The 461,373-nt window shown below is 70.7% G+C and carries 348 protein-coding genes, 1 tRNA gene and 1 pseudogene (2 of these 350 cut by a window edge); 162 read left to right on the forward strand and 188 right to left on the reverse strand.

The window, feature by feature from the left end; translation table 11 throughout:
• On the forward strand, nucleotides 1-173 hold the 3' end of the coding sequence (tssG, locus tag IPL40_06085; GenBank protein ID MBK8480726.1) for a type VI secretion system baseplate subunit TssG. Its footprint begins 877 nt before the window's first position; the window shows 173 of its 1,050 coding nt (coding positions 878-1,050); the start codon falls outside the window, past its left edge; its stop codon occupies nucleotides 171-173.
• Between the two features lie 82 nt (nucleotides 174-255).
• The gene (gene tssH / locus IPL40_06090) at nucleotides 256-3,069 is read left to right on the forward strand and encodes a type VI secretion system ATPase TssH (GenBank protein ID MBK8480727.1); all 2,814 of its coding nucleotides are present in this window, start codon (nucleotides 256-258) and stop codon (nucleotides 3,067-3,069) included.
• Between the two features lie 440 nt (nucleotides 3,070-3,509).
• On the opposite strand, the gene IPL40_06095 is transcribed toward tssH, so the two are convergent.
• The 13 genes from IPL40_06095 to IPL40_06155 all read right to left on the reverse strand — a co-directional run bounded on the left by IPL40_06095 (nucleotide 3,510) and on the right by IPL40_06155 (nucleotide 24,898).
• Nucleotides 3,510-4,133 (reverse strand): hypothetical protein, encoded by a 624-nt coding sequence (locus IPL40_06095; protein MBK8480728.1) that lies wholly within the window; start codon nucleotides 4,131-4,133, stop codon nucleotides 3,510-3,512.
• A 128-nt stretch (nucleotides 4,134-4,261) separates the two neighbouring features.
• The gene (gene tssC / locus IPL40_06100; protein ID MBK8480729.1) at nucleotides 4,262-5,746 is read right to left on the reverse strand and encodes a type VI secretion system contractile sheath large subunit; all 1,485 of its coding nucleotides are present in this window, start codon (nucleotides 5,744-5,746) and stop codon (nucleotides 4,262-4,264) included.
• A 39-nt stretch (nucleotides 5,747-5,785) separates the two neighbouring features.
• Nucleotides 5,786-6,292, reverse strand: a complete 507-nt coding sequence (tssB, locus tag IPL40_06105) for a type VI secretion system contractile sheath small subunit (protein MBK8480730.1) — start codon at nucleotides 6,290-6,292, stop codon at nucleotides 5,786-5,788.
• A 296-nt stretch (nucleotides 6,293-6,588) separates the two neighbouring features.
• Complete coding sequence (locus IPL40_06110) at nucleotides 6,589-8,265, reverse strand: type VI secretion system ImpA family N-terminal domain-containing protein (GenBank protein MBK8480731.1); 1,677 nt, start codon at nucleotides 8,263-8,265, stop codon at nucleotides 6,589-6,591.
• Nucleotides 8,262-9,185 carry a type VI secretion system-associated protein TagF gene (gene tagF, locus IPL40_06115; protein ID MBK8480732.1) on the reverse strand — a complete coding sequence of 308 codons (924 nt, stop codon included), beginning with the start codon at nucleotides 9,183-9,185 and terminating at the stop codon, nucleotides 8,262-8,264. Before tagF ends, IPL40_06110 begins: the two co-directional genes overlap by 4 nt.
• A 118-nt stretch (nucleotides 9,186-9,303) precedes the next feature.
• Nucleotides 9,304-12,786, reverse strand: coding sequence for a type VI secretion system membrane subunit TssM (gene tssM, locus IPL40_06120; GenBank protein ID MBK8480733.1), 3,483 nt, complete (start codon nucleotides 12,784-12,786; stop codon nucleotides 9,304-9,306).
• A gap of 1 nt (nucleotide 12,787) precedes the next feature.
• Nucleotides 12,788-13,489 (reverse strand): DotU family type IV/VI secretion system protein, encoded by a 702-nt coding sequence (locus IPL40_06125; GenBank protein ID MBK8480734.1) that lies wholly within the window; start codon nucleotides 13,487-13,489, stop codon nucleotides 12,788-12,790.
• Nucleotides 13,490-13,520: 31 nt separating this feature from the next.
• Nucleotides 13,521-14,849 (reverse strand): type VI secretion system baseplate subunit TssK, encoded by a 1,329-nt coding sequence (gene tssK / locus IPL40_06130; protein ID MBK8480735.1) that lies wholly within the window; start codon nucleotides 14,847-14,849, stop codon nucleotides 13,521-13,523.
• Complete coding sequence (tssJ, locus tag IPL40_06135) at nucleotides 14,849-15,475, reverse strand: type VI secretion system lipoprotein TssJ (GenBank protein ID MBK8480736.1); 627 nt, start codon at nucleotides 15,473-15,475, stop codon at nucleotides 14,849-14,851. The genes tssK and tssJ overlap by 1 nt, the downstream gene beginning before the upstream one ends.
• Nucleotides 15,475-18,042, reverse strand: a complete 2,568-nt coding sequence (locus IPL40_06140; protein ID MBK8480737.1) for an FHA domain-containing protein — start codon at nucleotides 18,040-18,042, stop codon at nucleotides 15,475-15,477. Before IPL40_06140 ends, tssJ begins: the two co-directional genes overlap by 1 nt.
• Nucleotides 18,043-18,158: 116 nt before the next feature.
• Complete coding sequence (locus IPL40_06145; protein ID MBK8480738.1) at nucleotides 18,159-21,617, reverse strand: hypothetical protein; 3,459 nt, start codon at nucleotides 21,615-21,617, stop codon at nucleotides 18,159-18,161.
• Between the two features lie 288 nt (nucleotides 21,618-21,905).
• Nucleotides 21,906-22,952, reverse strand: coding sequence for a hypothetical protein (locus tag IPL40_06150; protein MBK8480739.1), 1,047 nt, complete (start codon nucleotides 22,950-22,952; stop codon nucleotides 21,906-21,908).
• Nucleotides 22,953-23,029: 77 nt separating this feature from the next.
• Nucleotides 23,030-24,898, reverse strand: coding sequence for a type VI secretion system contractile sheath large subunit (locus IPL40_06155; protein MBK8480740.1), 1,869 nt, complete (start codon nucleotides 24,896-24,898; stop codon nucleotides 23,030-23,032).
• Between the two features lie 365 nt (nucleotides 24,899-25,263).
• Here IPL40_06155 and IPL40_06160 point away from each other — a divergent pair, with 365 nt between their 5' ends.
• From IPL40_06160 to IPL40_06185, 6 genes are read left to right on the forward strand one after another with little or no spacing between them, the layout of a single operon-like run.
• On the forward strand, nucleotides 25,264-25,875 hold the full coding sequence (locus IPL40_06160; protein ID MBK8480741.1) for a hypothetical protein: 612 nt from the start codon (nucleotides 25,264-25,266) through the stop codon (nucleotides 25,873-25,875).
• Between the two features lie 60 nt (nucleotides 25,876-25,935).
• Nucleotides 25,936-27,501 carry a hypothetical protein gene (locus tag IPL40_06165; protein MBK8480742.1) on the forward strand — a complete coding sequence of 522 codons (1,566 nt, stop codon included), beginning with the start codon at nucleotides 25,936-25,938 and terminating at the stop codon, nucleotides 27,499-27,501.
• A 15-nt stretch (nucleotides 27,502-27,516) separates the two neighbouring features.
• Complete coding sequence (locus tag IPL40_06170) at nucleotides 27,517-28,446, forward strand: hypothetical protein (protein MBK8480743.1); 930 nt, start codon at nucleotides 27,517-27,519, stop codon at nucleotides 28,444-28,446.
• Nucleotides 28,443-30,266, forward strand: a complete 1,824-nt coding sequence (locus tag IPL40_06175; GenBank protein ID MBK8480744.1) for a hypothetical protein — start codon at nucleotides 28,443-28,445, stop codon at nucleotides 30,264-30,266. Before IPL40_06170 ends, IPL40_06175 begins: the two co-directional genes overlap by 4 nt.
• A 53-nt stretch (nucleotides 30,267-30,319) precedes the next feature.
• The gene (gene tssF, locus IPL40_06180) at nucleotides 30,320-32,029 is read left to right on the forward strand and encodes a type VI secretion system baseplate subunit TssF (GenBank protein ID MBK8480745.1); all 1,710 of its coding nucleotides are present in this window, start codon (nucleotides 30,320-30,322) and stop codon (nucleotides 32,027-32,029) included.
• A gap of 26 nt (nucleotides 32,030-32,055) precedes the next feature.
• A complete protein-coding gene (locus IPL40_06185; GenBank protein MBK8480746.1) occupies nucleotides 32,056-32,331 on the forward strand; it encodes a hypothetical protein in 276 nt (91 codons plus the stop codon).
• 46 nt (nucleotides 32,332-32,377) lie between these two features.
• On the opposite strand, the gene IPL40_06190 is transcribed toward IPL40_06185, so the two are convergent.
• Complete coding sequence (locus IPL40_06190; GenBank protein ID MBK8480747.1) at nucleotides 32,378-33,499, reverse strand: protein phosphatase 2C domain-containing protein; 1,122 nt, start codon at nucleotides 33,497-33,499, stop codon at nucleotides 32,378-32,380.
• A 101-nt stretch (nucleotides 33,500-33,600) separates the two neighbouring features.
• Nucleotides 33,601-34,638 carry an FHA domain-containing protein gene (locus tag IPL40_06195; protein MBK8480748.1) on the reverse strand — a complete coding sequence of 346 codons (1,038 nt, stop codon included), beginning with the start codon at nucleotides 34,636-34,638 and terminating at the stop codon, nucleotides 33,601-33,603.
• A 228-nt stretch (nucleotides 34,639-34,866) separates the two neighbouring features.
• On the opposite strand from IPL40_06195, the gene IPL40_06200 reads away from it, so the two are divergent.
• The gene (locus tag IPL40_06200) at nucleotides 34,867-35,961 is read left to right on the forward strand and encodes a hypothetical protein (GenBank protein ID MBK8480749.1); all 1,095 of its coding nucleotides are present in this window, start codon (nucleotides 34,867-34,869) and stop codon (nucleotides 35,959-35,961) included.
• Complete coding sequence (locus IPL40_06205; GenBank protein ID MBK8480750.1) at nucleotides 35,958-36,608, forward strand: hypothetical protein; 651 nt, start codon at nucleotides 35,958-35,960, stop codon at nucleotides 36,606-36,608. Before IPL40_06200 ends, IPL40_06205 begins: the two co-directional genes overlap by 4 nt.
• Nucleotides 36,609-36,643: 35 nt before the next feature.
• Here the strand turns inward: IPL40_06205 and IPL40_06210 are convergent, their stop codons facing one another.
• The 5 genes from IPL40_06210 to IPL40_06230 form a co-directional block, all read right to left on the reverse strand.
• Entirely contained in the window at nucleotides 36,644-38,788 is a 2,145-nt protein-coding gene (locus IPL40_06210) for a hypothetical protein (protein MBK8480751.1), read from the reverse strand.
• On the reverse strand, nucleotides 38,785-40,605 hold the full coding sequence (locus IPL40_06215) for a hypothetical protein (protein MBK8480752.1): 1,821 nt from the start codon (nucleotides 40,603-40,605) through the stop codon (nucleotides 38,785-38,787). The genes IPL40_06210 and IPL40_06215 overlap by 4 nt, the downstream gene beginning before the upstream one ends.
• Nucleotides 40,606-40,870: 265 nt before the next feature.
• Complete coding sequence (gene cysK, locus IPL40_06220) at nucleotides 40,871-41,836, reverse strand: cysteine synthase A (GenBank protein ID MBK8480753.1); 966 nt, start codon at nucleotides 41,834-41,836, stop codon at nucleotides 40,871-40,873.
• A 121-nt stretch (nucleotides 41,837-41,957) separates the two neighbouring features.
• Entirely contained in the window at nucleotides 41,958-42,395 is a 438-nt protein-coding gene (locus tag IPL40_06225; protein ID MBK8480754.1) for an Rrf2 family transcriptional regulator, read from the reverse strand.
• Between the two features lie 103 nt (nucleotides 42,396-42,498).
• Nucleotides 42,499-43,290, reverse strand: coding sequence for a 3'-5' exonuclease (locus IPL40_06230; protein MBK8480755.1), 792 nt, complete (start codon nucleotides 43,288-43,290; stop codon nucleotides 42,499-42,501).
• A 255-nt stretch (nucleotides 43,291-43,545) separates the two neighbouring features.
• Between IPL40_06230 and IPL40_06235 the strand changes: the two genes are divergently transcribed.
• Both IPL40_06235 and IPL40_06240 read left to right on the forward strand, forming a co-directional pair.
• The gene (locus IPL40_06235; protein MBK8480756.1) at nucleotides 43,546-44,490 is read left to right on the forward strand and encodes a hypothetical protein; all 945 of its coding nucleotides are present in this window, start codon (nucleotides 43,546-43,548) and stop codon (nucleotides 44,488-44,490) included.
• Nucleotides 44,491-44,542: 52 nt separating this feature from the next.
• Nucleotides 44,543-44,767, forward strand: coding sequence for a zinc ribbon domain-containing protein (locus IPL40_06240; protein ID MBK8480757.1), 225 nt, complete (start codon nucleotides 44,543-44,545; stop codon nucleotides 44,765-44,767).
• Nucleotides 44,768-44,855: 88 nt separating this feature from the next.
• Here IPL40_06240 and IPL40_06245 read toward each other — a convergent pair whose 3' ends face one another.
• A complete protein-coding gene (locus tag IPL40_06245; protein ID MBK8480758.1) occupies nucleotides 44,856-46,085 on the reverse strand; it encodes an ATP-dependent 6-phosphofructokinase in 1,230 nt (409 codons plus the stop codon).
• Nucleotides 46,086-46,353: 268 nt separating this feature from the next.
• Between IPL40_06245 and IPL40_06250 the strand changes: the two genes are divergently transcribed.
• A complete protein-coding gene (locus IPL40_06250; protein MBK8480759.1) occupies nucleotides 46,354-49,017 on the forward strand; it encodes a hypothetical protein in 2,664 nt (887 codons plus the stop codon).
• Between the two features lie 57 nt (nucleotides 49,018-49,074).
• On the opposite strand, the gene IPL40_06255 is transcribed toward IPL40_06250, so the two are convergent.
• Together IPL40_06255 and IPL40_06260 are read right to left on the reverse strand one after the other, a co-directional pair.
• Complete coding sequence (locus tag IPL40_06255; GenBank protein ID MBK8480760.1) at nucleotides 49,075-50,655, reverse strand: NAD(P)H-hydrate dehydratase; 1,581 nt, start codon at nucleotides 50,653-50,655, stop codon at nucleotides 49,075-49,077.
• 77 nt (nucleotides 50,656-50,732) lie between these two features.
• Nucleotides 50,733-55,046, reverse strand: a complete 4,314-nt coding sequence (locus tag IPL40_06260; protein MBK8480761.1) for a hypothetical protein — start codon at nucleotides 55,044-55,046, stop codon at nucleotides 50,733-50,735.
• Nucleotides 55,047-55,289: 243 nt separating this feature from the next.
• Here IPL40_06260 and IPL40_06265 point away from each other — a divergent pair, with 243 nt between their 5' ends.
• Nucleotides 55,290-55,997, forward strand: a complete 708-nt coding sequence (locus IPL40_06265) for a hypothetical protein (protein MBK8480762.1) — start codon at nucleotides 55,290-55,292, stop codon at nucleotides 55,995-55,997.
• 60 nt (nucleotides 55,998-56,057) lie between these two features.
• On the opposite strand, the gene IPL40_06270 is transcribed toward IPL40_06265, so the two are convergent.
• The 5 genes from IPL40_06270 to IPL40_06290 all read right to left on the reverse strand — a co-directional run bounded on the left by IPL40_06270 (nucleotide 56,058) and on the right by IPL40_06290 (nucleotide 59,982).
• A complete protein-coding gene (locus tag IPL40_06270) occupies nucleotides 56,058-56,744 on the reverse strand; it encodes a pilus assembly PilX N-terminal domain-containing protein (protein ID MBK8480763.1) in 687 nt (228 codons plus the stop codon).
• Between the two features lie 44 nt (nucleotides 56,745-56,788).
• Nucleotides 56,789-58,042, reverse strand: a complete 1,254-nt coding sequence (locus IPL40_06275) for a hypothetical protein (protein ID MBK8480764.1) — start codon at nucleotides 58,040-58,042, stop codon at nucleotides 56,789-56,791.
• Nucleotides 58,043-58,116: 74 nt separating this feature from the next.
• Nucleotides 58,117-58,629, reverse strand: a complete 513-nt coding sequence (locus tag IPL40_06280) for a hypothetical protein (GenBank protein ID MBK8480765.1) — start codon at nucleotides 58,627-58,629, stop codon at nucleotides 58,117-58,119.
• Between the two features lie 9 nt (nucleotides 58,630-58,638).
• Nucleotides 58,639-59,199, reverse strand: coding sequence for a prepilin-type N-terminal cleavage/methylation domain-containing protein (locus IPL40_06285; protein ID MBK8480766.1), 561 nt, complete (start codon nucleotides 59,197-59,199; stop codon nucleotides 58,639-58,641).
• A 372-nt stretch (nucleotides 59,200-59,571) separates the two neighbouring features.
• The gene (locus IPL40_06290) at nucleotides 59,572-59,982 is read right to left on the reverse strand and encodes a hypothetical protein (protein MBK8480767.1); all 411 of its coding nucleotides are present in this window, start codon (nucleotides 59,980-59,982) and stop codon (nucleotides 59,572-59,574) included.
• A 441-nt stretch (nucleotides 59,983-60,423) separates the two neighbouring features.
• Between IPL40_06290 and IPL40_06295 the strand changes: the two genes are divergently transcribed.
• From IPL40_06295 to IPL40_06305, 3 genes are all read left to right on the forward strand, one after another.
• The gene (locus IPL40_06295; GenBank protein MBK8480768.1) at nucleotides 60,424-61,149 is read left to right on the forward strand and encodes a hypothetical protein; all 726 of its coding nucleotides are present in this window, start codon (nucleotides 60,424-60,426) and stop codon (nucleotides 61,147-61,149) included.
• Nucleotides 61,146-61,631, forward strand: coding sequence for a hypothetical protein (locus IPL40_06300; protein MBK8480769.1), 486 nt, complete (start codon nucleotides 61,146-61,148; stop codon nucleotides 61,629-61,631). The genes IPL40_06295 and IPL40_06300 overlap by 4 nt, the downstream gene beginning before the upstream one ends.
• A 199-nt stretch (nucleotides 61,632-61,830) precedes the next feature.
• The gene (locus tag IPL40_06305; GenBank protein MBK8480770.1) at nucleotides 61,831-65,220 is read left to right on the forward strand and encodes a hypothetical protein; all 3,390 of its coding nucleotides are present in this window, start codon (nucleotides 61,831-61,833) and stop codon (nucleotides 65,218-65,220) included.
• A 345-nt stretch (nucleotides 65,221-65,565) separates the two neighbouring features.
• Here IPL40_06305 and IPL40_06310 read toward each other — a convergent pair whose 3' ends face one another.
• From IPL40_06310 to IPL40_06320, 3 genes are all read right to left on the reverse strand, one after another.
• A complete protein-coding gene (locus IPL40_06310) occupies nucleotides 65,566-66,402 on the reverse strand; it encodes a hypothetical protein (GenBank protein ID MBK8480771.1) in 837 nt (278 codons plus the stop codon).
• Between the two features lie 3 nt (nucleotides 66,403-66,405).
• Nucleotides 66,406-67,422, reverse strand: coding sequence for a hypothetical protein (locus tag IPL40_06315; protein ID MBK8480772.1), 1,017 nt, complete (start codon nucleotides 67,420-67,422; stop codon nucleotides 66,406-66,408).
• Between the two features lie 307 nt (nucleotides 67,423-67,729).
• The gene (locus IPL40_06320; GenBank protein ID MBK8480773.1) at nucleotides 67,730-69,394 is read right to left on the reverse strand and encodes an ABC transporter substrate-binding protein; all 1,665 of its coding nucleotides are present in this window, start codon (nucleotides 69,392-69,394) and stop codon (nucleotides 67,730-67,732) included.
• A 173-nt stretch (nucleotides 69,395-69,567) separates the two neighbouring features.
• On the opposite strand from IPL40_06320, the gene pepF reads away from it, so the two are divergent.
• The 7 genes from pepF to IPL40_06355 all read left to right on the forward strand — a co-directional run bounded on the left by pepF (nucleotide 69,568) and on the right by IPL40_06355 (nucleotide 77,909).
• On the forward strand, nucleotides 69,568-71,424 hold the full coding sequence (gene pepF / locus IPL40_06325; GenBank protein ID MBK8480774.1) for an oligoendopeptidase F: 1,857 nt from the start codon (nucleotides 69,568-69,570) through the stop codon (nucleotides 71,422-71,424).
• Between the two features lie 419 nt (nucleotides 71,425-71,843).
• Entirely contained in the window at nucleotides 71,844-72,356 is a 513-nt protein-coding gene (locus tag IPL40_06330) for an SUF system Fe-S cluster assembly regulator (GenBank protein ID MBK8480775.1), read from the forward strand.
• A gap of 66 nt (nucleotides 72,357-72,422) precedes the next feature.
• Nucleotides 72,423-73,862, forward strand: coding sequence for a Fe-S cluster assembly protein SufB (gene sufB, locus IPL40_06335; GenBank protein MBK8480776.1), 1,440 nt, complete (start codon nucleotides 72,423-72,425; stop codon nucleotides 73,860-73,862).
• Between the two features lie 75 nt (nucleotides 73,863-73,937).
• The gene (sufC, locus tag IPL40_06340) at nucleotides 73,938-74,717 is read left to right on the forward strand and encodes a Fe-S cluster assembly ATPase SufC (GenBank protein ID MBK8480777.1); all 780 of its coding nucleotides are present in this window, start codon (nucleotides 73,938-73,940) and stop codon (nucleotides 74,715-74,717) included.
• A gap of 10 nt (nucleotides 74,718-74,727) precedes the next feature.
• Entirely contained in the window at nucleotides 74,728-76,059 is a 1,332-nt protein-coding gene (gene sufD / locus IPL40_06345; GenBank protein MBK8480778.1) for a Fe-S cluster assembly protein SufD, read from the forward strand.
• Nucleotides 76,060-76,068: 9 nt separating this feature from the next.
• Nucleotides 76,069-77,403, forward strand: coding sequence for a cysteine desulfurase (locus IPL40_06350; protein MBK8480779.1), 1,335 nt, complete (start codon nucleotides 76,069-76,071; stop codon nucleotides 77,401-77,403).
• The gene (locus IPL40_06355) at nucleotides 77,400-77,909 is read left to right on the forward strand and encodes an SUF system Fe-S cluster assembly protein (protein ID MBK8480780.1); all 510 of its coding nucleotides are present in this window, start codon (nucleotides 77,400-77,402) and stop codon (nucleotides 77,907-77,909) included. The genes IPL40_06350 and IPL40_06355 overlap by 4 nt, the downstream gene beginning before the upstream one ends.
• Here IPL40_06355 and IPL40_06360 read toward each other — a convergent pair.
• The 6 genes from IPL40_06360 to IPL40_06385 all read right to left on the reverse strand — a co-directional run bounded on the left by IPL40_06360 (nucleotide 77,906) and on the right by IPL40_06385 (nucleotide 87,495).
• Nucleotides 77,906-78,781 carry a nucleotidyltransferase domain-containing protein gene (locus tag IPL40_06360; protein ID MBK8480781.1) on the reverse strand — a complete coding sequence of 292 codons (876 nt, stop codon included), beginning with the start codon at nucleotides 78,779-78,781 and terminating at the stop codon, nucleotides 77,906-77,908. The genes IPL40_06355 and IPL40_06360 overlap by 4 nt on opposite strands.
• Nucleotides 78,782-78,855: 74 nt before the next feature.
• Nucleotides 78,856-79,728, reverse strand: a complete 873-nt coding sequence (locus IPL40_06365; protein MBK8480782.1) for a GGDEF domain-containing protein — start codon at nucleotides 79,726-79,728, stop codon at nucleotides 78,856-78,858.
• A gap of 210 nt (nucleotides 79,729-79,938) precedes the next feature.
• Nucleotides 79,939-83,892 (reverse strand): AAA family ATPase, encoded by a 3,954-nt coding sequence (locus tag IPL40_06370; GenBank protein MBK8480783.1) that lies wholly within the window; start codon nucleotides 83,890-83,892, stop codon nucleotides 79,939-79,941.
• On the reverse strand, nucleotides 83,885-85,003 hold the full coding sequence (locus tag IPL40_06375) for an alpha/beta fold hydrolase (protein ID MBK8480784.1): 1,119 nt from the start codon (nucleotides 85,001-85,003) through the stop codon (nucleotides 83,885-83,887). Before IPL40_06375 ends, IPL40_06370 begins: the two co-directional genes overlap by 8 nt.
• Nucleotides 85,004-85,046: 43 nt before the next feature.
• Nucleotides 85,047-86,735 carry a hypothetical protein gene (locus tag IPL40_06380; protein ID MBK8480785.1) on the reverse strand — a complete coding sequence of 563 codons (1,689 nt, stop codon included), beginning with the start codon at nucleotides 86,733-86,735 and terminating at the stop codon, nucleotides 85,047-85,049.
• 46 nt (nucleotides 86,736-86,781) lie between these two features.
• Nucleotides 86,782-87,495 carry a hypothetical protein gene (locus IPL40_06385; GenBank protein ID MBK8480786.1) on the reverse strand — a complete coding sequence of 238 codons (714 nt, stop codon included), beginning with the start codon at nucleotides 87,493-87,495 and terminating at the stop codon, nucleotides 86,782-86,784.
• Nucleotides 87,496-87,746: 251 nt separating this feature from the next.
• Here IPL40_06385 and IPL40_06390 point away from each other — a divergent pair, with 251 nt between their 5' ends.
• The 7 genes from IPL40_06390 to IPL40_06420 all read left to right on the forward strand — a co-directional run bounded on the left by IPL40_06390 (nucleotide 87,747) and on the right by IPL40_06420 (nucleotide 94,638).
• A complete protein-coding gene (locus IPL40_06390) occupies nucleotides 87,747-88,919 on the forward strand; it encodes a class I SAM-dependent rRNA methyltransferase (GenBank protein MBK8480787.1) in 1,173 nt (390 codons plus the stop codon).
• 141 nt (nucleotides 88,920-89,060) lie between these two features.
• Nucleotides 89,061-89,912, forward strand: coding sequence for an MBL fold metallo-hydrolase (locus IPL40_06395; protein ID MBK8480788.1), 852 nt, complete (start codon nucleotides 89,061-89,063; stop codon nucleotides 89,910-89,912).
• Nucleotides 89,913-89,931: 19 nt separating this feature from the next.
• Nucleotides 89,932-90,894 carry a hypothetical protein gene (locus IPL40_06400; protein MBK8480789.1) on the forward strand — a complete coding sequence of 321 codons (963 nt, stop codon included), beginning with the start codon at nucleotides 89,932-89,934 and terminating at the stop codon, nucleotides 90,892-90,894.
• A gap of 13 nt (nucleotides 90,895-90,907) precedes the next feature.
• Nucleotides 90,908-91,780: a PEGA domain-containing protein gene (locus IPL40_06405; GenBank protein ID MBK8480790.1), complete on the forward strand. Its 873-nt coding sequence runs from the start codon at nucleotides 90,908-90,910 to the stop codon at nucleotides 91,778-91,780.
• Nucleotides 91,768-92,685 carry a hypothetical protein gene (locus tag IPL40_06410; protein MBK8480791.1) on the forward strand — a complete coding sequence of 306 codons (918 nt, stop codon included), beginning with the start codon at nucleotides 91,768-91,770 and terminating at the stop codon, nucleotides 92,683-92,685. Before IPL40_06405 ends, IPL40_06410 begins: the two co-directional genes overlap by 13 nt.
• Entirely contained in the window at nucleotides 92,642-93,241 is a 600-nt protein-coding gene (locus IPL40_06415) for a biotin/lipoyl-binding protein (protein ID MBK8480792.1), read from the forward strand. Before IPL40_06410 ends, IPL40_06415 begins: the two co-directional genes overlap by 44 nt.
• On the forward strand, nucleotides 93,238-94,638 hold the full coding sequence (locus tag IPL40_06420; protein ID MBK8480793.1) for a HAMP domain-containing protein: 1,401 nt from the start codon (nucleotides 93,238-93,240) through the stop codon (nucleotides 94,636-94,638). The genes IPL40_06415 and IPL40_06420 overlap by 4 nt, the downstream gene beginning before the upstream one ends.
• 31 nt (nucleotides 94,639-94,669) lie before the next feature.
• Here IPL40_06420 and IPL40_06425 read toward each other — a convergent pair whose 3' ends face one another.
• On the reverse strand, nucleotides 94,670-95,647 hold the full coding sequence (locus IPL40_06425) for a hypothetical protein (protein MBK8480794.1): 978 nt from the start codon (nucleotides 95,645-95,647) through the stop codon (nucleotides 94,670-94,672).
• A 121-nt stretch (nucleotides 95,648-95,768) separates the two neighbouring features.
• On the opposite strand from IPL40_06425, the gene IPL40_06430 reads away from it, so the two are divergent.
• Nucleotides 95,769-96,956: an AAA family ATPase gene (locus tag IPL40_06430; protein ID MBK8480795.1), complete on the forward strand. Its 1,188-nt coding sequence runs from the start codon at nucleotides 95,769-95,771 to the stop codon at nucleotides 96,954-96,956.
• A gap of 40 nt (nucleotides 96,957-96,996) precedes the next feature.
• Here IPL40_06430 and IPL40_06435 read toward each other — a convergent pair whose 3' ends face one another.
• Entirely contained in the window at nucleotides 96,997-98,451 is a 1,455-nt protein-coding gene (locus tag IPL40_06435; protein MBK8480796.1) for a hypothetical protein, read from the reverse strand.
• Nucleotides 98,452-98,471: 20 nt separating this feature from the next.
• Between IPL40_06435 and mfd the strand changes: the two genes are divergently transcribed.
• Nucleotides 98,472-102,029, forward strand: coding sequence for a transcription-repair coupling factor (mfd, locus tag IPL40_06440; protein MBK8480797.1), 3,558 nt, complete (start codon nucleotides 98,472-98,474; stop codon nucleotides 102,027-102,029).
• 49 nt (nucleotides 102,030-102,078) lie between these two features.
• Here mfd and IPL40_06445 read toward each other — a convergent pair whose 3' ends face one another.
• From IPL40_06445 to IPL40_06510, 14 genes are all read right to left on the reverse strand, one after another.
• Entirely contained in the window at nucleotides 102,079-102,915 is an 837-nt protein-coding gene (locus IPL40_06445; protein MBK8480798.1) for a purine-nucleoside phosphorylase, read from the reverse strand.
• A gap of 20 nt (nucleotides 102,916-102,935) precedes the next feature.
• The gene (locus tag IPL40_06450) at nucleotides 102,936-104,396 is read right to left on the reverse strand and encodes a NupC/NupG family nucleoside CNT transporter (GenBank protein ID MBK8480799.1); all 1,461 of its coding nucleotides are present in this window, start codon (nucleotides 104,394-104,396) and stop codon (nucleotides 102,936-102,938) included.
• A 35-nt stretch (nucleotides 104,397-104,431) separates the two neighbouring features.
• The gene (locus IPL40_06455) at nucleotides 104,432-105,778 is read right to left on the reverse strand and encodes a thymidine phosphorylase (GenBank protein ID MBK8480800.1); all 1,347 of its coding nucleotides are present in this window, start codon (nucleotides 105,776-105,778) and stop codon (nucleotides 104,432-104,434) included.
• A complete protein-coding gene (locus IPL40_06460) occupies nucleotides 105,772-106,980 on the reverse strand; it encodes a phosphopentomutase (GenBank protein ID MBK8480801.1) in 1,209 nt (402 codons plus the stop codon). Before IPL40_06460 ends, IPL40_06455 begins: the two co-directional genes overlap by 7 nt.
• Nucleotides 106,981-107,062: 82 nt before the next feature.
• Nucleotides 107,063-107,752 carry a deoxyribose-phosphate aldolase gene (deoC, locus tag IPL40_06465; protein ID MBK8480802.1) on the reverse strand — a complete coding sequence of 230 codons (690 nt, stop codon included), beginning with the start codon at nucleotides 107,750-107,752 and terminating at the stop codon, nucleotides 107,063-107,065.
• 93 nt (nucleotides 107,753-107,845) lie between these two features.
• A complete protein-coding gene (gene dnaB / locus IPL40_06470) occupies nucleotides 107,846-109,189 on the reverse strand; it encodes a replicative DNA helicase (GenBank protein ID MBK8480803.1) in 1,344 nt (447 codons plus the stop codon).
• A 60-nt stretch (nucleotides 109,190-109,249) separates the two neighbouring features.
• The gene (locus tag IPL40_06475; GenBank protein MBK8480804.1) at nucleotides 109,250-109,708 is read right to left on the reverse strand and encodes a 50S ribosomal protein L9; all 459 of its coding nucleotides are present in this window, start codon (nucleotides 109,706-109,708) and stop codon (nucleotides 109,250-109,252) included.
• A gap of 11 nt (nucleotides 109,709-109,719) precedes the next feature.
• On the reverse strand, nucleotides 109,720-110,145 hold the full coding sequence (locus tag IPL40_06480) for a 30S ribosomal protein S18 (GenBank protein ID MBK8480805.1): 426 nt from the start codon (nucleotides 110,143-110,145) through the stop codon (nucleotides 109,720-109,722).
• On the reverse strand, nucleotides 110,145-110,819 hold the full coding sequence (gene rpsF / locus IPL40_06485) for a 30S ribosomal protein S6 (GenBank protein MBK8480806.1): 675 nt from the start codon (nucleotides 110,817-110,819) through the stop codon (nucleotides 110,145-110,147). The genes IPL40_06480 and rpsF overlap by 1 nt, the downstream gene beginning before the upstream one ends.
• A gap of 168 nt (nucleotides 110,820-110,987) precedes the next feature.
• Nucleotides 110,988-111,590 (reverse strand): aminoacyl-tRNA hydrolase, encoded by a 603-nt coding sequence (locus IPL40_06490; protein MBK8480807.1) that lies wholly within the window; start codon nucleotides 111,588-111,590, stop codon nucleotides 110,988-110,990.
• On the reverse strand, nucleotides 111,590-112,318 hold the full coding sequence (locus tag IPL40_06495; protein MBK8480808.1) for a 50S ribosomal protein L25: 729 nt from the start codon (nucleotides 112,316-112,318) through the stop codon (nucleotides 111,590-111,592). Before IPL40_06495 ends, IPL40_06490 begins: the two co-directional genes overlap by 1 nt.
• 115 nt (nucleotides 112,319-112,433) lie before the next feature.
• On the reverse strand, nucleotides 112,434-113,378 hold the full coding sequence (locus IPL40_06500; protein ID MBK8480809.1) for a ribose-phosphate pyrophosphokinase: 945 nt from the start codon (nucleotides 113,376-113,378) through the stop codon (nucleotides 112,434-112,436).
• Between the two features lie 21 nt (nucleotides 113,379-113,399).
• Nucleotides 113,400-113,471 (reverse strand) — tRNA-Gln (locus tag IPL40_06505).
• A gap of 399 nt (nucleotides 113,472-113,870) precedes the next feature.
• Entirely contained in the window at nucleotides 113,871-114,776 is a 906-nt protein-coding gene (locus IPL40_06510; protein MBK8480810.1) for a 4-(cytidine 5'-diphospho)-2-C-methyl-D-erythritol kinase, read from the reverse strand.
• Nucleotides 114,777-114,995: 219 nt separating this feature from the next.
• Between IPL40_06510 and glmS the strand changes: the two genes are divergently transcribed.
• Complete coding sequence (gene glmS, locus IPL40_06515) at nucleotides 114,996-116,813, forward strand: glutamine--fructose-6-phosphate transaminase (isomerizing) (protein MBK8480811.1); 1,818 nt, start codon at nucleotides 114,996-114,998, stop codon at nucleotides 116,811-116,813.
• Between the two features lie 3 nt (nucleotides 116,814-116,816).
• Nucleotides 116,817-117,761 carry a thioredoxin-disulfide reductase gene (gene trxB, locus IPL40_06520; protein MBK8480812.1) on the forward strand — a complete coding sequence of 315 codons (945 nt, stop codon included), beginning with the start codon at nucleotides 116,817-116,819 and terminating at the stop codon, nucleotides 117,759-117,761.
• A gap of 142 nt (nucleotides 117,762-117,903) precedes the next feature.
• Here the strand turns inward: trxB and IPL40_06525 are convergent, their stop codons facing one another.
• From IPL40_06525 to gyrA, 9 genes are all read right to left on the reverse strand, one after another.
• Entirely contained in the window at nucleotides 117,904-118,521 is a 618-nt protein-coding gene (locus IPL40_06525) for an acyltransferase (GenBank protein ID MBK8480813.1), read from the reverse strand.
• A 163-nt stretch (nucleotides 118,522-118,684) separates the two neighbouring features.
• Nucleotides 118,685-120,157, reverse strand: a complete 1,473-nt coding sequence (locus IPL40_06530; GenBank protein MBK8480814.1) for an IPT/TIG domain-containing protein — start codon at nucleotides 120,155-120,157, stop codon at nucleotides 118,685-118,687.
• Between the two features lie 306 nt (nucleotides 120,158-120,463).
• On the reverse strand, nucleotides 120,464-120,841 hold the full coding sequence (locus IPL40_06535; protein ID MBK8480815.1) for a VOC family protein: 378 nt from the start codon (nucleotides 120,839-120,841) through the stop codon (nucleotides 120,464-120,466).
• A gap of 130 nt (nucleotides 120,842-120,971) precedes the next feature.
• Nucleotides 120,972-121,334: an ATP synthase F0 subunit C gene (gene atpE, locus IPL40_06540; GenBank protein MBK8480816.1), complete on the reverse strand. Its 363-nt coding sequence runs from the start codon at nucleotides 121,332-121,334 to the stop codon at nucleotides 120,972-120,974.
• 57 nt (nucleotides 121,335-121,391) lie between these two features.
• Nucleotides 121,392-122,228 carry a F0F1 ATP synthase subunit A gene (gene atpB, locus IPL40_06545; GenBank protein ID MBK8480817.1) on the reverse strand — a complete coding sequence of 279 codons (837 nt, stop codon included), beginning with the start codon at nucleotides 122,226-122,228 and terminating at the stop codon, nucleotides 121,392-121,394.
• A 1-nt stretch (nucleotide 122,229) separates the two neighbouring features.
• Nucleotides 122,230-122,700 carry an ATP synthase subunit I gene (locus IPL40_06550; protein MBK8480818.1) on the reverse strand — a complete coding sequence of 157 codons (471 nt, stop codon included), beginning with the start codon at nucleotides 122,698-122,700 and terminating at the stop codon, nucleotides 122,230-122,232.
• Nucleotides 122,591-122,965 carry an AtpZ/AtpI family protein gene (locus IPL40_06555; protein MBK8480819.1) on the reverse strand — a complete coding sequence of 125 codons (375 nt, stop codon included), beginning with the start codon at nucleotides 122,963-122,965 and terminating at the stop codon, nucleotides 122,591-122,593. The genes IPL40_06550 and IPL40_06555 overlap by 110 nt, the downstream gene beginning before the upstream one ends.
• Before the next feature lie 195 nt (nucleotides 122,966-123,160).
• Nucleotides 123,161-124,474: a glutamate-1-semialdehyde 2,1-aminomutase gene (gene hemL, locus IPL40_06560; GenBank protein ID MBK8480820.1), complete on the reverse strand. Its 1,314-nt coding sequence runs from the start codon at nucleotides 124,472-124,474 to the stop codon at nucleotides 123,161-123,163.
• Nucleotides 124,471-127,083, reverse strand: a complete 2,613-nt coding sequence (gene gyrA, locus IPL40_06565; protein ID MBK8480821.1) for a DNA gyrase subunit A — start codon at nucleotides 127,081-127,083, stop codon at nucleotides 124,471-124,473. Before gyrA ends, hemL begins: the two co-directional genes overlap by 4 nt.
• A gap of 283 nt (nucleotides 127,084-127,366) precedes the next feature.
• Between gyrA and gmd the strand changes: the two genes are divergently transcribed.
• From gmd to IPL40_06615, 10 genes are all read left to right on the forward strand, one after another.
• Entirely contained in the window at nucleotides 127,367-128,458 is a 1,092-nt protein-coding gene (gene gmd / locus IPL40_06570) for a GDP-mannose 4,6-dehydratase (GenBank protein ID MBK8480822.1), read from the forward strand.
• Between the two features lie 29 nt (nucleotides 128,459-128,487).
• Nucleotides 128,488-129,456, forward strand: a complete 969-nt coding sequence (locus IPL40_06575; GenBank protein MBK8480823.1) for a GDP-L-fucose synthase — start codon at nucleotides 128,488-128,490, stop codon at nucleotides 129,454-129,456.
• A 63-nt stretch (nucleotides 129,457-129,519) separates the two neighbouring features.
• Complete coding sequence (gene tviB, locus IPL40_06580; protein MBK8480824.1) at nucleotides 129,520-130,797, forward strand: Vi polysaccharide biosynthesis UDP-N-acetylglucosamine C-6 dehydrogenase TviB; 1,278 nt, start codon at nucleotides 129,520-129,522, stop codon at nucleotides 130,795-130,797.
• Nucleotides 130,798-130,822: 25 nt separating this feature from the next.
• On the forward strand, nucleotides 130,823-131,830 hold the full coding sequence (locus IPL40_06585) for an NAD-dependent epimerase (GenBank protein ID MBK8480825.1): 1,008 nt from the start codon (nucleotides 130,823-130,825) through the stop codon (nucleotides 131,828-131,830).
• Entirely contained in the window at nucleotides 131,827-133,035 is a 1,209-nt protein-coding gene (gene wecB / locus IPL40_06590) for a UDP-N-acetylglucosamine 2-epimerase (non-hydrolyzing) (protein MBK8480826.1), read from the forward strand. The genes IPL40_06585 and wecB overlap by 4 nt, the downstream gene beginning before the upstream one ends.
• A 3-nt stretch (nucleotides 133,036-133,038) precedes the next feature.
• Nucleotides 133,039-134,283: a nucleotidyltransferase family protein gene (locus tag IPL40_06595; protein ID MBK8480827.1), complete on the forward strand. Its 1,245-nt coding sequence runs from the start codon at nucleotides 133,039-133,041 to the stop codon at nucleotides 134,281-134,283.
• Nucleotides 134,284-134,317: 34 nt separating this feature from the next.
• The gene (locus tag IPL40_06600; protein MBK8480828.1) at nucleotides 134,318-135,493 is read left to right on the forward strand and encodes a hypothetical protein; all 1,176 of its coding nucleotides are present in this window, start codon (nucleotides 134,318-134,320) and stop codon (nucleotides 135,491-135,493) included.
• Entirely contained in the window at nucleotides 135,412-136,140 is a 729-nt protein-coding gene (locus IPL40_06605) for a heparinase II/III-family protein (protein MBK8480829.1), read from the forward strand. The genes IPL40_06600 and IPL40_06605 overlap by 82 nt, the downstream gene beginning before the upstream one ends.
• Nucleotides 136,137-137,366 (forward strand): glycosyltransferase family 4 protein, encoded by a 1,230-nt coding sequence (locus tag IPL40_06610; GenBank protein MBK8480830.1) that lies wholly within the window; start codon nucleotides 136,137-136,139, stop codon nucleotides 137,364-137,366. The genes IPL40_06605 and IPL40_06610 overlap by 4 nt, the downstream gene beginning before the upstream one ends.
• Nucleotides 137,367-137,527: 161 nt before the next feature.
• Nucleotides 137,528-139,150, forward strand: a complete 1,623-nt coding sequence (locus tag IPL40_06615) for an undecaprenyl/decaprenyl-phosphate alpha-N-acetylglucosaminyl 1-phosphate transferase (protein ID MBK8480831.1) — start codon at nucleotides 137,528-137,530, stop codon at nucleotides 139,148-139,150.
• Here IPL40_06615 and IPL40_06620 read toward each other — a convergent pair.
• Nucleotides 139,072-140,226, reverse strand: coding sequence for a glycosyltransferase family 4 protein (locus IPL40_06620; GenBank protein ID MBK8480832.1), 1,155 nt, complete (start codon nucleotides 140,224-140,226; stop codon nucleotides 139,072-139,074). The two genes, IPL40_06615 and IPL40_06620, sit on opposite strands and share 79 nt — an antisense overlap.
• A gap of 124 nt (nucleotides 140,227-140,350) precedes the next feature.
• Between IPL40_06620 and IPL40_06625 the strand changes: the two genes are divergently transcribed.
• Nucleotides 140,351-142,558: a bi-domain-containing oxidoreductase gene (locus tag IPL40_06625; GenBank protein ID MBK8480833.1), complete on the forward strand. Its 2,208-nt coding sequence runs from the start codon at nucleotides 140,351-140,353 to the stop codon at nucleotides 142,556-142,558.
• The gene (locus IPL40_06630; protein MBK8480834.1) at nucleotides 142,558-144,135 is read left to right on the forward strand and encodes a hypothetical protein; all 1,578 of its coding nucleotides are present in this window, start codon (nucleotides 142,558-142,560) and stop codon (nucleotides 144,133-144,135) included. Before IPL40_06625 ends, IPL40_06630 begins: the two co-directional genes overlap by 1 nt.
• Nucleotides 144,136-144,184: 49 nt before the next feature.
• Here the strand turns inward: IPL40_06630 and IPL40_06635 are convergent, their stop codons facing one another.
• From IPL40_06635 to gatC, 24 genes are all read right to left on the reverse strand, one after another.
• Nucleotides 144,185-146,398, reverse strand: a complete 2,214-nt coding sequence (locus IPL40_06635) for a polysaccharide biosynthesis tyrosine autokinase (GenBank protein MBK8480835.1) — start codon at nucleotides 146,396-146,398, stop codon at nucleotides 144,185-144,187.
• 83 nt (nucleotides 146,399-146,481) lie between these two features.
• On the reverse strand, nucleotides 146,482-147,402 hold the full coding sequence (locus IPL40_06640) for a glycosyltransferase (GenBank protein MBK8480836.1): 921 nt from the start codon (nucleotides 147,400-147,402) through the stop codon (nucleotides 146,482-146,484).
• 15 nt (nucleotides 147,403-147,417) lie between these two features.
• Nucleotides 147,418-148,710 (reverse strand): O-antigen ligase family protein, encoded by a 1,293-nt coding sequence (locus IPL40_06645; GenBank protein ID MBK8480837.1) that lies wholly within the window; start codon nucleotides 148,708-148,710, stop codon nucleotides 147,418-147,420.
• Between the two features lie 85 nt (nucleotides 148,711-148,795).
• On the reverse strand, nucleotides 148,796-150,214 hold the full coding sequence (locus IPL40_06650; protein ID MBK8480838.1) for a hypothetical protein: 1,419 nt from the start codon (nucleotides 150,212-150,214) through the stop codon (nucleotides 148,796-148,798).
• A complete protein-coding gene (locus IPL40_06655; protein MBK8480839.1) occupies nucleotides 150,211-150,918 on the reverse strand; it encodes an acylneuraminate cytidylyltransferase family protein in 708 nt (235 codons plus the stop codon). The genes IPL40_06650 and IPL40_06655 overlap by 4 nt, the downstream gene beginning before the upstream one ends.
• On the reverse strand, nucleotides 150,918-151,892 hold the full coding sequence (locus tag IPL40_06660) for a hypothetical protein (GenBank protein MBK8480840.1): 975 nt from the start codon (nucleotides 151,890-151,892) through the stop codon (nucleotides 150,918-150,920). Before IPL40_06660 ends, IPL40_06655 begins: the two co-directional genes overlap by 1 nt.
• The gene (neuC, locus tag IPL40_06665) at nucleotides 151,876-153,054 is read right to left on the reverse strand and encodes a UDP-N-acetylglucosamine 2-epimerase (hydrolyzing) (GenBank protein MBK8480841.1); all 1,179 of its coding nucleotides are present in this window, start codon (nucleotides 153,052-153,054) and stop codon (nucleotides 151,876-151,878) included. The genes IPL40_06660 and neuC overlap by 17 nt, the downstream gene beginning before the upstream one ends.
• A 3-nt stretch (nucleotides 153,055-153,057) precedes the next feature.
• On the reverse strand, nucleotides 153,058-154,074 hold the full coding sequence (locus tag IPL40_06670; GenBank protein MBK8480842.1) for an N-acetylneuraminate synthase family protein: 1,017 nt from the start codon (nucleotides 154,072-154,074) through the stop codon (nucleotides 153,058-153,060).
• A gap of 87 nt (nucleotides 154,075-154,161) precedes the next feature.
• Nucleotides 154,162-156,495, reverse strand: coding sequence for an O-antigen ligase family protein (locus IPL40_06675; GenBank protein MBK8480843.1), 2,334 nt, complete (start codon nucleotides 156,493-156,495; stop codon nucleotides 154,162-154,164).
• A 148-nt stretch (nucleotides 156,496-156,643) separates the two neighbouring features.
• Nucleotides 156,644-158,566, reverse strand: coding sequence for an asparagine synthase (glutamine-hydrolyzing) (gene asnB, locus IPL40_06680; GenBank protein MBK8480844.1), 1,923 nt, complete (start codon nucleotides 158,564-158,566; stop codon nucleotides 156,644-156,646).
• A gap of 227 nt (nucleotides 158,567-158,793) precedes the next feature.
• Nucleotides 158,794-159,402: a polysaccharide biosynthesis/export family protein gene (locus IPL40_06685; protein MBK8480845.1), complete on the reverse strand. Its 609-nt coding sequence runs from the start codon at nucleotides 159,400-159,402 to the stop codon at nucleotides 158,794-158,796.
• Nucleotides 159,403-159,452: 50 nt separating this feature from the next.
• On the reverse strand, nucleotides 159,453-160,790 hold the full coding sequence (locus IPL40_06690; GenBank protein ID MBK8480846.1) for an outer membrane beta-barrel protein: 1,338 nt from the start codon (nucleotides 160,788-160,790) through the stop codon (nucleotides 159,453-159,455).
• A 179-nt stretch (nucleotides 160,791-160,969) separates the two neighbouring features.
• Complete coding sequence (locus IPL40_06695; GenBank protein ID MBK8480847.1) at nucleotides 160,970-161,569, reverse strand: hypothetical protein; 600 nt, start codon at nucleotides 161,567-161,569, stop codon at nucleotides 160,970-160,972.
• Between the two features lie 198 nt (nucleotides 161,570-161,767).
• Nucleotides 161,768-163,183, reverse strand: a complete 1,416-nt coding sequence (locus IPL40_06700) for an AgmX/PglI C-terminal domain-containing protein (protein ID MBK8480848.1) — start codon at nucleotides 163,181-163,183, stop codon at nucleotides 161,768-161,770.
• 490 nt (nucleotides 163,184-163,673) lie between these two features.
• Nucleotides 163,674-164,909, reverse strand: coding sequence for a tetratricopeptide repeat protein (locus IPL40_06705; protein MBK8480849.1), 1,236 nt, complete (start codon nucleotides 164,907-164,909; stop codon nucleotides 163,674-163,676).
• Nucleotides 164,910-164,951: 42 nt separating this feature from the next.
• Nucleotides 164,952-168,395, reverse strand: coding sequence for a tetratricopeptide repeat protein (locus tag IPL40_06710; protein MBK8480850.1), 3,444 nt, complete (start codon nucleotides 168,393-168,395; stop codon nucleotides 164,952-164,954).
• 161 nt (nucleotides 168,396-168,556) lie between these two features.
• Entirely contained in the window at nucleotides 168,557-170,947 is a 2,391-nt protein-coding gene (locus tag IPL40_06715) for a tetratricopeptide repeat protein (GenBank protein MBK8480851.1), read from the reverse strand.
• Nucleotides 170,944-171,705 carry a hypothetical protein gene (locus IPL40_06720; GenBank protein MBK8480852.1) on the reverse strand — a complete coding sequence of 254 codons (762 nt, stop codon included), beginning with the start codon at nucleotides 171,703-171,705 and terminating at the stop codon, nucleotides 170,944-170,946. Before IPL40_06720 ends, IPL40_06715 begins: the two co-directional genes overlap by 4 nt.
• A gap of 382 nt (nucleotides 171,706-172,087) precedes the next feature.
• Entirely contained in the window at nucleotides 172,088-173,137 is a 1,050-nt protein-coding gene (gene obgE, locus IPL40_06725; GenBank protein ID MBK8480853.1) for a GTPase ObgE, read from the reverse strand.
• An 86-nt stretch (nucleotides 173,138-173,223) separates the two neighbouring features.
• Nucleotides 173,224-173,508, reverse strand: a complete 285-nt coding sequence (gene rpmA / locus IPL40_06730; protein MBK8480854.1) for a 50S ribosomal protein L27 — start codon at nucleotides 173,506-173,508, stop codon at nucleotides 173,224-173,226.
• Between the two features lie 24 nt (nucleotides 173,509-173,532).
• Nucleotides 173,533-173,847: a 50S ribosomal protein L21 gene (rplU, locus tag IPL40_06735; protein ID MBK8480855.1), complete on the reverse strand. Its 315-nt coding sequence runs from the start codon at nucleotides 173,845-173,847 to the stop codon at nucleotides 173,533-173,535.
• A gap of 328 nt (nucleotides 173,848-174,175) precedes the next feature.
• Nucleotides 174,176-175,603 (reverse strand): Asp-tRNA(Asn)/Glu-tRNA(Gln) amidotransferase subunit GatB, encoded by a 1,428-nt coding sequence (gatB, locus tag IPL40_06740; GenBank protein MBK8480856.1) that lies wholly within the window; start codon nucleotides 175,601-175,603, stop codon nucleotides 174,176-174,178.
• 2 nt (nucleotides 175,604-175,605) lie between these two features.
• Nucleotides 175,606-177,072 carry an Asp-tRNA(Asn)/Glu-tRNA(Gln) amidotransferase subunit GatA gene (gene gatA / locus IPL40_06745; GenBank protein ID MBK8480857.1) on the reverse strand — a complete coding sequence of 489 codons (1,467 nt, stop codon included), beginning with the start codon at nucleotides 177,070-177,072 and terminating at the stop codon, nucleotides 175,606-175,608.
• A gap of 56 nt (nucleotides 177,073-177,128) precedes the next feature.
• A complete protein-coding gene (gene gatC, locus IPL40_06750) occupies nucleotides 177,129-177,416 on the reverse strand; it encodes an Asp-tRNA(Asn)/Glu-tRNA(Gln) amidotransferase subunit GatC (protein MBK8480858.1) in 288 nt (95 codons plus the stop codon).
• A gap of 555 nt (nucleotides 177,417-177,971) precedes the next feature.
• Here gatC and IPL40_06755 point away from each other — a divergent pair.
• From IPL40_06755 to IPL40_06765, 3 genes are all read left to right on the forward strand, one after another.
• Entirely contained in the window at nucleotides 177,972-178,469 is a 498-nt protein-coding gene (locus IPL40_06755; GenBank protein MBK8480859.1) for a universal stress protein, read from the forward strand.
• Between the two features lie 88 nt (nucleotides 178,470-178,557).
• Nucleotides 178,558-179,418, forward strand: a complete 861-nt coding sequence (locus tag IPL40_06760) for a CBS domain-containing protein (GenBank protein ID MBK8480860.1) — start codon at nucleotides 178,558-178,560, stop codon at nucleotides 179,416-179,418.
• A gap of 112 nt (nucleotides 179,419-179,530) precedes the next feature.
• Nucleotides 179,531-179,959: a CBS domain-containing protein gene (locus IPL40_06765; GenBank protein MBK8480861.1), complete on the forward strand. Its 429-nt coding sequence runs from the start codon at nucleotides 179,531-179,533 to the stop codon at nucleotides 179,957-179,959.
• A gap of 150 nt (nucleotides 179,960-180,109) precedes the next feature.
• Here IPL40_06765 and IPL40_06770 read toward each other — a convergent pair whose 3' ends face one another.
• On the reverse strand, nucleotides 180,110-180,367 hold the full coding sequence (locus tag IPL40_06770; GenBank protein MBK8480862.1) for a DUF2934 domain-containing protein: 258 nt from the start codon (nucleotides 180,365-180,367) through the stop codon (nucleotides 180,110-180,112).
• Nucleotides 180,368-180,682: 315 nt separating this feature from the next.
• A complete protein-coding gene (locus tag IPL40_06775; protein ID MBK8480863.1) occupies nucleotides 180,683-181,042 on the reverse strand; it encodes a PilZ domain-containing protein in 360 nt (119 codons plus the stop codon).
• Between the two features lie 340 nt (nucleotides 181,043-181,382).
• Here IPL40_06775 and IPL40_06780 point away from each other — a divergent pair, with 340 nt between their 5' ends.
• The 3 genes from IPL40_06780 to IPL40_06790 are packed head-to-tail and all read left to right on the forward strand — an operon-like array spanning nucleotide 181,383 to nucleotide 185,098.
• Nucleotides 181,383-182,336, forward strand: coding sequence for a hypothetical protein (locus IPL40_06780; GenBank protein ID MBK8480864.1), 954 nt, complete (start codon nucleotides 181,383-181,385; stop codon nucleotides 182,334-182,336).
• Between the two features lie 60 nt (nucleotides 182,337-182,396).
• Entirely contained in the window at nucleotides 182,397-184,331 is a 1,935-nt protein-coding gene (locus tag IPL40_06785; protein MBK8480865.1) for a TIGR03960 family B12-binding radical SAM protein, read from the forward strand.
• A gap of 23 nt (nucleotides 184,332-184,354) precedes the next feature.
• On the forward strand, nucleotides 184,355-185,098 hold the full coding sequence (locus tag IPL40_06790; GenBank protein ID MBK8480866.1) for a DUF2344 domain-containing protein: 744 nt from the start codon (nucleotides 184,355-184,357) through the stop codon (nucleotides 185,096-185,098).
• Here the strand turns inward: IPL40_06790 and IPL40_06795 are convergent.
• Nucleotides 185,052-185,483 (reverse strand): hypothetical protein, encoded by a 432-nt coding sequence (locus tag IPL40_06795; protein ID MBK8480867.1) that lies wholly within the window; start codon nucleotides 185,481-185,483, stop codon nucleotides 185,052-185,054. The two genes, IPL40_06790 and IPL40_06795, sit on opposite strands and share 47 nt — an antisense overlap.
• A 272-nt stretch (nucleotides 185,484-185,755) precedes the next feature.
• Here IPL40_06795 and IPL40_06800 point away from each other — a divergent pair, with 272 nt between their 5' ends.
• From IPL40_06800 to hemH, 5 genes are all read left to right on the forward strand, one after another.
• A complete protein-coding gene (locus IPL40_06800) occupies nucleotides 185,756-187,738 on the forward strand; it encodes a hypothetical protein (GenBank protein ID MBK8480868.1) in 1,983 nt (660 codons plus the stop codon).
• A 96-nt stretch (nucleotides 187,739-187,834) separates the two neighbouring features.
• On the forward strand, nucleotides 187,835-189,538 hold the full coding sequence (locus tag IPL40_06805) for a hypothetical protein (protein MBK8480869.1): 1,704 nt from the start codon (nucleotides 187,835-187,837) through the stop codon (nucleotides 189,536-189,538).
• Between the two features lie 68 nt (nucleotides 189,539-189,606).
• Nucleotides 189,607-191,604, forward strand: coding sequence for a hypothetical protein (locus IPL40_06810; protein ID MBK8480870.1), 1,998 nt, complete (start codon nucleotides 189,607-189,609; stop codon nucleotides 191,602-191,604).
• A gap of 52 nt (nucleotides 191,605-191,656) precedes the next feature.
• Nucleotides 191,657-191,956 carry a hypothetical protein gene (locus tag IPL40_06815; GenBank protein ID MBK8480871.1) on the forward strand — a complete coding sequence of 100 codons (300 nt, stop codon included), beginning with the start codon at nucleotides 191,657-191,659 and terminating at the stop codon, nucleotides 191,954-191,956.
• Nucleotides 191,957-192,013: 57 nt separating this feature from the next.
• Entirely contained in the window at nucleotides 192,014-193,057 is a 1,044-nt protein-coding gene (gene hemH / locus IPL40_06820) for a ferrochelatase (GenBank protein ID MBK8480872.1), read from the forward strand.
• A 17-nt stretch (nucleotides 193,058-193,074) separates the two neighbouring features.
• Here the strand turns inward: hemH and IPL40_06825 are convergent, their stop codons facing one another.
• On the reverse strand, nucleotides 193,075-193,413 hold the full coding sequence (locus tag IPL40_06825; GenBank protein ID MBK8480873.1) for an STAS domain-containing protein: 339 nt from the start codon (nucleotides 193,411-193,413) through the stop codon (nucleotides 193,075-193,077).
• A gap of 295 nt (nucleotides 193,414-193,708) precedes the next feature.
• Here IPL40_06825 and folK point away from each other — a divergent pair, with 295 nt between their 5' ends.
• Entirely contained in the window at nucleotides 193,709-194,299 is a 591-nt protein-coding gene (folK, locus tag IPL40_06830) for a 2-amino-4-hydroxy-6-hydroxymethyldihydropteridine diphosphokinase (protein MBK8480874.1), read from the forward strand.
• Between the two features lie 47 nt (nucleotides 194,300-194,346).
• Here the strand turns inward: folK and IPL40_06835 are convergent, their stop codons facing one another.
• The 3 genes from IPL40_06835 to IPL40_06845 form a co-directional block, all read right to left on the reverse strand.
• Nucleotides 194,347-194,814: a PilZ domain-containing protein gene (locus tag IPL40_06835; protein MBK8480875.1), complete on the reverse strand. Its 468-nt coding sequence runs from the start codon at nucleotides 194,812-194,814 to the stop codon at nucleotides 194,347-194,349.
• Between the two features lie 270 nt (nucleotides 194,815-195,084).
• Nucleotides 195,085-195,588 carry a DnaJ domain-containing protein gene (locus IPL40_06840; protein ID MBK8480876.1) on the reverse strand — a complete coding sequence of 168 codons (504 nt, stop codon included), beginning with the start codon at nucleotides 195,586-195,588 and terminating at the stop codon, nucleotides 195,085-195,087.
• 106 nt (nucleotides 195,589-195,694) lie between these two features.
• Complete coding sequence (locus IPL40_06845) at nucleotides 195,695-197,299, reverse strand: Hsp70 family protein (protein ID MBK8480877.1); 1,605 nt, start codon at nucleotides 197,297-197,299, stop codon at nucleotides 195,695-195,697.
• A 250-nt stretch (nucleotides 197,300-197,549) separates the two neighbouring features.
• Here IPL40_06845 and IPL40_06850 point away from each other — a divergent pair, with 250 nt between their 5' ends.
• Both IPL40_06850 and IPL40_06855 read left to right on the forward strand, forming a co-directional pair.
• Nucleotides 197,550-198,167, forward strand: coding sequence for an N-acetyltransferase (locus IPL40_06850; protein MBK8480878.1), 618 nt, complete (start codon nucleotides 197,550-197,552; stop codon nucleotides 198,165-198,167).
• Nucleotides 198,164-199,207, forward strand: coding sequence for a Gfo/Idh/MocA family oxidoreductase (locus tag IPL40_06855; GenBank protein ID MBK8480879.1), 1,044 nt, complete (start codon nucleotides 198,164-198,166; stop codon nucleotides 199,205-199,207). Before IPL40_06850 ends, IPL40_06855 begins: the two co-directional genes overlap by 4 nt.
• Before the next feature lie 9 nt (nucleotides 199,208-199,216).
• On the opposite strand, the gene IPL40_06860 is transcribed toward IPL40_06855, so the two are convergent.
• The 5 genes from IPL40_06860 to IPL40_06880 form a co-directional block, all read right to left on the reverse strand.
• On the reverse strand, nucleotides 199,217-200,443 hold the full coding sequence (locus IPL40_06860; protein ID MBK8480880.1) for a hypothetical protein: 1,227 nt from the start codon (nucleotides 200,441-200,443) through the stop codon (nucleotides 199,217-199,219).
• Nucleotides 200,444-201,036: 593 nt separating this feature from the next.
• Nucleotides 201,037-201,399, reverse strand: a complete 363-nt coding sequence (locus IPL40_06865) for a YhbY family RNA-binding protein (GenBank protein ID MBK8480881.1) — start codon at nucleotides 201,397-201,399, stop codon at nucleotides 201,037-201,039.
• Between the two features lie 101 nt (nucleotides 201,400-201,500).
• Entirely contained in the window at nucleotides 201,501-204,230 is a 2,730-nt protein-coding gene (locus tag IPL40_06870) for a tetratricopeptide repeat protein (GenBank protein MBK8480882.1), read from the reverse strand.
• 351 nt (nucleotides 204,231-204,581) lie between these two features.
• Nucleotides 204,582-205,409: a thermonuclease family protein gene (locus tag IPL40_06875; GenBank protein ID MBK8480883.1), complete on the reverse strand. Its 828-nt coding sequence runs from the start codon at nucleotides 205,407-205,409 to the stop codon at nucleotides 204,582-204,584.
• 11 nt (nucleotides 205,410-205,420) lie between these two features.
• Entirely contained in the window at nucleotides 205,421-206,791 is a 1,371-nt protein-coding gene (locus tag IPL40_06880; protein MBK8480884.1) for a TrpB-like pyridoxal phosphate-dependent enzyme, read from the reverse strand.
• A gap of 298 nt (nucleotides 206,792-207,089) precedes the next feature.
• Here IPL40_06880 and IPL40_06885 point away from each other — a divergent pair, with 298 nt between their 5' ends.
• The 9 genes from IPL40_06885 to IPL40_06925 all read left to right on the forward strand — a co-directional run bounded on the left by IPL40_06885 (nucleotide 207,090) and on the right by IPL40_06925 (nucleotide 217,826).
• Nucleotides 207,090-207,524, forward strand: coding sequence for a CBS domain-containing protein (locus tag IPL40_06885; GenBank protein MBK8480885.1), 435 nt, complete (start codon nucleotides 207,090-207,092; stop codon nucleotides 207,522-207,524).
• A gap of 215 nt (nucleotides 207,525-207,739) precedes the next feature.
• The gene (locus tag IPL40_06890; protein ID MBK8480886.1) at nucleotides 207,740-210,622 is read left to right on the forward strand and encodes a DUF4388 domain-containing protein; all 2,883 of its coding nucleotides are present in this window, start codon (nucleotides 207,740-207,742) and stop codon (nucleotides 210,620-210,622) included.
• Between the two features lie 35 nt (nucleotides 210,623-210,657).
• Nucleotides 210,658-211,671 carry a tRNA (adenosine(37)-N6)-threonylcarbamoyltransferase complex transferase subunit TsaD gene (gene tsaD, locus IPL40_06895; GenBank protein ID MBK8480887.1) on the forward strand — a complete coding sequence of 338 codons (1,014 nt, stop codon included), beginning with the start codon at nucleotides 210,658-210,660 and terminating at the stop codon, nucleotides 211,669-211,671.
• A complete protein-coding gene (rsmA, locus tag IPL40_06900) occupies nucleotides 211,668-212,606 on the forward strand; it encodes a ribosomal RNA small subunit methyltransferase A (GenBank protein ID MBK8480888.1) in 939 nt (312 codons plus the stop codon). Before tsaD ends, rsmA begins: the two co-directional genes overlap by 4 nt.
• Complete coding sequence (locus tag IPL40_06905; protein MBK8480889.1) at nucleotides 212,596-213,069, forward strand: DUF2085 domain-containing protein; 474 nt, start codon at nucleotides 212,596-212,598, stop codon at nucleotides 213,067-213,069. The genes rsmA and IPL40_06905 overlap by 11 nt, the downstream gene beginning before the upstream one ends.
• 301 nt (nucleotides 213,070-213,370) lie before the next feature.
• Nucleotides 213,371-214,753, forward strand: a complete 1,383-nt coding sequence (locus tag IPL40_06910; protein MBK8480890.1) for a DEAD/DEAH box helicase — start codon at nucleotides 213,371-213,373, stop codon at nucleotides 214,751-214,753.
• Nucleotides 214,671-215,342 carry an RNA polymerase sigma factor gene (locus tag IPL40_06915; protein MBK8480891.1) on the forward strand — a complete coding sequence of 224 codons (672 nt, stop codon included), beginning with the start codon at nucleotides 214,671-214,673 and terminating at the stop codon, nucleotides 215,340-215,342. The genes IPL40_06910 and IPL40_06915 overlap by 83 nt, the downstream gene beginning before the upstream one ends.
• A 16-nt stretch (nucleotides 215,343-215,358) precedes the next feature.
• The gene (locus IPL40_06920) at nucleotides 215,359-216,696 is read left to right on the forward strand and encodes a hypothetical protein (GenBank protein ID MBK8480892.1); all 1,338 of its coding nucleotides are present in this window, start codon (nucleotides 215,359-215,361) and stop codon (nucleotides 216,694-216,696) included.
• Between the two features lie 128 nt (nucleotides 216,697-216,824).
• Nucleotides 216,825-217,826 carry a clan AA aspartic protease gene (locus IPL40_06925; protein MBK8480893.1) on the forward strand — a complete coding sequence of 334 codons (1,002 nt, stop codon included), beginning with the start codon at nucleotides 216,825-216,827 and terminating at the stop codon, nucleotides 217,824-217,826.
• Between the two features lie 34 nt (nucleotides 217,827-217,860).
• Here IPL40_06925 and IPL40_06930 read toward each other — a convergent pair whose 3' ends face one another.
• The 7 genes from IPL40_06930 to eno all read right to left on the reverse strand — a co-directional run bounded on the left by IPL40_06930 (nucleotide 217,861) and on the right by eno (nucleotide 225,363).
• Entirely contained in the window at nucleotides 217,861-218,790 is a 930-nt protein-coding gene (locus IPL40_06930; protein MBK8480894.1) for an NAD(+)/NADH kinase, read from the reverse strand.
• A 1-nt stretch (nucleotide 218,791) separates the two neighbouring features.
• On the reverse strand, nucleotides 218,792-219,547 hold the full coding sequence (locus IPL40_06935) for a hypothetical protein (protein MBK8480895.1): 756 nt from the start codon (nucleotides 219,545-219,547) through the stop codon (nucleotides 218,792-218,794).
• A gap of 139 nt (nucleotides 219,548-219,686) precedes the next feature.
• Nucleotides 219,687-220,622, reverse strand: a complete 936-nt coding sequence (locus IPL40_06940) for a hypothetical protein (protein MBK8480896.1) — start codon at nucleotides 220,620-220,622, stop codon at nucleotides 219,687-219,689.
• A 231-nt stretch (nucleotides 220,623-220,853) separates the two neighbouring features.
• Complete coding sequence (locus IPL40_06945) at nucleotides 220,854-221,552, reverse strand: hypothetical protein (GenBank protein MBK8480897.1); 699 nt, start codon at nucleotides 221,550-221,552, stop codon at nucleotides 220,854-220,856.
• A gap of 19 nt (nucleotides 221,553-221,571) precedes the next feature.
• Nucleotides 221,572-222,672, reverse strand: coding sequence for a cache domain-containing protein (locus IPL40_06950; GenBank protein MBK8480898.1), 1,101 nt, complete (start codon nucleotides 222,670-222,672; stop codon nucleotides 221,572-221,574).
• 135 nt (nucleotides 222,673-222,807) lie between these two features.
• On the reverse strand, nucleotides 222,808-223,986 hold the full coding sequence (locus IPL40_06955; GenBank protein MBK8480899.1) for a hypothetical protein: 1,179 nt from the start codon (nucleotides 223,984-223,986) through the stop codon (nucleotides 222,808-222,810).
• 75 nt (nucleotides 223,987-224,061) lie between these two features.
• Nucleotides 224,062-225,363, reverse strand: coding sequence for a phosphopyruvate hydratase (gene eno, locus IPL40_06960; protein MBK8480900.1), 1,302 nt, complete (start codon nucleotides 225,361-225,363; stop codon nucleotides 224,062-224,064).
• 182 nt (nucleotides 225,364-225,545) lie between these two features.
• On the opposite strand from eno, the gene recN reads away from it, so the two are divergent.
• Nucleotides 225,546-227,342 carry a DNA repair protein RecN gene (gene recN / locus IPL40_06965; GenBank protein MBK8480901.1) on the forward strand — a complete coding sequence of 599 codons (1,797 nt, stop codon included), beginning with the start codon at nucleotides 225,546-225,548 and terminating at the stop codon, nucleotides 227,340-227,342.
• Nucleotides 227,343-227,500: 158 nt separating this feature from the next.
• Entirely contained in the window at nucleotides 227,501-228,931 is a 1,431-nt protein-coding gene (locus IPL40_06970) for a M23 family metallopeptidase (GenBank protein ID MBK8480902.1), read from the forward strand.
• Nucleotides 228,932-228,981: 50 nt separating this feature from the next.
• Here IPL40_06970 and IPL40_06975 read toward each other — a convergent pair whose 3' ends face one another.
• Nucleotides 228,982-230,493 (reverse strand): succinate CoA transferase, encoded by a 1,512-nt coding sequence (locus IPL40_06975; GenBank protein ID MBK8480903.1) that lies wholly within the window; start codon nucleotides 230,491-230,493, stop codon nucleotides 228,982-228,984.
• Nucleotides 230,494-230,675: 182 nt separating this feature from the next.
• Here IPL40_06975 and carA point away from each other — a divergent pair, with 182 nt between their 5' ends.
• The 3 genes from carA to IPL40_06990 all read left to right on the forward strand — a co-directional run bounded on the left by carA (nucleotide 230,676) and on the right by IPL40_06990 (nucleotide 235,980).
• On the forward strand, nucleotides 230,676-231,863 hold the full coding sequence (carA, locus tag IPL40_06980; protein ID MBK8480904.1) for a glutamine-hydrolyzing carbamoyl-phosphate synthase small subunit: 1,188 nt from the start codon (nucleotides 230,676-230,678) through the stop codon (nucleotides 231,861-231,863).
• Between the two features lie 15 nt (nucleotides 231,864-231,878).
• On the forward strand, nucleotides 231,879-235,139 hold the full coding sequence (gene carB / locus IPL40_06985; GenBank protein MBK8480905.1) for a carbamoyl-phosphate synthase large subunit: 3,261 nt from the start codon (nucleotides 231,879-231,881) through the stop codon (nucleotides 235,137-235,139).
• 115 nt (nucleotides 235,140-235,254) lie between these two features.
• Nucleotides 235,255-235,980 carry a hypothetical protein gene (locus IPL40_06990; protein ID MBK8480906.1) on the forward strand — a complete coding sequence of 242 codons (726 nt, stop codon included), beginning with the start codon at nucleotides 235,255-235,257 and terminating at the stop codon, nucleotides 235,978-235,980.
• Between the two features lie 58 nt (nucleotides 235,981-236,038).
• Here the strand turns inward: IPL40_06990 and IPL40_06995 are convergent, their stop codons facing one another.
• Complete coding sequence (locus tag IPL40_06995) at nucleotides 236,039-236,338, reverse strand: hypothetical protein (protein ID MBK8480907.1); 300 nt, start codon at nucleotides 236,336-236,338, stop codon at nucleotides 236,039-236,041.
• Nucleotides 236,339-236,479: 141 nt separating this feature from the next.
• Entirely contained in the window at nucleotides 236,480-236,998 is a 519-nt protein-coding gene (locus tag IPL40_07000) for a transposase (protein ID MBK8480908.1), read from the reverse strand.
• Nucleotides 236,999-237,375: 377 nt separating this feature from the next.
• Here IPL40_07000 and IPL40_07005 point away from each other — a divergent pair, with 377 nt between their 5' ends.
• Nucleotides 237,376-237,702: a hypothetical protein gene (locus IPL40_07005; protein ID MBK8480909.1), complete on the forward strand. Its 327-nt coding sequence runs from the start codon at nucleotides 237,376-237,378 to the stop codon at nucleotides 237,700-237,702.
• Here the strand turns inward: IPL40_07005 and IPL40_07010 are convergent.
• From IPL40_07010 to IPL40_07030, 5 genes are all read right to left on the reverse strand, one after another.
• Entirely contained in the window at nucleotides 237,666-238,292 is a 627-nt protein-coding gene (locus tag IPL40_07010; protein ID MBK8480910.1) for a TetR/AcrR family transcriptional regulator, read from the reverse strand. The genes IPL40_07005 and IPL40_07010 overlap by 37 nt on opposite strands.
• Nucleotides 238,293-238,313: 21 nt before the next feature.
• Complete coding sequence (locus tag IPL40_07015) at nucleotides 238,314-239,621, reverse strand: TolC family protein (GenBank protein ID MBK8480911.1); 1,308 nt, start codon at nucleotides 239,619-239,621, stop codon at nucleotides 238,314-238,316.
• The gene (locus tag IPL40_07020; GenBank protein MBK8480912.1) at nucleotides 239,618-242,734 is read right to left on the reverse strand and encodes an efflux RND transporter permease subunit; all 3,117 of its coding nucleotides are present in this window, start codon (nucleotides 242,732-242,734) and stop codon (nucleotides 239,618-239,620) included. Before IPL40_07020 ends, IPL40_07015 begins: the two co-directional genes overlap by 4 nt.
• A 3-nt stretch (nucleotides 242,735-242,737) precedes the next feature.
• Nucleotides 242,738-243,919 (reverse strand): efflux RND transporter periplasmic adaptor subunit, encoded by a 1,182-nt coding sequence (locus tag IPL40_07025; GenBank protein ID MBK8480913.1) that lies wholly within the window; start codon nucleotides 243,917-243,919, stop codon nucleotides 242,738-242,740.
• Between the two features lie 496 nt (nucleotides 243,920-244,415).
• The gene (locus tag IPL40_07030) at nucleotides 244,416-244,838 is read right to left on the reverse strand and encodes an amidohydrolase family protein (protein ID MBK8480914.1); all 423 of its coding nucleotides are present in this window, start codon (nucleotides 244,836-244,838) and stop codon (nucleotides 244,416-244,418) included.
• Between the two features lie 202 nt (nucleotides 244,839-245,040).
• Between IPL40_07030 and IPL40_07035 the strand changes: the two genes are divergently transcribed.
• The 4 genes from IPL40_07035 to IPL40_07050 are packed head-to-tail and all read left to right on the forward strand — an operon-like array spanning nucleotide 245,041 to nucleotide 248,718.
• Entirely contained in the window at nucleotides 245,041-245,640 is a 600-nt protein-coding gene (locus tag IPL40_07035) for a TetR/AcrR family transcriptional regulator (GenBank protein MBK8480915.1), read from the forward strand.
• Entirely contained in the window at nucleotides 245,637-246,809 is a 1,173-nt protein-coding gene (locus IPL40_07040; protein MBK8480916.1) for an efflux RND transporter periplasmic adaptor subunit, read from the forward strand. The genes IPL40_07035 and IPL40_07040 overlap by 4 nt, the downstream gene beginning before the upstream one ends.
• Entirely contained in the window at nucleotides 246,806-247,999 is a 1,194-nt protein-coding gene (locus IPL40_07045; GenBank protein MBK8480917.1) for an ABC transporter permease, read from the forward strand. Before IPL40_07040 ends, IPL40_07045 begins: the two co-directional genes overlap by 4 nt.
• Before the next feature lie 5 nt (nucleotides 248,000-248,004).
• Nucleotides 248,005-248,718 carry an ABC transporter ATP-binding protein gene (locus tag IPL40_07050; protein MBK8480918.1) on the forward strand — a complete coding sequence of 238 codons (714 nt, stop codon included), beginning with the start codon at nucleotides 248,005-248,007 and terminating at the stop codon, nucleotides 248,716-248,718.
• Nucleotides 248,719-248,758: 40 nt separating this feature from the next.
• Here IPL40_07050 and IPL40_07055 read toward each other — a convergent pair whose 3' ends face one another.
• The 5 genes from IPL40_07055 to IPL40_07075 form a co-directional block, all read right to left on the reverse strand.
• On the reverse strand, nucleotides 248,759-250,045 hold the full coding sequence (locus IPL40_07055; protein ID MBK8480919.1) for a type II toxin-antitoxin system HipA family toxin: 1,287 nt from the start codon (nucleotides 250,043-250,045) through the stop codon (nucleotides 248,759-248,761).
• A complete protein-coding gene (locus tag IPL40_07060; GenBank protein MBK8480920.1) occupies nucleotides 250,042-250,515 on the reverse strand; it encodes a hypothetical protein in 474 nt (157 codons plus the stop codon). Before IPL40_07060 ends, IPL40_07055 begins: the two co-directional genes overlap by 4 nt.
• 129 nt (nucleotides 250,516-250,644) lie before the next feature.
• Nucleotides 250,645-251,550: a TraB/GumN family protein gene (locus IPL40_07065; GenBank protein MBK8480921.1), complete on the reverse strand. Its 906-nt coding sequence runs from the start codon at nucleotides 251,548-251,550 to the stop codon at nucleotides 250,645-250,647.
• 100 nt (nucleotides 251,551-251,650) lie between these two features.
• Nucleotides 251,651-253,885 carry a hypothetical protein gene (locus IPL40_07070; GenBank protein ID MBK8480922.1) on the reverse strand — a complete coding sequence of 745 codons (2,235 nt, stop codon included), beginning with the start codon at nucleotides 253,883-253,885 and terminating at the stop codon, nucleotides 251,651-251,653.
• A gap of 44 nt (nucleotides 253,886-253,929) precedes the next feature.
• The gene (locus tag IPL40_07075) at nucleotides 253,930-256,143 is read right to left on the reverse strand and encodes a hypothetical protein (GenBank protein MBK8480923.1); all 2,214 of its coding nucleotides are present in this window, start codon (nucleotides 256,141-256,143) and stop codon (nucleotides 253,930-253,932) included.
• A gap of 407 nt (nucleotides 256,144-256,550) precedes the next feature.
• Here IPL40_07075 and IPL40_07080 point away from each other — a divergent pair, with 407 nt between their 5' ends.
• From IPL40_07080 to IPL40_07115, 8 genes are all read left to right on the forward strand, one after another.
• A complete protein-coding gene (locus tag IPL40_07080; GenBank protein MBK8480924.1) occupies nucleotides 256,551-258,710 on the forward strand; it encodes a TonB-dependent receptor in 2,160 nt (719 codons plus the stop codon).
• Entirely contained in the window at nucleotides 258,707-258,985 is a 279-nt protein-coding gene (locus IPL40_07085; protein ID MBK8480925.1) for a hypothetical protein, read from the forward strand. Before IPL40_07080 ends, IPL40_07085 begins: the two co-directional genes overlap by 4 nt.
• A gap of 186 nt (nucleotides 258,986-259,171) precedes the next feature.
• Nucleotides 259,172-259,693: a hypothetical protein gene (locus IPL40_07090; GenBank protein ID MBK8480926.1), complete on the forward strand. Its 522-nt coding sequence runs from the start codon at nucleotides 259,172-259,174 to the stop codon at nucleotides 259,691-259,693.
• Nucleotides 259,690-261,267 (forward strand): hypothetical protein, encoded by a 1,578-nt coding sequence (locus tag IPL40_07095; GenBank protein MBK8480927.1) that lies wholly within the window; start codon nucleotides 259,690-259,692, stop codon nucleotides 261,265-261,267. The genes IPL40_07090 and IPL40_07095 overlap by 4 nt, the downstream gene beginning before the upstream one ends.
• Nucleotides 261,264-269,828, forward strand: coding sequence for a CHAT domain-containing protein (locus tag IPL40_07100; protein ID MBK8480928.1), 8,565 nt, complete (start codon nucleotides 261,264-261,266; stop codon nucleotides 269,826-269,828). Before IPL40_07095 ends, IPL40_07100 begins: the two co-directional genes overlap by 4 nt.
• Nucleotides 269,825-270,742, forward strand: a complete 918-nt coding sequence (locus tag IPL40_07105; GenBank protein ID MBK8480929.1) for a hexose kinase — start codon at nucleotides 269,825-269,827, stop codon at nucleotides 270,740-270,742. The genes IPL40_07100 and IPL40_07105 overlap by 4 nt, the downstream gene beginning before the upstream one ends.
• Before the next feature lie 93 nt (nucleotides 270,743-270,835).
• Entirely contained in the window at nucleotides 270,836-273,013 is a 2,178-nt protein-coding gene (gene uvrB / locus IPL40_07110) for an excinuclease ABC subunit UvrB (GenBank protein MBK8480930.1), read from the forward strand.
• Nucleotides 273,014-273,112: 99 nt separating this feature from the next.
• A complete protein-coding gene (locus IPL40_07115; GenBank protein MBK8480931.1) occupies nucleotides 273,113-273,928 on the forward strand; it encodes a DUF72 domain-containing protein in 816 nt (271 codons plus the stop codon).
• Nucleotides 273,929-274,614: 686 nt separating this feature from the next.
• On the opposite strand, the gene IPL40_07120 is transcribed toward IPL40_07115, so the two are convergent.
• Nucleotides 274,615-274,932: a hypothetical protein gene (locus tag IPL40_07120; protein ID MBK8480932.1), complete on the reverse strand. Its 318-nt coding sequence runs from the start codon at nucleotides 274,930-274,932 to the stop codon at nucleotides 274,615-274,617.
• A gap of 467 nt (nucleotides 274,933-275,399) precedes the next feature.
• Between IPL40_07120 and IPL40_07125 the strand changes: the two genes are divergently transcribed.
• Nucleotides 275,400-276,911 carry a leucyl aminopeptidase gene (locus IPL40_07125; protein ID MBK8480933.1) on the forward strand — a complete coding sequence of 504 codons (1,512 nt, stop codon included), beginning with the start codon at nucleotides 275,400-275,402 and terminating at the stop codon, nucleotides 276,909-276,911.
• A 159-nt stretch (nucleotides 276,912-277,070) separates the two neighbouring features.
• Here IPL40_07125 and gyrB read toward each other — a convergent pair whose 3' ends face one another.
• From gyrB to dnaA, 4 genes are all read right to left on the reverse strand, one after another.
• Entirely contained in the window at nucleotides 277,071-279,593 is a 2,523-nt protein-coding gene (gyrB, locus tag IPL40_07130) for a DNA topoisomerase (ATP-hydrolyzing) subunit B (GenBank protein MBK8480934.1), read from the reverse strand.
• Nucleotides 279,594-279,836: 243 nt separating this feature from the next.
• Nucleotides 279,837-281,057 carry a DNA replication and repair protein RecF gene (gene recF, locus IPL40_07135; GenBank protein MBK8480935.1) on the reverse strand — a complete coding sequence of 407 codons (1,221 nt, stop codon included), beginning with the start codon at nucleotides 281,055-281,057 and terminating at the stop codon, nucleotides 279,837-279,839.
• Nucleotides 281,058-281,110: 53 nt separating this feature from the next.
• Nucleotides 281,111-282,214: a DNA polymerase III subunit beta gene (gene dnaN / locus IPL40_07140; GenBank protein ID MBK8480936.1), complete on the reverse strand. Its 1,104-nt coding sequence runs from the start codon at nucleotides 282,212-282,214 to the stop codon at nucleotides 281,111-281,113.
• Between the two features lie 500 nt (nucleotides 282,215-282,714).
• Nucleotides 282,715-284,118 carry a chromosomal replication initiator protein DnaA gene (dnaA, locus tag IPL40_07145; GenBank protein MBK8480937.1) on the reverse strand — a complete coding sequence of 468 codons (1,404 nt, stop codon included), beginning with the start codon at nucleotides 284,116-284,118 and terminating at the stop codon, nucleotides 282,715-282,717.
• Between the two features lie 679 nt (nucleotides 284,119-284,797).
• Between dnaA and rpmH the strand changes: the two genes are divergently transcribed.
• From rpmH to IPL40_07180, 7 genes and pseudogenes are all read left to right on the forward strand, one after another.
• Nucleotides 284,798-284,947 carry a 50S ribosomal protein L34 gene (rpmH, locus tag IPL40_07150; GenBank protein ID MBK8480938.1) on the forward strand — a complete coding sequence of 50 codons (150 nt, stop codon included), beginning with the start codon at nucleotides 284,798-284,800 and terminating at the stop codon, nucleotides 284,945-284,947.
• A gap of 103 nt (nucleotides 284,948-285,050) precedes the next feature.
• Nucleotides 285,051-285,430 (forward strand): annotated as a pseudogene (gene rnpA, locus IPL40_07155) (ribonuclease P protein component).
• 87 nt (nucleotides 285,431-285,517) lie between these two features.
• Complete coding sequence (yidD, locus tag IPL40_07160; GenBank protein ID MBK8480939.1) at nucleotides 285,518-285,718, forward strand: membrane protein insertion efficiency factor YidD; 201 nt, start codon at nucleotides 285,518-285,520, stop codon at nucleotides 285,716-285,718.
• Between the two features lie 110 nt (nucleotides 285,719-285,828).
• A complete protein-coding gene (gene yidC, locus IPL40_07165) occupies nucleotides 285,829-287,742 on the forward strand; it encodes a membrane protein insertase YidC (GenBank protein MBK8480940.1) in 1,914 nt (637 codons plus the stop codon).
• Between the two features lie 184 nt (nucleotides 287,743-287,926).
• Nucleotides 287,927-288,400 carry a KH domain-containing protein gene (locus IPL40_07170; GenBank protein MBK8480941.1) on the forward strand — a complete coding sequence of 158 codons (474 nt, stop codon included), beginning with the start codon at nucleotides 287,927-287,929 and terminating at the stop codon, nucleotides 288,398-288,400.
• A gap of 146 nt (nucleotides 288,401-288,546) precedes the next feature.
• Entirely contained in the window at nucleotides 288,547-289,770 is a 1,224-nt protein-coding gene (mnmE, locus tag IPL40_07175; protein MBK8480942.1) for a tRNA uridine-5-carboxymethylaminomethyl(34) synthesis GTPase MnmE, read from the forward strand.
• Nucleotides 289,715-290,014, forward strand: a complete 300-nt coding sequence (locus tag IPL40_07180; protein MBK8480943.1) for a hypothetical protein — start codon at nucleotides 289,715-289,717, stop codon at nucleotides 290,012-290,014. Before mnmE ends, IPL40_07180 begins: the two co-directional genes overlap by 56 nt.
• Before the next feature lie 64 nt (nucleotides 290,015-290,078).
• Here IPL40_07180 and bioD read toward each other — a convergent pair whose 3' ends face one another.
• The 4 genes from bioD to IPL40_07200 form a co-directional block, all read right to left on the reverse strand.
• Complete coding sequence (gene bioD, locus IPL40_07185) at nucleotides 290,079-290,930, reverse strand: dethiobiotin synthase (GenBank protein ID MBK8480944.1); 852 nt, start codon at nucleotides 290,928-290,930, stop codon at nucleotides 290,079-290,081.
• A 47-nt stretch (nucleotides 290,931-290,977) separates the two neighbouring features.
• Nucleotides 290,978-292,321: an adenosylmethionine--8-amino-7-oxononanoate transaminase gene (gene bioA, locus IPL40_07190; GenBank protein MBK8480945.1), complete on the reverse strand. Its 1,344-nt coding sequence runs from the start codon at nucleotides 292,319-292,321 to the stop codon at nucleotides 290,978-290,980.
• A gap of 204 nt (nucleotides 292,322-292,525) precedes the next feature.
• On the reverse strand, nucleotides 292,526-293,692 hold the full coding sequence (locus tag IPL40_07195) for an 8-amino-7-oxononanoate synthase (GenBank protein MBK8480946.1): 1,167 nt from the start codon (nucleotides 293,690-293,692) through the stop codon (nucleotides 292,526-292,528).
• Nucleotides 293,693-293,987: 295 nt separating this feature from the next.
• Nucleotides 293,988-294,917 (reverse strand): fatty acid desaturase, encoded by a 930-nt coding sequence (locus IPL40_07200; GenBank protein MBK8480947.1) that lies wholly within the window; start codon nucleotides 294,915-294,917, stop codon nucleotides 293,988-293,990.
• Nucleotides 294,918-295,066: 149 nt separating this feature from the next.
• Between IPL40_07200 and IPL40_07205 the strand changes: the two genes are divergently transcribed.
• From IPL40_07205 to IPL40_07230, 6 genes are all read left to right on the forward strand, one after another.
• Complete coding sequence (locus IPL40_07205; GenBank protein MBK8480948.1) at nucleotides 295,067-296,395, forward strand: efflux RND transporter periplasmic adaptor subunit; 1,329 nt, start codon at nucleotides 295,067-295,069, stop codon at nucleotides 296,393-296,395.
• A gap of 21 nt (nucleotides 296,396-296,416) precedes the next feature.
• On the forward strand, nucleotides 296,417-297,223 hold the full coding sequence (locus IPL40_07210) for an ABC transporter ATP-binding protein (protein MBK8480949.1): 807 nt from the start codon (nucleotides 296,417-296,419) through the stop codon (nucleotides 297,221-297,223).
• Nucleotides 297,220-298,449 carry an ABC transporter permease gene (locus IPL40_07215; GenBank protein ID MBK8480950.1) on the forward strand — a complete coding sequence of 410 codons (1,230 nt, stop codon included), beginning with the start codon at nucleotides 297,220-297,222 and terminating at the stop codon, nucleotides 298,447-298,449. The genes IPL40_07210 and IPL40_07215 overlap by 4 nt, the downstream gene beginning before the upstream one ends.
• Before the next feature lie 10 nt (nucleotides 298,450-298,459).
• Nucleotides 298,460-299,737, forward strand: coding sequence for a TolC family protein (locus tag IPL40_07220; GenBank protein ID MBK8480951.1), 1,278 nt, complete (start codon nucleotides 298,460-298,462; stop codon nucleotides 299,735-299,737).
• Between the two features lie 343 nt (nucleotides 299,738-300,080).
• A complete protein-coding gene (locus tag IPL40_07225; protein ID MBK8480952.1) occupies nucleotides 300,081-301,445 on the forward strand; it encodes a hypothetical protein in 1,365 nt (454 codons plus the stop codon).
• Nucleotides 301,446-301,535: 90 nt separating this feature from the next.
• Complete coding sequence (locus IPL40_07230) at nucleotides 301,536-302,684, forward strand: NAD(P)/FAD-dependent oxidoreductase (GenBank protein ID MBK8480953.1); 1,149 nt, start codon at nucleotides 301,536-301,538, stop codon at nucleotides 302,682-302,684.
• Between the two features lie 12 nt (nucleotides 302,685-302,696).
• Here IPL40_07230 and IPL40_07235 read toward each other — a convergent pair whose 3' ends face one another.
• Both IPL40_07235 and pdxA read right to left on the reverse strand, forming a co-directional pair.
• Complete coding sequence (locus IPL40_07235) at nucleotides 302,697-303,320, reverse strand: hypothetical protein (GenBank protein MBK8480954.1); 624 nt, start codon at nucleotides 303,318-303,320, stop codon at nucleotides 302,697-302,699.
• Nucleotides 303,321-303,359: 39 nt separating this feature from the next.
• A complete protein-coding gene (gene pdxA, locus IPL40_07240) occupies nucleotides 303,360-304,409 on the reverse strand; it encodes a 4-hydroxythreonine-4-phosphate dehydrogenase PdxA (GenBank protein ID MBK8480955.1) in 1,050 nt (349 codons plus the stop codon).
• A gap of 200 nt (nucleotides 304,410-304,609) precedes the next feature.
• On the opposite strand from pdxA, the gene IPL40_07245 reads away from it, so the two are divergent.
• The 7 genes from IPL40_07245 (at nucleotide 304,610) to IPL40_07275 (ending at nucleotide 314,905) form a co-directional block, all read left to right on the forward strand.
• A complete protein-coding gene (locus IPL40_07245) occupies nucleotides 304,610-305,698 on the forward strand; it encodes a squalene/phytoene synthase family protein (protein ID MBK8480956.1) in 1,089 nt (362 codons plus the stop codon).
• A 36-nt stretch (nucleotides 305,699-305,734) separates the two neighbouring features.
• Nucleotides 305,735-306,679: a 4-hydroxy-3-methylbut-2-enyl diphosphate reductase gene (gene ispH / locus IPL40_07250; GenBank protein ID MBK8480957.1), complete on the forward strand. Its 945-nt coding sequence runs from the start codon at nucleotides 305,735-305,737 to the stop codon at nucleotides 306,677-306,679.
• Between the two features lie 20 nt (nucleotides 306,680-306,699).
• Nucleotides 306,700-309,126, forward strand: a complete 2,427-nt coding sequence (locus IPL40_07255) for a TonB-dependent receptor (GenBank protein MBK8480958.1) — start codon at nucleotides 306,700-306,702, stop codon at nucleotides 309,124-309,126.
• Between the two features lie 268 nt (nucleotides 309,127-309,394).
• Nucleotides 309,395-311,812 (forward strand): hypothetical protein, encoded by a 2,418-nt coding sequence (locus IPL40_07260; protein ID MBK8480959.1) that lies wholly within the window; start codon nucleotides 309,395-309,397, stop codon nucleotides 311,810-311,812.
• A 241-nt stretch (nucleotides 311,813-312,053) separates the two neighbouring features.
• A complete protein-coding gene (locus tag IPL40_07265; GenBank protein MBK8480960.1) occupies nucleotides 312,054-313,121 on the forward strand; it encodes a hypothetical protein in 1,068 nt (355 codons plus the stop codon).
• A gap of 114 nt (nucleotides 313,122-313,235) precedes the next feature.
• Nucleotides 313,236-313,817, forward strand: a complete 582-nt coding sequence (locus IPL40_07270) for a hypothetical protein (GenBank protein MBK8480961.1) — start codon at nucleotides 313,236-313,238, stop codon at nucleotides 313,815-313,817.
• Entirely contained in the window at nucleotides 313,814-314,905 is a 1,092-nt protein-coding gene (locus IPL40_07275; GenBank protein MBK8480962.1) for a hypothetical protein, read from the forward strand. Before IPL40_07270 ends, IPL40_07275 begins: the two co-directional genes overlap by 4 nt.
• A 13-nt stretch (nucleotides 314,906-314,918) precedes the next feature.
• Here IPL40_07275 and IPL40_07280 read toward each other — a convergent pair whose 3' ends face one another.
• The 3 genes from IPL40_07280 to IPL40_07290 all read right to left on the reverse strand — a co-directional run bounded on the left by IPL40_07280 (nucleotide 314,919) and on the right by IPL40_07290 (nucleotide 319,558).
• Nucleotides 314,919-316,772: a hypothetical protein gene (locus tag IPL40_07280; GenBank protein MBK8480963.1), complete on the reverse strand. Its 1,854-nt coding sequence runs from the start codon at nucleotides 316,770-316,772 to the stop codon at nucleotides 314,919-314,921.
• A gap of 297 nt (nucleotides 316,773-317,069) precedes the next feature.
• The gene (locus IPL40_07285) at nucleotides 317,070-317,684 is read right to left on the reverse strand and encodes a hypothetical protein (protein MBK8480964.1); all 615 of its coding nucleotides are present in this window, start codon (nucleotides 317,682-317,684) and stop codon (nucleotides 317,070-317,072) included.
• Between the two features lie 416 nt (nucleotides 317,685-318,100).
• A complete protein-coding gene (locus tag IPL40_07290) occupies nucleotides 318,101-319,558 on the reverse strand; it encodes a metallophosphoesterase family protein (GenBank protein MBK8480965.1) in 1,458 nt (485 codons plus the stop codon).
• Between the two features lie 144 nt (nucleotides 319,559-319,702).
• Between IPL40_07290 and IPL40_07295 the strand changes: the two genes are divergently transcribed.
• The 8 genes from IPL40_07295 to IPL40_07330 all read left to right on the forward strand — a co-directional run bounded on the left by IPL40_07295 (nucleotide 319,703) and on the right by IPL40_07330 (nucleotide 329,165).
• Entirely contained in the window at nucleotides 319,703-319,981 is a 279-nt protein-coding gene (locus IPL40_07295; protein MBK8480966.1) for a hypothetical protein, read from the forward strand.
• A gap of 123 nt (nucleotides 319,982-320,104) precedes the next feature.
• Nucleotides 320,105-320,986 (forward strand): hydroxyacid dehydrogenase, encoded by an 882-nt coding sequence (locus IPL40_07300; GenBank protein MBK8480967.1) that lies wholly within the window; start codon nucleotides 320,105-320,107, stop codon nucleotides 320,984-320,986.
• Between the two features lie 115 nt (nucleotides 320,987-321,101).
• Nucleotides 321,102-322,196, forward strand: a complete 1,095-nt coding sequence (gene serC / locus IPL40_07305) for a 3-phosphoserine/phosphohydroxythreonine transaminase (protein ID MBK8480968.1) — start codon at nucleotides 321,102-321,104, stop codon at nucleotides 322,194-322,196.
• A 96-nt stretch (nucleotides 322,197-322,292) separates the two neighbouring features.
• Nucleotides 322,293-323,099: a Flp pilus assembly protein CpaB gene (cpaB, locus tag IPL40_07310; GenBank protein ID MBK8480969.1), complete on the forward strand. Its 807-nt coding sequence runs from the start codon at nucleotides 322,293-322,295 to the stop codon at nucleotides 323,097-323,099.
• 168 nt (nucleotides 323,100-323,267) lie between these two features.
• A complete protein-coding gene (locus IPL40_07315) occupies nucleotides 323,268-324,110 on the forward strand; it encodes a type II secretion system F family protein (protein ID MBK8480970.1) in 843 nt (280 codons plus the stop codon).
• 509 nt (nucleotides 324,111-324,619) lie between these two features.
• Nucleotides 324,620-325,213, forward strand: coding sequence for a type II secretion system F family protein (locus IPL40_07320; GenBank protein MBK8480971.1), 594 nt, complete (start codon nucleotides 324,620-324,622; stop codon nucleotides 325,211-325,213).
• Nucleotide 325,214: 1 nt separating this feature from the next.
• Complete coding sequence (locus tag IPL40_07325; GenBank protein ID MBK8480972.1) at nucleotides 325,215-326,555, forward strand: FHA domain-containing protein; 1,341 nt, start codon at nucleotides 325,215-325,217, stop codon at nucleotides 326,553-326,555.
• A gap of 111 nt (nucleotides 326,556-326,666) precedes the next feature.
• Nucleotides 326,667-329,165: an FHA domain-containing protein gene (locus IPL40_07330; protein MBK8480973.1), complete on the forward strand. Its 2,499-nt coding sequence runs from the start codon at nucleotides 326,667-326,669 to the stop codon at nucleotides 329,163-329,165.
• Here IPL40_07330 and IPL40_07335 read toward each other — a convergent pair.
• The 3 genes from IPL40_07335 to IPL40_07345 form a co-directional block, all read right to left on the reverse strand.
• Complete coding sequence (locus tag IPL40_07335) at nucleotides 329,141-329,566, reverse strand: response regulator (protein MBK8480974.1); 426 nt, start codon at nucleotides 329,564-329,566, stop codon at nucleotides 329,141-329,143. The genes IPL40_07330 and IPL40_07335 overlap by 25 nt on opposite strands.
• A gap of 130 nt (nucleotides 329,567-329,696) precedes the next feature.
• Nucleotides 329,697-331,076 carry a hypothetical protein gene (locus tag IPL40_07340; protein ID MBK8480975.1) on the reverse strand — a complete coding sequence of 460 codons (1,380 nt, stop codon included), beginning with the start codon at nucleotides 331,074-331,076 and terminating at the stop codon, nucleotides 329,697-329,699.
• 24 nt (nucleotides 331,077-331,100) lie between these two features.
• Complete coding sequence (locus IPL40_07345; GenBank protein ID MBK8480976.1) at nucleotides 331,101-332,513, reverse strand: EAL domain-containing protein; 1,413 nt, start codon at nucleotides 332,511-332,513, stop codon at nucleotides 331,101-331,103.
• 187 nt (nucleotides 332,514-332,700) lie between these two features.
• On the opposite strand from IPL40_07345, the gene IPL40_07350 reads away from it, so the two are divergent.
• Entirely contained in the window at nucleotides 332,701-334,206 is a 1,506-nt protein-coding gene (locus tag IPL40_07350) for a wax ester/triacylglycerol synthase family O-acyltransferase (protein ID MBK8480977.1), read from the forward strand.
• Here the strand turns inward: IPL40_07350 and IPL40_07355 are convergent.
• The 3 genes from IPL40_07355 to IPL40_07365 form a co-directional block, all read right to left on the reverse strand.
• Nucleotides 334,172-335,758, reverse strand: a complete 1,587-nt coding sequence (locus IPL40_07355) for an oligosaccharide flippase family protein (GenBank protein ID MBK8480978.1) — start codon at nucleotides 335,756-335,758, stop codon at nucleotides 334,172-334,174. The genes IPL40_07350 and IPL40_07355 overlap by 35 nt on opposite strands.
• 134 nt (nucleotides 335,759-335,892) lie before the next feature.
• Entirely contained in the window at nucleotides 335,893-338,958 is a 3,066-nt protein-coding gene (locus tag IPL40_07360; GenBank protein MBK8480979.1) for a hypothetical protein, read from the reverse strand.
• A 241-nt stretch (nucleotides 338,959-339,199) separates the two neighbouring features.
• Nucleotides 339,200-340,300: a hypothetical protein gene (locus IPL40_07365; protein MBK8480980.1), complete on the reverse strand. Its 1,101-nt coding sequence runs from the start codon at nucleotides 340,298-340,300 to the stop codon at nucleotides 339,200-339,202.
• Between the two features lie 615 nt (nucleotides 340,301-340,915).
• Here IPL40_07365 and IPL40_07370 point away from each other — a divergent pair.
• A complete protein-coding gene (locus tag IPL40_07370; protein MBK8480981.1) occupies nucleotides 340,916-341,584 on the forward strand; it encodes an NAD(P)-binding domain-containing protein in 669 nt (222 codons plus the stop codon).
• Between the two features lie 157 nt (nucleotides 341,585-341,741).
• On the opposite strand, the gene IPL40_07375 is transcribed toward IPL40_07370, so the two are convergent.
• The 5 genes from IPL40_07375 to IPL40_07395 form a co-directional block, all read right to left on the reverse strand.
• Entirely contained in the window at nucleotides 341,742-343,037 is a 1,296-nt protein-coding gene (locus IPL40_07375) for a hypothetical protein (protein MBK8480982.1), read from the reverse strand.
• 134 nt (nucleotides 343,038-343,171) lie between these two features.
• A complete protein-coding gene (locus IPL40_07380) occupies nucleotides 343,172-343,468 on the reverse strand; it encodes a hypothetical protein (GenBank protein MBK8480983.1) in 297 nt (98 codons plus the stop codon).
• Nucleotides 343,469-343,840: 372 nt separating this feature from the next.
• The gene (locus tag IPL40_07385) at nucleotides 343,841-345,136 is read right to left on the reverse strand and encodes an alpha/beta hydrolase (protein ID MBK8480984.1); all 1,296 of its coding nucleotides are present in this window, start codon (nucleotides 345,134-345,136) and stop codon (nucleotides 343,841-343,843) included.
• Nucleotides 345,137-345,160: 24 nt separating this feature from the next.
• Nucleotides 345,161-346,537, reverse strand: a complete 1,377-nt coding sequence (locus IPL40_07390) for a cytochrome P450 (protein ID MBK8480985.1) — start codon at nucleotides 346,535-346,537, stop codon at nucleotides 345,161-345,163.
• A gap of 29 nt (nucleotides 346,538-346,566) precedes the next feature.
• The gene (locus tag IPL40_07395; GenBank protein MBK8480986.1) at nucleotides 346,567-348,633 is read right to left on the reverse strand and encodes a terpene cyclase/mutase family protein; all 2,067 of its coding nucleotides are present in this window, start codon (nucleotides 348,631-348,633) and stop codon (nucleotides 346,567-346,569) included.
• 346 nt (nucleotides 348,634-348,979) lie between these two features.
• Here IPL40_07395 and IPL40_07400 point away from each other — a divergent pair, with 346 nt between their 5' ends.
• Both IPL40_07400 and IPL40_07405 read left to right on the forward strand, forming a co-directional pair.
• The gene (locus IPL40_07400) at nucleotides 348,980-349,429 is read left to right on the forward strand and encodes a hypothetical protein (protein MBK8480987.1); all 450 of its coding nucleotides are present in this window, start codon (nucleotides 348,980-348,982) and stop codon (nucleotides 349,427-349,429) included.
• Nucleotides 349,430-349,546: 117 nt separating this feature from the next.
• A complete protein-coding gene (locus IPL40_07405; protein ID MBK8480988.1) occupies nucleotides 349,547-350,305 on the forward strand; it encodes a hypothetical protein in 759 nt (252 codons plus the stop codon).
• On the opposite strand, the gene IPL40_07410 is transcribed toward IPL40_07405, so the two are convergent.
• The 3 genes from IPL40_07410 to IPL40_07420 are packed head-to-tail and all read right to left on the reverse strand — an operon-like array spanning nucleotide 350,296 to nucleotide 353,584.
• Nucleotides 350,296-351,144 carry a metallophosphoesterase gene (locus IPL40_07410; protein MBK8480989.1) on the reverse strand — a complete coding sequence of 283 codons (849 nt, stop codon included), beginning with the start codon at nucleotides 351,142-351,144 and terminating at the stop codon, nucleotides 350,296-350,298. The two genes, IPL40_07405 and IPL40_07410, sit on opposite strands and share 10 nt — an antisense overlap.
• Nucleotides 351,126-352,346, reverse strand: coding sequence for an ATP-grasp domain-containing protein (locus tag IPL40_07415; GenBank protein ID MBK8480990.1), 1,221 nt, complete (start codon nucleotides 352,344-352,346; stop codon nucleotides 351,126-351,128). Before IPL40_07415 ends, IPL40_07410 begins: the two co-directional genes overlap by 19 nt.
• Complete coding sequence (locus IPL40_07420; GenBank protein MBK8480991.1) at nucleotides 352,343-353,584, reverse strand: GNAT family N-acetyltransferase; 1,242 nt, start codon at nucleotides 353,582-353,584, stop codon at nucleotides 352,343-352,345. Before IPL40_07420 ends, IPL40_07415 begins: the two co-directional genes overlap by 4 nt.
• A 189-nt stretch (nucleotides 353,585-353,773) precedes the next feature.
• Here IPL40_07420 and IPL40_07425 point away from each other — a divergent pair, with 189 nt between their 5' ends.
• Entirely contained in the window at nucleotides 353,774-355,213 is a 1,440-nt protein-coding gene (locus IPL40_07425) for a hypothetical protein (protein ID MBK8480992.1), read from the forward strand.
• Between the two features lie 159 nt (nucleotides 355,214-355,372).
• Complete coding sequence (locus IPL40_07430) at nucleotides 355,373-356,086, forward strand: Spy/CpxP family protein refolding chaperone (protein MBK8480993.1); 714 nt, start codon at nucleotides 355,373-355,375, stop codon at nucleotides 356,084-356,086.
• Between the two features lie 26 nt (nucleotides 356,087-356,112).
• Here the strand turns inward: IPL40_07430 and IPL40_07435 are convergent, their stop codons facing one another.
• Nucleotides 356,113-357,528, reverse strand: coding sequence for an MBOAT family protein (locus tag IPL40_07435; protein MBK8480994.1), 1,416 nt, complete (start codon nucleotides 357,526-357,528; stop codon nucleotides 356,113-356,115).
• Nucleotides 357,525-358,925 carry a hypothetical protein gene (locus tag IPL40_07440; protein MBK8480995.1) on the reverse strand — a complete coding sequence of 467 codons (1,401 nt, stop codon included), beginning with the start codon at nucleotides 358,923-358,925 and terminating at the stop codon, nucleotides 357,525-357,527. The genes IPL40_07435 and IPL40_07440 overlap by 4 nt, the downstream gene beginning before the upstream one ends.
• 183 nt (nucleotides 358,926-359,108) lie before the next feature.
• Here IPL40_07440 and IPL40_07445 point away from each other — a divergent pair, with 183 nt between their 5' ends.
• A complete protein-coding gene (locus IPL40_07445) occupies nucleotides 359,109-360,455 on the forward strand; it encodes a hypothetical protein (GenBank protein ID MBK8480996.1) in 1,347 nt (448 codons plus the stop codon).
• 79 nt (nucleotides 360,456-360,534) lie between these two features.
• Here the strand turns inward: IPL40_07445 and IPL40_07450 are convergent, their stop codons facing one another.
• Nucleotides 360,535-361,572, reverse strand: coding sequence for a peptidylprolyl isomerase (locus IPL40_07450; protein MBK8480997.1), 1,038 nt, complete (start codon nucleotides 361,570-361,572; stop codon nucleotides 360,535-360,537).
• Complete coding sequence (locus IPL40_07455; protein ID MBK8480998.1) at nucleotides 361,569-362,318, reverse strand: hypothetical protein; 750 nt, start codon at nucleotides 362,316-362,318, stop codon at nucleotides 361,569-361,571. Before IPL40_07455 ends, IPL40_07450 begins: the two co-directional genes overlap by 4 nt.
• Before the next feature lie 407 nt (nucleotides 362,319-362,725).
• Between IPL40_07455 and IPL40_07460 the strand changes: the two genes are divergently transcribed.
• From IPL40_07460 to IPL40_07475, 4 genes are read left to right on the forward strand one after another with little or no spacing between them, the layout of a single operon-like run.
• Entirely contained in the window at nucleotides 362,726-366,763 is a 4,038-nt protein-coding gene (locus tag IPL40_07460; protein ID MBK8480999.1) for a VWA domain-containing protein, read from the forward strand.
• On the forward strand, nucleotides 366,763-367,395 hold the full coding sequence (locus IPL40_07465) for a pilus assembly PilX N-terminal domain-containing protein (protein ID MBK8481000.1): 633 nt from the start codon (nucleotides 366,763-366,765) through the stop codon (nucleotides 367,393-367,395). Before IPL40_07460 ends, IPL40_07465 begins: the two co-directional genes overlap by 1 nt.
• A gap of 20 nt (nucleotides 367,396-367,415) precedes the next feature.
• Nucleotides 367,416-367,907, forward strand: a complete 492-nt coding sequence (locus IPL40_07470) for a prepilin-type N-terminal cleavage/methylation domain-containing protein (GenBank protein ID MBK8481001.1) — start codon at nucleotides 367,416-367,418, stop codon at nucleotides 367,905-367,907.
• Entirely contained in the window at nucleotides 367,904-369,094 is a 1,191-nt protein-coding gene (locus IPL40_07475; protein MBK8481002.1) for a PilW family protein, read from the forward strand. The genes IPL40_07470 and IPL40_07475 overlap by 4 nt, the downstream gene beginning before the upstream one ends.
• Nucleotides 369,095-369,140: 46 nt before the next feature.
• Here the strand turns inward: IPL40_07475 and IPL40_07480 are convergent, their stop codons facing one another.
• From IPL40_07480 to IPL40_07535, 12 genes are all read right to left on the reverse strand, one after another.
• Nucleotides 369,141-371,375, reverse strand: coding sequence for a nitric-oxide reductase large subunit (locus IPL40_07480; protein ID MBK8481003.1), 2,235 nt, complete (start codon nucleotides 371,373-371,375; stop codon nucleotides 369,141-369,143).
• Nucleotides 371,376-371,980: 605 nt separating this feature from the next.
• Entirely contained in the window at nucleotides 371,981-372,745 is a 765-nt protein-coding gene (locus IPL40_07485) for a radical SAM protein (protein MBK8481004.1), read from the reverse strand.
• Complete coding sequence (locus IPL40_07490; GenBank protein ID MBK8481005.1) at nucleotides 372,742-374,298, reverse strand: radical SAM protein; 1,557 nt, start codon at nucleotides 374,296-374,298, stop codon at nucleotides 372,742-372,744. The genes IPL40_07485 and IPL40_07490 overlap by 4 nt, the downstream gene beginning before the upstream one ends.
• Complete coding sequence (locus IPL40_07495) at nucleotides 374,295-376,043, reverse strand: FAD-dependent oxidoreductase (protein MBK8481006.1); 1,749 nt, start codon at nucleotides 376,041-376,043, stop codon at nucleotides 374,295-374,297. Before IPL40_07495 ends, IPL40_07490 begins: the two co-directional genes overlap by 4 nt.
• Before the next feature lie 12 nt (nucleotides 376,044-376,055).
• A complete protein-coding gene (bioB, locus tag IPL40_07500) occupies nucleotides 376,056-377,099 on the reverse strand; it encodes a biotin synthase BioB (protein ID MBK8481007.1) in 1,044 nt (347 codons plus the stop codon).
• 120 nt (nucleotides 377,100-377,219) lie between these two features.
• Complete coding sequence (locus tag IPL40_07505) at nucleotides 377,220-378,116, reverse strand: methyltransferase domain-containing protein (GenBank protein ID MBK8481008.1); 897 nt, start codon at nucleotides 378,114-378,116, stop codon at nucleotides 377,220-377,222.
• A 69-nt stretch (nucleotides 378,117-378,185) separates the two neighbouring features.
• Complete coding sequence (locus IPL40_07510; GenBank protein ID MBK8481009.1) at nucleotides 378,186-378,626, reverse strand: hypothetical protein; 441 nt, start codon at nucleotides 378,624-378,626, stop codon at nucleotides 378,186-378,188.
• A 405-nt stretch (nucleotides 378,627-379,031) separates the two neighbouring features.
• Nucleotides 379,032-379,730, reverse strand: coding sequence for a pirin family protein (locus tag IPL40_07515; GenBank protein MBK8481010.1), 699 nt, complete (start codon nucleotides 379,728-379,730; stop codon nucleotides 379,032-379,034).
• Nucleotides 379,731-379,865: 135 nt separating this feature from the next.
• A complete protein-coding gene (locus tag IPL40_07520) occupies nucleotides 379,866-380,237 on the reverse strand; it encodes a DUF423 domain-containing protein (protein ID MBK8481011.1) in 372 nt (123 codons plus the stop codon).
• Nucleotides 380,238-380,249: 12 nt separating this feature from the next.
• Nucleotides 380,250-382,547, reverse strand: a complete 2,298-nt coding sequence (locus IPL40_07525) for an Rne/Rng family ribonuclease (protein ID MBK8481012.1) — start codon at nucleotides 382,545-382,547, stop codon at nucleotides 380,250-380,252.
• A gap of 10 nt (nucleotides 382,548-382,557) precedes the next feature.
• Nucleotides 382,558-383,787 (reverse strand): insulinase family protein, encoded by a 1,230-nt coding sequence (locus IPL40_07530; protein ID MBK8481013.1) that lies wholly within the window; start codon nucleotides 383,785-383,787, stop codon nucleotides 382,558-382,560.
• Between the two features lie 77 nt (nucleotides 383,788-383,864).
• Nucleotides 383,865-385,124: an insulinase family protein gene (locus IPL40_07535; GenBank protein MBK8481014.1), complete on the reverse strand. Its 1,260-nt coding sequence runs from the start codon at nucleotides 385,122-385,124 to the stop codon at nucleotides 383,865-383,867.
• Nucleotides 385,125-385,191: 67 nt separating this feature from the next.
• On the opposite strand from IPL40_07535, the gene IPL40_07540 reads away from it, so the two are divergent.
• Both IPL40_07540 and rlmD read left to right on the forward strand, forming a co-directional pair.
• A complete protein-coding gene (locus IPL40_07540) occupies nucleotides 385,192-385,833 on the forward strand; it encodes a hypothetical protein (GenBank protein MBK8481015.1) in 642 nt (213 codons plus the stop codon).
• The gene (rlmD, locus tag IPL40_07545; protein MBK8481016.1) at nucleotides 385,830-387,356 is read left to right on the forward strand and encodes a 23S rRNA (uracil(1939)-C(5))-methyltransferase RlmD; all 1,527 of its coding nucleotides are present in this window, start codon (nucleotides 385,830-385,832) and stop codon (nucleotides 387,354-387,356) included. Before IPL40_07540 ends, rlmD begins: the two co-directional genes overlap by 4 nt.
• Before the next feature lie 52 nt (nucleotides 387,357-387,408).
• On the opposite strand, the gene IPL40_07550 is transcribed toward rlmD, so the two are convergent.
• The 9 genes from IPL40_07550 to IPL40_07590 form a co-directional block, all read right to left on the reverse strand.
• Nucleotides 387,409-388,227 carry a glycosyltransferase family 2 protein gene (locus IPL40_07550; protein MBK8481017.1) on the reverse strand — a complete coding sequence of 273 codons (819 nt, stop codon included), beginning with the start codon at nucleotides 388,225-388,227 and terminating at the stop codon, nucleotides 387,409-387,411.
• Nucleotides 388,228-388,288: 61 nt separating this feature from the next.
• Nucleotides 388,289-389,494 (reverse strand): hypothetical protein, encoded by a 1,206-nt coding sequence (locus tag IPL40_07555; GenBank protein MBK8481018.1) that lies wholly within the window; start codon nucleotides 389,492-389,494, stop codon nucleotides 388,289-388,291.
• Nucleotides 389,495-389,518: 24 nt separating this feature from the next.
• Nucleotides 389,519-389,908 carry a hypothetical protein gene (locus IPL40_07560; protein ID MBK8481019.1) on the reverse strand — a complete coding sequence of 130 codons (390 nt, stop codon included), beginning with the start codon at nucleotides 389,906-389,908 and terminating at the stop codon, nucleotides 389,519-389,521.
• Between the two features lie 10 nt (nucleotides 389,909-389,918).
• Nucleotides 389,919-391,037 (reverse strand): dTDP-glucose 4,6-dehydratase, encoded by a 1,119-nt coding sequence (gene rfbB / locus IPL40_07565; protein MBK8481020.1) that lies wholly within the window; start codon nucleotides 391,035-391,037, stop codon nucleotides 389,919-389,921.
• The gene (rfbD, locus tag IPL40_07570) at nucleotides 391,027-391,899 is read right to left on the reverse strand and encodes a dTDP-4-dehydrorhamnose reductase (protein ID MBK8481021.1); all 873 of its coding nucleotides are present in this window, start codon (nucleotides 391,897-391,899) and stop codon (nucleotides 391,027-391,029) included. Before rfbD ends, rfbB begins: the two co-directional genes overlap by 11 nt.
• A gap of 24 nt (nucleotides 391,900-391,923) precedes the next feature.
• Complete coding sequence (gene rfbC, locus IPL40_07575; GenBank protein MBK8481022.1) at nucleotides 391,924-392,481, reverse strand: dTDP-4-dehydrorhamnose 3,5-epimerase; 558 nt, start codon at nucleotides 392,479-392,481, stop codon at nucleotides 391,924-391,926.
• Nucleotides 392,482-392,494: 13 nt separating this feature from the next.
• Nucleotides 392,495-393,391: a glucose-1-phosphate thymidylyltransferase RfbA gene (gene rfbA, locus IPL40_07580; GenBank protein ID MBK8481023.1), complete on the reverse strand. Its 897-nt coding sequence runs from the start codon at nucleotides 393,389-393,391 to the stop codon at nucleotides 392,495-392,497.
• A gap of 52 nt (nucleotides 393,392-393,443) precedes the next feature.
• Complete coding sequence (gene ilvC, locus IPL40_07585) at nucleotides 393,444-394,544, reverse strand: ketol-acid reductoisomerase (GenBank protein ID MBK8481024.1); 1,101 nt, start codon at nucleotides 394,542-394,544, stop codon at nucleotides 393,444-393,446.
• A 129-nt stretch (nucleotides 394,545-394,673) separates the two neighbouring features.
• Nucleotides 394,674-395,624 (reverse strand): FKBP-type peptidyl-prolyl cis-trans isomerase, encoded by a 951-nt coding sequence (locus IPL40_07590; protein ID MBK8481025.1) that lies wholly within the window; start codon nucleotides 395,622-395,624, stop codon nucleotides 394,674-394,676.
• A 507-nt stretch (nucleotides 395,625-396,131) separates the two neighbouring features.
• On the opposite strand from IPL40_07590, the gene IPL40_07595 reads away from it, so the two are divergent.
• A complete protein-coding gene (locus tag IPL40_07595) occupies nucleotides 396,132-396,482 on the forward strand; it encodes a hypothetical protein (GenBank protein MBK8481026.1) in 351 nt (116 codons plus the stop codon).
• 141 nt (nucleotides 396,483-396,623) lie between these two features.
• Here IPL40_07595 and IPL40_07600 read toward each other — a convergent pair whose 3' ends face one another.
• The 4 genes from IPL40_07600 to IPL40_07615 all read right to left on the reverse strand — a co-directional run bounded on the left by IPL40_07600 (nucleotide 396,624) and on the right by IPL40_07615 (nucleotide 401,055).
• A complete protein-coding gene (locus IPL40_07600; GenBank protein ID MBK8481027.1) occupies nucleotides 396,624-397,154 on the reverse strand; it encodes a hypothetical protein in 531 nt (176 codons plus the stop codon).
• A gap of 375 nt (nucleotides 397,155-397,529) precedes the next feature.
• Nucleotides 397,530-398,378 carry a response regulator gene (locus IPL40_07605; protein MBK8481028.1) on the reverse strand — a complete coding sequence of 283 codons (849 nt, stop codon included), beginning with the start codon at nucleotides 398,376-398,378 and terminating at the stop codon, nucleotides 397,530-397,532.
• A 4-nt stretch (nucleotides 398,379-398,382) separates the two neighbouring features.
• Entirely contained in the window at nucleotides 398,383-400,455 is a 2,073-nt protein-coding gene (locus IPL40_07610; protein MBK8481029.1) for a diguanylate cyclase, read from the reverse strand.
• A 36-nt stretch (nucleotides 400,456-400,491) separates the two neighbouring features.
• The gene (locus tag IPL40_07615) at nucleotides 400,492-401,055 is read right to left on the reverse strand and encodes a heme NO-binding domain-containing protein (GenBank protein MBK8481030.1); all 564 of its coding nucleotides are present in this window, start codon (nucleotides 401,053-401,055) and stop codon (nucleotides 400,492-400,494) included.
• Nucleotides 401,056-401,484: 429 nt separating this feature from the next.
• Between IPL40_07615 and IPL40_07620 the strand changes: the two genes are divergently transcribed.
• The 8 genes from IPL40_07620 to IPL40_07655 all read left to right on the forward strand — a co-directional run bounded on the left by IPL40_07620 (nucleotide 401,485) and on the right by IPL40_07655 (nucleotide 418,564).
• Nucleotides 401,485-403,428: a histone deacetylase gene (locus IPL40_07620; protein ID MBK8481031.1), complete on the forward strand. Its 1,944-nt coding sequence runs from the start codon at nucleotides 401,485-401,487 to the stop codon at nucleotides 403,426-403,428.
• A gap of 224 nt (nucleotides 403,429-403,652) precedes the next feature.
• Nucleotides 403,653-404,621, forward strand: a complete 969-nt coding sequence (locus tag IPL40_07625) for a hypothetical protein (GenBank protein ID MBK8481032.1) — start codon at nucleotides 403,653-403,655, stop codon at nucleotides 404,619-404,621.
• A gap of 84 nt (nucleotides 404,622-404,705) precedes the next feature.
• Complete coding sequence (locus IPL40_07630; GenBank protein MBK8481033.1) at nucleotides 404,706-406,322, forward strand: hypothetical protein; 1,617 nt, start codon at nucleotides 404,706-404,708, stop codon at nucleotides 406,320-406,322.
• Nucleotides 406,323-406,490: 168 nt separating this feature from the next.
• Nucleotides 406,491-407,147, forward strand: coding sequence for a CDGSH iron-sulfur domain-containing protein (locus tag IPL40_07635; protein ID MBK8481034.1), 657 nt, complete (start codon nucleotides 406,491-406,493; stop codon nucleotides 407,145-407,147).
• A gap of 326 nt (nucleotides 407,148-407,473) precedes the next feature.
• Complete coding sequence (locus tag IPL40_07640; protein ID MBK8481035.1) at nucleotides 407,474-413,716, forward strand: aminotransferase class I/II-fold pyridoxal phosphate-dependent enzyme; 6,243 nt, start codon at nucleotides 407,474-407,476, stop codon at nucleotides 413,714-413,716.
• Nucleotides 413,716-416,163, forward strand: a complete 2,448-nt coding sequence (thrA, locus tag IPL40_07645; protein ID MBK8481036.1) for a bifunctional aspartate kinase/homoserine dehydrogenase I — start codon at nucleotides 413,716-413,718, stop codon at nucleotides 416,161-416,163. Before IPL40_07640 ends, thrA begins: the two co-directional genes overlap by 1 nt.
• Nucleotides 416,164-416,242: 79 nt before the next feature.
• Nucleotides 416,243-417,031, forward strand: a complete 789-nt coding sequence (locus tag IPL40_07650) for a TerC family protein (GenBank protein MBK8481037.1) — start codon at nucleotides 416,243-416,245, stop codon at nucleotides 417,029-417,031.
• A 3-nt stretch (nucleotides 417,032-417,034) separates the two neighbouring features.
• On the forward strand, nucleotides 417,035-418,564 hold the full coding sequence (locus IPL40_07655) for a hypothetical protein (protein MBK8481038.1): 1,530 nt from the start codon (nucleotides 417,035-417,037) through the stop codon (nucleotides 418,562-418,564).
• A gap of 31 nt (nucleotides 418,565-418,595) precedes the next feature.
• Here IPL40_07655 and argA read toward each other — a convergent pair whose 3' ends face one another.
• The 3 genes from argA to IPL40_07670 form a co-directional block, all read right to left on the reverse strand.
• Nucleotides 418,596-419,921 (reverse strand): amino-acid N-acetyltransferase, encoded by a 1,326-nt coding sequence (gene argA, locus IPL40_07660; protein ID MBK8481039.1) that lies wholly within the window; start codon nucleotides 419,919-419,921, stop codon nucleotides 418,596-418,598.
• Nucleotides 419,909-421,093, reverse strand: a complete 1,185-nt coding sequence (gene argE, locus IPL40_07665) for an acetylornithine deacetylase (GenBank protein ID MBK8481040.1) — start codon at nucleotides 421,091-421,093, stop codon at nucleotides 419,909-419,911. Before argE ends, argA begins: the two co-directional genes overlap by 13 nt.
• A gap of 67 nt (nucleotides 421,094-421,160) precedes the next feature.
• Nucleotides 421,161-422,150 (reverse strand): hypothetical protein, encoded by a 990-nt coding sequence (locus tag IPL40_07670; protein ID MBK8481041.1) that lies wholly within the window; start codon nucleotides 422,148-422,150, stop codon nucleotides 421,161-421,163.
• A gap of 202 nt (nucleotides 422,151-422,352) precedes the next feature.
• Here IPL40_07670 and IPL40_07675 point away from each other — a divergent pair, with 202 nt between their 5' ends.
• The 10 genes from IPL40_07675 to IPL40_07720 all read left to right on the forward strand — a co-directional run bounded on the left by IPL40_07675 (nucleotide 422,353) and on the right by IPL40_07720 (nucleotide 432,354).
• Nucleotides 422,353-423,276 carry an NUDIX domain-containing protein gene (locus IPL40_07675; protein MBK8481042.1) on the forward strand — a complete coding sequence of 308 codons (924 nt, stop codon included), beginning with the start codon at nucleotides 422,353-422,355 and terminating at the stop codon, nucleotides 423,274-423,276.
• 174 nt (nucleotides 423,277-423,450) lie between these two features.
• Nucleotides 423,451-424,557, forward strand: a complete 1,107-nt coding sequence (nadA, locus tag IPL40_07680) for a quinolinate synthase NadA (protein ID MBK8481043.1) — start codon at nucleotides 423,451-423,453, stop codon at nucleotides 424,555-424,557.
• 42 nt (nucleotides 424,558-424,599) lie between these two features.
• Nucleotides 424,600-426,192 carry an L-aspartate oxidase gene (locus IPL40_07685; GenBank protein ID MBK8481044.1) on the forward strand — a complete coding sequence of 531 codons (1,593 nt, stop codon included), beginning with the start codon at nucleotides 424,600-424,602 and terminating at the stop codon, nucleotides 426,190-426,192.
• Nucleotides 426,192-427,076, forward strand: a complete 885-nt coding sequence (nadC, locus tag IPL40_07690) for a carboxylating nicotinate-nucleotide diphosphorylase (protein MBK8481045.1) — start codon at nucleotides 426,192-426,194, stop codon at nucleotides 427,074-427,076. Before IPL40_07685 ends, nadC begins: the two co-directional genes overlap by 1 nt.
• Before the next feature lie 110 nt (nucleotides 427,077-427,186).
• Nucleotides 427,187-427,777 carry a LemA family protein gene (locus tag IPL40_07695; GenBank protein MBK8481046.1) on the forward strand — a complete coding sequence of 197 codons (591 nt, stop codon included), beginning with the start codon at nucleotides 427,187-427,189 and terminating at the stop codon, nucleotides 427,775-427,777.
• A complete protein-coding gene (locus IPL40_07700) occupies nucleotides 427,764-428,618 on the forward strand; it encodes a TPM domain-containing protein (protein MBK8481047.1) in 855 nt (284 codons plus the stop codon). Before IPL40_07695 ends, IPL40_07700 begins: the two co-directional genes overlap by 14 nt.
• 2 nt (nucleotides 428,619-428,620) lie before the next feature.
• Entirely contained in the window at nucleotides 428,621-429,238 is a 618-nt protein-coding gene (locus IPL40_07705; GenBank protein ID MBK8481048.1) for a TPM domain-containing protein, read from the forward strand.
• 131 nt (nucleotides 429,239-429,369) lie between these two features.
• Entirely contained in the window at nucleotides 429,370-430,605 is a 1,236-nt protein-coding gene (locus IPL40_07710; GenBank protein ID MBK8481049.1) for a hypothetical protein, read from the forward strand.
• Nucleotides 430,606-430,706: 101 nt separating this feature from the next.
• Nucleotides 430,707-431,768, forward strand: coding sequence for a hypothetical protein (locus tag IPL40_07715; protein MBK8481050.1), 1,062 nt, complete (start codon nucleotides 430,707-430,709; stop codon nucleotides 431,766-431,768).
• A 133-nt stretch (nucleotides 431,769-431,901) separates the two neighbouring features.
• On the forward strand, nucleotides 431,902-432,354 hold the full coding sequence (locus IPL40_07720) for a hypothetical protein (GenBank protein MBK8481051.1): 453 nt from the start codon (nucleotides 431,902-431,904) through the stop codon (nucleotides 432,352-432,354).
• A gap of 56 nt (nucleotides 432,355-432,410) precedes the next feature.
• Here the strand turns inward: IPL40_07720 and IPL40_07725 are convergent, their stop codons facing one another.
• The 3 genes from IPL40_07725 to IPL40_07735 are packed head-to-tail and all read right to left on the reverse strand — an operon-like array spanning nucleotide 432,411 to nucleotide 436,551.
• Nucleotides 432,411-433,028 carry a hypothetical protein gene (locus tag IPL40_07725; protein ID MBK8481052.1) on the reverse strand — a complete coding sequence of 206 codons (618 nt, stop codon included), beginning with the start codon at nucleotides 433,026-433,028 and terminating at the stop codon, nucleotides 432,411-432,413.
• 2 nt (nucleotides 433,029-433,030) lie between these two features.
• Nucleotides 433,031-435,487, reverse strand: a complete 2,457-nt coding sequence (locus IPL40_07730; protein ID MBK8481053.1) for a hypothetical protein — start codon at nucleotides 435,485-435,487, stop codon at nucleotides 433,031-433,033.
• Nucleotides 435,488-435,489: 2 nt separating this feature from the next.
• Nucleotides 435,490-436,551 (reverse strand): hypothetical protein, encoded by a 1,062-nt coding sequence (locus IPL40_07735; GenBank protein ID MBK8481054.1) that lies wholly within the window; start codon nucleotides 436,549-436,551, stop codon nucleotides 435,490-435,492.
• A 397-nt stretch (nucleotides 436,552-436,948) separates the two neighbouring features.
• Between IPL40_07735 and IPL40_07740 the strand changes: the two genes are divergently transcribed.
• The 4 genes from IPL40_07740 to IPL40_07755 all read left to right on the forward strand — a co-directional run bounded on the left by IPL40_07740 (nucleotide 436,949) and on the right by IPL40_07755 (nucleotide 440,919).
• A complete protein-coding gene (locus IPL40_07740) occupies nucleotides 436,949-437,953 on the forward strand; it encodes a hypothetical protein (GenBank protein MBK8481055.1) in 1,005 nt (334 codons plus the stop codon).
• Nucleotides 437,954-438,054: 101 nt separating this feature from the next.
• On the forward strand, nucleotides 438,055-438,246 hold the full coding sequence (locus tag IPL40_07745; protein ID MBK8481056.1) for a hypothetical protein: 192 nt from the start codon (nucleotides 438,055-438,057) through the stop codon (nucleotides 438,244-438,246).
• A 290-nt stretch (nucleotides 438,247-438,536) separates the two neighbouring features.
• On the forward strand, nucleotides 438,537-439,511 hold the full coding sequence (locus IPL40_07750) for a radical SAM protein (GenBank protein ID MBK8481057.1): 975 nt from the start codon (nucleotides 438,537-438,539) through the stop codon (nucleotides 439,509-439,511).
• On the forward strand, nucleotides 439,501-440,919 hold the full coding sequence (locus IPL40_07755) for a hypothetical protein (GenBank protein ID MBK8481058.1): 1,419 nt from the start codon (nucleotides 439,501-439,503) through the stop codon (nucleotides 440,917-440,919). The genes IPL40_07750 and IPL40_07755 overlap by 11 nt, the downstream gene beginning before the upstream one ends.
• 131 nt (nucleotides 440,920-441,050) lie before the next feature.
• Here IPL40_07755 and IPL40_07760 read toward each other — a convergent pair whose 3' ends face one another.
• Together IPL40_07760 and IPL40_07765 are read right to left on the reverse strand one after the other, a co-directional pair.
• Nucleotides 441,051-442,469 (reverse strand): hypothetical protein, encoded by a 1,419-nt coding sequence (locus IPL40_07760; GenBank protein MBK8481059.1) that lies wholly within the window; start codon nucleotides 442,467-442,469, stop codon nucleotides 441,051-441,053.
• Between the two features lie 304 nt (nucleotides 442,470-442,773).
• Nucleotides 442,774-443,106, reverse strand: coding sequence for a PqqD family protein (locus tag IPL40_07765; protein ID MBK8481060.1), 333 nt, complete (start codon nucleotides 443,104-443,106; stop codon nucleotides 442,774-442,776).
• A 183-nt stretch (nucleotides 443,107-443,289) separates the two neighbouring features.
• Here IPL40_07765 and IPL40_07770 point away from each other — a divergent pair, with 183 nt between their 5' ends.
• The gene (locus IPL40_07770) at nucleotides 443,290-443,760 is read left to right on the forward strand and encodes a lasso peptide biosynthesis protein (protein MBK8481061.1); all 471 of its coding nucleotides are present in this window, start codon (nucleotides 443,290-443,292) and stop codon (nucleotides 443,758-443,760) included.
• Nucleotides 443,761-443,807: 47 nt separating this feature from the next.
• On the opposite strand, the gene IPL40_07775 is transcribed toward IPL40_07770, so the two are convergent.
• From IPL40_07775 to IPL40_07785, 3 genes are all read right to left on the reverse strand, one after another.
• The gene (locus tag IPL40_07775) at nucleotides 443,808-444,107 is read right to left on the reverse strand and encodes a hypothetical protein (GenBank protein MBK8481062.1); all 300 of its coding nucleotides are present in this window, start codon (nucleotides 444,105-444,107) and stop codon (nucleotides 443,808-443,810) included.
• A gap of 561 nt (nucleotides 444,108-444,668) precedes the next feature.
• Nucleotides 444,669-445,184, reverse strand: a complete 516-nt coding sequence (locus IPL40_07780; protein MBK8481063.1) for a hypothetical protein — start codon at nucleotides 445,182-445,184, stop codon at nucleotides 444,669-444,671.
• A 594-nt stretch (nucleotides 445,185-445,778) separates the two neighbouring features.
• Nucleotides 445,779-448,832, reverse strand: a complete 3,054-nt coding sequence (locus IPL40_07785; GenBank protein MBK8481064.1) for a DUF4215 domain-containing protein — start codon at nucleotides 448,830-448,832, stop codon at nucleotides 445,779-445,781.
• On the opposite strand from IPL40_07785, the gene IPL40_07790 reads away from it, so the two are divergent.
• From IPL40_07790 to ftsZ, 5 genes are all read left to right on the forward strand, one after another.
• A complete protein-coding gene (locus IPL40_07790) occupies nucleotides 448,797-450,215 on the forward strand; it encodes a UDP-N-acetylmuramate--L-alanine ligase (GenBank protein ID MBK8481065.1) in 1,419 nt (472 codons plus the stop codon). The genes IPL40_07785 and IPL40_07790 overlap by 36 nt on opposite strands.
• A 230-nt stretch (nucleotides 450,216-450,445) precedes the next feature.
• Nucleotides 450,446-451,390: a D-alanine--D-alanine ligase gene (locus IPL40_07795; protein ID MBK8481066.1), complete on the forward strand. Its 945-nt coding sequence runs from the start codon at nucleotides 450,446-450,448 to the stop codon at nucleotides 451,388-451,390.
• Nucleotides 451,387-452,397: an FtsQ-type POTRA domain-containing protein gene (locus IPL40_07800; GenBank protein MBK8481067.1), complete on the forward strand. Its 1,011-nt coding sequence runs from the start codon at nucleotides 451,387-451,389 to the stop codon at nucleotides 452,395-452,397. Before IPL40_07795 ends, IPL40_07800 begins: the two co-directional genes overlap by 4 nt.
• Nucleotides 452,398-452,496: 99 nt before the next feature.
• A complete protein-coding gene (ftsA, locus tag IPL40_07805) occupies nucleotides 452,497-453,717 on the forward strand; it encodes a cell division protein FtsA (GenBank protein ID MBK8481068.1) in 1,221 nt (406 codons plus the stop codon).
• A gap of 29 nt (nucleotides 453,718-453,746) precedes the next feature.
• Complete coding sequence (gene ftsZ / locus IPL40_07810) at nucleotides 453,747-455,255, forward strand: cell division protein FtsZ (GenBank protein ID MBK8481069.1); 1,509 nt, start codon at nucleotides 453,747-453,749, stop codon at nucleotides 455,253-455,255.
• 58 nt (nucleotides 455,256-455,313) lie between these two features.
• On the opposite strand, the gene IPL40_07815 is transcribed toward ftsZ, so the two are convergent.
• On the reverse strand, nucleotides 455,314-456,465 hold the full coding sequence (locus tag IPL40_07815) for a hypothetical protein (protein ID MBK8481070.1): 1,152 nt from the start codon (nucleotides 456,463-456,465) through the stop codon (nucleotides 455,314-455,316).
• 173 nt (nucleotides 456,466-456,638) lie between these two features.
• Here IPL40_07815 and IPL40_07820 point away from each other — a divergent pair, with 173 nt between their 5' ends.
• The 3 genes in view from IPL40_07820 to meaB are tightly spaced (at most 37 nt apart) and all read left to right on the forward strand, a layout consistent with a single transcriptional unit that may run on beyond the window.
• A complete protein-coding gene (locus IPL40_07820) occupies nucleotides 456,639-458,900 on the forward strand; it encodes a methylmalonyl-CoA mutase (GenBank protein MBK8481071.1) in 2,262 nt (753 codons plus the stop codon).
• Entirely contained in the window at nucleotides 458,897-461,098 is a 2,202-nt protein-coding gene (gene scpA / locus IPL40_07825) for a methylmalonyl-CoA mutase (protein ID MBK8481072.1), read from the forward strand. The genes IPL40_07820 and scpA overlap by 4 nt, the downstream gene beginning before the upstream one ends.
• Nucleotides 461,099-461,135: 37 nt before the next feature.
• Nucleotides 461,136-461,373, forward strand: the start of a protein-coding gene (gene meaB, locus IPL40_07830) for a methylmalonyl Co-A mutase-associated GTPase MeaB (protein MBK8481073.1). It continues 767 nt past the right edge of the window; the window shows 238 of its 1,005 coding nt (coding positions 1-238); the start codon lies at nucleotides 461,136-461,138; its stop codon lies off the right edge, out of view.

Raw genomic sequence — 461,373 nt, forward strand, 5'->3', positions numbered from 1 at the left:
CGGCGGCGCAGGCACCGCCGTGGCGCCTCGGCACCCGGCAGACGGCGCTCGGACGTGACACCTGGCTCGGTTGCCCTCGTCCCGCGGCGCGTTGGCGCTGGCGCCAAACAGTGACCTCACACCCCACAGCACCTTTACACCCCGCAGTAACTTCACACCCCGCAGTAACCTGACACCCCACGGTAACTTGACACCCCACTGGGGGACTGGCGACGATTCCAATCCGACCCCAGCCCTCTTTCCATCGGAGCTCCCATGCTGCAACCCGATCCCGCCGCGCTCCTGCGTACCCTCAATCGCCACTGCACCCAGGCCCTCGAGGCGGCCGCGGGGCTGAGCCTCTCGCGCGGCCACTACGAGGTCACCGTCGAGCATTTTCTCTCGCAGCTCTTGGTCGATCCCAACGCCGACCCGCACCTGATCTTTCATCGCTACGGCATCGACGAGGGGCGCGTCCAGGCGGCGCTGCAGCGGCAGCTGGAGGGGCAGCGCAGCGGTAACTCGGGCCGACCCGTGTTCTCGCCGCTGCTGCTGGCCTGGCTGCGCGACGCCTGGCTGCTGGGCTCGACGGAGCTGCGCCTGCCCGTGCTGCGCTCAGGGGTGTTGCTGGCGATGCTGATCCAGGAGCCCTACAGCTACACGACGGGCTCCTTCGTCGAGCTGCTCGAGGCGATCCCGCGCGAGGAGCTGCGACGCCAGCTCCTCGCCCTCGCCCACGGGTCGATCGAAGAGGAGCTGACAGGCGTCGGCGGGGCCGCCGCTGGCCCGCCCGCTGGCGCGGGTGGGGCGCGCCCCGAGGGGGGGGGGCCGAGCGGGCCGCATAGCCGCGGGCCCGAGACCGCGCTCGGCCGCTTCACCACCGACTTCACCGCCGAGGCCCGCGCCGGACGGCTCGATCCGGTGATCGGCCGCGACGCCGAGATTCGCCAGTGCATCGACATCCTGGCGCGGCGGCGCAAGAACAACCCGATCATCGTCGGCGAGGCGGGGGTCGGCAAGACAGCGTTGGTCGAGGGCATCGCCCAGCGCATCGTGGCCGAGGAGGTCCCGCGACCGCTGGCCAACGTCGACCTGCTGGCGCTCGATCTGGGCCTGCTGCAGGCGGGCGCCAGCGTCAAGGGCGAGTTCGAGAACCGCCTCAAAGGCGTGATCGAGGAGGTCAAGGCCTCGTCGCGGCCGATCATCCTCTTCATCGACGAGGCCCATACCTTGATCGGCGCTGGGGGCGCCGCGGGCGGCGGCGATGCGGCCAACCTGCTCAAGCCAGCGCTGGCGCGCGGCGAGCTGCGCACCGTGGCGGCCACCACCTGGGCCGAGTACAAGAAGTACTTCGAGAAGGACGCGGCGCTGACGCGACGCTTCCAGCTCGTCAAGGTCGACGAGCCCGGCGAGGACAACGCCGTGGCGATGATGCGCGGGCTGGCGCCCCATTACGAGGAGAGCCATGGCGTGCGCATTCGCGACGATGGCGTAGTCGCGGCCGTGGCGCTGAGCAGCCGCTATCTCTCCGGCCGCCAGCTCCCCGATAAGGCCGTCGACCTGATCGACACCTGCGCCGCCCGCGTCTCGATCGCCCAGGGCGCCAAGCCGGCGCGGCTCGAGGACCTGGAACACCGCCAGCACGTGCTCGAGCGCGAGGAAGCGGCGCTGGCGCGCGAGGTCGCCGAGGGGCGACCGCAGGGGCCGCGCCTGACCGAGATAGCAGAGGCGCTGGAGGAGACGCGCGCGGGGCATGCGACGCTGGCCGCGCGCTGGGAGCAAGAGCGCAAGCTCGTCGGCGAGGTGCTGCGCCTGCGCGAGCAGCTGGGCCGCTCGTCGGCCGAGGACCCAGAGGCGACCGAGGCCGGCGCCGTCGACGCCCAGACCCCGGCGGAGGGGTCGGCTGCCGCGCTTGACGCTGAGGACGAGGCACTCGAGGCGGCCACCACCGGGCACTACAACCCCGCCGAGCTGCGGCCGGCGCTCGAGGCCGCGGAAGCGGCGTTGGCTGCGCTCCAGGACAAGGACCCGCTCGTCCCCGTCGAGGTCACCCCGGATCTCGTGGCCGCGGTGGTCGCGGACTGGACCGGCATTCCCGTCGGCAAGATGGTGCGTGACCAGGCCAGCGTGCTGCTCGCCCTGGAGCAGCGCCTGGGCGAGCGCATCAAGGGGCAAGATCACGCCCTGCGCTCGCTCGGCGAGGCGATTCGCTCGGCCAAGCTCGGCCTGGCGAACCCGCGCGCGCCGATCGGCGTGTTCCTGCTGGTGGGGCCGAGCGGCGTGGGCAAGACCGAGACCGGGCTGGCCCTGGCGGACCTGCTCTTCGGCGGCGAGCGCTTCCTGGTCACGATCAACATGTCCGAGTTTCAGGAGAAGCATACGGTCTCGCGGCTGATCGGCTCACCGCCAGGCTACGTGGGCTACGGCGAGGGGGGCGTGTTGACCGAGGCCGTGCGGCAGCGGCCCTATTCGGCGGTGATCCTCGACGAGGTCGAGAAGGCCGATCCGGAGGTGATGAACATCTTCTATCAGGTCTTCGATAAGGGGATGCTCGCCGATGGCGAAGGGCGCGTAATCGACTTCCGCAACACCGTGCTGCTGATGACCAGCAACCTCGCCTCGGAGCGCATGACCGAGCTCTGCATGCAGGTCCCGCCGCCGACGCGCCAACAGGTGATGGAGGCGATTCGGCCGCAGCTCGTGCGTCACTTCAAGCCCGCGCTCCTCGCCCGCATGACCGTCGTGCCCTTCTTTCCGCTCTCGGCCAACGCGATGCGCGCGATCGTCACGCTCAAGCTCGACCAGCTGCGGGAGCGCCTGCAGCAGACGCACCGCCTGGCCTTGCAGATCGACGACACCATCGCGCAGCAGATCTTGGAGCGCTGCGCCGAGGTCGAGACCGGCGCCCGCAACATCGACCACATCCTCTCACGCACGCTGTTGCCGCTGATCTCCCGCGCCCTGCTCGACCGCATGGCCCAGGGACCGCTCCCCGATAGCATGACCCTCACCCTGCAGGACGGCGACTTCGCCCTCAGCTTCAGCGAGGACGCCGCACCAAGCGCAGCCTCGCCCGAGAGCGCACCCTAGCGGACCGTTTCGGTCAGGTACCGGACGTGGATCAAGGGTGGCGATCGGCGAAGCCGCTTGCTTAGCAGCCCGTTGATCTGTCGCTCCCGTCGCGAGGCACAGCACTGCGACCTGAGGTCGGCGTGGCGAAAACTACCCGTAGCAGCGCTCTGGCGACGCCGCGCCTTGCCCTCGGGCCGCAGCTCCATGCCTCGCTTGGTAAACAATAGATCCACGGGCTGTTAGCCGCGGACGGGGTCGCGTTGGCGCGGAAGCCGGTGCGTACGCGAAGCGGCGTGCCTGGGGCGAACTTGAAGGCACCATCAGTCGGCACCACGTCACCCAACCCCAGCATCGCCAGGAGCGAAGCAACGCCGCGTCGATTTCGACGAGAAACGACCCCGGCCGGCCGATCGCGAGCCTTGCGCCTCCTAATCGGCCGGCGGAGCGAGCGCTTTCGTCTAGGCCCTGAGCGCGTAGGCCCACTCTGGCTTGAACTGCTCCAGAAACTCAGGACCCGGCCCAGAGGGGGTCTTTCCAGAACCCTGAGGCGCCATAATCATGAAGTTCGCATCACCAGCCAGCGTCGCAAGATCCTCTGCGTACGCGGTGCAGGTGAAGATCATCTGAACCGCCTTTGACTTGGCGTCTCGGATGGGCTTGCTGGCGATCTTGGCGTTCGCGAAGAGCTCGACGAACTCGATGTGGACGCCGCCCTCCTTCGGGCCCCGCGGCTGAGCGGTACCATGCGCGCCGTCCTGGGCATCCGCTGATTCAACGGTGACGATGACGATATTCGCGGGCGAGTTGGCCGTGCAGCCCGAGGCTTTGAAGCCGAGGGCCTGCGCATCCGTACCCACGACCGTCATGTAGAGCGTTCCGGTCTCAGCGGCAAAGTGGAAGTTATCGAGAAGAACGTAGTGCTTGTCGAGAAGATTGAGGCTGCAACCAAGCGCATTGATCTGGTCCAGCACAGGCTTATCGACCTGACCGTGCTTCGCCAAATCCACCCCTTCCAGTTCCTTCGCTCCCTTCGCGGGTAATGCCTTGTTCCTCTGGACGATCGCTACATACTGAGAGGCCATTGAACTACTCCTTCTTGTCTGGTTGTGCGCGAACGCACTCCTGCTTTGTCTTCTACGCCCTCGGCCTTGCCGTGATCTACGGACCGTTACGGCCGGGTCGCAAGCCCGCCCACGGAGGTCGGCTTCCGTTAATTCTTATCGAGCTTCCCGACCAGCGAAAGTGTGAAATTCGCCCCCATGTACTTAAAGTGGGGGCTGAGCTTCATTCCAACCTTGTACCAACCGGCGTTACCCGGAACGTCCTCAACCTCAATGGAGGCGGCGTTGAAGGGCTTCCTGTCGGCCAGCTTGATGTTATCGGTGACGAATTGGTTGATCCATCGCGAGAGTTCCTCCTGCAGACTGCCCGCGGTCTTCCAGCTCCCGATGTGCTCGCGCTGGAGCACCTTGATGTAGTGCGCGACGCGCGTGATCATGAAGATGTAGGGGAGCTGCGTCCCGAGCCGGTAGTTCAGCTCGGCGGCCTTGGCCTCCTCCGACGTCCCGAAGAACTTCGGCTTCTGTAGGGAGTTGGCGGAGAAGAACGCGGCGTTGTCGCTGTCCTTGCGCATCGTCAGGGCAATCAGGCCCTGCTCGGAGAGCTCGTACTCGCGGCGCTCGGAGATCAGCACCTCGGTCGGAATCTTGGCCTTGGTCTCACCCATCGCCTCGTAGAGATGGATTGGCAGGTCGTCGACGGTGCCGCCTGCCTGGGGCCCGATGATGTTCGGGCACCAGCGGAACTTGGCGAAGCTGTCGGCGAGCCGCGTCGCGAAGGCGAAGGCGGCGTTGCTCCACATGTAGTGCTCATGCGAAGCGGAGACGTCCTCGTCGTAGGCGAAGGTGCGGACGCGGCCCTCTTCGGCCTTGAAGGGCGGGCGGACGAGGAAGCGCGGCATCACCAGACCGAGGTAACGCGCGTCCTCGGTCTCGCGCAGGCCCTTCCACTTGGTGTACTGCGGCGCCTCGAAGAGCCCCTCGAGGTCCTTGAGGTAAGGCAGGTTGGAGAAGTCCTTCTCCTCGGCGCCGAAGAGCGTCGGCGAGGCCGCAGCGATCACCGGCGCGTGGGCCATCGCGCCGACAGCGGCGAGATGGCGCAGCAGCGTGATGTCGCTGTTGCCGAGACCGAACTGGTAGTTGCAGACCATCGCCCCGTAGGGCTTGCCGCCGAACTGTCCGTACTCCGCGGTGTAGACCTGCCGATAGAGACCGGAGGTGGGGATTTCGGTGGCGTCCTCGAAGTCGTCGAGCAGCTCCTGCTTGGTGGCCTGAAGCAGGCTGATGCGGATGTTCTCGCGAAAATCAGTGCGGTCGACCAGCAGCTTGAGGCCACGCCAGGCCGACTCGATTTTCTGGAAGTCGGGATGGTGCAGGATGTGGTCGACTTGCTTGCCGATGCGGCGATCAATCTCGGCGATGACCACATCGATGACCTTGCGGTCGATGCGCTCGCCGGCGCTGCGGCGTCCGACGAGCTGGCCGATCAGCGCCTGGACGCTGGAACGAGCCTCGTCGTAGCCCTCCTGGGCCGGCCGCACCTTCATCTCGGAGACAATCGAATCGAGCAGCGAGGGCGCCTGCGCCTCGGCTGCGGGTGGGGTAACCTGCGCTTCTGTCTTGCCTTGGTTGGCCATGCTTTGCTCCTCCGCTCAGAATCCCTGGTTGTGTTTGGCTTATTCGTCTGAGCCCGAGCCCAGACCGAGCTCCGCCAGCAACTGCGAACGCTGCGCTGGATCGTCCAGCACGGCCTCGAGTCGCTTGCGGAAGCCAGGGATATTGCTCAAGGGTCCCTTGAGCACGGAGAGAGCATCTCGGAGGTCGACTAACTTGCGCAGCTCCGGCACCTGTTGACAGAGGGCGTCCGGGGAGAAGTCCTTCATGCCCTTGATCGAGAGCGCGACCGAGAGCTCACGCCCGGCGGCGGCCTCGCCCGTCAGGACCTCGGGGACGGAGGCGTTGACCTGCACATCCTGCGCGGCCAGCACGTCGTCGAAGTTGTCCTTGTCGATGCTGATGGCAGGGCGCTCCTCGATCGGGGTGTCGTCTTCGCGTCCGTTGAAGTCGCCCATCACCATGAAGCGGAAGGGCAGCTCGACGTCTTCCTGGTGGCCCCCTGTTTCAGGGCGGTAGACGATGTTGATCCGCTCTTTGGGAGCGACTGATCCCTCTTTGCCGGCCATCCTCTGCTCCTATTCTCTGCCGAGGGACTCGCACCCGAAGGCCACCCCGATCGGATAGCTGAGGCGAGTCGTCGTGTACAGAGGCCCGGGCAAAAAAAGCCTGGCTGTGCCTTCACGGCCGCGACCGAGGTGTCTCGCCGCGACCGGTCCAGCCCGGCTCCGCCCGTGCGCCCCGCACGGTTCATGCCAATTCTCGCGAGAATATCACCAAGGCGGGGGGCCCGACAAAGATCGGGTGCTGCATGGGGACCTGCGCCAGGCGGAGTCCAAGCGAAGGCTCGAGCGCCCGTCGGGCTCTAGCCCGGGCGCAGCCGGCAGGCCGCCTCGGCATCGACGCGCGCGACGAGGGCGAGGAGCTCCACCGACTCACGGCGCAGCGCGTCGGCGTGCTCGGCGCCGAGGCGCCCGACGAGCTGCTCGTTGCAGGCGAGCAGGGCGGTCGCGGCCGCGACCAGCAACTCGGGCTGCCATTCGAGGGCGGGCTGCTTGAGCTCGTCGAGGAGCCCGCGCAGCAGCGGCTGGCCGAGGTCGGCGGCCTGATGGGCCAGGCAGAGCTCGGCCAGCGCGAGGCGCACACGGAAGCGGTCGGGCTTGAGCCCGCAGGCATCGAGGCTCTCCTGCAGCAGGTGGCAGCCGGCGGCGAGGCCCTGGCCGGCGGCGGCCTCGCGGGCGGCGGCGACCTGCGCGACGAGCCAGGCCTCGCCCTCGCCAGGGGGTGGCGCTGCTGTCAGGGGCGGCGCTGCCTCAGCGGCGGGGCTCGCCGCAGGCGCGGTGGCAAGCTCGAGGCCGAGGATCGGCGCGATGCGGGCTCCGAGCCAGGCGGCCTCGTCAGGCTTCAGGTCGGCCAGGGAGCCGAGCGCGAGCACGGCAGCCGCGGCGTGGCCCGCGACCTCGGCGGCGGCAGCCTCGTGGTCGGTTCCCAGGGCGCTCAAGGCCTGCGCCAGCAGACAGATCGCGCGCGGGTTGAGCCCGCCACCGTCGGCGAGCACCGCCAGCAGCAGCTCGTCGACAACCGCGGGCGCTGCCTCGTGGGCGGCCTGCTCCAGCTCCCTGAGGCGGCGCGGGCTCAAGCTGGGCGCGGCGCGGTCGCCCTCCGGGACGACGCCGAGCATCGACGCCGCGAGCGCGAGCTGGTAGCCCAGGGCACGCCGTGGCGCCTGCCGCAGCTGGTATTCCCCGAGCAGCGCGAGACCGTCGTGCAGCAGCTCGAGCAGCGCCGCCGCCTGGTCGGCGTCCTCGATCCGCTCGGGCAGCAGGCGACCGGGAAGCGCGGGCTGGGGCACGCTTAAGGGCTGAGCCTGGAGTGCGGGCTCGGAAGCCAGCCGCGGCTCGGGCGCCGCCTCCGGCGGGGGCGGGGGCGCGGGCTCGGCCTCCGGCGCGGGTGCGGGCGCGGGTGCGGGCGGGGCCGGGGCGGGGGCGCTCTGCTCGACCAGCGCGGCCAGCGCGCCCTTGATCGCGCCGGTGGCGGCGCGCATCTCGCCCAGCTCGCCGTTGACCAGCGCGTCCAGCCGCTCGAAGTCCTCGGCGCATTGGCGCAGGGCGTCGTGGTCGGCGGCGACGGCCTCGGGTAGCGGATCGAGCGCGGCGGTCAGCCGCTGGGTCAGCCACGAGAAGGCGCCCGCGCGGCCGCGCTTGCGGCCCGGAGGTGGGAAGAGCTCGGCCAGATGCTCCTCCGCTAGCTGGCGATAGGCGCAGACGCCGGCCATCAGGCCCCCAAGGCCCTCGCGCTGCAGGAGCGCCACGCAGAGGGCCCCGAGCACGGACATATCCTTGGTGCGCTCGCGCAGCAGGGCGTCGGCGCAGTGCAGCACCGCGGCCCAGTCACAGACCTCGCCGTGCAACGAGCCGAGCTTGGCCACCTCGAGGTTGAGCTGCTCGAAGCGGGCGTCGTCGCGCCCGGCGTCACCGGCGAAGGCGTCGGGGCGAATCGGTTGGCACCAGCGTGCCGCGCGCTCGAGGATGGCCTGGGTCATGGGCGCTCGAGCAGCACGCGCAGGGGCTGCCCGGCGAGGACCTGGCGACCGGGTGGCCCGCCCTCGTCGGCCGGAGCGACGGTGGCCAGGTCGCAGATGGCATCGTCCTGCCAACGCGGGCACCAGAGCGCGGCCAGCGACTTGGGACTGAGCTGATCGAAGTGGATCATCAGGGTGCTATCGGTCCAGAGCGCGAGGGGGACGACGGGACTGCTATAGACCCGCTGCAGAATCGCTAACCACAGCGCCGCGTCGTTGATCGGCGCGGCCCCGAGCGGACAGCGCGTGCCGTAACGCACGCGCGCCTGGCTGGCGCTCGCCGCCCGAGCCACGCCCTCGAGCAAGCTCAGCGCCGCGCGCTGCCGAGGCAGCGCCCCCGCGCCGAAGATCGCGGCCATCGCTAGCGCGCCGTCGGTGCGATCGAGGTAGTGATCGTGGCGCGCCTGCGCCGCCTCGAGGTCCGCAGGCCTGGGCGCTTGAAGGCCGCGCACGGCCTCGGCCAATGTGTCGTGCGCGAGCTGCTCACGGCGCGCGAGCAGGCGCAAGGCGTCGTGCAGGAAGCGATGATAGGGCAGGGTCGGATGCGCCGCCGCGAGCGCAGCGAGCTCGAGCTCGGCAAAGATCACGAGCGGAAAGGAACGGCCGGCGCGGTCGGCGCTGGGCACGAAGAGCCCGAGCAAGCAGCGCGCGGGCCGCGCAGCGCCCTCGCCGTGGTAGAGGAAGAAGACGGGCGGCGCACCGGCGTAAACTGCGGCCCACTGCTCGAAGAGCCGATCGCCGGCCACCAGCGCCGCCGAGAGCCAGCGGTCGAAGCCGCGCACCAGCTCGCTGCCGGCCTCGTGGCGCAGGAAGTCGCCGGCCGTCGGATGCTTGCCAAAAAGCCCCACGCTCACGGCACCCATTTGATCAGCTCGTTCCATCAGCTCGTTCCATCGGTTGGGCAATCCCCCGGGGCTTCGACGCTCGGCCGCGCACCCCGCGCCAGCGTCAGCAGCAGTCCAGCGTCAGCGGCAGTCCAGCGTCAGCGACAATCCAGCGTCAGCGACAATCCAGCGTCAGTAGGCCGAAGAGCGGATGAGCGCTGCGCGAGGGGCGTACGTCCATCGGGATGCGTATCTTGCCCTGCTGGAAGCTCCACTCCGCCTGATACCAGCCGCCCTCACGTCGCACCTTGGCGCGCCCCATCAGATGCGGCAACGACCAGTCCCCATCGTAGCTGATCTCCTCGCGGAGGCCCGCCCCACCGCGCACGACGATGCGACTGCGGCCGCCCTGGCCGCGCCACTCGAGCGTCCACAGCTCGGGCGGGCCATTGCGATAGGTCATCGCGCGCCCCTCGACCTCGAGCACGATCTCACTGATCTGGTAGCCGGCGCCCGCCGCCAGAATCGCGGGCCGCGGTCGCACCTCGAAGCGCAGCAGTGGGGTCTCGCTGCCAAAGGGGAAGAGCGCGCGGCTGACCTGCCAGGCGCGGTTGATGAACGCCACCACGGGTGCGGGGACCGTGCCATCGGCGTCGGGCTCGAAGTGATCGCCGCGACGCGGCAGGCGCTCGCGCAGCTGCGCGTCGTAATAGCTCCAGACGGTGCCCCGGGGCGCGAAGAATTCGATCACGTCCTGCATCAAGGCATCGCGGCCCGAGCGCGCGAAGGGGTAGCGCCCCGCCAACCGCTCGCTGAAGCCCGCGCATAGCTCGTTGCTGAAGGAGCGACCGGAACGCCCGGCCTGTTCGGCCCGCGCGGTGCTGTCGGTCATCTGCAGCGGCGCGAAGAAGAGATCCTGTACCAGCCGGCGCAGGCCACCGGGCAGCAAGGCCAACACGCCCTTGGTGACGCGCTGCGCGTCCTCCAGGACCTTCGGCACCTGCGCGGCCCCGCCGCCGCTCTGCTGCTTGAGCTCGGCCGCGAGGGCCTCGCGCACGGCCTCGAGCTGCTCGAGGTACTGGCGCAGGCCCGAGACCTGCGCGCGCCCGTCGGCGCCGTCGCCCGGCACCACCAGCTCGTGCAGCGGCCGGAAGGCCTCGCTGACAGGGGTGTCGGCCTCAGCCAACGCCCGCCCCGCGACCTTGTCGAGCCCGAGGCGCTGGGCCGAGCTGAGCGCGCGGCCGGCGCGACCGCGGACCAGGCGCGAGGCGCCCCTCAGCGAGGCGGTGGGCGCGTCGACCAGCGGCAGCTCGGTGTTATGAACGACGGCCGCGAAGAGGTCATCGTAGAGTGCGGGCGGATCGGTCAGCCGTTCGAGCAGGCGCAGGGCGTCGGCCGCGGTCGAAGGCTGCTGGACCGAAACCCCGCGCAGGAAGCGCTGCCACGCGGCGACGTACTGCTCGAAGTAGCGCTGTCGCAGCCGCGCCGTGAGGTCCTTTCCCTCCTCCTCGCCGAGCACCCAGGGCTCGACGCCCCCGCCGACGACGGCGCGCTGGGCCAGCCGCGCGCGGATGAAGCGCGACCAGCCCTGGCGCGTGTAGATGCCCGGCACGTCATATTGCGCGCTGATCACCGTCTGGATGCGGCCACGCAGCAGCTCGCGCAGCTTCAGCGGTTGCAGGCGCTGCGCCGCCTGGCCGACCATCCGCCGATACTCCGCGTCGCGCGAGCGGAGCGCCTGGCGCGTGTTGCGAATCACCGACTCGTCGCGGTCGAGCCAGCCCGCGCGCCCGGCCGCCAGCGAGGTCAGGTAGCGGCGGGCGTTGCGCTCGAGCAGCTCACCCTCGCTGGCCACGTCGGGGTGCAGGCGCTTGCGCCACTGCTCGAGCAGCACGGGCACGGCGAAGTCGAGGTCGAGGCGCTTGCGGTCGGTGACCATCAGATACGCCTTCAGCAGGTCGAAGTCCCGAGGCGTCTCCTTGCTCGCGGCATCGGCGGCGCTGGCGACATCGACGAGCGTGGCCTCGAGCTCGGTGCCTGCGGGCTCGACGAAGGCGCGCCGCAGGCGCTTGACGAGCACGGCCTGCGCCGGCGGGAATAAGCGCTCGCCCTGGTAGTAGCCCAGCCGCCAGAGCCACGGCGGGCCATCGCTGGCGTGGTGGCGCAGGAGGTCGACGCGCTCGCCGAGGCGATCGAGCGCCTGCAGACTGTCGGTGACCTGGCGCGGATCGTCGGGCGTGATGATGCGCGAGCGTTGAGAGAGGTCGACCGTGCTGGAGATCAGCAGCCGGTTGTTGATGAAGGAGGTGATGGTACCGCCGAGGATCGCGACGGCGGCCAAGAGCGCGAGGCCGAGCGCTGCCAGCCGCACGCGGCCGCGCCGGATCAGCCCGGCGGCGGTCATCCCCGCCAGGTCCTTGTCGGGGAAGATCACCCGCGTGAAGACATCGTGGAGGAAGTAGCTCTTCTTCGTGCTCTCGGCCTGCAGCGCGCCGCCGCTCAGCTCGCGCAGGCCGAGGGCGCGCGTCAGCGCGGTGATCACGCGATCGATCGGGCGCCCCTCCTGCGTGCCGCTGCAGAAGTAGACGCCGCGCAGCCGTGGCGTCTCGTGATAGGGGTTGCGGACCAAGAGCTGGCCGACGAAGCTGACGAGCTGGTCGCGAGCGGCGCTGAGCTGCAGCGGAAACTGGAAGACGGCGGCGCGTTGCTGCGAGCGTGCGTGGGGCAGCCGCGCCAGACCGCGGCGCCGCAAGCGCTCCGCCAGCAGGTCGAACTCCGCGCGGAAGGAGCCCTCGACGTCGTCGAGCGCGCTCGGCGCCAGCGTGCAGCCGAGCACCTGCGCGCGCGAGGACTTGGTCAGATCGGCGAAGTACTCGACGAAGCCGGAGAGCAGGTCGCACTTGGTGAAGAGCACGTAGATCGGCAGCGCGAGCTGCAGCTCCTGCAGGACCTGGTCGATGCGACTGCGGACCTGGGTCGCCAGCTCCTCGAGCTGATCGGGCTTGGCCGTGATCACGTCGGCCACACTGACGGCGACGATCAGCCCATTGAGCGGGCGGCGACGCCGGTAGCGCCGCAAGAGCCGCAGGAAGCCGAGCCACTCGTCGAGGTCCTCGTCCTCGGAGGTGTAGCGCCCAGCGGTGTCGAGCAGGATCGCCTGGTCGGAGAACCACCAATCACAGTTGCGCGTGCCGCCGACGCCGCGCACGGCCTTGCGCTCACCCGGCGTGAAGGGGAAGTTCAGGCCGGAGCGCAGCAGCGCGGTGCTCTTGCCGGCCGCCGGCGGCCCGATGATCATGTACCAGGGCAGCGCGTAGAGCGCCGTCCCGCTGCCGCCGCCGCCGAGGCGTGATTTCTTCAGCGCGGCGACCGCGTCGTCGAAGGCCTGATTCAGGGCGCCGATCTCGGACTGGCGGTCGGGGCGGGCGCTCTGCTGATGCGCGCGTCCCTGCTCGGCGATCGCGCTCTCCAGCCCGCGGGCCGCGCGGCGGCGCTCGAAGAGGCGCCACACCAGATAGGCCAAGGGCGGCAGGAGCAGCGCAAAGATGATGACGAGGCGCCAGAGCACGCTGGTGATGCCGATCAGCGGCGCCAGCAGCCAGACCGCCGCGACGACCACGACCAGCAGCAGCTCGAAGAGCAGCACGCGCCAGATCATCTCAACCTCGCGCCAGGCGCTCGAGCAGCTCGACCGCATTCGAGCTGCTCCAGGTCACGATCACGTAGAGCACCACGGCCACCAGCAGGGCCAGCCCTACGCCCCCGAGCGCCAGCGGCAGCAGCAGGCGCTGACGATCACCGATCCCTTCGCGGGTCGCCGGCTCGCCGTGGGGCGAGAGCTTCTTGATGTTGCCGCGCACCACCTCGCGCGCCAGCTCCTCGATGAAGCGCTCGTGCTCGGTCGGGCTGCCCATGTGGTACTCGCCGCGATAGCCGAGCGCGAGACAGAGGTAGTAGATCTGGAGCGCCGCCGAGCCGCGACGCCGCAGCTCGGTGAGGCGGCTGAAGAAGCGCACGCCGGCGCGCGTCTCGCCGAAGAGCAGGGCCTGCAGCGGGTTCTGGCCCCAAGCCAGCTTCCCCGGCCAGTTCGAGTACTGAATCATCTCGTCGAGGAAGGCCGCCATCGCGAAGCGCGTATCCTCGAGATCCTGGACGGCGACGGCCGCCTCGGGCGCGCGGCTGTTGAGCGACTCGAAGAGCAGGAGCACGCGGCGCCGGAACGACTCGACGTCGGGGAACTCGACGTGGCCACCGGCGACCTGCAAGCCGAGCACGAGAAACTCGGTACATAGCCCGACGAGCGTCTCGCTGGCATCGTGCTGCTGCCCCGCGCCTCTGCTTGCGCTGTTCATTGCGCTCATCGCCGACGCAACTCCTTGACCACCTGCCCGCTCAGCCGCCGACCGCGATCAGCTCGAGCTGGACGCGGTCGGGACGCACGGGTTGGTAGATTGCCAGCGTGCCTGCCTGCGCCACCGCATCCCAGTAGCGCCCCTGTTTCTCCAGGCGCAGGTAGACCATGTGGGCGCGCACGGGCACGGCGGCCGGCGGCGCGAGATCGATGCGCACGGCCACGCCCGGCAGCGCGGCCTGGACGATGTGGGCGATCTGGTCGACGGAGCCGGCCTTGACGTAGCGCGGCACGTCGTCACGCAGCGTCTCCTCGGGCACGTCGCCGCCAGCGACCAGATAGAGCTGCGCCCGGCGCAGGAGCTGCGGATCATCGATCGCCGCGACGAAGAGGCCGGGCTGGGTCTGGTCGAGACGAAGGGTCGTGTAGCGGGCGGAGACCACCGAACCGAGCAGGCGCAGCACGCGCTCGAGCAGCGGATAGAGCGTGCCCGCGAGCGCCGCGTGATCATAGGGCGGAAGATCGAGCGGGTCGCTGGCGGCATCGAAGGTGGCGAGCTGACCGGCGAGCGTGGCCAGCGCCAGGTAGAGCGGCTCGGGATGGACCGGGCCGCTGGCATAGTGCATCAGCGTCGGCAAGGCGCCGTTGACGGTGTGCAGGTACCAGAAGGTCGCCAGGTCGGCGGCCCCGAACTCGACCATGGAGGCCGCTCTGCCGCCGTATTTGGTGACCAAATCCTTCTGCTTGGCGGCGAGCGCCGCGACCAACCGCTCGAGCCGGGCGCGCAGCGCCGGCGCCGGCCGCAAGCTCAAGCAGGGCGGTACGTAGAGGTCGCTCACCACCAACCGCCCAGAGTCGCCCGGCACCAGCTCGGCGAGCTTCAGCGTGACGAAGTTCTGCCGGTTGTCGTGGCCGAAGAGGAGCTGCACGTTGGGGCGCACATAGTCGATCTCGGTGTCGGCCGCCGTGCGATAGACATCGGCGAGGAGCTGGGCACCACTGAGGTAGCGCGTGCCCGAGGGCGCCTGCTCGGGGCTCGCGCCGCCGACGTCCTGGCTCGGCACCGCGAGGAAGACCTCGACGCCGCGCGCGACCCGCGCGTCGCCGGCCAGCGTGACCGCGAGACCCTTGAGCGGTTGGTCGCGATCGATTTCGACCAGGGCCCCGTCGGGTAGCACGGCCCGACAGCGGCTCAGGCGAAAGACGCCGCGCGCCAGCTCGTCGGGGTCGATCTCCAGCTCGCTGACGCCCCAGCCGTGAGTCGCCACCATCCCGAGCCGCGTGTCGACCAGGCGCTCGTGGTAGGCGTCCATCAGCTGCAGGTGCTGGGGCATGATGAACAGCCCCTCTTTCCACATCGGCTTGCGCATTAGGGCTCGCTCGCGGCAGGGACCGCCTCCGGCTCGTTGATCGTGAACCCCTGGAGCTGGGCGTGCACGATGGTGTGCAGCGCGTCCTTATCAGCGCAGCGGCGGCTCTGGGCACCGAGGTCCACGACGTGCTGCCAGCGCCGGTCGCTGCTCTCGCGGAAGACGGCCACCAGCGCGACGTAGGTCGCCTCGCGGTGACTCCTCAGCGGGAAGATCTCAAGCTTACCGGGATAAGCGGTGAACGAGACACTCTGCAGCAGCTCGCGCCCCAGGGCCTCCGAGGCCCGCTGCCAGACGGTCTCGAAGTCGAGTTGGTCGAAGACCTGCCGATCGCGCAGGAGCAGCACGCGAACCTCGACCGGCATCGACTGGCCGTCGGCGTTGGGGTTGAGCTGCTCGCTCGCCTGCAGAAAGATCTCGATCGGTGGCGGCTCGCACGCGCCACCGGGGCCACCACGAGCGCCGGCACCCTGGAGCTTGCCGAGCACCTCGTCGCCGGAGGGTGGTGTGGGGCGGCAGGACGCGCTGGCCGCCAGGAGCAGGAGCGGCAGCAAGGCGCAGGCACCCCGCGCGCCGCAGCCCCGCGACGGCAGTGCAAGGATCGCCGGGTGGCTCGCCGCAGGCATCACGCCTCCACCGTGAAGAGCAGGCGCACGGCGCCAACGGCGAACTCCTCGCCGGGCATCACCGTCTGCTGCCCGATTCGTTGTCCCTGATACCATACGCCTCCCTCAGCGCCGAGATCGGCGACGATGCAGCCCTTGTCCTTGCGCAGCACGACCGCGTGGCGTTCACCCACGCCCTCGCCGCGGATCACGAACGCATTACTCGGGTGGCAGCCGAGGGCGCAGGCGACGCCGTCGCGCAGCCCCAGCGAACGGCCCTGGTCGAGCCCCGTCAGCACCTCGAGGCGGGCGGCCGCGAGTTGGCGTTGCGGAAAGCGCGCCGCGAGCTTGAAGAGGAAGCGTCGCGCCCCGACGTTGAAGCTATCGCCGTCGTTGAGCGGCTGGGCGAGGACCTGGCCCTGTGCGCCGCGCAGCTCGACGCGGTAGCCGCGGCTATCGAGGCAAATGGTGCCCTCGAGTCCCGGCGCGTCCTCGGGCGGCAGCCTGAGCTCGGCGCCGGCCTCGGCGGCCAGCCGGAACCCATTGCCAACGACGATGGTCGGCATCGTCGGCTGATCGAGGGGCACGATCCACGCGCTGAAGTCGACATCGGTGATCTGCTCGACGGCCAACACGGCGGTCTTGCGGTCGAGCATCCGGCCGGGCTGCACGCCCTCGGCCGCCAGCGGCTGCACCGCCAGAAAGGGCGCCGCGCCGGCGGGCGCAGGCGCCGACGCGGGTAGCGGTGCCGCGGGCGCAGGGGCCGGCGCTGGCGCCGGCGCCATGAGGGGCGCGCCGTAACCGGGGACGGCCGCGGGCCGCGCGAGGGCGGGCGCGGGCGCTGCATGGGCGACGCGGCGCAGGTAGTCCTCGGGGTCGGGTAGGCGCAAGGCGGGCCCGTGACCCTGCTCGGCGAGGGGCGGCCCCGCGGAGCCGTCGGGATCGGGGAGCGGCAGGCGAAAGCCGCCAAAGGCGCCCTGCGACGACGGTGAGTGGAGCGACGGCGCGGGCAACGCCGCCTCGGCGGGGAAGGCCTCGGGCGCTGGGCGCTCGGCGGCGACCGGCGCCGCGGCGGGCGGCGCCAGCACCACCAGGCCACTATTCGGTGCGTGCGCCGGGGCGGAGCCCCAGGTCGGCGGCTGTGCCTGCGCCGCGCCGTATTCCGAGAGCGGGCTGGCCGCCGGAGCGAGCGGCCCAGCGGCCAGGGCGGCGCTCGCCGTCCGGCGCTCTACCGAGCGGTCACCCGCGGCGAAGAGCAGGTCGATGTTGCGCCGCGCCGCACCCGGGTCGAAGGCAGCGGGTGCCTGGCCCGGCAGCGGTCGGGCACGGCTTTGCTCCCGTGCGGCCATGCCGCGCGGGTCGAGAGGCTCAGCCGACGCTGCTGGCGCCTGCAGCGGGCCGAGGTCGACGGGCGCGGCGAAGCGGTGGCGCGACGCGCGCGACGCGTCCTCGTCGGCACCCACGCCGCCGCCGGCGAGCTCGTCCTCGTCACGCTCATCATCCTCGTCGTCGGCGTCGTCGCTGCGCGCCGCTGCCACGCGCTGCGGTAGGGCGCGCGCCGCGCGCCAGCGCAGCACCCACCAGGTCCCGACGGTGCCGCCGAGGAGCACGATGGCGATGATCGCGAAGACCAACCACGCCGCCCGCCGCCCGGGCGCCGCCTCGTCGACCATCGCGAAGGCCGCGAGCTCGGCGGAGACGATATTCGAGCCCTCGCCACCTTCCAGCTCGAGCTGGAAGTCGTGCAGCTTGCCGTCGAAGATCTTGGGCAAGCTGAAGCTCAGCACCTGCTGATTCAGCAGTTGATCACCGACCGCGTCGAAGGCCTGCACCACGCCGGCGGGATCCTTGGCCTCGCGGAAGGTGCCAGCGCCGGTGCGGCTGAGCTCGAAGAGGGTGCGCAGCCGCGCTGGCTCGAGCGGCGCGTAGCCGATGCTATGAACCGAGACCCCCTTGTCCTTGGCGCGCGCGCCCAGCTCGGCGAAGACCGCGAAATCGAGATTCGCCGTCAAGCCGTCGGAGAGCAGCACGAGCGCCCGCGCCTCGCTTCCCTTCGTCTGGGTCAGTCCCTCCAGCGCGTCGCGCACGGCGTCGGGTAGCTGGATCTCGACGGCATCCTCGCGGATACGCAGGTCGTCGAGCGCGCGCTTGACCTCCGCCGGGGGCGCGGGCCGCACGTCCTGCACCACGACATCGGTGAAGGCGACCAAGCCCACCTTGGAGCCCGCCGGCAGCGCGTCGATGAAGCGCTTGCCGCCCTCGACCGCCTCCGTCAGCACGTCGCGCAGCGTGGGCGAGACCTGAATCACCAGCGTGGCGACGATGGGCTCGTTGAGCTCGCCGAAGCGCCGGGCCTTCGACGGACTGCTCTGCGGCAGGCCATCGACCAGCAGGCGGTAGCTCTTCCGTTGGCGGTCGGTGATCGCCGCGCCGGTGCTGTCGAGGTCGCTGACGTAGAGCTGAAGCGCGGGGGGCTTACGCGCGTCGAGCCGATCGACGCGCAAGGTGGGCCGCGCGCGCACCTGCGCGCCAGCGACGCCGTCGAAGCCGACGGTCGCGAGCAGAAGCCCCACCAGCGCCGCGCGCATCTGCCGCAATCCCTCCCCGTCAGCCGCGCCCAGCGGCAGCCCCGCGGGCGCGCCCGGCGGCTATGGTAATGGACTTCGGCGCACCGGCGCCAGCCAGCGCCCGCGCGGGCCTGGCTTTAGGCGAAGCGCCCGCCCTCCGGGTCGTAGGGATTGCCCTTGCAACCCGGCACCGCGGCGAAGGTGGGCGGGTCAAAAATGGTCCCGCAGAGATTGGCCACCCTCGTCTCCTGTCCGGTGGGCGAGGGCCCGGCGTCCTCGCCACCTGCGGGGACCAGCTCGGCCGCAGCGGGGGCAGCCGGCGCCGGCTGCCCGGGGGCCGCGGGTGCGCCCGGCGCGCTGACAGGGGCTTCGCTGCTCGACGGGGCGGGAAACAGGCCGGCGGCACCCTCCGACACGGTCTTTGCCACCGTGCTTGCCGCGTTGCCGACGCTGTCGGCTGCCGTCCCGGCCAACGCCGTCACTTTGTCGCCTGCGCCGTCGAAGAGCCCCTGAACCCCGTCTGCTAGCCCTCCCAGCAGCTGGTCGGCCGTCGGCAGCTCGATTCCTTGGCCTCTGAGGAAGTCCGCGCCGAGGTCGATGCCCTTGTTGACGACGTAGCTGCTGACAGCGCCGGCGACGACGGTTTCGAGCAGGCTGGTCTTCTCGGGCTGATTGGACTCGGGCGGCTCGGGTGGCACGTAGTCGTTGGGTGAGCCACCGGCGGGGGTGCTCGCGGCAGCGGCGCTCGGCAGCGATGGATAGGCTGGCTCAGGCGGAGGGAGCGGAGGCGACGCGCCGCTCGGCGCCGCGACCTCCGTGACGACAGCGGCCGCGCCAGGCTGACCCGAGCCCCCAGACGCCGCTCCGCTAGAGGGCGCCGCTCCGCTAGAGGGCGCCGCTCCGCTAGAGGGCGCCGCTCCGCTAGAGGGCGCCGCTCCGCTAGAGGGCGCCGCTCCGCTAGAGGGCGCTGCCGGCGGCAGGGCCGGCGCCGCCACGGCAACGGGCGTGCTCGCTGCCGGCGGCGAGGCCACCGGTTCCCCCGTCTTCGGCGCGGCGCTGTCGCTCGCCGCCGGTGCCACGGGCGGACTGGGTGGTCTTGCCACCGGCGCCCCGCCCGCGGCGTTGCTCTCGGGCCCAGCAACGTTGCCGAGGGGCGCCGCGGCCTGCCCCGGGCTCGCGGTCAGCGTGGCGGCCGGGCTCGCCGTAATCGTGGCGGCCGGGCTCGCAGAGGGCGTAAGGCTCGCCGTGGAGGGCAAGCCCCCGGCCGTGGGCCCGGCGACGGTCGGTGCGACGATGCCAGCGCCTGGGGCAGGCGGCCGCGCCACGGCGACCGCCGGCGGGGAGAAGGTGCTCGCCGTGCCGCCGCCCGTCAGCGCGCCGGCCTGCGACGCGACGCCCGCCGCGCCATCGGGGCTGGACCCGGCGGCGACGGCTGCCGCGGCAGCGGCGCCGCCACCACCCGAGCGCGCGCTGGCGCCGAGCGCCACACCGGCACCACCCGCGGCCACACCGACGCCGACGGCCGCTGCCGCCCACGCCTTGCCACCGCCGGCGGCCCCCTCGGCGAGTCCGACGGCGCCCGACCCACCGAGCGCGCCCGGCGTGACACCCGAGGCCACGCCCGAGGCCATACCCGAGGTCGTACCCGGCAGCGCGCTGGGCAGCGTGCTGGGCAGCGTGCTCGCTGGGCTAGCGCTGGCGGCAGCGTTCGCCAGGGAGGAGGCGCCCGGCAGCGGCGAGCCCAGCTCGGCCGCCTCGCCCGAGCCCCGCAGGCTGCCCGCGGTCGTCCCCAGCTCGTCACTCCAGGCGCCACCGGCGGCGGGCTCACCGGGCGGCCGGAGGGCCGGCGTCAGGTCTGCGCCCGCAGGCCAACCGTCGAGCTCGTCACCCTCGGGCGTGACCGCCGGCGCGGCGTCCTCCGGCATGTGGTCGCGGGGCGCCGCGAAGCCCTGATCGGTCGCGAGCGCGTCGCGCGTCGAGGTGAAGGGCCGGTCGACGCTGGAGGCCGGCAGCGGCGTCGAGCCGGGATCGAGGGTCAGCGGGTGGCCGCCCCCGGGCCGCCACCCCAGCCCGCCGCCATCCGGTGGAAGGGCCGCGCTCGGCGGACCCCCAAGAACCTCGGCGGGCGGCGCCAGGACCTCGGCAGGCGGGGCAGCCGAGAGCCCCGCGAGGGGTGCCGCGGACGGTGCCGCCAAGGGCGCGCTCAGCGGGGCTGCCGCGGCGCCGACGCTCCCCGCCTGCGCCCCGCGCAGGGCGGGCGCGGCCAAGGCCACCGCGCCGACGCCGACGACCCCGGCGGCCGCCGCTGCGGCGATCGGTCCGAAGGAGCGCCGCGCACCGACCTCAGCGAGCTCCTCCAGCAGCGTGGACGAGGGAGCGCCCGCGGCGCCGCGCAGCGGGGCGAAGGCGCCCGGGTCGAGATCGGACGCCGAGAGCTCCTCGGTGCGCGCGGCGTCGAGCGCGCTTGGCGGGGGGCGCCCGGTCCCAAACGACCCCTGCAGCACCTGCCCCAGCATGGGGCTCGCCACCTCCGGTGCCGCTGCACCCTCACCGAGCGGCAGGCGCTGAACCACCCGCAGCTCGTCCGGCGCCGCCATGGCTACGAGGACCACGTCCCGCTCGGCGAGCAGCGCCGCGCCGAGGGGCAGCGCCGCGCCGGCGCCCGCCGGCATGGCCGTCCCGGCGAAACCCGCGACGTCGTACACGCGCGCGGGCTCGCGCCAGCAGACCTTCGACGCCTCCGGAACGGCAGCGAGGGTCCAGGCGCGGGCCTCGCCCCGCGCGTCCGCCGAGAGCAGCCGCCCCGTGGGCAAGGGCGTCCCAAGGCCGCCCCCGGCAATCCAGGCCAGGCCACTCGGGCGCTCCCGATGGCGGCTGGGCTCCGGCCACCCGACCCGCGGCGCGGCGCCGTCGATCGCCTGAGCGTAGACCATCCCGTCGGCGCCGAGCGCCGCCACGACCGAGCCTCGCGCCGCAAAGGCCAGCGAGTGCACCGGCGCGGGCACGGTCCATACCGCCTGCACGGCGCCACCGGTGGCGTGAGCGAGCGGCAGGAGCCGGACCAGGCCGTCGCGGCCAGCCACCGCCACCAGGGCACCACCGCCGTCGATTGCGGCCGCCGACAGCGGCGCCCGCCCGACCCAGCGTTCGGCCACCAGTTCGAGCGCGGGTGCGCCCGAGGCGAAGCTCATCGCGTAGATGCGCAGCGCGCCGTCATCCCCGGCCGATACCAGGCGCGTGCCCGTGGCGTCGGCGGCCAGCGCCCGGACCGGCCCTTCGTGGACCTGCAGGTGCGTGCGCGGCTCCCAGGCGGCTGGCGCGGGCTCCCAGCCCAGGACGGCGCCGCCCCGCGTGCCCGCCACTAGAAGATCGTCGCCGAGGAGGGCCAGCGCGCTGATCGGTTCCGGGCAGATCCAGCGGGCCACGGCGAGGCCCTGGGGCAGCTCGAAGACCTCGACGAGCGAGCCGGCCGGCGCGGAGGGGGACGCGCCAGCCGTCGGCCGACTGACCGCAACCCAGCGACCCGATCCCGAGATTGCAAGCAAATGCGACCGTCCGCTCGGGTCGGCCGCGCTTCTGCCCAGGACGCTCGCCATGCTCTCCGTCGCCTGCCCGGTAAAAGCCCCGGTAAAACTCGTTGAAGCAAACCCTCAAAACGAAAGCGCAAGAGCGAGGCCGCCGGCGTCCGATCGAGGCCCGCCGCGCGCCGCGCGCACGACCGAGACCACCACCGCCCGCGCGGCCCGCGGGATCACCAGAGTAGCACCATCACTCAGCCTGGGAAGGCCAGCCCCCCGATCGAGTGGGTAATCGCTCACGAGCGCGACCCAGCGAGCCCGTCACGCGGCGACGAACCCACCCCCTGTCGCGGCCGGGCATCGGCCTCAGGGCTGGCGTCGATGAGGGCGCAAGAGCGCGCGCGTCAACAGGACCAGGCCCGCGGCCAACAGGAGAACGAGCAGCACCACGAGCACGATGCGCCAGGGCAGCGGCACGCCGCGCGCTGGCACGCCCGCGGATGAGAGGGGGCCGGCGGCGGCCAGCACCGCGGATGAGCGCAGCCCGCCGGCAGCCAGGGTCAGGGGCGTGGCGCGCGCGCAATCATCCCAGCGAAAGGTCAGCACGAGCTGATCGTTGAGCTCGCGGGCGAGCTGCTCGAAGGCCGCGGTCAAGCCCCCGGCGCTCCGCACCCAGCGCAGCGTGCCCGCCGAGCGCTTGGCCAACTCCCCGAGGTTGAGCAGCGGGCCACGCGCGTCGAAGGGCGAGAAGGCGAGCGGGTGAATCGGCACGCCATGGCGACGGGCGCGCCGGCCGATGGCGCGAAAGGCCTCCCAATCGGGCTGGCGGTCGATCCCATCCGAGACCACCACGAGCACGCGACGCTGAGGTCGGGCGGCCGGCACGCCGGCGGCAGGGTCGGCTCCCGCGACGCTGTCGACGAGCGAGCGCAGCGCCAAAGCGAGCGTCTCCACCAGCGCCGGGTCGCTGGGTCGCTCGGCACTCGAGAGCGCCTCCACCGCCGACCTCGCGCGCTGCGGCGTCAGCCGACGGCCGAGGCGTCGGACCTCATCCGTATAACCGAGCAAGGTCAGCCGACTGCCGGCGGGCAAGGACTGAACCAGGCTCGCGGCACCCTCGCGCAGCGCGGGCATGGCCTCGTGGAAGGCGGCACCGAGCGCAACCACCAGCGCGAGCTGTAGCGGCTCGCCCGTCGCCGCGAAGGTCGTCGCACCCTGTGGACGAGCGGCGACCTGACGTGGGCCGGCCCAGAGCGTGTACTCCGAGGGTGAACGACTGCGCAGCTGACCCTCGAGCTCCAGCTCGCTGGCGTAGGCTATGAGCAGGTGCTCCCCCTCACAGCGACGGCTATCGATGCGCTCGAGGCGCAGCCGGGGGCGCGACGCCGACGCAGCGAGCGGAAGCGTCGTCACAGCCGCCAGCAGGCCCCAGAGCACAAGCGGGCCGCGCCGGCGCGAGCGCCCACGCGCGCAAGGGGTGGCGCGCGCGCTCACGTCAGGCTGGGGAGCCCGAAGCTCAGCTCCACCCTGCGCCCGCCCAGCACGTCGCTGCCGACCCTCAGCGCAATCCCCAACGCGGGTGCGTCCCCTGGACCGCTCGCGCCCAGGAGCTCGAGATCGACCCGCCAGCCATAGCCGGTGGCGCCGACGAGCCCCTCGAGGTAGCGCTGCAGGTCGGCGCGCAAGCCCTCGGCGCTCTGCCCGGCGCCGCGCCCCACGCGATAGCGGTCGAGCGCCTTGACGATTCGGCACACCAGGAGCTGATAGGGAAACGCCAACGCCGTGGCGCGCGCCGCCTGCTCGCTCTCGGGCCGAAAAAGCGTCGGCGCGCCAGGAAGAAACGCGCTGTCGCGGTTCGACCGCCCGCAAAGCGGGATGAAGCCCTCGCGCACGAGGTCCGTCGCCAGCGCCTCCGGGAGCCGCGCGGCGAGCGGCAGCTTGAAGGCCGGCTGCCCCGCCACCGCGACCTCGTGGACGGGAAGATCCTCGAGGCGCCGCGCCGGACCCACGATCTCCGTCGGCCAGCCGCCAGCGCCCTGGCTGCCGACGACCAGCGCCGCAACCGCCCACGCCGGATCGCCCCACAGCAGCTCGGCTGGCTGCGCCACGCCCTCACGATAGGGCAACGCGTCGGCGGCGAGCGGCTCATGGGGCGCGCGGAGCAGGAAGGGATTGAAGGCCACGCCGAGCCAACGCGCGCATTCCTTGCGCCGCAGGGCGTTCCACTTGGTATAGCCGACGCCCTCGAGCAAGGTCCCCGGGTAGCGCAAGGTGGCAGCGTCGCCCGCCGCTGCCAGCCCAAAAAAAGTGTGGCCGACCGAGGCCAAGAGCGGCACCTGCGCGGCTTCGGCGAGCTCGGCGGCCTGCTGCAGACGCTCGGCGCCCACCGCCGGGGCGTCGCGACCGGGGGCGGTGACGCCAAGGCCGGGTGCGACGATCAAGGCTGGGGCCACGCCGCCGGGGTCGGGCTCGAAGAGGGCCGCCTGGCGCTGCTCCAGCGCCGCCACCCAGTCGGCGGGCGCGGCATGCATGACCTCGAGCTGGATGCCGGCACGAAAGGGCGTCCGCTCGACCAGGAACCTGAGCCCACGCCAGCTCGCCTCGACCTCGGCATAGCGGGGATGATGGACGATCGCGTCGAGCTGATGGCCAAGGAGCGCGATCGCGCGCGCGCGCGCGGCGGCGAGGGCTGGGCGGGCGGGTGCGACCTCCGCGCTCGACGGGGGGCGGCGCGTCAGCTGCGCGACGACGCGATCGACCGCGGCAAGCGCGCGTTCTTCGGCCTCCGGCACGCGCACGAGCTGCAGGATGCGATCGACCGCCGGGTCCTGCGACGACGCGGACGACGGGGCCGACGCGGGCGCCTCCGCTGCAGCGGGGGGCGAGGGGGCGGGAGCCGCGGCAGGCGCCATGCCTGGCGCCGCGACGGGCGCGGCAGCCGGCGTGGCCGCAGCGCGCAAGAGCGCGCCGAGCCCGTCCAGATCGGCATGAGCCGTCGCGAGCGCGGCGAGGCGCTCGAAGGGGGCCTTGCCCTCGGCGAGGGCCTCAAGCTCCCGGGCGAGCGCAGCCAGGCGCCGCAGCGGCTCGACCGCCGCCACCACGCGCTGGGGCAGCAGGTCCTCGTAGGCTTCGAGGGTGAGCTGCACCTCGAGGCGGGACGGCTGGCCCCCGCAGAGGTTCGGCACCTCAAAGCGCAGCCGTGGCCGATGCAGACGGAGGAGCTCGGCGAGGTCCTCCGGCGTGCGCAGCACGTGCGGCGGTAGGACGGCGTCGCCGCTGCCGAGATCGGCGACGACGAGCACGCGCAGCGCCGGCCGCGCGTGGGTAGGAGGCTCGCCAGGTTGGAGGGCGACGCTCAAGAGAGGCGGCTCCGCGGTAGCGACGACCCGTCGCGACGGCCAGTCTAGCAGGCACCGCCCTGCGGCGACAGCGGCGACAGCGGTCGCGCTGGCGCGATCCTGCTGGCGCGGACGCTTAAAACGCCACCCTCGGGCGCGCGAGCCGCTATACTGCGCGGTACGCGCCCATGGACCGCATCCTTCCCTCTTCCAGTCGTTCGCCCAGTCGTTCGCCCAGTCGTTCGCCCAGTCGTTCGCCCCGTCGTTCGCCTGCGTGGTCGCCTGCATGGTCGCCTGCGTGGTCGCCTGCGTGGTCGTCGGGCCGACGCGACCGACGCCGAGGCGCGCGAACACCGCGCCTCGCCCTGACGTTTTTCTGCATCGCATTGGGGTGTGCCGGTACCGCGCGCGCCGACAGCGGGCCGCTCGAGCCGGAGTGGTTCGGGCCGCGCAATGGCGACCTCGAGCTGCGCTTGGGCGGCGATTTCGCGCGGCTCTTCAAGAGCGGGGTGACGGACCTCAGCGTTGGCATCGACCTCGGCCTCTTCCTGACGGATTGGCTCGAGGGCGGCCTCAGCGGGAGCCTCAGCTACGCGGGCCACGACCGCGCCACGATCACCCTCGCCACGGAGACGGGACGCCTGGCTCAGGCGCTGACTGTCGAAGGTGAGCGCCGGCTGCGCAGCGGCTGGAGCGGCGGTCCTGGGCTCTGGCTACGCTTCCTGCCCTTCGCGATCGCCGGCGAGCTGCTGCCGGAGGTGCTCGCGCCCTTCATCGGCCTCGAATTCGGCCCGCGCTTCGCGGCCGGCGTCACGCCTTATCTGGTCGGCAGCGCCTCGCTGGGCCTCAACCTCTACCTGACGGATCAGATCGCGCTGGCGCCCGAGGTTGGCTACAGCGTGATTTACGCGACCGACGCCGCCGCCCACTTCGGCAGCTCGGCGCTCGAACAGGTGCTGGCGGTCAACTGGGGTCTGGGCCTCTTCTTCACCCCCTAAGCGCAGCGAAGGCCTGAGCGCGTCCCGTGGCCGTCACGGTCCGAGGAGGGCAGAGCGAGCATGAGCAAGACGGTTGCCCTGCGGATCGCACCCTCGGTCGAGGCCGCGCTGGCGATCGCAGGGACGGACGACCTTGCGCCGCTGGCCCTCGCCCAGGGCGCTGTGCCGCTGCTCTGGCCCGCGCTCTTCGACTACGAGGAGGCCCGCGTACGCAAGGCAGGCGCGGTCGACGTCGTCGGCGCCGTCGTTTCGCAGCCGCAGGCCCTCGGCCGCGCGCGGGCGCTGCTCGCCGCGCTTCGCCCCCAGGGAGCACCCTGGGCGGCGGTGGCCCACGTATTGGCCCGAGAGCTGGCTCGCCAGCCGCCGTCGGCGCAGGTAGCGCTGACGCCCACGGCGCTGCTCGCCACGCTGCCGCCCCCCGCCGCGCGCGCCTACGTCACGCAGATCGTGCAGCTCTGCGATCTCTGGCAGCGCGTACGCCAGGGCTTGCCCTGGGCCGAGGCGCGCCGGCTGCTCGATCGCTTCGGCCCCGACACGGCCCTGGCCCTGGCTCAACCCGACGGACACCGCCTGCGCTATCACCTGGTCGGCACCCTGGCCGAGCTCTCGGAGCTCGATGACCTGGTGCTCAGCGCGGGACAGGCCGAGGCGGATACCAAGCCCGAGGCGCTGGCCGTCGGCGAGCACGGGCTGCTCCTTGGCCGTTTCGGCGGCCGCTGGAAGCTGATGAGCTCCGGCTGCGACGAGGACCTGCTCGGCCTCTGGGCCGGCGACGAGGTCGCCTTCCTCGTCGGAAGACGCGGCACGCTGCTGCGCCTGGCCGACGGACGCTGCGAGCGCATCGAGGTCCCGACGGTGCAGCAGCTCAACAGCGCCTGGGGGATCGACCCGACCTTGCTGATCATCGCCGGGGAACAGGGCACGGTGTTGGTCTACGACGGCAAGGTGTGCAAGCCGTGGCCCGTACCGACGCGCTCGGCCCTGCACGCGGCCTGGGCCAGCGCCCGCGAAAGCATCTGGCTCGCCGGTCAAGAGACCTCCGTATGGCGCTTCGACGGCTACGCCTGGACACCGCTGGCGCTGCCCGCGGAGAGCTTCGTCAGCCGCCTGGCGGGCGCCGACGGCCGCCTGGTGGCCGCGGGCGGCTCGCGGCGCGGCGGCGAGCTCTTCCGCCTCGGCGGGCGGGGGTGGGTGCGCGACGAGCTGCTGCCCGCGGTGGAGTGGATCGAGGGGCTGTGGTTGGGCTGGGACGGCGAGCTGGGTCTGGTGCCGCGCCGCGGTCCGGCGTGGCGCTTCGATGGCCAGCGCTGGGTCTCCGAGGCGCTGCCGACCGACGAGGTGATGGCCGCGGCAGGCGGTGACCTGGTCGCGATCGCGGGCACGATGCAGAAGCAGACGGTGATCGCCGTGCGTCACGAGGGGCGGTGGGAGGTCGAGACGGCGTTGCGCGACCTGCGGGTCAACGCCCTCTGGGTGGCCGGTGATCCGAAGCCGCCGCGCCTGCGCCTGGACGGCGACAGCGCCGGCGATAGCGCCGCCGACCGCGCCTCCGCCACTGCCGGCGGCAGCAGTGGGGCCCCGGGCGCGCCCAATGCACGGTCGGGAATGTCATACGCGGGCAATTGACAGGGTGGGCTGCAAGTGCACGATCGTTTGACGGAGCTGCTCGGCGTCGAGGTGGTCGGCCAGGTGGTCGTCACCGACCACGGGCTGGACCATGGGCTGAGCGATCTGGGACTCGGCCGAATTTGCCTAAACCCGTTGGATCGCGAAGCGGTCTTCGAGCTCGTCGGGCGGCTCCAGGCGGCATTCCGGGGGCAGGCTCAGGTCGTCGACCGCCTGCATCTGGAGGATACCCGTCAGCTCGTGCGTGGAATGGTCGAGGTTCGCCTGGCGGCGCCACCGGCCGAGGAGCCCTATGTTCTGCAAATTACGAGCGCGGCCGTGCTGGCGCTGGTCGAGCGGCGCCTTTGGCTCGGCCCCGAAGAGCAGGGGGACCTCTTGAGCGCCCTCGTGAAGGGCGTGGCGACCGTGCTCGAGGGCGACCACGAGCGGCCGCTGCGCAAGCTCTCGGACTACGCAGGGCTAGAGGAGCGGTACCTGGAGCGGCTCGATCAGGCGCTGCGCTCCGCGGTGGCGGGTGAGGCCGCCGCAGCGAGGACTGCGGCGACGGCCGCGGTCGCCGAGCTGGCTCCGGCCCTGGGCCGAGCCTGGCGGCTGCTGCCCTGGCCGCACCGCGAGGGGCGGCGCGCGCTGACGCCGCGCCAACGCGGACCCCAGCTGCCCCACGACGCGTCGCTGCGGCACACCGCCATCGCCGTGGTCGAGCAGCGCACGAACCGCCTCGCCTTCGGCCATACCCATCCCCACGATCCGCAGGCGGACTACCCGCAGGGCGCCGGCTGGTTATGCGAGCTCGTCGGCCACCTCCACACCACCTATCCCGCCGCCGAACACAGCGTCACACTCGGCCGGGCCTCGAGCCCCGCCGCCTTGCTGAGCTGCTTTCCGGGCCTCGAAGGCGCGGTCGGGCTCCGACCGGAAGCGGTCGAGGACGAGGTCAGACCATGAGTGCTGCCAACAAGAAAGCGCCGCGCTTCGAGCTGAAGGTCGACGGCCTCGCGGAAGGTGCGCTGCAGGTCCACGGCTTCGAGGGCCACGAGGGCCTCTCGCAGCCCTTCTGCTACGAGCTCCAGCTCTTCTCGGAGGCGAAGGCGCCGGTCAACCCCGCCGACGTTCAGGAGAAGCAGGCGCACTTGATCTGGAAGTGGATGGACCCGCCGCGCCTGGTGCACGGCATCATCACCGGCTTCCGTGGCGTGGGGCGCCCACCACCGCAGGCCGACGGCAAGGCTGCAGCGTCGAGCGCCGAGGAGGCGCAGGAGGGCGAGCAGCGCGGCTTCCGCTACACCGCGCTGCTGGTGCCGCCGATGGCCCAGCTCGCGCACCAAACGAGCACCCGCGTCTTCAACGCGATCAGCACGCCCGACATCGTCAAGCAGGTGCTGGCCGAGGCGAAGCAGGAGCTCGGCGCGTGGAAGCTGAAGGAAACCTACCTCAAGCGCGCGCACTGCACCCAGTACCAGGAGAGCAGCCTGCGCTTCCTCGGGCGCATCCTCGCGCAAGACGGCCTCTGCTACTTCTTTGATCACGAGGCCAGCCCCAGCGGCCAGAGCCGGCTGATCGTCGCCGATCAGAACGAGGCCTTTCGCAAGCTGCCGGGCATCGACGCGCAGCGGTCGAAGTTGACCGGACCCGCGGGCCCCTTCCTGCGCTACGTCCAGCCGACCCATTCCGAGCAGGGCGTCGGCCAGTACCAGCAGCTGGCGCAGCCGGGCGCGCGGGCCTTTGCCACCTCGGAGCCCGATCCCGACGCCTCCGAACACGGTGGGAGCGCGGAGGGCAGAGCCGGAACCGACAAGCTGCTCAGCTCGCAGGCCCTTGGCGCTACCTATCAGGTGGTGCTCCCTCCGACGACAGCCAAGGCGAAGCGGGCCCAAGGCAAGGGCGTGCCCCAGCCGGAGGACGGCATCTCCCCGGAGCTGGTCGCGCGCCTCAACACCGTGCGCGCCGAGTCGGCCAAGACCCAGCAGAACCTCGCCAGCGGCCAGAGCAACTGCGACCGCCTGGCCGCGGGGATGCGCTTCACCCTGCGGGGCTTTCCGGACCAGAGCGCCCAGGACTTCGAGCTGCTCGTCGTGCAGGTGCGCCATGTCGCGAGCAGCGATCCCGCCTATGGCAACGCCTTCGTCGCCTTCCCCGTCGCCCTCGGGAGCTACCGGCCGCCGCAGAGCATCGCCAAGCCGCAGGCGGCCGGGGTCGGTACCGCCAAGTGCGTCAGCTCGAGCGGGGAGGAGGGCGCGCCCTTGTTCTTGCCGCGCGCCGGCGACGAGGTCGTGATCGTCTACGAAAACGGCGACCCCGATCGGCCGCTGGCGCTCGGCTCGGTCTACAACTCCGCCAATACGGCGCACCTGCTGGCGACGACGCCGATCGGCAGCCTGGCCAAGGGCACCGGCGCCAAGACCCTGCAGGCCAATCGCAACGTCGCGGGCCTGCGCTGCGGCGCCAACGAGCTGGCCCTCAGCGATGCCGCGAGTGGTCCCCTGCTCTACCTCAAGGCGCAGGACCAGATGTGCATCGAGGTCACGGGCTCGCAGACCACCGAGGTCAAGGGCGACCAGACGGAGATCGTCGGCGGCAGCGTCAAGATCATGGTCACGGGCAGCGTGACGATCACGGCCAAGGCGATCGTGCTCAACGGTGGCGCCTCCACCCTTCAGCTCGACGATGCTGGCATCAAGATGAAAGGCAAGGTCGTCGGCCTCAAGGCCTCGAGCGGCGGCAGCATCGACGTGGCGGGCGGAAAGATCAACCTCGGTCGCGGATGATGAGCCGGACCTCGCCCCCAGCCGCCTGGCGCGGGCGGCGCTGAGTCGAGCGCATGGCGCTACTGCCCCGCTATTATCAGACGGAGCTGAGCTACCTGCGCGACCTCGTGCGCGACTTCGGTCGGCGCCACCCGGAGGTCGCGCACGTCGTGCGCGAGGGCGGCGACCCGGCCACCGAGCGCCTGCTCCAGGGCACGGCGCTGCTGACGGCCCGCACACGCTACCGCATCGAGGATGACTTCCCCGAGGTCATCGGCCCGCTCTACGAAGAGCTCTGGCCGCAGTATCTGCGCGCCTTCCCGGCCGCGACGCTGCTCCAGCTCGTCGCGCGGCCGGGCGCGCTGCGGCAGAACCTGCCGATCGCCAGCGGCACGGTCGTCGTCGGCCACGAGGTCACGCTACCGCCCGACAACCGCACGATCCGCTGCGACTTCACGACCTGTGGCCCGCTCAATGTCCCGCCGGTCGAGCTCGTGGCGGCGCAGCTCGACCGCGCGCATCCGGCCGACCTGCGCCTGCGCCTGGCCTTCGAGCTCTCCAGCGGGGGGGTCTTCGATGCCGCTGGCCTGAGGGCGCTGCGGCTCCACCTGCGTGGCGAGCCCGTCGCGCGCCTGACCCGTTACCTCTGGCTCACGCATCAGGCGCGCGGGGTGTCGATCTGCGACCCGGCCGGCCGTGTCTGCGCCACGCTGCCCGCCTCGGCCATCAGCCCCGTCGGCTTCGCCAGCGGCGAGGCCCTGCTGCCCGGCACGCCGCCACCGCTCGACGGCTACCGGCTGCTGCAGGAGTACTTCGCGCTGATCGACAAGCTGATCGGCGTCGAGTTTGGCAGGCTCGACCAGGTGCCACCCGGCGCGCTGCAGCGAGCCTTCGAGATCATCGTCCATCTCGGGCCACTGCCCGCGCCGGCGATCGGCGCGGAGGTGACGGACTTCGCGCTCGGCTGCGTCCCCGCGATCAATGCCTCGGCGGCCGAGCAAGTCGACCTGCCCGTGCTGCCCCAGACCAGCCAATACCCGCTGACGGCCCCGCAGGGCGGTGAGGTCTTCGCCGTCGACGCCGTCGGTGGCTACGACCCGACCCACAAGGCTTGGGTCGACTACGAGCCCTTCGTCGGCAGCGCCGGCGCGCTGCAATCGGGCGGTCGCCCCTGCTACCAGGTGCTCTGGCGCGGCGACGGCGTACGGGGCGTGCGCGCCTACCTGCTGATCACTGACAGCTTCGGCCGCCAGCTCCAACCGCCGAGCGAGCGCCTGCGCCTGACGCTGCGCTACACCAACGGCGACGTGCCGCTGCGCGTCGGCGCGGGCGAGACGCTGGGCGCGGCGCCGACCACGCCGCAGTTCGTCGACGTGCGCAATCTCACGCCGATCGCAGGCGCGCGCGAGCTGGCGCTCGGCCGCGACGAGCAATGGGACCTCCTGGCGCTCTTCACGATGCACCCGCAGGACGTCAGCAGCATCAACGGCCTGACGCAGCTCTTACGGCGGGCCCGCGACGGGCGCAGCCCCCTCGGCGGCCTGCCCGAGGTGCGCGCCGTGCGCTCGACCACGAGCAGCCGCCTGCACCGGCAAGCGGTGGTGCCGATGCGCGAGGTCGAGGTCGAGGTCGGCGCGGAGGCCTTTGTTTGCGAGGGGCACCTCTGGCTCTTCGGCCAGGTGCTACGCTTGCTCTTCAGCGCTCGCGGACCCTCGCCGGTCTTTCATCGCCTGACCTTGCGGGCGGCGCCCGATGGGCCGGTCTTTCGTTACGCACCGCGCTAAGGCGCGGGCAGCAAAGGAGGCGTGCGATGGGCAGGCTCGTGGCTGTACAGGGCGCGATAACGACGTGTTCCGGCGTCTGCTGCCACCGCGGGTCGTCGACGTTGATGATCGAAGACAAGCCCGCCATCCTCCAAGACTGCGATTGTCACAGCGGCAGCCAACTGCATCCGAGCATGCCGCTCGTCGTCGCCGCGGTTCCCTGGGTCAGGGTCGACGGTCTTCCGCTCGCCGTGGTCGGCAGCCTGACGGCCTGTGGCTGCCCGATCAGCTTCCCCAACCAGTCGACCATGGAAATCGAGTGAGCCACGGCGCCCGTCGGCAGTAACGCAACGGACTGCTAGCGCGCGCCTAGGGCTCCAGCCGGTGGCTCTTGAAGACCATCGCCGTGCGACCGATGCGAATCACGTCGCCGTCGATCAGGTTGGCGCGCTCGGTGCGCACGTTGTTGACGTAGGTGCCGTTGGTCGAGCCCATATCGCGCAGCACAAAGCCATGCTCCGCGCGCAACAGCTCGGCGTGGCGGCCCGAGGCGTAGTCCTCCGTCAGCACCACGCGGCAGTCGGGCTGGGCGCCGATCACCGTGCTCGCCTCCAGCGCCAACACCTCACCGCGCCGCGCTCCCTCGAGGAAGGTCAACCAGCCGAGCAGAACGGGCTGCTGGTGGCTGGCGCTGGCGAGCGCCGCCACGTCGTATTGCACGGTGCGCGGCGAGTCGACCGGGCGGTCGGTGGCCCGCAGCAGCACGACGCTGATGTTGTCCATGCTGCCGTGGCTGAGCGCGGCGCGCGCCATCCCCGTCGCCACGTCCGCGGGACCAATCAGCTGAGCCCCTACCAGCATCTCGCGCATCGTCCACTGCGGCACGCTATCGGTCAGCCCGTCGCTGCAGAGCAGCAGCACATCGTCGAGCTCGAGCGCGATGCGCGTATGGCTCGCCCCCAGCTCCTGCGACTGCAGCCCGAGCGCGCGGACCAGGGTCTTCCCCGGGCGCTGCACCTTGGGCCGCACCTGAGGATGGTCCCTGAGGTAGTGCTCGAGCGAGTGATCGCGCGTCAGCAGGCGCAGCTCGGGCGCGCGGTAGAGGTAGGCGCGGCTATCGCCCACGTGCGACACGACGAGCTCGCGCCCGCAGTGCAGCACCAGCACCGCGGTGGTGGTCATCCCTGAGAGATTCGGGTCGCTGGCCTGCGCCGCGAGGATCGCCCGATGCGCGGCCTGAAACGCCGTTTCGCAGACCTGCTCGCCCATCGCGCGGAGCTGCAGCCCCTGGCGAGCGCTGAGCTCGGCGAGCGTCGAGCGCACGGCCTCAGCGGCCAGCTCGGCCGCCGTGCGCCCGCCGACGCGCGCGCTGGCGCCATCGAAGACGGCGTAGAGCCCGAGCTCGGGGTCGAGCAGGATGCAGTCGTCGTTGGCCGGGCGGCGCCCGGTGTCGGTTTCACCCGCGCTGATCAGGAATAGCTCGTCCTCCACCGCGTCCTCCGCCGCGCCTCCCACCCGGGCCCCCCTCGAGGGCGCGAGCGCCGACGCCACCACGGGCTGTGGCCTACCCTAGCACCGGCGTGAGCGTGCGCTCAGCGGCGCGGCTCGTCGTTCGCCAGCGAGGCGTAGGCCCGATCGAAGGGTCGGCCGAAGATCGCCTCGAAGGTCGCGTTATCCTCCTCGGCGAGGTCGCGATGGATCGCTTCGAAGGTCTCCCAAAGCTGCTTCGGGCCGAGCGTGCGCTGGCTCTTGCCCGCCTCCTGACGAATCGTCTCGGGGCTCAGCCGATCGAGCAGATGGCGCAGGCCGGCGACCATTCCGTTGAGCAGGCCGACCTCATGCAACATGATGCTCTTGAAGGCCTGCTCCAGCGCCGGCACGGTATCGCGACCGAGCTCGAAGAGCGAACGGCCAAGCGCCTCGGGGTCGTCGCCGCGCTGCAGCAGCTCGTCGCCAGGGGCCTCGATCGCCCGCAGGTCGAGCATATGGCGGAACTGGTCCTGACCGCGCCGCAACGCGATCAGGCAGCGCAGGAAGACGTCGAGGAGCTGGTCGAGTCGGGCGCCGAAGGCCAGCACTTGCTGCGGGTCGTCGAGCGAACGGCCGAGCAGGCGCTGCGCCAGGCTGTCGAGGACGTGGAGCGCGCTGAGCTGGAGCGCGCCGGTCGCGGCCCCGAGGGCGGGCGCGCCAAGCGGTGGTGGCGGGCCGGGCATCGCCCCGGGCGCGAAGCCCGCGACGACCGGGGTGGGCGCCGAGCCGGGAACCTGGGCTGCCGCCACGACGGGCAGCGCCACCACGCGGAGCTGCAACGAGAAGGGCACGACCCGCACGAGCTCTGTGCCGGTCAGCGTCACCTCCTCGCCCGCCGCGAGCTTGCGCCCGTCGACGAGCACGCTGTTGGTGCTGCTGACCTGGGTGATCGTCGCACCGCCCGCGCCGACGCCGATCGCCGCATGCCATTGCGACACGTAGGGATGATCGAGCACGAGCTCATTGGCGCTGTTGCGGCCGATGCGCACCGGCCAGCGCTCGAAGGTCAGCTCGCGCGTCTGACCGTCCACCTCGTTATGCAGGCGAAGCTGCAGCACCAGGGGCAGCGGACTGGCGGTGGAGAGGGGAGTGCGAGTCATGCGCCTTGGCCAGTCAGCCGCGCTGGCATCCGAGTCGCGCTCGGGGCGCAGCGCGCTGCCGGCGCAGTCCACTCTAGCGTGTCCACGCGCCCCACCCAAGGTTTCGCGGTCGGTTTTTACCGCCTCTTTGGCTGCGTTTTCCCTGTCGGCCCGCACGCCCGGCCGCCGATTGGACGCCGCCGATCGGACGGTTGACGGCAAAGGGCGCCATGATATCGTCGCGTCGCTTTGAAACCGCTCTGCCCTTCGATCACCTCACGCGCCGCGCTCGAAACCTGGTCGCTCAGCCCGGGACCCCGCGTGCTCGGCCTCCTGGCGCTCGCAGCCCTCGGCGGCTGCTGCACGAGTGCGCGCTGCCTCGAACGCCACAGCAGCCCGGATCGCGAGCGCGTTCAGGCGGTCAACGTGAAGCTCGGCGTGGTCCACAATGACCGCGTCAGCAGCCCGGCGCGGGATCGCACGGACTGGAAGTTCGTCGACCTCCCCAAGCCCGGCAAGCTCTCGGTACAACTCCATTGGGACACCGGCCAGGCGCGGCTCGAGCTGACCGTCTTCGACGTGCTCGGCGTCAAGGTCCAGGATGGTCGGCCGTGGGGTAGCGGCGGGCTGCGCGCCGCCGTCGCAGTCGAGGAGCCCGGGCGCTACTACGTGCGCGTGCGCGCCAGCGGGAAGCGCGACGAGACCGCCTACTCGCTGCGCCTCGAGTTCACGCCCGATCGCCCGGCGGCGCAATGCCAGAGCTGCTCGCCGGGTGAGCACCGCTGCCTCGGCAGCGACGCCTACCTCACCTGCGAACAGGTCTCGCGCGACTGCAACGCCTGGAGCCGAAGCGTGAGCTGCGCGCCCGGCATCGCCTGTCGCGAGGGGCAGTGTGAGACCTGCGCTGAGAGCTGCACGCCGGGGCAACGCCGCTGCCGCGACGGCACCCACGTCGAGATCTGCCGCGCCGAAGAGGCAGCCTGTCCGGCCTGGGTCAGCGCCAGCACCTGCGCCGGCGAGGAGCGTTGCCGCGGCGCTGGTCAGTGTGTGCGCCCGCGACGCGGCGGCGGCGCCCGCGCCGAGCCGGCGCCCGCCAGCGACCGCGCGCGCGCGCGCATCATCAGCATCTATCGCTACCGTGGGCGCATGACGCTGCACATCGAGATCGGTGACAGCACGTCGATCAAGGCGGGCCAGGTCGGCCGCGTGCTCGAGGGGACAGGCAGCACAGCGCTCGCCGGCGGTGAGATCAGGATCTCGAAGGTGGCCGGGCGCTTCGCGATCGCGACGACGAACCTCGAGACGCTCGGCAACAACCGCTGGGTCGAGATCCAGCTGCGATGAGCCGCCTCCGTCGGCCGCGCCACCCGCAGGCGCCGTCTGCGCTGCTCAGGCACCGAGCGGGCGCGCGGCGCGTCGGCGCGCTGGCGCCTTGGCGTTGCGCCGTCGTCGGCCTCTGCCTGCTGCCGCTGGCGGCCTGCGCGGCTCATAGCGAGCGCGGCTCGAGTTGGCGCGACACCACCGTCGACTACGGCCAAGGGCAGCTCCGGCTCTCGGTGCGCGTGCGCTGGTCGGTGGAGAGCGATCCGGCCGGCGCGACCATTCGCACCCCCGAGGGCGGCGAAGCGCTGGTGCGCGTCTTTGCCTGCGGGCAGCCGATGCGCCAGGTGCGCGCGCACATCGCCGAGCGCCTACGCGGTCAGATGCTGGCCGAGCGCCTGGTTGAACGGGGCGGTGTGCTGGCCTGGGCCTGGCGTCCCGGCCGCCCGACCGAACGCGCGGCGACCGAGCTTCCACCCACCCAGGTGGCGGTTGCCGTCCACGGCCCGCTGCTGATCGCCGTGAGCTCGACCAACCTGCCGCCCGATGAGGTCGTCGAGCTGGCGCGCCGCGTGCGCCTCGAGCTGCCGATCCCGCTGATCCGCGGCTGCCTCCCGGTCTGCGGCCCGGAACAACCCTGCCAGCCCGAAGAGGGCACGCTTCCGCTCTAGCGGTCGGGGCGCGCTCGAGCGGCGCGGCCCCTCGATCAAGGTCCGCGATGGAACTCGAGCTGGCGCACGGCGACGTTGCCCGCCTCGTCGCGGGCGCGCAGCGCCAGCGTATGCGGGCCAGGGGCGAGCCGCGGCGGCAGGCGCAGGCGGAAGGCCTCCTGCTGCGCATCGAAGACGCCGTCGACCGGCTCGAGCAAGCGCCAGCGCTCACCGTCGAGGGCATAGGCCAGCTCGCGGATCGGGCTGGCGGCGTCACGCGCCGTGCCCTCCACGTTGGCCTCACGCACGCTCAGCGTGGCGATCTCGGGCGGGCGGTTGTCGACCAGCACCGGCCGCGAGATCAACGCGTGGCGCAGCGTCTGCTCGGGACCGTTGGCCGCCTCGTCCGAGGCGACGACGCGCAGGCGATAGCTGCCGTCGGCGATGCTCTCGGTCTCCCAGACATACTCCGCCTTATCGAGCGGGAGCTGTCGATCGATCGGGCGCCAGACCTTGCCCAGCTCGGGGCGGAAGTAGACCCAATAGACCAGCGGATCCTTATCCGGGTTCTCGACCTGCCAGCGCAGCTTGATCCGCGCCTCGCGCCGCTCGGCGCCCTCCACGCCTTCTCCCTGCGTGGCGACGATCTCGGTCACGCGCGCGCGCTGGTTGGTCGGCCGGTAGTAGACCTTGAGGCTGCGCAGGTGTCCCGCGTAGGGCTTGCGCCAGACCGCCTTGAGCTGAAGATAGCGCGCGTAGGGGCTCAGCAGGCGCACGCGCCCCGTGGCCAGCGACTTGGCGGCCTGCCAGCCGCTCCAGAGGTCGTCGGGCGTCGCGGTGTTGCCGCTGCGGCTGAAGAGCTCGAGCGGCGCCGTCGCCTGGAAGTAGAGCTCGCCCCATTGCGCGACCAGTCCAGCGTCGACGACCTTGCTCAGATAGGTCGGGGCCTGCGCCGGTGCCGGCAGCACGCGATAGACGGCGGCGCCGTCCGCCGTCGCCAGGTAGGGTGGCTCGGCGTCGACCGCCAGCACGCGGACCTGTCGCTCCGGCAGATCGAAGACCGCCTGCACCGCGCGCTGCGCGCCGACGCGATAGACCTTGCCCTCACTTCCCTCACCGGCCCAGAGCGTGCCCTGGCGATCGATCGCCAGCTCGGTGAAATAGCCGCTCGGCAGCGCCAGCAGCTCGTCCAGCCGTCCCTGGGCATCGAGGCGGTAGAGGGCGCCCTTTGCCGCCTTGGCCCCCGGGCGCAGCTCCTCGGCGCGTGGCTTGGGGGTGGCGGGCGCGCTGCTGGCGGCCTTGCCGGGGAGCGGCGTCCCGCCCGCGCCCTTGGCGACGACATCAAAGCGCGGCACGCCGCTCGACTCGGGCGGGAACTGATTGACGGCGATGAAGATCGCGCCCTCGCGACCGACCGCGACAGCGTGGACCTCGCTGGCCTGGAAGTCATGCAGCGCCTCGCCGCGCCCATTCGGGCTGACCCGGTAGAGCACGGCGCGATCGTGGCTGCCGGTGAGCAAGCGCCCCGCCGCGTCCGGCACCAGACAGAGGAGATGCTGCTCCTTCGGGTCAAAGAGCACGGCGGGCTTGGCCGCGCCGCTCAGTGCCACGCTGAAGAGCTTGCCCGGGGCGCCCGAGGCCGCGACGACCCGGTCGCGCGCGGCGTCCCAGTAGAGCGCCCAGATGTGCTTGGCCGGCAGGGCCGCCAGCTGGCGCCACTTGCCGTTGGTGGGATCGACCTCGAGCAGGCGGGCGCCGGGCATCGTCGCCGCCAGCAACTTGCCGCGCGGGCCGCGCGTCAGGGCCGTGATCACCAAGCCGTCGAGCTGCGCGACCACGCGCACCTGCTCGCCCTCCACCGCCCAGAGCCGCGCCTCGTCACCGGTCCCTAGGAAGAGCGTGCGCGGATCGGCAGCGCGTACCGCCGACCAGACCAGCGTCGCCGGCGGCAGCTTGGCCAGGCGCCGCTGACCCAAGCCCGCCACGACCTCACCGCGCGAAGAGACCGCCGTCCCCTCTGGCTTGCCGGCATCGAGCTCGGCGAAGGAGGCGAGCTCGACCGTCACCGTAGGCGCGGCCCGGGCGCTCCCGCGAGCGCCGAGCGCGACCAGCAGCGCCCCCAGCCCCAGCGACCAGCGGGCGGCGCTGCGCTGCGCGCGACAGCGATGGCAGGCATCCGCGCGTCGGTGGATCGGCCTCATTCGCTCTCCTCCGTGCTCATCACGCGCAGGCGCAGTTCCTTGCGGCCGAGGACGATCTCCGGCGCCGGGAAGACGCTGCGCTCTGCTGTCTTCAGCGGCGCGCTATCCCGCTCCTCGGCGCCCGTGCGCAACGTGTCGAGGGCCGAGGGCGGCAGCTCGTCGACCAGCCGGCCGCGCAGCTTCAGGCCCTGGCTGGGGCTACGCAGGCTGACGACGACCGCGCGGGACGGATAGCTCTTGGGCAACTGCGCCAGCAGCTGCGCCAGCGTCTCGGGCGGCGCGAACTCAGGGCGGATCGAGCTCCCGCTGCCAACCTCGACGACGATCACCGAGCCGGCGAGGAGGCGCGGAATCGTCAGCGGATAGCTGCGCGTCACCTCGGGGCCGGCGAAGGGCTTGAAGGTCACACGCAGGGGCACGCGAGCACCCGGCGCCACGACATTCGCCGGAACGGCCAGCGCCACGATCCTTAGCGGCTGGCGATCGTAGTGCGCGCTGAGGTCGACGTCGATGCGCTCGATCGCCACCGTGGCGAAGGGATTGCTCATCAGCGCGCGCAGCGCCGCGAGACCGCGCGCGTTGGCCGCTGCGGCCCGCAAGCCGACGTCGCTATGTTGCTGCTCGACGATGCGCAGCTCGGGATAGCCGCGCACCGTCAGGCGGGTGATCAGGTCGTAGCTGACGTCGGCGACATCCGCGCGGGCCTGGCCGATCGCGCTGGTCACGACGCTACCGACGAGCATCGGCGTCAGCATGCGGTGGTCGGCCACCCGCACACGATAGACCTCGCGCTGCTCGCCGGCGCGCAGCGTTACCGTCATCGGAATCATCCGCGCGCGGCGGCTCGTATCGGCCAGCACGCCCTCTTGGCGATCCTGGACCAGCGCACCCAGCTCGCGCGCCGGGCTGCTCAGCTTGAAGGCGTGGGCGAGGTTCGCCAGCGAGTGATTGATGCGCGCGCTGCCGACCGGCAGGACGAGCTGGCCAGCGTTGAACATGCTGTGGCCGAAGGCGAGCACCGCCGAGCCCTCGACCCAGGTCGCCGTGCCCGTGCCGTTCATGGCGACATCACCGTCGACGAGCGTGACGCCGAGCGCGGCGCCGGGCGTCAGGCGCTCGGGCCCCTCGCTCTTCCCGGTTCCACCGCCTTGCAGCGGCTCGAAGCCGAAGCTGGCCAACCCGCGCCGAAGCTGCGCGCGCGCGTCCGCCGTCAGGCCCGCGGTGTTGAGCGGCACCGTCACCGGCAGCAGCGCCTCCGGACCGGCGGCCGCCTTGCTCGCCCGGCGGCCCGCGGCGAAGGGCAGCTCCCACCAGCGCCGGCGCTCAAGCTCGGCCCACCAGGCGGCGGCGGCTCGCGCAGGGGGCTCGGCGCGCGCGTTGGCAGGCGCGGGCTCTGGACGCCAAGGGTAGTCGCGCAGCCGCAGCATGTTGGCGATCGGCGTGACACCGAAGATCGGCTCCTTGGCGAAGCGCCAGCCGTAGGCCAAGGCCCCCACCAACTTGCCCTCGAGATAGATCGGGCTGCCGCTCATGCCGCCCAGCACGCCGGCCCGCGCGAGCACCGGATGGCGCCCGCGCATCAGGATGATGTCCTGCTTGGGTAGAAAGCCGCGCAGCACGTCGATCACCTCGACCTCGAAGGGCTCGATCTTGAAGCCCTCGAAGACGGTCAGGCCGTAGCCCTTCATGCGGGGCCGCACGCGCTCAAGCGGCAGCGTCCCCGCGACCGCGCGGGCCACGGAGACGGCCGGCGGCGCAGCGGCGGCGTCCTCGGCGCGCGCGATCCGCGGCGCGAGCGCGATCCAGCCAGCGAGCATGGAGCAGACGAGGACGCTAGCGGCGAAGCGGCTGGCGCCAGAGCCTGCAGCTGCAGAGCGGGCGGCTGAGCGCGGCCCCGCGACCGCGGCAGGCGGACGACCACCAGGCGGACGACCACATCGGCGATGGAGCGCGAACGAGTCAGTCACGTCCGGGCAGCATAGAAGGCGCCCCCTGGGCCGTCAAAAACAACCGCGCCGACGCCGCGGCCAGGGAGCGCCGAGCGCAGCGGAGTCGCCCGGGGCAGCGAGCGCGCGGGGCGAGCTAGATCGAGATGTTCTCGAAGAGCACGCTCGACAGGTAGCGCTCGCCCGCATCCGGGAGCACGGTCACGATCAGCTTGCCGGCGCTTTCGGGGCGGCCCGCGACGCGCAGTGCAGCCGCCACGGCGGCGCCGCAAGAAATGCCGCAGGTGATGCCTTCCTCGCGGTGCAGCCGGCGCGCCGTCTCGATCGACTCCTCGTTCGAGACCGTGGCGATCTCATCGACGAGGTCGAGGTCGAGCACCTCCGGCTTGAAGCCAGCGCCGATGCCCTGAATCTTGTGCGGTCCGGGGCGCGGCGTCTCACCCTGGCGCAGCGCCGTCAGCACCGGCGACGCCTCCGGCTCGACGGCGACCAGCCGCACCGGGCGTGGCCGCTGCTTTAGGTAGCGCCCCACGCCGGTGATCGTGCCGCCCGTGCCCACGCCAGCGACGAAGACGTCGATCGCGCCCTCGGTGTCGTCCCAGATCTCGGGCCCCGTGGTCTGGAAGTGGATGTTCGGATTGGCGGCGTTGCAGAATTGCTGCGGCATGAAGTGCCGCTGGGGATCGCTGGCGACGATCTCCTCGGCCTTGGCGATTGCCCCGGGCATCCCCTTGGCGCCCTCGGTCAGCACCAGCTCGGCGCCGAAGGCGCGCAACATCCGCCGCCGCTCGAGCGACATCGTCTCCGGCATCGTCAGCACCAGGGGGTAGCCGCGCGCGGCACAGACGTAGGCCAGCGCGATGCCGGTGTTGCCGCTGGTGGGCTCGACGACCGTCGTGTCCCGCGAGCCGGGCTTGAGCTGCCCGTTGCGCTCCGCCGCCCAGATCATCGCCGCACCGATGCGGCACTTGACCGAGTAGGCCGGGTTGCGCCCTTCGATCTTGCCCACGACCGTGGCCGGCAGACCGCGCGTGAGGCGATTGAGACGCACCAGCGGCGTGTGTCCAATGCTCAAGCTATTGTCGTCGTAGATGCGAGCCATCATCGCCCTCCTTGCCCATTTTCCTGTTTCCCCGTTGCCCAGCGTCCTAGACAGGCCGCGGCCGAGTCCGCGCCGGAAGCCGCAGCGATTTGGCTCGAGCTTCCGCCCAGCCCCCGCCGCGTTAGATCACGAAATCGAGGGCCCCGTGGCCTTCGACCTGGCGGCGCAGATCCTCGAGGGTCACCGATTCCACAGCGGCGCGCATCGCCGCCTCGAGCCGACCCCAGAGGGCGCTGAGGCAAGCCTCGGCGGCGCCGCGTTCGACGCTCGGCGGCAGCTCGCCACGCCCGGGTCGCGCGAAGGGACCATCGATCGCCTCGACGATCGCCCCCACCGTCAGATGTCCCGCATCGCGGAGCAGGCGATGCCCACCGTCGGGGCCACGCTTGCTCGACACGAAGCCGGCGCGCTGAAGGTCGCGCATCACGGCCTCGAGGAACTTCTCCGGCGCCGCGGTACGTTGGGCGATCTCCGCGGTGCGAACCCCGCCGCGGGCCCCATGCAGCGCCAGGTCGAGCATCGCCCCCACAGCGTACGCGGCTCGTTGCGAAACACGCATGAGGGGAGATTCCCATATCACGATGGTGATATCAAGAATAAAGCTCTAGCGGAGGTGATTTCTCCTCATCGGCCCCCCGCGCGCATGGGCCCCCGCGCTGGCGCTACGGGTCGGCCGGCGGACCCCAGGCCGCGAGAAACTCGGCGTGGTGCGGCTTGCCCGAGGCCAGCAGGGTCTCCCGGACGAGCGCATGCTCCTCTTGCAGTGCGACCGGACTGAGCCGGCCACGAAAGACCTCGAAGCGCAAGTAGACCAGGTAGGTATTGAGCACGTCGAGCTCGCAGTAGGCGCGAATGCGTTCGCGCTCTCCTGCCAGGTACCAGGACCAGACGCTGCCACCACTGGCGCCGAGCTTGCCTGGCAGGCCGAGCAGGCGCGCGACCTCGTCGAGCCGCGCCCAGGCGCGGCCCTGATAGCCGCCGAGCACATCCATCAGATCGATGTGCCGCCAATGGAAGCGGCTGAGGTAGTTGTTCCAGCGATAGCCGGGATCCTGGTCGCCCTGCTCCCAGTAGCGCGGGGCTGCCACCCCATGACGCAGAGCCCGATACCCCAGCACTGGCAGATCGAAGCCGCGCCCGTTCCAGGAGACGAGCGTCGGGCCCAGTCGCTCCAGCCCGTCGAAGAAGCGCTGCACCAGATCTTCCTCCGGGGCCTCCGGCTCGCCGAGGCTCCAGAGCTTGAAGGACTCCCCGCTGCGCAGCGCGCAGCTGATGGCGACCACGCGGTGCTGATGCGGCGGCAAGAACGCGCCGCCCCCACCCTCGCGCGGCGGCAGCCGCGACTCCATCGCCTCGGCTATGGCAGCGTCGTCGAGCGCCGCTGGCGCGTCGAGCAGGCGTCGACCAAACTCGACATCCGGCACGGTCTCGATATCGAAGGTCAGGATATTCATCGCGTCCCCCCCCTCGGCGCCCGCGATCGCGACGCCGCTCTGACAGCGACCGCTGCGATCGCCGCCCGGCGAAGACGGTGAGCTTCGGAGCGTGAGGCGTCAAGTCGCTGCGCTGAGCGACCGTGCCCGCCGCGGCGAACCCGAAGCGACCGCCTCCCGGTTGCCTCCAGCTTGTGGCCAAGGGCGGGACGTGCGATGAGCGCAGGAATGCAAGAGCAGCAGATGCGAAGAACGGAGCCGGGGAAAGCGAGCGGTATGCTGAGAATGCCACCGCCGCGGCGCCAACGCGCTCCCTTGGCCCCAGGGCGACCGAGCGGGAGCCTTCGCGGGAGCCTCGGCCTGCGCAGCACGGGCGCCCTCCGCCGGGTCGCCGCTGCGCTCGCGATCGTCGGCGCGCTGGCGAGCACCGGCTGCCTGGCCCAGGAGGAGGGCGGCGCCGGGAGCGACGGCGGGACCCTCGACGACCGTGGCACCCTCGGCGGCGACGCCTCGGCGCTCGGCGACGGCGGCGGCCCTGACCGCGCCCTCATCGCCATCGAACCGCCGCGCGCGGGCACGTCGCGGGGCAGCGGCGGCGGCGCCTCCCCGGCCGGCGGCTTCGTCTCCGTCGGCGCGGTGCAATACGTGCTGATCGTACCGAGCGGCTATCGCTCGACGCAGGCCACGCCCCTGGTGATCGTGGTGGCGGGGAGCCAGGGCGCGACCTCGCTCGCCAGCGCGCTGCTGCTCAACACCGCGTCGGTCGGACCGAGTGGGGCGATTCTCGCCGTCGTCGACTCGCAGCTCTACCTCGATGCGGCCGGCGCCGCGGCCCAGATGCTCGACGACGTGCGCGCGCGCTACAACATCGACAACGATCGCACCTACCTACTCGGCGACGCCGAGGGCGTGGCGGCGGCCTTCGAGCTCGGCCTGCAAGCCCGGCAGAGCTGGTTCGCCGCGCTTTGGGGCAACGACCTGGTCGCGGTCCCCCTCTCGCGCCCGGCGCGCAGCGCGGCGCAGGTCGGCGTGGCGCCGTGGGCCAATATCAGCCCGGGCGGGCTGACGGCCTTCGCCATCGAGGTGCTGGCTGCCCTGCGCCAAGGCGGCTACCGTCTGCCGGAGGACGCGCCCTACAGCGGTCGCGGGGCGACGACTCGCGGCTCGGCCGCGGCCCAGCAGGCCGCGCTGCAGTTCTTCGCCAACAAGGTGAGGCAGTAAGGGCGAGCCATCGGAGGCATCAGCGGGGCGAAGCCCCGGGGAGGGTCCCAGCGTGCCGATCTACGAATACAAGTGCGAGCGGTGCGAGCGCCAATTCGAGGTGCTCCTGAAGACGACCGAGAAGGCCAAGTGCCCGCACTGCGGCGGCGCCAAGCTGAAGCAGCAGCTCTCGGTCTTCGCCGTCGGCGGCGCCAGCGGCGGCGGCATGGACGCCCTGCCCGATGCCTGCCGCAGCTGCGGTGATCCGCGCGGCCCCGGCGCCTGCGGCATGCGCTAGACGCGCAGGGCGCGCGCGTTGCGCTGCGTCATTCGCTGCCAAGACACCCGCGTCATTCGCTGCCAAGACAGCCCTCCGTCATTCGCTGTCATTCGCTGCCCAAACAGATGTGGAGCTGCCGTAGGCTCTGCAGGATCGGGTGGTCGAGGGGCACGACCTTACGCTTGCCCGCCACCTGCTCCAGCGGCACCGGCACAATCGCTTCACCACGCACGGCGAGCATCACCCCGGAGAGGCCCTCGATCATCAGCTCGACAGTGCGCGTGCCGAGCTTGGTGGCGAGGATCCGATCGGTAGCCGAGGGCGTGCCGCCGCGCTGCGTATGGCCGAGGGTGGTGAGCCTCGTCTGCAGCCTCGTGCGCCGCTCGAGCTCCTCGCGGATGCGCACGCCGACGGAGATCGGCGCGGGGCTGGGCTCCGGCGGCGCGGCGCTGGACGAACGCTCGTCGTCGCCGCGTGCCGAGGCCTTCGACTCCTTCGCGCGCTCCTTTTCCTTTTCCCTGTCCTTCTCCTTCGACTTGCGCCCGGCGCGGGCCTTATCGCCATGGTGCTCCTTGGCCTGCTCACGCTCTTCCTTGGCCCGCGCCTCCTGCTGCGAGAGCGCGCCTTCGGCGACCGCGATGATCGAGAACTTCTTGCCCTTGCGGCTGCGCTCGATCAGATCGGCGGCGACCACATCGATCGAGTAGGGAATCTCCGGAATCAAGACCACATCGGCGCCGCCCGCCAGCCCCGCCGCGGCGGCCAGCCAGCCGGTCTTATGCCCCATCACCTCGACGACCATCACGCGATGGTGGCTCGAGGCAGTCGAGTGCAGCCGGTCGATCGCCTCGGTGGCGATCTGCACGGCCGTGTCGAAGCCAAAGGAGACATCCGTCTCGGCGATGTCGTTGTCGATCGTCTTGGGCAGCGTGATGATGCGCAGGGCGTCGGAGCGCTTGAGCAGCTTGAGCGCGTTCTTCTGCGTGCCACCCCCACCGAGGCAAATCAGGTAGTCGAGGTGCAGGCGGCGGTAGTTCTCCACCGCGGTCGAGGTCATGTCGATCACCTGATCGCCCATCAGGAAGGCGTCAGGCTTGTCGCGGCTGGTGCCGAGGATCGTGCCCCCGTGGGTCAGGATCCCCGAGAGCTCATCGTCGGTCAGGCGCCGGCTGCGATTCTGCACCAGCCCGCGGAAGCCATCGAGGATACCGATCACCTCCATGCCGTAGGCATTGATCGCGGTCTTGCCGACCGCACGAATCGCCGCGTTGAGCCCCTGGCAGTCGCCGCCCGAGGTCAAGATGCCCACGCAACGCGGCCGCACCCTTCTCGCCATCACTCACCCCCCATCGGCCCGGTCGCTGACGCCAGTCGGCTCGTTGATCGGGCGGCCAGTCGGATCGCCAATCGGGCGGCCAGTCGGACCGCCGATCCGGCGGCCAGTGTAGCGTATGCGCGGGATCAGCGGGCGCCCCCCGTCCCCGGTCACCTCACCCCGCTGGCCGGCTCTGGGCCTACCGTGCAACAATCCCCGCTTCGGCTCGCCTGGCCTGAGAGCGAGCTTCGCTGCGGCAGCGCGGCAGCGGGAGAGCGAGGTGGTCCCGATGGCGATCGAATCGCAGCCCGCGCTGGTGCCTGTTCCGGCGCAAGGGGAGGCCGCCGAGCGCGAGCGTGCGCTTCGGCAACGGCTCGGGGTGCCGGATCGGGCCGAGCGGGTGCTGATCTTTGGCGAGACCAGCCATTGGGATCCGAACTGGCTCTACACCACCGAGGAGTACTACGAGCAGCGCATCTGGCGCATCATCGATGCGGCGCTGAACGCGCTGGCCGCCGAGCCCCGACGCGTCTTCGCCTTCGAGAGCACGTACTTCCTCAAGCTCTATTGGGAACGCAATCCGGCCAAGCGTGAGCGCCTTCGCGCGCTGATCAACGAGGGTCGCCTGCGGCTGACCGGCACGGGCGTCACGACCCCCGACACGGTGCTGCCCGCCACGGAAGCGATCCTGCGCGACTACCTGCATGGCCAGGAGTGGCTGCGCCGGCACGGGTTGCGCGTCGAGCCCAAGCTCGCCTACCTGCCCGACGATTTCGGCTACTCGCCAGCGCTGCCCTCGGTCCTCGCCGCGCTCGGCTTCGAGATGGCCGGCGTCACGCGCATCGACGGCATGTACTTCGTCGGCTGCGACTACCGCCCGAAGTCGCGCTTCCCCCTGCCGGGATCGAACGCGGAGCTGCTGCTGCGTGACCACCGCACGCTCGACTTCGTCTGGCGCGGCCCCGATGGCGCCGAGGTGCTGACGCACTGGAACGCCTTCACCTACTTCCAGGGCGATATGTTGGCCTGCGTCGGCGCGGTGCGCTGGATGGGCACCGTCTTCGGCTGGTCGCGCCGCAGCGAGGCTCACATCGCGCGGCGCATTCAGAGCTACATCAAGGCGCTGGCGCCGGTCGCCCGCACGCCCTACCTCTTCTGCCCGATCGGCTGCGACTTCAACGACCCGATCGAGGGCCTGGTCGGTCTGATCGATCGCTACAACGAGCGGCGCTTCGCGCAGACCGGCGTCTGGGCCGTCGTCGCCGGCATGGAGGACTACCTCTCCCTGGTTGATTGCCACCGCGAGCGCCTGCCCGTGCTCGAGCTCGACCCCAACCCCTACTGGATGGGGTTCTACGCCAGCCGCCAGGAGGCCAAGCTGCTGAGCAACCGCGTCGCGCGCAAGCTCGTGCTGGCCGAGAAGCTCTACGCCCTGCCGACGACGGATAGCGAGGCGGCGGCCGAGCTCGAGGCCAGCATCGCCGCCGCGCGCGCCCTTGCGCTCGGTCAGGCGCCTGATGGCACGGGGCCAGCGCCGGGCCCATGGGGGCCGCGACCGAGTGACGCACCTGCCGCCGGCGAGCGCCGCGGCTACGCGACACTCGGGCTCGAGGCTCCCGCCTCGCGACACGTCCAGCGCCTGGCGACCGGCACGGTCGCGCTCTGGCGACAGGAGCTCGAGCGCGCCTGGGATCTGCTCGTGCTCAGCAACCACCATGACTTCGTCACGGGGACCTCGCCCGACCGCATCTGGAAGGCCGAGCAGCAACCCTGGTTGCGCGAGTCCGAAGCGCTCGTCGATATGGCGCTGGCGCGGGTGCAGCCGACCGATCTCCCCGCCTCGGCCACGGGCCCGGCGCCGCGCTGGTCGCTCGTCGACGGCGAGCTGCAGGTCGAGACCGACCACTACCGCGCCCGCCTGAGCGAGGCCGCCGGCGGGTGTTTCGTCAGCTTCGTCGATCAGGCTGGAGGCGGCGAGCTGCTGGCGGGCCCCGCCAACGACCTGGTCTCCTACCGCGACTCGGGTGGGCTCTGGCGCATGGGGCACGAGTACGCCGGCGGCACCTTTCGCGAGCGCGCACGCGCCAGCGCGCTGCCGGCGCAGCTCCACGCGGCGGAGCAGGGCGATCGCCTCGAGGTGCGCGTCGAATCCGAGCTCAGCGGTCAGCGCTTCGTCCGTTGGCTCTGGTTTCGCAATGGCACGCCGATCGTGCGGCTGCGCCTCACCGGCACGGCCGCGCGCCGGCGTACGATCACCTGCGCCTTCCCCACGGCCTTCGCCGAGGCGCGCACGCTCGCGATGAATGTGCCGGGGGGCGTGGTCGAGCGCCCCGCGCAAAAGCTCTACGATCCGACCTTCTGGCCGGCCCGTTCGTTCGTGCACTTGCACGACCCGGTCAGCGACCGCGGCCTGGCGGTCTTTCTCGGCGGACCGGCAGCCCCCGCCCTGCGCGCCTCGGGCGCCCTCGAGTGGCTGGCCTTTCGCAACGCGCCGCGGGAGATGGCCTTCGGGGTGCTACCGGTGCTGGCGCATCCGGCGCGCGGCACCGACCCCGACGTCGGCAGCTTCGACTACGCCCTCTGGTTCACGCGCGCGGGCGACTACCGCGCCAATCACCTGCCGCGCCAGGTGCGTCGCGCGCTCCGCGCCGCCCTCTTCGCCCCGGACGCACCCGATCTCGACGAGCGCGCGAATGCCGCCATCGTCACCGATGACGCCGAGGTGATGGTGTCGGCGCTCAAGCCGGCCAGCCGGGGACCGGGGCTGATCGCTCGCCTGCGGGCCTACGGCAGCCTCGGCGGCGACGTTCGGCTCCGCTGCAGCGACCGCCCCCTGCGCGCCGCTCGGCTCTGCGACGCCCGCGAACGCGACCGCGCCGAGTTGCCCCTGGTCGACGGCGCCTGCGTCGTGCCGATCGAAGCCAGCATCACCAGCGTGCGGCTGCTCTTCTGATCGCCCCTTGCCGGGGCGTCTCGTAGCGCGCTCGGGGCGTCTCGTAGCGCGCGCCTCTCAGAGCAGCTCGAGCGCGCCCCCGCCGCCCGCGATCACCGCCGCGTGATCGGCGCGATAGGCCCGCACGGCGGCCGGCAGGGCCTCCAGCACGTCTCGGGCGATCACGCCATCGGCGCCGCGCTCCGCCGCCGCCCGCTCGCCGGCCAGGCCATGGATAAAGACGCCTGCCCGCGCCGCCTCGAGCATTGGCAGCCCCAACCCGAACATCGCCGCGATCGTGCCGACCAAGACGTCGCCCGTACCGGCGGTGGCCAGCGCGGAGCTGCCATTGCAGTTGATCGTCAGCTCACCCTCGGGCGCGGCGATCACCGTGCGCGCCCCCTTGAGCACCACGATCACGCCCAGCGCGGCGGCGGCGCGCGCCGCGCTGCCCACGACGTCGGCGGCGAGCACGCTGACGGGTTGGCCGAGCAGCCGCGCCAACTCGCCCAGATGCGGCGTCAGGACGGTCGGCGCGCGGCGCTGCGCGAGCAGCTCAGGGGCGGCCGCGATCGCCGTCAGGCCATCGCCATCGAGCAGCAGCGGCGTCTGGATCGCGGGGACGAGGCGGCGCACGAGCTCCTGCGTTTCGGCGGCGAGGGAGAGCCCGTTGCCGAGCGCCACGCAGTCGACCTTGCCGGCCAGCGCCAGGAGCGCCTCTGCGCCAGCCTCGGAAAGGGCGCCCTCGGCCGTCTCCGGCTGCGGCACAAACACCACCTCGCTGGCCAGCGCGGCCAAGGGCGCTGCGAGGCTGCGCGGCATCGCCAGACGCGCATAGCCACCGCCGGCCCGCAGCAGCGCCAGCGCGGCGAAGCAGGGTGCGCCGTAGTAGCCGGCGGCGCCCGCGATGAAGAGCACGTCGCCGAAGCTGCCCTTATGCCCGTCGGGACGACGGCGAGGCAGGGGCGGCGGCTCGTTCAGCGCCAGTCGCAGCGCGTGATCGGAGAGCAGCGCAGGCGCGATCGAGATCGGCGCGACGTAGAGCTTCCCGCCGTACTCGCTGCCGGGAAAGAGCAGGTTGCCGCGCTTCGGCAGACCGAAGCTGACGGTATGGCAAGCTCGCACGGCCGCGCCGCAAACCACCCCGCTGTCGCCGTCGATTCCGGAGGGGATGTCGAGCGCGAGGACCGGGCGACCGGCAGCGTTGATCGCCTCGATCGCCGCGCGATAGAGCCCCTCTACTGGGCGCGCCAGCCCGGTCCCGAGCAGCGCGTCGACGACCACCTCGCAGTCGGCCAGGGCGCTGACGAGCTCGGCGGGCGCCGCGATCATCGCCGGCTCGAGCCCGCTCCGCCGCGCGCGCTCGAGCTGCGCCGCAGCCTCGTTGCTGAAGCGGGTTGGATCGCCAAGCAGCAACACCCGTACCGCGGCGCCGCCGGCATGGAGCTGGCGCGCCACGACCAAGCCGTCGCCCCCGTTATGCCCGACGCCGCAGAGCACGAGATAGCGTCGACCTCGCACGCCCAGCCGTCGCCGCGCGAGGTGATAAGCCGCCAGGCCCGCGTTCTCCATCAGCAGCGCGACCGACAGGCCGAGCTCCTCGACCGCGCGCCGATCGAGTTCTCGCATCTCCGCGACGGAAACGACCTTGGTCCGCATCATCGGGCTGCCCTCATGCAGGTGAGCGTGCTCGCACGCCGGAGTGACCGACGCCTGGCAAGCCTGGGACGCCGCGCTCAGCGCCATCGATCGGGCACCACGCCCTCCTCGACGGTGGGCGCGAGCGCCTCTGGACATCCATCCGCGTCGTCGATCCCGTTGATCGTCTCCGGCTCGTTGGGGCAGCGATCGCGGGGATCTGGAATGCCGTCACCGTCGTTATCCGCGTCGCGGCAGCCATCGGTGTCCTCGAAGCCATCCATGTCCTCGGGCTCGTCCGGACAGCTATCACGCGCATCCGGGATTCCGTCACGATCGTTATCCAGGTCTGGGCAACCGTCGTCGTCCTCGAAGTAGTCCTTATCCTCGGCCACGTTCGGACAACGGTCATCGCTATCGAGCACGCCGTCATTGTCGTTGTCGGGGTCAGGGCAGCCATCGGCATCGTCGAAGCCGTCACGGTCCTCGGCCTCGTCAGGACAAGCGTCGAGCTCGTCGGCGATCCCGTCGTGGTCCCTGTCGGCCACCGGATCCGCGCGCCGGAGCGGATTTTCGCCGTGCTGATAGTGCAGCCCCGCCAGCACCCGAAAGGCCGGCGTCCCCAGCCCGCCGCCAAAGCCGGGGCCCCCTCCAACGCTCGCGCTCAGGCCCCAGGGCAGCAGGCCGCGCAGCCCCACGAGCAGCTCGCCCCCGCGCTGGCGCTCGCCACGGCTCGCCAGACCCAAGAACCCCTGGCCGTCGATCAGCGCGTCGAGGCGCCGTTCCCAGAGGCGCGTGCGCAGCCCGACCGAGAGCCAGGCCTCGTCTCCGACCGTGGCACGCTGGGCGTCTCCTGCGAACGCCAGCTGGTAGTCCGGGCGCAAACGCACGCCGACGTTGAGCGCGGCACCGAAGCGCGACCAGTCCACGCCGAGGATCGCGCGCGGCTCGACCGTCACGCCCTCGTCGCCGCGAAAGTCAGCGCTGCTACCGGTCGGCAGGTCGACCGCCAGGCCCAGGCCCGCCAGCCACGGTCCCTGCGCCAGCAGCCTCCCCTTCAGTATCAAGCGCAGATCGCCGCTCCCCGCGGAAAGCGCGGGCCGAGTGCCGAAAATCGCGCCGCGCGAGCCACCATCCTGGGCCAGGACCACGGGCAGCGCGAGCCCGAGCTCCAGGCGCTGCCAGAGGCCCAGCGCCAGCAAGAGCTCGGCGTTGAGCTGGTACTTGACCTCATCGTAGCGGTGCGCGCCGTTGACCCGATCGACCACCTGCAGCAGCCGCTGGTCATAGTGGAGGAAGACGCCCGCCGAAGGCGATAGATGCGGCAGCGTCGTGGCCGTCTCGGTGCTGAAGAAGCCGAGCGCCGCGGCGGGCGGCCGCAAGCGCAAGATGGAAAATCCGCCCGTCTGCGCCAGCGCCGGCGCAGCCCCGCCCACCACCAGCAGAGCGACGAGCGGCAGCACACGCGGCGCGGGGCGGCGCCGGCGTCGCGCCGCGCCGCGACGACCCCCGCGACGCCCGCCGGCCACGGAACGCAGCGCGAGCAGCGCCGCGAGCAGGGCGAGCCAGAGCAGCGGCGGGGCCGACGCGGGCGCGGTCAACGCGCAGCCGCCGCCGGCGAGCCAGGCATCCGACCGCAGCGGGTCGCGGCCGGCCCGCACCTCATCACCATCGCTCACGCCGTCGTGGTCGCTGTCACTCTGCGTGGAATCGGTCTCACCAGGATCGACGACGCCGTTGCCGTTGCGATCCTCCTCACGATCGAGCAGGCCGTCGCCGTCCGTATCCGTGGGGAAATCGTCGCGGGGGTTGAGGGGATCGGTGCCTGCCGCCACCTCGGCGCCATCCTCCACCCCGCCACCGTCGGTATCCTTCAGCCGCGGATCGGTCTCCTCGCTCTCGCGCGTGCCGTTGTGGTTCCTGTCCTCGGCACCATCCTTGAGCCCGTCACCGTCCGTGTCGGCCCGCGTCGGGTCGGTCTCGCCAGCGTCGAAGACGCCGTCCTTGTTGGCATCCTCAACCCCGTCGAAGAGCCCATCGTCATCGCTGTCGGCCCGCGTCGGGTCGGTCTCGCCCGGGTTGCGGCGGCCGTCCTGGTTCTTGTCCTCGAGCCCATCGCCCAGCCCATCGCCGTCGCTGTCGACCAAGCGCGGATCGGTCTCTCCGCTATCGACCTCACCGTCCTTGTCGCGATCTTCGACGCCGTCACCGAGCCCATCGCCATCGGTGTCGGCCAGGCGCGGATCAGTCTCACCCGCCTCGACAATGCCGTTAAGGTTGCGATCCTCGACCCGATCGGGAAGCCCATCGCCGTCGCTGTCGACGAAGTCATCGTCCGGATCGAGGGGATCGTGCCGGGTGCTCAGCACCTCGGAGCCATCCGCCTCGCCGCCGCCATCAGTGTCGAAGCGCCTCGGATCCGTTTCGCCCTCATCGACCACACCATTGCGGTTGAGGTCCTCGCCCTCCTCAGGGCTCGCTATGCCGTCGTTGTTGGCGTCGATCCAGCCATCGACCAGGCCGTCGCGATCCGTGTCCTGGCTGAGCGGATCGGTCTCGCTCGCCGGATCGGTCCTACCGTCGCCGTTGAGCTCCTCGAGCCCATCGATCAACCCGTCGCCGTCGCTGTCGGCCACGAGCGGGCTGGTCTCTCCACTGTCGACGACGCCATTGGCATTACGATCCTCCTGGAGGTTGGTCAGGCGGTCGCCGTCGCAGTCGTCGGCCGTACCGGGTAGCGCGACGCTGGGGCAGGGCGAGACACAGCGCAGCGCCGCGCTATCGCAGAGCGCGCTGGTGCAATCAGCGTGCTGCGCACATTGCTGTCCGAGGCCGCAGCGCGCCGAGCACAGGCCGCCGCAGTCGATATCCGTCTCCGTGCCATTCTTCGCGCCATCGTCGCAGCCCGGCGCGGCACAGACCGGCGGGTTGGCGTCGGTGTCGCAGACCGCGCTCAGGCAATCGCGACCCAACGCGCAGCCCTTCCCCAGCGCGCAGGCTACCGAACAGATCCCGCCGCAGTCGCGGTCGGTCTCGCTGCCGTTGAAGACGCCGTCGGTGCAGCTCGGCGCCGCGCAGCGCGTTGAACCCGCGTCGCAGACGCCACTCTGGCAGTCGCGCGCCTGCCCGCAGCCGAGCCCGTCGGCGCAGGGCCCGCAGACCGGCCCGCCGCAGTCGCTGTCGGTCTCCAGTCCGCTGCGGCGACCATCGTCGCAGGTCCGGTCGTCGGCAGCGACGAGGGGATTGGTGCGATCATTGAGCACCTCCTGACCGTCATCGACGCCGCCACCGTCGCTATCGGCTCGCCGCGGATCGGTCTCGTTGGGGCCCACGACCCCATTGCGATCGAGGTCCTCGCCGTCGACCGCCGCGCAGCCGAGGCCATCGGCGTCGACGCAGCCGTCGGGCAGATCGTCGCCGTCGCTGTCCAGGTCGGTCGGATCGGTCTCGCTGGCGGCGTCGTAGCTGCCGTTGCGGTTGGCGTCCTCGACACCATCACTCAAGCCGTCGCCGTCGGTGTCGACGAGCAGCGGGTTGGTCGGGTTCGCGTTGACGATCGGCTGGCCGCGCTGGTCGACGCCCTGCTCGAGCCCGTCGCGCAAGCCGTCGCCATCCGTATCGGCCAGCGTCGGGTTGAGCTCGCCGGGCTCCCGCAGCCCGTTCTGATTGCTGTCCTCGACGCCATCCAGCAGCCCGTCGCCGTCGGTGTCTGGATTCGCCGGATCGGTCTCGTTTGCATCCACGAGGTGGTTGCCGTTGCGGTCCTCCAACGAATCAGGAATCAGGTCCCCGTCGCTGTCTGGATCGCGGCAGCAGAGCACACCGCCGCCTTGTGGCCCATCCTTGCGCAGACGCACGCCCTCATCCGAGCCGTCCGTTCCGGCGCAGCTCCAGGGCGCGGGGAGTGCCGAGCACTTGTTGCCGACGCTGCGATCCAGCGGCGCGCAGCCGCCACCGCCGACCTGCACCTGACCGAGGTTTCCGCAACCCCAGACGTCGTCCGGGAAGGACCCGCAGAAGCCTGCGAAGGTGAAGAGTCGGGTAGCATAGAAGGCGCCGCCGCCGACGGCCGCGCCGCTGCAGCTGCCAGAGGCCGCGGCGTCGATCTCCTGCAGGGTCTCGCAGACGTGCCAGCCCAGGGCACAGAGGTCGCCCGCCGAGCATCCGGCCCCCGTCGGATTGCTGCTGGAGTTGCCCGCCTGGCGGTTGCAGCGGGGGAGGGTGTCGACGAGACCGGGCAGCGACCAGCCGCCGCCACAGGCCGCGATCGCCCAATGGGTCTGCGGGTCGACGAAGCCCTCGCGGGTTTCATCGCTGCAGCCAATCGGCGAGAGCGCCTGGGCCGGGCGCGCGGCCGTGGAGAGCGCCAGCGCGGCCAGGAGGGGCAGCACCCGGCTTGTCGGGCGAAACATCTGGGGTCAGCTCCGTCGGGCTCGGCGAACGCAAGGCTTCGCGCACCACTCGTCAGCCCGCGCCGGTCGCGGCGCGGCAGCCCAGTATAGCGCCCTTTCAGGACTTGATCGCCCACGCGGAGCCGAGCACGCACGCGGCGCCATGACGGCAGCGCAGCCGCAGCGCGGCGCCGCTACGCAAGGCGGAGCCGACGGCGCAGTCCGTGGTTTGGCGCGCGCAAAGGAGCTAGGATGCGCGGGTCGATGGCAGCTTTCCCTGACGCAAGCGTCCTCCCCCACGGCCCGCTGGTCGAGCTCGCCGAGAATCTGCGCGTGATCGAGGGGGCGCTGCCAGGCCTACCGCTCAGGCGCCGGATGACCCTGGCGCGCCTCAGCGACGGACGCCTGCTGGTGCATAATGCGATCGCGCTGCCGGAGGCCCTGATGGGCGCGATCGAGGCCTGGGGCAGACCGGCCGTGCTGGTCGTCCCCAACGGCTGGCATCGGCTCGACGCCAAGGCCTATAAGCGGCGCTATCCGCAGCTACGCGTCGTTTGCCCCGCTGGCAGCGCGGCCCGCGTGGCCCAGACCGTGCCGGTAGACGATAGCTACAGCACCTTCGTCGGCGACGAGAGCGTGCGCCTCGAGCACCTCGACGGCGTGGGCGAGCGCGAGGGCGTGCTGACAGTGCGCTCCGCCGATGGGCTCAGCCTCGTCTTCAACGACATCCTTTTCAATCAGCCGCACCTCGCGGGCCCTCGCGGCTGGCTGCTGCGGCTGCTGGGATCGACCGGCGGTCCGCGTGTGACCGCGATCAGCCGCCTCTGGCTGGTCAAGCATCGCGCGGCGCTGCGCGCGCACCTGCTGCGGCTGGCGGCCCTCGAGGGGCTGCGCCGCGTGATCGTGATGCACGGAGAGCCGGAGCATGAACAACCCGCCGCCCTGCTGCGCGCGGTCGCCGCCGGGCTTTGAGGGCCGCTGGACGACCGGGCGGCCCGAGCGGCCGCGAGGCCGCCGGCGCTGCGATGCGGCTCAGGGCCGTGGTATCGCGGCGCGCGGTACGGCGTTGTTACCCTGACCGCCACCGCCCTTCTGCCCGTAGGACGCCCTCACGGGCTCGGTCACGGCCGCGCCAACGATCGCCTCGATCGCGAGCTGGCTGAGGCCATCGCGACCGACACCCTCGGCCCGCAAGACGACGCGCCGATCGCGGTCGCCGAAGCGCATCAGGTCGAGATCGACGGCCGTGCCGCCGATCGAATCGCCATCGCAGTCCCCGCTGTCCGAACCCGCCGGCTCACCCGGCTCGACGGTGTCATTGCACCACTGGTACTCACTGTCGTCGTTGCGCACGTAGACCGTGTAGCGCAGGTTATTCGCCATCTGGGCCGTCCGCGGATCGCTGCTCGCCGCCGCCGAGCCGGTGACGAAGAAGACGTTCTCCAGCGGCACGCTCCCGTCGCAGAGCACCAGCCCCTTGCCCGGAACATAGGCCGTCACCGAAGGCGTGCAGAGCGAGCCGTCGCCCCCACGCAAGAGGACCTCCCAGTCCGCGCGCGCGCGCAGCACGGCCTGGGCGCGCTCGATGCCCGTCTCCGCCGCGTAGAGCGCCTCCTGGCGCCGCGTCAGATTGCCGGAGACCCGCGTCCCCGACGACGAGAGCCACATCGCCGTCAAGCCGATGCCGAGCACGATCAGCGTCACCAAGAGCGCGATCAACAGGACCGAACCTGCCTCCCGCCGCGCAGCGCGCGTCCATGCCCTCATGGCGTCGGCCTCAGGTTGCGCGGCGTCACGAGCACGGTCAGGCGCCGGCGCTGATAGCGATCGTTGGCGCCCGCCGGGTGATCCTCGGCCTCGGCGCGGCCGCCCTGCGGGCCGGTCGTGTCAGGGCTGGGGGAGCGCGCGGTGACGGTCAGGCGCACCGCGCCGATGCCGCTCGCGCAGCTCAGCGCGTCGGGATAGCCGTCGCCGTTGAGGTCACCCGCCTCGCCCGGTCCGTTATGCGCCCACTCATCGGTTGGGCGCGTGTCCGTCGCGGCCATGGGGTCGAGGTGCCCCTCGTCGAACACGCCGTTGCCGTTCTCATCGCAGGCATAGGCGATCTGCAGGTCCTCGACGCCGTCGGCGACGACCTCGACGTTGCCGGTATCCGCCGAGGGCTGCGGGTTTGAGGTCGACCAGGTGACGAGGCGCGGCGGCTGCTCTGGACGCATCGGATCGCTCTCGACGGCGAAGTGCCGCACCCCCGCGCCGCCAACGTTGAGCACCAGCGTGCCGGCATCGTAGCCGCCCGCCGGAAAGATCTCGACGCCCGCCGGCGGATTGATGTCGGGCCCGAAGACGCCGTGAAGATGAGGCAGCTCATAGCCATTGGCGGGCGCGTTCCACAGCGGCGCCGCGGTCACCTGGAGCATCGTACAAGGCTTGCCCGTTCCCGGCTGCCAGAGGGCGAGCTGCTCGGCGGCCGGGAAGCGGCCAGGCGAGCCGACGATGGCCAGCGAATGCACCCCCGGCATGGCCTGCGTCAAACGCGCCGCGGTCAAGGCCGAGGCCGTCCCGGGTGTGGCGCCAATGAAGGCCACCGAGAGCGAGTCGACCCCATCGCCATGGCCGCTGGCGCAGTCCACGAGCGGGTCGCCGACCAGCAGCAGGTTGCAGTCGTTGTAGACGCGGAGCGGGATCAGCCAGGGCGCCGGGGCCGTCGTGCCGGTCGCATTCGCGTAGCGCAGGATGCGACCCTGCGGACAGCCGCCCAAGCCGTAGCCCGCCAGCCGCACGCTGCGCTGCAGGAACTCCAACGCGCCCCAGAGGTTCTCCTGGCTCGTGAGGTTATCCATCTGCTGGTGGTAGCTGCGCGTCTGGCCCGACATGAGCTGGTAGAGGCCGGCCGAGAGCATCGCCGCCAGGACCAGCGCGATCATCAGCTCGACGACCGTCAGGCCCTCGTCCTGCGCGCTCCACCCTGCACCCGGCGACGAGCCTGCACCCGGCGACGAGCCTGCACGGGGGTCCACCCCGGGCCACCGCGCAGGCTGAAGCGTCACGCCCACGCTGGGCCCACCCACGCCGACCATAGCGCGCCGGCGCATCAGCGGTACCTCTGCAGTGACATCGTCACGCCCAGCTCGCGGTACTGGTCTGCTGGAGCACTCTCCGCACCCCGCTCGACACTGAGCCAGCTGACGCGGATCGTGATCAAGCGACTGCCACCGCCGGGCGGGCTCTCGATCATCGCGCGCACGGTAAAGGGCCCGTCGCCCTGGCCGTCGGCGTTCACGCCCTGCATCGGCGTCACACCGTCGCGCTTCATCTCGGTGCTCCACACCCCGCCGGTGTCGACGACGTTGGCATACTCGATCGTCTGGTAGTGCTCGAGCGCGAGCTGCGCCAGCCGCGTCGCCTCGCTCGCCAGCTTCGAGTTGGTCACCTGGCGAATCGTCGTCAGCTGCAGCGCCGTCAGACCGAGCATGACGACCATGAGCAGCAGCATGGTCATTAAGACCTCGACGATGGTGAAGCCGGCGCCCTGCGCGGCCACCGCTGGTGGGCATGGCGCGCGCAGCTTCGCGAGGCAGTCGGCGGAGGTCGGTTCGCTCGGCACGGCCGCTCCTCACCAGCTCTGGTAGACGCGCACGTAGGCGGTGGTTTGGTAGACGACGATGCGCGCGTGGAAGTGGTTGTCGACCGTGCGGATGAAGACCGTCGCGGCGCTGTCGCTCGGCGCGGAGGTGCTGCCGGCCTCGGCCTGCACATCGGCGGTACCCGTGAAGCGTACCTCTGCCGGCAGCGCACCGGGCGGCGTGTAGCTCGTCCCGGGCGTGGCGGCGCGCTCGAGCACGCCGGCGATGATCACGGTCGGGGCCAAGATCTCGCGGCGCAGCAGCGACATCGTCGTCGTGCCCGGGACGACCGCGTTGAGCGAGTAGCGCTGCCCGGGACTGGGAATGACCAGCGAGCGATGCTCGCGGCTGGAGATGGCTTCGTAGTGTAGGCGCCGCAGGTCCTGGGCGATCTGGCGCACGGTGCGCTTGAAGTCCGCCTCGCTCGTGTCGCGGCTGAAGGCGGGAATGGCGAGCGCCGCGAGCACCGCCATGATGGTGAGCGCCACCAGCAGCTCCACCAGCGTGAAGCCCTCAGCGCGAGAAGGGTCGGATCGAGACCAGCGTCGCATGCGCTCTCCAATCGCGGGCCCAACGCCTCCGAGCATCGCGGCAGCAGCGGGCCAGCGGGCCCTATGCACCACCTGCCCGCGCGCCAGCGCACCGGAGTGCCCGAGATGAGCATGCTCCGTGCCATCGGCCGGCCGGTCGCGGCGCCGGTTCGAACGAAGCGCAATGATGCCAGATTGGGCGCGCCTAACGCAAAACGCCGGCGCGCGGAGAGGCCGCAGTCGGCGCCACAGGCCGCAATAATTGCGGAGCCGTGCCCGGGGAAGCGACCGCTGGCGGACGTGGCGCCGGGAGCGTGGCGCCGGGAACGTGGCGCCGGGAACGTGGCGCCGGGAACGTTGAGACGTGGCGTCGGGTGGGTCTGAGCTTCGGGCTCAGAACGTGAAGCGACGCGCCGCGTCGTGGAGCTGATCGACGCTGAGGTGGCGACCCGATCGAGCCCTTGGCTTGGCCTCCTGGCTCGGCGCCGGCGCTGGGGCAACGCCCGGCGCGGTACGCGTCGCCGGCGCGGTGCGCGTCGCCGGCGCGGTGCGCGTCGCCGGCGCGGTGCGCGTCGCCGGCGCTGGGGCAACGCCCGGGACGCGACGCGTCGCCGGGGCGCTTCGCGTCGCCGGCGCAGCCTGCACCGCTGGGGCGGCCGCCTTCGCCTCCAAGCCCAGCAGGGCGGCTAGCTGCGCCTCCACCGCCTCGCTCATGCTCACGCCCTGCTCATCACAATACGCGCGCAGCGCGTCGTAAGTCGCCCCGCGCACCGAAATGCTCCTGCGGGTCTGCTTCTTCGCCATGGCCAGGCTCCTCGCGCGCAAGCGCCGCGCCGTCTTCGGGTCCAAGGTCCCATTCTGGGCAGCCAAGCGAGACGCGTCAAGGGGGGGCACCGCATCTCGTTGCCAGCGGCGCGCAACCTACCAGATAGTGTGGCACAGCGGGGCGCGTGGTGTGGCACCGCGGGGCGCGGACGCTGCTGCCGTCGACCCTTTGAGGGCCCTCGCTGGCCCGCGCGTTTTCGTGCCGCCGCCGGTTGCATCGGCTAAGCTGATGCGCGCCCGTGGTCGTCGGCCGAGGGCTACGAGCCCGCCGAGGGTGCGCTGGAGCCTACGCTGAAGCGCCTGGTCCTAATTGCCGCCGTCGCCGCCGCCGCCGCTGCCACCGCCTTTGGGCTCGGCTGCGAGCGGCACCCGCCGAGCGCGGCAAAGGTTGCACCCCCGCAACGCGACGAGGCGACGACGGTGCGTGAAGGGGCGGGACTGCTCTTCACCTTCTTCGATCGCGCCGGCCAGATGCGCACGGTGGATCGGCTACGCGACGTCGAGAGCGAGGCACGGCGCGCCGTCATGGTCACCGATCCGCACCGCACGCTGGGGGGAGACCGGGTCTACGTCGCCGATCTCACGGTTCAGGACACACCCGAGGGCACCTTCCCGAGCTGGATCGAGGAGAAGGGCACCTGGCTCGATCGCGTGATGCCGCGGGTCAGCGTCGCGACGCTCGAGCGACCGGGAGCAGGGACGAAGGACGGGCCGAGCGCCGGCGGCAGCGCCGCAGCGCGGCCAGCAAGGCGGCGCGGCGCGAGCAGGCGCGGCCTGCGGAGGACCACGGCCGTCGCGGAGGACGGGTCGCAGCGCGCCGTCGCCAGCGGCACCGCTGACGCGGCCTCGCAGGGCGCCGCCGCGCCAGCGGCGGCGATGCCCAAGGTGATCGTCTTCGGCACCACCTGGTGCCCATCCTGCCGCCTGGCTCGTGACTACCTGCGCCAGCGCGGCGTGCGCTTTCTCGACGTCGACGTCGAGCAGCAGCCCGAAGCGGGCAAGAAGATGGTCGAGATTCAGCAGGCCAACGGCATGCGCCCGGGTGCCGTCCCGTTGATCATCGTCAACGGGCGGGTCTTCCAGGGCTTCAGCCGCTTCCAGCTCGAGGTCGCGATCAACAATCTGCAGCAGGCGAAGGCGTCATGAAGGCGGGGCGGCTGGCGCCGTCGCCCGCGGCGCTGCTGGCGCTGCTGGCGCTGCTCTTAGGCAGTTGTCACTGCGAGCGGCGCCAGGAGGCGCCTGGGCACAGTACGCAAAGGGCGCAGGGCGCCGCGCAGGAACGCGCCGCCCTGCGGGCGCTCGGCGTGCGCGAGCAAATGCGCCAGCTCGAGCGTTTGACCACCGAGCTGCGTCGACGCGCGCTCGGGGGCGCCTCTTGGGGCGCCCCAGCCCAGCGACTGGCGCGGCTGGCCGAGGCGGTCGACCCGCGCAGCTCGCTTCCAGACTTCGAGCAGCGCGCGCGGGCGCTGCGCGCCCGCGCGGGCGCGCTGCTCGAGACGACGCGGCCGGATCAGGTGGGCGCTTTCAACGCCCTGGTCGACGCCTGCCGCGCGTGTCACCTGCGCCATGCCGGTTCCAGCGCGGCACGGCAGCTCAGCGATCGGGCGGTGCCGCGCAGAATTCCGTGAGGCGTGACGCTATGTAATTAATTCATTGCGGCGCAGAATTCTGCGGAGCACGAGGGGCCGGCGAGACCCTTCTCGCGCCAATCGCTGGGCGCGGAGCAGGCTCCGGCTGGCACGATGACTGCATTGCTTCGCGCAGCGCGGAGCGCGGCCGCCCGCGCGGCGACCCCTTCGCGGTGCAGAGGCCAGGGAGGCGAGGCGCATGCTCACTGTTCATTTTCGCGCGGGGCTGATCCTCGGCCTGACGGGCGCGATCGGGGCGCTACCGGGGCTGGCCTTCGCCAAATTCGATCCGCTGGTGCTGCTCGAGCAGGGGCAGGTGCGCAGCGAGGTCGTGTTGCTGCTGGACACCTCGGGCTCGATGGCCAGCGCGCTGAGCGCGACCGCCGGCGCCTGCGCGGACGTCAGCGGCGGAGACTGCTTCGGCGACCGTAGCGGGTTGGTGGACCTCTGCGGTGATGGGCTTTGCAGCGGCCTAGAGACGGCGGGTTCTTGTGCCACCGACTGTCCCCTGACGAGCAACGCCGCGCCGCCGATCGGCGTGCTGGCGGCGGCGGGCCAGGCACCGAGCTGCGGGAGCGACCACGTCAGCCGCTTTGCGGCGACCAAGCGGGCGCTGCGCGCCGTGCTCCCCGAGCTCCGCGTGGCCGCCGGCTTCGCGCTGCTCGGCTTTGAGCAGCAAGGCTACTACCGCTACTACGCCGCGGCGGGCGGCCTGCCCAGCGCCCCGGTCTCGGTATTTTTGACCGAGTGGGAGTTGCGGCGCGTCGCGGGCTGGGACGTCGGCGCCGACGCTCCGACGGCGAACTTCGTCTGGCCGACCAGTGGGATGGGCATGATCGGCGCAGCGCTGACGCTGACCTCGGGCAGCGCGCTCGCCATCACCGCCGATAGCCTCTATCGCCGGGCCGACGACCCGGCGACGGAGGCACGCGCGGCCTGGGCCACGGCCGGCCGCCACTTCAACGACGGCAGCCACGACTGGGTCTACGTCGGCAGTTACTTCACCTACGACGCGCTGGCGATCGATCCTGCCAACAGCGTTCTCCGTGCAAGCTACGAGGGGCCCCAGTTCACGGAGGGCGCGACCACGTGGGTCTACGAGCGCTACGCGGCCAGCGCCTGCACCGAGGGCCTCGAGCAAGGCATCGACGGCAGCACGGACGCCGCCCGCGTGATCGTGCCGTTGACAGCCTCGAGCGCGCAGAGCGACCACGATCTCGCCCTCGGCGCGCTCCTCGCGCAATTCAACGCGGCGCCCAACGGTGGGCTGTTGGCCGTCGGGCGCACGCCCCTCGCCGAGGGGCTCGAGACGGCACGCGCGCACCTCAAGGACCGCCGCAACGGCGCGGGCCCCTTCGCCGCGCCCGATCCGGGCGCTGGCTGCCGTCCGCACTTCGTGGTCGTGATCAGCGACGGCACCGCCGCGACCGGCGCAGACCCCGTGGCGGCCGCGGCCACGCTGCTGGCCGAGGAGCCCACCAACCCTACCCGCACCTTCGTGGTCGCCTTGCCCGGCGCGGACCTCGTGCTGCTCGATGCGGTCGCGGCGGCCGGCGGCACCGATACCGCTCGCTTCGCCAATGATGAGCAGGAGCTGGTGACGGTGCTGCGCGAGCTGCTCCGCGGGGAGTTGCGGCGGGAAGTCACCACGGCGGCAGCGGGCACCGCGACGAGCCCGCTAAGCCGAATCGAGGGCAATCTGGCGCTGCTGGCGACGACCGTCTATCCGGGCTGGGAGGGGAGACTGCGCGCGCTCGACGTGGCCACCCGCTGCGCGAATAATGGCGATTGCGCCGCGGGGACCTGCGTCGATGGCCGCTGCGAGCTCTGGGATGCGGGCGTCCAGCTGGCGACGCGCGACTGGTTCTCGCGTCGGCTCTTCAGCGGGGTGCACGACGCCGTCTCGGGCGGCGCCCGCGACCCCCTCCCGCTGCTGGCCAATGACGGCAGCGGCACGCCCTGCGTGACGGCCGGCGCGGCGGCAGGCTGCGATCCGTCGCTGGGTCTCGGCGACCTCTGGACCAGCCTGACCGCCAGCGCGCCGCCGCCTGACCTCGGGGCGATGGTGCAGTGGCTGGCGGGAAGGGATCGCGCCTGGAAGCTGCCTCCGCTGATCAACAGCGTACCAGCGGCGGTCGGCCCACCGCCGAGCTACAGCGGCGCGACGGGCCATAGCGCACTGGAGTCAGCCGAGACGGCGCGGCGGCGCATCGTCTACGTCGCCTCGGATGAGGGGCTGCTCCACGCCTTCGACCTGCTGGAAGGCAGGGAGCTCTACGCCTTCCTTCCGGCGCATTTGCTGCCCCAGGTCTACGCGCTCTACGCGCGCGGCGGTCAGGATGCAGATCCCTCCCGGCACCACTGGGTGCTGGCGAACTCACCGCGCATCGAAGACCAGCCCGACGGTCTCGGCGGATGGCATACCTACCTGGTCCAAACCGACGGGCCCGGCGGCGCGCGCTTCAGCGTGCTCGACATCACGAGCCCTGGAAGCTGCAGCGATCCGCTGGTGGCCACCAGCTGCACACTCAACGACCCGCCGCTGCGCGTCGTCTTCGATGCCGACCACGCGGCGCCTCCGCTCCCCGCCCACTTCGGTCAGACCTTCTCGGTGCCTGCCCTCTCCTGGAGTGCGTCGTATCAGGCCCTGGCCGCGCTCGGCAGCGGATACGATGGGCCGGTCGCGGGCGAGGGCAGCCACTACAACCTGTTCAGTAACGTGGCCAGTCCGGGTTGGAGCACCGCCCCGGGCGACCTCGACGGCCACTACCTCGACGGCTCCGGCGCCGCCGTCAACGACTACGCCGTGCTCGCCGACACCGTGGCCGTGACCAAGGTGCCGGGCGACCGCGACGTCATTGCCACCTACCAGGCCGACCTCGCCGGTCGCATCACGCGCTTCGATCGCGCCCACCTGCTCTCCGTCGTCTCGGTGCTCGATGCTACCGACCAGGCGGGACCGCAGCATCCCTTCTACTTCGCCCCGGCGGCGCTCTATCGCGACGACATCAACCGCGTCTCCTTCGCCGGGAACTCGGGCGCGCTCCACGAGAACGACTACTCCTGGACCATGGGCTTCGAGACTCGCCTTTTTCTGCGCACCGAAGACGCCGGCACGGTCGATCCGGTGGCGGACAACTTCACCTGCGCGGTTAGCGATCTCTGCAATGCGGCCTGCTACGGTGGTGGCACTACGCCCGGAAGCTGCAGCGCGCCGAGCAACCGGGCGCTGCCGATCAGCTCGCCGCTGCTCGTGCGTAACCAGAGCAATGGCGATCGGATCGAGGCCTTCTACGCGCTCTACGAGCCTCCGACGGCGCTCTGCGCTGGTAGCGCCATCGACCGCGGCAAGAGCTGGTTGGTGCGCATCGACTCGGAGACGAACCGGCTCAATCTCCTTGAGCTGCGCGCGTTCAACGACACGCTCGTCAGTGGACTGTCGATTGCTGGAGGGGGCACCGACCTCGTCCTCACGCGCTCCGGCAGCAGCGGCACACGGGCGAGCATCGAAACCCTGAGCGGGCGCGCCCTCGCGGGCGGTGGCACGGCCGGAGCGCCCGTGATCGAAAGCTGGCACGAGGTTCCCTAAGAGCCCGTCGATCGATGGCCCCTCCCCAGGCACGGTAGAGCGACCCGAGGTCTGCGCCGCGATAACTACCCCTGGGCGCACGATGGCCACGCTTCCGCTCTTTGCCGTACGACCGCAGCGCTAAAGCTCGATCGGTCCGCATTAGCCCAACGGACGGCTGCGGAAGGGACCGCGTTGCGCGCCGGGAGTGGATCGCCCGCCGCGCATTTGGCGTGGCCCAGGGATGCTCGCGGGAGGGGGAGTAGATCGGCGAAGAGAGCTGGGAGCGACGCCCCACCGGCGCTCGCTCTGCGCCGGCTCGGAAGAAATCCGCGCGGGCTTCGAAGGAAGGGGCTCGTCGTCGCTCTAAAAGGCGCGTCCAACCGCGAGGCTGACCGCGCTCGCGTCATAAGAGGCGCCGAGCCGCCACGCCGTCGCGCGCTCGGCCTTCTTTGCCGTCAGATGATTGATCACCAGCCAAGCGACGCCACCCACCACAGCGGCAGATCCGACGCCGATCAGCACGTCCGTCGTGCCGGCCAGGGAGCGCTGTCGGTCGATGTCGTCCTTGGCCGAGGCCGGACAGAGATCGCCCGTCATACAGGCGCTCTTGGCGTCATCCCGCGCCTTCAGCGCCATCACCCCCGTGACCACGCCAGCGACGATCGCGGCGGCGCCGACGCTCATGACCACGATCGGCCCAATCCTACTGGGCCCCGTATCGCCCTTGTCGACTGGCGTCGCCGTAGCAGCGCCTGTCGCCGAGGTGTCGCGCGCCTGAGCCATCGTCTGCAGCTCGCGCTGCCGCTGCTCATCGCGCGCCTCCAGGCGCCCGATGCGCTCGCGGGCCAGATCTGCACCGGGGACGCCCGGGATCTCGGCGTAGCGGCGCAGGTACATCGCTGCCGTGCGCGCCTCGCCCATCCGCTCGTAGCAGTTGGCCAGGTTGAAGAGGAGCTGTGGCTTCTGGGTACGGTCGTAGACGCGCGCGAAGAGCCCCGCTGCCTGCCGATAGCGGCCGGCCGCATAGTGCGCCTCGGCCTCGTTGAACATCAGCCTGTTCTGGGCGTCCGAGTCGCCCGCCACCGCTGGCTCCGCCGTCTGCGCCGTCGCCAGCGTCGGGCTCATCACCAGCCAGAGGGCGAGCCCAAGGGTGCTGGTCCATCGCCGTGCTTGATTCGCTGCAGTCCATGAGCTTGCCATCATCTACTCCCAGGGGTTGAGGTTATCGGAGGGTAGTCCGTCGGAGCTTGGGCGCGCGCGCGGACGTGTGGGAGAAGCGCCGCCGGTCGGCTGTGCCGACCCGCCCGACGCTGGCTGTTGACTTGCGCCACCTGGCGCCTCTGCCGTATCCGCGCTGCCGGCGCCGCGTCCTCCGCGGGGTTCTCCGTCGGCCAGGCCCGTCATCGCGCGCGTGAAGCGAAAGGCCGTCTCATACCCAGCCGTGACAGCCACCCGACGGGTAATGCGAGCAGAGGCATCATGCTGCGGAGCGAAGGTGACGACGTGGCGACCCGCGGGCACGGTCATGACCACCGGCGTCACGCCCTGGACCCGACCGTCGACCGAGACCACGCCCGGTTCCTCGGACTCGACCCGCAGCACCGCAGCACCAGCGCTGTCGGCGCTGCTGCTGCTGCGGCGCGACCTGCGGACCGCCGCTGCTGCTGCCTGTCGAAGAATCTGCCGCCCCGCCGCGATCGACGCCGCCCGCTCCTCATTGCCCGAGCCATTGCCCGAGCCATTGCCCGAGGCATTGTCTGACCCACTGCCAGACCCACTGCTCGAGCCGCTGACAGCCCCCGCATTGGGCGTCGCCCCCGCGTTGGTGCCGGCGCGCGCGTCGAAGAGGCGCCCCAGGGTTGCCACCCGGGCGTTTCCGGGCAGCTCCGCGCGCAACGCGTCCAGGGCTGCGCGCGCAAGCTCGATCCGTCCCTGATCGAGCAGGTCGCGCGCGTGGGCGAGGCGTGGTGAGAGGTTGATCTCGCGCTCGAGCTGCTCGATCTCCTCGAGGGCGCGAGCCGACGAGGTGGCCTTGCGCGCGCGGCCAAGGACGGTCATCGCCGTGCGCTCGTCGCCGCGAGCGTAGTACTCTTTGGCGACCTGGTAGAGCGTCAGAGCGTCTTCCGCCGGAGCAGGCGGTGGTGGCACCGTCCCGCCCTTTAGCCCCTGACGGACCACCGCAGCGATCAAGAGCGCCACGCCGACGGCGGCCAAGATCAAGGGGAGTTTATATGCACCGCGCGCCAACGTCGTTGCCCCCTCGCATCAGAAGTCGTTACGACTAGCCGTCCCGAGCGCCGTTCCGAGCGCCTGTTCCCAGCGGTCAGGCCGCGCAGCGCCGGAGGTCGCTCCGACCTGGGTAATCACGGCGCGTCGATACCGTCCGCCCCGTCCGCCCTGTTCGCCGCACGCAACCCTCCCGAGGAGGGCGGCGTCGCTTTAGACCGGGAGACCCCGACCCCGCGCCGCGGGGCTGCTGCGCCCCCGCTCATGGCCGATGCTCAGCCTCCCAGCATCAGCGCTCGGACTACCAACCGAGCGACTGCGCCTGAAACACGATCGTCCGCTCCGTGCCGACCTGCGCGAAGGCGCCGGCGTTGTCGATCTTGTAGATCTTTGCGGAGGCCTGGGGCCGATGGTCGTCCTCGGTGTACTTGAGCTGCGGCGTCAGACCGTCGGTGGAGATCGGCACACCCGTCTCGAGCGCCGCCTTCAAGTTCTCGCCGCTGATCGGACGGTCCTTCTGGTCGACGAGACGCTCGAGGCCGCGCGTCAGCAGCATCGCCGAGGTGTAGCCCTTGACGTACTGCACATCCTGGTATGCCCGAGCGGTCGCCCCTGTGGTCGCGTCACTGATCGGATCGGTCTCGGGAAGCTGGCTGTCTGCCGCGCGCCACTTGTTATGAACCCGCTCGAGCTCGGCCATCCCGGCTGCGGTGCCGCCATATACGGCCATCGGCAGCACGCCGAGGAAGTGATCGACGCACCAGGCATCGGGCGGGGCGGTGTCGCGGTTCCTCTTGCAATCCCTGATCGTGAACTCGTCGTAGCCCCAGACGTTGCTGATCGACTTGACGTTGGCGAAATGCTCCTTGAGCGTACCGTCGAAAGCCCCGGTGGTGGTGACGTCGTCCCGCACCTTCTGCAGCGCCTTACCCATTCGGAAGGCGCTCGGATTGGTATTCGCGATCCAGACCCAGCTCACGGGCTTGTAGGTGCCGCCGGTCGCCTTGACCTGCTCCGCCTCCTTGACGAAGTAGTCATGCACCAGCGTGTCCACCTTGGCCTGCATGAACTCCTCGGCCGTGCCCGCGTAGCCCGCGTCAGGAACGTAGCTGAGCTCGATCTTGAGGTTGCGGCCGAGGGCCAAGCCCGCCTTCTTGGCGTAGGTCTGGCCCGCGGGGAGCGGCTCGGTGCAGTAGCCGGCGCTGCAGTGGAAGAAGCCGATGCGATCAGCGCCGGCCGCGGTGGCCTCGCGGGCGATGTAGTCGACCGCCGCGCGGATGCTGTTGGAGTAGTCCGTGCCTACAAAGAAATTGTAGGGGAAGCCGGTGCTACCGAGACGCTGGTCTTGCAGCGTCTCGACGAAGCTCTCATTGATCGAGGGAACGTCCTTGATGTCCCAGAAGACCTCCTTCGGCGAGGCCACCTTTCCGACCCAGCTTCCCGAGATCATGAGCTTCTTATCTTCGGCTAGCTTGGGGCCGAGGGCCAGCGTGTCGCCCGTACCAAAGCCCAGCACCGCCACGACCCTTTCCCAGGTGGCCGTATCGGCCGACCAGGCGGCGTACTGCTCGGTCGCCTTATCCACCGCGTAGGCATAGTCGAAGCTGTCGACGTCGAACTTACAGCCGCGAACGCCGCCGGCGTCGTTGACCTCGCGTAGGAAGTCGATCTCGCCCTTCCAGTAGGAGCGCCCGACCTCTTTCAGCGGACCGCTGTTGTCGTGGAGGATCTTGATCGGGATCGTGCCCTCGCAGACGCCGGGCGCGCTGGCCGCAGGCCGTTCGCAGAAGCCCCCCGATCCGCAGAAGTAGCCCGCGCCGAGCGCGGCTGCGCAGGAGCCGTCAGCCTTACAGGGCTGCTTGTCGAAGTTGCCCGCGGAACAGGCAGTGAGTCCGCCAATCAAGAGGGCCGCGACGAGGGCCTGCGGTCCGATGATGCTGCCGTATCCTGCGCGCGCAGCTGCCATGCGATCACGTGCCAAAGCGCACCTCCATGGGTATTCGCACTGAAATGAGGGCATAGAATACACGGGAGCGCGTCGATCTGAAAAATTATTTTGACGGCGACAGTAAGGGGGCGGGCGTTTTCAGGCGGAGCCCTTCTAGTATATGGTCCGCCGCCTTCGGCAGGAGAGGTCTGATGACGAGCCTGGAAGCCGCCAAGGGCGGTCCCCCCTCACGAAAGCGCGAGGCGATCGACGCGCGCTATCGCTGGGACCTGAGTGCAATCTTTTCCGACTGGAGCGCCTGGGAGACGGGCTGCAGCGCGCTCGAGGCCCAGCTTGGCGAGTATGGCGGTCTGAGCGGCACGCTGAGCCAAGGGCCCGCAGCGCTGCTGCAGGCGCTGGAGCTGGCGGATAGCATCGGCCAGCTTGCCTACCGCGTCTGGTATTACCCCGGTTTGATGTTCGATCAGGACCAGCGCGAGAACGCGATCGACGCCCGACGCCAGCGCGCGCAATGGCTGCTCGCACGGTCGAGCGAGGCGAGCGCCTGGTTCAACCCGGAGTTGCTGACGATCCCCCGCGCGACCCTCGAAGGCTGGTTAACCGAGCAAGCGCCCTTGCAGCGCTACCGCTTCGCCCTTTTCGAGGTCTACCGCCAGCAGGAGCACGTCCTGGACCAGGCAGGCGAGCAGTTGCTGGCGCTCGGGACGCAGCTCGCAAGCGCGCCCGATGAGGCCTATGCGGCGCTGGCGACGGCCGACATGCGCTTTCCTACCCTTCGCCTCTCGACGGGCGAGGAGGCGGTCATCACCCCGGGTCGCTATCGCGCGCTGCTGGCGCAGAGTCGTGACCAGGGCGATCGCGCGGCGGCCTTTCGCGCACACTACGGCTGCTACGAGCCCCAGCTCAACACCTACGCCGCGCTCTATCGTGGGGTGCTCGAGCGCGACTGGTTCCAGGCGCGGGCGCGACGGCATCGCAGCACGCTGCACGCCGCACTGCACGGCAACGACATCCCGCCGGCGGTGGTCGAGAACCTGATCGCCACGACGCGGGCGCACGTCGCGCCGCTGCAGCGCTATCACCGGCTGCGGCGGGCGACCCTTGGCCTGCCGCGGTACTTCCTCTACGACGGCGCCGTGGCCCTGGTCGCCGACGAGGGCGTCTATCGCTACGACGAGGCCGTCGAGCAGATCATCGACTCGGTCGCACCGCTTGGCGCGGCCTATTGCTCGCGGATGCGCGAGGCCTTCAGCGGCGGCTGGATCGACGTCTACGAGAACGAGGGCAAGCGCGCTGGAGCCTATTCGGCGCCTGTCTACGGCGTCCACCCCTACATGCTGCTGAACTACAACGACACGCTCGACGACGTCTTCACGCTCGCGCATGAGATGGGCCACGCGCTGCACACGCTGCTGGCTCACGAGCACCAGCCCTTCGTCTACTCGAGCTACACGATCTTCATCGCCGAGGTGGCCTCGACCCTCAACGAAGGCCTGCTGCTGCAGCATCTGCTGCGGACCCGCAGCACGCCCAGCGAGCGGGTGGTGCTGCTGCAGCGCGCGATCGACGGGATCTGTGGCACCTTCTACACGCAGGTGCTCTTCGCCGACTTCGAGCTGCAGGCACACCAGCGGCTAGAACGCGGTGAGGCGCTGACCGCAGAGGTGCTGAACGCGAGCTATCGCGAGCTGCTGCAACACTACTACGGCGACGCCATCGATCACGACGAGCGCTATGCGCTGACCTGGGCACGAATCCCGCACCTCTACCGCTCGCCCTACTACGTCTATCAATACGCCACCTGCTTCGCTTCCTCGGCTCAGCTCCTGACGGCGCTGCTACCGGCCGCGGGGGAAGACGCGCCGCAAGGCGCGGCCGAGCGCTACCTGAACCTCCTGCGCGCGGGCGGGAGCGATCAGCCGATGCTGCTGCTGCGGCGGGCTGGCGTCGACCTCGCGGAGGCCGACGCCGTGCAAGCCGTGCCCCGCCGGCTCGACGCGTTGATCGACCTGTTGGAGCAGGAGCTGCGGCAGCTCGCCGCCGCCTGAACGCGGGCGGCCCGCGGCCTCCGCGGCGCTGAGCGCCTTTGCACGCAGGAGGGGGCTGCGCCTCGTGATCCCTGGCGATGGGGCCGAGCGCGGCGCGCAGATCAGGGATCGGTGGTTGCAAAGCGGCGGCTGGAGAAATAGGATGCTTGTGGTACTCTTTCTGCGCAGGTCGCCGTGGGCCACGCGCCGGCAAGAGCAGCGCGCTCCGCCGGGCAGGAGCCGCGGGCGAGGCGCGACCGGGCTCGGCCCGAGCGGGCAGCCGACGCCAGGCGGCAGTTGCGCAGCGGCAGGCAAGTAGCCTGCAACAAGAGCATGCCCATGCGTTGCGCGCGGCAGTTTCAGACAGCGGGCGTGAGCGAGCAGACAGCGGGCGTGAGCGAGCAGACAGCGGGCGTGAGCGAGCAGACGGAGCGCAGCCGATGATTCGGATCACCAAGCAGGCCGACTACGGCACCCTCCTGCTGACGCACTTCGCGCGCGAGCGCGAGAAGCCGACGCTGAGCGCGCGTGAGCTCGCGCGCAAGGCGCGGCTGCCGCTGCCGACGGTGACCAAGATCTTGAAGATCCTCGCGCGCGAGGGCCTGCTCGTCTCGCAGCGCGGGGTCAAGGGCGGCTACAGCCTGGCGCGGCGCGCGGAAGAGATCACCGCCAACGAGATCGTCACGGCGCTCGATGGGCCCGTGGCGATCACCCAATGCTGCGACAACGCTACTGGCTGCGAGCGCGAGCTGGGCTGCCTCGCGCGCCCGAATTGGCAGCGCATCGATCAGGCGCTGCGCGAGGCGCTCGGCGGCGTGACCTTGAGCGACCTGGCGAAGCCGAGCGCGCAGACCGGAGCAGGCCGCGACGCGCCGGTCGGCGCGGCCGCGACCGGCACGTCGGAGCTGAAAGCGGTGCTGTCACACGAAGCGGCGGGCGCGGTCCGCCAGTAGGCAAAGACATGGCCCCGGTCGGCGCGGCGGAGGCCCGCGGCCCGGGGCGAGGGCGTGGAGCGAGCGATGAGCACGGACCTAATCGAGCAGGCCGCCGAGCAAGAGTACCGCTGGGGCTTCGTCACCGAGATCGAGTCCGACGCCATCCCGCCGGGCTTGAACGAGCAGACGATCAAAGTGATCTCCAGCAAGAAGCAGGAGCCGCGCTGGCTGCTGGACTGGCGGCTGCGCGCCTACCGCCACTGGCAAACGCTGCGCGCCCCGGAGTGGTCGAACGTGCGCCATGAGCCGATCGACTTCCAGGCGATCGTCTACTACTCAGCGCCGCGCCAACAGCCACGCTACAGCTCCTGGGACGAGGTCGACCCCAAGCTGATCGAGACCTACGAGAAGCTCGGCGTCCCCCTGGAGGAACGCGCCGTGCTCGCCGGCGTGGCAGTCGACGCTGTCTTCGACAGCGTCTCCGTCACCACGACCTTCAAGGGCGAGCTGGCCAAACAGGGGGTCCTCTTCTGCTCGTTCTCGGAGGCCGTGCGCGAGCATCCAGAGCTCGTCCAGCGCTATCTCGGCTCGGTCGTGCCCCATACGGACAACTTCTACGCGGCGCTCAACGCGGCCGTCTTCTCCGACGGCTCGTTCGTCTACATCCCGCCGGGCGTGCGCTGCCCGATGGAGCTGTCGACCTATTTCCGCATCAACGCGGCGCGAACCGGTCAGTTCGAGCGCACGCTGATCGTCGCCGATCGCGGCAGCCACGTCAGCTACCTCGAGGGCTGCACGGCGCCGCAGCGCGATGAGCACCAGCTCCACGCCGCCGTCGTCGAGCTGATCGCGCTCGACGACGCCGAGATCAAGTACTCGACCGTGCAGAACTGGTACCCGGGCGACGAGCAGGGGCGTGGCGGCGTCTACAACTTCGTCACCAAACGGGGGGCCTGTCGCGGCGCCCGCTCGAAGATCTCGTGGACCCAGGTGGAGACGGGATCGGCGATCACCTGGAAGTATCCGAGCGTGCTCTTGCTGGGCGACCATTCGGTTGGAGAGTTCTACTCGGTCGCCCTGACCAAGGGACGCCAGCAGGCGGACACCGGCACCAAGATGCTGCACCTCGGACGCCACACGCGCTCGACCATCATCTCCAAGGGCATCTCGGCGGGTGAGGGGCAGAACAGCTACCGGGGACTCGTGCGGGTGCAGCCACGCGCGGCGCATGCGCGGAACTTCTCGCAATGCGACTCGCTGCTGCTCGGCGATCGCTGCGGCGCGCACACCTTTCCCTATCTCGAGTGCAAGAACCCGACGGCGCAGATCGAGCACGAGGCGACGACCTCGAAGATCGGCGACGACCAGCTCTTCTATCTGCAGCAGCGCGGGATCGACCGCGAGAACGCGGTCTCGATGCTGGTCAACGGCTTCTGCAAGGACGTGCTGCGCGAGCTGCCGATGGAGTTCGCCGTCGAGGCGCAGAAGCTGCTCGGCATCAGCCTGGAAGGCAGCGTGGGATAGGGTCAGCGTCTGCTTGAACCGATGGCGTAAGCGGCGGAAGGCGCCGGTCGCGCAACGTGATATTGGAGTTGCCAGATGTTGGAAATCAGCGGACTGCAGGCGGCGATCGGCGAGCAGCCGATTCTGCGCGGCATCGACCTCAAGATCGGCGCGGGCGAGGTTCACGCGATCATGGGGCCCAATGGCTCAGGCAAGACGACGCTGGCGCAGGTCCTGGCGGGACGCGAGGACTACTCAGTCACCGGCGGCAGCGTGACCTTCGCCGGTCGCGACCTCCTCGCGCTCAACGTCGAGCAGCGGGCGCGTGAGGGGCTCTTCCTTGCGTTTCAATACCCTGTCGCGCTGCCGGGCGTGACCAGCAGCTACTTCCTGCGCACGGCGGTCAACGCCGTGCGGGCCCACCGCGGCCAGGAGGAGCTGTCGGGCAAGGCCTTCCTCGAGCGCTGTCGAGAGCGCATGGAGCTGCTGCAGATGAAGCCGGAGCTGCTGCAGCGCGCCGTCAATGACGGCTTCTCGGGCGGCGAAAAGAAGCGCCACGAGATCCTTCAGCTCGCGCTGCTGGAACCGCGTCTGGCCGTGCTCGACGAAACGGACTCCGGCCTCGACATCGACGCGCTGCAGGCGGTGGCGAGCGGCGTCAACGCGCTGCGCGATCCGCAGCGCTCATTTCTCGTGATCACGCACTACCAGCGCCTGCTCGACTACATCGTCCCCGACTACGTCCATGTGCTCGTCGGTGGTCGAATCGTCAAGTCCGGGGGCAAGGAGCTCGCACTGCACCTCGAGGAGCATGGCTACGGCTGGATCGTGGCGCCTGAGGCAGCGGCGGAAGCCAGCGCCACGGCGCCGGCCTGAGGGCGTGACGATGACCGACCTCGCCCAACACCTGCGAGCCGAGCGCGCGACCCTGCGCAGCACCGAGAGTCCCGCGGCCCCCGCCTGGTGGGAGGCTCGCCGTGACGAGGCGATGGCGACGCTGATCGCGCGCGGCTGGCCCACCACGGCGGAGGAGAACTGGAAGTACACCAACATCGCGACCGTGCTGCAGCGTGGGCTGCCGCCGGCTCCTCCGCCTTCGTTCACGACCCCACCGGCCTGGGCCCTGCGCGAGCCGCTGCCCGAGGCGATCACCCTCGTCTTCGTCGATGGGCACTGTCTCGGCCCGGCCCTTGGCGCCGACGCCCTTCCGGCCGGCGTGCGCGTCTGTAGCCTGCGCCAGGCGTTGGCGGAGGATCATCCAGCCGCGCGCGCGCATCTCGCGCAGGAGCCGGCGCTCGCCGCCCAGCCGCTCGCTGCCTGGAGCACGACGTTGGCGCGCGATGGCGCCTTTGTCTATGTGCCGACGGGTGTCACCTTGGCCCAGCCGGTGCGGCTCGCCTGCTTCACCAGCCGCGGCGCCGCCGAGCGCGTCGTTCAGCTGCGCTCGCTGCTGATCGCCGCGCCTAGCAGCGAGCTGGCGGTGATCGAGAGCTACGCCGCCGCGCCCGACGCCGCCGACGTACCCTGCCTGGTCAACAGCGCGACCGAGCTGGTCGTCGGCGCCAACGCCGGGCTGGCGCACTACCTGCTGCAACGCGGCGGCGAGGCGGTGACGCAGCTCAACACGGTGCAGGCGACCCAGCGCGCCGATAGCAGGCTGCGCTCGCTGGTCTGCGTGCTCGGGGGCGCCCTGGTGCGCAACACCATCGGCACGCGCTTGGCCGGAGCCGGCGCGCAGAGCGCGCTCGACGGGCTCTTCGTCGCTGGCGGGGATGCGCATGTGGACAACCACACGACGGTCGATCATGAGCAGCCGCGCTGCACGAGCAACGAGTGCTACAAGGGGATCCTCGACGGCGCGGCGACGGGCGTGTTCAATGGCAAGGTGCTGGTGCGCCCACACGCCCAGCAGACGGATGCGCGACAGAGCAACCACAATTTGCTGCTCTCGGCGAGCGCCACGGTCAACAGTAAGCCCCAGCTCGAGATCTTCGCCGACGACGTCAAGTGCAGCCATGGCGCGACGATCGGTCAGCTCGACGCCGACGCGCTCTTCTTCCTCCGCGCGCGCGGCATCGACGAGCGGGCGGCGCGCAGCCTGCTGACCTGGGCCTTCGCCAGTGAGGTATTCTCGCGCGTGCCCTTCGCGGCGCTGCGGCAGCAGCTCGCGGAGACCGTGCAGCAGCGGCTGGGATTGACCGGGCTCACGGCGGCCTGAGGGGGAGTGATGGAAGCGGCGGCGTCCGAGGAGCAGACAGCGTCGAAACAGAGCGCCGAGGCCTGGCGGCCGGACGCGCCCGGCCCTCTGCCGGCGGCGTTCGACGTCGAGCGCTGGCGGGCAGACTTTCCAGCGCTAGCCCAGCGCGTCAACGAGCGCCGCCTGGTCTATCTGGACAGCGCGGCGAGCGCCCAGAAGCCTCGCGCGGTGATCACTGCGCTGGCGGAGTTCTACGAGCAGGACTACGCCAACATCCATCGTGGAGGGCACGCGCTCGGCGCGCGCGCGACCACCGCCTACGAGCTTGCGCGGCAGCGTGTTGCCGCCTTTGTCGGCGCCGACCGCAGCGAGGAGATCGTCTTCGTTCGCGGCGCAACGGAGGCGATCAATCTCGTCGCCTCGAGCTTCGGCCGCATGTCCTTGCGCGCGGGAGACGAGGTGCTCGTCAGCGAGATGGAGCACCATTCCAATCTGCTTCCGTGGCAGCAGATCTGCCGCCAGGTCGGCGCGACGCTCAAGGCGATTCCGATCGACGACGAGGGCGTGCTGCTGCTCGACGCGCTCGACCGCTTGCTGACCACGCGGACGCGGATCGTCGCCATCACTCACGTCTCCAACGTGCTGGGAACGATCAACCCGATCGCACAGATCGCGCGACTGGCCCATGCCCGCGGCGCCAAGATCCTCGTCGACGGCGCGCAGGCGGTGGTCCACCAGGCCGTCGACGTCCGCGCGCTCGACTGCGACTTCTATACCTTCTCGGGGCATAAGCTCTACGGCCCAATGGGCATCGGCGTGCTCTACGGCAAGTACGAGCTCCTGCAGCGCCTACCGCCCTACCAGACGGGTGGCGGCATCGTCGACCAGGTGCGGCTCGAGGGGTCGACCTTCCTCGATGCCCCGTGGCGCTTCGAGGCGGGCACGCCAAACGTGGCCGGCGCGGTCGGGCTCGCCGCGGCGATCGGCTACGTCGAGCGGCTCGGGATGGCGGCGATCAACCGCTATGAGCAGGACCTGCTCGCCTATGCGACCGCAGCGCTTCAGACCGTGCCGGGGCTGCGGCTGATCGGCACCGCCGCCGCCAAGGCCGGCGTCCTCTCGTTCACGTTGAACCAGGTGCACCCGCACGACATCGGCACCCTGCTCGACGAGCAGGGCATCGCCGTGCGCGTCGGTCACCACTGCGCCCAGCTCTTGATGCAACGGCTGCAGCTGCCTGCGACGACCCGCGCCTCCCTCGGGCTGTACAACACGCAGGCCGACCTCGACGCCCTGGTCGCCGGGCTGCACAAGGTCCTGGCCCTCTTCGCGCGGCCCGCCTCGAGCGCCGGAGGCTCGCGATGAGCTGGACGGCCGCGAACAAGGAGCCCACCGCCGCGCAGCACGACCCCGGCACCGCCGGTGAAGGGCTCTTCTGCGAGGAGTCGCGGGCCGACGCCGTCGGCGCCGCAGCGGCAGGGCCCGGCGGCGCCGACGGCGCTGCAACGAGTGCAGAGCGGCAGGCGGGGCCCGAGGCCACGGGTGCAGCCGACCCGTTGGCGGGAAACTCGGCACTCGAGGCGCAGATCATCGAGGCCCTGCGGCAGATCTATGATCCTGAGATACCCGTCAACGTCTACGACCTCGGCCTGATCTACAGCATCGACGTGCTGCCACTGGGCCGTGTCGCGGTCCGCATGACCCTGACCTCGCCGGCTTGTCCCGTGGCCGGCGCCTTGCCGGCCGAGGTCGAGGAGGGTGTCCGTGGCGTTGCGGGCGTCGCCGATGCCGCCGTCGAGCTCGTCTGGGAGCCGCCGTGGACGATGGAGATGATGACCGAAGACGCGCGGCTAGAACTGAACCTGTTCTAGCTCCGACGCCCGCTCGCCCCTGGATCCGGCGGCGAAGGGGATTCTGGCGTGGGCCCCGCGAGCGCGCTGCTCGGGGCAGCGCTTTCGACGGTAATCGCGTCGAAGAAGCGCCGGCGCAGCTCGAGGAGAAACTGCTCGACCGGCGCCGGCTGGAGCGGATCGGGCGGCAGGTCAGTCAGGTCGCTGGACTCCTCGAGGAAGGCCTGTAGCCGCAGCAGCAGCTTGATCGCGCGACCATCAGGCTCGACGAGCGCAGCGTCGTCGCGACGGCTCTGCTCGATCAGCGGTCCGACCTCCGCCTGCAGGTCGTAGCGCAGCGCGAGGGCCGGCAAGCTGAGCAGGAGCTCCCCGCTGCGCAGCAGATGGCCGCCGGTCAGAGCCGCGCGACAACCGCCAAGGACATGCAAGAACGACGGCATCCGGGCCCCCTCGACGAGCGCGCGCAGGCTGCGCGCGAGGTGGCTGTAGTGTCCAAAGTAGCGCTGACAGATGACGCCCGCCACGTGCGAGCGCAGCGTCGCCAGCTCGGCGCTGTGGACGAGCTGCTCTGGCGCCAAAATCCGCTCGAGCACGGAACCGTCGCCCCGCAGGAGCGCGCGCAGCGCGTGGCCAACCTCGCAGGCAGAGTAGTCGACGCGCAGGCCCTCGAACTCCCCGACCCAATTCGTCGCGCGTGGTGGCTCGAGCAGCCCGACCAGGTTCTCGGTGGGCTCGATGTAGATGCCCTTGAGCTCAAAGGGCGCCTGCGCGCTGCCGAAGCCGCAGCCGTGCGGACCCAGCACCGCCACGTGTAAGAGCCGCCGGTCGGCGGCTTGCGCGCGCAAGAGGCGGCGGAGGCGCTCATTGGGCAGCGGGGGCGGGGACGTGACCAAGCTCGGCCTCACTCTCGGTTGCGGCCACGGTCTGCCCGACGGCCGGAAGCCCTCCGCGCGGGCGCGCGCAGGCTTCAGGGGTCCTCGCCTGCGGAGACGGCCTCCGCCGCGGCAGCAGGGCAGTCAGCGCCGACGACGACGCGGTCGCGGCCCTGCTCTTTGGCGCGGTAGAGCGCCTCGTCAGCGGCCGCGATGAGCGCCGTTGGATCCTCGATGGAGGGGTCCGGAAGGACGCTGACGCCCACGCTCGCCGTCAACCGCAGCTGCAGCGCCTGGTCGCCGTGGAAGACCTCGCTGGCGATGGTCGCGCGGATGCGCTCGCCCACCACCGCGGCATTTGCGCCGCGCGAGAGCACCGCGAACTCCTCGCCGCCGAAGCGCATCACGACATCCTCCGAGCGCATCGCGCGCACCAGGCGCGAACCGACCTCACGCAGCACCTGGTCGCCGGCGAGGTGTCCGTGGCTGTCGTTGACCTGCTTGAAGTGGTCGAGATCGATGAGCAGCAGCGCCAAGGCAGAACCTTGCCGCCGCGCGAACGAGACCTCGGCCGGCAGCCGCTGATCGAAGTAGCGCCGATTGAAGACGCCCGTCAGCGGATCGCGGAGCGCGGCGTCGTACATCGCGCGCGCGTAGCTGGCCTCGATGCCCTCATCGAGGGTGAAGCGGAGCACGGAGAGCAGGCCGATCTGGAGCCGGTCGTTCTCCCGCAGCAGCACGCGCTCACTGACGGCCACGGCGTTGAGATAGGTGCCGTTGCGACTCCCGCAATCCGCCAACCAGCAGGAGCCATCCTGCTCGCGCAAGACCTCGGCATGCCGCCGCGACACGCCCGGATCCTGCAGCACGATCTCGCAGCCTTCGTCGCGCCCGAGCACGCTGCGCGCGCCGCCGAGACTGAAGACATGTCCGACGCTCGCTCCCCTGAGCACGATCAGATGGCCCACGCTCCTGGATCCTGGCGCTGCCGCTGGCGGCAGGCGCTCCGGGACGCTAGGCAGCGTCGGCTCACTGCTCGGCGGCACCTCAGCGGGGGGTCGAGATCGATGCATCGCTGGAAAGTCTAGGGGCCTCTCGGGCCGCGAGGCAAGGCTTCTGCGACGCCACCGCAGCGGCTGCCCCGCCGCAGGCACGCTTCAGCCGGCCCGCGCGCGCGGCTAATGCGGGGCCCAAAACCTCGCAAAGCGCCCGGGATGCACGACCGTTTGTTCGCGAAGCCACGCGTCCGCCTGGTCGCGCAGCGCCTGGCCAGCGGCGCCACCGAGCAGCGCGCCGCGGCGGCGGCGCGCCGCCATCGCGTGAAGCGCAAAGGACTGCGCCGCGAGAGCATCTTCGGCCGCCTGCAACTCCTCCAGGGCCGCCTCGCCCTGCCCCCGCAGCTCGAGGACGCGGGAACGCACCAGACGCGCCACCGCGCTCGGCGCGGCGAGCCGCTCGTCGGCGAGCCGCTGCGCGAGTCGTTCGGCGGCGGCCAGCACGCGCGCGCGCGCGCGGTCACCCGGCGTCGCCGCTGCGGCAGCCAGCGCCGCGCGGGCAGTCAGCTCCGTCCGGCCCAAACGGCCGAGGGCGATGCGCTCGAGGGCCGGATGAAAGAGCACGGCGCGATGCTCCTCGACCTGCTGCCAGGCGCGGCGACCATCGCCGGCATAGAGGTCGATCGCCACCCTGCTGTAGGCATCCCAATAGTGGCGCAGGAAGCCAGAGCCGTGGGGCCATAGGTCCCACAGCTCCTGCCGCGCCCGGCGGGCGCCTTCGACGTCGTCGTCGAGCAACCAGTAGGTCGCCTGCACTCCGCCGCGGAGGCTCGTCGCGAGCTGGCGCTCACCGTACTTCTCGGCATCGCGCAGCGCCTCACGGACCGCGGCGCGCAGCAGCGCCAGCTTGCCGAGAAAGCAGTAGTTGATGATCCGCGAGACCTCCGCTCGGTTAGCGTCCGCGCCGTGGCCGACGCAGCGATTGCGCAGCAGATCGCAGGCGAGGTCCATCCACGGCAACGACGCCTGATGGTCCCACATCTGGACGTGGACGACGGCGGTGCCATAGGCGACCAGGCCACGGATATAGGGATCGTCGACGCGCTCGCTCAAGGCCTGCGCCATCGCGATCAGGCGCCGATTACGCGCCAGCGCCTTGCGGCCGCGCATGCCCGAGACCGTCAACTCCAGCGCCAGACTGCGCGTGATGCGCGGCAGGTCGCCGACGTTGAGCGCCTCGATCAGCGCCAGCGTGTTGTACTCCGTCAATGGCACCGTATCGACCAGGACGTGCCCCAGACCGACGCTCCAGAGCACATCGATGCGATGGAGCCGTTCGGGCGCAATCGTCTGCGGCTCGCGCTCCTTGAAGCGCAGGCCGCGTAGCCGCAGCTGGGCCCGCCGAAGCAGCATCCGCGCCCGACCGACCCGCCCAGCGGCCAGGCCCGCGATCTGATGCTCGGTCAGCACCTGCTGGAGCGTCGCGCGCCCCTCGGCGATATGCCCGTAGTCGAGCATGATCAGCGCAGCACGTTGTCGGTACTCCAGCGCGAGGGCGGGATCGGCCCCGGCGACCGCCTGCAGATAGGCCTGCGCCGCGCGTGGACCATAGCCGGCGTTGGCCAGCGCCTCGGCGTAGGCGACCCGCAACGCCACCGGCACGGCGGCGGACGAGGCGTGCAGCGCCAGAGCGCGACCGAAGTGCTCCGTCGCGCGGTCGAAGGCCAAGGCCCGCACCGCGCGTCGACCAGCCTCGACGTAGGCCGGCCGCGCGCGCTCCGCATCGCCGGCGCCATCGAAATGGCGCGCTAACACGGCAGGGTCGCCCTGCCCGGAGTTGACGAAGGCCCAGGCCAGGCGCCGGTGGTGCTGGCGCAGGGTCTCGGCGCTCAGGCGCGCCCAGATCACCTCACGCACCCGATCATGGTAGGCCTCGATCAGGTCGGTGCGACGCAGGCCCTCGGTGCGGACCAGGCGCTGCGTCCGCAGCAGAATCAGGGCGTCGTAGGCCGCCTCGCCCTCGAGCTCGGCCGCCTGTTGCAGCACGCTCTGGGGGAGCGGCTCGGCAGCCACGGCCACGGCCTCGAGCACCCGCTGCGCCGCCGGCGGCAACGCCGAGACCTGCTCGACAACCACGTCCTCGAGCCGCACGTGACTCAGGCCCTGGGCGGCAGTGACACCGCTGTGGCTCCGGACATGATAGGCCAGCGCGCCGACGAAGTAGGCGTTGCCTCCCGATTCGATTGCGATCCGTTGCGCCAACTCGGGTCCGGCCTGGGGCCCCAGGATACGCGACGCAATCGCCTGCGCCTGCATCACCTCGAGCGGCCCGAGCGCGAGCTCGCTCGCGGCCTGGAGCGGCGTTCCGAGCGCCCCGAGGAGCGGATTCTTGCGCCCCTCGGCCGTGCGATAGCTCAGCAGTAAGAGCAGCGGCGGCGGATCGGGAGAATCGAGCAGGTCGGCGAGCAGTAGGCCGCTATCGCGATCACCCCACTGCACGTCGTCGATCGCCAGCACCAGCGGGCGCTGGCGACTCAGTCGGCGCCAGAGCTCCCGCATCACGACCACCGCCTGCCGCCGGAAGGCGCGCGGGTCGCGCAGGGCCTCCGGCACTGGCGCGGCCTCGCGGATTGCCGGCACCTGCTCGAGCACCGGAAACATTCGCGCCAAGATTCCAACGCCCTGCGGCAGCCAGCCCGCCACCTGTTGTGGGGGCTCGCGCAGCAGGAAGATCGCCAGCGCGTCGAAGAGCGCGTCCAGCGCCTTGTAGGGCACCGTCTCTCGCTCGTAGCAGCGGCCTGCGAGCACAACGGCCTGCGCGGCCGCCTCGACCTGCTGGCGAAAGGTCGCCACCAGGGCGGACTTGCCGACGCCGGCGCCGCCATGCACGAGGATCGTCGCGGGTCGACCCGCGATCACCTCGGAGAAGGCGCGGCCGAGCACCGCGAGCTCTTCCTCGCGGCCGAGCAGCTCGCCGAGCAGCTCGGTCAGCACGGGAACCGAGATCGGATCGCGCCGCCGCTCTCCCTCGCGACCGAGCCGCGCGAGCGCCTCGTCCGCCGTCGGTCGCGCCGCGGGGTCGCGGCGTAGCAGGTCCATGCACAAAGCATCGAGGCCCTGCGGGACGGTCGCCGACAACGCCTGTGGCCGCAGCGGATCGATCAGCGTCTTCTGCTCACCCAGATCGCGGGGCGTGCCGGTGAAGGGTGCGCAGCCCGTCAGCGTGAGATAGAGCAGCACTCCCGTGGCGTAGAGGTCACTCGCCGCGCTCGGCCGCTGGCCGTGGAACTGCTCCGGCGCCATGTAGAGCGGCGTGCCGGACAGCTCGCCCTTGCGACCCTGTCGACGCAGCTGCGACGGATCGACGTCGGTCACCAGACCGTAGTCGAGCAGGACGACCCGTCCCTCGGCGGTGACCAGCACGTTGGAGTGCTTGACGTCACAGTGCGCATAGCCGGCGCGGTGGATCGCCTGAAGTCCGGCGATCAGCTGGCCCAAGGTCGCCCGCAGCCGGGCGTACTGCTCGGCGGTGCTCAGCGGATGCACCACGCGCTGCGGGAGCGGTCGTCCGGCGAGCGGCTCAGCGCCCGCGGTGCCGCTCGCCGCGTCGACCAGCGCGCCAGGAAGACCGTCAACGGTCAGCGTCGGACCGTCGCCGCGCCGGGCTGCCGAGGCGAGCTCCGGCGCCGCGGCAGCCGCGCGGACCGCAGTCTGATCGGAGGTGACGATGCTGGCGGGCCCGAGCGGCGGCGCGCCTGCGACGTCTCGCTCGCCCGGCTCATCGCTCCACAGGGTCGGCGGACCCTCGAGCTGCGGCTCGCTGCCGCGCACGTAGGCCAGCAGGGAGCGCCCGTCGACGTACTCCATCGTGAAGAACCAGCGATCGCCCTCGGCGTGGAACTCATAGAGCGTCACCAGATTGGCGTGGCGAATGTCGGCCAGCGCGCGGAACTCCTGCTTGAAGCGGTAGAGCGCCTGCGGCTGCGTCAGGCTCAGCATCTTCAGGGCAACGAGCTTGTCGCGCTCGAGATCGCGGGCGCGATAGACCACGCCCATCCCCCCCGCCCCGATGCGGTCTTCCAGGCGGTAGCGTGCGGTGCCACGGGGGCTCGCGCTGCTCGAGGGCGCCTCAGCCATCGTCGCGCCTTGGTCCAGTGTGCGCGGCCGCCGAGGGCTGGGTCGCCCGCACGACCCCAGGCGTCGACAACCACGCGGCGAGCGCGCGGTTGTACTCCGTCGGGCAGTCGAGCTGCGGCTCGTGACCACAGCGCGGCAGCGCGACCAGCGTCGCGCCGCGAATCGCCCGCTGCGCCGGTGCCATCACGCTGCGCGTCGTCCCGCCATGCAGCTCGGCATTCGGGATCAACCGGTCATCGGCACCAAAGACGATCAGCGTCGGGAGCTCGAGCTGGCCGAGGTGCTGGCGCGTGAACTCGGTCTCGCTCATGGCCCGCACGCACTTGACCATGGCGTAGAGACTCTGATCGAATTCGGCCGCGGCGGACTGCTGAAGGCGCACGCGCTCCTCGATCAGCCAGCGCAAGTCGTCACGCCAGCGCGAAAAAACCCGCAGCCGGAAGGCGCCCCAGAGCGCGTACTCCGACAGGCCGCCCCCCAGCGAGCCCCTGTTCGTGATCTTCTCGAACCACGCGCGGTCGCCCCGCGAGAAGTACTCGAGCCCCGCCGAGTTCGTCAGCACCAGCGCACCGACACGCCGCGGGTGACGAATCGCCAGCGAGAGCGCGATGTGCCCACCCATGCTGTGACCGACGATGATCGGCGCTTCGATGCCCCGCCGCTCGAGGAGCTCGAGCAGCGCGTCCGCCAGTGACTCCATGGTGTAGGGGAAGGATCCTGGCTTGTCCGACTTGCCATAACCGGGCAGATCCAGCGCCAGCACGCGGTAGCCCGCCGCAGCGAAGTCGTCGAGCTGGTACTGCCAATGGCGGAGCTGCGCGCTCATCCCGTGGACGAAGACGATGGTCCGCGCGCCGCGCGGATTGAGCTCGACGTAGGCCACCCGCAGGCGCGGCGTGCGCATGCCATAGCGGGCCGGCAAATCGGTCGAGACCAGCCAGAAGAGGGGCCAGGCCTGGCCTCGGAGCGAGCGATAGGGCAACTGGGCAAAGGTCAGCGGCGCGGCACGGCGATAGGAAGGCACACAGCTCGCCGCGCAGCATGCGAGCGCCAGGGCAGCGGCCCGCGCAGCACCGCCGCCCAGCCACGCCCGCCGGCACGTCAGTCGCATGCTCCACCTCCGAGGCGCTAGGCACGTGCTTCGCGCCAGGTCCTCAGAATACGTACCAGGTGAAGGTGAGAAACGCTGCTAGCGGATTCGCCACCACCCAACTATTGCCGTCGTAGAAGTCCCCGCGGAAGAGCACGCCAGCGTGCAGGCCCACCTCCATCAGGAAGCGCAGCTGGTAGACGAGCTCGGCGTTGAGCTCGGTGCCGATCAGCCGGCCCCGATCGCGCAGCGGCGGGTCGCTGCCGCCGAGCTCGCGAAAGGGCGGCGGGTCGGCGAAGCACGAGCCGAGGGCCACGCCGAGCTTGAGGTTGAGCTTGTTGGGCACGAGGTCGTAGCTGCCGCTGGCAATCGCGGCGGCCAGGCCGAAGCCCTGGTTCGAGATGTCGACCACGGCGCCGGTGGCGTTGATCGCGGTGCGCGCGAAGGGCAGCAAGAGGAGCGTGCGATGGTTGGCCCAGAACGCGCCCATCGCGCCGTAGTTGTTGAGCGTGAAGGGCCCGCGCTGCCGCCCGTCACTATCGTCGCTGTCGCCGTTGGTCAGCATCAGCTCCAGCGTGACGACATCTTTGAGCGAAGAGCCGTAGTGATACGCGCCCTCGAGGTTGGCGGCCCAACCCCGGAGGTCGACGTGTTGGTTGAGCGAGCGCGGATCGTGCGCCCGGTAGCGGCCGGCATTGAAGAGCAGGAAGCCCGAGGCGGAGAAGGGGCTGGTGAAGAAGCGCAGGTTATGGTGGAAGTTCAGCCCAGCGTAGTGCACGACGCCGGTCGGGCGCTGGAGCTGCATCGCGACGTGCCCGGTGATCGCGGCGAGCCCGCCGGGGCCCGGACCGCCACGCACCAGGCCCTCGACCGCGAAGGACTGACCTTCGGTGTCGTCCCGCAGATACCAATAGGACAGTCCAACGACCGTGCCCGGCTGGAGCCTGAGGGCGAGGTCTGTCGTCACGAGGTACGCGAAGGCATAGCCCGGATCGTTGGCGCTCGCCTTGCGGGGTTGGGCCACCCCGAGCGGGACGAAGGCCGCCTTGGCCAGCAGCGGTCCGTGCGCGCCGAAGGCCGCGATCCCGGTGGCGTCGGTGGCGAGGAAGCTCATCTTATAACCGGAGCGCATCAGCTCGAGGGCCGGCGTGCTGTGCGGGCTGTAGATCGAATCGAAGAAGGGTTGCGTCCCGAGCAGAATGCTCAGCTGCTGCGGGTTGCGCGTGGGAAAGAGGGCGGTATAGACCCCCTTGGTGACGAGGTTCAGCTGATCGGCGTTGAACCCGCCGCCCTGGTGTTGGCCGACGGCATTGGCCGAGAAGCCCCAGGCGTAGTCGACCTCGAGCATCGCGCGAAACTCGGCCCAGCCGTCGGTGAAGAAGGGCGTGGCCGAGAGGACGGGGATCCAGCGCTGCTCGACGAGATAGGTCGAGCCGCTGCCGACGCGGCCGGCGCTGCCGACCGGACCGATGCCAAAGGGACCGGTCGAGACGCCTCGCAGCAGCGTCGTGTCGGCCCGGACGCGCGTCGCCATCCCGCGCACGAAGAAGTAGTTGATCAGGGTCAGCTCGCGAAAGGGCCCGTCGTCGTGGCGGTCGCGCAGCTCATACCAGGCGTTGAACCCCGGGTCGGGCGCGCGCGCCAGGGCGCGGCCGGAGGGCCCCAGCGCGACGGCCGCGATCAAGAGCGGCGCGAGGCAGTGAGGAGCGCGTCGAGCGGGGGCGCGAGCGGTGCGGGCAGCGGACGCCAGCAGACACGCCGGGGCGCGCGCCACGCCTGTCTGCGGCTGCGCCGACACCTTACTGCTGCAGGACGAAGGTCCCGACGGAATCGCCCGTGACCGGGTTCCCCGCCAGCTTGACGGTCTTGCTACCGAGCGGCCCATCTGCGCAGCGATGGCCGGTGGCCACGCCGGCAATGTAGAGCTCGTAGCGGGCACTGCGACCGTCGGCGGCGATCGCGCCGCGCCCTTCCTGCGCGAAGCCGGTATAGGTCGCCCTGAGGTCGAAACAGCTGCCGTCCGCCGCCACGTTTTCGATCAGCAGCGCCGAGGTCGTGAAGGTCAGCGGCGCGCCGAACACAGTCGTCCGATCGCAGGTCCCGACGCTGTCAGCGGTCGGCGCACCATTGAGCGTACCGAGCTCCGTCGTGACGACCAGCTGCGGACCGGCGTTGAGCTTCATCGTCACCTTATGCAGGCATTGCGTGGCCGTACCGAGGTTCATGTTCTCGTCGGCCCCCTGCGGATGCGTCGGGATGTTGCTGCCCGCCATTACGAGGGTCTTACCGTCATGAAAGGCCGTCACCGCGGTCACGGTGTTGTAGGGGTTGCCGACGGCAGCGTCTGCCGCAGTGCGCGCATCTCGCGCGACCACGCCCGCATCACCCGCCGGGGGATCGCTGTCCGAGCAGCCGCTGAGCAGCAAGGCCAGCGCCAGCGTGCCACCGAGCATGCCGCGCAGCCCACCGATCAAGACCCTCAATGCCCTTTGCGTCATCCTGATCATCCGCATCATCCGCTCCTTCCGCGCCAGACCCTTGGGTTCCGCGCGCGCCCCCCGGCGTCGCCTCCGGTATGGGCACCTCGGGCTCACCGCAGTTTTTCCCCCGGCCACTCGCGCTCGACCCCCCAAGGATCGAAGGCCAGACGCTCGCATGCTACCCTTTCGGGCCCGAATCACAAGCTTCCCGGCCGCCGGCCGCCGCGAGAGGGCGCACACCGTCGCGGTTGCAGCGACGAGGAGAAATCGGCGAGGCTGCGCCGATGGCGCAGCTGATCGTCAAGCAGGGCCGGGCGCGGCCGCTCTGGCATGGGCACCCTTGGATCTTCGCGCAAGCCGTCGGGCGCCTGGTCGGCGAGGCGGAGGCCGGCGACGTCGTCGAGGTCCTCGACGCCGACCTGCGCTCGATCGGCCGCGCCGCCTATAATCCGCGCTCGGCGATCGCCGCCCGGATGCTGAGCTGGCGCCCGGACGAGTTGATCGACCGCGCGTGGCTGGCGCGGCGACTCGCCAGCGCACTGCGCCTGCGCCAGTCGCTGGCGCTGCCCTCGTCCGCCACCGACTGCTATCGGCTGGTCAATGCCGAAGGCGACGGGCTGCCCGGGCTCGTCGTCGACGTCTACGGGCGGGCGATCGTCGTGCAGTTCACGGGCAACGCGCTCCAGCGGCGGGCGGAGTGGATCTACGCGGAGCTCGACCTGCTGCTCGAGCCCTCGGTCGTCGTCGAGGCCAGCCCGGGAGCCTTCGCCGCCAAGGAGGGCCTTGGTGAGGGACGCGGGCTGCTGCGCGGCACGAGCACGGCCCTGCGCTGCCGCGAAAACGGCCTCGCCTACGCGGTGGAACTCGGCGAGGGCCAGAAGACCGGCCTCTTCCTCGATCAGCGGGAGAACCACCGGCGCATCGCCGAGCGGGCAGCGGGCCGCCGCGTGCTCGATCTCTACTGCTACACCGGCGCCTTCGGCCTCAACGCCGCGCAGGCGGGTGCCAGCGCCGTGACTGCGGTCGACAGCTCGGCGCGCGCGTTGGCCGCCGCAAGCCGCAACGCCGCGAACAACGGCCTCCAACTGACGCTGATCGAGGCCGACGCGATGCCCTATCTGGCGACGCAGCAGCCGGAGAGCTTCGACCTCATCGTGCTCGACCCACCGAAGTTCGCCGCCCACCGCAGCCAGGTGCCGGCGGCGCTCAAGGGCTACCATAAGCTGTTGCGCCTGGCCTTGAACACGATCAGCGCGGGCGGATTGCTCGCCCTGGCCTGCTGCTCCCAGCTGATTCCGCTCGACGAGCTGCGCCGCGTGATGGCGCGCGCGGCAGCCGAGGCGCAGTGTGAGCTGCGCCTGCTCGAGCGCTGCGGGGCGGGCGCCGACCACCCCTCGACGCCCGCGTTTCCCGAAGGCGAGTACCTCACGTTCTTGCTCAGCGCCGTACACCGCTGATCCGGTCGTGATCGGGCCGTGATTCAGCCGTGATTCGGCCGGCGTGACCGACGACCCGCACCGCTACTTCGCGCGCGCGGTCGGCGCGCGCGAAGTAGCGGTGCGCGAAGTAGTTTCCGCGCCCCCGCTGGCTGGGCTAAGATGCGGCGCGAGGAGGCAGACATGTTCTCCGTCCGCTTCTGGGGCGTGCGCGGCAGCGTGCCGGTGCCTGGACCGTCCACGGTACGCTACGGCGGCAACACCCCCTGCATTGAAATCCGCGCCGGCGCCGAGCTGATCGTGATCGACGCAGGCTCCGGGCTGCGGGGGCTCGGAAACCAGCTCATCGGCCAGGCGCCGATCACGGCGCGCATGTTCTTCACGCACTTCCACTGGGATCACATTCAGGGCTTTCCTTTCTTTGCGCCGGCCTTCGTCAAGGGGACGCGCCTCGATCTCTTCGGCGCCAAGAAGCTCTCGGCGACGCTCTCGGACACGCTGGCCGGCCAGATGAGCTACCCCAACTTTCCGGTGACGCTCGGCGAGCTCGCGGCACAGATCGAGTTCCACGATCTGCACGAGGGCGAGAGCGTCTGCTGCGGCGACGCGGTGGTGAGCAATGCGCGCCTCAATCACCCGGGGGGCGTCTTCGCCTACCGCGTCGACTACGGCGGCCACGCGGTGGTCGTCGCCACGGATACGGAGCACTACGCCACCCTCGACCAGAAGATCTGCGGCCTGGCCGACGGCGCGGACGTGTTGGTCTACGATGCGATGTACACGCCGGAGGAGTACGCCGGCAGCGGCGAGAACGCGGCGCGAACCGGTTGGGGCCACAGCACCTGGGAGGAAGGCGTGCGCGTCGCGCGAGCCGCGCGCGTGCGCCAGCTCGTGCTCTTCCACCACGATCCGGATCACGACGACGCGATGGTCGACGCGATCGAGACCCAGGCCAAGCGCGCGTTTCCCGCGACGCTCGCCGCCCACGAGGGCCTGAAGATCGACCTCTCTTGAGCGCAGCCGCTGGCGGGTTATGCCGGTCCATCGGCTAATCATTATCGGTGGAAAGGGTGGCGTCGGCCGCACCACGGTCGCCGTGGCGCTCGGCTTGGCCCTCGCCCGGCGCGGCCACCGCACGCTAATCGCCCACGTGCGCGCCCGACCGCCCCTCGCGGAGGTTTACGGCTGCGAGCGCATCGACGAGGAGATTCGTCCCGTCGCACCCGACCTGTGGGCCGTCAACATGGACCCGCAGGCCTCGATTCGCGAGATGGGGCTCCTCGTGCTGCACTTCCGCGCGCTCTATCACCTCGTGCTCGAGAACCGCCTGGTGCGTTCGTTCCTGCGCGCCGTGCCCGCGCTCGAGGCGTACTCGATGGTCGGCAAGGCCTGGTATCACACGACCGAGCAGCGCAGCGACGGGGAGAGCCGCTTCCAAACGGTCATCTTCGATGGTCCAGCGACCGGCCACCTGGTGAGCATGCTGCGGATTCCGCAGGTCATCCTCGATGCCGTTCCTGAGGGTCCGCTGACCGGCGACGCGCGCCGGGCACGCGAGCTCCTCGGCGACCCTGCGCGAACCACGATGTGGCTCGTGACCCTCGCCGAGGAGATGGCCGTCAGCGAGGCCATCGACCTGCACCGCGCCGCCCACGACGAGCTGCTGCTCGACGTCGACCGGCTGTTGGTCAACGCGCTCTACCCCGCCGATCTGACGGCCAGCGCCGCGCTCGACGAGGTGCTGCAGCGCGCCGCGCCGCCTGCGCAGAGCGGCCTCGACCTCGCGCTGCGCGCCACGCGCCTGCTGCGCGAGCGTCGGGCGATCAACGACCACTATCTAGCCGAGCTCGCGCGCCGCCTGCCGCTGCGGCGAACCGAGCTACCCTTGATCTTCGCGCCCCGCCTCGATCGCGCGGCGCTGGAGCCGCTGGTCGTGCAGCTCGGCGCGACGCTCGAGGCGCGCGCGGCGACGGGCGTCGCGGGCTTGCCCTCATGAGCAGCGTGCAGGCATGAGGCGCCGAGTCACCCTGGCGCTCGCGCTGGTCGCCCTGCTCGCGGCCGGCGCACCCGCGCGGGGCGCGCGGCTGGCGGTCTTTCGCATCGACCCCTTGGGCATCGATCCACGCATCGTTGCGCGGCTGGAGGGACTGCTGCGCGCCGAGCTCGGACGGCTGGCCGACGCAACCCTCCCCGGCACCCGAGCGCTGGAGCGCCTGCGCCTGAGCCACCCCGCGCTCAGCGATTGCACGGGCGAGGCCCGCTGCCTGGCGCTCGCGGGTCGGCTGCTCGCCGTCGATCAGATCATCTCCGGCAACATCGGCGCCCTCGGCGACAGCTATGTGATCAACCTCAAGCTGGTCGACGTCAGCTCGGAACGGGAGGTCCGCCGCGTCAGCGACACGCTCAACGGCGCACCCGATCGGCTAATTGAGGCGATCCGCCTGGCGGCCTTCCGGCTGGTCGCGCCGGAGCGTCTGCGCGGCTCGCTCAATGTGCAGGTCGGGGTCCCGGGCGCCGCCGTTTACCTCGACGGGCGACTGCTCGGACATAGCCCGCTGGCGCCCCAACACAACCTGGCGGTCGGGCGGCACACGCTGCGCGTGAGCAAGGCTGGACACCACGACGTGCTCCAGGCGGTAGAGGTGCCGCTGCAGAACGTGGCGCAGCTGATCGTCGCGCTCGAGCCGACGATCAGCCCGCAGAGGCCAGCCCGGCGGGCGACTGCGCCGCAGGGCGTCGGCGCTCCGCCTTGGTTCAGTCGCCCATGGTTCTGGACCACCGTCGGCGTCGGGGCTGCAGTGCTCGGCGCCGCGCTCGGGCTGGCGCTGGCCAATGACTCGGGGATCAACTGCGATGCGGAGCCGGCGCGATGTGCCCGTTGAGGTGCGGCGCGACGAAGGCCGCGCTCTGCGCCATCGCCTCGCTCTTGGCGCTGCCGGTCACGCCCACGCTGGCCGCCGGCCGCGCGCGCGTGGCCGTGCTCGCTCCGCTGATCGCGCTCGGCATCGGCGCCGACGAGACGCGCGCCGTCGAGCGCCGGCTGCGCCGCGCGACAGCCGCCCTGAAGGGGCTGCGCTGGCTCGAGCAGCCGCGGCTGCTGCGGCGGCTGCGGGCCACGCCTCCCGAGTGCTTCGAGGACGCTGCCTGCGCGGCTGCGCTCGCGCGGCGCCTCGGCGTCGACGTGCTGGTCAGCGGGGAGGTCGGAGGCACCGGCGCGGCCTATGTGGTCTACCTGCGGGCGCATGGCGCCCGTGGCGCGGAGATGCGCCGAGCGCGCGCGCTGCTCGGCCCCGACTCCGGCGCCGAAGCGCTGCGAGCCAGCGCCTCGGACGAGGAGGCGCTGCTGGTGCACCTGCTCTTGCCCCAGCGCTACGTCGGGACGCTGGCGCTCAGCGTCGACGCACCCGCCGCGTGGATCTATCTCGACGGGCGACGGGTGGCCCGCGGCGCGCAGGCTACGCTCGAGGGGATCCCCGTGGGCACCCACACGCTGCGCGTCGCCCATCAGGCCTTTCATGATGACGTGCGCTTCGTGCAGATCAGCTACGCCCAGCGCCAAACGCTGCGCGTGAAGCTGCAACCCCTCTCGCTCGCCTTGGGCGCGAACCCGAGCGGCGTCGAGCAGGCCGAGGGGGGCCTGGGAGCCGGCGTCCGGTGGCCCTGGTATCGGCGCTGGTGGGCCGTCACCGCCTTCGGGGTGCTGGTCGCGGCCACGGCGACGACGACCGTCCTGTTGCTGCCGCATGCGGTGGCTCGGGATCGCGAGGCGACCCTTGGGCTCCCCTGAGCGCGACGGTGCCGGGCCAGCGGCGATCGCCAAGGGGCCGCGGCGCGCCCTGCTCACGCACGAGGGCGGCCTGCGCGAGGTCCGGCTCGAGCCCACGGGCGGCGGGCGCTATCGCATCTTGGATCAAGGACGCGAACAAACGCTGCTGGCCGAGCGCCTTAGCGATGGCGGCTGGCTGTTGATCGACGCGTCCAGCGGCCGCGTCGACGACCTGCTGGTGGAGCAAGAGGACCGCCGGCTCCGGGTGCTCACGGCGACGGCGGACGAAGCGCTGCAGCGCTGGGACGATCGCCAACGACGGCGGAGCTCGAGCGCACCAGAGGGTGGCCGGCGCAGCGCGGGCCCCGCGTCGATCGCCGCGCCGATGGCCGGGCGCGTGGCGAAGGTGCTCGTGAGCGTCGGGGAGCGGGTCGCGGCGGGACAGGCCGTGGCTGCGGTCGAGGCGATGAAGATGGAGAATGAGCTGCTCAGTCCGCGCGCGGGCCAGGTCACTGCGGTGTTGGTCTCTGGCGGTGATAGCGTCGAGCGCGACCAGACGCTGCTGATCATCACGTGAGGGCGCTCCGTCCATCGCTGGCGCTGCGGTTTGGCCTGCTCGGGGCACTCTTGCTCACCTGCCTCGTCGGCGCAGCCAGCTACGCGCTCGTCTATCGCAGCGGCGAGGCGCGAAAAGGGCAGCTCGTCGATCAGGATCGGCAGCTCGCGCGAGTTCTGGCCGGCCTGCGGACGAGCGACGGGGCGCTGGATTTCGCGCCGCTGGCGGCCTTTGTCGAGAGCGTCGATCGCAGCGCGCTCGGACCGATCTACGCGCTCGAGCGCGCCCCGGACGGCACGCTGCGCAACGGAGCGCTCAACCCGCGAGCCTTCGCCGCACTCGACCCGAGCTATCGCGAGCAGATTCGGGCCGGGCGAAGCGTCATTCTCAAGGAGCTCGCGGCGGGCCACGTCGAGCGCCGCGGGCGGATCAAGGAGTATCGCCTGCCGGTACCGCGCGGCACGCTCCATCTCGGCTTCGATGTGCGGCGCCTGGAGCGACAACTCAGCGCGCAGCGGACGACGGCCTGGTGGGTGCTCGGGGTGGCCCTGTTGCTCGGCACGCTGGCGGCGCTCGCGCTGGCGCGCAATACTGTTCGCCCGCTGCGCTTGTTGGCCCAGGCGATGGAAGCCGTGGCACAGGGCGACCTGACGCAGACGGTGACCGTCGGTCGCCACGACGAGCTCGCACAGCTCGCCGGCTCCTTCAACCAGATGATGCAGACGCTGCGGACCTTGCGGCGCCTGGAGGCCGCGCACGCCTGCTATCTACCCGGCCCCGTGCGCCAGCGTGTCTTGCGCGCCGAGAGCGCCCGCGAGCTGGCGGTGGAGGAGCGAGCAGCGACGATCCTCTGCTGCGCGCTACTGGCGCCCGAGGACCTACCCGAGCGCGCGCCGCGCGCGCGGCTGGGCCTGGTCAACGAGTACCTGGCGCCCTTGCTCGATGCCCTGCTGCGGGAGGGCGGCGTCGTGCTGGTGCTCAGCGAGCGCCAGCTCCAGGCCGTCTGGGGCGTGCCCGCTGACGACCCGCAGAGCGAGCTCCGCGCGCTGCGGGCCGCTGTCGCCGCCCGCGCCGCCGTCGCGGACCGCGCGCGGCGGCTGGCGTTCGCCGGCCAACCGGCCCTCGCGCTCGCGGCCGGCCTCTGCAGCGGGCGCGTCGCCGCGGGCAACCTCGGCTCGGTCGAACGTGCCAGCTACGTGGTCGTCGGCGACGCCGTCGACCACGCCGAAGCCATCGTCGCCCAGGCCCAGGCCGGCGAGATCTTGCTCGCCGAATCGACCTATCTGCGCCTGACGGCCGAGATCAGCGTGCGCGCCGCGGCGCCCCTGATGGCCGCGGGAATGGACGAGGCGCTGCCGCTCTATCGCTTCGACACGCTCCGACAGCAGGCGGCCGGCGTCGGGCAGGGAAGCGACTGAGAACGAGGACCCGTCGCGCGCCAGCGGCGCCTCAGCGCAGCAGCGCGTAGATGCGGTTGAGCTGGCGATTGGCCGCGGCGAACTGCCCGTCGCCATAGTAGGTCGTGGCTTGGCGAAAGAGCTCCTCGGCGCGCGCCTTGCCCTTCCCGCGCGGGGGCCGATTCCGAATCGCCTGCGAGAGGCGACCCATCTTGGCCCCGACGAAGGCGCGGTCGACCGCGATCCCGCGCACGGCGACGACGAGCTGCTCCGCGGCCGAACGCGCCGCGCTGAAGTCGCCGCGGGCGACCGCATGGCGCGTCTCGGTCATCAGGCGGTCGGCGCCCGGTGGAAGATCTACTGCCAGCAGCCCCCGAGCCTCCATCGTGCGCCGCGCGGCCTGATAGATCGGCTCGACCTCGCGACGCGTCACGCCGGTCTTCAACGCCGCCGCCGCCGGTTCCGCGACAAAGCGCGTCGCTCCGGCAATCAGCCCGCGACTCTGCCGCGCGCTGAGCTGCTGCTCCCGCTCGGCGAGCACGCGCTCGCGCGCGCCGACCTCTGCCTCGCGACGCCCGACCTCGCGCTCACGCTGGGCCAGGGAGGCCTCGCGCCGGGCGAAGACGAGGTCGCGCGCCTCGAAGCTCTCCTTGCCGAGCCGCTCAGCCAAGCCCGTCTTCTGCTGCAGCAGCGCGTCGAGCTTGTGGTTCAGGCCGAGCTCCTGCGCCACCAGCTTGGCCTCGAGTGCCACCAGCTTCGATTCCTCTTGCTCGAGTGCTGCCTTGGCCGGCGCATCCGCCTCATCGAGCGCCAGCTTGCGCGATTGCAGCGCTGCCCGCTGTCCGCGCAGCTCCGTGCGGCTGCGCTGCAACGAGCCACGCCGCGAGAGCAGCGCGCCCTCCTGCTGGGCGAGCTGGCGGTCAGCCTCGACCACCTGCTTGACGGCCTCATCCTCGCGCAGCTCGTCGCGGCCGCGGCCACAGGCGATCAGGCTGGCGCAGGCGCCAAGCGCAAGCAAGAGGGCGGGCATCGGGCGCCAGGCCGCGTGACGCGACGCGGCGACCCGGAGTGGATGGTAGGATGCGCCCTGGCTGGCAGCAGGAAGACGGTGCGGCTCGTGCATGGCGGCGAAGGTCCGTCAGGATGGTGGAATGGCGGACTATAGCACTGAGCGTGGGACGCTCGCCTGGCGCGCCGAGGGAGCGTTGGTGGAGCTGGTGCGCAAGCGGCGCGTGCTCGTGGTCGTCGGCGCGGGCGGTGTGGGTAAGACCAGCGTGGCGGCGTCACTCGCGCTGCTGGCCGCCGCGCACGGGCGCCGCAGCCTGGTGCTGACCATCGATCCGGCACGCCGGCTCGCCAGCTCGCTGGGAATCGCCGCGCTGGCGGACGAGCCGAGCGAGGTGCCAGCAGCCAAGCTCGCCGCCGTCGGCGTTGGCGGCGGACTGCTGCACGCCGCCATGCTCGAGCAGAAGCGGACCTTCGACGAGGTCGTCGCGCGCTACGCGACGGACGCCGCGACCTGCGCGCGAGTGATGAACAACAAGCTCTACCAGGAGCTCTCGACGCGGCTGGCCGGCGGTCAAGAGTACGCGGCGATGGAGAAGCTGCACGAGGTGGTGACGGGCGGGCGCTACGACCTCGTCGTGCTCGACACCCCGCCGACCGCCAACGCCGTCGACTTTCTCGAGGCGCCGCAAAAAATGGTGGCGCTGGTGGATGGCGCCGCGCTGCAGATCTTCCTGCGCAGCTATGAGCGTGCCGGGCGCTTCAGCTTCGGCCTGCTGACCCGCGGGTCCGCCTTCATCTTTCGTCGCCTCGCGCGCTTCGTCGGCGGCGCCTTCCTCGACGACGTGGCGGCCTTCTTCGGCGACATGCACGGCTTGCTCGGCGGCTTTCGCCAGCGGGCCGCTACCGTCGCCGAGCTGCTCCACCAACCGGAGTCCGGGTTCATCATCGTCTGCACCGCGGAGCCGCGCGCCGCGCTCGAGGCCGTCGCCCTCGCCGACCGGCTGCTCGAGAGCGAGCTCCGGGCTTCGGCCTTCGTGGTCAACCGGGTGCGCACCGCGGCGACGACGGCGCTCGACGAGGAGAATCTGCGCGAGGCGCTGCGCGCGCAGCGGATCGATGACGCCACCGGCGACGAAGCCGCGCCGCTGCTCGCGCGCTCGTGGGCCCAGACCCAGAGCATGGCGGCGGCCGACGCCGCGGCCATCGAGCACTTGCGGCAGCGCTGCGGCGCCGCCGTGCCCTACGTCCAGGTGCCGCTCCTGCCGGGCGACGTGCACGACCTGGAGGCCTTGGCAGCGCTCGCCCAGCAGCTCGCGGCCCCGGCACCTTGACGCGCTGCTAGCAGCCCAGCGGCGGGTTGGCCGGCTCTGCCTATGGCCTCTTGCTCGGGGCAGCGCGCGCGCGGACACAGCGCAACGCGGCGCCGCACCAGTGCAGCCAGACCTCTTGCTGGAGCCGAGCGCGCTGCTCGGCGGGGAAGGCCAGCAGCGAGAGCACCAGACTTCCGCGGCGCTCGACCGACCACTCGGCACCCGCGCCGTCCCGGTAGACGATCACCCCCGCGAGCGCCTCTGGCGTCGGAGGCTGCCGCTCTCGTGCCAGGCGATCGGCGAAGAGATGCTGCTCCGCGTTGCTGAATTCCACCGCGTCGGCCTCGCTGTCCCAGGCCGTAAGGTGCACAATCGCCGGCAGCGGCGCCCCCTCACTCAGCCGATAGGCCACGAGCCGATCGCCGCCCCAGCCTGCGGCCGCGCGCTCGGCCACCGCGGAATCAACGCCCTGCGCCAGGTAGAGCCGGAGCTGGAACTCACCGAGCGTGTCCTGGCGCACGATCGATGCCGACGCTAGCGCGGGCAACGCGCGCGGCCGCAAGCGCAGAGCAGGCTCATGGCTGCGGTATTTTTCGAAGTGCAGCACCTGCTCCGTCGTCTCGGGCGGGCGGCGAAAGAGCGCCGAGACCGCGCTCCAGGGCTCGGTGGCCCGCACGCGCTGGATCAGCCGCAGCCCGCTCAGATAGGGGAAGGTCAGCACCTCCCGCAGAAAGGGTGGGACTGACTTCCCCCCGCCGCCGCCGCCCGCTAGCGCGGCACCGACGAACTGCTCGAGCTGGCCGGGCACGCTGCTGAGGTCGAGCCCAGCGGGTTGCAGCACGTCCTCGAGCATCACCGCGGTGCAATCGCCCTCGACCAGGGCCGCCTGAGCGAGCTGCCGATCACCGTTATCCTTGAGGGGCCGGACGAAGCGCAGCAGGTGGAAATGCTGGTCCTGCAGCGCGTGGCAAAGCTCATGCACCAGGGTCGGACGCTGCAGGAGCAGGGGCAGCCAGTCGGCGATCGCCAGCCGCCGCGCCTGGGGATCGTAGAAGCCGGCGATCTGCTCGCTGAGCAGCGCCAGGACCGCCTGACGATAATCGAGCTCCAGCGGCAGGAGACCGAGGCGCTTGAGCACCTGCTCCTCGTTGGCGATCTCCGCCTGTTCGTACTCGGTGGCGAGGCGCTGCTCGATCTGCGCGACCACCTGCGCCCGGCTCGCGACGATCATCGGTACCGCCGCGCGAATCCGCAGCTCGCGCAGGTCGCTGACGACCCGCAACAACGCGCGGGCCTCGCTCTCGCGCTGCTGCGCGGCCCAAACGCCACCATCCTTGCGCTCCGGCGTCGGCGCCGAAGCCACGCCGCCGTCGGCGGGGGCCTGGGGCGCGGCGCCCGCCTGCGGCGGGGTCACGAGCAGCGAGCACGCGAGGAGCAAGACGACAACAGCACGCCGGCGCATCATGGCGGTGACGATAACACGCGCCGCGCTGGCAGCCTGGCTCGTCCTGGCCATCTGTGGCACCTTCCGGCGCCGTGGCGTCCTCGAGATCCTCTGGGCTGGAGCGCGAACAGGCGATCATCGATGCGCTGGCCGCCGGCTCGCGCGTTGTCGTGCTGCACGGCGCGCAGGGCGCCCCGCTGGCGCTGACGCTGACGCGCCTCGCGCAGCTAGCGCCGCAACGCCCGCTGCTCGTTATCACCGCCGACGACGACGGCGCGCGAACCCTCGGCGGCGACCTCGCGTTCTTCAGCGCGCCGAGCAGTGACGACGCCACCGCGACGCCCGCGGTGGTTGTGCTGCCGGCCCCCGCGAGCTCGCCCTACGCAGAGATGGCCCCGGACCGCGGCGCGCTGCTGGGGCGCATGACGGCGCTCTTCCAGCTCCAACGCGCGCGCGACCTGGCGCGAGAGCATCCGCTCGTCGTCTGCTCGGCGCCAGCGCTGCAACGCCAGGTGGTGCCGCCGCAGCTGCTGGCCGCGCTCTCGTTGCGCTTGACCGTCGGCGCGACCGTCGACCGCGATACGCTGCTGGCGCAGCTCGTCGCCGCGGGCTATGAGCGCTGTCCCGTCGTCGATGATCCTGGGACCTTCGCCGTGCGCGGCGGGATCGTCGATCTCTTCCCGCCGCTATATCGCTACCCGACGCGGCTCGAGCTTCTCGGCGACGAGATCGAGTCGCTCCGACTCTTCGATCCAGCGACCCAGCGCACGCTGCGACGCTGCGACGAGGTGCTGGTGCATCCGGTGAGCGAGTTGCTGCGCCCCGCCGGGCACGACGTGCGCGGCGCGCTGCTGGCGCTTGCCGACGAGCTGCACCATCCAACGCGCGCGACCCGCGCGCTGCTCGACGAGATCGAGCACGGCCACGCGCTGCTCGGCGCCGCCACGCTTGCCCCCGCGTTTTGCGCGGCGTTGGTTCCCCTCTGGCGCTATCTGCCCGCGAACGTCTGCTGGGTCCTCGTCGATCCCGAGGCCCTGCAGCAGACCTTCGTCCAGCAACTCGAGCACCACGAGCAGCTCTATCGGCAGCGCCTCGCCGCCGGGCGCCTGGCCTACCCTCCAGCGGCCTTCTTCAGCGCGGAGGAGGCCATCGCCAGCGCGAGCGCCGCCGAGCCGCGCCTCGAGGTGCGGGCGACGACGCAGGCTGGCGATCACGCCCTCAGCCTCGTCGCCGGCGACAACGCCGAGCTGATCGCCCACCTCAAGCGCGCCCGCGCGGCGCGCGGCGACGAGATCATCACGGCCTTGACCCGCGATCTGGAGGCGCTGCGCGACGAGGGCCGTCCCGTGCTGATCGCCGCCGGTGATGCGAGCCACAGCGAGACGCTGCGCGCGCTCTTCGAGGCCCACGGGCTGAGCCCTCGCGAGTTGCCGGCGCCGACACCCGGCGCGCTTGGCGCGCGCGGCGCTCCGCTACCCGAGTCCGCCGCGCCGCAGATCTACTTGCGCCACGGGCACCTCAGCGCTGGCTTTCGCCTCCCCGGTGGCTGGGTCGTGATCGCCCACGACGAGATCTTCGGCCCCAAGACGACGCGACAGGCGCCGCGACGAGCCCAGCCCGGCGGCGCGCGCGCCGACCTGCGCGAGCTGCGCCTGGGCGACGCGGTCGTGCATAGCGAGCACGGCATCGGCCGCTACCAGGGCCTGGTGCAGCTGCAGGTGGCGGGCGTGCAGAGCGACTTTCTGCTGCTCGAGTATGCCGGCGGCGACCGGCTCTATCTGCCCGTCTATCGCATGCACCAGGTGCACCGCTACGTCGGCTCGGAGGGCGGCGCGCCGCGGCTCGACCGACTCGGTGGCAGCACCTGGCAGAAGAAGCAGCGCAAGGTTGCTGGCGATGTGCGGCGCATCGGCGAGGAGCTGCTGCAGCTCTACGCCCAACGCGCCGCGTTGACGGGGCATGCCTATCCAGCGCCCGGGCCCGACTTCATCGACTTCGAGCAGACCTTTCCCTTCACCGAGACACCCGACCAGCTGCAGGCGATCCAGGCCACGCTCGCGGACCTGACGAGTGAGCGGCCGATGGACCGCCTGGTCTGTGGCGACGTCGGCTTCGGCAAGACCGAGGTCGCGCTGCGGGCTGCGTATCTCGTCGCGGCCGCTGGCCGTCAGGTGGCGGTGCTGGCGCCGACGACGGTGCTCGTCGAGCAGCACTACCGAACCTTTCGCGAGCGGATGGCGCCCTACCCGCTGCGCGTCGAGTCGGTCAGTCGCTTTCGGTCGACGCGCGAGCTGCGCCAGGTGCTCGCCGACCTGGCGGCGGGACGGGTGGACATCGTCATCGGGACACACCGCCTGCTCTCCGCGGATGTGCAGTTCCGCGAGCTCGGGCTGCTGGTGCTCGACGAGGAGCAGCGCTTCGGGGTTGTCCACAAGGAGCGGATGAAGCGCTGGCGAACGCAGGTCGACGTGCTGGCGCTGACCGCGACGCCGATCCCGCGGACGCTTCAGCTCAGCCTGGCAGGCCTGCGCGAGATTTCGGTGATCACCACGCCGCCGCAGGACCGGCTGGCGATCCGCACGGTGCTCTGCCGTTGGGACGACGCCGTCGTCGCCAACGCGATCCGCAAGGAGCTGGGGCGCGGCGGCCAGGTCTTCTTCGTCCACAACGAGGTGCAGACGATCGAGCAGTGCGCGCGGCGCGTGGCCGAGCTCGTGCCGGAGGCGCGGCTCGTGATCGGCCACGGGAAAATGGACGCGCGGCGGCTCGAGCGCGTGATGCTCGACTTCGTCGCCGGCCGCTTCGATGTGCTCGTCTGCACGACGATCATCGAGGCCGGGCTCGACATTCCGCGCGCCAATACGATGCTGGTCGACCACGCCGATCGCTTCGGCCTCAGCCAGCTCTATCAGCTGCGCGGGCGCATCGGTCGCAGCCACCTGCGCGCCTACTGCTTCTTGCTGCTGCCGCCCTTCGGGGAGCTGAGCGACGAGGCCCGCGTGCGGCTCGAGCTGCTGCAGCAGTTCACGCAGCTCGGCAGCGGCTTCTCGATCGCGAGCTACGACCTCGAGCTGCGCGGCGCGGGCGACCTACTGGGCGACCGGCAGTCCGGCCACATCGCCGCGGTCGGCTTCGACGCCTACGCGCGCATTCTCGAGGAAGCGGTCGCCGAGCTGCGAGGGCAGCCGATTCGCCGCGAGACGGACCCCGAGATCAACGCGCAAATCGCGGCCTTCATCCCCGACGATTACGTCGAGGACACCGGCCAGCGCCTCGAACTCTATCAGCGCCTGAGCCACGCCGCGAGCGACGAGGCGGCGGTCGGCGACATCCTCGCCGAGATGCGTGACCGCTACGGTACGGCGCCGCGCGAGGTCGACGCCCTCGGGCAGCTGATGGTGATCAAGGGCCTGGCGGCGCGCCTACGCGCCCGCGTCGTCGACCTCGGCGCCGGTCGGCTGGCCTTGACGCTCGAGGCCGACACTCCGCTCTCGAGCCAGCGCATCCGGCAGCTCGTCGCGGCGCCGGAGAGCGGCTTCCGCCTGCTCGGGCCGGCGCGACTGAGCCGCAGGCTGCGGCCTGACGAGCAGCCCCAACCGCTCGCCGCGGCCCAGCGCATCCTTCACACGCTGCTCGCCAGCAGCCGCTGAGCTGAGGACAACCGGCCGCCGTGGCGCGCCGCCAGAGGCGCTCGGCCAGTCAGCTCGGGTCGTGGCTCGCCAGGCGCCCGACGAGTTGGGTCAGCAGCGCCGTCACCGCCTGCTCCATCCGACCGACGACCTCCATCACCTCGAGGTGCGAGAGCGCGCCGCCGAGGCCAGCCGCCGCGTTGGCGACGCAAGAGAGCGCGAGCACCCGCGCGCCCATATGCCGCGCCGCGATCACCTCGGGCACCGTCGACATGCCGACGACATCGGCACCCAGGGTGCGCAGCATCCGGATCTCGGCCGGGGTCTCGTAGCATGGCCCGCTCAGCGCGGCGTAGACGCCCTCCGCCAGCGTCAACCCTGCTGCGTGCGCGGCCTGATGCGCCGCGGCGCGCAAGGTCAGATCGTAGGCCTCGCTCAGATCGGGGAAGCGCGGCCCGAGCCGCTCGTCGTTCGGTCCGAGCAGCGGATTGTCGCCGACCAGGTTGAGGTGGTCCGTGATCAGCACGAGGCGTCCCGGCGCGAGGTCAGCGCGGATGCCACCAGCGGCGTTGGTCAGCACCAGGGTGCTGCAGCCCGCCGCGACCAAGGCTCGCACGGGCAAGACGACCTGCGCCAAGGGATGGCCCTCGTAGCGGTGGACGCGCCCCTGCATCACCAACACCGGCACGCCGGCGCAGCGGCCCGCGACCAGCCGCCCGGCGTGGCCCTGAACCGTGCTTTGGGCGCAGCCCGGAAGCGCCGCGTAGGGCACCGCGACCGCCGCCTCCAGCCGATCGGCGAAGGCCCCCAAGCCCGAGCCGAGCACGATTCCCAGCCGCGGTCGGAGCGGCGCCACCTGCGCCAGAATCGCCGCCGCCGCCGCCTGCACCTGATCCCATAGCGCCATCGGTAGCTCCTCAGCCTCGCCTAGACGAGGATGCCCGCGAGCGCGGCGGAGAGACACGAGACCAGCGCCCCGGCCAGCATCGCACGAAAGCCCAGGCGCGCGAGGTCGGCGCGACGCGCCGGTGCCATCGCCCCAATGCCGCCGAGCTGGACCCCGATCGAGGCCACGTTGGCGAAGCCGCAGAGCGCGTAGCAGGCGATCACTGCCGAGCGCGCGCTCAAGACCGGCGTCGGCGCGTCGAGCATGGCCTTGAGATCGAGATAGGCCAGCAGCTCGGTCAGCACCAGCTTCTCGCCGAGCAGCCGGCCAACCGCCGGCGCTTCAGGCCAGGGCACCCCCAGGGTCCAGGCCAGCGGCGCCAGCGCCGCGCCCAAGAGCTGCTGCAAGCTGGTACCGACGAGACCCAGCAGGCCGTTGAAGAGCGCCATCATCGCGACGAAGGCGATCAGCATCGCGGCGATGTTGAGCACCAGCGTCATCCCCTCGCTCGCGCCACGGGCCACGGCCTCGATCATGTTGGCGTCGGGTCGCTCGACCGGCACCTCGGCCCCGCCGGCGGTCACGGCTTGCTCGGTCTCCGGGTAGATCAGCTTGCTGATCGCCAGCGCCGCGGGCGCCGCCATGAAGGAGGCCGTCATCAGGTGACCGGCGATGCCTGGCAGCGACTGGAGCATGCCCACATAGACAGCCATCACCCCGCCGGCGACCGTGGCGAAGCCCCCGACCATCACCGCCATCAGCTCGCTCTGCGTCAGGCCGGCGACGAAGGGGCGCACGAGCAGCGGTGCCTCGGTCTGACCGAGGAAGATATTGGCGCTGCAGGAGAGGGTCTCGGCGCCGCTGCTGCCGAGCATGTGCATCATCCCGCGAGCCAGGTACTTGATGATCCACTGCATCACCCCGAGGTGGTAGAGCAGCGCGGTCAAGGCCGAGAAGAAGATGATCGTCGGCAGCACCGCGAAGGCCAGCGACTTGAGCGCCGGACTCATCCGGCCGACGAAGGTCTCGGCGATCAGCACGCCGCTGTGCGGGTCAGCGTGGCGCACTTCGTGCGCCTCGGTCGATTGAAAGACGAACTCGATCCCCGCCTGCGCAAAACCAATCAACCCGCGGATCCCGCGGTCGACGCCGTCGAAGAAGAGCTGGCCGACGAGCGGGTTGAGCACGATCAGCGCGAAGAGCGCGTGCAGCGCCAGTCCCCACAGCACCGGCCGCCAGCGGATGCCGCGCCGATTGACCGAGAGCAGCCAGCACAGGCCGAGCACGACGGCGTAGCCGAGCAGGCCGCGCAGGCGGGCGAACTTCCCGCCGCTCGGCGGCCGCAGCCTGCCCCCTTGGCGGCGCAGGAAGCTCGAGCCGCTGCTGCTCGCCGCGACGCTCGCCACTGAACCCGCCGACGCCCCTCCCGCACCCTCCGCCCGCGCGGCGACCGGCGCCAGAACGCCCGTGAGCAGCAGCGAGAGCGCGAGCAACGTCCCCATCGGCAGCCTCGCCGCCCGCAGCGCAGTCCCGCGCTTCATCGCCTCACCTCGTGAATCAGCGGCGGCACGCTGCAGGGCTGCTCGGCCCAGATCAGCGCCGGCCGCAGCAGAGCCTCGGCCGCGCGTGCTCGCGCCTCATCGCGGTGGTGCAGGATCGCCAGCACCTCGCCGCGGGCCACCCGCTGGCCGAGCCGTACCTGCCAGCTCAATCCCACCGCCGGATCGATCCGGTCGTCGAGTCGCAGGCGACCCGCGCCCAGTCGCACGGCGGCCCGGCCGATCGCCTCGCAATCGAGCGCGACGAGCACGCCCGCCTCCTCGGCGCGCAGCTCACGCGCGCCGTCGGCGATCGGCAGGCGTCGGGGATCGTCGACCACCCGCGCATCGCCCCCCTGCAGCGCAATGCAGCGCCGCAGCCGCTCGAGGCCGCTGCCGTCCGCCCGCGCCTGCGCCAGGCGCGCCCGCGCCTGCGCGAGATCGCTGGCCACGCCGGCGAGCAGCAGCATCTCCGCGCCGAGCGCTGCCGTCAGCGCCCAGACGTCGGACGGTCCGCGCCCCTGGAGGACCTCGATGGCCTCGCGCAGCTCGTTGGCGTTGCCGATCGCGAGCCCCAGCGGCTGGCTCATGTCGCTGAGCACGACAGTCACGCGCTTGCCTGCCGCCGCGCCGATCGTTTGCGCTGCGTCGGCCAACGCACGCGCCCGCTCGAGGTCCTTGAGGAACGCGCCGCTGCCGACCTTGACGTCGAGCACCAGCGCGTCGATGCCGGCCGCCAGCTTCTTGCACATGATGCTGGCGGCGATCAGCGGAATCGACTCGACGGTCGCGGTCACGTCGCGCAGCGCGTAGAGGCGTCGGTCGGCGGGGGCCAGCTCGTCGCTCTGGCCGGCCAGCACCAGACCCGCGCCGGCCAGCACGGCGGCGAAGCGGGCGAGGTCGAGATCCGTGCGCAGCCCGGGGATGGCCGCCAGCTTGTCGAGCGTGCCACCCGTATGGCCGAGCCCACGACCCGAGATCATCGGCACCGCGACCCCGCAGGCCGCGACCAGCGGGGCGAGGCAGAGCGAGATCTTGTCGCCGACGCCGCCCGTCGAGTGCTTGTCGATCTTGGGCAGCGCGATCGCCGAGAGGTCGGCGACACGCCCGGAATGCAGCATCGCGGTCGTCAGCGCCGACAGCTCCTCTGAGTCCAACCCGCGCCAGTAGATCGCCATCAGCAGGGCCGCGAGTTGATAGTCGGGCACCGTCCCGGCCGTCACACCGGTGATCAACGCCTCGAGCTGGGCCGCGTCGAGGCGCTGACCGTCGCGTTTGGCGCGAATCAACTCGACCACCGGAGTCGAGAGCGGCGCCGGCGGCTCGCGCTCGGCTGGGCCTAGCATAGCGCGCTCCAGAAGCTGCTCCCCGTCGGGGGCGGCGCCACACCGAGGGCCTCGGCGATCGTGGCTGCCACGTCGGCGAAGCTCCCGCGCAGGCCCAGATCGCGACCCGCCGCGCGGGCGGGTCCGTAGGCCAGCACGGGCACCTGCTCGCGGGTATGGTCGCTGCCGTGAAAGGTCGGGTCATTGCCGTGATCGGCGGTGATCAGCAGCAGATCCTCCGGGCCGACCTGCGCCAGCAGCGCGGGCAGCGCCGCGTCGAACTCACGCAGGGCGAGCGCAAAGCCAGCAGCGTCGCGCCGGTGGCCATAGAGCGCATCGAAGTCGATCAGGTTGACGAAGATCAGTCCATGCGTCAGCGCAGCGAGCTCGCGCGTGGTCTGCTGCATGCCGTCTCGATTCCCGGCCGTGCGCACGGAGCGGCTGAGTCCACGACCGCTAAAGATGTCACCGATCTTCCCCACCCCGACGACCGGCACGCCGGCCGCGCTGAGCGCGTCGAGCAGCGTTGGACTGGGCGGGGGCATGCCGTAGTCGTGGCGATTGTAGGTGCGCGCGAAGCTGCCGGGCTCGCCGACGTAGGGACGCGCGATCACGCGACCGACCTGCAGCGGGTCGCAGAGGCGACGCGCTCGCTCGCAGGCGGCGTAGAGCTCCGCGAGCGGGATGCGCTGCTCGTGAGCGGCGATCTGAAAGACGCTATCGGCGCTCGTGTAGACGATCCAGGCTCCGGTCGCGAGCTGAGTTGGTCCGAGCTCCTCGATAATCTCTGTTCCGGAGGCCGGGCGATTGCCGAGCACCGGTCGTCCGGTCGCGGCGATGAACGCGTCGATCAGCGCCGTAGGAAACCCGGCTGGAAAGGTGCGAAAGGGCTGGTCCAACACCAGCCCCGCCAGCTCCCAATGACCCGTCGTCGTGTCCTTGCCGGCCGCACGCGGCTGCAGCCGACCGAAGGCGGCGCGCACATGCTCGCGCGCGGCGACCCCCTGCAGCGCCGCCGCGCGACCTAGCCCGAGCGCCTCGAGCGCCGGCAGGGCGAGGCCGCCGACGGCGGCTGCCGTATGCCCGAGCGTGTCGGCGCCGGCATCCCCATACGCGGCGGCGTCGGCCGCCGCGCCGCAGCCGCAGCTGTCGAGCACCAACAACACGACGCGGCTGGCCTGCCGGCTAGCAGGCGGCGCGAGCTTCGCTGGAGAAGTGGCCATCGACCCCATTCCGTGACCCGCGACCCGTGACCCGCGACCCGCAAAGCGCAAAGCGCAAAGCGCAAAGCGCAAAGCGCGACCGTCACTCGGCGACGATCGCCGGACCCATACTCGTGCCCAAGCGCGTGGCGCCAGCGGCGATCAGCGCCAGCGCGGCAGCGCGCGAACGAATACCGCCGGCCGCCTTGACCCCCAAGGCGCCGCCCACGACCTGCCGCATCAGCCGAACGTCGGCGACGGTGGCGCCGGCGGCGGCGAAGCCCGTCGAAGTCTTGACCCAATGCGCGCCCGCCAGGCGCGCCAGCAGGCAGGCGACCACCTTCTGCTCTTCGTCGAGCAACGCGGTTTCGATGATGACCTTGACTGTCGCCGGCCGCGCGGCCCGCACCACCGCCTGGATGTCGTCGAGGACGACGCGGTCGTCGCGATCGTGCAGCGCGCCGAGGTCGATCACCATGTCGAGCTCCTGCGCCCCCCAGCGCACGAGCTGCGCCGCCTCGAAGGCCTTGACCTGCGTACCGCACGCGCCGAGGGGAAAGCCAACGACGGCGCAGACGCGCACGCGCGTTCCGGCGAGCTGCTCACGGCAGTTGGCCACGTGCGGCCCATGGACGCAGACCGCCGCAAAGGCCAAACGACGCGCCTCTTCACAGAGCCGCCGCAGCTCGGCCCGCGTCGCCTCGGGGCGCAAGAGGGTGTGATCGATCAAGGCGGCCAGGCTCTGGGCATCGCTCGGAAGCAGCGCGGGCACCGAGAGCGCGGGCGGCGGCATCGCGGCGATCAGCGGCTGACCGAGCGCGGCCCCGAGCGCGGCCGTCACCCTCGCGATCTGCAGCGCCTGCGCTTCGCTCTCCGCCATCGACCCCTACTCTCGCGCCCGACTCTCGAAGCGGGTGAACTTGCCGAGGAAGACCATGGGTATCGAGCCGACCGGTCCGTTGCGCTGCTTGCCGATGATCAGCTCGGCCTCGGCGCTGCGCTCCGGGCTGTCCTCGCGCGGCGGACGATGGATGAACATGATCACGTCGGCGTCCTGCTCGAGCGCGCCGGACTCGCGCAGATCGCTGAGCTGGGGTTTGCCGTCACGCCGATCCTCGGCGGCGCGTCGGAGCTGCGAGAGCGCCACCACCGGCAGCCGCACCTCCTTGGCGAGCGCCTTGAGGCCGCGGCTGATCTCCGCCACCTCGCGCTCTCGGCTCTCCGTGCCGGCGCGACCGCGCGCGAGCTGCAGGTAATCGACGACGATCAGTCCAAGTTGGTCATCGTGCGTGAAGATCGACCGATCGGCGCGAAAGCGCCGCGCCTTGGCGCGGATCTCCAGCACGGTCGGCGAAGCACTGTCGTCGATCCAGATCGGCGCCTGGGCGATGCGCCCGGCGGCCCGCGTCAGGCTGTTCCAGTCCTCCCCATCGAGATTGCCGGCGCGCAGGCGCCCGGCTTCGACGCGCGCCTCCGAGGCGAGCAGGCGCTCGACCAGCGCCTCCGAGCTCATCTCGAGCGAGAAGAGCAACACCGGCACGCGATGGGCGAGGGCGGCGTTCTGCGCCACGTTGAGGCAAAGCGCCGTCTTGCCCATGCTCGGCCGTGCCGCGATCAGGATCAGATCGGAGCGCTGTAGCCCGCCGGTCATGTGATCGAGCTCAGGGAAGCCCGTCGGCACGCCGGTGAGGGTTTCCTTCTTCTCGAAGCGCTTCTCGAGGGTGGTGAAGGTATTCACCAACAGCTCGCGCACGAGCACGTAGCCGCTGCGCGCGGTGCGCTGCCCGAGCTCGAAGACGCGCTGTTCCGCGCGATCGAGGAACTCGGGGACGCTCTCCGGTTCGCCGTAGGCCTCACCGGCGATCGCTGTAACGCCCTGAATGAGCTGCCGCAGGGTCGATTTCTCACGCACGATCTTGGCGTGGAAGGCGATGTTCTCCGCCGTCGGCACGCGGGTCGCGAGCTCCGCGAGGCGCGCGGCCCCGCCGGCCTTCTCCAGCTTCTCGGCGGCGCGGAGCTGCTCCTCGAGCGTGATGATGTCGATCGGTTTGCCGGCCTCGGAGAGCCGCAACATCGCGGCGAAGATCTCCTGATGCGCCGGCACATAGAAGTCCGGCGCGTCGACCAGGTCGATCGCCAATTGCAGCGCTTCGCGGGGATTGAGCAGAATGCCGCCGATGACGGCGGCCTCCGCGTCGGCGTTATGGGGCAGGGCGCGCGCGGTCACCATGGGCGAAGAGCTCCCGGTCAGCGGTAACGCGCGCTCTTCGGCCGTCCCGGGCGCACAGGACTACTCTGCCGCGACGACCCAAACCTTGAGCGCGGCCGTCAGGCCCTTGCCGAGCTGCACCGTGACCGAATGGAGACCGAGGGTGCGGATGGCCTCGGCAACCTGGATCTTCTTGCGATCGACCGTCACGCCCTTGCTCGCCAGCGCCGTCGCGATATCGGCGTTGCTGACCGAGCCGAAGAGCTTTTCTTCCTGGCCGGCCTGCTTGCCGACCTGGCGGGCAATGTTGATCGTCAGCGCTTCGAGCTTGGACTTGAGCGCCATTCCGTCCCGTTGCAGCTTCTGCTCACGCGTCGCGATGACGCGCTTCTCGTGGTCGAGCTGCCGCAGGCCACAGCCCGTCGCCGCCACCGCGAGCCCGCGTGGGATCAGATAGTTGCGCACAAAACCGGGTCGGGCCTCGACAACCTGCCCGCTCTGGCCCAGATGGGCCACATCTTCGCGTAGGATGACCTGCATCGGACTCGCTCCTACTTCCCGGTCACAGCGAACGGCATCAGGGCGAGGATGCGCGCGCGCTTGATCGCCAGCGCTACCTGGCGCTGGTGCTTGGCGTTATTGCCACAGATGCGCCGCGGCACGATCTTGCCGCGTTCGGTGATGAAGTTGCGCAGCAGCTGAGGGTCCTTGTAGTCGATGATCAGGCTCGGGTCGGCGAGAAAGCGGTCGACCTTGCGCCGCCCGAAGCTGCGCCGACGGCCACCACCACCGCCAAAGCCGCCGCCACCGCCGCCGCCGCCACCGCCGCCACCGCCGCCGTAGCCACCGCCACCGTAGCCACCGCCACCGCCGCCGTAGCCACCGCCGCCGCCACCGCCGCCGCCACCGCCGCCGCCGCCACCGCCGCCGTAACTGCCACCGCCGGTGCTACCGCGTGAGCCTGTTTGTTGGGACATTACGCTTCCTCCCCATCGGCGCTCGTCGCCGCTGCGCCGGATGCATCATCCGCGGGCTGCTCAGCCCCGTCGGCGTCGACCTTCTCCGCACTCGCGGCTTCCGCATCAGCCTCGCCGGCCTCCGCACTCGCCGCGGCTGCCGCGGGCTTCTCGCTGGGGGCGACCGTACGCTTCCGCGGGCGGACCTCGTCGTCCTCGCCCTCGTCGTCGTCGTCACCCTCACCGCGCTCGCCGTCGCTGTCGTCATCATCAGCCGCGCGACCGAGGTAGTAGTCCTCCTCGTCGAGGCGCGTCTCCGCGGCCGCGACGAAGGTCTCGCCGGTCACGTCAGAGGGCCGAGCGTTGGGATCCACGTCGGCGTCGACCTTGATCGAGAGGTAGCGGATCACGAGATCCATCAGCCGCAGGTTGCGCTCGACCTCGGCCACGAGCTGCGGTGGTGCGAGGTAGCGCCAGTAGAGGTAGATGCCCTTGTGGTGCTTCTCGATCTCATAGGCGAGCTTGCGCTTGCCCCAGTTCTCCACCCGCAGCAGCTTGCCGCTGGACTTCTCGATCACCTCGCGAATGCGCTCGTTGGCCTGCTGGAGCTGCTCGCTCGTCGCCTCCGGGCGCAAGATGTAGATCGTTTCGTACTCGCGCTGGGTTCCTGGCTGATCGCGCATGGATTGCAGCATTGGTCCTCCCCACGGTTATTGAGCCCCCGTTCGTGACGGGAGCAAGGAGTCGCGCGCTCGCACCATGCGAGACGGCGGCCGAGCTGCGCTGCGTGGCGGCCCGGCTGAGAGCGTGTCCGATACCGCTCCCTGGAGAAAAAGGCAAGTCCGCGCTGCGCCGCCGCGCGATCAATCAGCCGGGGCCGTCGGATCCTCGTCGGCTGCGCGGTTGTGGCGGTTCATCGCGGCGCTGAGACCCTCGCGCAGCAACAGCGTCGTGGCGTTGGCAGCGCGGAGCAGCAGGCGGTCGAGCAGGGGGCGATCGGCGGGTTGAAAGCCGCCGAGGACGTGATCGACGACCTCGCCGACGCGCGGGCGTCCGACGCCGATCCTCACGCGGAAGAAGTCCCCGCTGCCCAGCAGCTCGATGATCGAACGAATGCCACGATGGCCGCCGTCGCCGCCCCCGCGCTTGACGCGAAGCCGGCCGAGCGGCAGGTCGATGTCATCGTGCAGGACCAGCAGCTGACTGAGCTCGACGCGGTAGAAGCGCGCCGCCGCGCCGACGCTCTGACCGCTCAGGTTCATGAAGGTGAGCGGTTTGAGCAGGACCGCGGCGGCCCCCCCGGCGAGGGTCCCGACCGCGGCGTCGGCATCGAGGCGCGGCGCGCCGCGCCAGGTCAAGCCTGCATCCGAGGCCAGGCGCTCGACGGCGCGAAACCCGACGTTGTGCCGACTCTCGGCGTAGCGGCCACCCGGATTGCCCAGGCCGACGACCAGCCAGCGCACGATCAGGAGGCCTTCTTGCCGCCACCCTTCGCCGGGCTCGACGAGGCCGCAGCGGCTGTGGGCGCCGCCGCTCCGCCTTCGGCCGCGCCCTCGGCAGCCGTCCCGGCGGCCGCCGCGTCGGTCTCGGCGCCGCGCCGGGGCACCATCACGCTGGCCAGGGTCTGCTCGGCTGGCATACGGACCCGTACACCCTCCGGTAGGGCGAGCTGACCGACAGCGAAGAGGTCGTTGACCTTGAGGGGGCTAACGTCGACCACGAAGCGCGCCGGGATCTTGTCGGGTGGGCACTCGACCTCGAGCTCGCGGAAGACCTGATTGAGGACGCCGCCGAGCACCAGGCCCTCGGGCCGCCCCTCGAGCACGAGGGGCACGCGCACCCGCACCGGCTTATCGAGCCGCACGCGGATGAAGTCGACGTGCGTCACCGCTCGGCTGAGCTGGTTGACCTGATAGGACTTCAGCAGCACCTGCTCCTGCTCGGCGGCTCCGCCTGCTGCGGCTCCAGCGTCGGCGGTAGCCTCGATCGTCAGGGCGATCAGCGTATTCTCGCGCTTCTCGGGATCGAGCGCGGCGTGCAGCTCCGCGGGGCTGAGTGCCAAGGCGACACTCTCGCCACCGGCGCCGTAGAGCACCGCGGGCACCAGGCCCTGCTGGCGCAGCTTTCGCGCCACCCCCGTGCCCCGCCCCGTCCGTCGCGCCGCCGTCAATTTGCCGACATGCATGTCAATCATCTGTACACCTGCCCATCCTGTAATCGCCTGCCGGAGGGCTCTCATCGCCCCGCGCGGGCAAGCAAACGATCTCGCCGCTCATGCCCTCCGAGGCACCGCCCCGAGGTCAAAACCCTCACATGAACAACGAGCTGATCGAGTCTCCGTGGTGAATGCGCTTGATCGCCTCGGCCAGGAGCTTGGCCACCGAAAGCACCTTGAGCTTCTCGGTCCCGGGCTTTCCGAGCGCCAACGGGATCGAGTTGGTGATGACCACCTCCGACAAGGGCGAGGCCGCGATGCGCGTCAGCGCAGGACCAGAAAGCACGCCATGCGCCGCTGTCGCCAGCACGCGATTGGCGCCATTCGCCATCGCGATCTCGGCGGCCTGCGCCAGCGTGCCTGCGGTGTCGATCATGTCGTCGACGATCACCGCATCCTTGCCGCGCACGTCACCGATCAGGTTCATCGCCTGGCTGACATTCGGCGCGTCGCGCCGCTTGTCGATGATCGCCAGCGAGGCGCCGAGCCGCTTCGCGAACGCCCGCGCGCGCTCGACGCCGCCGGCATCCGGCGAGACGACGACGACCTCCTGCCCGTAGAGGCGCTCGCGCAGGTAGTCGATCAAGACCGGCATCGAGAAGAGGTGATCGAAGGGGATATTGAAGAAACCCTGGATCTGTCCGGCGTGGAGGTCCATCGACAACATACGATTGGCGCCCGCAGCCGTGATCAGATCCGCAACTAGCTTGGCGGAGATCGGCGTGCGGGGCTTGACCTTGCGGTCCTGGCGCCCGTAGCCGAAGTAGGGAGCGATTGCGATGATCGAGCCGGCCGACGCGCGCTTGAGCGCGTCGATCATCACCAGCAGCTCCATCAGGTTTTGGTTGACGGGGGAGCAGGTCGGCTGCACGACGAAGCAGTTGGCGCCGCGCACGTTCTCGCCGATCTCGACGAAGGATTCGCCGTCCGAGAACTCGGTCACCCGCGCGGCGCCCAGCGGCACCTCCATGTGCCGACAGATCTCCTCAGCCAGCGCCCGGTTCGCATTTCCGGTGAAGATCGCGATAGACCTGAGCATGGCCAAGCTCCTACGACCGAGTTGGGGCGGCAGGATTCGAACCTGCGAATGGCGGAATCAAAATCCGCTGACTTACCGCTTGTCGACGCCCCAAAGACGCGATCTCAGAGACGCAATCCCAGAGACGCAATCCCAGAGACGCTAACCACACAGCGCAACCCCAAGAGCGGCAACCCGCCGGACGTGCCCTGCGCCCTCGGCTGCCGAACCGTCGATGGTTGCCAGACCGCACCAACGGCCGGAACCCCAAAGGCCGGAACCCCAACGGCCGGAACCCCAACGGCCGGAACCCCAAAGGCCGGAACCCCAAAGGCCGGAACCCCAAAGGCCGGAACCCCAAAGGCCGGAACCCCAAAGACCGGAACCCCAAAGACCGGAACCCCAAAGACCGGAACCTACGAGGCCCAGGCGCCGAAGATGGCCGCCCAACAACCCGGCCGCCGAGAGGCGGCGCGCCACCGAAGCAAACGCCCCGACGCCTGCCGCGCACGCTTATAGGGGATCGCTTGCCTCGCTGTCAAGCTCGCCGGCACGCACGGCAAGCGCCGGAATACCTGCGGAAACTGCCAATTCGGCGGCCACGGCGCGAGCCCGATCGGCGCTCTCGAAGAGGCCGAAAACCGTTGGGCCACTGCCGGTCATCGAGGCCGCATGAGCGCCCGCTGCGTGGAGCAGCCGCTTGAGGTCGGCGACCGGGGGACAGAGCCGGATCGCGGGCGCTTCGAGATCGTTCGTGATCCAGGGCAGGACCGAGGTCAAGGATCCCGTCGGCGGCACGAGCGTCGGCGGCGTGGGCGCACGCTCGCCGCGCGCCAGGCCGAGGGCAGCGTAGACCGCGGCGGTCGGGAGCGGCAGCCCCGGATTGAGCAGCACCAGATGCAGCGGCGGCAGGCCGGAAAAGGGCGTCAGCGCCTCACCGACGCCGCGCGCTCGCGCGACCCGCGGCTGCAAGAAGAAGGGCAGGTCGGCGCCCAGCTCGAGCGCCAGCGCCGCCAGCGCCGCCGGCGCCATCCCGGCCCCGAGGGCGGCGTGGTGGGCATCGAGCGCCCGCAGGACGGCGGCCCCGTCGCTGGAACCACCACCGAGACCGGCCGCGGCCCAGATCCGCTTGGTGAGGCGCAGACCGACGGCCGCGCGCACACCAATGGCATCGAGATAGCGTTGCGCCGCTCGCGCAGCGAGGTTCTGTAGCCCATCGAGCTCGGGGTGCTCGGGGCAGACACAGGTAATCGTCGTCCGCGTCGCCGGCTCGCAGCGCAGCTCGATCGTATCGGCGAGGCTGAGCGGCACAAAGACACTGTCGAGCTCATGGTAGCCATCGGCGCGACGCCCCAGCACCCGCAGCGAGAGATTGATCTTGGCGGGAGCGCGCAGCGTGAGGTCCAGAGTTGGCGACATCGGTCGGCTTCCTCGCCGGCAGCCGGGCCGGCGCGCGTACTCTAGGAGGGAAGGCGCGCTTGTCAACGCCTGGGCTGTCTGGGCAGTGGGCCGCGGGGCGGAGCGCGGCGTCGCCTTTCTGCAGACGACGCGGTGGGCTATCATGCCGCCGCCCTCGGGGCGGGGGCGGCCTCGTGCGCCCGGTGCTACCGGCGCGATCGCGGAGAAGGAGCGTTCAGAATGTGCGGTATCGTGGCTTATGTTGGCTCGGAGCGTTGCGCACCGATTCTGCTCGACGGCTTGCGGCGGCTTGAGTACCGCGGCTACGACTCAGCGGGCACGGCGATCATGGCGGGCGGCCGCACGACGATCCTGCGCGCCGAGGGCAAGCTCAACAACCTGGCGCGGCTGCTCGACGAGCAGGCGCCGCAGGGCACGGTCGGCATCGGGCACACGCGCTGGGCGACCCACGGGCGCCCCTCCGAGCAGAACGCGCATCCGCATAAGTTCGGACGGGTCGCCGTCGTGCATAACGGCATCATCGAGAACCACGCCGCCCTGCGCGCCGAGCTGAAGGGGGCGGGCCACCGCTTCGCCTCGGAGACGGATACCGAGATCGTCGCGCACCTGGTTGACGACGAGCTGGGCCGTGGGCTCGAGCCACTCGCCGCGGTGCGCGCCGCGCTCGCCCGCGTCTCCGGGGCCTACGCGATCTGCGTGCTGATCGACGGCCTGCCCGACCAGGTGATCGCCGCGCGCCATGACGCGCCGCTGATCCTCGGCGTCGGCGAGGGCGAGAACTACGTCGCCTCCGACATCCCCGCAATCCTCAACCGCACGCGCGACATCATTTCGCTCGAGCAGCACGAGGTCGCCGTCGTCGGCAGGACGGTACGCATCTTCGACGCTGAGGGGCGGCCGGTCGACCGCCGTCCCGAGCGAATCCTCTGGGACGCCGTGCTCGCCGAAAAGGGCGGCTGCAAGCACTTCATGTTGAAGGAGATCCACGAGCAGCCGCGCGCCGTCACGGACACCATCCGCGACCGGCTCTCGCAGGCCAGCGGCGACGCCTTTGTCGACGCCGAAGGGCTCGACCTCGGACAGACGCGCCATGTCACGATCGTCGCCTGCGGCACCTCGTATCACGCCGCGCTCGTCGGCAAGCAGCTGATCGAGAGCTTGGCCCGCATCCCGGTCGAGGTCGACCTGGCGAGCGAGTTTCGCTACCGCGAACCGATCATCGGCGAGCACGAGTTGTTGGTGACGATCTCGCAATCCGGCGAGACGGCCGACACGCTGGCGGCGCTGCGCGAGGGCGTCAAGCGTGGCGCCACCCCGCTCAGCATCTGCAACGTCGTCGGCTCGACGATCGCGCGCGAATCGCGCGGGGTGCTCTATACGCACGCGGGCCCCGAGATCGGCGTGGCCTCGACCAAGGCCTTCACCACGCAGCTCGCGGCGCTGATCGTGTTGGCGCTGCATCTGGGCCGACGCAACGGCCGTCTGAGCGTCGACCAGGCCAAGGAGCTGATCGGCGAGCTGTTGGCGATCCCCGAGCAGATGAAGGAGGTGCTCGACCATCACGCCACGATCAACGTGATCGCCCGGCGCTATGCGATGGCGCGCGACTTCCTCTTCCTCGGACGCGGCATCAACTACCCGATTGCCCTCGAGGGAGCGCTCAAGCTCAAGGAGATCTCCTACATCCACGCCGAGGGCTATGCGGCGGGCGAGATGAAGCACGGCCCGATCGCGCTGATCGACGAGCACATGCCGGTGGTCGTGATCGCCCCGCAGGGCTCGGGCTACGAGAAGATCATCAACAACCTGGCTGAGGTGCGCGCGCGGCAGGGCAAGGTGATCGCGATCGCCTCGCGCGGCGACAGCGAGATCGGCGAGCTGGTCGACGACGTGATCCAGATCCCTCACGTTCGCCCGGCGCTGCAGCCGCTGCTGACCGTGCTGCCGCTGCAGATGCTGGCCTACCGCATCGCTGATCTTCGCGGCACGGATGTGGACCAACCGCGCAACCTGGCCAAGAGCGTGACAGTGGAGTAGCCGATGACCACGACCCCTCACAGTCCCGTCGCCATCATCGGCACCGGACCCGCCGGCTACACCGCGGCGCTCTACACCGCGCGCGCCGAGCTGGCCCCGGTGGTGATCGACGGACTCCAGCCGGGCGGGCAGCTCACCACGACGACCGAGGTCGAGAACTACCCCGGCTTCCCGCAGGGCATCCAGGGTCCGGACATGATGGAGCTGCTGCGCCAGCAGGCGCTGCGCTTCGGCGCGCAGTATGTCGGCGGCGTGGTCGATCGCGTCGACTTCGGACAGCGGCCCTTCCAGCTCTACGTTGACGGCCAGGCGCGGAGCGCCGACGCAGTGATCATCTGCACCGGCGCCTCAGCCAAGTACCTCGGCCTCGAGTCCGAGCGCCGGCTGCTCGGTCACGGTGTGTCCGCCTGCGCGACCTGCGACGGCTTCTTCTACCGTGGCAAAGAGGTCGCGGTGGTCGGCGGCGGTGATACCGCCTTGGAAGAGGCGCTCTTCCTCACGCGCTTCGCCACCAAGGTCACCCTGATCCATCGCCGCGACGAGCTGCGCGGCTCGAAGATTATGCGCAAGCGCGCGCTCGACCACCCCAAGATCGCGCCGCGCTGGAACACCGTGGTCAGCGAGGTGCTGGGCGACCCGGCGCAGGGCGGGCTGCGCGGCCTGCGCCTCAAGGACGTACAGACCGGCGCGGAGAGCGAGCTGCCTTGCAACGGGCTCTTCGTGGCGATTGGCCACCAGCCGAACACCCAGCCCTTCATCGACTGGCTCGAGACCGACGAGCTGGGCTACCTGAAGGTCCAGGCCGGAAGTGCGCGCACGGCGATCCCGGGCGTCTTCGCTGCCGGTGACGTCATCGACCGGGTCTACCGCCAGGCGATCACCGCTGCCGGCATGGGCTGCATGGCTGCCATCGATTGCGAGCGCTGGCTCGCCGAGCATGCCGGCTGAGCGCCACCGCTCGAGCGAGAGCGTCGGAGCGACGCCGCGGCGCTCGGCGCCCAACCGCGAAGCGCCTCACCAGCACCGCGCGGTCTCAGCACCGCGATCAGCGCAGCATACTCGGCGCTCGGCGCGGGCCGACCACGCTCGACTAGTCGGCAGAGCTTTCGGCAGAGCTTTCGGCGAGAGGGCGCTCCGAGGGCCAATCACTGCCGCGCTGCTTGATCACGCGCGCCGGTACGCCGGCGACCACGGCGAGCGCGGGTACGTCGCGCGTCACGACCGCGCCAGCGGCGACGATACTGCCATCACCGAGGTGCACGCCGGGCAGCACGATCGCGCGCTGACCGATCCAGACGTCCCGCCCGATCACGACCGGCTGGTAGCGAAAACCCTGTTGGATAACCGGGCGCGTGGGGTCCTCGAAGCGATGGTTGGCGGTCGAGACGAAGACGTCACCGGCGAGGCGACAGTAATCACCGATGACGATCTCGGCGTGCGTGGCGAGGAGGGTCGCGCGTGCGCCGATCGCGACATGGCTCCCCACCTGCAAGCGCGCCGACTTGGCGACGACGCAGGCCCCGCGCTTGACGAAGACGTGATCGCCGAGCTCGAGGCTCGCCGCCGGCGTGCGCGAGCTCTCGCGCGCGCTGCGCAGCTCGGCGCCCTCGAAGAGCCGTCCGTGCCGCCCGCAGCGGAGGACAGAGTGGCCATCGCGATACACGGTGGCCGCGCCGTAGGCGCGCAGATCAGCGCCGCAGCCGGTCATCCGCCCGACGTAGAGGCGCGCGCGCAGCCAGGCCGCAACCTCGCGCGTGACGAAGCGCTCGAGGGTGGGAACAACGCCGAAGGCCGCCACGACCTCCGGGAGCCGCTGAAGCCGCTTCAAGCTGCCCATCCCTGCAACCGCCCGCCCGGCCTGCGACGAAGCGTTAGCGCGTGACCGTGAAGATCTGACTGCTGCGGACGGCGTGACCGTCGACGACGAGCTCGAAGCTCCCGGTCATGGCGCCGACCGGAATACTGACCCGCAGCCCCGCGCCGCCGTCCACGACCGCCTTGGGTAGGGGTCGACCGTTGAAGTAGACGCTGGCGCGTGGCTGCGCGGGCGTGACGGCGAGCGTGACCTCGGTGCCCGCCGCGCCGCGCGTGGGCGAGAAGCTGAACTGCACCTGGGGCCGTGGGGGCAGCACGATAAACCCATAAGACGACCTGGCCCGCACGCTGTTATCCGACCCGACCAGCAGCAAGGGCGAGCTGGCACCGGGCACAATGACGATCTCGATCCAGTCCGATCCGCGCGCGCGGATCGGCTGCGGCGTGCCGGCGAGGTAGACGTTGTCCGTCGGCAGGAAGCCGCTGCCGGTGATCCGGACAACCGTGCCCGCCGGTCCTTGCTGGGGACTGAAGTCGCGAATCGCCGTCAGGGGCGGGGCTACCGCGTCGGCCGGAAGCACGAAGCCGTGCTCGGAGGCGGCGCGAACGGTCTTGCGCGGCCCAACCACCAGGAAGGGCGAGCTGACGCCCGGCGTGACCACGACCTCGACCCAGTCCGATCCGCGCGCGCGAATCGGCTGCGGCGTATCGGCGAGGTAGATGGTGTCGGTGGGGAGGAAGTTCTTGCCGGTGATTCGAACCACGGTGCCGGCCGGTCCGCGCCGCGGGCTGAAGCCCGTAATGACAGCGTCGCGCACGATCAGCGCGAAGCGGCCAGCAGACACGGCGACGTCGCGGCCGTCGCGCTGGACCCGAAAGGTCGCGCTCGAGGTCGTGACAGGCACCTGCACGACGATGCGGCTGGCGGCGATGGCGCGCACCGGACACTCCGCCGCGCCGATCCATACGCGATCGGAGGCAAGAAAGCCGCGGCCCTCGAGGGTGACGAGGTCACCGACGCGGCCACGGTCCGGGTTGAAGGCGGCGATGACCACCGCTTCCTCGGCCGGCGGGGCAACGACCGGCGGGGCGACGACCGGCGGTGGGGCCGTCGGCGCCGGCACCTGGAACGAGGCCCCGACGACGATGGTCCGGCCGTCGCGGGCGATGATCAGCAGCGCGCCCGAGCTGGCGCCCGCCGGAATGCGCACGGTCAGCACCCGCGGCGCGAGGCTGAGCAGCGGAAGCTGCTGTCCATTGAGCAGGACCTTCGCGACGCCATCCAGCTGGCGGCCAGAAACCGTCACGACGGTGCCTGCGGGACCGCTCTTCGGAGCGTAGTCGACCACCTCGGGCTGGGGCGTGCTCGGCGCGGCTGGGGCGCGGCGCTCCACCAGATAGCCCTCGCGGGCGCGCCTTTTGAAGCGCGCTTCAGCAGGGTTCGGGCCGGCAAGGAGGGCGGCGCAAACGAGGCCCAAGGCAAATACGTCGACGATCGACCGAAGCACCGAGCCCTGATGCATCTTCATGGTGAGGCTTCCCCCTAGCGTGGTCATGCTGACTCCCTTCAAGCTGCGGCGCCCAGGCGCGCAAAGAGCGGCCACTCCAACGCGTATCGCGGGCGCAGCCCTGAGAGTTGCTTCCGAGTTTGACGCTCGTACCGAGGGGGAACACTTAGCCCTGCTCGCAGGCCAGCGTCAAGCCACGGGCCGAGGCCCTCGGCGTCGGGCCGCCCCGACTGCGAGAGGCGGTCCCTCAGGACGACGCACTCCTCGTGGCCTGAGGGCTGCGAGCTGGATCGGCCGCTCGGCGTCGATCGGAGCTTCCTCGGGCGGCTATTGCATCGCATGCAGGGCAACGCGGTTGCCCTCGCTATCCTCGAAGTGGGCAATGAAGCCGTATTGGCCGAGGTCGGTCTTGGGCTGCAGCGTCTTGCCGCCCCGGGCCTGCACCTGCGCCAGCGTCGCCTCGATGTCAGCGACCTGGAGGTAGACGAGGGTGCCGGCGTGGGACGGCTCGAAGCCAGCGCCCTGCACCAGCGTCCCGGCCGCGCCCTTGGCGTCCTTCTGCCAGGGGAACCAAGCCATCTTCAGCGGGCCCATTTCCTTGAGCTCGAGCTCGATCCCGAGGACATGCTCGTAGAAGGCCTTGGCCCGCGTGAGATCGCGGGCGGGAAGCTCGAACCAACCAACGGGATTCTGGGGCGCAGCCATCTCGGCACCTCCGGGTGGCGACCGTCGTCGGGCCGCCGGTTCGTCAAAGCCGGAAACCTAGCCTAGGCGGGCTTGCCTCGCCGCCACGGGCCCGCCGCAACGCGCGCGGCGCCCTGAGCCCGCACCGCGATTAGATCTTGCCCAGCAGCATGAAGGCGATCACCAGCGCGTAAATCACCAGCGACTCGATCAGCGCCAGCCCGAGGATCATCGGCGTGAAGATCTTGCCCGAGGCACCGGGGTTGCGGGCGATGCCCTCGAGCGCGGCGGCTGCAGCCCGGGCCTGGCCGAGCGCGCCACCGAAGGCGGCGATGCCGATGCCGAGGCCGCAGGCGATGCCGATGAAGGCCTTCATCGTGTATTCGTTGTCGGCCGCGCCGCCGTCGGCCGCGAAGGCCAAGCGGCCGACCAGCATCACCAGCAGCCCGGCGAGGGCCGAGCCCAATCCCTTGCCCAGTCCCTTATCCAGTCCCTTGCGTGTGCGCTTCGTCATCCCCGTACTCCTTCGTCTGATTCGTCTGAGCTTGCAGTAGCCCCTCAGGGCGTCGCGTCAATGCGCCTCATGCGCCGCAGCCTCGCCGATATAGATCATCCCGAGCAGCGAAAAGACCAACGTCTGCACCACGCAGACGAGCAAACCGAGCACATAGAAGGGCAGCGGAAAGAGCGCCGGCACGACGAAGAGCGCGAGCGGCACCGTCAGACGCTGGATCGTGCCGAGCAGGGTGTGGTCGGCGAACATGTTGCCCATCAAGCGGATCGCCAAAGAGAGCGGCCGCACGAGTAGCTGGCTGATCACCTCGATCACGAGAATCAGCGGCGCCACGTACCAGACCGGTCCGAGGAAGTGTTTGAGGTAGCCGAAGCCCTGCTCCTTGAAGCCGACCCCGATCGTCACCACGAGCACCAGCAGCGAGAGCGCGAGGTTGGTCTTGAGCGTATCGGTTGGTGGAAGAAAGCCTGGAACCAGACCAATCAAGTTGTTGCAGAGGATGAAGAAGACGTAGCTACCGATCAAGGGCAGGAAGCGCTCGGCATTGTGCCGCCCCATCACGCCCTCGGCGATCGAGAGCGTAGCCTCGATCCCCAGCTCGAAGAAGCTCCGCGCGCCGAAGCGCGGCGAGGGCAAGATGCGGTCAGGGTTGGCCCGACGGAGGTCCCAGGCGAAGCGCAGGGCCAGCGCGCTGAGCAGGAGCGCGACGAAGAGCGCGATGCAGACGTGAGCGATCGAGAACGAGGTCTCGGTGCCGAAGGCCACGGCGACGACCTGGCGGGCCCACTCGGGCCAGTGCCGCACCACGGCGTCGCGGTGCAGGTAGTGCGCGGCATACTCCTGCAGGTTGAAGTAACCCGGCAGGTAGCTGAACCAGGTGTCGTGACCACCCATCTCAAAGACCCCGCGGGAGGGCCGTCGCGTCGCCGCGGCGCGCCAGCCTGAAACCCTCGATCATGATCGCCAGCACGACCGCCGAGCTGCCGAGCAGCAAGCCAAGCGCGTCGACGCGGACCAGCCGGAGCACGAGCCAGAGCGCTCCGCCGACAGCCGCAAACTTGAGCACCATCACGCCCGCAAGGGCTGTCTGCTGCCACGGCCGGCTGCTGGCCACGAGCGCCGCCAGCAGCCGGCGCAGGAGCCAGAAGTTGAGCACGGCGAGCAGCCCGCCAGCCGCAGCACCGAGCGCCAGCCCGCTGCGTTGCAGCAGCAGCAGCAGTGGGACGGCAGCCGCGAGCAGCAGCAGGGCCAGTCGTTCAATGCGAGCGGGGGCTTCGCGCTGCATCATCGTCGTCATCGAGATCACCGTCGCCAAGATCACCGTCGCCAAGATCACCGTCGCCAAGATCACCGTCGCCAAGATCACCGTTCTCGGTGCGCTCCGCCTCCCGGCGCTGCGCTTCGCGCATGAGGCGAAACAACGAGGCAAACGCCGCGGCCACGCCCAGCAGCAAGCCGACCAAGGTCAGGTAGGGCGCCGTCTTCCAGCGCTCGTCGAGCCACTGGCCACCCAGATAGCCGAGCACGGCGCCGACACCGAACTCGACGCCGACCGTGCTGATGCGCAACGCCTGAACCCAGGCTGCCGGTTCGTCTGCGCGCCCGTCGCCGGTCTTCTCGGCCTGCTTCACCCGTTTCGTGCTTGCGTCGTCATCTCGCGCCGGTAGCTCAAACCGTCGTTTCGCGACGTTGCGCGGCCAACGTTGCGCGGCCAACGTTGCGCGGCGCGCTTGGATCGCGAGGCCGGCAACGGCCGGTCGCTTAGCACGGGCGCCGCTGGCAGGTCAACGCGCCGGGGCAGCGCTCGCCGCTGCTGGGCGCCGCGCTCAGTTCCCGCTGCTGCCAGCGCCGGCAGCGGCAGCAAACGCCTCACGCGCTGCCTCGAGCGTCAGGCGCAGATCCTCGTCCCGATGCGCCGCGGAGACGAAGGCGGCCTCGAACTGCGAGGGCGGCAGCAACACCCCACGCGCTCGCATCGCGCGGTGGAACGCGCTGAAGCGCGTCACGTCGCTGCGCTGCGCCGAGGCCAGGTCCGTCACCGGCCCCTCGCAGAAGAAGGGGGTGAGCATGGAACCGACACGATTGACGCAAAGCGGAAGCCCGCGCTCCTGCGCGATCGCAGTCAAACCGGCCGCCAACACCGCAGCGTAGCGCTCGAGCTGCTCATAGGGGTCGCTACGCTCGAGCAGCGTGAGCAGCGCCAGACCGGCTGCGACCCCGAGCGGGTTGCCCGAGAGCGTGCCCGCCTGATAGACCGCGCCGCTCGGCGCGACGTAGTCCATCAGCGCCGCCCGTCCCCCGTAGGCCGCGACCGGTAAACCCGCGCCGATGATCTTCCCGAGACAGACCAGGTCCGCCGCGACGCCGTAGCGCTGCTGGGCCCCGCCGAGCGCGACGCGGAAGCCGCACATCACCTCGTCGAAGATCAACAGCGCGCCGTGCGCCGTGGTAATCCGCCGCAGGCCCTCGAGGTAGCCCGGGAGCGGCGCCACCGTACCCATGTTGCCGGCCACGGGCTCGACGATCATCGCCGCGATCGAGGCGCCATGGCGCGCGAACAACGCCTCGACGGCCATCAGATCATTGAAGGGCACCACCAGCGTGTCGCGGGCCGTGCCGGCAGGCACGCCAGCGGAGTCGGGAATTCCGAGCGTCTCGGCGCCGGACCCGGCGCGCACGAGCAGCCCGTCGGCATGCCCGTGGTAGCCACCCGCGACCTTGACGATGCGGTCGCGACCGGTAGCCCCACGCGCGACGCGCACCGCGCTCATACACGCCTCGGTGCCGCTGTTGACCAGTCGGACCTTCTCGAGGCCGGGTACGATGCGGGTCAGCAGCTCGGCGAAGAGCACCTCACGCTCGGTCGAGGCGCCGAAGCTCACGCCGTCCGCGGCAGCCGCGTGAATCGCCGCGAGGATCTCCGGCCGACCGTGGCCGAGCAGCATCGGCCCCCACGAACCGAGGTAGTCGACGAAGCGGTTGCCGTCGACGTCCCACACCTGGCTGCCCGCCGCCCGCGCGAGAAAGAGCGGCTCGCCGCCGACCGAGCGGAAGGCGCGCACGGGGCTATTGACGCCCCCAGGGATCACCCGCTGCGCCCGGGCCGCCAGCGCCCGCGATCGTTCGTCCCCCGCGCTCATGAGGTCGGCTCCGGCTCACCCGCCTCCGCCGCGACGACGCGCTCGCCCTCGTCGCCCTCGGCGACTCGCGCCCCGCGCTCGTCCGCGCCCACGTCCCGGGCCTCGCCCTCGTCCGCGTCCTCGCCCTCGTCCCCGCCCTCGTCGTCGCGCTCGGCCAACCCGTCGACGGCGACCACACGCTCGCCCTCCTCGAGGCGAATCAACCGCACGCCCTGGGTGTTACGGCCGATCTGCGAGATGTCGCGCACCGGCATGCGGATCACCTTGCCGGCCTGCGTCACCAGCATCGCCTCATCGCTCTCGATCGCCACCAGCGAGCCGACCACCGGGCCGTTGCGCTCATTGGCCTTGATCGCGATCAGCCCCAGCCCGCCGCGATTCTGCGCGCTGAACTCTGCCGCCGGCGTGCGCTTGCCGTAGCCCCCCTCGCAGACCGTCAACACGTCACTCGCGCTCTCGGGGTCGAGCACGGCCATCCCGACCACCCGATCGTCCGCGCCGAGCCTGATCCCACGCACCCCGCGCGCGGTCCGGCCCATCGGCCGGAGCTGGCTCTCGGGGAAGCGAATCGCCATCCCGCCGCGCGTGCAGAGCAGCACATGCTGTTCGCCGTCGGTCAGCCGCACGTCGATCAGCTCGTCGTCGTCGACGAGGTCGAGCGCGATGATCCCCGTGCTGCGGACGTTCGCGAACTCCATCAGCTCGGTGCGCTTGATCACGCCGCGGCGCGTGGCCATCACGACGTAGCGGCCGGCGGCGAACTCCTTGAGCGCGAGCATCTGGTCGAAGCGCTCGCCCTCGCGCAGCTCGAGCAGGTTGACGATGGCCTTGCCGCGCGAGGTGCGCGGCGCGTGCGGCAGCTCGTAGACCCGCCGGACATAGACGCGTCCCATCGAGGTGAACATCATCAGGTGATCGTGGCTATGCGCGACGAAGAGCTGACGAACGAAGTCCTCCTCGTGCGTGGTGACGCCGGTCACGCCCTTGCCGCCGCGGTGCTGCGCGCGGTACTCGCTGATCGGCACCCGCTTGACGTAGCCGCTGTGCGTCACGGTGACGACCATATCTTCCTGGGCGATCAGGTCCTCGAGCTGAATCTCGCCCGAGGCCTCGACGATCTCCGTGCGCCGTGCGTCGCCATAGCGCTCTCTCAGCTCCTCGAGCTCGGCGACCACCACCGCCATCAGCTTGGCGTCGTCCGAGAGCAGCCCGAGCAGGTAGGCGATCCGCTCGCGGAGCTCTTGCAGCTCTTGCAGGATCTTGTCGCGCTCGAGCCCTGTCAGCCGCTGCAGCCGCATCTCGAGGATCGCCTGCGCCTGCAGCTCGGAGAGCCCGAAGCGCGCGACCAAACCGCTCTTGGCGACGACCGGGCTGGCCGCGGCGCGGATCAGCGCGATCACCTCGTCGATGTGATCGAGCGCGATCTTCAGCCCTTCGAGGATATGCTCGCGCTTGCGCGCCTCGCGCAGCTGATAGGCCGAGCGGCGCGTCACCACGTCACGGCGGTGGTCGACGAAGTGGCGCAGCACGTCGATCACGCGCAGCACCTCGGGGCGACCGTCGACGATCGCCACCGAATTGACGCCGAAGGTGTCCTGCAGCGGGGTCAGCTTATAGAGCTGATTCAGCATCACCTCGGGCATCACGTCGCGGCGCAGCTCGATCACCACGCGGATGCCCTCGCGGTCGGACTCGTCGCGCAGATCCGTGATGCCGCTGACGCGCTTCTCGCGCACCAGCTCGGCGATGCGCTCGATCAGCCGCGCCTTGTTCACCTGATAGGGCAGCTCGGTGACGATGATCGCCTGCTTGCCGGAGCGGAGATCCTCGATCTCCGTCCGCGCGCGCACGACGATCGAGCCGCGCCCCGTCTGGTAGGCCTGGAGGATGCCGGCCCGGCCGTAGATGAAGCCAGCCGTCGGGAAGTCGGGCCCCGGCAGGAGCTGCAGCAACTCCGCCAGCGAGAGCTCGGGGTTATGAATCAGCGCGATCGTCGCGTCGAGCACCTCGCGCAGGTTGTGCGGCGGGATGTTCGTCGCCATACCCACGGCGATGCCCTGCGTGCCGTTGATCAGCAGGTTGGGAATACGCGCCGGGAGGACGACGGGCTCGAGCTCCTTCTCGTCGTAGTTCGGCGCCCAGTCGACGGTCTCCTGCTCGATGTCGGAGAGCATCTCCTCGCCGATGCGAGCGATGCGGATCTCCGTGTAGCGCATCGCCGCCGGGGGATCGCCGTCGATGCTGCCGAAGTTGCCCTGGCCGTCGGCGAGCGGATAACGCAGCGAGAAGTCCTGCGCCATGCGCACGAGCGCCTCGTAGACCGCCGAGTCGCCATGCGGATGATACTTACCGATAACATCGCCGACGATGCGCGCCGACTTTTTGTAGGGCTGGCTATGAAAGTTCCGCAGCTGATGCATCGCATAGAGGATGCGGCGATGCACCGGTTTGAGACCGTCACGAACGTTGGGCAGGGCGCGCGAGATGATGACGCTCATCGCGTAGTCGATGAACGACGAGCGCATCTCGTCCTCGATGGTCGTGTGCAGCGTGCGCTGGGGGAGCGGCGCCTCCGGCGGCGGCGTCCCGGACTGGGTCGAATCGGACATACTCGAAGGGACCTCGGCAGTGGACTAAGGGTACAGAATCACGACGGAATCGCCCATGGAACGGGCGCGCGACTTCATAGCGCGAATCCCTCTAAAGGTCAATCGAACCCGGCCGCGGCGTGCCTCCAGGCCAGTCCGCGTCTGGGTCGACGCGCGGCCTCAGCGCTGCCTCCGACGCGCTGAGCTTCGCCGCGCCGGCCCTCAGCAGGTTTGCTGCGCCGGCCCTCAGCAAGTAGAGTGCCGCGCACTCTGCCCTGAACCCCTTAGCGACGAGGCGAACGGCATGAGCACGACGAAGTGCGCGTTGATTACCGGCATCACCGGCCAGGACGGCTCATACCTGGCGGAGCTCTTGCTAGAGAAGGGCTACACCGTCCACGGCATCGTCCGCCGATCGAGCTCGTTCAATACCGGGCGGCTGGAGCACCTCTACCAAGATCCGCACGTCAGCGGCCGCCGGCTGCGCCTGCACTACGGCGACATGACCGATTCGTCGAATCTGTCGCGGCTGATCGAGGCCGTGCGCCCGGACGAGATCTACCACCTCGCGGCCCAGAGCCACGTCAAGGTTTCCTTCGAGGTGCCCGAGTACACCGCAGAAACCGACGCCATCGGTACGCTGCGCCTGCTCGACGCGATCCGCGACACGGGACTGCGGACGCGCTTCTACCAGGCGTCGACGAGCGAGCTCTACGGCAAGGTGCAGCAGGTCCCGCAGAGCGAGCAGACACCCTTCTACCCGCGCTCGCCCTATGGCGTGGCCAAGCTCTACGCCTATTGGATCACGGTCAACTACCGTGAGGCCTATGGCCTGCATGCCTCCAACGGCATCCTCTTCAACCACGAGAGCGAGCGGCGCGGAAAGACCTTCGTCACGCGCAAGGTCACGCGGGCCGCGGCCCGGACCGCGCTGGGCCTGCAGCAGCGCCTCTACCTCGGCAACCTCGATGCGCGCCGCGACTGGGGCTATGCGCCGGAGTACGTCGAGGCGATGTGGCTGATGCTGCAGCAGCCGACCCCGGACGACTACGTGATCGCGACCGGCGAGACCCATAGCGTGCGCGAGCTCGTAACGCTGGCCTTCGCGCGGGCCGGCCTGCCGCTGCGCTGGCAGGGGCAGGGCGTCGAGGAGCAGGGCCTGCACGCCGACACCGGCGCCGTCTTGGTTGAGATCGATCCGGCCTACTTCCGCCCGACCGAGGTCGATCTGCTGATCGGCGACCCGAGCAAGGCCAAGGCCCAGCTCGGCTGGCAGCCGCGCACGACCTTTGAGGTCCTGGTCGAGCGGATGGTCGACCACGACCTCGAGGCGGCGCGGCGTCTGCTGACGCTGCGCGCGGCCGGCCACCAGGCCTATGAGGAGGGCACGGAGTGACGAGAGCGACGGCCATCGAGCCGCGGCGCCTGGCGCCCGATGCGCGGGTTTATGTCGCTGGCCATCGCGGGATGGTCGGCTCAGCGATCGTGCGCCAGCTCCTGGCGCGCGGCTACGCCCACCTCGTCACGCGCGAGCTCGAAGCGCTCGATTTGCGTCGCCAGGCCGCCACCGAGGGCTTCTTCGCGACGGAGCGTCCCGAGTTCGTGATCGTCGCGGCGGCCAAGGTCGGTGGCATCCTCGCCAACAACACCTTCCGCGCCGACTTCATCCGCGACAACCTGCAGATCCAGACCAACCTGATCGACGCCGCCTACCGCCACGGCGTGCAGCGCCTGCTCTTCCTCGGCTCGAGCTGCATCTACCCGCGGGACTGCGCCCAGCCGATCACCGAGGAGGCTCTGCTGACCGGGGCCCTCGAGCCGACCAACGAGCCCTATGCCATCGCCAAGATCGCCGGGCTGAAGCTCTGCGAGGCCTACAACGCCCAGTACGGCACGCGCTACCTCAGCGTCATGCCGACCAACCTCTACGGTCCCCATGACAACTTCGATCTGAGCTCGAGCCACGTGCTCCCGGCGCTCTTGCGCCGCTTCCACGAGGCCAAGCTGGCCAAGCTGCGCTCGGTGACGATCTGGGGCAGCGGCCGCCCGCGCCGTGAGTTTCTCCACGTCGACGATTTGGCGGATGCCTGCGTCTATCTGCTCGAGCAGAGCGACAGCACCGCGCTGCTCAACATCGGCGTCGGAGAGGACGTGACGATTCGCGCGCTGGCGGAGCTGGTGGCCGAGATCGTCGGCTTCGAGGGCGAGATCTTGCAGGACACGAGCAAGCCCGACGGCACCCCGCGTAAGCTGCTCGACGTCAGCCGGCTGCACGCGCTGGGTTGGCGCGCGCGGACGAGCCTGCGCGAGGGGATTACCAGCACCTATCAGTGGTTCGTCGCGCAGCAGGGGCGCCAGACTGACGCGCGCGGCGAAACGGGCCCACGGGGCTAGGCGCGGCTGGCCAAGGGCGCTGAGAATCACTAGACTCCCGCGGCGCGCAAGAGGAAGGGAACCATGCTCGAACTATCAGAGGTGCGACTGGGCGTGATCGGCCTGGGCTACGTCGGGTTGCCGCTGGCGACGGCCTTTGGGCGGCTCCTGCCGACCTGGGGCTACGACCGCCGCGCCGACCGCGTGGCCGAGATTCGCGCGGGCCACGACAGCTCGCTCGAGGTCACCGAACAGGACCTGGCGGCTGCCGCGCAGCTCAAGGTCACGGCGGACGTCAACGACCTGGCCAGCTGCAACGTCTACATCGTGGCGGTGCCGACGCCGGTCGACGACCACAAGATCCCAGACATGGAGCTGCTGCGCGCAGCCAGCGCCACGGTCGGCGAGCTGCTCGAGCGCGATAACGTCGTCATCTTCGAGTCGACGGTCTATCCGGGCTGCACCGAGGAGGTCTGCGTGCCGCTGCTCGAGGCCAAGTCGGGCCTCGTCTTCAACCGTGACTTCTTCGTCGGCTACAGCCCGGAGCGCATCAACCCCGGCGACCACACGCATCGGCTGGCCGACATCGTCAAGGTCACCTCGGGCTCGACGCCTGCGGCCGCCGAGCTGATCGATAACCTCTACCGCAGGATCATCACGGCCGGCACGCACCGCGCCAGCAGCCTGCGGGTGGCCGAGGCCGCCAAGGTGATCGAGAACACCCAGCGCGACGTCAACATCGCGCTGATCAACGAGCTGGCGATTCTCTTCAACCGCCTGGGCATCGACACGGTCGAGGTGCTGGAGGCCGCCGGCAGCAAGTGGAACTTCCTGCCCTTCCGGCCCGGGCTGGTCGGCGGCCACTGCATCGGCGTCGATCCCTTCTACCTGACCTATAAGGCGCAGCAGGTCGGCCATCGACCCGAGCTGATCCTGGCCGGGCGGCATATCAACGACAACATGGGGCAGTACCTGACGCACCGCGTGATCAGGATGATGAGCCAGCGCGAGATCCAGACCGTGCAGGCGAAGGTGCTGGTGCTGGGTTTCACCTTCAAGGAGAACTGCCCCGACATCCGCAACACGCGCGTTATCGACATCGTCAACGAGTTCCGCGAGTACCGCGCCGAGGTCGAGGTCTACGACCCCTGGGTCGAGGCCGAGGAGGCGCGGCGCGAGTACGGCCTCGAGCTGATCGACGAGCTGCACGAGGGTCGCTATGACGCGATCGTCGTGGCCGTGGCGCATAAGCAGTTCCTCGAGCTCGGCGCGGCCCGAATTCGCGCGTTGGGCAAGGCGCGCTGCGTGCTATTCGACGTCAAGTCGGTGCTGCCGGCGAGCGCCGTCGACGCGCGCCTGTAGCACGAGGAGCGGAGAGTCGTTGGCGATGAAGGTGCTGGTAACCGGTAGCGCGGGGTTCATCGGGTCGGCCGTGGCGCTGCGGCTGCTCGCGCGCGGCGACGAGGTGGTCGGCCTCGACAACCTCAATGCTTACTACGATGTGAAGCTCAAGCAGGCCCGGCTAGCGCGGCTCCTGGCGCTGCCCGGCTACACCAACTGCCTGCTCGACATCGCCGACCGCGAGGGCATGGCGCGGCTCTTCGCCGAGCAGCGCCCGCAGCGCGTGGTCCACCTGGCCGCGCAGGCGGGCGTACGCTACTCGCTGGAGAACCCCCACGCCTACATCGAGAGCAACGTGGTCGGCTTCCTCAACGTGCTCGAGGGCTGCAGGCATAACGAGCTCGAGCACCTGGTCTACGCCTCGAGCAGCTCGGTCTACGGCGGCAACACGCGCCTGCCCTTCTCCGTACATGACGGCGTCGACCATCCGCTCAGCCTCTACGGTGCGACGAAACGCGCCAATGAGCTGATGGCCCATTCCTACAGCCACCTCTATCGGCTGCCGACGACGGGGCTGCGCTTCTTCACGGTCTATGGCCCGTGGGGGCGGCCCGATATGGCCCTCTTCCGCTTCACCCGCGCGCTGCTCGCTGGCGAGAGCATCGACGTCTACAACCACGGGCACCATCGGCGCGATTTCACCTATATCGACGACATCGTCGAGGGCGTGATCCGCGTGCTCGACCGGCAAGCGCCGCCGGCGCCGCAATGGAGCGGTGAGGCGCCCGATCCGGCGACGAGCAGCGCACCCTTTCGGGTCTACAACATCGGCAACCATCAGCCGGTACAGCTGCTCGACTACATCCAGGTCCTCGAGCGCTGCCTGGGCAAGCAGGCGCAGCTCAACCTGCTCCCGCTGCAGAAGGGCGACGTGCCTGAGACCTGCGCGGACGTCGAGGACCTGGTCCGCGATGTCGACTATCAACCCTCGACGCCGGTGAGCGAGGGCATCGCTCGCTTCGTCGCCTGGTATCGTGAGTTCTATCGCGTATGACGCCTGCAATCGCGCCTGAGCCCGGCCGCCCCTCGGAGCCAGCCCTGCGCGCGGCCGACGCTCCGATCAAGATCCTCTGCGTCGCCGGCGCGCGGCCCAACTTCGTCAAGATCGCGCCGCTGATGCGAGCCTTGGCGCAGCGGCCGGCCTTCGCGGCGCGACTGGTCCACACCGGCCAGCACTACGACGCGGCGCTCTCGAGCGTCTTCTTCGACGAGCTGCGAATCCCGCGGCCGGACCTCGAGCTGGAGGTCGGCTCGGGCACTCATGCCCAGCAGACCGCCGAGATCATGCGCCGCTTCGAGCCCGTCGTGCAGGCGGAACAACCGCAGGCCGTGCTCGTCGTCGGCGACGTCAACTCCACCATCGCCTGCGCGCTGGTGACCGCCAAGACCGTGCTCGATCGGCCCTTCGCCTGCGCGCTCGGCACGCGCCGACGGCCAGTGATGATCCACGTCGAGGCCGGCCTGCGCAGCGGCGATGACGACATGCCCGAGGAGATCAACCGCAAGCTGACGGACGCGATCTCCGACCTGCTCTTTGTTAGCGAGCCGGCGGGGCTCGAGAACCTGCGGCGCGAGGGCGTCAGCGAGGACCGGCTCTGCTTCGCCGGCAACGTGATGATCGACACGCTGCTCGCGGCCAAGGCCCAGGCGCAGCGCTCCGACGTGCTGACCCGGCTCGGGCTGCGAGCGGGCGGCTACGGCCTGCTGACGCTGCACCGGCCAAGCAACGTCGACGACCCGAGCGCCCTGGCCGCGCTGCTGCGCACGCTCGATCAGATCGCGGAGGAGCTGCCGCTGGTCTTTCCGGTCCATCCGCGCACCCGGAGCAAGCTGGCGGCGGCCCGCGTGAGCCTCGGCGCGCCGCGCTGGCACCTCTGTGAGCCGCTCGGCTACCTCGATTTCCTGCGGCTGACCAGCGGCGCCCGGGTGGTGCTGACCGACTCGGGCGGCGTGCAGGAAGAGACGACGGTGCTCGGCGTGCGTTGCCTGACGCTGCGCGATAACACCGAGCGCCCGGTGACCGTCAGCGAGGGCACCAACACGCTGGCTGGCACGCGACCAGAAACCATCCTGGCGGCCTGGGCGGCGGCCCGCGAGGCAAAAGAGGGCCCAGCGCGCGTGCCCGCCCTATGGGACGGCCAGGCCGCTGATCGCATCGTTGCCGAGCTTGAAGGGCGTCTGACGCCGCCGGCGGGGTAGGCCTTGATCGCGCCCGGCGACCCAACCCAGGCGTTGCTGCTGCGACTAGCCCGCGTCGAGCTCACCGAAACAGACGCGCGCATCGCCGCGGCGCTGGCCCCCCAGGCCAACTGGTCCGAGCTCACTCGCCTAGCGATCCGCGGCGGCATCGCCGGGTTGATCGCGACCCACAGCGGCGCGGCGGCGATGCCCCGGCACACGCTTCATGCGTTGACCGCGCATAGTCTGGCCGCGCAGGCGCAGAATCGCGCGCTCCTCGCCGAGGCACTGGCGCTCTGCGCCGGCGCCGAGCGTCAGGGTCTCGCGCTGGTGCCGCTCAAGGGCATCGCCCTGCAGCTGGCCGGGGTTTATCCCCAGCTCGGGATGCGGGCACAATGCGACATCGATCTGCTGACGGAGCGCTCGCAGATCGAAGAGGTCGACGCGCTCATCCGGACGGCTGGCTTCGCTTACCGCGGTGACCCAGCCCATGCGCTGCGGCATCAGCATCACCTCAAGTACGCCCTGACCCGGAGCGCCCGCCCACCTGTGCTGCTCGAGCTGCATTGGACGCCCTTCTTCGTCACCTACGGCGGGGCAGCACTCGATGCAGCGGCCCTCGGGCGCACCCTCCGTAAGGTGCAGGGCGGAGCGGCGGTGCGGATGCTCGACCCGATCGATACACTGCTCTCGGTCAGCCTGCATCTCGCCGTTCATCGCTACCGCGCTGCTCTAAAGTGGCTGGTCGACGTGGCCGAGCTGGCCCGACGTGGCGACGCGACGCTCGATTGGGACGAGTTGTGGCGGCGAGCAAGCGCGCTCGGGGCCCGCCGCGCCCTCGGGCGCGTCTTCTTGCTCGCGCGCAGCCTGCTCGCTGCGCCGCTGGCGCCGCCGACGCCAAGTTTGTTGGCGACCCTGCTGGCGCGGGTTACCCCCGCATCCGCCCTGATCGGCAGCGAAGACCAACCATCGCTCTCACGCCGCCTGGCGATCGATCTCTTGCAGTGCGATCATCCACGCGCGGTGCTGGCGAACACGGGCGGCAAACTGGCCGAGTTGCTCGAGCGGGAGCGCGGGCTGCGCTTGCCCTGGCTCCGCGCCGGCACGGCCGGTCGCTCGACCGTGCGAGCCGCACCAACCGCCGGCAGGAGTCCAACCGCCGGCAGGGGTCCAACCGCCGGCAGGGGTCCGACTGGCGGCGGGGGTCCGACTGGCGGCGGGGGTCCGACTGGCGCCAGGGGTCCGACGGGCGACCCAACCCGTGGCTAGACCTCGAAGCGGCTCGACGGCGGACGCGCCTAGCGTGGGCCGCTACTTGCGCACGGTTCGGCATTTGCGCCGAGAGCAATTCAGCGCGCGCCTCGCGCACCACGCGCGCGCCCTCTTCGACCGTCGCCTCCCGGCGCTGGCCGCGGCCCTCGTACCGGCCACCTCGGCGCAACCGGCTGGCATCGCCCTCAACGCGCCGCCATCGGCGCTGCTCACGGACGAGCGGCTGATCGCCGAGCGTTGGCTCGCGGGTGCGGTCGCCTACCACGGCATCGAGGGGTCTCGGGACGATTGGCGCGGTCGCGGCCAGAGCCGGCTCTGGCGCTACGAACGACACTACCATCGGGAGCTCGTCGCCCTCGCCGCCCTCGCCAGCGCGGAGCCGGGTGGGCGCTACGCGGCGGCGGGGCACGCGCTGATCGCGAGCTGGGTCGAGCACTGTCCCTTCCCGACCCGCGATGCCTGGGAGCCCTACCCGGCGGCGCGCCGCATTCTCAACTGGAGCCTCTCGGCGGCGCTCTTCCCTGCGCTCGCCGAGCAGCTCGCCCCCTTGCTCGAGCAGCAGCTCGACTTTCTCGAGCGCCGCCTCGAGCGCCACCTCCTCGGAAACCACCTGCTCTGCGACGCAGCGGCGCTCGTCGCAGGGAGCGCGACGATCGTCTCTGGGCGCGCCGAGCGCTATGGCGAGCAGGGCGCTGCGCTGCTCGCCGAGCAGCTCCAAATGCAGGTCCTCCGCGACGGCGGCTATGCCGAGCGCACGGTGCAGTACCACACGATCGTGCTGCGCGATGTGCTGCTGGCGATCGGTCTCGCCGCGCGACGAGGACGCCCGCTACCGGCCGTGGTCACCGCGTCGGCGGTCGCGATGGCGCGCTGGCTGGCACGCCTGCTCGCCTGCGGCCGGCTGCCCTGGATTAACGACGCGGCCGCCGATGCCACGCCCTCGCCAACCGAGGTGCTCGCGCTGGCGCGCGCGCCCTCGACTGCATCGGCGGCGACTGGGACGGCTGGCTCGGCCGTTCCTTCGGCGCCAAGGCGGCGCGTGGCGGCAGCGCCGCCGCGCCGGCGGAGCCCTTCGAGCTCGAGCTCGAGGCCACGGGCTGGTCGATCGTCGGCGCGGCAGGCAGCGTGCTGCTCTTCGATCACGGGACGATCGGCCCGGACGAACAACCGGGCCACGGCCACGGCGACGCGCTGGCCTTCGAGCTGAGCTGGGACGAGCAGCCGGTCGTCACCGACTCCGGGGTCACGACCTACGAGATCGGCGCCGTCCGGGAGTTCGAGCGCAGCGCTCGGGCCCACGCCACGGTCACCGTTGGTGACGCCGGCGCGGATGAGCTCTGGGCCTCCTTCCGGGTCGGTGGCCGCGCCGAGGTCAGCGGCGGTTTACGCCGGCGCACGGTCGAGGGGGTGTGGGTGCTGAGTGGGATAGCCCGTGCCTGGTCGGGTTGGGTCCATCGCCGCACGCTGGTCTTCTGGCCAGGCCAAGCGCTGGTGGTGCTCGACCAGGTCGAGGGCGCAGGGGCGCGCGAGGTACTTTCGCGCCTTCCGCTCGATCCCGCATGCTATTGGCGACCACCGCTGATCGTCACGCCGCGGGCCGAGCTACGCCTGCTGCTCTTGCGCGGGGAGCTCGCGCGGGCCCCCCACGGCGTGCTCGACCTGCGCGAGGGCTGGGTCGGCCGCGGCTTCGGTCGCGCCGAGGCTCGCACGAGTCTCGTCCTGCGCGCGAATCCCTCGGGCCAGGTCGCCTACGCGTTGCTTGGCACCCACGCCCGCGTCGAGCTTGACGGCGACGTCTGCTCGTTGGAGACGGCGCGAGGCGCGGCGCGCTTGCCAATCGGTGAACCACGATGAAGATCCTCTACGTCAGCCAATACTTTCCGCCGGAAATGGGCGCACCCGCCGCCCGCGTCTTCGAGCTCTCACGCGAGTGGGCGCGGCTCGGCCATCAGGTCACCGTGCTGACGGGCTTCCCCAATCATCCAACCGGCGTCGTGCCCCCGGAGTACCGTGGCCAATGGCTGCGGCGCGAAGTGGTGCAGGGGGTCCAGGTCGTTCGCGCGCCGATCTACGCGGCGGCGAACCGCGGGATGTTTCGGCGCTCGCTGAACTACGCTTCCTTCAGCCTGAGCGCGGCCGCGGTCGGCCCCTGGGTTACCGAGCGGCCAGACGTACTGGTCGCCACCTCGCCACAATTTCTGGTCGCCGCTGCGGGGCTCTGGCTCTCGACGCTCAAGCGCGTGCCCTTCGTCTTCGAGGTGCGCGACCTCTGGCCGCAGAGCATCGTCGAGGTCGGCGCGATGCGCGCGGAGAGCCCGATGATCCGCGTGCTCGAGGCCGTCGAGCGGCTGCTCTACCGGCGTGCCGATCGCATCGTGGTCGTCACCCACGCCTTCGTTGATGCGCTGGTGCGTCGGGGTGTTCCGCGCGACAAGCTCGAGGTGGTCACGAACGGCGTCGATCTCGAGCTCTTCCGCCCACAGGCGCGGCAGCAGGCGCGCGCGGAGCTCGGCCTGCCCGAGGGGTTTCTTGCGACCTACGTCGGGACGCATGGCATGGCCCACGGGCTCGGTCTGCTGCTGGACGCGGCCAAGGCGCTGGCGCCGACCGGCATGCGCTTCTTGTTGGTCGGCGAGGGCGCGGAGAAGCAGCGCCTGGTCGAGCGTGCGGCCGCTGAGGGCATCGAGAACGTGAGCTTCTGGCAGCAGCAACCGCGCGAGCGCGTGTCTCGCATCGTCGCGGCCTCCGACCTCTGCCTCGTGCTGCTGCGCGACCTGCCGCTCTTCCGCGCGGTGATTCCGTCGAAGATCTTCGAGTTCATGGGCGCGGGGCGGCCGATCTTGACCACGGTCGACGGTGAATCGCGCGCGATCATCGAGGCTGCGGGCGCCGGGGTCTTCTCCCCGCCCGGTGACCTCGCCGGCCTCGTGGCTGCGCTACGGCGACTGTCCGTCGCGCGGAGTGACCTCGATGCGATGGGCGCGGCGGGGCGCCTGCACGTCGAAGCGCACTACTCGCGGCCAGCGCTCGCCGCGCGCTACGCCACCCTGCTCGAGCAAGTCGCGGCCGCCGGGACCTAGCAGCCCGCACCCTGCTACACGCCGCGCGGGCGCCCTTTTCCGGGGCGCGGCCCGCGTGATACCCTCCCGTCGCTCTTCCTTGCCAGGGCGAACCCCACGTTGCGCACTCGCGCCCGGACGAGGTGACCGGGTCGCTCGTGCTGGGGGGAGGAACCAACACCATGCTCAAGGGTCTCCTCTACGTCTTCGCCGGTGCCGCGGCCTGTGCCGCCGTGCTGACGCCGATCGTCCGCTACCTGGCGACGTCACGCGGCTGGCTCGACCATGCGCTGACCTCGCGGAAGATTCATGGCCGACCCGTGCCGCGGCTGGGCGGGGTCGCGATCGTCGGGGCCTGCTACCTCGCGCTCGCCGGGGCCAAGTTCAGCGAGGGCCTCTGGCCGATCACCCTGGCCGACGTACCGCGCCGCGTCTGGGGGCTGCTGGCGGGCGGCCTGGCCATCGCCCTGCTGGGGCTCTTCGACGACGCCAAGGGTGCCAACGCCAAGCTCAAGCTCGTCGTGCAGGTCCTCGTCGCCTGCTTTGCCTACTGGATGGGTATCCGCGTCGGCAGACTGGCGCTGCCCTTCGTCGCCGATCCGGTTCAGCTCGGCTGGTTCGCCCTGCCGCTGACCGTGTTCTGGATTGTCGGCGTGATGAACGCGCTCAACTTGATCGATGGCCTCGACGGCCTCGCCGGTGGCGTCGCGCTGGCGGCGATCACGGTCACCTTCGTGCTGACCGGCGGCCACTCCATGGCGGGCTTGCGCCTGGTGCTGGCTGCGACTGCCGGCGGCGTGGTCGGCTTTTTGATCTTCAACTTCCACCCGGCCTCGATCTTCATGGGTGATACGGGCAGCCTCTTTCTCGGCTACATGGTGGCGACGACGAGCATCGTCGCGCAGCAGAAGTCCTCGACCGTCGTGGCCCTCGCCGTGCCCGCCGTGACGCTGGCGCTACCCATCGCCGACACGCTCTTGGCCATGGCCCGCCGTGCGGCCCGCGGTGCACCGATCTTCCAGGGTGACCGCGAGCACATCCACCACCGACTGCTGGCGCTCGGCCTCTCGCACCGCGGCGCCGTGCTGACCCTCTACTTCATCTCGGTCCTGCTGGCGCTCTCCTCGCTGGCGATCGCCCGCGCGAGCAGCGTGCGCGCCGGCGTCATGCTCCTCGTCATCGCTATGGTCGGCTACATCGCGCTGCGCCGACTGGGCTATCTGCGCCACGAGGAGGCCGGGGCGCTGGCCGCGCTGCGGCGCCGCAACCTCGAGCTGCGGACGAAAATCCGTGGCGTCGGCGATGAGCTGCGCCAGGCCCGCGACCTCGAGGCGGTCTGGCAGACGACCAAGAGCGCAGCCGAGCACCTCGGCGTTAGCTGCGTGGCGCTCGACCTCGGCACCTTCGACAGCCGCTCCGCTGGCGACCAACTGGTGCTTTCCCATGGCTCCACCGCGACCAGCGGGGCCACCTTTCGCGCCCGCTTCAACCTGCTGCGCGAGCGCCCAGGAAACTTCTCGCTCGAGCTCGGCTGGAGCGACGGCCGCCGCGAGGTCGAGCGCGATCTCGAGATCGCCGTCGAGCTGCTCTGCGACCACCTGAGCGCCGCCATCGACCGCCTCGGCCGCAGCCAAGCGCGGGTCAGCGCGGCAGCGCCGCTAGCTCGCCCGGTCGAGGTACCGATCGTCGCCCCGACGCGCGCCCGCCCGATCCGCCGCAGCGGCGCCTATTTTCCGCGCCGACGCGTGGCGGAAACCCGCTCGAGCAGCTCGACGACGCGTGCGCGGCCGCGTTCGCGGTCGTGATGCGTCACCACGGCGGCGCGCGCACCCTGGCCGAGGTGCTGGCGCAGCGCGGGATCGGAGGTGAGCCTCACGAGCGCGGCGCCCAGCGCGCCAACGTCACCGGCATCGATCAGCAGGCCCGTCTCCTGGTCCGTGACGACATCCGGGATGCTGCCCACGCGCGTCGCCACCGTCGGCAAGGCGACGGCCATCGCCTCGAGCAGCGCGTTCGGCAGGCCCTCCCGATGCGAGGGGAGCACGAGAATATCGGCCTCGCGCAGGACAGCGAGCTTGTCCTGACCGGTGACCCAGCCGGCAAACTCGAACGAGGCGCCGAGCCCCGCCTCGTGGACCTGCTGGCGGGCTTGCGCGAGCAGCGAGCCGCGCCCGCAAATGACGAAGCGAACGTGGCTCAATTGTCCGGCGTTGGCGGCTACGGCCGCGATCAAATCAAGAATGCCCTTGTAGCGCTCGAGCCAGCCGAGGTAGAGAACCCGAAGCGTCTGCCGATCGCTGCGGTGGTAGTCGCGTTCGGCGCTGTAGGCCGACGTGTCGATCCAGTTCGGAACGACCGCGAAGCGCGCGTCCGGCAACCCAGTCAGCGCCTGGTAGCGCTGCTTCCACCCGGGCCCCTGGCACATGACCGAGGCGCAGCGCCGCAGAACGAAGCGAATGTAGCGCCGCATCGCCGGTGAACGCTCGAGCGAATCCAACATCAGGCCTGAGCGCGGCGCGAGCACCACCGGAATCCCCAGCAGGTACCCCAGCAGAGCCATGGCGCCCTTTTCGACGAAGCTCAACCCCGCGCTGGTGAAGATCAGCGCGCAGTCCGGGCGCCTGAAGAGGAAGGCGCCCAGCACGGTGATCAGTCGGCGCAAGGCGAAGACCGCCCGGTACGCGACCGGCGGCGGCGGTACCGAACGCATCGTGCTGTCGAGGAGCTGGAACGTGACGCGATCGGCCGGCGCGCCATCGACGAGACTGCGCGACGCGTATGCCGTGCCACCGACGGCGCCGTCAGCGGCAGTGTCGCGGAAGGCGCCGACAAAGAGCACCCGTATCGGTTTCGAGGTCCGCTGGGCCATCGGGCAGCGCATACCACAGTTCTCCTCATCCGGGCAGCCCGGCAAGCCTGCGCTCGGGCGCGCGGCACAAGCCTCGGCGAGCGCCGGCTAGAGACGAATTTAGCCACCCCAACCCCACGACCGGCAGGGAGCAGCCATGAGACAAGTCCAACAGAGCCTGAAGACGGGCGTCACCGAGGTGATCGACGCGCCGGCCCCCGCCCTTCGTCCGCACCACGTGCTGATCGAGACGCGCAAGACCCTGATCTCTGCGGGCACCGAGCGCATGCTGGTGGCCTTCGGCCAGGCAAACCTGTTGCAGAAGGCGCGGCAGCAGCCGGAGCGCGTACGGCAGGTCCTCCATAAGGCGCGCACCGACGGCGTGCTCGCGACGGTAGAATCCGTGCGCGCGAAGCTCGACGCGCCGCTCCCGCTTGGTTATTGCAATGTGGGCACGGTGCTCGAGGTCGGCCGGGGCGTCACTGGCCTGCAGCCGGGCGATCGGGTCGTCTCGAATGGACCCCACGCGGAGTTGGTCTGCGTCCCCGCGCTGCTCTGCGCCAAGGTCCCCGCGGGGGTCGAGGACGAGCCGGCGGCCTTCACCGTCCTCGGGGCGATCGCGCTGCAGAGCATCCGCCTGGCCAACCCGACGCTCGGCGAACACGTCGTCGTCACCGGTCTCGGCCTGCTCGGGCTGCTCGCCGTGCAGCTGCTGCGCGCCACCGGCTGCCGCGTGCTCGGGCTCGACTTCAGCAGCGCACGCTGTGAGCTGGCGCGGCAGCTCGGCGCCGAGGTTGCCGACCTCTCGAGCGGGGCCGACGCGCTGGGCGCCGCGGCGGCCTTCAGCCAGGGACGGGGCGTCGACGCCGTGATCGTCGCTGCCGCGACGAAGGAGAGCAGCCCGATGCTGCAGGCGGCCGAGATGTGCCGCAAGCGGGGCCGCATCGTGATGGTCGGAGCCACCGGGCTGCAGCTCGAGCGCACACCCTTCTACGAGAAGGAGCTGAGCTTCCAGGTCTCGTGCTCCTACGGCCCCGGGCGCTACGACCCGAGCTACGAGGACCAGGGGCGGGACTATCCGCTGCCCTATGTGCGCTGGACGGCGCAGCGCAACTTCGAGGCAATTCTCGGCCTGCTGGAGACGCAGACGCTCACCGTGGGCCCGATGGTCACGGATCGCTTCGCGATCAACGAAGCCTCCCGCGCCTACGAGCTGGTCGCGGCCGGCGACCAGGCGACGCTGGGGATCGTGCTCGACTACCCTGCGGCGACGAGCGTTACCGACGCCCAAGGCAGCGCCAAGCGGCTGCGCAGCCTGACGGTCGGCCCAAGCGGCGCGCCGCCGCTCACCGAGGGCAAGGGCAGCGACGCGGTGGTGGGGATCATTGGCGCAGGCGGCTTCACCGGCCTCGTGATGCTCCCTGCGCTGGTCCGCGCCGGTGCTCAGCTACGCACGATCGCCAGCTCGGGCGGCTTCGACGCCGCTCACCTCGCGCGCAAGTTCCACATTCCGCAGGTCACCACCGACAGCGAGGAGCTGCTCAACGACCCGCGGATCAATACCGTCGTGATCACGACGCGCCACGACAGCCACGCCGAGTTCACGCGCCGGGCCCTGGCGGCCGGCAAGCACGTGCTGGTGGAGAAGCCCCTGGCGCTCGATGCGGCCGGATTGGAGCGTGTGGCTGAAGCCTACGCCAGCGCGGTCGCGCAGACCGGGCGCAGACCCGTCTTGATGGTCGGCTTCAATCGCCGCTTTGCGCCCCTGGCCGTCCGCCTGCGCCAGACGCTGGCCAGCGCGCCGCAGCCGAAGGCGCTCGTGATGGCCGTCAACGCCGGCGCGATTCCCGCCGACCATTGGACGCAGGACGCGCTGATCGGCGGCGGCCGTATCATCGGCGAGGGCTGCCACTTCATCGACCTGCTGCGTTTCCTCGTCGGTGCGCCGATCGTCGGCGTGCAGGCCGAGGCGATGGCGACTCAGGCGGATACCGTGAGCTTCACCCTGCGCTTCGGCGACGGCTCGCTCGGCACCGTGCACTACTTCGCCAACGGCCACAAAGCGGTAGCCAAAGAGCGCCTCGAGGTCTTCTGTGCGGGGCGCATTCTCCAACTCGACAACTTCCGCAGCCTGGCAGCCCATGGCTGGCCGGGCTTCAAGACGCAGCGCCTGTTGCGGCAAGACAAGGGGCATCGAGCGGAGGTCGGGGCCTTCGTCGAAGCGATCCGCAAGGGGGCAGCCCCGCCTGTGCCGATCGAGGAGCTGATCGAGATCACGCGGGCCAGCTTCGCCATCGACGCCATCGTCCGCGCAGGCGTCGCGCCCGCCAGGCCCTTCGGCAGCGACCCGGTCGGCGACGCATGATGGCCACTCCGCTGCCCACCCCTGCACCCTCCGCCTGCCCGGCGGGCGAGGACGGCGCAGCAGCACCGAGCGCGGCCAAGAACCTCCCTGCGGGCAATCCGATGGCGGACCAGCGGCATGCGCAACGCGCGATCGGCGCGCTGCTCGTGCGCGGCGTGCTGGGGCAGGTCCTGGCGGTCGTCCGTCAGTTCATCATCCTGCCGCTGATCACCCCTGGTCAGCTCGGACTGATGCGTTATGTCCTCAACCTCGGCCAGTACTCCCGCTTCTTCCACGCCGGGTTTCTCTCGACCTTGTGGGTCCGTTTTCCGGGGCGGCAGGCCGCTGGCGACCACGACTACTGCGCCGCGATGCAGGTGGCGGCCTGGCGCCAAACGCTGCTCGGCTTCGCCCTCTTCCTGCCGCTCGTCGCCCTGCTGCTGCGCGGCACGTCCATCGCGCCGTGGCTCTTCGGCGTGGTGGTCCTCTTTTCGGCCTTCCCGTTGCTCGGCGACTATGTCGCCATCTCCTACCAGTCACGCGGTGAGTTCGAAGGCCTGGTGCAGATCGATGTCATCGTCAGCCTGGTGGGCTTCGTCGCGCTCGTCGGCTTGACCTATGCCTTCGGACTGCCTGGGCTGCTGATTGGCGCGACCATTCCCGGGGTCCTGCGCGTAGCGCTCGGCCACCGCTACCTCTTTCCACCCAAGGCAGCGCCGCAGTCGCGCGCGGCGCTGCGCGAGAACCTCCTCTTCGGGGTTCGCACCTGGCTCGGGCAGAGCGCGGCCCACCTGGCGATTACCGCCGACGTGTTGCTCCTCGGCCACTTCGTCGGCAAGGAACACGCCACGCTGGGCTTCTATGGCCTGGCGCTCACCGTGGCGCAGTTCGCCGCGCGCGACGTGACCGCGGTGACGATCGTGCAGCAACGGCAGCTCCAGGTCGCCGCGGGCGAGCACGGCGGCCTTGGCGCACCAGAGGTGGCGCAGGCGACGGAGCGCTATCTGGCGATTGACAGCCTGGTCTCAGCCTGGCTCTCTGCGGCCGTGACTGTCGGCGCGGCCGTGCTCCTCCCGCCGCTCTTTCCGCGCTTCGCACCCGCCGTACCCTTGCTCGCCGTGTTGCTGGCGGCGGCGATCATCGGTTGCCCCCTGCGGTACACGCGCATCGTGCTGATGCTGGCCGATCGCGGCCCGCTGCTCGTGACCAGCTCCCTGGTTCAACTCGGCGTGCTGACGGCCGGAATGGCCCTGACCCACTATTGGCTGGCTGATTCCGTCTGGGGGTATACGGGCGCCCGGCTGCTGGCGACGGCCGTCGGCGCCACGCTCGAGCTAGCGATGGCCTATTTGGCGATGGGCCGCGGGCGCGAGGGTCTGCGGCTCCTTGGGCGCTTCGCGCTTGCCGTCTCGCCGCTGCTGCTCCTGGTCTTCGGGATGTCCTCCACCTGGGGTCGGTGGGGCCTGGTCGGCAGCGTACTCGCGCTGGTCCCGCTGCTCGCCCTCAGCTTTCGCCTCAGCTTCCCCGGTGTACCCCGGAGCGCAGCGCGCATGCTCGGCGGCATCCTGCGTGGCTTCGGACGGCGCCGCCACCGCTGAGCAGACCGGGCCTCGCGCGCGCCGCACCTCTCGCGCCGACGCGCGGCTGCTAGCTGCTGCTGGAGTCCTCGTTCTCGGCGTAGCCGTAGCGATAGCCCCGGTAGGCGTAGCGGTAGTAATCGCTCTGACCTCGCTTCTGGGCGCTGAGGTCGTTGACCACGCAACCGAGCAGGCGCCCGCCGACCGACTGAATCTGCGCGGCGACCGCGCGGAGCAGCACGCGCGAGGTGACCCCCGCGCGTGCCACGATCAGGGTGCCGTCGACCAGCGTGCTGAGGATGGCGGCGTCGGTGACCAGCATTACGGGCGGTGAGTCGAGGATCACGCGGTCAAAGAGCTGCGTCAGCTCCTCGAGCAGCGCGCGGAAGCGGTCGCTCTGACAGAGCTCCGCCGGGTTGGGCGGCGTCGGACCGCAGGGCAGGACGAAGAGGTTTGGAACCTCGGTGCTCTTGATCACGTCGGCGACCGCGCTGCTGCCGAGCAGTGCGGTGCTGATGCCACCGCTGTTCGAGACGCCAAAGGTGCGATGCAGGCGCGGGCGCCGCATATCGGTATCGACGATCAGCACCCGGCCACCCGCCTGCGCCATCGTGATCGCGATGCTCACCGCCGTGGTGGTCTTGCCCTCCTGCGGGCCCGGGCTGGTCACCAGCAGGCGCCGGATCTGCTGCCCGGTGGCGACAAACATCAGGTTGGTGCGGATCGCGCGGCAGGCCTCGGCCGAAATCGACTTCGGCGCGCGATGGACGACGAGGTCGGAGTCGTTGGGTTCGGCCTTGTTGGCGCCGCGGGCAGGCACGGAAGCCACCGCCCCGATGTGGGGCAGCATGCCAAGATGAATCAGGCCTGGAATAGACTCGACGTCCTCGTGCGTCTTGACGCTGTTATCGAGGCTCTCGACGACGAAGGCCAGCGCCACGCCGAGCATCAGGCCCAGCAGGCCGCCAACAATCATGCTGAGCGCAACACGCGGAAAGACCGGCTTCTCGGGCCGGCGCGCCACATCGAGCGTGCGCATATTGCTGACGCGCAGCTGCCCCGAGAGGTCGCTCTCCTTGAGGCGCGTCAGCACCATCGTGTAGATCTTCTCCGTGTTCTCCTCGCTGCGCTTCAGGCGGCGGTAGTCGACCTCGCGCTTGTTGACATCCATCGCCTCATCCTTCGCCTCTTGCAGCGCGGCGGCCATGCGCTGCTCGGTATCTACCGTCTGGCGATAGCGCGACTCGGTGGTATCGAGCACGGTGCGAATCGCCCGCGCCAGCTCACCCTTGACCGCGTCGACCTTGGCCTTTTGTTCGAGCACGAGCGGATGCTGGTCGAGGTAGCGCTGACGCAGCACGCGGTAGGTCTTCTCGGCCTCGAAGTAGGCCTCCCTGATCTTGCCGATCTCGCCGGCCTCGACGACGAAGTGCAAGGACACGTCGAGCGGGTCCTGCTGCCGTGCCTGGAGCACCTGCTTGCGCTGCGCCTCGAGGGCGAGCCGGCTGAGCCGGAGGTCAGTCAGGGCGTCGTTGAACTTCGCGATCCGCGCTGAGAGCAGACTCTGACGATCCTCGAGCGATACCGAGAGGATGTTGTTCTTCTTGTTGAACTCCCAGAGCGCCAGCTCAGCCTGATCGAGTTGATGCTTGAGATCATCGAGCTGAAGCGCCAACCACTTCGCGGCACCCGTCGCCGACGAGACCTTGTACTCGACGGTCTGATCGAGATAGGCCTCGGCCGTAGCGTTGGCCAGGCGGGCAGCGACCCTCGGATCGGAGTGCTTCGCGGCGATGCGCAGGATGCTCGCGCCCGGCTCCGCCGTGGCCTCGATCAGCCGCTGCAGGTGCGTCGCAGCCTGGTCCAGGGTGTGGCCCTTGCGGGCCCTGGAAGCACTGCCACTGCCCTTGCTCCAGAAGCTGGCATCGTTATCGAGCTGCAGGCGCTCGGCGACCTTGCGCGCGAGCGCCCTGCTCGCCACCACCTTGATCTGGGTCTCGAGGAACTCCTTGCTACGGTAGTAGCTACCGGTCGAGAGCTCGACGACCTCGTGCATATCGTCGCCCAGCACCTGCGGCGCGCGGTCGAAGACCAGTACGGTAGCGGTCGCCTTGTAGACCTTGGGCCGGCTATAGACGCCGACGGCGACCAGTCCGAGCACCAGCCCCCAAACGGCCAGCACGAGCGCCTTCCGCTTGAGCAGGATGCGCCCGTAGTGACGCAGGCTGAGCTCGTTTTCCGCCTGAGCCTTGAGCATCATCGGGGGTTGGTCGTGGTTTGCCATGTTGTTTACCTATGGTGTGCTGCGCCGCCGCTCGCGCGTCCTTACCACGAACTCCGATGCGCTGACAGGCAGCGCGACTGTCGCTAGCGGAAGCGCCAGCGCTTGAGCCGCGCGACCACGTGGTGCGCGCGCTCGCCCAGCGCGGCGTGGATCAGGTTGCTGCGCGTCTTCTTCCAGGCCATCACGGCCGTCACATAGGCAGCCTGCGGCCAGCCGACGTAGTGGCCAAAGATGCCGAAGCTCTCGCGCACCCCACCGTAGCCGGAGGACATGCCGCCGACGCGAAAGGAGGCGAGCACCGCGCCCGCGCGAACGAAGGGCACGCCAGCCTGACGCAGCCGCAGGAAGTATTCCTGATCGCTGGCGATGCGATAGTTGACGCAGTAGAGCCCCTGGCGCTCGTAGATCGTCCGCGGGACATACCAGCTCGGGTGCAGGAAGGGCGGGGCGAAGCGGACCTGCCGATCAAAGCCCAGGCGCTCGATCCGTCGGCCATGGCCGTCGATCAGCTCGAGCTCGCTGTTGACGCAGACCTCGTCGCCGTGCTCGGCGAAGCAGCCAAGGGCGAGCGCCGCCGACTGCGGGCTCAAGAGGTCATCGTGGTTGAGGTTCTTGATGTAGCGCCCGCGCGCCAGCGCGATGCCCTTGTTGTAGGCGTCGTACATGCCCTGATCGCGCTCGCTGATCCAGTAGTCGATGCTCTCCTCGTGCGCGCGCAGTAGCTCGATCGTGCCATCGGTGGAGCCGCCGTCGACAACGATTTGCTCGACGTTGTCGTAGGTCTGGGCGCGCACGCTGGCCAACGCCTCGGCCAAATAGCGCACGCCGTTGAAGACCGGCGTGACGACGCTGATCAGCGGACGGTCCGGGCGATCCTCGCGCAGCAGGTCCGCGCAGCGGCGGCCGCCGCTGAGCCGCCCCGGCGATGCGGGGCGCAGGCGGTAGGCGTCGATCTTCGGAATAACAGGGAGCTGCGGAATAACAGGTCGGCCGTGGAGCAGCACGTCGGTCCCCCTGGCCTAGGCCGCGCTGCGCGCGTCGATGGCCGGCAATGGTGTCGCCGCAGGGCGTCGGCCCAGGCTACCGAGCGCCCCGCGGCGGGCGGCGATCATCACCAGCGCCTGCACGAAGAAGAACTCGGGACTGATGAAGGAGTCGCGAAAGACCTCGGAGACCAGGGTCAAGAGCTCGATCGCGAAGAGCGCGGGGTAGATGTAGTGCTCGTGAGCGCCAAGGCGGACCGAGCGCCAGCTCGCGCGCAGCAGCCGTAGGACTACCCAGGCATAGAGCAGCAGCCCCGGCAGGCCGAAGTTCGTCAGCAGGCCCACCAGGTCGCTATGCGTGTTGAGCCGGAACTCGACCATCCGCGGCGCGTAGATGTTGGGCAGGCGCCGCACATATTCCTGGTGGTAGTTTCTGTACTGGCCGATGCCCGCGCCAACCAGATAGTGGTCCACCGCGACGGCCAAGGCCGCCCGCCAGATGTCCAGCCGGCCCGAGAAGTTGCTCACCGCCTCCGGTGAGTAGCGATCAAAGGCGGCCGTCTCTTGTTGCATGGCCGTCCAGGCCCGCGGCCCAACGACCGCGAGCGCGACGACGCCGAGCCCGACGATGGCGAGCCGCTGGGCGCGCGTGATCGCGACCGTCGACGCGTAGCGCGCCGTAAGCACGAAGCTGACCAACCCCGCGGCGACCCCGATCAACGACCCACGCGAGCCCGAGAGGGCCAGCACGGCAGCAAAGCCGATGGCCAGCGCGGCGTAGGAGATGCGCCGGATGCCGCCGACACCCGCCTCGAAGTAGAAGCGGGCCACGAGCACGAGGACGGCGAGCGCCGCGACGAAACCAGCCTGATTGGGGTTCTTGTAGAGCCCGCGAAAGCGGTCGGCGAAGGGGTCGGCCACGAGCACCACCGACGCCACCATGGCTGCGACAAAGGCGAGGACGTAGACGTCCAAGATGATGGCCAAATGGTTGCGTTGATTGAGGGTGTTCTTGAGCGCGAGGCAGGTCAGCAGCGCAAACGCGATCAGCGTCCCCTCGTTGGCCGTCGGCTCCAGACTGACCCCGTTCACGAGGTGCCAAAAGCCCGCCATCGCCGCGCCCCAGAGGAAGACGCCAATGATGGCCTGGTCGTAGCGGTCGAGGATAAAGGCGGTGCGCGTGGCCAAGTTGCGAAGCACCAACAGCACCAACAAGGCCATCCCGACCAGGCGGTAGGGCTTGAAGATCGTGCTCGTGCCGAGCAGGTTGTCCCACAGCCGCTCGAAGGGCAGGAGGGCCACGTAGGTCGCGGCAAAAAGTAGCCACACTCGACCGGCGCGGTGGGTCAAGAGCAGGCCTCCCAGCCGAAGTACAGCCGCTTCGCGCGATCCCAGCGCAGGATGCGAGACCCTATCACGAGGCCTCGGACCCGACGAGCGATAGGCCGAGCGCGAGCGCCTCGGCGACCCGCGCGGCGGCCTGGCCGTCGCAGGGACCGCACTCGGCGGCGCGTAGTCGGGCGCGACCCTCGGCGTCGAGTGCCTGATCGGCGAGGTAGCGGCCGAGCTGCTGCTCGAGCTCGGCGAAGGAGCGTACGACCGCGACGCCGCCAAAGCTCAACATCTTCTGCAGGTGCGGGAACTCGACGACCCGACGCACGGAGCGCCACCAGGGCAGCTGATGGCCCGCATCGAAGATCGGCAGCACGACCGGGCGGTCCTGCACGACGGCGTCGATCGACAGCGTCGAACCGCTGTTGAGCGAGACGGCGCAGCCGGCGATCAGCGCGGCCAGCTTGCGGAGGTCTCGCTCCTCGAGATCCCAGGGGAGTTGATCCGAGACGACCTGCGGCAGGTCGAGCGCGACGCGGCCGCCGACCAAGCCCTGCAGGCGCTGGAGCGTCTCGCCGTCGGCCATGCTGCCACGAATGTTTTGCGGATGGGGCCGCACCACGAGCTGCATCCGCGGACCAAAGGCGCCGGCTTGCACCCGCGCGGCGAGCCACTCGACGACGTCGAGCTCATGCGGACAGAAGAAACGCGCGCTCATGCCAAAGAAGAGATAAGGGTCGTCCGGGCAGAGCCCGAGGCTGGCGAGGACCTCGCGCGCGTGGGCGCGATTCGTCGGGTCGAAGTGAGCGTCGAAGTGGGCCACGCCGCACTCGCTGATGCGCTCGGGTGCCACGCCATAGTAGCTGCGCAGCTCGTCGCTCATCACCGGGCCCCAGGCGATGAAGCGGTCGGGGAGCGCGGCAAAGCGGCCCTTACAGCTGATGTTGTCCCAGCTCAGCAGCTGTCCGACCGTCGGGATGCCGAGCTGCTGCGCCTCGAGCACGAAGAGCGCCTCGAGCCAGTTGACGGGGTAGGTGGAGACGAGCAGCCGGGGCCGCAGGCGCTGAAGGATCGCCCGCACCTCGCGGCTCCGCAGCAAGCGCTGCTCGACGCGCTGGGCCAGGCGCGGCAGCAGCGGCCAGCGCAGCGCCACGCGATTCACCGCCTTGCCGAGCAGCGGACGCAGCTTGAGCAGCGGACGCACGGCCTCGCTATGCAGCTCGTGGAGATGCTTGGCGCGGAGCGCGGCATTGTGCTCGTAATCATCGAAGAGATAGCGTCGCGCGGGGCCGTAGAGCTTGAGCCCGAGCCCGTGGACCGCCGGCGCCTGCTCCAGCGTGACGTCGCGGCTGGCGCAGAAGCGCTGGAAATAGCGCTCACCGGCGTTGGGCGCCACCACGGTGACCCCGACGCCGCGCCGTCGCAGCTCGGGCACAATCGTGCTGTGCAGCACCATTCGCGCGGCGAAGCCATGGGAGAGCACGTAGCAGATGTCGGTCATCTGGCCGCTCCGCCCGCCGCAGCGCGCTGCAGCAGGAACTCGGCGAAGAGCAGGTCTTGGCCCGTATTGATGTCCACCGAGCGCTCGGCCGGCATCACGAAGCCGCGGCAGTCCTCACCGAGGATCGCCCCGCCGTCGATCACCGCCCGCCGGCTGACGTAGACTGAGCAATTGCGGACGAAGAGCCGCGGCAGCTCGTGCGCGGCCATGCGTCCGCGCTCCTCCTCGAGATAGGGCAGGAGCCGATCACCCTCCAGCCGCTTGAGCTTGAGCGGGTGGATCGCGTGGTCGAGCTCGACGATGCTGACGGCGCTAGCGGCCCCGCTCTGCAGCAGCAGGGCGACGGTACCGTCGATATCGCCTGCCTGGGTGAAGGGCGAGCTCGGTTGAATGATCGCCACCGCATCGAAGCGATCGCCGCCCGCTTCGAGCGCCCGCAGGGCATGCTGGACGTAGTCGATCGCCGGCGAAGTATCACCCGCCAGCTCGGAGGGCCGCCGCAAGGGCAAGGCGGGATCGTGCTCGCGCGCGAGGGACAGCACCTCCTCGTCATCCGAGGAGACGATCAGTCGATCGAGCGCGCGCGCCGCACGGGCCGCCCCTAGCACCCAGTCCACCAGCGGACGACCGCCCAGCAGCCGCAGGTTCTTGCGTGGCAGACGCTTCGACCCGGCGCGCGCCGGAATGATGCCGAGGACCCGCATCAGCCGCTTCCCTCCTGTCCCTCCTGCAGCGCAGCAATCACCTTCTGTGCCAGAAACACCTCGGTCTTGCTGAAGGACTCGCGGGTGTTGCCGCCGAGGTGCGGCGTCAGCAGGAGGTTGTCATGCTGGCGCGCATAGGCCACCAGCGGGTGGTCGGCGCCGATCCGGGGCTCGCCCTCGAGCACGTCGAGCGCGGCGCCGGCCAGCCTCCCACCGCGCAGCGCCGCGAGCAACGCGTCTCCGTCGAGGACGCCACCGCGCGCGGTGTTGACGAGCAGAGCGCCGGGCTTGAGCAGCGCGAGCTCCGGCGCACCGAGCAGATGATGTGTTTCCGGCCCGTAGCTGACGTGCAGACTGATCAGGTCGGATTGCGCCAGCAGACCCTCCAGCGTGTCGACGCGCTCGGCCGCGTCGTGCGGAAAATCGTCGCGCGGGTCGTAGCCCAACACGCGCATCCCCAGCGCGCGCAAATAACCGGCCATGATCGTCCCGAGGCGGCCCAGCCCGACCAGCCCCGCCGTCTTTTCGTAGAGCTCGCCGCCGCGCCAGCGGTCACGATCCCATTGGCCCTGTAGCACCGCGCCGTGCGCCGCAGGCAGGTGCCGCAGCAGGGCCAGCGTCAGCGCAAGGGTGTGCTCGGCCGTGGCGCGCACGCGCCGCAGGAACGCGGTCTCACCGCGCAGGCTGAGCACGCGGATGCCACGCGCGGCGCAGGCGGCGAGGTCGATATGGTCGAGGCCGGTGACGGGGCAGGCGATGAGCCAGCAGCGACCCGGCGCCGCCAGCGCCTCAGCATCGAGGCGATGAGCCAGGCGTAGCCAGAGCACGTCGAAGTCCGCCAGCGCCCGCGCGAGCGGCACGCTGTCGTCGAGCTCGACCTCTGCCGCGGTGCGCAGCAGGGCCACAGCCTCGGCGCTGAAGTCCCGCGGCTCGGCGATCAGCACTCGGGGACGCGGCTCAGCGGGCCTGGTCATCGTCGACGCTGTAGGCCAGCTGCTTCTGCAGGTAGGGCTTCAGCTGCGCCAAGGCCTCGGCGATCCGCGGCGCGACATGACCATCGCCGTAGAGCGTGCTCGGCGCATAGGGCCCATGGGCGAGCTGCGCGCGGGTCGCGTCGACGATCGCAGCCCGGTCGACCTCGACGCGGCGGACATGCTCGGCGGTCTCGCGCCCGTTCTGGCGGTGACCGACCAACACCACCGGCGTGCCGAGGAAGCCGGCATCGCGCACGAAGCTGCTCGAGTTGCCGACCGCGCAGGCGGCGCAGCCCAGCACGCGCAGGTAGTCCTCGGGCGTCAGATTGGTCAGCGTCCGCAGCCAGCGCCCACCACCGTGGTCGCTGCGGAAGACGCGCACCGCCTTGGCGATCTCGTCGGAGCCAGCGTCGATGTTGGGCCAGAGGAGCAGGGTTGGCGTGGCCAGCTCCCCGAGCGCCTCGAGCAGCGTCCACATCGCGCTGCGCTCGCCACCATATTCGGTCGTGGTCGGGTGAAAGAGCACCAACAAGAAGGGCTGCCCGGCTTCGATGGGACAACCCGCGCCGCGCTCGTTGATTACCGCCGGCCATCGACCGCGGTCGAGCTGGCGCGCGATGTCGCTGCTCGGGCAGCCGATCGTCAGCACGGTGTCCCGGCGCTCCCCCATGCGCACGACGTAGTCGGCCGCGCGCTGCGTCGATGGGCAGTGGAACTGCGCCAGCTTGGTCAGGGCGTGGCGCGCGCTCTCGTCGATCGAGCCGCTGACCTCGCCACCCTGCAGGTGGACGATCGGCACATTCATGTAGGCCGCCGCCAACCCCGCCGCCAGGGCCTCGTAGCGGTCGCCGATCAAGAGCAGCAGGTCGGGGCGCAGCCGTTGCAGCTCGCTGGCGAACTCGATCGTGGCGAAGCCGACAGACTTGGCCATCGTCGTCGGGGTTGAGCCCTCGAGCTCGAGGTAGACCTCGCCATCGACGCGAAAGCCATCATCAAGCACCACCTGCACCGGCCGATCGAAGCGCCGCAGGACCATCGTCCCGGCGCAGAGCACCTGGAGCTCGAGCGCGGGATGCTCGGCCATCGCGCGCATCACCGGCTTGAGACGACCATAGTTCGCACGATCGACGAGCACGACCAGGACTTTTCGTTTGCTACTCATGCCTCACTCAAGATCCGCGAGCGCCAGCAGGTGATCGGCCTCGACACTGTGCCGTAGCACGCGGCCAACCACCTCGGCCAGCCGTGCGGGCGGCAGGCCACTACCAGGCTTCTTCAGGGCGAGATCGATGTTGGAGAGCCGGTGCCCGGCGGGCAAGGCCCGCCGCACGACGATGCTCTTGCTGAAGAGCTGCCGTAGGTCGGAGAGGTCGCCGGCGGCGGCGACCTTGTCCACGGGATGGCGCAGCGCCGCCTCGATGAAGCGCACGCCGCGTACGAGCTCCGCGAGCGCCTCGGGCGTCAGGGAGGCCGAGACGTCCGGGCCGAAGCAGTGGCGCGAGAGGGTGAGGTGGACCTCGAGCAAATTCGCGCCCAGCGTCGCGGCCGCCAGGCCGGCGAAGACCGTCGCGGAGTGATCCGAGAGGCCGACGGGGCAGCCGTAGCGCGCGCGAAGCTCAGCCAGCACGTTGAGCCCTAGGCGCTCCGGCGGGCAAGGATAAGCCGTCGTGCATTGATAGACGCCGACCGGCGCCTGCTCTGCGCTGACGCAGGCGACGGCGGCGTCGAGCTCGTCCCAGGTCGCCAGGCCGCTCGAGAGCAGGACCGGCCGGCCGGTGCGGCCGAGTAGCTCGAGCAGCGGCAGATTCGTCACCTCGCCAGCGCCAACCTTCCACGCCGGCACCTCGAGCCCGGCCAGCAACTCGACCGCCGCCAGCGAAAAGGGCGAGGAGAGGAAGATCGCTCCGAGCTCCTGCGCGTGATCGCGCAGCCCGCGCCACTGCGACTCGCTGAACTCCATCCTGCGCCAGTATTCATAGCGACTGGCATCCTGTCGGCTGAACTTGATGCGAAAGGGCTCGTGCGGCGTCGACTCCTCGGCGGCGATGTGCGTCTGGAACTTGACGGCATCGGCGCCGGCCGCGACCGCTGCCGCCAGATGAGCATGCGCCTGACCCAGACTTCCATCGTGGGCCTGAGCGATCTCGGCGACGATCAGGCAGGGAGAGCCCGGGCCGACCATGCGCGACCCGATGGCAAACGAGCTGGCTAGTGCAGGACCTGGGGGCATCGGGCTTCCGGTGAATAGCGCGGCGGGAGTGTACGGCGATCAGCGCGGATTGACCACCTGCACCTTGCGGGCCTCCTCGAGCTCATAGCCCGCGCGATGGGGACGTCCCGCCGCGCGGTGGATCGTGGCCAGCAGGTAATGGACCTGCGCCAGCTCCGTGCTCGAGCGGCACGCGCGCAGCAGCTCCTCGGCGAGACTGGCGGCCTGATCATGGCGTCCAGCGCGAGTCCGCGCGCCGGCTAGCGCCAGCCCCAGAGCGTGGCTCCCGCGATGCTGCTGCCAGGCCTGCTCGAGGACAGCCAGGTCGGCGCCAGGGTTGGCGCGCGCCGTCGCGTCGGCTAGCAGCAGCGCATGCTCTGCCGTCGGGTTCCGCTCGACCAAGGTCCGTGCGCGCTCGAGGGCGAGGGCGTGCTGGCCCGCCGCGAGCAAGGCGACGACCTCACTGCGCAGCAAGGTCGGATCCTGAAGCTCACCCGCATCGGCCCGGTCGATCAAGGCGAGCGCCAAGGCGAGGCGCCCGCGGCGGCGCAGCAACTCGACGGCCTGGCCCCAAAGGGTCGCCGCCTTCGGGGGCAAGAGCGCGGCGACGTCGCTGGCGGTGCGGCAAGCCGAAAGCGCGCCGTCGAGCATCTGCGCCGGGTCGGCCCCGGCTTCGAGCGCCAAACGATACTCAAGCAGCGCCTGTCGCCGATGGCCGAAGTGGCGCAGCGCGCTCGCGGCAGCGAGATGCAAGGCCGGGCTCCTCGGATAGAGGAAGAGCGCCCGATTGAGCGCCTTCATCGTTTCGCGGCGCTTCCCGGCGACGAGGGCGAGCTGGGCCTGAGCGAGGTGAGGCAGGTAGTCGGCCGGCCGGCGCGTGATCGCCTGCGCCAGCGCGCGTTGCACCGCCTGCGCGGGCAACCCCGAGCGCAGCGCGCGCGGAGCATCGTTGACGCTGCTGCGTCCGAAGGCAGTCAGCGCGCAGAGGCCCAGCACCAGCGCGAGCGTCGCGGGCAAGAGCAGCAGCCGCGCGGGTACATCCCGGCGCGGACGCGAGGGCCGCCGGCTGGCCAGCATGCCCGCCAGTGCCGCTGCAGGCAGCGCCACGCCTGGCAGCTCGAGGTTGAAATCGACGAGGTTATGAAGGGCGAGGCCAATCAGCGCCGCCACCACGGCGAGCTGCATCCCATCGTCGCGGCGCCGTCGCCACCAAACCACGAGCGCGGCCGCGCTGAGGCCGATGACCACCGCGCCGAGCGGTAGTCCCCACTCGGCAGGGAGCTGGAGGTATTGGTTCTCCAGCGACGTGTAGGTGACATCGGCTGGCAGACCGAGGCCGCGGTAGCGCGGCAGCGCCGTGGCCACCGCCCCGCGGCCAACACCGACCAGCCAGTGCGCTCGCACGAGGGCCCAGCCCGCGGGCCAAAGCGCGAGCTTGCCCAGGGGTAGATCGGCGCGGCGGTGCTGGAGCTCGGCGAGGATCTGGTCGCCGGCGAGCCAGGTCGCGGCGGCGATCACCGCCCCGGCAAAGAGCGCGACGAGGGCCAGGCGACGCGCGCTGCTGGCCCCCTCGCCGCGTCGAAAGAACTGCAGCACTCCATAGGCCGCCAGCGCGACGGCGAACGCGAGAATGCCGCCACGCGAGAGCGAGAGAAAGACCCCGATCCCCGTCACCGTAGCCGCAACGAAGAGCAGGGCCCGCGTGTTGAGCGCACGCGCCTGGGCCGCCAGACCGAGCGCCGCGAGCGTCGCCACCATCAGGAAGGCAGCGCCGTGGTTTGGATTGACGAAGCTCGTCGCGATCAACCCGGTCGCCGGACCCTGGATCGGCTGATAGAGCAGGAGCGGCTTGCCGGGCGCCACGACCGCGCCGATCAGCCCCAACGAGGTCGTTACCACCCCCAGCCCCATCAGCCCCTGGAGCAGGCGCTCCTGGCGCTGCCGCCGGTGCAGCAGGTTGCGCGCCAGCAGAAAGACCAGCGTGGCGAGGCCGAGGCGCAGGAGCCCCCAGAGCGTGTCCGCGGGGGCCAGGGAGATCGGATGCCAGCGCGGTCGCTGACCTGCGCCTTCGAGCGAGACCCGCAACAGCTCGGCCGTGCGCGGCGCGAGCAGGTCGAGGAGCGAGAAGGGCAGCGGCACGAGCTGAAGTCCTGTGTAGCAGCAGAGCGCGAGCAGGAGCAGCCCGTAGCGCCCGAGCCGGATGCCGCCCCCAGAGTGGTGCTTGTAGATGCCCAACAAGAGGAAGGCGCAGACGGCGACCAAGGCCGCCGCCTGTACCGTCACGCGATGCGCGCCACCGAGGGCCAAGGGCACGCCGAGGACGAGCAGCAGTAGCGCGTAGACGACGGCACGCCCGGCCGCGGGCGCCGGCAGCAGCCGCGCCAGCCGATTCATCAGCCGGGCCGGACGCGCAGGGTCTGGCGATGCGCTGCTGGCGCTCATCTGTGCGAGGTCAAGCCGCCGAGGCGGATTCTGAGGACAAGGAGCCGTCGAAAGCGCAAGCGCCCAGCGCTTCGCCGGCCGCAGCAGTCACGCAGGCCGGTCAACACACGACTCCGAAGCGGCGCAACCACCCGCCCAGCTGCATCAGGGCCCAGAGCTGGTGGCTCGCTCGGAACACGCTGCTCTCCACGTCATCGCTCTGCCGAGCGAGCCCACGCGTCAGCAGGTGCCGCAAGGTCTCCGGCGCCAGCAGCTCGTGCAACCCAGCGGCCGGGTTGTCAGCGAGCAGATCATGCGCCAGCTCCGCGTAGGCGGCGTTCTGAAAGCGGTGCAGCGGAATGCTGAAGCCGCGCTTCGGGTGGTCGAAGACAACCGCCGGCAGCTCACGGCGCATAGCACGCCGCAGGATCGACTTGCCGACGCCGCCGCTGATGAGCAGCGCGTCGGGAAGCGAGAGCGCCAGCTCGGCCACGTCCGGATCGAGCAGCGGCGCGCGCACCTCTAGCGACGCCGCCATGCTCATCCGATCGACCTTGGTCAACATGTCCTCGGGCAGATTGACCTTCACCCGGTAGTGCATCAGTCGGCGCAGGACGCTCCAGGACTCGGCCTCCGCCGGCAACGCGGTGGCCAGGCCCAGCGCGCCAGCCGCGGTTTCCAACACCGCTGGGTCGCGGACCAAGGTCTCCAGCTCACCGAGCTCAAAGAGCCCACCGACCGTGACGGGCAACAACTCGGGCGGCTGCAGCGTGGCCTCGAGGCCCCGGCGCAGGCGGCGCCAGCGGGTGGCCTGGCTCGCGGGAACCCAGGCCCCGACACCGCGCGCCACGGCGGCGGCGCCACGGCGAAGCACCTCCGGCACGCGCCGCGCGGCGGCCACCGTTTGCCCCCAGCGGAAGAAGGGGTAGCCGGCGAACATCTCGTCCCCACCGTCACCCGAGAGGGCGACCGTCACATGCTCGCGGACATATTTGCTGAGCACGTAGGTCGGCAGCGCGGAGGTGTCGTAGAAGGGAAGGCCGACGTGGTCGACGATGCGCCAGAAGTCCTCGGCGCCGAAGCCGAGGTTGGGTACCACGAGCTCGTGGTGTTCGGTTCCAAGGTGCGTGGCCACCGCGCGAGCGATCCCGCTCTCGTCGTAGCCTGCCTCCTCGAAGCGCACGGTGAAGGTCTTGACGGGACCGCTGACGACCTGCTGCAGCAAGGCGACCACGGTACTCGAATCGATGCCGCCGGAGAGAAAGGCACCGAGCGGCACGTCGCTGATCGACTGGCGCCGCACGGCGGCGAGCACCGTTGCGTGGACGGCCTCGGCTGCCGCCTCGGGGTCGGCGAGCGCAGGATTGGCGCGCGGTGCAGGTTCGTCATAGGCCCCGATCGTCAGCTGCCCTTCCCGGTAGCGCATCCAGTGCCCCGCCGGAAGCATGCGCACGTCACGCAGCATCGTCAGCGGTGCGGGTACCATCCCCAAGCGCAGGTAGTAGCCGAGCGCCTCTCGATCGAGGCGACGAGGCACCAGCGGCAGCTCGAGCAGGCTGCGCACCTCCGAGCTGAAGGCGAAGCCCTGCGCCGGGTCGTGCCAGTAGTAGAGCGGCTTCTCCCCGAAGCGATCGCGCGTCAAAAAGAGCGAGCCATCGCGGCGATCGTGCACACAGCAGGCGAACATCCCCTTGAGCAGGGGCACCGCCGCCGCGCCGTGGTCCTCGTAGAGATGGACGATGACCTCGGTGTCGGAGGCCGTGGCGAAGCGGTGTCCGCGAGCCTCGAGGCGCTGTCGTAGCTCCCGGTAGTTGTAGATCTCCCCGTTGAAGACGATTGTTAGCGCACCGTCCTCGTTCTTCAGTGGCTGCTGACCGCCGGCGAGGTCGATGATTGCCAGTCGGCGCATCGCCAGGCTGACCTCGTCGCCGTCGAATTGACCGACACCATCCGGTCCGCGATGAAAGAGCGCCTGGTTCATGCGCGCCACATGCGCGGCCCGATCCGCGAGGCGAGGCGCCTGAACGCCGCAGATGCCGCACATAGCGCGCCCTCAGCCGCGCGGCGCAGCCGCGGGCGCGGCCGTAGCGCAGGAGCACGGTTGAAGCTGGCGGTGACTGGCTGGGGCGCGACCGTCACAGCGCGACGGCGACAAGACCGGCGCCCCGCGACCCGCGCCCGCCCAGCGCGCCCGGCGTTCGAGGGTGGTCAGCATGCCTTGAATCCCCCAGCTATCGGCTGGCGCCGCTGGCGCCCCGCGCCGCTGGCTGCTCAGAACACGCTCTCGGGCACGAAGACGACGTCGCCAGCGCGCAACGCGAGGTTCGCGGACTGCCCCGAACCCATCGGCGCACCGACGCGCACCTGCTTGCCGTGCTCGACGCGCGTGACGACGATCCCGTTGCGATCCGCGAGCGGCGTCAGCCCACCCGCCAAGGTGATCGCCTCGATCACCGTCATCGCGTTGCGGAAGGGGAAGGTGCCCGACTTGCTCACCTGTCCCCAAACGAAGACCTTCAGCTTCTCCTGATAGCCCTCGGCGAAGACGCGCACGAAGGGGTTCCTCAGGTAGCCAGCCGCCAGCCGGTCGCGAATCATCGACGCGACCCGTGGCTGCGGCAGCCCTGCCACTTTCAAGCGCCCAATCAGCGGGTAGTCAATGGTGCCCTGCGCGGAGACCTGGAACTTACCGCTGAGATCCTTCTCGCCGTAAATCTCCACAACCAGCGTGTCCCCGTAGGCAACGCTGAGATTCTCCGCGACGATGGCGGCAGGCGGCGCACCCGTCGGCGCGCGCGTTCCTTTCGGGCCGCGCGTCGCGCAGCCGCCGATCGGGAGGAGGGCGCCGCTGAGCAGTAGCGCTAAGACACGGAGACGCATCGCACTCGCTGTCGCGAAAAGGAGCGCCCGTCGGGCGCGCGGCGAAAGCCTCAGTAGGAGACGCCGACGCGGCCGTAGAACTGATGGCGCGAAAAATCGACGATCCCAAGGAACGCGCCCGGGTTGTCCGTACCCCCGCGCTTCAGATTCTGCACCTGCAAGTCGTAGCCGACCCCGATGTAAACCCAGTCCTGGAGCTGGTAGTCGAAGCCCAAGGCCGCCGTCATCAGGTTGGCGCTAATCGCTGGGGGCCGCGGCGTGAAGCGCTCGAAGCCGCCGTAGCCGCGCCGCCGGAAGTCGATGTCGGCGTGGAGCGTGACGCGCCGGCCAATCAAATGGTCGTAGCCGGCGTAGACGTCGTGGTCCGTCATGTAGTTCCCGTAGGGCGAATCGTCGAAGAGCCGCTCGTAGCCCGCCCGCAGCTTGGCCGTGGGCGAAAGACGGTAGCCGAGCTCGGCCTTCCCCAAGATACTGTTGAACGAGCCCCCGCTGGCGTAGAAGGCGTTGCCATAGCCGACCTTGAGCACGGTCGACAGTCGCGAGGTCACCAGACCTGTCAGGCCAGCATAGAGGCGCAGCGGCTTGGAGTCGACGTTGCCAAAAACCGAGGGCTGAGTCTCGAGGTAGTCGTAGAAGCGCTGAATCACCTCGAGCGCCACCACCGTCTTCGGCAGCACGCGATACTTCGCTGCGAGACTGGCCTCGTTGTAGAGCCGGTTGTTGGTCGCGAACGAGGCCTCCTCGAAGGCGTCGACCCAAAGTCCGTAGGCCGCCGTAAGGCTCAACCGCCCCCCACCCGGGCTGAGCACGGCTCGCAGATCGAGCCGATTGCTGTCGCGGGTCACCGTCCCGGGGGCCCTTGGCGTGACGACCGTGCCGCCGCTCGTCGCGATGATCGCGGCGTTCCGCGGGCTGACGGCGCGCAAATACGAATCCTGGACCTCGAAGCTGAACCAGCGGCTCGGTGAGAGGCGGAGCTCGAGCCCCGCGTCGACCTCGAGCGCCCGCTGCCCGGTGATGGCCTCGTCGTTGCTCAGGTACTCACGGTAGCCAAGTGCGCTATTGAGGCGAAATGCTACCCGCTGCCGCGCTACCTTACCGTCGCCGTCGGTCATCCGCTGCGGCGAGCGCGTGGCGAGATCGAAATGCCCGACCAGACGCACATAGGGTGCGTCACGCACATCCGTCTCGTTCTGCAGGACGTTGGAGTCGTAGCGGCCTTCCAGCGCAACTCCCGGATGCACCACCAGGCTGTCCGTGAGCAACACACCGCGGCCTTCACTGCGGAAGCGGATGGGGGTGTGGAACTGGGCGCTCGCGCTGCCGACCGTACCGAGGACGACGGCAAAGGCAGCGAGGCGAGCGAAGATGGAGAGCGTCGTGCGCATGGCCGGTGCCTCTGCTTGGTGTTTTGGCGTCGCCTTCCGGCGGCGCGAGGTTATCAACGAAGGTGGCTGCGTCGGTGCTGCGGACCGCATGCCCGCCCCGCGCGGCGCGAGGTGGATTGCCTGAGTCGCCCCGCGCCGAGGCCTAACCGAGACCCCTAACCGAGACCCCTAACCCAGACTTAAGTATCCGGCGACGCGACGAAGGGTCGATCGGTCTGGAGCGGCGGCGTCACGCCGCGTGCCGTTCCATCCTCCGCGTCCCGGATATCGTCGTCGACGTCGACGGTCAGCTTCTGTATTCCGAGCTCAGAGACGTCCTCGCCAACGCAGGCCTCGGCGTCCTGTCCCAACATGGTCGTGCGTTGGTAGATGACCGTCAGCTTCGTGAATTGCTGGTTGCGCTCTGCAGCCGCGCCACTGCGCGGCGCCACCCGCAGCGCGGCGAAGGTCTGGCGACCCTCACGATAGGTCCGACGGAGCTGCCCCTGCTTGTTTCGCAGGCAGTTGAGCCGGATGATGTCGCGCGCCCGCCGCGCTTCGGCGATCAGCCGCGGCATTTTTGCGACGATCCTCTGCATCTCGCGGAGATACTCCCGAGCCTGCGAGAGCTCGACCTCGGCGGAGCGCGTCGTCACCGGCGAGGGTGCGCCGGCTTGTGATTGGGCCGGCGCGACGGGCAGCAGGCCTGCGGCGAGTACGAAGGCGGCAGCCGCATGCTTGCGGCCAGCGCTTCCGCGCAACGAAGTCCGAGCCGCGTGCATTCTTATGGGCACGTTCATGCTTTCACCTGGTGGTCCGGGTAGAGGAGCCGGAAGAGTATCTTGCCCGCTGCGCGGGTGTCAACATTGGTGTCAATTTCTTAGCTTCCGTCTTTGCATCATAACCTACAAGATGCACCTGGGCTCTAAGTTTCTTGTAGGTCCCTTCGGTCGGACGACAGGCCTTCCCTTGCCCTGCGCTGGGCGCGCCACCGCAGCTCATTCAGCTGCCTGGAAGACGAAGGGCACCGCGACCTCCGCAGTGCCACCGCCGTCCGGCGGCGGGAAGCGCCAGCGCCGGGCAAAACCCTCGATGCAACTCGTCACCTGGCTGTCGCCGAGCGTGTCCGTTTCGATCTCCACGCCAGCGACGCTGCCCGTCGCGCTGATGGTCAGACGAATTCCGATCTTCCCGGTGAGCCGGGGATTCCGCTTCAGCGCCCGCTGGTAGCAGCCCTTGATCGCCTGCATGCCCAGGCGAATCGTGCGCGCGACGGCGTCGGCCTCCAGCGTCGCGTCGCGCTCGATCGCGCCCGCCGGCTTGACGATGGCCTTGGGCACGCGCTCCTCGACGACCCCGCCCGTATCGACCGCGCCCGGTCCGCCGACGCGTCCCCCGAGGTCGCCAATACCGACCGCGCGCCCGGAGCCACCGTCGCCCTTGCCGCGCAATCCACCCCCGCCCCGCCCGGCGACCGTCAGCCCGCCGATGTTGCGGAAGGCTTTGTCTGCAGCCGTGCCGGGGTCGCCGCCGTGGAGAAGGTCGGCCATGCCGCTGCCGCTGCCGCCCTTGGCGCCGAGGATCTTCAGCGCCCCCATCTGCGCGACCTGCTCGGCCAAGCGCGCGCGTCGCGCCGCCTCGCGCGCGCCCTGACAGGCCTCGTCGCAGGGCGGTGCCTCCCGCTTCGGTCCCCGCGCCTTCTTGGCGCCGGCGCTCTGACCCTCGACCTTTTCGACCTTTTCCTCGCCGACATCCCCGAGCTTCTGCAGATCGATCGCGGCGACGCGCGGCTGCTCCATCGTCGGGACGTACTCGGCGAAGTCATCCGGAATCACGTCCGCGCTGATCCGGCGGTCCGTGTCCATCGTATGCAACTGCACGATGAAGGCGGAGACGACCGCGGCGGTGCCGAGGAAGCTCCACGCCAACAGCCAATCCATCTGGCCGAGGATGCTCCCTCTGACCGAAGGTGGGAGCTGTGGCCGCGGCTGAAAGGGCGGAGGCGCCACGAATTGAAAGAGCAGGGTCACCTCGCCCAGCATGACCTTGCCGCGCGAGCTCTCGTCGAGGAGCAATCGGTGCAGCGCCTTGCCCTTCGTTTGCGCCGAGCCGCCCTGCCGCAGTTGGTCCAACGATTGGACCTGGCCACCGACCGAGACGCGACCGTCCATGCTCTCGCCGAAGACGAGTTGATAATGGTCGCCGCTGTGCTCGAAGAGGGTGTAGGAGCGCGGTAGGCTCGACGCGGGCACGACAATCGTGTTGCGAGCCGACGCGCCGATGGTCACCGGACCGCGTCGTCGGACCAATCGCTCTTCGACGATCTTGCCGGCCTGGATCACCCCGATCCGGAGGATCTTGGCCTCGACCGGCGCCTCGCCCTGCTTCCTGCTCGCGTCGTTGGTCGTTGCCATGAACGCCCGCCCCATTAGCCTTTGGCTGCCGTTGCCCGCGCTAGAATGCTCAAAACGGGCTGTGCCTGACGCTCTCGAGGATTCGCGGCGCGAAGTCCTGATTGAGCTGTGACCAGTCGTAGTTGATCTGCGATCGCTGCAGCACGTAGAAGGCGTTCGGCTTCTGAATCCTGCCCTCGATCACGAAACCAGTCTCGATCCGAAAGACCTTGCGACCGCCGGCCGAACGCTGAACCGTAACCTGCGGCGCCGGCGCCTTCGCGCCAGCGGCAGCCTTCGCGTCTGCCTTCGGCTCAGCGACAGCGCCAGGGGGTGCCGCTATCCCGGCCGCCGCGGCCGCGCGCCCGGCCGATTTTGACGGCTTCGCCGCGAGGTCATCGCTCGCAAAAAGCAGGAGGGCGACCCCAGCAACGAATCCAAGGGCGGTCCGGTTGTGCATCACAAGCTCTCGCGATCTCCGCCCCGCTAGAGGGCAGCCAAGCTCTCGGTTTTAGGGCTTCGCCGCCCCAGCGCTTCCCGGTGCGGCTGGCGCAGCCGCGCCCGACGGCGCTGCCGCCGCCGCCGCTGCGCTTCCCGACTGCTCGGATCCCGACTGTTCGGATCCCGACTGTTTCGGCGCCGCCTGCCCCGCTGCTGGCGCTGCCGGCTTCTCCGGCGCCGCCTGCGCCGCTGCTGGCTTATCCGCCGCCTTTGCCGCGTCTGCTTTCGCGGCCGCAGCCTTCGCCGCCGCCTTCGCCGCCTCGCGCGCCTTGGCCGCCTGCGCGCGCTCGATTCGCCGCCCTTCCTTCTCTAGCTCGCGCTGGGCGCTCTGGAGGTAGCCCTCGGCGACCTCCGCTTGCTCACGCGAGGCCTCGAGCCGCTTGAACTTCCCGAGGTTGACGATCGCCGCCTGGAGCTGGGCCCGCCGTTCCATCCCCGGAAAGCTCTCGGCATCGAGGTAGAGCACACCCAAGTTGAAGTAGGCCGCCGCATAGTCGGGTTGCAGCGCAAGGGCCCGGCTCAGCGCCTGAACGGCCTTGACCAGCTCAGCTGCGCCGCGATAGGCGGCGCCCAAATTGAGGTGGGCCTCCGGCCGCTGCGGCAGCCGCGCGACCGCGCGCTCCAAGGCCGCGACGGCCTCCTTGTAGTTCTTCACCTCGAGGTACTGCGCGCCGAGGTTGAGCCAGGCGGGACCGTAGCCTTCGTCAGCCTGGGTCGCCTTTTGAAACTGCGCCAACGCCCGGCTCTGGTCGTCATCCCGCAACGCGATCAGGCCGCGAAGGTTGTGGCAACGAGCGGAGCGCGGCTCGAGGTTGATCGCAATCTCGCAGATCGATTCGGCGAACTCACGCTTCCCGAGCCGGAAGTACGCCCGCGCCATGACTTCCATCGCCGGCGTGTACTTTTCGTCACGCCGCAGCGCGGTCTTGCAATGCTCGATCGCCTCCTCATGCGCGCCGCGCTTCTCGGCGGCCAGCGCCGCCTCCAGCTGCTCGGTCGGCTTGGCTTGCTGCGGTGTCGCGACTGTCGCAGCGCTCGCGCCTTCGCTCAGCACGCCAGGGGCGCCCCCCGCGCCCGCGCTCGCTGGTCCCGCGGCCTGTTGCGAAGGTGCAGCCTTCGGCGCTCCGACCGCCGTGGGCGCCTGCTGCTGGCCCGCGCAGCCGACGCCCAGCGTCAACAAACTGGCGAGCGCCACGCCGCGACAACCGCCGAGGCCGTGTATCAAGGTGTCGTTCGCTCGCTGCATCGTTTCTCTCCGTCGCCACGCCCCGCGCGTTCCCGCAGGTGGTCAGTCAATCACGACCTCGACGCGGGGTGCCTTCAGCAGCGGGTAGCTGCTCGGGTCGAGCGCGTTGAGCCGCCGCCGGGCCTCCTCGGTATACGAATTGGAGACGCCGAGCTCCTGAGCGCGCTCAACGCAGAGACTGAAGAGCTTCTTCGTCTCGTCCTCGACCGGTCGGACCTCGCGCTCCAACGCCTGGTCGAGCTGCTGCATGTAAATGTCAACAGCGTCCTGTCCGAGCCGCTTGACCTTCTGCGGCACGGGCAGCTCACGGAAGCCGGTGGCAACCTCTCGAGCGACATGCTCGAAGATGACCCCCCGCCGCTCCATCCCAGCCAGTGTCCACCGCGCGCGCTTGAAGGCCAGCACCCCGTCGTACTCGTCACGCAGCGCGGCAGCCCGTCGTTCCAGCTCGGTCTTGCGCCGCAGCAGCGTGGGAATCGTCTCGGAGCGGATCTGCGCCTTCAGGAAGTCGGCAAGGCGGCCCTCGAGGAGCTGAAAAGTCGCTGCCGCCGCATACTCTGCGCCGTCGGACGCGGGCGCCAAGCCGCGCAGCTTGTACTCCTGGACCGTCAGCTTGTAGTACTTGCTCGCGGTGGCCGCGATCCCGCGCGTATCGGCCTGCTTGGCGATCCGGTAGACCGCCTCGACGGCCCTCGTCTGCTGGCCCGGCACGGCGCCATAGAGGCGGGGGAAGTCCCGCAGAACCTTCGCCATCTGGTCGAAGTTTCCCATCTTCCCGTAGATGTTCCCGGCGCGGAAATAGGCCTCCGCGGCCTCCTGCGGCTTGCCCACCTGGGCTGCGTAGCGCAGGAAGAGCTGCGCGGCGCGACCATAGTCCTGATCGTTCTCGAGGATCACGGCCGCGTTGTAGAGCGCATCCGACCGATGCGGAGAGCTCGCGAAGCCCGGCGCGTCGGCCATGATCAGGTAGCTGTCGACCGCCTTCTTGAACTCGAAGAAGCGCTTGTAGTTTTCCGCCGAGCGCCACAGCGCATCGCCCGCCAGGGCGCTCGTCGGATACTTCTGCCAGAGCTGTTCGTAGATACGCGTCGCCGACTCGAAGCGCATCGACTTCTCGTAGGCCACGGCAGCGTTGAACAGCGCCTTGTCGGCGTCGCTGCTTTCCGGATTCGACTCGACCAGCGCCAGGTAGGCCACCGCCGCCTGATCGAAGAGCGGAGCCGCTTCGCGCGTCCGGCCGGCGGAATGCAGATCCTCCGCCTGCTTGAAGAGCGTCTCGGCGCGCTTGAACTTGATCCCGACCAGGAGCTTCTGCGCCCCCGTCGCCACTTCGCCGCTACGCGCGTCGCCGCCGCAGCGTCCGGACGACAGCTTGGTCGCCCAGCTCTGCATCTCGTCGAGGTTCTTATCGAGCTGGTAGGTCACCAGGACCGCCTGGCCCGCGTTGAGGGCCATGGCGTCGCCACAGTACTGCTCGTAGAGCTGCCCGAAGCGCTGGCGTGCGTCGGGAAACTGGCCGAAGCGGTAGGCGATCTCCGCCGCCTTGTAGGCCAAGCGGGGCGCCTTGGCGCTCTTCGGCAGCAGCGCTACATACGCGTCCAGCGCCTGCTGCCAGTGCTTGAAGGGCTCCGGCAGCGCGATCGGCTTCAGTCCGACACTCTGCGCCGTCGGCAGCGGCGGCTGCACGAGCGCCTGCTTGTCGGCGAGCTGCTGAATCTGCTGCTCCCAGGACTTCGTCACTGAGAAGGCTGCGTCCTCCTGGTAGCGGTTGTCGAGGTTCGAGTCTCGTACCTCGGCGTATTGCGCCGCTGCCTCGGGGAAGCGCTGCGCGTAGAACAAGCAGCTCGCGTAGGAGAAGCGCACCTCATAGGAGTTCTTCGAGTGCGGGAAGCGATCGAGGTATTTCGCGTAGGCCGTGGCGGCGACGGCGTACTCCTGACCGGCCTTGGACAGGGTCGCGATGTCCTTGTTGGCGAGGCCGAGGTTGCGTAGCCGCTGACCCTCCTTGTGGTGCGAGACGGCGGCGAAGATCAGCGCCTGCTCATCGTATTCGCGCGCCCGCTTGAGCGCATCGGGGTTGTTGCGGTTGACGTTCTCCCACTCGGAGCCCTTACCGAAGCGGCGCGTGAACTCCTCACGCTCGCGGATCGCCTGGTCGAACTGGCGCAGCCGTTCGAGCGCGGTGATCGTCCGCTCCTGGACCTCCGGGTTATCGGCGTGGTTGGGCCAGCGCTCGAGCACCACCTTGTAGACCTTAATCGCGTCGTCGTACTTCGTGGTGTCGAAATAGATCTCGGCCAGCCTGCGGTAGACCTCATAGACGTGCTTCTGCGCCTCTCGGCCCTTGTAGACCGCGTCGATGCGCTGAAGGCCGCCCTCGGCATCGGGCTGCTGGTCGCCGTTCCAGTCCTCCTCGGCAAAGGAGATCCCGAGGTACTGGATCGCCTCCGGGCGCATCTCGGACCCAGCCTTACCCGTGCGCTCGAGCTCGCGGTCGGCAAAGAGCACCAGCTCGTCGAAGTTGCGAATGGCCTCGGCGAACTTGTCTGCGCGGTAGTAGGTCCAGGCGAGCTTGTAGAGCGCCTCGTCGTAGTAGGCGTTGCCCTGCGGACCGAGGTCGATCACCTTGCGGTAGGCGGTGATGGCCGCCGCTAGCTCATTCTCGTCGAAGTGATACTCGCCAATGCGGACCCACGCCTCGGCATTGAAGCGGCTCGCTGCCACCAGCGGCACACAATCGCGGTAGTCGCCGTTCGCCCCCTTGGCGCCTGGCGCCTGGGCTGGCCCGCTCGCGGCGGCCACGGGTGCTGGCTTGCTGCCGACGCCTGCGTCGGCGGCGACGGGCGCGATGAACTTGTTCCGGCAGACAAGCGCTAGCAGCGCCTGATTCCCTCCAGCGACGTCGCCCATTTCAGCCAGACAGAAGCCGAGAAGATAGTGCGCGCCATCGATGAACCGATAGCTGGGCCACTCGCGGATGAGACGTTTGTGTAAGCCCACGGTCGGGCCGTAGTTCTGGCGCGGCGGCGGGGGCGCGACGGCGATCTCCTTGCGCTCGAGCTTCGCGAGCTCTCCCTCGTACGCCTCCTGCGCCAGGAGATAGTCGTCGTTCGACTGCTCGAAGTAGAGTTCGGCGAGGCGAAAGATCGCGTCTGGAGTCCAGCGGGGCGAGCTCGGATAGCGGCGCAGGAAGTCCTCGAAGAGCGTGATCGCCGCGACCCGCCGCGATCGCTCCGCGCGCTCGAGCTCGGCGATTCTCCCGCGGAAGCCACTAATGACCTGCTCACGTCGCGCCTCATACTTGGCGCGGACAACGCGGTTGAGCGTGGTGCGGTAGTCATCGGCCGCGGCGGTGAAGCGCTCGACCTCGGCCTGCAGCCGATTGAGCTCGGGCGCCGCGCTCGCGCTACTCGCGGGGTCACCACCTGCAGCGGTGCCCTTCAGCAGCAGCAGCGCAGCCGCAGCGAGCATTGGGCCATGGCGCATCCTCAAGCCTCCCCTCACTCTGGTTCCTCGCTTGGCGCAGGCGCCGGCCCGCCGGTGCGGGCGCGCGCGGCGCCGCTCGATCGGTGGATCACGGCGGCGCGCCACTCAGGTCCGTCCCTCGGCCTCGCGCCGAAGGAGCCTGAGCGGCCCGCGACCGCAAGTCAGCGGTCGATGAGGACCTCCTTGAACTCGTCGTCAAGCAGCTGTAAATCAGCCTTTTGCTGGCGAACCAAGCGAGAGGCCTCGCTCGTCTTCGCCTCTTTCAGCGCCCAGCTGACGTCGATAACGCCAACGTCGGAGCGCAGCACCAGGTCGCGAAAGCGGTGCTCGATCTCTCTGTAGCCGTCGTGGGCCACGCCGCCGATGACCCGGTCGCTGGCGGCGCGGTAGCTCGCCAGTTCGCCGCGCTGCACACTGAGGCGCTCGGCCTCCTCGGCGAGGGTAACGCGGACCTTGGTCAGGCGCGCTTCGACTGCGCTTTCAAGCTCGGCGTTGAAGAGGCGTAGCGTCGTGTCGACGGCGTCACAGCGCGCCAGCAGCGTATCCGTAGTCGCGAGCTCCTGCTGACTGGCGTTGGGCAGCCGCGCGCGGTAGACGCTGAGGAGCTGATGCTCACGCTCGACCAAGGTGCGAAAGCGCTCCTTCGAGGCCCGTTCAGCGAGCTCCTGCGGTCCGCCGACACCCGCTGCCTCGCGGGCGTTGGCGAGCTCCATTTCGAGCGCGTCGGCCTCACGGTCGAGCGCGACGACCGCAGCACGAATCGTGCTCGCCTCGCGCTCAAAGCCCTGCCGTATCGTGGGATCGCGGCCCGAGGGCGAGTCAGCGAAGAACTTCTCGACCGCGACGAGCTGCGCGCGGACATTCGCCACCGTCAGGCCGATTCGGCTCAGCTCGGCCTCGAGCTCGGCGACGCGCGCTTCGCGCGCGCGGGCGCGCCTGCCGAAGCTCGCAGGGTCGGTCGGCAGCTTGCTAATCTGGCCATCGAGCGCGGCGCGCTCGCGGGCGAGCTGGGCGAGTTGTCCGCGTTCGGCCGGGCCGAGGAGCGGGTAGGTCAGGTCGCGTTCCCGGCGGAGCAGGCGCTGGCGCAGCTGCGCCAGTCGATTCTCAAGCTCGACCGTCGCCTCGCGCGCCGCCGCATAGCCGGCGAAGACGCGGAGCCTCTGGGGTGAGTCGATCACGCTCTGCACACGCTTAAGGATGCGGTCACCCTGGTCCAGGGTCGCGCTGAGGTCGCCTAGATCGCCGACGACGGCCAAGCCGCGTCGCACGGGCGGTAGTTCCTTGACCCAGTCGTTCACCAAGCGTGGTACCTCGGCGGCGAGGGCCAGCGCGCCAGCGCCGCGCTCAAGGTCGCGCGCCAGGAGCGCGTTGAAGAAGGTGGTCAGATCGCTGTGCTTCGCCAGCAGGGCGGCCATCGTCTCGCGGGCCGGGTCGAAGCGGTCGTGCAGCTTGGCGAAGAGCTGCGACGCCCGGCCCCATTGGCCAAGGCGGATCAACAGGTTCCCGCGCAGGATCGAGACCTCGGGGACGAGCGAGCTGTCGGGCTGCGCGAGCACGAGCAGGTCGAGCGCCCGCAGCGCGGCGTCGAGACGCTGCTGTTTGATGTAGACCCAGGCCGTCTCGTAGAGGGCGGTATCAAAGGTGGCGAGCTCGCGCGAGACCTGTTCGTAGTGCTTGGCGGCACCGACCAGCTCCCCCTGTTGGTAGAGCAAGCGACCGAGCGCCAGGTGGGTCAGGTCGAGGAGCTGTTGCTCTACCGGGCTGACGGCGGCCCGGGAGGCCGCGGGAGCGCGGCCCGAGGCTCGGAGCTCGGCTGCGGCGGAGCGCAGCGTCGGATCGGCCAAGATGCTCGCAAAGGCGGCTCTTGCCTGGGCGTAGTCCTTTTGCGCGACGAGGCAGGCGCCGATGAAATAGCGCGCCTGGCGGTAGAGCGGTGATCCGGGGGCGATCGAGCGAAAGAGCGCAAGGGCCTCTTCGAGGTGGCGCGCGAAGAAATGGTACTTCCCGCTAACGTAGAGCGTCGCTGGCTCCGTCTCGAGGACTGGGATCCGGGCCAGCGCCTGCACCTGGGGCTCGGCTGCCGCGAGGTCACCCGTACTGAGCGCCACGGCGATCAGCCGCGCTAGGCCGCGCTGGTAGAAGGGTCCGGGGCCGCGCGCGACCAGGGTGGTGAGCTGGCGCCGCGCGCCGAGGAATTCCCGCTGGCGGTAGAGGGCGTCGCCGAGATAGTAGAGCGCCTCGGCGTAGCCCGCCGTGGCTTGGAAGCGCTGCACATAGTCGAGGAAGAGGGTCGCAGCCTGGCTGTAGTCGCCGAGCCGGTAGAGAAGCTTCGCCGTGACCAGGCGCTGCGGTGCGGTCTGTGCGCCCGTGCCCGCGTCGGCTCCTTGGAAGCGCTGGCCGAGCTGACTCGCCTGGAGCTCCAACTGGTCGACCTCGGCCTGCACGGCGCGCTCCGGTCCGGCATCGACCAGAGCTGGCGCCGCCGTCGCGGCGAGTGCAGCGGCGATCGCGAGCATGGGCCGGGCCGTCGCGGCAAACGGCACACGTTTCATTGCGCGGCCCCCTTGGCCGTCACGCTGAAGAGCGCTGCCTTGAATTCGATCGCCGGGCGCTCCGTGAGCTCGGTCGTGGCGTTGCCCTTTTCGAAGCCGCGGACGGTGATCACGTTCTGCCGCCCCTCCGAGGTCGTGAAGGTGTGGCTGGCGCGGACGTTGTACCGGTAGCCCTTGAGGTAGGTGAAGATCCCGTAGCCGTGCCCGCGATAGACCATCGTCACGGAGAGGGTGTGATTGCCTGGGGTGATGCTGCCGTTGAAGACCTCGAAGGTCCGCTTGAGGTCGAGCTCACCATCCTCGGCGGCGCGCGAGAAGATCTCCTTGCCATCGAGGCCGTACGCCAGCCTGGTCAAACGAAAGGCGCTGCCCATCTCATTCGAGTGCGTGATGATCGCGCGTGAGCCGGCGATCATCCCGTGGAGCACGGTCTCCTTGAGCAGGTTGAGGCGCGCCTTGGAGCGAAAGACGCGCTCCTTGAGCTCGTTGACCCGCTGCTCCAGCGTCCGCAACCGGATCGTGTTGGAGGTCGTCGTGCCGGGCGCTGCGACCGCAGGATCGGCCTTGGCCGCAGCGTCGCCTGGCGCATCTCCCGACGCTGCAGTGGCGCCTTCGCCGCCAGGAGCGCTGGCGTTGGCTGCCGGTGCCGCTGGCGCCGACGGCACCGGAGCGGCACCCGCCCCTTGGGCGGGGCTCACCGGAGCCAACAGCGAGAGGGCGACAAGACCCGAGAGGGCAATCCGTACTCTATTCCGCATGGCTGTCACTCTCCTCAAGACCTCGGACGCGGTCGCACCCTACCGCAGCACCCAGATGAGGCGCGAATTTGAAGGCCAGCGACGGCGTTGTCACTGGGCGATACCGACCTCGGAAACCCGGCGGAAGCCGGGAAGCGCGCTGCAACCCGCCCGCGGCGGTCGCACGTACCTGGACGGGCGACCGCAGGGCAGTCGGGGTAAACCAGCCAAAGACCCACGAAATCGGGCGCTGGTATAACAGACGCGGCCGAGCGGTGTCAACGAGAGCGCCTTTTTTCGAGGCCGAGTCGATCCGGTCCGGTAACGCGCGCTTGCCTGGTCGAGGGCATTTGAGTGCGCGCTGACGTCGCTCGTGGCCGGCGCGCGGGTCGTGGCCGGCCTTTCAACTCGGCGGCGCGACGCCCTCGACCAGCGGCTCCACCGCGAGCGAAGCCAAGGCGTGGCCGATCTCGGCCAGCAGGCGATCCAGGCCTTTGCGCGTAGCGCCAGAGATGACACAGGGATCGGACACGCCCGCCTCCGCGAGCTCCGCGAGAATCGCGGCCTGGCGGGCGCTATCGAGCAGATCGGCCTTGTTCAGCGCCACGAGGATCGGGCGCTCGGACAGGGCCGGATCGTGCGCCGCAAGCTCGCGCCGGAGGAGACGAAAGTCGTCGACGGGACCACCCTCCCGGCCCTCCAGGGCATGGCGGTCGTCGAGCAGGAAGAGCAGGATCTGGGTGCGCTCGATGTGGCGCAGAAAGCGGTGGCCGAGGCCCGCGCCCGCCGATGCTCCGGCGATCAGGCCGGGTATATCCGCCATGACGCAGGAGTGCTCCTCGCCCAGGCGCACGAGGCCTAGGCCGGGCGTCAGGGTGGTGAAGGGATAATCGGCGATCTTGGGCCGCGCGGCCGAGAGGGCGGCCAAGAGCGTCGACTTGCCGGCGTTGGGGAGTCCGACCAGCCCGACCTCGGCGACGAGCTTGAGCTCGAGGCGGAGGCGCCGCTTCTCCCCCTCGCCTCCGGGGTTCGCGCGGCGTGGGGCGCGGTTGGTCGAACTGGCGAAGTGGATGTTGCCCCACCCGCCGCGTCCGCCACGCGCCGCCACAAAACGCATGCCGGGCTGAGAGAGATCCGCCAGCAGCTCACCGCTCGGTGCAGCGTAGACGATCGTGCCGCAAGGAACGGGCACGATCAGGTCTTCGGCGCAGCGGCCATAGCAATCGCTTCCGAGGCCGTGGCCGCCGCGGTCCGCGCGGTAGTGGCGTCGGTAGCGCTGATCGAGGAGCGTGCCGAGCTGCGGGTCGGCGACGAGCACGACGTCGCCACCATTGCCGCCGTCACCGCCCGACGGTCCGCCGCGCGGCACCAGCGCCTCGCGCCGAAAGGCCACGCAACCACGCCCTCCGTCACCGGCGGCGACCTCGATCTCTACCTCATCAATGAAACGCATGGACGCCACGAGCCGCGACCTGGCGCGGCGGGCCCCGCCCGCGGCCATCGCCGCTGCGGAGCGCCAAGAACTCGGGTTCCGCGGCTCTAGCTCGCCTGCGGCGGCTGGATCGGAGCGGCGTCCGGCTTGATCGAGACGCGCTTGCGAGCTCCGCGGAAGGTCTCGAAGAGGACAACGCCGTCGGTCAAGGCGAAGAGCGTGTAGTCGCGCCCCATGCCGACGTTGGAGCCGGGATGAAAGCGCGTCCCCACCTGCCTGACGAGGATATTGCCGGCCCGCACCTGCTCACCGCCGTAGCGCTTGACGCCACGGTACTGCGGATTGGAGTCACGCCCGTTGCGCGAGCTTCCCTGGCCCTTTTTATGTGCCATCGAACTTCGTCCTTCCGCGCAGCGTCAGCCGGCAGCGATCTCGGTGATCTTGATCGCGGTGAAGGGTTGACGGTGGCCAGCCTTGCGGCGGTAGCGCTTGCGCCGACGATACTTGAAGATCAGCACCTTGCGCTCGCGGCCGTGCTCGACGATCTCCGCGCGCACGGCCGCGCCATCGACCAGGGGACGCCCAACCTGAAGCTGCTCGCCGCCAGCGAGCAACAACACCTGGGAAAGCTGGATCGGATCTCCGACGCTGCCTTCGAGCTTTTCGACGTGAATCACGTCTCCGGGCGCCACGCGGTACTGCTTACCGCCGGTGCGAACCACGGCATACATGGAGGTCGCTCCTTATCGCGATCCCGGCCACGGGCGACCCACCGAACGTCGGCGAGTGCTTGTCGTGCCCGCGGGGCCTGGGCCGAGGGCGCAGTCTATCCAGGGCCGTTCCGCTGTCAAGGATCAACCGGCGAGGATGTGGCAGCCAAGATCAAGCAGCCAAGATCAAACAGCCAGGGTGAGCCGGCTCAGCCGACAGCGGCGCGCCAAGGGGCCCCGCGGCGTCGGCGCGGCGGGCCGAGGGCAGCGCGGCCGTGGCTTGCCAGGGGAACAGGTGCGGGGGGTCGACACCGAGTTCCGGGGACGCCGAGCGGCGGCCAGCCAGCCTTCAGCCGTCGAGGAGCTGCTGGAGCAGGGTGTTGACGAGCTTCGGGTTGGCCTTGCCCTCCGTTGCCTGCATCACCTGGCCGACGAACCAACCCATCAGCTTGGTCTTGCCGGCGCGGTAAGCGGCGACGCGGTCGGCGTGCGCCTCCACCACCGCGCGTACCGCCTGCTCGAGCGCCGCGCTGTCGCTCTGCTGAAAGAGGTCGCCGTCGGTGGCGATCTTCAGCGCGCTGCCGCCGCTGGTCCACATCTTGGCCCAGATATCCTTGGCCAGCTTGCCGCTGACCTTCCCGCTCTCCACCAAGCCGAGGAGCTCGGCCATCCCCGCCGGTGCCACCGGCGCCCGTGCCACGTCGCGCGCGTCGTCCACCCGGGAGAGCAGCTCCGTCAGCATCCAGTTGGCGACCCGCTTGGGACTGCCGCCGGCGGCCACGGCGAGGTGATAGTAGTCGGTCAGCTCGGTCTCGCGCGTCAGCTCGGTGGCGTCATAGTCCGAGAGCCCGCCCTCCTCCATCAGGCGCTGCCGCCGCTGCAGGGGCAGCTCGGGCAGCGCGACACGCAGGCTCTCGATCAGTCGCTCATCGATCTCGACCGGCGGAAGGTCGGGCTCCGGAAAATAGCGGTAGTCATGCGCCTCCTCCTTCGAGCGCATCGCCTCGGTGCGCCCGACCTCGGCACTCCACTGGCGCGTTTCCTGTTGGATCGCCTGGCCGCGGGCGAGCAGCTCGCTCTGCCGCTCGATTTCATACTCGAGCGCCTTCTGCACGAAGCGAAACGAGTTGATGTTCTTGATCTCGACCTTGGTCCCGAGGGCCTGCTGGCCCCACGGGCGCAGGGAGATATTGGCGTCGCAGCGCAACGAGCCCTGTTCGAGGTTGCCGTCGCAGATCCCGAGCGCCCGCACGATGCCGCGCAGCGTGCGCATGTACTCCGCGGCCTCCGCCGGCGCGCGCAGATCGGGCTCGCTGACGACCTCGATCAGCGGCACGCCCGCGCGATTGAGATCTACGAGCGAGGCCGCCCCGGTGGCCAGATGGATGTTCTTTCCGGCGTCCTCTTCGAGATGAATCCGCGTCAGCCTGACCGAGCGCAGCTGCCCCTCATGCCAGATCTCCACCGCGCCGTGCTCGGCCAGCGGCTCGTCGTATTGGGAGATCTGATAGCCCTTGGGCAGATCGGGATAGAAGTAGTTCTTGCGGGCAAAGCGACTGCGGCGACGAATCGTGCCGCCGGTGGCCAGCGCCAGCTTCAAGGCCAGCACGATCGCTTGCTCGTTGAGCACGGGAAGCACACCAGGCTGCCCGCTGCAGACCGCGCAGACGTTGCTATTCGGCGGCGCCCCGAACTGCGTGCTACAGGCGCAGAAGAGCTTGCTCTGCGTCGCCAGCTGCACGTGGACCTCGAGACCGATCACCACTTCCCAGGGCATCGTCATCGCCGCACCTCGGGCACACGCCGATGCCAGTCGTGGGCCTGCTCGTAGGCCCCGGCTACCGCAAAGACCTGCTCCTCACCGAGCGGCCGCCCGAGCACCTGGAGCCCGATCGGCAGCCCCTGACTGCTGAAACCACAGGGCAGGGAGAGACCCGGTAGGCCGGCGAGGTTGCAGGAGATGGTGTAGATGTCGGCGAGGTACATCTGCAGCGGGTCATCCAACCGTTCGCCGAGCTTGAAGGCGGTGATCGGCGAGGTCGGCACGACGATCGCGTCGCAGCGCTCGAAGGCCTGGCTGAAGTCCTGGCGGATCAGCGTGCGCACGCGCTGCCCCTTGGCATAGTACGCGTCGTAGTAGCCCGCCGAGAGCGCGAAGGTGCCGAGGATGATGCGCCGCTTGACCTCGGGGCCGAAGCCGTCATGGCGCGTACGGCTGTAGAGGTCGCCCAGATCCTGCGGTCGCGCGGCGCGCATGCCGAAGCGCACGCCGTCGTAGCGCGCGAGGTTCGAGGAGGCCTCGGCGGTGCAGAGCAGGTAGTAGGTGGCGATCGCGTACTTGGTGTGGGGCAGCGAGATCTCGACCAGCTCGGCGCCCTGCCCGACGAGCTCGTCGATGGCCGCGCGCACGGCGCCTTCGATCTCGGGGTCGAGGCCTGCGGCGAAATACTCGGCCGGGACGCCGATGCGCAGCCCGCGCACGCCGCGGCGGCACGCCTCGCGATAGCGGCCCACCGGCTGCGGCAAGCTGGTCGCGTCGAGCGGATCGTGGCCGGCGATGACCTCCAGCAGCGCGGCCGCGTCCTCGGTCGTGCGGGCGAGCGGGCCGACCTGATCCAGACTCGACGCAAAGGCGATCACGCCGTAGCGGCTGACCCGCCCGTAGGTTGGCTTGATCCCGACGGCGCCACAAAGCGCTGCCGGCTGGCGAATCGATCCGCCCGTGTCGGTGCCGAGCGCGCCGAGACAGAGCCGTGCAGCCACGGCGGCGGCCGAACCGCCCGAGGACCCGCCCGGCACGCGCTCGATGTCCCAGGGGTTGCGGCAGGCGCCGAAGGCCGAGTTCTCGTTCGACGAGCCCATCGCGAACTCGTCCATGTTGGCTTTGCCGAGCACCACCGCACCCGCGGCGCGCAGGCGCGCGGAGGGCATGCCCTCGTAGGGCGGCACCCAATCGGCGAGGATGCGCGAGCCGCAGGTGGTGCGCAGTCCACGCGTGACGAAGATATCCTTGAGCGCGATCGGCACCCCGGCCAGCGCGCCGACGTCCTCACCGCGCGCGAGGCGAGCGTCGATGGCCCGCGCGGCCTCGAGGGCGCCGTCGGCGTCGACCGTGATGTAGGCGTGCAGGATAGGGTCGAGCTCGGCGATTCGCGCGAGGTAGGCTCGAGCCACCTCCACGGCGCTGAGCTGCTTGCTGCGCACCTGCTCGGCGAGAGCGGTCGCTGTCAGCTCGAGGATCTCCACCATCGCCTCCAGGCAACGGCCAGACAGCCGTCACTCGATGATCTCAGTCGATGATCTCAGTCGATGATCTTGGGCACCACGAAATAGCCGTCCTCGTGGAGCGGCGCCGGACTCAGCAGCAGCGCCCGCGCCAGGGAGGGACGCGTCACATCGGACCGCTGCGGGCAGGCCAAGGGCAGGACGTGCGAGGTCGGCTCGACAGCACTGGTGTCGAGCTCGTCCAGCTGCTCGAAATGGGCGACGAGGCGGCTGAGTTGTGCCGCGAGGGCCAGGGTCTCCTCGCTGGAGAGCTGCAGGCGCGCCAGCTCACCGACTCTTTGCACCTGCTCTGGACTGATCTTCATCGAGGGCACCTGTTGTGCTGTGAACGCGGCAGCCAGCCGCGCGCTCAAGTGAAGCCCTATCGCGCCTATCGCGCCTATCGCGCCCTATCGCGCCTATCGCGTCTTGCCGGGCAAGGCCAAGCGACGAGGTCAGCGCGTCCCTGCCGCCTCGCGGCGGAAAGCCCAAAGACCAGCCGCTTATAACGCACGCTCGGTGCGCGCAGCAATGGCTTAGCCCGCCTCCACAGGCGCCTGCCGGACGCTCGGCCGGGCCACATAGCAACTCAGGCTCGGGTGGGTCGCTGGCGGTGACCGCGGCCGAAACGCCCTTCCCCGCGCTCAGGTCGTTCTCCGATCGTGTCATTTTGCCCCAGGGCTTTTCTGGACGCGGGTCGTGCGGCGTCAGTTTGACTCGTGGGCAGCAACCGACCGGCGAGTTCGCTGGCGTCTGTTGTTGCAAGGCCTTTAAACTGAACGCTTTATTATCTTCTTCGAGTTTGGCACAGCACCTGCTTCACTCGCAGGTGGGGTGGTCTGCTTTCAGACCATCGGAGCGCAACCCGCGGGAGGACCGTGATGTTCCGAGCCGCGAAAATTCTCGTCCCGACGGATTTCTCGGCCTGCTCTCGCCTGGCCCTCGACTATGCCCTGTTCTTCGCGGAGCACTTGGGCTCGCAGATCGACCTGCTGCATGTGTGGGAGCCGCCGCGCTACGTGATTCCGGAGGTCACGGTTCAGCTTCCGGGCGAGGTCAGGCAATCCCTGGCGAGCTTCGCGCGAGCGGCCGCCGGCAAGGAAATGAATGAGCTCCTGGCGCTGCTGGCAGCGCCGGATCACGTCCAGGTGCGCGGGCGCCTCGAGTCGGGCGATCCGACGGAGACCGTCGTCGAGCTCGCCGCGCGGGAAGGCTTCGAGCTCGTGGTGATGGGAACCCACGGACGAACTGGCCTCTCGCACGTCTTTCTGGGGAGCGTCGCGGAGAAGATCGTGCGCCGAGCGAGCTGCCCGGTGCTAACGATTCGCCACAGCGGTGGGGAGCAGACGGGGCTCAGGTCGTCGGAGCGGCCCGAGTAGCAGGCGTCACCAAGGTCGTGGGCGTTAGGTGGACGAGGGCTTAGCCGAGCCGCGGCGCGCGAGCCGGCACAGCGAAGGGACGATAACGATGGGAGAACTCTGGAGCAGTGTACCGGCCCGTCGGCTGCGGGTGCTGGTCCGCGAAACGCACTTTGGCGACGGCATCACCTCGAGACAGCTCAAGGTGGTCTGCCGCCGGCGGGATCGCTGCGTGCCCGTGCAGCAGTGCAGCAGCTGCGAGCGATGCCAGGGCTTTTCGCTCGACCACAGCGGCCAACACAGCTTTCTGAGCTGCAGCTTCGCCGCGGAGGCGCCGAGAGCCTCGTCGGCGGCCGGCGAATGGCCCGACGCGGAGTCCTCGCTGAGTGCCGGCGAACGCACGCCGGTCGCGCAGGTGATGACCCAGGACGTGGTCTGCGTGACTGAGGACCTGGACATCGGTGAGCTGACGCGGCTGCTGCTATCGCGCAACATCAGCGGCGTCCCTGTCGTCGATGCGCAGGGCAACCCGGTCGGCGTGGTCTCAAAGACCGACCTGCTGCGCGAGGTCTTCGAGCGGCCGCTCCCCGACGGGCCTCCGCTGACCGTAGAGCAAAGCGCAAGACCACCCGTTCAACAATGGGACGAGCGGGACGCGTGCGGCGAGCCGCGGCCCCGCGACGAGGGCGATGCCTACGCCCTGGGGTCGGGCTTCCACGAAGAGGTGGTTTCGCGGGGTGTCGTGCGGGATATCATGACGCCGATCACCTATTCGCTGCGCGCCAGCACCTCGCTTGCCCAGGCGGCTGCGCTGATGGCCTTCGAGGGCGTCCATCGGCTGCCGATCGTCGCCGACAACAGCGGAGAGGTCGTCGGCCTGCTCTCGGCGCTCGACGTGCTGCGGTGGCTCGGCGAACAAAATGGCTATTTGACGCGACCGAGGCCGGATAACACGGGGCTGATCCCATGAGCATGGGTGGGGTCGCCCTACCGAACACGAGCGCAAGACAGGCTCAGGCAGGCGCCATGCGGCGCGGCGGAAGGCGAGGGTAGTCGTGTACCGGCTCAAGGCGAAGGACCTGATGGCGACCGAGCTGATCACGCTCGATAAGAGCGAGACGCTCGACCTCGCCGATGAGATCATGCGGCTGGCGCGAGTGCGTCATCTCCCTGTGCTGGATGATGGGCATCTGGCGGGTCTCGTGACCCACCGCGATATTCTGCGAGCGCAGGTGAGCGCACTCGCGGGGCTGAGCCGCGACCAGTCGCGCCGACTCGAGGCCAAGATCCCCGTGGTCGAGATCATGACCAGCGGCGTGCGGAGCGTCGCGCCGGACGCGCCGGCAGTCGAGGTGGCCCGCATCATGCGCGATCATAAATTCGGCTGCGTGCCTGTCGTCGACGGAGGTCGCTTGGTCGGGATCATCACCGAAGCAGACTTCCTCGATCTCGTCGTGCGCGCGCTCGACGAAGCCGAACCGAAGCACTCGCCAAAGGCCACTCCGCCCTGAGGCGCGGCCGCGCCCTGTCTCTCCTGTCTCTCCGATGCCTGGCCGTGTCCCGCCGACGCGCCTCGATCGGCTGGGGCGAGTCTAGCTGGGGCGAGTCTATCCGCCGAGCCGCGCTTGTCGGCCGGACCACGCGCCGCGGGGGTAGCGCGCTCAGTATTGCAGCAGGCCCGCCCAGCTCAGGCAGGGCGCGGTCGGCCCCTTGGCCTGCAGCCCCGCCTCTGCGCGATACTCGGCCTCGGCCTGTAGCCAGTCGGCCACCGGATCGCGACCGCCCGTCTCCAGCGAGATGAAGTACGCTCGCAGTCGAATCCTGTCTTCGGTGGCCGCCCAATGTCCCGGTACGACATGGTCGTGGTCGGCCGCGGCGGTGGGACGAGCCCAAAGGGGTGTTGCGTGAGGTGTTAGCATCGGCAAGCCTCCTGCCGCTGTAGCTCAGCAAGTCCCGTACCTGTAGGGCAGCCGTTGAGGCCCAGGGACGCTGACCGCGGCGGCAGGGATGGCGCGGCGAGGTTGCGCTCAACCCCGCCTATTCAGCTACTTATAAAGCACTCCTGGGGAATGTACCTTGGGTTGCACATCGGGTGCCTGGTAGCGCGGGTCCTGCTCTCCGCCTTCAAAGCCGTGCCTGGCGCCGAAAACGGTCGAATGGCGCCACTCGAGGCGCAGCACCGGGGCAAATCGACCCGGTGGGCGGCGGTGGCGGCAAAGCACCAGCGCGGAACACTAGCGCAGGAAGTTCGGCACGCCGGAAAGCCGCGGCGCATGATCCGCGAAATCGGCGATCAGTCGACGATGCGAAGGCGCGAGCGCCGCGAATTGAAAGGCCATCAGTTGATAGGCGGCGCGGCGTCGCTCGCGCACGAGCGCCGCACGCGCGACGATGGTGCGATCGGCGCCGGGCAGTTCGAACTCGAGCCAGCAGCGCGAGGGCCTCGGGTCGTCCTGGCCCCAGGCCCGCGCCAGCATCATCCCTCCAGGGCTGATGTCGGCAGACTGGCATAGGAACACGTCCTCACCGCGGTGCTGCTTCACAGCCACGGCTACGGGCGCCCGATGGGTAGACCGACGATTCGGCACGGACATGAAGTTTCCCCTCCAGCGCGCGCTCTCGACTGCGGCGAACGGCCCAGCGAAACGCGGCAGGGGTACTTTATACGACTTTATCCTACATGTAGCATTTCCCCTCCATGGGCCGTCGGGGTCGCGCTTTCAAGACTGAGGTTGGCGCCTTATACTGTGCGTCGCTCCGGGGCCTGGGTGAGCGGGCGATGAGCGGCCGACGGTCGTTCGTGGTCGACCGCTGGCCCTGTCCAGCTTGAAGGGAACGTGCATTGCGGCCAAGGCTCGGAGATCCCCTCGCACGGCGACGCTGTATGCCGCGGCGCTCCGCTTTCCCGGGCGGCGACAGCTGCCGCGGGCTGCGGTGGTCGCCTGCCTCGCGTCGCTCGCGCTCGGGTGCAGCGGCGACTCGGCCGGTCCGGTCGGCGATGAGGCGAGGGCGAGGGCGCATACCTTCGGACTGCTCACCCTGCGCCTTGCGCCACGCTCGGCCAGCCCCCAGGCGGCGATCGGCGCCGCGACCCGATTGGAGCTCTCGGCGACGGCCCACCTGGCCCGCTTCCGTGGCCTGAGTCAGGTCCAAGTGGCACGCCTGCTGGCGCTGCCGCTCGACCCCAAACGGGAGCTCCCGCCGCTGCAGGAGTGCGGCTGGTTCGACGCGCTGCGTGACGGGGACGAGCAGGATGTCGCGGGCGCCGACGAGGGCGAGATCGATCTGCTCGAGGCGGGCGATATCCGGGTCCAGACCGCTGGGCAGAGCCTCGCGCTGCGCCCGCGCTCGTTCGCGGGCCTGCTGCCCTTCGTCGCCGGCACGGTCTACGAGGAGGCGCAGGGGCAGATCCGGGGGGAATTGCAGCAGGCCCCCGTCGAGATCGGCGCCATCGGCGGCACGACGGTGGGCGCGTTCGCGCTCCGGGTGCTGCCGCCGGCGCTCCCTGCCGTGGTGGTCACGCTGCCGGCCGTGGCGGTTGGCGACGCAGCCGGCGCCGCGGGCAGCGACGCGAGGCCAGCGCTCGAGCTGCGCTGGTCGGTGGATCGCGGCCCGCCGGGCACGATGCCAGACACGATGCCGGACACGATGTACCTCGAGCTGCAGCATGCCGAGGAGCAGGGGGGACCGGTCCTGCGCTGCACCGTGAGCGACGCCGGGTTCTTCGTCTTGCCGGGGCGGCTGCTCGAGGCGCTCGACCCGCTGGCGAAGGGCGACCTGCTGCTCGAGACCGTGCGCCTGCGCCGCACGCCCTTTCGCGCCCGCGGGCTCGGCGAGGCCGAGGTCCGCGTACTCACCAGCCAGAGGCAGCGCCTCATAGCGCCCTGAGACCCGCGCCTCGTGGCCAGCGCGCCACGCCGCACGAGAGACGATCTGGAGCCGCGACGGATGCTCAGCCCCGCCGAGATCGAGAAGCGCTTGCTGCGCCTGCTGCCGCGGGTCGAGAAGCCTGCGCGCTATGTCGGTGGCGAGCTCAACCAGGTGGTCAAGCCGTGGGCGCGAATCCCCCTGCGGGTCGCCCTGGCCTTTCCGGACATCTACGAGATCGGGATGCCCAACCTCGGGTTGGCGGCGCTCTACGAGCTGGTCAACCAGCAGCCCGAGATGCTCGCCGAGCGCGTCTACGTGCCCTGGCCAGACATGCAGGCGCTGATGCGCGCAGACGAGCTTCCGCTCTTCTCGCTCGAGACGCGGCATGCGCTGCGCGACTTCGACCTCGTCGGTATCTCCCTGCCCTACGAGTCGATCTACACCAACGTGCTCAGCCTGCTGGCGCTGGGTGGCATCCCGCTGCTTGCCAACGCGCGCACCGACGAGGACCCGCTGGTGCTGGCGGGAGGTCACGCGACCTTCAACCCCGAGCCGATGGCCGACTTCATCGATGCCTTCGTGATCGGTGATGGCGAGGAGGCGCTGCTCGACGTCGCACATTGCTTGCTGGAGGCGAAGCGCAACGGCGCCGGCCGTGCCCAGCGCTTGCGCGCCTTGGCCGCGATCGACGGCGTCTACGTCCCCGCGCTCTATGACGTCAGCTACCACGCCGATGGGCGTGTCGCGGCCGTCGACCCGCGCGAGGACGGCGTGCCGCAGCAGATCCACAAGCGCGTGGTCGCCGTGCTGCCACCGCCGTTGACGCGACCCCTGGTCCCCAACCTCGATACCGTCCACAACCGCGTGGCGGTCGAGATCATGCGCGGCTGCACGCGCGGCTGCCGCTTCTGCCACGCGGGCATGGTGACGCGCCCGGTGCGCGAACGCAGCGTCGAGGCGATCGTCGAGGCGATCGACGCGGCGCTCGAGGCCACGGGCTTCGGTGAGGTCGGCCTGCTCTCGCTCTCCTCGTCGGACTACAGCCAGGCCCTCGAGCTCGTGCGCACGGTCGCGGCCCGCTTTGGTTCGCGTCGCATCAACATCTCGCTGCCGTCGCTGCGCATCGAGTCATTCTCCGTCGAGCTGATGCAAGCGCTGGCGGGAAACTCCCGGCGCGGCGGCTTCACGCTGGCGCCCGAGGCCGCCAGCGAGCGCATGCGCGCGATCATCAACAAGCCGGTGGCGACGTCCCAGCTCCTGGAGACGGCACGCGAGATTTTTTCGCGCGGATGGCACACGATCAAGCTCTACTTCATGATCGGGCACCCCGAGGAAACGCTCGCCGATGTCGAGGCCATCGCCGCGCTCTGTCAGGCCGTGCTCGCCGAGGGGCGCCGGGTGCTCGGCTCGCGGGCGAAGGTCCATGCCGGCATCAGCACCTTCGTCCCCAAGCCGCACACGCCCTTCCAATGGGTCCCCTGCGATTCGCTGGAGCAGATCACCGCCAAGCAGCTGCTCCTGCGCCAGCGCCTGCGTGAGCGCGCGATCAAGCTCAGCTGGTCCGACCCGCACGAGACGATGCTCGAGGCCTGGCTGGCACGTGGCGATCGCCGGCTCGGGGCCGTCGTGCTGGCGGCGTGGCAGGCCGGCGCCAGCTTCGACGCCTGGCGCGAGCACTTCCGCTTCGACCTCTGGCAACAGGCCTTCGCCGCAGCAGGGCTGGCGCCGGAGTTCTACACGCACCGCCCGCGCCCGCTGGAGGAGCGCCTGCCCTGGGAGCATATCGACGCCGGCGTGAGCCAGCGCTTCCTGCGCGAGGACCGCGCCTGGAGCGCGGCGCAGCGGCTGCGCGACGACTGCCGCGAGCGCTGCTCTGCCTGCGGCATTCTGCCGACCTTCAAGGCGCTGCGAGCGGCGCATCCGGGTCCTGGTTGGAAGTGCCCCGAGGTCGGCGGCGGCGCAGCGGCGACCGCCGCCGCTGCTGGCGCGGCAGCCGCCGGGGAGCCAGCCTGATGGCGGGGCGACGGGCGCGCCCGATGAGCGACCCCGGCGGCACGCCAGCCCAGGCACCCGTCTCCCGCTATCGCGTGCGCTTCGCCAAGGATGGGCCCCTGCGCTGGGTCGGCCACCTCGACCTGCAGCGCGTCTGGCTGCACACCCTGCGACGCGCAGAGGTCCCGCTGGCCTACAGCGCGGGCTTTCATCCGCATCCGCGCCTGCTCTTCGCGGCGTCGCTGCCCCTCGGGTTCATCGGGCGGGCCGAGCTGCTCGAGCTCGGTCTGACCGAGCGCCTCGAGGCTGGGGCGCTGCACCAGCGGCTGCGCCATTGCGCCGCGCCGGGACTGGGCATCGAGGACGTGGCCTCCGTCGAGGCCGAGACGCCCGCGCTTGGCCGCGGCTTATCGGGCTTCGACTACCTCGTCACGCTGGATCCGAGCAGCGCGACGACGCTCCCTGCGCGCATCGCGGCGCTGCTGGCGACGACGACGCTGCCCCGGGAGCGACGCCGGCGCGCGTACGACCTTCGACCCCTGATCCAGCGACTCGAGCTGACGGCCGAGGGCGGCTTGAGCATGCGGCTGAGCGGTGGCGTCGGCCCGACCGGCCGGCCCGACGAGGTGCTGCGCGCGCTCGGCTACGAACCCGCCGACGCGACGATCGAGCGCCGGGGGCTCTGCTTCGACGCCGCTGCGGCCACGCCGCCTTCAGGAGTGGCGGCCGCGGCGGCGCCGGTCAGTACGCCTTCGGCAGCGCCCGGACCTTCGCCGTCCACGAGTTGACGGCCTGGGTCAGCGGCACGAGCAGCACCGTGTTTCCGTCGAGCTTGTAGTCCGGCGAGCTGAGCGCATCCTCCGGCTCCAGCTCCCCGCGGTCGAGGCGCGCCCAGGTCTCGTAGCGCGCGGTGATGCGCACCAGCCCATCACGAAGCACGGTGAAGCGCGTGGCGCGAAAGGGCGCGGGGGCCGGGGCCTCGTCGTAGCTGTGCGCCGTGCAGCGGCCACGCTCGAAGTCGTAGCTGATCTGCACGTCGTTGCCATCCGGCGCGTCGAGGGCGCGCAAAATCACGCGCCCGGTCAGGAGCTGCGCGCGCTGCAGGTGCTCCGGGTCGTCGTTGCAGGCGGCGATCGCCCGCTCGGTCAGCTCGCGCGAAAACATCCGGTCCATCGCTCACCTCCAGCGAGGGCCTACGATGCCGCAGGGAGGCCCGGGACGGCAAGGGCGTCGCGGGGGCTCGTAGCCACGGGGGCTTTGCGCCGCAGCTCGTTGACCTCGTCCGGGTTCCGGTCATGCTGCGGTGAGGGACAAGGGCGCGTTGCACAACGACGTCGGGTCTTGGATTGAGCCTAGGCGACCGGAGAAACCCGGCACATTCGTGTTGGCAGCCGCGACGCGCGGCACCCATTGGGCGCGGCCCGATCCGCAGGAGGTCAGCTCAGATGGTTGAGCCCAGGGCGCCACGCACCACGATCGACCGCCGACGGATCGGGCGCCCAAAGGGGTGGCCTTGCGGCGCGAGGGCGGCGCGCGCGGGGCTGCTGGCCCTGGCGGTGCTCCCGCTGGCGAGCTGTCCGGAGGCCCCGGCGACTGAACCGGTTTCTAGCGATGCGGCCAGCGCCCGGGGCGATGCTGCGGGGCTCGGCGGCGGGGCGGGCGGCACCGACGCGCGGGCGCAGCGCGACGCCAGGGGCACGCTCGGCCGTGACGGCGGCGCGGACGCGGGGACGAGCGGCTGCGCCTTCAGTGGCCCCTGCGACCTCGGCGAGCCCTGCCAGGTGGGCGTGCTCGGCTGCAACGGCGACGGGTCGCGCCGCTGCTGGCCGCATTACCGAGCCGATGGCGAAGGCTGCGGCAGCCAGCGGAGCTGTCAGCAGGGGCGCTGCGTCGAATGCGCCGCCGCGCGCAGCGTCAGCCCAACGGCCTTCGCGCGCTGCAAGGAAGAGCTCTACCAGCTCCCGATCGCCCGGCAGAGCTCAGGCTTCGTCGGTCTGTCCTATGACGAGGTCAAGGTCGGGCTGCGCGCCAACCTCGGGAGTTACCTCCACTACGCGGGCAGCGCTTGGGGGCGCATCCGCCAGACGGTGCCCGAGGGGTTCTTCGACTACGCCGGCGCGCCGGCCACCGACCCACGCCACCTCAACAGCTCGGCGGACTGCTACTCGAGCCAGGGCATCCGCGCCTTTGGCGCGGTGAAGGCGCTCGATCGCGACGGCAAGGACTACTACCCCAACCGACCGCCGGTACCGCTCGAGTGGGCGAGCATCAGCCGAATCACCACGCTCTTCTACGACGGCTACCACCTCACGCGCGACGACCCGGAGCCGTGGGCAGCAGGATCACCTCTGACGCTGAACGACGTGCTGCGGCAAGCGGTCGTTCGCCTCGCCGACCACGTCATCGTCCATGCAAACTATAAGGGGGTCCGGCCTGGCGCGGGCGGCGTCGCACCCCGCACCGACGATTGGCGCTGGCTCGACGGCGTGCAGTACCTGGGCTGGAACAACCTCGCCGCGGGCTGGGACGCATGGGCCAACAACAGCTGCTCCCCGGCCGGCGAGCCCAACCTCTACGCCACGGGCTTCGCCCTGCTGGTGCTGGCCGACGCCTACAGCCTCACGGGCCAGGCGCACTTCCGCATGGCCTTCGACAAGGGGGCCGCCTATTGGCACCAGGACGGCGAAGCGGCGGCGGTGCCCGGCGCGGATGGCCATCTCGACGCCCCTGGCGGCCCACTGCGACGCTTTGCCTCGTCCGAGACGCAGGACGAGCTCAGCGCCCCGCTGAAGCGCTATCCACCCTTCGCGATCAAGCGGCTCTACACGGTCGGCGGCTCGCGCTTCAGCGGTGAAGCGGGCGACGCGACCCAGCTCGCGATTCGCTACCACTACACGCCGCGCGACCCCGGCCTCTACACGCTCAACTGCGCCGCCCTACTGGGGCTGGCGCTGACGAAGATGGGCCGCCTGGCGCCCACGGCGCAGCTCACGCTCGATGACGGCCACGGCGGCAGCGTGGCGCGCAGCTACCCGAACATTGGCCACTGGGCGATGTTCCCGATCTTCAGCAACCTGGAGGCCCTCAACGGCTCCTACGTCGACCTGGACAGTCGGCGCTACGTCGACAACGCCTTCGAGCACCACCTCGATACGACCGCCGCGATGGTCGCCACCGCGGGCGCGCTGCTCGGGCTGCCGAGCTACACGGCGGCGGCGAGGCGCGTCCTCGAGGCGTTCCAGACGGAGCTCGACGCGGCGCTGGGCTACGGCACGGGCGGCGAGAAGCGCCTCGGCGATGTCTACTGCGCCCACCGCACGCTGAGCCCGGCCTTCATGGCCCGCTGCATCGAGGTGACCGAGCGGAGTGACTTCAACGCCAGCTACTTCCGCCATCTCGGACCGGCGATTCGGCAGCTCGCCGAGTAGGGTCATCGGTCGAGGCGTCCCGCCGCTCGGCCAGCCCCGTCTGGACAGGCGCGGAGGCGATCTGTAGCCTCGCTCGCTCGAAGTTGGGGTTGGCGCGTGTCCGAGACGACGGCAGGGCCTGAGGATGGCGTCCCGCAGGGCCTCCGTGCTGCTTCGGGTGGCGCCCCCGCGCGCATGCTGCGCGCCTACCGCCGGCGCTTGTCGCGCGCGCTGCGGGCGCTCGGCGTCGTCCTGCTCCTGCTGCTCGCCTGGAGCTGGCTCTGGAGCCAGCTCCACGGCGGCCTCGGCCGCATCTACTCGCCAGACGCCGTCGGTTACAACCTGCTCGGTCGGAGCCTGACCCACGGTCGCGGCTACAGCGTCGACTACTGCCGCGACTTCTATGCCGAGCCGCGCTGGCCGCTGCCGAACCGCGCCTTCCCGCCGCTCTACCCGCTGGTCGTCGGCCTGACCGATCGCCTCTTCGACCTCGGCTTGCCTGCGGGTCCGGTGGCGAACCTGGCGGTCCTGCTGGCGACCCTGGCGCTGCTGGCCTGGCCCCTGCGTCACCTGGTGTGGCGGCAGGCCTGGCTCTTTCCGGCGGCGTTCCTCTGGTTCTTTGCCCACGACGCCGGCTATCGCGGCGAAGCGATGGCCGGCCGGGCCATTCCCTTGGCGATGATGCTCTTTCTCGTCTTCGCCCTCGCGGTAGACCGGCTCTTGACGCGCACAAAGCAGCGCGCTCGCGCCGCGCTGCTCGCGGGTATCTGCCTCGCCGCGCTGCCGCTGACCCGCTTTGACCAGCTCGCGTTCTGTCTCGCCACCGTCCCGCTGCTGCTCTGGGCGCTCGCGAGGCGGCTCGGGTCGTGGCGCGCGGCGACCCGGCCCCTGCTGGTGTTGCTCGCGGCCTTCCTCGTCACGATGTCGCCCTGGGGCCTTCGCAACACGCTGCGCTTTGGGCGCCCCTTCGCCAGCGACAACTGGCCGATGATCTTTTCGACCCATGTCTCGGATACGCACCTCAGCTATTGGATCCCAGGTCAAGGTCCGCCAACGGTGCGTACTGAGCCGGGGCTCTGGCTGCGCCAGCGCCTCGGTTACACGCAGCGCAACCTCCGCGCGCTCGCGACCACCGCCGGGCCCTTGCTCTGGTTGGCCCCGTTGGCGCTCTTGGCGAGCTGGCGCGCTCTCGGCCGGCGGCGGCGCCTCTTCGCGGGACTCGCGCTGCTGCAGATCGTCGCCACCTTCGCCACCGTCAGCATGACGCCCTATCCGGATCCGCGCTTCTTCGCGCCAATGCACCTGTGGTTGACGCTGCTGCTCGCCCTGGCCCTGGCGACCGGCCTCGGTCGCGTGCTGCGGCGGGCGCGTTGGCGGCGGGCGACTCAGGCGCTGGCGCTGGGCGCGCTCGCGCTGCTCGGCGCTCAGAGCGGCGACTGGGCAGCGGTGCGCGGCGCGCTGCTGCAAGGCCGGCTGATCCCGCACGGCCCCGAGGAAGTGGCCTCGCACTATGTGCCGCTCGCCGCCGCCTTCGGCCGCTTCATCCCCAAGGGCAGCCTCGTGGCCATCTACGGCGCGGAGCACCTCAACTACTTCACTGGCTTTCGTGCGATCTACCTGCCGACGAATATCGGGCGACGCAGGCACTTCCTGGCGTGGATCGCGCGCTGGCGCGTCGACTTCCTGATCATGCATGCGCCGGCGGCCCAGCAGCTCGGGCTGGCCGCCTTTGCCCGCGCGCTGGCCCCGGGCACCGATCTCCTGTTGATCGATGCGAGCGCGTTTGCGCGTAGCGCCAGCGCGGGGAGGGCAGGAGGCTAGCCGAGGACCGATCGATGGCCAGGCCTCGCGACGGGAACAACGACTCCACGGGCTGCTAGGATGCGCCGATGCTGATCCCGCTGCGCGAGGCGACACCTGAGGATTGCGGCGGTAAGGCGGTGGGGCTGCGCCAGCTCCTGGAGGCTGGCTTGCCGGTCCCCGAGGGTTACTGTCTGAGCGCGAGCGTCTACCGGGCGGCGCTGCCTGAAACCCTGCCCGATCCGGCGACGCCGCTGCGTGAGGTGGTGCAGGTCTGTTGCGGCGTCCGGGCCGCGCTCGAGCGCTGGGAGCCGGGTGCCGGCGTGCTCGCGGCGCTGGCGGGCGCCAGGGCCGAGCTTGGCGCCCCCGTCGCCGTCCGGTCCTCCGCGAGCTGCGAAGATCGTGCGGGGCAGAGCGCCGCCGGCCTCTTCGCCTCGACGCTCGGGCTGGACGAGCTTCCCGCGCTGATCGCAGCGGTGCGCACGAGCTGGGTCTCGCTGTGGACGCCGCTGGCCTGGGCCGCCCTCCGCTGCAGCGGCAGGAGCCCCTCTGACGAGGCGATGGCGATCATCGTGCAGCGGCAGGTGCCGGCGATCCACAGCGGCTTCGCGGCGTCACATGATCCGCAACGCGCGGACCACCTGCGGGTCGAGACGATCGAGGGAGCGCCGGGGCCGCTGGCTCAAGGGACCGCGATTCCTCGCGTCGCGCTGCTGCCGCGAGCGGGCCTTGTTGGCGCCGGCGCGCGGGTGAAGGACGCAACCCTCGGGCCGCGGACCCGCGAGGCCCTGCGCAGCGCTGTACTCGGTGCCGAAGAGACGCTGGGCGGCGCGGTCGAGGTCGAGTGGATCGACGACGGCGAGCGGCTCTGGCTGGTTCAAGCACGGCAGGCGCCGCCAAGGCCTGCGTCAGGCCGCGACGAGGCTCAGTGGGCCGCGGGCGAGGACGAGGGTGGGGCGGCCTGGCGCTGGGATCGCGAGCACAATCCTGAACCGCTCTCGGCCGCGCATGCGAGCCTGATGGCCTGGCTCGACCGCGCGCTCGGCGGGAGCAGACGCTTCTCGGTCCGCCAGGGCTATCTCTTTACGGCGCTCACCGCGCGCGCGGTAGCGCGCGATCCCGCGCTAGGCACGACGGTCGAGGCCGGCGAGTTCGCCGCCGCGCTCGCATCGCTCGCGCCGTCGCGAGCCGCGAAGGCGTCGCCAGGACCGGACGCCACGGCGCCAGCGCCGGCCGCCGCGTGGACGGCGCTACAACGAGCGCTGGCCGACTTCGCGGACTTCTACCTGCGCTATGAGGGCACCCCGGTCGCGCTGCGGCGACGCGCCCACGGCGCGCTCGAACAGGCCCTCGCCGCGGCTGGCGTGGCCGCGCCAGCCGAGCGCGCCGCGGCGCTCAGCCTCGGCGAGGCGCATCAGGCGTGGCAGCATAGCGCCGCCCTCTGGCAGCTCGGGCGAGCCGCGCGCGAAGACGCGACGCTGAAGGCCTGGTTGGCCGACGGTCAGGCGGGGCCCCTGCCGCAAGCCATCGCCACCTACCTCGAGGCGCACGGGGCCCTGGCTGCGCGCTGGGACGTCGCCGAGCCGACCTTCGCCGAGGACCCGGAGCGATGGCGTGGCTGGCTGCGGGCGCGCCTTTCCGGCGCCGAAGAGGATGATCCGCTGACGCGGATCGCGGCGCAGCGCGCCAGCGCCGACGCCGAGCTGGACACGCTGCTGCGGGGGCTCTCGGCCTCGGCCCGCGAGGCGCTCGGGCGCTACGTCGCGGCTGCTCGGCAAGCACGCGCCAGCGCCGAGGACGACGACTGGTGCTTCGCGCGCGCTTTGGCCGCTGCGCGCCGCCTGGCTGCAGGCAGGCGCCGCGCTGGTGGCCAGAGGTGTGCTCGCCGACCCCACGCAGGTCTTCGAGCTCTCACTCGAGCGCCTGGGTTCAGCGCTCGCCGACCCGAGCGCCGCGGCGACGGCGGGGGCGAGCCTGCTGGCCGAGGCCGCCGCGGGAAACGCGTTGCGCCTGGCGCGCGGCCGACTGCTCCCCCCGCTCGCGATCAGCGCAGGTCGCTGCCATTGGGGCGTTCCCCGCGCCTCTGAGCACGCGCTGCATGGCATCGGCTGCGGCGGGGCGACCCAGGGGCCTGCGCGCGTGCTGCTCGACGCGGCCGCCCTCTTGACCGAGCAGCTCGGCGGGGTCGTGCTGGTCTGCCCGACCCTCACCCCCGCCCTCGCGCCGGTGCTCGGGCAGCTCGCCGGGCTGGTGACGGATCATGGCGGCTCGCTCTCCCATGCGGCGCTGCTGGCACGCGAGCAGGGTCTGCCCGCGGTCGTCGGCACCCGCTCAGCGACCCACGCGCTGCGCGACGGCGACTGGGTCTGGCTCGATGGCGTGCGCGGCCTCGTGGTGCCGCTCGAGCGCCACCGGCGATCGACGCCGCGGACGAGCTGATATAGTGCCTGCGCGTTCCATGCTGCGCAGCGTTGCGGAGGGAGCAAGACGACCGCGATGTCCTCGCTGAAAGCGCGTAAAGGCCTGCTCCTCGTCAACCTCGGCACGCCGGATAGCCCGAGCGTCGCCGACGTTCGCCGCTACCTGCGGCAGTTTCTCTGGGATCCGCGCGTCATCGACCGACCAGCCTGGCAGCGCTGGTTGATTCTCAACCTGTTGATCCTGCCGCGGCGACCACGGCGATCGGCCGCCGCCTACGCCAAGATCTGGACGGCCGAGGGCTCCCCGCTGCTGGCGCATAGCCGGGCGCTGACGCGAGCGGTCCAGACGCGCCTCGGCGACGAGGTCAGCGTCGCGCTGGGCATGCGCTACGGCAATCCCTCGATCGCCAGCGCGCTGGCGCAGCTTCGCGCGGCGGGCGCCGACCGCGTCGTCGTCCTGCCGCTCTATCCGCAGTACAGCTCGGCGGCGACCGGATCGAGCGTCGAGGCCGTAATGCGCGCGGCTGCGTCCGACTGGAACACCTCGTGGCTGCACATCGTGCCCCCCTTCTACGAGCACCCGTCCTTCATCGCCGCCTTCGCCGCCGGCGCGCGCCCCGTGCTCGAGGCCGCGCGGCCGCAGCGCGTGCTCTTCAGCTTTCACGGCCTTCCCGAGCGGCACTGCTGCAAGAGCGACGTCTCCGGCCAGCACTGTCTGGCGCACGCGGACTGCTGCACGACGATCGGCAGCAGCAACCGCTACTGCTATCGCGCCCAATGCTTCGCCACGATGCGCGCGCTCGGCGCGGCACTGGACATCGCCGAGGAGGCGCGCGTGATCTGCTTCCAGTCGCGACTGGGCCGCGAGGCGTGGATTCGCCCCTACACCGACCAGATCCTCGCCGAGCTGCCGCGGCAGGGCATCGAGCGCGTCGTCGTGCTGACGCCGGCCTTCGTCGCCGACTGCCTCGAGACGGTGGAGGAGATCGGGATGCGCGGGGTCGAGGCCTTCCGCGCGGCGGGCGGCCGCGAGCTCGTCCTCGCGCCCTGCCCCAACGCCAGCGCTGCCTGGGCCGATGCCGTGGTGCGGATTGCCCGCGAGGATTGCGGCGGGCTCTGAGGCGGCGCGGACGCAGGCTAACGCCCCGCTGCCGCCTCCTCCAGCGTCTCGTAGAGGTCGAAGGCCCGGTCGAGGCGCAGCAGGCGGAAGATCTCCTTCGGCTGGCCGCGCAGCCGCGCGATGCGGAGGTCACCGCCTTTAAGGCGCAGGCGCTTGAACAACGAGATGATCGCCCCGACGCCGGAGCTGTCGATGGTCTCGAGCGAGCGCAGATCGCAGACGACGCAGCGGTGCGGGCCGCGCGCGACCAGGGCGTCGATCGTCGGGCGCAGCTCGGGCGCCGTCACCGCGTCGAGCCGCCCCTCGAGCGCCAGCACGTCGACGCCGTCCTGCGCAGAAACCTGGAAGCTGAGCATCTCGGCGCGCCTCATCTGATGGGCTGAACGCGGGGCCGTCGAAGCGATGGGCAGGCCCGCCCTCCCGCGCTTACCACGCCCTCGCCGAAGCGGTAAAGCCGGCCGCCGAGAAGGGGCGCAAGTGGGTTCGCCGCTGGTTTCGTAGGCAGCTCCCAGCGCCTGCGTCATACTGCCCGCGCCGCGGCGGCGCCAGCACGATGCCGGCCGCGCTCATGGATAGGGACGCATGCCCCGCAGCGCGCCGTCGCCAGCCGCAGACCCTCGACCGCCCACGCGACCCAGCGAGCGCCAGCCGTTGGGGCCCGCCGCTGGCGCTGGCCTCGGCGCGCATCGCGCGTTTCTCAGCCTCGGCGCCAATCTGGGGCGACGCGGGTCGCAGCTCGCTCGGGCGATCAGCCTGCTCGGCGGGCGTGGCATCGTGCCCTGCGCCTGGTCGTCGATCTACGAGAGCACGCCGCTCGGGCCGTGGCCCGACCAGCCTCTCTTTTTCAACGCCGTGATCGCCGTCCGCACTCAGCTCAGCGCGGAGGGCCTGCTGCAGGCCATGCTCGCGATCGAGCGCAGCATGGGCCGGCGGCGCCTACGGGCGCAAGGGCCGCGGCTGATCGACCTCGATTTGCTGCTCTACGACGACGCGGTGCGCTGGGGCACTGCGCCGATCCTGCCCCACCCGCGCCTCCACCAGCGCGCCTTCGCGCTGCGGCCGCTCCTCGAGCTAGAGGCGGATTTACATGATCCGCGCGACGGCCTGCCCTTGGCGCGCCATCTCGCCGCCCTGGCTGACCAGCGCTTGGTCCGCCGCGGACAGCTCTTTCTTCCCAGCCGTCCCAGGTGCGGCCGGGCGGCCGCTACGCCGAAGCGAAGCCGAGCCCCGTTGAGTCGTTGAGTCGTTGAGTCGCACGCCACGCGGCGAAGCGCGCTGCGCGCGCGCGATCAGGCGTTGGGCGCCGCGCGCGAGCTCGAGGATGCGCCCGTGCCAGCCGTGGCGTGCAGCGCAGCCGCGGCGTGCAGCGCATAGGCAGCCGTATGCACCGGATCCCACTCGTCGTCGGCTATCGTGTCGACCACGGGGTAGCTCGGCTGCGGCGCGAGAAGCCGCGTGAGCTCGGCGCTGGCGGCGGGGCCCAGCGCTCGGAAACGCAGCGCCATGCCCGGCGGGTCGAGCGGATGATCCGGCTCGGTGACGCGCACCACGACTGCGTCAGCCTCGACGGTTCCGGCGCCCGGCAGCTCGAACTGCAGGCGCAGCTCGCTGTCTACCGGCGCGGGTTCGGGCAGACAGACGAAGATCCCGCCGCGACTGAGGTCCCGCGCCCTGCCCGTCACGCCCTGCGCCTGGCCAGACACCCAGAGCTTCACGCTCTGCTCGAAGGGACGGCGCGCCGTGAGCATGCATCGCATCAGGGGGCTCCTTCCCGGCCCCTGAAGGCCGGCGTCGGTCGGGGTAGTGCGGGCGTTGGCTGGCGCAGAGTCAGCGCGGCGGCGACTCTAAGGCCTCACGCCTCCGCGGGCAACTTTTGTCGCCTGCAGCTGTCGCCTGCGGCTGTCGCCTGCGGCTGTCCGCCTGCGGCTGTCGCCTGCGGGTCGGCGAGCCATCGCGTTGCGGCGCTAAGCGGCCCCGCCCCGCCGGCGGCGCGACGCGCCGCGCCGCTTGGCGGAGGCAGAAGGGGCTCAGCCCCCTTGCAGGGCGGCCAGGCGCTCGGCGATCACCGGGTCGTCGCCGCCAAGGTCGGAGGCGAATTTGTAGTAGAGCCTGGCGTTCTTCTTGTCACCCTTACGCTCGGCCTCCTGCGCCATGGTGAAGTACTTTCGTGCCTGCGGGTTCGCAATGCTGTCGCCCTTGCGCGGCGCCGCCTGCTTCGTGCGCTCGGTCTTGACCAGACGGCGCTGACCCTGGGTCAGGGCCTCGTCATACTCGCGGCGCAGCGGCGGCTCCATCAGCACGCGATAGCCCTCGGTGATGCGCTTGTAGATCGCGTAGACCTGCCGCTTCAGCGCCGCATCGGGCACGGCCTGGTAGCGATCGGGATGCAGTCCGAGCGCCATCCGGTGAAAGGCCTGGCGGATCTCGTCGGCCGCTGCAGTCGCGCCAACGTTGAGCAGCTCGTAGTAGTTGTACTGCTCGAGGTCGCGGTGGATCTGGGTGATGCGTTCGCGAAGCTGCGGCGTGACCATGCGCGCACGATAGCGAACCCGCCCGCGCGGCTCAAGCGAGCCCGGGGACCGCTGATGCTAGACCGAAGGCGCCGATCGGTGCGAGCGGCACGGCGCCCGCGGCAAGCTAAGCGGGCGCGGGCAGCTCCTGATGCTTGCGCGCGAGGGCCTCGACCTGTTCCTCGGTGGCGGCGCCGATCAACCGCACATCCGCCTTCTGCTCGCGGCCGGTGCGCTGGTCGACGGCGGAGACGCGCAGCATGCCGTCGGTGTCGATCTCGAAGGTAACGGCGATCTGCAGCTCGCCGCGCGGCGCCGGTGGCAGCTCGTCGAGCACCAGCTCACCGAGCGCCTGGTTGTCCTCGAAGAGCCTGGCCTCGCCCTGGCAGATCTGGAGCCGCACGGTCGTCTGCCCGTCCTGGCTGGTGGTGAAGCGCCGCGTCTGCTCGAGGGGGATCTGGGCATTGCGGCGAATGATCGTCTCGGTGAACCCGCCGACCACCCCGATCCCGAGCGCCCGCGGCACGACATCGAGCAGCACCGACTGCGGTCGCGGCCCCGCCTCCTCATCCCCGGCATCGAGCGCCCCATAGGTCAGGACGGCGGCCTGAATCGCGGCCCCGACGGCGACGACCTCGTCGGGGTTGATGTCGGTGCGTGGCGGCCGACCGAAGTACTTCTCGACGCTGTCGCGCACCAGGGGCATCCGCGTCATGCCGCCGACCAGCACGACATCGTCGATCTGCGTCGCCGTCAGGCTGGCCAGGCGCAAGGCCTCGTCGCAGATCAGGAAGGTGCGCTTGACCAGCTCCATCGCCAGCGCGTTGAGCTGCTGCAGCGGGAGCTGGAAGTCCAGATCGAGCGGCTGGCCGGTTTCGCCGTAGGCGACCTCTTGCACCTGGGCCACGGCCATCGGGCTGCCAGAGAGCTGGCATTTGAGCTGCTCGGCCACGCCGCGCAGGCGGGCCACCGCGCTGCTGTTGAAGCGCAGGTCGATGCGGTGCTCGCGCACGAACTGCTCGATCATCTGGTTGACGATCTGCTCGTCGACATCATCGCCGCCGAGGAAGGTATCACCGGCGGTCGAGAGCACCTCGAAGACCTGCTCGTTGAGCTGAAGGATGGTGATATCGAAGGTGCCGCCGCCGAAGTCGTAGACGGCGATCCGCGTCGTCAGCCCGCGACCGTAGCCGTAGGCCAGCGCCGCCGCGGTCGGCTCGTTGAGGATGCGCAGGACGTTGAGCCCGGCGACGCGGCCGGCGACGCGCGTGGCCTCGCGCTGGGCGTCGTCGAAGTTCGCCGGGACGGTGATCACCGCATGCTCGAGCCGCGCACCGATGTGCTGGCCGGCCAAGGTGGCGACGTAGCGCAGCACGTAGCTCGAGATCTCGGAAACCGTATGCTTCTGGTTGCGCGCGGCGATCAACGGCTGCTGGTTGTCGCCCTCGACGATCTTATAGGGCACGCGCTTGGCCATCGCCTGCACCTCGCGCGAGCGAAAGGGCCGACCGATCATGCGCTTGACCGAGAAGATCGTATTGACGGGGTCGATCGTGCGCCGGTCGCGCGCCGCGTAGCCCGCCAGCACGGAGCCGTTGGGATGGAACGAGACGGTCGAAGGATGGGTGCGACGACCGCCGCCGTCGGGAACGACGGTGGCCTGATCGCCCTGGACGACCGCGATCACCGAGTTCGAGGTACCGAGATCGATGCCAACTGCCGGCGTATCCATGCGCGAACCCCCAAGGCAGCGTGCGGGGAGTGAGCCCCCTGCGGCGCTGAGCAGCGATGATAGCCGAGCGCCGCGAGGCTGCAAAACCGGCGCACCCCGCGCCGCGGGCGACTGCGCGCGCCGCGCGGCCGGGCGCCCGCGCCACGCCGCAGCGGGCGGCAAAGTGGACCGCGCCGCGGTCACCTCCTATCGTCGCGCAGTAGCTGGCCGCAAGAGCAAGCTGGCCGCGAGAGCAAGGGAGCCCCGTCGAATGAACGCAAGCACGAGCGCGACGCCAACGCTGGTCCACCCCACCGCCGTCATCGACGCCGGCGCCGAACTCGGCGCGGGCACGCGCGTCTGGCACTTCTCGCACGTGATGGCCGGCGCCCGCCTCGGCGCGCGCTGCGTGCTCGGACAGAACGTCTTCGTCGGGGCGCGGGTGCGCATCGGAGACGGCGTGAAGATCCAGAACAACGTCTCGGTCTACGATGAGGTCGTCTTGGAGGACGACGTCTTCTGCGGACCGTCGATGGTCTTCACCAACGTCACGACGCCGCGTGCCTTCATCGAGCGCAAGCACGAATACCGCACGACGCACGTGCGCCGCGGGGCGACGCTGGGTGCCAACTGCACGGTGCTCTGCGGCACGGAGATCGGCGCATTCGCGCTGGTCGGCGCCGGCGCCGTGGTGACGCATGACGTGCCCGCGCACGCCCTGGTCGTCGGCGTGCCCGCGCGGCAGGTCGGCTGGGTCTGCCGCTGTGGGCTGCGGCTGCTGGCGGCCGAGCCCGCGCCCGCGGGCGCTGCCCCCACGCTGAGCTGCTCCGGCTGCGCCACGCACTATACGGGCGGAGCCGACGGGCAGCCGCTCACGGTGCAGCCATGAGCCCGGCAGACGCGCCGGTCAAGGTGGGCGTCGTCGGCGCGGGCTATTGGGGCAAGAACTACGTCCGCAACCTCGCCAACCTGCCAGGGGCCGACCTGCGCTGGGTCTGCGACCTCGATCCCCAGGCCCTCCAGCGCTGCGCGCGGCTCGCGCCGGGTGCTCGGCTGACCGCGCAGCTCGACGAGCTGCTGGCCGATCAAACGCTGCAGGCCGTGGTCGTCGCCACGCCCGCGCCGCTGCATTGCGCACCGACCCTCGCCGCGCTGGGCGCGGGAAAGCACGTGCTGGTCGAGAAGCCGATGGCCACGACGACGAGCGACGCGGCCGCGATGGTCGCCGCGGCCGAGGCCGCCGGTCGAACGCTGATGGTCGGCCACCTGATGCTCTACCATCCGGCGGTCGAGCGCCTGCAGCGCATGGTGCGCGAGGGCGAGCTCGGTCGGATCTATTACATGTATGCGCTGCGCGTGAACCTCGGACAGGTGAGGCGCGACGAGAACGCCCTCTGGAGCTTCGCGCCGCACGATCTGAGCATCATTCAATGCCTGCTCGACCAGCAGCCGGAGACGGTCGCGGCCCGCGGTCATGCCTACCTGCAGGCGGGCGTCGAGGATGTGGTCTTCCTCAACCTCGACTATCCCGATCAGACGATGGCGCAGATCCAGCTCTCGTGGCTCGATCCGCATAAGGAGCGACGCCTGACCGTGGTCGGATCACGCAAGATGGTGATCTTCGATGACACCCACGCCAGCGAGAAGCTACGCGTCTATGATAAGGGCTTCGATCGGCCGCTCGATTACGAGTCGTTCGGCGAGTTTCTCGCGCTGCGCGACGGGGACGTGCACATCCCGAGCGTGCGGCTCAACGAGCCGCTCGCCGCCGAATGCCTGCACTTCCTCGATTGCGTACGAAGCGGCGCCACGCCGCGCACGAGCGCGCGCGACGGCCTGGCCGTGGTCAACGTGCTCGATGCCGCCGCGCGATCGCTGCTCGCCGGCGGCGCGCCGATGCGCATCGCGCCGCCGCTGGCGGAGGGCTAACCGCGCCCCTCAGCTCTCCGGCGTCAGGGTGATCGCCACCATGCCGACGTGGCCGGTGCACTGGCCGTTGGCCTGCGTGAGCTGGATGGTCTGCGACCCGTACATCAGGTCGAGCGACTCGACGCGAAACGAGCAAGCACCCGCCGCGTCGTCCGGGTCGAACATATCGGTCTCCCAGATCGAGACCACGACGCCGCCCGAGGTGCCGCCGGCGAGGGCGCTCTCGGTCACGCCGCGCACGCAGCTCGAGCCGTTGAAGATCGAGGTCCAGATCTCCTGAGTGCCGCCGCGCGGGAGCGGGATTACCCCCTTTACCGCAGACATTCCGGTGAGGTTTTGCGTGGCGTTCGGCGTACCGAGCGTCACCAGCCCGGCAAAGGTCGGCGGGAAGTACGAGTCGAGGGGATCCCAGGTCACCGAGGCGTCGATGACGGCGCTCTGGGCGCAGACACGCCAGGTGCGCTCGCGAAACTGGCAGATCCCCTGCGCCGCGTCACAGCTCGCACTCTGGTCGCGACACGACATGCACTGCTCCCCGTCGCGTCCGCAGAGACCATCGCTCAGGCCCTGACCGACGCCGAGCGCCACACAGCTCCCGTCGGCACGGCGACAGCCGCTGCAGAGGCCACCGACGCCGATCCCCACGCCACCACCGCTACCGCTAGCGCCGCAGCCACCGCACCAACCGGTGCTCGCGGAGGCGCAGCTCGTGATGCCATCGGGCGCGACGCAAAGCTGGGTCATCGGGTCGCAGCACTGGCGTGCGGCGCCGGGCTGACCGGGCGAGCAACTGGCGCAGGAGGCTGGTAGCAGGCCGCCAAGGCCGCCGCCGCCACCGGCGCCGCTAGTACCGGAAGCGTTGCAGGTGCCGCCAAAGCAGCTCCGCGTATTAGCGTCGCAGGTGCCACCGCAGAAGGCGCAGCTCCCGCCGCAGGCATCGGCCTGCAGGCCGCCGCGCGCCACGCACTGGCCGCCGACACAATCCTGCGTCAGGGCATCGCAGGCGGGCGTGCAACTCGCGCTGGCCGCTGCACATTGACCGTGGACGCAGGTCTGACCGCCGGCGCAGGCGCCGCAAACGCCGCCGCCCGAGCCGCAGGCCTGCTCCGTCTGAAACGCCTGGCTCAGGCAGGCGCCCGCGGCGCTGCAACAACCGTCGGCGCAGGGACCGCAATCGCCGGCCGCACCGCCACCGCCGCAGCCGACGGCCAGGGCTCCGACGAGCAGGAGCGCCAACCCAGCCAGGCCGCTCTGCAGGGGCCTACGCCGGAGTTCGCACCAAGCAGGGCGCCGAGAGGCGTTCGAGGAGGGAGCGGGAGGTGTGAGGTCGCGGGGGTTTGCGAGGTGGAAGTCCGCCGGGGCCTGGCCGTCCCGCGTCGCGGTCGCGCCAGCGGGCGGGCGAGCCGGCGCGGAGGGGCCCTTCGTCGGGTATGCGCGGAGCTGATCCATGATCCACCTCGGTCTGCGGGGCGGTGGCTGGTCTGCCATCGGTCGCCCCTGCGGGTGGCCAATGCAACATGCGTACCGAGTCGCCATCGCTTGGCCTCGGTGACCTTGGGGCAGGCGATGGATCCCCGAAAGCGTCCCAAGTAGAGGGCGCCTGGCTGGGGGCCGAAGGGAAGATCCAACGTCAGTTCGGTGGGATACCCTGCTCCAGAGGCCGACGACCGGCGAGCCTTGCTAGCGCCACCGCCCGGGGCCCAAGACAAGACGCTGCCCACTGCGGCGACCCAAGACGCCGCCCGCCGTGCGCGCCACGGGGCTAGCCAAGTCGCCGACGGGGGGGACGGCTGTCCTTACCGGGCTTCGATGGAGCCCAGAGCCGGGCCTCAGGACTGGCGGCGAGTGCCGGTCGGCCGAGGTTCAGGCAAGGCGCGCGGCAAGGTGCGTGAAGGGCCGGCACGCTCGGGGAGCTGCAGCCGGGGGCTGGTGGGATGCGGGCGATAGAGGATGGCCGTGTGGCCGACGAGGCCGCAGAGCTGCGCGCTCGCGCTCGTCGCCAGGTGCTGCGCCAGCTCCCGTTTGTCGGCCGGTTGGCGCATCCGGACCTTGATCAGCTCATGAGCCGTCAGCGCCTCGTCGAGCGCCTCGGCCACCGCGTCGCTGGCACCCTCGTGGCCGACGTGCACCACCGGCTGCAGCGAATGCGCGAGGCCGCGCAGGAAGGTGCGTTGGAAGCCGCGTAGGGCCATATCGTCGTCCTCTCGAAGCGCCACCGGGGGGATCGCCGGGCGCTGGGGGTCAACGCGCGGACGCTGCGACCGGGACGAGCCGCCGAGCCGCGCGGCCAGCTTCAGCGGCGCAGCGTCGCCGCCAGGGCTCGGGCGGCCCGGACCCGGGTGGCACCGGCGCCGAGGCCAAGATACTGGTCGAGGTAGCGCAGCGCCACCTTCGCGTCGCCGAGCTTGGCGTAGGTCTGGCCGAGGTCGAAGAGTAGCTCAGTGCGCTGCGAATCGCGCTCGAAGGCCTTGAGCAAGTACTCAGAGGTGCGCTGCGCGTGATCGAGGCGCTGATAGACGAGCGCCAGCCGGTAGTAGGGTTCGGCAGCAGCCGGGTCGAGGTCGATGGCATCCTGCAACTGAGCGATCGCGCGACCGCTGTCGCCTTGCGCCAAGTGGGCCCGACCGAGCGCCGTGTGGACGGGCGCCAGGCGGGGCCGGGGCCAGCCGCGCAAGCCCATTTGCTCCAGCGCGTCGCTCAGGCGACGGACGGCCAAGGGAGGGTCGTTTTCATCCAGGGCCAAGAGCCCACGCTCGAAGAGCGCGTCGGGATCACCACTGTCGCGCTGCAGCGCCGCGTCCAGCGCCTCGGTCGCCTCGCCGAGCGCACGGGAGCGCCGCGCCGCCTGGCCCAGGGCGACCAGCACCTCGACATCGGTTCCCGCGCCCCTGCGCGCCTCGCGCAGGGGCGCCAGCGCCGCCCCTGCCTGCCCGCGACCGAGCGCCAACTGGCCCTGCAGGAGCTGCAGCGACGGCGCCGCGAGGCCGGCGCCCCGCGCCGCGCCGATCGCGGTGGCGGCGTCGTCGAACTCGCCCGCCGCGAGGGCCAGCCGGGCAGCCACCACATGGTATTCGCTGCCCTGCCGATCTTCGGCGGCGAGGCGCTCGAGCACCGCGCGCGCCTCAGCGACGTTGCCGTTGCGCAGCAGGAGCGTGGCCAGGCCGAGACGCGCCGGCACGTAGTCGGTGCGCAAGGCCAGCGCGCGGGCGAAGCGCTGCCGGGCGCGCGGCACCTCGTGGCGCGCCGACGCGACCTCGGCCAGCAGCGTGGGCGTGGCCGGATCGAGGGCGTTGAGCTTCCAGGCCTGCTTGAGCGCGCGCTCGGCCTCACCGAGCGCTCCGCTCCACAGCCGCACGCGACCGATCGCCTGCAGCACGCCGTCGTCGTCGGTCGCGCGCTGCTGCAGGACCGCGAGTTGCTCAAGCGCCGCGGCCGACTCGCCACTGCGGGCGCGGGCCAGCGCCCAGTAGACGACGGCGTCGCGCGCCGTTTCGGGTCGGCGCGTAAGCGGCTCGAGGAGCCGCTGCGCCTGCACGTAGCGCCCCTCGGCGTAGGCCAACCACCCGCGTAAGAGCTCCGTCTCCGGGTCGTTCGCGGGCGCGCTGATCAGCCGCGAGGCCGCGGCCGCCGGCCGGCCGAGCTGCAGCAGGGCTCGAACCAACCGCTGGGCGTAGGCACCGCCTCGTGGCGCGAGCCGCAGCGCGGCCGCGGCCTGCGTGGCGACGTCGCTCCAGCGATGGAGCGTTTGCAGCTCGGCCGCGAGCTGGTCGTGGAAGACGGCGTCACAGCACGGGGCGGCCTTGACGGCGGCGTCGAGCGCGGCCTGCATCGCGGGCACGTCGTTGCGCTGCCGCGCCACCTTGGCCGAGACGAGCTGGGCCCACGCGCGCTGCGCGCGCCCGGCGGTCGCGGCGAGCTCGCTGGTGACGCGGGCGGCATCGGCAGCCGCGGCGTCGAGGTCCACGCCCTGATCGGCACGCAGCCGCGAACGAGCGACGAGCGCCGGAACGTAGTCCGGATGGGCTTGCACGAGCGCATCGAGCTCGGTCATCGCGGCCGGCAGGCCGGCCGGCCGGCTGCCGAGCAGGACGCCGTGCGCAACGCGGGGCGCGAGCGCCGCTGGCGCCAGGGTGATGGCGTCGCGAAAGGCCTGGTCTGCGGCCTCGGCTTGCCCTGCCAAGGCCAAGGCCCGACCGCGCAAATGCCGCAAGAGCGCGCTGCTGGCGTAGATCTCGGTCCCCTTCTTGAGGTAGCCAGCGGCCGTTTGAGGATCGTCGACCAACGCGAGGAAGCCCTCCGCCGCGGTGCGCCATTCGGAATCACCGCGACCGACGCGCCGCAACAGCTTCCGCGCCGCCGGCAGCCTGTCCTCCCCCAGATCCACCGCGGTCGCGGCCTCCACCAGGGCCTGCGCCGCCAGCAGCTCGGCGTCGCCGTGCGGCAGCGCTTCGGCGCGCTGCAGGGCTTGCTTGGCTTGCGCCATCCCCGTGCCCGTGCCCATCAGCAGGCCCGCGCGCACGCCCACCCATTCCGCCTCGAGGCGCCGATCGTCGCGCCAGCGCCGATAGGCCAAAGCGCTGGACACGGCCAGCACCGCGAGCGCCGCCGAGATAGCCAACCAACGGCGCCCACGGCGCCGGCGATAGCGCGGAGACTCGACCAGATCGAAGCTGGCGTCGGAGCCCAGGGCGTCGAAGGGAAGGGCCGCAACCGGCGCCGCAACGGTGCTGTCGAACGCCGCGTTCGAGACGTTGAGCGGCGGATCGGCGGCGGCAGGGGCCAGCGGATCCCAGCTCTCCGCGACGACCGGCGCGGGCGCCGCGGCCTCGGACGCGAAGCCCGGGTCGGAATCGAAGACCGCAGCGGGCTGCGGCGCCAGACCAGCAAGCAGCGCGAGCGGATCGAAGGCACCACCAGCCCCTCCAGCGGCGGAGTTCGGCTCCCCGCCGGCCGGGGGCCAGGGCACGCCAGGAGCGGACGCGGGCTCAACTGCTATTTCGTCGGGGATATCACCACGACCCATCGAGGGCTCCTCTTGTCTCTCGCGCGGCAACCCGCCACATCGCGCGACGCCTACCCGCCGCGCGGAATCCGACCGTCACGCAAGGGGCGCCCGGCCTGGTCCGATACGAGCAAGCGCGGGCACGCAGCCGGTGGCACTCGATCCGCCCACCCGGCGCACTGCGTTCGACCCACCTCCCCGGAACGGATGACGGCCGGTACATTAGCCCCGGCTCGCGCAAAGAGCCACTGCGACGGCAGGGGGCCCGGGCGGCCGGCTCGGCGGCCGCGTGGAGCCGTCGACGACGTGCTGGTCGACGATCGCTCTATCGCTGCTGGCTCTATCGCTGCCGGCTATCGCTGCTGGCTGATGTCATTGGCTATTGAGCTTGTTCGGGTCGCAGGTGGTGTGCGGCCGATATCCGGCACGCAGCGCTGCCTTTGCGCTGGCGAAGGCCAGCGTGCAGCGCTTGCACCGAGCCGCCGTGCAATCGGAGCGGTGAAAGACACGGGATCGGACATTGCCAATCCATCCGCCGCCACGAGCCGGGGCGCTGGCCGCGGATTCCGGCGCGGCGGCCAATGCCTGGGCACGGACGCCCGCGCGCGCGGCCATGAGCTGCTTGCTGCTCGCCTTGCCTGCACTGCGGGGGTGCTGCCGTCGCCAATCCCAGGGCGGCACGGGGTCGGCCTCCGACCAAAGGCCACGCCGGGCTGCGCGGGCCGCGCCTTCTAGCTGCTCGAGCGTCGCGCTGGTGCTGTAACGGCGATAATGCCAGGCGAGGCCCTGGGCCACCAACTCCTCATTCAGGCAGCGGCCGTCGACGAAGACGCGCGCCACCAGGCGACTGTAGCGATCGACCGTAATTGGCTCGATGGTCGCGCTGCGACCGAAGGCGAAGCTCGACGCAAACTGGCTGGCACGCTCGCCGAAGGGCTGGGCGCGCTCGGGGGCGTCGACCCCATGGAGCCGGATGATGGTGTTCTGCCCGTCGCGGCGCACGCGCAGGGTGTCGCCGTCCGTCACGGCGATCACCTGCACCTGCCAGGCAGCGTGGGGTGGTGGTGGCGAGGGCGCGCCACAGCCCACCAGCAGCAGCAAGACCTGCAGCAGGGGCAGCGCTCGCGAACCGCCGCCACTGCGTTCGCGGCGCGGCGCGCCCCCGTCCCCACCTGCGCCGCCGCGCCCGCCGCCGCGCATCGCTCGCCTCCTCAGGTCAGGCTTGGCTGCAGCCCGGGCAGGTCTTTGAGGGCTTCTTCAATCGCGTGCTCGGGATGCTCATGGTCCCGCAGCCGGCCGCTGAGATAGAGCTCGTAGGCGGCCATGTCGAAGTGACCATGGCCGCAGAGGTTGAAGACGATGACCTTGCGCTCGCCGCTGACCTTACAGCGCAGCGCCTCGTCCATCGCCGCCTTCACCGCATGCGACGGCTCTGGCGCGGGAATCAGCCCCTCGGCGCGCGCGAAGCTCAGCGCCGCCGCGAACACCCCCGACTGCGGCAGCGCCCGGGCCTCGATCAGTCCGAGGTCGTAGAGATGGCACACGAGCGGGGCCATCCCGTGGTAGCGCAGGCCGCCGGCATGAATCGACTCCGGGATGAAGTTATGGCCGAGCGTGTACATCTTCATCAGCGGCGTGCTGCAGGCGGTGTCGCCAAAATCGTAGAGATACTTGCCGCGCGTCAGCGTCGGGCAGGCGGTCGGCTCGACCGCAATGAAGCGCGTCTTGGCGCCGTGGACCAACTTGTCACGGATGAAGGGCAGGGCGAAGCCACCGAAGTTCGAGCCGCCACCGACGCAGCCGATCATCACGTCCGGCGCCTCGCCAGCCAGCTCGAGCTGCTGCTTGGCCTCGAGGCCGATCACCGTCTGGTGCAGCAGCACGTGGTTGAGCACGCTGCCCAGCGTGTACTTAGTGCCGGGCTCCGCTAGCGCGACCTCTACCGCCTCGCTGATGGCGATGCCAAGGCTGCCCGCCGAGTTGGGATCGCGAGCCAGGATGTCGCGACCAGCCTTGGTTTCCGTGCTCGGACTGGCCGCCACGGTCGCACCCCAAGCCTGCATCATCGTCCGGCGGTGCGGCTTCTGGTCGTAGCTTACGCGGACCATGAAGACCTTGCAGTCGAGGCCGAAGACGTTGCAGGCGAAGGCCAACGAGCTGCCCCACTGCCCCGCGCCCGTCTCCGTGCTCAGGCGCGTCTGCCCCTCGACCTTGTTGTAGAAGGCCTGCGCCACCGCGGTATTGAGCTTATGGCTGCCCGCCGGGCTGCTGCCCTCCCACTTGAAGTAGATGTGGGCCGGCGTATCGAGCGCGCGCTCCCAGCGATCGGCCCGCACGAGCGGGGTGGGGCGCCAGATCTTGTAGACGTCGCGGACCTCATCGGGGATGTCGATCCAGCGCTCCTGGCTGACCTCCTGGGCGATCAGCGGCATGGCGAAGATCGGCGCCAGATCCTCGGGTCCGATCGGCTTCCGCGTCCCCGGGTGGATCACCGGCGGCAGGGGCACCGGCAAGTCGGGCAGGACGTTGTACCACTGCCGAGGGATGTGCTCTTCGCCGAGCAGGATCTTCTTTCCGTTCATCGCTGCGCCTCCCCGTCATGAGTTGTCAGCCGCCTCGCCGCTCGAACGTGCCGTGATGCGCCACTGCATCTTCGGCAGGTGCCCGTCCCCGGTTGCGCGGGGTCGCGGCGGCGACGCTGACGATACGACCAGGGGCCCGGGGGCGCTGTCAAGACACGCGTCTCGCGGGTCTATCGGCAAGGAGGCCAAGCGCGCGCTCCGAGCTTGAGCTTGGCTTGCGCGCGCCGTAGGCTCGGCCTCCCGAGCGTAATTAATGGCTAGCGTGGCCGTAGGCCGGCCGAAGAAAGCGAGAGCTCCGATGGTCCAAACGGTTCGCAGCATGCTGCGCGGCAAGGGACACGAGGTCTGGTCGATCGGGCCGTCGAGCACCGTCTACGAGGCGATTCGGCTGATGTCCGACAAGGGCGTCGGGGCGCTGGTGGTGCTCGATGGGCAGCGACTGGTGGGCATCATCTCGGAGCGCGACTACACCCGAAACGTGATCCTCAAGGAACGCGCGTCGCGCAGCACGAACGTGGCCGAGATCATGTCGCGGAAGGTCTATTACGTCGATCCCGAGCGCACGGCGGAGGAGTGCATGGCGCTGATGACCGAGCGGCGGGTGCGACACCTGCCGGTGCTCGATCAGCAGGCCGTGGTCGGCGTGATCTCGATCGGTGACGTCGTCAAGGCGGTGATCCACGCCAAGGGCCTGCTGATCGAGCAGCTCGAGCGCTACATCATCGGCGGCTAGCCGTCCCTGCGAGGCCGCGCTCGCCTGAGCCCGAAGCGGCGCCAGGCGATGGCGGGACGACGTCAGGCTGCGTGCACCTGCGGCACGCCCCCGTGACCTCCGTGCGGCCACGCGCGGCGCCGAGGCGAGCCCAGCAAAAGGCCAAACTTGTAGGGATTGTGAGCCTTTGTTACCGTGAACCCGTGCGCTCGGGACCGGGCGGAGGGGCTGCGCAGTTGAGCAGAGTCAACCTGCTGCTCGTCGATGCCGACGAGCAGGGCCGTCATGTGCTCGAAATCAGCCTGCGCCAGGCGGGCTTTTTCGTCGAGTGCGCCCCCGGCAATCGACAGGCCTGGGAACGACTGAGCGTCGCGCCGCCCGACCTCTTGATTATCGACGCCAGCCATCCGGGCACCGACGGCTTCGGCCTCTGCCAGCGCGTGCGCGCGGCCGAGACCTGGCCGGATCTGCCGCTGCTGATGATCGGCAGCGATCTCTCGCCCGAGACGCGACTGTACGCGATGCAGCTCGGGGCCGACGACTATTTGACCAAGCCGATCTTCGTCAAGGACATCGTCGCGCGCGTGCGCATGGCGCTCGACCGCCGGCACCGCGAGCACCTGGCGCAGGGTAGCCACGGCGGCGCCTTTGCCGGCGCCCTGAGCGAAACGCCGCTGGTCGACGTGATCCAGACGATGGAGCTCGGACGCAAGTCCGGGGTCGTGCGGCTGAGCGCGGCGCCCGACCAGCGTGGCACGCTCTTCTTTCGCGACGGCAAGCTGGTCGACGGCGAGCTGGGCGCGCTCGAGGGCACGGCCGCCGTCTATCGCATGCTGGCGTGGACCGAGGGCCAGTTCGAGAGCGAGCTGAAGGCCGTGCGCCGCAAGGATATGGTCGGCTTGGCGAACCACGCGGTGCTGGCCGAGGGACTGCGCCGGGCCGATCAATGGAGCAAGCTGCTCGAGCAGCTACCACCGCTCACGACCGTCTTCGATGTGGACTTCAAGCAGCTCGGCGAGTGCCTGGGCGACATCCCGGATGAGGTCAATGCGGTCCTGCGCTTGTTCGACGGCGAGCGCGCCCTGCTCGAGGTCGTGGACGCCTGCGACTACGACGAGCTCGAGGCGTTGACGATCATCGGGCGGCTCTACTTCGACGGTCTGATCCACGAGCTGCCGGGCGCGCCGCCGCCAGCGCAGCCGCTGCCGCCTCCCTTGGCGAGCGAGCCGAACAGGCCGGGCGAGCCGAACAGGCCGAACAGGCCGAGCGAGGGTGAAGGCACGGCGCTGGACGCTTCATCGTCGGCGTCAGCGGATGAAACCAGCAGCGGCGAGGCCTTTGCGCGCGCCGTCGAGGCCGAGGCCACGGCCGGCACGGTCGCGGCGCCGCCGGGGCTTGATGCCGCCGCGACCTTCGAGACGACCGCGCGAGGACTGCACAACGTGGCCACGGCGCCCGGCACGGGGGCTCCCTCCCGCGGCCGCGAGCTGACGCCTCTGCCGGTGCGACCCGTCCGATCGACGAGCCCACTAACGAGCGTAACAGGCGGCGGCGCCCGCACGCCGGCCGTGGGGATCCACGTCGGGCCCGCGCCCGCACCACCGACGCGCACCCGCCGAGCTACCGCCGAGCGCGGCTCGGGCGCCCCGACCGCCCCAGCGCTGCCCCGCGTCAGCACCGCACCCGGGATCAGGGTCGAGGGCGCGAGCGAGCCAGCGACCACGGGAAGTGCGGCGGAGGCGGATAGCAGCGCCCGACGCGCCCGGCGCCGCATCACCGCCAGTGGTTTCTCACTCGGGCTCCCGCGCGCCCGGACGCCGCCCTTCGGCTCCGCTGTCGAGGAGGGGCCCCCTGTGAATGGCGGCGCTCCTGTGGACGGCGGCGCTCCTGTGGACGGCGGCACAGATGCAGGGGGCGCGGCCGCGGGCCCAAGCTCGACGTCGCCCACCCGCGGGGAGGGGACGCGAGCGGGTGCGTCTGCGCCGGCGACGCCGCGAGCGCGCACCTTGTCGGGGACCATCGGCGCGCTGCGCGCCGACAGTGCCACAAGCGCCGAGATCGCACCCGCCGGGGCGAGCGTGCAGGCGTCAGGCGCGGCGCCGGGAACGGGTCGACCCGCTGCACCGCTCGGGCCCCTTTCACCTGCGGCTTCCCGCGCGGAGGCAGAACACGGGGCAGGCGTCACGCCCGAGCAGGCGGCGGCCTTCGGGCCTGACGACCCGGAGCTCGACACGCAGGACGGGATCTTCTTCGAGGCTGACTACCAGCCGGACTTCCGTCGCGCGCGCAGCACGACCGAGTTCTTCGTCGGGCGCCACCAGCGCCTCGCGGGCTGGAAATGGGCGGCGCTCCTGACCGCCTTGCTGGCCGTCGGAGCGAGCCTCGCCGTCCTGTGGTCCCATCGCTCGCGACCCCCGACCGCGCCCCTGGCTTCCGTCTCGGCGGTGCCCCGGGACCCGCCGGAGCACAGCGGCAGCGCTGCGGCGGCGGCACAACCCGCGGAGGTGACTGAGTCCGAGCCCGGTTCGAGCAACCCGGCAGCTACGCCACCGAGCGGCGCCGCCGCGGCAGTCGCCGGGTCGGCCGAGCCGACGCCGACCTCGAGCGACGCTGGCGCCGCGGCGGCGAGGCAAGTGCTGGCCGCCGACCGAGCCCGCGACGCTGGCGCCGCTGGTGCCGGGAGCGCGAGCCGCCCGACCGCGGCAGCCGCGGTGGCCATCCCGGCTGCGGCCGCGACGACGGCTGCGGCCCTGACGACGGCTGCGGCCGCGACGAGCTACGACGAGTGGGTGGCTCAGGCGCGGCGACTGGGCGGCCAGCCGCGCCGCGCCCTCGCGCTCTGGCGGCAGGCTGCCGCGCTCAATCCGAGCGGCTGGGAGGCCCTCGAACAACTCGCCTTCGATGCCCTGAAGCGTGGCCGTTACCGCGACGCGCTGGCGCTCGCCCGCCGGGCCGAGGCCGCCCATGCCGAAGCGCCCGTGGCCCAGCTCGTGCTTGGCGCGGTGCTCCAGGACCGCGGCGACCGGCCGGCGGCGCGCGTCGCCTACGAGAAATACCTGCGGCTCTGCCCGCGCTGCGAGCACGCGCGCGACATCAGCGCCGTGCTGCAGAATCTCTAGCGCTCGCCCTGAGAGGCGCTCTCGGTCGGCTCCCCATGCGCGTACTCGCCATCGAATCCTCCTGTGACGAGACCGCCGCCGCGGTGCTGGACGACGGTGTGACGATCCGCGCCAACGTCATCGCCTCGCAGATCGCCATCCACAGCCCCTACGGCGGCGTCGTCCCCGAGCTGGCCTCGCGGCACCACTTGCGCAACATCGTGCCGGTGGTGCAGCAGGCGCTGCAAGAGGCGCAGACGCGCCTGAGCCAGCTCGACGGCATCGCCGTGACGCAGGGGCCCGGCTTGGTCGGCGCCCTGCTGGTCGGCGTGCAGTTCGCCAAGGCCCTAGCGTATGTTCATCGGCTGCCGCTGATCGGCATCAATCATCTGGAGGGGCACCTCTGCGCGGCGCGGCTCGCGGCAGCCGGCCCGCCGCCGCCCGAGCGGCATCTCGCGCTGCTGGTCAGTGGCGGCCACACGGCGCTCTTGGTGGTCGAGCGCTTCGGGGTCTATCGCCTGCTCGGCGCGACCCGCGATGACGCCGCGGGCGAGGCCTTCGACAAGGTGGCCAAGCTGCTCGGACTGGGCTATCCGGGCGGGCCGATCATCGAGCGCGAGGCCCTCGGCGGCGACCCACGGGCGATCCGGCTGCCGCGACCCCTTCCGCGGCGCGACGAGCTCGACTTCTCGTTCAGCGGGCTCAAGACCGCCGTCGCCAACTATCTGCGCGGCCATGGTGCCCTCTCGCGCCAAGAGCAAGCCGATCTCTGTGCGAGCTTTCAGCGCGCCGTTAGCGACGTCCTGGTGCGCAAGACGATCCACGCCGCGCGCCTCCATCGCCTCGACGCGATCGTCGCCTGCGGCGGCGTGCTGGCCAACCGGGCGATTCGCGCCGTGCTCGAGACCGCGGCGCAGGCGGCCGGCGTGGCCCTGCACACGCCCCCACTGGCGCTCTGCACCGACAACGCGGCGATGATCGCGGTGGCTGGCACCCTCCGCCTCCAGGCAGGCGAGCGCGACGGCCCCGAGCTAAACCCCCAGGCGCGACTGCCGCTCGGCCGCGCATGACGCGCGCGACGCCGCCGGCCACGCTCCCGCCCGCGCTCGCCGCCGCCGCCCAGCTGCTGCGCCAACATGGGCGCCAGGCCAAGAAGAGCTGGGGCCAGAACTTCCTCCACGATCCGCGCATCGTCGCGCGCATCGCCGACGCCGCCGCGCTCCAGCCAACCGACGTCGTCGTCGAGATCGGCGCGGGCCTCGGCGCGTTGACGGGTGCTCTGGCGGCGCGCGCCAGGCGGGTCTTGGCGATCGAGCGTGACCGCGACCTGGCGCTGCTGCTGCGCCAGGCCTTCGCCGAGGTCGCCTCGGTGACGATCCTCGAGACCAACGCGCTGACCTTCGATTTCGCCGCCGTCGCCGCCGCGGAGCGCCTCGTCGTCGTGGGCAACCTGCCCTACAACATCGCCAGCCCGCTCTTGTTCCGGCTGCTCGATCAACGCGCTGCGCTGCGCTCGGCGACGGTGATGCTGCAGCGCGAGCTGGCCCAGCGGCTGGTCGCCGGGCCGGGCACGCGGCGCTATGGCGCGCCCAGCGTGCTCTTGCAGCAGCACGCCGAGCTGCACACCTGCCTGCAGGTTGGCCGCGGCGCCTTCGTCCCGCCGCCACGGGTCGACTCGACGGTGATCCGCCTCGACTTCCGTGCGGCGCCACGCGCGCCAGCCGATGACGCGGCGCTACGACAGACCGTGCGCGCGGCCTTTGGCATGCGTCGCAAGACGCTGCTACGGGCGCTCAGCGCCGCGTTTCCCGGCGAGGCCGTGGCGCTCGCCCTGGCGCAGTGCGGCATCGATCCGCGCGCTCGCGCCGAGACCCTCTCGGTCATGCAGTTCGCCGCGCTGTCCCGCGCCCTGCCCCCGCCCTCAGCGACGGCCTGGGCGCGTGGCGCGCAGGAGGGCGCGCAGGAGGGCGCGCTCGGGGTCGAGGCCGAGGACGATGCGCCCTGAGGCGCCGCGACGGCTCCTCTGCGTGCTCGGGCTGACGCACGCCAGCGACGCCAGCGTGGCGCGCTGCCTGCATCTACCCGTGGGTCCCTGGCGCGTGGCCGTCTGCGCGCGCTGCGCCGCGCTCTATTCGGCGCTGCTGCTGATCGTCGCGCTGCAGCTTGCGCTGCGCGCACGCCTCGGACCGCAGCCGCTGCCCGATGCGGCGCTGGCGCTCGGCGGCGCCGCGCCGGCCCTGCTCGACTGGGGTTCGGCCCGCCTCGGCGGGCGGAGCGGCCGCGGGCGGCGGCTCTGGACCGGCGGGCTGCTCGGCCTGGCGCTCGGGCGCACGCTCTTTTTGCACTGGCGTGATCCCCCGGGCGAGCTGCTGGCGATCCAGCTCGCCCTGCTCCTCACGGGCGGCGCGACCGTCGAGCGCTTGCGCCGACGGCGTCGCGAGCGCGACGCGCCACAGGGACGCGACTGACCGACCACCCGCAGCAAACAACAACCAACTGCAAACAACAACTGGCGCGCCCGCACCGACCGTGCTAGACACCGCCCGCTGTCTGCTCGACGAGCGCGGCAGGGCATCCCCGCCCGGCCGGTCTTCGCCGCGACGCAGTCACCGCATGGGGCGCTCAACAGGCTGAAGTGACGTGCTCGTCGCTTCAGCGCGCCACGATTCAACGACCTTCTCGCCTGCACTGTTGCGTGGGTCAGATGCTCGGCCACGGGTATGCCGCGCGCAGCGCGGCTCCGAGGGCCGATAGGAGTGTAGTGTTCGCATGGAAACGACCATCCCCACCGACCAGCCCGGCTTCGGGTCCTTCGGCCTCGCGCCGGAGGTGCTACGCGGCCTGGCCAGCGCGGGCTTCACCGAGCCGCGCCCGATCCAGGTGGCGACCCTGCCGGCCGCCATGGCGGGCAGCGACATCCTCGGGCTGGCGCAGACCGGCACCGGCAAGACAGCCGCCTTCGCCCTGCCGATCTTGCAGCAGATCGCCACCGGGCGCGGCGCCGGACCGCACGCGCTGATCCTCGAGCCGACCCGCGAGCTGGCGCAGCAGGTCGATAACGAGCTGCGGCGGCTCGCCGCGCATCTGCGCTGCCACACCCAGCTGATCTACGGCGGGGTCTCGGCCCGTGCGCAGATCGACGGCCTGCGCCGGCAACCAGCCGTGATCGTCGCCTGTCCCGGCCGACTGGTCGATCTGATGCGGCAGGGCCACGTTCAGCTCGGTCGCGTGCGCACCTTGGTGCTCGACGAGGCCGACCATATGTTCGACATGGGCTTTCTCCCCGATCTGCGGCGGATCGTCTCGGCCCTCCCCGCGCAGCGACAAAACATGCTCTTCTCGGCGACGATGCCGCACGAGATCCGTGGCCTCGCCAATCAGCTGCTGCGCACACCTCACGTCGTCGAGCTGGCCACCGTCGCTCCGGTGGAAACAGTCGAGCACTCGCTCTGCCCGACGGATGAGCCCGACAAGCTCAGCGCGCTCGAGACGCTGCTGCGGGACCAAGCCTGCACCTCCGCGATCGTCTTCAGCCGCACCAAGCATCGCGCCAAGCGCCTGGCGCTCGCGCTCGCGAAGAACGGGCATCGCGCCGTGGCGCTGCAGGGCAATATGTCTCAGGCCCAGCGCGATCGCGCGATGGAGGGCTTTCGCCGCAAGAGCTTCGACGTGCTGGTGGCGACCGACATCGTCGCGCGCGGCATCGACGTCGCTGCCGTTTCGCACGTGGTCAACTTCGACGTGCCCGTGACGCCGGAGGCCTACACGCACCGCCTCGGCCGCACCGGCCGCTCGGGGCTGAGCGGTCAAGCGATCACCTTCGTCACGCGGGACGACGACGCCCTGGTGCGGGCGATCGAACGCCGGCTCGGCGCGCCAATTCCGCGCCGCACCGTCGACGGACGCCCGCTCGCGCGCCAGGAGAGCACGCACGACCGGCGCCCGGCCCTGCGCGCCGCCCCGCGCTCGGCGCTGCGCTCGGCAGCACCCTCCATGGGACGCCCCGCGCCGCGCGCCGGCGTCGACGCCGGCGCTTCAGCCCCTTGCGACCGCGACCCACGCGGCGGTAATGTCGGCCGCGGCTTTGCGCGCACTGGCCCGCGCGGCGCAAGCGGCAGCGGACCACGGCGTGGAGCTCAAGCAAAGCACTGACGAGACGCTGATGCTCGCCTACCAGCAGGGCGAGGTGGCGGCCTTTGCCGTGCTGCTGGAGCGGCATCGGCGGCCCGTCTTCGCGTTCCTGCTGCGCCACGTCGGCAATCGCGCCGCGGCCGAGGATCTGCTGCAAGAGACCTTTCTGCGGCTGATCCGCCATGCCGAGAGCTACCGGCCCGAAGCCAAGCTGACGACCTGGATCTACACCATCGCGCGCAATCTCTGCGCCGACCACGGGCGGCGCGGCAAGCTGCGCGCCGTGACCTCGCTCGACCAGCCCTTGCACCGTGAAGCGGAGGGCAATGGCCCCACGCTCGGCGACGCCCAGAGCGACGATGCGCCCGATGTCGAGCGCGTGGCGATCGGCCACGAGCTCGGTCAGCGGCTGCACGGGGCGCTCGGGACCATGAACGCCGAGCAGCGCGAGGTCTTCCTCCTGCGGGAGGTCTCGGGTCTGGCGTTTCGCGAGATCGCGGAGGTCGTGGGCGCACCGGAGAACACCGTCAAGAGCCGGATGCGCTACGCGCTGGAGTATTTGCGGCGTGAGCTTGATGAGTACCGGGATCTGGCCCAGGCTTCACCGTGAGCGCTCGAGCCTACGCATGAACCACGACGCCCAGCAGCTCGACCATCGCCTCGTGGACTACCTCTACGACGAGCTCGGCGCAGCCGAGCGCCAGCAGTTCGAGCGCGAGCTTGGGCAGCGAGCGGAGCTGCGCGAAGAGCTCGACGGCTTGCGCCGAACGCGCGCGGCCTTCGCCGCCGCCGAAGCGACTGCCGAAGCGACTGCCGAAGCGACTGCCGACACTTCAGTCGAACCAGCGCAGGGGATCACCGAGCGCTTGCTCGATGCGGCGCGCGAACAGGCCGCGCTCAGGCTGCCAGGCGCACGGGCGGGCAGCCAGGCCGGGCGCCCGGCCCCGCGCCCACCGCAGGACCTGCGCCAGCGCCTCCGCCGAGGCCGCGCTCAACGCCTCCCTCCCTGGGCGGTCCCGATGGCGGCGAGCCTGGTGCTGGTCTTCGGCCTGACGATGCACTTCCTTGGCCGCGACAGTGGGCGCGATGGCGACCCAGAGGGCGCGGGCTACCGCGCCGTGCCGCAGAGCGCGCCCGCGGAGCGAAGCCCGAAGGCCAGCCTAGCGCCTTCGGGGGACCCTGAGGCGGTGGCGCTGCAGCCGATACGACCGGCCGCGGAGGAGGACGTGGCTGCCGGCGATCCGACTGAGGGCGCAGCGGAGCGCGCAACCCGCGAAGGCGCCGAGCGGGAGCGCTTCGTCGATCGGCTGCGTGGCCAGGCGCCGGCGACCCGGGGCGCGCCGGCGCGCGGGCGCGCACTCGGGGCAGCGGGGGCGGGTGGCGGCCCGGGCGCGGCCGAAGGCAGGCGGCTGGCAGCGCGGCCGCGCAGGTTGACAGACAACCTCAGGCAAGCGGCAGCGAGCGGATTGGCCGCGGAGCCGTCGGACTCAGCGCTCGATCAGCCCTACGCGCTCGGGGCGCCTGCAGGCGGTGTTCGCCGCGAAGCCGACGACGAAGGCTCGGCCTATGCGCAAGGCGACCTGGACGCGGCGACCCCAGCGAGCGGCCAAGGACCCGCGGCGGCCAAGAGCGCGGCTGCTGCCAGCGCGGCCTACGGCAGTCGGGAGGAGCGCTTTGCGCGCACACCCGCGGCAGCGCCCGCACAGCGCTCACGCAGCGCTAGCGCTGCGCCTCCGCCCCGGGCGGCGGCCTCCGCCGCGGCGGAGGCGAGCACCGACTGCGACGCGCTGCTCGAGAGCGCCGAACGCCAGCTACGCGGGCAGGCGGTGGCTGATCGGCCCCTCGCCGGAAACAGGCTGGTGCGCGCGCTGGGCGGCCGAGCCCTCGGTGGCTGCAGCGCGCAGCTGCAGCGCCAGAGCGGGCGCTTTCCCCTCGTCTTCGCGGCCTGGCGCGCGACGCAGTGAGCGCTCAGCCGCGGCCACGACGGGCTTCGGTACCCCTCTCGCCGACGGCGCGCCTCTCACCCCGACGCCCACCGCGACTGCCCCCCAAGGGGGTACGTTCGCGGCTCGGGTGGCGTCGCGCGCTGGGCGTGATCTTCACGCTCGCCGGCGTTGGCCTGGCCGGGCGCGCGCTGCTGCGAAACTGGCTCGAGGAGACCTCTCAGCTCACGCCCGCCGCGCCGTCCCTGCAGGAGCGAATCCCGGGAAGCACCCCGTCGGCGCTGGCCGCGGGGGCGCAGCGACGCAGCGGCTCGACCGCTCTTGACTTGACAGCCGGTCGAGCAGGCGCGATCGACGCCGCCGTCGTCGCCGCCTTCGCGCCCACGCGGCCCGCCGACGCTACAGCCCTCGCGGCGGCCGCGTCGCATGATGCGGGCGTCGCCGACGGCGAGGCGGACGCGATGCAAGCGGTGCAGGTCCAGTTCGAGCACCGCGGCGGGGCGATGCTGGTGCCGGTGGTCCTGGCCGGACCTGAGCTGCGCTTCGAGGCCAAGCTCCTCTTCGACACGGGCGCCTCCCTGACCACGATCGATCACGCCACGCTGGGGCGACTCGGGCTCTACGTCACCGCGGCTGACCCGACGGTCACGGTGCAAACCGCCAACGGCCGCGTCGCGCGCACGATCTCCGTCATCGACGGCCTGGCCGTCGGCGCTGCGCGCGTCACCGGCGGGCTGACGGTGGCGATCTGCGACGCTTGCGCGCAGGGCGACATGGTCGGGCTGCTGGGCACGAACTTCACGCGCCACTTTCGCGTCGCGATCGACCACGAGGCCGGCCTGCTGGTGCTCAGCCCGCGCCCGGCGCCGGCCGATCGGCTGGACGACATCCGGCCCTTCATCAGCCTCACCGACGTCAAAGGCGTCCAGCGCGGTGAGGCGCTCGCGGTCAAGCTGACGGTTCGCAACCGTTCGCCGCGGGAGCTGCGCGGCGTCCGCGTCCGCGCCGAGCCCGATGGTCGCGCCGAGGGCGCCTTCGCCGGCACGGTCAACGTGGTGCCACCGCGCGGCGAGGCCGCGCTAGAGCTCGTCGGGTCGCTGGTGGCGCCGATCAGCCACTTCGAGATGCACGTCGACGCGGCGACCTGGTAGTGGGGCAGGCGCGGCCTGCCCTACTTGGCGGCGCTCAGGCGAGGCGCGGCACCAAGAGCAGGGGCGGTGCGCCGCCGTCGACGACGACGGTCTGACCGTAGCGCAGCGCGACGCTGCGATGGGGACCGTCGGCCCAAAGGCGCGCCCGGCGCATGCGGCTCGCGGCGACGAGGGCCGCGTCCGGCTCGACGAAGCCGCGCCAGCCCGCCTTGCGCGACGCGCTCGGCGGATGGAAGGGCTCGCGCACGAGGTATTGGAGCCGCCGCGATCCGGCGCCCATCGGACGGCCACCGGCCGAGCGCATCGCGCCCGTCGCCCCCGTCGCCGTGCAGACCCAGAGCCCCGAGCTCCGGCTCGCTTGCCAGGTCATCGAGACCGGGTCGAGCAGCGCGCCCGCGTCGTCCAGCGCCTCGGACGCGAGCACCGCCAGCGCCAGGCGCGAGAGCTCTGCTGGGCTCTCGTGGGCCAAGAGCGCCTCATTCAGACAGGGACCGAGCACGGCCTTACCGTCGAGCCGCAGGCGCAGGCGTGCGCGGCGTCGCGGGCGCAGGGTGCCACTGCGCAGCGCGGCCACCAGCGCGTCCAGATCGGACGCCGTGCCGGCGCAGAGGTGGCCGACGCTGCCCTCGGGATCGGAGTTGATGCCCAGCAGCGGGACGCGGGCATCGAGGTAGCGCGCGGCGTCGAGCAGCGTGCCATCGCCTCCGACCGCGACGACGAGGTCGCAGTGGCGCACCCCGCGCAGCTGCCCACGCCAGCGCAGCTCGGTAGCGATGCCGCACCGACGCAACGTGCGCTGGACGCTCGCGTTGGCCGCGCGCTGCACCTCGTCACTGCGCCGCAGACGCGAGACGCCAGGATCGCCGCGGCGCAGCGCCTCGCGCACCGCCGAATCGCGATGCTCGCGCACGTAGAGCTGGTAGAGGCTCTTCTTGTAGACGACGAGGACGCGGTCGAGCTTCACCTCAGCCCGCTCCCTGGGCGGGCGGCGCCCCCTGCGCCACCGGCGCGCCTCGCCTGACGCCGGCCGCGGGGGTGGCGGCCGGCTGGAGCTGCTCCAGCAGCTCGACCAGCACGGGCCAGGACCAGCTCCGGCGCAAGCCCGGCGGCAGCGCCTGGTGGCGCGCCACATGGGCGCGGAGCCAGCGCGCGGTGGCCGCGTTGGGGTACCCGCCACCGGCAGGGTGCCGATCGTCGCCGCCGGCTTCGTCGCCAGCGCTCTCGCCGGGCAGCGCGCCGGGCAGCGCAGCGAGCAGGGCGCCGAGGCGCTCGTCCCGCTCGACCTTCGCCACGATCGACGCCGCCGCGACCACGGGATGGCTCTGGTCGGCGCGGTCGAGCGCGCGCAGCAGCGGCCACTGCCGCTGCAGGGGGCCGAAGAGCCGCGCCCCGTCGGCGACGATGGTCGTCGTCGGCCGCGCCAGGCGGCGCAGCAACCGCGTGGCCAGCGCCTGCTCCAACCGATTGAGCCCGCCGGCCGAGGCCCAGCGGTCGACCTCCTCGGCCGCCGCCACCTCGAGCTCGACCTGCGCGATCTCTCGCAGGCGCCGCGCCAGGGCGCTGCGCGCGGCCCGCGCCCGCGGACCCGCGCCATAGGCCTTCGAATCGCGCGGCGCCAGCGCCGCCAGCGCCCGCGCCCCGGCCTCATCGACGCGTAGCGCGCAGACCACCAGGGGCCCGACCACCGGCCCGCGCCCCGCCTCGTCGATCCCGATCAACATCGCCGCCCAGGCTATTACACCCGCCCCGCGCGCGGAAGTCCGAGGGCGCGTCCGGCTCGGACAAGGGCTCGGCCGACTCGGACGAGGGCTCGGACAAGGGCTCGGCGGAGGGCTTGGCCCGCGCAGAAAGAGGCGGAGCTCAGCGCGCGAGCTGGACCACCGTCAGCTCGCGCGGATCGCCGGCGGGCGCATAGGCGCCACCGGTTAGCGCGGTCACGTGGTTATCGACCTGGCGCCTCTGGAGAGGAAGATCGGCCACCTCGGGGCGCGCGACCTCGGCCTGCTCGAATGGCGCCGTCACGTCGTACCAGAGCACCGTCGGCGACCAGGGCCGTTTCGTCCCGTCGAGCTCGAGCGCGATCAGGGGACACCGCAGGTCGCCGAGTGGTGACCCGACGTCGGCCAGGCTGGTCTCGCTTCCGCCGACGGCCCCGCCCGCGGAGGTCCAGATCCGTACCGCCCTCGGAGCCAGATTGAAGTCACGCGCCAAAACTACCAGGGATCCACCCTCGAGTCCGAGGAGCCTCGGCTCGACGGCGGCCCAGCGAGCGAGGAGCTGTAGACGCCTGGCCGGCGGCTGGCCCGCGCCCGGAACGAGCAGCGACTGCATCTTGTAGTTCAGCGTGACGCCGCCCCGCTCGCCTTGGCTGTTCACGAGCTCGATGGTCTCGGTATACGCGCGTGACGGCTCCGAAGAAGGTGCGATTGGCCGCGACCCGGGGCGAGCGTTCATCGCCAAGCCGAACTTGGCATCGAGCAACCGCGTCAGGTGTGGGACCAGTCCTGCCGCGCGTTGGGCCACGAAGCGGGCCGCACCACCCCGCTCCAGCACCGGCTTAGCGGCCCGATGCTCCTGGCCGAAGAGGTGAAGGCTCCGTCTGTTCGGGAACACGGAAGGGATCACCAGCTGCGCGCGCGGGCCAGGACCCGAGCTAGAAGGAATTTCCGCGCCTGCCTGCCGGGGCGCGGCGCTGCCGAGCAGCAGCGGGAGCGCGAGCACTCCGCGCAGCCCAAGCCGAGCACCGTGCCGCGCGCGACCAAGGGCGCGAACCTCCGTCGTCATGATTCCGCTCATCGGGTCTGTCCCTCAGCGTGCGTACGCGGGCTAGGCGGCGTTCGCCGGCGGTCGCCCCGCCTTCCACGCGCTGGCCGAAAATCGGCGCGCAGGGCGGGCGGGATGGCGGCTGATGCATTTCGCGTACCACCGGCGATGACCGAGCGTCACGCGCAGGACCCCACGCCGCCCAGCGCAGGGCACGCGGTCAGCCGGCCACCACGGCTGTGGGGCGGGCCTAGGCGGCGCCGGCTACCTGCGCTTGGCGCTGAAGGGCAGGCGGAACTCCACCGTCAGACCCGCGGCGGCGCTGCCCTGCTGGCCGAGGGCGATGCAGCCGCCGGCGTAGGCGGTGACGATCTCACCGCTCAGCGCGCTGCCGCGCGGCGGCTCTGCGTCGTCGTGAGCGATGGTCCCGGTGGCGTAGGAGACCTTGAGGAGGCCGCAGGAGCCGGCGCCTGCCGCGCCGACGCCGAGCGCGATCGAGAAGTCGTAGTCGCTGTCGACATTGCCGAGCAGCGTGGCCTGCGTCAGCGCGTCGAGCGGGCCGACCTGATTGAAGGTGACGTAGAGCAGATGCAGCTTCGAACCGGGCTGGGTCATGCGCACCCGGGCCGGAAAGACGTCCTCGGGACAGGCGATATCGCCGCGCGCGCAGAGCGCCCGCAGCTCGACGGTGGTGCCTGCCAGGTCGAAGGTGCCCCCCGTCGCCAGCGAGAGCGCCTGGCTCGAGACCACGACAGCGCCGTTTTTGACGAGGACCTCGAGCGCATCGCCGTAGCTCACGTCCCAGTCGGCGCCCGCCGCACCACCGACCTCGAGGCCGGGCTCGCCGGCGCGGTTGTCGAGGCCGCCACCACAGCCGCCCTTATCGCCCGCCGCGCCCTGCAGCACGAGCAGGGTGAGCCCCGAGACCACCCATGGCGCCATGCCACGCAGCTTGATCTTCATCGACGCGCCTTTCTTCTGCTCAGCGCGAGACGCGGGGCGTGTCGTCGACCCCGTAGAGCCTTTTCGCGCAGCCAGGACAGATGCCATGGGTGAACTCCGCATCGGACTTATGCTCGATGTAGACCTCGACCGGACTCCAATGCCCCCGCTCGTCGCGGATCTTCTTGCACGAGGCGCAGATCGGCAGCAGGCCGCTGAGCGTCTTGACCTCGGAGGCCGCAGCTTGCAGGTCGCTGATCAGTTTTTCCTTCAGGCGTTCGGCCGCCTCGAGCGCGCTGACCTGCTCAGTCAGCCGCCCGTTGGCGAGGGCGAGGGCGACCGTGCGCTCCTCGACGAGGTCCTCCAGGCTGTCGCGGTAGGCGGCGAGCCGCAGCTCGGCCTCCCGGCGCTCGGCCGTGCCCCGCAGGGAATTTCGCACGATGTAGAACGAGAGCAGGCCGATCAGCGTGAGAATGCCGAGGGAGACCCCAAGGACCGAGCGCACGAGGGCCGAGACCTCGGCCCTCACATCGTCGAGGTAGACGCCCGTGCCGACGACCCACTGCCAGGGGGCGAAGAGCCGCACGTGCGAGAGCTTCGGCACCACCCGGTGGGGGTCGTCCTTCCACTGCCAGAGGTAAGGCGTGAAGCCCTCGCCGCCCTGCTTGACCCGCTTGACCATCTCGACGAAGAGCAGGGTCCCTCGGGGGTCTCTGAACTCCCTCATACTCTGGCCGTCGAGATCGGGCCGATAGGGATGCATGACCATCCTGGGATGCAGGTCATTGACCCAGAAGTAGTCCTTGCCCTCTGGGCCGTAGCGCAGGCGGCGAAGCTGGGCGATCGCCTCCTGCTGGGCCTGCCGCTCGGTCTTGCGGCCCTGACGCACTTTTGCCTCCTGGAAGGCCAAGACCGCGTGCGCGGTCCGCGTCAGCTCGCGCAACATGTCCTTCTTGCGCTCGAGCACCGAGTCCTTGAAGGCCGGCAGGAGCACGCCGAAGATCGCGAGGACGAAGAGCCCCACCGCGAGGACGGAAGGGAGCACGGTGCGCGCCGTCTCCGCAGCCCAGCTCTGACCTCGGATGGTGGAGGGCGGAAGACCGGCGGTCACCTCGGAACGCGTCCCCGCTTCTCGCTCCATGGCGCCGCCTCCACCAGGTGTGTGAGCATACACTCTTCTCAGTAATAAAGCGCGATTGTCTTCACGCCTCGGCACCCTGCCCGCCGCCAGCGCGGCAGGCCTGGCCGGCAACGCGGAAGCCCGGCGCCGCTTGACCTAGCGGCCGAGGGCCTGGTTGAGCTGCTCGACGAGCTTGGGGACGACCGTGTCGCAGAGCTTGGCCGACGCGCTGAGCACGGCCTGCTGCAGCGTCGGGCGCCCGACCTTGAGGCGCTCGGCCACCGCGAGCAGGGTGCGATTGTCCGCGGTCTGCTGCGCCCGCAGATCGAGCACGGCGCGGACCATCGCCACGCCGCCGACCTGGCCGAGCGCCTCGTAACGCAGCTCGACGCCGATGGCGACCTCCACGTCGGAGCTGTCCTCGATCAGCTCGTGCCCACCGGCGAGCAGGCGGCTGGCGAAGCAGGTCTGGATCGTCTTGGCGTCGCGTCCGGTCACGCGCAGCCCGAGCCGCGGCGGGGCACCCTCGGGCCGCGCCGCGGCGAGGGGTTCAGCCCTGGGCGCTGCCGTCGGGCCCGTCTCCGGAGCGCTCTCGGCGTCACTTGGCGCCTCGGCGTCGCCTGGGTTCTCGGCGTCACCGGGCGCCTCGGGACGCCCGGACGCTTCGGCGGTCGGCGGTGCGTCGCTCGCCAGCGCGCCAGCGGCAGCCGTGGGCCGAGTCTTTAGCGCCTGCGCTAGCTCGCCGAAGGCTCGCTCGGCATTTTGCCGCACATGGGCCACCGTGTGCGGGCTGAGACCCGGCGCGGCGGCGACGGCCGGCGGCACCTGCGCGAGATCGAGCCGGGCCAGCGCATACCGCGTGCGGGTGGCGGGATCGACCCAGTGGTCGACGATCTCGACGCCGCGCAGCGTCACGCTGGTCAGCGTCTGCTGCACGGAGAGCACGTCCTGCTCCTCGGCGCTGGCGTCGGGCGCGACGCTGCTGCTGCTGGCACGCTGGTAGTCGCGCATCAGCGCGGCCACATAGAGATCGAAGAGGCGGGCGATCTCGCCTCGCGCGCGATTGTCAGCGGTCTGGCGCGAGAGCGACTCGCTGGCGATGCCCTGTACCAGGCCGACGCCAAAGAAGGCCTTGCCCGCGCCGTCCTGCCACAGCCCGCTGCCGCGATTGACCCAGCGTGGGGACCCATCGGGGTTGACGCCTGTGACGACATCCGGGCCGACGGCCGTGTAGCTGCTGCAGGCCGCCGTGGCGCTCAGCAGCGCGGCGAGGACGAAGCCGATCGGCGCGCGGGACGACCCCCTGCACACCTGGTTGATAGTGCGCTCAGCCATCGAAGCACCTCGGTTGTTCAAGGATGTGGAGGCGACCCGGGAGAGGACCCGGGCCGCGGAGCGACGCGCTCGGCGTTAGGCGCCCTTGGCGGCCAGGCCGCGGAAGGCGCTGGAGCCGAGGAAGCTGGCCGTCTCACCGAGCTCGTCGCCGATGCGCAGCAGCTGGTTGTACTTGGCGACGCGATCGGAGCGGCTCGCGGAGCCGGTCTTGATCTGCCCCGAGCCGGTGGCGACCGCCAGGTCGGCGATGAAGGTATCCTCGGTCTCGCCGCTGCGGTGCGAGATGATCGTCGTCCAGCCCGCGCGATGCGCCATCTCGACGGCCTCGAGGGTCTCGGTCAGCGTGCCGATCTGGTTGACCTTGACCAGCACCGAGTTCGCCGCCTTGCGCTCGATCCCCCGGCGAATGAAGTCCGTATTGGTGACGAAGAGGTCGTCACCGACGAGCTGCACGCGGTCGCCGAGGCGCGCACAGAGCGCCGTGAAGCCGTCCCAGTCGCCCTCCTGCATGCCATCCTCGAGGCTGACGATCGGGTACTTCTCCGCGAGCCGCGCCCAGTGGTCGACGAGCTGCGCCGAGCTCAGCTCGAGCTTGTCGCCGGCGAGCACGTACTTGCCCTTGGCCTTGTCGTAGAACTCGCTGGCGGCGGCGTCGATGGCGATCGAGACCTGCGCGCCCGGCTTGTAGCCGGCCTTGGCGATGGCCTCCATCAGCGCCACCAGCGCCGCCTCGTTGCTCTCGAGATTCGGGGCGAAGCCACCTTCGTCGCCGACGGCGGTATTGAGCCCGCGCGCCTTGAGCACCTGCTTCAGGCTATGAAAGATCTCGGCGCCGGCGCGCAGCGCCTCGGCGAAGTTTGGGAAGCCGTGCGGCACGACCATGAATTCCTGCACGTCGACGTTGTTGTCGGCATGCGCGCCGCCGTTGAGGATGTTCATCAGCGGGACCGGCAGCCGGCGGGCGTTGGCGCCCCCCAGGTAGCGGTAGAGCGGCAGACCGACGGAGTCGGCCGCAGCGCGGGCGACGGCGAGCGAGACGCCGAGCATCGCGTTGGCGCCGAGCTTGGCCTTGTTGGGCGTGCCGTCGAGGCGCAGCATCGTCTGGTCGACCAGCGCCTGATCGAGCGCGTCGAGACCGACGACCACCGGGGCGATCTGCTCGGCGACATGCTCGACGGCCTTGAGCACGCCCTTGCCGAGATAGCGCGCCTTATCGCCGTCGCGCAGCTCGAGCGCCTCATGCTCCCCGGTCGAGGCGCCGGAGGGGACGGCCGCGCGGCCGATCGCGCCACCGACGGTATGGGCTTCGACCTCAACGGTGGGATTCCCGCGCGAGTCGAGGATTTCACGGGCAGAAATTTCGATGATCTCGGTCATGACAAGCTCCTTGGCTGTGGCGCGCTGGACCTACCAGAGGCGCGCGGGCCGGTCAAGGCAAGGTGACGGGCAGCGATGGGCCTGCAGGCCCGAGCGAGCGCGCGATTGCTCGACGATCCGGGAAGGCCTGTGCTAGGCAGGGTCGCCTGCGGCGCCGCGGCTGGCGCTCGCTGCGAGGTCCGATGCTCGTCGCGCTGCGCATCACCGACTACGCGATCATCGAGCACGTCGAGCTCCAGCTCCACGGCGGGCTCAACGTCGTCACGGGCGAGACGGGCGCCGGGAAGTCGATCATCGTCGGTGCCACCGGCTTGCTGCGGGGCGACCGCGCGAGCGCCGAGCTCGTGCGCCGAGGCTGCAAGGAGGCCGTGATCGAGGCCCTCTTCGACCTCAGTCAGCGCGCCGAGGTCGTGCAGCGGCTCAACGAGCTCGGGCTCCCCGTCGAGGGCGACGAGCTGGTGATCCGCCGCATCATCGGCAGCAGTGGCCGGGGTCGCGTCTACGTCAACGGCGCGCTCTGCACCACGGGGGTGCTGGCGCGGCTGACCGAGCGCCTGCTCGACCTCGCGGGCCAGCACGAGCATCAGACGCTCGCCGATCGCACGGTGCAACGCTCGATCCTCGATGGGCTGGGCGTGCCGCCGGCAGACCTGGCGGCGATGGCGCAGGCCTTCGCGCGCTTGCAGCGCGCCAGCCTCGCACTGCGACCGACCGCCCTCGACGAGCGAAGCCGCGCCGAGCGCCTCGACTTCCTGCGCTACCAGCTGCGCGAGCTCGAGGCGGCGGAGCTGCGCGCGGGCGAAGAGGCGCTGCTCGACGCCCTGGAGCGCAAGCTGCGCAGCGCCGCTGAGCTGCGGCTGGCGGCCGAGGAGGGCGAGGACCTGCTCTACGGCGCGGACGAGGCCGTGGCCGCGCGGATCGCGCCGATCGCGCGGCGCCTGGCGGAGCTCTGCAGCGCCGATCCCGAGCTGGCGCCCCTCGTGCGCCAGCTCGACGAGGCACGCGTGCTGGTCGAGGACGCCGCGCGCGAGCTCGGTCGCTACGCCGAGCACGTCGAGGTCAACGTCGAGCAGCTCCAACAGGTCGAGCAGCGGCTGGACCTGCTGCATCGGCTCAAGCGCAAGCACAGCGCCTCGATCGACGAGCTGCTCGAGCGCGTCGACGGGCTGCGTCGCGAAGCTGATGAGCTGGCGGCGGTCGACGAGCAGCGCGAAACCCTCGAGGCCGAGCTGAACGCCGCCCGCGCCGAGGTCCGAGCGGCGGCGCGGAGGCTGAGCGCCGAACGCACCGCTGCTGCAAGCCGGCTCGGCGCGCAGGTCTCGACGCATCTGCAGGCGCTGCACATGCCCGGCGCGCGGCTCAGCGCGCTGATCGAGGGGCGGGCGGTGCGCGACGGGGACGATCCAGCGCTGGTCTTCGAGGAGCATGGCGCGGCGCGGCGAGTGGGGCCCGAGGGCTGGGATCGCGTCGACTTCCAGGTGGCGATCAACCCCGGCGAGGCGCTGCTGCCGATCGGACGCGCCGCCTCGGGCGGCGAGCTCTCGCGCCTGGTGCTGGCACTGCGCCAGGTCGTCGGCAGCGTCGATCCCGTCAGCACCTCGATCTTCGATGAGGTCGATGCGGGCATCGGCGGCGCCGTCGCCGATGTCGTGGGGCGCGCGCTGGCGGCGGTGGCCGAGCACCGGCAGGTCTTGGTGGTCACGCACCTGCCGCAGGTGGCGGCCTACGCCAAGTTGCACCTGCACGTCGGCAAGACCCAGGAGGGCGGACGCACGCGCACGGCGGTGCGGATCCTCTCGGCCGAGGAGCGCGTCGAGGAGCTGGCGCGCATGCTCGCCGGCAGCGAACTGACCGAGGAGGCGCGCGCGCAGGCTCGTCGGCTGCTGGCCGCGTCGGCCAACGTCGACAAGGTCGTCGACGTCGTCGAGGTCGCGCCCCGCAGCGGGCGCAAGGGCCGCAGCGCCCGCGACTCAGCATGAATCAAATCATACGTGAAGGTGCCGCGCGCCGCGTCCTCGCAGCCGCGCTGACGCTGGGCTGAGTCGACGGCGGCGTGGCGGCGCGGCGCCGCAGCGCTCGGGTAAAATTGACAGCCAAGTTTTTCGGGTGCTAGCTCGTCCTCGGGGAGCGTCTTCGTTTGGCACGCATTACCTTCTACGATCCAAGCCGGCGCAATACGCGGCATTCGGTGCTGACGGCTGCGCCGGCCTCGCGCCGGCGGCAGAAGCGACGGTGGCGGGCCGGGGGTGCCTGGCCGCTGGCGCTGGTCTTCCTCGTGCTACTGGGCGTCAACGCCTACGTCTTTCTCTTCCGCAAGGGGACCTCCGTCAACGAGCTGCTGCGCGCCAGCTCGCTCGCCGGCGGCTCGGTGCCAGGGCTATCCGGCGCCGCCCGGACGGGCGCGGGACGCGGTGATCGGCCCGGCGCGCCCGGGACAGCGACGTCGCCCGATTACCCCGACGACGGCGCGGTCGTCGTGCGCGGTACGATGAAGGGCTATATCGGCTTGTCCGCCGCCCTCGCAGCGGCGGGACTGAGCGCGGCCCAGGCCGACGAGCTCGCGACGGCGCTGGGCGCCGAGCTCGACCTGCGTGCCCTGCAACCACGACACCGCTTCGAGCTGCGCCTCGATCCACGCACGCGCGCGGTCGAGCAGTTCATTTACCAGCTCTCGGCGGTGCATAAGATCGTGGTGGCGCGTGGTGCGGACGACACCTTCAAGGCGCGGCGCGACGAGGCTGAGCTCGAGGTGGAGGTCGCCGAGATCGGCGGACGGATCGAGTCCTCGCTGAACGGCGCCCTCGCGGCCGCCGGTGAGACGGCTGCCCTGGCCGCCGCCTTCGTCGACCTCTTCTCCTGGGACATCAACTGGTACACGGATCCGCGCGAGGGCGACGAGTTCCGCATCGTCGTCGAGAAGCGTCAGCACGGCGGGAAGTTCTACCGCTATGGGCGTATCCTGGCGGCCGAATACCGCGGCGAGGCGGGGCGCTTCCGCGCCTACTACTACGCGGGCGCGGGCGCGGGCGCTGCAGGGGCCTACTACGACGCCGAGGGCCGCGCCGTGCGGCGCGCGTTTCTCAAGACGCCGCTGCAGTTTCGTCGCATCAGCTCGCGCTTCAACCGCAAGCGCTTTCACCCGATCCTGCACCGCACCAAGGGACACCTCGGCGTCGACTACGCCGCGCCCGAGGGCACGCCGGTCTGGGCCGCCGCCGATGGGGTGGTGGGCGCCGCCCATCGGGCGGGGGGCGCGGGAAATATGGTCGTGCTGCGGCATAGCGCGGGCGTCCGCACCGTCTACATGCACCTGCAGCGCTTTGCCGCCGGCCTGCGCCCCGGGCAGCGCGTGCGTCAGCACGACCTGATCGGCTACGTCGGCACGACGGGGCTCTCGACGGGCCCGCACCTGCACTACGGCATGGTGGTCAACGGTCGGCCGATCGATCCGCAGCAATTCAAGATCGGCGCCGGCCCGCTGCTGCCGAGCGGCGAGCGCGCCCGCTTCCTGGCGGCCGTGGGAGCACGCGCGGCCAAGCTCGGGGCGATCGCGCTAGCGGCGAAGTAGCGAGGCATTCAAGCGCACCGCTTGGGCCTTTCGCTCGGGCCTTTCGGCCGCTAGCTATGGCCCCCCAGCGCCGCTTCGACCGCCGGACGCATCGAGCCGTGCTCGAGCAGGCTGCGGTGCAGATCGAAGCAATGCGCCAGGTCGTGTCGCACGTGGCCGAGGGGTGCGGCCTCGAGATAGTGGTGCAGGTAGTCGCGGTAGCTCGGATGCGCGCATTTCTCGATCATGCGGTGGGCCCGCTCGAGCGGCCCCAGACCGCGCAGATCGGCCAGCCCCTGCTCGGTGACCACCACCTGCACCGAGTGCTCGTTATGGTCGACGTGCGTGACCATCGGCACGATCGTCGAGATCGCCCCACCCTTGCTGACGCTCGGACAGACCAGCAGAGAGATATAGGCGTTGCGCACGAAGTCGCCCGAGCCGCCCACCCCGTTGAGCAGGCGCGTGCCCGCGACGTGCGTCGAGTTGACGCAGCCGTAGAGGTCGGCCTCGACCGCCGTGTTGATCGAGATCACGCCGAGGCGTCGAATCACCCCCGGGTTATTGGAGAGCTCCTGCGGCCGCAGCACCACCCGCGGGCCAAAGAACCCCATATCGCCATAGACCTCTTGCAGCCGCGGCTCGGAGAGCGTCAGGCTGGTCGACGACGCGCCGAGCAGCTTGCCCTGCCGCATCAGGCCGACGAGCGCATCCTGAAAGACCTCCGTGTACATCACGAAGGGCGGCACCTCGTCGGCGCTGCCGAGGCTGGCCATCACCGCATTGGCCACGTTGCCGACGCCTGCCTGCAGGGGCAAGAAGTCCGGCGGTATGCGACCGGCGTGCAGCTCGTCGAGCAGAAAGTGCACGACGTGGGCGGCGATGCGCTCGCTGGCCGCGTCGGGCGGGGTGAAGGGCGCCACCCCGTCAGGCTCGTTGGTGTGGACCACGCCGACGATCTTGCTCGGGTCGGTCAGCGCGAAGGGCACGCCGATCTTGGCCATCGGCCGGCCGATCGGAATCGGGTCGCGCATCGGCGGACGCGGCAGAATCGCGATGTCCTGCATCTCGTGCAGCCGCCGGCTATGGTGCGCGTTGACCTCCACCACCACCCGCTTGGCGTGGCGCAGGAAGCTCGGCGATGCGCCGATCGACGCGCCGAGATAGATGCGACCGTCGTCGGTCACGTCGACCGCCTCGACCACGGCGAAGTCGAGCGGGCCGAAGAAGCCAAACTCGACCATCTGCGGGACGTGCGAGAGGTGCATGTCGACGAACTCGACGCTTTGATCGTTGATCCGCGCGCGCAGCGCCTTCGAGGACTGATAAGGCGCGCGCCAGCTAATCGCGTCGGCGTTGGCCAAGGCATCGTCGATGCCCGGACCGGTCGACGCCCCCGTCAGCACCCGCAGGCGATACGACTCGCCGCGAGCGTGCAACGCCCGCGCACGCTGGGCCAGGGCGCGCGGCACCGCCTTCGCGGCGCCGGCGGGCGTGAAGCCGGAGAAGCCGACCGTCGCGCCATCGGGGATCAGCGCGGCGGCCTCGTCGGCGGAGAGGACGGGGAAGTTCGATCGGGTCATCGGCGGCTCCCTCTGGCTGGAGAATGAACGAACGGGGCGGAAAGGGCCGCAGGTGTCTAGCGGCGGCCTCGCGATGTGTCAAGCCACTGCGGTAATAGTGACCCCGCTGCGGTGAGCCGACCGAGCGCGCGTGGCGCCGGCGGTTGACAAGCCTTGGCGCCTGTGAGACTGACTCACCGCTTATGCGGGCGTTTGACGCACAGCTCGTGCTCGAGGATGGGCGCAGTTTTCGCGGTCGGGCGATAGGTGCTTCTGGGTTCGTCCTCGGTGAGGTGGTGTTCAACACCAGCATGACCGGGTACCAGGAGATCGCGACCGACCCGTCCTACACCGGCCAGATCGTCGTCTTCACCGCCCCGCAGATCGGCAACTACGGTGTCTGCGACGCCGATGCGCAGACGCCGCGTGGCAATCGCGCCCAGCTCAGCGGCATCGTCGTGCGCGAGCTGTCACCGATCGCCAGTAACTGGCGCTCGCAGTCCGCGCTCGGCGACTGGCTGCTCGCGCAGCAGGTGATCGGCATCGCCGATCTCGACACCCGCGCCCTGACGCGTCACCTGCGGGACCGCGGCGCGATGCGCGGCGGCATCTTCCCGCAGGCCGGCGCCTCGCCAGAAGCTCGCCTCGAGCAGGTCCGCGCCTGGCCCTCGATGGAAGGGCTCAACCTGGCCAATCGGGTCACCACGCCCGAGAGCTTCACCTTCGCGGGCCCCGTCGCGAGCGCGACCGCCGCCGCCGCGGAGCAGGACGAGCGCGATCGGCCGCAGGTGGTGGTAATCGATTTCGGGGTCAAGCGGGGCATCCTGCGCTGTCTGCAGCGGCGCGGCTTGCGGGTTCAGGTCGTGCCGGCCGGAACCAGCGCCGACGAGGTGTTGGCGCTGCGGCCCGCCGGCGTCGTGCTCTCGAACGGCCCGGGCGATCCGGCGCCTGTGGCCTCCGGTATCGAGGCGGCGCGAGGTCTGCTTGGGCGCGTGCCGATGCTCGGCATCTGTCTCGGGCATCAGATCCTCGGGCTCGCCGTCGGCGGACAGACCTACAAGCTGCCCTTCGGCCATCACGGCGGCAATCATCCGGTCTCTGACCTCGAGAGCGGCGGCGTCTGGATCACGGCCCAGAACCACGGCTTCGCGGTCGACCCCGACACGCTGCCCGGCAGCGACATGGAGGTCACGCATACCAGCCTCTACGATCGCACGCTGGAGGGCTTCGCCCTGCGCGAGCGACGCGCGATCGCCGTGCAGTTTCACCCCGAAGGCAGCCCTGGACCCTCCGACGCCGAGGCGGTCTTCGATCGCTTCGTGGCGCTGCTCGAGACCGCAGGTCCCACGGCTACAACACCCGGTACCGCCACGCCCGGACCGAAGAGCTGAGCGCGACCATCGTCCATGCCCAAGCGCACCGACATCCGTAAGATCCTGCTGCTCGGCTCCGGCCCGATCGTGATCGGGCAGGCCTGCGAATTCGATTACTCGGGCACCCAGGCGGCCCGCGCGCTGCGCGACGAAGGCTACGAGGTCGTGCTCGTCAACTCGAATCCCGCGACGATCATGAGCGACCCCGAGGTCGCCGATCGCACCTACATCGAGCCGCTGACGGTCAGCGCGCTGGCCAAGATCATCGAGCGCGAGCGCCCGGACGCGCTGCTGCCCACGGTCGGCGGGCAGACGGCGCTCAACCTGGCGGTGAAGCTGGCCGAGACCGGCATCCTGCGCGAGAGCGGCACGCGCCTGATCGGCGCCCGACTCGACACGATTCGCGTCGCCGAGGATCGCCGGCTCTTTCGCGCCGCGATGGTGGCGGAGGGGCTCGATGTCCCGCGCTCGATCGTCGTCTCCTCGGTCGAGGCGGCCGTAGCGCAGGTGGCCGAGCTCGGCTACCCCGTGGTGATCCGCCCGAGCTTTACGCTGGGGGGCGAGGGCAGCGGTCTGGCCTACAACCTCGAGGAGCTGCGCGACGTCGTTGGGCGCGGCCTCGACGCCTCACCCGTCAGCGAGGTCTTGGTCGAGGAGGGCGTCGTCGGTTGGAAGGAGTTCGAGCTCGAGGTGATGCGCGACTGCGCCGACCGCTTCGTCGTCATCTGCACGATCGAGAACCTCGATCCGATGGGCGTCCATACCGGCGACTCGATCACGGTCGCGCCGGCGATGACGCTCTCCGACGTCGAGCTGCAGACGATGCGCGACATGGCCAAGCGGGTGATTCGCCGGGTCGGCGTCGAGACCGGGGGTTCGAACATCCAGTTCGCGGTCAATCCCGACAACGGCCGCATCGTCGTGATCGAGATGAACCCGCGCGTCTCGCGCTCGAGCGCGCTGGCGAGCAAGGCGACCGGCTTTCCGATCGCCAAGATCGCCGCCAAGCTCGCCGTCGGCCTGACGCTCGACGAGATCCGTAACGACATCACGCGCGAGACGCCGGCCAGCTTCGAGCCCTCGCTCGACTACGTCGTCGTCAAGATCCCGCGCTTCGCCTTCAAGAAGTTCCCCGGCACCTCCGATACCCTCGACACGCAGATGCGCTCGGTCGGCGAGGTGATGTCGATCGGACGAACCTTCAAGCAGGCGCTGCAGAAGGCAGTACGCTCGCTGGAGGTCGGTCGCGCGGGCTTCGGCGCCGATGGCAAGGACATCGCGGACCTCGCGCGGGTGCGTGAGCACCTCGTGCGACCGCATCCGACGCGACTCTTCTGGGTACGCGCGGCGCTGGCCGGCGGCGTCTCGCTCGAGGAGGTCTACGCCACGACGCGGATCGACCGCTGGTTTCTGCACCAGATCACCGAGCTGATCGCGATGGAGCGCGAGCTACGGACGGCCGCCGAGCCCGCCGGCCTGGCCGGTTGGGGGGTCGACCTGCTGCTCGAGGCCAAGCGCCAGGGCTTCTCCGACTGCCAGCTCGCCTACCTCGGCGGCGTCGACGAGCCCGCGGTGCGCGCGCACCGCCGGGCGCTGGGCGTCGAGGTCGCCTTCAAGTCGATCGACACCTGCGCCGCCGAGTTCCGCGCGTCGACGCCCTACTTCTACAGCAGCTACGACGACGAGGACGAGGCCACCGCGCAGAGCGAGGCGCCGAAGGTGATGATCCTCGGCGGCGGCCCGAACCGCATCGGCCAGGGCATCGAGTTCGATTGCTGCTGCGTGCATGCCGTGATGGCGCTGCGCGAGGCCGGCTATCAGACGGTGATGGTCAACTGCAACCCGGAGACCGTCTCCACCGACTACGACATCTCGGACCGGCTCTACTTCGAGCCGCTGACCGCCGAGGACGTCATGGCGATCGTCGAGCGCGAGCGCCCGATCGGGGTGATCGCGCAGTTTGGCGGCGCGACGCCGCTGGCGCTGGCCGGGCCGCTCTCGGCCGCCGGCGTCCGCATCCTCGGCACGCCCTACGACACGATCGACATGGCCGAGGACCGGGGCCGTTTCGGCCAACTCCTCGATCGGCTCGGCATTCGCCGGCCCGACTACGGCACGGCGAGTAGCCTGGAGGAGGCCCGCGTGGTGGCGGAGTCGCTCGGCTACCCCGTGCTCGTGCGCCCCTCCTACGTGCTGGGCGGCCAGGCGATGGCTGTTTGCTACGACAATAGCCGCCTGGCCGAGTATATCGACGCGGCCACGCGCGTCGGCGAGGGACGTCCGGTGCTGCTCGATCGCTTCCTCGAGGACGCCTTCGAGGTCGACGTCGATGCGATCTGCGACGGTGAGCGCACGGTGATCTGCGGCATCATGGAGCACCTCGAGGAGGCCGGCATCCACTCCGGCGACTCGACCGCCGTCTTGCCGACCTTCATGATCGCTCCGGCCCACCTCGACGAGATCCGCGAGTGCACCAAGCGCCTGGCGCTCGAGCTCGGGGTCAAGGGCCTGCTCAACGTTCAATACGCGATCGCCGACGGTCAGCTCTATGTGCTCGAGGCCAACCCTCGCGCCAGCCGGACGATTCCCTTCCTCTCGAAGGCGCTCGGTATCCCCTTCGCCAAGATCGCGGCGAAGGTGATGGTCGGCCAAAAGCTGGTCGACCTCGGTCTGACCGAGGAACCGCGTCCGCAGCGCTTTTCGGTCAAGGTGCCGGTCTTCCCCTTCGATCGCTTTCCCGGCTTCGACCCCGTCTTGGGGCCCGAAATGCGCTCCACCGGCGAGGCCTACGGCTGCGACGAGGAGTTCGGTCTGGCCTTCGCCAAGGGCATGATCGCCGCCGGCCAGGCGCTGCCCGTGCATGGCAACGTCTTCATCTCGGTGAATGACCGCGACAAGTCCAAGGTCGTGCCGATCGCGCGGGACCTCGCGGAGCTCGGCTTCACCCTGGTCGCGACGCGCGGCAATGCCAAGCAGCTCCAGCTCGAGGGGCTCAGCGTCAAGACCGTGTTCAAGGTCAACGAAGGTCGGCCCAACATCGTCGACCGCATCCGCAACCGCGAGATCGACCTGGTGATCAACACCCCGCTGGGGGGCCCCTCCTACTATGACGAGCACGCCTTGCGGCGGGCCGCGCTGAATTGCCGGGTGCCCCTGCTCTCGACGCTCTCGGCGGCGCGGGCCGCGGTGCAGGGCATTCGGCACCTGCGCGATAATATCCTGACCGTGCGCGCGCTGCAGGGCGGTTCGACAGGCACGACCGGCACCCACCCATCCCTCTCCTCAGCGGGCTGAACCGGCCCTCAGGCGGTTGGGCTGGCAAGAGCGCCGGCTGGCTCGGCTCCACGTCAGACCCGCAGCCAGCATGGTCGGCGCAGCGTGGGGTCAGGGCAGATAGGTGAGCGGCAGGATGGCTGAGCGGCAGCACGACTCCCTGGTCACGAGCCTGGCGAGCCTGAAGCAGATGGAGCAGGAGCGCGTCGCCGCGGAGCAAGCGGCTGCGCGGGCGCTGGCGCTGGCCGAGCAGGAGGCGCGCGCGAACGAGCGCAGACTCGCACTCGAGGCTGAGGCCGCGCGTCAGCGCGCCGAGGCCGAGCGGGCCCGCCTCGCGGAGGAGCGCCGGGCGACAGAGGAGCGGGAGCAACGCCAGGCGGCCGAGGCCGCGAGGCGCCGCTCGGCGATCGAGGGAGAAGAGCGTCTTCGCCGCGTCACGGTGGCGGGCGAGGCGGTCGCGGCGGCAAGGGTTAAGGCCGCTCGACTGCGCTGGGGCGTGGCGCTCAGCATCGTGATCGCGCTCGGCGTGCTCGGCGGCATCGGCTATCAGGTGCGCCAGCTCTACCGGATGAAGCAGAGCGCGACGCAGGCGGTGGCGCAGAACGCGCGGCGCACCCACGAGCTGAGGGCGCAGATCGCCGAGCTCCGGCGGGAGCAGAGAGAAGACGTGCGGCGCAACAGCGCCCTGATCAACGCGTTCAAGCGGCAATTGGAGAGCGCCCCGCTGCAGGCGCGCGAGGAGCTGTCCAAGGCGCTGCAGCAGGCCGAGGCGCGCGAGGCACTCCTGAAGGCGCAACAGGAACGCACCCGCCGGCGGCTCGATCGCGCGGCGCAAGGTGAAACCCTAGGCGAGCGTCTCTAGCCGAGAGCAGCAGATGGCAGCACCAGACTCCGACTCCCTGGACTTCAACCTCAAGCAGCTACGCGCGCTCGAGCAGGAGCGCCTGGAGGACGCGCGGCGCGCAGCGCTGCGCCAGCAAGAGGAGCAGCGGCTGGCGGCGATCGAGGTGCAGCTCGCCGATCAGACGCGCGGCAAAGACGAGCAGAGCGCGGTGCTCGAGCGCCTGCGCGAGGACGAGCGCCGACGGCGCCAGGCGACAGAGGCGCACGAAGCGCAGCTCGAGGCTGCCGAGCGCCAGGCCCGCGCCGAGGCGGAGCAGCGCCTGTTGGCGCACCGAAACGCCATCCACGCCGACGCGCTGAAGGAGCAGCGGGCTCACCGCTGGCAGGCGCTGCTCGGCGCGATCTTGACGCTCGTGATGCTAACGAGCGCGGGGCTCGCCTATGCCATCTACCGCAGCAAGGGCGAGATCGCCCGTGCGGAGCGGACCCGACAAGGGCAGCAGCGGCTCTTCCGCGCCCTACAGGCGGAGCTCGAGGAGGCCCAGGCCCGCGCCAAGAGGGCGGCGAGACGCGCGCAGCGGGAGGTGACGGCCTACAACAAGCTGATCGACGAGGCCAAGACGGAGGCGCAACGGAGCCTGCTGCTCGAGCACCGGCAGGCCATGGCAGAGGCTGCGGTGGCGGCCGGCAAACGCGTCTTCCGGGCCAAGGCAGCCAGCGCACGCGCCGCCAAGAAACTGACCGAGATCAAGTGCGACCCCAACGATCCGATCTGCTTCCATTGAGGGTGACGAAGGACCCGCCGTGTGCCCGACGAAAAGGAAGTGCTTCCGGCCGACCGCGAGGATCCTGAGCACTCTCTGCGAAGCGCTGTTGTCGAGCGGCAGCTTCTGGTCGTCCAGGAAGCGACGCAGGGCGCGGCGCTGGTTCTTGGCGTAGGTCAGCGCCACACCGAGCCGGCGCTTGGGCGGGGTGCTCGGGAACCGCTCGTCGGTCCACGCGTCGATCGCGTCGACGATGACGCGGCTGCTCAGCACGCGCTTACCTCGGTCCCGCTTGCAACGCGCTCACCAGGCGCCCAACCTCACCTGCCGAGCCTGGGCAGCGCCGGCCTCCAGCACGAATACGGTCCAAGGGTCCTCGCGTTTGAAGATGGCGCGCGCCGGAAGGCGCACGACCTCTCGGGCCTCCTCGTTGCTCCTCGACGCCCAGGGCGGACCTCCGGCTAGACGCCTTGGGCTCGACGCGACGCACGTGGGCCTGCAGCTCGCGTTGAACGCCCCAGCGGACGATGCGCGCCTTTGCCCCGGAGCGGATGCGCACCGCATCGGACGTCAGCACGTCGACCACCAGCTCGTGCGCCGCCGGATTGCCAAGCTCCAGCAGCGCGGTGCCCGCCTGTACGACGCCCCGCTTGCTTTCTCGACACATCGAGGACGACCCCGGCGATGGACCGGAGCTGCTCCGCCACGCGGTCCGGCGCACGTCGGGCGGCAGCGAAGGCCTCACCGAAGCGGTACGCCTCGGTGACACCGCGCAGCGCCTGAACATCGACCTCCCCCATGCGGTAGGTCTTCGTGATCGCGTCGGCCCGGAGAACGACGTCACCATCGTCTCGCGGTCGTGGTGGCGGGGCGCCCGTCCGCCCTGCCGCGGCGGCGGATCGCGCGGGTTCGTCGTCACCCACGGATCGGTCGAGTGGCATCAGCCGGCCTTGGACGGCGCGCCGGCGAGGCCATAGAAGAAGAGGTCGAGCACCTGGGCGAGGCTGTCGTTGAGCGACCCGGCACAGCCGCTCCGCGTCCAGCGCAAGAAGAAGGCGTGGGTCAGTCCCCAGAGCGCGTTCGCGGCGACCTCGGAGGCCACCGTGGGACCGACCGATCCCAGATCACCTTCGGCGCGCCGACCCTCGATCCATAGCGTGAGCTGCGCGATGTAGTGAGCGGCCAAATCCGGAGGAGGCTCGGCGTCCTTCGAGGGCGGCGCGCCGCGCTGTAGGAAGAATAGAAACGCGTCCCGGTGCGTCTCTGCCCACGCGTTCTGATGACGCAGCAGCAGCTCGAGCTGCTGCCGAAAGGTCAGCCCAGCGGGGAGGGAGACGCCGAACAGGTCTTGAGCCTCCTTGGTGATCGTCTCGGCCAGAGCGTTGACGATGTCCTGCTTGCCCCTGAAGTAGCTGTAGAGCGAGGGGGCGCTGTATCCTGCTTCGCGACCGATGTCTTGCATCGAGGCCGGGGCGAAGCCCTTGCGCGAAAACACGCGCGCTGCGGCCCGCAGCATGTGCTGTCGTGTCTCGCGGATTTCACGTTCGCGGCGGGGCGGTCTCGGCATGCCTTCAATTCCTCCGATGCATCAGCGCACGAGGTCGCGACCAGCGGCGACATCGAGAGCCACGAGCGCCAGGCGGAGCGCGTTCTTTGAGCGGATCTCCCCCACCTCATTGGCCAGGCGCCGCGACCCCGCGTCCGACAGCTCGAGGGGCGTCGCGGCGCCAACGTCGAAGCGCGCCCGGACCAAGGCTTCATTCCTGCGAGCGAGTTTCGCCTCACGTTGAGCGAGCTCCCAACGCGCCCGTGCGCTTCGCGCCTCGACCAGCCCACGGCGCACCTCGGTCGTAACCTGGTCGCGGATCCGCCGCTCTTGCAACGTGAGCTGCCTGACCTGACTGTCGCCGTCGAGGCTATCGGCGTAGCGCGCGCCGCCGTCGAAGAGCGTCCACGTACCCGTGATGACGCCGATCCAGAGCAGGTTCTGGCCCGTGAAGCCAGCGGCGTTCGACCAGCTTCCGCTCAGGTCCGCCGCGATCTCCGGGAGGAACTTCGTGCGCGCCCTCCACTTCACGATATTCCTGTCCGCGGACAGACGCCGCGCGGCGCGCAGATCTGGGCGCCGCGCGAGGGCTGCCGTCAGGAGTGTCTCCTCGTCGGGCAGGGCCGCCGGCGGGTCCGACGGATCGACCGCGACGACGGTCCCGTCGAGCTTACAGAGCACATGCATCGCCTCGATGGCGAGGTCGCGCGCGGCCCGGGCATCGAGCCGCTGCCGCTCGGCGTCGGCCAGGTCGATCTCGGCCTGAGTCACGGCCGTCTCCGTTGCCGCGCCGTTGTCGAAGAGCACCTTCTCCTTATGCAGGTGAGCGACGCGGTCCCGGAGCGTCTGCTCCGCGATCTGGATCGCATCCTGGGCCGACAGCAGCTCGAAGTACGCGTTAGCGACGAGCTTCAGCAGCTCCTGCTTCGTCCGCTTGAAGTCCAGCCGCGCGACGTCACGCTTGGTCCCCTCGCCGATCAGCTTGACGATCGCCGAGGGCGCGAGGATCGGCTGGTGGAGCTTGACGCTGGCGTTGAGCGCGTCCTGGGCCTGAATGACGATCGGCGGCGCCGTGGAGGTCGGATCGAAGAGCCGCGGGTCGAGCTCCGCCTCGTATTGGTTCCTCGTGTAGCTGGCGGCGGTCGAGAGTACGGGCAAGAGTCCAGACCAGGCGCGCTTGCGCGCGATCCGAGCCTGCACCACCGTCTCGCGGGCGAGCGCCAGGTCCGAGTTGCGATCGAGCGCCAGCTGATAGGCCTGTGCGAGGGCAAGCCGGGTGGTCTCGGCGCGCGCCGCGCTCGGCTGGGCGACGAGCCCAAGCATGGCGAAGATGACGATACGATCGGTCATGGCACTCCATCCTCCGCGGGCAGCGGGTCCTCCGAGGACCACTTGCGCCCGACCCATGCGCCGAAGTCGTCGAGATAAGCGTAGACGACCGGCACCACCAGGAGCGTGAGGAAGGTGGACGAGATGAGTCCGCCGATGACCGCTCTTGCCATCGGCGCGCGCATCTCGGCGCCCTCACCGATCGCGAGCGCGAGCGGCACCATCCCCACGATCATCGCGAGCGTGGTCATGATGATGGGACGCAGCCGGATCTCGCCCGCCTTGGCCAGAGCGTCGGTCCGGGGCATGCCCTCGCGACGACGCTGGTTGGCGTTGTCGATCAGCAAGATGGCGTTCTTGACGACCAGGCCCATCAGCATGATGAGGCCGATCATCGTCATGATGTTGAGCGTATCGTTGGTCAGCAGCAGCGCCCCGACGACACCGATGAAGGAGAGCGGCAGCGACAGCATGATGGCGAGCGGCTGCAAGAAGCTGCCGAACTGCGACGCCAGGATGAGATAGATGAAGATCACCGCCAAGATCAGCGACTCGAGCGCGTAGCCCGCGCTCTCGATCATGTCGCGGGTCTGGCCGCCCATCGTCTCTGAGTAGCCCTCGATCCGGGGCAGGGCCGCGATGCGCTTGTCGAGCTCTGCCGTCACGTCGCCCAGAGCTCGACCCTCGACGCCCGCGCTGATGGTCACCTGGCGCTCGAGCTCGAGGCGCTCGATCTGCGACGGTCCAAGCGAGTCCTCGATCCGCGCGATCTGGCCCAGGGGGACCAGCAGGCGGCGACCATCCACGCCGGCCTTGGTCGAGGGCAGCTCGAGCGTCGCGAGGTCCGCCTTGCCTGTCCGGCTCCGCTCCGCGAGCTGGACCCGCACGTCGTAGCGCTCTCCGCGCGCGTCCTCGAGTTCGGTGGCGACCTCACCCCCCAGCAGGGTTTGCACCGTCGAGCCGACGGCCCGGGCCGACACGCCCCGGTCGGTGGCACGATCACGATCCAGGAGAATGCGGAGCTCGGGCTTGGTGCGCTCCTGCGCGATCTTCGCGTCGACCAACCCAGGGATCTTGCGCGCCTCCTCGAGCAGGTGGTGCGCGCGACGATCGAGCAGCGCGAGATCCGGGCCCCGCAGGCTGAGCTGGATCGGTTGCTGAGCCCCACCCGCGCCACCGACGTCCGAGAGCGAGTAGCGCACATCGATCACGTCGCGCAGCTGTTCGCGCAGATCGCGCCGGATCTGGTTCGTCGTGCGCTTGCGGCCGTGCTTGCGGTCGCGGACGTAGATCGACCCCTCGTTGACGGCGCCGGTGGCGCCCGCGCCGATGGTGGTGAACGCAAGCTCGACATCGGGGTCGGCGATCACGATGGCCACCAACGCCTTCGCCTTCTCCTCCGTGTACTCGATCGAGGCGCCGACAGGCGTGCGGAAGTCGACCTGAAACTCGCCCTTGTCGTAGTCTGGCATGAAGGCGCCGCCGACTCTTCCCGCCAGCGCGAGCGTGGCGACGAAGCTCGCGGCCGCGATCGCGAGGGTGGTCTTGCGGTGATCGAGGGCCCATAGCACGGTGCCGTGGTAGCGCAGGCTCAAGCGGTCGAAGGCCTTCGAGAAGCGCTCGAGCGCCCGCCCGATGGGCCCGCGCTTGACGCCGTGGGGATCGGGCCAAACCGACGACATCATCGGATCGAGCGTGAAGGAGACGAAGAGCGAGATGAGCACGGCACACGCCACGGTGATGCCGAACTGGTAGAAGAAGCGCCCGATGATCCCCTTCATGAAGGCGACCGGCACGAAGACGGCCACGATGGCAAGCGTCGTCGCGATGACCGCCATGCCGATCTCGGCGGTACCGTCGCGCGCCGCGTCGTGGTGACTCTTGCCCATCTCGGCGTGACGCACGATGTTCTCGCGCACCACGATCGCGTCGTCGATGAGCAGGCCAATCGCGAGCGACAGCGCCATCAAGGTCAAGATGTTGAGGGTGAAGCCCATCGCCCAGACCACCAGAAAGGCCCCGATCACCGAGACCGGCAGCGTCAGGCCGGTGATCACCGTGGAGCGCCAGGAGTTCAGGAAGAGGAAGACCACCAGGACGGTCAGGATGGCGCCGAGGACGAGGGTGAGCTTCACATCGTCGACGGACTCCTCGATCATCTTGGCGCCGTTGCGCACGACGCTGAGGGTGGCGCGCGCGCCGAGCTCCTCTTGCAGCTCGGGTAAGCGACGCTGGATCTCGTGGACCACGGCCACGGTGTTCGCGCCAGACTGCTTCTGCACCTCGAGCGTGACGGTGCGTGAGGTGCCGATCAGCGCGAGCGAGCGCAGCTCCTCCTGGCCATCTTCGAGGTCGGCGACGTCGCGCAGGTAGATCGGCGCGTCGTCGTGCCCGCGCCCGATCACGAGGGTGGCGAAGTCAGCCACGCGGTTGATCCGGGCGGCCACGCGCACCACGGTCTCGGTGCGTGCGGCGCTGACGCGCCCGGCGGGCACGTCGGCGTTCTCCTGTCGCAGCCGGTCGACGACGCTGGCGGCCGTCACGCCGCGCGCACGCAGGTCATCAGGACGCAAGGACACGCTAATCTGGCGCCGCGCGCCGCCGACGATCTTGACCGCACCGACCCCCGCCACGTTGACGAGCCGCTTCTTGACGACGCGATCCGCGAGGTCCGTGAGGTCGCGGGTAGAGAGCGTCTTCGACGCCAGCCCAAGCGATGCGATGGGTGCAGCCGACGGGTCGAAGCGCTGGATCAGCGGCGCCTCCGCGGCCTCGGGGAGCACGCCGGCGAGCGCGGCGACTTTGTCGCGCACGTCGTTGGCCGCCTCGCGGCCATCGCGGTCGAGCTCGAAGCTGATGGTGACCGTCGAGACGCCTTCGCTCGAGGTGGAGCGCACCTCCTTGACGCCGGACAGCGTGTGGACCGCCTCCTCGATCGGCTTGGTGACCTCGCTCTCTACAGACTCCGCGCCCGCGCCGGGCCAGCGCGTCCCCACGCTCACGACCGGCAAGTCGACGTCCGGGAATTGGTCGACGTTGAGGCGGCGGTAGCCGAAGTAGCCCAGCACGACCAGCGCGACCATCATCATGGTCGTCAGGACAGGCTGCTTGATCGACATGTTACTGAGAAACATCGGCTAGTCGCCTTCGGCTGCGGACGCCGCGGCGCGCGCAGCGACCGTAACGCGCATTCCCGGCTTGAGTTCCTCCGCGCCGGCCAGGACGAGCTCGTCCCCGACCGCAACCCCTCTTCCGATCTCCACCAGGCCGCCCTGACCTGCGCCGACCACGGCGGCGACACGCTCGACCACGTCGCCGCGCACCGCCCAGACATAGTGGCTGCCACCCTCGCCACGCAGGGCTCCCTGTGGAATGGCCACGCCGACATGAGATGCGCCAGTCGGCACCCGCGCCACCGCGAACATCCCATCCATGAGCTGGCCCTTCGGGTTTGCGATGGCGGCACGGACGGGCAGCGTGCGGCTCGCGCCATCGAGCTGCGGTATCACCGCAACGATGCGACCCTCGAAGGTCTGGTCGCCGAGCGCACCCACCCGGAACCTGAGCGGTGCGCCTAGCTTGAGCGCGCGCGCATCCACGGCCGGCACGCTGGTCACGAGCTCCATCGAGCGCGTATCGATGAGGTCGACGATCGGTTTGTCCTTGCCGAGGTATTCGTGAGGTCTGACGTGACGCTTGACCACGATGCCGGAGATCGGCGCTGCAATCCGGTATTGTCGCAGCGTCGCCCGACCCACGAGGACGTCGGCCTCAGTCTGCTTGAGGTTGGCGAGCGCCATGTTGACCTGGGCCGCAGCGGCGTCGGCGCGACTCCGCGCGTTCTCGAACATCCGCGCGTCAATGACCTTGGCGGCCTTGAGCCTCTCGGTCCGGTCCAGCTCGACCTGCGCGGCTTCGCGCTCGACTCGGGTCGACTCGAGCGACGCCCGCGCTACCTCCACCGCTGCTTCCGCCTTCTTCAGGCTCGCGCGAGGAGCAACGTCGTCGATCTGCGCCACGAGCGCACCGGCCACGACCTGGTCGCCCGCCTCGACCATGAGCTTGGCGAGGGTTCCTGCGACCTCACTGACGAGGCGCGCCTCGGAGGCAGGTCGAATTTCGCCGGTCAACTCGACCACCGGCTCGAACTGGTGCTGGACCGCCAGCGTGGTCTCCACCCGCGGCGAGGGCACCTCGGCGATCGCGGCCTCGGTCTTTGTGCAGGCTCCGAGGAGGAGCATCGCGCAAACGAGCAGCAGCCACGAGCTCCAGTCCGCCCTGACACCGGCCCTGACACCGTGATGCAGTCGTGCACTCATCGTCGGCCCCCTCCCTGGCGTCCGCGGACGCGCCGCAGACTGAAAGCCACGATCATGGGATCGCTCGCTGTAAGCCCGGCCCTCGCACAGAAGTCGGTCGAAGGTGCACCGCACGCGCTTCCCCGCCGATTCTGGCGCTGGCGTCCGCGCCGCGGAAGCATGCCCGCAATACCTGGCCGCTCGTAGCAGCAGCCAATGCCCGACAGCGTGACCGTAGGCGTCGTTGAATCTCGTAGGCGAACGATCGCCGGTTGCGCAGGTCCGTCAGCGGATCGCGGTGCGCAGCGCACGCTTTGGTCGGCCGGGCCATGTTCTGATTACCTGTTGCCCATTGAACGATGAGCAAGGTACGTCGAAGACCGATTCATGTCTATATGATTTCGCGATTAAGTGCAAAACTGGGCTCGATTTAGAGCGCCCTGCTGGCTCCTGAGCGCGCAAGGCGACCCGCTTCTTCTTGGGTGTCAGCGGCGCGGGCGGGCGAAGCGTTCGCGCTTCAGTGGGGTCGCGCCGGCAGGGTGTTACGCACCACCTTGCCCGAGCGCATGACCAGCCTGACGCGGGTGAGCGCCGTGCTATCGGCGAGCGGGTTGCCTTCGACGGCAATCAGGTCGGCGAGCTTCCCCGGGGTGATCGTTCCCAGTTGAGGGCCCAAGCCGAGGTGCTCGGCGCCCCTACGCGTCAATGCCCCGAGAGCCTGCAGCGGCGTCAGCTCTGCCCTTACGAGCGCTGCGAACTCCCTCGCGATCGTCGGGCTGCTGCCGCAGGCGGCGAGCGCGATCAGGCCTAAGGCGAGGCCCGCGGCCAACGGAAACCTCGCCGGCTGCGCGACCGCGTGGCTCGCAACCCGCGCGGGAGCAGCCTGCGACCTCGCTCCGCGCGCACCCACGCAAGAGCCCCACGACCAAGGGCTCGTCATCACCGCACCCCGTCATGGCCGGACCCACTGGAGATTGGGCCAGTTGAGCGGCGTCGAGGCTCACCGCTAGGGCGCGGAGCAACTTGCGGACCTGACCCTAACAGCCCGTTGACAAATCAGCACCGCGCCTTCACGATACTAGCTAGTACTTGCTTGCCGCGCTCGACTGCGGCTAAGCTTCGACTGCGGGGAAGGGCGGCCCATGACGACCAGGAAGTCGAGCGGGGAGCGACGCACCGAGATCGCCGACGCTGCCATCAAGATCATTGGAGAACGCGGGCTGCGCGAGTTCACGGCGGCGCAGGTGGCGCAGGAAGTGGGGATCAAGGACGGGACCGTCTTTCGCCATTTCAAGGACATGAATGCGATCGCCGAGGCCGCGCTTGACCGACTCCAGGCCTTGGTCGGGATGAGCCCACCGCCCACGGCCGATCCGCTCGAGGGCCTCAAGGAGTTTGTCCTTTCCCGTCTGCGCTCCGTGACCGCTCAGCCCGCACTCCAAGCGCTCCTCTTCTCGGACCAGCTTTCCCACGCCCTCGGCGCCGAAGGTCCGCCGCGCGTGGCGGCGCTGCGCAACCGCGGCCGTGCGTTCGTCAGGTCGTGTCTCCACGAGGCTGCAGAGCAGCGCCTCCTTCGCGAGGACCTCGACCTCGAGGCCGCGGTCGTGCTCGTCACGGGCATGGTGATGGGCTTCGTGTTTGCGGCCAAGGACGGCGCATGGGTCGCCCCGATCGGCGAGATGGAGCAACGCTGCTGGGAGACCCTCCGGTCGATGCTCGAGCGAACCCGAGCGGAGTCATGAAAGCGCGGACGAAACTGTTCGCCCTCATCGCCGGCGTCGGCGCCTTCCTCGCGGCCTTTGGCTGGCTGCTGACCACCCACGGGCCGCTGGCCCCCGTCGGCGTCCAGCTCGGCGAGGTCGGGCGCGCCAACCTGAAGCCGAGCGTCTTTGGTATCGGCACGGTCGAGGCGCGCCTGGCCCAGGCAGTCGGGCCGCTCGTGCCTGGACGCGTCCTGCGCGTGCTCGTGGATCAGGGCGAGAAGGTCAAGGTCGGGCAGGTGCTCGCGGAGATGGACCCGATCGATCTCGACCACCGAGTAGGCGCCGCCAGGCGTAGCGGCGCGCGTTCGCGTCAGACACTTCAGCTTGCCGAGGCGCAGGTCGCTGACGCGGCGAGCCGCGCCAAGCTCGCCAGCGTCAACCGTGAGCGCGACCGCCGCCTGCATCGGCAACAGGTCGTCAGCCAGCAGGCGCTCGACAACAGCTCGAGCGAGGCCGAGCGAGCCGCGGCAGCCCTGGCAGCGGCGCAGGCCAACGCGGAGGCGGCGCGGCAGGACCTCGGCCGCGTCGAGGACGAAGCGCAGGGCTTGCGCCGCCTGCGCGCTAGCCTGAGGCTCGTCAGCCCCGTGGACGGCGTGGTGGTCGCGCGCGAGGTGGAACCAGGGAGCACGGTCGTCGCCGGTCAGGCCGTCTTGCGGCTGATGGTGCCCGCGAGCCTTTGGGTGCGGGCGCGCATCGATCAATCGCGCGCCGGCGGGGTGCGGGTCGGGCAGCGCGCCAGTGTCGTGCTGCGCTCCGCCGCCGATCATCCACTGCCCGCGCGGGTGGCGCGCATCGAGCTGCAAAGCGACCCCGTGACCGAGGAGCGGGTGATCGACCTGAGCTTCGACGCGCCACCGGCCCGCCTCTACCTGGGCGAGCTGGCCGAGGTCACGATCTGGCTGCCGGGCGAAGCCGGCGTGCTCGTCTTGCCGAGCGCCGCCGTCGCTCGAGCGGGTGGCCAGACCGGCGTCTGGCAGCTGGTCGACGGGCGCGCCCGCTTCAAGCCGATCACCCTCGGCGGCCAGGGCCAGGCCGACCTGACGCGGCTTGGGTCGGGTCTGGTCGAGGGCGAGCGCGTCATCGTCTTCAGCAGCGCAGCGCTCGAGCCTGGCGTTCGCGCGCGGCAGCAGCGCGTCGAGCCGCGATGATCAACCTCGCACGCCGCGATGTCGCCAACCACCTCGGCCGCTATCTGCTCACCGGCCTTGGACTGGGGCTCTTGATCGGCGTCACCCTGACCATGGCGGGGGTCTATCGGGGCATGGTCGACGATGCCAAGGTCCTGCTCCGGGCCGGCCGAGCAGACATCTGGGTCGTGCAGCAGCACACGCTCGGGCCCTTTGCCGAGCCATCGAGCCTGCCGGACGACGTCTATCGCAGCCTCGAAGGGCTCCCGGGCATCGCCGAGACCGGCAACGTGGCCTATCTCACGATGCAGGTGCAGCACGGCGGCAAGGAGCGCCGCGTGATGCTCGCGGGCTACACGCCGGGGAGGCTCGGCGGCCCGCCCTTTCTCATCGCCGGGCGACCGATTTCCCGTTCCCACTACGAGGCGGTGGCCGACGCCAAGACCGGCTTCGCGGTGGGCGACCGCGTTCGCATTCGTCGCAACGACTACGCCGTGGTGGGACTGACTCGACGCATGGTTTCCTCGGGCGGCGACCCGATGGTCTTCATTCCCCTGAAGGACGCTCAGGAGGCCCAGTTCCTGCGCGACAACGACGCCATCGGCAACGACCGTCATCGCCTCGCCGCGAACGCGGCCCTCAATCGGCCCGGCCAGTCCGCCCTGCTGGAGGCGGTCGAGGCGCTTCAGACCGCCAGCCACCGGGTCAACGCCGTGCTCCTGCGCGTCGCGGAGGCGCATGACGCGCCGCAGGTGGCCGCCAACATCAGGCGCTGGAAGCACCTGACCGCCTACACCAGCGCCGAGATGGAGGAGATCCTGGTGGCGAAGCTGATCGCCACCGCGGCCAAGCAGATCGCGCTCTTCCTCTTCATCCTGGCGCTGGTGAGCGCGGCGATCGTTGCCTTCATCATCTACACGATGACGCTCGGCAAGCTGAAGGAGCTCGCCGTCCTCAAGCTGATCGGCACGCGCGACCGCACGATCGCCGCGATGATCCTGCAGCAGGCCCTGGGCCTGGGGGCCATTGGCTTCTTCGTCGGAAAGTTCGCCGCGACGCTGTGGGCGCCGGTGTTTCCAAAGTACGTCCTCCTCGAAACCAAGGATGCGATCGGCGCCTTCGTGATCACCCTGGTGATCTGCGCACTGGCCTCGGTGCTGGCCATTCGCGCCGCGCTGCGCATCGATCCGGGCGAGGCGATTGGCGGATGAAGCCCATGACGGCGACGGAACCGGCGATCCAGATCGAGAACCTGACGAAGCGCTACGGGCGTGGCACGACCGCCGTCGAGGCGCTCAAGGGCGTGGACATGCAGCTCTACCCCGGCGAGGTCGTCGGCTTGATCGGTCCCTCTGGTTCGGGCAAGTCCACGCTCTTGAAGTGCCTGGGCGCGGTGATCGAGCCCAGCAGCGGCCGCTTCACCCTGGCCGGCGAGGTCATCTACGATCACGGGTGGAAGCGGAGGGACCTGCGCGCGCTCCGTCGCGACCGCATCGGCTTCGTCTTCCAGGCGCCCTACCTGATCCCCTTTCTCGACGCCACCGACAACGTCGCGCTGCTGCCGATGCTCGCCGGCGTGAAGAACGCGGCGGCGCGGGCGACGGCCCTCGCGATGCTGACCGCCCTCGATGTTCAGCACCGCGCCCACGCGCGCATTTCCGAGCTCTCCGGCGGTGAGCAGCAGCGGGTGGCGATCGCCCGCGCCTTGGCCAACAAACCACCGATCATTCTCGCCGACGAGCCGACCGCGCCGCTGGATAGCGTGCGCGCACTCGCCGTCGTCAAGATCCTCAACCGGCTCGCGCAGGAATTCCGCACCGCGATCATCGTGGTCACGCACGACGAGAAGATCATTCCGACCTTCAAGCGCATCTACACCATCCGCGACGGCAAGACCTACGAGGCGCCCGGTGAGGGCCGAGCGCTCTAGCGCTCCCGCACCGGCAGAGGCTGGACGTCGCCCGCGCCGCCTAGAACGAGCGAAAGAGCGCGCTCAGCCCGCGGGCGGTGGTTGCGGGGAGGTCGATGTCGGCGGCGATCGCGGGCAGCCGGGCGACGGCCTCGCGCACCGGGTCGAGGAAGTGGGTTAGCGGCCGCTTGAGGTCGGCGGCGCGCGCCGCCTGCTGGAGATCGTCGCGCGTGAAGCCATCGCGCTTGCCGTTGCAGCAGAGCTGATGGTGGTCGATCCAGCGCGAGGCGGGGTTGTAGCTGAAGCAGAGATCGTAGGCCGGCGCGAGGCGCCAGCGCCCGTGGCCGTCCATCAGGAAGGCGTGGTTCTTGGTGTGGTCGTCCTGGTTGCGGGTGACGAGGTTGAAGACCATCCGCAGAAAGAGCTGGTCGAGCACGTCCTGGCCCAGCCCGAGCGCGCGTGCGGTGGCGAAGAGCCCCTCGTAGTGCGCCGCGCCGGGCGGATTGCGGTCGGCGTGAGCGAGGGCGCAGTAGGTTTGCACGTGCAGCTTCTGCCCCTGCGGCCCGCGGTCGAAGCGCCGCGTCATGAAGTGCGCGCGCTCACCGTCGGCGAAGAGCCGGCACTCGGTCATCTCGATGCCGGCGAGCACGGCCATCACGTGGTAGGCGTACTCGACGCGGCCGAGCTGCTGGCTCGCGGCGTGGCCCTCATCGTCGAAGCCGTCGAACTTGATCAACCAGTGCGTGAAGCCGCTCGGGCAATCCGCCTGGCCGGACATCACCTGCTGGGTCTGCTCGTTCCAGGCGACGATCGCCTTGGCCTTGGCGCCGCCCGCCGAGGTCCCGACCTGAATCAGCTTGTGCAGCGCGTCGTCGCCCGGAGGCAAGGGCAGGGGCTGCTCATGCTGCTGGAGCAGCTGCTCGGCGATGCGCACCAGCTCGTCGACCTCGACCTCGATCACCGTGCTGGCCTCGGGGTCGGTGTCGGGCTCGTACTCCAGCGCGCCGATCCCGCGGCGGCCCAGATAGGCCAGCCGCTCGATCGGCGTCAGATCGGCCAGCCGGCGACCCTGCCGCGCCAGCCAGCGCTCGAGCAGGCGGTTGCCAAAGCGCTCGGGCAAGGAATCGGCGATCATCCCCGGCAACCCGCTGAAGGTCGGGCGATCGGCGAGCTCGGCGAAGGCATAGCTTTGCGCGCGGAGGGGCATCAGCAAGGGACTGGGCTGGAGACCGCTCTCGCGGAACTCGGGGGTGTACTGCAGCTCGGCGTAGCCCTCGCGCGCGTGCCAGCTCAAGGCGCCGAGCGTGCGACCCCAGAGCTTGACGCGTAGCGTGTCGAGCGCGCTCAAGCGTGGCCTCCGCCGCCGCGCTGGCCTGGATCATCGCCGCCGCTGCCGGGGCCCGGCCCCGCCGGCGCCGCGTAGCGCGCCCGTAGGGCCGCCGCATCGGCGAGTGGCAGCGCGGCCCGCGCGAAGTCGGGGGCGGCCGGGGGCTCAGGCCGAGGCGCGCGGCGGCGTGCGCGCGCCTCCCCCGCGAGCCGCTCGAGGGGGGTCGGCCCGGGCTCGCTGAGCAGCGGCGCCAGCAGGTCCAGGCGATCGAGCGCCCGCAGCACGCGCAGCAGCGTGTCCGTACCGACGGGATGGCCCTGCCAGAGGCGCGTGATCGTGGCCCGACCGACCCCCGCTGCGCGCGCCAGCGCGGCGTCGGTGAGCCGCCCGCGGCCCTCTTCCCAGCGCCCTTTTTCGGCCTTCAGTCGCCGACCCAGGGCCGCCAATAGCGTGTCCACCGAGGCGCTCGCGGTGTCGGAGAATTGACTCATATAGGGATCACTATACGTCCTCTGGCCTTTATTTGAATCGTATATTAGCCACTTCGTCCAAGAGCGGCCGAGTCGCGCGGTCCAGTGGGGGGCCCAGTGGGGCCCTTCCGTCCGCGCCGCCGCTGAGCGTCAGTCGTGGGCGCTGAGGCGTCGTACGCGATGACCGCCGGCCCTCAGCAACGCCACGAGACCCTCGGGGCCGAGGACGTGCGAGATGCCGACGGCGACAAAGGCCGGCGCCTTGCCCTGGAGCAGGGCCTCGATCTGCGGCAGCCAGGCGAGATTGCGCTGATGCAGCAAGATCTCGTAGCTCTCGCTGCCGGGCGCGAAATCGAGCTCGGCCAGCGCCTGCGCGTTGCCGTGGCGATAGTGTGCGATGTTTGCCTCGAGCGCGCGGCGAACGCCTTCGAGGTCGGCGAGCTGCTGCTCGAGCGCTGGGATGGCCTCCTCGAGCGGCAAGCGGTTGAGCATCGCCACCTGTTGTTCTGGGGTCTCGAAGCTGCGCAGCTCCTTGCCGGCGCGCTCGGCGGCGTCGAGCAGGCTGAGGTCGATCGCCTCCTGCGGCTCGATCAGCTTCGCCGCGAGCATCGACGCGACGATCCACGGCCGCAGCGTCGCGAGCCGGCTGGCCGGGAAGGGATCGAGGAACGCAACGAGCGCGCCGAAGGCGGCCGGCGAGAGGCGCGCGTCGAGGCGCTCATCGGGGGGCAGCAGCGCCTGCTGCAACAACACGTTGGGCTCGACGAAGCGCGTGTCGGCCTCGTTCTGAAAGACCGCGGCGCGGTCGAAGTAGCGCCAGACGGAGGGGGGAAGGTCGGCGCGTGCCGAGAGGCCGAAGTGGTAGGTGCCGAGCAAATAGACCGGCGCACCGGCCTCGGACTCGACCTCCCACAGCAGCGGTGGCGCACCCCCGCAGGCCGCGAGCGCAAGCGCGCCGACCAAGGCCACCGCGGGCAGGCGTCGCCCGCGACGCCGCAACGCTGGTAGCTCCGGCCGAAACGCTGGGTCGCCCATCAGGCGGCCAGCATAGCGCATCGTGGCGCGCACCTCGATTGCCGAGGGCCGAGCCGGCCCCTGCGCAGGGGCGCGGAGCCAAGCGATTCATCGCGTCGTCGATCGCTGCGCAGCGCCGCGCTCAGTAGAGCTCGGGGACGCAGCTATAGCTGACGTCGAAGTCGCGCAGCGCGGGGCTGTTGCCGGCCTCGTCGGCGCGCAGCACGAACTCGAGCTCCAGCGCGCGCGAGGGCTCGGCGAAGCTCGGGTCGCTCTCGGGCGTCAGCTCGAGCGGCGAGCTCAGGGGCGCGAGCCACGCGCCGGCCACGCCGGCGCCGTCGATCGCGCGCACGCGCACGCGCAACGAGCTGCTGCCGGGCGTGACCGCGGTCCAGCTCACGCGTCCCCAGCGCGCACCGCGGGTGCTGGCGTCGGCGCAGGGCTCGAGGCGGTAGGCCAGCGTACCCTGCGGCTGGGTGATCCGCTGCAGGCCGAAGCCCGTGAAGTCGCTGTAGGTGTAGGGGCTCTTGCCGACCTTGACCTGGCGCGCGGGATCGGTCATCGGCGGCGCGCCGACGACGGGGTCGCCCTGATCGTCGACATCGAGGCGGCTCGCCGCGCTGGCGCTGCCGCTGACGCCCCAGATGTGGCCCTTGCGATCGACGCCAACGCCCCCGCCGGCGCCTGCCGCCTGCCAGTAGCTGGTGCTCGCGCTCAGGTCGATCACGGGGTCATCCGCGAGGCTGGCGGCATCGATGCGCCAGATGAAGCCCTGGGCGACGGCGACCCAGACCTTGCCGCGGTGATCGGGCGCGATGCCGCGCGTGCTCGGCTCGTCGAAGGCGCGGCCGGCCCCGTCGACGAAGCGCTGCGGGTGGCGCACGAGCGTCCAACCCCCCGAGGCGAGGGTCTGGAAGGTCGCGCGATCGGGCCGGTAACGGTAGACGCGCCCGCTGCTCGACCCACCCAGCCAGACGCTCTGCTGGGGGTCGATGGCGATGCCATAGAAGCCGCTCGCCGTATTCGGCCGATCGGGATCGATCGGTGGCAGCAGGCGATAGCCCCGCTCGTTCGGCGAGGCGGTGTCGAGGTAGGCCAGGCTGACGTCGTTTCCCACCGACCAGAGGGTGCCGAAGCGATCGATCGCACAACCATAGGGGGCATGGCCCGCGGGCAGCTCGTAGGGCCCCTCGAGCGCACCGGTCTCGCCCTGCACGCGGTAGAAGCGATTGCTGTAGGGCAGATTCGCGGCGGCCCGATGCTGGTTGGTGCCGACCCACGCGTTGCTCGCCGCCTGGCCGGCCGCGCCGCCGTCGAGGCAGACGGAGCGACCGACGTCGCGCTCCTCGCCGAAGTTGACGGTGAAGAGCAAGCAGTCGTCATCATAGCCGTAGAACTCGGGCGGACCGCCCGCCAAGGCCCCGTCCAGCCCCGTCTCGGTGCAGACGGTGCGCGCGTGGTCGGGCTCGCCATTATTGTCGCAGTCGACGGTGATCGCGCCGTCGCCATCGCGGTCGCGCGAGGTCTGCACGCCGGGCACGCCGTTGCGGTCGTGGCAATCGGCGATGCGGTTGGCGATCTTCGTCACGGAGGGCTGCCCATAGTCCGCATTACCGGCGCAGGATCCGCTGCTGCAGCTTCCGCTCAAGCAGTCGCTGTCGTGCTTGCAGGGCTTGGCATGCGCGCGGTTGGCGACCCAGACGTCGGAGAGGTTGTCCACCGCGGTCCGCGAGGGGCGATGGTAGAAGTCCTGGACGATCGGTCGCTCGTGGAGGTCGAGGCAGGGCTCGCCGGCGGCCACCGGGCCCCGCGAGGCGCAGGTGACCGTGTAGTAGCGGGCGACCTCCTTGAGGTTGATCGTGTCGATCTTCGAGACGGTTCCGCGCTTCCAGTCGAGGTCGTTGGCGATCCACATGAAGTTCGTTTCACGCTCGCTGCTCTGCAGCACGACGTCGCCGTTGGGGTCGAGCCCCAGACCCTCGACGCGCGCGAGCGCGGGCTCCTCGGCGGGGTTGAGCACGAAGGGGCTGTTGCCCCAGACCTTGCAGGTGTCGTCGCAGGTGCCACAGGCGTTGCGCAGGCCCTCGTCGACCACCCCGTCGCAGTTGTTGTCGCGCCCATCGCAGCGCTCGAGGGCGCCGGCGAAGACCGTCGGATCGCCGTCATCGCAATCCGCACCGGCGGCACAGCCCTCGCCAAAGCCGTCGTGATCGAGGTCGGTGCCGCCCCCGCAGATTGGGGCCGCGGCATCGCGCGCGCGTCCTCCAGCATCCCCCACGGCAGCAACCAGGCTCGAGTCGCAACCGACGCCCAGCACCAGCAGTGCGGCACCCAGCAGCCGCGTGAGCTCACAGACCATGCGTGTGGGGTAGCTCATCGACGACACGTGGCTCCCCTTCCTTTGGCCTCGGCTCGCGGGCACTAGGGCACCCTCGGCCGCAGCACGCGGATTCGGTTGTTGAGACGATCGGCGATCAAGAGCTGGCCAGCGCTATCGAAGGCCAACGAGACGGGGCTCCACAGCGTGGCGGTCGCGAGCGGCCCGTCCTGGGCATGGTTTTCGTAGCTCCAGTCATGCGAGCTGACGTAGTCGACGCCGGCTCCAGTCACCGGATCGAGCGCCCAGATGGCGTCCCCCTTCGTCGCCAGCACGGTCTGCGCCCCGTAGAGGCCGGGCCCGACCGCGACGCCGGTTCCAACGACGTTGCGCTGCAGGGTGCTGATCGTGCCGTCGCGGGCGACGCGCCGCACGCCGCAGCCGCTATCGGCGACGAGGATCGTGCCGTCGGCGGCGAGCGCCAGGCCGTAGGGGTAGACGCCGAACTGGCCCGTGCCGAGCGGTCCGTCGACGCAGACCCCGTGACGTGCGGTGCTGCCCACGGGCTGGCTCGCGTTGACCGTCGGGTTGTTGGGGCTGCCGGCGAAAAATTCGGGCGTGCCGGTGCCGAGCGCGGGGATCTTGACCAGCATCGGCATGCCATCCCAACCGCTCTTGCCGTACTTGACGCTATTGCCCGCTCCCGACTCGTTATAGGTCGAGACGTAGAGCGCGCCCTCGGCGTCGGCGACCATGCCACCCGCGAGGCTCGGCTGCGGACAGCTCGGCTCGCCCGGCACGCAGACGGAGCCCACGAGCGAGACCTCACCGCTGGCGTCGATCTTGGAGATTCGCCGCCCGCAGAGGGCATTGGCCACGTAGACCTCCGCGCCGACGACGGTCAGCGCTACCGGCGCGCAGAAGGCGGCCGTGCGGGCAGAGCCCGGGCTTTCCGCCATCAGCCCGCTGCCGAAGGAGGTGACCGTGCCGTCGGGCGCGATCCGCCGCACGCGCTGCGCACAGCGCTCCGCGACCCAGACCACGCCGTCGCCGGCGACGGCGAGGCTGGCGTTGCAGCTCGCGAAGGTGAAGGTCGCGTCAGCCGCGGCGCCGTCCGCCACCGCGATCCGCCCGGCCGTACCGAAGACCTCGACGGGCTGGCCGTCGAGATCGTAGCGGCCGAGCGTGTTGGCGAGCAGCCCCTCGGCGGGCGCGGCGTAATACCAGCCGCCGAACCAATGGAAGGTGCCGCTCGGATCGGGGAGGGCGCTGATCACGGAGGCGAGGCTGCCGACGCGCGTGGTCGTGGACGGGGTGGCGGCCGGCAATGAAAAGACGCCCCTGTTCCAGAAGGCCGCGTAGAGCTTGCCATCGACCCCCGCGGCGAGCATCCCGTAGCCAGGCGAGCCCTCAGTCGAACTCAGCGCGTAGGCGGTAGCCACCGCCGCATCGGGCGCTCCCGGCTGGGTGACGGAGCGAATCGTTCGACCCGTGTACTCAGCGATGAAGACGGTGCCGTCGCGACCCACCGTCACGCCCGAGGGCCCCGTCAGCAAGGCCTCAGCGGCGGGCCCGTCGCTGGTGCCGGCCTTGCCGCTGCGGCCGGCGATCGTCCGCACCGCGACCGTCGGGCCCAGGCTGACCTCGCGCAAGACGTGCGCCTCCATATCGGTGAAGTAGAGCTTCTCGGCGTGATAGGTCAGGCCACGCGGTCGGCCCAAGCGCGCGACGCCGACGCCGCCGTCGACGATCGAGGTGTCGCCGGGCTGCCCGATCAGCAAGCTGACCGTGCGGTAGTCCGCCGAGAGCTTCCAGATCGCGCCGCAGTCGTTATCGGCCGCGTAGAGGTTGCCAGCGGGGTCGCGCGCAAGACCAATTGGCCGCCGCATCTCGGCCACCTCGACCGGCCCGGCCCGGCAGCCGAAACGCCCACCGCCGAGGCGACCGACGCTCCGCGCCGCAACCCTTCCGATCGCCGTCGTCCCGCGGTTGACGACGCGAAGCCCAGCGGACGCGCCCTCGGTGAAGAACAGGTTGCCCTGGCCATCGGCGACCATCGCTTGCACGCCGCCAAAGCTGGCCTCCGCCAGCGGCGCATCGGCGACACCACCGCGGCCGCTGCCGCTCAGCGTATCGATGCAGGCGGCGGCGAAGCAGCGTCCCCCGCAGCAATTGCGGCGAAGCGCAGGGCAGGCGATGGTCGCGGCGCAGGGTGTGTCGCCCTCCCCCGGCCCCGAAAGGGCCGCGTCGCCCCGCGCGCCCTGGGCGTCGCCCGCGCTGCGTGCATCAATGAAGGCGAGCCCCGCGTCGGACGCCAAGACGGCGTCGCGCGCAGCCGCCGGGCCGGTGCTGGTGCAAGCTCCCAGGCTCCCAAGCAACCAACACGAAAGCAGCCAGCCCAGAGGGCGCTGCGTTCCGGAGCTTTGTCGCTGCCTGATCTTTCGCTGGCTGCTCCAGGGTGGATAACTTCTCCAAGCAGATAACGTCACGCAACCCTCCAAGGTGGCGAAGCCCCGCGGCGGCGACGAACCTGCTTGCGGGGCAAGGTGACCTGGCGGGGGCAAGATCACGAACCCGCAACCGTGCCCGTATCTTGTAGCAGCGCGCCGAGCGCGTACAATCGGATCCTGCACAGTCCGACTCATCGTCTGAAGCATCGCTTCCGTGTAGCGTGCGGCGCAACGGTCAAGCCGCCTCGCCAGACACAGCCGTGGGGTGGTGGAGCTTGAGCCTGAAAGCGGTTTCCAGGCGCGCGATTGGCGCCGAGCTGCTGCTCTTGTTGCTGCTGCCGGCGGCGCGCGCGCGCGCGGAACCCACCCCCGCGATGCCATCCGACAGCGGCACCCTAGGTGCGTCGGAAGGGGCAAGCTACGAAACCGTCGTGACGGGGACGCGCTTCGCCGAGCTCGCCTTCGACAGCCCGCGCTCGATCGACACGGTGTCGCAGCGACGCCTGCGCGAGCAGGGCGCCTCGACCACGCCGGCAGCGCTCGAGCAGACGCCTGGGGTCACGATGCAGCGCACCAACACCGCCGGCGGCGCGCCGATCGTCCGCGGCCTGATCGGTCAGCAGGTGTTGCTCTTGATCGATGGCGTGCGCCTCAACAACGCCATCACCCGCTTTGGGCCGAACCAGCTGCTGAACACCGTCGATCCCTTTCAGCTCGCGCGGATCGAGGTCCTGCGCGGCAGCGGATCGATGCAGCATGGCTCTGATGCGCTTGGCGGCGTAATCAACCTCGTCACCCGCCAGCCCCTGCTCGAGCCACAGCGCGGCTGGGATGCCCGCGCCGCGGCCCTGTCGCGCTACGAGAGCGCGGCGCGCGCCGTGGTGACGCATGCCGAGGTCGAGGGCCAGCTCGGCGGCGTCGGCCTGCGCGTCGGCGGCGGGTGGCGGCGCTTTGGTGAGCTCGAGGGCGGTCGGCGCACGGGACGACAACGCTTCACGGCCTACGGTGACGGTGCCCTCGACGTCGCCGCCGCCTGGTCGCTCGGTCGCGCCGGGCTGCTGCGCTTGAGCTACGCCACGGTGCGACAGCATGATGCGCCGCGCACCGATCGCGCCGCGCCAACCGACTTCCAGCGCTTCGCCGACCAACTCCGCGACCTGGTCGCGCTGCGCTACGAGGGACGCTTCGCCTCGCCGCTCTTGGCCGAGGCGCAGGCCTCGCTCTCCTACCACCTGCAGCGCGAACGCCGCGCCCGCTTTCGCCTCGATCGTGACCGCATCGAGGAAGAGCGCGATGCGGTCGGCTCGCTCGGTGGCATGCTGGCGCTGCGCAGCGAGGCCCCCCGCGGCAGCCTCCATTACGGAGGCGAGGTCTACTACGATCGCGTGGCCTCCTCGGCGGCCTACGAGGCGATCAGCAGCGGCGCGCGTGCGCCCCAGGCACGCGGTCGCTACCCCGACGGCGCGGGCTATACGCAGGGCGGGCTCTACTTCTTTCACCGCCTCCCCCTCGGCAAGCGCCTGCAGCTCGATGCCGGCGCGCGCGCGGGAGCCTGGGCCGTCGACATCGCGCGCGACCCGGCGCTCGGGGGCGCCCTCGAGGTGCTGCGCCTCACCGCGGTCGGCAGCGGCCAGGCGCGCTACCGGTTACTCGAGGGGCTCAACCTGGTCGCCAGCGTCAGCCAAGGCTACCGCGCGCCGAACGTCGACGACTACGCGGCGGAGGGCTGCAGCGGGCAGGGCTTCGACCGAGCCAACGCCGAGCTCGCCCCCGAGCGCAGCCTGACCGCGGAGGGCGGGATCAAGCTCGATCTCTACGGCCGCCTGCTGGGGAGCGCCTTCTATGCTTACACCTACCTCGATGATCTGATCGTGCGTCGCTCACTGACGGAGACGCCGGACCAGGCCTGCGGCAGCAACGCCGATGGCACCCCCCTGCTCCTGCCCGTGACCCAACGCGAGAACGCCCAGCGTGGCCAGGTCCAGGCGTTCGAGGCGCAGCTGAACGTCGCCCTGCTGCGCGGCTGGTGGCTCGACGGCTGGGTCGCCTGGACGCGGGGCAGCGTCAAGCCGCGAGGCGCGCCATCCGAGCCAATGAGCCGCATCCCGCCGCTGACCGGGCGGGTGGCGATCCGCCATCAACGCCCCTCGACGCGCCTCTTCGGCGAGCTGGCGCTGCGCTGGGCCGGCGCCCAACGCCGACTCAACAGCGCCGACCGCCGTGACCTGCGCATCTGCCCGGCGGGCGCGACGGACTGCACGGGCACGTCAGGCTATGCCGTCGTTGATCTCCGCGGGGGCCTCGCGCTCACACCCCAGCTGCGGCTTTCCCTGACGCTGGAGAACCTCAGCGACGAGACCTACCGCATCCACGGCTCGGGCCTCGACGGCCCCGGCTTCAACATGATCGCCACGCTGGAGGGAAGCCTGCCATGAAAACCGGCTGGCGAGCCGCGCACGCGCGGCGCCTTGGCCGCCCCCTCGCGCGTAGGGCCGCTGACGCTGCGCTGCTGGCGCTACTCAGCGCCACCCTCGGCTGCGGCGCGACCCTCGGCGATTTCTGCCACGACGACGACGACTGCGCCGGCGCGCTGCGCTGCAGCGCCTCCGCGGGAGCGCGCGGCGTCTGCGTCTATGCCGACGCGCTGCAGGCCCTGGACGGAGGCCAGAGGAGCACCGACGGCGGCGCGTCCGGACGAGACGGTCGCTAAGAGCCCGCTGAGCGTTGACGCTGAGCGCGTCGCGGCTTGACGGGCAGGGGCACGGCGCGGATGCTCGCCCAGGGGCGGCGAGACACCATGCACCTGCGACGCATTTTGGCCGGGCCGTTATGCTCTCTTGCCGGCGCTTGCCTTGCGCTCGCAGCGCTTGCGGGCTGCGTCAGCGTCAAGCCCGCGGTGCTCGATCGCCACACCCAGCTCGAGAACCAGCTGATCGGCCAGCTCTGGCCGCTCGAGGAGCGGCTGATCCTCGCCTCGTCGGTCCGCAGCGCGCAGGCAACGGGTCAGGACGCCGGCGCTGCGACGCTGGCGCCCGACGAGCGACAGGCGCGCGCGGCCGCGCTGCGGCGCGCCTTCAACGCCGATGATCTCGAGCTGCTCAAGCAGCAGCAGGTGATCGGCGAGGGTCGCGACGCCGAGCTGAAGCTGCTCCTGCCGCCGCGCGGGGCCGCCGAGGCGCAGCGCGTTGGCGCGCTGATCGCCGAGGAGAACGCCGACCGCCTGGTGCTGCTGCGACGCGCCGTGCAGCTCAGCCCCGAGCTCGGCCTGGCGGGCCTCGCCGTGGCGCGAGAGATTTTTCACCGGCTGGTGCTGCAAGTGGCGCGGCCCGGCGAGCGCGTCGAGGGCGTGGGGCGGGGCTGGGCAACGGTCCCGGCGCAGCCCGCCGCGGAGGCCCGCGACCTTGGACCTGAGCGATGATAACCCGCTGGCGCGCGCTGGCCCGGCTCTTGGTCGGCCTGGCGTTGACCGGCAGCGTCTGGTCCGCCTGCCCCGAACGCCGCGCCGCGCCGCGCCGCGTGCCCCGGTCGAGGCCGGTCGCCGACGCTCCGGCGCCGCGCGCTCCTCTCGCCGCGGCGCCGAGCGCGCCGACGGGCAGCGCGGGCGGCGGCGAAGGCGAGGCGGCGGGGGCCTTCGGATCGGGCCTCGATCGCCAGGGCAAGCCCCTGCGTTGGCTGGCCCTCGGCGGCGGCGCGACCCCGGAGATGAACCCGGTGTCGATCGAGCAGGACATCGCTCTAGCCGCGCAGGCCCTGGGGGGACGGGGCCTGATTCTCTTCGCCGGCGGAAGGGGGGCCCGCGACGTCCAGGTGCTCGACCCGAGCCCGCGGGGTGATCCGCTGCTGCGCCAGCTCGCCGCCCTCTTCGATCCGCGCGGTGGTCGCGAGAGCAGCTATCGTCGCAGCAGCCTGCCGATCGCCGCGGCCGCGTCCTTCGAGCACGCGCGCCAGGCCGTGACCCGCCTCGCCGGCCTCGAGGGCGAGGCGTTGACGCTCTACCTGGCGGGGCACGGTGAACAGGGCGAGCATCCGCGGGACAATTTCCTGGCGCTCTGGGGCGGCTCCGAGCTGCGCGTCAGCGACCTGGCCGATTGGCTCGAGCGCGCGCGACGCAGCGTGCGCGTGGTGGTCACGACCTGCTTTGGCGGCGGCTTCGCCGAGCTCGCCTTCGCCGCGGCGCGAGCCGAGCGCGGGGCCCCGGCGGGGCTCCGTTGCGGCTTCTTCGCCACGCCTGCCGACCTGCCAGCGACGGGCTGCGACCCCAACCCCGACCGGGCCGCGCAGGACGGCTACGCGCTGCACTTCTTCAACGCGCTGCGCGGTCGCGATCGCGACGGCCGCGCCCTCGATCTCGACGCCCTCGATCTCGACGCGGACGGGCGGATCTCCCTGCTCGAGGCGCATACGCGCGTGAACCTGGCCTCGCCGAGCGCGGACGTGCCGACCACGACCTCCGAGCGCTGGCTGGCGGCCGTGGCGCCGCGACGGGGAAGGCGGCGGTCGGTCGTGCTGCCCGAGCAGGAGGCGGTGGTGGCCGTGCTCAGCGCACGCACCGGCCTGCCGCCGGAGGCGCGCCAGGCCCACGCGGCGCTTCATGCCCTGGAGCGCCAGGTCGACGCCGCGCGTGAGCAGCGCGAGCGGGCCGGAGCCGCCGAGGAGCAGGCCGCGGCGGCCGTGATCGCGCGCCTGCTCGGACGCTGGCCGGTGCTCGACGACGCCTGGCATCCCGACTTCGGCGCGCTGCTCAGGCAGGAGCGCGCGGCGATCGCGGCCTACCTGGCCCGGTCGGCCGAGTATCGGCACTACCAGCAGGCGGGCCAGGCGCTCGAGGCCGCGCAGGACGCCTACTGGCAGCTTCGCGAGCAGGCCGCGCCGGTCGAGCGACTGACGCGCGCGCTCGACTACCGCGAGCGAGCGGCGCGGCTGCACGCCGCCAAGGGCGGGGCGTGGCGGGCCTTTGAGCGGCTACGCGACTGCGAGCGCGGTGCCCCATGAGCGCGAGCGGCAGCAGCACGCGGGCTGTGCTCGCAGGAGACCGGCGCCTCCTGCTGCTCGGGCTCGTGCTCTGCAGCGCCTGCGGCGCTCGGCAGGGGCCAACGGCCATGCTGCGCGCCTATCAACTGCGGAGCCCGCAGCGCCAGCTCGGACGCATCACCTGGCTGGCGCAGTTCGCCAGCGACGAGCTCGGGGGCACGCTCTCGCCCGACGGTCGGCAGCTCGCCTACGCCAGCGATCAGAAGGGCCAGCTCGATATCTGGGTCAAGGACCTGACGACAGGGCTGCCCCGCCGCATCACCGACCATCCCGCCGAGGACACGCAGCCCGCGTGGGCGCCCGACGGACGCGCGCTGGCCTTTGTTTCACAGCGGGCCGACGCCAAGGGTGACCTCTACCTTTGGCGCGACGGCAAGCTGCGACGGCTGACGGGCGCAGCCACGGCCGACGCCTTCCCTGTTTTCGCGCCCGATGGACGCAGCCTCTTCTTCAGCAGCGGTGAACCCGGCCGCGAGCAGATCCGACGCCTCGAGCTGGCGACGGGCCGTAGCGAAGCGATCAGCGCTGCCGGTGCGACGCATGCGGCGCTGAGCGCGGACGGGCGCTGGCTGGCCTACACGCGCGCCAGGGCGGGCGAGGTCGCGCGGATCGAGCTGCTGCGCCTCGGTCGGCCACGGCAAGCGCCCCGCGGCGTCACCGTCGCGGACGCGCCGGCGGGCTTTCCGACCTTCACGGCCGACGGCCAGTGGTTGGTCTTCTGTCGCTTCCGCCGCGGCGCGGCCAAGGAGCCGCGCAACGCCAAGACGCCGGCGTCGCTCTGGCGCGTCCCGCTCGAACCCCTGCTCGCCGGTCGCGAGCCGAGCGCCGTGATGGCGCTGGCGGAGCAGCTCACCAGCGATGGCGGCGACGCGCTGCTGCCGCGCGCCCACGCACGCGGGTTGGTGATCACCGCGCGCCACGCCGGCAGCCTCGACCTCGGCTGGCTGCCGACGAGCGGCCTGGTGCCCGTCACGCTACCGCCGGCGGCGCTGCGTGCCCTGGCGCGCGACGCGCGCGATCCCTGGGCGAGCTTGCTGCTCTGGCAGCACCTCGAGCGTGATCGCAGCTACGGCAGCGAGGCCCGCTACGCCAGCGCCCAGCGCTGGCTGGCGGTTGGTGAGCTCGATAAGGCGCGGCGCGCCCTCGAGGGCCTGGCGGCTGCAGCAAGGGTCGAGCAGGCGGAGGACGCGGCCATCTTCGTCGCCCGGGCGCAGATCGACCTGGCGGTCTCGCCGGAGCTGCTGGCGCAAATAACCGCCCAGGGTGGGTCCACGACCAGCGCCACGGCAGCGCCGAGCAGCGCGGCGCGCGCGCGCCTGCCCGCGGACGCCCATGCGGCCCTGCGGCGCCTCGAGCGGCTACGCCCGCACCTCGCCTCCACCGCCGACGCCGCGCGGGGCTACCTGCTGCTGCGGCAGGCCGAGCTCGAGCAACTCGCCCATGCCTTGCCGGCTGCGCTCTCGGGCTATCAGCGCGTGATTGACGCCTTCGCCAGCCAACGCGACCTGGTCAGCCGGGCGAAGCTTCAGCTCGGCGCGGTCTATGCGCAGCTGCGCGCCCCGGAGCTCGTGGCCAGCTATTACCTCGGCCTCCGCGCCGAGGGCGAGCCGGCGCTGGACGAGGCCGTGGCACGGGCGCTGATCGCCCTGCATACCGGCGAGTCGCAGGCCAAGCAGCTCGAGGCCCTGCGGGGGCTGCTCGATCGGCACCGACCGCCCGCGCCGATCGCGGCCCGGTTGCTCGCGCGCTTGGCGCTGCTGCATGAGCAGCGCGGCGAGCTCGACGCGGCGATCGAGAGCCTGGGGGCCGGACTGCAGCGCCCCGCGCTGCCAGTCGAGCTCACCGCCGAGCTTGGCTTCGAGCTCGGTCGGCTGGCGCTCTTGCGCTCGCGGCAGCTCCGGCAGGCCGGCGCGCCCACGGCGGCCCTCGCGCACTACGAGCGCGCGCTCAGCGCCTACGAGCGCATCCTCAGCGAGAGCGACCCGGCCAGCGAGACGCGCGCGCGCGCGACCCGCGCTCACCTGCGACTGGCGCTGCTCGAGGCCACGCAGCTCGCCCTCGCAGGGAAGCGCGCCGCGGCCGAAGCGCGCTACCGTCGGCTGCTCGCGCTCGATGATCAGGTGCTGCAGGCGCATCGCGGCCTGCTCGCGCTGGGCGCTGCAAGTGCACGTCGGGCGAGTAACCGTCACGCCGCCTGGTCCGCGCTGGCCGCGCCCTATCGCCGGCGGGCTCAACGCGATCGTGGCGACGCCGTGGCGGCCTACGCGCTGGGCTACCTGGCCACGCTGCGCACGCCGCTGCGCACGACGGACCTCGACGAGGCTGAGCGCTGGCTCAAGCGCGCGCGCGCGTTGCGGCCCCAGAGCCCCTTCGGACACATGACGCTCGGTTGGGTCTACGAGATGCGCGAGCGCTTCTTCGGCGCGCGCCAGAGCGGCTGGCTGGAGGAGGCCGCGCTCGCCTATGAGCAGGCGCATGCGCTCAACGACGCCTCGGTCGACCCGCAGACCGAGGCCGATCTGCTGACCAACCTCGCCAACGTCTTCGCCGCGCTGGGCAATGGCTGGCGCGAGGTCCTCGAGTATTGCGCGCAACGCCGGACCCTGGCGCAGCCCTTCGGCAGCGCGGAGCAGGAGGCGTTTCATCGGCTGAGCTGCGGCCGCGCGGCGGCGGCGAGAGGCGCGTACGCGCTCGCGGCCAGCGAGCTCGAGCGCGCACACCGCCTCGCGCGACGCCTGGGCCTCGACGCGCTCGAGGTGCAGGTCCTCGCGCAGCTCGGCGTCAGTGAGCAGCTGCGCGGCGCCCTCAAGAGCTCGAGCCGCTGGTTGAGCAAGGCGATCGAGCGCGTGCGGCAGAAGGGACACGGCCAGGCGCTGGCGCCCTTGCAGCGGACGCTCGCCTACAACGCATTGCTGCAGCGCGATGGCCGCGCGGCGACACAGCACCTGCAGGCCGCGGAGCAGGCGCTGAAGCGCTGGGGCGTGGCGACGCTGCCGAGTTTCCTCGCGGTGGCGACGGCGCCCGAGCCGAGCACGATGCCGCTGGGGCTCGACCTGCGGGCGGAACGCCAGAGCCAGCGGGCGCTGCGCGAGATCCTGGCCGAGCAAGCGCGCGAGGGCCCGAACGCGCGGCGACTGCAAGGCGAGCTGGTGCAAATGCAGCAGGCGCGCAGCGAGCAGCAGGAGGTCGGCGAGCTGCGCCGTGAGCTGCTCTTGCTGCGCAATCGCAGCGCGCTGCTGGCGGCCGGACAGGGCGACCGCGTCGCCTACGCCGAGGCGTTGGACCGAGCCTTGAGCGAGGCCAGGGCGCTGCGCGAGCCGGAGGGGATGCTCGATGTGCAGAGCTTCGCGCTCGAGGTCGGACTTGCCCTCAACCGCGCCGAGGCGCTGCTCGACGCGCTCGCGGCCGGCGCACCGGTGGCCGCTGCCGAGCTGAGGGCCAGTCAGACGCTGCTGCGAGCGCTGGAAGCGCGCCGAGCGGCGGGGCGCGCGCCGAGCGGCACGCCGACCGCCCCGCCCGGGCGCTCGGGCGCCGGCGCGGGAGGCACGCCGGCGGAGGCTCCGCTGCTCAGCCAGCGGCTGCGCTTGGCGCTTTGGTGCGACCTGGCGCTGCTGACGCTACAGGTCGCGCCGGCGGGCACGCCCCAAGACGCGGCCGCCGAGGCGGCGACTGGCCCCGTCGAGGCGGCGGGCCCCGGTGACGCTGGCGACGGCGAGCTCGCGCGGCTCCAGGCGGGCTGGGCGGCGGGGTCGCCACGCAGCGCGACGGAGCGCGCCGTCCAACGTCTGCTCGCGCGCGCGCGGCCGCTGACGCAGGCGGTCCGGCTGCTCGAGGCGAGCCTCGCCGAAACGGATCCGCGGCAGGCGCAGCCCCCGGAGGCCAGCCCCGACGCGCCGGCGACCGGGGGCATCGGCGACGCGCTCTGGTTACCGCTAAGCGCGCGTGAGAGCCGCCGCTGGCATCTCGCCATCACGCTGGCGCTGGCCCGCGCGGGCGTGACGAACGTCCCGCCCCTGGCGCTCGAGGCGCATCCCAGCACCGAGCTGCTGCGCCAGGTGGCCGCGGTCAATGTGGTTGAGGACCTCGGTGCCCAGCGCTACGCGCTCAGCGCCGAGCTGGCCTACCGCCGACGCGACGCCCGGGCAATGGCGGCCGCGGTGGACGGCCTATTGGAGCGCCACCCCTTGCTCCTGGCGCCCGCCGACCTGGCCGAAGCGGGCAGTCTGCGCGACACCGTGTTCGGGCGGGCGATCGCGCTGGCGCTCGATCAGGGCGACGCGGCCGCGGCGCTACGCTACGCGGAGCTGGCCGAGCGGCGCGCCTTTCTGGACGAGCTGGTGGCGCTCGGTCCCGCGGGCAGCGGGCCGGTCGGAAGGGCGATCGAAGGGCTGCTCGAGCGCGCGGCACGCTATCGTCAACACGCGAGCGAAGTGCCGGCGGCGGCCCCCGAGACCGCAGCAGAGACCTGGCGCGAGGAGCTGCAGCGCCGCGAGCGCGCCGTGCGCCAGGCGCTGCAGGCGCTCGAGGTCAGCAGTCCCGCGGTGGCGGAGCTGCTCAGCGTCGGCAGCTTCGAGCTCGCTGCGCTGCAGCACGCGCTCGCCCCAGAGACGGTGGCGCTGCGCCTGCTCGATGACGGCGCGCGCGTGGCGGTGGTCGCCCTGCGGTCGCAGGGTCGACCGCGGCTGCACCTGCTCGAGCAGCGCCTGTCCGCGTTACGGGCGCTGAGCGCGGCCGCCCGCGCCAGGCTCCTGCATCCGGTGCTCTCTGCCGCCGCCGGCAACGCTTCGCGCATTTTGCTCGACCTCGGCCCACTCGACGACCCGGAGGCGACGCCAGCCGCGCTCGGGCTCGCCCCGGCGCGCGTCGCGCGACTGGCCACACTCTGGGAGCTGCGCGATGCGCAGGCGGTGCGACGCATGCCCCTGCCGACGATCGTGCAGCTCGCGCCAGGCGCGGCGGTGGGCCAGCGCCCGCGCCGTGGCACGCCCGCGACGGTCGAGCTGCGAGGGCTGCCAGCCGCGGCCCTCAGCCGGGCGTCGCTGGAGCGCGTCGCCACCCGCAGCGGACTGCTCTGGCTGGATCTGCCCCTGCGCTGGCTCGGCGGCTCGGCGACGAACCTGGTGCTCGCGGCTGGACCGGGCCGGGCGCCGTGGCGCTGGGGCCATCAGCTCGGGCTCCTGCTCGACAGCAGCGTGGCGGCGCTTCCCGACGCGGAGCTGAGGGGCCCCGGGCGTCGCGCACAGCTCGTGGCCTTGCTGCGCTTCCTGCACGCCGCGGGCGTCTCAGCAGTAGCACTGGGCACCGCCAGCGCGCCGCCACCCGCAGCAACGACGCGACCCCTGAGCGCCGTTCTTCCAGCGGCCTGGGCCCGCAGCGCCGATCTACCGCTGAGCGCGGCGCTGGCGCCGCTCGGGCTGACGCTCTTCGGTGACGGGGGCGTCGATCCCGCGGAGCGCAAGGCCTTCGCGCAGGCGCAGCTCAAGCGCCTAGTGCTCGCAGGGGCCAAGGCCTTCAACGCGAGCCCCCGCCAGCTCGCGCCGGCGATCGCGGCGCTGCAGCCGGCCCTGCACTACATGAGCTTCGCCGGCGATACGCGTCTGCAAGCGGGAGCCTTGCTCTACCTCGCCAACGCCCATGGCCTACGTGAGGACTACGCGCGGGCGCTCGCCCCGATGGCCGAGCTCGTCGCCCTGCGGCGCGCGGCGTTGAAGACGGCGGAGGTCGCGACCAAGCCGGACCTCGCGCGCTTGCGGGCCAAGGCCGAGCTGGTGACGGCCCTGCGGCAGATGGCCTGGCTGCGCCTGCGCCACGACCAATTCGACGCCGCGCTCGCCGCGAACGCCGAGACGGTGGCGATTTACGAGGAGGTGCGCCGTCCCGCGCTGTTGCGCGAGGCCCTCGGCCAACGCAGCACGATCGCGGAGCGCAAGGGTGACCACGCCGAGGCGCTGCGGGCGGCGCGCCGCAGCCTGGCCTTGGCGAGCAGCGCCGCAGCCACGCCGATCCCGGGCGCGTTCGCCGCCTCGGCCGCTGGACTCGCCGCCGCGCAGGACGCGGTCCGCGTCGCGCAGCTGCTGCGCCTGCGCTTTGCCCGCTTCCGCGAGGCCACGGTGAGCGTCGAAGCGGCGCTGCGTTGGTTGCCCCCGCTCGAGCCGCCGCTGCTTCCGCGCGCTGCCGCCGCGCTCGCCGCGCTGCGGCCGACGGCCACGGCGCTGACCGGCGCCTGGCTCGAGCTCGGGCGGATCGCCTCGGCCCGGGGGGTCTTCAGTGACGCGGTGCGGCTCGCGCGCCGCGCGCTCGCCTTGCTTACCGCGGCCGGTCTGCCGCAGGACGCTGCCCTGCTCGAGCTCGTTAACAGCCTCTATTACGCCGGCGCGCTCGGCGAGGCCCTCGCCGCGGCCGAGCAAGGTGTGACCCTCAGCGCGGACGATCCGCCGCGCCGGCTGCAGTTCCTCAACGCGCGCGGCACGACGCTGGCCGCGCTGGGACGGAGCGACGCCGCGTTGGCGACCCTGAAGGAGGCCCTCGCCGAGGCGCGCCGACAGGGCCTCGCAGGCGAGGTCGCAGCCACGCTCAACAATCTTGGCTTCGCGCTCAGGCTGGCGGGCCGGGCGGACGAGGCCGCGACCCGCTTCGGCGACGCGCTCGAGCTCGACCGCGCTCGCGGCGACGCGCTGGGGATGTCCTTTGCTCTCGCCAATCGCGGGTTGGCGCGCCTGCAGCTCGACCTGCGGCGCGAGGCGCGAGACGACCTGGAGCAGGCACTCGCGCTCGCGCAGCGGATCCGCGCCGCCCTCAACGAGCTCAAGGCGCGCCACGGCCTGGGCGCGATCGAGCTAACGGAGGGTCGCGCCGAGCTGGCGCTCGCGCAGGCCGAGGCCGGCCTCGGGCGCGCACGCGAGGTCGGTCAGCGCGCCTGGATCTGGCGCTTCGAGCTGCAGCGTGCGCGCGCGCTGCGGGCGCGCGGCCGCGGCGCGGAGGCGCGGCAGGCGCTCGAGCGGGGCGCGGCGCTGATCGAGAGCTTGCCGCCGCAGCTCGGCCAGGCGAGAGCGACCGGCGAGAGCGAAGAGCCAACGAGCGCGCTCTACGATGAGCTCGTCGACCTGCTGGCGACCTCGGGCGAGGCGGAGGCGGCCCTCGTCGCCGCCGAGCGGGCTCGGGCACGCGCCGGTATCGATGCCGGTGGCGCGGCCGCCGGGCAGCTCGGCCCCGGGCTCGTCGGCTCGCCGCTGCAGCGCGTGCTGGAGCTTCAGCGGCGCTTGGAGGCGCTGCGCAGCGCGCTGCTGCAAGCGGGCGTGGATGCAGCGGAGCGCGCGTTGCTCCGCGCCGAGGCCGACGCGCTCGAACAGGCGCTGGCGCGCGCCCGGGCGGAGCTCGGCGCGGTGCAAGCGCGCCTGCTGCGCCTGCTCGACCCGCCGCCCTGGGATCCTGCGCGCGTGGCCCAGGGCCTGGCGCGCCAGCCCGACACGATCGCGGTGGTTTACTACAGCACGGCGCGGCGCCTGGTCCTCTGGGTCGTAGCTGCCGCCGACGACCAGCACCTGGCGGTGACGATGTCGATCGTCACCGTGACGCGCGATCGCCTCGCGACCACCCTGCGGGCGCTGCGCGCGGGGCTGCAGCGCTGGGAGGATGTCCAGCCCCTGATCGAGCGGCTCTCGACCTGGCTCGTCGCGCCGCTCGCGGGCGCTGCCCGCGGCCCTGCGCGGCATTGGCGGATCGTGGCTCCAGGGCCGCTCCGCGACGTTCCCTTCGCCGCGCTCGGGGCGCGCGGGGCGCCGCTCGCCGCGCACGTCACGCTCAGCTACCTGCCAGCGCTCGCGTGGTTGGCGGAGGCCCCGAGGCCGCAGCTCACTGAGGCGCGCGGGCCGTGGACCTCGGTCGCCTGGGACGGCGATCCGGCCCAGCCGCTGCCGCTCGCCGAGCGTGAGAGCGAAGCCCTCGGCCGCACCGCCAGCGAGGTCAGCGCCTACACGGGCAGTCATGCCACGCGCCAGGCGCTGCTCGAGGCCTTCGCCAGCGGCCGGCAGGTCCATCTCGCGGCGCACGTCGACGGCGACGCAGCCGCGGCGGAGGGTGCGATTGGGCTGGCGGATGGCAGGCTTTCAGCGCTAGAGATCCTCGCCAGCCGCGTCAGCGCCCCGCTCGTCGTGCTCTCGGCCTGCGAGGGCGGGCACGCCACCGCTCGGGGCGGCCTGGCCTTGGACACGACGCTGCTGCTGGCGGGCGCCGGCCAGGTCGTAGCAACGACGACCCGCGTTAGCGATCTGGGGGCGGCCCTGCTGATGAAGCTCTTCTTCCGCCAGCGGGTGCGCGGCCTCAGCGCCGCCGTCGCCCTGCAGCAGGCTCAGTTGCTGCTGCGGGCACGATGGCCGCATCCGGCGGCCTGGGCGACCTTCCGCCTCAGCGAGCTCGGAGCGGCCCCGGCAACCAGCGCGCGCGCGGCGACCCCGGCGGGGCCCGGAAGCGATCGACGCGAGCAGCGGTCGGGGGCTCCGGCCGGCAGCAGGCCGGCGTCATGATCTTGACGGTCGGCCTGACGCCCGCCTGGCAGCGGGTGATGCGCTTTAGCACCCTGCAGCTCGGGGAGGTCAACCGCACTGCCGAGGTCGTGACCTGCGCGGCCGGAAAGTCGGTAAACGCGGCGCGTGCGCTCGGCCAGCTAGCGGCACCACACCACGCGCTGAGCTATGCCGGCGGCGCCACCGGCGTGGCCTTTCAGCACGATCTGACCGCGCGGCGTATCGCGCATACCCTTGTTCCCACGACAGCGGCGACGCGCACCTGCACCACGGTGCTCGACGGGGTCACGGGCAGCGTCACCGAGCTGGTCGAGGAGGCCGCGCCGGTCAGTGGGCAGGAGCTCGAGGCGTTCTGCAGCGCCTACCGCGCGCTGGTGCCGCAGGCGAGCGTGGTGGTCTTCAGCGGCTCGCTGCCGCGCGGCTGCTCGCCAGAGCTCTATCGCGAGCTGCTGCTCGAGGTGGGATCGAGACCGACCGTGGTCGATGCCCACGGGCCGGCCCTGCTGGCCGCGCTCGCGCAGCGGCCGAGCTTCGTCAAACCCAACCGCCAAGAGCTCGGTCGCACGCTGGGACGCGATCTCGCCGAGGACACGGCCCTGCGCCGCGCGATGCACGAGCTGAATCAGCGCGGCGCGCGCTGGGTCGTCGTCAGCGACGGGCCGCGCCCGGTCTGGATCAGCGGCAAGAGCGGAAGCTACCGCTGCGCGATTCCCCCCGTCCCCCTGCTCAACACCATCGGCTGTGGCGACAGCCTCGCCGCCGGGCTGGCCCTGGGGCTGCATCGCGGGCTGCGTTCACTCGAGGCCGTGCGCCTCGGGGTCGCCGCGGCCGTGGCCAACGCCAGCACGCTGCTGCCCGCCGAGCTCGACGCGACCCGCGTCGACGCTCTCGTCGACACGCTGCGCCTGGATTGATCGCGGCGCGCGGCCGCGCCTGCCAGCCGCTGCGGCCGGGCGGCAGGTCCGCGGCTTGACCGGCTCTGCGCTGCGACCCATGCTGACCGCGCCGTGAACAGGTCGTCGTCAGCGCCGCTCTTTCGCCTCGTCAGCCCCTTTGGCCCGACGGGGGACCAGCCGCGCGCGATCGCCGAGCTCGTCGGCGGCCTGGAGCGCGGCGATCGCCAGCAGGTGCTGCTGGGGACCACGGGCAGCGGCAAGACCTTCACCGTGGCCAACGTCGTCGCCGCGCTCGGGCGGCCGACGCTGGTCATCGCGCATAACAAGACGCTGGCGGCGCAGCTCTACGGCGAGTTTCGGCAGCTCTTCCCGGAGCACGCCGTGCATTACTTCGTCAGCTACTACGACTACTACCAGCCTGAGGCCTACGTCCCGTCCAGCGACACCTATATCGAGAAGGACGCCATCATCAACGATGAGATCGACCGCTTGCGCCACGCCGCGACGCAGGCGGTGCTCTCGCGACGCGACGTCGTGATCGTCGCCTCGGTCTCCTGCATCTTCGGCATCGGCAGCCAGGACTTCTATCGTGGGATGGCCGTCGACGTGCATCAGGGTCAACGCATCGAGCGCGACGACCTACTGCGGGCGTTGGTCGAGATCCAGTACCAGCGCAACGACTACGACTTCCACCGCGGGACCTTTCGCGTGCGCGGCGACGTCGTCGAGGTCTTTCCGCCGCACGAGGAGGAGCGGGCCTGGCGGATCGCCTTCTTCGGCGACGAGGTCGAGGGCCTTTGGGACGTCGACCCCTTGCGCGGTCGCGTCCTCGAGGCGCGGCAGCGCGTGGCGATCTTTCCGGCGAGCCACTATGTGACGCCGGTCGATCAGCTTCGGCGCGCCATCAGCACCGTGCGGGATGAGCTGCAGCTGCGGCTGACCGAGCTGCGCGCCGAGCTGCGGCTGGTCGAGGCGCAGCGGCTGGAGCAGCGGACGCTCTTCGACCTCGAGATGCTCGAGCAGATGGGCTACTGCAACGGCATCGAGAACTACTCGCGCCACCTCTCGGGGCGCCAGCCCGGTGAGCCGGCGCCGACGCTGCTGGACTACTTCCCGCGCGACTTCCTGCTGATCGTCGACGAGAGCCACCAGACCGTGCCGCAGCTCCAGGCGATGTATCGCGGTGATCGCAGCCGCAAGCAGACGCTGGTGGAGCACGGCTTCCGCTTGCCCTCGGCCCTCGACAACCGTCCGCTAAAGTTCGAGGAGCTCGCCGACCACATCAATCAGGTGATCTTCGTCTCGGCGACGCCCGGCGCCTGGGAGGTGCAGCAAACCCAGGGCGTGGTGGTCGAGCAGATCATCCGGCCGACCGGCTTGCTCGACCCGGAGGTGCTGGTCCGTCCGGTCACGCATCAGGTCGATGATCTCGTGCAGGAGATCCACGCCCGCATCGCCCAGGGCGAGCGCGTGCTGGCCGCGGTGCTGACCAAGCGCATGGCGGAGGACCTCACCGAATATCTGCAGGACGCCGGCATCGCCGCGCGCTATCTGCACTCGGACATCGATACGCTGGAGCGCGTGGAGATCCTGCGCGACCTGCGCGCCGGGGCGTTCAGTGTGCTGGTCGGCATCAACCTGCTGCGCGAAGGCCTCGACCTGCCGGAGGTCTCCTTGGTCGCCATCCTCGATGCCGACAAGGAGGGGTTCCTGCGCGCCGACCGCGCGCTGATTCAGACGATGGGGCGCGCCGCGCGCAACGTCCACGGCACGGTGATCATGTACGCCGATCGCATCACCCCCTCGATGCGCCGCGCGATCGACGAGACCGAGCGCCGTCGCGAGGTGCAAGCGGCCTACAACGCTACCCACGGCATCGTGCCGCGCACCATCTCGCGCCCGATCTTCGAGCTGCAGTTCTCGAGCATCGGTGGCGACGCCGCGGCTGCAAAGGAGGGCGCGGCTGCCGCCGACGACGGGCTGGCGCTGGCTGCGATCCCCGGACGCCTCGGCGAGCTGCGGCGCGCGATGGCCGAGGCTGCCCGCGCGCTGGAGTTCGAAGCGGCCGCCGCGCTGCGCGACCGCATTCACGCGCTGACCACCCGTGAGCTGCTGCTGCGCGACCCGCAATCCGGAGCGGGCTCCGGAGCGAGCTCAGGCGCGGCGCTCAGGTCGCAAGGTGGCGCGGTGGCCAGCCCGCGTCCCGCGCGGAGCAGAGGCAGCGAGCGCGGCGGCGGCGCCAAAGAGCGGCGCACGACGCGGTCACGCAGCGCGACGAAGCGCGGTTGAGCTCGACGCGACGGGTGGCCAACGGACGCGGCGCTGCGGCCGGCGCCTGCAGGCGGAATCGCTTTGAATGCGCTGGGCGATCCGCTATACGTCGACGTGATGGAAGCGCTTCCCCGGATGCTGGTCGGTTATGCGGCGCGGCGCGCCGGCGTGCGATCAGCAGGGAGCAAGGCCGGTCGGCGGCCCAAGGCGGGTCTCGTCGAGCTCCAAGATACCTTCTGGAGCACACCGAGACCGGCAGCGCTGCGACGCTGGCGTGAGGGGTTGCCGGCGGCCTTGGCGCTGAGCTGCCGCGCCTCACAGCTGATCACTCACGACCTCGACAGCGGTGTTTATCGGGGCCTCTATCGGGGGGCTCCCGCCGCGGAGCGCGCGCGCCTCGCGGACGCCGGCGGCCTGCGCGCGACGGCGCTGATCGAGCAGGCGAGTCGCGCGACGGAGGCTGCCTGTTCGGCGCTCTCGGCCTTCGCCGTGGTCTACGATACGCCCCTCGGCTTCAGCCCCACCGCCGAGCACCGCCGCCGCATGGGCGCGTTCTTCTCGGGTTTCGAGCGCGCGCCGGGCCGACTCTACGTCTGGGAGCCACACGGGGTTTGGAGCGCCGACGAGGTCGAGGCGATCTGCCGTGAGCTCGACCTCGTCCCTTGCTTCGATCCGCTGGCGGAAGACCCGATGCGACCGGTCGCGCTCGAGACAGTCTACTGCCGCCTCCGCGCGCCGGACTACCACGAGGGGCAGATCGATCGCCTCGTCGAATGGGCGCTGAATCAACCCCGGTCGGTGCTCGTCTTCGCGGGCCCTCAGGGCGAGCGGCAGGCCCGGCGCTTCACCGCGACAGCGATCAGCCTGGGGGCTGGGGCTAGTTTGGGCCTGGAGCAGGACGCGGCCCTGGACGATTCGCCCGAGCTGCCCTGAGCCAGGCCGCATTTTGCAGACAGGCCTCAAGCCGACCGGCCCAGCGGCGGCGAAGCCGGTGCCAGCCCAGCAGGTCGAGGGCGAGGCCCAAGAGCAGCGCCAGGGGTGCCGCCAGCACCGGCAGCCAGCTCCACGCCAGGGTGACCACCGCCAGCCCGCACGCGGCCGTGGCAGCCGAGCGCAGTAGCAGCCGGCGGCGCTGGTCGCGACACCAGAGCCTGCAGGTCACGCGCAAGCGGGGCCCGGGCGCCTCCGGGACCCAACTCAACTCACCGCGTTCAGGAAGATCGCCCTCGAGACCCGGCGGGCAGGTGAAGGTCAGCTGGCGGGGTCCGCATTCGCCGAGCAACACGCTGGCGCCGAGCAGGGAACCACCTGAGATTGCCTGGGCCAACGCCAGCCCAGCCTCCTCTTGAGGCCAAACCACCGCGACCTCAAATTCGAGGACGGAGCCACTCCGCCGGTTGAGGCGCATGCGCCCTCCGCGGTGGTCTTGCGCAGGCAAGGAAGGCGCCGCTCACGGGACCCCCAGCCGGGGACCCAGAAAAGCGGGGCGCAGGCAGGACGCGAGACGCGCGACCAGACGCTCGCCAAGGCGACGCCTCAGCCCGATCGCTGGCGACCCGCCAGAGCGGGTCCCTCGCTGTACCACGCCCCGGGAGCGGGGCCCGCCGAACCGAACGACCTCAGAACGAGAAGGGCGTCGACGGCGCAGAGGGCATCGCCACTGGGGCGAGCTTCTTCTTGGCCACCTTCTTCTTGGCGACCTTCTTGGCCACCTTCTTCTTGGCGACCTTCTTGGCGACCTTCTTGGCCACCTTCTTGGCCACCTTCTTCTTGGCGACCTTCTTGGCCACCTTCTTGGCCACCTTCTTCTTGGCGACCTTCTTGGCCACCTTCTTCTTGGCGACCTTCTTCTTGGCGACCTTCTTGGCGACCTTCTTGGCCACCTTCTTCTTGGCGACCTTCTTGGCGACCTTGGTTACATTCTTCTTCACAGCCATGGCGCGTTACCCTCCCAAATTGGGTAAATTTGAATCGATATTAGTGGTGATTGTGGTGATGGTCAAGTAAATTTTGCATAATTGTGCATAATTTAAGCACTGTATCATGTAACTTATAACATATTGATTATGTTGCGAAACCCAGCCGTCCTTTCAAGTTCTACGATAAGTTTTATCTCAGTACGAGGGTTTACAAAGCTGGAGTGCTGGACTCGCCGCCCTACGTTCTCCACAGGTTTGGGGTCCCTGTGGAGACAGGAATGGTAAGTGGCCGCCATGAATAGGCAAAGTCGGTTCCGCCGGCTGTGGGAAGGACTCGGCGAGGACCTGACTCGATTATCCCCGGTAGTTACGCTTTCTTGCTGGTTGGGGTTTGTGGCTAGTTTCGCTTTGTTGTGCAGGCGCTTTGACAAGGACTCGAACGAGCGCATAGGCTGCTGTCGCTGGCTGGAGCCAACGAGGGTTGCATGAAGTCTACATTCTACTGGGATGATTCAGACAAGCTCGAGACCGATCTCTTCGCCGTGCCGGTCTTCGAGGGTAAAGTAACAGAAGCAAAGGACTTTATAAGACTCGACCGGCGCCTCGATGGACTGCTTGGCCGAGTCCTCGAGCAGGAGGAGTTCAAGGGTAAGGCGGGTCAGACCCTCCTGCTCCATACGCACGGAAGGCTGCCCGTCGAACGCATCCTGCTCGGCGGGCTCGGTAAGCGGGAGGATTTCGACCTCGCCGAGACGCGGCGCTTCGGCGCGCTGATCATCGAGGTCGCGCGGAGCACGCACGTCAAACGGGTCGCGAGCACCTTACCGCCCCTCGACAGCTCGGCGACCGAGCGCGTCAGTCAGTTCCTCGTCGAGGGGCTGCTGCTCGCGGCCTATCGCTACGATCGACACCTTGGCGCCGAGCGACGTCAGCCGCTGCGGCTGGAGCAGTTCCAAGTCGTGCTTGGGGCGGATTTTAGGGGCAATCCTGCGATCTTGGGGTTGTCGCGGGCGGAAGTTGTCGGCGAGGCCATATGCTTCGCGCGGGACCTCGCCAACGACCCACCGGGCGAGCTTACGCCGTCAAAACTGGCGGAGGTAGCGACCGCGCTCGCGCGCGACGAACAGCTCGAGTGCAAAGTACTTGGACCCAAGGATTGCGAGCGGCAGAAGATGCGGCTCTTCCTCGCGGTAGCGCAGGGCAGCAGCGAGGAGCCGCGCTTCATCCACCTGACCTACCATCCGCGCGGCAAGGAGAAGCCGGCGCAGCGCTTCGTCCTCGTCGGCAAGGGCGTCACCTTCGACTCTGGGGGCCTTTCGCTCAAGCCGAGCGCCAGCATGGTCGGCATGAAGGCGGATATGGCTGGGGCCGGCGCAGTCCTCGCCGTGATGCGCGCCTTGCCGAAGCTCGGGCTGCAGTCCGAGGTCCACGCGCTGGTCGCAGCGACCGAGAACATGATCTCGGGCTCCGCCTACAAGATCGGCGACATCGTGACCGGTATGGGCGGTAAATCGGTGGAGGTGATGAACACCGACGCCGAGGGGCGGCTGACGCTGGCCGATGCGCTGAGCTACGGGGTGCGCCTCAAGCCGGATGAGATCATCGACATCGCCACGCTGACGGGTGCCTGCGTCGTGGCCCTCGGGCCCCATATGGCGGGCGTAATGGGCAATGACGTTTCGGTCGTGGAGCGCTTCCTCGCCGCCGCCCGGCGCGCGGGGGAGGAGGCCTGGCCGCTTCCGCTGCCGCGACGCCTACGGGACCAGATCGAGTCGCCTGTGGCCGACCTGAAGAATGCGGGCGAACGCTGGGGCGGCGCCTCGACGGCCGGACTCTTTCTCAAGGCCTTCGTGGAGGACGTGCCGTGGATTCACTTCGATATCGCCGGCCCGGCCTTCGCCGAGAAGGATTGGAGCCATATCCCACAGGGCGGCACCGGCTTCGGCGTGGCGACCCTGGTCGAGTATCTCGTCAGCCGCGACGCCGCTCGCTCCTGAGGGCGAGGGCCTGAGGGCGAGGGCCTGAGGGCGAGGGCCTGAGGGCGAGGGCCTGAGGGCGAGGGCCTGAGGGCGGGGGCCACGAGCTGGCCTCTTGGCCCGACGCCTCCGCCGCGCTCCGCCAGCGCTCCGCGCGCGATGCGCGAACCAGCGCCGCGCTCAGACGTCGAGGTGCTTGGCGTTGAGCGCGTTGGTCGCGATGAACTCCCGGCGCGGCTCGACCTGGTCGCCCATCAGCACCGTGAAGATGCCGTCGGCGTCGACCGTGTCGTCGATCCGGACCCGCAGGAGCGTTCGGGTCTCGGGGTTCATCGTCGTCTCCCAGAGCTGCTCCGGGTTCATCTCGCCCAAGCCCTTGTAGCGCTGGATCTGCAGGCCCTTGCGCCCCTGCTCCTCGATCGCCTCGGCGAGCTGCCGAAGACCACCGAGGGGCGGACCGACCGGTGCTCCATCGACGGTGCAGAGCGTGAAGGGAGGCCGCCCGGCGATGTCCAACTCACGGCGCAGCATTCTCAGCTCGACGAAGTCGGCCGAGCGCAGCAAGGCCAGCGGCAAGCGCGTCCGCTGCCGGACGCCTGCATGTTCAATATCGAGGATCAGCAGACGGCCGCCCTCGGCGATCGTCAGCGCCGTGAGCGGTCCAGCGTCCGGATGATGCCGCTGCAGGTGCGCCTCTGCGGCCGTGCGCAGGGCCTGCCCCTGCTCCGCCGTCAATCCCGTCTCCTCACCGGCCAGCGCGCCGCCAGCGACCGCGGCGATCACCGCTTCGATCACCCGCAGGTCGCCGTGGTTCTTCAGCCGGGCCAGCAGCTTCTGGTAGCGCAGCGCGCGCGCCGCCAAGGCCACCAGCGTCGGGCCCTCGAGCACCGCGCCAGCGGCGTCGACCAGGCGATGTCCTGAGGAGCCGCTGCGGACGACGTAGTCGTCGAGGTCGGCTTCGTTCTTCAGGTAGAGCTCGGTCTTGCCGCGGCGCACCTTGAAGAGCGGCGGCTGCGCGATGTAGAGGAAGCCGCTCTCCACGATCTTGGGCATCTGCCGATAGAAGAGCGTGAGCAGCAGCGTCCTGATGTGCGAGCCGTCGACATCGGCGTCGGTCATCACGACGACCCGCTGATAGCGCAGCTTGTCGATCGCGAAGTGGTCCTCGCCGACGCCGCAGCCGAGCGCCGTGATCAGCGTCGCGATCTCCTGCGAGGAGATCACCTTATCGAAGCGAGCCTTCTCGACGTTGAGGATCTTCCCACGCAGCGGCAGCACCGCCTGGAAGCGCCGGTTGCGCCCCTGCTTGGCCGAGCCTCCCGCCGAATCACCCTCGACGATGAAGATCTCCGCCTGCGCCGGGTCGCGCTCCTGGCAGTCCGCGAGCTTCCCAGGCAGCGAGCTGATGTCCAAGGCACCCTTGCGCTGCACCAGCTCGCGGGCCCGCCGCGCCGCCTCACGCGCTCGCGAGGCGAGCAATGCCCGCTCGACGACCATCCGCGCGCTCTTCGGATTCTCCTCGAGGAAGCGCGCCAGCTTCTCGTTGACGATGCTCTCGACGGCGCCTTTGACCTCGCTCGAGACCAGCTTCTCTTTGACCTGGCTGTTGAACTTCGGGTCCGGATGCTTGACCGAGACCACCGCGGTCAGCCCTTCGCGCAGGTCATCCCCGGTCAGGCTGTTCTTGTAGTCCTTGAACTTCCCGGCGGCGGCGTAAGCGTTGATGGTGCGCGTCAACGCGGCCTTGAAGCCCGTCAGGTGCGTCCCGCCATCGCGATTGCGGATGTTGTTGGTGAAGCAGGCGACCAGCTCCTGGAAGGAGTCGTTCCACTGCAGCGCGAGCTCGACGATCGTGTCGTCCTTGGCGCCGCTGATGTGGATGACCTCGGGGTGAATGATCGTCTTGTTGCGGTTGAGGTACTCGACGAAGGAGGCCACCCCACCGCTCGAGCGGAAGTCGAAGCGTTTGTCGGTGCGCTCATCGATCAGCAGGATGGCGAGGCCGGCGTTGAGAAAGGAGAGGTCGCGAAGACGATGCGCCAGCACCTCCGTGGAGAACTCGGTCGTCGTGAAGACGCGATGGTCGGGCTTGAAGCGCACCGAGGTGCCCGTACGCGCCGTCGTGCCGACCACCCGCAGATCTGCGCGCGGCTTGCCCTGATCGTACTCTTGGAGGTGGCACTGCCCGTCGCGGTGGATCTCGACCGAGAGCCACTCGGAGAGCGCATTTACCACGGAGACCCCGACGCCGTGCAGACCGCCCGAGACCTTGTACTGCTTGCTGTCGAACTTCCCGCCCGAGTGCAACGTGGTCATGATGACCTCGGCGGCGGACTTTCCCTCCTCGGGATGAATGCCGACGGGAATGCCGCGGCCGTTGTCGTCGACGGTCGCCGAACCATCCACGTGCAGCGTGACGACGACGCGGTCGCAGTAGCCCGCGAGCGACTCATCGACGGCGTTGTCGACGACCTCGAAGACCATCTGGTGCAGGCCGGTGCCATCGTCGGTGTCGCCGATGTACATCCCCGGCCGCTTGCGTACGGCGTCGAGGCCGCGGAGCACCTGGATCGAGGTGGCGTCGTAGTCGCTGACCGGCGCGAGGGTGACGGGCGTAGCCCCAGGGTCGCTCGCGACGGCGGTGGCGTCGGCCGGGTTGCTCTCCGTCGCGGAGGGCTCGAGGTGGTTGGTTTCAGTCTTCATGTTTCAGCAGTGATAGGGGACCGAAAGATAGGGTACCGAAATACCTTACTTTTAGGCGGGCGGAGCGTACCATATGCGTCCCTGCGGGTAAAGCGCCAAGCGTGCTCCGGCGAAGGGTTGGGCGCGCATTCCTGAGGCCAGCCGAGGCGGCCGTCCAAGCCCCCCTGGAGCCGGGGACGGCCCGGCGCTAATAATTGTTTTCTTCTATTCGGTCCCTGGCTCGCAGTCCCTGGCTCACGTCGCTCACGTCGCTCTGTCGCTCACGTCGCTCACGTCGCTCGCGTCGCTCGGGTTGCCCGCGCCGCCCGCGTCGCCCGGAAGGGCCACCCGGGCGACGGCGCCGCCAACGACCGCGAAGCGGGCCGCAGATCCATACCACGGGACGAGCTCGGGGCGCGCGGTGGTCAAGAACAACTGACAGCGGACCTCGGCCAGAAAATCGTGGAGGAAGCGGTTGCGCTGCGCGTCGAGCTCGCTCGAGACGTCATCGAGCAGGAGCGCCGGGTACTCGCCTGAGCGGCCGTGAAGGTCGAGGATTTGGGCGACCTTGAACGCCAAGACGAGCGCGCGTAGCTGACCCTGCGAGGCATGCTGGCGCACGGGGCGCCCCTCCAGGCGGAACTCGAGGTCGTCGGCATGCGGCCCGCTGGAGGTCAGGCCACGAGTGAGGTCGCGAGCCCGCTCTCGTCGCCAGCCTTCAGCCAGACGCGCGGCGAGGTCCGCCGGCTCGGCCGGCTCGCGCGTGACGTCGGCAGCGGCGTCGCTCAGCGGCGCATCGAGGGCGCTGCCGAGATAGCGCAGCTCCAGGTCATGCTCCTGCGCCGAGCCGAGGATGCGGGCGAAGGCCGCGCGCACGCGCGGCAGCAGCTGGACGAGCAGCCGCTGCCGCGCCACGACGATCTTGGCGCCGAGCGTCGCCAGCGGTGGCTCGTGGGCCTCGAGCAGCGCGTCGACGCCGCTCGGCCTTTCGCGCAGCAGTCGGTTGCGCGCGCGCAGCGCCCGCGTGTAGCGGCGCAGCAACTCGGCGTAGGCGCCCCATACCGCCGCCACGGCCTGGTCGAGCAAGCGACGGCGGTCACTCGGGCTGCCGCGCGGGGCCAGCAGGTCGTCGGTCGTAAAGAGCACGGCGGCGATCCCGCTCGGCCAGTGCGTTAGCGAGCGCGTCGCCTTGCCGTCGAGCTCGGTGCGGCGCCCGCGCGCATCGAGCTCGACCTGCAGGGTGTGGTCGACACCTGCGCTGCTCAGCTCACCGCGGACGATGGCGCGCTGACTGCCGAAGCGCAGCAGCTCGGCGAGGCGTGCGGCGCGAAAGGACCGCTGGCAGACCAGCAGGTAGGCAGCCTCGAGCAGGTTGGTCTTGCCCTGGCCATTCTCACCGTGAATCAGGTTGAAGGCAGGGTCGAAGGCCAGCCGGGTCGGCTGCAGATTGCGGAAGTCTAGCCACTCGAGGCTGTGCAGAATCACAGGCTACACCCTAGCGCGCTTGCCAGGCGGGGCGCCGTGCGTGGGCTCTGCGCTCAGATGCGCATCGGCATGATCACGCCGAGGTAGTCGTGGTTGTCATGGGGGCGTACGAGCCCGGGGTCGAGCTCTCCGCTCAGCTCGAGGCAGACCTGTTCGTCGCGCATCTCGTTCAGCACGTCGATGAAGTAGCGCGCGTTGAAGCCGATCGTCAGCTTCGGTCCGCTGTAGTCGACCTCGAGCTCCTCGCGGGCCTCGCCGAGATCGGGGTTTTCGCTGGTGATGCGCAGCACATTGGCCTCGAGCTCCATGCGAATGCCCCAGGAGCGCTCGGAGGACATGATCGACGCGCGCTTGAGGGCCTCGAGGAAGCTCGCGCGATCGAGCATCAAGCGCTTGTCGTTATCATGGGGAACGACGCGATCGTAGGGCGGGAACTGCGCCTCGACCAAGGCCACGCTGACCACCACATCGCCGACGCGAACGAAGACACAGCCCCGACCGAAGGCGATATCGCAGTTGCCCTCGACGCCCTCGACCAGGCGCCGCAGCTCGAGCAGTCCCTTGCGCGGGATGACCACCCCTGAGCGCAAGACCGGTCCGTTGCTCCACTCGCGCTGCACGAGGGTCAGGCGATGTCCATCGGTCGAGATGGCCTTGGCCACCTCGCCATTGGACTCGAACAAGATGCCCGCGAGGTGGGGTCGCGTGTCATCGCTCGAGACCGAGAAGATCGTCTTGCTGATCAGGTCGCCGAGCGTGGCCGCAGGGACCTCGCTGAACTCCAGCTCCTGATGGTCGGGGATCTGCGGGAACTCGCGATCGGCGAGCCCGACCAGCCGATAGCGCGCCTTCGCCGCCGAGACCTCGACCCAGTTGTTCTCGGAGCGCGTGAGCGTCAGCTCCGTGTCGGAGAGGCTACGGACGATCTCGTAGAGGTGTTTGGCACCGACGCTGACACCACCTTCGCGGCGGACCTCGGCGCGTATCTCCGCGACCATCCCGATGCGCAGATCGGTTGCGGCGCAGATGATCGTGTCTTGGCCATGACTACGCAGCAGGACGTTGGCGACGGCGGGGGTCGCGCTGCGCCGGTCGGCAATGCTCTGCGCGAAGTACAACCCCTTGAGTAAGGCGGTGCGATTGATGCGCAGTTCCATCGGCTCTAGCTCCCTCTGGCGGTGCAGTGCAGTGCTTCAGTCAGCGTTCGGTTCTTTAATTAAAGAAAGATCTTTTAGATCGTGATCGTCATAGGGCCTGTGGAGAACGTGCATAAGATCTTAACTTCCCGGAACTAATCGAAGAATTGCCTCTGGACGCTGTGTGGGCTGGTGGGGACGGAGGGCACTCCGCCCACAGGCTGGCGCGGTGCAGGTGATTCGGGCCGAGATCCCCACAATCTGCGCCCAGCGCTGCACACAGGTAACGCACAGCCCCTGCCGAGCAGAGCGCCAGCCTCGGCGCAGCCTGCGGCTTGAGCGCGGCGGCATCGGGCGGGTCGTTGGCGGGTCGCGATGGGCCCGGCGTTGCCCCGTTCCTGGACCCGGGTGATGAAGAAAAATGCATTATTGCTCACCGACTTAGCACGGTGCCGAGGCGCTTGGCAATACGTTGAATGCGGCCTGATGGGCTGCGGTGCGGGCGCCTCGAGGCGACGCTATCAGGTCACGCCGAGCTGGCGCTCGAGGGACTCGAGGGTGGTGCGCACCGCGAGGTCCGTGTCGGTGAGCTTGGTGACCTTGCGGCAGGCGGCGATGACGGTGGAGTGGTCCTTACCGCCAAAGCGCTGACCGAGCTCCGGATAGCTGCAGCCCGTCAGCTTGCGGGCCAGATACATGGCCACCTGGCGCGGCCAGGCCACGGCGCGGTGGCGGCGGGCGCCCTTGAGCTCGCTGAGCTTGAGACCGAAGTAGGCCGCGACCTCACGCTGGATGGTCTCGACGGTGAGGCTGGCCGCACGAGCGCCGAGGAGCTGGCGTAGCGTCTGCTCGGCGAAGGGGATACTGATCTCGACCTGCTGCAGCGAGGCGACGGCGGCCAGGCGGATCAGCGAGCCTTCCAGCTCGCGCACGTTGGACTTGATGTGCTGCGCCAGGTAGAGGGCGACCTCGTCCGCGAGGACGATCCGCTCGGACTCGGCCATCTTGCGCAGGATGGCGACCCGGGTCTCTAGCTCCGGCTGCTGGATGTCCGCGATCAGTCCCCATTGAAAGCGCGTACGCAGGCGCTCCTCGAGCTCCGGGATCTCATGCGGGTACTTGTCGGAGGTGACGACGATCTGGCGGTTGAGGTCGTGGAGCGCGTTGAAGGTGTGGAAGAATTCATCCTGCGTGCGATCATTGCCGGCGATGAACTGAATGTCGTCCATCAGCAGGAGGTCGCAACGGTCGCGATAGCGGGTGCGGAAGTCCTCCATGCGATTCGAGCGCAGGTGGTTGATGTAGTCGTTCATGAAGCGCTCGGACGACAAGTAGACCACGCGGGCCGCCGGTTGGCGGGCGAGCACGGCGTTGCCGATGGCGCAAAGCAGGTGGGTCTTGCCCAGACCGACGCCGCCATAGATGAAGAGCGGATTGTACTTGGCGGCCGGTAGCTCGGCGACCGCTCGGGCTGCCGCATAGGCGAGTTGGTTCGAGGGGCCGACGACGAAGGAGTCGAACTCGTAGCGCGCGTTGAGGTCGTTGTCGGCGGCCGGCGGAAAGGGCGCGGGCGCCGAGGCAGCGAGCGGCGCGGGGATTGCGCCGACGGAGGCCGCGGGTCGCGGGGCCGTGGGGATGACTGCCGGGGCAGCCTCGTCGCAGGAGACCTCGATGTCGTGGTCGCTGGCGAAGCGGGTGCTCAGCTCCTGGCGCACGATCGGAAGGTAGTTATCCTCGAACCACTCCTTGATATAGCGGTTCGGGGCGCGCAGGTGGAGGGTTCCATCGGCCACGGACGCGCAGACGATCGGGCGCAGCCACATCTCGAAATTATGCGGCTTGATGCGCGTCTCGAGCGCCTGAAGGGTTTGCTCCCAGAGATCGGTCGGGGGCCCGACTGCGGCTGCAGACGATGAGTTATGCACAGCTCACCTGCCCCCTGTGGGAAAACAGAGAAGTATCTGATTACGGTATGATAGGTGGAATGGTGAGCCACCTTCCTAACAACCCAGCGAGAACTACCAACAGCCCGCCGAGAAGCAGCAACAATCCAGCAGCAACACTTCAGCGCCAACCACCCCACAGCGCCGACCCCGCGGCCGCGCACGCGATCCTGCGCGCGCGATTCCGCGCGCGATCCCAGGAGCGGCCATACGCCGGCATTGCCGCGGAGCTCCGGTCAGGCTACGCGCGGTAGCGGACGGTCACAGTTGGGTCGCGCCCAGTCGGGGCGCGGCGTCCACGAGCACGTCGCGCAAACCGTCGGTGCGAGATGAGTTGAGCTAGCAGAGCGCTCGTCGCGGTGGCAAGGGCAAAATGTGGCGGCTCGTGATCTCGCTCGAATCGCACGGAAAACGTGGGGCCGAGAAAAGCGGATCCGAAGTTGGATCCGCGCGGGCTGCTGGCAAAGCGCAAAAAGGGTCGCATAATCGTTGGCGAAGCGCCGACGGCGGGCCACGCGGGCGCCGGGGTGGATCATGAGAAAACGCGCTATAGGGCGGTCTAGACGAGGTTCTGCGCGCTCGCGTCCACAGACCCGCGTTGCTTGACAGTGCCGTGGATCGTTGGTAACGAGAGCGCCTTGCTGGGCCTGGGAGTGATGTCGTGAAGAGAACCTATCAGCCGCACAACACGCGCAGGCTGCGCACGCACGGATTTCGTCAGCGCATGAAGACCAAGGGTGGGCGTCGCGTGATCAACGCGCGTCGTCGCCGTGGGCGTGCGCGACTTGCTCCCGTGGCGCCGACGAAGTAGGGCAACGCGCGCCGCAGCGTGGGTCGGCCGCTGGCGGTCGCTCCGCGCCCAACCGGGCGCCAAGGGCGACCCTTCGGCGCAGCCCTGGGATGGCGGCTTGCAGATGGCCGGTCGACCCGTCAACGATCAAGGCTTCAAGAAGAGCGAGCGCCTACGGCGCCGGGGGGAGTTCCTGGCGGCGCAGCGCGGCGGCGAGCGCATGCAGCTCCAGGACCTGGTGGTCTTGACGCTGGTGCGGCCGGGCGCGCGGCGGCTGGGTTTGACGGTCAGCAAGAAGGTCGGCAAGGCCGTATGTCGCAACCGGATCAAACGCTGGCTGCGCGAGGCTTGGCGTCGGCGCAAGCATACCTTTCCCGTGGGGATCGACCTGGTGGTGGTGGCCCGGAGCAGCGCGGCTCTGGCCAGCTTCGCGCTCCTCGATCGACAGCTCGAGGCGCTGGCGGAGCGGCTGCGGCGGCGGTTGGCGCAGCGCCACGGGGCACGGGCTTGAAGGCGGGTGCGACGCGGGGCGAGCTTGGCGGGTGGGGCGTGCTGAGGCAGTGCGCTCGCCGGCTCGGTTTGGCCGTCGTCATGCTGCTGAGCGCGCTGATCAGGCTCTATCGCGCCGTCCTTTCACCGTGGCTGGCTCCTCGCTGTCGCTTTTCGCCGAGCTGCTCGGCCTACGCGCTGGAGGCGCTGGAGCGGCACGGCTTGTGGCGTGGCATAGCGCGCAGCTTGGGGCGTCTGGCGCGCTGCCGCCCGGGCTGCGAGGGTGGCTACGACCCACCTTGAGCCTGGCGCCGGGCGGCGCAGGCCGCGCGGGATATCGCAAGAGGATGGCGAGGGCGTGATGAGCGGATCGGCTTCGGTGAACGGTTCGGTGAACGGTTCGGGGAACGATAATGGATGATAGCTCGAAGCGGGTGTTGCTCGCGGTCGTCCTGTCGATCGGCTTGTTCTTGCTGTGGGACGTGCTCGTGATGCGTCGTCAGCGGCCTGAGGGCGCGCTGCCGACGACAGCGGCGCAGCCGGCGGCAACTCCAGCGCCGCCGCTGCCGAACGAGGCCGAGGCGCGCGCGAAGCCCGAGGATCAGGAGCGCGGCGCGGTCGCCGACCGAGGCGCTATCGCGCGCGATGCGTTGGGGCACGCGACCACGCTGCGCTGGCGCTATGGCAAGGAAGAGGCGACGGTCAAGCTGACCGACCACGGTGGGGCGCTGCAGAGCCTGGTTTTGGCAGATCCGCGCTTTCGTGAGGAGCAGCAGGGCAAGCTGCAGAAGATCGACCTCGTCCAGACCCTGGCGAGTCGGGGCCCGTGGCCGCTGACGACGACCTTCCCGGATTCGGACTTCGTGGTCCCCGAAGACGCCGAGTTCGCGTTGGTCGAGCGCTCGCCGCGCCGCTTGCGCTATGCGTGGCGCTCGACCCGCGTGAGGGTGGTCAAGGACTTCGTCCTCGACGCGGCGCGCCCAGTGGTCTGGATGAGTGTCACGGTGCACAACCTGACCGGAGGGCCGCTACGCCAGCGCCTGCAGCTGCGGCTCTTTTCCCGGCAGCGGCCGGGCCAGAGCCAGGGCGGTATGACCGACCCCTACCCGCGCATCCCGACCGGCCTCTGTCACGTCAATGGCGCGCTGCAGCGGCGCAGTGTCAGTGGCGTGGCGGGCGGCCAGGATCAGGGTTGCAGCGCGGAGGGCTGCGGCGCGGGCAGTGGCCCGGTCGGCGAGGTGGGGGCGATCCGCTGGATCGGATCCGATGACCGCTACTTCATGATCGCCGTCGTGCCCCAGGGCAAGGTCGCCGAGGGCGGGCGCTGCGAGGTCGGGCTGTGGCGCGACCGGCGCGACGTCGTCGAGGTCAGCCTGCTGCTACCGGAGCAGCAGATCGAGGCTGGCCGCGCGCGCACCCGGCGCTTCGCGGTCTTTGCCGGGCCGAAGGATCTGAACCTGCTCGATGGCGTCAAGGGCGCGGGCGGCGATGATGCGCGGCTCGGCGACGCGATCGAGTTCGGTTGGCTCGCCGTGCTCTGCCGCCCGATGCTCGCGGTATTGAAGGTCTTTTATCGCCTGACCGGGAACTGGGGCGTGGCGATTATTCTGCTGACCCTCCTGGTCAAGCTGGGGACGGCGTATTGGTCGACGCGCTCGATGCGCTCGATGCGCGAGATGCAGCGGTTGAAGCCGAAGGTCGACGCGCTGCGCGAGAAGCATAAGGACGACAAGCAGCGCCTCAACCAGGAGATGATGGGGCTCTATCGCGCGCATAAGGTCAACCCGCTCGGGGGCTGCCTGCCGATGCTGATCCAGATGCCGATCTGGTTCGCGCTCTATCGCACGCTAGGAAACGCGCAGGAGCTCTATCGCTCGGGCTTCTTCGGCTGGATCGACGACCTGACCGCGCCGGACCGTTTCTACGTCCTGCCGCTGGCGCTGGGTGTCGCGATGTTCGGGCAGCAGGCCATCACGCCGCAGCCGATGGAGGCCGCGCAGGCCAAGGCGATGAAGTACATCATGCCGGTGATGTTCACCGGGATGATGCTCTGGTTGCCCTCTGGGCTGAACCTCTACATCTTCGTCAACACCGTTTTGACAATGCTACATCAGTGGTTTATGAACCGCGACGGTACCCCACCCGTGGCCCACGCGCCGAGCGGCAGTGGCGGCAGTGGCGGCAGTGGCGGCAGTGGCGGCAGTGGCGGCAGTGGCGGCAGTGGCGGCAGTGGCGGCAGTGGCGGCAGTGGCGCGCGCGGCAGCAGTGGCGCGCGCGGGGAATCGGCTGGCGGCCGCGGGCGAAAGCACACCAGCAAGCGCCGCTAGTCGCTGGCGCTCTTCTGCGTCGGCGACCTGACGATAGGGCTGGACGCGCGCCGTGGCCGTCGTGGCGACTCGGGTCGGGACCTGTGGCCGCCCGAGAGCCAATGCGAGCGCCGATCCGAGCGCTATTACGAGACAGAGGAAGAGGAGGGGGTGGCTGATGGCGGACGCTGAAAGGGAGCCGACGATGGGTTCGACTGCTGTGACGCCTTCGGCGCGGGGCTCCGAGCTGCTCGAGACGCTGCTCCGGCTGATGGGTTTCGATGCCGAGGTCGACGCGATCGAGCGTGAGGAGAACGTCGAGCTGGTGATCGGTGGCGAGGACGCGAGCCTTGCTGTCGGGCAGAAGGGCCAGACGCTCGATGCGCTGCAGTACCTGGTCAACCGCGGGCTCACGCGGGAGCTTGGCGAACATAAGCTGATGGTCGTCAACGCCGAGGGCTACCGCGAGCGGCGCGAGGCCTCGCTGATCGAGCTCGCCGAGCGGCTGAGCGAAAAGGCGTTGAGCGCGGGCAAGATCGTCGCGCTGGACCCGATGAGCGCGCGCGACCGGCGCGTGATTCACATGGCGCTGCGCGACGTGGCTGGCATCGAGACCCGCAGCGAGGGCGAAGGCGACGACCGGCGCTTGCTGATCGTGCCCCAGAGCGACAGGGCCTAGAGCGACAGGGCCTAGAGCGACAGGGCCCGCCCTCCGAGCGACCACGCGCGACGCCAGCAAGCTGCGGGTCCCCCCCCGGGCGCCCGCGGCTCTTGCCGGGGCGGTGACCAGGCCCTTCAGGCCCCAGCGCAGTACCCCGCAAGCCGATGTCTCAACCGGATACCATCTGTGCGCTGGCGACGCCGCCGGGCGAAGGGGCCGTCGGGATCGTGCGGCTGAGTGGACCGCGGGCCACGGAGCTGCTCCAGCGCGCCGCGTGCGGTCGGACGCTGCGACCGCGCCGGATGGTGCGCGTCGACCTGGTCGACCCGGCGACAGAGGCGCGGATAGACGAGGTGCTGGCGTGTGTGATGCCGGCGCCGCGATCGTTTACCGGGGAGGACGTGGTCGAGATCTACGGCCACGGTGGGCAGCTTAACCTGGAGGCGCTGCTGGCGCTCTTCATCGGGCTGGGCGCGCGGCCGGCGGGGCCTGGCGAGTTCACGCGGCGCGCGTTTCTCAATGGGCGGCTCGACCTGACCCAGGCGGAGGCGGTAGCCGAGGTCATCGGGGCGCGCAGCACCCGCGCGCTGCAGAACGCGCAGGCCCTGCTGGGGGGCGCCCTGGGGCGGGAGGTGCGCTCCCTGCGAGCGCGAGCGGTCGAGCTGGCCGCGGAGCTCGAGGCACGCATCGACTTCGCGGAGGAGCTGGAGGCGCTGCAGCCGGGCCGCGCCCTGGTCGAAGGGCATCGCGAGCTGATCGCGGCGCTCGGGCGCCTGGTTGCGAGCTATCGGCGCGGCCGACGCCTCAATGGCGTGGTGGTCGTGCTCGTCGGCGCCGTCAACGCGGGCAAATCGAGCCTCTTCAACCGGCTGCTCGGTAGTCAGCGGGCGCTGGTCTCGGCGGAGCCGGGGACCACGCGCGACTACCTGGAGGCGGAGGTCGAGTGGGACGGCCTGAGGGTCACGCTGATCGACACCGCCGGCGAGCGCGAGGGGATGTCAGCGTTGGAGCGCGCGGGGCTGGCGTTGGGGTTGGAGCGCGCTCGTAGCGCGGATGTCGTGCTGCAGGTGGTGGACGTCAGCGCGGCCGGGCCCGAGGCGGTGTTCGGCGCGCCAGGGGGTGGCGTCGGGCGCGTGGTCGTCGCCAACAAGATCGACCGGCTGGCCGCGGGCGCGGCGGGGTCGCTGCGCCGCCCTGGTCGAGGCAATCGGGCTCGCTCGCGTGGTCGAGGCTTCGGCCGAGACGGGCGAAGGGCTCGAGGTGCTGCGAGGGGCCGTGGTGGCCGAGGCGCTCGGTCACCCCTGGGGCGCGACGCGCGCGGGAGAGGCCGCGGTGCAGGGCGCGAGCGGCGCGCGCCTCGGCGGCGAGGCGCCCCCTGGGCCCCCTGAGCCCCCTGAGCCCCCTGAGGCTTCTGAAACGGTGCAGGTGACGCAAGAGCGCCAGTGGGAGGCCTTGCGACGCGCCGAGCAAGCGCTCGGGGCCGGGCTGGTCGCGCTGGAGGAGGGCATGGCGCCCGAGCTCGTCGTCGAACACACGCGCGAGGCGCTGGCCGCGTTGGGCGAGATCACCGGCGAGACCTTCACCGAGGCGGTGCTCGATGCCGTCTTTGCCCGCTTCTGCCTCGGAAAGTAGCCAAGAATGGCGCGGGCCGGCCAGGTCCTCGTCCGCGCCCCGAGGGCCGGACCAGGCCCCGGGCTCAGCAGCGCGCGGCGGCGGCGTCGATGACCTCGAGAAGGGCGTCCAGGTCGACGTGCGCGGCGGCGCGGCGGGCGAGGAACGCGGCGTCCGTGCGCTGCTCAGGCTTGAAGTAGGGCAGGACCCCGCGGACGATCGGGCCCGCGAAGCGCTCGAGCTGCTGCGGGTTGGCGGCCTCATCGGGACTCGGTCGCGGGGTCAGACGGTTGAGCACGATCCCGGCGATCGGGACGCCGCGCTGCTTCAGGGCCTCCAGGGTCAAGAGGCAGTGGTTGATCGTCCCGAGCGCGGAGCGGCCGACGATCAGCGCCGGGAGGCCGGTTTGCGCCACGAAATCAGCGAGGAGCTCTTTGCCGTTGAGGGGTACGAGAAGGCCGCCGGCGCCCTCGACCAGCGTGACCTCGGCCTCGGCGGCGAGCGCGTGCAGCGACGCCAGCAGGTGCTCGAGGTCGATCGGGCGATCGGCCAGCTCGGCGGCGACGGCGGGGGCGACGGCCGGAGCGTAACGGTAGGGATTCACGAGTGAAAGCTTAGCGTGGCAGTCGGCGAGGCGCATCAGATGGAGCGCGTCGCTGGGCGTGAGGGCCTCGGGCGGCGTACGGGTGGCGATGGTGATCGGGGCGGGCCCGACCAGCGCGTGGAGGCGGGCGAGGGCCGCGCGGGCCTCGGGCGTGGCCGCGCCGGGGAGGCCATCGATCGTGGCGGTGGCCTCGGGATCGGGCGGGCAGCCGGTTTCCACCGGCTTCATCACGGCAACGCGCTGCCCACGGGCGCGCAGGGCGGCGGCCAAGGCGCCGGTGACAATGGTTTTTCCAACCCCGGTATCGGTGCCGACGACGAAGAGGCCGCGCATGGCTTAGCTCCAGAAGTGTACGAGCAGGTACAAAGAATTAAAGTTCTTTATTGGACGGTCTCGGCGATGCTGCTCGCTAGGGCCTTGACGATGGTCTCGAGCTCGTCGTCGGTGATCGAGAGCGGGGGCATGATCACGATGACGTCCCCGAGCGGGCGCAGGATCACGCCCCTCGCGCGCGCGGCGCGACAGACCGCGGCGCCGAGACGCCGCTCCGCTGGGAAGGGGTGCCGGGTGGCGCGGTCGGCGACGAGCTCGACGCCGATCATCAGACCGCATTGCCGGAGCTCACCCACCGGTGGCAGGGGCGCGAGGTGGTCCGCAAGGAGGGCGTGGGCCCGGAGGGCGCGCGCGCGCACCTGCGTGAGGAGGTCGCGCTCGGCGAAGAGGCGCAGGGAGGCGAGGCCGGCGGCGCAGGCGAGCGGATTACCGGTGTAGCTGTGGCCGTGGAAGAAGGTGCGCTCGGGGCCGTCGAGGAAGGCCTCGTAGATCGCCTCGGTGGTGAGCGTGGCCGCGAGCGGCAGATAGCCCCCGGAGAGCCCCTTGGCGAGGGTCATCAGGTCGGGCGTCACCCCCTCGGCCTGAGAGGCGAAGAGCTCGCCGGTGCGGCCGAAGCCGGTGGCGACCTCGTCGCAGATCAGGAGCACCTGGTGGCGGCGGCAGAGCTCGGCAACACCGCGGAGGTAGCCGGGAGGGTGGACGATGATGCCGGCGGCGCCCTGGACGCGTGGTTCGATGATCAGCGCGGCGATTTCTTCCGCGCGGGCGGCGAGGAGGGCCTCGAGCGCGGCGAGGCAGGCGTCGCGGCAAGCCTCGGGGCTGAGCGAACCCCCGGCATAGCGATAGGGATGCGGGGAGGCAACGCGCAGCGTCTGGAAGAGGAGCGGATGGAAGAGGCGGTGGAAGAGGTCGATGCCGCCGACGCTGACGGCTCCGATCGTGTCACCGTGATAGGCCTCGTCGAGCGCGACGAAGTGGGTGCGGCGCGGGTGGCCGCTGTGTTGCCAGTATTGAAAGGCCATCTTCAGCGCCACCTCGACCGCGGTGGAGCCGGAGTCGGAGTAGAAGACGCGTTCGAGGCCCTGCGGGGCGACGGCGATGAGGGCGGCGGCGAGCTCGGCTGAGGGGAGATTGCCGAGGCCGAGGAGGGTCGAGTGGGCGACCTGGTCGAGCTGGGCGCGGATGGCCTCGTCGAGGGGAGCGCAGCGGTGGCCGTGGACGTTGACCCAGAGCGACGAGATGCCGTCGAGGTAGCGATGGCCCTGGGTGTCGGTCAGGTAGTTGCCCTCGCCGGAGGCGACCATCAGCGGGTCCTCGGCGGTCCATTGACGCATCGCTGTGAAGGGGTGCCAGAGGTGGCGGCGATCGAGGGCGGCGAAGTCGAGGGTCATCAGCGGGGCTCCAGTAGGCGAAGGGCGCAGGTCGGTATCGGGGCCGAGTAGCCGGTATGGGGCCGAGTAGTAGACGCTCGCGCGCGGCGACGTCAACGCCAGTGAAGTTTGGTGGGGAGCTCGGTGGGAAGTTGCTTCGAAGGGGGCCTGGAAGGCTGGGCCAAAGGCGGGTGCGAAGGCCGGTGCGAAGGCTGGTGCGGGCCTTCAGGCAGCAGCGACCGTGGGCAGGAGCCCGGCGCAAACGAGCTCGGCGAGGGCCCTCAGCAAGGTGTCGAGCTGATCCGCGCTGTGGTTGGCGCAGGCCGTGAGGCGCAGGCGGCTGGTGCCCTCTGGAACCGTGGGCGGGCGGATGGCCTGGACGAAGCAGCCACGGGCGAGGAGCGCGGCGGCTGCGGCGAGGGCGCTTGCGGGCGGGCCGGCATGGAGAGGAAGAATCGGGCTCGCGGGCTGCTCCTTGCGCCGGAGCCCGAGCTCGACCAGACCGGTGTGCAGGCGGCGGGCGTTGGCGAAGAGGCGCGCGCGCAGGCGGTCGCCTTCGGCGCTGGCGACGAGGTGGAAGGCGGCCTGGGTCGTCGCGCAAAGGGAGGGCGGGAGCGCGGTGGTGAAGACGAAGGTGCGGGCGCGATTGAGGAGGAAGGCGATGAGCGCGTGGCTGCCGGTGACGGCGGCGCCAAAGCTGCCAAGGGCCTTGCCGAAGGTCAGGAGTTGCGCGTCCGCCTTGAGGCCGAGTTGAGGAAGGAGCCCGGCGCCTGCAGGGCCGTAGAGGCCCGTGGCGTGGGCTTCGTCGACAAAGAGCGTGGCGTCGTGCGCTCGCGCGAGGCTTGAAACCTCGGGCAAGTCTGCGGCGTCGCCGTCCATGCTGAAGATGGAGTCGGTAACGATCAGGCGCCGTCGAAAGGTGGTGGCGGCGGCGAGGAGAGTGGCGAGGTGCGCGGTGTCGCCGTGGCGATAGACGTGAATCGCGGCGCCGCTGAGGCGGCAGCCATCGACGATGCTGGCGTGGTTGAGCGCGTCCGAGAAGACGGCATCGTGGGGGCCGACGAGGGCGGCGATGGTGCCGACGTTGGCTTGGTAGCCGGAGGAGAAGAGGAGCGCGGCCTCGCAACCCTTGAAGCTGGCGATCGTGGCTTCGAGGGCGTGGTGCTCGGCGAGGTCGCCACCGACAAGGCGCGCGGCGCCGGCGCCCGTGGCGCGCTGATGCGCTCGCTGGGCCGCGGCGAACAGCGCCGGATGGGTCGAGAGGCCGAGATAGTCGTTGCTGGAGTAGTTGGTGACGCCAGGAGGAAGGGGAGCGTCAAGGCGCCGCAGGAGTCCACGCGCCGAGAGCTGTTGCAGTTCGCGTTGCAGAAGGTCGTCGAAGGCCAAGGGCATGCCCAGGTGGCTGAAGGGTAGAGGAGCCGCGCCGTGGCCCAGTGAGGCACCCAGTGAGGCACCCAGTGAGGCACCCAGTGAGGCACCCAGTGAGGCACCCAGTGAGGCAGGTGTTTCACGTGAAACACCTGGCCCCAGCCAGAAACCCGGGGCCTGCGCCGCTGTGCGCTTCAGCGAGCCCCGCCCGACCCGAAGCAGTCTTGCCGCAAGCCCCCCGCCAACGCAAGCGTGCCAGCGGAAACCTTTGCGATGACGCTCGTTTGTTCTGCTCCGCCCGCGGCGGAGGCGCGCGCGATCAGGCGGGCAGGGAGGGCGTGCCGAAGGGCGTCACCGCGCGGGGCTCCGCCGACGCCTCCGCAGCCGGCGCCCGAAGGCCATCGCGGATATAGCGCGGTGGCGTGCGCAGGTCGCGGACGACGCCGGCCCAGGCGAGCAGCTTGAGCAGGTAGTAGGTGACGTCTACCTCCCACCAGAACCAACCCTGGTTCGCCGTCGACATGTAGTAGTGGTGGTTGTTATGCCACCCCTCCCCCAAGGTCAGCAGCGCCAGCAGTAGGTTGTTGCGGCTATCGTCGGCGGTGGCGTAGCGCCGCGAGCCGAAGACATGCGAGAGCGAGTTGATCGTAAAGGTTCCGTGCCAGGTCAAGACGGTGGAGAGAAAAAAGCCCCAGACGAGCAATGGCAAGCCGCCGGCGAGAAAGAGCGCCACCGCCAGGGTCACCGGCGGCACGAGATGCCAGCGGTTGAGCCAAACCAGCTCGGGATAGCGCGCGAAATCGCGAATGCGCTCGAGCTTGGTCGCGTCGTAGCGCCTGGAGAGAATCCAGCCCACGTGCGCCCACCACAGCCCGCGCTGTCGGGGCGAGTGAATGTCCTCGGGCTCGTCCGAATGCTTGTGATGGTCGCGATGATGCGCGGCCCACCAAAGCACGCCCTTCTGCGCCGACATCGACCCAATCCAGGCCAGCACGAACTGGAAGCCGCGCCCCGTCTTGAAGGCGCGATGTGAAAAATACCTGTGGAACCCAGCTGTTATGCCAAATATCCGCAGCAGGTAGAGTGCCACCGCGGCCACTGGGTAGAACCAGTGGAAGGGCAAAAGAAAAATTAACAGCGCAGCAATATGTACGCCAAAGAACGGAAGTGCCTTGACGAGATCGGCGCGGTCGCTGGGCTCCACCCCGACTGCACGCGGTCCCGAGGCGAGGAAGACTTGCTGCTGCATGCCCCCCAACTTGCCAGAGCCCTGTCATAGCCCTGTCATGAGCCCCAGACCCGGGCGCCGGAACCTTGCGCGCCGCCAAGGACCGTGGCATGGCCGGTGGGGCGCAAGGGGCCGACCCGTGGCCCCGAGCGTCCTTCAGGGGAGGTGATATGGCGAGGCGACGGCGTTGGCTCTTGGCCGGTGGTGGGGTGCTCCTGCTCACCGGCGCCGTGCTCGCCTGGCAGTGGCGCCTACGCGGCGCGGCCGAGGGGCCACGCTCGCCCTATCGCACGGTCGCCGTCGATCGCGGGCCCATCGTCGCGCGCGTCACCGCTACTGGGACCCTCTCGGCCATCGTCACCGTGCAGGTGGGCAGTCAGGTCTCGGGCCGCATCCAACAGCTCTTCGTCGACTTCAACTCGGCGGTGAGCAAGGGGCAGGTAATCGCGAAGATCGATCCCCAGCTCTTCGAGGCCGCCGTCGAGCAGGCGCGGGCGAATCTGATGGCTGCCGAGGGCAACCTCGCGCGTGCCCGCGCGCAGGCCGCCGACGCCCTCCGGCAGGCCGCGCGCGCCGAGCAGCTCGCGACGCGCCAGCTCGTGGCCACGGCCGAGCGCGACACCGCCGCCGCCACCGCCGAGGCCGCCAGCGCTGGGGTCCAGGCCGCGGGCGGCTCCGTGGCGCAGGCGCGCGCGGCGCTGAACCAGGCGCGCATCAATCTCGCCTATACGACGATCGTCTCGCCGACCGACGGCGTCGTCATTTCGCGCGACGTCGATGTCGGCCAGACCGTGGCCGCTTCACTGCAGGCGCCGACGCTCTTCGTCATCGCCGAGGATCTGCGCAAGATGCAGGTCGACACCAACGTGGCCGAGGCCGACGTGGGCCGCCTGCGGGCCGGCATGCCCGCCAGCTTCACGGTCGATGCCCACCCCAACGAGCCCTTCTACGGCGCCGTACGGCAGATCCGCAATGCGCCGCAGACCGTGCAGAACGTCGTCACCTACGACGCCGTGATCGACGTCGACAACCCCGCGCTGAAGCTGAAGCCGGGCATGACGGCCAACGTCACCTTCGTCCACGCCGACCGCGACCAAGCCCTGCGCGTGCCCAACGCCGCGCTGCGCTTCCGACCGCCTGCCGCTGCGCTCGCCGCCGCGGCCCCGTCGCCGAAGCCTAATGGGCAGGGCAATGGACGAGGCAGTGGGCGGGCGAGTGCGCGTGCCAGTGAGCGGCCAACGAGCGGCGCTGCGACCCAGCCTGCGGCGCCCCCGCCGCCGCCGCGCCGCGAGCTGTGGGTGTTGCGCGCCGGCCAGGCCCGCGCCGTCAGCATCGCCACGGGGGTCACCGACGGCCGCTGGACCGAGGTCCTCGACGGCGCGCTCGCGGTCGGTGACGAGGTCATCATCGAGGCCGTCCCTGGCGGTGTCCCGCGCGCGGCGGGCGGGGCTGGGATGGGCGGTGGGCCGCCGCCGCGCGGCATGCGCTCGGTGTTCTGAGCAGCAAGGCAAGCCAGGCCGATGTCTCCCTCCCCCGCCCTCCCCCCGCTCGTGCGGCTCCAGCAGGTGACCAAGGTCTACCGCATGGGCGATGTCGACCTGCACGCGCTGCGCGGCGTCTCGCTGGAGATCGCCCAAGGCGGCATGACGGCGATCATGGGCGCCTCCGGCTCGGGTAAGTCGACGCTGATGAACATCGTCGGCTGCCTCGACCGGCCGAGCGGCGGAAGCTATCAGCTCGCTGGGCGCGACATCTCTGGCCTCGGTCGCGCGGCCCTGGCCGACGTGCGCAATCGCACGCTCGGCTTTGTCTTCCAGAGCTTCAATCTGCTCTCGCGGACGAGCGCGCTGGAGAACGTCGAGCTGCCCCTGCTCTACGCCGGTGTGGCTGGGCGCGAGCGCCAGCGACGGGCCGTCTCGGCGCTCGAGCGCGTCGGGCTGGCCGATCGCCTGCGCCACCATCCAGCGCAGCTCTCGGGCGGCCAGCAGCAGCGGGTGGCGATCGCGCGCGCGCTGGTGCTCGACCCGCGCCTGATCCTCGCCGACGAGCCGACGGGGAACCTCGACTCGTCGACCAGCGCGGAGGTGATGGCGCTCTTTCGCCAACTGGCGCTGACGGGCATCACGGTGGTGCTGGTGACGCACGAGGCCGATATCGCCGCCTACGCCGAGCGCGTGATCGTGATGCGCGACGGCCGCGTGCAATCCGATCAGCGCCAGCAGCCGCAGGCAGCGCCCGACGCTGCCACCCTCAACGCTGCCAAAGCGCCCCCGCCCCAGGGCCTTCAGCCCGCGCCGCAAGCCGCCGCGGCAGGAGGCGTCGGATGAATCTACTCCAGGTCTTTCGCGTGGCGCTGCGCGCTCTCGTGCGCAACAAGCTACGCTCCTTTCTGACGACCCTGGGCATCATCATCGGCGTCGGAGCGGTGATCGCGATGGTGGCGATCGGCGAAGGGGCGAAGGCTCGCGTGCAGGAGGCCTTCGCCTCGGTCGGCTCGAACATGCTGATCGTGCTGCCCGGTGCCACCACCCAGGGAGGCGCCACGGGTGGCTTCGGCTCGCTGCCGACGCTGACCTGGGACGACCTCAAGGCGATGCAGACCGAGCTGCCGAGCGTGCGCTGGGCCGCGCCCTCCTTGCGCAGCGCCGCGCAGGTGCAGAGCGACGAGCAGAACTGGAGCACGCAGGTCAACGGCACCACGCCCGAGTACTTCGAGCTGCGCGGCTGGAAGCTCTCGCGGGGCAGCGGTCTCTCGAGCTCCGACGTTGAGGCCGGCACCAAGGCCGTCGTGCTCGGCCAGACGGTGGTGGACAAGCTCTACGGCGCCAACGCCGACCCCGTCGGCCAGCTCGTGCGCATCAAGAACATGCTCTTTCAGGTGATCGGCGTGCTGGAGAAGAAGGGCCAGTCGCCGATCGGCCAGGACTTCGACGACGCGGTCTTCATTCCGGTGACGACCTACCGCTCGAAGATTCAGGGCGGCTTGGGCAACTACATCGCCGGTGTGGTCTTCGTCGGCGCCGCTTCGGCCCCCGACGTGGCGCGCGCCGAGCGCGAGATCACCGCGCTGCTGCGCGAGCGCCATCGCATCGCGCCTGACGCCGACGACGACTTCTCGATCCGCAACCTGACCGAGATGGCGGGCGCGATGCAGCAAGGGACCAACACCCTGACCGCGCTGCTGGCGAGCATCGCCGCCGTCTCGCTGCTCGTCGGTGGCATCGGCATCATGAACATCATGTTGGTCAGCGTCACCGAGCGCACGCGCGAGATCGGCGTACGCATGGCCGTCGGCGCGCGCCCGGGGCACATCCTCTCGCAGTTCCTCGTCGAGGCCCTGACGCTGGCGCTGCTCGGCGGGCTGATCGGCGTCGGCCTCGGCCTGCTTACCGCGGCACGCCTGGCGTCGGCCTTTGGCTGGCCGATGCTCGTGCGGCCCGAGGTCATCGCGTTGGCCGTCGGCTTCAGCGCGCTGGTCGGCGTCGGCTTCGGGCTCTATCCGGCGCATAAGGCGTCGCGTCTCGATCCGATCGCGGCGCTGCGCTACGAGTGAGGGGAGGGCGATGATCAGCCTTGCCATGCTGGCGGCCGGCGCCGCCCTTCGCGTCTTGACGCTGCAACAGGCGCTGACGCTGGCGCTCGAACACCACCCCGATCTACAGCGGGCGGCGGCCCAGGCCCAGGCCGCGGCCGCTCGGGCCGACCAGGCGCGCGCGCCGCTGCTGCCGCAGCTCAGCGGCTACGCGAGCTACCAGCGCACGACGGGCAACTTCGCCCTGCGCCCCGGCTTCGTCCCCGGCGACCTGCGCGGCGGCACGTCATCCTTCGCCACCTTCAACTACTTCAACTTCGGGCTCAGCGCCTCGCAGCTCGTCTGGGACTTTCGCCAAAGCAGCGGCCGTTGGCGCGCGGCCCAGGCCAGCGCGGAGGCGGTGGGCACGGCAAGGCGGACGACGCAGCAGCAGGTCCGACTCGCCCTGCGCTCGGCGTTCTTCACCGCGCGCGCGCAGCGGGCGCTGGTGCAGGTCGCGCTTGAGGAGCTCGGCAATCAGCGGCGGCGGCTGCGGCAGGTCGAGGGTTTCGTCGAGGTCGGCACGCGGCCGCCGATTGACCGGGCGCAGGCGCGGGCCGAGCTCGCCAATGCCCGTGTGCAGCTGATCGACGCCGAGAACGCCTACGCGCTGGCCAAGGCGCAGCTCAAGCAGGCGATGGGCGTGGAGGACGACCTCGACTACGAGGTCGCTGACGAGCTGCTGCCGGCCGTGCCCGGTGAGGAGCGCAGCTTGGCCGAGCTGCTCGCCGAGGCGCTGCGCCGGCGCCCCGAGCTTGCGGGCCTCGAGCAGGAGCGTCGCGCCGCGGCGTTGGTCGGGCGCGCCGCGCGCGGGCGCAACTGGCCAGCGCTGAGCGTTTCCACCGCGCTGAGCGATGCGGGCACCGAGCTGGGGGCGCTGGCCTGGAACTGGAACGCGCAGGCCGCCCTGAGCTGGCCGCTCTATGAGGGGGGGCTGGTGGGGGCCCAGGCGCGCGAGGCCGAGGCCAACGTCGCCGCGTTGAGCGCCCAGCGGGCGGTGCAGCGGCAGGCGGTGCGGGTGGCGCTCGAGCAGGCCCGGCTCGGCGTGCGTGCGGGGCAGGCCGGCTTGCGGGCGGCGCGCGAGGCGCTCGAGCTCGCGCGCCAGCGCCTCGCCCTGGCCGAGGGGCGCTACGAGACGGGGTCCGGCAACATCCTCGAGCTCGGCGATGCCCAGGTGGCGCTGACGCAGGCGGCGGCCCGGGTCGTGCAGTCCGAGCACGCGCTCGCGCTCGCCCGCGCGCAGCTGCTCCAGGCCCTTGGCCGCGAGTAGGCCGTCGGCGCGCAGCCGCGCGTCCGACCCCGCGGTACGTCCGTTTCCGCGCGCCGGCCCCCGCCCCGCTCCACCCCAATCAATGCTTGGAGACCCTGGCATCGGCGTTGCCCGAAAACCGGAGCCGCTGGCTGCCACCGTAGCGGCCCCGCAGCCGCTCCGTGCACAATGGATCCATCGATGAATCAGGCAATTGACCACAGGCCGTTGAGCAGCGGACGCCTGGCGCGGCCCGCGTCGAGCGGCGCGCGCTTGGGCCCAAAGCTGGCCGGCTCTTTGCTTGGCGGGTAGGCTGGCGGTGGTCCCGCCGTGGGTCCTCTCCAAGAGCGAGGCATGCCCCGAGATGCTCGAGATGCTATGGAGCAGCAGGTTGCGGTTCTTCGCCCCGCGGCATTCGACGATCGTGGCCGCGTCCCGCGCTCGGCGTCCGCGCCTCCGGGCTATCGTCACGCTGGGGCTGGTCGTTGTCACAGTGGCCGCCGACCCGCTCGGCGGACGCGCCCTGGCGGACGCGCGCGGCGGTCTCCAGCTTCGCGATCGCGCGCTCGAGCATATCCTCCATGGCGACATCATCAGGGCGCACCAGGCGGTGCCCGTCCATTTCCGGCCGGGGCCCGGGAAGCCGGCGGCCTGGTCGCTGCTGCGCCGCAATGTCCGCGTGATCGACGGGGGCCTACATACCCAGGAGGGATGGGCTCGCTTCTTGGCGCTGCGCGCCGGAGAAGGGGCACCCTTGCTCTCGGTGGTCGAGGCCCTGGAGCTCCCTCTCGCGCAGCTCCTCTTCGTCAGCGAGACGAGGGAGGGCGGAAGACGCGCCGCCACCATCCCCGTCTTCGAGAGCTACGTCGATGAAAGGACCGGCGTGGGCTTCCTGACGCTGCCCCGCGCTGCCCTCAGCGCCGACGCGCTCCGCCGGGCTCAGCAAGCAGGCGAGCGCTCCGACGCCCCCCTCCACTTCGCCCGAAAGGCCCTCCTCCCCGAAGGACTTACGGAAGACCCGGAGCACTTCGCCAGGCTCCTCGCCGGGGCGTACCGGCGCGGCGCACAGAAGCCCTCCGGCACGCCGCTGATCGAGCTACGAGAGGCGATGGTCTCCGCGCCACTGCCCCAGGGCGGAACGGGAGAGCCCTTTCCCCTCCGCATCGCCACCAAGTCGGGCGGCGAGCTGATCTCGGCTTATCCTTACTTCGACCGCACCCAACTCTTCGTCGCGGTGCCCGAGCCGACCGCGGTAAACTTGCTCAGCGCCCTCCAACACATGAAGGTCTTAGGCCAGCGTAGCACCCTCAGGGGGCTGCCAGCCGCGCTTCAGCACCTGCCGGACGCGCTCCAAAGGCGGCTCGAACACGCCGCCGCGCAGCTCGTGAGGGCCGAGTTGGTGGCCAACCTGGCTTTGCCCTCGCCGCTGACGGCCACGGGCGTCGCCTCCGTCTGGCAAGACCGACGCCACTCGGGCGAGGGTCGAAAGGCCCGCGCCGCCGCCCGGCGCGCGCTTAACCCGCTCTTCGAGGCGGCCGCCCTGGGCCTGTCGGCGGAGCCTTGGCGGCTTGCCGTCGCGTCCTGCGCCCGAGCCCTACCGCTGGAGCTGAACGGGCAGGCGGCCATCAAGCCGCTGACGCAGCTGATGATGCTCGCGGATCTCGCGGTGGATCAAACCTGGGGAAGCATCGCCGCTGCCCCGGCAAGACAGCGCGCAGCGAGCAGGTAAGCGCCAGCGCCGCTCGCGCTCCGCGCCTTGCTTGCGCCGCGTGCGGCGACATACCATCCGCGCCGGCTTATGCCTCCTCGAGGTCGTCGCATGGATCAGCCTGCACCCGCCCCGGCCCGTCCCCTTCGCCAGCTCGAGGCCGACGTGGCCATCATCGGCGCCGGCCCCGCCGGCACGGCCACCGCCGCGCACCTCGGACAGCTCGGCGTGCGCAACGTGCTGCTGGTCGACAAGCACGACTTCCCGCGCGACAAGACCTGCGGCAGCGGCATCTCGCCCAAGGGCATCGCGGTGCTGCGCAAGCTCGGCGTCTGGCCCGAGGTCGAGCGCCACGCGCGCTGGATTCGCGGCCTGCGCCTCGTCACGCCCGGTGACCGCGAGGTCTTCGTCTCGGCCGGGAGCCAGCACGACGCCGTGATTTGCCCGCGCCGCATCCTCGATCACCTGCTGCTCCAGCGCGCGCAGGCGCTCGGCGTGACCTTCCTCCCGAGCTTCGCCGCCGTGCGCCTGGTCGAGGAGCAGGGGCGCGTCGTCGGCTTCGAGGCCCGCGACGGCACGCGCGTCCGCGCGCGCTACACCGTGGTCGCCGGCGGCGCGCACTGCACGCTGACCACCAAGGAGGCCGCGCGCCCCAAGCGCACGATCCAGGCGATCATGGGCTGGTGGGAGGACGTGCCGCATCGCGGCGACCACCTCGAGATGATCTTCGACAAGATGCTGGCGCCGCTCTATGGCTGGCTCTTTCCCGAAGCGGCGACGCGCGTCAACATCGGCATCACCTACGAGGATCCCGCCCATGAGCAGCGCGCTCGCCAGCTCTTTCAGCGCTTCCTCGACAAGCACTTCGCTGACCGGCTGGCCGGGGCGCGCCAGCTCGGCAAGTGGCAGGGCCACCCCATCGCCTACGACTACAACGTCGGCCAGCTGACCTCGGCCGGGCGCGTCGTCGTCGGGGAGGCCGGTCGGCTGACGCATCCGGCGACAGCCGAGGGCATCTACCAGGGCATGCACTCCGGGATGCTGGCGGCGGCGGCGCTGCAGCAGGTGCTGGCGGGTCGCCACGAGCGGCTCGCCTTCGGCGCCTACGAGTGGCGATGTCGGCAGGCCTTCGCCGCGTCGTTCGCGGGAGCGGCGGCCTTTCGCCGGCTCTTGAGCACGCCGGCGCTGGACTGGCTGGTGGCGGCCGGCGAGCGACCCGCGCTCAAGCAGCTCGCGGCGCGGGTGCTGGCCTGGCTCTGAGGCCCGGGCGCGCTAGGCGCCGTCGCCCATGGCGGCGTCGTGCATCGCGGCGTCGGCGGCGCTGACGGCAGCATCGCTGGCACTGACGGCACCGTCCTGCATGCCCCCGTCCGCCGCGGCCGGACAAGACGTCGCCGAGACCATGCCCGAACAGGTCTCGAACTGCTTGACGCAGTTGACCTTGGCCGTGTTCTCACCGCAGCCGCAGGCGGCGCAGGCAGCGCCCGTCGGGTTCTGCGCGCAAGCCCCGATGCAGTTCTCGATGGTGCAGGCCAGGCGGGCGCCAAAGCAGCCATTGCACGTGGTCGAAAGCGCGTTCTTGGAGGCGTTCGCGATGCAGTCCTCCGCGCAGGTCTTCTTCACCACGGCGGTGATGCAGGCGAGGCCACAAGCCGTGCTGATATCGGTGATCGTCTTGCCCCCGCCGTCGCCGTAGCTCTTCTGCAAGGCGGCCTGGTCAGCGGTCCCGAGACAATTCGTGGCCACGGCGCCGCCGTCAGTGGTCTTGGCGTCCGAGCGCGCGCGGGCGTCGGTGACGCCTGCATCCGTCTTGGGCTTGTCGCCATCGCTGCAGCCGAGCGAGAACACCGCGCCGAGGGCCACGGCCAACACCATCACACGAGAAAAGCTTCGCATCTTTCAAATCCTCCATCCCCATCATCGCGGGGCGGCAGACTATACTCGATTCCGCTCCGCGCGTGCGGAACGAAGTTCATGGCGCCAGCCGCCCGCGTAGCGGGCCGCCGCCAAGACGGCCTCGATCATGCTTGTGGCGCTCGCGCGGCCCTGCCCGGCGAGGTCGAAGGCCGTGCCATGATCGACCGAGGTGCGCAGGAAGGGCAGGCCCAAGGTCAGCGCCACCGTATGCTCGAAATCGAGCGTCTTGGCCGCTATGTGACCCTGATCGTGATAGAGCGCCAGCACGGCGCGGAAGCGGCCCTGGCGGGCCTGGTGGAAGACCGCGTCCGCTGGAATCGGCCCTTCGATGGCGCAACCGCGGGCCCGCGCCTCGGCGATGGCCGGCTCGAGCTGCTCGCGCTCCTCGCAGCCGAGCAGCCCGTCCTCACCGCCGTGCGGATTGAGCGCGGCGACGGCCAGCGGCCCCGCCGGGAGCTTCAGGCGGTCGAGCGCGCGCTCGGCGCGTAGCAGCACGTCGAGGACGCGCTCGCGCTCGACCAACTCGCAGGCGCGGCGCAGTGAGACATGGCGCGTAAGAAAAAAGATGCGCAGGGCGCCAGCCTCGAACATCGTCAGCGGCTCGTGGGCGCCCGTCAGCCCGGCGAGCATCTCCGTATGTCCGAGATAGGGCACCGCCGCCTGGCGCAGCGCGACCTTATGCAGCGGCGCCGTCGCCAGCGCGTCGATCGTCCCGGCGAAGGCGAGCTGGACCGCGCGCTCGACGTAGGCAAAAGCGGCCTGCCCGGCCGCCGCCTGTACCAGGCCCCAGCGCAGGCTGCCTGGCGGCAGCTCGCCCGCGGCGACGACCTCGATCGGCCCCTCGGCGCCAAGGGGCGGCGTCTCCCGCCGCTCCAGCCCGTCCACGACGCGCAGGGCTCGCCGGCCGCCGCAGAGCTGTGCTGCCAGCGCGACCACGTGCGGGTCGCCGATCACCAGCGGCCGACAGGCCGCCTGCACCCGCGGATCACCCACCGCGCGGACCACGATCTCCGGTCCGATACCGGCCGGATCGCCGCAGGTGATACCGACTATCGGTCGTGGCTCCATCGGCAAACCCCTCCCATCACGCGCTGCGCATCTTGGCCCAACGCGCGCCGAAGTGCACCCGCGACCGCCCGGACGCTAGCTCCCTCCCTCTCTGCCCCCCTCCCGAAGGGCTACCCGCAGGCGGATCTTGCCAGCGAGCAGGGGCTGAAGTAGCTCTTAGGGGCGCGGGTCGGCGCCGCTTCGGCCCGCGCGAACTCTCGATGACCCAAGCCTCTCTGCCCTCAAAGGTCGCCGATGCGACGCCCGCCGCGCTGGAGCCGGCCGACCGCAGGGTCGCCTGGGCCTTCTGTTATCGCGTGCTGCCCGGCGTCTCGCGTACCTTCGCGCTGACCATCCCCGTGCTTCAGCCACCGCTGGCTGACGCCGTCTGCGTCGCCTACCTGCTCTGTCGCATCGCCGACACCATCGAGGACCGCAACGACCTCGAGCTCGGCTTGCGGCGCGGCCTCTATCAGCGCTTCGCCGCGATGGTGGCCACGCCCGCGCGCGCGCTCGCCGAGGGCCAGGTCGACGCCTTCCTCGAGCGCTGGCCGCCCGATGCCACCCCGGCCTATCAGGAGCTGGTGCGCGGGCTGGCGCCGGTGTTGGAGGCCTACGCCAGCCTGCCCCAGCCGCAGCGCGCGGCGATCGACGCTTGCGTGCAGGAGATGCTCGGCGGCATGAGCGCGATGACCCACCCCGAACCCGAGGATGGGACGGTCTGGGTCTGCGCCGATCTTGCGCAGCTCGAGCGCTACTGCCATTACGTCGCCGGTACGGTCGGCCTGATGCTGACCCGGCTCTTCGACGATGCGCTGGGTGGCGGCTTCGCCTCGGCGGCGCGGCTGGAGGAGGGGCGGCGCTTCGGTCTCGGATTGCAGCTGACCAACATCGTCAAGGATCAGGTCGCCGACGGCGAGCGCGGTACCAGCTTCGTGCCGCGCTCCTGGGTCGGCCGGCGCGGCGGGATGTTACCCGAGGCCCTGGCGGCGCTGCTGCGCCGCACGCTCGAGCACCTCGACGTGGCGCAGGCCTACACCTTGGCCTTGCCCGCAGCGCGCAGCGAGCTGCGCCTGTTCTGCCTCTGGGCGCTATGGATGGCGGTCGGAACCGTGCGCGAGGTGGCGCGACGCAGCAGCCCGGCACCGAAGATCTCGCGCGTCGAGGTGGCGGAGATCATCGCGTTCACGCGCGCCCACGCCGCGGAGGACGCCACGCTCAATAAGCGCTACGCTCGGCTGCGCGAGCAGGCCTGGGGCGCGGTGGACGCGCTGGCCGCGGCGACGAAAGCGGCGGCACCCCTCGCCTGAGCGCGGAGCGGTGCGGCCAGAGGGGATTGTGTTGCTATGAAGGTCATTCTCGCCCGCCCACGCGGGGTTTGTGCTGGTGTCGAGCGGGCGGTGAAGATCGTCGAGCTGGCGCTCGAGCGCTTCGGCGCGCCGATCTACGTCCGCAAGGAGATCGTCCATAACCGCTTCATCGTCGATCACCTGCGCCAGCAGGGGGCGCGCTTCGTCGATGAGCTGGACGAGGTCCCGGCCGGTGCGCTGGTGATCTTCTCCGCGCATGGCATCTCGCCCGCGGTGCGCGACGACGCCGAGCGACGCGGGCTGCGCACCGTCGACGCCACCTGCCCGCTGGTCTCGAAGGTGCACCTCGAGGTGCTGCGCTACGTCAAGCGCGACTACAACCTGGTGCTGATCGGCCACGAGGGCCACGATGAGGTGGTGGGTACGCTCGGCCACGCCCCGCAGTCGATCACCCTCGTCACCGACGTCGGCCACGCCGAGCGCGTCGAGCTGCCCCTCGACAAGCCACTGATCGTGCTGACGCAGACGACGCTCTCGGTGGACGACACCAAGCAGATCATGGCCGTCCTGATGCGGCGCTTCCCGCAGCTCGAGACCCCCGGTGCCGACGATATCTGCTACGCGACGCAGAATCGCCAGAACGCCGTCAAGGCGCTGGCCGACAGCCGGATCGACCTGCTGCTGGTGGTCGGCTCGAATAACTCCTCCAACGCCAAGCGCCTGGTCGAGGTCGGGGAGTCGCGCTCCGTGCCGGGCTACCTGATCGACCGCGGCGCCGAGATCAAGCCCGAGTGGCTCGAGGGCGTCTCGGCGGTCGGCGTGACCTCGGGCGCGTCGACACCCGAGGAGCTGGTGCAGGACGTCGTGGCGCGGCTGCGCGAGCTGGGCGCGGACGAGGTCGAGATCTCGACCACCGTCGAGGAGCACGTCGTCTTCACCCTGCCTCCCGAGCTGCGCCAGCTCGGCGCCGCCACGGCCTGAGCGTCATGCCGGCGCGGCGCTTGGTTGCGCAGCGGCTCGTCGCCCTGCTCCAGCGCGCCTTGGCGCCGGCCGCCGCCGCTGGTTTGCTCGCGCTCCTGGCCAGCTTCCTGCCCCGCGTGGCCCAGGCCGCACCCGCTCCCGTCGCCGCCTCCGAGGGAGCGCTTGCCCGAAGCACCGCCGCGGCGCCTGCGTCACCCGCGAGCGCGCAGAGCCCGGCGAGCTCCGCGCTGCTCGCGCCCGCGCTGGTTCCGGCACCCCTGGCCGATGATCCGCTGCAGGACGTCGTGCTCTCGGCGATGAAGACGCCGACCACGGTTCAGCAGGCGCCAGCGACGATCACGGTGCTGACCGGCGAAAAGATCGAGCTCCAGGGCTTCCAGACCTTGGGCGACGCGGTGGCGACCGTCCCCGGTTTTTTGCCCTTTCGCTACGCCTACGGTGCCGCGGCCGCGCCGATCGCCCGCGGCATCCTCTTTGGCACGCTCTATCTGCTCGATGGTCTCGACATGTACGACCCCGCCGGCTTTCCGCTGCTCACCGAGTGGCTGCCGGTCGAGCTCGTGCAGCGTGCCGAGATCACCAGCGGCCCGGGCGGCGTGCTCTGGGGCTCGAACTCCTTCGTCGGCGTGGGCAACATCGTCACCAAGTCTGCCGACGACCTGGACGGCCTGCGTGCCCACGCCAGCCTCGGCACGGCCACGGCCGGACAGCGCGACCAGCTCCGCACCTACGTGATGGGCGGCGCGAAGCTCTTCGATGGGCGGCTCAAGCTCTTCGCTCACGCGTACTACCGCAGCTGGATCGAAAGCGGGGTGTCGCTGCCGGTGCGTCCGATCCTGAGCCAGGGCGTGATCGTCAGCGAGGAGCGGCCCTTCGTCATGGGCGGACCACGCAGCCACGACCTCGGCGCCTCCCTCAATCTCGGTGCGGGTCCCTGGTCGCTGATCGTCCACCTGCCGAGCGCGCGGCGGGGCGCGCCGATCGGCATCAACGCGATCGCGCCCGAGGCAGGCCTCGACGAGGACCGGCTCGATTGCGCCGATCCCGCGCTCGGCGAGCCCTGCGGGCAGCGTGTCGACGCCGATCGAATCGGGCGCACCATGCGCTACGATGTCGGCGTGCGCGCCGGCATCCTCCGCTATCGACGGCGGCTGCTGCGCGATCGGCTCGGCCTCGATGCCCGCGCCTTCTTCGCCGACTACTGGATCGGCTACAAGCCGATCGTCGGCGTGATCCCCTCTGGCCTCGCCCCCAGCGGGCTGGCGGTAGCCGAGTCCTACAGCAGCCATCGCACAGGCGCCTCCGTTGACCTCGACGTGGCCCTGCCACGGCGCAGCCAGCTCCTCTTCGGCGGCGAGCTCTTCTACGACTGGCTCGATGCCTATGACGCCACGCTGCGCCTCGATCCGGCCACGCTCGGAATCCTCGGCTTCCCCTGCGAGGCCGCCGCCGACGGGCGTAGCTGCACGGTCCCCCTGGTCTACGCCTCGAACCGGCTCGCCGGTGGCCTCTTCGCCAACGTCCAGCACCGGCTCCTGCCCGAGCTGACGCTGAGCGCCGGTTCGCGGCTCCAGCTCTACGCCGGGCGCCGGGCGCTCGACCCGGTGGTGCTCTTCTCCGGCGCCGCCGTCTGGTCGCTGACGCCGGCCTGGAATCTCAAGGCGAGCTTCTCCGAGGGCTTCCGGCCGCCCTCGCTGGTCAAGACCGACAACGCTCGGGTCGGCTTCCTGATCCCCGGCAATCCCGATCTACACGTCGAGCGCAGCCGCGCCGTGCAGGGCCAGGCCAACGCCCGTCTGCTTCACCTCGGCTCTGCGATTCGCGAGCTGAGCTTGCGGGCGGACTACTCCTACACCTGGATCACGAACTTCATCGCCGAGGTCGGAGGCGCCTTCGCCAATGTGTCGGGGATCGGCACGCATGCGGTCGAGTTCCTCGCCCAGCTCGCGCTAACGGCCGGGCATAGCCTGTCGCTGGGCTACACCTTCAACGACAGCGCGATCGAGGACCTCGGCAAGCTGCGCTCGCTGCCGAACCAGTGGTTCGTGGTGCAGGGGGCGTTCAATCTCTGGCGTGAGCGCCTGCTCTTGACGACGAACCTGACGGTGACGGGCTCACTCGAGGACCCGAACGTTCAGGCGCGCACGCCCTTCGGCAGCACCCGAATCGGGCGGCTAGAAAACGGGCAGCCGCTGGAAGAGGCGCTGCGGGTCTCGACCTTCGCCGATCGCCTCTTCGATCGGGTCGGGCCACAGGCCCATTGGAACCTCGGCCTGCGCTATTTGCTGGCGGGCCGGCGCGTGGTGCTCTTCGGCAACGCCTTCAACGTGCTGGACGCTCGCGGCTTCGAGGGCCAGGGTTTCCCGGACCCGCAGGGTCTGCCCGACATGGTGCCGGCCCCGCGCCGCGGCTTCTCCTTCCTCGCCGGCGCTGAAGCCTCGCTCTGAGCAGCCCCGACGCGCGCGTCCGCACGCACGCCTCCAGACGCACGTTTCCCCGCGCCGCCAGCTCGGCGCTCCCGTGGTTCAATCCTATTGGGATTGCGCGGCGACGCGCTCGATTCCGAGCAAGACGATATGCAGCCCCGCCGCACCGATGGGGACAGCCGAGCCTCCGGTCAGCCCCGAGCATTCCTGTGGCGCCACCAGCGGGCTCGACAGAGATGGCATATTTCGAACGTAGACTTACATTCTCAGTGCGTCATATAATCGCCAAATGCGCATCCAACAGCGCGCCGCGACTGGCGAGCTGCCGTGCTGGTTCGCGGCGCTGCTCTCGTTTGCGGTGACGAGCGGCTGTGTCCGCGCTGGATTCCAGGCGGGTAGCGCGCCGGCGCCAATCGCGGGCGCGGACGGCGGCAGCGCCGCGCAGGACGGGCACGGCGACGCGCAGGACGGGCGCAGCGATGCGGCGCCCAGCCCTGCGTTGAGCCTGCTGCTGCGCGACCCGCAGACCGGTCGTTCGGGCAGCGTGCGTTCGTCAACCCTCGAGGTCGCGATCGGCGGCGACCAGGGCGCTGCGCGCTATTGCCTCACCACCAGCAGCAATCCAGCCCCCACCGACGGCGCTGCGCTCTGTCCCGGGGGCCAGGGGCCGAGCCCGGGTTGGTGGGTGACGCGGCCGCTCACCTTCCAGTTGCCGCAACAGGAGGGCACGCACCGCGTCTTCCTCTGGATCGCCGACGCCGGCGGCCGCATCGTCGGTCCCAGCGCGCAGGCGACCGTCATCCTCGACACCGTGGCTCCGCCCGCGCCGGCCTTGACCCTGGTCGGTGTCGACACGGGCTCGGCGCTGAGGACCGACACGGGCCAGCTCGACCTGACCATCGATGCCGTTGGCGACGCCACGGCGTTTTGCGTCCTCGAGCGGGCGACGGATGACGCCGCCCCGGCCGAGCCGGCGGCCGACGATCCCTGCTTCGTCGCTGAGCCCCCGACGAGGCTCCAGCTCGCCGCCTTCGGCTCCCGCTCGCTCTGGGTCTTCGCCCGCGACGAGGCCTGGAACGTCTCGGCCACGGCTGGTTCAGCGGCGATCAGCTTTGCCGACAGCGGCGCGGCGCTGCCCCCCTTCACCTGGATCGGGCGGGCCGGCGACGCGCTCTTCTCGAACCCCGAGAACTGGTCGACACGGGTGGTCCCCGGCGATGCCCACGTGGCGCGCTTCGACGCCAGCTGCGGCACGCGCTGCGACTGCACGATAGACAAGCCCAACGGGCTCCGCGGGCTCGAGCTGGCCGCCACCTACCGCGGCACCGTCACGCAGGGCGCCGGCCAGGTGCTGACCATCGGCGCCAGCGGCCTCGTGATCGCGGGTGGCACCCTGCGCGGCAGCGATGGCCCGATCGACGTCAATGGCAATGTCACGCTGAGCGGCGGCCGCTTCGAGAGCACGAGCGCCACGCTTTCGATCGGTATCACGACCAGCGCCAACAACACTGGCGGTCTGACTGTCTCCGGGGGGGGGGTGTTCGTGGCCGGGACGGGGACCCTGCGCTTCGACGGCGCCAAGGGCAGCGGCGTGATGACCGACGTCGCGCGCATCGACGCCACCAGCCCGCTCCAGCTCAACCGCCTTGAGCTCGAGCTGCGCGATCCTGACACCTACTACGGCAGCAACGGGGCCGTGCTGCGCCTCGGCGCGGACACCCGGGTCATCGTGCAGACCGAGCTCCTGCTGCACGATGGCAAGCTCGTCGGCGGGGCGATGGAGCTCCGCGGCAATCTGACGACCACCTGCAGCCCTGGCGGCGTCTGCGCCGAGGGCGGGATCACGCCCGTGTTGATCAACGGCTCGGGGACCCAGACCTACAGCGGCGCGGGCACGGCGCCGCTCGTGGTGGTCGACAAGGTCGGCAGCTTCGAGCCCGCGCCGAGCACCACCAACTACAGTTTCTCGGGCCTCAAGCTCGTCCGCGGAAGCTTCGTCACGCCGACCGGAACGCTGCGCTTCCACTTCGACCGCGAGTATGGCCTGCCGGCCCCCCACGCCGACGAGGGCTTTCAGCTCCTCGGCGGCAGCTTCGTCAATCGCTTCAGTCAGCTCGCCCTCGACATGTGGGTCGGCAGCGACTCGCACTTCAACGTGCTGCCGATCGACGTCGGCACGCTCGACCTGCCCGCGCTGAGCGTCAACCTCGATGACTACAACGTGCGGAGCGGCCTCAATGGCGATTTCATCGGCCTGGCGCCGACCACGCTGCTGCGCGTGGCCGGCAGGTTGACCGTCAGCAATGGCAAGCTCGACGGCGGGCGAATCGAGGCCGGCGGCGATGTCTCGTTCTTCTGCTACAGCGAGCAAACCTGCGCCGGCGGCGGTACGACCCAGCTCGTGCTCACGGGTGCCGCGCCGCAAACCCTCTACCAGGCGCTCGGCAGCTACGCGGCGGAGCTACCGGGCGCGACCCTCGTTGTCGCCCGCGCACCCTCGACAGTGCCGCTGCGCGTGCTCTCGCCGCTGCGGCTTAGCGCTCCGGGCCAGGGTCTGCAGCTCTCGAGTGGCGTGGTGACCACCGAAGGCAACGCCTTGACGGTCGCCGGCACCCTGACGCTCGAGGCGGGGACCACGCTGACGCTGGCTGGCGGCGCGCTGAGCTACGGCGCGCTCGTCAACAACGGCGGAACGATCGTGTTCTGAGCTGGTGTGGGGGGCCTCTTGAGGCGAAGGCTCGCCGAGCTCGCCTCTGGGCGCGGCTTGGTGCCCCCGAGAAAAACTTCGCGCTGCGATTGTACTGGCCTCCGTCGCTGGTCACCATGGCCGCGCGGGCAGAGGGCAGAACCGGCGCGCTCCCCAGCCGAGCAACATCCACAGCGGCAGTCCGCCGGTCTCGGCCAGCGAGTGCTGGGCCGCAGGCCGCGTCAACGCAAGGAGAGGGCTCATGGGACTATTCGACAAGCTGAAGAAAGGCGTGAGCGGTCTGGCGGGCGCGGCGATGGCCCAGGCGTCCCGCGAGGCGCAGCCCGCTGCCGTCGACGACGATTTCGCGGCGGACGCTGCGGACGACGACGGCGAAGCCGCGCGCGCCGAGTGGAGCGTCAGCAACGCGATGGGCTGGGGGCGCTACTACGGCGAGCCACCCCGCGATGCTAACGACCACGCCCGCCTCGAAGAGCAATGCATTTGCGGGTATTGCCTTCCGCACTTCGGCAGCCTCGATCCCGACGACCTCGACCAGTTCTTCTTCATCGGCTTCGAGCTCGAGGAGGCCGAAGGCGAGGGTCCCGAGGCCTTCGAGGCCAAGCTGCGCAAGCATGGGCTCTCCGGCAAGGAGGAGTGGTGGCGGATCGTCGCCGCGTTCATGGCGCGGACCTATTACGGCATGTCGAGCGAGGACGCCGCCGAGCGCTACGCGCAGGCGATGGCCAACGCGCGGGGCCGCCAGCAGGTGCAGGCGACGGCGCGGGCCGCGGCGGCCGATCCGACGCTGCTCGCGCCCTTCGAGGGCGTGACGGTCGAGGGCTGGGCCAAGGCGGCGGCCGCGCTCGGCAGCGAGCCCGACCCGGGACGCCAGTCCAAGCTGCTGGTCCAGCTCGGCCTCGACACGGCCAAGTGGCAGCGCGTCAACGACGAGTTCCAGGCGCGGATGCAGCGCGACACCAGCTTCGTGATCGCGCAGGCCTTCGGCGCTGCCTTCACGCAGGCCCAGAGCGCTGGCGCGGGCGGCGGCGGGGCAGCGTCCTCAGCCGCCGATGAGCCGGTCAGCCTCGAGCGCTACGCGGAGATCATGGGGGCGATGGGGGCGTGGGGTCAGAGCGGGGCGGACGTCAACGCCAACCTCAAGCAGCACTTCGGTATCACGGCGATGGACATCTCGAAGATCGCGGCCTTCTGGAACACGCGTTTCCAGGCCGACATCAAATTGATGACCAAGCACGGCGAGCTGATGACCAAGTACCAGCAGCAGTACGCTGGCGCCGGCGGTGAGGACGACGACCTCGCGATCTGAGACAGCCACGCCGGTTATGCCGCCGACTGCGCGGCCATGCCGCCAAGCGCGCAGCCATGCCGCCAACTGGGCCGTGCCGCCAACTGGGGAGAGGCTGCGATGGGAGGGGCTGCGATGACGGTACAAGAGGTACAAGAGGTACAAGAGCAGGCCGCCGCGCTCGAGCAGTGGCTCGGCACGGCGGTAGGCGAGGCCCTGCAGGCCGCGCTGGCGGTCGAAGAGGCCAACGGCAGCGCGCCTGCTTGGCAGGCGGTGCTCGCGCGCTGGAGCGTGGCGCCGCTCGGCGAGGCGGAGCGCGCACGCCTGGCGCAGGCCACGGGCATGCGCTTCGGGGCGCCGGTCGGCGAGCTGCACGACGTGCTGAAAGAGATCGCCGCGGCGGCCGAGCCCCGGCTGCGTGCCATCGATTGGCCGCTCGACGACGCGCCGCTCCATCGCCGGGCCGAGCGGCTGCAGCGCGTCGTCGGCGAGCTGCGCGAGAGCACGCTGGCGCTCTACAGGCAGCGCGTGCTGCCCAAGCGCGGCATGTTCGCCCAGGCCTTCGCCGCCGCCGCGAAGGGCCCCGTGGGCAAGGGCCCGCCGCGCGAGGCCCTGGTGATGCGCTGCGCGGCCTGCGGCGCGCCTCGCGTGCGCGAGGACCACTTCCGCTGCGACTACTGCGACAGCCCCTTTGGTGGTGAAGGTGAGGCGCCATGACGGCATCGTTGACCCCGGCGGCGCGGGCACGGCTGCTGCCGCTGCAGCAGCGCTGGGTCGCCTTCGTGGGCAAGGTCCAGGCGCGCGCCGGCGAGATCGAGGCCGAGGCGGCGGCCGGCCTCGACGCGCTGATGCAGCTCAACCCGCTCGACCTGGCCCCCATCGGTGGCGGCGTCGCGGCGGTCGAGACGCGCTTTCGCGGTCTGAGCGAGAAGCTCGATCAGGCGCTGAGCACGCTCGAGCAGGAATGGGACGAGAGCACCGATGCGCTCGAGCTCGACGGGGACGAGCGACGTCAGGTCGGCCTCGCCTGGCGCGAGCTGCAGCGCCAACGCGACCAGGCCGCGCTCGACCTCGCGCTGCGGCGTGATCGGCTGCTGGTGCGCAAGCAGGCCGATTGGGGCCGGCTCTTGCAGCCGCTGGCGCAGCGGGAGTGCGCGGAGCCGCGCGTCTGCCCGCAGTGCGGCGCCTCCTTTCAGCCCAAGCTCGTGCATGGCACCAGCAACGTGGCCTGCGCCTACTGTGGCGCGATCAACGAGGCCTTCGTCGGCAGCGCCACCGCGCTCTACTACGGCGGCGCCGGCGTCGATCACCTCGCGCGCGAGCAGGCCTTCGAGCGCTGGCTGACGATGGGCGCGGCCGAGCAGGCCTTCAAGCGCAGTCGCTGGCCGACCGAGGAGGATTGGCAACAGACCCTGGCGCAAGCCCGTGCCTACTGGCAGGCGTTCTATCGCGCGCTGGTCGAGCTGCACCCGGGCTTCAACCGCCCGGTCGACGAAGCGGCGGAGGCCCAGCTGGCGCAGCCGATCGCCTACGATCGCGGCAGCGATCGGGCGACGCGTGCGCTGCGCAGCGAGGTCCTGCGGCTGCTGCGCGGTCGAGACCTCCGCGCGCTGCAGGCCGCGTTGGCGCGCGCGCCCCAGGCGGACCTCGCCGACCTGGCCGGCGCCGCCCTCGAGCATGGGGATCGGGAGGGTGCCCTCACCTTGCTCGAGCTCCATCACGCGCGCGAGCGCAGCAGCGAGCCCCGGGCGCAATGGGTCAGCGAGCAGCTCGACGCGCTCGAGCAGCTGCTCGCCGCCCGCTGACTACCGCTCCACCCTACTGGCTCATGCAGAGCAGCGCGCGGCTCGCCATGCAGTTGGTCGGATTGCAGTTGAAGATCGACCCGCCGCTGCAGCCGCCGCCGCCGGTGTCGGCGAACTTGCCGCTGTCCGCGCTGGAGCTCGAGGTCCAGCTCTGGCAGGTCTCGTCGGTGCTCTTGGTGCCCCCGGGCTTGGTGCCGGTCCAGACGTAGCTCGTGCTGGAGCCGAGCGAGAGGGCGCCGCCGTTCTCCGGACTCTGGCTCCAGAAGTTGCCGCCAGCGATCACCTTGCCGTTGGTCGTGATCACCGGATAACGGATGACGAAGCGATCGGCGGCGTGGACCGTGGCATCGGAGAGCACCGCCATGAACACGCCGGGCAGGCCCGCGCCGGCCGCTGCCGCGCTGCAGATCGCATCCGCGCCCAAGAGGCCGCCCAGGTCGCCGCCGTAGGTCGTCGCCGTGCGAAAGACGAGCGTGCCCGCCACCAGGCTCAGGGCGGCCTGCGGCGCGTTGTTGGCGCTGACGTCGAGCGTCCCCGCGAAGCTGCCGCCGTTATACGCCCGCGGCCGCACGGTGACCGTGCAGAGCATGCCGGAGGCGAGGCTCCGGCCGGCGCAGCCATTGGCGGTGAGCTCGAAGCTGGTCGTGTTGCTGAGGCTGACCGCCAGCGGGGTCGAGGTCTGGTCGCCGACGTTCTCGATCGTGAAGGTCTCTGCCTTGCCGTAGCCGGGGCTGCCGGCCTCGGCCACGACCATCGCGGCCGCGCGCGGGGTGATCGTGAGCACCGCACCAAGCGCCGCGGGCTGCTCGACGCAGTAGAGGCGCTTGCTTTCGGAGCAGGGTGAGAGCCAGGTGTAGCGCAGCCACCAGGCGTCGGTAGCCTCTGCCAGACCGCCGCGGCCGTAGCCCGTGGTCGAGCGCCAGTCATTGCAGGTCTCGCCGGGGCCGCTGACGGGGTCGCTGCCCGGGCCGCCCGTCCAGCTGGGAACGCTGCCGCCGCTGGCGACGGGGGTCACGGCGACCCCTGAAAGGTTTCCATCCCAGAGGTAGACGGCGTCGACGCTGGCGCCGTCGCTGGCGCGCACCACCGGATAGGTGATCGTCAGCAGGTCCTTGGCCGCGATCGCCTGGGTCGAGAGCAGCGCGCGGAAGATGCCACCGTAGCCCAGCGTCGACGCGGCGAGCTGGCAGTGCTGATGGGCCGTGCCGAGGCCGCCCAGATTGCCGCTGAAGGCGCCGGGCGTGGTGAAGATACGTGTGCTGCCGGACTTGGTCGTGATCGTCCAGTTGACGCGCGCCGTGCCCAGCTCGACCACGGCGATGCTCGTCGTCAGCACGTTGGGGCTAGAGGTGAGGCGGAGCTGCAGCGTCTGTCCCGGGCGAATCAGCGCGGTTGGGCCCCAGGCGCCGCCCTCGACCCGCAGGGCTGGCGAGCCGCCGCCGGTGACCGACGCGAGCAGCGTGCCGTCGAAGCCGGTGATTGGCAGCGCGCTGCTGAGGACGATCGAGCCCAGGGGTTGGTCCCTCAGCTCGGCGAAGGCGAAGGCGTCGGGCGTCTGATCGGCCGGTGCGGCGTCGGCGACTGCCGCATCGGGCAGCGCGGCTGTCGCATCGGGCAGCGCGGCGTCGGCCTCCGCCAGCCCGCTGTCGCGCTGGGCCACGGCGCCGTCCCGCGCCGCCCCGTCGGCTCTCAGGCCCGTGTCGCGCCCCGGCAGCACACCGGCATCGCGCCGCGCCGCATCCGCTCGGGCCGCGTCACGCGTCGCGCGCGCATCCGCCTCGGGCCGAAAGCCCTCCCGCGAGCAGGCCCCCAGCAGCCCCGACGAGAGACAGCAAACCCCAACCCATGCGAGACCGTGCCAGCGCATTGCTAATGCTCCTTGGTGATGACCGAGAGACCGGTCGCGACCCAGAGCCGGCGATTGTAACAGATGTGAGAGAGCCGCGGAGGGGGTGGGGATGGACGACGAAGTGACGCACGCCTCGCGCAAAGCCCCCCAGCTTTGCAACCGCGTCAGCCGTCCGCGTCAGGAGAAAGCACCAGTCGAGGCTACAGGCGCCTGCGTCGGCCGCCAGGCGGATGCTCCCAGGGTCCCGAAGCGACGGCGCGTTCATCAGAGCTGCCCCCTCGCCGGCCAGCCCAGCGGGAGCACGCTAGCCCTTCTTCAGCGCGACGCCCCGACATGACCGGCCGTGCGCTCGACGACGAAGCGGCGCCCCGACTCAGGTCGTCCTGCAGCAAACCTGACGGTTTGCTGATGGTGGCCGGCAAGCCGATCTGCATTGGGCGCCGGGCTAAAAACGCCAGCATGGATGGCGATGACCGGCCTTCTGGTACCTACGACGATTTCATGACCGTGGACGCCAGCGCGCAGTATGACCTTTTCGTGCTCTGCGGCCTTCGCCCATGTGATGGTGCCCGAGGCCGCCGCGAAGGAGCTGCCTGCCACTCCTTCCCGGCCAAGCACCCCACGCAAGGCCTCCGTGAGACGCTCAGCATCGGCCCCGGTCAGTGCCATCGCGGCGGCCTTGGCGGTAAGGACCGAAGCTCTGGCCCCCTCGAGAGCTTGAACTTCGTCACGACTGGCATGCTTCCGGCTTCTTGTGAAGCGCTCAATCTCAGTCGCTAGGGTCCCCAGGGCCTCGGACGCGTCGCTTTGCGCGGGCGCAAGCCGGCTACCGGCGTGGGTTTCCAGAGCCTTCGCCACCCCGTTTGCCGGCGCCAAAGTCAGCGCGGCCACGCAACCCACCACAGCCAAACCACCTCGCGTTCTCATCATCGTTCCCCTTCTCCATGACGCCAGGGTGACGTCTATGCGGCGTGCGCGTGTCGCGTCGGCCGGTTTACCCTGTCCCGAGGCCCCATCGCGGGGCAATTTGGGACGTGCGCCGCGTACCACAGCAAGATGCGATCCCACAAGTTCATTCGCCCGCGGCGCCGTTGAAGCGGCCCCAACTGGTCCGTGGCAAGGTATTATTCATGAACGATTCCAAACCAATATAGCCGCGCGCTGAGCATCGTTCGCAACGGACCCGGGTGTGGCTTCCGCTAGGGAGACTCTCTGAAGCTGAGTGAGCCTCTCCGAGTCTCGGAGCAGAGCGGAGCAGAGGTAGGTGGCTGTCGGTGCGGACGACGCTCCGGCCGGACCGCCAGTCGAGGCCTAGAGCCGGGGCCAGCAGCAGCCCGCCTTGTGCCTCAGCGGCGCCGGCGTCGACGCCAAAGCAGGCCGACCGCCAGCAGCAGGGCGCTGGCCGCGGCGACCTCCAGCAGGCGCCCGTGGGGCTCACCTACTTCCGCTGGGGCCTCTGCGAGCGCCCGCAGGCCGTCGTCGCCGCCCTTACAGGCCAGCCCCGGGGCCGGCTTATGCAGCGCATAGCGGTCGAGGATGCGGCCGTCGGCGGCGACGGCCTCGAGCTGCAGCGTGGTGGCGCTGACCTCGACCCGCAGATAGTGGTGTTCGGTGGAGGCCGCGGGGCGCGTGGCGTCCGTGCCCCCGGCGAAGGGGAGGGTCTGGGCGCCGCCGCCGCCCGTCGTGACGTAGACCGTTCCCGGGGTACCCGCCGCCACCTTGCAGGGCTCGGCGCCGCTCGGCTCGGCGCTGCTCGGCTCGGCGCAGCGCGAGGGCGCGAAGCGCTCGTAGAAATGGTTGTGGCCGGCCACGACGAGATCGACGCCGCGGGCGTTGAATACGGGGACGAAGGCGGCGTTTTGGCCCTGCTCGTTGGGCGGGTGGCCGAAGAGCCCCGCGCGCGTGTAGCTCGGGTAGTGCATGTAGACGAGCTTCCAGCGGCTGCGGCTGGCTGCTAGCACGCCGTCGAGCCAGCGCGCCTGGTTGCCGAAGGGACGCGCGCCCTGGGCCGAGCTGGTCAGCGTGCTGACGCTGGCGATGAGCAAGGGGCCGACCTCGAAGGCCTGGCACTCCTCCAGCGCCTGGCCCGCCTTGGCGCAGGCGGCGGCCGGCTGCTGCAGCAGCTTGCTGTAGTACATCGCGGGGCCGACGCCGGGGCCGTCGTCGTGGTTGCCGAGCGCGTAGAGCATCGGCAGGGCGTGGCTGAAGCGCTCGGTGGCCTTGAAATACGCGACCCACTGCGCGGGCACCTTGCCGTCGCTGACGAAGTCCCCCGTGTGCAAGACGAAGCGCGCGTCGTCGGCGACGATACGTTCGAGCAGGCCGAGCCAGCGCTGGCTCGTGCCGCGCGCCGACTCCCAGCGATCGGCGCGACTGTCGCCGCCGAGGGCGAAGCGAAAGCGCGCGCAGGGGTCGCCGCCCGCCGGCCGACTGCGCAGGCGCCGCTCGGCGCTGAAGCCGCCGCGGCTATCGCCGACGCGGTAGTAGTAGGGCGTATCGGGCCGCAGCCCGCGCAGCGCCACCTCGCTCTGCACGCCGAAGCCCTCGCCGAGGAAGCGCAGGCTGCCCCGCGTACGTTGGTCGTAGCGGCCGGGCGTCAGCCCGTAGCGCACCTCGGCGAAGGCCGGCGCCTTGGCGCCGAGCGTGTTCCAGGTGACGCCGACGCCCGTGGCATCGTCGCCGAGATAGGATAGGCGCAGCCAGCGCGGCTGCGCGGCGGCGCTGGCCGCGGTGAAGCTCGCGCAGCCGAGCAGGAGCAGCCGCACCGCGGCGTGAGTGACGTAAGTGGCGTAGGTAGAGCGCATCCGCCGCAGCATAGACGCCCCCGCGCCCTCGCGCACGCGCCCCGTCGACGCACGCGCCCCGCTGACGAGCACGCCCCGCGCTGCTACGCTGGCGCGCTGCGCGCTCGCTCAGGCACGGACCTGTAGAGAACAAAGGAGTCGAAGATGTGGCATCGCCTGTTCGGGCCCTGCTTCGTGCTGATGCTCGCCAGCGGCCTCGTCGCGCTGCACGCCGGCGGCGGCTGTGCCCCTCTGCGCAAGGACCAGACAGTCTGCGCGCCCGATCGCCGACTGCGCTGTGTCGGCACCGCGAGCTGCGCCTGGGATCGTCAGCGCCATTGTCGCAGCTGCCAGTGCGACGCGCTGCAAGCCGTCCCCCGCCCTCCGCCGCCGGATCGCCCGCAACCCGCCGGCGCCGAGCCCCCAACCGCGCCGTGGCCCTGAGCGCCACTACTAACAGTGGGCGGCGCTCCCCAGCTGGCGATCCACCAGCCCCGCGCGCGGCCCTTTCCGGCGGCGCGTGACTGCGCTAGGGTCCGCCTGCCCGTCGTGGGTTGGAGGAGCCCGATGCTGATATTGTTGGCCGATTCGTTCGATGCCTCGCTACCCGAGCGGCTCAAGACCTACGGCGAGGTGACCGACGACGTGGGTCGTCTGGCCGAGGCCGAGGTGCTCTTGATTCGCAGCAAGACCAAGGCGACGCGCGACTATCTCGAGCGCGCGCCGCGGCTGAAGCTGATCATCCGGGGCGGCGTCGGGCTCGATAACGTCGATCGCGAGCACGCCAAGGCGCGTGGCATTCGCGTCGACAATACGCCCGAGGCCTCCACCGTCGCCGTCGCCGAGTTCGCGCTGACGCTGATGCTGGCGGCGATCAACCACGTCGTCGCGGGCCACAATGGCATGCTGCAGGGGAAGTTCCTCAAGAAGGAGCTCAAGCGCAGCGAGCTCTGCGGCAAGACGCTCGGGCTGATCGGCGTCGGTCGCATCGGCACGGCGGTGGCGCAGCGGGCCAAGGCCTTCGGCATGCGCGTCGTCGGCTACGACCCGCTCGTCAAGACCAACGCGGAGGTCGAGCTGCTCGAGCTCGATGCCCTGCTCACCGCCGCCGACGTGCTCTCGCTGCACGCGCCGCTGACGCCGGAGACCCGCGGGATGCTCAATGACGAGCGTCTCGGGCGGACGAAGCCCGGCGTGGTGATCGTCAACACCGGTCGCGGTGGCTGCGTCGACGAGCCGGCGATGGCCGCCGCGCTGCAGCGCGGGCAGGTGCGCTCTTACGCCACGGACGTATGGACCAGCGATCCGCCGCCTGCGGACTGCCCGCTGGTCGGGCTGCCCGGGGTGTTGATGGCGCCGCACCTCGGGGCCTCGAGCAAAGAGAACCTGTTGCGCATCGGCGATGAGGTCGTGCAAAAGATCGCCGCCTACGACAGGGAGCGCCGCTGAAGCGAGACGCTGAGTCGAAGAGCCGAGCCATCGGAAGGCCGAGGCGTCGGTCCGCCCTCAGGCGGCCGCGGCGCCGCTGTTGCCCGTCCTGTTGAGTTGCCCAAGGAGCAGGTTCATGAAACGCGCCCTCAATTTTGGTCCTGGTCCCTCGGCCCTGCCGCTGAGCGTGCTGCAGGAGACCGCGGCCGAGTGGCTCGACTTCGCTGGCACGGGGATGTCCGTGCTCGAGGTCAGCCACCGCGGTCCCGACTACGACGCGGTGCATCGGGACGCGCAGACGCGGCTCAAGCGGCTGCTCGGCCTCGGCGACGACTACACGGTGCTGATGGTCGGCGGCGGCGCGAGCACCCAGTTCGCCGCCGTGCCGCTCAACCTGCTGCATCCGGGGCAGACGGCGGACTACCTCGTCACCGGTTCGTGGGCCAAGAAGGCCTACAAAGAGGCCCAGCTCTTCGGCACCGTCAACCTCGCGGCCGACACCGCGGACGCCAGCGCGGGCGGTGCCTACTGCCGCGTGCCGCGGCCCGAGGAGTGCCTCTTCACCCCCGGCGCGGCCTACGTGCACCTGACCTCGAACAACACGATCGCCGGCTCGCAGTATGCGGCCTTTCCGCAACCCGCGGCGCCGCTCGTCGCGGACATGTCCTCGGACCTGCTCGGTCGCCCGATCGACGCGCGCGCCTTCGCCCTGATCTACGCCGGAGCGCAGAAGAACCTCGGCCCCGCCGGCGCCACCGTCGTGATCATCCGTCAGGAGCTGCTCGAGCGCTGCCGCAGCGGAATACCGACGATGCTGCACTACCCGACGCTGGCGAAGGCCGAGTCGCTGCACAACACGCCGCCGTGCTTTGCCATCTACCTGATGGCCAAGGTCTTCAAGTGGGTCGAGGCGCAGGGTGGTGTCGAGGGCATGGGCCGCCGCAACCAGCAGAAGGCCGACGTGCTCTACGGCGCGATCGACCGCCACGCGGGCTTCTACCGGGCGCCCGTCGACAAGGACAGCCGCTCGACGATGAACGTCGTCTTCCGCCTGCCCAGCGAAGCGCTGGAGCAGCGCTTCGTCAGCGAGGCCAAGGCGCAGGCGATGGTGGGGCTCAAGGGTCATCGCAGCGTCGGTGGCATCCGCGCGTCGATCTACAACGGTGTCGAGCCCGCCTGGGTCGAGGCCCTCGCCTCCTTCATGGAGCAGTTCGCGCGCCAGCACGGCTAGTCCCGGCCTCCGGCGCTTGCTGACGCCGCGGCGCCCGCGAAATCTCCGCGCGACCGGCCCCCTTCGCTACTCCGTGCTTTCGACTATAATCGCCGCATGCTGAAGCGTTACGCCCCACTCCTGGTGGCCCTGGCTCTCGCCACCCTCGCCGTCGTCCTCGTGCTCTACCAGGTCCGCGCTTACAAGCGCGAGGCCACCGCCGGCTGGGAGCTGGAGAAGGTCCTCGTCGCGGCCACCGACCTGCAGCCCGGCGCGCCGCTCAATCCCAACGTCGTGCGCGTCGGCGAGATGCCGCGCAAGTTCGTCTACGACAGCGTGCTCGGTCCCGCCGACAGCGAGTTCGCCTTTGGCCGCGAGGTCGTCGTGCCGCTCAAGGCGGGCGAGCCGATTCACTGGTACCAGCTCCGCGGCGTCCGCGCGCTCGAGCAGCTCGCCAAGGCCGTGCCGCGGCGTCAACGCGCGATCAGCATCAGCGTCACCGAGCGCTCGGCGGTCGGGCATTGGCTTCGCCCCAACGACACGGTCGACGTGATGGGGAGCTTTCGCGATCCAGCGTCGAGCGAGATGGTCGTGGTCACGCTGCTGCAAAACATCATCGTGCTCGCCACCGGGCAGACCACCGGCTCGACGCAGGGCATCGAGTCCGACACGCAGTACTCGACCGTAACGCTGCTCGTCGATCCCGAGGAGGCCGAGGTGCTGGTTTTGGCGCAGGAGCTCGGCTCGCTCTACTTCTCGCTGCGCAACATCGAGGACATGGATGTGCTCGACGAGGAGAAGCGCGGCCGCACCACGCTCAGCTCGCTCTTGGCGGGCGAGCGGCTCAAGCAGGCGCGCGAGCGGCGCTACCGCCAGAACGTGATCATCCAGCGCGGGCTCCCGGGTGATCGGCGTGGACGCTGACCATCACCTCACCCAGGGCCAGCGCAGCCAGCCCCGCAGGCCTCACCGCAGGCCTCGCCGCAGGCCTCGCCGCAGGCCTTGGCCGCTGCGGCCCAGCGACCCGGACCAGGCGATGACAGCAGCCTGCTCCAATCGGCGCTGCCCGCTCGACGCTGCCCTGAGGCGCCAATGATCGGGCTGATCGTCCTCGCTGTCTTCGGCGCCGTGGCGTTGTTGGTGCTGGTCGTGTCCAGCGTCGCGGCCCATGGCCTGCGCATCTATGAGGAGCGCTACCTCGCCCACGGCACCAGCTCGCTGGGGGAGATGTTCATCTTCATCCAGCCACGGCAGCTGCTCGTGCTCACGCTCAGCGTCGCCGTCGTCGGCGGGCTGCTCGGTTGGCTGCTGATGCATTGGTTCATCGGCCTGGTGCTGGTGCTGGCGGGGCTGACCGCGCCGCGTGCGGCGATCAAGCACCTGCGGCGCAAGCGCGTCCGCGCCTTCGATCGCCAGCTCGGGGATGCGCTGGTGCGGATGGCGGCCGCCTTCCGAGCCGGGCTGACCCTGGCCCAGGCGATGGACACCCTGTCGCAGGAGACCCCGCCGCCGCTCGGTGAGGAGTTCAAGCTGGCGGTGCGCGAGCTGACGCTCGGCGTGGCGCAGGACCAGGCGCTGGTCAACCTCGGCGAGCGCGTCGGGTCGGAGAGCCTCAAGCTGGTGGTGACGGCGACCAACATCGCCCGTCAGCTCGGAGCCAACCTGGCGGAGATGTACGACATCATCTCGGACGCGATTCGCGAGCGCTTTCAGATCGAGAGCAAGGTGGACGCGCTGACGGCGATGGGTCGGATGCAGAGCTGGATCATCGGGCTGATGCCCGGCGCCGTCGGCGTCGCCTTCTACTTCATGCGGCGCGATCTGATGGAGCCGATGCTCGGCTCGGCCTTCGGCGTGACCCTCGTCGCTGCGGTGTTGCTGATGGAGCTGGTGGGGCTCTGGCTGATTCGTCGCATGACCGAGATCGAGTTCTAATGCTGGACGACGTGGAACGAGCGCCAGGCGCAGCAGCAGCTCAGGGCGAGGCGCAGGGCGCCCGACGAGGCACAGCGCAGGTTCGCGTCGTGACCGGCCGCGCCCCGCGCGGGGCGAGCGGCGCTGCGCTGCCACGAGACAGGCATTAAGGGCCCCCGATGCTCAGCGCAATCGTCCTTTCCCTGATCATGGCGGCGGTGGGTGGAGCGGCCTTCCTGATCGCGCTCTTCGTCGCCGGGACGGTCGCGCGCTCGGCGCTGTTGCTCGAGGCCCGCGAGCGCGTGGTGGCCCAGCGCGCCGCCGAGGCCGGCCCGAGCGTGGCGCCCGCTGGAGGCCGATTGCGGGCGTCCTGGGTCGGGCGTTGGACGCTGGCCTTGCGCGACGTCGCCTTGCAGCGCCTCGGCAATAGCGTGCGGCCGCTGCTCACGCCGCGCCTGGCGCGCTGGCTGCAAAAGCGCTTCCTCACGCTTGGACGTCCGGACTATCGCCCGGAGGACTTCGCGGCGGCGATGCTCGTCTCCGCGGTCTTCTTCGGGCTGCTGGCGCTCTTGGCCCTGGCGATGCTGCGGCGCCCGCTGCTGCCGGCGCTGGCCATCGCCGTGCTCGGCCTGGGGTTTCCGCTGGTCTGGCTGCGCGATCAGACGATCCGCCGCCACCGCGCGATCCGCCGGGCGCTGCCCTATCACCTCGACCTGCTCACGCTCTCCGTCGAGGCCGGGCTCGACTTTGGTCAGGCGCTGGGTACGGTCGTCGAGCGCGGTCAGCCGGGCCCGCTGAACGAGGAGATCGCGCTCACCCTCAACGAGATGCGCCTCGGCAAGACGCGGGAGGATGCGCTGCGCGCGCTCGGCGAGCGGGTGCAGCTCAGCGAGCTGAGCAACTTCCTCTCCAACCTGATTCAGGTCGACAAGCTCGGCACCTCGCTCGGTCGCGTGCTCCGCATCCAGAGCACGCAGCTCCGGGTGGCACGCATGCATCGCGCGGAGAAGGAGGCCAATCAGGCGCCAGTGCGGCTGCTCTTGCCCTTGGTGCTCTGCTTCTTTCCGACGCTCTTCATGATCCTCTTCGGCCCGATCGTCTACCGCTTCATCTACGGTGGTTGACGTGGCGCCGCGCGGACGACGTGAAGCACAGGGGGCCACGAACCGCGCGTCGGGCGCGTCGGGCGCGTCGCCGCGTGCGCGGGTCGCGGCGCTCGCCCGCACGGGCTTCGTGCTGCGCATGGTCGAGGGCGCACAGGTCGGCCTCGAGTACGCCTTCGAGCGGCAGGCGACGATCGGCAGGACCGACGAGAACGACATCGTCCTGGTCGAGCCGGGCCTCTCGCGGCGCCACCTGCGCATCTATGATTCGCACGGCGCCTATGTGCTCGAGGACCTCGGCAGCGCCAACGGCACGCGCCTCAATGGCGAGCGCGTCGCCGGTCTCGAGGTCCTGCGTGAGGGCGACCACATCACGCTGGCGCAGAGCACCTTCCGCTTCTCGTTGATCACGCCGCCGCTCGGCGAGCCGACCCAACAGGTGCGCTTCACGGGCTCCCAGCTCCGCCGCCTCGACGTCTCAAGTGTGCGCAAGGCCGGCGCCGGTGAGCGCTGGTGGCGCAGACGCGGCGCCTGGCTGGCGCTCGCGGCCCTCGCCTTGCTCGGTGGCGGGCTGGCTGCATGGTTGCTGCTGCGGGCCGGCGGCACGCTGCTGCAGCGCGCCGACCGCTCCGACGAGCCGGTGACCTACGCCGACGACGAGATCTTTTTCCGCAGCGTCTTCGGCTACGGCGAAACCGATCGCGCCCATCGTTCGCGCCTGATCGTGCGCTTCCGGCACCTCGCCGGGCGCGTCACCCTGGAGTACGGCGCCTGGGGCGTGGACAAGCTGGGTGAGCTGGTCATCGAGCTCAACGGCAAGCCGGTCGGCGAGGTGCCACTGACGCTGATGCGCTGGACCTACGGGCTGAAGCTGGTCTTGCCCGCGACGCTGCTGCAGCGCGGCGAGAACACCCTCGTCTTCCGCAATACGCGCGAGCCGAGCGAGGACGAGCGCTGGGAGATCTGCTTCCTCCAGCTGCGCCAGGAGGTCTTGCCGCCGCCCGATGCAGCCCAGGCGCGGCGCTTGTTCGAGCTGGGCCGGCAGGCCTGGAATGAACGCGACATCGAGCCCAGCAACATGTCCACGGCGCTGACGCGCTTTCGCCGGGCGCGCGATCTGCTGGAGGGCCTCAGGGAGCGGCCGGCGATCTACCTCGAGGCGCTCGACTACATCGACAAGGTCGACAAGGCCTTGACCGTGCGCTTTCAGGAGGGTCTGTTCTCGGCGCAGCGCGCGATGCGCGTCGAGGGCGACCGCGCGTCGGCCCGGGCGCTGATCGCCCATACCCTGCGCCACTTTGCCCGCGACGACTACCGCTACCGCGAGCTCACGCGCCTGCTCGACGCGCTCGGCGAGGAGTAGGCGCGGCAGGCGCTTCGGGGCGCGAGCTGACGCAGCTTCGCCAAGGATTCCGAGCCTATAAAGCGGCGGATGCCTTGCCCCACGGTGGTCGATCGGCTACCATCCTCGGCGATGTCGGAAGGCCCGCGCAACCAGGGTAGTCGCAGCGATCGTCTCATTAGCCGTCCCGAGGATGGTCCCGACGACCTGTCGGCCGACGAGGACGGTGCCTGGACCGAGGGTGAGACAGACCCCACGCGCCTCAGTCCGGAGGCCGCGGCGGCGCCACCCGAGGTCTTGGGACACCAAGATACGGTGCGGCGTCCCCTCGGCCAGACCTTTCGTCCTGAGCCGCGCTTCCCCGACGAGGAAGCCGAGAGTCGGCTCGACTCGCACGATAAGACCCTCGCTCAGCCGCTGCTCCTCGAGGGAACGCCGGAGCCGCTCGCCCTCGCCCCGGAGGCGGAGGCCGGCGCTAGCGGGGTCGACCCCTTTGCGCGCACCCCCATGTTCGGCCTCCGCGCTCCGCGGTGGGAGCCGACAGACAATCGCACGGCGCCGAACGTGGCCGAGCTCGGCTCGACGCCCGCGCTCCCCTTGGACGAGCTGGCCGGCACGGGGGAACACGCCCCGCGCGATGCGCAGGGGACAGCCCCGGAGCTCGAGCCAGGGGGCACCGAGGCGCTGGAGAGCGAGCCGACGCGGATCGACCTCAGCGGCCGGTCGCGGGGAGCGGCCGAGCCGTCCGAGGCCGAGCCGCGCCTGGTCGTCGTGGGTGGCAACGATCGCGGGCAGACCTTCCCCGTCGCCATCGGCGAGCTGACCATCGGCCGTGGCTTGGATAACGGGTTGGTGTTGGCGGATATCGCGGTCTCGCGCCACCACACCGTGATCCATCGCAACGCCAGCGGCTGCATGGTCCGCGATCTGGGCAGCGGAAACGGGACGCTGCTCAACGGCCAGCGGGTAACCGAAGCATGGCTGCAGGACGGCGACCAGATCGAGATGGGCACGACGCAGCTCCGCTTCGAGCACGTGCCGCAGGGCATGCATCACGAGGCCACGGCCTCGCTGAGTTCCGATCAGCTGCAGCCATCGGTGTCCACGGCGACGCCCGCGCGGAGGCCGCTGGCGGTGCCCGCGCCAATGCCCGCACCAATGCCCGCGCCAATGCCCGCGCCAATGCCCGCGCCAATGCCCGGACCCGCGCCGCGCGCCCTCGCGGAGCGCCCGCGCGCCGTCGCGCCCCAGCTCGCCCCGGTCCTCACCGTCGCTGAGTCCGTCGACAGCTTGCTCGCGGATGCCGTCGGTACGCCGGTGCTCGAGACGGCCGCCGTCAGGCCGCCGCCTCCTCGGCCCCGCAGCAAACCGGCCCGGCGCGAGGGCCCGCGGCGCCTGCTGCTGATCGGCGGCGGCACCGTGCTGCTGCTGCTCGGGTTGATGCTCCTACTCAAGCTCGTGCTGCTGCCGCGCGCGCCAAGCGAGGCCGAGCGTCGTGCCGCCGCGAGCGCCAAGGCGACCCGCCACTTCGACGAGGCGCGGCGACTCTTCAAGGCCCGGCGCTGGGAAGAGGCGCGCCAGCAGTATTACGAGGTCGTGACGCTGGCGCCGGGCTTCGACGAGGCGCGACGTTATGCCCGTCAGGCCACCGCCGAGATCGCCGCCCGCGCGGCCTTGCAGCAGGCGAAGGATGCGCTGATCGCCGGCCACTACGCCGTGGCGCGCGGAGCGCTCGCCCGCATCCCGGCCACGTCCGCCTATTTCTCCGACCTCGATCCGCTCAAGCGGCGGATCGACAACGAGGAGGTCGAGAAGCTGGAGCGCTCGGCGCGGGAGAAGCTCGCCGGCGCAGACTACGACGGCGCGCTGCAGCAGGTGCGCGAGGCCCGGCGCATTCAGCCGACGGTGGCCAGGCTTGGCCTGCTGCAGACCGAGATCGAAGAGGCGCGGCCAGCCTCGCCCGCACCAGCGCGGCGCGCACGCCGCAGGGGCCCGTCGGCCCAGGACCCGGCCGCGACCACGCGCGCCGCGGAGCGCGATCCGCGCCTCAAGGCCGCGTTGGCGCGCTACCGCGCCCGTGATTGGAGCGGCGCCTATGCGCTGCTCGACCAGCAGGCCCGTGCGCTCGACGGCGCTCGGGCGCGGGCCGTGCGTGAAATCGCCGGCACCGTGCGTGGTGTGGGCCAGGCGCTGGAGCAGGCGCAGCGCGTCCAGCTGCAGGACGGCGCCGCCGCGCTGAAGCAGTATCAGGCCGCCCTGAAGCTCGATCAGCGAATGCGTCCGCCGGTCCACCAGGAGATGATCCGCGAGCTGATTCATCGGCTCGCGCGCATGCAGGCCAGCGCGGCGCTGAGCGCTCAGCGCTACAATGTGGCCTACGCGGCGGTGGTGACGGCCCAGCGCTTCGGACCACTCGATGCGTCGCTGAAACGGGTGCTCGAGCGCCTGGAGGTCGAGGCGATGACGCTCTTCGACCAGGGCTACACGCTGCGCGAGAGCGATCCAGGGCGCGCTCGGGCGATCTGGCAGCGCGTGATGCAGATGGTGCCGCCGGGCAGCCGCGCCTACCAGAAGGCCTACACCTGGCTCAACAGCTCAGCGCCGCGCTATTCCGACGAGGACGAGGACTGAGCGTCGCAAGCCGCCTTGCGGCCCGCGAGCACCTCGCGCACCCGGAGCTCGAGCGCCTCCAGCGTGAAGGGCTTGTCGAGATAGGCATCGGCGCCATAGAGCGGCGAGGTCAGGGCGTTGATCCCCTGACCGATCCCCGTCAGCATCAGCACGCCGACCCCCGCGAGCGCCTCGTCGCGGCGCAGGTCGCGCGCGACCTCCCAGCCGCTCTTGCCGGGCATCATCACGTCGAGCACCACGAGCTGCGGGCGGTGCTCGTCGATCAGCGCCAGCGCCTGGTCGCCGTCGCTGGCCTCGATCGTGCGGTAGCCAGCCTTCTGCAGGCTGGTGCGCACGATGCCGCGGGTTTCGCCGTCGTCGTCGGCGATCAGGATCAACGGTGCTGCGGTGGTGTCGCTCATGGGGACCTTCGGCGGCGAGCGCGATCTTCGACGGAGCAGGCGCCAAAGGTCAAGCTGGCTGGCGCGGGTCGCGCTGCCGCAGCGCCGCAAGCAGGCCCTCGCCCTCGAGGCAGCGCCAAGGGACCGTGCGCTAGAACCCAAGGTCCATCTGCGCCCAGCGTAGATACTCGCGTTGCGCCGAGCGCTGCAGGCGCGTCAGGACACGCAGGCGCTTCTCGTAGGCGCGGTGCAAGGGTGGCACCTCGACGTCGTCATAATCGTAGACCACCACCTCGCTCTTATTCGGCGAGGGCTGCAGCAGGGCGCCGACGATGCGCTCGAGCTTGCGTGCATACGAGAAGGGAAAGGCCACGAAGAGCGCTCCCCCGCGCGCCACCGGCAGCGATTCGCTGACGATCTGCCCGCTGGCCAGCAGCACGCTGAGCTCGGCGCGGTTGAAGCGCGCGACCATCGCGCTGCGGTCGGCCGGACGCACCTCGCTCGTGATCGTTTCGCTGTGCAGCGCGATCGCCGGCGGCAGCCGCTCGCGCAGTTGCTCGAGGTGATCGCGTCGCTCGGAGAGCACGACGCAGGCGCGACCCGCCTCGACCGCCTCGACCACGTCGTCGACGATCAGCTGATTGCGCGTGCCGTCCAGCGCCAGCGCGGCGAGCAGGTTCTGGTAGTGCTCCCGGCCCTGATACGCGTAGCGAAACGCGCTGCTGCGCCTGCGCGTATGGAGCACGACGCCGCGCGGTGACGAGGGTGGGGGTAGCTCCTGAACGAGCTCGCCGACCGCGCTGAAGAGCGGCGCCTCGAGACCGTCGGCCCGACGATGTTCCGTCGCCAGCCCGAGCAGATAGCGCGAACCGGCCTGGCTCAGCACGCGCAGCAGCAGCCCTGCCTCGACGCTCTGCAGCGCGTCGCAGACAATCAGCCCGCTCTCGGTGCGCAGGCGGGCCGCGCCGGCGCCGATGGCCTCTTCATAGCTGTAGACGACGACCTCGTCGCCCGCCGCGCCCTCGAGGCCGAGCGCCCGCTCGAGCTGCGCCCGCAGGGCTCCGGCGGCGGGGGTTGTCGTGATGACGGTCGTGCGCTGCTGGCGCCTGGCGATCAACGCCGCCGCCAGGGCGATGCGGTCGGCGGCGTCCGGTACGACGATCACCGCGCTATCGCGCAGCAGCAGCGTGCGCAGCGCCGCCTCCTGACTCGCCGTCAAGGGCAGGCGTGAGCGCAGCGCAGCGCAGAGGGCGACCGTACGCTGGTCGACGACCTCGGAGGCGAGCCCGTGCCGACGGCAGACCTCGACGACGCGCGGCAGCAGCGCCTGCGGCAGCAGATAGAAGCCACGCTCGGCGCGTAGCAGGCCAGCGCGCGCCCGCGGATTGCCATCGAGGCCGGGCAAGCGCTCTGCGCCGTGTTGGCGGAGCTCGCGGCGCAAGGCCTCGATCACGCCCCGTGGCGCAGCCGTCACCGGCAGGCGCACCTCCGTGTCGACGACCAAGCGCAGCTTCTGGATCGGCTCTGCCACTGCTCGCCCCGCCGACTCCGGCTGCTAGGCCAGCGGGGGCGCACGCAGCGGCGCCCTGGCCGGCGGCGCTACCCACTCGCCGCTGCGCGGCGTGATCGCCGTGACGAAAGGCGGCGCTGGACGCGCGAGGTAGAAGCCCTGCGCAAAATGGCAGCCGAGCTCCCGCAGCACCGCCAGCTCCTCCGGCGTCTCGATGCCTTCGGCCACCACCTCGACCTCGGCCTCGACGGCGAAGGCGACCATGTTGCGGATCAGGTTCTGCCGAATCGGGCTCTTGTCGATGTCACGCACCAGGGTCATGTCGAACTTGATGAAGTCCGGGTTCAGCTCGGCGGCCGAGCTGAGCGCCGCGTAGCCGCTGCCGAGGTCATCGATGGCGATGCGCAGGCCCGTCTCCCGCAGCGCGTCGACCCGACTGCGGAAGGCGACGAAGTCGCCGATCGCCGCCCGCTCGGTCACCTCGAAGACGATGCGCGCGGCGTGGGCCTTGATGAAGGGCTCAGGCCCCATCAGCTGCGGGTCATCGAAGTCGTGCGGATGAATATTGATGAAGAGCAACGCGTCGTCGGGCAGCTCGTTGATGTGCTCGACCGCCTTGCGCCGCAGCAGCCGCGAAAGCGCCCAGATCCGGTCGCTCTGTTCGGCGACGTTGAAGAGCACATGCGGGCTGCGCAGGCCCTCGGCGCTGCAGCGCACCAGCGCCTCGTAGGCGAAGATCGAATGATCCCGCATCCGCACCAAGGGCTGGTAGAGCATCGAAAAGGTGTCGGGGTGCTGAATACAGCGATCGAGCAGCCGTGTCTGGGTGGCGAGGCGATGGCGTCCGACATCGGTAGCCTCAGCCTGGGCGCGCTGGATGCCGCGATAGAGCATGCGCTCGGGGTGGATGCGGACGAAGGGCTTGATCCGCGACGAGCCGAGAAAGACCTCGTGCATCGAGGCGAGCTCCTCGTCGACCACCTGGACATGCCGATTCATCTCGTCGGCGATGCGGCTGCCGCTCGCCTCGTCGCCCTCGGCGTAGGGCATCACCAGCACGTAGTCGTCGGCGTAGGCGCGCGCGATCACGCAACGCGCGCGCTCGCGCTGGGTATCCTTGGCGAGCCGCAGGAGGAAGTTGTTGACCACCGCCAGGTAGGCCTCCAGCGCCTCCCAGCCGAAGTGCTCCTCGATCAGGGCGTTGGCCGGCAGGTGGACGTAGAGGGCAAAGGCGCCGGCCGGGTCCTCGACCACGGGCCGCAGATCCGCAAAGAGCGTCGTCAAGGACGGAAGCCCGGTCCCGAGGTCGATCACGCGGCAGGGTGCGTCGAGCGTCGAGGTCGCCTTGGCCAGCGCCTCGGCGGCGACGCCGATGGTGCTGGAGTGGCCGGCAGCGCCGTCGCCCGGCCGCCGCCGCCCCGCATGCTCAGAAGGCTTTCCGCGTGGAGGCTGCATCACCGTTGGCGTTCCTGCTTCGAGCGGCCGCCGCGGCGCCCGCGATTGTGCGCGCACTATAACACCGAGCCGCGCCGAGCGGAGGGCGGGCGGCGCAGCAGCGCCCGCTGGCGCTTGCATTTCGCGCCGAACGGGCCAATGTTTCGCCTGGGCTGCACCCGGTCGTCGCAGCCCCCTTCGAGGTGTTGCCGTGTCGCATTACGAACGGCTCTCGGCGCTCGACGCGGTCTTTCTCGAGATCGAGACGCCAAGTTGCCACATGCATTTCGCCGCCGTCCTGGTCTTCGAGGCGCGCTCGCTGACCCTGCCTCACGGCGGGATCGACTTCGAGCGCATCCGGCGGCACATCGAGGCCGGGGTGCACTACGTGCCGCGCTACCGGCAGCGCATCGAATACATCCCCTTGCAGCACCATCCGGTCTGGGTCGACGACGACGACTTCAACATCAACTATCACGTGCGCCACGCCGCCGTGCCGCGTCCCGGCACGCCGGAGCAGCTCAATCGGCTGGTGGGCCGCATCCTGGCCCAGAAGCTCGACCGCACGCGGCCGCTGTGGGAGCTCTACGTCGTCGAGGGCCTGGCGGACGATCGCTTCGCCATCGTCGCCAAGGTCCATCACTGCATGGTCGACGGCCTGGCGGGCGTCAACGTGATGTCGGTCTGGCTGCGCGCCGAGGCCGAGGCCACGCATGTCGAGGCCCCGGCGAGCTGGAATCCGCGTCCGGCGCCGAGTCGCACGGAGCTCTTCACCGACGAGTTGCGCCGGCGTCGCGCGCGGGTCAGCCAGATGCTCGACCGGCTCGGGCAGATCAAGGAAGACCCGCAGCGCGCGCTGGACAAGCTCAAGGACAAGGCCTCGAGCGTGCTCTCGACCGTCGGCGCCGGCATCGTGCCCGTCTCGCGCACACCGCTCAATCCGGCGCAGATCGGCGCCTACCGCCGCTTCGACAGCTTTCGCGTCGAGCTCGCCGCAGCCAAGCGCGTGGCGCGCACGCTGGGGACGACGCTCAACGACGTGGTGCTGGCGACCGTCGCGGGGGCGGTGCGAACCTATCTGCAGCAGCAGCGCGTCGAGCCCGAGCCGCTCGACTTTCGCGTGCTGGCCCCCGTCAGTCGCCGCGGCGCCGAGGACCAGGGCAAGCTGGGCAATCGTATCTCGTTGCTGCTGGTTCGGCTGCCGATCGAGCAGCCGACCGCGACGGCACGGCTGCGCGCCGTCGCCGCGATCACCCAGGCCGCGAAGCGCTCACGGCAGGCCGCCGGCGGCGAGGTGATGGAGTCCCTGGGTGAGGGGACGACGGCGGGCATGCTGAGCCAGGCCATCCGCCTCGGCAGCCGCCTGCGGGCCTACAACCTGGTCGTGACCAACGTCCCCGGGCCGCAGCATCCGCTCTACCTGCTGGGGGCTCGGCTGCTCGACGTCCATCCGGTCGTGCCGCTCTATCTCGGCCAGGCGCTGGGCATCGCGATCTTCAGCTACGACGGCATGCTCTTCTGGGGGCTCCACGCCGACTGGACCGCGCTGCCGCAGCTCGGCGAGCTGAACGCGCTGCTGCAGCAGGAGTTCGCGGCCTTGGTCGCGGCGGCGGACGCGCATCAGGCCCAAGGCCTGGCCCAGGCGGCGATCGCTGCCGTGGCGCCGCCGCCGGGCGCGGGCGTCAGTCGCGCGGTCGACGCCGCAGGCGGCGCCTGAGCCGCGCCAGCAGCTCGCGATCCGCGGGCTCGAGCGCGCAGCTCAGCAGCAGGCCGAGATAGACCCCGACGATCAGCAGCGCCCCGACGAGCATGCGTAGCAGCGGCGCGCCGGGCAGGCGCGGCAGCGCCACGACGGCAGCCACCACCGTCACCGTCCCGACGCCGGTCACCCGCAGGAGGCCGGCCCCGAAGGGATGCACGCCGTAGAGCTGTTTGACCTGGACCAAGAGCAGGAGCTGGATCAGCAGCAGCGCACTGGCGGTCGCCGTCGCCGCGCCGACGATGCCGAAGCGCGGCGCAAGCAAGAAGCAGAGCAGGACGTTGGCGCTGGCCGCGATCAGATTGTTGGCCAGCACCAGTCGCGAGCGGCCGCCCATCGCCAGCACCCACCCCACCAGCCCGAGCACGCCGTTGGCGAGATAGCCGAGGTTGAGCACGATGAAGGCGGTGCTGCCGGCGACGAAGGTCGGGCCGAACAAGCTCAGCAGCTCGCGCCGCAGGCCGAGAAAAAGCGCGATCAGCGGAAAGGTCAGCAGCGCCACCCAGCGCGTCATCAGCTGCAGGTTGTATTGGATGCGCCCCTGGTCCTGCTGCCGCAGCGCCTCGGCGAGCACGGGCGACACCACTGGATCGAAGGCGTTGCGGGCGCTGGCGATGGCGCGGCTGAGCATCTCGACGGCCGCGTAGACCCCGAGCTGCGTGTTGCTGACGTAGAGCCCGACGATGATCAGCGCGGCGCGATGCAGCAGGGCGTTGAAGAACTCGGAGAGGCCGATCGGAAAGGAGAAGCGCGCCAGCTCCCAGTGGATCGGGCCGAGGGCGAGCAGCTCGCGCAAGCGGAAGTGGCGGAAGACACGCGTCACGGCGAGCCCCGCCAGCAGGGTCACCAGCACCATCGCCGCCAGATGGGAGAGGCAGAGCGCGCGCAGCGTTGGCTGCAGCAGGCCGACGGGCAGCGCGATCGCGATCAACAGCAAGGGCTGCGCGATGCCGCGCACGAGCAGGTTGTAGCGCAGGACCTTGGCGCCCATCGTCGCCGCGATCAACGTCAGCACCAGCGCCGTGAAGGGCGTGCTCGGCGCGAGCAGGCGAATCGCCAGCGCGATGTTGGGCTTCTGCTGCAGCGCCGCGAGCGGTCCAGCAAGCCCGTAGACCGCCAGCGCCAGCAGCGTAGCGCTGGCCGCCGTCAGCCAGAACGAGGTGCTGAGGCTGCGCCGTTCGAGCTCGAGCTCGTCGGCGATGCGATGCGAGGGGATGTGGCGCAGCAGGCCCTTGTCCGTGCCCACGGCGCCGAGGCGGCCGAAGATCTCGGTCAGCCCGACGGCGACCGAATAGAGCCCATAGCTCGCGGCGCCGTAGATCCTTGCGACGAGGGTGTGAAAGACCGGCAGCGCCAGCGCGCCGAGGACATTGAGCAGGTTGGTCGCGCCGCCGACCGCGGCGTGGCGCGCATCGCCGGCGCGCGTCGGGGCCGCGGCGCTTGGCCGGCGTGCGGGCGCTTCGGCGGGCGCTGTCGGGGACTCTGCCGCCGGGGAGTTGGGGGAGCGCATCGGGGCCCGAAGCTGGCGCGGGTGGCCGCCCCCGTCAACAACCCATCGGTGGTGCGCACCACGAGCCTGCGTCACCAGGCCGCTTGGGGCCTGCGGGGGCGCGCCTGCCGCTCGGCCGCGGCTGCCGCGGCGCGCTAGCGGCAGTCCTGCGGCGGGGCCACCGCGCCGAACGAGAAGGGCCGCGCCTGCTTGATCATCAGCGTGCGCTCGGCCCCGAGCAGCTTGAACTCTAGCTCCATCGCGAACCAGCGGTTGCTTCCCGCTGGGTCGAGGCGCGGCCGGAAGTGCAGGTCGATCGCCCGCAGCGCGCAGACCAGCGCGCGCGTCTCGGCGAGGCTCAACACCTCCCCCGTCGGCAGCAGGCTGCTGCGCTGCTGCGCCGTCAACTCGGGCGGCCAACCCCAGCTATAGAGCAGCTCCTCGGTGCTCACCCCCGGCGCCGGGTTGGTGACGCTCGCCTCGCCCACCTGCGCGTTGACGTAGTAGATGTCGTCTTGCGTCGGATCGAGCACGTTGCGGCTGACCGCGACCCCATTCGCCCGCTCGTTGGTGAAGGCCTCGTGGACGAGCACGCCCATCCCGACGCGCGCGTGGTCGATGCGGGCCAGCTCGCGCTCGTCGTAGGCCCGCAGGCTCCACAGGCCCGCCCAGACCTGGCGCAGGGCGCGCGCCAGCGGGCGCTCGGGATCGTCGAGCGCGGCGCTGACCGAGGCGTAGAGCCCAGCGCCGTTGAACTCGGGCAGGTCCTCGCTGTTGCTGCTGCTGCGCAGGCGCACGCGCTGCGTGCCAAAGCGCTCGCGTATCGCTTGCGTGAGCTGGGCGAGCAGCGGCGGATCGACGGCCTGCTCGAGGATCGCTGCTTGAACCCGCAGCAGCCCCTGCGCGCGGGCCGTCGGGTCGCTGGTGAACTGCGCGTCGGCGCGGAGCTGCGCCAACAGACTGGCGGCGCCGCTGCGCACGAAGTGCTCGCGCGCATGTACCAGGGGCAGGGCAAAGGCCTCACGCGGCAGGGGCAGGCGATGCGCCGGGCCGCACTTGGCCTGGTTGACGACAACCCGGTTGAGCTCCGCGAGCTGCGCCGCCTTGGCGCCGATCGCCGGCAGGTCCGCGAGCGATGCGCTCGAAAGCGGCAGCAGGGCGCGCACCGACTCGTCGAGGCGCGGCGCCACCGTCGCGCCCTCGGGGCGTTGGGCGTCCCAGAAGGCCTGGGCCTCCGTCGCCGTCGCCGCCCGCAGGCTGAAGCCGCCGTTGCCGACCTCGAGGCGCACGAGCTGGCCGAAATAGGGCGCGAGCTCGGGGGCGCTGCGAGCCTCGCGCAGCGCGAGGTTCGGGGTGTTGCGGGCACGGCTGAGCAGGTTCACGTGGGCCAGCGGTGTCTGGAAGGCCTCGGTGATCAGGCCGGCGACCAGGGGAAGGTCATTGGGCACGTCGTCGGTGACGACGATCACCTGGGGACCCAGCGCGGCCGCTGCCAGCTCGCTGGCGGCGACGAAGCGCAGCACGCCGTAGCCCACGGCCTCGGTCAGCGGCTGGAAGCGCAGCCCACGAAAGGGCGCGCTGGGATCGGCCAAGGGGACGGCCCCCTCGATCGTCCGAGCCTCCGCCAACTGGTGGGCATCGACCGGCCGGATCGACCACGCCTGCGGGCGATCGACGTGCTGCATCGTCGCGAAGAAGGCGCGCTGCATCTGCGCGCCGCTGATCATATCGCCGTTGGCGAACTCCAGCGACGCCAGCGCGCTCGCGCCGTAGCGCAGCAGGGTGCCGAGCAGAAAGCGTCGCCCCTCGCTGCGGAAGTACTCGGCCTCGCTGAAGTCGTACCAACCGCGGTTGAAGACGGCGGCGTCCGCCGGATCGCAGCGATCGAGATGAGGCTGGCCGTCGATCAGCTCGCGCACGAAGGTGTAATGCAGATCCCAGGCGCGGGTGGAGAGTAGATGCACGACCTCGCCGGCCTGGAGGTCGACGATCAGCTTCACCGCGGCGATGCCGAGCTGGGTGCCGCCGGCGGCGAGGGCCGCGAAGTCACCAGGGGTTCGCAGGTGACGCAGCCGATCGCCGACCTCGCGCGACGGTAGCTCGTCGCAGGCGCTGTTGGCGCCGCCGCGGCTCGCACGTCGGCAGAAGCGCTGCGCGCCGAGGTGATCGGGGAGGCGAGCCAGCGCGCTGCCGAGCGGCCAGCGCATGAAGTCCACGCGGTCGATCACCGCGCCATCCTCACGCGCAAAGAGCGTCAACACCCCCTCGAAGGCTGGGTCGACGGCGAGCGGGGCGAGCGCGGTCGCGGGCACCTCGACCGCGAGGTAGGCCCCCGCAGCAAGCTCGGCGACCGGCAAGGGCAGCGCGACCCCAGCACTCGGCGAGGGCCACGCAAGACCCGGACCGTGCGCGCTGAGCCGCAGAGACAGGTCGGCGAGGCTGACCGGCCGATCGCTGAGATTGAAGAGCTCGACGAAGGCCGGGCCGTCCGCGGCGTTCGGCCGCAAGGCCAGCTCATTGAGCACCAGTGGACCGCGCAGGGTGGACCACGGCTGCGGCCAGGCATAGGGCGCCCAGGTGATCGCCGTCGGCAGCTCGGTCGGCGGCGGAACGCCGCAGCGCGCGCCGTTGGGGCGACCGGGGCTGGCGAAGCGACAGCGCGCCAAGGGGCCGCTGGCGTCGGGAAAGCGCGCGTAGCTCTCGTTGGGCGCCAGGGCCGGGAAGTCGACCGCGTCGAGCACAGCGCCGCCAGCGCGCATCAGCACGACGCTCTCTCCGGCGGCCGCGAGGCGAAAGGGGAGGTGGGTGGCGCCCTGCTCCGGCGCCCCATCGGCCCAGAGCAGGAGGCGTGCCCCGGGGGCGAGTTGAAGCGTGGGCAGCGGGTGCTGGCGCTGGCGCCGCGAGCCGATCGTGTAGTCGTCGAGCGCGAGGGGCTCGGTGCCGGCGTTGACGAGCTCGATCAGATCGTCCGTCCCGCCCTCTTCGTCGACGGCGACGCCCTCGTTGTCGGCCACCAACTCGTTGATGCGCAGGGTGAAGGCCGGCCCACCGCCGGGACCTCCGTCGTCGACGCCCGCGTCGGCCCCGCGGCCAGATACGCCGGCGCTGCATCCCGTGGCGAGCTGGGCGCCCGCCAGCAAGGCAGCGACCACGCCCAGGCGCCACGAGCGCGCAGCGCAGGGGCGGCCGTTGCGCCCAGTCGAGGCACCTGCCGCGCCCATCGCCATCCTGAGAGCCCTTGCCACGCGCGGCTTGAGAGCAATGCCCGCGCCATCCCCGCCCGGCCCTGATTTCGCGCCTGAATCCGCCGCCAGCCCCTCAGAAATCTGAGACCCCAACGCGCCACCTCCCGGTTCTCCGTCGAGGCCAGCCCCAGCCCCAGCCCACGCCGCCACGCCGCCCCCAAGATCGATAGCGTGTAGCCGCCGGATGGTGCGAGGCCGCGAAGCTGGGTCGAGGCGCTCAGTACGCGAAGGCGATGCGGCGAACGTTCCCGTTGACCAAGTCGTAGGTGTAGGCGGTGTTGCTGCCGTCGAGCCGATAGGGCGCGCCGCGACGTGTGATCGGGACTGCGCTCGGACCGGCCGCGACACGCACCTCGCCGCCGCTGAAGACGAAGACGAGTCCGCCGGCGGCGTCGTAAAGGGGGCGTCCAGTCCCATTCCCGAGGAGAGCCGCCGCCACGGGCACCTCGGCCGAAACCACGCCGGTAACGGATAGCTGCGCCAGGATCAACTGGAGAGGAGGGGCGTCCGTTTCCAGCAGGGAGACCAGGTCACTGGTGGAGCGCAGGAAGCCGAGGCGCGGGAACCTCCAGCTATTGCCCTTCGTCGCGAGCTCGATCCAGCCCGTTTGCGGCGCGAGGCTCGGATCGTAGCGCCGCAGATAGAGGGTTCTCTCGCCCACGCCGCCAAGGTTGGATGCGCAGCTCACTGCGACCTCGCCAGTCAGGGGATGGATGGCGATGTCCGAGAACGACGGAGCCCCACACGCTGGGGGCCAGTCGATCGTCACCGCGACGCCCGCCGTGCCATCGGAGGCTCGCGTCAGCAGCCGCCAGCGCGAGGACGAGGCGTTGAGTGCCACGGTGCGTCCGTCCGCAGCCATCGCGACGGGCGGGTAATCGCTCCGTGCCCCGATGCCATCGGAGGCCAACGCGGGGTCGAACTCGAGGTCGGTGGGCCCTGCGACGACGTTGCAACCGGCGTCGAGCAGGAGGAATCGGTTATGGAAGTCGGTCCCCGCGCTTGGCCAATCCAAGTTGATCCGATTCCAAGCGATCATCGTCACGGTCCCCGCGCGAGCGCGGAGCACCCGCAACGCAGTGATCGCGGCCTCGCCCTCGGATTCAGCGGCGGCGACGAAAGGACCACGCAAGGTCGTTCCATCGGGCCGCAAACATGCGACGGTCAGGCTCCCTGACCCCGCCCCGCACCCCGCCAGCACGAGCGCGCCATCGTCATCGACGTCGAAGTCGTATCGGTTGAATGAACCGAGCGTGACGTCTGCGATGCCGTCGCAGGTGGCATCGGCGTAGCCGACGTCCGCGCTCTGTGGCAGCACCGCGCCGACACAATTCCCCCACGCTGAGGCTCCGCTTGCGTCGCGGATGCAGGTCCTCGTCCCCGCGCGACAATGCCCCACCCCGGCGGTGCCTTCCGGGCCGGGGTAGCAGGCTCCTGTCGCGCCGGGCGCGCATGCGTCCGCGGGCACGCTACCGCCGTCCGCGGGCACGCTACCGCCGTCCGCGCCGACCCTCGCTGGGTCACTCGAGCAGCCAGCCGCCGACACGGCCGCCGCCAGCAAGCACACCCGCCAAAATAGCCTCCCCCGATGGCTCGTCATCCAGGTCGCCCTCCCGTTCCACGCCGCGCTGCGTGTTGGAGGCCCAGCTTAGATCGCCCCGGACTCAGCAAGAAAGAGCGATTACACTCCGCCCCGCACCCTGAAGCGCCCGGAATTCGCGGGGGACTCGGTTGTTTGAGTCAGGCTGCCCTGCGTTGGGCGGCCTGAACCTCGTAGAACGCCTGCTCATGCTCTACGGGCGGCACCCCGCCGGGAGGTTCGAGCAGCCGCCGGTTGTTGAACCAGTGGACCCAGGTGAGGGTGGCAAACTCGACCGCCTCGACGTGACGCCACGGGCCGTGCTTGGGGAGGAGTGCGGTCTTGTACAGGCCGATGACGGCCGTTCTGGAACCCCATTCGGGGCCCTTCTGCGTGCTCGGCTCAGGGGTCGTGGGACAGGTGCTGAGCGATGGCTTCCTCAAGCACGGCTACCAGGTGATGCGCGGCTCGCGCGATCCGAGCAAGCTGGCGGCATGGTGCGAAGCGGCCGGTCCCGCGGCCGCCGTGGGGACCTTCGCGCAGGCCGCCGCCTTCAGCGACACCCTCGTGCTGGCCGTCAAGGGCAGCGCCGCCGAGGCCGCCCTTGGCCTCTGTGGCCTGTCGAACTTGGCCGGCAAGACGATCCTCGACGCGACCAACCCGATCGCCGACGCACCGCCCGTCAACGGCCTGCTGCGCTTCTTCACCGGCCCCCATGAGTCGCTGTTGGAGCGGCTCCAAGCCCAGGCGCCGCAGGCCCGCCTCGTCAAGGCCTTCTCCTGCGTGGGCAGCGCGCGGATGGTCAATCCGGACTTCGCCGGTAGCCTGCCGACGATGTTCATCTGCGGCAACGACGAGGCTGCCAAGGCGCGCGTGCGTGGCATCCTGACGCTCTTTGGCTGGGAGACGGAGGACCTCGGGGTGGCCGCGGCAGCGCGGGCGATCGAGCCGCTCTGCATCCTCTGGTGCCTGCCGGGCTTTCTCCGCAACCAGTGGACCCACGCCTTCAAGCTGCTGAAGTAGCCGGCGCACCAGCCCCTTAGCGCGAAAGCGGATTGCGACCGCGCGACGCACCGCGCGACGCTGGGTCGTGGCGCGGAAGATGCCGGAGCATCGGCGGGCGGGCCGGTTCATCGGTGGGGGCGGTCCGAAGGTCCGACGGAAGGCGCAGCGCTTTGGGCTAACGCCTGAGGTTGGCGTGATGCGCGGCGACGAGGCGCTGTGCGAGCGCTTGTGCGGCCTGGGCGGCGCTCGCTTCGTCGACGAGCACCTCGATGGGAGCGTAGGGCGCGAAGAAGAGCCCGAGCGCCCGATGGTTGGCGGCGCGCAGGTGGAAGCGCCTGGCAGAGGTGAGCAGGACCTCACGCGCCACGGCCTGGGCATAGGGCTGGTGGAGCTCCCAAACCTTGAGCAGCGGCCCCGCGGCGCGGGCGCGCCCCTCGAGCCAGAGGTCGGCGGTGATCGCGGCCGCGAGCAGCGACGCGAGTAGCGGTAGTCCGACCTTGGCGACCACGGTCACCGCGTGCTGCAGTAGCAGGCATCCCGCATAGAACGCCAGCGTGACCCCTAGCGCGAGGCGGAAGCTGTGGTTCAAGCGCGAGGTCGCGCCGGAGCGGTCGGCGCCCGCCTCCGGTAGACGCAGGCGCGCCAGCAGCGCCGGCCGGTAGAAGAGCCAAGAGAACGCCACAGCGCCGACGAGGGTCGCCGCGGCGAGCACGCTGGCATAGCCCGTCGAGCCAGGCGCGCAGGCTGCGCCCCAGACCGCCGCGGGCGCGAGGCCGAGGTTCGCGAGGGTCGCAGGGAGCAAGGAGACGAAGCTCGCGAACTGCAGCGCGACCACCCCGGCGCTTGGACACAATAGGCCACTCGGCTCCGACCCGGATACAGCCCCAGCGCCGAAGCGTCGCGCGGACCAGCGCAGCGTGGTCAAGAGCAGGCTGCCGACACCGACGACCCCGAGCACGACGGCCGCGCCGCAGCGGAGGGCGAGCGCGGCGCCGGCGCTGGTCGCAGCCTCTTCGGCGCGCCTTGCGATCATCGCCGCCGCTTCAAGGCCGATGAAGAGCGAGAGGCCGTTGCCGAGCCCGTAGCGGCTGACGGCAGCGCCGAGGGCGAGGACCAACGCGACGAGCAGCATGTGGAGCAGGGCCGCAACCACGCGCGTGGGCGTGAGCAGGGCCGCCGCGCCCGCGGGGATGGCCGTGGCCCACCCGAGATCGCTCGCCTGGACGAAGGCGCCAAGGGCTGGCCAAAGCAACGCGAGCACCAGGGCAAGCGCGACGGCGCCGCGATTGAGCGCGACGCGGCCCCGGGGCCCGCCGCTGCGTCGCCAGCGCAGGCTGGGCACCGCTAAGGCCACCAGCTCGACGACCTGGAACGCGGCGAGCGCCACGCCAAGCGCCACGCCGACGGGCGGGCCACCGGACCCGGCGAAGAGCGCCCCCCCGCCGTCGGGGACAAGCCTCCGCAGACTCAAGTAGGCCAGTGCAGCTCCAGCGCTGATGAGCACGCGCCTCGCGAGCCCCGACGCCCGGGCGGGCGCAGCGAACGCTCCCCTCGCTTGGACCCTATCCGATCGTCGCTCGCCCATTTCAAGCTCCACGCGCGTCTTCATCGCGTCGTCCAAAGGAAGTGCCGTGAGAGGTTCCACCCCTGCGGCGCTGCCCGCGTGAAGCGTGGCTGGCGAACCCAGCGCTCAAAGGCCTCGCGCGCGTTCGAACCCACGGCTGCGATCGTGGGCGGGTCGACGAGGTTCTCCACCCGCGTGCCGAGGTCAGGATGCTCCCACCACTGCGTACTGTAGACAATCAGAACGCCGCCATGCGGCGGCATCGCCCGGGCGATCGACGAGTGAAGCTCGCGCAGGCAGGCGCGCAAGCGCCACGCGATCAGGCCCTTGTTGATCAACTCTAAAACAAGGGGCGCAAGCTCGATAGCAGCGCCCAGGGAACTGCCATGCCCGGCTCCGCCACTACCCTGGCTGTAGTGCCGAGCAGGCGTGAGAACATGGTAGCGAAGCAAGGGTGTTTCACGGCCCATCTCTCCATCCTCCCGCGGACCACTGCTCACAGCGACCCGCTCTGTGGCGCGAGGTATCGTCAGATCGGCTGGCGTGGTTGCGGATCGGCCAAGAACCCGCGCCTGGCCAAGAACCCCCAAGCGCGCTCACCCGGGTTGAGGATTGGGCGCGGGTTGAGGATTGGGCGGAGGGTTGAGGATTGGGCGGAGGATTGGGCGCGGAGGATTGGGCGCGCGGGTTGAGGATTGGGCGCGGGAGCCTTAGCGCCCCAGCAGGATCCGCCGGAGTGGCGCCAGGGCGGCCTGGGTCTCCTCTGGGCCGGCGGCGGGATCGGTGACGGCGCCGACGATGCTGTGACCAGCCTTCGCCGCCCGGGCGCTGGCGGCTGCGAGCGCGTCGCGCATGGCGGGGGGCGCGGCGGCGTGGTCGAGGTGCGCGGCCATCAGCTCAGCCACCACGGAGCGCCAACGCTCGCTGATTGCGTCGAGGTGCCCTGCGCCGCGCAGCAGCACCAGCGTCCGCGCGGCCAAGGTTGGATCGTAGAGACGGCCCGCTTGCACCTCGGCCACGACGTTGCGCGAGGGGCAGAGACCGTCCGCTTCGCCGACGAAGGTCAGCGTCGGCACCAGCTGCGGCGCGGAGGGCCAGCGGTCTTCGCGCACGCGGGCCACGAGATCCGCCAGCAGGCCGTCCGGAAGCCGATGAAGGGCCTGCGCCAGCTCGAGCAGCTCGCCGGCGCGAAAGGCCTCCGTTCCCGGCAGGCTGAACCCCAGTGGCGCCAGCAGGTCGTAGGTGCCCCCCACCGCGGCGGTGCTCGCCTGCTGCATCCAGCGCAAGGGCCATGCGGCGCGGCCCAGCGCGGCCCAGGCCTGGCTGAGCGAGGCGATCGCGCCAGCGCCGGCGTTGAGCCACCGCGCGCTAACATCCGGGTCGGCGCGCATGCCCCAGCGCAGCATGGCGTCGAGGTGGGGATGGCTGCCGTTGAAGGGTGGCGCCAGCGCCGCGGCCCCGGAGACGAAGGGGTCCCGCTCCGCGCCCACCGCATGCACGAGGCTCGCGCCGAGCGACAACCCGGCGAAATGGACAGGCGTGTCGGCGGGCACGCCGAGCTCCCCTTCCAGGTTGTGGGCGACGTAGCGCACCAGCGCGTGCGCCGCATCGGTTACGTGTCCATAGTCGAGCGGTCCCGCGCCGTGATGCGAGGACCCGAAGCCGAGCTTGTCGAAGGCGACGACGTACGCGCCTGCTTGCGCCAGCGCGCGAGCCAGCGGCCGCAGCAGGTCTGCCTGCGTCATCACGCCGGAGGCGGCGACGTACACTCGGTGACCCGCCGACCGCTCCGGGCCGACCAGCCAATAGCGCATCGTGTACGAGCCGCGCGCGCCGCTCACGTCTACCGTCCGGCGCTCGAACTCGGCCGCTCGGCCCCAGGCCACCGAGCCGAGCGCCAGCGACCCCAGCAGCACCAGCGCCCAGGCCAACCACGCCCGCGCCGCGTCAGCGCAACGTCGCCGCGTGTGCTCCGAGTTCGGCATCGCCACCCCCACCGCTGTCACCCGATCGTCCTCGTCTCCGCGCGCCTAGTCGCTGCCCACCACCTCGCTCAGCGGCCGTCGCCGCCGTCGGTAGTGCACCCGCGCTGGGCGCTGTGGACCGACCACCAGCCCCGGCCCATCGGGCGCGGGGTGTTCGTCGAGTAGCGCAAACTCGAACGCGCGCAACCAAAGGCTCCACAGCGCCTTCACCTGCATCAGCGCGAAGTGCTTGCCGAGGCAAGCGTGCCGCCCACCGCCCCAGGTGATCAAGCTGAAGGGACGCTGATCCTCCTGCCGCGGCGCGGCAAAGCGTTCCGGATCGAAGCGCTCAGGATCGGTGAAGGTCATCGGATCGCGGTGCGAGACCGCCGGCGAGACCACCAGCAGCTGCCCGGCCGGCACCAGGTATTGCTTGTAGGCGATGTCCTGCAAGACATTGCGCATCAGCAGCACCAGCGGCGGCCGGAGCCGACCGGCCTCCAGCACCACCTGCTCGAGCAAGGGTAGCCGCTGCAGCGAAGCGAAGCTGATCGCGCCATCGTCTCCATGCACGGCGAGCTGCTCCTCGAGCAACGCCGGTAGGTGGTGTGCGTGCTGCAGCAGCAGCACCCCGGTCCAGGCCGCCAGCGCCGCGCTCGTGCGGTGGCCAGCGAAGAGCACCGTCAGCAGCAGGCCGCTGATCTCGTCCTCCGTCAGCGCGCGCCCATCCTGGTAGCGCGCCGTCATCAAGGCCTGCAGGAAGTCATCCTCTTCGGCCCGCCGAGCCCGCCGCTCAGCGATGATCCGCTCGATCAGCTCGACCATCCGCGCCCGCGCCTGGTCGCGGCGCCGAAAGAGCGGAATTGGCAGATAGGGCGCGAAGAAGGCCAGCGGGGACAGCGCGCGCTCCATCTCGCGATAGAGCGTGCTGATCTCCGCGCTCAGATGCTCGCGAAACTCCCTTCCGAGCAGGCAACGACTGGAGATCGCCGTCGTCACCTCGGTGCACGCATCGACCAGATCGACCACGCCCTCCTCGGCCCAGGTCGCGAGGTGCTCCAGCGTCTCGGCGGCCATCTGCTCGGCATAGCCGTGCAGCTTCTCCTCGCGCAGCGCCGGCATGAGGAAGCCCAGCTGCTCGCGCATCACCTCGGGCTCGGCGTCGTAGGCGATGCCGCGGCCGAAGATCGGCACGGTCATCCGGTAGACCTCGCGCGGGCTGAGCTGGCTCTCCGGCGCAGTGAAGAAGACCTCGTTGGCCTCCGGCCCGATCAGCACCGTCGCCGTGCGTCCCGCCAACGAGAGGTTGAAGATCTCCCCATGCTCGCGGAAGCCGCGCATCATCAGCTCGATCGGCTGGCGGCCGAACTCGACCACATGGCCGACGTAGGGCAACCCACCGCTGACCTGGTGCGGTGTCTTGGCCCGCGATGCCGGCAGCACCTGCCCCGCCAGCCGTTGTGTCAGCGTCCTCAGGTTCTCGAGCACGGTTCGCCCCCCGCGCCGCTGTTGAGCGTGGCGCCGGCCAGCCGCACATAGCGTCCCAGCGCCCAGAGCGGCATGACGTCGCGGTAGTTGTCGTAGTGGATCATGCACGTCCGGTTGAAGACCCCGGCGATGGCCTCCTGCGGCCACCCACCGTCCGCGCGCTGGCGCGCAAGCAACAATGCGACGCCGCGCTCCGCCGCCGCGCGGTAGGTCGCGCTCTCCGGCGCACCATGCTCGGCCGCAGCCAGCAGCGCGAGCACTGCCCAGGCGGTCTGCACCGCCTGGGTTTGTGCTTCCTCGACCCAGCGCTGCTCGACGCAGGAGCGGTAGCTCTCCCCCCAGCCCCCATCGGCGCGCTGCTTGCCGAGCAGGAAGGCGCAGGCGCGGGTGATCGCCGGGCTGGCCGCCGACACGCCAGCCGCCAACAGGCCTTCCACGCCGAACCAGGTGCCATAGGTGAAGCAAATGCCCCATCCCCCGTACCAGCTACCGTCGGCGCGCTGCCGCCGATGGATCAGCTCGGCGCCACGCGCCAGGGCGCGGGCCAGCTCGGCCGCGCGCTCGGCGGGTCGCTCTCGTCGATAAAGCGCGAGCCCCTGCACGCAGGCGCTGGTGCACTCGACGTAGGAGTGCCCGACCATGATGTCGCCGAAGATCTCCGCCGGGTTGAGGCGTTCGAGCCAGGCCGGCCCGCGGGCGCGCTCGTACTCCGACCAACCCCCATCAGCGTTCTGCTGCTCGAGCAGGCGATCGACGGCCAGGCGCAGCCGATCGTCGTCGAGCGGCCGGTCGACCCAGGGCGCGCAGCGCAGCGCCACCTTGAGCCCCTCGGCGGTGCAGTCGCTCACCGTCCAGCCCTGCTCGGCGGTGGAGAAGGGCCAGGCGCCCGCCGTCGCGTCGCGGAAATGGCGCTCACGCTCGGGCACATCCTGACGCACCTGGTTGGCGTCGAGAAAGGCATGCGCGCGCTGCAGCACCTCGCGCGACGGCCCGGCTTGCGTGGCCAAGCCACTCTCGAGCAAGGCCTGCATCGCGAAGGCCGTATCCCAGAGCTGTGAGCCGTTGTAGCCTTGCATCTTCATGCCATCGGCGCCGTCCCAGAGGTAGTCATCGATCCGCTCGAGATGGCGCTGAAACGCCGCCGATTCGGGATCCGCGAGCCAGACCGCGACGAGGTGCAAGGCCTTGCTCACTGGACCGATGGTCAGGTAGCCCGTCGATTCATCCTCGCGGCGAATCTGATCGGCGACGAAGGTCAGGGCGCGCTTTCGCAGCAGCGCCGAGGGCCGTCGCTCGTGGAGGCGCAGCACGCGCTGCAGCCCGCGGAGGGTCGGTGTCAGGGGCTGGTAGAGGTCCCCGCTGGCGACCTTCTCGCGCAGCGCCCGCCAATCGAGCGCATCCCAGGGCCGCGTGAAGAGCTCGTCGCGCAGCTCCGCCACGAGCGGCGTTTGCGGCCCGGTGAAGCGCCGGCCATAGAGGTAGCTCATCGGCAAATAGACGGCTCGCGTATGACACCAGAGCCGGCTCGGATGAAGCGGGAACTGCCGCGGCAGCAGCCACAGCTCCGGCGGCACCGGCTGCACGCCCTCCCAGCGGTAGACGCCGAGCAGCGCCAGCCAGAACTTGCCCCACGAGGGCACGCCCTCCGCGCCGCCCTGCGCCAGCAACCATGCCCGCGCGCGACGCAGGCGCTCCTCGCTGCGCGGCACACCGAGCAGGCGCAGCGCGACGTAGTTGAGCGCCGTGCCGAAGACCGTCGCCGGCGAGGCGATGTGCAGGCCCCAACCGCCCACTTGCGTCTGCGTATGCCAGAGATAGGCGGTGATGCGCCGACGCCGGTGCTCGGAGAGCGGCGTGCCCGTGACGTAGAGCGCGATCAGCAGGCCGGGGAGCAGGAAGAGGGGTCCGCCGTAGTCGCCGGGCCAGTGGCCATCGGCGGCCTGCCGCGTGCCGAGCTGTGCCACGCCACGGTCCAGCGCCGCGCTCGCGCGCTCGACCAGCGTTTGCGGCCGTGGCTTGGGCGACCCCTTGGGCGCCTCGGCGATAAGCATCGATCGGGCTCCTCTACCTAGCGATTGCCGCGTACTCTAGCACCACCCCTAGTGAGTTTGGGTGCGCAGTATGGCTGGGGTGTGGTTAGGGTGTGGTTAGGGTGTGGTTGGGGTGCGGGGGCTGCGGGAGCGTGAAGGCTCGGTCACAGCGCGACCAGGGCTCGCCGCGCCGTGCGCCCAAGGCGAGGCGCGCCAAGAGCCTCGATGCGGCGAGAATCATGGGTCGATTTCTCGCGAGCGCCGAGGATCTCCCCGGGCCGCGAGAATGCTGGCACGATGCGTGCTCAGCCAGCGAAGGGCAGCACGGCTGCCAAGGTTGTTGGCCGCAGGTCAAAGGAGGTCGATCATGCAGCTTCGTATCGTCGCGCGCGCGGGTTGGTTACCGCTCGCGCTCCTCGCCCTGCTCCTCGCCACCGCCGCAACGGGCTGCATCGTCGAAAGCGACGGCCCGGTGATCACCGATCGCGGCGGCCCCTATCTCGCCGACCTCGAGGTCAACTGGACGCTCCTCGGTTCCGACGCACCGTCGCGTTGCGCCGCCTATGACATCGACCGCTGGGTGATCCATGCCAGCGGGCCGGAGGAGCGCGAGACCGTGCTGGGCTGCGTCGAGGACGACTGGACCACGGCCAACGACTTCTTTGGTCTGCCCGAGGGCAGCTACGAGCTCACGCTTACCGGCATTGACGACTTCGATGTAGCGGTCGTCGAGACCGGCGTGCGCACGCCACTGGTCGACGACGGCCGCACGCTGGTGCTCGATATCGATCTTCTCAGCGAGGATTTCCTGCCGTAGCTTCCGCTGCTGAACGCTGCCGAGCGAGGCCCTTCCACGCGGAGCGGTCGCGATCGGGACGTTGAACCGAGCGGGCCGCCCGCCCCCTTGCCACCCAGCTTGCCCCAGGGGAGAAACGTGACGACCCAGATCCTCGTGCTGCTGATCTGTAACCTCGGCGGCGCTGGCACCGCCGACCAGGCGGGCCCCGTCGTCGCCAAGTTCTTGCGCCACTTCGAGCAGAGCGGCGGCTGGTCCGCCAACACGCTGCGCGGCGTCTACGAGACCGAGGCTGCGGGCTGCGCGGCGGCCTATCGGCGTGATACGCCGAAGCTGCTCGTCGCCGACCTGCCGACCTACCTCGCGCAGCGGCGCGCCTGGGGCCTCCGGCCGCTCGCCCACCTCGGGCCGGCCCAGTCCCAGCGCTACTACCTGCTGGTGCGCAGCGGCGGCCCCCGCTCGCTCGCCGCGCTGGCGAAGCAACCGATCGTCTCGCTGCTCAGCGACGCGCGCTTCATCGCGCGCATCGTGCTCGGCGGCAAGCTCCGCGAACAGGAGCTGCTCCTGCGGCCGATGACGCGCCCCCTGCAGGGGCTGCGCGCCTTGGCGCGTGGTCAGGCCACGGCGGCGCTGGTCGACGAGGCGACCTATCGTTACCTCGATCAACTACAGCTCGAGGCCAAGCTCGAGTCGATCTACGCGTCGCCCGAGCTGCCGGGGCTGACGCTGCTCTTGAGCGGCAAGGATCGCGGCCATGCGCTCGAAGGGCGCGTACGCCGCGCGCTGCCGCAGCTCTGCCGGGGCGCGGGCGCCGAGCTGTGCAAGACCTTCGCCGTCCCCGCCTTCGTCGCCGCCGTACCGGCCACGCTGCGGCGCTTCGAGGCCGCCTACCGCTGAGGTCGCGGCGCGCTGCCGGCCCACCGGCGCCACAGCGCGCGCAGGCGCCGCCCGCCAAGCCCGAGCAGTCGCCCGGGCATCCCGCGGACCCAGCCTGAGCCCTGGCGCATCGCCCCCAGCCGGTAGCCGCTGCGCGCGGCCTTGCGCTCACTCGCCGCGTGGTCATAGCGCAAGCGGCAGAAGGTCAGCACGGCGCGCGCGGAGTCGAAGAGCGCCAGCTCGGCCCAGCGGTCGCCGGCGACCTTGCGCGCAGCATCGAGCGCTCCCGGGTTGATGAAGTAGATCGCGTTCGGCGCCGGCGGCAGGGTGAGCTCGCCGGAGGGCGCCAGCTCGATCACCTGCGGGCCGACGCCGCGGTAGAGCCGGGCCCGATGCGTGTGACCAAAGAAACAAACGGTCGCGCCCGCATGGTCCTGTTGCAGCAGGCGCTGGTTCTCGCGCACGTCATCAGGGGTCCAGAGGTAGCGCTCGACATCGTCGACGCTGCCGTGGGTCAGGAGCAGGCTGGGCTCCGGCGCGTAGGTCGTGGGCAGCGCGTCGAGCCAGGCCCGGCTGCTGGCGTCGAGCGCGCGGCGCGTGCGGCGCAGCGCATGCGCCGCGATCGTCGAACAACGCGCGAGGCCGAGCGCGCCGACGGCGATGCGATCGTGGTTGCCAGCGATCGTCGTGATGCCGCGCTGGCGCAAGATCGCCACGCAGGCGTTCGGATCGGCGTTGTAGCCCACCACGTCGCCCAGGCAGAGGATCGCGTCGACGCCGCGGCGGTCGAGGAAGGCCAGCGCCGCCTGCAAGGCCTCGAGGTTACCGTGGAGGTCGGCGATTACCCCGTAGCGCGCCATCGGTCCCAGCTCCGGCGCAACCTGCCGCGGGCGAAGTCCGCCGCCCACGCCAGCGCGGGTAGCGGATCGTCCCAGGCGAAGGCCTCGAAGATCAGCGGTCGCTCGGCCAACGAACGCAGCCACTGGGCGGCGGAGAGCTCGCCGCTCGCCTGCAGCTCGCGAAAGGCCTTGTAGTCGCGATAGGCGCTGACCCAGCGCCGGCGCGGCGCGCTGGCCATAGGCGCGGTGCCTGGCTCGCCGCCGGTCAGATAGCGATGGGCGATCGCGGGCAGGTTCACGCCATGGACGGCGCCGAGGTAGTGCCAGAGACTCGAGCGCGCGTTGACCTCGAGCATGTAGTAGGCGTCGCTGCGCTCGTCTTGGATCAGGTCGATCTTGAAGGGCCCACAGAGGCCCAGCCGCGCGACGAGTGAGCGGCCGAGCGCGGCCAGCGCTGGGCGCTCGACCAGCTCGATCAGCGCGCTCTCGCCGATGGTGCGCGGGTAGGTGCGCACCTTGCGGCCGCAGAACCAGGCGAGCAGCTCGCTTGCCGCGTCGGCGAAGCCGTGAAAGGAGAAGAGGCGCGCCTCACCGCCCGGGATGTACTCCTGCACGACGAGCGCATCGTGATGGCGGCGAAAGATCGGATCGGCGCGCAGCGCGGCCGCGTCGCGAAAGGTCCGCGCCTTGCCGGTGCCGCCGAAGAGCTCGCGCTGCATCGCGGCCCAGTCGACCTTGCGCTTGGGTTTGATCAGCAGCGGGGGGCGCAGGTCGTCGAGGTGTTGCGCGAGGTCTTCAGCCGTCGCCAGCGTGCGGGGCGTCAAGAGCCCGCGCTCGCGCGCCAGCGCGGCGAAGCGCCACTTATCGAGCAGCGCCTCGCCCAGGCCATCGCTCTGCAGCAAGAGCGAGAAGCCCGTCGCGAGCCGCTCGCGCTGGGCGTAGACGAAGCTCTGGCTCTCGTCGCTGCCGTAGAGCACGGGCAGTCGCCTGCCGTAGCGCGCCACGTAGGGCGCAGCCGCTTCGACCAAGAGCCGGGCCGAGAGGGCCGCCGCGCCGCCCTCGAGGCCGGGGAGCGGCCAGAAGTCGACGACATGGCGTGAGTGCCGCGCAAGATCGCGGGGGTCGGTCGAGGCCAGGATCGCCGGAATTCCCGCGAGCGCCAGCGGACGCACGAGGGCCATATCGCCGAAGACCACGGCGGGGACGACGGCCTTCGTGGTCATGCGCCGTCCTCGGCGCCGTCCTCACTCCCGCGCGCCGACGAGCTAGCGGTGGCGGATTCTGGCGCGCCCGGCCCGCCGCGCTCGCCCCCGTGCCAAGGACGCGGCTCGGCGGCGGCCCAAGCCGCAGCCCGCCGCAAGTGCTCGCGCAGTCGCGGCTGAACGACGCGGAGGCGCACGAGCCGTCGGGTGGCCAGCCCGAGCTGGCGCTTGTAGCGCGCCGGCCCTCCGAGCAGATCGTACTCGCGCCGCCCGCAGGCGATCGCGCGGCGAATGGCCTCGGCGTGGATCGCGACGCCGACGCGCACGGTAGCGGGAAGCTTGGGCAGGCGTCCACTCTGATAGGCGTAGACCTTGTTGTTCCAGACGATGTTGTAGAGCGCCGCGATCGGCTCGCCCCGCGCCAGCATCCAACGCAGCTCGAGCGCCCCCCGCTCGAGGAGCTGCGGCAGCACCGCGTCGTGAAAGGCGCGAAAGCGCGGCGAGGAGAACACGCCTGCGCTGCCCGCGCTCGAGGTGGCCGCGGCCGGCGCCCAGCGCGCGCCGTGCAGCGCCGCCAGCACCGCCTTGCCCCCCTCGAGCTGGTCGCTGCGCGTGACCTCCTCGAAGCGCAGCTCGCCGCCCGCCCAGCGCTCCGTATCACGCAAGGAGCGCCGCACCAGGTAACGCGATCGCGAGCTGAGCGCAGCGAGATACGCGTCCCAGCTCGCCGGCAGCGGCACGTAGTGCACCTCGTCCTGGGTCGAGAGCTCGTAGGGCTGGCCGCGCGCCTCGAGCGCGTCGCATAGCGACGCGACCCAGGGCTGGTGCTCGCGCATCGCCGGCAGGCAGAGCTCGTCCCACGGCGCCAGGGTGCCGTCGTCCAGGCGTGCGGCGAAATCGACCGCGAGTGCGTGCTCCTCGCCCGCGGCGAGGATCGGGCCCAGGTACTCCGAGGCGATCTCGTCGCGCTCGGGTTCACCCGAGGCCAAGAGCTCGAGCCGGCGAAAGGGCAGCAGTCCGCCATACCAATGACGCCGGCGCAGCAAGGGAAGCACGCCGACGAGCTGCCTGCCGCGGCGCCAGACGAGAGCGGCGAGCTCGCGCCCATCGCTGCCACCAAAGACGCGCCACCAGCTCCGCAGCCACAGCGGGCTGAGCATCGGCTCGTTGCCGCTGCTGGCTGGCAGCAGGGCCCACCACTCGCCCGCCAGGGCCGCCAGCGCATGCTCATCGCGGAGCACTTCAAAGCTCAGCGCCATCGCGATTTGGCCTGCGCGCACATTCAGGCGCCAACTCTACGCCGAATGGGTCGGGCCGACCAACGCGGCCGGCGGGTTTAACCGGCCAGCGGCCGCGCGAGCCTGCGCCCTCCCCCGCGCGTCGAGCGCGTGTCGCCGGCTGCCGCCCGGGTCGCTTGCGCTATGCTGAGGAACGAGGGCTCGACGGCAATGAGCGCGCCAGCAGAGAGGCCGCGAGGGCGATGGCAGCGCGCGAGGCGAGCCGGCCGCGAGGAGGCGCTCGCGAGCCGCGCGCTGCTGCTGATTTGCGTGCTCCTCGCCACCAGCACGGTGACGGTCGGTTGGTTGGGCTACCGCGCGGGACAGCGCGCGCAGCGCTCTGTTTTGCGCATGCATGCGGCGGCAGCCGCAGCCGGGCTGCTGGCGGTGGCTCGTAGCAGCGGCGCGCTCGGGGATGAGGCCGCGCTCTCGCGACTGCTGCGTGAGCAGGCTCGCGGCCCCGCGAAGATCGTGCTGACGGATCTCGACGGGCGGTTGCTCGCCGCGGGGCCGGGGCGTCAGGCTGCGCCGCGGCCGCCCTCCGCGCAGATGCTCGCCGCGCTTCACGCGCAGGAGCCCGCGCTTCGCTTCGTGCGCGCTGCCGACGGCATCGTGCTCGAGTATTGGGTGACGCTCCCCACGGCCCAGCCGGCGGGCAACTGGTGGCAGCCGAGCGCCGAGGCGAGCACGGTGACTGGCGCTGCAGCGCCGCCGCTCCCCCCGTCGCCGGGGGAGCTCTGGCGCGAGCAGCAGGCCAAGCGGCGATTGTTGCGCGTCACGGTGCCGGTGGCGCTCGCCACCGCGCTGCTGGCGCCCGCGCGCTGGGGCCTCGCGCTGGCCATCGTGCTGGCCCTGCTGGGGCTCAGCCTCGCCCTGCTGCTGCACCGAGTAGCCCGCAGCGCGGGCGCGCGACAACGCGAGCAGCTCCGCGACGAGACGCTGGCTGCGTTTGCGGACACGGCGGGCGTCTTGGCCGAGGCGGTGGGCGTACCCGCAGCCAGCATCGAGCACCGCGCACAGCAGCTCGCCGAGGCGCAGCCGGGCGATCCACAGCTCGCGATGATGCTTCGGGATGGTCGACGACTGCGCACGCTGGTGGAGCGGCTCAAGGAGCTGGCCGCGCCCTGCCAACCGCGCCTCGCGCTGGTCGATCCCGACCTGATCGCCGGGCGAGCCGTTGAAGCGCTGCGCGTCGAGGCCACACACGCCGGCGTCACCATCATCATGGATCCGGCGGCCTGCGGGAGCTGCCTGCTCGCCGATGACGCGTTGATGACGCAGGTGTTGGTGCACCTGCTCCACAATGCGGTCGAGGCCGTGGCGGCCCTGCCGCCCGCGCTGGCCGCCGGCCGGCGGCTCGTCGTGCTCCGCGTGCGGCGCGGCGCGGGCCTCGTGCGCTTCGCCGTCCTCGATCAGGGCGCGGGCCTCGGCGGCGCGGAGCGCAACCCGCTCGCCCGGCCCTTCTTCAGCACCAAGGCCTCGGGCGCCGGCCTGGGACTCAGCCTCGCGCGGCGCATCGTCGTCGAGCACGGCGGGCGGCTCGAGCTCAGCGATCGCCCCGAGGGGGGCGCGGTGGCGACGGTCGAGCTGAGCGAGCGAGGCCTTCGCTAGCGGGCCGCGTGGGAGACAGACAGGCTCATGCGCGCCCGGCGACAAACTTGCGCGACCGGCGGAGTGTGGCATCTCTGTACCCGCCCGGGCGGTGGGCGCGCGAGGTTTCGAGGCCTGGGGTGTCGCACCGCTCGCGGCACCCCAGAAAGGGAGAGCGCAATGAAACGTCTGCTCACGAGCAAGGTTCTTCTCACCGCCAGCGCGCTGCTGCTGCTCGGCGGTGTCGCTGCCGCCAAGAGGAGTAGGGGTGGTCCGGGCGCGGCGCCTCACGGTCGGCCGGGGCATCCCTGCATGGGGCTGCTGATGCACGCGCCGCCCCCCGTGCTCAAGGCCAAGCTCGGCCTCGACGAGGCGCAGATCAAGAAGCTGGAGGGGCTGCGGGCCGCGCTGATGGGCAAGGGCGTCGAGCTGCGGGCCCAGGTGCAGAAGCAGCAGCTCGCGCTGCGGGCGCTGCTGGCGCAGGACCTGCCGCAGGAGGCTGCCGTGCTCGACGCGCTGCGCAAGGTGCGGGGCCTCCGCGGCCAGCTTCATGAGGAGCGGATCAAGACGATGATCAAGGTCCTCGGCCTGCTTTCCCCGCCGCAGCGCGCGAAGCTGCGGGCCGCGTGTCCCGGCGACGGCAAGGGCGAGGGCAAGGGCAAGGGCAAGGGCGGCTGCCCCTTCTGCGGCGAAGCGGAGGGTGAAGCAGGCGACGGCCCGGGCTGTGGCGCCGCCTGCGGCGGCTGCCCGCAGTGCGCCGGTGGCAAATGCGCGGGTGGGGCGGCCGGCCTGCCCAAGGGCATGGGCTCGGGCGGCTCCGCCGCGGCGGCCCCTGGAAAGGGCGTCAACCCGCCCCCGCATTGCTGTGGCAGCGCCGGCACGATGCCGCTCTAGCGGCCTTTCGCTCCGACGCGCCAAGCTCAGAACTGAAAGTAGATGAAGGGCGCCACCGCCGTGGTGCCGAGCGCGCGGCAGCCGAGGATCACGGCGGCGAGCAGCGCGGCCTGGGCATAGGCCGGCAGCGCGCTCAGTCGCCCCGCGAGCGGCCCGAGCCAGCGCACCGGCAGCAGCTGCGTGGTCAGGCCGGCGAGCAGGCAGCCCCAGAGCAGCGGCGTGACGTTAGCGGTGCCGCCCGTGGCGCGCGCCAGGCCGCGCAGCATGGCCCAGGCCTGCCCGAGATCGCCCGCGCGAAAGAGCACCCAGCCCAGGCAAACGAAGTGAAAGGTCGCCAGCGTGCCCAGCAGGCGCCGCAGGGGGCCGATTGGGCGGGCGCCGCGCCAGCGCTGCCAGGCCCGGCTGAGGGCCAGGCCCAGCCCGTGGAGCGCACCCCAGAGCACAAAGGTCCAGGCCGCGCCATGCCAGAGGCCACCGAGGGTCATCGTCAGCAGCAGGTTCCGGTAGGTCTTCAGCGGCGTTCCACGCGAGCCGCCCAGGGGGACATAGAGGTAGTCGCGCAGCCAGGTCGAAAGGGAGATGTGCCAGCGGCGCCAGAAGTCGCGCAGATCGCAGGCCCGATAGGGCTGGTCGAAGTTCTGCGGTAGCTGCAATCCGAGCAGCAGGGCGGAGCCGATCGCGAGGTCGCTGTAGGCGGAGAAGTCGCAGTAGATCTGAAGCGCATAGCCGTAGACGGCCAGCAGCAGCTCTGCCGAGGTGTAGAGGCCCGGGCTCTCGAAGGCCCGATCGACGAGGTTGAGGGCCAAGAGGTCGGCGATCACGAGCTTCTTGATCAAGCCGATCGCGAGCAGGAGCAGGCCTTGGGTCGCGGTCTGCAGCTCGAGCGCTGGATCGCCCTCGAGCTGCGGAAGAAAGTAGCGCGCGCGCACGATCGGGCCGGCGACGAGCTGGGGAAAGAAGGCGACGAAGACGGCGAAGAGCAGCGGATTGGCCGTCGGCTGCAGCTCGCCGCGGTAGATGTCGATCGTGTAGCTCATCGACTGGAAGGTGTAGAAGGAGACCCCGGGGGGCAAGGTCAGGTTCAGGCGCAGCGCCGGCGCGCGCCGCCAACCGAGCTGGCGCAGGAGCGCCGTGACGCTGCCGCTGAGGAAATCGAAGTACTTGAAGAGCCCGAGCAGGCCGAGGTTGCCGACGACGCTGACGCCTAACCAACGGCGCCGCTCGGCCTGGGGGCGCGGGCGCGCCAGCAGCGCGCCGAGGGCCCAGTCCATCAGCGTCGAGCCGGCGATCAAGAGCAAGAAGGACCAGCGCCACCAGCCATAGAAGACGTAGCTGGCGACGAAGAGCAGCGCGAGACGCGCGCCCGATCGGCGACCGAAGGCCCAATAGAGCAAGAACACCGCGGTCAGCAGCAGCGCGTATTCGAGCGTGGCGAAGCTCATCGCGGCGCGACCCGCGCCACATGCTCTGCCTGCTGCAGCGCGCGATCGAGCTGCTCGGCCAGCGCGCGGCCGCCGCGCTCGTTGAGATGCAGCAGGTCCTTGCGCACCAGGCCACGCGCGATCCAGCGGCTGAGGGCGCCCGGCCCACCCATCGCCTCGCGTGCGTCCCAGAAGGCGCAGCGGTGGTGCGCGGCGATGGTCCGCTGCGTCGCCACCATCCGCGCCACGGTCGGTGGCGCGACGAAGCGGCCGCCGCCCTCGCGCACCAGGCGATCGAGGGGCCCAACGATCAGGCAGCCGGCCTGGGGCGCGCCGCGGTGCAGCCGGTCGAGCACCTCGCCGACCCGCGCCGCATACTGGGCGAGGCTGGCGCCCCAGCTGATCGTGTCGTTGGCGCCGAACTGAAAGAGCACGAGGTTGGGCCGCCGCTGCGCGAGCTGCTCGATCCAATGCTCCGCGTGGATCCCCGTCAGCTGATGAAAGCGCGTACCGACGAGGGGGAGGTTCTCCCAGGTGATGCCCGGCCCGGGGCGCTCGAAGACGAAGCCAAAGAGGCGTACGCGGCCGCTGGCGCGCGCCGTCGCGCTGTGGCGCGCGTCGTCGACGCTGAGCGTATGCCAGGCCGCCTGCGGGCGCGCGGCCGAGGTGCTGAGCTGCGCCGCCCGACGACCATCGAGGCGCAGCTCGATCGTGCCGCCGCCGGGCTGCGCGAGATAGGCGAGGGTGATCGTGCTGGCGCGTTCGGTCGCCGCCAGCGCGAGCTGCGCCGACGCGCCACCGGCGACGGTCTGCGCCGCCAGCCCACCGAGCCCCAACCGGCCATCCCGTCGCCGGCTGACCCCGCTGCCACCGCTGAGCCGCAGGCGCTCCCAACTGCCCTGCTCGTCGAGCGTCAGTCCATTGAGGTAGAACCAGGGCCAAGGGCGCAGCGCGGGCACATAACCCAGGCCGCCATCGCCGTGGCGCTGCCGTGCAATCGCCCGCAGGGGGCCCGTCACATGGTCGAGGTCGATCTGCGAATCTCCGAAGTGCAGCACGCGGACGACGCCCTGGCGCGTGCGCTGCAGCGCCTCCAGCGCGACGAAATAGGGCTGCAGGGCCCCTCGCGGATCCTCGATCGCCTGGACGCGCTCGGGTTCAGCAGCCGGCAGCGGCACGGCGGCGGGGTCGGGCGCCGCCGCTGGGTTCTGGGGCGACGGAGCGAAGGGCAAGCTCGGCGGCCCGCCTGCCGAGCCCGCCAGCGCGGCGGGGCCGGCGCTGCTCAGGGCGTCGGCCCGTTGGCGCAGCAGTGAACGCAGGGGGGTCGGTAGCGTGGCGACGAGCGCGAGCAGGGCCCAGCAGCCGTAGAGCGCCCGTGCTGTCTTGCAACGGAGCACGGCCGGGCCGCGGAGCAGCACGCGCGAAACCTGGCTGTCGGCGCCTGGTGACCTGATCGTTGACCTGATCGTTGACCTGATCGTTGGGCTCATCGTTGGGCTCATGGTTGGCCTGACCGGGAGGCTGGACAAGTGGGGTCCTGGGCATGGCCAGGCCTAGCGTTACGCCTGATGAGACCGTGATGAGACCGTGATGAGGGCGCGATGAGACAGCTAACAACGCCAGCGTCGCTGGAGCAAATTCGCCGCCTGCGCGGCGCCTGCGCGGCGCTCCTGGCCTGCATGGCTGGCCAGGCCCTTGCCGCGCCGGAGGGCGACCGGACACCGCCGGAGGGCGGCCGGGCCGCGCCAGCCGCGACGGCAGCAGCGCGGCTGGCGGCGACGGCAGCGCCTGGCGCTGGCGCTGCCGTCGCCCTCGAGGGCGAGGCGCACCTGGGCGCCTTCTACGCACGCCTCGGGGCGCTGACGGAGGGGGTGCAGGGCACGGTGCGGATCGTCCACTTCGGAGACTCGCACGTCGCGGCGGCCTGGCTCGGCGACGGGTTGCGCCGCCTCTGGCAGCAGCGCTTCGGCGATGGCGGTCCTGGCCTGCTGCTGGTCGGCGGGCCCTGGCGCAGCTACAAGCACGGCGGCGCGCGGCTGGCAGCGCAGGGGGCCTGGCGCGCCGAGCGGCAGTGGAGTCGCTATCGCCGCGGACACCCGCGCCCTCGCGATGCCTTCTTCGGCGCGGCGGGCATCAGCGTCCATGCGCGCGGTGCCGCGCGCGCCAGCGTCGAGGTCAAGGGCGAAGCCGTCGATCGCCTCACCCTCTCCTACCTGCTGCAGCCTGGCGGCGGCGCCTTCGAGCTCTGGAGCGAGGGCCGGCGCCTCGGACGCTGGCTGACCGCGGGGGCTGAGAAGGTCCCCGTCCGTGCCGCCCTCACGCTACCGCGACCGACGCGCCAGCTCGAGCTGCGTACACAGGGCGGCGAGGTGCGGTTCTTTGGCGTCGACCTGACGCGCGCGAAGGGTGGCCTCGTCTACGATGGCCTGGGCATCAACGGCGCGCGCGCGGATAGCCTGCTCCAGTGGGATCAGGCGCAGCTCGCCGCGGAGCTCGCGCAGCTGGCACCCGCTCTATTGATCTTCGCCTATGGCAGCAACGAGCTCGATGCGCGCGGCCTGACCCGCGAGGGCTTTGCGCGCGCCTTCTCGGCGGCCCTGCAGCGTCTGCTCAGTCTGGCCGGCGGCCCTGCGCGGCCCGCTTGCCTCGTGCTTGGGGTGACGGATCAGGCGCGCCGCGGGCGCGACGGTAGCTGGCAAGCGCCCGCGCTGCTGCCCGCGCTGATCGAGGAGCAGCGCCGCAGCGCGACCGCGGCCGGCTGCGCGTTCTGGGATCAGCGCGCGGCGATGGGCGGTGAGCGCGCCGTCTTCGCCTGGGCCGACGCCAGCCCGCCGCTGGCGATGCGTGACTACCTGCACCTGACGTCAGCCGGCTACCATCGCCTCGGCGAGCAGCTCTTCGCCGCGCTCTCGCAGGGCTTCGCGCGCTGGCAGCGCCACCGCGACTGAGCCGGCGCGCGCGCCCGCCGCCACGCCCGAACGCCGCCGAGGCCGCCACGGCTGGGCGTCTCGTGAGCGGGCGGAGGCCTCAGCGCTTGAGGTCGATGAAGGCCTTCTTGCGCACCTCGCGCAGCCAGCTCTTGGTCGCCTGCTCCATCTTTTGCGCGTAGAGCTGGTCGCGGAGCTGCTCGCGCACCTCCTCGAAGGGCCGCGCCGCCGAGTCCTCACGGTGGGTAACCTGGATCAGGTAGAAGCCCCGCGGCGTCGCCAGCGGCCCGCGCAGCTCGCCACCCTTGGCGCTGAAGACCGCGTCCTCGATGGTCACGGGCAGCATGCCGCGGCTCAGCGTCCCCAGCTCGCCACCCTTGGCGCGCGTCTCGGGGTCGTCGGAGTACTGCTGCGCGAGCTGGGCGAAGTCCGCCCCCTGCTTGAGCTGCTGAGCCAGGCGCTCGGCCAGCGCCCGCCTGCTGGCGACCTGCTGGGGCAGCGCCGCCGGCGGCACCGCGAGGAAGATCTGCCGGGCCTGCACCTTGGTCTCGACGTCGAGCGCGCGCAGGTTGTGCTGATAGAGCGCGCGCAGCTCGTCGTCGCTGACGGCGACGCGGGAGCGGACCTGGACGTTGAGCACCTTGAGCCGCAGGAGCTGCGGCCGCAACATCTGCTGCTTGTAGGAGGCGAGCGTCTGGCCTTCCTGCGCCAGCGCCTGGGTGAGCTGCTCACGCGTCAGGTTGTTGCGCCGCATCACCTCGTCTACCGCGCGCTCGAGGTCGGCCTCCTCGACGGTCAGCTTATGCGTCCGCGCCTGCTGCGCGATCAGCTTGTCGTCGACCATCTGCTCGAGCACCTGGCTGCGGAGCTGCGCCGCGCGCACTTTGCGCTGCTCGGCGTCCGGCACCGAGGCGATCTGAGCAAGGAAGGGCCCGATGCGTGACTGCAGCTCGCTGAGCAGCACGATCTCGTCGTTGACCACGGCGACGATGCGCTCGATCACGCGCGCGCGCGCGGGGACGGCGGTGACCAGCGTCAGGACCAGGGCCAGCAGCGCCGACGCGCGCGACAGACGAGCCCGGCGCAGAAGGCCGCTAAGACGCGGCCGGCAAGCGCCTCCGGCGAAGGACTGCTTCATGGCTTGGCCTCGTGCGCTTGCAGGCCCGCCAGGCGATCGAGATGACGTTCGATCGTGGCGCGGGCGCGTAGCTGATCGAGATGGCGGCGCAGGGCGAGGCGGCGCTTCTCCGCCAGCAGCTCATTGCGCACCTGCTGCTCGACCTCGGCCAAGGGGCGCGGATGATAGCGGGCGCGCTGCCGCTCGAAGAAGGCGGCGACCTCCGCCTCGGTCAACGCCTCGGTCAACGCCTCGGTCAAGGCCTCGATCGGGACGAGCTCGCCCTCGAGCTCGTGCACCATCCGCTTCGCCAGCGCGCGCCGGACCTGGCGGACGACGGCCGGGTCGCGCTCGAGTCCCTCGCGCCGGCCCTCGTCCGCCAGCAGTTCGAGCTTGATCAGCTCATCGAGCAGCCGCCGCTTGCGCTCGGGCGAGCTGAAGCGGAGTTGCACATGGGGCGCTTCTTCCGCCAGCGTCGCGCTGAGCTCGCTGGCCCTGAGGCGGCGCGCTCCAAGGGTGGCGAGGACCGGGTCGGCGATCGCGGCGGGGGCTGCGCTCCCCGCCGCAGCCGGCCGCTCCGGCCGCTCGGGGCGCGGCTCGGCAGGGTCGCAGGCCGCTGCCAAGGCGAGCGTTGGCCAGAGGACTGCCCGCGCGAGCAGGGCCCGCAGCGGCGCCGCGCGGGTGCCGACGCGAACGCAGGGCAGCAGCCGGCCCGGCCGCGGGCGGGCTGAATTCAGCGTCAGGGAGGGCGTCGTCTCTTGGGCCATCGACTTCGGGCGAACCGCCGGCAGCGCCCGGGCGCACTGCCAAGCCGGCCGGCGGGGTGGGACTCTAGCGCGAATGCGCGCGCCGGTCGCGCCCGTAATTGGCGCCGACGCCGGGAGGAGCCTGAGGACCCGACGATCGGGAAATGTTTGCGTGCCAGTACGCAAACATTTCCATAGAAGTCGAGGCGGCGAGGGCACGGATCGTCCGCCGCCTTGCCGGCGAGATGGCCGCCATTGCTGCCGAATGGGTCGCCCTTCGGCTTCCCCGGAGCGCCGGGCTTAAAGGGTTTTTTGCCCGGCACAAAGGTTGTATGTTAGGATGCGTAACTACCGCCGCGAATGCTGCACGAGCAGGCCTCATGGTGGCCGAATTATGCGCCGGCGTCGCGCCGAGGGAGGATGTCGTCATGGCGAAGCGTTCCAATGCTCAGGGCGTGCGTCGTGTGCCGCGCGTTTTGCTGCTGCTGCTGCTGCTGGCACCGCTGAGCCTTCATGCCGAGACGACCCCGCTCCAGGTCATCACCAGCGGGATGCGCAAACCGGAGATCGTCCTGGTGCTCGACACCTCGGGGTCGATGCATTGGCATCCGACGGGCTCCTGGAAGAACCTCGGCACCGACTGCAATCAGGACCTCTTCAACATCACCGACCTGACGCAGGATGGCGTGTGCACGGGCAACGAGACCGCGGCGAACTCGAGCGCGGACTGCAATATTACGAGCAACAGCTCGGCGAGCGCCGGTTCGGCGCCCTCCTGCGACAAGGACAACAGCCCGCCCTCCAGCGGCGCCAGCCGAATGTATAGCGTCAAGCGCGTGCTGCGCGGCCTGCTGCCGGGGCTGCGCTCCGCCGCCGATTTTGGCCTCGTGACCTTCACCAACACGGGCTACTACCAGTACTACAGGGGCGATGACTCCTGTAACTGCAACCAGTGCTTGCTGCCGGGCACGCATACCGCACAGTGCACCTCGGACAACTGCGGCTCGGCGCTCTGCACCAGCACCGACTACGGTCCCTACTGGACGAGCGGGCGCTGCAAGTGCACTAAGGTGAGCGGTGGTACGCGCAACGCCGTCAGCAATAGCTGCAACGCGCTCGGCGATCCCACCTGCGGAATACCGACTGTCTGCACGGGTGGCACGAATAACTGCACCTGCCCCGCGGCCACCCGCACCTGCCAGAAGGTCGGCTCGCCCCCTTGCTGTAGCTGCCCCGCGGGCCAGACCCTGAGCTGCACCAACGACGCGAACTGCGCCACCTGCACCTGCAAACGCACCACCTACGTCTACGCCGACTGCTGCGACTGCTCGGCGGCCGGCGCCGGCTACTCGCTGAGCAATAAGTGTTTCCGGGCCAACGCCGACCGGGACGACTGCCGCTGCAAGAAGCAGAAGGGCTGGCATTTCCTCTCGGGCTTCAAGTGGAAGAACGCCACCTGCAACTGCCCGCCGCCGGCAGCCGCGCCCACCTGCGACTCGAGCTGCAACAGCAATCCTTCGCCGCTGCCGGCGACCTGCACGCCGGCGCCAACCAAGTCGGTGACGACCCTCTTCACCGAGACCGAGCTGAAGGCGCTGAACCTCTGGGTCAACGAGGCGCCCAAGCCGAGCTGCGACCCGGGGAGCGAGGACTGCGGCTGGCGGGATCGCGCAGCCGCCACGCCGAGCTGGACCGGCACCCGCCTGACGCTGCTCTCGCTGGTACCCACCAGCAGCAGCATCTCGGCGACGAATAAGCTGAAGGACAGCCTCTATCGCTGCACCAGCGACGGCACCAAGGAGGCGCGCTGGCAGTGGTCGGCCGTCGGCCGCGCCCACACCACCAACGCCTATGGCTGCTCGTCGTGGGAGTATCTCGGCAGCTACTATACCTACGAGCAGACCGTGCTCGCCAGCCCCAGCTACTACTGCAGCTCACCCAACTGCCAGACGACCCCGGCCTATCGCGGGCCGCAGTGGACCGACAGCACGGGCACCAACTGGGTCTACCGCCGCTTCTCGGCCGGTAACGCCAGTACAGGTTCCGGTGACTCGCAGGAGATCAACTACGCGGCAACCGCGCAGGTAGAGGTGCCGCTGGATCCCAGCACCGAGCAGTCATTCCAGGACGCCACCGTGTATCAGATCATGCGCCGGCTCAATAACGCCAAGGACGGGGGCATCTACCCGCTGGGCGGCACCCCGACCTCGGCTGGGATCAAGGCCGCCGGCGACCACTTCCTGGCGCGCCAGCGCGGCACCTCACCCTTTGCGCCCGACCAGATCGACTACGCGGCGCCCTGCCGCCGACGCTTCGCGATCGTCGTCACGGACGGCCAGTCCAATAGCTCGAGCGGCATCTCGGACGACCCCGAGGTGGTGGCGCGCAAGCTCTATCAGGGCGGCCGCGCGAGCTCGAACTTCAGCGGCTGGAACGAGCTGGGCGTCTACTCCGGCTATCCGGACAACCCGATCAAGACGCTCGCCGTCGGCATCCCCGGGCTCGATAGCTACACCGAGCTGAACGAGATCGCCGATCAGGGCGCCGATGGACTCAACAACAACGTGCCGGCCTCGGCCTACGCGCCGACCAGCGAGGTCGAGCTCGAGCGCGATATTCGCGCGGCGATCACGGAGGCCGTCAGCGGCGACTACGTCACGACCAGCCTCGGGGTGGCCAACACCACGACCTCGGTCGGCACGATGGCGATCATCGCCTCGACGAAGTTCCCCGAGTGGGAGGGGCAGCTCCGCGCCTTCGATCTGACGGCCTCCGGCGGGCCGGCGATGGCCTGGGACGCGGGCAGCCAGCTCTATAGCGCCAACGCCGACGTCGGCTTCGCCTCGCGTCGCATCTACACCGGCTATCCGACGATCAACAGCGGCGCGCCCGTCGCCATCCTCAACGCCGACGGCACGGCCAACCTCACGGCCGTGTTGGCGGCGGTGGCGGCTACCGGCAAGACGCTGCCGGGCACGCCGGCGCAGCAGGAGAACATGCTGCGCTGGGTGGCGGGCAAGGGGCGCAACTGGCGCCTCTCACCGATCTTCAACTCGGTGCCCGCGACCATCGGCGCCGAGGTGCCGAGCTACTCCGGGCTGACCGTGAGCGCCCGCGAGCCGCTGATCTACGTCACCTCGCACGACGGCCTCTTGCACGCCTTCCGCGGTCGCGACGGCGCCGAGGTCTTCGCCTACCTGCCGCCCAACCTGCTGCCGCGCGTCTATGACCTCTGGGCGGCGAGCAACGCGCCGCAGCGCCAGGACGAGGACCCGGAGAAGTTCCGCTGGATCCTCGGCAGCAGCCCGCGCGTCCAGGATGTGCCGAGCTGCACGGGCGGGACCTGCACCTGGCAGACCAACCTCGTGCTGACGATGGGCGCCTCGGATAACGCCTTCGTCGTGCTCGACGTGACCAACCCGGTGGTCTGCACCTCCGCCGCCTGCTCGCCCAGCGGCTCGTTCTTCCGCGTCGTCGGCCACTCGCACGTCAGCGGCAGCGGCTTGGAGGATAAGCTCGGGGAAACCTGGTCCGTGCCGGCGATGTTCTTCGGCATGACGGCCGGCACCAAGGTCGCCCACATGAGCATGGGCAGCGGCTATCCCCCGCTGCTCCCGGCGCCGGCCAACCAGGGCAACTACTACTTCCACTTCGCCCCGCTGCGGCCGACCTCGGGCGCAGCCTACACCAGCTACGATCCGCCGACGCTCCATTCGGCCGGCGCGCCGCTCGTCGACTACGCCGTGATCGCCGACACCGCGGGGCTCGTCGACAGCCAGCACATCGGCGTGGCGACCTATCAGGCCGATCTGCTAGGCCGCGTCACCAAATACCCGCTGGGCGCGGCTACCGGTCGCAGCGATGTGATCGCCGCCGGCGCCGAGCATCCCTTCTATTACAGCCCGGCCGTCTATGAGGATGGCGCTGGCACCTACCTCGTCGCCGTGTCGGGCTCGGCCGCAGAGCAAGTCGAGCAGGCGGGCGTCGAGGGGAAGGTCTACGTGCTGAAGAACGACGCCGCCTTCCTTTCCTTCGCGCTCGCCGACATCTGCACGCAGTTCGGCGCGGCCGCGCCCAACTGCCCGAGCACGCGGGCGCGCCCGGTGGCGGCACCGCTGATGGTCAAGAACGATCCGGGCAACGCCCCGGCGCGGATGGAGATGTTCTTTGCGGTCTATGACCCGCCGCCCGACAATGAGCCCTGCGCCAGCGGCGTGTCGTATGTCTTTCGCTTCCATATCGACACCGGCGTCAACCCGCCGAATCGGCTGCTCTCGGTGCATAAGTACGACGGCCGCGCGGCCGGGCTGACAATCGTCGGCGGTGGTATCGACGTGGCGCTGGGGATCTCGGGCAGCGGAGCGCAACGCGCGACCGTGGTCAGCCTCGGTGGCCGACCGCTCGGCACGGGCAGCGTGCCTGGTCCGGCCGAGGTGATGGTCGGGAGCTGGAGAGAGGTGCCGTGATGCGAGGGGGCGTTCGCAGGCGCGAGGCTGGCGAGGCGGGCTCGGCGCTCGTCTTGGCGGTGATGATTACGCTGCTGCTGGTGGGGCTCGGCCTCTCGGCGATGTGGCTCGGCTCGCAGAGCGCCCACGTCACCGGCAGCATGGCGCGGCGTCAGGAGGCGATGTACGCGGCAGAGGCGGGCATCGAGCGCGCGCGCGCGGTGCTCGCGGCCAGCACCGCGTGGGATAACCTGCTCGGCGGCACGACCGGCGGCAGCTGCGGCGCGACACTCGACGACCCCACGGGCAAGGGCAACGTCCTCTGCGACGGCGCCACGCCGATGGAGCACGCGATGCCCGCGGCCACGCAGACCGCGGCGCTGGCGCCGGTGGTCAGCGCCGCGCGCTATACCCTCTTCGTGCGCAACGATCCCGCGGAGGCCGCGCAGCCGGGCGGGCGCTTCGACGACACGGACCGGCGCGTGATCGTCCGCTCCGAGGGCCGCGGCGCCGACGGCGTCAGCGTCGTGACGATCGAGGCGATGCTCCTGGTCGGCGGCGGCGGTGGGCCCGGGTCCGTCCCCGACTACTCGCAGGCCGGGCTCAACTCCGGCGGCAGCAACAGCGGGCAGACCACGATCGCGGGCCCGTGAGGCCAACAAGGAGAGCGCCGATGTCGCGCGTCAGGCCCGGCCGAGAGCGGCAGGCGGGCTTCACGATCATGGAAGTGCTGATGACGATGTTGGTGCTGACCATCTCGCTGGTCGGCCTGACGGCGCTCCAGCTGCAGAACATTCGCCAGGTCACCGACACGCGCCGCGCCGGCGAGGCCTTGCGCCTGGTGAAGGCGGTGATCGAGGGCTACACATTGATCGACTACGCTCGGATTCCGCCGCCGAACGCGCCGAACTGGATGACCCAGCCCAAGCGCGGCCACGAAAACATCGCCATGCCGAGCAGCGATGATCTGATGATCGGCGTCGGCGTCGACGGCAACGGCGTCGGCCCCTTCCGGGTCCAGTACCTGGTCGAGCCCTTTCAGGGAGGCATGATGATCACGGTGCAGGCGAGCTGGCGCAGCGCCGACGCGCACGGCGGCCAGACGAGCTCGATTGAGCGCTTCCGCACCCAGCGGGTCACGCTCTCGACGGTGAGGTTTCCGTGAGGGCGCAGCGCCGGCGACGCAGCGGCGAGAGCGGCGTCACGATCGTCGAGCTGATGGTCTCGATCGTCCTGGCCGCGATCCTGGCGGGCGGCTTGTTCGCGCTCTTTTCGGGGCAGCAGCGCACCTACAGCCGACAGATGGAGGGGATCGGCATCCAGCAGAGCCTCGGCGGCGCCCTCGAGCATCTGGAGCGACAGGTTCGCTTGGCCGGCTTCGGCCTCGCCGGCCCCTGTCCCGGCGGGGTGCTGCGGGCCGGCACGGGCACCGGCGCTGCGACGCAGGCCGCGCTGGTCCTCTACAATGCCTGCAATCTCTTCGGGCAGAGCCCGACCGCCTGCTGCTCGAGCGCGAACCTGGCGGCCTGCAGCTCGAGCATGAGCACCGGCGCTCCGGACGCGCTCTCGATCGCCTACGCCGCCGACGTCACCAACCCGAACCTCTTCGGCGGCATCCGCCTGACGCGGGCGCTCGGCCCGAACGATGAGCTGGCCTATGTCGGGGCGACCGGCGGGATGGTGACGAACGGTCAGTTTCTGCTCTGGGAGCCGGGTACGACGACGCCCTGCGTCCTGCGCCAGCTCACCGCCAATCCGACGGCCGTCGGGGCCGAGTTCCTGCTCGCGCACAATAGCGCGGCGCCCATCAACGGCGGCAGCGGCACGAATCAGGCGTTCCCAACCGGCACTTTGCTGTTTCCCGTCGCCCCCAACTCGAGACCGCGTCATTTCGCGATCGACACCACGACCAATCCGCCGCAGCTCGTCACCTGGTCGACGCTGGCCGCCAACCCCAGCAGCGACCGCGCCAACCTCGAGGTGCTCGCGGAGGGCGTCGAGAGCCTGCAGGTGGCCTATGCCTGCGACGTGGGCGACAACGCGGGGACCGGGGCTGGGGATGGGCAGCTCGCCGAGGGGTCGACGCTGGCCGAGCGCCGGGTCGACGAATGGGCCTTCAACGCGCCCGGCGAGACCTATGTACCCAACTGCAGCGTGCGGCCGATCCGCGCCGTGCGCCTGACCCTGATCGGCCGCGGGGCCAGCGGTGATCCGCGCGACAAGGTCGGCCGCCGGCCTGGTACCGAGGACCAGCCCGAGGGAACGGCCGCCGCCGACCACGCCCTGAGCAAGGGCGGCAGCTTTCAACGCGAGGTCCTCAGCGTGCAGGTCCGCCCGCGTAACATACTCTAGGGAGGCGTTAGGCCTTGGCGCTGCGCGAGGCCTGGGTGCTGCGCGCTCAGGCGGGTCGGCGCGCGTTGACGACGATCGCCCGGACGACGAAGGCCAACAGCAGGAAGGCGCCCCCGAAGAAGATTAGATCGGGGCCGACGCGAGCCCAGGAGAGCATGCGCAGGACAGGGCCGGAGGTGATCTCTGGGCTGCGCGCGAACCACAGCCCGTCGCGGACGGCGTAGTAGAACTGGTAGAAGCCCGACGGCAAGAGACTGACCACGGTCATCAGCAGCAAGCCGCCGTTGAGCCCCCAGAAGCTGGCCTTGAGCAGCCCATCGGACCAGGCGGCCTTGCTCACTGTATGCCGCATCGAGAAGAGCATCAGCGAGATCGCCAGCAGGCCGTAGACGCCGAAGAGCGCGGTGTGCGCGTGCAGCGGCGTCGTGTTGATGCCCTGCGCGTAGTAGAGGACGATCGGCGGATTGATCAGGAACCCGAAGACGCCGGCACCGAGCATGTTCCAGAACGCGACCGAGACGAAGAAGTAGATCGGCCAGCGATAGGGGTTGGCCTGGCCGGTCTTGGCCGCGCGCAGGTTCTGCACGGCCTCGAAGCCCAATAAGGTCAGCGGTACGACCTCGAGCGCAGAGAAGACCGCCCCGAGCGCGACGACCAAGGTCGGCGCACCCGTCCAGTAGAGATGGTGGAAGGTGCCGATCACGCCGCTGCCGAGGTAGAGGAAGATGCTGAAGTAGACCGTGCGCAGGGCCAACACGGGCCCGACCACGCCGATGCGCGCGAGCAGGAAGGCCATGAAGACGGTGGCGAAGACCTCGAAGAAGCCCTCGACCCAGAGGTGCACGACCCACCAGCGCCAGTACTCGGCGTTGGTCAGGTGGCTACCCTGGCCGTAGAGCAGGCCGACCATGTAGAAGGCTGGAATGGTGATCGCGCTGTAGAGCAGCAGGTGCGTGATGCCGCCGGCATCGGCCTCGCGGCTGAGGGCGGGACGAATCGCGCGCACGACCAGCACCAGCCAGACCAGCATGCCGGCGATCAGCAGGAGCTGCCAGAAGCGGCCCAGCTCGATGTACTCGTAGCCCTGATGGCCGAACATGAAGCCGTCGCCGCCGAACATGCCGCGGATCGAGGCGTAGGTGCCACCGAGCGCGCCGACCACCACGAGCACCACGGCGACCAGCAGCGCCCAAACCAGCTTGCCCTGATGCGCGGGCTCACGGCCGACGAAGGGCCCGATAAAGAGCCCCGCGGCGAGGAAGCAGGTCGCGATGAAGAAGACGGCGAGCTGCACGTGCCAGGTGCGGACGGCCGCGTAGGGCAGGATCTCCCCGAGCGGAATGCCGAAGAAGCTGGTCCCCTCGACGGTGAAGTGGCCGGTGATCGACCCCAGCGCGGCCTGGATAACGAAGAGCGTGATCGCGATCAAGAAGTAGGCGAGCGTCGCCTTTTGGCTCTTGGTCGGCGCGGGCTCGGCGAGGGTGGTGACCGGCGCGGCCTGGTAGTCCTCCTCGTGGATGAACCGGCGGTAGAGGAAGATCGCAGCGGCGATGCCGAAGATCAGCAAGACGATGCTGGCGATCGACCAGATGACCATCCCGGGCAGTGGCTGATTGCCGACCAGTGGGTCGTAGGGCCAATTGCTCGTGTAGGTATGGCCCCGATCCGGGCGCTGGGTGCCGGCGGCCCAGGCCAGCCAGGCGAAGAAGCTGGCCACGCGCCGGCCGTCCTCGGGATTGCCGATGATGTTGGCCTGCAGGCCCATGCCCTCATGGCCGCGCTGGAAGAGCCCGGTGTAGTAGCGCACGAGGCTGTTGTGGGCCTCGGCCTGGAAGGGGCTGAAGGTCAGGCGATCGGCCGCAGCGTCGTAGCGATTGGTCTTGATCTCCTCGGCGACGAGCGCGCTGATGCGCCCGCGCGTGCCCGTGTCCAGCGCGTTGAGGTCCGCCTGGGTAAAGACCGCCGCGGCCGCGGGGCCGCGTCCGAGATGGCGCGCGGCGAGGAAGAGCCCCATGCGGTGCAGGTAGTCGGCAGACCAGTCGGGTGCCAGGTAGGCGCCGTGACCCCAGATGCTGCCCATATGCTGGCCGCCGCGGCTGTAGAAGTAGCTCTGACCGCCGCGAACATCCTCCCCCGTGAAGACCGTCCCGCCGCCGGCGGCCACCGTGGCGCCGGGAATCGGCGGCTTCTGCTGGTTCATCAGGTAGCCGCCGAAGAGCAGTACCCCGAAGCTCATCGCCAGCAGAAATAGCAAGATCGCCTTCGTCACGCCGCTCTTCATGCGTCACTCCTTGCGCGACCAAACCGGCCGAGGACCGCGCTGGATAGGTGGAATGCGCGGAGCATAGGTGAGTCGCGCTGACCTGCCAAGCGGAAGCGGCGGAAGCGGCGGGCCTGTAGTGGTGGGTCCGCAGGCCAGCGAGGCCGAGCAGCGCCAGCAGCGCCAAGACGACGGCCACGCTCCACGGCAGCACCGACCCGGGGAGCAGCCACTTGGCCGCTACCGCGCCACCAGCGCTGCAGAGCTTGAAGATCAGCGCGTCGGAGCTGCGCTCGCCGCGGATCTCGACCTGCTCGATGCTCTCGAGGGTGTGTCGCACGACCGCCTGGGTCCCGGCGCGCCGAACCAGCACGCCCCGCTCCAGCGAGAGCCCACTGCCCACCAGCATCGCCCAAACCCCGTTGGCGGACGGGGACAAGGACGGCGCGTGGCCCGGCTCGAGGTCCCGCTCCCCTGGCGTCGTCATGCTTCCTCCGAAGCGGAAGCAATCGCGCGGCCGCCGTCGGCGTGCGAGCGCGAGCAAGGTCAGCGCTGCGCGCCACGGACCTCGACGATAGTAGAGCGTTCGCCCCGTCTGGGCCAAGGCTGGGTTCTCGACCGGCTTGTCAGGCGTGCCGAACGGCGGGGGAACGCAGCGGGGCGTCGCGGAGCAGATAGTGGTCCGTGAGCGTCCCGTCGGCGAAGAGGTTGAGGCTGCGCAGCTCGCGGGTGTGGTCGAAGCGCCAGAGGGTGACCTGCATGCCCTCGTAGTCGCAGACCGGGTTGCCCTTGAAGCTGCCGACGGTCTGCAGCCCGGCGACAGGGGCGAAGGGGCGCGCATCGCCGAGCAGGCGGCGCAGGACCACCCGGCGCACGCCGATCGCGCGGCAGCGGGCGAGAAAGCAGCCGAGGTCGTCCTCGTTGTCCGCGTTGACGAGGGCCGAGACCTTCACGGGGATGGTCGCGGCGGCGAGGATCGCGGCCAGGTCGGGGACCTGCGCTGAGCCCATCAGGCGTCGGTAGCGGCCTGGATCGAAGGAGGGGAAGGAAATGCAGGCGCGATCGTAGCTATTGAAGGCGGTGAGGCGCCGCAGCACCCGGGCTCCGTTGGTGTGCAGCGCGAGGCGGGCGCCGGCGTGCAAGCGGCGGCGCAGCAGCGCCAGCAAGCGGCGCTCGTGGCGATAGAGCTGTGGGTCGGAGTTCGTCCCGGTCAAGACCACGTCGCGCACGCGCGCGGCGTTGATGGCCTCGAGCAGCGCGTCGAGGTTGCGCGGCGGGTAGAGCGCGAGGTTGGGTTCGTTGAGCGGCGCGGGCAGCGCGCGACCGACACACCAGGGGCAAGCGCGATTGCAGGGGCCCGCGAAGAGGATATTGGCGAAGTCGTAGCTCAAGGGAGGCGCTGAGGCGGCGAGGGGCGGGGCGGCGAGCGCGAGGCGGTGCGCGCGAGGCGCAGGGCGGGCCGGCGCGCGTGGCGGCCGACCCGCTGTGAGGGCTGTGAGGGCGCGCTGCCGGCGACCGCCGCGTCCAAGTCCAGCAGGTGAGCCTGAACCGAGGGCGCGTAGAAGAGCGCGATCACGCCATTGAGCTGAGCGACGCCAGCCGGGGTCAAGGCCAGCGCCTGCGGGTTGAGCTCCATCAGGCCGCGGGCGACGAGGAAGGCGACCTCATCGGCGAAGACACGCTCCAGCGGCTCGCCGAACTTGGAAAGGAAGGCCGCGCGATCAATCGCGCCGAAGTAGAAGCTGACCGCGCACATCTTGGCCATCAGCTGACGCCGCGGCAGGTGGTAGAGATCCTGGATCGGCAGGCGACGGGCAGCCAGCGCGCGTTGATAGGGGGCGAGGCGCTTGTTGGCCGCGCCAGCGTTATAGGCGAGCGTGCTCGGCGAGAGCGTCTGCGCGCCGAGCCCTAGACCCAGGTAGGGCATCCCCGCAACCACGCGCTGCGTCAGATAGGCGCTAGTGCCCGTTTCTCCCGGCAGGCGCGAGTAGGTCGTCTTGCCCGGCGGCGCATGATAGCCAGCCGGCAGCAAGAGCTGCGTCGCGAGCTGCTGCTGCTGCTGGATCTGCCCCAGCGTGACGCGCGAAGCCTGCGCCGCCAGGCGCGTCTGCTTGTAGCGCATGCGATAGAGAGTGATGGCCTCGGGTCCGAGCGCGATCGCATGCGCGAGCGTGGCCTGCCAGCTCGCGAGCGACTGCCCAGCGAAGCCGTACATGAGATCGACGTTGAGGCGCTTGAACCCCGCCAGGCGGACATGTTCGACGGCGCGACGCTGGTCGTCGGGGCCGCCGGCCTCACGACGCAGCGTGCGCAGCAAAGCTGGCTGCGCGACCTGAATTCCCATGCTGATGCGGTCGATGCCGAGCGCACGCAACGCGACGAGCCGCTCGGGGGCGCGCGCGGCGAGGCGTGGGGTGGTCTCGATGCTGATGTCGGCGCCGGGCGCCCAGCGAAAGTGGCGGTGGACCGCGCTCAGCAGCCGGCCGATCGCTGCGGGCTCGAGCAGCGTCGGCGTGCCGCCACCGAGATCGAAGCCGTGCAGGCGACGGCTGGGCATGTCGAGCAGCGAGGCATAGAGCTCCAGCTCCTGCACCACCTCGTCGGCGTAGCCGAGCGCGCCAGCGGTCGCGGCCTCGCGCTCGACGACGGTGTAGGCGCAGAAGGCGCAGCGCCTGACGCAGAAGGGCACATGGACGTAGAGACAGAGCGCGTCGCTGCCGGCAAACGCGTGGCGCGTCGTCGCCTCGACCGCGCTGCGCGCCACGCGGTAGGGGCGCCAGGTCTGCGCATGGGCGATCGGGTAGGCCGTGTTGGCGAGGTGGTGGTGGCGCAGGCCCGCGGCGAAGACCTCGGCTGGCGCGAAACGCTGGCTGTCGGCGAGGGTCGGCTCGGCCCAGCCGAGCAGGGATGAGGCCACGCGCGGGGGCGCGGGCGTCAGGCTCACGGGCGCGCCTTCGCTGGCGGGCGCGCCTTCGCCGGCGGGCGCGTCTTCGCCGGCGGGCGCGTCTTCGCTGAAGGACGTGCCTTCGCGAGCGGGTAGCCGAGCGTGGCCCACGAGCGCAGGCCGCCGGCGAGGAAGCCAGCCGTCGCGCGGCCGCGCTGCCGGGCGATGCGCGCCGCGAGGAACGCAGCGCGGCCATCATCGTCGATGAAGACCAGCGTGCCCGCCGGCGCGCCGGCCCAGCACTCGCGCAGGACCGAAAGGGGAAGGTGCTGGGCGCCGGCGATCGTCCCCCCGCTGAGCCGCTCGCGCACGTCGACGACGGCGAGGTTACGTCGCCGTCGCTGCAGCTGCTCGGGCGACCAGGCCACCGCCAACTCGACACGACAGGCGCCGGCGACGCTGCCCGCGACGTTGAGCGGATCGCGCGCCGCCGCGTAGGGCGCCGCATAGGCGAGGTCGAGACCGGCGACCGCCTCGACCGTCAGGCCACCCGCCAGCGCAGCGCTGACGACATCGAGGCGCTTGTCGACGCCCTGGCGCCCGAAGAGCTCGGCGCCGAGCAGCGTGCCTTGTCCGCTGTCGTAGAGCAGCTCTACCGTCAGCGTGTCGGCACCCGGATAGAAGGGATCCTGGGTTGGTGCATGCACCAGCAGGCTGCCCAGCGCGCCCCCGACCTGGCGTTGAGCCTCGCGGCGCGTCAGCCCGGCGCGACCGAGCGTCAGGGTGCCGGCGCGCAAGAGCGCGCTTCCGGCGGGCCGGCCCAGGCGCGCCTCGCCCCCGCCGGCATTGGCACCCGCGACCTGTGCGGTCTTGTCGGCGAGCGCGGCCTGCGGATTCCAGTAGGGCGCGTCGCCTGCCAGCGGCGGAACCGCGACGCAGGCGCCGCAGGCGAAGATCTGCGGCAGGCTGGTGCGGCAGCGCGCGTCGACGACGACCGCACGCTCACGGCTGACCTTGGCGCCGGCCCGGGCGAGCAGCCCGCTGCGCGGACGAACGCCCGTCGCGATCACCACCAGGTCGCAGTCGAGGCGCGTGCCGTCGGCGAGCCGCAGCCCACGCAGGTTGGCCGCGGCGCGCCCGGCGCGCTCGGCGCGCTCGATTACCGTGTCGAGGCGTACCGTCACCCCAGCGTCGCGCAACGCGCGGCAGGCCGCGGCGGCCGGCTCGGGGCCAAAGGTCGGCAGGAGCTGTGGACCGCGTTCGACCAGCGTCACCGCCAGCCCGCGCCGGCAAAGCGCGTCGGCGGCCTCGAGGCCGAAGAAGCCGCCGCCGAGCACCAGCGCGCGGCGCGCGCCGGCCGCGATCAGCGCCTGCAGACCCGCCAGATCGCGCGGGGTGCGCAGCGCGAGGACGTTCTTGGCCGGCAAGAGCCCCGCGATCTCGGGCGTTGGCGACTGCACACCGAGCGCGTAGATCATCGTGTCGTAGCGCAGCTCGCCGTCGGCGAGCTGGAGGCGGCGCTGCGCCGGATCGATCGCCTCGACCTGCACGCCCGTGCGCACCTCGATGCGGTAGGTGTCCCGTAGCAGCGCCACCTGCTGCGCCGCCGCGGCCGCGTCCAGTGGCGGGACCTCGCCGGAGAGCTGGAAGGCGAGACCTCCGACGGCGTAGCTGACCTGCTCGGCACGCTCGAGCAGCACGATACGGGCAGCCTCGTTGAGCTCGCGTGCGCGGGCCGCCGCAGTCGGTCCGGCCAGGGCTCCGCCGAGCACGACGATTGTTCGACTCGAGGCTCTGGCGCCCATCATCGCTCCTTGCTAGGTGGCGGCGGCGTTGCTGGGCCAGCAGCGCCCGCGGGCGAGCTCCTCGGCCGCCGCGGCGCCCGCGCCGTCGACGACGAAGCCTTCGCGCTCGACCTCGAAGCCGGCGTCGCGGATCAGGGCGATGGTGCGGTCAGCGCCGTGGCCGCCCGTATTGAGGTAGCCCTCGGCGAAGAGCGAGTTGGCCGGGTAGAGCGCCAGCGCCTCGAGGGCGCGGAGATTCACCTCGCGGCCGCCCGCCGCACGGATCTCGGCGTCGGGGTTCGCCAGGCGAAAGAGGCAGAGCACGCGCAGGCAGTACTCCGGCGTGAGCTGGTCGACGGGGCCCAGCGCGGAGCCCGGCACGTGGACGTAGAAATTGACCGGGATCGAGCGAGCGCCGAGGCCTCGTAGCGTCTGCGCCAGCTCCACTACCTCGGCCGGTGCTTCGCCCATGCCGATGATCAACCCGCTGCAGACGTCGATGCCGGCGCCGCGCGCCGCCTGCAGGGTCGCCACGCGGTCGCTGTAGCCATGCGTCGTGCAAATCTGCGCGTAGCGTTCGGCGCTGGTGTTGAGGTTGTGGTTGTAGCGATCGAGCCCGGCCTGCTTGAGGACCTGGGCGCCGGCCTCGTCGAGCAGACCGGCAGAGATGCAGACCTCGAGCGGTGGATAGGTCGTCTTGATGCGACGCACGAGCTGCGCCAACCACTCGACGCGCCGCGCCGAGGGCCCGCGGCCCGAGAGCACGACGCAGTAGCGGTAGGCGCCGGCGGCATGCGCCCGACCGGCCTCAGCGAGGATCTGCTCGTCGTCCTTGAGGCGATAGCGCTCGATCGGCGCGCGGCTGTTCTTCGCCTGCGCGCAGTAGCTACAGTCCTCCGGGCAGCTTCCGTTCTGCGCGTTGTTCAGCACGTGAATCCGCACGCGGCGGCCAAAGTGGCGCTCGCGCACGGTGAACGCGGCCTGTACCAACGCCAGCAGGGGAGCCTCGGAGGCCTTGAGCAGGCGCAGCGCATCGGCCTCGGCGAGCGGTCGCTGAGCCAGCGCGTCGGTAGTCACGCGCTCGAGCAGGGCAGCAGCTTCAGGTGGGCACGCGGCGGGCGCGCGCTCGTCGGAGATCGTGGCCAAAGTCATGATGGTCCTCGCGAAGCCCCAGATAGCACATGCAAGGGCCCTGCGTCAGGGGCCTTTGGGGGCAGAGGGCGAGCCCGGCCGGAGCCAATGCGCGTAGAGCACGTGGTAGGTCACCTGAACCTCGCCCCCGGCTTCGAGCGCGTGCAAGACGCGACGCATCTCGGCCGCGGCGAGCGGTACGTGGCCTGCGGCCGGAACCTGCGCACCGGCCGCGCGCAGGGCCTCGAGGAAGGCGCGCCCGCTCGGGTAGCGCAGCGCATGCCAGGCCTCGTCGACGACGGCGGACGCAGCGGCGGCGCCCGGGACGCAGGCGCGTTTCGGGCCCAGCGCGGGCAAGGCGTCAGCGAGCGTCCTGACGCTCGGCAGCGCCGGGACGCCGTGACGCAGGCCGAGGGCGTCGTGGGTCGCGCACCACTCGCGGAAGGTGTCCGTGCCGAGCGTGGCCAGCAGCAAGCTGCCGCCGGGGGTCAGGCAGCGCGCCAAGCGGGCCAGCGCGGGCCCCAACGCGGCAAACCACTGCACCGCTAGACTGGCGACGACCAGATCGTGGCTGGCCCGGCCCAGCGCCGGCCACTCGCCATCCATCACGACGTGGTGCGGGGTCGCGGCGCTTGCCGCCGCAGGGGTGGCGGCCAGCTTGGTCCGGCAGCGCGCGACCATCGGCGCAGCGAGGTCCGTCACGATGAGTCGCGCCGCGGGCCAACGCTCCCGCAGCAGCGCCGTGAGAAAGCCGGTGCCGCAGCCGATCTCGAGCACCCGGGGCGCCGCCGGCAGGGGCAGGCTCGCGGCCCGCCGCGCTAGCTCAGCGGCGACGGTCTGCTGCACCCGTGCGTGCTGGTCATAGGTCTCGGCCGCAGCCCCAAAGCTGCGCGCCACGAGGCGCTTGCGCGCCGCGGCCGCCGCACCGTCCCCCAGCTCCTGCTCAGGCTCGGCAATGCTCACGCGCGCTCTTTGCCATAGCCAGCCAAGGCGGTAAAGGCAGGCCGCCGGCGCGCCCCCGCTTGCAGGCCGCTAGCGAGGACCGCGCAGGTCCCATAGACCCGTGATGGCGGTGTGCCAGCGCGCGATCGGCTGGCCCTGGCCCGTCTTGCGGGCCCAGGAGGGATCACCGGTATGCTGCGGAGCGTGCGCCGCCAGGGAAAAGGCGGCGCACGCGAGCAGCGTGGCGACCAGCGTGGCCGCGAGCAGCAGGCGTCGTGGGCGTGCGGGCCGGATGAACGCGCCCACGATCACGATCGCCAGCGCGCCCTCCAGCGCTTGCCTCGCGGGGGTGCCCGCGCCGCAGCAGTGCAGGATGAAGGGCGCCACGATCAGCGCCCCCAGCACCAGACCAAGAGTGGTCTCGAAGGCGCGGCGCGGCGGCGTGCCGCCGGCTAGAGCACGGTATCGGCGCAAGCTGACGACCACCAGGGCGGCCAGCGCGATCATCACACCCAAGGTGACGTAGGCCATTGACAACAACTCTCCAGCGCTCGCGTGCACGCGGCGCTCAGCTCAGCGCGGTTCCCCCACCAGGTGTCACGACCGCGCGCGTCCAGCGCCCAAAGGGATGATACACGGCCCCAGAAAAGAGCATGTCGGCCGCGCCGACTCCGGTGTTCGCCAGGACCGTGCCACCATGTGCCCGCAGCAGGGTCACGCCGACCTGCTCTAGCAGGCTACGCCCTTCCGCACCGGCCCCGACGTTGCAGCCGGTGAAGGTGATTGTCGCACCCCGGACAAAGAGGAATTCAAAGCCGCGCCCGCGCCAACGCCGGGCCGCGCCCGCGTCGAGCGGCGCTGCCCCGATCCAGGCGGCACCGGGGCGTCCGTCGGGCGTCCTCAGGGCGCGCGGTCCGCAAAGCGCGGAGGGCGATGCTAGGCGAGGTCGAAGAAGAGCAGCTCGGCGTCTTCGGTCGCGCGGAGCTCGATCGATGTTTCGTCGGAGATCGCCGCGCCGTCGCCCGCGTCGAGGCGTTCACCTCCGAGCGCCACGCTCCCGCCGACGACCTGCAGCCAGCCATGGCGACCGGTGGTGAACTCATGCCTGAGCCCCATACCGGCCGTGAGCAGTGACGTATAGAGTGCGACATCCTGATGCAAGACCAGTGAGCCGTCCCGACCGTCGCGCGACGCAACGATGCACCAGGCGTCGCCACGAGCATCGGCCGCGAACGCTCGTTGCTCGTAGCCTGGCTGCAGCCCGAGCCGCTCCGGTACGATCCAGATCTGCAGGAGGTGCAGCAGCTGGTCGTCCAGGGGATTGAACTCAGAGTGGGTCACGCCGGTGCCGGCGGTCATGCGCTGCACCTCGCCGGGTCGGATGATCGAACCGTTGCCTAGGCTGTCCTTGTGCTCGATCGCACCCGACACGACATAGGTGAGGATCTCCATATCCCGGTGCGGATGCGTGCTGAAGCCCCGTGCTGGCTGCACGAGGTCCTCGTTGATGACGCGCAGCGCGCGAAATCCCAGGTGCATGGGATCGTGATACGCGCCAAAGGAAAAGGTGTGGCGCGTCTGCAGCCAGCCGTGGTCGGCGTGACCGCGGTCCTTGGAAAGCCTTGCGGTGATCATCTCTGAGCTCCTTCTTCGGCTGGAAGCGCTCGCGCTTAGCGGTTGCACTAGGGTGTCAATTGAACCGGGGGAAGGCCAGGCCGCGCGCTGAACGGTGCGCGCTGAGCTGTTGCCGCGCTGCTGCGGCCTGGGTCGCTAGGCGTGGCGCCAGGCGGCGCTGGCGAGGAGTAGCCAGCCGGCCAGGAAGGCCAGGCCGCCGACGGGGGTCAGGGCGCCGAGCCAGCGTTGGCCGCTGAGGGCGAGCGCGTAGAGGCTGCCGCTGAAGATCAGGGTGCCGAGCAGGAAGCACCAGCCGCTGGCCGTGGCCGCGGCGCCGGGCCAACGGGTGCAGGCCCAGGCGACGGCCAGCAGCGCGAGCGCGTGCGTCAGCTGGTAGCGCACGCCGACCTCAAAGACCGCCAAGAGCTCGGTGGCCAGCCGCCGCTTGAGTGCATGCGCGCCGAAGGCGCCGGCGGCGACGGCCATGCCGGCGCTCAGGGATCCTGCGACGAAGAAGAAGCGATCCACCGGGCGGGAGCCCTATTCGCCGTCGTCAGTCACCGCTGGCGCGTCCGCTTCGGTCGCCGACGTCCCTTCCGGTCGTGCGGCGCCGCGGCGCCGCGGTGGCCGCCGACGACCCCGACGTCGCGGACGCGCTGCGCCCTCGCCGCCTTCCCCCTCTGCGCCTGCCTCGTCGGCTGCGCCTGCGTCATCGACCCCGCCTGCCGCCTCGACCGCCGTCGACCCGGGCCCCGCAGCTGCAGCAGGCGCGGCGGTCGCGCTCGCTGCTGCTGCTCCCGGCGCTTGGTTCCCGCTGCTTTGGCTCCGCCCTGCCTGCCGCTGGCGTCGCGGCTGCCGCTCCGCTGCTGGTGGTGCTGGTGGTGCTGCTGGTGCTGGTAGCGGCTCGGGGCGCACCAGCGCCTCCTCGCGCTCCGGGCGCGCGCCGCCCTCGTCGTCACCATCGTCAAGCGCGAGCTCCTGGGTCGGGCTGCCGGCCAATCCCGCCCCCTCGCCGTTCACCCCCGCGCCACCACCGCGCCGCCGCCGCCCGCCGCGTCGCCGTCGCCGCCGCCGCGTCGCCGCGCCGCTGTCTTCGCTCTCGCTGCCCGCGGCGACCTCGGGCGCTGCTGCTGCGCCTGCCGTATCCCTCGCCGACACGCTGCCCGCCGCGCCCGCAGCTCCGGCTGCTGGGCGTTCGCGCCGTGAAGGATCAGCGGCCTGCTCCTGCCGCCCGCGCTCGCCTCGTCCCGGCGCCGCAGGCTGCGCCGCCGCGCCCGCGCGCGTCGGTGCTGCGCTGGGCGCCCGGGGCCCAGTCTCCGCTGTGCCCTCCCCCGCATCGGCCACGCCGGTCCAGGCGGGGCCATCGCGCTGAGTCCACTCCAACTCCTCGTCCGCGCGATGCAGGTGGCTCGCGGCCACGACCTCGATCTCCATCCCGAACTTCAGCTCCAAAGCGGCGAGCTGGCGCCGGCGGCGATTCTGGATCGCGTCGGCGATCTCGGGGTGCAGCCCGACACGCACGCGACGCAGCCGCCCGGTCGCCGCGCGCGCCTCGATCCGCCGCAGCAAGCGCAGCCCGATCAGCTCTGGGCTGGGCAACATCCCCGAGCCCTGGCAGGTCGGACATGGCCGGTGCATGCGTTGGCCGAGCGCCTGTTTGAGGCGCTGGCGGTTGATTTCGATCAGCCCGTTGTCGCTGATGCGACCGACGTGCGAGCGGGCCTTATCCGCCTTCAGCGCGTCGCGCAGCTCTTTCTCGACCGCCTGAACGTGTTTGCGCGCGCGCATGTCGATCAGGTCGACGACCACCAGGCCGCCGATGTCGCGCAGTCGCAGCTGCCGCGCGACCTCCTTTACCGCCGCCTGGTTGGTCGTGAAGGCGGTTTCGCCCTGCGTCGTCCCACGCGTGTTCTTTCCCGAGTTGACGTCGATCGCGGTCAGCGCCTCGGTGTGGTCGATGACGATCGAACCCCCGCCGGTCAGCGGCACGCTGCGCTTGTAGATCGACTCGATCTGCCCTTCGAGGTTGTAGCGCGAGAAGAGCGGCACGACGCCGTGGTAGGAGGTCACGGTCAGCTTGCTGCGAGGCAGCGTCGCGGTGACGTAGTCGCGCGCCTTTTCAAAGAGGCCCGGCTCGTCGACCACCAGCTCCTCGATGCCCGCGTCGAGGTAGTCGCGCAGCGCCTGCACCACGAGGTCTTGGTCGTCATAGAGCAGACAGGCGCCGCTGCCGCGCTCGGCCTCCGAGAAGATGCGCTTGGCCTGCCGCACCAGCACCGCGAGGTCCGCCTTCAGCGCCGTCTTGGTCTCTTCGGCCGCGTTGGTCCGCACGATGCAGCCGTAGCCCTCGGGCAGCGCCAAGCTCTTGGCCTTGTCCTTGAGTTGGGCGCGCTGCTCCTCATCCTCGACCTTGCGCGACACACCGCAGGAGGGGTCGAAGGGCAGCAGCACCAGGGAGCGGCCCGGCAGCGAGAGGTTCGTGGTCAGCGCAGCACCCTTGGTGCCGACCGCGTCGCGCGTCACCTGCACGACGACCGGGCGCCCCTTCTGCATCACCTGATCGACCGACGGCGCCTTGCCACCCTCGGGCGGCGAGCGGTGGTAGGCGGCCGGCACGATGTCGTGCGCCGTGAGGAAGCCGTGCTTCTCGTCGCCGAAATCGATGAAGGCGGCCGCGAGGCTGGGCTCGACGCGCGCGACGACGCCGCGGTAGATGTTGCCGCGCTTGAGACCCGCCTCGGCGATCTCGATTTGATAGCTTTCCAGCGTGCCGTCGGCTACGACGGCGACCCGCAGCTCCTCCTGCTGCTGGCCGTTGATTAGCATCACGCGACTCAAGGTATCTCCTTCAGAGCGGCCAGTCGGCGGGCCCGACACTGACCAGCATTCCTTCACCGCTGATGGGAAAAGACGCGAGCAACGCGCGCAGGTCGGCGGCGGTGACCGCCTCGATGCGCGCCAGTTGCTGCTCGATCGTGCGCGGTTCGCCCAAGACGTCGATGTCGTTGGCGAGCTGCATCAACCGTCGCATCGGGGCGTCGCCGTCGCGCGCAGCATTGGTGCGCATGGTGTTGGCGACGCGCTGCACCTCTTCGGGCTCCGCCCCCGAGCGCTGAATCCTCGCCGCCTCGGCCCGCAGCGCGTCGAGCGCCGCCCCCGCGCGCTCGGGCTCGCAGACGGCGTAGAGCACGAAGACACCGATGTCGCTGTAGCTCATGTAGAACGCACCGGCGTTGGCGCAGACCCCACGCTGGATCACGTTCCAATAGATGCGGCTGTTTTCGCCGCCGAGGATTCGCGCCAGCGCCGAGACGCGCGCGTCATCCTCGGCCGCAGCCGGCGCGGGGAAGCAGAGCATCAGGGCCTGCTGTTTGAACTTCTCGTGCCGCTGCTTGGCTACCCCGTTGGTCAGTCGCGGCGCTGGCTGCGTGCGCCCACCGGTCGCGCGCGGCCAGTCAGCACAGCAGGCCTCGACGAGGTCTCGCACCGCCGTCGGCTCGAGGCGCCCGCTGGCGACGAAGATCAGGTTCTCGGGCCCGTAGCGCCGAGCATGATAGTCGACCATCTGAGCCCGGGTCAGCGGGCCGATCGTCTCCGGCGTACCCAGCACGCTATGCGCCAGGGGCGTGCCACGAAAGAGCTCCTGGCTCGCCAGCTCGAACATGCAGCTCTGCAGGCTGTCGCGGTACATCGCGATCTCTTCGAGGATCACCTGCTTCTCGGTCTCGAACTCGGCTTGCGGCAGCGTGCTGCGCATCATCTCGGCCAACAGCTCGAGCTGCGGACCGAGGTTAGCGGCGGGCACCCAGCCGTAGTACATCGTCTTCTCCTGGCTGGTGAAGGCGTTGTGCTTGCTGCCCAGTCGATCGAAGCGCTGATTGATCTCGACGCAGCTCGTGCGCGCCGTGCCCTTGAAGCACATATGCTCGAGGAAGTGGCTCACGCCGGCCTCTGCCGGCTGCTCGTCGCGCGAGCCGGTGCGCACGAGGAAGCCGCAGGCGGCCGAGGGTACGTGATCCACGGGCTCGAGGCAGAGCCGCAGACCGTTGCTCAGGGTGTAGGTAACAAAGCTGGACACACAGTTCCTCGTGATCGGTCGGTCGTCACTCGCAGCCAGCGAGGGCCGCGGCGGCCCCTCCGACGCCGGCGTCGCGCTCAGTCGCCGAGGTGAATCGGCTCGCGGCCGACGGTGACGATCGAAAGGGCCTCGCGCGGATACCGACGCAGGTAGCCCTGGACGTCGGCGAGCGTGACGCGCCGCACCGCCGCCAGCCGTTGCGCGGCCGGCCGTGCGTGACCAAGATGAAAATGATCGACGAGCAGATCCCCGACGCGCCGCTGCACCGAGGCTCCGCTGGTGACGTCGTCGGCGATCAGCCCGGTCTTGGCGCGCTCGAGCTCCTCCTCGGTCAGGTCATGCTCGAGTCGCGCCACCTCGCGCAGCAGGGTCTCATAGGTCTCACGGCAGCGCTGCGGCGTGGTCGCCGCGCCGACATGCACCATCCCCGAGTGGCGCGGCTGTTCGTGCCAGGCGCTGACCCAGTAGACCAGCCCGCGCTTCTCACGCACCTCGCTGAAGAGGCGGGCGCTCATGCCGCCCGAGAGCACGGCGAGCAGCACCTGCTCCACCGGGTACGCGGGGTCGTCGTAGGCCACGCCGGGGAAGCTGATGCCGATTTGCGTCTGCTCCAGGTCCTTCGGCACATGACTCACGGCCGCGGTGAAGCGCGCCCCCGCGTCCAGCGCCTCGGCCGGCAGCGCCGACAAGGCCGCGAGCCCCTCCTCGAGCGCCGCGCAAAGAGCGCCATCGTCGTAGGCGCCAGCCACGGCGGCTGTGACGGCGCCGCGGCGGCAGACGCGCCGCCAAAGCTCGCGCGCGGCCGCGGCATCGACGCGCTCCAGGCTCTCGGCCGTGCCGAGCGGGTGGCGTCCGAGCACCGGACCGAAGGCCTGCACGGCCATCTGCCGGCGGAGGAGGGCGCGCGGCGAGTCCTCGAGGCTGCTCAGCTGCTGGCGCGTCAAGGAGATCGCCGTCTTGACCGCGTCGTCGGGGAAGACGGGCTCGACGACGAGCTCGCCCACCAGTCGCGTCGCGGCCGGCAGCAGCTCCGGCAAGGCGGAGACGATGAAGACCCAGCTCTGTCGCCCCGTGTAGACGGCATAGCGCGCCCCGAGCGCGTCGAAGGCGTCTGCCAGCGCGCGTGCGCCGTGCCGCGCGGTGCCCTTGTCGATCGCTTGCTCGAGCACATAGGCCAGGCCGAGGTGGTCGGGAGGTTCGGCCGCGGTCCCGCCGTTGACGCGCACGATCAGCGTCGCCGTGTGATAGCCGGGCATCTTTTCGCTGAGCAGATCGACACCGCAGGCCAGCGTCCGCTGCTCGATCGCGGCGCTGGCCGCCGTCGAGGCGCTGTGCATAATGGCGCACTCTAGCACAGTCGGATCGCCCGTCAGCGACCGTTCCAGCCTGAGGAGTCACGCCAGAATGCGCGCGCATGCAAAGGGTGCTGTCCAAGTCGACCCGCCGCTCCGAGACCTGTCGCCGCGCCCGAGGTTGGCGGGCCCCGCTGCGGCGCTTGGTCGCGCGCTGGCCGTGCTGCTGCTGCTCGGTGCGCTCGGCGGCTGCCTGGAACCTTTTCCGGCCCAGCCCAGGCTGCCCCGGACCCCGACTTCAGGCCAGCGCGCTGCCGCCGGTCCGGACCCCGCCAAGCGCTCGGCGGCAGGCTCGGCGACCAGGGATGCTGCCCTTGCCCCACCGGCCCAGAGCGAGGCCCAGGCCTGGCGGCTGATCTGTGACGCCGAGGAGCGGGCCGGCGTCGATCCGGCGGCCCCCCGCGGCGAGCGTGCCGGCCAGGTGGCCGAATGGATCGTCGCGCACGTCAGCAACAAACGCGCGCGGCTGTGGTGGATCGAGTTCGGCAAGCTCGAGCGCCAGCATCAGCGGCGCGCCTTCCTGGCGGCGGCCTCGCGCGGCGGCGTGGCGCAATGCCGCCTGGCCGAGCTGCTCTTCGGCGCGACCTCGTCCCTCGGCGACGCCTCGCTCGCCAGGGATGCCTCACCCCACGGCGCCGCCGCGCCCGTCGATGCTGGGACGGCGAGCCGCCGATCCGCTGGGCAGGCGCCTTGAGCGGCGCGCCGGCTCGGCTGCCTCATCGGCCACGACGCGGCGACGAGCTGGAGACGACGATCCTTGGCCTCAACGCCGAGGGCTTCGGCGAGGCCCTCGTCGTGGCCGAGGTCGGACCCGATCGCGTCGCACGCCAATACGAGCTGCGCATCCGGCGGGCCTTGCCGGGTGAGCGCGTCCGCGTGCGCATCGAGGGGCAGCGCCGAGCCGGCCTGGTGGCCGACGTGGTCGCGTTGCTCGAGGCCGCGCCGCAGCGGATCGCGCCGCGCTGTCCGCACTTCGGTGCGCCCGCCGCGCCAACCCCTCCATGCGGTGGTTGCTCGCTGCAGTCCTGGCCCTACGAGGCGCAGCTCGCCTTCAAGCACCGCCGGGTGCAGGCGCTGCTCGCCCCGGCGGGCGTTGCGCCGGAGCAGGTGGCGCCGGTGCTCGGCCAGGCCGAGCCCTGGTACTACCGCAACAAGATGGAGTACTCGTTTCAGCCCGGCGCGGCGGGCGGGCTGCGGCTCGGGTTGCATCCGCCCGGGCAGGCCGGCGTCGTGCTGCCGCTCAGTCGCTGCGACTTGCTCTCGCCCGGCGCCTCCGCGCTCCTGCCGCGCCTTGCGGCCTGGGCGGAGGCCCAGGGCCTGCCCGCCTACGAGCCTCAGCGCGATCTTGGCTTCCTCCGCTCGCTGACGATCCGCGAGGGGAAGCATACGGGCGACCGCATGCTCGTGCTGCTGACGAGCGACGACGCCGAGGTGCCGAGCGCCACCGGCTTGCGCCCGGCCGCCGCCCTTGCCGCCGACTTCGCCGCCGCCGCGCGGGACCTGGCCGCGCAGCTCGACGCCGAGCTGACCTCCGTCTACTGGACGCGACAGGTCGCCCTCAGCGGCCAGCCGACCCACTTCGTCGAGCAGCTGCTCTACGGCGACCCGGTGCTGCACGAGGAGCTGCACCTCCCCGGCTGCGCGCCGCTACGCTTCGAGATCCACCCCCGCGCCTTCTTTCAGCCCAACACGCTGCAGGCCGAGCGGCTCTACGCCGAGGTGCTGCGCGCCGCCGCGGTCGACGGGTCCGCGCGCCTGGGCCGCGCGCTCGACCTCTACTGTGGCACCGGGACGATCGCCCTCTGCCTGGCGCAGCGCTGCGAGCAGGTCGTCGGTGTCGAGCTGGTCGCCGAGGCGGTCGCCAATGCCCAACGCAACGCGACCTTCAACGCCCTCGACCATGTCCGCTTCCACGCCGGCGACGCGCTCAAGGTCGCCACGCAGGTACTCGGGGCGGGTCCGCCGCTCGATCTGCTGGTCGTCGACCCACCGCGCTCGGGTCTGGGGGTGCCGGCGGTCGAGGCGGTGCATCGGCTGGGCGCGCCCCGGGTGGTCTACGTCTCGTGCAATCCTGAGGCGCTGGCCAACGACCTGCGCGCGCTCGCCTACTACGGCTATCGCGTCGAGAGGGTGCAGCCCGTCGACCTCTTTCCGCAGACGGCTCACGTCGAGAGCGTCGCGACCCTCGTGCGCAGCCCCCTCGCCAGCGCGGGCTGAAGCTGCTGGCCGTCGCGACGCCGCGGGCGCGAGCGGGCTCAACCGGCGCTCGTCAGCCCCGCGGCGCCTCAGCGCCGAGCTGCGCCAGCACCTCGTCCAGCGTGATCTTCGCCGGTATCCGGCCGCTGCCATCGGCCGCGAAGAGCGCTGAACGCGCCGCGCCGAGGCGCTGGAGCCGAAAGCGCGCCGAGGTTGCGAGGACGCCCAGCCCGTAGACCATGCTGCGGCGGAAGTTGATCGAGGAGGCCTCCTCGAAATAGCGCGTAGGACAGGAGACCTCGCCGATCCGGAAGCCGCAGTAGATCGCCTGGGCCAGCATCTGATTGTCGAAGACGAAGTCGTCAGAATTGCTGAGCAGCGGCAGCGTCTCGAGCACCTCGCGGCTCCAGGCGCGGTAGCCGGTGTGGTACTCGGAGAGCTTGTGGCCAACCAGCAGGTTCTGCGCCGCCGTCAGCGCTCGGTTGGCGACGTACTTGTACAGTGGCATGCCGCCGGCGAGCGCGCCGACGCCGAGGATGCGCGAGCCCAACACCACGTCGAACTCGCTCTCGGCGATCATCGAGGCCATCGCGCGGATCAGCGTGGGTGCGTACTGGTAGTCGGGGTGGAGCATCACGACGATATCGGCCCCGCGCGCCAACGCCGCCTGATAGCAGGTCTTCTGATTGCCGCCGTAGCCGCGGTTCTGGGGATGACGCAGCGCGTAGATGCCAAGCTCGCTGGCGAGCTCGAGCGTGCCGTCGCCGCTGTGATCGTCGACGAGAATGATGTCGTCGACGAGGTCCTTCGGCACCTCGTCATAGGTCCGGCGCAGCGTCGCCTCGGCGTTGTAGGCGGGCAGCACGACCGTGATGCGCTTGTGGTTGATCATCCTTCGCTCCTCGTCTTCGCGCGGCCAGGTGCTGGTCGGCGGTGCCCGGCGGCGCTCGCCCTCAGCAGGGTAGTTCGTAGAGGTGGTAGGTCTCATCCGTCAAGGCCGCGGTGAACTGCGCCAGAAGGCGGGTCGCCTGGCGGAAGGCGGCGACCTCGCTCGGTGTCGAGGTCCAGAGCTTGTTGTAGGAGTAGCGCAGGACGATCGGGTGCTGATCCGCCAGCGGGTAGTGCCCAAACGCGATCAGCACGGGCCGGTGGTGGCTCCGGCAGAGCTGCTGGGCGCTGGCCAGCAACTGACCGAGACTGAGCGTCACGCGAGCGCGCGTGGTGAACGAAACCGTGCGGCTGAAGCGCTCCTCGCGCGGCACGTAGATCGCGTTCGGCACCCAGTAGGGCAAGGACTCGAGGCGGAAGTCGGGCTCGCCGATGACGATCGCCTGCCGCAGCCGCGGGCGCGCGCGGATGAAGGCGCCGAGGCTCGCGTTGGCGCTCAGCTCGCCCCGGAGGTCGCGTCGCGCGGCCCTGTAGCCCAGCGCGAGGTGATGCGCGAAGAGGAGCGGTAGCGCGCCGTAGACCGCGAGCGCGTGCAGCTTGCGGCGCAGCTGTGCGCTGCGGGGGCGCGGGCCCGCATCGCGCACGATCCAGTAGAGGGCGACCAGGAACGCGAGCAAGAGACCCTGATGCCGGATCGCGCCGTAGAAGATCGCGACGAAGAAGGTTCCGAGCAGCACGGTGGCGCCGGCCAGCGCCAGCGCCGCGCGTGGACGAATCAGCAGACCCACCAGCAGCGCGCCCAGCATCAGGTTGGGCAGCGCGGGCAGCCACGGCGGCAGTGGCCACCGCGGGAGAATGGCGCCAAAGGCGGCTCCGGGGCGCAGGCAGGCCGCGCCGACCACGGCGATCAGGCGGCGTGGCGTTGGCAGCGTGGGGCTGGCGACGATCGTCTGCGCGTCGGGGCGGACCGTCAAATAGGCCGAGAGCACGGCCAGGGCGACAATCCCGACCACCAGCGCCCGCGGCCACAGCCAGCGCCAGCACCTTGGGAGGGGCGGCATCGCGGGCAGATCGTCGAGCAGCCACATCCCGAGCAGCGCGCAGCTCAAGATCATCGAGTGCGCGTTGCTATGCGCCAGCGCGGCGAGGGTCAGCGACGCCGCCAACCAGCGCCGCTGGCGCTGGCGGTAGAGCGCGGCGAAGCTGAAGAGCAGCAGCATGCTGATGCCGTAGTTGCGCGCCATCACGGTGTACTCGTAGAGCGGCAGCACGCCGAAGATGAAGAGGCCCTTGAGCTATAAGGGCAGCGGTGCGCGCCAGTAGAAGAGCCCCACCGCCGAAGCGCCGACCAGCGTGCTAACGACGAGCAGGATGGCGTAAGAGCCGGTCAAGCCGTAGCCCAGCCGCAGCAGCAGAAACCAGAGCAGCGGATGCCCTTCGTTCTTCAGCGCCGCCGGTAGCTGCCACAGTTGCTCGGGGGCGATCGCCAGCGAGAGCGCGCGCACCTCATCGCGCCAGGGCTCGTGGCGCAGCGCGACGCAGACCACGGTCGCTGCCCAGCTCAGCAGCAAGAGCGTCGAAAAGGCGCTCGCCGCCGGCGAGGCCCAGGGCCTCGAGCCGTTGAGCGCCTTGAGCGCCTTGAGCGCTTTGAGCCAAGTGGGATGCTGCCGAGGCGGGGAGGCCATCGAGCCGCGCCTAGATCCGGTACTGCTGCTGCATCCAGTCGCGATAGCTCGCGTCCATCACCGAGCGCCACCACGGCTCCTGCTCGAGATACCAGTCGAGGGTCGCCGCGAGGCCGCGCTCGAGCGTCCACTGCGGCCGCAGCTCGAGCTCGCGCGCTGCCTTGCCGGCGTCGATCGCGTAGCGACGGTCGTGGCCTGGTCGGTCCTGGACGCGCACGATCAGCGAGGCGCAGGCTGCGCCGCGTGCGGGGGGCGCCTCCGGGAAGCGCTGGGCGAGCGCGGGCTCCGCAGCGAAGCGCTGGTCGATCAGCGCGCAGAGCTGCGCCAAGAGCTCGAGGTTCGCGCGCTCGCTCTTGCCGCCGAGGTTGTAGGCCTCGCCGAGCCGACCGCGCGCGATCACCGCCAGGATGCCCTGCACGTGATCCTCGACGTGCATCCAATCGCGGACGTTGCGCCCATCGCCATAGAGCGGGATCGCCTTGCCCTGCAGCGCATGCAGGATCACCAAGGGCAGCAGCTTCTCGGGGAACTGATAGGGGCCGTAGTTGTTGGAGCAGTTGGAGATGGTCACCGGCAGGCCATAGGTGCGGTGGTAGGCGCGCACGAGGTGATCAGCGGCGGCCTTGCTGGCGGCGTAGGGTGAATTGGGCGCGTAGGGCGTCGCCTCGTGAAAGGGCGGATCGTCGGCGCCGAGCGAGCCGTAGACCTCGTCGGTCGAGACCTGGTGGAAGCGCCGCGCCGCGCCGCTCGCCGCCGGCTCGGCGCCGCCAGCGAGCCACTGCGCGCGGGCCGCCTCGAGCAGGGTGTAGGTGCCAACGACATTGGTTTGCACGAACGCGCCCGGGTCATGCACCGAGCGGTCGACGTGGCTCTCTGCGGCGAAGTGGACGATGGTGTCGATCGCCTCGTCGCGCAGCAGCGACCTGACCAGCGCGGCGTCGCAGATGTTGCCGTGGATGAAGCGCAGCCGTCCCGTTTCGTCCTCCGCCGGCAGGCTCCCTCGGTGTCCCGCGTAGGTCAGCGCGTCGAGCACGACCACCCGGTCCGCCGGCCGTGCCGCGCGCAGCGCGTGAACGAAGTTGGCGCCGATAAATCCCGCGCCGCCTGTGACCAGCCAATTACTCGCCATCTCGCACCTCGCGCAGCATCTTCCGCAAAGCCTCGCGCCAATGGACCGGCGTGTGGTCCAGCGCCGTCCACGTCGGCCGTTTATCCAAGACACTGCAGGCTGGCCGGCGCGCCGGACGCAGCATCGCGCTGCTGGGGATCGGAAAGACCGGCGCTGGCGCGGCGATCAGGCCCAGCGCCTCGGCCTCCTCGCGCACGGCGACGGCGAGGTCGTACCAGCTCGCTATGCCGGCATCGGTGAAGTGCTGCAGGCCGTGCAGCTCCGGTCGCTCGGCGAGCTGCCAGAGGGTCGTGGCCAGCGAGCGCGCCGAGGTCGGCGTGCCGAGCTGATCGTCGACCACCTCGACCCGCGGGCGTTCGCGGAGCAGGCGCAGCATCGTCGTGACGAAGTTGCGCCCGCGGGCGGCGTAGAGCCAGGCCGTGCGGACAATCGTGGCCCGCTCGCCGAGCTGCTCCAGCGCGTGGCCTTCGCCCGCGCACTTGCTCGCCCCATAGACATTCAGTGGCGCGGTCGGCGCGTTGGGGGGGTAGGGGTGGCCCTGCAGCCCGTCGAAAACGTAGTCGGTCGAGACGTGGAGCAGCCGACCCTCCCCCTCGGCGAGGGCACGAGCCAGCGTGTGGACCGCCGTGGCGTTGATGGCGTGGGCCAGCTCGGGCTGCGCCTCGGCGCCGTCGACGTCCGTGTAGGCGGCGGCGTTGATCACCAGCGCTGGGCGCAGGGCGGCAACCAGCCGCTGGAGCGCCGCCGCGTCGCACAGGTCGAGCTCCTGCTCGGGGACCGCGATCAGCTCATGGTGCGGTGGCGCCGCGCGTTGCAGCACCCCGCCTAGCTGGCCGGTTGGCCCGAGCAGCAGCACCCGCATCGTCTGCATCCTCTTCCTTCGCCCTCAGTCCGGCCGCGCTTCGTGATAGACGACCGCGTCCGCTAGGCTGACGCCGCGCGCGTCCTTCTCCGAGACGATCGGCGCAGCCAGCAGCGGCCAGGCGATGGCCAGCTCGGCGTCGTCCCAGCGCAGGGTCTGCTCGCTCGCGGCGACCCGCGGTCCGGTGCAGAGGTAGACCACATCCGCGCTCGCGCTCAGCACGTAAAACCCGTGAGCGAAGCCCGGCGGGATCCAGACCGAGTGCTTGTTGGCGGCAGAGATCGTCATCCCGACCCATTGGCCGAAGGTCGGCGACGGGCGGCGCAGGTCGACCGCGACATCGAAAATTTCGCCGGTGATCGCGCGCACCAGCTTGCCCTGCGGGGCCGGCGCTTGGTAGTGCAGGCCGCGCAGCACGCCGCGGGTCGAGTGGCTATGGTTGCACTGTACGAAGTGCAGCTCGAGCCCCGCCGCGCTGAAGCTGCCGGCGTTCCAGGTCTCGGTGAAGAAGCCGCGCGCGTCGTCGTAGACGTCCGGCTCGACGATGATCACGTCCGCAATGGCCGACGGTCGCACCTTCATTGCGGGGCCCCGTTCATGGCTCGGTCGTCGGCTCCGCCAGCAGCTCGCGCAGATAGGCACCGTAGCCGGAGGCCGCCAGGCGATCGGCGAGGCGGGCGAGCTGCGCGCGGTCGATGAAGCGCATGCGGTAGGCGACCTCTTCCGGGCAGCCGATCTTGAGCGCTTGCCGGCGCTCGATAATCCGCACCAGCTCGCCGGCCTCGGCCAGGGCGTCGTGGGTCCCCGTGTCGAGCCAGGCAATCCCGCGGCCGAGCAGCTCGACCTCGAGCGCGCCCCGCTCGAGATAGACCCGGTTGACGTCGGTGATCTCGAGCTCGCCGCGCGGTGAGGGCTTGAGCTGGCGCGCGATCGCCACCACCTCGGCGTCGTAGAAGTAGAGGCCCGTCACGGCGTAGTGCGACTTGGGCTGGACGGGCTTCTCCTCGATCGCGATCGCGCGGCCTGCCTCGTCGAACGAGACCACGCCATAGCGCGTCGGATCGCTGACGTAGTAGCCGAAGACCGTCGCACCCGTCTCTCGCGCCGCGGTGGCCTGCAGCCGCGCGGGGAGCCCCTGACCGTAGAAGAGGTTATCGCCGAGCACCAGCGTCGTGGGTCGGTCGCCGATGAACTCGGCCCCGATGATGAACGCCTGGGCCAGGCCGCCCGGCTGGGGCTGCGCGGCGTAGCTCAGCTCGAGGCCCCACTGCGAGCCGTCGCCCAGGAGCTGGCGAAAGAGCGGCTGCTCATGCGGCGTGGTGATCACCAGAATGCGGCGTATCCCGGCGAGCATCAGCACGCTGAGCGGATAGTAGATCAGCGGCTTGTCGTAGACGGGCAGGAGCTGCTTGCTGACGGCCAGCGTCAGGGGGTGCAGGCGCGTACCGCTGCCGCCTGCCAGCACGATGCCGCTGCGCATGGGAAGGCTCATCTCCGCGCCAGGTCGGCCGACCGCTGCGATCGGTTGCCGCGCGCGCTGACGCTCAGTTCGAGGAACGGCCGCCGACGCCCTTGGTGCCCGCGGTGACGACCTTGGCCGCCTCCTTCGGGCGCAGGCTGCGGGTGGCCTTGCCGGCGCGCCACATCTCGCTGTTGCCCAGCTCCGCCAGCTCGGCGCCGAGCCGCTCCTGGTAGCCCTCCGCGCCGCAGGCCTCGATCACCCGGCGCGTCTCGCTGCCGTCGCGCACGCGGCGGTAGAGCTCCTGGAACACCGGCAAGGTGGCCTCCTTGAAGCGCGGCCGCCAGTCGAGGGCGCCGCGCTGCGCGGTCGCCGAGCAATTGGCGTACATCCAGTCCATGCCGTTTTCATCGACGAGGCGGATCAGGCTCTGCGTCAGCTCCTCGACCGTCTCGTTGAAGGACTCGCTCGGACTATGGCCGTTCTCGCGCAGCACCTGGTACTGCGCCTCCATCACGCCGGCCAGGCAACCCATCAGCACGCCGCGCTCGCCGGTCAGGTCGCTGTAGACCTCCTGCTCGAAGGTGGTCGGAAAGAGGTAGCCGCTGCCGACGCCGATGCCGAGGGCGATCGCCCGCTCGCGGGCGCGGCCCGTCGCGTCTTGCGCGACGCCGAAGCTCGAGTTGATCCCGGCGCCCGAGAGGAAATTGCGGCGCACATTGAGCCCCGAGCCCTTGGGCGCGACGAGAATCACGTCGACCTCGGGCGGCGGCACGACGCCGGTCTGTTCCTTGTAGGCGATCGAAAAGCCGTGGGAGAAATAGAGCGCGTCGCCCTTGTTCAGACACTTCTTGATCGCCGGCCAGATCGCCTTCTGGGCCGCGTCGGCGACGAGCATTTGGATGACCGTGCCGCGCCGTGCGGCCTCCTCGATGTCGAAGAGCGTCTCGCCGGGCACCCAGCCATCATCGATCGCGCGCTGCCAGTCGCGCTCGAAGCGCTTCGCCTGTCCGATGATCACGTTCAGCCCGTTGTCGCGCATGTTGAGCGCCTGGGCAGGGCCCTGCACGCCGTAGCCGATCACCGCGATGACCTCGTCCTTGAGCACCTCGCGGGCCTTCGCCACGGGGAACTCCTCGCGCGTGACCACCTCTTCCACGACGCCACCGAAATCGATCCGTGCCATGACTCACTCCTCACGCTTCGCGCCGCAGGACACCCGCGGCGGGTGCGTTGATCTACCCGAGCCACCCGGCCTTGTCCAGCGGACGCGACGGCTGCCGCCTGATCGGAGGCGGGCGCGACTTGCGGGGGGCTACTTGATCGCCAGCAGCTCGATGTCGAAGACCAGCGTCCCGCTCGGTGCGCCCGCGCGGCTCGGCTGATCCCCATAGGCCAGCGCGCCCGGGATCCAGAAGCGCGTCCGCTCGCCGACCACCATCAGCTGCACGCCCTCGGTCCAGCCCTTGATCACGCCGTTGAGCGGAAAGGTCGCCGGCGCGCCGCGCACGACCGAGCTGTCGAACATCTTTCCGTCGGTGGTCCAGCCGCTGTAGTGCACCTCGACGGTGCTCTCAGCGCGCGGATGCTGCTTCCCCTTGCCGCGCTGCAGCACGCGATAGGCCAGCCCGCTGGCCGTGCGCTTGGCGCTCTTCGGCGCCGCGGCGACGTCCGCCGGCACCTTGGGGGGCTCCGCTGCAGGCTGGAAGGAGAGCAGCTCGACGTCGAAGACCAAGAGGCCCGCCGGTGCCCCGGGGCGCATCGGTCGCTCCCCGTAGGCCAGCGCCGCCGGAATCCACAGCCGGCGCTTCTCGCCGACCGTCATCAGCTGCACGCCCTCGGTCCAACCCTTGATCACGCGGTCCAGCGGAAAGCGTGCCGGGGCACCCCGCCCGACCGAGCTGTCGAAGCGCCGGCCGTCGGTGGTCCAGCCGGTGTAGTGCACCTCGACCATATCGCTCGCGCCGGGCCGCGCTCCCCCTTTGCCCGCCTGCAGCACCCGCGAGGCCAACCCGCTCGGCGTGCGCGACGCATCGGCCGGCGGCGCGGCGACGTCGCTCGGGGCCGCCGGTCCGGGAGGCTCGGGCCGGGCCATCGCGGCCTGCGCGACCTGGGCCGCCTTTGGCGGCGCCGCAGCCTTGGCCTGGCCGGCGCTCTCTTCCGCGCTCGCGTTGGTGGTGGTCGACGTGGCGCTGCCCGCCCCGGTCGCTTGCTGACCTCGCTGGCAACCCACGCCGAGCGTGACCGCCAGCACTCCAAGAACCATCGGCTTGATCATGGGCGCCTTTTAGCACCAGGCCGGCGGCGAAGGAAAGGTGCTGCGGCGCGGCGCGGCGCGCGGGGTGGCAGCTCTGGAGCGACAGGTTCGGGCGCCTTCAGCTATGCTCATGCGACGCTGGAACCGGCCGCGCTCGGGCGCGCCGCGGTGGATCGTCGTCGGCGCGATCAGCGGCCTTCTCACGCCTGCGGGGGTGCCCTGGCCGAAGGGCGTCAGGGGCTTGTCGCCATGACCTTGGGAGCAATCTTGATGCTACGCAAAGCCTTGGGCCTCGTCCCGCTGGTTTTCTGTGCGGTCGCGGGTTTCCTTCCGATCGCGCGGGCGGACTCGGCTCGGTCGGCAGCCCGCCGGTCGAGCGAGCGCGCTGTCAGGCGGGCACTGCCACCGCTGGCGGAGCTGCAACACCGCATCGTCCGCGTCGACCTGGGCCGGCTCGGCAAGGCGAGCGTGGCCTTTTATCGCCCCTCGCGCAGCGCAACCAATTTTCGAGGGATCGTGCTAGTCCCTGACCTGAGCGCCGAGAGTTGGCGCGTCACCCACCTCCCCCCGATGCGCGAGGCTGAGGGTCTGTTCGAGTCAAAGGTCCGCGCGCTCTTTGCCGTCAAGGATGATCCGGCCGCTGGGCTGGTCGTGCTGCTCTACCGCTACCGGCGCCTGGGCAGTGCTGAGGCCTTTCAGTTCGCCGGCTATGCCTATTGCTTCAACGGGAGGAAGTGGACGATCGATGAGGCGCGCTCGCGCCTCTTGGTAGGCGTTGCCAACGTGGCACAAGCGAGGAAGAAGCTGCTGGCCTGGTCAAGCACACCGTCAAGAACCCCGCTATCAGCGGCCCAGGCCCGTCCTTAGTCGCCCCCCCGGCGAAGGCGCTCGTCCCTCCGGGCCTGGAGGGGAGCCGCAGGGTGCGCGGCTCAGAGGTTTGGCGAAGGGCAGCAGCGCGAGGGCAGCGGCAGCGCGAGCCAGGCGGCGAAGCGCTGGCGACCAGGGTCGTCAGAACGGGTTCTCCACGCAGAGCCCCACGGTCACCAACGGTGTCTCCACGCGAGCGCACGCTTCGAGCCTGCCGTCGCCGTCCGCGTCCCGCAGGCCTGCACTGGCACCAGCGCTGAGACCGAGCGAAGCGCCCAGGGTGACGCTGTTGCCGGCGTAGCTGGCCGTGGTTTCCGTGCCCAGCAGCGCGGCGCCCAGTCTGGAGTGCAGGCCGCGACTGCCGTCCGGGTTGAGCAGCGCGGCCGAGGCATGGGCCGATAGAACCTCGATGGTGCTCTGCCAGCGGAACTCGCCTACCTGTCCCGCGCCGCTCAGCCGGCCCAGGTGGGCCGCGATCTCGGCCTTGTCTGCCGACACGCTGGCCGACGCGGATAGCAGCGAGCCATCGAGCTGGGAGGTTCCTTCGAGGCGTCTGAGTCGGAGGCGCATCGCCGAGACCCCTGCCTCCGCACCCGTTGCGCGCGTGCGAGCATAGGCCTCCGGGCCCGCAGAGGCCTGATCGGGAAGCTGCTGCTCGTCGCCCTCGGCCAATGAGCGTTCGGGGGTCTGTGGTCGCAGCTGCCCAAGTTCGCCGCCGATTCTGCCGCTCATTGCGCTCCCTCCAGGTTAGTCGTCGGTCGTCACGCCCCGCGCTTATCGGCCGCGGCGCGCAGACGTTGCCGATTGGCGACCACGCGCCTGATCGGCGACCCCCTGGACTGGCTCCTCCTCTGCGCGCGCCCGCAGGCGAAGGGCGTGAGAGGAGACAGGACGATGTGCGTTCAGCGTTAGCAACCCGTTGAGCTATCGCTCCCGTCGCGCGTTACCCGGCGGGGCACGCGGCCTCGGTCTGCCGCTGCCTGCGGCGCGCAGGTCGAAGAGGCGCGCGACCGACCCGCAAGACCCGCGCCCGCCCGGGTGCTCTGACTACGGGAGGCCGGCGCGGGCGAGCAGGTCCTGCGCCGAGGCGGCTTGGCACTCCGGGTAGCGTACAGCAAGCATCTCCAGCGTCAGCGCAAGGCCCGAGGCGGCCGGCTGGCTGAACGCCTCGAGCCCCGTCACCTGAGCGACCAAGCGTCGCTCGAACGACGCTGTGTCCGCGCACTCGGTGGCGATCAGCACGAGCTTGCCTTGGCCCGCCACGCCCAACATATCCGTCATGCGGATCACATCGCCAACCTTGCCCACTACCTGCTGCATCAGCCGCTCCGCGGCCGCCAGGCCCGCCTGCCCCACGTACTCGCGATAGCCGCGGACCTCGATCGTGATCACCGCGAAGTCCCGCCCCGACCGCGCGCTGCGCGCCATCTCCCGCGCCGTCTCGAGCCGCAAGAGCCCGAGGTTCGGCAAGCCGGTTGCGTCATCGACCAGCTCCCCGCCGCCGGCTGCATAGAGCCGTACGGCGCGTCTGACCACCGAGGTGAGCTCATCGACGCTCCAGGGCTTCGTCATATAGCGGTAGACGTTGGACGAGTTGATCGCCTCGATCAGGTCGACCGGATCGGTGTAGCCGGTGAGGATAATCCGTATCGCATCCGAGCGCAGGGCGCGCGCCCGCTGCAGCAGCTGGGTGCCGGTCACGCCGGGCATGCGTTGATCGGTGATGATGACCGCCAGGTTCGGGATGGTGGGCAGCAGTGCCAGCGCCTCCTCGCCGCTGCTGGCCCGAAAGACCTGATAGTCGAAGCAGAGCGTGCGCTCGAGCAGATCGATGTTATCCGGTTCGTCGTCGACCACGAGGATCGACACCTCGGCCCAATCCTTCACTGTGACCATGACCTCACCCTTGGCCAGCGCGAGGCACCGGCTGTCGCTGGAACTCGATGAAGAAGCTCGTGCCCTGCTGCAGCACGGACTCGAACCAGATCCGTCCACCTTGGCTTTGCACGAGCTGCAGACAAAGGAAGAGCCCCAGACCCGTACCCGTGCCCGGGTCCTTCGTCGTAAAGAACGGCTCGAAGACGCGGTGCTGGTGCTCCGGCGCGATGCCGCAGCCGGCATCGCTGATGCGCACGGTGACGAGCTCGCCGGTCACCTGGTAGGAAACCTCGATGCTGCCGCCATCGGGCGTGGCGTGGGCAGCATTGAGCAAGATGTTCAAGAAGACCTGACTGAGCTTGCCCGCATTGCAGTGGACCAGCAGCGAGGCCGGGGCATCCTCGCAGACAACGTGCTTCAGCTTGAGCTGATTGGACGCCAGGGTCAGGGCGGTGGCCATGATCTGGCCGAGATCCGTCCAATGGAGCGCATCGGCATCTTGCGGGCGAGAAAAGATCCCAAGATCGCGGACGATCGTGGCGGCGCGGTCGACCCCTGTGTTGATCGCGCCCACGAGCTTCGGCAGATCTCGTTCAATGTAGGCGATTCGCGCCGCGCGCTCGACGCTGCGCAGCTGCTCCGCGAGACCCGGTTGCTCGGCCAGTGCGCGCCGATAGGCATCGAGGACGGTGCCATAGGCGGCCGAATAGCGCTCCAGATGCTGCGCGTTGCCATAGACAATATTCAGCGCGTTGTTGATCTCGTGGGCGATTCCCGCGGAAATGCGGCCCAGTGTGCTGAGCTTCTCCGTCTGCACGAGCATGCCCTGCTGCTCTTTGAGCTGCCTCATCGCGAGGTAGAGGTCGCGCGACTTCTCCTCGAGCAGATGCTCGATTTGCCCACGGGCAAGCTTCTCGCGCGCCAATCGGCGCTCGATGCGCGCCAGACGTAGCTCGCGCTCGCCAGGTGCCAGGCCGCTTGGCGGCGGGGCATCCGCCGTGGACTCACCCGCAGGGGCGCGCAGCTCGCTGAGCTCGGATGCGCTGAGGACCATGTCACGGCCATTCGCCTTCGCCTGAAGCAGCGCGGCATCGGCCTTATGCACGAGATCTAGCTTGCTGCGGCCATGGGTCGGGAGCTCGGCCAACCCCATGCTGACGGTGACGCGTCCCAAGGGCTGCGTTTCACCGCCGGCGAAGGGGTGTGCATTGATGACCTCGCGCAAGCGTTCGGCCACCGCCAGGGCGCCCTGCAGATTCGTGTGGGGCAGCAAGAGCACGAACTCCTCGCCGCCATAGCGCGCGACGACATCATCCTGGCGCAGGCGACAGACCACTGCGTCCATCGCGCTAGAGGCTTGGACGAGCAGCCCGGCCAGCGTGCGCAACAACTCGTCGCCCGCCGGATGACCGCGCGTGTCGTTGTAGACCTTGAACCAGTCGACATCCAAGAAGATCAGCGCGATCGGATGCCCGTGTCGCACGGCGGCCGCGACGTGATTCTGGGCCGCCTCCTGGAAGTAGCGATGGTTGAAGAGGCCGGTCAGACCATCGCGCGTGACCATCTCCTCGAGCTTGCGCCGGCTGTCGAGCAGGTCACGTGTCCGCGCATCCAGGTCGAGCTCGAGCAGACGCTTGGCCTCCGAGAGCTCGCGATTGGTGCGCGCGAGATCGTGGGTCAGTCGGCGATTCTCCACGCAGAGCCGCGCGTACCCCATGCAGCGCTCGACCTCGCCGAGCAGTCGGTCCGCGTCGATGGGCTTGCGCAGAAAGCCGCTGACGCGGCCGCGGTTGACCGCCTCCATCGCGGTCTCGAGATCGGCATGGCCCGTGAGCAGGATGCGTGGGGTCTCCGGCGCTGCTTGGCAGGCTCGGCTCAGGAACTCCACACCGGTCATGTGGGGCATCCGATGGTCGGAGATGATGAGGTCGACGCGCTGGTGGGCGAGCCGTTCGAGCGCTTGCTGCGGCGAGAAGAAGGCTTGCACTTCATAGCGAAGGGCGAGCGTGCGTTCGAGCAGCGCGAGATTCTCGTGCTCGTCATCGACGACCATGATGCTGGGTAGGTTGAGGGACGGGGCTGCCGCTTCCAACACGACGCTACTCCTCTTGGCGCGAGGGATGCTGCGCGCTCAGTCGGTGCGATCCGGCGGTCCAAAGGTGATCACGAAGTGGCAGCTAGGGTCGCCGCGGTGCACGCAAGTGTCGTGCTCGTAACGCACCGTCTCCTTGAAATACGCTGCCACGCCGTCGATCAAGCCGCCCAGGAGCATGCAAAGCTTGCGCGGCGACTCATAGGTCAGCTCGAGTCGGTCCGGGCCTGGGTCAGTGTAGAAGAAGCGCGGCAGCACGGCGTCGGCGTAGAGCTTCTGAACCTCGAGGTGGATCGTGTCCTCGACCGTGAGCAGGAAGCTCTTGGCGCCCATGCCCGGCTTTACGAAGATCGGGAAGCGCTCCACCAGATGCGAGAGCAGGTAGCGGCCGAAGGCGGGCACCAACTGCGGTAGCGGGATCTTCAACGCCTTGCTGGCAGCGGCCACCAGCGCCATGAAGTCCTCGTCGGGATAGGTTTGGGGCCCAAGGAAGATCCCATGGGGTGTCTGCAGGCGCGTGGTCTCGATCAACTCGTCCCACAATGCTTCACCGGCGGTATCCGTCACCATCCGCTCCAACTCGTTGAAGACGATGCCTTTCATGGCTTCCTCCCGCTCTGGATGAGGGTGCGTGGCCGCCGCAGCGCAGTTCGCCGAGCAGCCCTCGCGCCACCCAAGAGTCATCGGCGAGCTCCTGGGAAGATTTAGGCTCCTTGGGTGCGTTCGGTGGCCTCCACACGGTCGGCGCCGTGCCCCCGGTCGGCGCAGTGCCCGGTAGCGCGCGCCGGTGCAGGCGGTCCCGCGCGCCGTGCTCGGTGCTCCGGCGGCCCCCGGAGGCGATCGTGGCGCTGCTGAGCGTGCTCGAAAGCCGTCGCCTCAGCGGCAAGCTCGCCAACGCTTCGGGTCCGCACGGGAGACAGCGGCACGACTTGGATCCCGGCCGAGCCTTCGTTGGTGCGGGCCCGGCGCTGTGCGAGAGTGCGGGCGGGAGCAGCGCGCACGGATGAACCGCCTCGAACCCCACGCGTGAGCGTGTCGCTGCCAGCCCCCGAGCGTAGGCGCGGCGGTGATGCCGAGGCGTGGGTCGAGGCGTGGGTCGAGGCGTGGGTCGAGGCGTGGGTCGTTGGTCGACGCGGGCTCGCGCGGGCGGCGACTTGGGCGCGCGACCTCGGCCTTCCGCTGCGTCCGCCAGCGCGCTTGGTCTTTCACGAGGACTACGTCGGGTCGACCGCCGAGAGCGACAGCCGCCACGCCTTCGACGGCCGACGGCCGCTGCGAATCGTCGAGCGCCTCCGTCGCGCCGGCGTGCTCAGTCGCACGCAGCTGCTGCGGCCCAGCGTGCCGAGCGCTGCGGCGCTGGCGCGGGTCCATCCGGCGGCGTTTCTGGCCGAGCTGCGCCAACCGGCGCGCCTGGCCGCCCTGCTGGCGCTGCCGGTCCACACCCTCCAGCTCCAGGAGGAGCCGCTGCTGCCCTTCCTCCTGCAGAGCGGCGGCACGATGCTCGCGCTCGAGCACGCGCTGCGCCACGCCCTGCCGGTCTTCAACCTCGGCGGCGGCTTTCACCACGCCCAGCGGGACCGCGCCGAGGGCTTCTGCCCGCTCAACGATCTCGCGCTAGCGATCGAGCATGTGCGCGCGCTCGGGCTGGCGCGGCGCATCCTCGTGGTCGACCTGGACTACCATCACGGCAACGGCACGGCGCTGATCTACGCCGCGGACGAGGAGGTCTTCACCCTCTCGTTGCACGGCCAAGCGTGGGTGCAGCTCGCCGGCAAGCGCTCGCACCTCGACCTCCGGCTACCCGCAGGCACCGGCGATGGCGACTACCTGGCGGCCCTGCGCGAAACGCTGCCGCCAACGCTGCGCCGCTTTTGCCCGCAGGCCGCGATCTATATCGCCGGCGCGGACGTCAGCGCCGCCGACCAGCTCGGTGACTTCCGGCTCTCGGAGGAGGGCGTGCTCGAGCGGGATCTCTACGTGGCGCGTTGCTTGCGAGCCGCTCAGGTGCCCTTCGCCGTGGTCCTCGGGGGCGGCTACGGGCCCTTCGCCTGGACCCTGCCCTATAACTTCATCTTCAGCGAGCTGACGGGTGCGCGGATTCCGCCGGCGCTGCGCCCGAGCAACGTGCCGGCCGAGTACGAGCGCATCCGCTCGGCGCTCGGCCCGATCGAGCTGCGGCACGGCACGTCGGCGCTGGCGGCCAGCGACGGCGACGCCCTCCTGAGCCTGGAGCGCGGCGAGCCCTCGCTGCTGCTGGGGACCTATTCGCGCGAGGGCTTGGTGACCGTGCTCGAGCGCTATGGCTTCTTCGCGCTGCTGCGTGAGCGCGGCTTTGCGGCACCGCTGGTCTCGATCGACACCGAGGACCCCGACCGGCAGGTCCTGCGGATCCACGATCGCTGGCCCGATCCCGACCACCTGCTGATCGAGCTGGTGACCCGCTATCGCGCCCTGCGCCGCCCCGCGGGGGTCGCGTTCGCGCCCGACGGTCTGCGCCTGCTGGCGATCGAGTGGCTCTGCATGCAGAACCCCGCCGCGGGCTTCACGCTCGAGCGCCCGCGGCTCCCCGACCAGCGCTTCCCGGGGTTGGGCCTCGGCCCCTGGATGCTCGAGCTGCTGCGGCAAATGGCGCTGCGCCTACGCTGCGCTGGCTTGATGAGCTGTCCGCGCCACTACCACAACGCGCGCGTCTTTGGGCGAGCGATGCGCTTCTTCGATCCGGGGCCAGAGGGCCGCTTTCGCGCCTTGCAGGCGCTGCTCGAGCCCCTCCCGCTCGTCGAGGCCATGGACGCCCTCGCCCGCGGCGCGGTCGTCGGCGAGGAGGGCCTTCCCTTGGACTGGAGCCGCTGGGAGGGTGCGACCCAGGTGCTGGCTACCGATGACGCTCTCCGTAGCTACCTCGAGAGCGCAGCCTATCGGCGCGCCGTGAGCGCGGCCCGCGCGGCCCAGCACCTCCAACTGCAGCCAGGCGGGTGAAGGGCACGGTAGGTCCGGTTGAGGGCGCGAACCGCGCTGCTACCTTCGGGTTCGTGGTGTCAGGCGGGCGCAGGGCCCCGGTGCTCCCCGGCGCGCTTTCCCGCGGCTGGTCTCCGTACCCGCTTCGCTTCCTGGCGTAGCCTTCGGGGGTCGTCTGAAACCCCCAGGACCACGATGAGAGCACGATAGGAGCACGATAGGAGCGTGATGATGCGACGCGCAGCTTGGGCGTTGTGGCTCTGCACGGCTTCTGCCTCGGCTTGCGCCGGTGGCGCTGGGCTTGGCGGGGCCCCGCCGTCTGCGCGCGCCAGGGGCTCGACGTGGGGGCGCTGCTCGACCATCAGCTCGTCGATGTGCTGGTCGTCTCCGACGTCATGACGGTCTCCGATGGACTGGAGCTATCGGCCTGGCGGGATCGCGGAGCGCTCTTGGTGGCCGGGCTGCCGCAGCGCAAGCCCAGGAGCTGGAACTTCCCGCGGGACTTCGCCAACCCGGCCGGATACGGCGCCTCGGTGGTCGCCGAGCGAAGCCGGCTCGCGAGCGCCGCACGCGTGCTGCTCGCCGAAGGCGCCAGTGGGCTCGAGCTCTTCAACTTCGCCGGCGAGGTGCGGACCCCGGCTACGCAGGAGGGCCTGGAAGCGACGGTCGCTGCCGTCCTGAACCCCGGGGCGCAGCCTCCGCAGCTGGCCGTCACCAGCCGGAATGCCGCCGAGTACGAGGGGCGGCTCGAGCAGGTCAAGCGGCTCCCTGTCGAGTTCCGCAACGACGGCAAAGCCTTCCGAGCCTTTGTCAACGACCTCGACGGCGCTCTGCTGCCCGCGACGAACGACCGCTGGTCTGCACCACTGCGCGTTCGAGGGTGGGCGACCCGACTGCTCGACGAGGTCTGGTACCTGCGACTCGGTATCGGAGCGGCCGCAAGAAGCCCCGACCCCACCGGTGCCACGGCGTTCAGTGTGGTCGTCAACGGGTCGCTGCTCTTTCGCGGCAGGGTGGACTCGGATGATCCGTCGCTGACGGTCGTCCCCCTGCCACGGCCCGACGGCGGTCCGGTCGTCGCCACGATGAACGTCGTGATCACCGTCCCCGGCACCTTTCCGCTGCGAGAGGGAGAGAACACCGTGACGATCTACCCGGCCAGCGGGTCCGACCCCTTTGCGATCCTCCAACTCGAGCTCGGCCCGAAGCTCTGATCCAAGGCGATCCAAGTCCCACGAAGCGCACGCCCTGCCTCGCGACCTTGACCTGGCGTCTCCCGCGGTGCTCGAATGCCGACCATGAAGTCTTCGCCGAAGCCGCGTTGGCGCGGCCTCCTCGCCCTGCTCGGGCCTCTGCTGATGGTCACCTGCGACGGTGCGAAGGGGCGGCCCGATGGCGCTGCGTCCAGCGATCGCGCCGTCGATGGGGGCGGCCTCGCGCGCGACCGCGGCGTGATCTCGGCGACCGACGCCGCAGCGGATGCGCGGACTTGCCTCCCGGCGGGGCGGTGGGCCGTCGGCCCACAGCAGGCCCTGCAGCTGACGAGCCTCGCAGAGGATTTCATGCTCGTCTTCGAGCTGCCGCCCTATCTTGTGCCGAAGGGCAGCGGTGGCGAGCGGCTGCTGGCGCTGAGCACGATCTGGCAGGCCAACTGCCTGACGGACATCAATCCGCTGAGCGATCCCTTGACGGTGTCCGTGACCTCGCCCCCCCGTTGCGCGATCGCGAACTACGCCTACGACTTCGGGTCGATCGCTGGCTTCGAGGGCAAGAAGCCCAGCGACCTGCGCGATCCCGATGACCCTTGGTACAAGGCGGCCTGGCGGCGCAGTTGGTACGCCAACCTGAGCCAACACGTGAGCCCCGGTGGTTGGATCTTCGGGGTGGCTCATGGCGAGAACAAGGGTCAGGTCTGGCTCGATCCGACCGACCAGGCGAAGGTCAAGCTCGTCGACCTTGAGGTCTACGGCTTCGACACGACGCTCTTTCCGCATGACAGTCCGGGGCTGCGCGCGTTCGATCCTCTTTCGCGTGAGCGCGAATGCGCCCTGACCCACGGCGCGAGCGAGGCGCGCTATCAGCATGGCGACTGCGCTGCAAACTACAGCGCCTTCGTCACCCTGGTGCGGATGGGGAAATGGAGCGACGTGGGTCTGGGCGTGGCTAGCCCGGGCTACCGCGACTACGGCCCGGTCGCCTGGCCGGTGGATGGCTACGTCGAAGGCAACGCGGGCACGGGCCGTAACACCGTGCACGGCTTCGGCGTGACCTGGGGCGAATTCCTCTACGTTTACTATGTCGACTGGAGCAGCGCACACCTCTTGTCGAGCGACCCCGACTTCAGCGGCGGCGTCGGGGTGAAGGTCGTGCGCGCGCGCCTCGCCGGCCTCGAGCTTGTCTTTGACGACGAGGCGCGAGAGCCGAGCGGGCTCTTCGAGGCCTATTGCGAGGGGCTTTCCTGTTGTGCTGCCCGTGACCCCGACGGCAATGGCTGGGGCCGGGCGATGCCGGCCGGCTTCAGCGCCAAGGACGGCGCAGTCTATGACTCGCTTACCGCGAAGGGCTGCGCCAAGACGATTGTCGACGCGCTCCCCTCGCTGAGCGCGCAGTTCTCTGTCGCGCGCAGCACGGAAGGGGGCCTCGTCGCGGTCCACTGGTCGGCCGATCTGGCGGCCGGCAAGAACAAGCTCGAGCTGATGAGCTCCAGCGACGGCCTCGAGTGGAAGGTCGAGACGACGATCCTCGAGGTCACCGGCTCCGCCGACGACCTGACGATGAAGCACCCCAATCTCCTCGACGCCACCGGCCGCAGCAGCGAGTTGATCGACCCCAAGCACTTTTATGTCCTCGGCGCTCAGCACCAGCCGACGGTCAGGGTGAACGCGATCCCGGTGACCCGCAGCTGCACGCCCTGACGGCCATTGTGCGGACGCTCTCGGCCAGGGGATTGAGGACGAAGGACCATGCCTCATGGAGGTGGGGGCCGAGGCAAGGTGCTCTGGCGCCCCAACGGGCTGCTAGCGGGGTTGAAGAGCGCAGCCCGGGCACCTCTTCAGCGCAGAAGAAGTTTGCAGGAGGAAATGATGAGCGATGAAAAAGTGTTTCGGTATGAGGGAAAAGGCGGGACGGTCACCTGGGACGGTCGCCTCTGTATCCACGTTGGTGAGTGTGGTCGTGCCACCGGCGAACTCTTCGTCAATGGGCGCAAGCCCTGGTGTGAGCCCGATGCGGTCGCTGAGCAGACTGACCTGATGGAGGTGCTTGGCCGCTGTCCGTCGGGCGCCCTTGCGTATGAGCAGGACGGTGTCGCCGTCGACGAGGCGCCCCAACCGCATAATCAGATCGCTGTGGCGAACAACGGGCCTTTTTATGCAACGGGCCAACTCGAGCTCGAAGGCGCCAGGGAGGACATGCCCGGTGTTCGATATCGGGCCGCGCTATGCCGTTGTGGTGAGTCGAGCAATAAGCCCTTTTGCGACAATAGCCACGAGGGCGCGGGGTTTCGTGACCGCGGGGCGATTGGTGACGCGGGGACGGCGCTGGCGTCCGAGGGCGGACCCCTGCAGATCAAGCGCGTAGCTAACGGGCCGCTCTTGCTTCAGGGAAATCTCCGGCTGGTGGCTGGGAGTGGTCGTATGGCGTGGACCGGCACCAAGGCTGCGCTCTGTCGCTGCGGACAGTCGGGCAACAAGCCCTTTTGCGACGGCAGCCACAAGGCCGCTGGCTTCGAGGCGGAGTAGACCTCACCCCGGAGCCCCACCGCCCGCCCCCCTGAGCCTCTCGCCGGCGTGACTCCGGACGACGCCTCCGGGTCGACCGCGATCGTTCGACCGCCCTTCCTGGAGCGATTCCCGTGGCTGAGCGATTCCTGACCGATTCCCGTCGCTGGCGCTGCCTGGCGCCGTGCCCGCGGGCAGGCGGCGGCGTAGCGCTCGGGCGCGCCGGATGCGGGCGCGCCGGATGCGGCGCCGCCGGGCGTGGATTGTGCTAAAAGCCCGGCCTGGCAGCGCCTGGTCCGGCGAGCCGCGGCTGCGCGGCGCGCTGGGTGGTGCCCGCGAGGACCTCGATGGAACAGATCACCAGTCTCAGCGAGCGAATCACTACGCTCAAGGATATCGCGCTCTCCTTGCAGGAGGGTGCGATCCACACCCGCCTACTGCCCGAGGTCGACAAGATCCTGGCGCTGCCCGACGAGCTCGGCCCGACCACCGTCGGTGAGCGCGAGGCAATCGCGCGCCAGGTGCGCGAGTACGAACAGACCTTCGACAGCATGGGCTACCGCCTGCTCGAGCAGCTCATGCCGAGCATTGGCGTGTCGCAGATTTTTCAGGTCGTGCGCGCGGCCGACAGCTTCAAGGCTCAGCTCAGGCGCCGGGTCGGCACGGTGTTCAAGGCGCACGACGGGACGCAGGTGGAGATCGATGCGCACGTCTACGACGTGCTGACGCGCTACAGCCTGTCGATCGGTACACCACCGGTGACCGAGGCGATGCGCGAGCTGGTCGCCCGCGTGCTCTTCGGCAAGCCGACCGACGAGCTCTTCACCTTCGGCGAGACGCTGGTCCAGAACCCCACCGACTTCGAGTCGCTGCTGCGCTCGTTGCAGCAGCTCGTCGACGCTAGCCTGCACTACAACACGGCGGCGGAGGAGGCGGCCTTCCTGCGGGAAGCCTGCGACTACCTCAACTTCGAAGGCGGTCGGCTCTTCAACCGCGTCGTGATCACGGAGAGCCCCAACCGCGTGGTCGAGCTGATCGCGCGCCACCTCTTCGATAAGTTCAGTCCCGGCGAGGCGCCGCCCCTGCGGCAGGTCGAGGGGGTCGATGGCCTCGACGAGCAGCTAATCGAGCGCATGCATGCCGAGCCGAACGCGGTCTTCGTCGCGCGGGTGACGCGGATTCCCCACCGCTTGTTGCAGGGCGACGGCGTCCACCAGCGCTGGCGCAGCGTGATCGGTAGGCTGCTGCTAATCGACGACTCGCCGCGGGCGCGGCAGTCGAATACGACGATTGTCTACACGCTCTTTCCGCATGTCGCGCGCACGCTGCGCAACATCCAGACCAGCCTGGCGGGGCGGCCGGCGAACACGCAGCTCCAGCTCCGTCGCTTGCTCGAGCGCTTCACGCCGCAGGCGCTCGGCGCGATGCGCGAGGCGATCGGCGGGCGGCTGCAGGCGCTGGTCGAAGAGGGGGTCCTGGCGACGACCGTGGAGCAGGTGCGCGCGGAGGACTGGCGCCGCGACGCCCTCTTCGACTACCTCGCGCTGGTCAAGCTGCAGCGCCTGGTGGCCTTCGTCGAGCGCGTGGCCAGCAGCGACGATGCCGCGCGCGCCGAGCTCGGCCGGGAGCTGCGCGAGCAGGTGGCGCACGACTGGATGCGCTACTTCTATCGGGGTCTGCCTCCCGCCGAATATAGCGCGACGGTCGTCCCTGGCGGCGGTCGCGGCGCCCTGACGCTGATCGGCGAGTTCCACCGCGAGCAGGTGCGTCAGCACGTGACGCACTTCTGCCGCGACCAGCTCGCCGGCTGTCGGCGCCGTCTCGACGAGCTGAAGCAAGAGCTCGCCATCCCCAGCTCGAGCACCGACGAGATCGAGGCCGGGGTGCGCCAGTCGCAGCTGCGCGCTCTCTCGCCCAGCCAATGGGAGCCCGGCACGCAGGACACGACGCTGCCCGACCATCTGGCGCAGACGATGGCCTATCGCTTGGCCGACGCGGCCGGCCGGCTGGCGCGCCGCGCGCGCGAGGGCGTCGAGCGGGCGGCCTTCGGCAACGTCACGGGGACGGCAGCCGCGCTCTTCAAGCGCACCCTCTCCGACGCCGGCTTCGGCGCGCTGCACGGCCATCTGGAGCAACGCTGGGGCGATCAGGTCGGCCGCGCCGACCGTCGCTTGCGTCATGTGCTGGGGCCGGTGCAGGAGGTCGTGCGTGCGGTGCAGCGCTCGATGGACGAGCTCAAGGGCGAGCTCGATCCGGTGGCGGTCAGCGAGATCGAGGCCGTGCTCAACGTCGTCGAGCAGGGTTATTTCTATCCGACGCTGGTGCTGCCGGCGATGGCCTGGAGTTACGGCGACGTCTTTCCGGCCAAGGACTACCCGCCCGCCAGCACGATCCGCGTGCCCCTCAACCAGCACCACGAGCTCGACGCCGACGCGCTGCTGACGCGCCTCGAGGAGCTGCGTTACCTCTTCCGGCGCTTCCCGGAGCTCTTCGAGCTGCTCTGCCGCAGCATGCTGCTGGTGATCAACTCGCCGCATAACCCGACGGGGGTGGTCTACCGCCGCGAGACCATCCTCAAGCTGCTGCAGATCGCCGCGGAGTACGGCCTGACGGTGGTCGACGACAACTCGTACCACAAGATCGTCACGCGCGAGGTCAAGGCCCGCGAGGGCGACGCCTGCGTTGCCCAGCTCTATGAGCGCCACCGGGCGCAGTTCTCCCGGCCGGTGCGCATGATCACGGTCGGGGCGACGACCAAGGGGCTTCAGGGCTCGGGTGATCGCACCGGCTTGATTCACGCGAATCTGCCCGGGGCGGTGGCCTATGCCGCCGAGCACGCCTCTGAGCCGCATCTGATGTCGCTCTACCTGACGCAGCTCAAGCTCGAGGCTGGGCTCGCCGCCAAGCGCTACACGCGCCAGCTCGAGCAGCTCGCCGCGCAGATGCTCGACCCGACGGCCTCGCCCTGGGAGCCCTTGCAGCGCTTGCTCGAAGCCGAGCTGGAGCAGGCTGCCGACCTGCGCTTTCCCACCGTGGCCTTCGATCGTCTGCTCGGCGGCTACGAGCAGCTGCTGCGCCTGAAGGGCCGGGACGCCACGCGCACGCACCTCTCGGCCAGCCTCAGCGAGCTGGTCGGGTCGATCAAGGGACTGCGCCTCGAGCGACGCCTGCGGGAGGATGTCGAGCAGCGCCTGCAGCAGGCGCGGCTGGCCTATCTGCGGGTCTTCAGCGACGACGCGCAGGCGCCCGAGCTGATCGAGCCGCAGGGGGCGTTCTATTGCTGCCTGCGGCTCTGCGCGGCCGATGACGACCGGCACGTGCGCGAGTTTCTGCGCGCCCTCGCGCGCCACCGCAAGGTCGATCTGACCTACGCGGGCCGCGGCTTCGTGCGGCTCTCGCTGGGCGGCATGTTGAAGGGGGATGCCCGCAGCTACGATCGCCTGGGGCAGGTGGTCGAGGTCTATCTGCGCGCCCTGATCAAGTACTGGCAGCGCTTCTGCGCCTGTGAGCGCGACCTGGGGCAGCTCGAGGCGATCTTCAAGCGCGCGGGAGACGACGCCGCGGGCGTGCCCGGCACGAGCCCCTCGGCGGGGCCCGCGGGCGCGCCCGGGGGGGGCCATTCGGATGACGCGCTGGCGCTGCTCTGGGAGGACCTGAGCGCCCTGGTCGCGGCCCATCCGGCGCCAGCCGGACGCGCCGAGGTGCAGCGCGGACAGCGAATCGAGCTGAGCGAGCGCGGCATCATCTACTGCATCGAGGAGGGGCGCTCGGCCGCCGAGAAGATCTTCGTCGAGCTGGGCGGGCCGCAGCCGGCTACCGACGCTGAGGAGGCGGCGGTCGGCTACGGCGGCTGCGAGGCCGTCCCCGAGGTGCTGAGCAGTCACGCCTTTCGCGTCGTCTATCGCCGCCTGCTCAAGCAGGTCTATCGCTCGCTGCCGGCCCTTGCGGACCTCTCCTTCGAGCAGGTCGAGAATCAGTATGGTCCGCTGGCCTGCCAGAGCGCCTACTTCGACCGCCAGTTGATCGACGCTGTCTTTCGCAGCGTGCTCGCCGCGATGTATCGCGCCTGGCATGGCAGCAGCACGATCAAGGTGCTCGTCGCGCGCTTGGCCGCCCGCCGCCACGCCGAGAAGGTCGCCGCGCTGCACGGCATCAACGAGAAGCTCAACCAGCTGCTCAACGAGCTGATGTTCGCCTTCGAGCAGCCCGACGAGGTGGTGCGCGCCACCGGGACCTTCGAGATCGGCTACGAGGCCCTGGGCGGCATCGAGCCCCACCCCGACCTGCCGGCCTACCTGAAGCGCGTGATCAGCGGCTGCGACTTCGCCGGCGCGACGGTCGCGCTCAACCCGGCGCCGAGCTATGTCACCGGCGCGGTCAAGCGCGTCGCCGACCACCGCTATCAGTTCACGCGGCGCGAGGTCGAGCGTGGCGGGCGGATCACGCCGATCGAGTACTTCCACCGCCGGCTGGCGCTCTTCGCCGAGCTGAGCAACCTGGCGCATTACGTCTGCAAGGCGGTCCAGGTCGGTCCCTTCAAGATGCTGCTGGTGATCCACCGCGCCGACTTTCACCTGATCTGCGACGAGCTGCGGCTCTTCCCGCAGATCGAAGAGGTGCAGCTCGCGCCGGCGCTCCATCGCCTGCGTTGGGATGGCGTGCTGCTGCTCGGTATTCCCGCCAAGACGCTGGGGGACAGCTTCAAGACCGGCTATGTGCTCGACCGTCAGGCCGACGGGGCGCTGCTGGCGACCGCCTGGGTCGCACGCGAGGATGCGACCGACTATGTCGGCTTCCTCAAGAAATCCTTGCTGACGCTCCATAACGAGCAGGTCAAGGCGCTGGGCGGGATGCCCGTGCACGGCGCGATGATCACGATCACCTTCAAGAACGGCCTGCGCAAGACCGTGGCCTTCTCGGCCGACAGCGGCACCGGCAAGTCCGAGACGATCACGGCGATGATGGAGCAGCTCGCGAGCGGCGTCGGCCAGGCGGCCGAGCTCTCCCGCATCGACATCTTGGCCGGCGACATGCTCTCGCTCTGGCGGGGCGAGGACGACCAGATCTACGCCTTTGGCACCGAGACCGGCGACTTCCTGCGGCTGACGGACATCACCGAGACCTGGAAGGCGCGCTTCGGTGATCTGATCCGGCGCGGCAGCTTCTCCAACCTGCACTTCCTCAAGAACCCCCGGGTCACAATCCCAGGCATCTGCGACATGCAGAAGGTGCTCTCGCCGACCCGCGTCAACGGCTTCTTCTACATCAACAACTACGAGCCGGTGAGCGGCGGCGCGGTGGAACTCAGCGACGATCCGCACCATGTGCTCAAGCACACGCTGGTGCGCGGCCTGCGCAAGAACAAGGGCACCAGCGGCGACCAGCCGACGCTGCGCGCGGGCCTCGAGTTCGCCGGCCAGGCCGCGTTGGTGACGCGCTTCCGCCACGCAATCGACGAGCTCTTGGAGTGGCAAGAGCGCAAGGTCGACGGTCGGTCGCTGACCTGCCTGGCCTACCGCGACGGCGCCGATGACATCTACAAGGCGCGCGAGCTGGTCGGGCAGGCCTTTCGTGGACGTGAGTTCGAGCACGGGGGCAAGCGGCGCCGGATCGCCGCCGTCAGCTATGACGTCCTGCGCAACCTCTTCTGGCTGCATAGCCTCGACCGGCTCAGCCTGCCGCTCGACCGCACGGTCTACGATCAGATCTACGAGCCGCTGGTCAGCACCTTCTGCGGCAATCCCTTCGTCGACGCCGAGGGGATGGACCGGACGCTGAGCACCTTCGCCGAGACGATGCGGCTGGCGCGCGTCCACACGGGGTCGATCAAGACGCAGCTCGCACGCGATGGCTACGAGTTCAGCGGGCCGGCCGAGGCCGCGCGCGATGTCGTCGTGTTCTTGCTGGAGGACGAAGAGGTCAACGCGCGCTTCCAGCGCAACAAGGCCAAGGTGCATCGAGCGATGCAGTCGACCTATCGGCAGGTGCTCGAGGCGGGCAGCAACCTGCCGGTCGAGCTGGAGGGCTACAACCTGCTCCTGCTCGAGGCGCATGAAAGCACCCACGTGGCGTTCCAGGGGATGGACGGCGAGCTCTTCACGCTCTCGACCCCGGAGTATCGCCACAAGAAGCTGGTGGCTGAGGCGGCGCGAGCGCCGACGGCGCCGCGTGCCAAGACGAGCGCGGCGGCGAAGCCAGCCGGCGTCAGCCCCGCGCGCTTCGTGCCCGCTCTGGCCCTGCCCGAGATGACGGCGGCGATCGCCGACATCTGCGAGAACCCGAACCTCGACCTCGGACTGGCCACGCTCGAGGTCGACCTCTCCGACTACCGGCGGATCCGCTACTGGAACTCGATCGACGAGCTGACCTATCAGGTGCTGCTGCTCAACGGGGTGATCAGCATCGGTGCGACGGGTGCCGAGCTGGCGCGCTTCCCCTACGAGGTGCGCAAGGCGCATTACGTGGCGCAGCTGATCGTGGCGCAGCGACCACCCGAGCGCGCCGTCGAGGAGGTCGCGCCGGCGCGCCCCGCGCGCGCGCTTGCCGGATCACGCAGCACCAACGCCAAGCCGAGCGGGAGGGACGCCTGATGTTGGTGATGAAGTTCGGAGGCAGCTCGCTGGCCGACGGGGCGGCGCTGGAGCGGACGGCGCGGCTGATCGCTGCGGAGCGCGAGCCGGTGGTCGTCGTCTCCGCGATGGACGACACGACCGAATGGCTGCTCGAGGCCGGGGCCTGCGCCGAGCGAGGCGACCCGGCCGCCTGTGCGGTCGAGCTCGCGCGCTTGCGCTCATTGCATCTGTCGGCCGCCGGCGGCGATCAGGGGCTGGCTGAGCAGCTCGAGGCGCTGATTCGTGATCTGGAGTCGATCCTCGAGGGTGTGCGCCTGCTGCGCGAGCTGACGCCGCGCTCGAGGGCGCTGATCGTCTCCTTCGGCGAGCGTCTCTCGGCGCTGCTGATGGCCGGCAAGCTGCGCGCCTGCGGCCGATCGGCCGAGGCGGTCGACGCGCGAGCGCTGATCGTCAGCGATGAGCGCTATGACGGGGCCACCGTGCTGCGCGAGCCGACGACCGAGCGCATCCGCGCGGGGCTGCAGCCCTTGCTCAACGCCGCGGCGATTCCAGTGGTCACCGGCTATATCGCCGCGACGCCCGCCGGCGTGACGACCACGCTGGGCCGCAGCGGCTCGGACTATACGGCGACCCTGATCGGGGCGGCGCTCGGCGCCGAGCAGATCGACATCTACACCGACGTCGACGGCATCCTCAGCGCCGATCCGCGGCTGGTCAAGGAGGCGCGCACCTTGCCGCAGGTTTCGTATCGCGAGGCGGCGGAGATGGCCTATTTCGGCGCCCGCGTGCTGCATCCGCGGACGATCACGCCCGCAGCCGAGGCCGGCATCCCCGTGCGCGTGCGCAGCACCTTCTTGCCTGAGCGCCTCGGCACGCTGATCGCGCCCACTGCGCCGACGCTGCCGCTCGGGGTCAAGACGGTGACCTCGATTCATGGTCAGGCGCTGGTCACGATCGAGGGCCGCGGCATGGCCGGGATACCCGGCGTCGCCCGGCGTATCTTCGAGGCAGCCGAGCTGGCGAGCGTCAACGTCGTGATGATTGCGCAGTCGTCGTCGGAGCAGGCGGTGTCGTTGGTCGTGGCCGAGGCCGATACGACGCGGTTGATCGCCTCGCTGCACGAGCGCTTCGCCCCCGAGCTGGCCCGCGGCGCGGTCGAGCAGGTGGCGGCGCAGCACGAGATCGCCGTCGTCTCGGTGATCGGCCAGGGGATGGCGGGGACCGCGGGCGTGTCGGGGCGCTTCTTTGGCGCGCTGGGGCACGCCCACGTCAACGTGCTGGCGATCGCCCAGGGCGGCTCGGAGCTCAGCATCTCGGCGGCCGTGCGCGAGCCGGAGGCGCGGCGCGCGGTGCGGGCCAGCCATACGGCCTTCGGCCTGACGCGGGTGATCAACGTCGCGCTGATCGGCTGTGGCCGGGTCGGCGGGACGCTGCTGCGGCAGCTCGACCAGACCCGGGTGCGCCTGCAGCGCGAGCTCGACCTCGAGCTGCGCCTGGTGGCCGTCGCCACCAGCGAGCGGATGCTCTTCGACACCGACGGCCTGCCGCCCGCAGGCGTGCTGGAGCAGCTCGAGCGCGCTCCCGCGCGGCCGAGCGATGAGGCCCTGATCGCGCGGCTGCTCGAGCAGCGCTTCAGCGATGGCGTGCTCGTCGACGTGACGGCGGCCGACACGACGGCCCTGCACCTCGCGGCGCTCGAGGCTCGCCTGCACGTCGTCACCGCCAACAAGTTGCCGCTGAGCGGCTCGCTGAGCAGCTACCGCCGGCTGCAGGCGGCGAGCCGCGGCGCCGGCGTCCGCTACAACTACGAGACGACCTTCGGCGCGGGCCTGCCGCTGCTGCATACGCTGCAGGAGTTGATTCACACCGGTGATCGCCCGCTGCGCATCAGCGGCTGCCTCTCGGGTACCCTCGGGTTCCTCTGTAGCTGTCTCGACGAGGGCATGCCCTTGGCCGAGGCGGTTGCCGAGGCGGAGCGCCTCGGCTTCACGGAGCCCGATCCGCGCGAAGATCTCAGCGGTCGCGACGTCGCGCGCAAGGCGCTGATCATCGCCCGCGCCTGTGGGATGGCGCTCGAGCCCGAGGACGTACAGCTCGAGGCCGTGGTCCCGGCGCTCGAGCAGGGCCTGCAGCCGGCGCTCGCGGCCTTCGCCCCGCGCCTCGCCGAGCGCGTGGCCGCGGCGCGGGCGAAGGGGCAGGTGCTGCGCTACGTGGCCGAGATCACCGAGGCCGGGGCGCGGGTCGGGCTGCAAGAGGTGCCAGCGAACGGCCCCATTGGCTCGCTGCGGGGGCCGGACAACATCGTCGTCTTCCAGACCGAGCGTTATCGCGAGCATCCGCTGGTGATTCGCGGCCCCGGCGCGGGAGCCGATGTCACCGCCGCTGGTGTGCTCGGCGACGTGCTGAAGACCGCCGGCGTGGCCGGGCGAGCGCTCGGCGCGGCGGCCCTCGAGGAGACGCTCTAGCACGCTCTCGCCGCTGCTTACCCTCTCGCCGCTTTCTACCCTCTCGACAGGGCCGGGGAAGTCGTGCGAAGGAGGGCGCGTGATTCAGCTCCTCAGCGACCCCGCCACCTGGGTCAGTCTGCTCACGCTCTCCGCGCTGGAGATCGTGTTGGGCATCGACAATATCGTCTTTCTCGCGATCCTCGCCGGGCGTCTGCCGGCAGCCGAACAAGCGCGCGCGCGCCGCCTCGGGCTCTTGCTGGCGTTGGCGACGCGCCTGCTCTTGCTCTTCGCCATCACCTGGCTGATGGGCCTGACGCGCGAGCTCTTCCGCGTGCTCGGCCACCCCTTTAGCGGACGCGACCTGATCCTCGGCGCCGGCGGGCTCTTCTTGCTGGCCAAGGCCACCTTCGAGATCCACGACAAGCTCGAGGTCCAGCCCACGCCCGAGGACGGCGGCGAGGCGACGCGCGGGCGCGCCCGCTTCGGGCTGGTGCTGCTGCAGATCGCCCTGCTCGACCTCGTCTTCTCGCTCGACTCGGTGATCACCGCGGTGGGCATGGCCCAGCATCTCGCGGTGATGATCGCGGCGATGGTGATCGCCGTCGGCGTGATGCTGGTCTTCGCCGAAGGCGTCTCGACCTTCGTCGAGCGCCACCCGACGATGAAGATGCTGGCGCTGGCCTTTCTGCTGCTGATCGGGGTGATGCTGCTGGCCGAGGCGACCGGCCGCCACGTCGAGCGCGGCTATATCTACTTCGCCATGGCCTTCTCCTTCGTCGTCGAGCTGCTAAACATCCGGGTGCGCCGGACGCAGCCGAGCCCGCTGGCCTTGCCGGATTCCCCGGTAGAGCAGCCTCAGGCGCGCCGCCCCAGCCTCTCGGAGTGAAGCATGAGCTCAGGCCACCAGGACAGCCCGATGCCGCCTCGACGCCACCCGCGCAAGGCCCCTCGGCTGGCGCGGATCAGCACCATGCTCAGCCCAGCGCTGCTGATGATGCTCGCCGCTCCGGCGCGGACCGAGGTTGCGACGGCGGGTTTCGGTGATCAGGCCCACTCCGCTGGCGGCGGTGGCCGGTCCGCGATTTCGAGTTTCATCAACATCATTTCGCATCGGGGAAGGGCCTACGCCCTCACCGATGCGGGGCGGCCAGGGCAGCCCGCTGAGGCCCTGAGGCTGGCGCTGCTGCCGTCCGATTCCGCGGGCCTGCGACGTGGCGGAGCGGGCGCGGGGCGACCGTCGAGCCCGCTGCTGACCGAGCCGCTGGTGCGGGATCGTCGTCACCACCTCGTCTTGCACGAACTCCACGGCCCGAAGGAGGCGCTGGAGCGGCTCACTGAGATCGTCGCGTTGCCGGTGGCGCCGCGCCCCGCTGCGGAAGGCGTCCGAGGGAGTCTGCTCGGGGCGCACCGTGCGTCGCCTGGCGTCGGGGCCTTCGACCTCCATGGCCCGGCCTCGTCTGGCGTCGAGAGTGATTGGTATTCTAGCCCGGTGGCCTTGGAGCTTCCGGCCGCGGCGGCATCGGCGGGCCTGGGGCTCGCCGCGCCGGTCGTCGATGGCGCCGGCGAGACCTTGCTTGGGGTCATGGCGGACTACTCGGCACGCCTCGTGGCGGCAGAGCCCTCACCGCTGGTCGTAGGGACCGCGACAGTGACGCCCCTCTGCTTGCCGATGCTGGACCATATGCTCGAGCAGGCCCGCGCCCAGCGTGAGCACAGGATTGGCAGCATCGCCGGCCTCAATGGAATCGCCGAGGTCGAGCTGCCCGAACCGGGCTTTGTCGTCGATGGCGCGCTGCGCGTCTCGCGGATCCACACTGTGGGGCCCGAACGCCTCGCGGGGCTGACGCTCGGCGACAGGATCACCCACCTCAACGACCGGCCGATGGCGACGCCGGCCGACCTGCTCGAGGCCTACCTCGAGGCCGGCGAAACGCCGCTGGCGGCCCGGGTATGGAACGAGCTCTTGGGCGAAACACGCTCCGTCACGTTCAAGCCCTCTTCCGGCGACGCGCTCGACCGGGCCCGGCTCGACGCGATTGGTCTGGCCGTGGCGTCCTTTGACGGCGGGGCCTTCGTAACCGACGTGTTCCCGGCGCAGGGTCTTCCCGCGCTGCCCCTTCGACCGACCGATCTCGTGCTTGGGGGTGTCCTGCAGGTCCCGATCGTCAGACGCGTCTCTGGCGCGGGCGGTCGCCTGACTCTGACCCAGACCTTCCCCGTTCCTGTCGTGACCCGCTTGAGCACGCGACAGGAGCTGCTGCGCTGGTTGGTCGAGGCCGCGACCAGACCCTTTCCGGCCGCGCTGGTGGTCGCCTATCCCGACGGTGCGGTCCGCCGCGTTCCGCGACAGGAGTGGCAGGCCCACGCCGAGGTCCTGCGCGGCAACATCGCTGGTGGCTGGTCTCAGCCGAGCCCTTGAGCTGCCCGCGCCGCCGAGCGCGCTGCCAGCGCTAGCTGAGCGGCTTGATGAAGACGGCCGACTTGCGCTGGTAGTTGTACATCGCCTGCTTGGCCAGCGGCAGGTCGGCGACCTTGGCGGGTTCGAAGCCGTGCTCGCGAAACCAATGGGCGGCGTGGGTCGTCAGCACGAAGAGGCGGTCGATGCCGGCCGTGCGTGCGCGTTGTTCGAGGTACTCGAGCAGCGCGCCGCCGCGTCCCTCGCCGCGATAGGCCGGATGGGTGGCGACGCAGGCCAGCTCGGCTACCGACTCGGCGACGAAGGGGTAGAGCGCCGCGCAGGCGAGGATGCCGCCGTCGCGCTCGATCACCACGAAGCGGTCGATCTCGTGCTCCAGCCGCTCGCGCGAGCGGCGCACGAGGACGCCCTGCTCCTCCAGCGGCACGATCAACTCGAGGATGCCGCCCGCATCATCGATCGTCGCCGGCCGCATGCCCTCGTAGGAGTCGCTGATCAGCGTCCCCACGCCATCGCGCGTGAAGAGCTCCTGGAGCAGGGCCCCGTCGAGCTGGCGCTCCAACAGATGGACGCGGCGCACACCGGCACGACAGGCGCGCAGGGCCAGCCGCAGCAGCGACTGCGTCGCCTCGCCGAGCACGGCCGCCTCCGCCCGGAGGCGCTGCTCGACCTCGGCGCTGCTGAGCTGGCGCAGCGGTTGACTGCGGGGGTCGCGCGGCCCGGGCTGCTCGGCCAGAAAGAGCAGCTTGTCGGCGCGCAGCGCCACGGCCGCACTCATCGCCACGGCGGGGGAGTCGAGATAGAAGATCTCACCCGTCGGCGAGTAGGCGATCGGACCGAGCAGCACGATCGCGCCGACCCCGAGCGCCGCCCTCATCGCGTCGGCATCGACGCGGCGCACCTCACCGCTGAAGGCGAGGTCGACGCCGTCGCGCACGCCCAGCGGCCGCGCGGCGACGAAGTTTCCGGAGACGACCCGCAGGCGCGGACCGGCCTGGGGCGCGTTGGCCAAGCCGCGCGCGAGCTGCGCCTCGAGCTGCAGCCGCACCGCGCTGGCGGCCTCGCTCGCCTGCGCCAGCATCGCCTCGTCAATCAGCGGCAAGGGTTCACCCTCCGCGAGCGCGAGCCCCGCCCCGCGCGCGCGCGCGCGGAGCTGCGGCTCGGCGCCGAAGACGACGATCAGGCGCACGCCAAGCGTGCACAGCAGCGTCAGATCGTGGGCCAGGTTGTGAAAGGCCGGGTCCTGCACCGCCTCGCCACCGAAATGCACGACGAAGGTGCGCTCGCGATGGGCGTTGATGTAGGGGGTGGAATCGCGAAACCAGCGGACGAAGCTGGCAGAGTCGATCACTCGGTCCATGGTCGCGCTCGCTGCTCCTCGGGCTGCAGGCAGAACCTGTCGATCAGGCCGCGCAGCAGCGCGATGGTGGGCTCGAAGGACGCCAGCTCGAGGTGCTCGTCCGGCTGGTGGGCCACCTCCGTGCGCCCGGGGCCGATCACGCAGGGCTCGAGGCCCAATTGCTGGAGAAAGGGGGCCTCGGTGGCGAAGGAGGCGGCGGCGGCCGAGCTGCCCGTCAGCCGCTCGACGGCCTCGATGAGCGCCGAGCCGAGGCTGGCCTCGAAGGCCGGTACGCCGGTCGAGATCGGCTCACAGCGCACGCGAAGTCGGGGATCCACCGCCGCGGTGGCGCGCGCGATGCGCTCCTGCATGGTCTGTCGCAGCGCCGCCAGGTCCATCGCCGGGGTCGTGCGCAGGTCCACCTGCAGCTCGCAGCTGGCGCAGATGCGGTTGGGGCTGCTCCCGCCATGCAGACAGCCGAGATTCAGCGTCGGCACCGGGACGCTGAAGCGTTGATCGCGATGCTGCCGCTGCAGCTCGCCGCGCCAGGCCAGCAGCTCCCCCATCACCCCGTGGATCCCCTCCAGCGCGCTCGCTCCGAAGCTCGGATCGCTGGAGTGGCCCGCCTGGCCCTCGATCGTGATGCGCTCGATCAATACGCCCTTATGCAGCCGCACCGGCTTGAGGCCCGTCGGCTCGCCAATCACCGCGTAGCGGGCGCAGCGCAGGTAGTCCGTGCCGAGCAGCGCCCGCGCGCCGGCCATGCTCGTCTCCTCATCGGCGGTGGCGAGCAGGAGCAGCGGCTGCTTCAGTCGCGCCGGGTCGAGCCCGCGGGCGGCCTCGAGCGCCAGCGCGAAGAAGGCCTTCATGTCGGCGGTGCCCAGCCCGTAGATCCGGTCGCCGACGACCTCGCCCGCGAAGGGGTCGTGCTGCCAGCGCGCGCCGTCGACCGTCACGGTGTCGGTGTGGCCGGCGAGCAGCAGGCCGCCCTGACCCCGCCCCAGCGTCGCGATCAGGTTGGCCTTGGCCGGATGGGTCCCCAGGACCTGCACCGCCACCTGCCAGCCGGCGTCGCTGAGCCATTCGGCCAAGCAGTCGATGACGGCGCGATTGCCGAGATCGAGCGCCGGGTCGGGGCTGCTGATCGACGGTTTGGCGACGAGCGCACGGATGCTTTGCAGCAGATCGAGCATTGGAAGGACCGAGGCCCAGTCTGCCAGCAGCGCTGCCGAAAGCAAAGCGCGCCGTGCCGCGCCGCGCTCAGGCGCTGGCCGCCTCGAGCGCCTCCAACTGCTCGAGGAGCTGGATCGTCTCGTCGAGCTCGCCGCGTCGCAGCGCGCGGAGCATCTCCTTATGCTGCTCCTGCGCCCGCTCGCGCAGACGCTCGCGCGACCCTGGTGAGCCGTCGATTGCGCCCAGGGTCGTCACGCGCTGGGTCAGGAGCGTTTGTCGCTCCAGCAGCTCCGTCGCGAGGCGTGCGGTCGACCGATCGACGAAGCCGAGCGTCCGTACGGTGTAGGCGCGCTTGCCGTACTGGAACTGGTGCTGGTAGCGCTCGATCGCGACGCCTGGATGACGCGGCAGCAGCGCTGGTGCCGCGTCTTCGACCGGGCTCAGGGCGCCGAGGAGGCTGCGGATCCTTTCGTCGCAGAGGCCGTCGCGCAGGGCCTTGATGGCCCCCTTATGTTGTTGCTGGGCCAGCCCCCGCACGACCTCGCCCCCAGGCGTCGCGCGTCCGCGGCAGTCCGTCGTCTCCGAGGCGATGAGAATCGTCTCGTGATAGACGTCCGTCCGCACCGCCGCGTAGTAGTCGGTTTGGATCGCGTAGAGACGGCCGGCGTGGCGGATCGCATGGCGGTAGGTTCGGATCCGCGGCGAGAACTCCCGCGCCGAGCCTTGCGCCTCCTCGCGCGCCTCCTCCGGGCGCGGCTCGAGGCTGCCGAGCAGCGCGGCGATCTTTTCGTCGAGCTCGCCGCGGCGCAGGCGCTTGAGCAAGGTCTTGTGCTGCTCGCGCATCAGCTCGCCGACGCGCTTTTCGTGGGCCGGCTGGCCGGCCAGCTCGCCGTAGTCGAGCTTGGCGCTGCAGATGATCGTGCCCTTGAAGAAGACGTGGCTGTAGACATGCGGATTGCGCAGGCCGGAGTCCTCCGTCTGCACGTGGTAGACGCGGTTCCGATGCCGCAGGTTGTGGTTGAAGCCCATCAGCGGCGGGCGAGGTCCGGGCGGCGATATGGCGCTTTCGATCTGCATCCGCACGCTCTGGGACAGAGATAGCCCGCTTGCGCTGGATCCATCGTCGGATCGCGCGCGCTTTATAAGGGGGATCCCGAGGCGCCCTCGGCAGAGCCCCGGGGGGAGCGCGAGGCGCTGCCTGCGCGGCTGCGCCTGTGGGTGAAGCTCGCCCCCTGGCGCCGCTGTGGACGCCTGTGGCATCTTCGCCGCGGAGCAGGTGATGGCAGGCGGGCGACAGGTCTACGTACGGTTGAACGCGGTGATTCTCGCGGTCAGCGACGAGCGTCCGCTCCTGCTCACGGTCGCCGCGGGTGACGAGCCAGTGGCTGCCCTGCCGGCCGGGGTGCTCGACGCCGAGAGCGACCGCACGCTGGAGCTGGCGCTGCGGCGGCTGGTGCGCGAGCAGGCCGGCCTCGAGCTCGGCTATGTCGAGCAGCTCTATACCTTCGGCGACCGCGGGCGCGATCCGCGCGAGCGTGTATTGTCGGTGGCGTATCTCGCGTTGGTGGGCGAGGGGCGCGGTGCGCCGCCGCCGGCGGCCGCCGAGCTGGCTGCCTGGCGCGATGGCTATGCGCTCTTCCCCTGGGAGGATTGGCGCGAGGCTCGACCGGCGGGGCTCGCCGCGCTGATCGAACCGGCGCTACGCGCCTGGGCCGGCGCCGACGGCGAGCGGCAGGCGCGCGCGGCGATCTACTTCGGCCTCGGCGGGTCGGCCTGGGATCCGACGCGGGTGCTCGAGCGCTACGAGCTGCTCTATGAGCTCGGGCTGGTCGCCGAGAGCGCGCGCGATCGGCGCGGCGGCGCCAGCGCCCTGCTGGGTCAGCCGATGGCGCTCGACCATCGTCGGATGGTGGCGACGGCGCTCGGGCGCATGCGCGGCAAGCTCTCCTATCGCCCCGTGGTCTTCGAGCTGCTGCCCGAGGCCTTCACGCTCTCGCGGCTGCAGCGGGTCGTCGAGGCCTTGGCCGGAATGCGCCTGCACACGCCGAACTTTCGGCGCTTGATCGAGCGCGGCGGGTTGGTCGAGCGCACGGGCGTGCTGGCGACCCGTAGCGTCGGTCGGCCGGCGGAGCTCTACCGCTTCCGCCGTGAGGTGCTGCGCGAGCGGCCCGCGCCGGGCGTCGGCCTGCCGCGAGGGGTGTAATCCAAGCTCGCCTCGCCATCGCTCGCAGCCCGCGCGCTTGCCTGCGCGCGCGTTCCTGCGCCTTGACGCTCGTGCTGGTCGCGACTATAGTTTATTTTACTCATCCTGAGTAGAAGTCGCCCGGGCGTCGCTCGGGGCGCGGCCCTAGGGGGAGACATGGAGGCGCGGGTGGCGATGCGGTCAGCAACGAGTGCCGGTTCCGGCGAGGCCTGCACCAGCGCCGCCGTGGCCGCGGCCGCGACGGCGCTGCACCAGCGCCTCGGGGCGAAGCTGACGCGCGCCGAGTGTGAGGCGCATGCGCCCTGGGTGGTGCGGATCCAGGCGCTCAAGCGTGCCCGACACGCCGTGGTCTTGGCGCACAACTACATGACGCCCGAGATCTTCCATGGCGTGGCCGACCTCCAGGGCGACTCGCTGGCGCTGGCCTACCAGGCAGCCGCGACCGACGCCGAGGTCGTCGTCGTCGCGGGCGTGCACTTCATGGCCGAGACGGCCAAGCTCGTCAGCCCGGAAAAGATCGTGCTCTGCCCCGATCTGCGCGCCGGCTGTTCGCTGGCCTCGTCGATCACGGCCGAAGACGTGCGGGCCCTACGGCTGCAGCACCCCGGCTTGCCCGTGGTCACCTACGTCAATACCTCGGCGGCGGTGAAGGCCGAGTCCGATATCTGCTGCACCTCGGGCAACGCGGTGCAGGTCGTCCGCTCGCTCGGGGTGCCGCGCGTGATCTTTCTCCCTGATGCCTACCTCGGCCAGTGGGTCGCGGCGCAGAGCGGGGTCGAGCTGATCCTCTGGCAGGGCCATTGTGAGGTGCATGAGCGCTTCAGCGGCGAGCAGCTCCAAACCTTTCGCGCGTCGCATCCGGGGCTGCGGATGCTGGCGCATCCAGAGTGTCCGCCGGACGTGCTGGAGGCGGCCGACTATGTCGGCTCGACCGCGGAGATGATCCGCTACGTCGGCGCCGAGCGGCCGCCGCGCGTGGCGCTGATCACTGAATGCTCGATGAGCGACAACGTCGCGGCGAGCTTTCCCGAGCTGGAGTTCATCCGGCCGTGCACGCTCTGTCCGCACATGCAGCGCATCACCTTGGCCAACATCGCCGCGGCGCTCGAGCGGCTGGAGCCGCGGGTGGAGATCGACCCGGCGCTCGCCGCGCGGGCGCGGAAGGCCGTCGAAAGGATGCTGGCCATCACCGCGCCGGCTGCAGGGCGCAGCGCGCCGCGTTTCGCGCCCGCGGGTCAGCGCGCGCAATCGAGCGCCGGCTGTCCGGCGAGCGAGGGGTAGACGATGCGACTGCCAGGCGAGAACGAGCGCTTCGACGCGGTCATGTCGACGGGCCTCGTCGTCGTCGGCAGTGGGCTCGCCGGCCTGACGGCAGCCCTCGGCCTGGCGGATCGCGGCGTGACGCTCTTGACCAAGACCGAGCTGGGCGCGGGCGGCGCTAGCGCCTGGGCCCAGGGCGGGTTGGCCGCGGCCCTCGGCGTCGATGACTCCCCCGAGCACCACGCTGCCGACACGCTGGCCGTGGCCGACGGCCTGGCCGACCCCGCGGTCGTCGAGCTGCTGACGCGTCAGGCCCCAGAGCGCGTGCGCTTCCTGCTCGCGCTCGGCGCCGAGCTCGACCGCGACGCCGACTGCACGCTAGCGCTCGGTCGCGAGGCGGGGCACTCGCGGCGACGAATCCTCCACGCGCACGGCGACGCCACGGGCGCCGAGCTGGTGCGCGCGCTGACGGCGGCGCTGCGGCGCCGCGGTGACGTCGCGCTCGCTGAGCGCACCTTCGCGCTCGAGCTCGTCACCGAGGGCGGGCGCGTCGCGGGTCTGATCGCGCGGCGCGCCGACGGCGCGCGCTGCCTTTGGCGCTGCGCGGCCGTGGTCCTGGCGACGGGCGGCTGCGGTCGGCTCTTCGCGCATACCACCAATCCGCCCGAGCTGACCGGTGACGGCTTGGCCCTGGCCGCGCGCGCTGGCGCGCGCTTGGCCGACCTCGAGTTCGTGCAGTTCCATCCCACGGCGCTCGACGGCGGCCGCGACCCGCTGCCGCTGCTGACGGAGGCGCTGCGCGGCGAAGGCGCCCTGATCATCGACGAGCGCGGGCGACGCTTTCTCCTCGACCACCATCCCGCTGCGGAGCTGGCGCCACGCGACGTCGTGGCGCGGGCGATCTGGCGCGTGCAGCAGCGCGGTGGACGGGCCTTCCTCGATGCCACCGGCGCGCTCGGGGCGCGGCTGGCCGCCCGCTTTCCGACGGTCTTCGAGCTCTGTCGCCGCGACGGGCTCGACCCGCGTATCGCGCCGCTGCCGATCACGCCCGCCGCCCACTATCACATCGGCGGTATCGCCGTTGATGGGCGCGGTCGCAGCTCGCTGCCGGGATTGTGGGCCGCCGGCGAGAACGCCTGCACCGGAGCCCATGGCGCCAACCGCCTGGCCAGCAACTCGCTGCTCGAGGCCATGGTGATCGCCGGCCGCGTGGCCGAGGACGTGGCGACGCAGCTGCCGCTCTGCTGCGACGTGCCCGCGTCGCCGCTCGCCGCTGGCGCTGGGGTAGCGAGCGCTGGGGCGCTGGTCGGCGCGGGTGTCTGCTCAGCGGCGGCCGAGGCGAGCAGGGCGGAGGCCGAGGTCGTGAGCACCCTACGCGCGCTGATGTGGCGCGACGTCGGGTTGGTGCGCGACCACGCGGGGCTGACGCGTGCGCTGCAGACGATCGTGGAGCTGGCGCGACGCCTCGGGCCCGGCGCGGGTGAGGCGCATAACCTGCTCGAGGTGGCGCAGCTCGTGACGGCCGCGGCGCTCGCCCGACGCGAGAGCCGTGGGGTGCACTTCCGCGCCGATTTCCCGGCGCACCTCGAGGGGGCGGCCTTCCACTCGACGATGATCGGGCGCACGGTCGAGGCCGCGCGCCAGCGAGTAGCCTGATGCACCATCCCGCCGCCCTGCTCGATCCGGAGGCCCTCGTCCCGCCGCATCCGCTGCTCTGGGAGCCGCTCTTGCGCGCCGCGCTCCTCGAGGATCTCGGCCGGGCCGGCGACCTGACCAGCGAGGCGATCGTGCCGCCCGCGTTGCAGGCGCGCGGCCGGATCGTCGCCCGACAGGCGGGCTGTGTGGCGGGGCTGCTGCCCGCGACGCGCGCGCTCTTGCTCTTCGAACCGCAGGTCGTCGTCGAGGCGCAGGTCGGCGAGGGCGCCGTCGTCGCCGCGGGCGAGACCCTGGCGCTGGTGCGCGGGCCCGCCCGGGCCCTGCTCGGCGCCGAGCGCACGACGCTCAACCTGCTGGGCCGCCTCTGCGGGATCGCCACGGTGACGCGCGGCGTGGTCGAGGCGTTGAGCGGCACGCGAGCCCGCGTGGTCTGCACGCGCAAGACGACACCGGGACTGCGCGTGCTCGAGAAGTACGCCGTGCGCGCGGGCGGCGGCGCGAATCACCGCTTCGGCCTCGACGACGCTGTGCTGATCAAGGACAACCACCTGGTCCTCGCCGGCAGCATCGGCGAGGCGGTGGCCCGCGTGCGACGCCGCGTCGGGCACATGATCAAGGTCGAGGTCGAGGTCGACAACCTCGCGCAGCTCGAAGAGGCGCTGGCCGCGGGGATCGACGCCGTGCTGCTCGACAACATGGACCTGGCGACGCTGCGGCGCGCCACGAGCATCGTCGCCGGCCGTGTGCTAACAGAGGCCTCGGGCGGCATTCGTCCCGATAACGTGGCGGCGATCGCGTCGACCGGGGTCGACCTGCTCTCGATCGGCTGGCTGACGCATAGCGCGGCGAGCCTCGATGTGGCGCTTGATCTCGAGCTCGCCTGATTCGCTGGCGAGGCGTTGATTCGCTGGCGAGGCGTTGATTCGCTGGCGAGGCGTTGATTCGCTGGCGAGGTTTTGCTTCGCTGGCGAGGCTAGTTGTGGAGGCATCGACGATGCGCAAGAGCTGGTGTGGACGTGGGTGGATCGCCGCAGCGCTGGGCTGCTCGCTGCTGGTCGGCTGCGGCTACAACGCCGTGATCGAGCGCGACGAAGAGGTCAAGGCGGCCTGGGCCGAGGTGCAGAATCAGTACAAGCGCCGGGCCGACCTGGTGCCGAACCTGGTCAAGGTGGTCAAGGGGGCGGCCAACTTCGAGCAGCAGACGCTGCAGAAGGTCGTCGAGGCCCGCTCGCAGGTGGCGGGGCTGAAGATCGACGCCAGCACGGCGCAGGACCCCGCCAAGCTGCGCGCCTTCGAGCAGGCGCAGAGCCAGCTCTCGGGCGCGCTGTCGCGCTTGTTGGTCGTCGTCGAGCGCTATCCGCAGCTCAAGGCCACGGAGGCCTTTCGCGACCTGCAGGCGCAGCTCGAGGGCACGGAGAACCGCGTGACGGTGGCCCGTGGGCGCTTCATCGCGTCGGTAGCCGAGTACAACAAGGTCGTGCTGCGCTTCCCCAGCAGCCTGGGCGCCAAGCTGCGTGGCAAGACCCTGCGGCCGACCTTCGAGGGTACGGCGGCCGACGCCCAGCCACCCGATGTCAACCTCTAGCGCGGCGACCCGATTGGCCCCCGTCGCCGGGCTCGCGCGCGCGTCCCTGGGCCTCGCGCTGCTCTGCGGGGCCAACCTCGGGCACGCCGCGCCGCTGCCGGTGCCGGCGCTCGCGGGGCACGTCAACGACCGCGCCGGGCTGCTTCCGGCCGCGACGCGCGCACGGCTCGAGGCGCAGCTCAGCGCCTTCGAGCAGCAGACCGCGCACCAATTCGCGGTGCTGATCACCGACACGCTGCAGGGCGAGGCGGTCGAGACCTACGCGCTGCGGGTGGCCGAGGCCTGGAAGCTCGGGCAGGCTCGCCACGACAACGGCCTGCTGCTGCTGATCGCGCTCAACGACCGGCGGATGCGCATCGAGGTCGGTTATGGTCTCGAGGGCTCGATCCCCGATCTGCTCGCCGCGCGGATCGTCCGCAACGTGCTGACGCCTGCCTTTCGCGCCCGCGACTTTGGCGGTGGTATCGAGCGCGCGCTGGCCTTGCTGATGGACGCCGCGCGTGGCCTCAAGGTCGAGGTGCCCGCGCCCGCGCGCGCGCGCAGAGGGCCGGCGCCGGGCGGCACCCTGCTCTGGTTGGTGATCGCCCTCGCTTGGGGCGTTGGCAGCCTGGCGCTGGGCGCGCGGCGGCAGCGCCTGCTGGGAGGGCGTGGCGGGCGCCGGCGGGGGATCGGTGGCCTCGAGGGTCTGGCCGGGCTCGGGCTCGGGCTGGGCGGCCCCTGGGTCGGCCCACGCGAGCGCGGCTCCCACCGCGGCGGCGGGCTCTGGGGCGGTGGCGGCGGTGGCGGCTTCAGTGGCGGGGGCGGCGGCTTCGGCGGCGGCGGCGCCTCGGGAGGGTGGTAGCGATGGCGCTGCTCTCGGCGGAGGAGGCGCGGCGCGTCGAGGAGGCGGTCGCCACGGCAGAGGCGCGGACGGCGGGTGAGATCGTCGTGGTCGTCGTCGCGCGCAGTGAGCGCTACGAGGGGTCGCGCGCCCTGCTCGCAGCGCTGTGGACGATCATGGCGGCTACGGCGGCGGCGGCGTATCTGCCGTGGCACGTCGAGCCGCTGTGGCTGCTGGTGGCTCAGCTTCCAGCCCTCGCGCTGGGCTTCTGGCTCGCCGGCTGGGGTCCCTTGCTGCGCACGGTGCTGCCGCCGGGCCGGGCCGCGCGGGCGGTCCATGAGCGGGCGCTGCGGGCCTTCGCCGAGCACGGTGTCCACCGCACGCGCGATCGCTCGGGCCTGCTGATCTTGATCAGCGCGCTCGAGCGGCGCGTCGAGATCCTCGGCGACGATGGGATTCATCAGCGGGTCGGGGCGCAGGGCTGGGCCGAGCAGGTGACGCAGCTCGTGGCGGCCGTGCGCGAGGGACGCCCAGGCGATGGCTTGGTCAGCGTGATCGAGCAGCTCGGCGCGCTGCTGTCGGCGCACTTCCCGCGGCGCAGCGATGACACCAACGAGCTACCGGATACCCCGCGGCAATGAGCCGCGGCCCCTGCGCTGACCCGCTGGCAGCGGGGGCCTTGCCCCGGAGGCGGGCTCGTGGCAAGCAGGCGGATAGGGTTGGCTGGGCACAGGCCGCTAGCTAAGGTCGGGATAGGGTCGGGGGGGCCGAGATGGGACGGCTGGCGCGCTTTTCCGCGGGCGTGGTGAGGCCCGCGACGATTGTCTGCGCGGTGATCCTTGGCACGATCATCACCTGCACCGGGGCGAGGGCCTTCGGCGCTTCACCGTGCGCGCAGCGAGCCAAGCACACCCCCGCGGATCCGGCGCGTCGTCGGCTCCTTGTCGGGGCTGCAGCGGTCGCAGCGTCGGCGCTGCTGCCGAGGCGCGCCGCTGCCCGCCCTCACGCGAAGTCCCCGCACGGCGAGCCCGTCGCCAAGGGCCTGCTGACGGACTACTTCGCCGCGACCAGCCCCGGGGCGGCCGGGGCGGCCGATGCGTCCAACTGGGCGCTAGTGGTGGCCGACGCGCTCGAGGGCCTGCGCGATTTCCCGCCGGCGCGCGCGGACAATCCCCTCCGGACGGAGGGCCAGCCGGTGGTCGACGCGTCGGCGCGGATCATGTTGCTCACCGGAGAGGAACTCGCGAGCTCTCCCGCCGGGCGCGCGGTCTTCGGAAGGCTGGCGCGGTCCGGAGCGGCCGAGCTTGGGGGCCTGCCCCTGCTGGCCTTTGGCCAGTGGGCCCCCACCGAGCTCGGCAAGCTCTTTGCGCCGGGCGAGCGCAGGGCGCTCGAGGCGGCGCTGCAGCGGGGCGAGCGCCCCTGGCGGCTCGCGCTCGCGCGGGCCGTCGCCGCCGAGGGCGATCCCCGGGACCTGGCGCTCTATCGAAACCACTGGGACGTGCTCGTCAACGTGGATTGGCTCTTCGGCGCGGCGGCGACCTTCGGGCCCTCCGCGACGCATGAGCTGCTGACCCGAGGCCTGCTCGCCCCGTGGGCCTTTGCCGCGCTGCCGGCGATGTTCGCCGCGCGGCCCGCGGACCGGCCGCTGCGTGGTCCTGGAGCGTGGAGGCGGGCCGAGGGCGATCCGGCGGCCGCCGTGGATTGCTTCGAGACCTTCGCCGCGCTGCTCGAAGCGCTCTGGCGAGGCTTTAACCGCGGCAGCGCCGAGGGCTGGACGACCGCGCGCCAGGTTCAGGCCTTCTTCAAGGAGCGGGCGGATCGCGGCCTGCCCATGGGCCGCTACGCCTTTCGCGAGCAGGCAGCACAGCCCGGTGCCGCCACCGAGCTGGCGCTGCCGGTGGCGGAGCTCTTCATTGCCGAGAACCCCTTTCCGAGCCGGCGGGCGCGGATCGATCCAGATCGGGACGCGGACGAGGACGACGGCGCCGACAAGCGCAGCGGCGAGTAGCGCAGCGGCGAGTAGCGCAGCGCCGAGCAGCGTGGCGTGGGTGAGGAGGGCGTGATGGGCAGGTCGGCGGAGCGTGGGTCGTAGTCGCGCTGGTTGCAGCCATGGTGAGCCCGGCGCTGGGCGCGCCTGGCGGCGCCTTCGTCCCGGCGCGTCGGTGCTTCCTCGTCACGGCTGCGACCGTTGCGGCCTCGGCGGGGGTCGCTCTGCTGGCGGGAGCCGCGCCGACCGGCAATCACAGGCCCGGCCACCAGACGAGGGGGCGAATCGTCGACGGCGCCTTGCGCTCGGTCGCCGCCGAGCTGCGTCCTGCGCTCAAGCACGTGGGGGTCTGGTCCGAGCTGGTCGGGGCGCTCTTCCAGGAGAGTCGCGCCTACCCGCTCCCCGGAAGCGAACATCCCTTCCAGCAGCCGCTGCCGAGTGCCCTGGTCGTCGGCGAGCTGAACCTGGTGCTCGCTCCGCAGCGCGAGGTGCTGGGGTCGCGGGCCATTCTGGCGGCCTCTGGGGGGGAAGGGCTGCCCGACGCGACCAAGCTGATCAGCCTCAGCGAGCTCCACGAGACGCCGCTGGCCCGCGTGGCCGGCGGTGCGGGCAAGATCGAGGCCGAGCTGCGACAGGGGCGCCACTCCGACGCCTTGCGCCTGGCCCAGCAGCGCCTGGAGCTCCCGCCGTTGGACGTCGCGCTCTATCACGCTCAGACCACCGTCTACCTCTTGGCCGAGCGGATCTTCAGCGCTCAGCGCGCCACGCCGGCGCAGGAGGACCGCGAGCTGGCGTGGCTCCGCGGGCTCGTCGGAGACGTGGTGTTCGGCGCCATGCCCGCGCTCTTTGCGCAGCGCCCCGCCGCGTTGACCGCGGCTTCACCCGGCCCCTGGGAGACGCTGCCTTCCGATCGCGCCGCCGGGCCGGCCTACCTCGAACGCTTGGCCGATGCCCTGGGGCGCGACGACGAGGCTGCGCGCGGGCAAGGCCGGGCCGGCGCGCCCGACCCACAGGTGCAGTCGGATCGAGAGGTCGCCAAGGAGCTCCGAGGCAGCGCAAACGCCGCGGTGCATCGTGTGCGTGCGGTGCCGGCACCGCGACCGAGCGTGATCATCATTCCCTTCGGCACCCCCTTCGGCGACCCCTTTGGCAGAAGGGACCCACCGCGGGGAATCGAGATCTAGAGCGCGCGTGCGCGAAGGCTCGGCGCGCTGGGAGCCACCCTGGCGGGCGCGCGCTCGCCCTGCCCGCGGACACCGGCTATGCTCGTGGCGCCGCGGCCCTTGGAAGCGGGAGCGGCACGGAGCGAGGGTGACGATGTCCGGTTCAGATACACGCGTGGCGGCGCGCAACCCGGTGGGGCGGGTCGAGATCGTGACCGTCTACCGCGACAGGCGGCACCTGCCGGCAACGGGCCTGCTGCAACACCTCGAGCAGCGCGCCGAGGTCTACACCATCTTCAATGTCGTCGGCGTGGTGCGCGATGTCTCGCAAAACGGGCTCGGCATCTCCTTCGAGGGCCAGCGCCTGATGGGCAGCAACATCCTGCGTGATGGCGAGCAGTATGTCCTCAAGCTGACAATGCTGCTCTCCGAGGTGCCCCCGGAGCTGCGGCAGTTCGTCAGCAGCGAGGGTTCCTACAGCTTCGTGGCGTTGCGGGCGCAATGCGCTTGGCACCAGACGACCAGCGAGGTCTCGCGGGCCGGCTTCGAGCTGCTCGACAGCAACCCTCCCGAGGTGCTGGCCTTCGTGCGCGAGCAGACGGCCTAGGCTAGCGGCCCAGGCTAGCGGCCCGCCCTGATCGCCAGCGGGCCGCCGGCGCCAGCTCAGCGGCAGGTGCCGCCCCCGACCTCGCCGACGCAACGACCCGTCTCACAGTGGTCGTTGGTCGTGCAGCTATCGCCGTCGTCGCAGAGGCTGCCCGTGAGCTTGGTCCACGCGGTCTTGTCGTTGCGTGGTCGGCAGCGCTCGCAGACGTTATCCGGGTTGGCCTCGTTCTCCAGCATGCACCGCGGCCGCCGCAGGCTGCCCTCGCGCACGAGCACCAGGCACGTCTCCCCCTCGACCTGGAAGCTGCAGAGCCCATGGCCGAGGCAGAGATCCCGCGTGCAGGAAAGGCCATCGTTGCAGATTTGTCCGAAGGCGACGTGGCAGCGGCCGTCGTCGCCGCAGCGCGCGGTGATGGCGCAGGGGTCGGTGGTCGTGCAGGGGCTCCCCGCCGCCCCGTCACAGCGCGGCAGCGCGCGCGCATCGGGACCGATCGCCGCGCCCGCATCGCGGCCTAGGCGTAGGTCCGCCGTGGCCGCCCCATCGCTCGTGTTCGACCCTGCGTCGCGCGTGCCTTGCGCGCCGCAGCCGCAGGCCGCGGCCAAGAGCGCAGCGCTTGCCCAGACCAGCGTCGCGGCGCCCTCGCGGCGCCGCGCGCGCGCTCCTCGCGCCCGCATGCTCATGGCTCCTCCCAGCGCGCGTAGGCGATGGTGACCACGCTGTCGGGCTCGAGGCGCCCGAGCCCCAGCAGCACGATCGCGTTGGTCGCCGCGTGATAGACGAAGCCTCCGGCGCGGCTGCGCGGCAAGACCCGGCCGTCGAGCGTGACGCGCAGGCTGGCGCTGATCGGCACCTCGGCCAGCTTCAGCGGCGAGCCCTTGGCCAGCAGGTCCTCGAGGATCACCTGCATGCTCGGGCCGAGGTCCGGCTGACAGATATCGAAGGTCTGACCGCCGAGCATCCGGCTGAGATCGAGGTAGCCGTGCGCGATCTGCACCGAGCGATTGTCGCAGCTACCCGGGCAGAGGCCGCCGATGACATGGACGATGGCCTCGCTCCCCGGGAAGGCGCTGTCTTGGCCGGTGAAGAGCTTGAAGTAGGGCTGAAGGTCCGTCTCCAGCCGCGTCGCGGTCTCGGCAGGGAGCACGCATTGGCTCGAGTTGGCGTTGACGTAGTCGAGGTCGTCGTCCTGGGGCACCTCGTCCGTGACGATGATGACCAGCGTCTCGGCGCCCTGGCGGATCCGACTGGGCAAGGCCGCGTCGCCCGGTGCGGCGCGGGGCAGGTGCCGCTCCACGGCGCGGCGCGCGTTGGTCATTCCCCACTCGTCGCCACCCTCATAGCCGGGTGGATTGCGCACGCAGGCCGCAAAGATCGCGCCCTCGCTGGGGAGCAGGAAGCGATCCGCCCCGCCGCCGTCGCTCGGGTCGCTGGACGCGCGGGAGCAGAAGCGCCCCACCGTGGGCTGAATCCTGCCCGTGTCGCCCCAGTCGCTGCTGTCGGGCGGGATGATGTTGGTCACGCCCATGCGGAAGTCGAGCCCGGCGGCGAGCGCCTGGCCGAAGAACGCCGCGGCGTTACTGGCGATGTCGGCGCGGTTGTCGCTCATCGAGAAGGACTCATCGATCACCCAGATGATGTCGACCGGGGGCGAGCTCTGATGCGGTATGGTGGACTCGCATTCGCGCCGCGCCGCCCGGCCGGCGCGACCGAGCAGCGTGCCGCTGGCCACGTCCTCGGCGACCCAGGGCAGCTCGCTTCCGGCGGCGTTCTCGCCCTCGTAGGTCGTCAGCGCGACGACGAAGACCGCACGCCCGTCCTTGCGCATCACCACCGCGGCTCGCAGCACAAAAAAGCTAGCGTCGATACGCGGCGTAGCCGGCCAGCCCTGAATGACCGCCGGTGCGCCCATCAGCGCCTCGAGCACGGTGCGCCGCACCTCCGCCAGCTGCCAGGGCGCGCTCGGCACCAGGTCCACGACGAGCTTGCTGACCAGGTCGAAGCCGTCATGCGAGCGCCCCGGTGCCCCACTGGCGCGCAGCCGCACGGCGCCGTCCCGGCCGACCTCGCTGTTGCGCACGGCCGTGATCAGGCGATCGGCCTCGGAGCGCACGTCCGCGCTGATCAGCGGCAGCGTGACGACGAAGCCCAGCGTCGCCTGCGTGCCCTCGACCAACTCGAAGGCGGCTGCCGCGCTGCCTGCCGGCGCGCTGCTCGCCGAGAGCGGCGTATAGCTGGCGCGCGCATCGAGCGCGAGCGTCCAGTCCCCGAGCGCGGCGCCGCTCGTATGGGTGCTCACCTCGCGCTGCCCCCCCTGGTGCAGGGGCGTGCTCGGCACGCAGACGCCCGCGCCGATCAGGGCGTCCGTCCCTAGCCCGAAGGTGTCCTCCAGCCGCGGGTCGCTCTCGCCCTGCGAGCAGGCGAAGAGCGCCAGCGGCGCGCAGCCCCCGCCGGCGCCGCCCGTGCACTGCTGGCCGGGGCCGCAGGCGTCCGCCGCCACCGGCGCGCAGCCGGCCACGACCTCGCCGCAGTGGCGGCGACAGCAGCCGACGTGCGCGTTGCCGTCGTGATCCTCGAGCGCATCGAGGACCCCATCGTTGTCGCTATCGAGGTCGATCGCGTCGGCGAAGTTGTCGCGGTCCGTGTCTACCGGCGGCGTGAGCGGATCGGCGTCGCCAGCCTCGATCGCGTCGGTGATCCCGTCGCCGTCGCTGTCGTCGTCGAGGTAGTCCGGCGTCCCGTCGTCGTCGCTGTCGCGGCCGAGCGCGCAGCCCTCGTCGCGATCGAGGATCGTGTCGTGATCGCTATCCTGCGCCTCGTCGCAGGCGCCCGGCGGTCCGTCGGGCCGCACGCGCGCGTCGCGCAGCCGGCCATCGGCGCTGCCCGCGTCGCGCCCTACACTGCCGCCGCGGTCGCGGGGGAGCGCCCCGTCGGCCAGCACCATGGCGTCGCGGTCGAGGGCGGCGTCGACGCTCTCGCGGCTCTTGAGGTCGAAGTCGAGCGTAAAGGAGCAAGAGGTCGTCAGCGCCGCCGCGAGGGCCAAGGCGAGGCGACGACAGCAGCGGTTGGTGCGCAAGAGCGTGGCCTCCTCAGCCCGTGCCGCTGGGGCGGTGCGCGTCTCCATGAGTAGGGCCATCGTCAAAACGCCCAGCGCGCGCCGACGCCGCGCGTGGTCACGGACACCTGGGCGCCGCGCGCGCTGCCGCGACCCGCGCCGCTGGCCTGCGCGGGCGCGCCCGGTCCACGCGAGGCCGTGGCCGAGGGGTTCGCCAGCCAGAGCACGAGCCCGGTGATGGCCGCCGTCAGGCCGACACCGAAGGCGAGGTCGGCGCCAAGCGCCAGGCGCTTGCCGCCCTCGAGCTCCGCGCGCGAGCAATCCGGGCAGCGGTCGGCGAGCTCGGCGCGCCGTTGCGTCGCCAGCAGCGCGAGCACGCCGCCGGTCGCCAGCGCCGCGCCCCCGGCGCCAAAGGCGACCCAGGCGGCGGTGCGGGAGGGGGCCCTGTGGGAGGGAGCCCGGTCCATGCGGTCGCGCAGCGTGCCGGCCGCGCCGCCTACGCTCGCGCTGGCTGGCCCGCTCGTCGTCGCATCGTCGTCGCCCTCGGTGGCATCCCAATCCTGAGACAGGGCCGCGCCCCCGGGGCTCGTGGGGGCGACGGCGCCCGGTTTTGACGCAGCGGCCGCCAAGGTCGCTCGCTCGCTCGGCGCGCCCTCGCAGCCGCCGCGGTCGCCGTTGAGCAGCGCCTGGCCGCAGATGATCGCGCTGCCGTAGTCGCCGTGCTGCGCCAACCAGCGGAACTGCGCGTAGCGCTGGGGGGCGAGCCGCGACCGGAGCGACTCGACGTCCACGCTGAGCACGAGCAAGCCGCCGCGCTGCTCCGCCTCGGCATTGCAGGTGCTGCTCAGCGTGCGCGCCCGCTCCGCGGCTGCCGCGCTCTGGCCCGTGGCGACCAGGCGATCGAGCTCCGCCAAGCTCCCGTCGACGGGCGTCTGCACCGGGCGGGGCAGGGTCGTCTCGCGCAAACGCGCGCACTCCTGGCGCGCCTGTTCGAGCACGGAGCCGACCGGCAGCGGGCGTGCGCGGGTGGCACAGGCGCCGAGCCCCACGACGCCGCCGAGCGCCAGCACGGCGCCGAGCCCCGAGGGGCCGAGGATCAGGAGGAAGCGTCGGCGCCGCGGGGCCGAGATCAGCAGATCGCGCAAGCTGCGCCTCCCCCCCTGCGTGGAAGAGTGGAATAGGCGCCAACACCGGGAGGGGCCGCAGGGGGCCCACCCACGTCGCGCCGCGTTTGCTTATCGGGAGCCCCATGCTAACCGAACTCCGCGCGCAGAGCCAAGCTCGCATCGCGCTGCCGGCCAGGCGCAGCGCCTCGGCAGGGCCAGAAGAGGGGGCGGCAGAGGCGCGGTGGCTTGCTCGCCTGGCGATCGTGTGATCGGGATGCTGTCGGCACCGTCGGGAAGGCCGGCGCATATCGTCGGCAGGGCGTGGCTGGTTGTCGGCAGGGCGTTGTTGGCAGATATTGTCGGCAACGAGTGCTCACCAGGCAAAGAGCGCTCGCCAGCAAGCTGATCGACGAGACCGAAGCCCCAGCCCGACGCCGTGGATACCAGCCGCTACAGCATTCATGGCGTGACGGTGGCGCTGCGGACGGACGTTGCCGCCGTAGCTCAGGCGCTCGAGGAGCTGCTGGGGGCCTACGGGTCACCGCCTACAGCGTCGCCTGAGCTGGACCCTCCGCCTGACCTCGTGGCAACCCTGCTCGCGGCCGCCGGCGGCTTCAAGCCGGCGCCCGCGGCCGCGTCGCCGCTGATCAGCTATGGCGCGGTGCACGGGCAGCCACGAGGCGCGGCGCTGGTCCTCAGTGATGGCTTCTCGGAGCTGGTGATCGACGCGGCGGGTCGTCGCCTCGAGGGGATGGTGCACCCAGAATCGATGCGCGCGCCCTATGTCTTTGCCGTGCTGCTCTTCAACCTGGCGCTGCAGCTCGCGCTACGCCACCACGGCCTCTACTACACGCATGCGGCTGCCGTCGGCGATCCGCGCGGGCCTTTGCTGCTCGTCGGCAACTCGGGGGCGGGCAAGACGACGCTGACGCTGGCCCTGGTGGCTGCGGGTTTGCCCTACCTCTCTGACGACGCGATCTTCCTTCAGACGGGATCGGCCGGTGTCAGCGTGCTGCCCTTTCGGCGCCCGCTGCACCTCGACGGTGACACGTTGCGCCTTTTTCCGGGCCTCGCGCCGCGGGCCCGTGGCCCCTTCGAGCGCGCCAGTCGCCTGCGCTGGGATCTCGACCCCTACGCCTGTTTTCCGGGTCAGGTGCGCGAGCGCGCCGCCGCGCCCGCCATGCTGGTGCTGCTGCAGGCGGGTGACCGGGCCCCGAGCCTCGCGCCAATCACCAGGACTGCGGCGCTGCAAGGGCTGCTACCCCAGAGCGGGCTGGTCATGCTGGGCAGCGCGGCGAGCCGTCCGCACCTTGAAACCCTTGCAAAGGTGGTGCGCTCTGGAGCAAACTTCGCGCTCGCGCGCGGGTCTGGCTCCGCGGCGGGCCCAGACCGACTGGCCGAGGCGCTGCGCCTGGCCTATGAAGCTGCGCCTGGCCTATGAAGCTGCGCCTGGCCTATGAAGCTGCGCCTGGCCTATGAAGACGTCGCCGAGTCCTCGCGGGGCGACAGCTGAGACGTGCTGCACGAGGGAGGTTTCGCTAAATGGACAGCAAGCGTCGCGATCATGCTTCTGAGCCGGCAGGCATCACCGCCGCCAGCTCAGGCCCAGCGCGCCCGATCAAGGCCCGCCGGCCCTATGTCACGCCGCAGGTCACCGATGGTGAACCGCTCGTCAACGTGACCCTGCTCTCGGGCGGCGCAAACCCTTCGTCGCAGACACCCTTCGTTCCCTGAAGCTTCGTTCCCTGAAGCTTCGTTCCCTGAAGGGCTGCAACCGGCGCCAGCGCGGCCTTCCGCCGTGCCTTAAGGTTGCCGCTGTCCGCCGCGACGCCTAAGCGGCAGCGCGGACCCAAATGCAGCAGCGCAGCAACACAGCAACACAGCAACACAGCAACGCAGCAACGCAGCAGCGCAGCAGCGCAACAGCGCAACAGCACAGCACAACGCAGCCACGCAGCCATGCGCCTGCGTTGGCGCTGGTTCGCTGCCCCTAACGAGCGGAAGCCCGCGACGAGCTGAACCACATGGTCGAGATCACCTTTGAGCTGACGCGGCGCTGCAACTACGATTGCGCCCACTGCCTGCGCGACTTCGACCATAGCGTCAGCGATCTACCGCTCGAGCTGCTCGACCGTATTCTCGAGCAGGCGGTGCGCTACGGCGTGATCAAGGTCGGCATCACCGGCGGCGAGCCCACGCTCCATCCGGAGTTCGGCGCGGCGCTCGACCTGATCAACAAGCGCGGCCTCAAGCACCACTTCGTCACCAACGGCACGACCTTCGTCAAGCGGGTGATGCCGCTGCTGCGGCAACCTTCGCGCCGTGAGGGCCTCGAGTTCGTGGTCTTCAGCCTCGACGGCAGCACGCCGGCGATCCACGATCGCATCCGAGCGCCGAAGTCCTTCGCCACCGTGATGCGCGCCATCGCCGCCTGCAAGGGCCTCGGCCTGCGCTTCGGGCTCTCGTTCATCATCGGGCAGTACAACCGGGACGACCTCGACGGCATCGCGCTGCTCGCCAGTCACCTCGGCGCGGACTTCCTCTCGGTCGACCACACGCATCCGACCCCGGAGAACGTGGCGCTCGGCGTGCCCATCCCGCTCGAGGAGTGGCGCACGGTCGAGCAGGATCTCCACCGCCTGACGAAGGCCTTCAACCTGCCGATTCGGCCCTGTCAGACCATGTACAACACCAACCCGCTCTACATGTGTCCGACCAAGGCGGGGCAGGTGCTGCACGTCGATTTCGAGGGCAATCTGATCTACTGCTGCACGCTCTCGGCCTTTCGCGATGGCACGGGTCAGCGGCGCGATGTCGTCGCCGACCTGCGCACGACGCCGCTCTTCGACGCCCACCGCCTCTGGCTCGAGCGCACCCATCAGCTCCAGCGCGAACGCTTGGCGATGGTCGAGGAGGGGCGGCTGCGCCCCGCGGACTACCACCCCTGCTTGAGCTGCCACCGTCAGTTCGGACACCTGGAGTGGACAGATGCCTATTGAGCAAAGCCCCTTTTGGCGGGGAGCCGCCGCGGCGCGCCTCGTGCTGCTCTTCGCCGGGCTGGCCGCCGGCTGTTCGAGTCAGCCTGCGAACGGTCGCGACGCTTCGTCCCGGCAGGACGGCGGCGCCGATCGCGGCGGGGCAGCGCAGCGCGATGCGAGGGCTGCCCCGCGTGACGCGACGGGTGCAGCGCGAGACGCGACGGCTGCAACCGTCGATCAGGGAGGCGCTGACGCGCGTCTCGCGCGCGATGGCAGCGCCGCCGATGCGCCTTGGGCCACCGACGCTGCGCGCCCCGATGCCGGCGCCTCCGATGGCGCTGTGGTGGACGGTGGCGCCGCGGATCAGGGGGCCTTCCGCTGCGAGGACCACCGTCCGGTTACCCTCGCGCCGACCCATGCGCGCTTGCCCGCGGGCGCGCTGCGCGCGACGCAGCTTGCCGGCGACGGGCAGCCAGGGCAGCGCGACGGCGTGGCCGGCCAGGCCCGTTTCAGCGAGCCGCGCGGCCTCGCGGCCGACGACCAGGGCGCGCTCTACGTCAGCGAGTGCCAAAACCAGCTAATCAGGCGCCTGCAGCTCTCCAGCGCGATGGTGACGACGGTGGCGGGCAGCGCTGGGCTCGCTGGTGCGGCCGACGGCCCCGCCGGCAGCGCGCGCTTTCGCTGCCCATCAGACCTGGTCGTGTTGGGGGGCAGCCTCTACGTCGCCGACACGGACAACGGCACGATTCGCCGCGTCGAGCTCGGCAGCGGGCAGGTGACGACCCTGGCTGGCGCCGCGGGTGAGCACGCCTCTGCCGATGGCGCCCTGGCCGAGGCGCGCTTCGACCACCCGGGCGGCATCACTGGCCACGGGCAGTCGCTCTGGGTCGCCGACACGGGGAATCAGGTCATTCGCCACGTCGACCTCAGCGCCGGCACCGTGATCACCGTGGCCGGGGCGGCGGGTCTGCGCGGGCGGGGCGATGGCCTGAAGGACGTGTCGCGCCTCTCGGGGCCGCGCGGCTTGGGGACGGACGGCCTCTCGCTCTACATCGCCGATTCGGGGAATAACGCGGTCCGCCGCCTCGACCTGGCCTCGGGCCGCCTTTCGACAATCGCAGGTGGCGGCGCACCCTTCGGCTATCAGGACGGCGCCTGGAACGCCGCGCTCTTCTTCTCGCCGAGCAAGGTCGCCGTCGATGGCGTGGACCTCTGGGTCTCAGACACCAACAACCGCGTGGTCCGGCGCCTCGACCTGCAGGCCTGTACGGTCGGCACGCCGGCCGGCGCTGCGGGCCTTCCCGGCAACAGCGATGGGTTGGGTCAGGACGCGCGCTTCAGCTGGACAGACGGCGTGGCGCGCGTCTCCGAGGGTGTGGTGGTGGTGGACATGCTGACCCACGCGCTGCGCCTGCTCGCGGCGCCCTGACTCGCGCACCCTGAAGCCGCACGAAGGTAGCGGGGCTGCTCGTGCGCTCTCTTCGCGCTAGGAGGGCGGCAGTTGGGGCGCTGCGCTGCCCCTGCCCGCAAAACGGGGGCCCGGGGCGCGACCGCGATCCTCTAGGGGACCATCTGGACGTTGTCGAGCAAGAGGGCTGAGGCCCCGAGCTGCGGCGAGGGGGCTCCGGACACCGTCCAGAAGCGCAGCTCGATCAGGTCGCCGGCCACCGCGCTCAGCGGCGCGCTCGTGAGGTTGGTGACCGCGGTCGCCCAGGCCTGCGGCGAGCCCGGACTGCCCGGATACCAGGAGTTCTCGAAGACCGCAGCGAGGTCGATCCGCTGGAAGCTGGCGCAGTCGACCACCGTGCCGAGGCGCGCGTCGCTGTTGGTGTCGGGCGGATTGGGCAGCGGCAGGGTGATCCAGCTGCCGCCGTTACGGCGCGCCTGCACATAGAACTCGTCGACGTTGGCGGCCAGGCAGAACGAGGCGGCCTCGCGCGAGCCGGCCTTGTATTGGAAGCTGAGGTTGGGCATGGAGGCTTGCAGCAGGAACGCCGTACTCGTCAGCGAGCCGGTATAGGCCGGCGTCGCCGCGCCATCGACGGTCAGCACGCGCGCCATCGTCCCCGACCCGGAGGGCGGGAGCACCCCGTCCTCGCCGCCGCCGCAGGTGTAGTCGCTCGCGTGTGAGCAATGCTCGGCCACCGCCTCTGCGCTGCCGGAGACGGTCCAGTTGGCAAGCCCGCTGCTGAAGGCACCATTGGGCACCTGGTTGGGCACCAAGGTGTCCACGTAGACGAAGATATCGAAGGACACGGGCGCATTGACGTCTGGGGCCGCGGTCGCGGCCGCGACCCAGGTGTCGACGCCCCGGTCGCAGGCCCCGGGGCCGATGTCGTTGTAGCGCGAGTAGACCGCACCACTGTAGGGGCTGGCTGTGCGGGTCCTCGGCGAGTAGGCCCCGCAGTTGAAGGGCGCGCTGGGGAAGGTCGAAAAAAACCGTAGCGAAGCGGGGGTTCGCGCTACGAAGACGGTCGACGGATTCTGGAAGTAGCTCGTGGAGGTGTTGTTGGTCAGTCGCACCCGGCCGTAGGCCACCCGCTGACCCGTCAGGCAGCTATCGTTGCTGTACCAGGTCGGCAGGTCGAAGTCCGGTGAGCCGGCGTTGCAGCCGCACTGCCCGGCGGCGCAGTTCTGCAGCGAGGCCTGGGAGCCGAACGTGACCTGGACAGCTTCGTCGCCGTTGGCTAGCGCGCCCGCGACCCGGCCGATCCCCGGCGGCAGAGCCTCGTCGTTGGCGGCGTCGACACGCTGCAGGTCCCAGCTCCCCTTCACCGGATCGCCATCGAAGCGATAGTGCGCCAGCAGGCGCTGGGGCGCGGCGCTTGCCTCGTCCGTGGTTGCCGCGCCATCGTCACCAGGCGCGGTGGCCTCGATGGTCGCCGGATCGGCTCCCGCGGCGCCGGGCCCGGCGGGTGTGGTGCAGCCCATCAGGCCGAGAGAGGCGCTCAGCAGCAGTCTGGTCGCGAGTACCCTCATGAGAAATCCTCCGTTGCTATCGCCCTTCCCCTGCGTGGAAAGGCGCTGCGGCGCGCAGGTACCATCGAGTACCGTCGAGTACCATCGAGTACCATTGAGCCTTGCGGTCTCAAGCGCGCCGAGAGGCGCCGAGACGCCTACCGCGAGCCCGATGATGCTGGTTCAAAATGAACGTTAACTCACAGATTCCGCAATTATCATGAACGAGACCGTGACTGTCAAAGGTTTCCGCAGCAAGCGGGAGCGGCAGGTTAGCGCGGTCGCGTTCCCAGCGCCAGAGTTGCCCGCATTGCTTCCGGCGCGGCTAGCTGGTCGGGACGGCGGGCGCGTCAGTCGCCAGCAGGCGGCGCGCCTGCAGGTCGCGCAGGCAAGCCTCGACGTCGGTGCGAAGGATCCCCTCGTCGACCTCGAAGGCGGCGAGCAGCTCCGCCACGAGCTGCGAGGGGCGCAGGGGCGCGCTCGCGCGCTCGAGCAGCTCCACCAGCGCGGTCGCTGTCTCATTGAGCAGGTAGTAGCGCTTGCGGCCGAGCTCGAGCACGACGCCAGAGGCCTCGTCGATGCGGGTGAAGACGGCGCTCTCGCTCAGGCCCACCGGTCGCTCTTCCACTGCAAGCTCTTCCACTGCAAGCTCTTCCACTGCAAGCCCCCTCCTTCAGCGCAGCGCCTGGCGCCGCGTGTTCAGCGCAGCGCCTGGCCCCTGCGTGCTGCTCGGTTAGCACGGGCGCGACCGTTGGTCACGCCCCGCCCCCGAGAGCCCGCCCGCCGTCGAGCGCTTTGGCTGGTGTCGTGCCGAATGCACGGAGTAATAGTAGGGTGGGCCATGGCGTTGCTCACCGCCGTGCAGGGGCCCGGCTGCCAGAGGATCGTAGGCCGTTTGCGGCGCGTTGCCGGCCTCAGCCGCGCGACCCTGCGCTGCGTCTGCCATCCCCGGCTGGCCTGGGCCGTGATGACGCTGCGCCTGACGCTACCAAGGGCGCTCGAGCGCGAGCCGCTCGACCAGCTCGCGGAGCGCCTACGGCGCCCCGGCACCGCGCCGCCCTGGGGCGAGGCCTTGATCGGGGAGGTCACCGACCTCCTGTTGCGGCCCCCCTCGCCGCTGCGCACCACCTGCCTCTTTCGCGCGCTGGTGCGCTACGCGCTGCTTGCGCCGCACGACCCGCGTCTCCGCCTCTTCGTCGGCCTCCGCCCGGCCCCCGCCGGCGGTGGCCACGCCTGGCTCGCCCGCGAGGGCCAGCCCATCCTCAGCGACTCCCCCGAGGGCTGCGTCCCGACCTTCGTGCATCCCCACTGACCCGTGCAAAGTGACAGCCGCCGCGCGGCGCTCGCGCCAGTGCGCCGTCAGTTCGGAGGCGTTGCCGCAGTTGGCTCGTTGGCGAGTTTCTGGAGGCGCTCAGCGAGGTCCGCGCCGTTGGAGGTGAGCGCCTCCAGGCGTGCCGCCTCGGTGACCACCGCATGTTTCCCCGCGAACCACGTGCGGAGTCGGGCGGCGTGGTGCGGGCCGAGGATGGGGTCGTCGGCCACTTGCGCGCTCGTCAGGCGCTCCGTGAGAATTGCCCTGCCGAGAACGTCGACGCGAGCGGCCTCTTCAGTGGTCCTGGCTTGCTCCAGGCGCGCGAGGCTCGCGGCGGCGGCAACCAAGGCGCTGATGGGAAGAATAGCCCGAAGCCAGGGCACGAAAGGACCGAGGGAAAGGACATCGAGGAAATCGCCGGCGGCGGCCGGTGGGACGCTATGGAGGGGATGAAGCCAGGCCGCGGCCGAGGCAAAGGATGCGGCCAGGGCGATCCTTCCCAGTCGCCAGGCTCGAGCCCGTAGCTCGTCACCGCGCGCGTGGGCTTCGTCGTAGGCCGCGAGCTGCGGTTGCGCCGCGGCGCTTTCCGACTGAGGGCTCCGCTCCAAGAGCAGCGCTCTGGTCGCTGCATCCAGGGCGCCTGGCCGCACCAGACCTCGCCAGTGCGCCCGCGTCTGGTCAACGAATCGACCAAGGCGCCGCTGCGGTTGGTGGGTTGCGGGCAGCGCCCCGGTGGCCAAGGCAGCGCCCTCCGCGCCGCCCAACGCCAGGATGAGCAGGCAGCACGCCGCCGCGACCCTCACGCTACGAACCTCGCGCTGCCTGTGAACCCAGGGGTGCTCGGCACCCAGCGAGGCAACCGGCGCCGAAGGAGGCACCCGCGCCAGGCTCTTCCTCGCACGGCGGCCTCAGTCACTATCGGCAGCAGGCGTTGGGGACCGCCGTATGGCGAGGTCTTCGTTCCCTCTGGCTCCCGGGAGCGCCAAGGTGACCTTCCGAGCCGTGTTTGTTGCGGGATTCGTTACGTCGACAAACTCGCTCGCGACATACGCGCGGTGCGGCTTGCTCTCGCTCTCGGGTTCGCCCTTCCGCACAGCTGCGAAGAGGATCCGAAGCTCATGCTCCTGCCCATGAGGGGCCCGCGCCAGCTCGATGCTCATTGTGGCGTGCCCGTTGCTGTCCAGGTCCAGGCTGAGGATCGATCCCCAGCGATCGCGTTTCTCCGCGACCGCCTGGTCGAACGCCGAGCTGAGCGCGGCCGTTAGTTCCGGCAATTTCGGATGGGCTGGCCTGGTCTCAACCTGCCGAACCACCGACGCGAGCAACCGGCGCAGGATCCGCGCCTCGTCGCTCCTCGGCCGCGCTCCCGGCGAAAATCGCGCCATCTCCATCAGGCGAAGGATCTGGCCACGGAACGCGATCACGTTTGGAAGGGCTCTTGAGACGCGCTCGGCTCGATTAGCCGCTTGCGATCTCGCAGAAAAGGAAAAGAGGGTCGCGACGACCAAGCTGGCTGAAAGTAGCCATCGGCTCCGCCGTGTCTTGCTCAACATCGCTCTGTCGCCTCTCGTTAAGGATTCCCTGGACGCGTTTCCAGGCGCCGCGCGCCGCGTCTCTCTCTGCGTCTATCAAGATCCGGGCCGGCGGGCTGTGAGTCTTGCGGGAGATTGAAACGCGTCAGCCCCTGAGCCGAGGAAAGACGCCTGCCCGGCCCCACGCAGGGCGTTCGCAGCCCCCGGCCAGCGCCGCCCTGGCCGGCCGAACGTCGCAGCAATGCAAGCTTCAGCGCCCCCGACGCGCTCCGATTACCGGAGGCCCCGCCGAAAGCACGCCAGCCGCCCGGGCCTAAATGGTGCCCGCGCCCGGAGGGGAGTCGCCTCCGTCCGCGAGGCCAGCCTGGCGCGGACGCCGAGGCTCTTGGCTTGGGCAGCGAGCTTCGGTCGAACACCGAGGTTGGTGGCTTGCGGGGCGCGAAGGCCACGCGCCGGGACGGACGGGTGCTCGGTAGGGTCTGGCGCTCAGTAGATGATGATTTCCTGACGACAGGTGGCGCTACAGCCGTCGCCGCCCCTGGCGTTGCCGTCGTCGCATTGCTCGCCATCGGCGCTCTGGATCAGGCCGTCACCGCAGCGTAGGCCGAGGCGGCAGCCGGCAAAGCACTGGCCGTAGCCGCCGTCGTTGCTGCCGTCGTCGCATTGCTCACCGCTGGCCGCCTGCACCTGGCCGTCGCCGCAGCGCGCGCCGACCCGGCAGCCGGCGGCGCACTGGCCGTAGCCGCCGTCGTTGCTGCCGTCGTCGCATTGCTCACCGCTGGCGGTCTGCACCAGCCCATCGCCGCAGCGCGCGCCGAGCCGGCAGCCGGCGGCGCACTGGCCGTAGCCGCCGTCGTTGCTGCCGTCGTCGCATTGCTCACCGCTGGCGGTCTGCACCAGGCCATCGCCGCAACGCGCGCCGAGCACGCAGCCTGGGGCGCATTGCGCGTAGCCGCCATCGTTGAGCCCGTCGTCGCACTGCTCCCCGTCGGCGGGCTGCGGGATGCCGTCGCCGCAGCGCGTACCCAGCAGGCAGCCGGCGGCGCACTGGCCGTAGCCGCCGTCGTTGCTGCCGTCATCGCATTGCTCGCCAAAGGCCGCCGCCACCGCCCCGTCGCCGCAGCGCGCCGCCAGCTTGCAGCCGGGCGCGCAGGCGCCGTAGGTGCTGGTGTTGACCCCGTCGTCGCATTGCTCACCGGCGGCCGCCTGGAGCAGGCCGTCGCCACAGTAGGGCGCGCGGCCGACGCAGCCGGGCAGGCAGGAGCCGTAGCTGCCGTCGTTCTTGCCGTCATCGCAGGCCTCGAGCCGCGTGACGATGCCGTCGCCGCAGACGGCCGTGCATTGCGTCCGCACGCGCGTGAAGTTGCCGAGCGTCAGCTTGTAGTTCGATTGCGTGGTGTGGCGCTCGGCCTGAAAGATCGCGATCTCGTAGACCTTGCCCACCTGGAGGCCGAAGCGCGTGGCGGCCGCCGCGTCGAGCGTAACCTCGCCCCAGTCTTGGCCGTGGACGCCGCCGAGGTCGACCGCGAGCTGGCCCTTGACGAAGACCCAGACGTCGTCGTCCCCGATGAACTCGAGCACCTCGTTGCCCTTGTACTCGAACCAGTAGCGCACCTCGCTCGTGAAGTGGAAGTTATGCGAGCGCCCCTGGTTGCCGAAGAGCCGGCCGTCGATCGGGAAGAAGGTCGCGTCGTGAAAGACGTAGGAGCCGTTCGCTTGCCGCGTCAGCGTCAGGTTCTGCACCTCGGTCTGATTGACGCCCGCGACGTCGCGATACCATTGGTCGAAGAGCGTCTGGTTGGTGGTGCTTTCATTTGTGCGCGGGCTATTGGCGCCGTGGGCGTAGACGGGCTTGCGCGCGACCGCGTCGAGCTGGTCGCGCACGATGCCGAAATCCAGCAGGTTGACGTAGGCGTCGTTCTCGAAGTCCTGATGCCCGCCGCTGCTGCCCTTGGCCTTGAAGTCGCGGATCACGATCGGCAGCACGAGCTGGCTACCGTCGCCGTCGGCGGCGTCCGTGCAGCGGAAGCCCGGCTCGAGCTGGCAGGTTGCCGAGCAGCCGTCGCCCGAGCGCGTGTTGCCGTCGTCGCAGGCCTCGGCGTCGCCCGGCAGGCGAAGGCCGTCGCCGCAGGCCGAGACGCAGGCCCCGGCGCTGCAGTTGGGCTCGCGCTGGCAACGGGGGGTGCAGCCGTCGCCGAGGTTGTGGTTGCCGTCGTCGCAGCCCTCGCTGCCCTCGGCGATGCCGTCGCCGCAAACAGTAGCCCTGCAGGGCTGACCCGCGCTCGCGCAGACAAAGCCCGGCTCGAGCCGGCAGAGCGCGCTGCAGCCGTCACCGCTCACGGGCGGCTGGCCGCCGTCCTCGCATTCCTCCGCGCCGCGGAGCAGCCCGTCGCCGCAGGCCGCCGCCTCGCAGGGGGCGCCGACGACCGTGCAGCGCCAGCCGCCTTCCACGTGGCAGGTGGCGGAGCAGCCGTCGCCCGCGCCAGTGTTGCGGTCGTCGCAGGTCTCGCTGCCGCTGACGCGACCGTCGCCGCAGACGATCGTCGAGACGCAGGCCTGGCCCGGCGTCGAGCAGACGAAGTCCGCCTCGACCGCGCGGCAGTCCGCCGTGCAGCCGTCGCCCGCGCGCGCGTTGCCGTCATCGCAGGCCTCGCCCGCCGAGCGCCGGCCGTCGCCACAGACGGCGATGCGGAGGCAGGCCTGGCCGGGGTTGGGGCAGGCGAAGTCGGGCTCCACGCTGAGGCAGTCGCCGGCGCAGCCGTCGCCGCCGACGAGGTTGCCGTCGTCGCAGAGCTCGCTGCCGTTGATGCGGCGATCGCCGCAGAGCACCAGCGGCGTGCAGGCGCCGGCCTCGGCGGGACAGGCCCAGCCCGGCTCGATCGCCGCGCAGTCGGCCGCGCAGCCGTCGCCGCCAGCCGCGTTGCTGTCGTCGCAGACCTCGGCGCCGGCACGTAGGCCGTCTCCGCAGACGATCGCGCTCTGACAGGGCTGGCCCGGGGTCGGGCAGAGCGCGTTGGGCTCGAGCGCGCAGACGCCCGAGCAGCCGTCGCCGGGGAGGGTGTTGCCGTCGTCGCAGGCCTCCTGCTGCTGGTTGAGCCGACCGTCACCGCAAGAGGGCTCGGCGATGATGATGCCGGCGTCGTTGCAGATCGCCCCGTCGGTGCAGGGCCGGCCGATCGTCGAGTCCGTCAGAAAGGCGCGGCCATCCGCCGGAGGCTGCAACCCGCCATCGCGCTGAAACGAGCCGCCGAGATCGCGCGCATCGCTGGGGCGGCCGTCGGCCAGCTCGCGATGCACGGGTTGCTCACCGCAAGCGGCGAGCGCCGCGCCCGCGAGGGCCGCCCATACCCAACCCAACGCTCCACCACGGCACCGACTGCGCATGCGAGCCTCATCGAATATGTGAATCCAATTACCATGGCATGCTGCGCTATGCTGGTCAACGGCCCCCTGAGGGCGCGCGGGGCTTTGCCTGCCCGCCGCTCCTCTGTTAAAGGCCAGCCCATGACCATGTTCAAGAGCCGCGTGCGGCACATTCATTTCGTGGGGATTGGCGGCATCGGCATGAGCGGTATCGCCGAGGTGCTGCTCAACCTCGGCTACCAGGTCAGCGGCTCGGATCTCCGCGCCAGCGAGACCACGCAGCGCCTGACGCAGCTCGGCGGTCGGGTGCTGCTGGGCCATGAGGCGGGCCACGTCGAGCAGGCCGATGTCGTCGTCGTCTCCAGCGCGGTCCAGCGCGACAACCCCGAGGTTCAGGCGGCCCTGCGGCTGGCGATCCCGGTTATTCCGCGCGCCGAGATGTTGGCCGAGCTGATGCGGCTGAAGCTCGGCTTGGCGGTGGCCGGCAGTCACGGCAAGACGACGACGACCTCGATGGTCGCTGCCGTGCTCGACGAGGCGGGGCTCGATCCGACCGTGGTGATCGGCGGCAAGGTCAACAGCCTGGGCAGCAACGCGCGGCTGGGCAAGGGCGACTACCTCGTCGCCGAGGCCGACGAGAGCGACGGCTCGTTTCTAAAGCTGGCGCCGACCCTCGCGGTGGTGACCAACATCGATCCCGAGCATATGGATCACTACGGTACGATCGAGCGGCTGGAGGAGACCTTCCTCGCCTTCGTCAACAAGGTGCCCTTCTATGGGCTGGCGGTGCTTTGTCTCGAGTGTGAGCGGCTGCAGAGCCTGCTGCCGCGGGTCGAGAAGCGGCACGTCACCTATGGCTTTCGTTCGCAGGCGGACTACAGCGCGCGCGATCTCGTCGCCGAGGGGCTGACGATGCGCTTCACGCCCGTGCGGCGCGGCCTGCCCGCGGCGCCGATCACCCTGCAGATGGTCGGGCGCCACAATGTGCTCAACGCGCTCGCGGTGCTGGCGATCGCCGACGAGCTCGAGGTGCCCTACGAGGTCACCAGGCGGGCGCTGGATGGCTTCGGCGGCGTCCAGCGCCGCTTCACGGTTCGCGGTGAGGTCGACGGGATTACCGTCGTCGACGACTACGGTCACCACCCGACGGAGATTCGCGCCACGCTCGCTGGCGCCCGCGCTGGCTTCCAGCGCCGCATCGTCGCGGTCTTCCAGCCGCACCGCTACTCGCGCGTGCGCGACCAGTGGGAGGGCTTCGCCACGGCCTTCTACGACGCCGACCGTGTGCTGGTCACGCCGATCTACGCCGCCGGTGAGGCGCCGCAGCCAGGCCTCGACGCCGAGGCGCTGAGCGAGGCGATGCGCACCCATGGGCATCGTGACGTGAGGGCCTGCGCCTCGCTCGACGAGGCCCACGAGGCGCTGGCCCAGACCGTCGCGCCGGGTGATCTCGTGATCACGCTCGGAGCGGGCGACGTCTGGAAGGTGGGCCAGCGCCTGCTCGACGAGCGCCCTGCCGCCGTCGCGCCGGGCCCGCCTCAGCCGCCGGCGCCGCGGTGATCCCGCGGATCAGATCGCGCGCGTAAAAGATCCAAAAAAAAGAGCCTCAAAAATTTGCCTTCGCCAACGGCCGGTGCCCTACTGGACCAACCCGAAGGCAAAGACAAGAAATCGGGATCCGTCGGTCATATCGGCGCGATTATATAGGTGTATTTGGAGTGGAGTCCGTGGTCATCGCCCAGCCCCCAGTACAGCACCCAGCACAGCAGAGGGCTCGCGTTGTCGTCCTGATGGGCGGGCGGTCGGCGGAGCGCGAAGTGTCGCTCGAGTCCGGCACGGCGGTGCTGGCGGCGCTGCGCGAGCGCGGCTGGGACGCGATCGGCGTCGATCTCGGCGATGATCCCGCTCGCCAGCTCAGCGAGGCGGCCGCCGACCGGGCCTTTCTGGCGCTGCACGGCCGCTGGGGCGAGGACGGCTGTATCCAGGGCCTGCTCGAGTCGCTGCGACTGCCCTACACGGGCAGCGGGGTGCTCGGCTCGGCGCTGGCGATGGACAAGGTCGTCTCCAAGCGCCTCTTCGACGGCGCCGGGCTTCCCACGCCGCGTTGGGCCTTCCCGGCCACCCTCGCCACTGTGCGCGCCCTCGGGCTGCCCGCGGTGCTCAAGCCGCGAGCCGAGGGCAGCAGCGTGGGCGTGGTCGTCGTGCGCGACGATGCGGGCCTGCTGGCGCAGCTCTCGGCGCCGCGAGCAGCGCCCTCGGCCGGGTCGACGCCGGGGCCCGGCGCGGCCAACACCGCCGCGGGCGCCGACGCCCCCCTGCTAGCGGAGGCCTACGCGCCGGGTCGCGAGCTTTCGGTGGCCGTCTTCGGCAGCGGCGACGCCGCCCGGGTGCTTGGCACCGTCGAAATCCGCGCGGCTGCGGGCCACTACGACTACGAAGCCAAATACGCGCGCGACGATACCGAGTATCTGGTGCCGGCGCCGCTCCCAGAGGCGATCGACGCGCGGGCGCGGGCGCTGGCGCTGCAAGCCCACCGCCTGCTCGAGTGCAGTGGCGCGACGCGCGCCGATCTGCGCTGGAGCGGTCGGGTGGAGGACGAGCCGCTGCTGCTCGAGGTCAATACCCTGCCGGGTTTGACCAGCCATAGCCTGCTGCCCAAGATCGCCGCGCACGCTGGCTGGTCCTATGGCGAGCTGGTCGAGGCGATCCTCGACGACGCGAGGCTGAAGGCGTGAGCGCCCTCAACCGAGGCAAGCGGCCGTCGCGCTCGCGCTGGCGCTCGGGCAACCGCCGCGTCGGCGCGCCCCAACCGCCGCAGGCCGCCGCTTTCGCCCTCTCTGCCGAGCCCGCGGGCGAGCGCGTCGCCGGCGCCCGCGGTGTGGGCGGCCTCGGCGGTCGTCGCGCCGCGGGTCGCGTCGGTGGAGCGCGCGCGCTTCGCGCGCGTCGGCGCCGGCGCCCCGTGCCCTGGCGTGAGCTTGGCCGCGCGGTGGCGCGCGGGGCCTGGCTGGCGCTCTGCACCATCGGCGCGCTGGCAGCGCTTGGCGGCGTCGGCGCCGCTGGCTACTTCGGCTATCGCGCCCTCGCGCGCTCGAACACCTTCGCGGTGCGTACGATTCGCCTGGAGGGCGCCCGCCCCGCCCTGCGCGGCGAGCTGCTGCGCACCCTCGAGCCGCTGCGGGGCATGGCCATCCTGCGGGTCGCCACGCGCGAAACGGCGCGGATCTTGACGGGGCATCCCTGGGTCGCGGAGGCGGAGGTCTACCGGGCGCTGCCCGACACGCTGCACGTCGTGGTGCGCGAGCGCGAGGCGCGGGCCGCTGCCTTGCTAGGCGAGCTCTATCTCGTCGATGCGGCGGGGTGGCCCTTCAAGCGCGCGACGCTCGACGAGGTCGCAGGGCTGACCGTGATCACGGGCATCGACCGCGCGGCGTTTCGCAGTCGGCCGCAGGAGGCCGCGCGGCGCGTGGTCCGGGCGCTCGGCGTGCTCGCGCGCTACGGCCGCGCGGCGCAGCGGCCGCCGCTGGGCGAGCTCCACCTCGACGACGATGGTGAGGTCACGCTCTTTCTTCGCCGTGGCGGCACGGCGTTGCACCTCGGCACCCGCGTCAGCGACGCACAGTTCGCCCGCCTCGATCGCGTCTTGAAGGCCTTGGGTCCAGAGGTGGCGCGGGCGCAGACGGTATTTCTCGACCACCGCGAGCGCCCGGGGCGCGTGGTGGTGCGTATGAGGCAGCTCGACTGAGCAGAGCACGGGCGTGCAGCGGCGAGCAACGAGCCTGGGGCCACCGGCCGCGAAGGCAGCACCCGGCGGCGGGCAAGACCCCCAGCAGAAGGCGACACTATGGCGAAGCGTGAAGAGATCATAGTCGGATTGGACATCGGCACGACGAAGATCGCGGCCATCGTGGGCGAGCTCACCGACGAGGGGATCGACGTGATCGGCGTCGGCACGGCCCCGTCGCGCGGGCTGCGCCGGGGCGTGATCACGCACATCGACAACACCGTGTCGGCGATCAAGCGCGCGGTAGAGGAAGCCGAGCTGATGGCCGGCTGCGCGATCTCCACGGTCTACGCTGGCATCGCCGGCGGGCATATTCGCGGGCTCAACAGCCACGGCATCGTCGCGGTCAAGGATGGTGAGGTCGCCGCCAGCGACGTCGCGCGCGTGATCGACGCCGCGAAGGCCGTGGCGATTCCGATGGATAACGAGATCGTCCACGTGCTGCCGCAGGACTTTGTCGTCGACGGCCAAGACGGCATCAAAGAGCCGCTGGGGATGAGCGGCGTGCGGCTCGAGACGCGCGTTCACATCGTCACGGCGGCCGTCACCAGCGCGCAGAATGTCGTCAAGTGCTGCCAGCGCTGTGAGCTGGAGGTGGCCGAGCTGGTGCTCCAGCCGCTGGCGAGCGCCGAGGCCGTGCTGCATGAGGACGAGTGCGAGCTGGGGGTGGTGCTGATCGACATCGGCGGCGGCACGACCGACCTGACGATCTTCAACGACGGTGCGATCGTCTACACGGCCTGCCTTGGCGTCGGCGGCAATCATGTCACCAACGACATCGCCGTCGGCCTGCGTACGCCCTCGGCCGAGGGCGAGGCCGTCAAGCAGCGCTGGGGCTGCGCCAAGAGCGCGATGATCGATCCCGACGAGGAGATCGAGGTGCCCTCGGTGGGCGGGCGCCCGGCGCGGCGACTGTCGCGGCGCGTGCTCTGCGAGATCATCGAGCCGCGCGTGGAGGAGATCTTCCTGCTCGTGCGGCGCGAGCTGGCCAAGGCTGGCTACGAGGATTTGCTCGCCTCCGGGGCGGTGCTCACCGGCGGCTCCACGATCATGACGGGGATGCCCGAGCTGGCCGAGGAGGTGCTCGGCTTTCCCGTGCGGCGGGGCGCGCCGCATAAGGTCGGCGGGCTGCTCGACGTGGTGCGCAGCCCGAAGTTCGCCACGAGCGTGGGCTTAGTGCAGTACGGCGCGCGGCGGGCGGCCGCGCAGCGCTTTCGTCCGCGCACCGAGCGCGTTCGCCTCGGCGGCCGGGTCAGAGATTGGTTTTCTCGAGTTTTTTAGCGGTGTGAACGACGAGGAGGATCGGCATCATGGCACTGATCGAACTAGACGAGGCAGCGACGCAGGCGCGGATCAAGGTGGTGGGTGTCGGCGGCGGCGGCGGCAACGCGATCAACACGATGATCGCGTCGGCGCTCGATGGGGTGGACTTCATCGCGGCCAATACCGATCTTCAGGCGCTGGAGGCCAATCTCGCGCCGACCAAGATTCAGCTCGGCAGTGAGCTGACGCGCGGGCTCGGCGCGGGTGCCAACCCGGATGTCGGCCGCGAGTCGGCGCTGGAGACCAACGAGCGCATTCGCGAGGTGCTCGAGGGCGCCGATATGGTCTTCATCACCGGGGGCATGGGCGGCGGCACCGGCACCGGCGCGGCGCCGATCATCGCCAGGATCGCCAAGGAGCTGGGCGCGCTGACGGTCGGGGTCGTGACCAAGCCCTTCATGTTCGAGGGTCGCAAGCGCCTGCGGCAGGCGGAGGCGGGGATCGAGTCGCTGCAGGAGCAGGTCGACACGCTGATCACGATCCCGAATCAGCGGCTGCTCACCGTCGCCGGGCAGGCGACGACGATGCTCGACGCCTTCCGCAAGGTCGACGAGGTGCTGCTCAACGCTGTCCAGGGCATCTCCGATCTGGTGGTGATCCACGGCTTCATCAACGTCGACTTCGCTGACGTGCGCACGGTGATGAGCGAGAAGGGCCATGCGCTGATGGGCACTGGCCACGCCACGGGCGATCGCAAGGCGATCGAGGCGGCGCAGCAGGCGATCTCGAGTCCGCTGCTCGAGGATGTCAGCATCGAGGGCGCGACGGGCATCCTGATCAACATCACGGGTGGCCCGGACCTGACGCTGACGGAGATCAACGAGGCGGCCTCGCTGATCCAGGAAGCGGCCCACGAGGACGCGAACATCATCTTTGGCTCGGTGATCGACGCCAACCTCGAGGATCAGGTGCGCATCACCGTGATCGCGACCGGCTTCGAGCGGCCCTCGCTGAGCGCCGAGCGCGGGCGCGCCGCCGCTGTGGCTCACGGGCGCGCGCTGGGCCACGGTGGCCCGGCGAGCCGGGCTCAGGGCTACGGCCAAGGCTACGATCAGGGCTACGGTCAGGGCTATGGTCAGCAGCGCTACGGCGCCGCGCCGCGTCATGGCGCGGCGCAGAGCTTCGACTCGACGACCCCTCAGCATGCGCCCGCCGGTGAGCCCTATTACGCACCGAGCGCCCCCTCCGAGCTGAACCTGGCCTATGCCGGGCCGATGACGCGGCCCCCGATGCCCTTGGCGAGTGCGTCGCTGCTCTCGCGCGAGCCGCACGAGGAGGAGGAGACGGCCGTTTCAGTGGCGGCGGTTTCGGCAGGCTACGGCTATGCCACGGTCGAGGGCGGGCGCGAGTCCGCTCGCACGCCGGCTCGTCCATTGCGCCGCGCGCCGACGGCGCAGGCGGTGCCCGCGCTGCACCCGAGCCTCGGCGGCATGCCCGAGGATCACGAGATGGACATCCCCACCTTCCTGCGCCGCCAGCCCCGCGTCAGCGAGTAGCGCCGGAGGCGCCGGTCGCGCGTGGCCCGTGGAGCTTGGCCACCGCTGTCGGCGTCCCTTAGCGGCAGCTCTGAACCCGCGCCTGCGTGGCAGCTTTGCAGGACCCCTGCGTTGAGGTGCCGGTGGATACGCACCCCGTTGCGGCCGCACCTGCCATCCCGCACACCGGCTCGGTCTCCACCCAGGTTCCGCTCGAGGCGTTAAGGCTGGGAAAACAGGCGAAGATGTCATCGGGAAATCGCCTCAAAGCGCAGCCGGAGTGCAGCCCGAGATAGCGCCCGGTGGCCTTGCCATCGCAGTCATAGTCGAAGGACTTGTCGCCCCGCTGGTGCTCGAAGAACGCGGTCTGCCCCGGTTTGGCGTCGGCGTTGCCGTCGTAGCAATCCTCGTGATTGGTCGCCGGCAGGGCCTCGGTGGCGGCACAGAGGCACTCGCCTCCGGTCGTGGCGCCGAACCCGTCGTGGTCGGCATCGGGATAAAACACTGTGCAGCCGATCGGTGGGAGGGCGGCGTCGGCCTCGTCGCTGAGCTGATCGCAATCGTCGTCCTTCCCGTTGCAGCGCTCCCGCGCGCCGGGCTTGATGGCGTTGTCGTCGTCGTCGCAGTCGCGATCGTTTTCGGCCTGGTAGGGTGCGGTTGGAGCACATAAGCAACGGCTGTCGCCGGCGGCTCCGAAGCCATCGCCATCGCGATCGGCGTAGTAGGCGACGCAGCCCTGGCTGCCCTCGCCGTCGGCCTCGCCGTCACAGTCGTCATCGACGCCCTGGTTGCAGCGCTCTGGCTTGCCATGGGCCACGGCATTGTTGCTCGGGGCGCAGTCCGTCAGGTCGGGATCGCCGTCGCCGTCGCTATCGTGCCGCAGCAAGGCCCCCGCGTCGCTGAAGGCGTCGGCGCCGCCGTCGCGGCCCGCTGCCCCGACCTTTGCGTCGGTCGTGCCGAGCGCACCTCCGGGCTGCTGAGCGGAGCGCGGCAGGGCCACACAGGTCAGCATCCCCAGGTTACAGCGATAACCGGCGGCACAAGGGGTCGCCTCGTCGCAGTAGTCGGCAGTGTCGGAGGTGCAGGCGGCGAGCGCGCAGGCGAGCAGGGCTGGCCCAAGCAGCGCCGAGAGCCGGCGCTTCGGGATCGAGAAAGCAGAGTCGGTCATGGCTAATGCTCCTTCCGGTAAGGTCCGGGCCCCGGTATTCAGCGTCCGGGCCTCCCCCGCCATTCGCCCAAGATGGCCTCGCGGGCTCGGCGATGGCGGCCTTTTCGGCCGGCGCGCCAAGGAGGTTGCGTCTCCACCCGCCAAACCCGCGCCCGCCGCGCTCCTCGTGTTCGCGGCATCGACTCGGCGGGCCTCTGCGATTAGTATCCGGCCGCCATCGCCGAGAGGAAGCAAGCATGTCCACGTCACCGCAAGAGCAACCCCTGCGTTTCCCCGCCGATCAGCCGGCGGTGGGCGCCGGCACCGCCGCGTCGAGCGCCGGCACCGCCGCGTCGAGCGCCGGCACCGCCCTGAGCAACTGGCGTGCCATGGTCGAAAAGGACCTCAAGGGCGTCTCCTTCGACAAGCGCCTGGTGAGCACCACCGAGGACGGTCTGCGCATCGAGCCGCTCTACACCCCTAATCAGGGCGCCAATCAGAGCGCCGAGCAGAGCGCCGAGCAGAGCACCGAGCACACCCCCAGCAGCACTTCCGCCGGCTGGCCGGGTCTACCACCCTTCGCGCGCGGCGGCGCGCCCCTGCCCACGCCGGGTGGCTGGGATGTGCGGGTCCGCATCGCCACCGCCGATCCCGCGCTAGCCGCGCGCACGGTCGCCGACGAGCTGGGCCACGGTGCGCACTCGTTGTGGATCACCTTTGACCGCTCGTTGCGCCTAGGCGCTGATCCGGATGCGGCCGCGTACTCGGCGAGCCCAGCGACGCCGGTCGACGGCGTCGTCGCCGCTCACGTCGATGCGCTCGATGCGCTGCTCGCGGGCGTCGATCTGGCGCGGGTGGCGATCGATCTCGACGCCGGCAGCAGCGCGCTGGCGGCCGCCGCGGCGCTGGTCGCCCTGGCCCGCCGCCGCGGCCTGGCGCCGACGGTCTTGCACGGTAGCTGTGGGGCCGACCCGCTCGGTCTCTTGGCGGCGGAGGGTCGTCTGCCCTGCGCGATCGAGCGCTTGCTGCAGCAGCTCGCCGACCTGGCCGGCTGGACCACAGCGCACGCACCACAATGGCGCGCGGTGACCGTGTCGACGCTCGCCTATCACGAGGCGGGCGCCACGGCAGCGCAGGAGCTCGGCCTCGCCTTGGCGACGGGCGCGGCCTACCTCCGCCGGCTCACCGACGCGGGCCTGCCGCTCGATCCGGCCGCGCTCCAGCTCACCTTCCGCCTGGCTGTCGGCCGCGACGTGTTTCTCGAGCTGGCCAAGCTGCGCGCCGCCCGCTTGACCTGGGCCCGACTCGTCGCCGCCGCCGGCGGAGGGGCCGCTGCGCAGCGCATGCGCGTCCACGCCAGCACGGCCTGGCGCACCAAGACGGCCCGCGACCCCTGGGTCAACCTCCTGCGCACGACGGTCGAGGGCTTCGCCGCCGCCGCTGCCGGGGCCGATGCGCTCACCACGCTTCCCTTCGACGAGGCCCTGGGGCCGAGCGACGACGCCGCGCGGCGCCTCGCCCGCAACACCCAGACGATCCTGCGCGACGAGGCTGATCTGGGTCGCGTGCTCGATCCCGCGGGCGGAAGCTGGTACGTCGAGGCGGCGACGCGCGGCCTGGCCGAGGCGGCTTGGGGCGTGTTCCAGCAGGTCGAGGCGGAGGGTGGCCTGGCGCGCGCGCTGCTGAGCGGCGCCGTCGGGCGCTGGATCGGCGAGGCCTCGCGCCGCCGCCACGAGGCGATCGTCAAGCGCCGCCAGCCGCTGACCGGCGTGAGTGAGTTCGCCGACGTTCACGAGCAGGCCGTCGTGCGTCCCGCACCAGCGGCCGCGACCCTGCGGGCCGGGGCGGCTGCGGCGCTGAGCGCGCACCGCGCGGCGCACCCGCAGTCCGCCGCCGTGGCCGGGCTCGTGGCGCGGCTCGCCGCCGACGCTCCCGCCGAGCCCGGCGCGCTGATGGCGGCCGCGATCGAAGGCGCGGCGGCCTCGGCCACGCTGGGCCAGCTCGCCGCGTTGCTCCAGGCGGGCGCCGGCGCGCGGCCGGCTCTGCCCGAGCCGCTGGCGCCGGGTCGTGACGCGGCGCCCTTCGAGCGGCTGCGCGACGCCAGCGAGGCCTACGCGGCGATCCACGGCCGGCTGCCGCGCGTCTTTCTCGCCAACCTGGGCCCGATTCCTCAGCATCGCGCCCGGGCCGAGTTCGCGGCGAACCTGCTGCAGGCGGGTGGCTTCGAGCCGCTCGGCAACGACGGCTTCGCCCAGGTCGACGACGCCGTGGCCGCCTTCGCTGCCAGCGGAGCGGAGGGCGCCGCGATCTGCTCGACGGACGAGGCCTATGCCGAGTTTGCCGAGCCGCTGGCGCGGTCGCTGCGCGAGCGCGGCGCGCGCTTCGTGATCTTGGCCGGTCGGCCCGGCGAGCGCGAGCCGGCCTATCGCGCCGCGGGCATCGACCACTTCATCGCCCTTGGCGGTGACGCGGAGCACGCGCTCACCGCGTTGCTCAAGCAGCTTGGAGTTCCGCTATGAGCCCTCTTCCCGACTACCGCAACGTGCCACTATGGGACGGGACCAGCGCCCCTGCCGCCGGCTCCGGACGCGAGGATTGGGAGCGTCTCGCCGTCGCGGCTGCTGGCCAGCCGCTCGCCGCGCAGCGCCGGACCACGCCCGAGCAGATCGCGCTGGCCCCCGTCTACAGCGCGGCCGACCTCGACGGGCTGAGCCACCTCGGGACGATGCCGGGCCTGCCCCCCTTCGTCCGCGGCCCCTACGCGACGATGTACGTGCAGCGGCCGTGGACGATTCGGCAGTACGCCGGCTTCTCCACCGCGGAAGAGAGCAACGCCTTCTATCGGCGCGGGCTCGCGGCCGGCCAGATGGGCCTCTCGATCGCCTTCGATCTGGCGACCCACCGCGGCTATGACAGCGACCATCCGCGGGTCCTCGGCGACGTCGGCATGGCCGGGGTCGCGATCGACTCGATCTACGACATGCGGATTCTCTTCGCCGACATTCCGCTCGACCGCATGAGCGTGTCGATGACGATGAACGGCGCCGTGCTGCCCGTGCTCGCGCTCTACATCGTCGCCGCCGAGGAGCAGGGCGTGAAGCCCGCGCAGCTCAGCGGCACGATTCAGAACGACATCCTCAAGGAGTTCATGGTTCGCAATACCTATATCTACCCGCCGGAGCCCTCGATGCGCATCATCGGCGACATCTTCGGCTACACCGCGCGCGAGATGCCGCGCTTCAACAGCATCAGCATCTCCGGCTATCACATGCAGGAGGCCGGGGCGACGGCCGACATCGAGCTGGGCTACACGCTCGCTGATGGGCTGGAGTACGTGCGCACCGGCGTGCGCAGCGGTCTCGCCGTCGACGCCTTCGCGCCGCGCCTCTCGTTCTTCTGGGGCGTCGGGATGAACTTCTTCATGGAGGTGGCGAAGCTGCGCGCCGCGCGCCTGCTCTGGGCCAACCTCTTGCAGGCCTTCGCGCCAAAGAACCCCAAGTCGCTCTGCCTGCGCACGCACTGCCAGACCTCGGGCTGGAGCCTGACGGCGCAAGATCCCTACAACAACGTGATGCGCACCTGCATCGAGGCGATGGCCGCCGTGCATGGCCACACGCAGTCGCTGCACACCAACTCGCTCGACGAGGCGCTGGCCCTGCCGAGCGACTTCAGCGCGCGCATCGCCCGCAACACGCAGCTCTTCCTGCAGCAGGAGAGCGGCAGCTGTCGCGTCATCGACCCCTGGGGCGGCAGCTACTACGTCGAGCGCTTGACGCATGAGCTGGCGCAGCGCGCCTGGGCCCACATCCAGGAGATCGAGCAGCTCGGGGGCATGGCGCGCGCGATCGAATCGGGCCTGCCGAAGATGCGCATCGAGGAGGCCGCGGCCCGCGCCCAGGCCCGCATCGACAGCGGGCGGCAGGTGATCGTCGGCGTCAACGCGCAGCGCCTCGAGCAGGAGCCAGAGCTGTCGATCTTGCAGGTCGACAACACGGCGGTGCGCAAGGCACAGGTCGCGCGCCTCGAGCGCCTGCGCGCCGATCGCGACGACGGAGCGGTCGAAGGCGCGCTCGCGGCGCTGACGCAGGCGGCGAGCGGCGGCACGGGCAACCTGCTGGAGCTCGCCGTGCAGGCCGCGCGGGCCAAGGCCACGGTCGGCGAGATCAGCGCGGCGCTCGAGCGCGTCTACGGGCGGCATCAGGCGCAGCTCCATGCGATCAGCGGCGTCTACAGCGGAGAGCTCGGCGAGCAGGACGAGGCGCTGACCCGCGTGCGCGCCCTGGCGGCGGGTTTCGCCACGCGCGAGGGACGCCGGCCACGCCTCTTGGTGGCCAAGCTGGGCCAGGACGGCCACGACCGCGGCCAGAAGGTGATCGCCACCGCCTTCGCCGATATGGGCTTCGACGTCGACGTCGGGCCCTTGTTCCAGACGCCCGAGGAGGCGGCGCGCCAGGCGGTGGAAAACGACGTGCACGTGGTCGGTGTCAGCTCGCTGGCCGCGGGCCACTTGACGCTGGTGCCGGCGCTGCGCGGCGAGCTGACGCGCCTCGGTCGCGCCGACATCTTGATCGTCGTCGGCGGGGTGGTCCCGCCGCAGGACCATGCGGCGCTGCGCCAGGCGGGCGCGGCGGCCATCTTTGGGCCCGGCACCGTGGCCCACGTGGCGGCGCGGGAGCTGCTGACACAGCTCGATCCCGAGGTCGCCGGCGCGGCCTAGCGGCCACCGCTAGCTGCAACCGACGACCCACCCGAGCATGCGACCTCGACGGCAAGCCGCCCTGAGCCTCGACGCCTACGTCGCCGGCGTCCGTGTGGCCGACCGCGCGGTCCTCGGGCGCGCGATCACCCTCGTCGAAAGCCAGCGTTCGAGCGACCGTCTCTTGGCGCAAGAGCTGCTGCTGCGGCTGCTGCCCGACTGCGGTGGTTCGCTGCGGGTCGGCATCACCGGCGTCCCCGGCGTCGGCAAGAGTACCTTCATCGACGCCCTCGGGG

This window comes from Pseudomonadota bacterium (genome assembly GCA_016711215.1).
In the GTDB taxonomy this organism is placed as follows: Bacteria; Myxococcota_A; Polyangia.

What these genes read in the sequence shown, in the direction of transcription:
- rfbB (MBK8481020.1), bottom strand. Translation starts at nt 391,037, where the DNA reads ATGGCGAGTAATTGGCTGGTCACAGGCGGCGCGGGATTTATCGGCGCC.
- IPL40_06835 (MBK8480875.1), bottom strand. Translation starts at nt 194,814, where the DNA reads ATGCGATGCATGCTCACGGCGCGCCGTCCCTTCGAGCAGAGCGTGAAG.
- IPL40_07820 (MBK8481071.1), top strand. Translation starts at nt 456,639, where the DNA reads ATGTCCACGTCACCGCAAGAGCAACCCCTGCGTTTCCCCGCCGATCAG.
- cpaB (MBK8480969.1), top strand. Translation starts at nt 322,293, where the DNA reads ATGCTGAAGCGTTACGCCCCACTCCTGGTGGCCCTGGCTCTCGCCACC.
- bioA (MBK8480945.1), bottom strand. Translation starts at nt 292,321, where the DNA reads ATGACCCTCGACTTCGCCGCCCTCGATCGCCGCCACCTCTGGCACCCC.
- IPL40_07510 (MBK8481009.1), bottom strand. Translation starts at nt 378,626, where the DNA reads ATGGCCTACGTCACCTTGGGTGTGATGATCGCGCTGGCCGCCCTGGTG.
- IPL40_06305 (MBK8480770.1), top strand. Translation starts at nt 61,831, where the DNA reads ATGCTCACTGTTCATTTTCGCGCGGGGCTGATCCTCGGCCTGACGGGC.
- IPL40_06790 (MBK8480866.1), top strand. Translation starts at nt 184,355, where the DNA reads ATGAGCGACCCCGGCGGCACGCCAGCCCAGGCACCCGTCTCCCGCTAT.
- IPL40_06920 (MBK8480892.1), top strand. Translation starts at nt 215,359, where the DNA reads ATGAACCACGACGCCCAGCAGCTCGACCATCGCCTCGTGGACTACCTC.
- IPL40_07630 (MBK8481033.1), top strand. Translation starts at nt 404,706, where the DNA reads ATGAAGTCTTCGCCGAAGCCGCGTTGGCGCGGCCTCCTCGCCCTGCTC.
- IPL40_07605 (MBK8481028.1), bottom strand. Translation starts at nt 398,378, where the DNA reads ATGGTCACAGTGAAGGATTGGGCCGAGGTGTCGATCCTCGTGGTCGAC.
- IPL40_07290 (MBK8480965.1), bottom strand. Translation starts at nt 319,558, where the DNA reads ATGCGCTCTACCTACGCCACTTACGTCACTCACGCCGCGGTGCGGCTG.
- IPL40_07010 (MBK8480910.1), bottom strand. Translation starts at nt 238,292, where the DNA reads ATGCCGAGACCGCCCCGCCGCGAACGTGAAATCCGCGAGACACGACAG.
- ftsA (MBK8481068.1), top strand. Translation starts at nt 452,497, where the DNA reads ATGGCGAAGCGTGAAGAGATCATAGTCGGATTGGACATCGGCACGACG.
- IPL40_06455 (MBK8480800.1), bottom strand. Translation starts at nt 105,778, where the DNA reads ATGCTAGGCCCAGCCGAGCGCGAGCCGCCGGCGCCGCTCTCGACTCCG.
- IPL40_07710 (MBK8481049.1), top strand. Translation starts at nt 429,370, where the DNA reads ATGGGACGGCTGGCGCGCTTTTCCGCGGGCGTGGTGAGGCCCGCGACG.
- rfbA (MBK8481023.1), bottom strand. Translation starts at nt 393,391, where the DNA reads ATGAGCCTTCCCATGCGCAGCGGCATCGTGCTGGCAGGCGGCAGCGGT.
- IPL40_07470 (MBK8481001.1), top strand. Translation starts at nt 367,416, where the DNA reads ATGTCGCGCGTCAGGCCCGGCCGAGAGCGGCAGGCGGGCTTCACGATC.
- IPL40_06285 (MBK8480766.1), bottom strand. Translation starts at nt 59,199, where the DNA reads ATGCGACGCTGGTCTCGATCCGACCCTTCTCGCGCTGAGGGCTTCACG.
- IPL40_07715 (MBK8481050.1), top strand. Translation starts at nt 430,707, where the DNA reads ATGGTGAGCCCGGCGCTGGGCGCGCCTGGCGGCGCCTTCGTCCCGGCG.
- yidD (MBK8480939.1), top strand. Translation starts at nt 285,518, where the DNA reads ATGCTGCTGAGCGCGCTGATCAGGCTCTATCGCGCCGTCCTTTCACCG.
- IPL40_07465 (MBK8481000.1), top strand. Translation starts at nt 366,763, where the DNA reads ATGCGAGGGGGCGTTCGCAGGCGCGAGGCTGGCGAGGCGGGCTCGGCG.
- nadC (MBK8481045.1), top strand. Translation starts at nt 426,192, where the DNA reads ATGCACCATCCCGCCGCCCTGCTCGATCCGGAGGCCCTCGTCCCGCCG.
- IPL40_06950 (MBK8480898.1), bottom strand. Translation starts at nt 222,672, where the DNA reads ATGGAGCGAGAAGCGGGGACGCGTTCCGAGGTGACCGCCGGTCTTCCG.
- IPL40_06775 (MBK8480863.1), bottom strand. Translation starts at nt 181,042, where the DNA reads ATGTCCGTGCCGAATCGTCGGTCTACCCATCGGGCGCCCGTAGCCGTG.
- IPL40_07790 (MBK8481065.1), top strand. Translation starts at nt 448,797, where the DNA reads ATGACCATGTTCAAGAGCCGCGTGCGGCACATTCATTTCGTGGGGATT.
- IPL40_06185 (MBK8480746.1), top strand. Translation starts at nt 32,056, where the DNA reads ATGGGCAGGCTCGTGGCTGTACAGGGCGCGATAACGACGTGTTCCGGC.
- IPL40_06670 (MBK8480842.1), bottom strand. Translation starts at nt 154,074, where the DNA reads ATGGTCGGCCCGGGCTCTCCCTGCCTGATCGTCGCCGAGATCGCTCAG.
- IPL40_07370 (MBK8480981.1), top strand. Translation starts at nt 340,916, where the DNA reads ATGACGGCCGTTCTGGAACCCCATTCGGGGCCCTTCTGCGTGCTCGGC.
- IPL40_06215 (MBK8480752.1), bottom strand. Translation starts at nt 40,605, where the DNA reads ATGCTCGCTGGCTGGATCGCGCTCGCGCCGCGGATCGCGCGCGCCGAG.
- IPL40_06850 (MBK8480878.1), top strand. Translation starts at nt 197,550, where the DNA reads ATGAACGCAAGCACGAGCGCGACGCCAACGCTGGTCCACCCCACCGCC.
- IPL40_06175 (MBK8480744.1), top strand. Translation starts at nt 28,443, where the DNA reads ATGAGTGCTGCCAACAAGAAAGCGCCGCGCTTCGAGCTGAAGGTCGAC.
- IPL40_07030 (MBK8480914.1), bottom strand. Translation starts at nt 244,838, where the DNA reads ATGACGAGCCCTTGGTCGTGGGGCTCTTGCGTGGGTGCGCGCGGAGCG.
- IPL40_06905 (MBK8480889.1), top strand. Translation starts at nt 212,596, where the DNA reads ATGCGCCCTGAGGCGCCGCGACGGCTCCTCTGCGTGCTCGGGCTGACG.
- IPL40_07025 (MBK8480913.1), bottom strand. Translation starts at nt 243,919, where the DNA reads ATGAGTGCACGACTGCATCACGGTGTCAGGGCCGGTGTCAGGGCGGAC.
- IPL40_07455 (MBK8480998.1), bottom strand. Translation starts at nt 362,318, where the DNA reads ATGGCCCAAGAGACGACGCCCTCCCTGACGCTGAATTCAGCCCGCCCG.
- IPL40_07725 (MBK8481052.1), bottom strand. Translation starts at nt 433,028, where the DNA reads ATGCGGGCGCGAGGAGCGCGCGCGCGGCGCCGCGAGGGCGCCGCGACG.
- IPL40_07670 (MBK8481041.1), bottom strand. Translation starts at nt 422,150, where the DNA reads ATGCAGATCGAAAGCGCCATATCGCCGCCCGGACCTCGCCCGCCGCTG.
- IPL40_06385 (MBK8480786.1), bottom strand. Translation starts at nt 87,495, where the DNA reads ATGCGGATGATCAGGATGACGCAAAGGGCATTGAGGGTCTTGATCGGT.
- IPL40_06810 (MBK8480870.1), top strand. Translation starts at nt 189,607, where the DNA reads ATGCTGATCCCGCTGCGCGAGGCGACACCTGAGGATTGCGGCGGTAAG.
- recN (MBK8480901.1), top strand. Translation starts at nt 225,546, where the DNA reads ATGCTCGTCGCGCTGCGCATCACCGACTACGCGATCATCGAGCACGTC.
- IPL40_06355 (MBK8480780.1), top strand. Translation starts at nt 77,400, where the DNA reads ATGAGCTGGACGGCCGCGAACAAGGAGCCCACCGCCGCGCAGCACGAC.
- IPL40_06655 (MBK8480839.1), bottom strand. Translation starts at nt 150,918, where the DNA reads ATGCGGGTCCTCGGCATCATTCCGGCGCGCGCCGGGTCGAAGCGTCTG.
- IPL40_06435 (MBK8480796.1), bottom strand. Translation starts at nt 98,451, where the DNA reads ATGGCCAGGACGAGCCAGGCTGCCAGCGCGGCGCGTGTTATCGTCACC.
- IPL40_07435 (MBK8480994.1), bottom strand. Translation starts at nt 357,528, where the DNA reads ATGAGCTTCGCCACGCTCGAATACGCGCTGCTGCTGACCGCGGTGTTC.
- IPL40_07730 (MBK8481053.1), bottom strand. Translation starts at nt 435,487, where the DNA reads ATGGCCCTACTCATGGAGACGCGCACCGCCCCAGCGGCACGGGCTGAG.
- sufB (MBK8480776.1), top strand. Translation starts at nt 72,423, where the DNA reads ATGAGCACGGACCTAATCGAGCAGGCCGCCGAGCAAGAGTACCGCTGG.
- IPL40_06615 (MBK8480831.1), top strand. Translation starts at nt 137,528, where the DNA reads ATGCTCAAGGGTCTCCTCTACGTCTTCGCCGGTGCCGCGGCCTGTGCC.
- IPL40_06625 (MBK8480833.1), top strand. Translation starts at nt 140,351, where the DNA reads ATGAGACAAGTCCAACAGAGCCTGAAGACGGGCGTCACCGAGGTGATC.
- IPL40_06975 (MBK8480903.1), bottom strand. Translation starts at nt 230,493, where the DNA reads ATGACCCGATCGAACTTCCCCGTCCTCTCCGCCGACGAGGCCGCCGCG.
- IPL40_06630 (MBK8480834.1), top strand. Translation starts at nt 142,558, where the DNA reads ATGGCCACTCCGCTGCCCACCCCTGCACCCTCCGCCTGCCCGGCGGGC.
- IPL40_06320 (MBK8480773.1), bottom strand. Translation starts at nt 69,394, where the DNA reads ATGGCAGCTGCGCGCGCAGGATACGGCAGCATCATCGGACCGCAGGCC.
- IPL40_07360 (MBK8480979.1), bottom strand. Translation starts at nt 338,958, where the DNA reads ATGGGCGCGGCAGGTGCCTCGACTGGGCGCAACGGCCGCCCCTGCGCT.
- IPL40_07220 (MBK8480951.1), top strand. Translation starts at nt 298,460, where the DNA reads ATGATCAGCCTTGCCATGCTGGCGGCCGGCGCCGCCCTTCGCGTCTTG.
- IPL40_07335 (MBK8480974.1), bottom strand. Translation starts at nt 329,566, where the DNA reads ATGAGCGACACCACCGCAGCACCGTTGATCCTGATCGCCGACGACGAC.
- ftsZ (MBK8481069.1), top strand. Translation starts at nt 453,747, where the DNA reads ATGGCACTGATCGAACTAGACGAGGCAGCGACGCAGGCGCGGATCAAG.
- tssH (MBK8480727.1), top strand. Translation starts at nt 256, where the DNA reads ATGCTGCAACCCGATCCCGCCGCGCTCCTGCGTACCCTCAATCGCCAC.
- asnB (MBK8480844.1), bottom strand. Translation starts at nt 158,566, where the DNA reads ATGTGCGGCATCTGCGGCGTTCAGGCGCCTCGCCTCGCGGATCGGGCC.
- IPL40_06845 (MBK8480877.1), bottom strand. Translation starts at nt 197,299, where the DNA reads ATGGATACGCCGGCAGTTGGCATCGATCTCGGTACCTCGAACTCGGTG.
- IPL40_07195 (MBK8480946.1), bottom strand. Translation starts at nt 293,692, where the DNA reads ATGCCCTTGGCCTTCGACGACCTTCTGCAACGCGAACTGCAACAGCTC.
- IPL40_06165 (MBK8480742.1), top strand. Translation starts at nt 25,936, where the DNA reads ATGAGCAAGACGGTTGCCCTGCGGATCGCACCCTCGGTCGAGGCCGCG.
- IPL40_06915 (MBK8480891.1), top strand. Translation starts at nt 214,671, where the DNA reads ATGTCGGCCGCGGCTTTGCGCGCACTGGCCCGCGCGGCGCAAGCGGCA.
- IPL40_06535 (MBK8480815.1), bottom strand. Translation starts at nt 120,841, where the DNA reads ATGGCTGCGCCCCAGAATCCCGTTGGTTGGTTCGAGCTTCCCGCCCGC.
- IPL40_07420 (MBK8480991.1), bottom strand. Translation starts at nt 353,584, where the DNA reads ATGGCGCTGAGCTTTGAAGTGCTCCGCGATGAGCATGCGCTGGCGGCC.
- argA (MBK8481039.1), bottom strand. Translation starts at nt 419,921, where the DNA reads ATGGACCGAGTGATCGACTCTGCCAGCTTCGTCCGCTGGTTTCGCGAT.
- IPL40_06400 (MBK8480789.1), top strand. Translation starts at nt 89,932, where the DNA reads ATGCCGGTCCATCGGCTAATCATTATCGGTGGAAAGGGTGGCGTCGGC.
- IPL40_06685 (MBK8480845.1), bottom strand. Translation starts at nt 159,402, where the DNA reads ATGCGTCTCCGTGTCTTAGCGCTACTGCTCAGCGGCGCCCTCCTCCCG.
- IPL40_07560 (MBK8481019.1), bottom strand. Translation starts at nt 389,908, where the DNA reads ATGGCCTCCCCGCCTCGGCAGCATCCCACTTGGCTCAAAGCGCTCAAG.
- IPL40_07095 (MBK8480927.1), top strand. Translation starts at nt 259,690, where the DNA reads ATGATAACCCGCTGGCGCGCGCTGGCCCGGCTCTTGGTCGGCCTGGCG.
- neuC (MBK8480841.1), bottom strand. Translation starts at nt 153,054, where the DNA reads ATGAGTAGCAAACGAAAAGTCCTGGTCGTGCTCGTCGATCGTGCGAAC.
- scpA (MBK8481072.1), top strand. Translation starts at nt 458,897, where the DNA reads ATGAGCCCTCTTCCCGACTACCGCAACGTGCCACTATGGGACGGGACC.
- IPL40_07225 (MBK8480952.1), top strand. Translation starts at nt 300,081, where the DNA reads ATGCTCGAGATGCTATGGAGCAGCAGGTTGCGGTTCTTCGCCCCGCGG.
- rpmA (MBK8480854.1), bottom strand. Translation starts at nt 173,508, where the DNA reads ATGGCACATAAAAAGGGCCAGGGAAGCTCGCGCAACGGGCGTGACTCC.
- serC (MBK8480968.1), top strand. Translation starts at nt 321,102, where the DNA reads ATGAAACGCGCCCTCAATTTTGGTCCTGGTCCCTCGGCCCTGCCGCTG.
- IPL40_06660 (MBK8480840.1), bottom strand. Translation starts at nt 151,892, where the DNA reads ATGACCAGGCCCGCTGAGCCGCGTCCCCGAGTGCTGATCGCCGAGCCG.
- IPL40_07295 (MBK8480966.1), top strand. Translation starts at nt 319,703, where the DNA reads ATGTGGCATCGCCTGTTCGGGCCCTGCTTCGTGCTGATGCTCGCCAGC.
- IPL40_07015 (MBK8480911.1), bottom strand. Translation starts at nt 239,621, where the DNA reads ATGACCGATCGTATCGTCATCTTCGCCATGCTTGGGCTCGTCGCCCAG.
- obgE (MBK8480853.1), bottom strand. Translation starts at nt 173,137, where the DNA reads ATGCGTTTCATTGATGAGGTAGAGATCGAGGTCGCCGCCGGTGACGGA.
- IPL40_07330 (MBK8480973.1), top strand. Translation starts at nt 326,667, where the DNA reads ATGTCGGAAGGCCCGCGCAACCAGGGTAGTCGCAGCGATCGTCTCATT.
- IPL40_07265 (MBK8480960.1), top strand. Translation starts at nt 312,054, where the DNA reads ATGGGACTATTCGACAAGCTGAAGAAAGGCGTGAGCGGTCTGGCGGGC.
- IPL40_07300 (MBK8480967.1), top strand. Translation starts at nt 320,105, where the DNA reads ATGCTGATATTGTTGGCCGATTCGTTCGATGCCTCGCTACCCGAGCGG.
- IPL40_07550 (MBK8481017.1), bottom strand. Translation starts at nt 388,227, where the DNA reads ATGATCAACCACAAGCGCATCACGGTCGTGCTGCCCGCCTACAACGCC.
- IPL40_07050 (MBK8480918.1), top strand. Translation starts at nt 248,005, where the DNA reads ATGACGGCGACGGAACCGGCGATCCAGATCGAGAACCTGACGAAGCGC.
- pdxA (MBK8480955.1), bottom strand. Translation starts at nt 304,409, where the DNA reads ATGGAGCCACGACCGATAGTCGGTATCACCTGCGGCGATCCGGCCGGT.
- IPL40_06110 (MBK8480731.1), bottom strand. Translation starts at nt 8,265, where the DNA reads ATGACCCAGGCCATCCTCGAGCGCGCGGCACGCTGGTGCCAACCGATT.
- IPL40_06760 (MBK8480860.1), top strand. Translation starts at nt 178,558, where the DNA reads ATGGGAGAACTCTGGAGCAGTGTACCGGCCCGTCGGCTGCGGGTGCTG.
- IPL40_07590 (MBK8481025.1), bottom strand. Translation starts at nt 395,624, where the DNA reads ATGGTTCTTGGAGTGCTGGCGGTCACGCTCGGCGTGGGTTGCCAGCGA.
- IPL40_07035 (MBK8480915.1), top strand. Translation starts at nt 245,041, where the DNA reads ATGACGACCAGGAAGTCGAGCGGGGAGCGACGCACCGAGATCGCCGAC.
- IPL40_06620 (MBK8480832.1), bottom strand. Translation starts at nt 140,226, where the DNA reads ATGCGCTGCCCGATGGCCCAGCGGACCTCGAAACCGATACGGGTGCTC.
- IPL40_06690 (MBK8480846.1), bottom strand. Translation starts at nt 160,790, where the DNA reads ATGCGCACGACGCTCTCCATCTTCGCTCGCCTCGCTGCCTTTGCCGTC.
- IPL40_07410 (MBK8480989.1), bottom strand. Translation starts at nt 351,144, where the DNA reads ATGGCGCGCTACGGGGTAATCGCCGACCTCCACGGTAACCTCGAGGCC.
- IPL40_07120 (MBK8480932.1), bottom strand. Translation starts at nt 274,932, where the DNA reads ATGGCTGTGAAGAAGAATGTAACCAAGGTCGCCAAGAAGGTCGCCAAG.
- IPL40_06675 (MBK8480843.1), bottom strand. Translation starts at nt 156,495, where the DNA reads ATGAATCGGCTGGCGCGGCTGCTGCCGGCGCCCGCGGCCGGGCGTGCC.
- IPL40_06145 (MBK8480738.1), bottom strand. Translation starts at nt 21,617, where the DNA reads ATGGCGAGCGTCCTGGGCAGAAGCGCGGCCGACCCGAGCGGACGGTCG.
- IPL40_06800 (MBK8480868.1), top strand. Translation starts at nt 185,756, where the DNA reads ATGGTTGAGCCCAGGGCGCCACGCACCACGATCGACCGCCGACGGATC.
- carB (MBK8480905.1), top strand. Translation starts at nt 231,879, where the DNA reads ATGCCCAAGCGCACCGACATCCGTAAGATCCTGCTGCTCGGCTCCGGC.
- IPL40_06300 (MBK8480769.1), top strand. Translation starts at nt 61,146, where the DNA reads ATGAAGGCGGGGCGGCTGGCGCCGTCGCCCGCGGCGCTGCTGGCGCTG.
- IPL40_07020 (MBK8480912.1), bottom strand. Translation starts at nt 242,734, where the DNA reads ATGTTTCTCAGTAACATGTCGATCAAGCAGCCTGTCCTGACGACCATG.
- rsmA (MBK8480888.1), top strand. Translation starts at nt 211,668, where the DNA reads ATGACGCGCGCGACGCCGCCGGCCACGCTCCCGCCCGCGCTCGCCGCC.
- IPL40_07615 (MBK8481030.1), bottom strand. Translation starts at nt 401,055, where the DNA reads ATGAAAGGCATCGTCTTCAACGAGTTGGAGCGGATGGTGACGGATACC.
- IPL40_06700 (MBK8480848.1), bottom strand. Translation starts at nt 163,183, where the DNA reads ATGGCAACGACCAACGACGCGAGCAGGAAGCAGGGCGAGGCGCCGGTC.
- IPL40_07785 (MBK8481064.1), bottom strand. Translation starts at nt 448,832, where the DNA reads ATGAATGTGCCGCACGCGGCTCTTGAACATGGTCATGGGCTGGCCTTT.
- IPL40_07400 (MBK8480987.1), top strand. Translation starts at nt 348,980, where the DNA reads ATGCAGCTTCGTATCGTCGCGCGCGCGGGTTGGTTACCGCTCGCGCTC.
- IPL40_07045 (MBK8480917.1), top strand. Translation starts at nt 246,806, where the DNA reads ATGATCAACCTCGCACGCCGCGATGTCGCCAACCACCTCGGCCGCTAT.
- IPL40_06825 (MBK8480873.1), bottom strand. Translation starts at nt 193,413, where the DNA reads ATGCTCAGCTTCCAGGTTTCTGCGCAGGACGGCGTCGACGTGCTGGCG.
- IPL40_06225 (MBK8480754.1), bottom strand. Translation starts at nt 42,395, where the DNA reads ATGCGTGTTTCGCAACGAGCCGCGTACGCTGTGGGGGCGATGCTCGAC.
- IPL40_06990 (MBK8480906.1), top strand. Translation starts at nt 235,255, where the DNA reads ATGGCTGAGCGGCAGCACGACTCCCTGGTCACGAGCCTGGCGAGCCTG.
- IPL40_06795 (MBK8480867.1), bottom strand. Translation starts at nt 185,483, where the DNA reads ATGGACCGGATGTTTTCGCGCGAGCTGACCGAGCGGGCGATCGCCGCC.
- IPL40_06495 (MBK8480808.1), bottom strand. Translation starts at nt 112,318, where the DNA reads ATGATTGACATGCATGTCGGCAAATTGACGGCGGCGCGACGGACGGGG.
- IPL40_07430 (MBK8480993.1), top strand. Translation starts at nt 355,373, where the DNA reads ATGAAACGTCTGCTCACGAGCAAGGTTCTTCTCACCGCCAGCGCGCTG.
- IPL40_06935 (MBK8480895.1), bottom strand. Translation starts at nt 219,547, where the DNA reads ATGTTGATCGGGATCGACGAGGCGGGGCGCGGGCCGGTGGTCGGGCCC.
- thrA (MBK8481036.1), top strand. Translation starts at nt 413,716, where the DNA reads ATGTTGGTGATGAAGTTCGGAGGCAGCTCGCTGGCCGACGGGGCGGCG.
- deoC (MBK8480802.1), bottom strand. Translation starts at nt 107,752, where the DNA reads ATGCCGCCGCCCGCGCTCTCGGTGCCCGCGCTGCTTCCGAGCGATGCC.
- carA (MBK8480904.1), top strand. Translation starts at nt 230,676, where the DNA reads ATGCGGGCGTTTGACGCACAGCTCGTGCTCGAGGATGGGCGCAGTTTT.
- IPL40_07100 (MBK8480928.1), top strand. Translation starts at nt 261,264, where the DNA reads ATGAGCGCGAGCGGCAGCAGCACGCGGGCTGTGCTCGCAGGAGACCGG.
- IPL40_06255 (MBK8480760.1), bottom strand. Translation starts at nt 50,655, where the DNA reads ATGCGGACCAAGGTCGTTTCCGTCGCGGAGATGCGAGAACTCGATCGG.
- IPL40_07040 (MBK8480916.1), top strand. Translation starts at nt 245,637, where the DNA reads ATGAAAGCGCGGACGAAACTGTTCGCCCTCATCGCCGGCGTCGGCGCC.
- IPL40_07205 (MBK8480948.1), top strand. Translation starts at nt 295,067, where the DNA reads ATGGCGAGGCGACGGCGTTGGCTCTTGGCCGGTGGTGGGGTGCTCCTG.
- IPL40_06195 (MBK8480748.1), bottom strand. Translation starts at nt 34,638, where the DNA reads ATGACTCGCACTCCCCTCTCCACCGCCAGTCCGCTGCCCCTGGTGCTG.
- ilvC (MBK8481024.1), bottom strand. Translation starts at nt 394,544, where the DNA reads ATGGCACGGATCGATTTCGGTGGCGTCGTGGAAGAGGTGGTCACGCGC.
- IPL40_07085 (MBK8480925.1), top strand. Translation starts at nt 258,707, where the DNA reads ATGAAAACCGGCTGGCGAGCCGCGCACGCGCGGCGCCTTGGCCGCCCC.
- IPL40_06875 (MBK8480883.1), bottom strand. Translation starts at nt 205,409, where the DNA reads ATGCGCGGCGGCGGGCGCGGCGGCGCAGGTGGGGACGGGGGCGCGCCG.
- tssJ (MBK8480736.1), bottom strand. Translation starts at nt 15,475, where the DNA reads ATGCCTGCGGCGAGCCACCCGGCGATCCTTGCACTGCCGTCGCGGGGC.
- IPL40_06635 (MBK8480835.1), bottom strand. Translation starts at nt 146,398, where the DNA reads ATGGCAAACCACGACCAACCCCCGATGATGCTCAAGGCTCAGGCGGAA.
- IPL40_06945 (MBK8480897.1), bottom strand. Translation starts at nt 221,552, where the DNA reads ATGAAGATCAAGCTGCGTGGCATGGCGCCATGGGTGGTCTCGGGGCTC.
- IPL40_06230 (MBK8480755.1), bottom strand. Translation starts at nt 43,290, where the DNA reads ATGAATATCCTGACCTTCGATATCGAGACCGTGCCGGATGTCGAGTTT.
- IPL40_07355 (MBK8480978.1), bottom strand. Translation starts at nt 335,758, where the DNA reads ATGCGCTCCCCCAACTCCCCGGCGGCAGAGTCCCCGACAGCGCCCGCC.
- IPL40_06095 (MBK8480728.1), bottom strand. Translation starts at nt 4,133, where the DNA reads ATGGCCTCTCAGTATGTAGCGATCGTCCAGAGGAACAAGGCATTACCC.
- IPL40_07105 (MBK8480929.1), top strand. Translation starts at nt 269,825, where the DNA reads ATGATCTTGACGGTCGGCCTGACGCCCGCCTGGCAGCGGGTGATGCGC.
- IPL40_06880 (MBK8480884.1), bottom strand. Translation starts at nt 206,791, where the DNA reads ATGAACGGAAAGAAGATCCTGCTCGGCGAAGAGCACATCCCTCGGCAG.
- pepF (MBK8480774.1), top strand. Translation starts at nt 69,568, where the DNA reads ATGACGAGCCTGGAAGCCGCCAAGGGCGGTCCCCCCTCACGAAAGCGC.
- IPL40_07245 (MBK8480956.1), top strand. Translation starts at nt 304,610, where the DNA reads ATGACCCAAGCCTCTCTGCCCTCAAAGGTCGCCGATGCGACGCCCGCC.
- IPL40_07115 (MBK8480931.1), top strand. Translation starts at nt 273,113, where the DNA reads ATGGAAGCGCTTCCCCGGATGCTGGTCGGTTATGCGGCGCGGCGCGCC.
- tviB (MBK8480824.1), top strand. Translation starts at nt 129,520, where the DNA reads ATGCTCGAACTATCAGAGGTGCGACTGGGCGTGATCGGCCTGGGCTAC.
- IPL40_07450 (MBK8480997.1), bottom strand. Translation starts at nt 361,572, where the DNA reads ATGAAGCAGTCCTTCGCCGGAGGCGCTTGCCGGCCGCGTCTTAGCGGC.
- IPL40_06755 (MBK8480859.1), top strand. Translation starts at nt 177,972, where the DNA reads ATGTTCCGAGCCGCGAAAATTCTCGTCCCGACGGATTTCTCGGCCTGC.
- IPL40_06940 (MBK8480896.1), bottom strand. Translation starts at nt 220,622, where the DNA reads ATGAGCGGAATCATGACGACGGAGGTTCGCGCCCTTGGTCGCGCGCGG.
- gmd (MBK8480822.1), top strand. Translation starts at nt 127,367, where the DNA reads ATGAGCACGACGAAGTGCGCGTTGATTACCGGCATCACCGGCCAGGAC.
- bioD (MBK8480944.1), bottom strand. Translation starts at nt 290,930, where the DNA reads ATGCGCGGCCTCTTCGTCGTCGGCACCGATACCGGGGTTGGAAAAACC.
- IPL40_06390 (MBK8480787.1), top strand. Translation starts at nt 87,747, where the DNA reads ATGGCGCAGCTGATCGTCAAGCAGGGCCGGGCGCGGCCGCTCTGGCAT.
- IPL40_06260 (MBK8480761.1), bottom strand. Translation starts at nt 55,046, where the DNA reads ATGTTTCGCCCGACAAGCCGGGTGCTGCCCCTCCTGGCCGCGCTGGCG.
- IPL40_06290 (MBK8480767.1), bottom strand. Translation starts at nt 59,982, where the DNA reads ATGGCGAAGAAGCAGACCCGCAGGAGCATTTCGGTGCGCGGGGCGACT.
- IPL40_06480 (MBK8480805.1), bottom strand. Translation starts at nt 110,145, where the DNA reads ATGTCCCAACAAACAGGCTCACGCGGTAGCACCGGCGGTGGCAGTTAC.
- IPL40_06375 (MBK8480784.1), bottom strand. Translation starts at nt 85,003, where the DNA reads ATGCGACTGACGTGCCGGCGGGCGTGGCTGGGCGGCGGTGCTGCGCGG.
- IPL40_06235 (MBK8480756.1), top strand. Translation starts at nt 43,546, where the DNA reads ATGCTGAGAATGCCACCGCCGCGGCGCCAACGCGCTCCCTTGGCCCCA.
- IPL40_06250 (MBK8480759.1), top strand. Translation starts at nt 46,354, where the DNA reads ATGGCGATCGAATCGCAGCCCGCGCTGGTGCCTGTTCCGGCGCAAGGG.
- IPL40_07700 (MBK8481047.1), top strand. Translation starts at nt 427,764, where the DNA reads ATGTCAACCTCTAGCGCGGCGACCCGATTGGCCCCCGTCGCCGGGCTC.
- IPL40_06650 (MBK8480838.1), bottom strand. Translation starts at nt 150,214, where the DNA reads ATGACCGACATCTGCTACGTGCTCTCCCATGGCTTCGCCGCGCGAATG.
- tsaD (MBK8480887.1), top strand. Translation starts at nt 210,658, where the DNA reads ATGCGCGTACTCGCCATCGAATCCTCCTGTGACGAGACCGCCGCCGCG.
- IPL40_06405 (MBK8480790.1), top strand. Translation starts at nt 90,908, where the DNA reads ATGAGGCGCCGAGTCACCCTGGCGCTCGCGCTGGTCGCCCTGCTCGCG.
- IPL40_06475 (MBK8480804.1), bottom strand. Translation starts at nt 109,708, where the DNA reads ATGCAGGTCATCCTACGCGAAGATGTGGCCCATCTGGGCCAGAGCGGG.
- IPL40_06330 (MBK8480775.1), top strand. Translation starts at nt 71,844, where the DNA reads ATGATTCGGATCACCAAGCAGGCCGACTACGGCACCCTCCTGCTGACG.
- IPL40_07315 (MBK8480970.1), top strand. Translation starts at nt 323,268, where the DNA reads ATGATCGGGCTGATCGTCCTCGCTGTCTTCGGCGCCGTGGCGTTGTTG.
- IPL40_06585 (MBK8480825.1), top strand. Translation starts at nt 130,823, where the DNA reads ATGAAGGTGCTGGTAACCGGTAGCGCGGGGTTCATCGGGTCGGCCGTG.
- rpsF (MBK8480806.1), bottom strand. Translation starts at nt 110,819, where the DNA reads ATGCTGCAATCCATGCGCGATCAGCCAGGAACCCAGCGCGAGTACGAA.
- IPL40_06265 (MBK8480762.1), top strand. Translation starts at nt 55,290, where the DNA reads ATGGCAGCTTTCCCTGACGCAAGCGTCCTCCCCCACGGCCCGCTGGTC.
- IPL40_07495 (MBK8481006.1), bottom strand. Translation starts at nt 376,043, where the DNA reads ATGGGCGCCAGAGCCTCGAGTCGAACAATCGTCGTGCTCGGCGGAGCC.
- yidC (MBK8480940.1), top strand. Translation starts at nt 285,829, where the DNA reads ATGGATGATAGCTCGAAGCGGGTGTTGCTCGCGGTCGTCCTGTCGATC.
- ispH (MBK8480957.1), top strand. Translation starts at nt 305,735, where the DNA reads ATGAAGGTCATTCTCGCCCGCCCACGCGGGGTTTGTGCTGGTGTCGAG.
- IPL40_06245 (MBK8480758.1), bottom strand. Translation starts at nt 46,085, where the DNA reads ATGGCGAGAAGGGTGCGGCCGCGTTGCGTGGGCATCTTGACCTCGGGC.
- IPL40_06695 (MBK8480847.1), bottom strand. Translation starts at nt 161,569, where the DNA reads ATGAACGTGCCCATAAGAATGCACGCGGCTCGGACTTCGTTGCGCGGA.
- IPL40_07230 (MBK8480953.1), top strand. Translation starts at nt 301,536, where the DNA reads ATGGATCAGCCTGCACCCGCCCCGGCCCGTCCCCTTCGCCAGCTCGAG.
- IPL40_06450 (MBK8480799.1), bottom strand. Translation starts at nt 104,396, where the DNA reads ATGGGGACGTTGCTCGCGCTCTCGCTGCTGCTCACGGGCGTTCTGGCG.
- IPL40_07720 (MBK8481051.1), top strand. Translation starts at nt 431,902, where the DNA reads ATGTCCGGTTCAGATACACGCGTGGCGGCGCGCAACCCGGTGGGGCGG.
- hemH (MBK8480872.1), top strand. Translation starts at nt 192,014, where the DNA reads ATGTCCTCGCTGAAAGCGCGTAAAGGCCTGCTCCTCGTCAACCTCGGC.
- IPL40_06425 (MBK8480794.1), bottom strand. Translation starts at nt 95,647, where the DNA reads ATGCCCGCCCTCTTGCTTGCGCTTGGCGCCTGCGCCAGCCTGATCGCC.
- trxB (MBK8480812.1), top strand. Translation starts at nt 116,817, where the DNA reads ATGACCACGACCCCTCACAGTCCCGTCGCCATCATCGGCACCGGACCC.
- rfbD (MBK8481021.1), bottom strand. Translation starts at nt 391,899, where the DNA reads ATGCGGGTGCTGCTGCTCGGGCCAACCGGCCAGCTAGGCGGGGTGCTG.
- IPL40_06410 (MBK8480791.1), top strand. Translation starts at nt 91,768, where the DNA reads ATGTGCCCGTTGAGGTGCGGCGCGACGAAGGCCGCGCTCTGCGCCATC.
- tssF (MBK8480745.1), top strand. Translation starts at nt 30,320, where the DNA reads ATGGCGCTACTGCCCCGCTATTATCAGACGGAGCTGAGCTACCTGCGC.
- IPL40_06395 (MBK8480788.1), top strand. Translation starts at nt 89,061, where the DNA reads ATGCGGCGCGAGGAGGCAGACATGTTCTCCGTCCGCTTCTGGGGCGTG.
- IPL40_07170 (MBK8480941.1), top strand. Translation starts at nt 287,927, where the DNA reads ATGGGTTCGACTGCTGTGACGCCTTCGGCGCGGGGCTCCGAGCTGCTC.
- IPL40_06430 (MBK8480795.1), top strand. Translation starts at nt 95,769, where the DNA reads ATGGCGGACTATAGCACTGAGCGTGGGACGCTCGCCTGGCGCGCCGAG.
- argE (MBK8481040.1), bottom strand. Translation starts at nt 421,093, where the DNA reads ATGCTCGATCTGCTGCAAAGCATCCGTGCGCTCGTCGCCAAACCGTCG.
- IPL40_06955 (MBK8480899.1), bottom strand. Translation starts at nt 223,986, where the DNA reads ATGGCTGAGCGCACTATCAACCAGGTGTGCAGGGGGTCGTCCCGCGCG.
- sufD (MBK8480778.1), top strand. Translation starts at nt 74,728, where the DNA reads ATGACCGACCTCGCCCAACACCTGCGAGCCGAGCGCGCGACCCTGCGC.
- IPL40_06710 (MBK8480850.1), bottom strand. Translation starts at nt 168,395, where the DNA reads ATGCGCCATGGCCCAATGCTCGCTGCGGCTGCGCTGCTGCTGCTGAAG.
- IPL40_06870 (MBK8480882.1), bottom strand. Translation starts at nt 204,230, where the DNA reads ATGGGTCGTGGTGATATCCCCGACGAAATAGCAGTTGAGCCCGCGTCC.
- dnaB (MBK8480803.1), bottom strand. Translation starts at nt 109,189, where the DNA reads ATGGTGACCGCGCGCGCCCTGCCCCATAACGCCGACGCGGAGGCCGCC.
- IPL40_06855 (MBK8480879.1), top strand. Translation starts at nt 198,164, where the DNA reads ATGAGCCCGGCAGACGCGCCGGTCAAGGTGGGCGTCGTCGGCGCGGGC.
- gyrB (MBK8480934.1), bottom strand. Translation starts at nt 279,593, where the DNA reads ATGAAGACTGAAACCAACCACCTCGAGCCCTCCGCGACGGAGAGCAAC.
- IPL40_06205 (MBK8480750.1), top strand. Translation starts at nt 35,958, where the DNA reads ATGAGCCGCCTCCGTCGGCCGCGCCACCCGCAGGCGCCGTCTGCGCTG.
- IPL40_07065 (MBK8480921.1), bottom strand. Translation starts at nt 251,550, where the DNA reads ATGCGCTATGCTGGCCGCCTGATGGGCGACCCAGCGTTTCGGCCGGAG.
- tssC (MBK8480729.1), bottom strand. Translation starts at nt 5,746, where the DNA reads ATGGCCAACCAAGGCAAGACAGAAGCGCAGGTTACCCCACCCGCAGCC.
- IPL40_06530 (MBK8480814.1), bottom strand. Translation starts at nt 120,157, where the DNA reads ATGAAGATGCATCAGGGCTCGGTGCTTCGGTCGATCGTCGACGTATTT.
- gatC (MBK8480858.1), bottom strand. Translation starts at nt 177,416, where the DNA reads ATGAAGATCAGTCCAGAGCAGGTGCAAAGAGTCGGTGAGCTGGCGCGC.
- IPL40_07210 (MBK8480949.1), top strand. Translation starts at nt 296,417, where the DNA reads ATGTCTCCCTCCCCCGCCCTCCCCCCGCTCGTGCGGCTCCAGCAGGTG.
- IPL40_06705 (MBK8480849.1), bottom strand. Translation starts at nt 164,909, where the DNA reads ATGCAGCGAGCGAACGACACCTTGATACACGGCCTCGGCGGTTGTCGC.
- IPL40_07705 (MBK8481048.1), top strand. Translation starts at nt 428,621, where the DNA reads ATGGCGCTGCTCTCGGCGGAGGAGGCGCGGCGCGTCGAGGAGGCGGTC.
- IPL40_07750 (MBK8481057.1), top strand. Translation starts at nt 438,537, where the DNA reads ATGGTCGAGATCACCTTTGAGCTGACGCGGCGCTGCAACTACGATTGC.
- gyrA (MBK8480821.1), bottom strand. Translation starts at nt 127,083, where the DNA reads ATGTCCGATTCGACCCAGTCCGGGACGCCGCCGCCGGAGGCGCCGCTC.
- IPL40_07235 (MBK8480954.1), bottom strand. Translation starts at nt 303,320, where the DNA reads ATGCGAAGCTTTTCTCGTGTGATGGTGTTGGCCGTGGCCCTCGGCGCG.
- IPL40_07445 (MBK8480996.1), top strand. Translation starts at nt 359,109, where the DNA reads ATGAGACAGCTAACAACGCCAGCGTCGCTGGAGCAAATTCGCCGCCTG.
- IPL40_07535 (MBK8481014.1), bottom strand. Translation starts at nt 385,124, where the DNA reads ATGCACAGCGCCTCGACGGCGGCCAGCGCCGCGATCGAGCAGCGGACG.
- nadA (MBK8481043.1), top strand. Translation starts at nt 423,451, where the DNA reads ATGCGGTCAGCAACGAGTGCCGGTTCCGGCGAGGCCTGCACCAGCGCC.
- atpB (MBK8480817.1), bottom strand. Translation starts at nt 122,228, where the DNA reads ATGGGTGGTCACGACACCTGGTTCAGCTACCTGCCGGGTTACTTCAAC.
- IPL40_07695 (MBK8481046.1), top strand. Translation starts at nt 427,187, where the DNA reads ATGCGCAAGAGCTGGTGTGGACGTGGGTGGATCGCCGCAGCGCTGGGC.
- IPL40_06865 (MBK8480881.1), bottom strand. Translation starts at nt 201,399, where the DNA reads ATGGCCCTACGCGGCTTCCAACGCACCTTCCTGCGCGGCCTCGCGCAT.
- IPL40_06445 (MBK8480798.1), bottom strand. Translation starts at nt 102,915, where the DNA reads ATGGCGCTATGGGATCAGGTGCAGGCGGCGGCGGCGGCGATTCTGGCG.
- IPL40_07685 (MBK8481044.1), top strand. Translation starts at nt 424,600, where the DNA reads ATGTCGACGGGCCTCGTCGTCGTCGGCAGTGGGCTCGCCGGCCTGACG.
- tssK (MBK8480735.1), bottom strand. Translation starts at nt 14,849, where the DNA reads ATGCGCAAGCCGATGTGGAAAGAGGGGCTGTTCATCATGCCCCAGCAC.
- IPL40_07395 (MBK8480986.1), bottom strand. Translation starts at nt 348,633, where the DNA reads ATGCTTATCGCCGAGGCGCCCAAGGGGTCGCCCAAGCCACGGCCGCAA.
- IPL40_06460 (MBK8480801.1), bottom strand. Translation starts at nt 106,980, where the DNA reads ATGGCCACTTCTCCAGCGAAGCTCGCGCCGCCTGCTAGCCGGCAGGCC.
- IPL40_07675 (MBK8481042.1), top strand. Translation starts at nt 422,353, where the DNA reads ATGGCAGGCGGGCGACAGGTCTACGTACGGTTGAACGCGGTGATTCTC.
- IPL40_06510 (MBK8480810.1), bottom strand. Translation starts at nt 114,776, where the DNA reads ATGTCGCCAACTCTGGACCTCACGCTGCGCGCTCCCGCCAAGATCAAT.
- IPL40_07070 (MBK8480922.1), bottom strand. Translation starts at nt 253,885, where the DNA reads ATGAGCTACCCCACACGCATGGTCTGTGAGCTCACGCGGCTGCTGGGT.
- mnmE (MBK8480942.1), top strand. Translation starts at nt 288,547, where the DNA reads ATGTCTCAACCGGATACCATCTGTGCGCTGGCGACGCCGCCGGGCGAA.
- IPL40_07260 (MBK8480959.1), top strand. Translation starts at nt 309,395, where the DNA reads ATGCGCATCCAACAGCGCGCCGCGACTGGCGAGCTGCCGTGCTGGTTC.
- IPL40_07745 (MBK8481056.1), top strand. Translation starts at nt 438,055, where the DNA reads ATGGACAGCAAGCGTCGCGATCATGCTTCTGAGCCGGCAGGCATCACC.
- IPL40_06770 (MBK8480862.1), bottom strand. Translation starts at nt 180,367, where the DNA reads ATGCTAACACCTCACGCAACACCCCTTTGGGCTCGTCCCACCGCCGCG.
- IPL40_06140 (MBK8480737.1), bottom strand. Translation starts at nt 18,042, where the DNA reads ATGCGCGCGGCGCTGGTGGGGCTTCTGCTCGCGACCGTCGGCTTCGAC.
- IPL40_06310 (MBK8480771.1), bottom strand. Translation starts at nt 66,402, where the DNA reads ATGGCAAGCTCATGGACTGCAGCGAATCAAGCACGGCGATGGACCAGC.
- wecB (MBK8480826.1), top strand. Translation starts at nt 131,827, where the DNA reads ATGACGCCTGCAATCGCGCCTGAGCCCGGCCGCCCCTCGGAGCCAGCC.
- IPL40_06525 (MBK8480813.1), bottom strand. Translation starts at nt 118,521, where the DNA reads ATGACCGGCTGCGGCGCTGATCTGCGCGCCTACGGCGCGGCCACCGTG.
- IPL40_06210 (MBK8480751.1), bottom strand. Translation starts at nt 38,788, where the DNA reads ATGAGGCCGATCCACCGACGCGCGGATGCCTGCCATCGCTGTCGCGCG.
- IPL40_07760 (MBK8481059.1), bottom strand. Translation starts at nt 442,469, where the DNA reads ATGAGGGTACTCGCGACCAGACTGCTGCTGAGCGCCTCTCTCGGCCTG.
- IPL40_06370 (MBK8480783.1), bottom strand. Translation starts at nt 83,892, where the DNA reads ATGGCTGAGGCGCCCTCGAGCAGCGCGAGCCCCCGTGGCACCGCACGC.
- IPL40_06500 (MBK8480809.1), bottom strand. Translation starts at nt 113,378, where the DNA reads ATGCTCAGGTCTATCGCGATCTTCACCGGAAATGCGAACCGGGCGCTG.
- IPL40_07200 (MBK8480947.1), bottom strand. Translation starts at nt 294,917, where the DNA reads ATGCAGCAGCAAGTCTTCCTCGCCTCGGGACCGCGTGCAGTCGGGGTG.
- IPL40_07795 (MBK8481066.1), top strand. Translation starts at nt 450,446, where the DNA reads ATGGGCGGGCGGTCGGCGGAGCGCGAAGTGTCGCTCGAGTCCGGCACG.
- IPL40_07540 (MBK8481015.1), top strand. Translation starts at nt 385,192, where the DNA reads ATGCGCGCGCATGCAAAGGGTGCTGTCCAAGTCGACCCGCCGCTCCGA.
- rfbC (MBK8481022.1), bottom strand. Translation starts at nt 392,481, where the DNA reads ATGAAGGTGCGACCGTCGGCCATTGCGGACGTGATCATCGTCGAGCCG.
- IPL40_07480 (MBK8481003.1), bottom strand. Translation starts at nt 371,375, where the DNA reads ATGAAGAGCGGCGTGACGAAGGCGATCTTGCTATTTCTGCTGGCGATG.
- IPL40_06610 (MBK8480830.1), top strand. Translation starts at nt 136,137, where the DNA reads ATGAAGATCCTCTACGTCAGCCAATACTTTCCGCCGGAAATGGGCGCA.
- IPL40_07815 (MBK8481070.1), bottom strand. Translation starts at nt 456,465, where the DNA reads ATGGCGGGGGAGGCCCGGACGCTGAATACCGGGGCCCGGACCTTACCG.
- IPL40_06720 (MBK8480852.1), bottom strand. Translation starts at nt 171,705, where the DNA reads ATGCGGAATAGAGTACGGATTGCCCTCTCGGGTCTTGTCGCCCTCTCG.
- atpE (MBK8480816.1), bottom strand. Translation starts at nt 121,334, where the DNA reads ATGACGAAGCGCACACGCAAGGGACTGGATAAGGGACTGGGCAAGGGA.
- IPL40_06715 (MBK8480851.1), bottom strand. Translation starts at nt 170,947, where the DNA reads ATGAAACGTGTGCCGTTTGCCGCGACGGCCCGGCCCATGCTCGCGATC.
- dnaN (MBK8480936.1), bottom strand. Translation starts at nt 282,214, where the DNA reads ATGGAACTGCGCATCAATCGCACCGCCTTACTCAAGGGGTTGTACTTC.
- IPL40_07280 (MBK8480963.1), bottom strand. Translation starts at nt 316,772, where the DNA reads ATGCGCTGGCACGGTCTCGCATGGGTTGGGGTTTGCTGTCTCTCGTCG.
- IPL40_07060 (MBK8480920.1), bottom strand. Translation starts at nt 250,515, where the DNA reads ATGAGTCAATTCTCCGACACCGCGAGCGCCTCGGTGGACACGCTATTG.
- IPL40_07770 (MBK8481061.1), top strand. Translation starts at nt 443,290, where the DNA reads ATGGCGTTGCTCACCGCCGTGCAGGGGCCCGGCTGCCAGAGGATCGTA.
- IPL40_06840 (MBK8480876.1), bottom strand. Translation starts at nt 195,588, where the DNA reads ATGGTCACGCCGCAGCTTCGCGAACGCATCACCCAGATCCACCGCGAC.
- eno (MBK8480900.1), bottom strand. Translation starts at nt 225,363, where the DNA reads ATGACCGAGATCATCGAAATTTCTGCCCGTGAAATCCTCGACTCGCGC.
- IPL40_07285 (MBK8480964.1), bottom strand. Translation starts at nt 317,684, where the DNA reads ATGATGAGAACGCGAGGTGGTTTGGCTGTGGTGGGTTGCGTGGCCGCG.
- IPL40_06885 (MBK8480885.1), top strand. Translation starts at nt 207,090, where the DNA reads ATGGTCCAAACGGTTCGCAGCATGCTGCGCGGCAAGGGACACGAGGTC.
- IPL40_07635 (MBK8481034.1), top strand. Translation starts at nt 406,491, where the DNA reads ATGAGCGATGAAAAAGTGTTTCGGTATGAGGGAAAAGGCGGGACGGTC.
- rplU (MBK8480855.1), bottom strand. Translation starts at nt 173,847, where the DNA reads ATGTATGCCGTGGTTCGCACCGGCGGTAAGCAGTACCGCGTGGCGCCC.
- IPL40_06350 (MBK8480779.1), top strand. Translation starts at nt 76,069, where the DNA reads ATGGAAGCGGCGGCGTCCGAGGAGCAGACAGCGTCGAAACAGAGCGCC.
- IPL40_07640 (MBK8481035.1), top strand. Translation starts at nt 407,474, where the DNA reads ATGGAACAGATCACCAGTCTCAGCGAGCGAATCACTACGCTCAAGGAT.
- tssM (MBK8480733.1), bottom strand. Translation starts at nt 12,786, where the DNA reads ATGATCTGGCGCGTGCTGCTCTTCGAGCTGCTGCTGGTCGTGGTCGTC.
- IPL40_07425 (MBK8480992.1), top strand. Translation starts at nt 353,774, where the DNA reads ATGAGCGCGCCAGCAGAGAGGCCGCGAGGGCGATGGCAGCGCGCGAGG.
- glmS (MBK8480811.1), top strand. Translation starts at nt 114,996, where the DNA reads ATGTGCGGTATCGTGGCTTATGTTGGCTCGGAGCGTTGCGCACCGATT.
- sufC (MBK8480777.1), top strand. Translation starts at nt 73,938, where the DNA reads ATGTTGGAAATCAGCGGACTGCAGGCGGCGATCGGCGAGCAGCCGATT.
- tagF (MBK8480732.1), bottom strand. Translation starts at nt 9,185, where the DNA reads ATGGAACGAGCTGATCAAATGGGTGCCGTGAGCGTGGGGCTTTTTGGC.
- IPL40_07515 (MBK8481010.1), bottom strand. Translation starts at nt 379,730, where the DNA reads ATGATCACCGCAAGGCTTTCCAAGGACCGCGGTCACGCCGACCACGGC.
- IPL40_07275 (MBK8480962.1), top strand. Translation starts at nt 313,814, where the DNA reads ATGACGGCATCGTTGACCCCGGCGGCGCGGGCACGGCTGCTGCCGCTG.
- IPL40_07270 (MBK8480961.1), top strand. Translation starts at nt 313,236, where the DNA reads ATGACGGTACAAGAGGTACAAGAGGTACAAGAGCAGGCCGCCGCGCTC.
- IPL40_07755 (MBK8481058.1), top strand. Translation starts at nt 439,501, where the DNA reads ATGCCTATTGAGCAAAGCCCCTTTTGGCGGGGAGCCGCCGCGGCGCGC.
- IPL40_06765 (MBK8480861.1), top strand. Translation starts at nt 179,531, where the DNA reads ATGGCGACCGAGCTGATCACGCTCGATAAGAGCGAGACGCTCGACCTC.
- IPL40_06910 (MBK8480890.1), top strand. Translation starts at nt 213,371, where the DNA reads ATGGAAACGACCATCCCCACCGACCAGCCCGGCTTCGGGTCCTTCGGC.
- IPL40_06415 (MBK8480792.1), top strand. Translation starts at nt 92,642, where the DNA reads ATGCGGTGGCTCGGGATCGCGAGGCGACCCTTGGGCTCCCCTGAGCGC.
- IPL40_07215 (MBK8480950.1), top strand. Translation starts at nt 297,220, where the DNA reads ATGAATCTACTCCAGGTCTTTCGCGTGGCGCTGCGCGCTCTCGTGCGC.
- IPL40_06785 (MBK8480865.1), top strand. Translation starts at nt 182,397, where the DNA reads ATGCTCAGCCCCGCCGAGATCGAGAAGCGCTTGCTGCGCCTGCTGCCG.
- IPL40_07320 (MBK8480971.1), top strand. Translation starts at nt 324,620, where the DNA reads ATGCTCGTCTCCGCGGTCTTCTTCGGGCTGCTGGCGCTCTTGGCCCTG.
- IPL40_06125 (MBK8480734.1), bottom strand. Translation starts at nt 13,489, where the DNA reads ATGAGCGCAATGAACAGCGCAAGCAGAGGCGCGGGGCAGCAGCACGAT.
- gatB (MBK8480856.1), bottom strand. Translation starts at nt 175,603, where the DNA reads ATGCCCTGGGAAGTGGTGATCGGTCTCGAGGTCCACGTGCAGCTGGCG.
- IPL40_07125 (MBK8480933.1), top strand. Translation starts at nt 275,400, where the DNA reads ATGAAGTCTACATTCTACTGGGATGATTCAGACAAGCTCGAGACCGAT.
- IPL40_07655 (MBK8481038.1), top strand. Translation starts at nt 417,035, where the DNA reads ATGAGCTCAGGCCACCAGGACAGCCCGATGCCGCCTCGACGCCACCCG.
- IPL40_07415 (MBK8480990.1), bottom strand. Translation starts at nt 352,346, where the DNA reads ATGACCACGAAGGCCGTCGTCCCCGCCGTGGTCTTCGGCGATATGGCC.
- IPL40_07460 (MBK8480999.1), top strand. Translation starts at nt 362,726, where the DNA reads ATGGCGAAGCGTTCCAATGCTCAGGGCGTGCGTCGTGTGCCGCGCGTT.
- cysK (MBK8480753.1), bottom strand. Translation starts at nt 41,836, where the DNA reads ATGGCTCGCATCTACGACGACAATAGCTTGAGCATTGGACACACGCCG.
- tssB (MBK8480730.1), bottom strand. Translation starts at nt 6,292, where the DNA reads ATGGCCGGCAAAGAGGGATCAGTCGCTCCCAAAGAGCGGATCAACATC.
- hemL (MBK8480820.1), bottom strand. Translation starts at nt 124,474, where the DNA reads ATGAGCGCGGGGGACGAACGATCGCGGGCGCTGGCGGCCCGGGCGCAG.